The sequence below is a fragment of the Xylophilus sp. GW821-FHT01B05 genome (assembly GCA_038961845.1).
In the GTDB taxonomy this organism is placed as follows: Bacteria; Pseudomonadota; Gammaproteobacteria; order Burkholderiales; family Burkholderiaceae_C; genus Xylophilus.
Genome location: CP152408.1, coordinates 3,304,633 through 3,757,403, shown reverse-complemented (window position 1 = coordinate 3,757,403; position 452,771 = coordinate 3,304,633). Strand labels below are relative to the sequence as shown.

The 452,771-nt window shown below is 66.3% G+C and carries 418 protein-coding genes, 5 tRNA genes, 1 other RNA gene, 4 pseudogenes and 2 riboswitches (2 of these 430 only partly in view); of the genes and pseudogenes, 232 read left to right on the top strand and 196 right to left on the bottom strand.

The window, feature by feature from the left end:
- From rpsB to AAFF27_17350, 21 genes are all read left to right on the top strand, one after another.
- Window positions 1–562, top strand: partial view of a 30S ribosomal protein S2 gene (gene rpsB, locus AAFF27_17450; GenBank protein XAH21799.1) — the 3' portion only. Its footprint begins 194 nt before the window's first position; only the last 562 of its 756 coding nucleotides appear in the window; its start codon lies beyond the left edge, outside the window; it ends in the stop codon at window positions 560–562.
- 101 nt (window positions 563–663) lie between these two features.
- Window positions 664–1,587: a translation elongation factor Ts gene (tsf, locus tag AAFF27_17445; protein ID XAH21798.1), complete on the top strand. Its 924-nt coding sequence runs from the start codon at window positions 664–666 to the stop codon at window positions 1,585–1,587.
- Window positions 1,588–1,696: 109 nt separating this feature from the next.
- Complete coding sequence (gene pyrH, locus AAFF27_17440; GenBank protein ID XAH21797.1) at window positions 1,697–2,419, top strand: UMP kinase; 723 nt, start codon at window positions 1,697–1,699, stop codon at window positions 2,417–2,419.
- Window positions 2,420–2,461: 42 nt separating this feature from the next.
- Entirely contained in the window at window positions 2,462–3,022 is a 561-nt protein-coding gene (gene frr / locus AAFF27_17435; protein XAH21796.1) for a ribosome recycling factor, read from the top strand.
- A gap of 10 nt (window positions 3,023–3,032) precedes the next feature.
- The gene (gene uppS / locus AAFF27_17430; GenBank protein XAH21795.1) at window positions 3,033–3,788 is read left to right on the top strand and encodes a polyprenyl diphosphate synthase; all 756 of its coding nucleotides are present in this window, start codon (window positions 3,033–3,035) and stop codon (window positions 3,786–3,788) included.
- A 10-nt stretch (window positions 3,789–3,798) separates the two neighbouring features.
- Window positions 3,799–4,653, top strand: a complete 855-nt coding sequence (locus tag AAFF27_17425; protein ID XAH21794.1) for a phosphatidate cytidylyltransferase — start codon at window positions 3,799–3,801, stop codon at window positions 4,651–4,653.
- A gap of 8 nt (window positions 4,654–4,661) precedes the next feature.
- Window positions 4,662–5,852 carry a 1-deoxy-D-xylulose-5-phosphate reductoisomerase gene (ispC, locus tag AAFF27_17420; GenBank protein XAH21793.1) on the top strand — a complete coding sequence of 397 codons (1,191 nt, stop codon included), beginning with the start codon at window positions 4,662–4,664 and terminating at the stop codon, window positions 5,850–5,852.
- Between the two features lie 25 nt (window positions 5,853–5,877).
- Complete coding sequence (gene rseP / locus AAFF27_17415) at window positions 5,878–7,245, top strand: RIP metalloprotease RseP (protein XAH21792.1); 1,368 nt, start codon at window positions 5,878–5,880, stop codon at window positions 7,243–7,245.
- A gap of 74 nt (window positions 7,246–7,319) precedes the next feature.
- Window positions 7,320–9,617, top strand: coding sequence for an outer membrane protein assembly factor BamA (gene bamA / locus AAFF27_17410; protein XAH21791.1), 2,298 nt, complete (start codon window positions 7,320–7,322; stop codon window positions 9,615–9,617).
- A complete protein-coding gene (locus AAFF27_17405) occupies window positions 9,617–10,150 on the top strand; it encodes an OmpH family outer membrane protein (GenBank protein ID XAH21790.1) in 534 nt (177 codons plus the stop codon). The genes bamA and AAFF27_17405 overlap by 1 nt, the downstream gene beginning before the upstream one ends.
- A gap of 24 nt (window positions 10,151–10,174) precedes the next feature.
- Window positions 10,175–11,158 (top strand): UDP-3-O-(3-hydroxymyristoyl)glucosamine N-acyltransferase, encoded by a 984-nt coding sequence (gene lpxD / locus AAFF27_17400; protein XAH21789.1) that lies wholly within the window; start codon window positions 10,175–10,177, stop codon window positions 11,156–11,158.
- 3 nt (window positions 11,159–11,161) lie between these two features.
- Complete coding sequence (fabZ, locus tag AAFF27_17395; protein ID XAH21788.1) at window positions 11,162–11,602, top strand: 3-hydroxyacyl-ACP dehydratase FabZ; 441 nt, start codon at window positions 11,162–11,164, stop codon at window positions 11,600–11,602.
- A gap of 27 nt (window positions 11,603–11,629) precedes the next feature.
- The gene (gene lpxA / locus AAFF27_17390) at window positions 11,630–12,424 is read left to right on the top strand and encodes an acyl-ACP--UDP-N-acetylglucosamine O-acyltransferase (protein ID XAH21787.1); all 795 of its coding nucleotides are present in this window, start codon (window positions 11,630–11,632) and stop codon (window positions 12,422–12,424) included.
- 94 nt (window positions 12,425–12,518) lie between these two features.
- Window positions 12,519–13,640: a lipid-A-disaccharide synthase gene (lpxB, locus tag AAFF27_17385; GenBank protein XAH26257.1), complete on the top strand. Its 1,122-nt coding sequence runs from the start codon at window positions 12,519–12,521 to the stop codon at window positions 13,638–13,640.
- Window positions 13,612–14,352, top strand: a complete 741-nt coding sequence (gene rnhB / locus AAFF27_17380) for a ribonuclease HII (protein XAH21786.1) — start codon at window positions 13,612–13,614, stop codon at window positions 14,350–14,352. Before lpxB ends, rnhB begins: the two co-directional genes overlap by 29 nt.
- Window positions 14,349–15,125, top strand: coding sequence for an RNA methyltransferase (locus AAFF27_17375; protein XAH21785.1), 777 nt, complete (start codon window positions 14,349–14,351; stop codon window positions 15,123–15,125). Before rnhB ends, AAFF27_17375 begins: the two co-directional genes overlap by 4 nt.
- A gap of 186 nt (window positions 15,126–15,311) precedes the next feature.
- Window positions 15,312–16,484 (top strand): glutamine-hydrolyzing carbamoyl-phosphate synthase small subunit, encoded by a 1,173-nt coding sequence (carA, locus tag AAFF27_17370; protein ID XAH21784.1) that lies wholly within the window; start codon window positions 15,312–15,314, stop codon window positions 16,482–16,484.
- Window positions 16,477–19,704 carry a carbamoyl-phosphate synthase large subunit gene (gene carB, locus AAFF27_17365; protein XAH21783.1) on the top strand — a complete coding sequence of 1,076 codons (3,228 nt, stop codon included), beginning with the start codon at window positions 16,477–16,479 and terminating at the stop codon, window positions 19,702–19,704. The genes carA and carB overlap by 8 nt, the downstream gene beginning before the upstream one ends.
- A gap of 62 nt (window positions 19,705–19,766) precedes the next feature.
- Window positions 19,767–20,636, top strand: coding sequence for a Kdo hydroxylase family protein (locus tag AAFF27_17360; GenBank protein XAH21782.1), 870 nt, complete (start codon window positions 19,767–19,769; stop codon window positions 20,634–20,636).
- Between the two features lie 75 nt (window positions 20,637–20,711).
- Complete coding sequence (greA, locus tag AAFF27_17355; protein XAH21781.1) at window positions 20,712–21,188, top strand: transcription elongation factor GreA; 477 nt, start codon at window positions 20,712–20,714, stop codon at window positions 21,186–21,188.
- Window positions 21,189–21,198: 10 nt separating this feature from the next.
- Complete coding sequence (locus tag AAFF27_17350; protein XAH21780.1) at window positions 21,199–21,609, top strand: DUF4149 domain-containing protein; 411 nt, start codon at window positions 21,199–21,201, stop codon at window positions 21,607–21,609.
- Window positions 21,610–21,721: 112 nt separating this feature from the next.
- Here AAFF27_17350 and AAFF27_17345 read toward each other — a convergent pair whose 3' ends face one another.
- A complete protein-coding gene (locus AAFF27_17345; protein ID XAH21779.1) occupies window positions 21,722–22,468 on the bottom strand; it encodes a glycosyltransferase in 747 nt (248 codons plus the stop codon).
- Window positions 22,469–22,482: 14 nt separating this feature from the next.
- Window positions 22,483–22,956: a YhbY family RNA-binding protein gene (locus AAFF27_17340; GenBank protein ID XAH21778.1), complete on the bottom strand. Its 474-nt coding sequence runs from the start codon at window positions 22,954–22,956 to the stop codon at window positions 22,483–22,485.
- 130 nt (window positions 22,957–23,086) lie between these two features.
- Between AAFF27_17340 and AAFF27_17335 the strand changes: the two genes are divergently transcribed.
- From AAFF27_17335 to AAFF27_17300, 8 genes are all read left to right on the top strand, one after another.
- Window positions 23,087–23,758 (top strand): RlmE family RNA methyltransferase, encoded by a 672-nt coding sequence (locus AAFF27_17335; GenBank protein ID XAH21777.1) that lies wholly within the window; start codon window positions 23,087–23,089, stop codon window positions 23,756–23,758.
- A 132-nt stretch (window positions 23,759–23,890) separates the two neighbouring features.
- Window positions 23,891–25,813, top strand: coding sequence for an ATP-dependent zinc metalloprotease FtsH (gene ftsH, locus AAFF27_17330; protein XAH21776.1), 1,923 nt, complete (start codon window positions 23,891–23,893; stop codon window positions 25,811–25,813).
- A 122-nt stretch (window positions 25,814–25,935) separates the two neighbouring features.
- Entirely contained in the window at window positions 25,936–26,796 is an 861-nt protein-coding gene (gene folP, locus AAFF27_17325; GenBank protein XAH21775.1) for a dihydropteroate synthase, read from the top strand.
- Window positions 26,793–28,121, top strand: a complete 1,329-nt coding sequence (gene glmM, locus AAFF27_17320; protein XAH21774.1) for a phosphoglucosamine mutase — start codon at window positions 26,793–26,795, stop codon at window positions 28,119–28,121. The genes folP and glmM overlap by 4 nt, the downstream gene beginning before the upstream one ends.
- A gap of 415 nt (window positions 28,122–28,536) precedes the next feature.
- On the top strand, window positions 28,537–30,519 hold the full coding sequence (locus tag AAFF27_17315) for a gamma-glutamyltransferase family protein (protein XAH21773.1): 1,983 nt from the start codon (window positions 28,537–28,539) through the stop codon (window positions 30,517–30,519).
- A gap of 229 nt (window positions 30,520–30,748) precedes the next feature.
- Complete coding sequence (locus AAFF27_17310; GenBank protein XAH21772.1) at window positions 30,749–31,672, top strand: GNAT family N-acyltransferase; 924 nt, start codon at window positions 30,749–30,751, stop codon at window positions 31,670–31,672.
- A 50-nt stretch (window positions 31,673–31,722) separates the two neighbouring features.
- Window positions 31,723–33,984 carry a polyphosphate kinase 1 gene (gene ppk1 / locus AAFF27_17305; GenBank protein XAH21771.1) on the top strand — a complete coding sequence of 754 codons (2,262 nt, stop codon included), beginning with the start codon at window positions 31,723–31,725 and terminating at the stop codon, window positions 33,982–33,984.
- On the top strand, window positions 33,984–34,445 hold the full coding sequence (locus AAFF27_17300; protein ID XAH21770.1) for a histidine phosphatase family protein: 462 nt from the start codon (window positions 33,984–33,986) through the stop codon (window positions 34,443–34,445). The genes ppk1 and AAFF27_17300 overlap by 1 nt, the downstream gene beginning before the upstream one ends.
- Window positions 34,446–34,561: 116 nt before the next feature.
- Here AAFF27_17300 and AAFF27_17295 read toward each other — a convergent pair whose 3' ends face one another.
- Complete coding sequence (locus AAFF27_17295; GenBank protein ID XAH21769.1) at window positions 34,562–36,043, bottom strand: Ppx/GppA phosphatase family protein; 1,482 nt, start codon at window positions 36,041–36,043, stop codon at window positions 34,562–34,564.
- A gap of 195 nt (window positions 36,044–36,238) precedes the next feature.
- Here AAFF27_17295 and pstS point away from each other — a divergent pair, with 195 nt between their 5' ends.
- The 7 genes from pstS (at window position 36,239) to phoR (ending at window position 43,206) form a co-directional block, all read left to right on the top strand.
- Window positions 36,239–37,276, top strand: a complete 1,038-nt coding sequence (gene pstS / locus AAFF27_17290) for a phosphate ABC transporter substrate-binding protein PstS (protein ID XAH21768.1) — start codon at window positions 36,239–36,241, stop codon at window positions 37,274–37,276.
- A gap of 90 nt (window positions 37,277–37,366) precedes the next feature.
- Window positions 37,367–38,332 (top strand): phosphate ABC transporter permease subunit PstC, encoded by a 966-nt coding sequence (gene pstC / locus AAFF27_17285; protein ID XAH26256.1) that lies wholly within the window; start codon window positions 37,367–37,369, stop codon window positions 38,330–38,332.
- Entirely contained in the window at window positions 38,329–39,210 is an 882-nt protein-coding gene (pstA, locus tag AAFF27_17280; GenBank protein XAH21767.1) for a phosphate ABC transporter permease PstA, read from the top strand. The genes pstC and pstA overlap by 4 nt, the downstream gene beginning before the upstream one ends.
- 23 nt (window positions 39,211–39,233) lie before the next feature.
- The gene (gene pstB / locus AAFF27_17275) at window positions 39,234–40,013 is read left to right on the top strand and encodes a phosphate ABC transporter ATP-binding protein PstB (protein ID XAH21766.1); all 780 of its coding nucleotides are present in this window, start codon (window positions 39,234–39,236) and stop codon (window positions 40,011–40,013) included.
- A 174-nt stretch (window positions 40,014–40,187) separates the two neighbouring features.
- On the top strand, window positions 40,188–40,889 hold the full coding sequence (gene phoU / locus AAFF27_17270; GenBank protein XAH21765.1) for a phosphate signaling complex protein PhoU: 702 nt from the start codon (window positions 40,188–40,190) through the stop codon (window positions 40,887–40,889).
- A 181-nt stretch (window positions 40,890–41,070) separates the two neighbouring features.
- Complete coding sequence (gene phoB / locus AAFF27_17265) at window positions 41,071–41,787, top strand: phosphate regulon transcriptional regulator PhoB (GenBank protein ID XAH21764.1); 717 nt, start codon at window positions 41,071–41,073, stop codon at window positions 41,785–41,787.
- Between the two features lie 12 nt (window positions 41,788–41,799).
- On the top strand, window positions 41,800–43,206 hold the full coding sequence (gene phoR / locus AAFF27_17260; GenBank protein XAH21763.1) for a phosphate regulon sensor histidine kinase PhoR: 1,407 nt from the start codon (window positions 41,800–41,802) through the stop codon (window positions 43,204–43,206).
- A 41-nt stretch (window positions 43,207–43,247) separates the two neighbouring features.
- Here phoR and AAFF27_17255 read toward each other — a convergent pair whose 3' ends face one another.
- From AAFF27_17255 to AAFF27_17245, 3 genes are all read right to left on the bottom strand, one after another.
- Window positions 43,248–44,636, bottom strand: coding sequence for an MATE family efflux transporter (locus tag AAFF27_17255; GenBank protein XAH21762.1), 1,389 nt, complete (start codon window positions 44,634–44,636; stop codon window positions 43,248–43,250).
- Window positions 44,637–44,783: 147 nt separating this feature from the next.
- Window positions 44,784–46,334, bottom strand: a complete 1,551-nt coding sequence (locus AAFF27_17250) for a hypothetical protein (protein XAH26255.1) — start codon at window positions 46,332–46,334, stop codon at window positions 44,784–44,786.
- Window positions 46,335–46,606: 272 nt separating this feature from the next.
- Window positions 46,607–46,864 (bottom strand): type B 50S ribosomal protein L31, encoded by a 258-nt coding sequence (locus AAFF27_17245; protein XAH21761.1) that lies wholly within the window; start codon window positions 46,862–46,864, stop codon window positions 46,607–46,609.
- A 180-nt stretch (window positions 46,865–47,044) separates the two neighbouring features.
- On the opposite strand from AAFF27_17245, the gene AAFF27_17240 reads away from it, so the two are divergent.
- The 3 genes from AAFF27_17240 to sbcC all read left to right on the top strand — a co-directional run bounded on the left by AAFF27_17240 (window position 47,045) and on the right by sbcC (window position 52,793).
- The gene (locus AAFF27_17240; GenBank protein ID XAH21760.1) at window positions 47,045–47,995 is read left to right on the top strand and encodes an IS5 family transposase; all 951 of its coding nucleotides are present in this window, start codon (window positions 47,045–47,047) and stop codon (window positions 47,993–47,995) included.
- A gap of 191 nt (window positions 47,996–48,186) precedes the next feature.
- On the top strand, window positions 48,187–49,404 hold the full coding sequence (gene sbcD / locus AAFF27_17235; protein ID XAH21759.1) for an exonuclease subunit SbcD: 1,218 nt from the start codon (window positions 48,187–48,189) through the stop codon (window positions 49,402–49,404).
- Window positions 49,401–52,793: an exonuclease subunit SbcC gene (sbcC, locus tag AAFF27_17230; protein ID XAH21758.1), complete on the top strand. Its 3,393-nt coding sequence runs from the start codon at window positions 49,401–49,403 to the stop codon at window positions 52,791–52,793. The genes sbcD and sbcC overlap by 4 nt, the downstream gene beginning before the upstream one ends.
- On the opposite strand, the gene AAFF27_17225 is transcribed toward sbcC, so the two are convergent.
- Window positions 52,763–53,971: a citrate synthase family protein gene (locus AAFF27_17225; protein XAH21757.1), complete on the bottom strand. Its 1,209-nt coding sequence runs from the start codon at window positions 53,969–53,971 to the stop codon at window positions 52,763–52,765. The two genes, sbcC and AAFF27_17225, sit on opposite strands and share 31 nt — an antisense overlap.
- 97 nt (window positions 53,972–54,068) lie before the next feature.
- Between AAFF27_17225 and AAFF27_17220 the strand changes: the two genes are divergently transcribed.
- Entirely contained in the window at window positions 54,069–55,430 is a 1,362-nt protein-coding gene (locus tag AAFF27_17220) for a CoA transferase (protein ID XAH21756.1), read from the top strand.
- 147 nt (window positions 55,431–55,577) lie between these two features.
- Here AAFF27_17220 and rho read toward each other — a convergent pair whose 3' ends face one another.
- Together rho and trxA are read right to left on the bottom strand one after the other, a co-directional pair.
- Window positions 55,578–56,840: a transcription termination factor Rho gene (rho, locus tag AAFF27_17215; GenBank protein ID XAH21755.1), complete on the bottom strand. Its 1,263-nt coding sequence runs from the start codon at window positions 56,838–56,840 to the stop codon at window positions 55,578–55,580.
- Between the two features lie 216 nt (window positions 56,841–57,056).
- On the bottom strand, window positions 57,057–57,389 hold the full coding sequence (gene trxA, locus AAFF27_17210; GenBank protein ID XAH21754.1) for a thioredoxin TrxA: 333 nt from the start codon (window positions 57,387–57,389) through the stop codon (window positions 57,057–57,059).
- 86 nt (window positions 57,390–57,475) lie between these two features.
- Between trxA and AAFF27_17205 the strand changes: the two genes are divergently transcribed.
- The 4 genes from AAFF27_17205 (at window position 57,476) to mqo (ending at window position 67,208) form a co-directional block, all read left to right on the top strand.
- Complete coding sequence (locus AAFF27_17205) at window positions 57,476–60,112, top strand: PD-(D/E)XK nuclease family protein (GenBank protein ID XAH21753.1); 2,637 nt, start codon at window positions 57,476–57,478, stop codon at window positions 60,110–60,112.
- A gap of 592 nt (window positions 60,113–60,704) precedes the next feature.
- Window positions 60,705–64,097 (top strand): UvrD-helicase domain-containing protein, encoded by a 3,393-nt coding sequence (locus tag AAFF27_17200; protein ID XAH21752.1) that lies wholly within the window; start codon window positions 60,705–60,707, stop codon window positions 64,095–64,097.
- Between the two features lie 5 nt (window positions 64,098–64,102).
- Window positions 64,103–65,434 carry a TIGR03862 family flavoprotein gene (locus AAFF27_17195; protein XAH21751.1) on the top strand — a complete coding sequence of 444 codons (1,332 nt, stop codon included), beginning with the start codon at window positions 64,103–64,105 and terminating at the stop codon, window positions 65,432–65,434.
- A 121-nt stretch (window positions 65,435–65,555) separates the two neighbouring features.
- Complete coding sequence (mqo, locus tag AAFF27_17190) at window positions 65,556–67,208, top strand: malate dehydrogenase (quinone) (GenBank protein ID XAH21750.1); 1,653 nt, start codon at window positions 65,556–65,558, stop codon at window positions 67,206–67,208.
- Window positions 67,209–67,324: 116 nt separating this feature from the next.
- Here mqo and ffs read toward each other — a convergent pair.
- Window positions 67,325–67,420, bottom strand: an RNA gene (gene ffs / locus AAFF27_17185) — signal recognition particle sRNA small type.
- Between the two features lie 87 nt (window positions 67,421–67,507).
- On the opposite strand from ffs, the gene dnaX reads away from it, so the two are divergent.
- From dnaX to AAFF27_17150, 7 genes are all read left to right on the top strand, one after another.
- Window positions 67,508–69,481 (top strand): DNA polymerase III subunit gamma/tau, encoded by a 1,974-nt coding sequence (gene dnaX / locus AAFF27_17180; protein ID XAH21749.1) that lies wholly within the window; start codon window positions 67,508–67,510, stop codon window positions 69,479–69,481.
- A 34-nt stretch (window positions 69,482–69,515) separates the two neighbouring features.
- On the top strand, window positions 69,516–69,848 hold the full coding sequence (locus AAFF27_17175; protein ID XAH21748.1) for a YbaB/EbfC family nucleoid-associated protein: 333 nt from the start codon (window positions 69,516–69,518) through the stop codon (window positions 69,846–69,848).
- Window positions 69,849–70,049: 201 nt separating this feature from the next.
- On the top strand, window positions 70,050–71,078 hold the full coding sequence (locus AAFF27_17170; protein XAH21747.1) for a DUF1176 domain-containing protein: 1,029 nt from the start codon (window positions 70,050–70,052) through the stop codon (window positions 71,076–71,078).
- Window positions 71,079–71,082: 4 nt separating this feature from the next.
- Complete coding sequence (gene recR, locus AAFF27_17165) at window positions 71,083–71,676, top strand: recombination mediator RecR (GenBank protein ID XAH21746.1); 594 nt, start codon at window positions 71,083–71,085, stop codon at window positions 71,674–71,676.
- A 141-nt stretch (window positions 71,677–71,817) separates the two neighbouring features.
- Window positions 71,818–72,204 carry an MAPEG family protein gene (locus AAFF27_17160; protein XAH21745.1) on the top strand — a complete coding sequence of 129 codons (387 nt, stop codon included), beginning with the start codon at window positions 71,818–71,820 and terminating at the stop codon, window positions 72,202–72,204.
- Between the two features lie 95 nt (window positions 72,205–72,299).
- Complete coding sequence (locus tag AAFF27_17155) at window positions 72,300–73,361, top strand: ABC transporter substrate-binding protein (GenBank protein ID XAH21744.1); 1,062 nt, start codon at window positions 72,300–72,302, stop codon at window positions 73,359–73,361.
- A gap of 189 nt (window positions 73,362–73,550) precedes the next feature.
- Entirely contained in the window at window positions 73,551–73,691 is a 141-nt protein-coding gene (locus AAFF27_17150; GenBank protein XAH21743.1) for a DUF3096 domain-containing protein, read from the top strand.
- On the opposite strand, the gene AAFF27_17145 is transcribed toward AAFF27_17150, so the two are convergent.
- The 5 genes from AAFF27_17145 to gloB form a co-directional block, all read right to left on the bottom strand.
- Complete coding sequence (locus tag AAFF27_17145) at window positions 73,688–74,983, bottom strand: cytochrome c (protein ID XAH21742.1); 1,296 nt, start codon at window positions 74,981–74,983, stop codon at window positions 73,688–73,690. The genes AAFF27_17150 and AAFF27_17145 overlap by 4 nt on opposite strands.
- 11 nt (window positions 74,984–74,994) lie before the next feature.
- Window positions 74,995–76,767, bottom strand: a complete 1,773-nt coding sequence (locus tag AAFF27_17140; GenBank protein ID XAH21741.1) for a GMC family oxidoreductase — start codon at window positions 76,765–76,767, stop codon at window positions 74,995–74,997.
- A gap of 10 nt (window positions 76,768–76,777) precedes the next feature.
- Window positions 76,778–77,506 carry a gluconate 2-dehydrogenase subunit 3 family protein gene (locus AAFF27_17135; protein ID XAH21740.1) on the bottom strand — a complete coding sequence of 243 codons (729 nt, stop codon included), beginning with the start codon at window positions 77,504–77,506 and terminating at the stop codon, window positions 76,778–76,780.
- Window positions 77,507–77,651: 145 nt separating this feature from the next.
- The gene (locus tag AAFF27_17130; GenBank protein XAH21739.1) at window positions 77,652–79,187 is read right to left on the bottom strand and encodes a transglycosylase SLT domain-containing protein; all 1,536 of its coding nucleotides are present in this window, start codon (window positions 79,185–79,187) and stop codon (window positions 77,652–77,654) included.
- Entirely contained in the window at window positions 79,184–79,957 is a 774-nt protein-coding gene (gene gloB, locus AAFF27_17125) for a hydroxyacylglutathione hydrolase (GenBank protein ID XAH21738.1), read from the bottom strand. The genes AAFF27_17130 and gloB overlap by 4 nt, the downstream gene beginning before the upstream one ends.
- Here gloB and AAFF27_17120 point away from each other — a divergent pair.
- The gene (locus tag AAFF27_17120) at window positions 79,956–80,747 is read left to right on the top strand and encodes a methyltransferase domain-containing protein (protein ID XAH21737.1); all 792 of its coding nucleotides are present in this window, start codon (window positions 79,956–79,958) and stop codon (window positions 80,745–80,747) included. The genes gloB and AAFF27_17120 overlap by 2 nt on opposite strands.
- Window positions 80,748–80,772: 25 nt before the next feature.
- On the top strand, window positions 80,773–81,249 hold the full coding sequence (gene rnhA, locus AAFF27_17115; protein ID XAH21736.1) for a ribonuclease HI: 477 nt from the start codon (window positions 80,773–80,775) through the stop codon (window positions 81,247–81,249).
- Here the strand turns inward: rnhA and mobA are convergent.
- Together mobA and moaA are read right to left on the bottom strand one after the other, a co-directional pair.
- Entirely contained in the window at window positions 81,246–81,860 is a 615-nt protein-coding gene (gene mobA, locus AAFF27_17110) for a molybdenum cofactor guanylyltransferase MobA (GenBank protein ID XAH21735.1), read from the bottom strand. The two genes, rnhA and mobA, sit on opposite strands and share 4 nt — an antisense overlap.
- A 2-nt stretch (window positions 81,861–81,862) precedes the next feature.
- Window positions 81,863–82,999 carry a GTP 3',8-cyclase MoaA gene (gene moaA / locus AAFF27_17105; GenBank protein ID XAH21734.1) on the bottom strand — a complete coding sequence of 379 codons (1,137 nt, stop codon included), beginning with the start codon at window positions 82,997–82,999 and terminating at the stop codon, window positions 81,863–81,865.
- A 218-nt stretch (window positions 83,000–83,217) separates the two neighbouring features.
- Here moaA and AAFF27_17100 point away from each other — a divergent pair, with 218 nt between their 5' ends.
- Both AAFF27_17100 and AAFF27_17095 read left to right on the top strand, forming a co-directional pair.
- On the top strand, window positions 83,218–83,841 hold the full coding sequence (locus AAFF27_17100; GenBank protein ID XAH21733.1) for a superoxide dismutase: 624 nt from the start codon (window positions 83,218–83,220) through the stop codon (window positions 83,839–83,841).
- Window positions 83,842–83,889: 48 nt separating this feature from the next.
- Entirely contained in the window at window positions 83,890–84,774 is an 885-nt protein-coding gene (locus tag AAFF27_17095) for a ZIP family metal transporter (GenBank protein XAH21732.1), read from the top strand.
- A gap of 48 nt (window positions 84,775–84,822) precedes the next feature.
- On the opposite strand, the gene AAFF27_17090 is transcribed toward AAFF27_17095, so the two are convergent.
- Window positions 84,823–86,256, bottom strand: a complete 1,434-nt coding sequence (locus AAFF27_17090; GenBank protein XAH21731.1) for an aldehyde dehydrogenase family protein — start codon at window positions 86,254–86,256, stop codon at window positions 84,823–84,825.
- Between the two features lie 258 nt (window positions 86,257–86,514).
- Here AAFF27_17090 and AAFF27_17085 point away from each other — a divergent pair, with 258 nt between their 5' ends.
- Window positions 86,515–86,742, top strand: a complete 228-nt coding sequence (locus tag AAFF27_17085; GenBank protein XAH21730.1) for a hypothetical protein — start codon at window positions 86,515–86,517, stop codon at window positions 86,740–86,742.
- A gap of 19 nt (window positions 86,743–86,761) precedes the next feature.
- On the opposite strand, the gene AAFF27_17080 is transcribed toward AAFF27_17085, so the two are convergent.
- The 6 genes from AAFF27_17080 to pilV are packed head-to-tail and all read right to left on the bottom strand — an operon-like array spanning window position 86,762 to window position 94,359.
- The gene (locus AAFF27_17080; GenBank protein ID XAH21729.1) at window positions 86,762–87,346 is read right to left on the bottom strand and encodes a GspH/FimT family pseudopilin; all 585 of its coding nucleotides are present in this window, start codon (window positions 87,344–87,346) and stop codon (window positions 86,762–86,764) included.
- On the bottom strand, window positions 87,343–87,783 hold the full coding sequence (locus tag AAFF27_17075) for a type IV pilin protein (GenBank protein XAH21728.1): 441 nt from the start codon (window positions 87,781–87,783) through the stop codon (window positions 87,343–87,345). The genes AAFF27_17080 and AAFF27_17075 overlap by 4 nt, the downstream gene beginning before the upstream one ends.
- Window positions 87,780–92,099, bottom strand: coding sequence for a PilC/PilY family type IV pilus protein (locus AAFF27_17070; protein XAH21727.1), 4,320 nt, complete (start codon window positions 92,097–92,099; stop codon window positions 87,780–87,782). Before AAFF27_17070 ends, AAFF27_17075 begins: the two co-directional genes overlap by 4 nt.
- Window positions 92,100–92,103: 4 nt before the next feature.
- Window positions 92,104–92,763 (bottom strand): PilX N-terminal domain-containing pilus assembly protein, encoded by a 660-nt coding sequence (locus AAFF27_17065; GenBank protein XAH21726.1) that lies wholly within the window; start codon window positions 92,761–92,763, stop codon window positions 92,104–92,106.
- A gap of 1 nt (window position 92,764) precedes the next feature.
- Window positions 92,765–93,757: a PilW family protein gene (locus tag AAFF27_17060; GenBank protein XAH21725.1), complete on the bottom strand. Its 993-nt coding sequence runs from the start codon at window positions 93,755–93,757 to the stop codon at window positions 92,765–92,767.
- Window positions 93,754–94,359 carry a type IV pilus modification protein PilV gene (gene pilV, locus AAFF27_17055; protein XAH21724.1) on the bottom strand — a complete coding sequence of 202 codons (606 nt, stop codon included), beginning with the start codon at window positions 94,357–94,359 and terminating at the stop codon, window positions 93,754–93,756. Before pilV ends, AAFF27_17060 begins: the two co-directional genes overlap by 4 nt.
- 210 nt (window positions 94,360–94,569) lie before the next feature.
- Here pilV and AAFF27_17050 point away from each other — a divergent pair, with 210 nt between their 5' ends.
- Window positions 94,570–95,067: a GNAT family N-acetyltransferase gene (locus AAFF27_17050; GenBank protein XAH21723.1), complete on the top strand. Its 498-nt coding sequence runs from the start codon at window positions 94,570–94,572 to the stop codon at window positions 95,065–95,067.
- Window positions 95,068–95,186: 119 nt separating this feature from the next.
- Here the strand turns inward: AAFF27_17050 and AAFF27_17045 are convergent, their stop codons facing one another.
- Together AAFF27_17045 and AAFF27_17040 are read right to left on the bottom strand one after the other, a co-directional pair.
- Window positions 95,187–96,668 carry an IS66 family transposase gene (locus tag AAFF27_17045; GenBank protein XAH21722.1) on the bottom strand — a complete coding sequence of 494 codons (1,482 nt, stop codon included), beginning with the start codon at window positions 96,666–96,668 and terminating at the stop codon, window positions 95,187–95,189.
- Between the two features lie 99 nt (window positions 96,669–96,767).
- A complete protein-coding gene (locus AAFF27_17040; protein ID XAH21721.1) occupies window positions 96,768–97,712 on the bottom strand; it encodes a LysR substrate-binding domain-containing protein in 945 nt (314 codons plus the stop codon).
- A gap of 125 nt (window positions 97,713–97,837) precedes the next feature.
- Between AAFF27_17040 and AAFF27_17035 the strand changes: the two genes are divergently transcribed.
- The 3 genes from AAFF27_17035 to AAFF27_17025 all read left to right on the top strand — a co-directional run bounded on the left by AAFF27_17035 (window position 97,838) and on the right by AAFF27_17025 (window position 100,502).
- The gene (locus AAFF27_17035; protein XAH21720.1) at window positions 97,838–98,467 is read left to right on the top strand and encodes an NAD(P)H-dependent oxidoreductase; all 630 of its coding nucleotides are present in this window, start codon (window positions 97,838–97,840) and stop codon (window positions 98,465–98,467) included.
- 201 nt (window positions 98,468–98,668) lie between these two features.
- Window positions 98,669–99,751 (top strand): BMP family ABC transporter substrate-binding protein, encoded by a 1,083-nt coding sequence (locus tag AAFF27_17030; GenBank protein ID XAH21719.1) that lies wholly within the window; start codon window positions 98,669–98,671, stop codon window positions 99,749–99,751.
- 55 nt (window positions 99,752–99,806) lie between these two features.
- Window positions 99,807–100,502: an alpha/beta hydrolase gene (locus AAFF27_17025; GenBank protein ID XAH21718.1), complete on the top strand. Its 696-nt coding sequence runs from the start codon at window positions 99,807–99,809 to the stop codon at window positions 100,500–100,502.
- Here AAFF27_17025 and AAFF27_17020 read toward each other — a convergent pair.
- Window positions 100,499–101,383, bottom strand: a complete 885-nt coding sequence (locus tag AAFF27_17020; GenBank protein ID XAH21717.1) for a LysR family transcriptional regulator — start codon at window positions 101,381–101,383, stop codon at window positions 100,499–100,501. The genes AAFF27_17025 and AAFF27_17020 overlap by 4 nt on opposite strands.
- Before the next feature lie 96 nt (window positions 101,384–101,479).
- Here AAFF27_17020 and AAFF27_17015 point away from each other — a divergent pair, with 96 nt between their 5' ends.
- Window positions 101,480–101,905, top strand: coding sequence for a DoxX family protein (locus AAFF27_17015; protein ID XAH21716.1), 426 nt, complete (start codon window positions 101,480–101,482; stop codon window positions 101,903–101,905).
- A 23-nt stretch (window positions 101,906–101,928) separates the two neighbouring features.
- On the top strand, window positions 101,929–102,741 hold the full coding sequence (locus tag AAFF27_17010; GenBank protein XAH21715.1) for a class III extradiol ring-cleavage dioxygenase: 813 nt from the start codon (window positions 101,929–101,931) through the stop codon (window positions 102,739–102,741).
- A gap of 2 nt (window positions 102,742–102,743) precedes the next feature.
- On the opposite strand, the gene AAFF27_17005 is transcribed toward AAFF27_17010, so the two are convergent.
- Window positions 102,744–103,412, bottom strand: coding sequence for a LysR substrate-binding domain-containing protein (locus AAFF27_17005; GenBank protein XAH21714.1), 669 nt, complete (start codon window positions 103,410–103,412; stop codon window positions 102,744–102,746).
- A 38-nt stretch (window positions 103,413–103,450) separates the two neighbouring features.
- Window positions 103,451–103,624: a LysR family transcriptional regulator gene (locus AAFF27_17000; GenBank protein ID XAH21713.1), complete on the bottom strand. Its 174-nt coding sequence runs from the start codon at window positions 103,622–103,624 to the stop codon at window positions 103,451–103,453.
- 101 nt (window positions 103,625–103,725) lie between these two features.
- Here AAFF27_17000 and AAFF27_16995 point away from each other — a divergent pair, with 101 nt between their 5' ends.
- A complete protein-coding gene (locus AAFF27_16995) occupies window positions 103,726–104,331 on the top strand; it encodes a short chain dehydrogenase (protein ID XAH21712.1) in 606 nt (201 codons plus the stop codon).
- Between the two features lie 280 nt (window positions 104,332–104,611).
- Here the strand turns inward: AAFF27_16995 and AAFF27_16990 are convergent, their stop codons facing one another.
- Entirely contained in the window at window positions 104,612–105,562 is a 951-nt protein-coding gene (locus AAFF27_16990) for an IS5 family transposase (protein XAH21711.1), read from the bottom strand.
- Window positions 105,563–105,740: 178 nt separating this feature from the next.
- Here AAFF27_16990 and AAFF27_16985 point away from each other — a divergent pair, with 178 nt between their 5' ends.
- Window positions 105,741–106,703 (top strand): IS1595 family transposase, encoded by a 963-nt coding sequence (locus AAFF27_16985; protein ID XAH21710.1) that lies wholly within the window; start codon window positions 105,741–105,743, stop codon window positions 106,701–106,703.
- 165 nt (window positions 106,704–106,868) lie between these two features.
- Window positions 106,869–107,528 carry a hypothetical protein gene (locus AAFF27_16980; GenBank protein XAH21709.1) on the top strand — a complete coding sequence of 220 codons (660 nt, stop codon included), beginning with the start codon at window positions 106,869–106,871 and terminating at the stop codon, window positions 107,526–107,528.
- A 147-nt stretch (window positions 107,529–107,675) separates the two neighbouring features.
- On the opposite strand, the gene AAFF27_16975 is transcribed toward AAFF27_16980, so the two are convergent.
- Complete coding sequence (locus tag AAFF27_16975) at window positions 107,676–108,647, bottom strand: tetratricopeptide repeat protein (GenBank protein ID XAH21708.1); 972 nt, start codon at window positions 108,645–108,647, stop codon at window positions 107,676–107,678.
- 53 nt (window positions 108,648–108,700) lie between these two features.
- The gene (shiA, locus tag AAFF27_16970) at window positions 108,701–110,053 is read right to left on the bottom strand and encodes a shikimate transporter (GenBank protein XAH21707.1); all 1,353 of its coding nucleotides are present in this window, start codon (window positions 110,051–110,053) and stop codon (window positions 108,701–108,703) included.
- 114 nt (window positions 110,054–110,167) lie between these two features.
- Between shiA and guaD the strand changes: the two genes are divergently transcribed.
- The 4 genes from guaD to AAFF27_16950 all read left to right on the top strand — a co-directional run bounded on the left by guaD (window position 110,168) and on the right by AAFF27_16950 (window position 113,630).
- Complete coding sequence (gene guaD / locus AAFF27_16965) at window positions 110,168–111,451, top strand: guanine deaminase (GenBank protein ID XAH21706.1); 1,284 nt, start codon at window positions 110,168–110,170, stop codon at window positions 111,449–111,451.
- 135 nt (window positions 111,452–111,586) lie between these two features.
- Window positions 111,587–112,153, top strand: a complete 567-nt coding sequence (gene dcd / locus AAFF27_16960) for a dCTP deaminase (protein XAH21705.1) — start codon at window positions 111,587–111,589, stop codon at window positions 112,151–112,153.
- Between the two features lie 106 nt (window positions 112,154–112,259).
- Window positions 112,260–112,532, top strand: a complete 273-nt coding sequence (locus AAFF27_16955) for a hypothetical protein (GenBank protein XAH21704.1) — start codon at window positions 112,260–112,262, stop codon at window positions 112,530–112,532.
- Between the two features lie 90 nt (window positions 112,533–112,622).
- A complete protein-coding gene (locus AAFF27_16950; GenBank protein XAH21703.1) occupies window positions 112,623–113,630 on the top strand; it encodes an aldo/keto reductase in 1,008 nt (335 codons plus the stop codon).
- On the opposite strand, the gene pcp is transcribed toward AAFF27_16950, so the two are convergent.
- Complete coding sequence (gene pcp / locus AAFF27_16945; protein ID XAH21702.1) at window positions 113,627–114,244, bottom strand: pyroglutamyl-peptidase I; 618 nt, start codon at window positions 114,242–114,244, stop codon at window positions 113,627–113,629. The two genes, AAFF27_16950 and pcp, sit on opposite strands and share 4 nt — an antisense overlap.
- A 125-nt stretch (window positions 114,245–114,369) precedes the next feature.
- On the opposite strand from pcp, the gene AAFF27_16940 reads away from it, so the two are divergent.
- Both AAFF27_16940 and AAFF27_16935 read left to right on the top strand, forming a co-directional pair.
- Window positions 114,370–115,266: a neutral zinc metallopeptidase gene (locus tag AAFF27_16940; GenBank protein XAH21701.1), complete on the top strand. Its 897-nt coding sequence runs from the start codon at window positions 114,370–114,372 to the stop codon at window positions 115,264–115,266.
- 129 nt (window positions 115,267–115,395) lie between these two features.
- Window positions 115,396–116,895, top strand: coding sequence for a DEAD/DEAH box helicase (locus AAFF27_16935; GenBank protein ID XAH21700.1), 1,500 nt, complete (start codon window positions 115,396–115,398; stop codon window positions 116,893–116,895).
- A 42-nt stretch (window positions 116,896–116,937) separates the two neighbouring features.
- Here AAFF27_16935 and AAFF27_16930 read toward each other — a convergent pair whose 3' ends face one another.
- The 3 genes from AAFF27_16930 to AAFF27_16920 are packed head-to-tail and all read right to left on the bottom strand — an operon-like array spanning window position 116,938 to window position 120,403.
- A complete protein-coding gene (locus AAFF27_16930) occupies window positions 116,938–118,578 on the bottom strand; it encodes a rhodanese-like domain-containing protein (protein XAH21699.1) in 1,641 nt (546 codons plus the stop codon).
- A complete protein-coding gene (locus AAFF27_16925) occupies window positions 118,575–119,198 on the bottom strand; it encodes a cysteine dioxygenase (protein XAH21698.1) in 624 nt (207 codons plus the stop codon). Before AAFF27_16925 ends, AAFF27_16930 begins: the two co-directional genes overlap by 4 nt.
- Complete coding sequence (locus AAFF27_16920) at window positions 119,195–120,403, bottom strand: acyl-CoA dehydrogenase family protein (protein ID XAH21697.1); 1,209 nt, start codon at window positions 120,401–120,403, stop codon at window positions 119,195–119,197. Before AAFF27_16920 ends, AAFF27_16925 begins: the two co-directional genes overlap by 4 nt.
- Before the next feature lie 140 nt (window positions 120,404–120,543).
- Here AAFF27_16920 and AAFF27_16915 point away from each other — a divergent pair, with 140 nt between their 5' ends.
- Window positions 120,544–121,659 (top strand): LLM class flavin-dependent oxidoreductase, encoded by a 1,116-nt coding sequence (locus AAFF27_16915; protein XAH21696.1) that lies wholly within the window; start codon window positions 120,544–120,546, stop codon window positions 121,657–121,659.
- Window positions 121,659–122,624, top strand: coding sequence for an ABC transporter substrate-binding protein (locus AAFF27_16910; protein ID XAH21695.1), 966 nt, complete (start codon window positions 121,659–121,661; stop codon window positions 122,622–122,624). The genes AAFF27_16915 and AAFF27_16910 overlap by 1 nt, the downstream gene beginning before the upstream one ends.
- A gap of 13 nt (window positions 122,625–122,637) precedes the next feature.
- Here the strand turns inward: AAFF27_16910 and AAFF27_16905 are convergent, their stop codons facing one another.
- Window positions 122,638–123,480 carry a symmetrical bis(5'-nucleosyl)-tetraphosphatase gene (locus AAFF27_16905; protein XAH21694.1) on the bottom strand — a complete coding sequence of 281 codons (843 nt, stop codon included), beginning with the start codon at window positions 123,478–123,480 and terminating at the stop codon, window positions 122,638–122,640.
- Between the two features lie 24 nt (window positions 123,481–123,504).
- On the opposite strand from AAFF27_16905, the gene AAFF27_16900 reads away from it, so the two are divergent.
- The 12 genes from AAFF27_16900 (at window position 123,505) to AAFF27_16845 (ending at window position 140,403) form a co-directional block, all read left to right on the top strand.
- Entirely contained in the window at window positions 123,505–124,812 is a 1,308-nt protein-coding gene (locus AAFF27_16900) for a hemolysin family protein (protein XAH21693.1), read from the top strand.
- A gap of 106 nt (window positions 124,813–124,918) precedes the next feature.
- The gene (locus AAFF27_16895; GenBank protein ID XAH21692.1) at window positions 124,919–125,209 is read left to right on the top strand and encodes an H-NS histone family protein; all 291 of its coding nucleotides are present in this window, start codon (window positions 124,919–124,921) and stop codon (window positions 125,207–125,209) included.
- A 355-nt stretch (window positions 125,210–125,564) separates the two neighbouring features.
- Window positions 125,565–128,438 (top strand): aconitate hydratase, encoded by a 2,874-nt coding sequence (locus AAFF27_16890; protein XAH21691.1) that lies wholly within the window; start codon window positions 125,565–125,567, stop codon window positions 128,436–128,438.
- A 145-nt stretch (window positions 128,439–128,583) separates the two neighbouring features.
- On the top strand, window positions 128,584–129,417 hold the full coding sequence (efeU, locus tag AAFF27_16885) for an iron uptake transporter permease EfeU (GenBank protein ID XAH21690.1): 834 nt from the start codon (window positions 128,584–128,586) through the stop codon (window positions 129,415–129,417).
- A 43-nt stretch (window positions 129,418–129,460) separates the two neighbouring features.
- Complete coding sequence (gene efeO, locus AAFF27_16880; protein ID XAH21689.1) at window positions 129,461–130,606, top strand: iron uptake system protein EfeO; 1,146 nt, start codon at window positions 129,461–129,463, stop codon at window positions 130,604–130,606.
- Between the two features lie 12 nt (window positions 130,607–130,618).
- Entirely contained in the window at window positions 130,619–131,944 is a 1,326-nt protein-coding gene (gene efeB / locus AAFF27_16875; protein ID XAH21688.1) for an iron uptake transporter deferrochelatase/peroxidase subunit, read from the top strand.
- 37 nt (window positions 131,945–131,981) lie between these two features.
- Complete coding sequence (gene efeO, locus AAFF27_16870; protein XAH21687.1) at window positions 131,982–132,818, top strand: iron uptake system protein EfeO; 837 nt, start codon at window positions 131,982–131,984, stop codon at window positions 132,816–132,818.
- Window positions 132,819–133,567: 749 nt separating this feature from the next.
- Window positions 133,568–133,819, top strand: coding sequence for a FeoA family protein (locus AAFF27_16865; protein XAH21686.1), 252 nt, complete (start codon window positions 133,568–133,570; stop codon window positions 133,817–133,819).
- Entirely contained in the window at window positions 133,816–135,681 is a 1,866-nt protein-coding gene (feoB, locus tag AAFF27_16860) for a ferrous iron transport protein B (protein XAH21685.1), read from the top strand. The genes AAFF27_16865 and feoB overlap by 4 nt, the downstream gene beginning before the upstream one ends.
- Window positions 135,682–135,827: 146 nt before the next feature.
- Window positions 135,828–136,118 carry a DUF6587 family protein gene (locus tag AAFF27_16855; protein XAH21684.1) on the top strand — a complete coding sequence of 97 codons (291 nt, stop codon included), beginning with the start codon at window positions 135,828–135,830 and terminating at the stop codon, window positions 136,116–136,118.
- Between the two features lie 99 nt (window positions 136,119–136,217).
- Window positions 136,218–139,190 carry an EAL domain-containing protein gene (locus tag AAFF27_16850; protein ID XAH21683.1) on the top strand — a complete coding sequence of 991 codons (2,973 nt, stop codon included), beginning with the start codon at window positions 136,218–136,220 and terminating at the stop codon, window positions 139,188–139,190.
- Between the two features lie 10 nt (window positions 139,191–139,200).
- Window positions 139,201–140,403, top strand: coding sequence for an FAD-dependent monooxygenase (locus AAFF27_16845; protein ID XAH21682.1), 1,203 nt, complete (start codon window positions 139,201–139,203; stop codon window positions 140,401–140,403).
- 86 nt (window positions 140,404–140,489) lie between these two features.
- Here the strand turns inward: AAFF27_16845 and AAFF27_16840 are convergent, their stop codons facing one another.
- The 3 genes from AAFF27_16840 to AAFF27_16830 all read right to left on the bottom strand — a co-directional run bounded on the left by AAFF27_16840 (window position 140,490) and on the right by AAFF27_16830 (window position 143,189).
- Complete coding sequence (locus tag AAFF27_16840) at window positions 140,490–140,831, bottom strand: YkgJ family cysteine cluster protein (GenBank protein ID XAH26254.1); 342 nt, start codon at window positions 140,829–140,831, stop codon at window positions 140,490–140,492.
- A 117-nt stretch (window positions 140,832–140,948) separates the two neighbouring features.
- Complete coding sequence (gene argF / locus AAFF27_16835; protein ID XAH21681.1) at window positions 140,949–141,905, bottom strand: ornithine carbamoyltransferase; 957 nt, start codon at window positions 141,903–141,905, stop codon at window positions 140,949–140,951.
- Between the two features lie 81 nt (window positions 141,906–141,986).
- Window positions 141,987–143,189, bottom strand: a complete 1,203-nt coding sequence (locus AAFF27_16830; protein XAH21680.1) for an aspartate aminotransferase family protein — start codon at window positions 143,187–143,189, stop codon at window positions 141,987–141,989.
- Window positions 143,190–143,431: 242 nt separating this feature from the next.
- On the opposite strand from AAFF27_16830, the gene AAFF27_16825 reads away from it, so the two are divergent.
- Window positions 143,432–143,746, top strand: coding sequence for a DUF3579 domain-containing protein (locus tag AAFF27_16825; protein XAH21679.1), 315 nt, complete (start codon window positions 143,432–143,434; stop codon window positions 143,744–143,746).
- Window positions 143,747–143,771: 25 nt separating this feature from the next.
- A complete protein-coding gene (locus tag AAFF27_16820) occupies window positions 143,772–145,769 on the top strand; it encodes an ATP-dependent helicase (GenBank protein ID XAH21678.1) in 1,998 nt (665 codons plus the stop codon).
- A gap of 129 nt (window positions 145,770–145,898) precedes the next feature.
- On the opposite strand, the gene rpsT is transcribed toward AAFF27_16820, so the two are convergent.
- Window positions 145,899–146,204, bottom strand: coding sequence for a 30S ribosomal protein S20 (rpsT, locus tag AAFF27_16815; GenBank protein ID XAH21677.1), 306 nt, complete (start codon window positions 146,202–146,204; stop codon window positions 145,899–145,901).
- Between the two features lie 210 nt (window positions 146,205–146,414).
- Here rpsT and murJ point away from each other — a divergent pair, with 210 nt between their 5' ends.
- Both murJ and AAFF27_16805 read left to right on the top strand, forming a co-directional pair.
- Window positions 146,415–147,980 carry a murein biosynthesis integral membrane protein MurJ gene (gene murJ, locus AAFF27_16810; protein ID XAH21676.1) on the top strand — a complete coding sequence of 522 codons (1,566 nt, stop codon included), beginning with the start codon at window positions 146,415–146,417 and terminating at the stop codon, window positions 147,978–147,980.
- 54 nt (window positions 147,981–148,034) lie between these two features.
- Window positions 148,035–148,886: a tetratricopeptide repeat protein gene (locus AAFF27_16805; protein XAH21675.1), complete on the top strand. Its 852-nt coding sequence runs from the start codon at window positions 148,035–148,037 to the stop codon at window positions 148,884–148,886.
- A 132-nt stretch (window positions 148,887–149,018) separates the two neighbouring features.
- Here AAFF27_16805 and AAFF27_16800 read toward each other — a convergent pair whose 3' ends face one another.
- From AAFF27_16800 to purM, 4 genes are all read right to left on the bottom strand, one after another.
- On the bottom strand, window positions 149,019–150,002 hold the full coding sequence (locus tag AAFF27_16800; protein ID XAH21674.1) for a helix-turn-helix domain-containing protein: 984 nt from the start codon (window positions 150,000–150,002) through the stop codon (window positions 149,019–149,021).
- A gap of 2 nt (window positions 150,003–150,004) precedes the next feature.
- Window positions 150,005–150,562, bottom strand: coding sequence for an isochorismatase family protein (locus tag AAFF27_16795; protein ID XAH21673.1), 558 nt, complete (start codon window positions 150,560–150,562; stop codon window positions 150,005–150,007).
- Between the two features lie 125 nt (window positions 150,563–150,687).
- A complete protein-coding gene (locus AAFF27_16790; protein ID XAH21672.1) occupies window positions 150,688–151,758 on the bottom strand; it encodes an AI-2E family transporter in 1,071 nt (356 codons plus the stop codon).
- An 8-nt stretch (window positions 151,759–151,766) separates the two neighbouring features.
- Window positions 151,767–152,813 (bottom strand): phosphoribosylformylglycinamidine cyclo-ligase, encoded by a 1,047-nt coding sequence (gene purM, locus AAFF27_16785; GenBank protein XAH21671.1) that lies wholly within the window; start codon window positions 152,811–152,813, stop codon window positions 151,767–151,769.
- Window positions 152,814–153,010: 197 nt separating this feature from the next.
- Here purM and hda point away from each other — a divergent pair, with 197 nt between their 5' ends.
- The 9 genes from hda (at window position 153,011) to glgA (ending at window position 165,970) form a co-directional block, all read left to right on the top strand.
- A complete protein-coding gene (gene hda, locus AAFF27_16780) occupies window positions 153,011–153,703 on the top strand; it encodes a DnaA regulatory inactivator Hda (GenBank protein ID XAH21670.1) in 693 nt (230 codons plus the stop codon).
- Window positions 153,704–153,723: 20 nt separating this feature from the next.
- The gene (locus AAFF27_16775; protein XAH21669.1) at window positions 153,724–154,437 is read left to right on the top strand and encodes an HAD-IB family hydrolase; all 714 of its coding nucleotides are present in this window, start codon (window positions 153,724–153,726) and stop codon (window positions 154,435–154,437) included.
- Window positions 154,434–156,056 carry a polynucleotide adenylyltransferase PcnB gene (gene pcnB, locus AAFF27_16770; protein XAH21668.1) on the top strand — a complete coding sequence of 541 codons (1,623 nt, stop codon included), beginning with the start codon at window positions 154,434–154,436 and terminating at the stop codon, window positions 156,054–156,056. The genes AAFF27_16775 and pcnB overlap by 4 nt, the downstream gene beginning before the upstream one ends.
- Before the next feature lie 4 nt (window positions 156,057–156,060).
- Complete coding sequence (gene folK, locus AAFF27_16765; protein XAH21667.1) at window positions 156,061–156,534, top strand: 2-amino-4-hydroxy-6-hydroxymethyldihydropteridine diphosphokinase; 474 nt, start codon at window positions 156,061–156,063, stop codon at window positions 156,532–156,534.
- 239 nt (window positions 156,535–156,773) lie between these two features.
- Window positions 156,774–158,717: a 1,4-alpha-glucan branching protein GlgB gene (gene glgB / locus AAFF27_16760; GenBank protein ID XAH21666.1), complete on the top strand. Its 1,944-nt coding sequence runs from the start codon at window positions 156,774–156,776 to the stop codon at window positions 158,715–158,717.
- Complete coding sequence (locus tag AAFF27_16755) at window positions 158,704–160,065, top strand: glucose-1-phosphate adenylyltransferase (GenBank protein XAH21665.1); 1,362 nt, start codon at window positions 158,704–158,706, stop codon at window positions 160,063–160,065. Before glgB ends, AAFF27_16755 begins: the two co-directional genes overlap by 14 nt.
- Window positions 160,062–162,257 carry a glycogen debranching protein GlgX gene (gene glgX / locus AAFF27_16750; protein ID XAH21664.1) on the top strand — a complete coding sequence of 732 codons (2,196 nt, stop codon included), beginning with the start codon at window positions 160,062–160,064 and terminating at the stop codon, window positions 162,255–162,257. Before AAFF27_16755 ends, glgX begins: the two co-directional genes overlap by 4 nt.
- A gap of 69 nt (window positions 162,258–162,326) precedes the next feature.
- Window positions 162,327–164,513, top strand: coding sequence for a 4-alpha-glucanotransferase (malQ, locus tag AAFF27_16745; GenBank protein ID XAH21663.1), 2,187 nt, complete (start codon window positions 162,327–162,329; stop codon window positions 164,511–164,513).
- Entirely contained in the window at window positions 164,510–165,970 is a 1,461-nt protein-coding gene (gene glgA, locus AAFF27_16740; protein XAH21662.1) for a glycogen synthase GlgA, read from the top strand. Before malQ ends, glgA begins: the two co-directional genes overlap by 4 nt.
- Window positions 165,971–166,026: 56 nt before the next feature.
- Here glgA and AAFF27_16735 read toward each other — a convergent pair whose 3' ends face one another.
- Window positions 166,027–166,995 (bottom strand): tripartite tricarboxylate transporter substrate binding protein, encoded by a 969-nt coding sequence (locus AAFF27_16735; protein XAH21661.1) that lies wholly within the window; start codon window positions 166,993–166,995, stop codon window positions 166,027–166,029.
- A gap of 145 nt (window positions 166,996–167,140) precedes the next feature.
- On the opposite strand from AAFF27_16735, the gene AAFF27_16730 reads away from it, so the two are divergent.
- Window positions 167,141–167,347 (top strand): hypothetical protein, encoded by a 207-nt coding sequence (locus tag AAFF27_16730; GenBank protein XAH21660.1) that lies wholly within the window; start codon window positions 167,141–167,143, stop codon window positions 167,345–167,347.
- Window positions 167,348–167,446: 99 nt separating this feature from the next.
- On the opposite strand, the gene AAFF27_16725 is transcribed toward AAFF27_16730, so the two are convergent.
- On the bottom strand, window positions 167,447–168,487 hold the full coding sequence (locus tag AAFF27_16725; GenBank protein XAH21659.1) for a CDP-6-deoxy-delta-3,4-glucoseen reductase: 1,041 nt from the start codon (window positions 168,485–168,487) through the stop codon (window positions 167,447–167,449).
- 61 nt (window positions 168,488–168,548) lie between these two features.
- On the opposite strand from AAFF27_16725, the gene AAFF27_16720 reads away from it, so the two are divergent.
- Window positions 168,549–169,493, top strand: coding sequence for an NAD-dependent epimerase/dehydratase family protein (locus AAFF27_16720; GenBank protein ID XAH21658.1), 945 nt, complete (start codon window positions 168,549–168,551; stop codon window positions 169,491–169,493).
- 56 nt (window positions 169,494–169,549) lie between these two features.
- On the opposite strand, the gene AAFF27_16715 is transcribed toward AAFF27_16720, so the two are convergent.
- Together AAFF27_16715 and AAFF27_16710 are read right to left on the bottom strand one after the other, a co-directional pair.
- Window positions 169,550–170,794, bottom strand: a complete 1,245-nt coding sequence (locus AAFF27_16715) for a CaiB/BaiF CoA-transferase family protein (GenBank protein XAH21657.1) — start codon at window positions 170,792–170,794, stop codon at window positions 169,550–169,552.
- Window positions 170,795–170,923: 129 nt separating this feature from the next.
- Window positions 170,924–172,129, bottom strand: coding sequence for an acyl-CoA dehydrogenase (locus AAFF27_16710; GenBank protein ID XAH21656.1), 1,206 nt, complete (start codon window positions 172,127–172,129; stop codon window positions 170,924–170,926).
- 183 nt (window positions 172,130–172,312) lie between these two features.
- Between AAFF27_16710 and AAFF27_16705 the strand changes: the two genes are divergently transcribed.
- Window positions 172,313–173,221: a LysR substrate-binding domain-containing protein gene (locus tag AAFF27_16705; GenBank protein XAH21655.1), complete on the top strand. Its 909-nt coding sequence runs from the start codon at window positions 172,313–172,315 to the stop codon at window positions 173,219–173,221.
- Here AAFF27_16705 and AAFF27_16700 read toward each other — a convergent pair.
- From AAFF27_16700 to AAFF27_16685, 4 genes are all read right to left on the bottom strand, one after another.
- Window positions 173,218–174,264, bottom strand: coding sequence for a YihY/virulence factor BrkB family protein (locus AAFF27_16700; GenBank protein XAH21654.1), 1,047 nt, complete (start codon window positions 174,262–174,264; stop codon window positions 173,218–173,220). The two genes, AAFF27_16705 and AAFF27_16700, sit on opposite strands and share 4 nt — an antisense overlap.
- Before the next feature lie 367 nt (window positions 174,265–174,631).
- Window positions 174,632–175,261, bottom strand: a complete 630-nt coding sequence (locus AAFF27_16695; protein XAH21653.1) for a hypothetical protein — start codon at window positions 175,259–175,261, stop codon at window positions 174,632–174,634.
- A 234-nt stretch (window positions 175,262–175,495) separates the two neighbouring features.
- Window positions 175,496–176,254, bottom strand: a complete 759-nt coding sequence (locus AAFF27_16690; protein ID XAH21652.1) for a 3-hydroxyacyl-CoA dehydrogenase — start codon at window positions 176,252–176,254, stop codon at window positions 175,496–175,498.
- A 39-nt stretch (window positions 176,255–176,293) separates the two neighbouring features.
- Window positions 176,294–177,241: a LysR family transcriptional regulator gene (locus tag AAFF27_16685; protein ID XAH21651.1), complete on the bottom strand. Its 948-nt coding sequence runs from the start codon at window positions 177,239–177,241 to the stop codon at window positions 176,294–176,296.
- Window positions 177,242–177,385: 144 nt separating this feature from the next.
- Here AAFF27_16685 and AAFF27_16680 point away from each other — a divergent pair, with 144 nt between their 5' ends.
- A complete protein-coding gene (locus tag AAFF27_16680; GenBank protein ID XAH21650.1) occupies window positions 177,386–177,850 on the top strand; it encodes an N-acetyltransferase family protein in 465 nt (154 codons plus the stop codon).
- Between the two features lie 14 nt (window positions 177,851–177,864).
- Here AAFF27_16680 and AAFF27_16675 read toward each other — a convergent pair whose 3' ends face one another.
- The 4 genes from AAFF27_16675 to AAFF27_16660 all read right to left on the bottom strand — a co-directional run bounded on the left by AAFF27_16675 (window position 177,865) and on the right by AAFF27_16660 (window position 182,108).
- The gene (locus tag AAFF27_16675) at window positions 177,865–179,937 is read right to left on the bottom strand and encodes a phospholipase C, phosphocholine-specific (protein ID XAH21649.1); all 2,073 of its coding nucleotides are present in this window, start codon (window positions 179,935–179,937) and stop codon (window positions 177,865–177,867) included.
- Window positions 179,938–179,951: 14 nt separating this feature from the next.
- Window positions 179,952–180,113 (bottom strand): hypothetical protein, encoded by a 162-nt coding sequence (locus AAFF27_16670; GenBank protein XAH21648.1) that lies wholly within the window; start codon window positions 180,111–180,113, stop codon window positions 179,952–179,954.
- A 158-nt stretch (window positions 180,114–180,271) separates the two neighbouring features.
- On the bottom strand, window positions 180,272–181,105 hold the full coding sequence (locus tag AAFF27_16665) for a metal-dependent hydrolase (GenBank protein XAH21647.1): 834 nt from the start codon (window positions 181,103–181,105) through the stop codon (window positions 180,272–180,274).
- A 22-nt stretch (window positions 181,106–181,127) separates the two neighbouring features.
- Window positions 181,128–182,108, bottom strand: coding sequence for a tripartite tricarboxylate transporter substrate binding protein (locus tag AAFF27_16660; protein XAH21646.1), 981 nt, complete (start codon window positions 182,106–182,108; stop codon window positions 181,128–181,130).
- Between the two features lie 221 nt (window positions 182,109–182,329).
- Between AAFF27_16660 and AAFF27_16655 the strand changes: the two genes are divergently transcribed.
- Both AAFF27_16655 and katG read left to right on the top strand, forming a co-directional pair.
- Entirely contained in the window at window positions 182,330–183,565 is a 1,236-nt protein-coding gene (locus AAFF27_16655) for a LysR family transcriptional regulator (GenBank protein ID XAH21645.1), read from the top strand.
- 162 nt (window positions 183,566–183,727) lie between these two features.
- Window positions 183,728–185,908, top strand: a complete 2,181-nt coding sequence (gene katG, locus AAFF27_16650; protein XAH21644.1) for a catalase/peroxidase HPI — start codon at window positions 183,728–183,730, stop codon at window positions 185,906–185,908.
- Between the two features lie 119 nt (window positions 185,909–186,027).
- Here katG and AAFF27_16645 read toward each other — a convergent pair whose 3' ends face one another.
- A complete protein-coding gene (locus tag AAFF27_16645; protein XAH21643.1) occupies window positions 186,028–186,411 on the bottom strand; it encodes a hypothetical protein in 384 nt (127 codons plus the stop codon).
- Window positions 186,412–186,431: 20 nt separating this feature from the next.
- The gene (locus tag AAFF27_16640) at window positions 186,432–186,923 is read right to left on the bottom strand and encodes a hypothetical protein (protein ID XAH21642.1); all 492 of its coding nucleotides are present in this window, start codon (window positions 186,921–186,923) and stop codon (window positions 186,432–186,434) included.
- A 192-nt stretch (window positions 186,924–187,115) separates the two neighbouring features.
- Between AAFF27_16640 and AAFF27_16635 the strand changes: the two genes are divergently transcribed.
- The gene (locus AAFF27_16635) at window positions 187,116–187,733 is read left to right on the top strand and encodes a TetR/AcrR family transcriptional regulator (GenBank protein ID XAH21641.1); all 618 of its coding nucleotides are present in this window, start codon (window positions 187,116–187,118) and stop codon (window positions 187,731–187,733) included.
- 320 nt (window positions 187,734–188,053) lie between these two features.
- Here the strand turns inward: AAFF27_16635 and AAFF27_16630 are convergent, their stop codons facing one another.
- The 13 genes from AAFF27_16630 to AAFF27_16570 all read right to left on the bottom strand — a co-directional run bounded on the left by AAFF27_16630 (window position 188,054) and on the right by AAFF27_16570 (window position 196,640).
- Window positions 188,054–188,416, bottom strand: coding sequence for a DUF3892 domain-containing protein (locus tag AAFF27_16630; GenBank protein ID XAH21640.1), 363 nt, complete (start codon window positions 188,414–188,416; stop codon window positions 188,054–188,056).
- Window positions 188,417–188,753: 337 nt separating this feature from the next.
- Window positions 188,754–189,269 (bottom strand): hypothetical protein, encoded by a 516-nt coding sequence (locus AAFF27_16625; GenBank protein ID XAH21639.1) that lies wholly within the window; start codon window positions 189,267–189,269, stop codon window positions 188,754–188,756.
- 167 nt (window positions 189,270–189,436) lie between these two features.
- The gene (locus AAFF27_16620) at window positions 189,437–190,684 is read right to left on the bottom strand and encodes a phage major capsid protein (protein ID XAH21638.1); all 1,248 of its coding nucleotides are present in this window, start codon (window positions 190,682–190,684) and stop codon (window positions 189,437–189,439) included.
- A 61-nt stretch (window positions 190,685–190,745) separates the two neighbouring features.
- Window positions 190,746–190,991: a hypothetical protein gene (locus tag AAFF27_16615; protein XAH21637.1), complete on the bottom strand. Its 246-nt coding sequence runs from the start codon at window positions 190,989–190,991 to the stop codon at window positions 190,746–190,748.
- On the bottom strand, window positions 190,981–191,247 hold the full coding sequence (locus AAFF27_16610; protein XAH21636.1) for a hypothetical protein: 267 nt from the start codon (window positions 191,245–191,247) through the stop codon (window positions 190,981–190,983). Before AAFF27_16610 ends, AAFF27_16615 begins: the two co-directional genes overlap by 11 nt.
- Window positions 191,244–191,588, bottom strand: a complete 345-nt coding sequence (locus tag AAFF27_16605) for a hypothetical protein (protein ID XAH21635.1) — start codon at window positions 191,586–191,588, stop codon at window positions 191,244–191,246. The genes AAFF27_16610 and AAFF27_16605 overlap by 4 nt, the downstream gene beginning before the upstream one ends.
- Window positions 191,588–192,961 (bottom strand): AAA family ATPase, encoded by a 1,374-nt coding sequence (locus tag AAFF27_16600; GenBank protein ID XAH21634.1) that lies wholly within the window; start codon window positions 192,959–192,961, stop codon window positions 191,588–191,590. The genes AAFF27_16605 and AAFF27_16600 overlap by 1 nt, the downstream gene beginning before the upstream one ends.
- Window positions 192,958–193,164, bottom strand: a complete 207-nt coding sequence (locus AAFF27_16595) for a hypothetical protein (GenBank protein ID XAH21633.1) — start codon at window positions 193,162–193,164, stop codon at window positions 192,958–192,960. The genes AAFF27_16600 and AAFF27_16595 overlap by 4 nt, the downstream gene beginning before the upstream one ends.
- Complete coding sequence (locus AAFF27_16590) at window positions 193,161–193,577, bottom strand: hypothetical protein (protein XAH21632.1); 417 nt, start codon at window positions 193,575–193,577, stop codon at window positions 193,161–193,163. Before AAFF27_16590 ends, AAFF27_16595 begins: the two co-directional genes overlap by 4 nt.
- Window positions 193,578–193,895: 318 nt before the next feature.
- Window positions 193,896–194,093: an AlpA family phage regulatory protein gene (locus AAFF27_16585; GenBank protein XAH21631.1), complete on the bottom strand. Its 198-nt coding sequence runs from the start codon at window positions 194,091–194,093 to the stop codon at window positions 193,896–193,898.
- Window positions 194,094–194,255: 162 nt separating this feature from the next.
- Window positions 194,256–195,119, bottom strand: coding sequence for a hypothetical protein (locus tag AAFF27_16580; protein ID XAH21630.1), 864 nt, complete (start codon window positions 195,117–195,119; stop codon window positions 194,256–194,258).
- Window positions 195,120–195,152: 33 nt separating this feature from the next.
- Entirely contained in the window at window positions 195,153–196,376 is a 1,224-nt protein-coding gene (locus tag AAFF27_16575) for an integrase arm-type DNA-binding domain-containing protein (GenBank protein XAH21629.1), read from the bottom strand.
- 179 nt (window positions 196,377–196,555) lie between these two features.
- Window positions 196,556–196,640, bottom strand: a tRNA-Leu gene (locus AAFF27_16570).
- Between the two features lie 38 nt (window positions 196,641–196,678).
- On the opposite strand from AAFF27_16570, the gene cysM reads away from it, so the two are divergent.
- From cysM to AAFF27_16555, 3 genes are all read left to right on the top strand, one after another.
- On the top strand, window positions 196,679–197,581 hold the full coding sequence (gene cysM / locus AAFF27_16565; protein XAH21628.1) for a cysteine synthase CysM: 903 nt from the start codon (window positions 196,679–196,681) through the stop codon (window positions 197,579–197,581).
- 66 nt (window positions 197,582–197,647) lie between these two features.
- The gene (locus AAFF27_16560) at window positions 197,648–198,181 is read left to right on the top strand and encodes an NUDIX hydrolase (GenBank protein XAH21627.1); all 534 of its coding nucleotides are present in this window, start codon (window positions 197,648–197,650) and stop codon (window positions 198,179–198,181) included.
- A 27-nt stretch (window positions 198,182–198,208) separates the two neighbouring features.
- Window positions 198,209–198,436 carry a sulfurtransferase TusA family protein gene (locus AAFF27_16555; protein XAH21626.1) on the top strand — a complete coding sequence of 76 codons (228 nt, stop codon included), beginning with the start codon at window positions 198,209–198,211 and terminating at the stop codon, window positions 198,434–198,436.
- 17 nt (window positions 198,437–198,453) lie between these two features.
- On the opposite strand, the gene galU is transcribed toward AAFF27_16555, so the two are convergent.
- The 7 genes from galU to hemC all read right to left on the bottom strand — a co-directional run bounded on the left by galU (window position 198,454) and on the right by hemC (window position 207,530).
- Window positions 198,454–199,353: a UTP--glucose-1-phosphate uridylyltransferase GalU gene (gene galU, locus AAFF27_16550; protein ID XAH21625.1), complete on the bottom strand. Its 900-nt coding sequence runs from the start codon at window positions 199,351–199,353 to the stop codon at window positions 198,454–198,456.
- A gap of 105 nt (window positions 199,354–199,458) precedes the next feature.
- Entirely contained in the window at window positions 199,459–202,353 is a 2,895-nt protein-coding gene (locus AAFF27_16545) for a valine--tRNA ligase (protein XAH21624.1), read from the bottom strand.
- Window positions 202,354–202,532: 179 nt separating this feature from the next.
- Window positions 202,533–203,177: a VOC family protein gene (locus AAFF27_16540; protein XAH21623.1), complete on the bottom strand. Its 645-nt coding sequence runs from the start codon at window positions 203,175–203,177 to the stop codon at window positions 202,533–202,535.
- A gap of 157 nt (window positions 203,178–203,334) precedes the next feature.
- Window positions 203,335–204,612, bottom strand: coding sequence for a heme biosynthesis HemY N-terminal domain-containing protein (locus AAFF27_16535; GenBank protein XAH21622.1), 1,278 nt, complete (start codon window positions 204,610–204,612; stop codon window positions 203,335–203,337).
- A 5-nt stretch (window positions 204,613–204,617) separates the two neighbouring features.
- A complete protein-coding gene (locus tag AAFF27_16530) occupies window positions 204,618–205,715 on the bottom strand; it encodes a uroporphyrinogen-III C-methyltransferase (GenBank protein ID XAH21621.1) in 1,098 nt (365 codons plus the stop codon).
- A gap of 41 nt (window positions 205,716–205,756) precedes the next feature.
- On the bottom strand, window positions 205,757–206,551 hold the full coding sequence (locus AAFF27_16525; protein ID XAH21620.1) for a uroporphyrinogen-III synthase: 795 nt from the start codon (window positions 206,549–206,551) through the stop codon (window positions 205,757–205,759).
- Between the two features lie 19 nt (window positions 206,552–206,570).
- Window positions 206,571–207,530, bottom strand: a complete 960-nt coding sequence (gene hemC, locus AAFF27_16520) for a hydroxymethylbilane synthase (protein XAH21619.1) — start codon at window positions 207,528–207,530, stop codon at window positions 206,571–206,573.
- Between the two features lie 43 nt (window positions 207,531–207,573).
- Here hemC and ppc point away from each other — a divergent pair, with 43 nt between their 5' ends.
- Entirely contained in the window at window positions 207,574–210,420 is a 2,847-nt protein-coding gene (gene ppc / locus AAFF27_16515; protein ID XAH21618.1) for a phosphoenolpyruvate carboxylase, read from the top strand.
- Between the two features lie 98 nt (window positions 210,421–210,518).
- Here ppc and AAFF27_16510 read toward each other — a convergent pair whose 3' ends face one another.
- The 4 genes from AAFF27_16510 to AAFF27_16495 all read right to left on the bottom strand — a co-directional run bounded on the left by AAFF27_16510 (window position 210,519) and on the right by AAFF27_16495 (window position 213,843).
- The gene (locus tag AAFF27_16510) at window positions 210,519–210,872 is read right to left on the bottom strand and encodes a TfoX/Sxy family protein (GenBank protein XAH21617.1); all 354 of its coding nucleotides are present in this window, start codon (window positions 210,870–210,872) and stop codon (window positions 210,519–210,521) included.
- Window positions 210,869–211,732 (bottom strand): S-formylglutathione hydrolase, encoded by an 864-nt coding sequence (gene fghA / locus AAFF27_16505; protein ID XAH21616.1) that lies wholly within the window; start codon window positions 211,730–211,732, stop codon window positions 210,869–210,871. The genes AAFF27_16510 and fghA overlap by 4 nt, the downstream gene beginning before the upstream one ends.
- Window position 211,733: 1 nt before the next feature.
- Window positions 211,734–212,648, bottom strand: coding sequence for an alpha/beta hydrolase (locus AAFF27_16500; protein XAH21615.1), 915 nt, complete (start codon window positions 212,646–212,648; stop codon window positions 211,734–211,736).
- Between the two features lie 88 nt (window positions 212,649–212,736).
- Window positions 212,737–213,843: an S-(hydroxymethyl)glutathione dehydrogenase/class III alcohol dehydrogenase gene (locus AAFF27_16495; protein XAH21614.1), complete on the bottom strand. Its 1,107-nt coding sequence runs from the start codon at window positions 213,841–213,843 to the stop codon at window positions 212,737–212,739.
- Between the two features lie 190 nt (window positions 213,844–214,033).
- Here AAFF27_16495 and AAFF27_16490 point away from each other — a divergent pair, with 190 nt between their 5' ends.
- On the top strand, window positions 214,034–215,020 hold the full coding sequence (locus AAFF27_16490) for a helix-turn-helix domain-containing protein (protein XAH21613.1): 987 nt from the start codon (window positions 214,034–214,036) through the stop codon (window positions 215,018–215,020).
- 135 nt (window positions 215,021–215,155) lie between these two features.
- Here AAFF27_16490 and gltA read toward each other — a convergent pair whose 3' ends face one another.
- The 7 genes from gltA to AAFF27_16455 form a co-directional block, all read right to left on the bottom strand.
- The gene (gene gltA, locus AAFF27_16485) at window positions 215,156–216,466 is read right to left on the bottom strand and encodes a citrate synthase (protein XAH21612.1); all 1,311 of its coding nucleotides are present in this window, start codon (window positions 216,464–216,466) and stop codon (window positions 215,156–215,158) included.
- A 99-nt stretch (window positions 216,467–216,565) separates the two neighbouring features.
- Window positions 216,566–216,847: a succinate dehydrogenase assembly factor 2 gene (locus AAFF27_16480; GenBank protein XAH21611.1), complete on the bottom strand. Its 282-nt coding sequence runs from the start codon at window positions 216,845–216,847 to the stop codon at window positions 216,566–216,568.
- Window positions 216,847–217,551 carry a succinate dehydrogenase iron-sulfur subunit gene (locus AAFF27_16475; GenBank protein ID XAH21610.1) on the bottom strand — a complete coding sequence of 235 codons (705 nt, stop codon included), beginning with the start codon at window positions 217,549–217,551 and terminating at the stop codon, window positions 216,847–216,849. The genes AAFF27_16480 and AAFF27_16475 overlap by 1 nt, the downstream gene beginning before the upstream one ends.
- Before the next feature lie 34 nt (window positions 217,552–217,585).
- The gene (gene sdhA / locus AAFF27_16470; GenBank protein ID XAH21609.1) at window positions 217,586–219,394 is read right to left on the bottom strand and encodes a succinate dehydrogenase flavoprotein subunit; all 1,809 of its coding nucleotides are present in this window, start codon (window positions 219,392–219,394) and stop codon (window positions 217,586–217,588) included.
- Between the two features lie 5 nt (window positions 219,395–219,399).
- A complete protein-coding gene (sdhD, locus tag AAFF27_16465) occupies window positions 219,400–219,765 on the bottom strand; it encodes a succinate dehydrogenase, hydrophobic membrane anchor protein (GenBank protein ID XAH21608.1) in 366 nt (121 codons plus the stop codon).
- Between the two features lie 18 nt (window positions 219,766–219,783).
- Window positions 219,784–220,218, bottom strand: coding sequence for a succinate dehydrogenase, cytochrome b556 subunit (sdhC, locus tag AAFF27_16460; GenBank protein ID XAH21607.1), 435 nt, complete (start codon window positions 220,216–220,218; stop codon window positions 219,784–219,786).
- Between the two features lie 146 nt (window positions 220,219–220,364).
- Entirely contained in the window at window positions 220,365–221,153 is a 789-nt protein-coding gene (locus AAFF27_16455) for a GntR family transcriptional regulator (protein XAH21606.1), read from the bottom strand.
- A gap of 230 nt (window positions 221,154–221,383) precedes the next feature.
- On the opposite strand from AAFF27_16455, the gene AAFF27_16450 reads away from it, so the two are divergent.
- The 6 genes from AAFF27_16450 to AAFF27_16425 all read left to right on the top strand — a co-directional run bounded on the left by AAFF27_16450 (window position 221,384) and on the right by AAFF27_16425 (window position 229,336).
- On the top strand, window positions 221,384–222,370 hold the full coding sequence (locus AAFF27_16450) for a malate dehydrogenase (protein ID XAH21605.1): 987 nt from the start codon (window positions 221,384–221,386) through the stop codon (window positions 222,368–222,370).
- Between the two features lie 18 nt (window positions 222,371–222,388).
- On the top strand, window positions 222,389–223,165 hold the full coding sequence (gene tam / locus AAFF27_16445; GenBank protein ID XAH21604.1) for a trans-aconitate 2-methyltransferase: 777 nt from the start codon (window positions 222,389–222,391) through the stop codon (window positions 223,163–223,165).
- On the top strand, window positions 223,162–224,157 hold the full coding sequence (locus tag AAFF27_16440; GenBank protein XAH21603.1) for an aldolase/citrate lyase family protein: 996 nt from the start codon (window positions 223,162–223,164) through the stop codon (window positions 224,155–224,157). The genes tam and AAFF27_16440 overlap by 4 nt, the downstream gene beginning before the upstream one ends.
- Before the next feature lie 74 nt (window positions 224,158–224,231).
- A complete protein-coding gene (locus AAFF27_16435; protein XAH21602.1) occupies window positions 224,232–224,828 on the top strand; it encodes a hypothetical protein in 597 nt (198 codons plus the stop codon).
- A gap of 46 nt (window positions 224,829–224,874) precedes the next feature.
- Window positions 224,875–227,460, top strand: coding sequence for a bifunctional aconitate hydratase 2/2-methylisocitrate dehydratase (gene acnB, locus AAFF27_16430; GenBank protein ID XAH21601.1), 2,586 nt, complete (start codon window positions 224,875–224,877; stop codon window positions 227,458–227,460).
- Between the two features lie 280 nt (window positions 227,461–227,740).
- Window positions 227,741–229,336 (top strand): glycoside hydrolase family 28 protein, encoded by a 1,596-nt coding sequence (locus AAFF27_16425; protein XAH21600.1) that lies wholly within the window; start codon window positions 227,741–227,743, stop codon window positions 229,334–229,336.
- 24 nt (window positions 229,337–229,360) lie between these two features.
- Here AAFF27_16425 and AAFF27_16420 read toward each other — a convergent pair whose 3' ends face one another.
- Complete coding sequence (locus AAFF27_16420) at window positions 229,361–230,272, bottom strand: LysR family transcriptional regulator (protein ID XAH21599.1); 912 nt, start codon at window positions 230,270–230,272, stop codon at window positions 229,361–229,363.
- A 165-nt stretch (window positions 230,273–230,437) separates the two neighbouring features.
- On the opposite strand from AAFF27_16420, the gene AAFF27_16415 reads away from it, so the two are divergent.
- The 7 genes from AAFF27_16415 (at window position 230,438) to AAFF27_16385 (ending at window position 238,878) form a co-directional block, all read left to right on the top strand.
- A complete protein-coding gene (locus AAFF27_16415) occupies window positions 230,438–231,280 on the top strand; it encodes a fumarylacetoacetate hydrolase family protein (GenBank protein ID XAH26253.1) in 843 nt (280 codons plus the stop codon).
- Between the two features lie 16 nt (window positions 231,281–231,296).
- Window positions 231,297–233,399, top strand: a complete 2,103-nt coding sequence (locus AAFF27_16410) for a hydantoinase/oxoprolinase family protein (GenBank protein ID XAH21598.1) — start codon at window positions 231,297–231,299, stop codon at window positions 233,397–233,399.
- A gap of 118 nt (window positions 233,400–233,517) precedes the next feature.
- On the top strand, window positions 233,518–235,293 hold the full coding sequence (locus AAFF27_16405) for a hydantoinase B/oxoprolinase family protein (GenBank protein XAH21597.1): 1,776 nt from the start codon (window positions 233,518–233,520) through the stop codon (window positions 235,291–235,293).
- Window positions 235,290–235,670 (top strand): hypothetical protein, encoded by a 381-nt coding sequence (locus tag AAFF27_16400; protein XAH21596.1) that lies wholly within the window; start codon window positions 235,290–235,292, stop codon window positions 235,668–235,670. Before AAFF27_16405 ends, AAFF27_16400 begins: the two co-directional genes overlap by 4 nt.
- A 2-nt stretch (window positions 235,671–235,672) precedes the next feature.
- Window positions 235,673–236,752, top strand: coding sequence for a GTP-binding protein (locus tag AAFF27_16395; protein XAH21595.1), 1,080 nt, complete (start codon window positions 235,673–235,675; stop codon window positions 236,750–236,752).
- Window positions 236,753–236,769: 17 nt separating this feature from the next.
- Window positions 236,770–237,741, top strand: a complete 972-nt coding sequence (locus AAFF27_16390) for a tripartite tricarboxylate transporter substrate binding protein (protein XAH21594.1) — start codon at window positions 236,770–236,772, stop codon at window positions 237,739–237,741.
- Window positions 237,742–237,768: 27 nt separating this feature from the next.
- Window positions 237,769–238,878, top strand: coding sequence for a porin (locus AAFF27_16385; GenBank protein ID XAH21593.1), 1,110 nt, complete (start codon window positions 237,769–237,771; stop codon window positions 238,876–238,878).
- 202 nt (window positions 238,879–239,080) lie between these two features.
- Here the strand turns inward: AAFF27_16385 and AAFF27_16380 are convergent, their stop codons facing one another.
- The 17 genes from AAFF27_16380 to AAFF27_16300 form a co-directional block, all read right to left on the bottom strand.
- Window positions 239,081–240,046, bottom strand: a complete 966-nt coding sequence (locus AAFF27_16380) for a TonB family protein (GenBank protein XAH21592.1) — start codon at window positions 240,044–240,046, stop codon at window positions 239,081–239,083.
- Window positions 240,047–240,222: 176 nt separating this feature from the next.
- A complete protein-coding gene (locus AAFF27_16375; protein XAH21591.1) occupies window positions 240,223–240,675 on the bottom strand; it encodes a biopolymer transporter ExbD in 453 nt (150 codons plus the stop codon).
- 22 nt (window positions 240,676–240,697) lie between these two features.
- A complete protein-coding gene (tolQ, locus tag AAFF27_16370; protein ID XAH21590.1) occupies window positions 240,698–241,396 on the bottom strand; it encodes a protein TolQ in 699 nt (232 codons plus the stop codon).
- Entirely contained in the window at window positions 241,393–241,812 is a 420-nt protein-coding gene (gene ybgC, locus AAFF27_16365) for a tol-pal system-associated acyl-CoA thioesterase (protein ID XAH21589.1), read from the bottom strand. Before ybgC ends, tolQ begins: the two co-directional genes overlap by 4 nt.
- 6 nt (window positions 241,813–241,818) lie before the next feature.
- Window positions 241,819–243,003, bottom strand: coding sequence for a pyridoxal phosphate-dependent aminotransferase (locus AAFF27_16360; GenBank protein ID XAH21588.1), 1,185 nt, complete (start codon window positions 243,001–243,003; stop codon window positions 241,819–241,821).
- Window positions 243,000–243,530 (bottom strand): transcription antitermination factor NusB, encoded by a 531-nt coding sequence (gene nusB / locus AAFF27_16355; GenBank protein ID XAH21587.1) that lies wholly within the window; start codon window positions 243,528–243,530, stop codon window positions 243,000–243,002. The genes AAFF27_16360 and nusB overlap by 4 nt, the downstream gene beginning before the upstream one ends.
- Window positions 243,527–243,991 (bottom strand): 6,7-dimethyl-8-ribityllumazine synthase, encoded by a 465-nt coding sequence (ribH, locus tag AAFF27_16350; GenBank protein XAH21586.1) that lies wholly within the window; start codon window positions 243,989–243,991, stop codon window positions 243,527–243,529. The genes nusB and ribH overlap by 4 nt, the downstream gene beginning before the upstream one ends.
- 4 nt (window positions 243,992–243,995) lie before the next feature.
- Complete coding sequence (gene ribBA, locus AAFF27_16345) at window positions 243,996–245,114, bottom strand: bifunctional 3,4-dihydroxy-2-butanone-4-phosphate synthase/GTP cyclohydrolase II (GenBank protein ID XAH21585.1); 1,119 nt, start codon at window positions 245,112–245,114, stop codon at window positions 243,996–243,998.
- Complete coding sequence (locus AAFF27_16340) at window positions 245,111–245,761, bottom strand: riboflavin synthase (protein ID XAH21584.1); 651 nt, start codon at window positions 245,759–245,761, stop codon at window positions 245,111–245,113. The genes ribBA and AAFF27_16340 overlap by 4 nt, the downstream gene beginning before the upstream one ends.
- 44 nt (window positions 245,762–245,805) lie before the next feature.
- Window positions 245,806–246,933, bottom strand: coding sequence for a bifunctional diaminohydroxyphosphoribosylaminopyrimidine deaminase/5-amino-6-(5-phosphoribosylamino)uracil reductase RibD (ribD, locus tag AAFF27_16335; protein ID XAH21583.1), 1,128 nt, complete (start codon window positions 246,931–246,933; stop codon window positions 245,806–245,808).
- A 53-nt stretch (window positions 246,934–246,986) separates the two neighbouring features.
- Window positions 246,987–248,300: a DUF3443 domain-containing protein gene (locus AAFF27_16330; protein XAH21582.1), complete on the bottom strand. Its 1,314-nt coding sequence runs from the start codon at window positions 248,298–248,300 to the stop codon at window positions 246,987–246,989.
- On the bottom strand, window positions 248,284–248,742 hold the full coding sequence (locus AAFF27_16325; GenBank protein XAH21581.1) for a DUF2844 domain-containing protein: 459 nt from the start codon (window positions 248,740–248,742) through the stop codon (window positions 248,284–248,286). The genes AAFF27_16330 and AAFF27_16325 overlap by 17 nt, the downstream gene beginning before the upstream one ends.
- A 444-nt stretch (window positions 248,743–249,186) precedes the next feature.
- Window positions 249,187–249,672 carry a nucleoside deaminase gene (locus AAFF27_16320; GenBank protein ID XAH21580.1) on the bottom strand — a complete coding sequence of 162 codons (486 nt, stop codon included), beginning with the start codon at window positions 249,670–249,672 and terminating at the stop codon, window positions 249,187–249,189.
- A complete protein-coding gene (locus AAFF27_16315; GenBank protein ID XAH21579.1) occupies window positions 249,669–250,436 on the bottom strand; it encodes an ABC transporter permease in 768 nt (255 codons plus the stop codon). The genes AAFF27_16320 and AAFF27_16315 overlap by 4 nt, the downstream gene beginning before the upstream one ends.
- A gap of 12 nt (window positions 250,437–250,448) precedes the next feature.
- The gene (locus AAFF27_16310; protein ID XAH21578.1) at window positions 250,449–251,267 is read right to left on the bottom strand and encodes an ABC transporter ATP-binding protein; all 819 of its coding nucleotides are present in this window, start codon (window positions 251,265–251,267) and stop codon (window positions 250,449–250,451) included.
- A gap of 106 nt (window positions 251,268–251,373) precedes the next feature.
- Window positions 251,374–252,420, bottom strand: a complete 1,047-nt coding sequence (locus AAFF27_16305) for an ABC transporter substrate-binding protein (GenBank protein ID XAH21577.1) — start codon at window positions 252,418–252,420, stop codon at window positions 251,374–251,376.
- 166 nt (window positions 252,421–252,586) lie between these two features.
- A complete protein-coding gene (locus AAFF27_16300) occupies window positions 252,587–253,279 on the bottom strand; it encodes a FadR/GntR family transcriptional regulator (GenBank protein XAH21576.1) in 693 nt (230 codons plus the stop codon).
- A 204-nt stretch (window positions 253,280–253,483) separates the two neighbouring features.
- Here AAFF27_16300 and AAFF27_16295 point away from each other — a divergent pair, with 204 nt between their 5' ends.
- Genes AAFF27_16295 through AAFF27_16265 form a run of 7 tightly spaced genes read left to right on the top strand, consistent with a single transcriptional unit; the run spans window position 253,484 to window position 260,122 of the window.
- Window positions 253,484–254,167 carry an amino acid ABC transporter permease gene (locus AAFF27_16295; protein ID XAH21575.1) on the top strand — a complete coding sequence of 228 codons (684 nt, stop codon included), beginning with the start codon at window positions 253,484–253,486 and terminating at the stop codon, window positions 254,165–254,167.
- Window positions 254,168–254,183: 16 nt separating this feature from the next.
- A complete protein-coding gene (locus AAFF27_16290; GenBank protein ID XAH21574.1) occupies window positions 254,184–254,834 on the top strand; it encodes an amino acid ABC transporter permease in 651 nt (216 codons plus the stop codon).
- Window positions 254,818–255,546: an amino acid ABC transporter ATP-binding protein gene (locus AAFF27_16285; protein XAH21573.1), complete on the top strand. Its 729-nt coding sequence runs from the start codon at window positions 254,818–254,820 to the stop codon at window positions 255,544–255,546. Before AAFF27_16290 ends, AAFF27_16285 begins: the two co-directional genes overlap by 17 nt.
- Window positions 255,547–255,591: 45 nt before the next feature.
- Window positions 255,592–256,359 (top strand): transporter substrate-binding domain-containing protein, encoded by a 768-nt coding sequence (locus AAFF27_16280; GenBank protein XAH21572.1) that lies wholly within the window; start codon window positions 255,592–255,594, stop codon window positions 256,357–256,359.
- A 53-nt stretch (window positions 256,360–256,412) separates the two neighbouring features.
- On the top strand, window positions 256,413–257,423 hold the full coding sequence (locus AAFF27_16275) for a zinc-binding alcohol dehydrogenase family protein (GenBank protein ID XAH21571.1): 1,011 nt from the start codon (window positions 256,413–256,415) through the stop codon (window positions 257,421–257,423).
- Between the two features lie 5 nt (window positions 257,424–257,428).
- The gene (locus tag AAFF27_16270) at window positions 257,429–258,565 is read left to right on the top strand and encodes a mannitol dehydrogenase family protein (protein ID XAH21570.1); all 1,137 of its coding nucleotides are present in this window, start codon (window positions 257,429–257,431) and stop codon (window positions 258,563–258,565) included.
- Between the two features lie 18 nt (window positions 258,566–258,583).
- On the top strand, window positions 258,584–260,122 hold the full coding sequence (locus AAFF27_16265) for an altronate dehydratase family protein (protein XAH21569.1): 1,539 nt from the start codon (window positions 258,584–258,586) through the stop codon (window positions 260,120–260,122).
- Window positions 260,123–260,469: 347 nt separating this feature from the next.
- On the opposite strand, the gene AAFF27_16260 is transcribed toward AAFF27_16265, so the two are convergent.
- From AAFF27_16260 to AAFF27_16245, 4 genes and pseudogenes are all read right to left on the bottom strand, one after another.
- Window positions 260,470–261,447: a porin gene (locus AAFF27_16260; GenBank protein ID XAH21568.1), complete on the bottom strand. Its 978-nt coding sequence runs from the start codon at window positions 261,445–261,447 to the stop codon at window positions 260,470–260,472.
- Window positions 261,448–261,662: 215 nt separating this feature from the next.
- Window positions 261,663–262,385 (bottom strand): GntR family transcriptional regulator, encoded by a 723-nt coding sequence (locus AAFF27_16255; protein XAH21567.1) that lies wholly within the window; start codon window positions 262,383–262,385, stop codon window positions 261,663–261,665.
- Window positions 262,386–262,445: 60 nt separating this feature from the next.
- Window positions 262,446–263,716 (bottom strand): annotated as a pseudogene (locus tag AAFF27_16250) (C4-dicarboxylate transporter DctA).
- A 186-nt stretch (window positions 263,717–263,902) separates the two neighbouring features.
- Window positions 263,903–266,215: an NADP-dependent malic enzyme gene (locus tag AAFF27_16245; GenBank protein ID XAH21566.1), complete on the bottom strand. Its 2,313-nt coding sequence runs from the start codon at window positions 266,213–266,215 to the stop codon at window positions 263,903–263,905.
- A gap of 281 nt (window positions 266,216–266,496) precedes the next feature.
- On the opposite strand from AAFF27_16245, the gene AAFF27_16240 reads away from it, so the two are divergent.
- The 4 genes from AAFF27_16240 (at window position 266,497) to AAFF27_16225 (ending at window position 270,921) form a co-directional block, all read left to right on the top strand.
- Window positions 266,497–267,717, top strand: a complete 1,221-nt coding sequence (locus tag AAFF27_16240) for a DUF2252 family protein (GenBank protein XAH21565.1) — start codon at window positions 266,497–266,499, stop codon at window positions 267,715–267,717.
- A gap of 201 nt (window positions 267,718–267,918) precedes the next feature.
- The gene (gene ppa, locus AAFF27_16235; GenBank protein ID XAH21564.1) at window positions 267,919–268,449 is read left to right on the top strand and encodes an inorganic diphosphatase; all 531 of its coding nucleotides are present in this window, start codon (window positions 267,919–267,921) and stop codon (window positions 268,447–268,449) included.
- Window positions 268,450–268,817: 368 nt separating this feature from the next.
- Window positions 268,818–270,020 carry an enoyl-CoA hydratase-related protein gene (locus AAFF27_16230; GenBank protein XAH21563.1) on the top strand — a complete coding sequence of 401 codons (1,203 nt, stop codon included), beginning with the start codon at window positions 268,818–268,820 and terminating at the stop codon, window positions 270,018–270,020.
- Window positions 270,021–270,030: 10 nt separating this feature from the next.
- Entirely contained in the window at window positions 270,031–270,921 is an 891-nt protein-coding gene (locus tag AAFF27_16225) for an acyl-CoA thioesterase domain-containing protein (protein XAH21562.1), read from the top strand.
- 22 nt (window positions 270,922–270,943) lie between these two features.
- On the opposite strand, the gene AAFF27_16220 is transcribed toward AAFF27_16225, so the two are convergent.
- Complete coding sequence (locus AAFF27_16220) at window positions 270,944–271,264, bottom strand: 2Fe-2S iron-sulfur cluster-binding protein (GenBank protein ID XAH21561.1); 321 nt, start codon at window positions 271,262–271,264, stop codon at window positions 270,944–270,946.
- Between the two features lie 169 nt (window positions 271,265–271,433).
- On the opposite strand from AAFF27_16220, the gene AAFF27_16215 reads away from it, so the two are divergent.
- The 14 genes from AAFF27_16215 (at window position 271,434) to AAFF27_16150 (ending at window position 287,521) form a co-directional block, all read left to right on the top strand.
- On the top strand, window positions 271,434–272,723 hold the full coding sequence (locus tag AAFF27_16215) for an aromatic ring-hydroxylating dioxygenase subunit alpha (protein XAH21560.1): 1,290 nt from the start codon (window positions 271,434–271,436) through the stop codon (window positions 272,721–272,723).
- On the top strand, window positions 272,723–273,214 hold the full coding sequence (locus tag AAFF27_16210; GenBank protein ID XAH21559.1) for an aromatic-ring-hydroxylating dioxygenase subunit beta: 492 nt from the start codon (window positions 272,723–272,725) through the stop codon (window positions 273,212–273,214). The genes AAFF27_16215 and AAFF27_16210 overlap by 1 nt, the downstream gene beginning before the upstream one ends.
- A gap of 49 nt (window positions 273,215–273,263) precedes the next feature.
- Complete coding sequence (locus AAFF27_16205) at window positions 273,264–274,088, top strand: enoyl-CoA hydratase-related protein (protein XAH21558.1); 825 nt, start codon at window positions 273,264–273,266, stop codon at window positions 274,086–274,088.
- 2 nt (window positions 274,089–274,090) lie between these two features.
- Complete coding sequence (locus AAFF27_16200; GenBank protein ID XAH21557.1) at window positions 274,091–274,834, top strand: SDR family oxidoreductase; 744 nt, start codon at window positions 274,091–274,093, stop codon at window positions 274,832–274,834.
- Window positions 274,831–275,781 carry an alpha/beta hydrolase gene (locus AAFF27_16195; GenBank protein XAH21556.1) on the top strand — a complete coding sequence of 317 codons (951 nt, stop codon included), beginning with the start codon at window positions 274,831–274,833 and terminating at the stop codon, window positions 275,779–275,781. The genes AAFF27_16200 and AAFF27_16195 overlap by 4 nt, the downstream gene beginning before the upstream one ends.
- A gap of 2 nt (window positions 275,782–275,783) precedes the next feature.
- A complete protein-coding gene (locus AAFF27_16190; GenBank protein ID XAH21555.1) occupies window positions 275,784–277,274 on the top strand; it encodes an OB-fold domain-containing protein in 1,491 nt (496 codons plus the stop codon).
- Window positions 277,275–277,289: 15 nt separating this feature from the next.
- Window positions 277,290–278,492 carry an acetyl-CoA acetyltransferase gene (locus AAFF27_16185; GenBank protein ID XAH21554.1) on the top strand — a complete coding sequence of 401 codons (1,203 nt, stop codon included), beginning with the start codon at window positions 277,290–277,292 and terminating at the stop codon, window positions 278,490–278,492.
- 15 nt (window positions 278,493–278,507) lie between these two features.
- On the top strand, window positions 278,508–280,067 hold the full coding sequence (locus tag AAFF27_16180) for a long-chain-fatty-acid--CoA ligase (protein ID XAH21553.1): 1,560 nt from the start codon (window positions 278,508–278,510) through the stop codon (window positions 280,065–280,067).
- A 69-nt stretch (window positions 280,068–280,136) separates the two neighbouring features.
- A complete protein-coding gene (locus AAFF27_16175; protein XAH21552.1) occupies window positions 280,137–280,919 on the top strand; it encodes an enoyl-CoA hydratase/isomerase family protein in 783 nt (260 codons plus the stop codon).
- On the top strand, window positions 280,916–281,713 hold the full coding sequence (locus AAFF27_16170; protein XAH21551.1) for an enoyl-CoA hydratase-related protein: 798 nt from the start codon (window positions 280,916–280,918) through the stop codon (window positions 281,711–281,713). Before AAFF27_16175 ends, AAFF27_16170 begins: the two co-directional genes overlap by 4 nt.
- A 20-nt stretch (window positions 281,714–281,733) precedes the next feature.
- On the top strand, window positions 281,734–283,251 hold the full coding sequence (locus AAFF27_16165; protein ID XAH21550.1) for a 3-hydroxyacyl-CoA dehydrogenase: 1,518 nt from the start codon (window positions 281,734–281,736) through the stop codon (window positions 283,249–283,251).
- A 36-nt stretch (window positions 283,252–283,287) separates the two neighbouring features.
- A complete protein-coding gene (locus AAFF27_16160) occupies window positions 283,288–284,625 on the top strand; it encodes an FAD-dependent oxidoreductase (protein ID XAH21549.1) in 1,338 nt (445 codons plus the stop codon).
- Window positions 284,626–284,636: 11 nt separating this feature from the next.
- Window positions 284,637–286,310 carry an acyl-CoA dehydrogenase family protein gene (locus tag AAFF27_16155; protein ID XAH21548.1) on the top strand — a complete coding sequence of 558 codons (1,674 nt, stop codon included), beginning with the start codon at window positions 284,637–284,639 and terminating at the stop codon, window positions 286,308–286,310.
- Entirely contained in the window at window positions 286,307–287,521 is a 1,215-nt protein-coding gene (locus AAFF27_16150; GenBank protein XAH21547.1) for a CoA transferase, read from the top strand. Before AAFF27_16155 ends, AAFF27_16150 begins: the two co-directional genes overlap by 4 nt.
- A 5-nt stretch (window positions 287,522–287,526) precedes the next feature.
- Here AAFF27_16150 and AAFF27_16145 read toward each other — a convergent pair whose 3' ends face one another.
- Window positions 287,527–288,138, bottom strand: a complete 612-nt coding sequence (locus AAFF27_16145; protein XAH21546.1) for a TetR/AcrR family transcriptional regulator — start codon at window positions 288,136–288,138, stop codon at window positions 287,527–287,529.
- Between the two features lie 162 nt (window positions 288,139–288,300).
- On the opposite strand from AAFF27_16145, the gene AAFF27_16140 reads away from it, so the two are divergent.
- The 9 genes and pseudogenes from AAFF27_16140 to AAFF27_16100 all read left to right on the top strand — a co-directional run bounded on the left by AAFF27_16140 (window position 288,301) and on the right by AAFF27_16100 (window position 299,531).
- Entirely contained in the window at window positions 288,301–289,581 is a 1,281-nt protein-coding gene (locus AAFF27_16140) for an FAD-dependent oxidoreductase (GenBank protein XAH21545.1), read from the top strand.
- A 187-nt stretch (window positions 289,582–289,768) separates the two neighbouring features.
- Window positions 289,769–290,560: an ABC transporter ATP-binding protein gene (locus tag AAFF27_16135; GenBank protein XAH21544.1), complete on the top strand. Its 792-nt coding sequence runs from the start codon at window positions 289,769–289,771 to the stop codon at window positions 290,558–290,560.
- Complete coding sequence (locus AAFF27_16130; protein XAH21543.1) at window positions 290,557–291,339, top strand: ABC transporter ATP-binding protein; 783 nt, start codon at window positions 290,557–290,559, stop codon at window positions 291,337–291,339. The genes AAFF27_16135 and AAFF27_16130 overlap by 4 nt, the downstream gene beginning before the upstream one ends.
- The gene (locus AAFF27_16125) at window positions 291,332–293,206 is read left to right on the top strand and encodes an AMP-binding protein (GenBank protein XAH21542.1); all 1,875 of its coding nucleotides are present in this window, start codon (window positions 291,332–291,334) and stop codon (window positions 293,204–293,206) included. The genes AAFF27_16130 and AAFF27_16125 overlap by 8 nt, the downstream gene beginning before the upstream one ends.
- On the top strand, window positions 293,206–294,078 hold the full coding sequence (locus tag AAFF27_16120; GenBank protein ID XAH21541.1) for a branched-chain amino acid ABC transporter permease: 873 nt from the start codon (window positions 293,206–293,208) through the stop codon (window positions 294,076–294,078). The genes AAFF27_16125 and AAFF27_16120 overlap by 1 nt, the downstream gene beginning before the upstream one ends.
- On the top strand, window positions 294,078–295,124 hold the full coding sequence (locus AAFF27_16115; protein ID XAH21540.1) for a branched-chain amino acid ABC transporter permease: 1,047 nt from the start codon (window positions 294,078–294,080) through the stop codon (window positions 295,122–295,124). The genes AAFF27_16120 and AAFF27_16115 overlap by 1 nt, the downstream gene beginning before the upstream one ends.
- A 35-nt stretch (window positions 295,125–295,159) precedes the next feature.
- Entirely contained in the window at window positions 295,160–296,323 is a 1,164-nt protein-coding gene (locus AAFF27_16110) for an ABC transporter substrate-binding protein (protein ID XAH21539.1), read from the top strand.
- Window positions 296,324–296,402: 79 nt separating this feature from the next.
- Window positions 296,403–296,719: pseudogene (locus AAFF27_16105) on the top strand (lipid-transfer protein).
- Between the two features lie 46 nt (window positions 296,720–296,765).
- On the top strand, window positions 296,766–299,531 hold the full coding sequence (locus AAFF27_16100) for a LuxR C-terminal-related transcriptional regulator (GenBank protein ID XAH21538.1): 2,766 nt from the start codon (window positions 296,766–296,768) through the stop codon (window positions 299,529–299,531).
- A gap of 477 nt (window positions 299,532–300,008) precedes the next feature.
- Here the strand turns inward: AAFF27_16100 and AAFF27_16095 are convergent, their stop codons facing one another.
- A complete protein-coding gene (locus AAFF27_16095) occupies window positions 300,009–300,179 on the bottom strand; it encodes a hypothetical protein (GenBank protein XAH21537.1) in 171 nt (56 codons plus the stop codon).
- Between the two features lie 270 nt (window positions 300,180–300,449).
- Between AAFF27_16095 and AAFF27_16090 the strand changes: the two genes are divergently transcribed.
- Window positions 300,450–302,072 carry a long-chain-fatty-acid--CoA ligase gene (locus tag AAFF27_16090; GenBank protein XAH21536.1) on the top strand — a complete coding sequence of 541 codons (1,623 nt, stop codon included), beginning with the start codon at window positions 300,450–300,452 and terminating at the stop codon, window positions 302,070–302,072.
- A gap of 10 nt (window positions 302,073–302,082) precedes the next feature.
- The gene (locus AAFF27_16085; protein ID XAH21535.1) at window positions 302,083–303,216 is read left to right on the top strand and encodes an acyl-CoA dehydrogenase family protein; all 1,134 of its coding nucleotides are present in this window, start codon (window positions 302,083–302,085) and stop codon (window positions 303,214–303,216) included.
- Between the two features lie 19 nt (window positions 303,217–303,235).
- Here AAFF27_16085 and AAFF27_16080 read toward each other — a convergent pair whose 3' ends face one another.
- Window positions 303,236–303,829, bottom strand: a complete 594-nt coding sequence (locus AAFF27_16080) for a TetR/AcrR family transcriptional regulator (protein ID XAH21534.1) — start codon at window positions 303,827–303,829, stop codon at window positions 303,236–303,238.
- Between the two features lie 165 nt (window positions 303,830–303,994).
- On the opposite strand from AAFF27_16080, the gene AAFF27_16075 reads away from it, so the two are divergent.
- The 7 genes from AAFF27_16075 to AAFF27_16045 are packed head-to-tail and all read left to right on the top strand — an operon-like array spanning window position 303,995 to window position 311,639.
- Window positions 303,995–305,155 (top strand): acyl-CoA dehydrogenase family protein, encoded by a 1,161-nt coding sequence (locus tag AAFF27_16075; GenBank protein ID XAH21533.1) that lies wholly within the window; start codon window positions 303,995–303,997, stop codon window positions 305,153–305,155.
- Between the two features lie 55 nt (window positions 305,156–305,210).
- Complete coding sequence (locus tag AAFF27_16070; protein ID XAH21532.1) at window positions 305,211–305,711, top strand: hypothetical protein; 501 nt, start codon at window positions 305,211–305,213, stop codon at window positions 305,709–305,711.
- Between the two features lie 50 nt (window positions 305,712–305,761).
- Window positions 305,762–306,571, top strand: coding sequence for an enoyl-CoA hydratase-related protein (locus AAFF27_16065; GenBank protein XAH21531.1), 810 nt, complete (start codon window positions 305,762–305,764; stop codon window positions 306,569–306,571).
- A 40-nt stretch (window positions 306,572–306,611) separates the two neighbouring features.
- A complete protein-coding gene (locus tag AAFF27_16060) occupies window positions 306,612–307,820 on the top strand; it encodes an acetyl-CoA C-acetyltransferase (protein ID XAH21530.1) in 1,209 nt (402 codons plus the stop codon).
- A 34-nt stretch (window positions 307,821–307,854) separates the two neighbouring features.
- Window positions 307,855–309,981, top strand: a complete 2,127-nt coding sequence (locus tag AAFF27_16055; GenBank protein ID XAH21529.1) for a 3-hydroxyacyl-CoA dehydrogenase NAD-binding domain-containing protein — start codon at window positions 307,855–307,857, stop codon at window positions 309,979–309,981.
- Window position 309,982: 1 nt separating this feature from the next.
- A complete protein-coding gene (locus AAFF27_16050) occupies window positions 309,983–311,155 on the top strand; it encodes a CaiB/BaiF CoA-transferase family protein (GenBank protein ID XAH21528.1) in 1,173 nt (390 codons plus the stop codon).
- A gap of 55 nt (window positions 311,156–311,210) precedes the next feature.
- On the top strand, window positions 311,211–311,639 hold the full coding sequence (locus AAFF27_16045) for a DUF2889 domain-containing protein (GenBank protein XAH21527.1): 429 nt from the start codon (window positions 311,211–311,213) through the stop codon (window positions 311,637–311,639).
- Window positions 311,640–312,350: 711 nt separating this feature from the next.
- Here the strand turns inward: AAFF27_16045 and AAFF27_16040 are convergent.
- The 4 genes from AAFF27_16040 to AAFF27_16025 all read right to left on the bottom strand — a co-directional run bounded on the left by AAFF27_16040 (window position 312,351) and on the right by AAFF27_16025 (window position 318,870).
- Entirely contained in the window at window positions 312,351–313,913 is a 1,563-nt protein-coding gene (locus AAFF27_16040) for an AMP-binding protein (GenBank protein ID XAH21526.1), read from the bottom strand.
- Window positions 313,900–315,372: a coniferyl aldehyde dehydrogenase gene (locus AAFF27_16035; GenBank protein ID XAH21525.1), complete on the bottom strand. Its 1,473-nt coding sequence runs from the start codon at window positions 315,370–315,372 to the stop codon at window positions 313,900–313,902. The genes AAFF27_16040 and AAFF27_16035 overlap by 14 nt, the downstream gene beginning before the upstream one ends.
- Before the next feature lie 5 nt (window positions 315,373–315,377).
- Window positions 315,378–316,040, bottom strand: coding sequence for an OmpW family outer membrane protein (locus tag AAFF27_16030; GenBank protein ID XAH21524.1), 663 nt, complete (start codon window positions 316,038–316,040; stop codon window positions 315,378–315,380).
- A 136-nt stretch (window positions 316,041–316,176) separates the two neighbouring features.
- Window positions 316,177–318,870: a LuxR C-terminal-related transcriptional regulator gene (locus AAFF27_16025; protein XAH21523.1), complete on the bottom strand. Its 2,694-nt coding sequence runs from the start codon at window positions 318,868–318,870 to the stop codon at window positions 316,177–316,179.
- 228 nt (window positions 318,871–319,098) lie between these two features.
- Between AAFF27_16025 and AAFF27_16020 the strand changes: the two genes are divergently transcribed.
- From AAFF27_16020 to AAFF27_15995, 6 genes and pseudogenes are all read left to right on the top strand, one after another.
- On the top strand, window positions 319,099–320,697 hold the full coding sequence (locus AAFF27_16020) for a GMC family oxidoreductase N-terminal domain-containing protein (protein XAH21522.1): 1,599 nt from the start codon (window positions 319,099–319,101) through the stop codon (window positions 320,695–320,697).
- Window positions 320,698–320,763: 66 nt separating this feature from the next.
- A complete protein-coding gene (locus AAFF27_16015) occupies window positions 320,764–321,678 on the top strand; it encodes a fatty acid desaturase (protein ID XAH21521.1) in 915 nt (304 codons plus the stop codon).
- Window positions 321,675–321,839, top strand: coding sequence for a rubredoxin (locus tag AAFF27_16010; GenBank protein XAH21520.1), 165 nt, complete (start codon window positions 321,675–321,677; stop codon window positions 321,837–321,839). Before AAFF27_16015 ends, AAFF27_16010 begins: the two co-directional genes overlap by 4 nt.
- Window positions 321,840–322,091: 252 nt before the next feature.
- Window positions 322,092–323,300, top strand: coding sequence for an acetyl-CoA C-acetyltransferase (locus AAFF27_16005; GenBank protein ID XAH21519.1), 1,209 nt, complete (start codon window positions 322,092–322,094; stop codon window positions 323,298–323,300).
- Between the two features lie 34 nt (window positions 323,301–323,334).
- Entirely contained in the window at window positions 323,335–325,488 is a 2,154-nt protein-coding gene (locus AAFF27_16000) for a 3-hydroxyacyl-CoA dehydrogenase NAD-binding domain-containing protein (protein ID XAH21518.1), read from the top strand.
- A 65-nt stretch (window positions 325,489–325,553) separates the two neighbouring features.
- Window positions 325,554–325,679: pseudogene (locus AAFF27_15995) on the top strand (inorganic diphosphatase).
- Between the two features lie 46 nt (window positions 325,680–325,725).
- Here the strand turns inward: AAFF27_15995 and AAFF27_15990 are convergent.
- The gene (locus tag AAFF27_15990) at window positions 325,726–326,820 is read right to left on the bottom strand and encodes an AraC family transcriptional regulator ligand-binding domain-containing protein (protein ID XAH21517.1); all 1,095 of its coding nucleotides are present in this window, start codon (window positions 326,818–326,820) and stop codon (window positions 325,726–325,728) included.
- Window positions 326,821–327,202: 382 nt separating this feature from the next.
- On the opposite strand from AAFF27_15990, the gene AAFF27_15985 reads away from it, so the two are divergent.
- Window positions 327,203–328,039 (top strand): SDR family NAD(P)-dependent oxidoreductase, encoded by an 837-nt coding sequence (locus AAFF27_15985; protein XAH21516.1) that lies wholly within the window; start codon window positions 327,203–327,205, stop codon window positions 328,037–328,039.
- 43 nt (window positions 328,040–328,082) lie between these two features.
- Window positions 328,083–328,379, top strand: coding sequence for a YciI family protein (locus AAFF27_15980; protein XAH21515.1), 297 nt, complete (start codon window positions 328,083–328,085; stop codon window positions 328,377–328,379).
- A 236-nt stretch (window positions 328,380–328,615) separates the two neighbouring features.
- Here the strand turns inward: AAFF27_15980 and AAFF27_15975 are convergent, their stop codons facing one another.
- Window positions 328,616–328,801, bottom strand: a complete 186-nt coding sequence (locus tag AAFF27_15975) for a hypothetical protein (GenBank protein ID XAH21514.1) — start codon at window positions 328,799–328,801, stop codon at window positions 328,616–328,618.
- On the opposite strand from AAFF27_15975, the gene AAFF27_15970 reads away from it, so the two are divergent.
- Window positions 328,800–330,611, top strand: a complete 1,812-nt coding sequence (locus AAFF27_15970; GenBank protein ID XAH21513.1) for a methyl-accepting chemotaxis protein — start codon at window positions 328,800–328,802, stop codon at window positions 330,609–330,611. The two genes, AAFF27_15975 and AAFF27_15970, sit on opposite strands and share 2 nt — an antisense overlap.
- Here AAFF27_15970 and AAFF27_15965 read toward each other — a convergent pair.
- Window positions 330,608–331,816: a GNAT family N-acetyltransferase gene (locus AAFF27_15965; protein XAH21512.1), complete on the bottom strand. Its 1,209-nt coding sequence runs from the start codon at window positions 331,814–331,816 to the stop codon at window positions 330,608–330,610. The genes AAFF27_15970 and AAFF27_15965 overlap by 4 nt on opposite strands.
- Between AAFF27_15965 and AAFF27_15960 the strand changes: the two genes are divergently transcribed.
- The gene (locus AAFF27_15960; protein XAH21511.1) at window positions 331,803–333,485 is read left to right on the top strand and encodes an NAD+ synthase; all 1,683 of its coding nucleotides are present in this window, start codon (window positions 331,803–331,805) and stop codon (window positions 333,483–333,485) included. The two genes, AAFF27_15965 and AAFF27_15960, sit on opposite strands and share 14 nt — an antisense overlap.
- A gap of 24 nt (window positions 333,486–333,509) precedes the next feature.
- Window positions 333,510–333,848 (top strand): P-II family nitrogen regulator, encoded by a 339-nt coding sequence (locus AAFF27_15955; protein ID XAH21510.1) that lies wholly within the window; start codon window positions 333,510–333,512, stop codon window positions 333,846–333,848.
- Window positions 333,849–333,870: 22 nt separating this feature from the next.
- Here AAFF27_15955 and AAFF27_15950 read toward each other — a convergent pair whose 3' ends face one another.
- From AAFF27_15950 to AAFF27_15930, 5 genes are read right to left on the bottom strand one after another with little or no spacing between them, the layout of a single operon-like run.
- On the bottom strand, window positions 333,871–334,467 hold the full coding sequence (locus AAFF27_15950; GenBank protein XAH21509.1) for a TIGR00730 family Rossman fold protein: 597 nt from the start codon (window positions 334,465–334,467) through the stop codon (window positions 333,871–333,873).
- A 2-nt stretch (window positions 334,468–334,469) separates the two neighbouring features.
- A complete protein-coding gene (locus AAFF27_15945; GenBank protein XAH21508.1) occupies window positions 334,470–335,024 on the bottom strand; it encodes an RDD family protein in 555 nt (184 codons plus the stop codon).
- A gap of 16 nt (window positions 335,025–335,040) precedes the next feature.
- A complete protein-coding gene (locus AAFF27_15940; GenBank protein ID XAH21507.1) occupies window positions 335,041–335,724 on the bottom strand; it encodes a DUF3106 domain-containing protein in 684 nt (227 codons plus the stop codon).
- A gap of 10 nt (window positions 335,725–335,734) precedes the next feature.
- The gene (locus AAFF27_15935; GenBank protein ID XAH21506.1) at window positions 335,735–336,178 is read right to left on the bottom strand and encodes a DUF3619 family protein; all 444 of its coding nucleotides are present in this window, start codon (window positions 336,176–336,178) and stop codon (window positions 335,735–335,737) included.
- A complete protein-coding gene (locus AAFF27_15930) occupies window positions 336,175–336,741 on the bottom strand; it encodes an RNA polymerase sigma factor (GenBank protein ID XAH21505.1) in 567 nt (188 codons plus the stop codon). Before AAFF27_15930 ends, AAFF27_15935 begins: the two co-directional genes overlap by 4 nt.
- A gap of 297 nt (window positions 336,742–337,038) precedes the next feature.
- Between AAFF27_15930 and AAFF27_15925 the strand changes: the two genes are divergently transcribed.
- The 6 genes from AAFF27_15925 to pbpG all read left to right on the top strand — a co-directional run bounded on the left by AAFF27_15925 (window position 337,039) and on the right by pbpG (window position 344,765).
- The gene (locus AAFF27_15925; GenBank protein XAH21504.1) at window positions 337,039–338,832 is read left to right on the top strand and encodes an acetolactate synthase 3 catalytic subunit; all 1,794 of its coding nucleotides are present in this window, start codon (window positions 337,039–337,041) and stop codon (window positions 338,830–338,832) included.
- Between the two features lie 147 nt (window positions 338,833–338,979).
- Window positions 338,980–339,471: an acetolactate synthase small subunit gene (ilvN, locus tag AAFF27_15920; protein ID XAH21503.1), complete on the top strand. Its 492-nt coding sequence runs from the start codon at window positions 338,980–338,982 to the stop codon at window positions 339,469–339,471.
- Window positions 339,472–339,610: 139 nt separating this feature from the next.
- Complete coding sequence (gene ilvC / locus AAFF27_15915; protein XAH21502.1) at window positions 339,611–340,627, top strand: ketol-acid reductoisomerase; 1,017 nt, start codon at window positions 339,611–339,613, stop codon at window positions 340,625–340,627.
- A 105-nt stretch (window positions 340,628–340,732) separates the two neighbouring features.
- Window positions 340,733–341,572 carry a CDP-diacylglycerol--serine O-phosphatidyltransferase gene (gene pssA, locus AAFF27_15910; protein XAH21501.1) on the top strand — a complete coding sequence of 280 codons (840 nt, stop codon included), beginning with the start codon at window positions 340,733–340,735 and terminating at the stop codon, window positions 341,570–341,572.
- A 198-nt stretch (window positions 341,573–341,770) separates the two neighbouring features.
- Window positions 341,771–343,474 (top strand): 2-isopropylmalate synthase, encoded by a 1,704-nt coding sequence (leuA, locus tag AAFF27_15905; protein ID XAH21500.1) that lies wholly within the window; start codon window positions 341,771–341,773, stop codon window positions 343,472–343,474.
- 211 nt (window positions 343,475–343,685) lie between these two features.
- Window positions 343,686–344,765 (top strand): D-alanyl-D-alanine endopeptidase, encoded by a 1,080-nt coding sequence (gene pbpG, locus AAFF27_15900; GenBank protein XAH21499.1) that lies wholly within the window; start codon window positions 343,686–343,688, stop codon window positions 344,763–344,765.
- Window positions 344,766–344,780: 15 nt separating this feature from the next.
- On the opposite strand, the gene AAFF27_15895 is transcribed toward pbpG, so the two are convergent.
- The 11 genes from AAFF27_15895 to AAFF27_15845 form a co-directional block, all read right to left on the bottom strand.
- Window positions 344,781–345,572 carry an IclR family transcriptional regulator gene (locus AAFF27_15895; protein XAH21498.1) on the bottom strand — a complete coding sequence of 264 codons (792 nt, stop codon included), beginning with the start codon at window positions 345,570–345,572 and terminating at the stop codon, window positions 344,781–344,783.
- Window positions 345,573–345,627: 55 nt separating this feature from the next.
- Complete coding sequence (locus AAFF27_15890; protein XAH21497.1) at window positions 345,628–346,386, bottom strand: arginyltransferase; 759 nt, start codon at window positions 346,384–346,386, stop codon at window positions 345,628–345,630.
- Window positions 346,383–347,138 (bottom strand): leucyl/phenylalanyl-tRNA--protein transferase, encoded by a 756-nt coding sequence (gene aat, locus AAFF27_15885; protein XAH21496.1) that lies wholly within the window; start codon window positions 347,136–347,138, stop codon window positions 346,383–346,385. The genes AAFF27_15890 and aat overlap by 4 nt, the downstream gene beginning before the upstream one ends.
- Before the next feature lie 93 nt (window positions 347,139–347,231).
- On the bottom strand, window positions 347,232–347,372 hold the full coding sequence (locus AAFF27_15880) for a hypothetical protein (GenBank protein ID XAH21495.1): 141 nt from the start codon (window positions 347,370–347,372) through the stop codon (window positions 347,232–347,234).
- Window positions 347,373–347,428: 56 nt separating this feature from the next.
- Window positions 347,429–348,670: a hypothetical protein gene (locus AAFF27_15875; protein XAH21494.1), complete on the bottom strand. Its 1,242-nt coding sequence runs from the start codon at window positions 348,668–348,670 to the stop codon at window positions 347,429–347,431.
- A 22-nt stretch (window positions 348,671–348,692) separates the two neighbouring features.
- Window positions 348,693–349,445: a hypothetical protein gene (locus AAFF27_15870; GenBank protein XAH21493.1), complete on the bottom strand. Its 753-nt coding sequence runs from the start codon at window positions 349,443–349,445 to the stop codon at window positions 348,693–348,695.
- 16 nt (window positions 349,446–349,461) lie between these two features.
- Entirely contained in the window at window positions 349,462–350,031 is a 570-nt protein-coding gene (locus AAFF27_15865; protein ID XAH21492.1) for a hypothetical protein, read from the bottom strand.
- Window positions 350,028–350,309 carry a J domain-containing protein gene (locus tag AAFF27_15860; GenBank protein XAH21491.1) on the bottom strand — a complete coding sequence of 94 codons (282 nt, stop codon included), beginning with the start codon at window positions 350,307–350,309 and terminating at the stop codon, window positions 350,028–350,030. The genes AAFF27_15865 and AAFF27_15860 overlap by 4 nt, the downstream gene beginning before the upstream one ends.
- A 113-nt stretch (window positions 350,310–350,422) precedes the next feature.
- Window positions 350,423–350,498 (bottom strand) — tRNA-Asn (locus AAFF27_15855).
- Between the two features lie 154 nt (window positions 350,499–350,652).
- A tRNA-Asn gene (locus AAFF27_15850) sits at window positions 350,653–350,728 on the bottom strand.
- A 49-nt stretch (window positions 350,729–350,777) separates the two neighbouring features.
- On the bottom strand, window positions 350,778–352,817 hold the full coding sequence (locus tag AAFF27_15845) for a TonB-dependent siderophore receptor (GenBank protein ID XAH21490.1): 2,040 nt from the start codon (window positions 352,815–352,817) through the stop codon (window positions 350,778–350,780).
- A 183-nt stretch (window positions 352,818–353,000) separates the two neighbouring features.
- A riboswitch (TPP riboswitch) is annotated at window positions 353,001–353,103 on the bottom strand.
- A 287-nt stretch (window positions 353,104–353,390) separates the two neighbouring features.
- Here AAFF27_15845 and AAFF27_15840 point away from each other — a divergent pair.
- From AAFF27_15840 to AAFF27_15830, 3 genes are all read left to right on the top strand, one after another.
- On the top strand, window positions 353,391–353,819 hold the full coding sequence (locus AAFF27_15840; GenBank protein ID XAH21489.1) for a transposase: 429 nt from the start codon (window positions 353,391–353,393) through the stop codon (window positions 353,817–353,819).
- Window positions 353,820–353,826: 7 nt separating this feature from the next.
- Complete coding sequence (tnpB, locus tag AAFF27_15835) at window positions 353,827–354,159, top strand: IS66 family insertion sequence element accessory protein TnpB (protein ID XAH21488.1); 333 nt, start codon at window positions 353,827–353,829, stop codon at window positions 354,157–354,159.
- A gap of 82 nt (window positions 354,160–354,241) precedes the next feature.
- The gene (locus AAFF27_15830) at window positions 354,242–355,762 is read left to right on the top strand and encodes an IS66 family transposase (GenBank protein ID XAH21487.1); all 1,521 of its coding nucleotides are present in this window, start codon (window positions 354,242–354,244) and stop codon (window positions 355,760–355,762) included.
- A gap of 238 nt (window positions 355,763–356,000) precedes the next feature.
- Here the strand turns inward: AAFF27_15830 and AAFF27_15825 are convergent, their stop codons facing one another.
- From AAFF27_15825 to AAFF27_15810, 4 genes are all read right to left on the bottom strand, one after another.
- A complete protein-coding gene (locus AAFF27_15825) occupies window positions 356,001–356,519 on the bottom strand; it encodes a DUF4145 domain-containing protein (GenBank protein XAH21486.1) in 519 nt (172 codons plus the stop codon).
- 4 nt (window positions 356,520–356,523) lie between these two features.
- Window positions 356,524–357,240, bottom strand: coding sequence for a DUF5343 domain-containing protein (locus tag AAFF27_15820; GenBank protein XAH21485.1), 717 nt, complete (start codon window positions 357,238–357,240; stop codon window positions 356,524–356,526).
- A 104-nt stretch (window positions 357,241–357,344) separates the two neighbouring features.
- Window positions 357,345–357,647 (bottom strand): hypothetical protein, encoded by a 303-nt coding sequence (locus tag AAFF27_15815; GenBank protein XAH21484.1) that lies wholly within the window; start codon window positions 357,645–357,647, stop codon window positions 357,345–357,347.
- 74 nt (window positions 357,648–357,721) lie between these two features.
- Complete coding sequence (locus AAFF27_15810; protein ID XAH21483.1) at window positions 357,722–358,168, bottom strand: hypothetical protein; 447 nt, start codon at window positions 358,166–358,168, stop codon at window positions 357,722–357,724.
- 151 nt (window positions 358,169–358,319) lie between these two features.
- Between AAFF27_15810 and AAFF27_15805 the strand changes: the two are divergent.
- A pseudogene (locus tag AAFF27_15805) lies at window positions 358,320–359,021 on the top strand (integron integrase).
- 85 nt (window positions 359,022–359,106) lie between these two features.
- On the opposite strand, the gene AAFF27_15800 reads toward AAFF27_15805, so the two are convergent.
- The 10 genes from AAFF27_15800 to AAFF27_15755 form a co-directional block, all read right to left on the bottom strand.
- Window positions 359,107–360,255 carry a beta family protein gene (locus tag AAFF27_15800; GenBank protein XAH21482.1) on the bottom strand — a complete coding sequence of 383 codons (1,149 nt, stop codon included), beginning with the start codon at window positions 360,253–360,255 and terminating at the stop codon, window positions 359,107–359,109.
- Window positions 360,248–361,543 (bottom strand): XRE family transcriptional regulator, encoded by a 1,296-nt coding sequence (locus AAFF27_15795; GenBank protein ID XAH21481.1) that lies wholly within the window; start codon window positions 361,541–361,543, stop codon window positions 360,248–360,250. Before AAFF27_15795 ends, AAFF27_15800 begins: the two co-directional genes overlap by 8 nt.
- A 244-nt stretch (window positions 361,544–361,787) precedes the next feature.
- On the bottom strand, window positions 361,788–362,852 hold the full coding sequence (locus AAFF27_15790; protein ID XAH21480.1) for an NAD(P)/FAD-dependent oxidoreductase: 1,065 nt from the start codon (window positions 362,850–362,852) through the stop codon (window positions 361,788–361,790).
- Window positions 362,853–362,900: 48 nt separating this feature from the next.
- A complete protein-coding gene (gene fdxA / locus AAFF27_15785) occupies window positions 362,901–363,230 on the bottom strand; it encodes a ferredoxin FdxA (GenBank protein XAH21479.1) in 330 nt (109 codons plus the stop codon).
- A gap of 61 nt (window positions 363,231–363,291) precedes the next feature.
- Window positions 363,292–364,623 carry a GTP-binding protein gene (locus AAFF27_15780; GenBank protein XAH21478.1) on the bottom strand — a complete coding sequence of 444 codons (1,332 nt, stop codon included), beginning with the start codon at window positions 364,621–364,623 and terminating at the stop codon, window positions 363,292–363,294.
- A gap of 127 nt (window positions 364,624–364,750) precedes the next feature.
- Window positions 364,751–365,707 carry a sulfate adenylyltransferase subunit CysD gene (gene cysD / locus AAFF27_15775; GenBank protein ID XAH21477.1) on the bottom strand — a complete coding sequence of 319 codons (957 nt, stop codon included), beginning with the start codon at window positions 365,705–365,707 and terminating at the stop codon, window positions 364,751–364,753.
- A gap of 31 nt (window positions 365,708–365,738) precedes the next feature.
- Window positions 365,739–366,365: a phosphoadenosine phosphosulfate reductase family protein gene (locus AAFF27_15770; GenBank protein ID XAH21476.1), complete on the bottom strand. Its 627-nt coding sequence runs from the start codon at window positions 366,363–366,365 to the stop codon at window positions 365,739–365,741.
- Window positions 366,366–366,379: 14 nt separating this feature from the next.
- Window positions 366,380–366,766, bottom strand: a complete 387-nt coding sequence (locus AAFF27_15765) for a DUF934 domain-containing protein (GenBank protein XAH21475.1) — start codon at window positions 366,764–366,766, stop codon at window positions 366,380–366,382.
- Window positions 366,767–366,783: 17 nt separating this feature from the next.
- Window positions 366,784–368,574 (bottom strand): nitrite/sulfite reductase, encoded by a 1,791-nt coding sequence (locus AAFF27_15760; GenBank protein XAH21474.1) that lies wholly within the window; start codon window positions 368,572–368,574, stop codon window positions 366,784–366,786.
- Window positions 368,575–368,601: 27 nt separating this feature from the next.
- Window positions 368,602–369,393 carry a sulfite exporter TauE/SafE family protein gene (locus tag AAFF27_15755; GenBank protein XAH21473.1) on the bottom strand — a complete coding sequence of 264 codons (792 nt, stop codon included), beginning with the start codon at window positions 369,391–369,393 and terminating at the stop codon, window positions 368,602–368,604.
- Window positions 369,394–369,703: 310 nt separating this feature from the next.
- On the opposite strand from AAFF27_15755, the gene AAFF27_15750 reads away from it, so the two are divergent.
- The 8 genes from AAFF27_15750 (at window position 369,704) to AAFF27_15715 (ending at window position 376,793) form a co-directional block, all read left to right on the top strand.
- Window positions 369,704–370,747 (top strand): class I SAM-dependent methyltransferase, encoded by a 1,044-nt coding sequence (locus AAFF27_15750; GenBank protein ID XAH21472.1) that lies wholly within the window; start codon window positions 369,704–369,706, stop codon window positions 370,745–370,747.
- An 8-nt stretch (window positions 370,748–370,755) separates the two neighbouring features.
- Complete coding sequence (locus AAFF27_15745; protein ID XAH21471.1) at window positions 370,756–371,346, top strand: DUF2878 domain-containing protein; 591 nt, start codon at window positions 370,756–370,758, stop codon at window positions 371,344–371,346.
- Entirely contained in the window at window positions 371,343–372,143 is an 801-nt protein-coding gene (locus tag AAFF27_15740) for a DUF1295 domain-containing protein (protein XAH21470.1), read from the top strand. Before AAFF27_15745 ends, AAFF27_15740 begins: the two co-directional genes overlap by 4 nt.
- Window positions 372,140–372,796 (top strand): DUF6134 family protein, encoded by a 657-nt coding sequence (locus tag AAFF27_15735; protein XAH21469.1) that lies wholly within the window; start codon window positions 372,140–372,142, stop codon window positions 372,794–372,796. Before AAFF27_15740 ends, AAFF27_15735 begins: the two co-directional genes overlap by 4 nt.
- A gap of 59 nt (window positions 372,797–372,855) precedes the next feature.
- A complete protein-coding gene (locus AAFF27_15730) occupies window positions 372,856–373,269 on the top strand; it encodes a DUF2177 family protein (protein ID XAH21468.1) in 414 nt (137 codons plus the stop codon).
- A gap of 79 nt (window positions 373,270–373,348) precedes the next feature.
- Window positions 373,349–374,722, top strand: a complete 1,374-nt coding sequence (locus AAFF27_15725; GenBank protein ID XAH21467.1) for an NAD(P)/FAD-dependent oxidoreductase — start codon at window positions 373,349–373,351, stop codon at window positions 374,720–374,722.
- Window positions 374,719–375,531 carry a DUF1365 family protein gene (locus AAFF27_15720; GenBank protein ID XAH21466.1) on the top strand — a complete coding sequence of 271 codons (813 nt, stop codon included), beginning with the start codon at window positions 374,719–374,721 and terminating at the stop codon, window positions 375,529–375,531. Before AAFF27_15725 ends, AAFF27_15720 begins: the two co-directional genes overlap by 4 nt.
- Entirely contained in the window at window positions 375,528–376,793 is a 1,266-nt protein-coding gene (locus tag AAFF27_15715) for a cyclopropane-fatty-acyl-phospholipid synthase family protein (protein ID XAH21465.1), read from the top strand. The genes AAFF27_15720 and AAFF27_15715 overlap by 4 nt, the downstream gene beginning before the upstream one ends.
- A gap of 10 nt (window positions 376,794–376,803) precedes the next feature.
- Here AAFF27_15715 and mnmC read toward each other — a convergent pair whose 3' ends face one another.
- Together mnmC and AAFF27_15705 are read right to left on the bottom strand one after the other, a co-directional pair.
- On the bottom strand, window positions 376,804–378,627 hold the full coding sequence (gene mnmC, locus AAFF27_15710) for an FAD-dependent 5-carboxymethylaminomethyl-2-thiouridine(34) oxidoreductase MnmC (GenBank protein ID XAH21464.1): 1,824 nt from the start codon (window positions 378,625–378,627) through the stop codon (window positions 376,804–376,806).
- Window positions 378,628–378,849: 222 nt separating this feature from the next.
- Entirely contained in the window at window positions 378,850–379,125 is a 276-nt protein-coding gene (locus AAFF27_15705) for an oxidative damage protection protein (protein XAH26252.1), read from the bottom strand.
- A 121-nt stretch (window positions 379,126–379,246) separates the two neighbouring features.
- Between AAFF27_15705 and AAFF27_15700 the strand changes: the two genes are divergently transcribed.
- From AAFF27_15700 to AAFF27_15635, 14 genes are all read left to right on the top strand, one after another.
- Window positions 379,247–380,266, top strand: a complete 1,020-nt coding sequence (locus AAFF27_15700) for a sulfate ABC transporter substrate-binding protein (protein ID XAH21463.1) — start codon at window positions 379,247–379,249, stop codon at window positions 380,264–380,266.
- Window positions 380,267–380,357: 91 nt separating this feature from the next.
- Entirely contained in the window at window positions 380,358–380,942 is a 585-nt protein-coding gene (ssuE, locus tag AAFF27_15695; protein ID XAH21462.1) for an NADPH-dependent FMN reductase, read from the top strand.
- 130 nt (window positions 380,943–381,072) lie between these two features.
- Window positions 381,073–382,098 carry a sulfonate ABC transporter substrate-binding protein gene (locus tag AAFF27_15690; protein ID XAH21461.1) on the top strand — a complete coding sequence of 342 codons (1,026 nt, stop codon included), beginning with the start codon at window positions 381,073–381,075 and terminating at the stop codon, window positions 382,096–382,098.
- Window positions 382,099–382,107: 9 nt separating this feature from the next.
- Complete coding sequence (locus tag AAFF27_15685; protein ID XAH21460.1) at window positions 382,108–382,326, top strand: hypothetical protein; 219 nt, start codon at window positions 382,108–382,110, stop codon at window positions 382,324–382,326.
- A 22-nt stretch (window positions 382,327–382,348) separates the two neighbouring features.
- Window positions 382,349–383,518, top strand: a complete 1,170-nt coding sequence (gene ssuD / locus AAFF27_15680) for an FMNH2-dependent alkanesulfonate monooxygenase (protein ID XAH21459.1) — start codon at window positions 382,349–382,351, stop codon at window positions 383,516–383,518.
- 10 nt (window positions 383,519–383,528) lie between these two features.
- Window positions 383,529–384,374: an aliphatic sulfonate ABC transporter permease SsuC gene (gene ssuC, locus AAFF27_15675; protein XAH21458.1), complete on the top strand. Its 846-nt coding sequence runs from the start codon at window positions 383,529–383,531 to the stop codon at window positions 384,372–384,374.
- A gap of 11 nt (window positions 384,375–384,385) precedes the next feature.
- Window positions 384,386–385,363, top strand: coding sequence for an aliphatic sulfonate ABC transporter substrate-binding protein (locus tag AAFF27_15670; protein XAH21457.1), 978 nt, complete (start codon window positions 384,386–384,388; stop codon window positions 385,361–385,363).
- Window positions 385,364–385,367: 4 nt separating this feature from the next.
- Window positions 385,368–386,186 carry an ATP-binding cassette domain-containing protein gene (locus AAFF27_15665; protein ID XAH21456.1) on the top strand — a complete coding sequence of 273 codons (819 nt, stop codon included), beginning with the start codon at window positions 385,368–385,370 and terminating at the stop codon, window positions 386,184–386,186.
- A gap of 25 nt (window positions 386,187–386,211) precedes the next feature.
- Window positions 386,212–387,510 (top strand): O-acetylhomoserine aminocarboxypropyltransferase/cysteine synthase family protein, encoded by a 1,299-nt coding sequence (locus AAFF27_15660; GenBank protein ID XAH21455.1) that lies wholly within the window; start codon window positions 386,212–386,214, stop codon window positions 387,508–387,510.
- A gap of 188 nt (window positions 387,511–387,698) precedes the next feature.
- Complete coding sequence (locus AAFF27_15655; protein ID XAH21454.1) at window positions 387,699–387,914, top strand: molybdopterin-binding protein; 216 nt, start codon at window positions 387,699–387,701, stop codon at window positions 387,912–387,914.
- Window positions 387,911–388,954: a methionine ABC transporter ATP-binding protein gene (locus AAFF27_15650; GenBank protein ID XAH21453.1), complete on the top strand. Its 1,044-nt coding sequence runs from the start codon at window positions 387,911–387,913 to the stop codon at window positions 388,952–388,954. Before AAFF27_15655 ends, AAFF27_15650 begins: the two co-directional genes overlap by 4 nt.
- Entirely contained in the window at window positions 388,947–389,612 is a 666-nt protein-coding gene (locus AAFF27_15645) for a methionine ABC transporter permease (protein ID XAH21452.1), read from the top strand. Before AAFF27_15650 ends, AAFF27_15645 begins: the two co-directional genes overlap by 8 nt.
- Before the next feature lie 79 nt (window positions 389,613–389,691).
- Window positions 389,692–390,447, top strand: a complete 756-nt coding sequence (locus AAFF27_15640; protein XAH26251.1) for a MetQ/NlpA family ABC transporter substrate-binding protein — start codon at window positions 389,692–389,694, stop codon at window positions 390,445–390,447.
- 256 nt (window positions 390,448–390,703) lie between these two features.
- Window positions 390,704–391,603, top strand: a complete 900-nt coding sequence (locus AAFF27_15635) for a DMT family transporter (GenBank protein XAH21451.1) — start codon at window positions 390,704–390,706, stop codon at window positions 391,601–391,603.
- Window positions 391,604–391,660: 57 nt separating this feature from the next.
- Here the strand turns inward: AAFF27_15635 and AAFF27_15630 are convergent, their stop codons facing one another.
- The 4 genes from AAFF27_15630 to AAFF27_15615 all read right to left on the bottom strand — a co-directional run bounded on the left by AAFF27_15630 (window position 391,661) and on the right by AAFF27_15615 (window position 396,796).
- Entirely contained in the window at window positions 391,661–392,545 is an 885-nt protein-coding gene (locus AAFF27_15630) for a CoA transferase (GenBank protein ID XAH21450.1), read from the bottom strand.
- Between the two features lie 82 nt (window positions 392,546–392,627).
- Window positions 392,628–394,994, bottom strand: coding sequence for a TonB-dependent siderophore receptor (locus AAFF27_15625; GenBank protein XAH21449.1), 2,367 nt, complete (start codon window positions 394,992–394,994; stop codon window positions 392,628–392,630).
- A gap of 139 nt (window positions 394,995–395,133) precedes the next feature.
- Window positions 395,134–396,165, bottom strand: coding sequence for a FecR domain-containing protein (locus AAFF27_15620; protein ID XAH21448.1), 1,032 nt, complete (start codon window positions 396,163–396,165; stop codon window positions 395,134–395,136).
- 79 nt (window positions 396,166–396,244) lie between these two features.
- Window positions 396,245–396,796, bottom strand: coding sequence for a sigma-70 family RNA polymerase sigma factor (locus AAFF27_15615; protein ID XAH21447.1), 552 nt, complete (start codon window positions 396,794–396,796; stop codon window positions 396,245–396,247).
- Window positions 396,797–397,028: 232 nt separating this feature from the next.
- On the opposite strand from AAFF27_15615, the gene AAFF27_15610 reads away from it, so the two are divergent.
- Window positions 397,029–397,928, top strand: a complete 900-nt coding sequence (locus AAFF27_15610; protein XAH21446.1) for a methylglyoxal synthase — start codon at window positions 397,029–397,031, stop codon at window positions 397,926–397,928.
- A gap of 45 nt (window positions 397,929–397,973) precedes the next feature.
- Here the strand turns inward: AAFF27_15610 and AAFF27_15605 are convergent, their stop codons facing one another.
- The 3 genes from AAFF27_15605 to pobA form a co-directional block, all read right to left on the bottom strand.
- Entirely contained in the window at window positions 397,974–398,768 is a 795-nt protein-coding gene (locus AAFF27_15605; GenBank protein XAH21445.1) for an ABC transporter permease, read from the bottom strand.
- The gene (locus tag AAFF27_15600) at window positions 398,765–399,388 is read right to left on the bottom strand and encodes an ABC transporter ATP-binding protein (GenBank protein XAH21444.1); all 624 of its coding nucleotides are present in this window, start codon (window positions 399,386–399,388) and stop codon (window positions 398,765–398,767) included. Before AAFF27_15600 ends, AAFF27_15605 begins: the two co-directional genes overlap by 4 nt.
- Window positions 399,389–399,512: 124 nt before the next feature.
- Window positions 399,513–400,700: a 4-hydroxybenzoate 3-monooxygenase gene (gene pobA, locus AAFF27_15595; GenBank protein XAH21443.1), complete on the bottom strand. Its 1,188-nt coding sequence runs from the start codon at window positions 400,698–400,700 to the stop codon at window positions 399,513–399,515.
- 137 nt (window positions 400,701–400,837) lie between these two features.
- On the opposite strand from pobA, the gene AAFF27_15590 reads away from it, so the two are divergent.
- Window positions 400,838–401,608, top strand: coding sequence for an IclR family transcriptional regulator C-terminal domain-containing protein (locus tag AAFF27_15590; GenBank protein XAH21442.1), 771 nt, complete (start codon window positions 400,838–400,840; stop codon window positions 401,606–401,608).
- A 71-nt stretch (window positions 401,609–401,679) separates the two neighbouring features.
- Complete coding sequence (locus AAFF27_15585) at window positions 401,680–402,165, top strand: DUF2501 domain-containing protein (protein ID XAH21441.1); 486 nt, start codon at window positions 401,680–401,682, stop codon at window positions 402,163–402,165.
- A gap of 86 nt (window positions 402,166–402,251) precedes the next feature.
- On the opposite strand, the gene AAFF27_15580 is transcribed toward AAFF27_15585, so the two are convergent.
- Window positions 402,252–402,328: transfer RNA gene (locus tag AAFF27_15580), tRNA-Pro, on the bottom strand.
- 108 nt (window positions 402,329–402,436) lie between these two features.
- Between AAFF27_15580 and AAFF27_15575 the strand changes: the two genes are divergently transcribed.
- Window positions 402,437–402,889, top strand: coding sequence for a flavodoxin domain-containing protein (locus tag AAFF27_15575; protein XAH21440.1), 453 nt, complete (start codon window positions 402,437–402,439; stop codon window positions 402,887–402,889).
- Between the two features lie 286 nt (window positions 402,890–403,175).
- Here the strand turns inward: AAFF27_15575 and AAFF27_15570 are convergent.
- A tRNA-Arg gene (locus AAFF27_15570) sits at window positions 403,176–403,252 on the bottom strand.
- A gap of 111 nt (window positions 403,253–403,363) precedes the next feature.
- On the opposite strand from AAFF27_15570, the gene AAFF27_15565 reads away from it, so the two are divergent.
- Window positions 403,364–403,531: a hypothetical protein gene (locus AAFF27_15565; protein ID XAH21439.1), complete on the top strand. Its 168-nt coding sequence runs from the start codon at window positions 403,364–403,366 to the stop codon at window positions 403,529–403,531.
- A gap of 18 nt (window positions 403,532–403,549) precedes the next feature.
- On the opposite strand, the gene AAFF27_15560 is transcribed toward AAFF27_15565, so the two are convergent.
- From AAFF27_15560 to AAFF27_15530, 7 genes are all read right to left on the bottom strand, one after another.
- Window positions 403,550–403,804, bottom strand: coding sequence for a hypothetical protein (locus tag AAFF27_15560; GenBank protein XAH21438.1), 255 nt, complete (start codon window positions 403,802–403,804; stop codon window positions 403,550–403,552).
- A gap of 110 nt (window positions 403,805–403,914) precedes the next feature.
- Window positions 403,915–404,268, bottom strand: a complete 354-nt coding sequence (locus AAFF27_15555) for a hypothetical protein (GenBank protein XAH21437.1) — start codon at window positions 404,266–404,268, stop codon at window positions 403,915–403,917.
- A 151-nt stretch (window positions 404,269–404,419) separates the two neighbouring features.
- Window positions 404,420–405,112: a glutathione binding-like protein gene (locus AAFF27_15550; protein XAH21436.1), complete on the bottom strand. Its 693-nt coding sequence runs from the start codon at window positions 405,110–405,112 to the stop codon at window positions 404,420–404,422.
- Window positions 405,113–405,202: 90 nt separating this feature from the next.
- Window positions 405,203–406,288: a phosphotransferase gene (locus tag AAFF27_15545; GenBank protein XAH21435.1), complete on the bottom strand. Its 1,086-nt coding sequence runs from the start codon at window positions 406,286–406,288 to the stop codon at window positions 405,203–405,205.
- 52 nt (window positions 406,289–406,340) lie between these two features.
- Window positions 406,341–407,060 (bottom strand): Crp/Fnr family transcriptional regulator, encoded by a 720-nt coding sequence (locus AAFF27_15540; GenBank protein ID XAH21434.1) that lies wholly within the window; start codon window positions 407,058–407,060, stop codon window positions 406,341–406,343.
- Window positions 407,061–407,153: 93 nt separating this feature from the next.
- Window positions 407,154–407,927 carry an enoyl-CoA hydratase gene (locus AAFF27_15535; GenBank protein ID XAH21433.1) on the bottom strand — a complete coding sequence of 258 codons (774 nt, stop codon included), beginning with the start codon at window positions 407,925–407,927 and terminating at the stop codon, window positions 407,154–407,156.
- 28 nt (window positions 407,928–407,955) lie between these two features.
- Window positions 407,956–409,476: a 3-hydroxyacyl-CoA dehydrogenase gene (locus AAFF27_15530; GenBank protein XAH21432.1), complete on the bottom strand. Its 1,521-nt coding sequence runs from the start codon at window positions 409,474–409,476 to the stop codon at window positions 407,956–407,958.
- Between the two features lie 133 nt (window positions 409,477–409,609).
- Between AAFF27_15530 and AAFF27_15525 the strand changes: the two genes are divergently transcribed.
- Entirely contained in the window at window positions 409,610–411,643 is a 2,034-nt protein-coding gene (locus AAFF27_15525) for a tetratricopeptide repeat protein (protein XAH21431.1), read from the top strand.
- A 21-nt stretch (window positions 411,644–411,664) separates the two neighbouring features.
- Here AAFF27_15525 and AAFF27_15520 read toward each other — a convergent pair whose 3' ends face one another.
- The 3 genes from AAFF27_15520 to lexA form a co-directional block, all read right to left on the bottom strand.
- Complete coding sequence (locus AAFF27_15520; GenBank protein XAH21430.1) at window positions 411,665–412,672, bottom strand: D-2-hydroxyacid dehydrogenase family protein; 1,008 nt, start codon at window positions 412,670–412,672, stop codon at window positions 411,665–411,667.
- A gap of 146 nt (window positions 412,673–412,818) precedes the next feature.
- Window positions 412,819–413,193: a hypothetical protein gene (locus tag AAFF27_15515; protein XAH21429.1), complete on the bottom strand. Its 375-nt coding sequence runs from the start codon at window positions 413,191–413,193 to the stop codon at window positions 412,819–412,821.
- A 62-nt stretch (window positions 413,194–413,255) separates the two neighbouring features.
- The gene (gene lexA / locus AAFF27_15510) at window positions 413,256–413,942 is read right to left on the bottom strand and encodes a transcriptional repressor LexA (protein XAH21428.1); all 687 of its coding nucleotides are present in this window, start codon (window positions 413,940–413,942) and stop codon (window positions 413,256–413,258) included.
- A 73-nt stretch (window positions 413,943–414,015) separates the two neighbouring features.
- Between lexA and AAFF27_15505 the strand changes: the two genes are divergently transcribed.
- Window positions 414,016–414,990 (top strand): asparaginase, encoded by a 975-nt coding sequence (locus tag AAFF27_15505; protein XAH21427.1) that lies wholly within the window; start codon window positions 414,016–414,018, stop codon window positions 414,988–414,990.
- A 43-nt stretch (window positions 414,991–415,033) separates the two neighbouring features.
- Here the strand turns inward: AAFF27_15505 and adk are convergent, their stop codons facing one another.
- The 6 genes from adk to AAFF27_15475 form a co-directional block, all read right to left on the bottom strand.
- Window positions 415,034–415,690, bottom strand: a complete 657-nt coding sequence (gene adk / locus AAFF27_15500; protein ID XAH21426.1) for an adenylate kinase — start codon at window positions 415,688–415,690, stop codon at window positions 415,034–415,036.
- A 136-nt stretch (window positions 415,691–415,826) separates the two neighbouring features.
- Window positions 415,827–416,567: a 3-deoxy-manno-octulosonate cytidylyltransferase gene (gene kdsB, locus AAFF27_15495; protein XAH21425.1), complete on the bottom strand. Its 741-nt coding sequence runs from the start codon at window positions 416,565–416,567 to the stop codon at window positions 415,827–415,829.
- Window positions 416,568–416,585: 18 nt separating this feature from the next.
- Window positions 416,586–416,768: a Trm112 family protein gene (locus AAFF27_15490; GenBank protein ID XAH21424.1), complete on the bottom strand. Its 183-nt coding sequence runs from the start codon at window positions 416,766–416,768 to the stop codon at window positions 416,586–416,588.
- Window positions 416,769–416,771: 3 nt separating this feature from the next.
- The gene (lpxK, locus tag AAFF27_15485; protein ID XAH21423.1) at window positions 416,772–417,800 is read right to left on the bottom strand and encodes a tetraacyldisaccharide 4'-kinase; all 1,029 of its coding nucleotides are present in this window, start codon (window positions 417,798–417,800) and stop codon (window positions 416,772–416,774) included.
- A 22-nt stretch (window positions 417,801–417,822) separates the two neighbouring features.
- Window positions 417,823–418,254: a biopolymer transporter ExbD gene (locus tag AAFF27_15480; GenBank protein XAH26250.1), complete on the bottom strand. Its 432-nt coding sequence runs from the start codon at window positions 418,252–418,254 to the stop codon at window positions 417,823–417,825.
- A 43-nt stretch (window positions 418,255–418,297) separates the two neighbouring features.
- On the bottom strand, window positions 418,298–418,924 hold the full coding sequence (locus AAFF27_15475; GenBank protein XAH21422.1) for a MotA/TolQ/ExbB proton channel family protein: 627 nt from the start codon (window positions 418,922–418,924) through the stop codon (window positions 418,298–418,300).
- Between the two features lie 213 nt (window positions 418,925–419,137).
- On the opposite strand from AAFF27_15475, the gene xseA reads away from it, so the two are divergent.
- Entirely contained in the window at window positions 419,138–420,424 is a 1,287-nt protein-coding gene (gene xseA, locus AAFF27_15470; protein ID XAH21421.1) for an exodeoxyribonuclease VII large subunit, read from the top strand.
- A gap of 15 nt (window positions 420,425–420,439) precedes the next feature.
- Here the strand turns inward: xseA and AAFF27_15465 are convergent, their stop codons facing one another.
- The gene (locus tag AAFF27_15465; protein ID XAH21420.1) at window positions 420,440–420,922 is read right to left on the bottom strand and encodes a DUF192 domain-containing protein; all 483 of its coding nucleotides are present in this window, start codon (window positions 420,920–420,922) and stop codon (window positions 420,440–420,442) included.
- Window positions 420,923–421,045: 123 nt separating this feature from the next.
- Window positions 421,046–421,267 (bottom strand): hypothetical protein, encoded by a 222-nt coding sequence (locus tag AAFF27_15460; protein XAH21419.1) that lies wholly within the window; start codon window positions 421,265–421,267, stop codon window positions 421,046–421,048.
- Window positions 421,268–421,463: 196 nt separating this feature from the next.
- On the opposite strand from AAFF27_15460, the gene icd reads away from it, so the two are divergent.
- The gene (gene icd / locus AAFF27_15455; GenBank protein ID XAH21418.1) at window positions 421,464–422,720 is read left to right on the top strand and encodes an NADP-dependent isocitrate dehydrogenase; all 1,257 of its coding nucleotides are present in this window, start codon (window positions 421,464–421,466) and stop codon (window positions 422,718–422,720) included.
- 38 nt (window positions 422,721–422,758) lie between these two features.
- Here the strand turns inward: icd and AAFF27_15450 are convergent, their stop codons facing one another.
- Window positions 422,759–423,631, bottom strand: a complete 873-nt coding sequence (locus AAFF27_15450; GenBank protein ID XAH21417.1) for a transglutaminase family protein — start codon at window positions 423,629–423,631, stop codon at window positions 422,759–422,761.
- Between the two features lie 370 nt (window positions 423,632–424,001).
- Here AAFF27_15450 and AAFF27_15445 point away from each other — a divergent pair, with 370 nt between their 5' ends.
- Together AAFF27_15445 and AAFF27_15440 are read left to right on the top strand one after the other, a co-directional pair.
- Complete coding sequence (locus AAFF27_15445) at window positions 424,002–425,579, top strand: DUF1800 domain-containing protein (protein ID XAH21416.1); 1,578 nt, start codon at window positions 424,002–424,004, stop codon at window positions 425,577–425,579.
- 32 nt (window positions 425,580–425,611) lie between these two features.
- Entirely contained in the window at window positions 425,612–426,940 is a 1,329-nt protein-coding gene (locus AAFF27_15440; protein ID XAH21415.1) for a DUF1501 domain-containing protein, read from the top strand.
- A gap of 82 nt (window positions 426,941–427,022) precedes the next feature.
- Here AAFF27_15440 and AAFF27_15435 read toward each other — a convergent pair whose 3' ends face one another.
- Both AAFF27_15435 and AAFF27_15430 read right to left on the bottom strand, forming a co-directional pair.
- Window positions 427,023–427,571, bottom strand: a complete 549-nt coding sequence (locus tag AAFF27_15435) for an NUDIX hydrolase (protein XAH21414.1) — start codon at window positions 427,569–427,571, stop codon at window positions 427,023–427,025.
- 10 nt (window positions 427,572–427,581) lie between these two features.
- Window positions 427,582–428,277: a fumarylacetoacetate hydrolase family protein gene (locus AAFF27_15430; GenBank protein ID XAH21413.1), complete on the bottom strand. Its 696-nt coding sequence runs from the start codon at window positions 428,275–428,277 to the stop codon at window positions 427,582–427,584.
- A gap of 155 nt (window positions 428,278–428,432) precedes the next feature.
- On the opposite strand from AAFF27_15430, the gene maiA reads away from it, so the two are divergent.
- Window positions 428,433–429,083 (top strand): maleylacetoacetate isomerase, encoded by a 651-nt coding sequence (maiA, locus tag AAFF27_15425; GenBank protein ID XAH21412.1) that lies wholly within the window; start codon window positions 428,433–428,435, stop codon window positions 429,081–429,083.
- A complete protein-coding gene (gene pgeF / locus AAFF27_15420) occupies window positions 429,083–429,868 on the top strand; it encodes a peptidoglycan editing factor PgeF (protein XAH21411.1) in 786 nt (261 codons plus the stop codon). The genes maiA and pgeF overlap by 1 nt, the downstream gene beginning before the upstream one ends.
- Here the strand turns inward: pgeF and AAFF27_15415 are convergent.
- Window positions 429,788–430,093: a hypothetical protein gene (locus tag AAFF27_15415; protein ID XAH21410.1), complete on the bottom strand. Its 306-nt coding sequence runs from the start codon at window positions 430,091–430,093 to the stop codon at window positions 429,788–429,790. The genes pgeF and AAFF27_15415 overlap by 81 nt on opposite strands.
- A 59-nt stretch (window positions 430,094–430,152) precedes the next feature.
- Here AAFF27_15415 and phaC point away from each other — a divergent pair, with 59 nt between their 5' ends.
- The gene (gene phaC / locus AAFF27_15410; protein ID XAH21409.1) at window positions 430,153–431,844 is read left to right on the top strand and encodes a class I poly(R)-hydroxyalkanoic acid synthase; all 1,692 of its coding nucleotides are present in this window, start codon (window positions 430,153–430,155) and stop codon (window positions 431,842–431,844) included.
- A gap of 43 nt (window positions 431,845–431,887) precedes the next feature.
- Complete coding sequence (locus AAFF27_15405; protein XAH21408.1) at window positions 431,888–433,066, top strand: acetyl-CoA C-acetyltransferase; 1,179 nt, start codon at window positions 431,888–431,890, stop codon at window positions 433,064–433,066.
- A gap of 54 nt (window positions 433,067–433,120) precedes the next feature.
- On the opposite strand, the gene AAFF27_15400 is transcribed toward AAFF27_15405, so the two are convergent.
- Complete coding sequence (locus tag AAFF27_15400; protein XAH21407.1) at window positions 433,121–433,918, bottom strand: glucose 1-dehydrogenase; 798 nt, start codon at window positions 433,916–433,918, stop codon at window positions 433,121–433,123.
- A 70-nt stretch (window positions 433,919–433,988) separates the two neighbouring features.
- Window positions 433,989–435,593: a methyl-accepting chemotaxis protein gene (locus tag AAFF27_15395; GenBank protein ID XAH21406.1), complete on the bottom strand. Its 1,605-nt coding sequence runs from the start codon at window positions 435,591–435,593 to the stop codon at window positions 433,989–433,991.
- A 361-nt stretch (window positions 435,594–435,954) separates the two neighbouring features.
- Here AAFF27_15395 and phbB point away from each other — a divergent pair, with 361 nt between their 5' ends.
- Together phbB and ybaL are read left to right on the top strand one after the other, a co-directional pair.
- Window positions 435,955–436,692, top strand: a complete 738-nt coding sequence (gene phbB / locus AAFF27_15390) for an acetoacetyl-CoA reductase (GenBank protein XAH21405.1) — start codon at window positions 435,955–435,957, stop codon at window positions 436,690–436,692.
- Between the two features lie 370 nt (window positions 436,693–437,062).
- Window positions 437,063–438,766, top strand: a complete 1,704-nt coding sequence (gene ybaL / locus AAFF27_15385) for a YbaL family putative K(+) efflux transporter (protein XAH21404.1) — start codon at window positions 437,063–437,065, stop codon at window positions 438,764–438,766.
- Here ybaL and AAFF27_15380 read toward each other — a convergent pair.
- Entirely contained in the window at window positions 438,763–439,167 is a 405-nt protein-coding gene (locus AAFF27_15380) for a hypothetical protein (protein ID XAH21403.1), read from the bottom strand. The two genes, ybaL and AAFF27_15380, sit on opposite strands and share 4 nt — an antisense overlap.
- A 219-nt stretch (window positions 439,168–439,386) precedes the next feature.
- On the bottom strand, window positions 439,387–441,189 hold the full coding sequence (locus AAFF27_15375) for a M14 family metallocarboxypeptidase (protein XAH26249.1): 1,803 nt from the start codon (window positions 441,187–441,189) through the stop codon (window positions 439,387–439,389).
- 245 nt (window positions 441,190–441,434) lie between these two features.
- A riboswitch (yybP-ykoY riboswitch) is annotated at window positions 441,435–441,589 on the top strand.
- Between the two features lie 28 nt (window positions 441,590–441,617).
- On the opposite strand from AAFF27_15375, the gene mntP reads away from it, so the two are divergent.
- The 6 genes from mntP (at window position 441,618) to AAFF27_15345 (ending at window position 446,890) form a co-directional block, all read left to right on the top strand.
- A complete protein-coding gene (gene mntP, locus AAFF27_15370) occupies window positions 441,618–442,193 on the top strand; it encodes a manganese efflux pump MntP (GenBank protein ID XAH21402.1) in 576 nt (191 codons plus the stop codon).
- A 150-nt stretch (window positions 442,194–442,343) separates the two neighbouring features.
- The gene (locus AAFF27_15365; protein XAH21401.1) at window positions 442,344–443,210 is read left to right on the top strand and encodes a branched-chain amino acid ABC transporter permease; all 867 of its coding nucleotides are present in this window, start codon (window positions 442,344–442,346) and stop codon (window positions 443,208–443,210) included.
- The gene (locus tag AAFF27_15360) at window positions 443,210–444,211 is read left to right on the top strand and encodes a branched-chain amino acid ABC transporter permease (GenBank protein ID XAH21400.1); all 1,002 of its coding nucleotides are present in this window, start codon (window positions 443,210–443,212) and stop codon (window positions 444,209–444,211) included. Before AAFF27_15365 ends, AAFF27_15360 begins: the two co-directional genes overlap by 1 nt.
- Window positions 444,204–444,968 (top strand): ABC transporter ATP-binding protein, encoded by a 765-nt coding sequence (locus AAFF27_15355; protein XAH21399.1) that lies wholly within the window; start codon window positions 444,204–444,206, stop codon window positions 444,966–444,968. Before AAFF27_15360 ends, AAFF27_15355 begins: the two co-directional genes overlap by 8 nt.
- A complete protein-coding gene (locus tag AAFF27_15350; protein ID XAH21398.1) occupies window positions 444,955–445,662 on the top strand; it encodes an ABC transporter ATP-binding protein in 708 nt (235 codons plus the stop codon). The genes AAFF27_15355 and AAFF27_15350 overlap by 14 nt, the downstream gene beginning before the upstream one ends.
- Window positions 445,663–445,717: 55 nt before the next feature.
- Complete coding sequence (locus AAFF27_15345) at window positions 445,718–446,890, top strand: ABC transporter substrate-binding protein (protein ID XAH21397.1); 1,173 nt, start codon at window positions 445,718–445,720, stop codon at window positions 446,888–446,890.
- Between the two features lie 5 nt (window positions 446,891–446,895).
- Here AAFF27_15345 and AAFF27_15340 read toward each other — a convergent pair whose 3' ends face one another.
- The 6 genes in view from AAFF27_15340 to AAFF27_15315 are tightly spaced (at most 50 nt apart) and all read right to left on the bottom strand, a layout consistent with a single transcriptional unit that may run on beyond the window.
- Window positions 446,896–447,618, bottom strand: coding sequence for a haloacid dehalogenase type II (locus AAFF27_15340; GenBank protein ID XAH21396.1), 723 nt, complete (start codon window positions 447,616–447,618; stop codon window positions 446,896–446,898).
- Window positions 447,619–447,668: 50 nt separating this feature from the next.
- Window positions 447,669–448,655: a tripartite tricarboxylate transporter substrate binding protein gene (locus tag AAFF27_15335; protein ID XAH21395.1), complete on the bottom strand. Its 987-nt coding sequence runs from the start codon at window positions 448,653–448,655 to the stop codon at window positions 447,669–447,671.
- A 47-nt stretch (window positions 448,656–448,702) separates the two neighbouring features.
- Complete coding sequence (locus AAFF27_15330) at window positions 448,703–449,788, bottom strand: isocitrate/isopropylmalate dehydrogenase family protein (protein ID XAH21394.1); 1,086 nt, start codon at window positions 449,786–449,788, stop codon at window positions 448,703–448,705.
- Window positions 449,789–449,829: 41 nt separating this feature from the next.
- Window positions 449,830–451,278: an NAD-dependent succinate-semialdehyde dehydrogenase gene (locus AAFF27_15325; GenBank protein XAH21393.1), complete on the bottom strand. Its 1,449-nt coding sequence runs from the start codon at window positions 451,276–451,278 to the stop codon at window positions 449,830–449,832.
- A gap of 30 nt (window positions 451,279–451,308) precedes the next feature.
- Window positions 451,309–452,514, bottom strand: a complete 1,206-nt coding sequence (locus AAFF27_15320; GenBank protein ID XAH26248.1) for an iron-containing alcohol dehydrogenase — start codon at window positions 452,512–452,514, stop codon at window positions 451,309–451,311.
- A 41-nt stretch (window positions 452,515–452,555) separates the two neighbouring features.
- A protein-coding gene (locus tag AAFF27_15315) for an Ldh family oxidoreductase (protein ID XAH21392.1) crosses the window boundary here: on the bottom strand, window positions 452,556–452,771 show its final stretch. The gene runs 807 nt beyond the window's last position; 216 of the gene's 1,023 nt are visible here — the last part of the coding sequence; the start codon falls outside the window, past its right edge; the stop codon is at window positions 452,556–452,558.

Below are 452,771 nucleotides of genomic sequence, written 5' to 3'. Positions count from 1 at the left end.
CGTTCTTTTCGTCGGCACCAAGCGCCAGGCCCGTGAAATCGTGGCCGGTGAAGCGCAGCGCGCAGGCGTGCCTTACGTCGACCAGCGCTGGCTCGGCGGCATGCTGACCAACTTCAAGACGGTCAAGACCTCGATCAAGCGCCTGAAGGACCTCAAGGCCCAGCAGGAAAGCGGCCTGGAAGGCCTGTCCAAGAAAGAGCAACTGACGTTCTCCCGCGAGATCGCCAAGCTCGAAAAGGACATCGGCGGCATCCAGGACATGGCTGCTCTGCCTGACGCCATCTTCGTGATCGACGTCGGCTTCCACAAGATCGCCGTTGCCGAAGCCAAGAAGCTGGGCATCCCGCTGATCGGCGTGGTCGACTCCAACCACTCGCCCGAAGGTATCGACTACGTGATCCCCGGCAACGACGACTCGGCCAAGGCCGTGGCGCTGTACGCCCGTGGCATCGCTGACGCCGTGATCGAAGGCCGCTCCAATGCGGTCAACGACGTGGTCAAGGCCGTGGCCAGCGAGAGCGGTGACGAGTTCGTGGAAGTGGAAGAGGGCGCTGCCGCCTGATTTGCGCTTCCTGCCGCCAAGGAAGGGGCGTTGTTCGCCCCTTTTTTTTAGCCGGCGGCGTATTGATAACGATGTATTGAACTGAAGACGGAGAAAAACTGATGGCTGCAATCACCGCAAGCTTGGTCGCCGAACTGCGCGCCAAGACCGACGCCCCCATGATGGAATGCAAGAAGGCCCTGACCGAGGCTGACGGCAACATGGACAAGGCCGAGGAGCTGCTGCGCGTCAAGCTGGGCAACAAGGCCGGCAAGGCTGCTGCCCGCATCACCGCCGAAGGCGTGGTCGCGAGCTATATCGACGGCACCACTGGCGCCCTGATCGAAGTCAATAGCGAAACCGACTTCGTCAGCAAGAACGACAGCTTCCTCGCGCTGGCCAAGGCCGCTGCGGAACTGGTGGCCAAGCACGGCCCGGCCGACGTTGCCGCCCTGGGCGCGCTGCCCTACGAGCAAGACGGTTTCGGCCCGACCCTGGAAGACGTGCGCAAGGGCCTGATCGGCAAGATCGGCGAGAACATGTCCTTCCGCCGCTTCAAGCGCTTTGCCTCTGGCGCCAAGCTCGCTTCCTACTTGCACGGCACGCGCATCGGCGTGGTGGTCGAGTTCAGTGGCGAAGAAGCTGCAGCCAAGGACGTGGCCATGCACATCGCCGCCATGAAGCCCGTGGCCTTGACCAGCGCTGATGTGCCGGCCGAGCTGATCGCCAAGGAGCGCGCGGTTGCTGTCGGCAAGGCCGAAGAAGACAAGAAGGCTGCCGAAGCAGCAGGCAAGCCGGCGCAATCCGACGAGATCGTGGCCAAGCGCGTCGAAGGCGGCGTGCAGAAGTACCTGAAGGAAGTCTCGCTGTTCAACCAGCCCTTCGTGAAGAACGACAAGCAGACCGTCGAGCAAATGCTCAAGGCTGTCGGCACGACCGTCTCGGGCTTCACGATGTACGTCGTCGGCGAAGGCATCGAGAAGAAGGTTGACGACTTCGCGGCCGAAGTGGCTGCGCAGGTCGCTGCCGCCAAGAACGCCGCCTGATGCCCGGCCCGCTGCGGCGCCTTTGCTAATTTGCCAGGCTGCCGCAGCGTGTTTCGCTGCCTCCCGTACCCAGAACAACACCATCGCATCCCACTTCAAGGAGTTCCCCATGTCCGCCGACAAGCCAGCCTATAAGCGTATCTTGCTCAAGCTGTCCGGGGAGGCGCTGATGGGGGACGATGCCTTTGGCATCAACCGCGCCACCATCGTGCGCATGGTCAGCGAGATCGCTGATGTCACGCACATGGGCGTGGAGGTCGCGGTGGTGATCGGCGGCGGCAACATCTTCCGCGGCGTCGCGGGTGGTGCCGTCGGCATGGACCGTGCCACGGCTGACTACATGGGCATGCTGGCCACCGTGATGAACGCATTGGCGCTGGCCGATGCCATGGACAAGCAGGGCCTGGTGGCCCGCGTGATGTCGGCCATCGCGATCGAGCAGGTGGTCGAGCCCTATGTGCGCCCGAAAGCCCTGCAGTATCTGGAAGAGGGCAAGGTCGTGGTCTTCGCGGCCGGTACTGGCAACCCCTTCTTCACCACGGATACGGCCGCTGCGCTGCGCGGTGCCGAGATCGGTGCCGAACTAGTGCTCAAGGCCACCAAGGTCGACGGCGTCTACTCGGCCGATCCCAAGCTGGATCCGACGGCCACCCGTTATGCGCGCATCAGCTTCGACGACGCGATGGCGCAAAATCTCGGCATCATGGACGCCACCGCCTTTGCGCTGTGTCGTGACCAGAAGCTGCCGCTCAAGGTCTTCTCCATCTTCAAGCACGGTGCGCTCAAGCGCGTGGTGATGGGCGAAGACGAAGGCACGCTGGTCTACGCGTGAGCGCGTGGGCCATCCCTGCTTGAGCATCCCAGGAGAATCGACATGAGCATTGCAGACATCAAAACGAATACCGAAGCCAGGATGGACCAGTCCATCAATGCCTTCAAGCACAACCTCACCAAGATTCGCACGGGCCGCGCCAACCCGGCATTGCTGGATACGGTGCAGGTCGACTACTACGGCTCGCCAGTGCCTATCAGCCAGGTGGCCAATGTGTCGCTGCTGGATTCGCGCACCATCAGTGTCCAGCCCTGGGAAAAGGGCATGGGCGCCAAGATCGAGAAGGCCATCCGCGAGAGCGACCTGGGCCTGAACCCGGCCTCCATGGGCGACCTGATCCGCGTGCCGATGCCGCCCATGAGCGAAGAGCGCCGCAAGGAAATGACCAAGCTGGTGCGCAACGAGGGCGAGAGCGCCAAGATCGCCGTGCGCAACCTGCGCCGCGATGCCAACGAAGGCGTGAAGAAGCTGGTCAAGGACAAGCAAGCCTCCGAAGATGACCAGAAACGTTCCGAAGCCGATGTGCAGAAAGTGACCGACCGGCATATCACCGAGATCGATCGACTCGTCGCGGCCAAGGAACAAGAAATCATGGCGGTCTGAGCGGTCGATCATGACTGCCAAGGCTGTGGTTCCGTACCACGTCGCCATCGTCATGGATGGCAACGGCCGCTGGGCTTCCCGCCGATTCCTGCCACGTATCGCCGGGCACCGGCAAGGGGTGGAGTCGCTGCGGCGCTGCGTGCGCCTGTGCGTCGAGCGCGGCGTAGCGGTACTGACCGTCTTTGCCTTTTCCTCTGAAAACTGGAACCGTCCCGTCGAAGAGGTGTCGGGCCTGATGGAACTGCTGGCCAAGGCGCTTGCGCGCGAAGTGCCGCAGTTGCACGCCGATGGCGTGCGCCTGCATTTCGCGGGCGAGCGGCGCGGCCTGTCCGACAAGGTGCGCCAGGGGCTGGACGAGGCTGAGCGGATCACGGCCGGTAACCAGCGGCTGGTGCTCAACGTCTGCTTCAACTACGGCGGCCGCTGGGATATTGCCCAGGCTGCGCAAGCCCTGGCAGCACGCGGCGAGCCCATCACCGAAGAAGCGCTGGACCGCGCGATGGCGCTGGCCCATGTGCCGGACCCGGACCTGCTGATCCGCACCGGCGGCGAGCAGCGCATCAGCAACTTCCTGCTCTGGCAGGCAGCCTATTCCGAGCTTTATTTCAGTGACCGGCTCTGGCCGGATTTCGATGCCGCCGCGCTGGACGATGCGTTGGCATGCTTTGCGCGCCGTGAGCGGCGCTTTGGCCAGACCTCCGCCCAGGTTGCGACCACCATTGCCCCGCCACCAGCCCTGGCCGCGACATCCGTCCCTCAGGTCTGAAAGGCCGTTCATGCTCAAGCAGCGCATCCTCACTGCCATCGTTCTGTTGGCCATCCTGCTGCCGGCGCTGTTCTACCCCTCACCCTTGCCTTTTTGTGCCATTGCCTTGGTGATGATGGCCGCGGGCGCATGGGAATGGGGGCGGCTCAATGGCTGCAGCGGCGCAGGCGCCGTTGGCCTGGCGCTGGCTTGCGTGGTGCTGTGCGCAGGCTCATGGGCGCTGGGAGCGCTCGGCCGGCCGTTGCCGCTGGTCTGGACCGTGGGCGGTGCGCTCTGGGTACTGGCAGGTGCCGCGCTGCTGCGCGCTGGCGTGGCAGGCTGGCCACGGCTACCGCGGGCGCTGCGCCTGGTTGCAGGCGTGCTGGCGCTGTGGCTGGCGTGGCTGGCTGTGGCGCAGGCGCGCGTGATCGGGCCAAACTTTCTTCTGTCGGTGCTGGTGCTGGTCTGGGTGGCCGATATCGGCGCCTATTTCGCCGGCCGCGCCTTTGGCCTGCGCTTTACCCGCGCCAAGCTTGCGCCTTCCATCAGCCCGGGCAAGAGCTGGGAAGGCGTCTGGGGCGGCATGGTCGGCGTGCTGGTGCTGGCGCTGGCCTGGGTGGCCGCCGATACGTATCTGCAGGCCTCGGTGCCGAGTTTCTATAGCGAGCTGGCATCGCATGGCTGGTGGCTGCTGGTGCTGGCCGTGGTCTTTTTGGCTGCCATGAGCGTGGCGGGTGACCTGATCGAGTCGCTCGTCAAACGCAGTGCCGGCGCCAAGGACAGCAGCCAGCTGCTGCCGGGCCACGGTGGCGTGCTGGACCGGGTGGACGCGCTGCTGCCCACGCTGCCATTGGCGATGATGTTGTCGACCCTGTTGAGGGCGTGAACCACTCCATGAACGAATCCCCCCGCCGCCGCATCACGGTACTTGGCTCCACCGGCTCCATCGGCGTCAGCACGCTGGACGTGCTGGCCCGGCACCCGGAGCGCTTCGAGGTGTTCGCCCTGAGTGCCGCAACCCAGGTGGAGGCCATGCTGCAGCAGTGCGCGCGCTTTCGTCCGCGCTACGCGGTGATGGCCCATGACGCTGCTGCCGCTGAGTTGCAGCAAAAAATTGAGTCAAATGGGCTTGAAACCCAGGTGCTGCGCCGGCATGATGCTCTTGAATTGATAGCGGCTGATCCAGAAGTCGATATGGTGATGGCCGCCATCGTCGGCGCCGCCGGCCTGGCGCCATGCCTGGCGGCTGCGCGCGCTGGCAAGCGCCTGCTGCTGGCCAACAAAGAGGCGTTGGTGGTGGGCGGTGGCTGGTTCATGGACGCGGTGCGTGCCGGCGGCGCGCAGCTGCTGCCGATCGACAGCGAGCATTCCGCCATCTTCCAGTGCCTGCCGGAAGACCCGTCGACCTGGAGCCGCCGCGTCGACCACATCGTGCTGACGGCCTCCGGCGGCCCGTTCCGCACCCGCGATCCGCACACGCTGCGTGATGTCACGCCCGAGCAGGCCTGCGCCCATCCCAACTTCTCGATGGGGCGCAAGATTTCGGTCGATTCGGCCACCATGATGAACAAGGCGCTGGAGGTGATCGAGGCGCGCTGGCTGTTCGATCTGGCGCCGGAGCAGATCCGGGTGGTGATCCATCCGCAGCAGATCATCCACTCGATGGTGCAGTTCTCCGACGCCTCTGTGCTGGCCCAGTTGGGCACGCCCGACATGCGCGTGCCCATTGCCTGCGGCCTGTCCTGGCCCGAGCGCATCGAGAGCGGTACGCCGCGGCTCGACTTCCAGGCCTTGTCTGCACTGACCTTCGAAGAGGCAGATGCCACGCGCTTTCCCGGCCTGCACCTGTCCTGGCAGGCCTTGCGCGCTGCGCCGGGCACCACGGCCGTGCTGAATGCCGCCAACGAAGTGGCGGTGGCAGCCTTTCTGGCGCGGCGCATCCGCTTCGACCAGATCCACCAACTGAACCTGGCGACGCTCGAAGCCGTGGTGCCATCGCAGCTCGATTCGCTCGACGCCCTGTTGGCGCTTGATGCCCTTGCGCGCGAGGCGGCCGAGCGCGGCGTCGCCCGTTTCGCGGCCTGACAACTCAGAAGCAGAAGGGGACTCCATGCTGATGACCATCGTGGCTTTCATCGTGGCGCTGGCGCTGCTCATCGCCGTCCATGAATATGGGCACTACCGCATGGCAGTGGCCTGCGGCGTGAAGGTGCTGCGTTTTTCGATCGGCTTTGGCAAACCCATCCTGCGCTGGCAGCCCAAAGGGTCGCCGACCGAGTTCGTGGTCGGCCTGTTGCCCTTTGGCGGCTATGTCCGGATGCTGGACGAGCGCGAGGCGCCGGTCGCGCCCGAAGAGCGCCACCGTGCCTTCAACAACCGCCCGCTGGCCCAGCGCGCAGTGGTCGTGGCGGCGGGCCCGATCGCCAACCTGCTGCTGGCGGTGCTGCTGTATGCGGCGGTCAATTGGGTTGGCGTGCAAGAGCCGCAGCCGGTCCTGCCGGCGCCGGTGGCGAGCTCCATCGCCGCCGACGCCGGGTTGCAGGGTGGTGAGCGGGTACTGCGCGCGGGCTTTGCCGGCGATACGCCGCGCGCGCTCGCCTCTTTCGAGGACCTGCGCTGGATGCTGACCCGCGGTGCGCTCGACGGTCGCGACCTGGCCATCGTCTACACGACGGCTGAAAACCCGGCAACGGAGCGCAGCGTGGTCCTGCCGCTGGACCGCCTCGATGCGCGCGATGCCGACCTGCAGCTGTTTCGCAAGATCGGCATCATCGGCCCTTGGACACCGCCCGTGCTGGGCGAGGTGAAGCCTGGCGGCGCCGCAGAGGCGGCCGGCCTGCAGCAAGGCGACCTGGTGCGGCGCATCGGCAGCGCGCCCATCACCGACGGTCTGCAACTGCGCGAGGCCATCCGCGCCTCGGTGCAGGGAGGCCAATCGCACACCCAGACCTGGCAGGTCGAGCGCGCCGGCGTTGTGCTGTCGCTGCCGGTGACGCCGGTAGTGGTAACGGACAGCGGCGCGAGCTTTGGCCGCATCAACGCCTATGTCGGTGGGCCGCCGGCCATGCAGACCGTACGCTACGGCCCGCTGGATGGGCTGGCGCAAGGGCTGAAGAAGACCTGGGAGGTTTCCTCGCTCACGCTGCGCATGATGGGGCGCATGGTCATCGGGCAGGCCTCTATCAAGAACCTGAGCGGTCCCCTGACCATTGCCGACTATGCGGGCAAGTCGGCCAGCCTGGGCCTGACACAGTACCTGACCTTCCTGGCGCTGATCAGCGTGAGTCTGGGCGTGCTGAACCTGCTGCCGCTGCCGGTGCTCGACGGCGGCCACCTGATGTATTACCTGTGGGAGGCAGTGACCGGCCGAGGCGTTTCCGAGCGCTGGCTGGAGCGCCTTCAGCGTGGCGGGGTCGCGGTGCTGCTGCTGATGACCTCCATTGCACTGTTCAACGACGTCGCGCGCCTTTTCGGTTGACCTGCGTCCGTCATAATGCGGCGGGTTCCGGCACCTCCCTGGTGCCGGGCCGGTGTCCGCCAGAGATCTGATCCATGAAGCAACACATCACCCGTTTCCGCCTGCGTTCCGTCTCGGCCGTAGCCGCGCTGCTCTTTGCGGCCCATAGCGCCTGGGCGGTCGATCCGTTCACGGTGCGCGACATCCGTGTTGAGGGGTTGCAACGCGTGGAGCCGGGCACCGTCTTCGCGTCGCTGCCGTTCCGCATTGGCGACTCCTACAACGACGAAAAGGGTTCGGGTGCGATCCGCTCGCTGTTCGCCCTGGGCCTGTTCAAGGACGTGCGTCTGGAAGTCACCAATGACGTGCTGACCGTCATCGTGGAAGAGCGGCCGACAGTGGCCGACGTCGATTTCGCCGGCACCAAGGAATTCGACAAGGACACGCTCAAGAAGGCCATGCGTGACGTCGGTCTGACCGAAGGTCGGCCTTTTGACAAGGCCTTGGCCGATCGTGCCGAGCAGGAACTGAAGCGCCAGTACATCAACCGCAGCCTCTATGGCGCCGAGGTGGTCACCACGGTCACGCCGATCGAGCGCAATCGCGTCAACCTCACCTTCACGGTCACCGAAGGCGAGCCGGCCAAGATCAAGGACATCCGCATCGTCGGCAGCAGCGCCTTCAGCGAATCGACGCTCAAGGGCCTGTTCGACCTGGACACCGGCGGCTGGCTCAGCTGGTACACCAAGTCCGACCGCTACGCGCGCGCCAAGCTCAATGCCGACCTGGAAACACTGCGCTCCTACTATCTGACACGCGGCTACCTTGAGTTCCGCGTCGACTCCACCCAGGTGGCGATCTCTCCGAACAAGGAAGACATCACCATCACCATCAATGTCACCGAAGGCCAGCGCTACGTGGTTTCGGGCGTGAAGCTCGAAGGCAACTACCTCGGCCGCGATGACGAGTTCAAGTCGCTGGTGAAGATCCAGCCCGGCGAGCCCTACAACGCCGACCAGGTCGCCGAGACCACCAAGGCCTTCACCGACTACTTCAGTAATTTCGGCTTTGCCTTTGCCCGCGTCGAGGCCGTGCCCGAGGTGGATCGTGTCAACAACCGCGTGGCCTTCGTGCTGCAGGCCGATCCGGCCCGCCGCGCCTATGTGCGCCGCATCCTGGTGAGCGGCAACAACCGTACGCGCGACGAGGTCATCCGCCGCGAATTCCGCCAGTTCGAGTCGTCCTGGTACGACGGCGACAAGATCAAGCTCTCGCGCGACCGGGTGGACCGCCTGGGCTATTTCAGTGACGTGAGCATCGACACGCAAGACGTGCCGGGCTCGCCCGATCAGGTCGACCTGGTCATCAACGTGGCTGAAAAGCCCACCGGTAGCCTGCAGGTGGGCGCGGGCTTCTCCAGCGCGGAAAAGGTGGCATTGACCTTCGGCATCAAGCAAGAGAACGTGTTCGGGTCAGGCAACTACCTGGGCCTGGACGTCAACACCAGCAAGTACAACCGGGCCATCGTGCTGAGCACGACCAACCCCTACTTCACGCAGGACGGCATCTCGCGCACCATCGACGTGTACCACCGCTCCACGCGTCCTTACCAGGACCAGGGTGGCGACTACCGCTTGCTTACCTCCGGCGCCAGCATGCGCTTTGGCGTGCCCTTCAGCGAAACCGACACCATCTTCTTTGGTGCCGGCGCAGAACGCACCGAGATCAAGCCGGGTACCAACATCCCGGGCTCCTACCTGAAGTACGCCGAAGAGGTCGGCTACGTCAGCTATTCGTTGCCACTGACCATCGGCTGGTCGCGCGACAGTCGCGACAGCGCATTGGTCCCCAACCGTGGCCGCTACCAGCGCTTCAATTCCGAGCTGGGCGTGGCGGGCGATGCGCGCTACGTGCGCGGCAACTACCAGTTCCAGCAGTACGTGCCGCTGAACAAGAAGTTCACGCTCTCCTTCAACGCCGAGCTGGGCGCGGGCAAGGGGCTGAGCGGCCGGCCTTTCCCGATTTTCAAGAACTTCTATTCCGGCGGCCTGGGTTCGGTGCGGGGCTTCGACCAGGGTACCCTGGGCCCGCGCGACGTCACTGGCGCCTCCATCGGCGGCGCCAAGAAAGTCACGCTCAATACCGAGTTGACCGTGCCCTTCCCAGGTGCCGGCAATGACCGCACGCTGCGCCTGTTCACCTTCGTGGACGTCGGCAACGTGTACGGTGAGGATCAGCCGATGCGTGCCAGCGACCTGCGCGCCTCCGCCGGCGTCGGCCTGAGCTGGATATCCCCTGTCGGCCCACTGCGGCTTGCATTTGCACAACCGGTGCGGAAAATGGCCGGCGATAGAATCCAGAAATTGCAATTCCAGATCGGAACGTCTTTCTAATGAACTCTTTCATCCGTCATTGCGCCGTTGGCCTTTTGCTGGGCACCCTGGCGGCGACTGCATCCGCGCAATCCGAGGGATTTCGCGCCGGTTTCGTGAACACGGACCGCATCTTCCGCGAGGCCACCACGGCCAAGGCCGCCCAGGCCAAGCTTGAGCAGGAATTCTCCAGGCGCGAGAAGGACCTGATCGACCAGGGCGACGCCCTGAAGGCCGCCTCTGACAAGTTCGAGCGTGAGGCACCCACGGTGGCCGAGAGCCAGCGTACGGCGCGCCAGCGCCAATTGGTGGACCAGGACCGTGACTTCCAGCGCAAGCGCCGCGAGTTCCAGGAAGACCTCAACTCCCGCAAGAACGAGGAGCTGCAGCAGGTGCTCGAGCGCGCCAACCGCGTGGTCAAGCAGGTCGCCGAAGCCGAGAAGTACGACGTGATCCTCCAGGAAGCCGTCTACATCAACCCCAAGTACGACATCACCGACAAGGTGATCAAGGCGCTCAACGCCGCTGCGGCCAGCACCGGCACCGGCAAGTAAGCGCCGGCCGGCCTTCGTCCGCCCGTGGCGCTATCCCTCCATGCCATCGTCGCCGCGCTCGGCGGTGAGTTGCATGGCGATGGGGAACTGCTCATCGAGGGCCTGGCGCCGCTGGAGGCGGCCCGGCCTGACCAGCTCGCCTTTCTGAGTCATCCGCGCTATGTGCAACAGCTTGCAAGATCGCAGGCTGCTTGCGTCATCGTGGCGCCCGCCCTGCGCGACGCTGCGCTGGCGCGTGGCGCCTGCATCGTGGCCGATGCGCCCTACCACTACTTTGCCCGCCTGACCCAGCTTTGGAAGCGTCACCTGGGGCGTGCGCCGCGCATCGGCATCCATGCATCGGCCGTGGTCGATTCCGAGGCGCAAGTCGATCCCAGCGCTTCCATCGGCCCGCTCTGCGTCGTGGAGCGCGGTGCGCGAATTGGTGCGGGCACCGTGCTGGCGTCGCGCGTCACGGTGGGCGAGGACTGCCGTATCGGCGCACGCTGCATCCTGCATTCCGGTGTGGTGATTGGCGCCGACGGCTTTGGTTTTGCACCGCACGAAGGGCGCTGGGAAAAGATCGAGCAATTGGGAGCGGTGCAGATCGGCGACGACGTGGAGATTGGCGCCAATACCTGCATTGACCGTGGCGCGCTCGGCGATACCGTGATCGAAGACGGCGTGAAGCTCGATAACCTGGTGCAGATCGGCCACAACGTGCGGGTCGGCCGGCACACGGCCATGGCCGGCTGTGCTGGCGTGGCGGGCAGTGCGGTGATTGGCGCGCATTGCACGGTGGGCGGTGGCGCCGTGGTGCTGGGGCACCTGACGCTGGCCGATCATGTGCATGTATCCGCTGCGTCGGTGGTCATGCGCTCGATCAGCAAGCCGGGCCAGTACACTGGCCTGTTTCCCATCGACGAAAATGCGAAGTGGGAGAAGAACGCCGCCTCCCTCAAGCAACTTCATGGGTTGCGCGAACGCCTCAAGGCGCTCGAGAACAAAGAATCACCGAACACCCGCTGACACATGTTGGACATTCACCAGATCCTCAAGCAACTGCCGCACCGTTATCCGATCCTGCTGGTCGACCGTGTGCTGGCGCTTGAAAAGGGCAAGAGCATTCGCGCGCTGAAGAACGTCACGATCAACGAGCCTTTCTTCACCGGCCATTTTCCCCATCGCCCGGTCATGCCGGGCGTGCTGATGCTGGAGGCCATGGCCCAGGCTGCGGCGCTGCTGGCCTTTGACACGCTGGGCGTCACGCCTGACGACAAGACGGTGTACTACTTCGCCGGCATCGATGGCGCGCGCTTCAAGCGGCCGGTGGAGCCGGGCGACCAGCTCATCATGGACGTGACGCTGGAGCGCATGAAGGCAGGCATATTCAAGTTCAAGGGCACCGCCCGCGTGGGCGAAGAGCTGGCCTGTGAGGCCGAGCTGATGTGCACCATGCGAACGATTGCCTGACAGCCACGGCCTGAGATTTTCGAGACCGTGACCGGCATCCATTCCACCGCCATCATCGACCCGGCGGCCGAGCTCGACGGCTCGGTCAGCGTCGGCCCCTACGCCGTGATCGGCCCGCACGTGAAGATTGGTGCGGGCACCACGGTCGGTGCGCATTGCGTGATCGAGGGCCACACCAGCATTGGCCGCGACAACCGCATCTTCCAGTTCAACTCCTTGGGTGCGGTCCCGCAGGACAAGAAATACGCGGGCGAGCCCTGCGAGCTGGTGATCGGCGACCGCAACACCATCCGCGAGTTCTGTACCTTCAACATCGGCTCGCCCGGTGGTGGCGGCGTGACCCGCGTGGGTGACGACAACTGGATCATGGCCTACGTGCACCTGGCGCATGACGTGATCGTGGGCAACCACACCATTTTTGCCAACAACTCGCAGCTCGCCGGTCATGTGCAAGTGGATGACTGGGTGATCCTGGGCGGCTTCACGGTGGTGCACCAGTTTGTGCGCATCGGCGCGCACGGCATGACGGCCATGTGCGCCTTGCTGTTTGCAGACCAGCCGCCTTTCGTGATGAGCCAGGGCCAGCCGGCTGGCGCGCGCTCGATGAATTTCGAGGGCCTGCGCCGGCGTGGTTTCTCGGCCGAGCGCATTGCGGCGGTCAAGGCCATGCACAAGGCGTTGTACCGCGACGGGCTCACGCTGGAGCAGGCGCAGGCGCAGATCGGCACCTTGGTCGAACGCTTCCCGGAGGCGCGGCCCGATGTCGAGATGATGCTCGGCTTCCTCGCCGGGGCGACGCCGCAGCGCGGCATCCTGCGGTAGGACGGCGTTCATGACGAATGCGCCGACCGCGTTACCTGTCGGTGCTTCGGTCGCCGGCGCTGCGCTTATTCCTTCTTCCGTACCGCAGGTGGCCATGGTCGCCGGCGAAGCCTCGGGCGACCTGCTGGCCGGCCTGTTGCTGGATGGCCTGCAAGCGCGCTGGCCTGGCCTGGCGGCGCACGGCATCGGCGGCCCGCAGATGGCGCGGCGCGGCTTTGACGCCTGGTGGCCCAGCGACAAGCTGGCGGTGCACGGCTACAGCCTGGAAGTACTGCGCCGCTACCGCGAGATCGTCGGCATCCGCGCCCGCCTGCGCGAGCGTTTGCTGGCCGAGCCGCCAAGCGTGTTCATTGGCGTGGATGCGCCGGACTTCAACCTTGACCTCGAAGCCGGCTTGCGCGCTGCGGGCGTGAAGACCGTGCACTTTGTCTGCCCGTCGATCTGGGCCTGGCGTGCGCACCGCATAGAAAAGATCCGGCGCAGCACGGACCATGTGCTGTGCATTTTTCCGTTTGAGCCTGAGCTGCTGGCGCAGCATGGCATTGCCGCGAGCTATGTCGGCCATCCGCTGGCCAATGTGATCCCCATGGAGCCGGATCGGGCCGCCGCGCGCGCAGCGCTGGGCCTGGCGCCCGACGATGCGGTGCTGGCCATCTTGCCGGGCAGCCGCAACTCCGAGGTGGCCTATCTGGCTTCACGCTTCTTTGAGGCTGCAGCCCTTATTCGGTGCCGGCATGGCGCTATGAAATTCATAGTTCCGGCTTTGCCCGCGCTGCGCAGCCGCATCGAGGCGGCGGTGGCCGCGACCGGGATGGCGGGCCAGGTGCAGGTGGTGTCCGGGCAGTCGCACACGGTGCTGGCCGCCTGCGATGCCACGCTGATCGCCAGCGGCACGGCCACGCTGGAGGCGGCGCTGTTCAAGCGGCCGATGGTGATCGCCTACAACATGCAGTGGCTGTCGTGGCGTTTGATGGCGCCCAAGCGCCTGCAGCCCTGGGTCGGCCTGCCCAATATTCTGTGCCGCGATTTTGTTGTGCCTGAGCTGCTGCAGGACGCTGCCACGCCGCAGGCGCTGGCCGATGCGGCCCTGGCCTGGTTCGAGGCGCCGGAGAAAATCGCTGCCCTGCAATCCCGTTTCACCGCGCTGCACCACGAGCTGCTGCGCGATACCCCCACTCTTGCTGCCGATGCGATCCAGAACCTCCTCCGTGCCTAAACAGGCTTTGCTCGTCTGGGACCTGCCCGGTCTGGTGGCTGGCGTGGACGAGGCCGGGCGCGGCCCGCTCGCCGGGCCGGTGGTGGCTGCGGCCGTGATCCTGGACGACAGCCGGCCGATCCCCGGCCTGGCCGATTCCAAGAAGCTCACGGCGCTGCAGCGCGAGCGCCTGTACGACCAGATCCGCGACAAGGCGCTGTGCTGCTCGGTGGCCGAGGCTTCGGTCGAAGAGATCGATACGCTCAACATCCTGCAGGCCACCATGCTGGCCATGCGCCGCGCGGTCGAAGGCCTGCGGCTCAAGCCGGTGAAGGTGCTGGTCGATGGCAACCGCCTGCCGCCGCTCGACGTGCTGGCTGAGGCCATCGTCAAGGGTGACTCGCTGGTCAAGGCGATCTCGGCCGCGTCGATCCTGGCCAAGGTGCACCGCGACCGTCTCTGCGAGCGGCTGCATCTGGAGTTTCCGCAGTACGGCTTTGCGCAGCACAAGGGCTACGGCACGGCCGAGCACCTGGCCGCATTGCAGGCGCATGGCGCCTGCCTGCACCACCGCCGCTCGTTTGCGCCAGTGGCCAAGGCGCGTATCGCCTCGGTCGCGCCGCTGCCGGTGCCCGAGTCCGCGCTGGTGCGGGCCGAGCCGGCGCCAACCCTGCAGCCGGTGGTGCCGCCCAAGGCGCGCCGGCGGCCGCGCAGTGTGGGGAAGGCGGCATGAGCGTGTCTGACACCGTTCACCTGAGCTCGCGCGACAACCCGCTGCTGAAGGAACTGCGCCGCCTGGCGCAGGACAACGGCGCTTATCGCAAGCTGGGCCGCGTCTGGTTGGAGGGCGACCACCTGTGCCGCGCGGCACTGGCGCGTGGCCGCACACCGGCCTTGGCAGTGTTTTCTGAGTCTTTTTGGCCTCTAGCCCAGGACTGGTCTAGGCATGCAGCTATAAAAAACATAGTAGTGGCCGAGGCGCTGTGGGCTGAGCTGAGCGGCCTCGAATCGCCCGCGCCCATGGGCTTTGTGCTGGATCTGCCGCCTGCTGGCGGCGTCCAGGCCGGCGTGGCGACGGTGCTGCTGGACCGGGTGCAGGACGCCGGCAATGTCGGCTCCATCCTGCGCAGCGCTGCGGCCTTTGGTTTTGCGCAGGTGGTGGCCTTGAAGGGCACGGCGGCGCTGTGGGCACCCAAGGTGCTGCGCGCTGGCATGGGCGCGCACTTCGGGCTGCGCCTGGTGGAAGGTGTAGAGCTGCCGGCGCTGGATGTGCTGCGTGTGCCGCTGCTGGTCACCAGCTCGCACCAGGGTGAACTGCTGCACCGCGCCACCTTGCCCTGGCCCTGCGCCTGGGTCATGGGCCATGAAGGGCAGGGCGTTTCGCCGGCGCTGGAGGCCTTGGCCGCGCAGCGCATCCGCATCACCCAGCCGGGCGGCGAGGAATCACTCAACGTAGCGGCGGCGGCGGCCATCTGCCTGCACGCAAGCGCTGCAGGCCAAGCCTGACCGGCCCTCCAGGCTGCGGGAAAATACCTAGCTGCGGCCAGGAGCCCCAGCGGGGCTGGGTATAATCGGGGGCTTTTCTCGCAATAGCGTCGCCCGACCGCAGCCAAAGCAACTCCCCCAAAATAAGCAGCCTTCCGGCCCCGTGTCCGGACGGCATCGGGCGACCGTAACCATCCGGAGAACCCAGTGCTCTTGTCTCTACAGGGAACCTTCCCTCCCGCCATCCTGGCGCTCGCAGACGGCACGGTCTTTCTCGGCCATTCGATCGGAGCCGCTGGCTCCACCGTCGGTGAGGTGGTGTTCAACACCGCCATGACCGGCTACCAGGAAATCCTCACCGACCCGAGCTACTGCCAGCAGATCGTCACCCTGACGTATCCGCACATCGGCAACTACGGCGTCAACGAGGAAGACATCGAAGCTGACAAGGTCCATGCCGCAGGCCTCATCATCAAGGACCTGCCCCTCGTCGCATCCAACTTCCGCAAGACTGTCACCTTGTCGGAATACCTGGTGCGCGAGAAGACCGTTGCCATCGCCAACATCGACACCCGCAAGCTCACGCGCCACCTGCGCTCCAAGGGCGCGCAAAACGGCTGCATCCTGGGCCTGGCGCCCGGCGAGGCGGTGTCGCAGGCGCTGATCGACAAGGCCATTGCCCAGGCCAAGGGCGCACCCAGCATGGCCGGCCTGGACCTGGCCCAGGTGGTGTCGGTCAAGGCGCCCTACGAATGGACGCAGCGCGAGTGGACGCTGGGCGAGGGCTATGGCCTGCAGATCGCACCCAGGTTCCACGTCGTCGCCTTCGACTTCGGCGTGAAGAAGAACATCCTGCGCATGATGGCCGAACGCGGCGCGCAGATCACCGTGGTGCCGGCGCAGACCTCGGCCGCCGAAGTGCTCAAGCTCGCACCCGATGGCATCTTCCTGGCCAACGGCCCGGGCGACCCGGAGCCTTGCGACTACGCCATTGCCGCCGCGCGCGAGCTGATCGAAACCGGCATCCCGACCTTCGGCATCTGCCTGGGCCACCAGATCATGGCCCTGGCCAGCGGCGCCAAGACCTTCAAGATGAAGTTCGGCCACCACGGTGCCAACCATCCAGTCAAAGACCTGGACAACGGCCGTGTGAGCATCACCAGCCAGAACCACGGCTTCGCGGTGGACGAGAAGAGCCTGCCGGCCAACCTGCGCCCCACGCACATCAGCCTGTTCGACGGCACGCTGCAAGGCCTGGCGCGCACCGACAAGCCGGCGTTCTGCTTCCAGGGCCACCCGGAAGCCTCGCCCGGCCCGCACGACATCTCTTACCTGTTCGATCGCTTCACGGCATTGATGGAGAAACACAAAAATGCCTAAGCGCACAGACCTCAAGAGCATCCTCATCATTGGCGCAGGCCCGATCATCATCGGCCAGGCCTGTGAGTTCGACTACTCTGGCGTGCAGGCCTGCAAGGCGCTGCGCGAAGAGGGTTACAAGGTCATCCTGATCAACAGCAACCCCGCCACGATCATGACCGACCCGGCCACGGCCGACGTCACCTACATCGAGCCGATCACCTGGCAGACGGTCGAGAAGATCATCGCCAAGGAGCGCCCTGATGCCATCCTGCCGACCATGGGCGGCCAGACCGCGCTCAACTGCGCGCTGGACCTGTGGCACCACGGCGTGCTCGAGAAGTACAAGGTTGAACTGATCGGCGCCACGCCCGAAGCCATCGACAAGGCCGAGGACCGCCTGAAGTTCAAGGACGCGATGACCAAGATCGGCCTGGGCTCGGCGCGCTCCGGCATCGCGCACAGCATGGACGAAGCCTGGGCCGTGCAAAAGGGCCTGGGTTTCCCGACCGTGATCCGCCCCAGCTTCACGCTGGGTGGCACCGGCGGCGGCATCGCCTACAACCCGGAAGAGTTCGAGACCATCTGCAAGCGCGGCCTGGAAGCCTCGCCTACCAACGAGCTGCTGATCGAAGAGTCGCTGCTCGGCTGGAAGGAATACGAGATGGAAGTGGTCCGCGACAAGGCGGACAACTGCATCATCGTCTGCTCCATCGAGAACCTGGACCCGATGGGCGTGCACACCGGCGACTCCATCACCGTGGCACCGGCGCAGACCCTGACCGACAAGGAATACCAGATCCTGCGCAATGCCTCGCTGGCCGTGTTGCGCGAGATCGGCGTGGACACCGGCGGCTCGAACGTGCAGTTCTCGATCAACCCGAAGGACGGCCGCATGGTCGTGATCGAAATGAACCCGCGCGTGTCGCGCTCCTCGGCATTGGCCTCCAAGGCCACGGGCTTCCCAATTGCCAAGGTCGCAGCCAAGCTGGCCGTGGGCTACACGCTGGACGAGCTGCGCAACGAGATCACCGGCGGCGCGACCCCGGCGAGCTTCGAGCCCAGCATCGACTACGTGGTCACCAAGATCCCGCGTTTTGCCTTCGAGAAGTTCCCGACGGCCGACAGCCGCCTCACGACGCAGATGAAGTCGGTGGGCGAGGTCATGGCCATGGGCCGCACCTTCCAGGAATCCTTCCAGAAGGCGCTGCGCGGCCTGGAAGTGGGCGTGGACGGCCTGAACGAAAAGACGCAAGACCGCGAAGTGCTCGAGAAGGAACTGGGCGAGCCTGGCCCTGAGCGCATCTGGTACGTGGGCGATGCCTTCGCCATGGGCCTGAGCGTGGATGAAGTGTTTGCGCTGACCAAGATCGACCCCTGGTTCCTGGTGCAGATCGAAGAGATCGTGAAGATCGAACTTGAGCTGGAAACCAAGTCGCTGGACGACATCGACCGCGACACCCTGCTTGCGCTGAAGAAGAAGGGCTTCTCGGATCGCCGTCTTGCCAAGCAGCTCAAGACCACCGACAAGGCGATCCGCGAAAAGCGCATCGCGCTGAACGTGCGCCCGGTCTACAAGCGGGTGGACACCTGCGCGGCAGAATTTGCCACTGACACCGCCTACATGTACTCGACCTACGAGGACGAGTGCGAGGCCGATCCGACGGACAAGAAGAAGATCATGGTGCTGGGCGGTGGCCCGAACCGTATCGGCCAGGGCATCGAGTTCGACTACTGCTGCGTGCATGCCGCGCTCGCCATGCGCGAAGACGGCTACGAGACCATCATGGTCAACTGCAACCCCGAGACCGTCTCGACCGACTACGACACGTCCGACCGTCTCTACTTCGAGCCGCTCACGCTCGAAGACGTGCTCGAGATCGTCGACAAGGAAAAGCCGCTGGGCGTGATCGTGCAGTACGGTGGCCAGACGCCCTTGAAGCTCGCGCTCGACCTTGAGGCCAACGGCGTGCCGATCATTGGCACCAGCCCGGACATGATCGATGCGGCCGAAGACCGCGAGCGCTTCCAGAAGCTGCTGCACGAGTTGGGCCTGCGCCAGCCGCCCAACGCCACGGCCCGTACCGAGCCGGAAGCGCTGGAGAAGGCATCCGCGTTGGGCTACCCGCTGGTGGTGCGCCCGAGCTACGTGCTGGGCGGCCGCGCGATGGAAATCGTGCACGAGCAGCGCGACCTTGAGCGCTACATGCGCGAAGCCGTCAAGGTCAGCCACGACTCGCCGGTGCTGCTGGACCGCTTCCTGAACGACGCCATCGAGTGCGATGTGGATTGCATACGCGACGCCGCGGGCGCCACCTTCATCGGTGGCGTGATGGAACACATCGAGCAAGCCGGCGTGCACTCGGGTGACTCTGCCTGTTCGCTGCCGCCCTACTACCTGTCGGCCGCGACGGTGGACGAGCTGAAGCGCCAGTCGGCTGCGATGGCCGGTGCGTTGAATGTGGTCGGCCTGATGAACGTGCAGTTCGCGATCCAGCAGGTGGATGGCCAGGACGTGATCTACGTGCTGGAAGTCAACCCGCGCGCATCGCGCACTGTGCCCTTCGTCAGCAAGGCGACCGGCATCCAGTTGGCCAAGGTGGCTGCGCGTTGCATGGCAGGCCAGACGCTGGCCTCGCAAGGCATCACCAAGGAAGTGACGCCGCCGTATTTCAGCGTGAAGGAAGCGGTGTTCCCGTTCGTGAAGTTCCCGGGCGTGGACACCATCCTCGGCCCGGAAATGAAATCGACTGGCGAAGTGATGGGCGTGGGCAAGACCTTTGGCGAAGCCTTCGTCAAGTCGCAACTCGGTGCCGGCACCAAGCTGCCGAGCAGCGGCAAGGCCTTCCTGACGGTGAAGAACAGCGACAAGCCGCGCGCGGTCGAGGTTGCCCGCCAACTGGTGGAGCAGGGCTTCAGCATCGTGGCGACCAAGGGTACGGCTGCTGCCGTCACTGCTGCCGGCATTGCCTGCGAGGTGGTCAATAAGGTCACCGAAGGCCGGCCGCACGTGGTGGACATGATCAAGAACAACGAGATCGTGCTGGTCGTCAATACGGTGGAAGAGCGCCGCAACGCCATCACCGATTCGCGCGCCATCCGCACCTCGTCCTTGCTGGCGCGGGTCACGACCTTCACCACCATCGCTGGTGCTGAAGCCGCTGTCGAAGGCATGAAGTACATGAACGACCTGGACGTGTACTCAGTGCAAGAACTGCACGCGCAGCTCGCTTCCGCCTGATGCGTGGCACCGGCAATCGCCCTTGGGCGATTGCCGGTTTGCACTGCGGGCACAATTTCCCCATGCAAGACCAAATCGTTCCCCTGGCGCTGTCCGACTGGGCCGCCGCCGTACCAGACGCCGCCGCCATTGCTGCGGTCGAGGCCGGCAAGGTGCTGTATTTCCCCAAACTGGCCTTTGCGCTGCAGCCTGAGGAAAAGACACTGCTGCGCCCGGAACTGCTCGACCCCAAGGTGCGCAACATCAGCCTGGATGGGGAAGGGCGGGTGAAAGGCGTGGCCGGTGACGCCGCGCTACAGGCCAGAGTAGCGGCCATGGTGGGCCGCTTTCGCCAACAGGCGATAGGCCTGATCCACAGCCTGCTACCTGACTACACGCCCCACCTGCGCTTGGCACCGACCAGCTTTCGCCCAACCCAGGTCGAGACGCGGGCGCAGTCCTGGCGCGCGGATGACCGACGGCTGCATGTGGATGCATTCCCGTCTCGTCCCAACTATGGCGAGCGCATCTTGCGCGTATTTGCCAACATCAATCCCGACGGCGCACCGCGCACCTGGCGCGTGGGTGAGCCGTTTGAGGATGTTGCGCGGCGTTTTCTGCCCCAGTCCAAGCCGTATTCAGCGCTGCAGGCACGCCTGTTGAATGCTCTGGGTGTGACCAAGTCCCGGCGCAGCGAGTACGACCATCTGATGCTGCAGCTGCACGATGGCATGAAGTCGGATCTGGCCTACCAGCAGAACGCGCCCCAGGTCACCATGCCGTTTGCGGCGGGTTCGGCCTGGATCTGCTTCTCAGACCAGACGCCGCATGCGGTGATGGCCGGCCAGTACATGCTGGAGCAGACCCTGCATCTGCCGCCGGACAGGCAATACAATCAGGAAGCAAGCCCGCTGGCCATACTCACACGGCTGGCTGGACACCCGCTCGTTTAAATAACTGAAGCGGCATTCCTCAGAAGCACCGCCGGACGGTTCCGTCCGGCTTTTTCTTTTTGGAGATAAAAGAACATGGCGACCATCCCGATTACCAAGCGTGGAGCAGAGAAGCTGAAGGAAGAACTGCACCGCCTGAAAACGGTGGATCGTCCTTGGGTTATCAACGCGATTGCAGAAGCGCGTGCGCAGGGCGACCTGAGCGAAAACGCCGAGTACGAAGCCGCCAAGGACCGCCAGGGCTTCATCGAAGGCCGTATCCAGGAGGTCGAAGGCAAGCTGTCGGCCGCCCAGGTGATCGATCCGTCCGTGCTGGATGCCGGTGGCCGGGTGGTGTTTGGTGCCACGGTCGAGCTGGAAGACGAAGACGCGGGCGATACCGTCGTCTACCAGATCGTGGGCGAGGATGAAGCCGATTTGAAGCACGGGCGGGTGAATGTCTCCAGCCCGATCGCGCGCGCGCTGATCGGCAAGGAAGAGGGCGATACCGCTGAAGTGCAGGCGCCCGGTGGCGTCAAGCGCTACGAGATCGTCGCGGTCAAGTACATCTGACCCTCGGGCCATGCCATACCGCTTTCCCGCCCTGGTTGCTGCGTTGTGGTGGGGCAGCCTGACCGTCATAGGTTTTTTGGTCGTGCCGCTGCTGTTCATGCACCTGCCCACGCCGGCCATGGCCGGGACCATGGCGGCGCGGCTTTTTACGGCGCAGACCTGGGTGTCGGTGGCCTGCGGTGTGCTGCTGCTGGTGGCCTCGCGCCAGCGGGGCAGCAGCGCCATGGCGCCTTGGGCTGCTCCCTTGTTGGGTTTTGTGCTGGCAGGGCTGTTGCTGGCCCTGTTATCTGAATTTGCCGTCGCACCGCGCATCGTCGCGCGCGAGAACCTGCGCCTGTGGCACAGCGTAGGCAGCGGCATGTACCTGCTGCAGTGGCTGTGCGCGGCCGTGGTGCTGTGGCGCACCACTGGACCGCGCTAGACGCGCGGCGCACCTCTTACCAAGAACACCGCGGAACTGGCTCTGCCAGGCCGCTGGTGTTGCCCCCGGAAGGGGGTTGGCGAAGACACGAAGTGCGCAGCCTGGGGGCGAGTTACTCCCTCCAGTGCTCGGCCACCCAGCGGGCTGGGCGGATATAGCGAAAGCGCCGGTTGCGTCGGCCCGCCAGCGCATCCGGCGGATTGCACTCACCGTGGAACACCATCACCCGGGCGTCTGAAGGCACTGCGGGTTCCTGCCAGTAATTGCAGGGCCAGCGCGGAATGCCGTGGTATTTAAAGCTCGGGCACCAGGCCTGCGGCCAGTAGCCCAGCTTGCCTTGGCGATGCAGAAAATCCGACAGATAGGCTTGCTCGTTGCGGAACTGGGCCTGCACCGCATCCATGTGGCTGCGGAAATGCTCCAGCACATCGGCATGCGCGCCCAGCTCGAAGCGGTAGACGGACGAGTTGCCAGTGATGCGCTCGCTGCGCCAGGGCCTGGAGTAGTCGCGGATGATCAGAAATTCGCCAGGCCGGGTGAAGAAGTCATCCAGCGGCCCAACCACCACCACGTCCAGGTCCAGGAACAGCGCGGTGCCGCGCAGGCCATGCAGGTCAGCCGTGAAGGTGGTGAGCTTTTTCCAGGCGCCATCGCGCTGCCCTGGCGCCAATTCCAGAGCCAGGGGCGGAATGGGCAGGCACTGCACCTCGGGCCGAATGCCCTTGCCATCGTCGGTCAGGCAGACGAAATTGAAATCGCCGGCCAGCCTGCGCCGCACCATGGCGTAGAGCCGGTTCACATATTCGGGGCCGTACTTACTACCCCATTTCATGCACAGCACATGGCGCGCAGTCGTCATGCTGCTTGCTCCCCTCAGTCAGCTTGGCGCTTCTTGATGGATTTCTGCTTGGGCTTGGCGCGCTTGATCTGGCCGCCTGCCGTCAGGCGCTGATTGCCCAGCACGCGCAGGATGCGCACTTCCGGGCGCTGGCCGCCGCGCTTGCTGTGCTTGAGGAGCTTGATGTCGCGCGGGCCGGGCATGCGGTCTTCGTCCACGGTCTTGGCTTTTTCGGCCTGCGGACGCCAGAGCACCAGCAACTTGCCGATGTGCTGTACCGGGGCGGCATCCAGGGCATCGGCCAGGGCCTGGTAGGTCTGCTCGCGCGCAGTGCGGTCGTCCGACACCACGCGGACCTTGATCAGGCCGTGGGCAGCGAGGGCGCCGTCGATCTCTTTTTGCACGGCAGGCGTGAGACCGTCGTTGCCGATGATGACCACGGGGTCGAGATGGTGGGCCTCGGCGCGGCGCTCGCGGCGCTGGGCGGGTGTGAGTTGGATTTGGGGCATACCCGTATTATCGAGGGTGCGCGCCTTCCATAGGCGCATGGCGGCTGCGTAGTCGCGCAGCAACAGGGTCGGCAGGCCCCGTGGCCCTCTTTTACTCGCCTTCTCCACGGCGGCACATTCCCTACCGAGCATGAAGGTCAAAACAAAAAGCAAGAAGGTCAACAAGGCGTGGCTCAACGACCATGTGAACGACCCCTACGTGAAACTGGCGGCGCGAGAGGGTTATCGCGCCCGTGCTGCTTACAAATTGAAGGAAATTGACGAGGCGCTGGGCTTGATCAAGCCGGGGCATTTCGTGGTGGACCTGGGTTCGACGCCGGGCGCCTGGAGCCAGTATGTGCGGCGGCGCTTGTCCCCGGAAGGGGCCGCGGTTGGGGCGCTGGACGGGGTGATCGTGGCGCTGGACCTGTTGCCGATGGCGCCCATCGAGGGGGTCACCTTCCTGCAAGGCGATTTTCGTGAGCCGGAAGTGCTTCAAAAATTGGAGCAGGAAATGAATGGCCGGCTTGCCGATGTGGTGGTTTCCGACATGGCACCCAATCTCTCCGGCATTGAATCTGCAGACGCCGCGCGCATTTCGCATCTGGTCGAATTGGCGGTGGATTTTGCATTGCAGCACCTGAAGCCTGAGGGCGCCCTGGTCGTGAAGGTGTTTCACGGCGGTGCATACAGCCCGCTGGTGAAACTCTTCAAAGAGACTTTTCGTACCGTCAAGCCAATCAAACCCAAGTCTTCGCGTGACAAATCGTCGGAGACCTTCATCGTCGGCATTGGGCTGAAAAAGCCGTCCGAATCGGCCTGAAAACACGGCAAAGCCCGTGCAAGGCCTGTGGCCGCTCCCGTGAATAACGGGGGAGGCAGAACTTGAAACACCTAAAATGCGTCACATCTGGGTCTTGATGAACCCTTACGTCTTTCCCCACCGGAGCTTCGCTTGAACAATCAGTGGTTTTCAAAAATTGCCGTATGGCTCGTGATCGCCATGGTGCTGTTCACGGTGTTCAAACAATTTGATTCGCGTGGCACGGCTGGCGCAGGCCCTATCGCCTACTCCGACTTCCTCGAACAGGTGCGTGGCAATCGCATCAAGAGCGCGACCATCCAGGATGGCCAGGGCGGTGCCACCGAGATCGTGGCAACCACCACCGATGATCGCAAGATCCGCACGACGGCCACTTACCTTGACCGTGGCCTGATCGGCGACCTGATCAACAACAACGTGAAGTTCGACGTCAAGCCGCGCGAAGAGGGTTCGCTGCTGATGACGCTGCTGGTGAGCTGGGGCCCGATGCTGCTGCTGATTGGCGTGTGGGTGTACTTCATGCGGCAGATGCAGGGCGGGGGCAAGGGCGGTGCGTTCAGCTTCGGCAAGAGCAAGGCCCGCATGATGGACGAGAACAACAACACGGTTACCTTCGCCGACGTCGCAGGTTGCGACGAGGCCAAGGAAGAAGTCCGTGAGGTTGTCGACTTCCTGAAAGACCCGCAGCGCTTCCAGAAGCTGGGTGGCCGCATTCCGCGCGGGCTGCTGCTGGTCGGCCCTCCGGGCACCGGCAAGACCTTGCTGGCCAAGTCGATCGCTGGCGAGGCCAAGGTGCCTTTCTTCTCGATCTCGGGTTCCGACTTCGTGGAAATGTTCGTCGGCGTGGGCGCTGCCCGCGTGCGTGACATGTTCGAGAACGCCAAGAAGAATGCGCCCTGCATCATCTTCATCGACGAAATCGACGCGGTCGGCCGCCAGCGTGGCGCTGGCCTGGGCGGTGGCAACGACGAGCGCGAGCAAACCTTGAACCAGATGCTGGTCGAGATGGACGGTTTTGAGACCAACCTGGGCGTGATCGTGGTGGCTGCCACCAACCGCCCCGACATCCTGGACGCCGCACTGCTGCGCCCGGGTCGTTTCGACCGTCAGGTGTATGTCACGCTGCCCGACATTCGCGGCCGCGAACAAATCCTGGGTGTTCACATGCGCAAGGTCCCGCTGGGCCAGGACGTGAACGCGAGCGTTATCGCACGCGGCACGCCTGGCATGTCCGGCGCCGATCTGGCCAACCTGTGCAACGAGGCCGCACTGATGGCCGCGCGCCGCAATGCGCGTACCGTCGAGATGCAGGATTTCGAGAAGGCCAAGGACAAGATCTTCATGGGCCCCGAGCGCAAGAGCATGGTCATGCCCGAGGAAGAGCGCCGCAACACGGCCTACCACGAGTCCGGCCATGCGCTGATCGGCAAGCTGCTGCCCAAGTGTGATCCGGTGCACAAGGTCACGATCATTCCGCGTGGCCGCGCCCTCGGCGTGACCATGAGCCTTCCAGCCCAGGACCGCTACAGCTACGACCGCGATTACATGCTGAACCAGATCAGCATGCTGTTCGGTGGCCGTATCGCCGAAGAAGTGTTCATGAACCAGATGACTACCGGCGCCAGCAACGACTTCGAGCGCGCGACTTCCATCGCCCGCGACATGGTCACGCGCTACGGCATGACCGACGCGCTGGGCCCGATGGTCTATGCCGAGAACGAGGGCGAAGTGTTCCTTGGCCGCTCGGTCACCAAGACCACCAGCATGAGCGAGCAGACCATGGAAAAGGTCGACGGCGAAGTGCGCCGCATCATCGACGAGCAGTACGCCCTGGCGCGTGGCCTGATCGAGCAGAACAGCGACAAGATGCACGCCATGGCCAAGGCGCTGCTCGACTGGGAAACCATCGACGCCGAGCAGATCGACGACATCATGGCCGGCCGCGAGCCGCGTCCGCCCAAGGACTGGACGCCTCGCATCCCGCCCACTGGCGGCGACAAGCCGGGTGATGGTGGCACGGCGGTCGCGACGGATCCGGCGCCTACCGCGGCCTGATCGTCTTTATTTCCATGATAAGAACGGGGCCTCGTGCCCCGTTTTTCATTTCGTAGCCTTATGTCTGCTGTCTACCGCGAACCTCGTGCCGGCGCTGTCGTGCCGCAAGCCCGGAGCTGAACATGTTCTGGCAGACCTCCCGCTTTCGCATCGACCTGGCGCGGCCCCAGGTCATGGGCATTGTCAACGTCACGCCCGATTCCTTCTCTGATGGTGGCGCGCATGCGTCCAGCAGTGCCGCGCTGAAGCACTGCGAGGCATTGCTGAAGCAGGGCGCAGACATCCTCGACATTGGCGGCGAATCGACCCGGCCGGGCAGCCCGGCGGTGCCGCTGGCCGAAGAGCTGGCGCGCGTGCAGCCACTGCTGCGCGAGGCGGCTCGGCTGGGCGTACCGATCTCGATCGATACCTACAAGCCAGAGGTGATGCAGGCCGCGCTGGATGCAGGCGCCGACATCATCAATGACATCTGGGCGCTGCGCCGGCCGGGCGCGCGCGCGGTGGTGGCCGCGCATCCGTCCTGCGGCGTGTGCCTGATGCACATGCACCGCGATCCCCAGACCATGCAGGCCACGCCCATGGCGGGCGACCCGGCGCCGGTGGTGCGCGGCTTCCTGCAGGCCGAGGCCGATGCCCTGTTGGCCCTGGGCGTGCAGCAGGAGCGCATTGCGCTGGACCCGGGTGTTGGCTTTGGCAAGACGGTGGCGCAGAATTTTCGGTTGCTGGCGCGCCAGCGCGAGGCGGTGCCGGCGGGCTATCCGATTCTGGCGGGCTGGTCGCGCAAGTCGTCGCTGGGCGCGGTGACCGGCCGCGAGGTGGATGCGCGCATGCTGCCCAGTGTCACCGCGGCGGTGCTGGCGGTGGAGCGCGGCGCGCATGTTGTGCGTGTGCACGATGTGCGTGAGACAGTCGAGGCACTGGCCGTTTGGCGCGCCATGCAGGCTGCAAACAAAGAACCATTCGAGGGAGACCCTATTACATGACACGTACCTATTTCGGCACCGACGGCATTCGCGGCAAAGTGGGCACAGCGCCGATCACGCCGGACTTCGTCCTGAAGCTGGCGCACGCGGTGGGCCGTGTGTTGCGGCGCACCACTGCGCGGCCACGGGTGCTGATTGGCAAGGACACGCGCATCTCTGGCTACATGTTGGAGAGCGCGCTGGAGTCGGGCTTCAATTCCGCCGGAGTGGACGTGGTGCTGCTGGGCCCGCTGCCTACGCCGGGCGTGGCCTATCTCACGCGTGCGCTGCGCGCCAACCTGGGCGTGGTCATCAGCGCCAGCCATAACCCGTTCGAGGACAACGGCATCAAGTTCTTCGGCGCGCTGGGCACCAAGCTCGACGATGCCTGGGAGAGCGCCGTAGAGGCCGCGTTGGAAGAGCCTCCGGCCTGGGTGGCCGCCGCCGACGTGGGCAAGGCGCGCCGGCTGGACGATGCGGCCGGCCGCTACATCGAATTCTGCAAGAGCACCTTTGGCAGCGACCTCACGCTGCGTGGCATGAAGATCGTCGTTGATGCCGCACATGGCGCGGCCTACCAGATCGCCCCCAAGGTGTTCCATGAACTGGGCGCCGAGGTGGTGGCCATAGGCTGCGCGCCGGACGGCCTGAACATCAACCAGGGCTTTGGCGCCACCCACCCGGAGGCGCTGGTGCGCGAGGTGCTGGCGCAGCGGGCGGACTTCGGCGTTGCGCTGGATGGTGACGCCGACCGCCTGCAGGTGGTCGATGGCGCGGGTCGGCGCTACAACGGCGACGAGCTGCTGTACCTGATGGTCTGTGACCGGCTGGCGCGCGGCGATGCGGTGGCGGGTGCGGTCGGCACGCTCATGACCAATATGGCGGTGGAGCGGGCGCTGAAAGAAAAGGGCATTTCCTTTGCGCGCGCCAAGGTTGGTGACCGCTATGTGCTGGAAGAGCTGGAGCGCCGCGGTTGGCTGCTGGGCGGCGAGGGCTCTGGCCACCTGCTGGCACTGGACCGGCATACCACCGGCGACGGCCTGGTCAGCGCACTGCAGGTGCTGCAGGCCTGCGTGCGCAGCGGCCAGACGCTGCCGCAACTGCTGCAGGGCGTGGTGCTCTACCCGCAGGTGCTGATCAATGTGCCAATGACCGCCCGCAGCGACTGGCGCAGCAATGCGCGCCTGGTGTCGGAGATCGCCGCAGTGGAAGGTGAGCTGGGCGAGGACGGCCGGGTGCTGATACGGGCCAGCGGCACCGAGCCGCTGCTGCGCGTGATGGTGGAAGCCCGCGAAGCCCAGGTGGCGCAACAGGCGGCGCAGCGCCTGGCGGCGACCGTAGTCTGACGCGGCGCGGCACCGGCCGTGCCGCCCGTGTATACGAACGGAAATTAGTGTATCTCGATGCGCACTTGTTGATACATTTGTACTCGGTTGGGCATGCTGCTTGCTACATTCCTGGCTTTGCATGCCGCCCACTTTTGCGATGTCCGGAACACTTTTACCCCTCGGTTACCGGCCGACATCGCTGCCAGCCTTTCGGCACATAAACCCCCGTTCGCGCCACGACCACGCTGCATTGCAGCAAGGCGGTCTTGCGCGCCTGCCGGGGGAGATGGGAGGGCCGGGTCGATCCACCGCATCGACCGTTTGAGCGCATGGCCCGCGCACCGCGTCCGCAGCACCCAACTGCGTTGATGCCAGCGGGCGTGCCCTGTCAGTAGCTAGCCGCATCCCAGCCCGCCTTGGAAAAATCAATTAAATGAAAACAGAATCCTGCGTGCGTTACACGAGTACCGCGCTCGTTGCATTGCTCGCCCTCACCGCTTGCGGTGGCAGTGGCGACTCATCCGTCCCCGTGGCCGAGACCAGTTGCCAGGCCGTCGCAAGCGATGGCAGCACCGTCGTCGTTGGCTCCAACCTGCCGGGCGACCCTTCGTTGCCCGAGGCCGCCTCGGGCTATCGCTCCGGCCTGAAGGCGGTCTATACCAAGCGCTTCATGGTGACCACCGCCAACTCGCTGGCCAGCGTGGCCGGCTGCACGGTCCTGAAGAATGGCGGCAGCGCCGCCGATGCTGCGGTTGCGGTCCAGGCCGTGCTCGGCCTGACGGTGCCTGAGGCCACGGGCCTGGGTTCCGGCGGCTTCATGCTGTATTACGACGCTAACAAGAAGACCGTGCAGGCCTATGACGGGCGCGAGACGGCGCCGGCCGCAGCCACCGCCAACTACCTGCGCTATGTCGACGACGCCAGCGACCAGACCCTGCCCAAGCCCAGCGCGCGTGCCAGCGGCCGCTCGATCGGCACCATCGGCGTGCCGCGCCTGATCGAGGCGGTGCAAAAGGACCACGGCAAGCTCGCCTGGAAGGACCTGTTTGGCGACGCCATCACGCTGGCCACCAATGGCTTCAAGATCGGTGGGCGCCTGGCCGCCGCGATCTCGTCCAATGCCGCAGCCCTGAAGCACGACGCCGAAGCCGCAGCCTACTTCTTCAATGCCGACGGCACGCCCAAGGCCTTGGGCACCGTGCTGACCAACCCGGCCTACGCCCGCACGCTGACCAACCTGGCCGCCAATGGCGCCGACGCCATCTATACCGGCCAGATCGCCAGCGACATCGTCGCCAAGGTGGCCATCACGAAGGCCGCCGACGACGGCTCGGTGATCACGCCGGGCAAGACCACGCTGGCCGACCTGGCGGGCTACCAGGTCAAGCGCCGCGAGTCGGTCTGCACCACCTACCGCAATACCTACTGGGTCTGCGGCATGCCGCCGCCAAGCTCGGGCGGCATCGCCGTGGCGTCGGCGCTGGGCATTCTGGAGAACTACAACCTGGGCGCGATGAAGCCGGCCTCGATCGACCTGGAAGGCGGCAAGCCCACTGCGGCTGCCGTGCACCTGGTCACCGAAGCCGAGCGCCTGGCCTATGCCGACCGCGACAAGTACATCGCCGACACCGACTTCGTGCCCTTGCCCGGCGGCACCTGGGACACGATGCTCAACAAGCCCTACCTGAAGAGCCGCGCCGCGCTGATCGACACCACCAAGAGCATGGGCACGGCCCAGCCCGGCAACCTGGGTGCGATACCGCTGGGGGTGGACAACCAGTTGATCGAGCACGGCACCAACCACTTCACCATCGTCGATGGCGATGGCAACGTGCTGACGGCCACGACCACGGTCGAGTCCAGCATGGGCTCGTTCCACATGACCAACGGCTTCTTGCTGAACAACCAGCTGACCGACTTCTCGGCCGCGCCGACCGATTCCACCGGCGCGTTGGTGGCCAACCGCCTGGCGCCGGGCAAGCGGCCGCGCAGCTCGATGGCACCGACCCTGGTGTTCAAGATGGCGGTCGACGGCAGCAGCATGGGCGATTTCCTGATGGGCACCGGTTCGCCCGGCGGCGGCACGATTCCGCAGTACGTGGTGAAGACGCTGGTGGGCGCGCTTGATTGGGGCCTGGACGCGCAGCAGTCGTCCAACCTGATCGACTTCGGCGCCAGCAACAGCCCGACCACCACCGTGGGCGGCGAGCACCCGAACGTCGACCTGAGCAACAACGGCGCCAACGACGCGCTGATCACCGGCCTGCGGGCGCTGGGCCACACGGTCTCTACCGCGGCCCAGGCCAGCGGCGTCAACACCATCATGCGGGTGCAGGTGAACGGCACGGCGGCCTACGCAGGCGGCACCGACCCACGGCGTGAAGGCATCGTGCTGGGCGATAGCTTTACGCCCTGATCCACCCATGAGCGGCTGGGGCCAGGCCCTGGCTTCAGCCGCGCATGTGAATGCCAATGCCCGTTCCAATGCCCGCTCATGCGGGCATTTTGCTATCTAATAGATAGCTTATAGCCCTGGATTCATAACGGCTTCAGGCACTTTTCTTCAAAAAACTGTCATCGTCTTGCCATGGCGTCGTCATGCGCGGCCAGCAGACTGCTCGCATCATTCGAGAAGGAGATGCGAGATGCCCGAACTGCCGGTCCCGACACTGCCCTTGTCGCCCGTTGCCGCCTGGTCGCCGCAGCCGCTGCGCGCCTTTGCCGCCAGCCTGCGCGGCGTCCCGCCTACCCGTGAAGCGCTGCTGCCGCGCTTGCCGCAGCCCGTGGCAGACATGGCACCGCAGCGCGGCGAGCTGCATGTCGCCTGGGCCCAGCACCTGGACGAGGTGCGCGAGGCGCAGCGGCTGCGCTACGCCGTTTTTGCCGGCGAGATGGGCGCGCGCCTGCCGGTGCCGGCCGACCCGAAGCTGGCCGGCCATGACATCGACCTGTTCGACCCGTATTGCGAGCACCTGCTGGTGCGCGACGGCGAAGGCGGCCCGGTCATTGGCACCTACCGCGTGCTGACGCCAGCGCAGGCACGGCGCATTGGCAGCACCTACAGCGACACGGAATTTGACTTGGTGCGCCTGCGCAGCATGCGCGAGAACATGGTGGAGCTGGGCCGCAGCTGCGTGCACCCGGAGCACCGTCACGGCGGCGTCATCCTGGCGCTGTGGGGCGCGCTGGCGCAATTCATGATGCGCAACCGGCTCGACATCATGCTGGGCTGCGCCAGCATCCCGATGCTGCAGCACGGCGTGCCCAGCCCGCAGCTGGCCGCCGGCATCTGGCACCGGCTGCGCCGCACCCACCTGGCCCCGCCCGAGCTGCAGGTGTGGCCGCGGCTGGCGCTGCCGGTGGACGAGTGGGAAGACCTGGAAGGCTCCCGCACCGACCTGCCGCCGGTCGAGCCGCCGCCGCTGATCATGGCCTACCTGCGCCTGGGCGCGCGCATTCTGGGGGCGCCCGCCTGGGACCCGGACTTCAACACCGCCGACCTGCCGATGCTGATGCGCCTGGCCGACATGCCAGCGCGCTACCGCCGCCACCTGCTGGCGGGCGCGTGACATAGAACTGTCACATTGCAGTCATGTTTCAGGCGGACACTCTGTTGGCAATGTCCGCACACAGTTCCCCCGATCTCCCGTTGCCGCCGCAGGGCGATGCGGCACCGCTGCCACCGCCGGCCGCCAACGGCACTCCCGGCCTTGCGCTGCCGGAGGCGGCGGGGCCGCAGCCACGCGCGATCACCGTGGCCACCACGCCGGTGCCGGAGGCCATCGAGGCGGCGGTGCTGCCGCCCGCCGCCGCGCCTTCGCCGCCGCTGCTGGACCGCGACCACAGCATCCTGGCCTTCAACGAACGTGTCTTTGACTGGGCCTGCCGCGAGGACGTGCCGCTGCTGGAGCGGCTGCGCTACATGTGCATCGTCTCGTCCAACCTCGATGAATTCTTCGAGGTGCGCATGGCGCCGCACGTGGCCGCCGCGCTGGCCGGCGACCTGCAGGGGCTCTATACCCGCACCAGCTTCGAGGCGATATCGGCCATTGCGCACGACCTGGTGGCGCGCCAGTACGCGCTCTACAACGACGCACTGACGCCGGCTTTTGCCAGGCGCGGCATCCGCATCGTCTCGCATGGCGAGCGCAACAGCGCTCAGCGGCGCTGGGTGCGCGACTACTTCCGGCGCGAGGTGTCTCCGCTGCTGGTGCCGGTGGGGCTGGACCCGGCCCACCCGTTTCCGCAGGTGGCCAACAAATCGCTCAATTTCATCGTGCGCCTGAAGGGCCGCGACGCCTTTGGCCGCGACAACGAGATCGCCATCGTCAAGGTGCCGCGCGTGCTGCCGCGCCTCATCCGCCTGCCGCAGACGGTGGCGCCGCAGGGCGTGGCCGTGGTCAGCCTCTCCAGCGTGGTGCGGGCGCACCTGGCCGATCTGTTCCCGGGGCGGGAAGTCACCGAGTTCTCGCAGTTCCGCGCCACCCGCCACTCTGATCTGGCGGTGGACGAGGACGAGGTCAGCAACCTGCGCACCGCGCTGCGCCAGGGCCTGCAATTGCGCCACTACGGCCAGGCGGTGCGGCTGGAGGTGTCCTCTGGCTGCTCGCAGCATCTGTCGGACTTCTTGCTGCAGCAGTTCGGCCTGCCGGCCGGCGCGCTGTACCGGGTGCACGGGCCGGTCAACCTGGTGCGGCTGTCGCAGCTGATCGACCTGGTCGACGACCCCCGCCTGCTGTTCCCGCAGTGGAAGCCGGCGCGCGCCGTGGGCCTGCGCAGCGGCCTGCCGATCCTGCAGCAACTGCGCCGGCGCGACCTGCTGATCCACCAGCCGTTTGAGAGCTTCGACGGCGTGCTGGCCTTCCTGCGCGAGGCCGTGCACGACCCGGACGTGCTGGCCATCAAGCAGACCATCTACCGCACCGGTGCCGACTCCGAGCTGATGGAGCTGCTGCGCGAGGCGGTGCGGCGCGGCAAGGAAGTAACGGCCGTGGTCGAGCTGAAGGCGCGCTTCGACGAAGAAGCCAACATCAACTGGGCCGAGGCGCTGGAATCCATTGGCGCGCAGGTGGTCTACGGCGTGGTCGGGCTGAAGACGCACGCCAAGATGCTGCTGGTGACGCGGCGCGAAGGCCGGCACCTGCAGCGCTATGGCCACCTGTCCACCGGCAACTACAACCCGCGCACCGCGCGGCTCTACACCGACCTGAGCTACCTCACCGCCGACCCGGCGCTGACGGCCGAGATGGACGCCGTCTTTGCCCACCTGGCCAGCCAGAACCGGCTGCCCAAGCTGAAGCGCCTGTGGCTTGCGCCGTTTCACCTGCAGGACCGGCTGGTCGAGCGCATCGCCGCCACCGCAGAGGCCGCGCGCCAGGGGCAAGAGGGGCGCATCGTGCTGAAGATGAACGCGCTGACCGACGAGCGCCTGGTGCATGCGCTGATGGATGCCGGCCGCGCCGGCGTGCAGATCGACCTGATCGTGCGCGGCGCCTGCATCCTGCCAGCCAGCGTGCCGGGGCAGACCGGCAACATCCGGGTGCGCTCCATCATCGGACGCTTCCTGGAGCATTCGCGCGTCTTCTACTTCCGCAGCGGCAAGGACGAGGACCTGTACCTCTCCAGCGCCGACTGGATGAGCCGCAACATGCTGCGCCGGGTCGAACTGGCCTGGCCGGTGACCGACCACAAGCTGCGCCAGCGCATCATCGACGAATGCCTGGTGGCCTACTTGCATGACGACTGCGACGCCTGGCTGCTGGGCGCCGACGGTCGCTACCGCCGCGCAGTGCCGGCCCAGGCGGGCGGCCACAGCGCCCAGGTGGCGCTGATGCAGCGCTACCCCGCACCTTCGCTGCCGCTGGCAGGAGGACATGTGTGATGGACCTGATCCTGTGGCGCCACGCAGAAGCCGAAGACCGGCGCGAGGACCTGCCCGAGCTGGAGCGCGGCCTGACGCCGCGCGGCGAGAAGCAGGCCGCCCGCATGGCCGCCTGGCTTGATCGCCAGCTGCCCGAAGGCCTGCGCGTGCTGGCCAGCCCGGCACGCCGCACCGACCAGACGGCCGCCGCGCTGGGCCGCCGCTACAAGCTGCGCGCCGAGCTGCTGCCCGACGGCTCGCCCAACGAACTGCTGGAGCTGGTGCAATGGCCGCGCGCCAAGGGCGCCGTGCTGGTGGTAGGCCACCAGCCCATGCTGGGGCAGACCGTGGCCCAGCTGATTGGCTTGGCTGCCAGCGAATGCGCGATCCGCAAGGGCGCGGTCTGGTGGCTGCGCCAACGCCAGCGCGCCGAAGGGTCAGAGACCGTCATCGTCACCGTGCAGTCGCCTGAAGTGCTGTAGCGCCTGCTTCTAAATTAATAGCTGGAAGCCGGCGTGTATCCTGCGCTTCAGGTACAAAACTAACTGAAATTCAGGGTATACGCCGGCATGCAGCTATTTATTTGATAGTCCTGTGTTCAGGCGCCGTAGGCCATTCCCAGCGCCCAGGGCGTTTTGCGCCAGGCCTCCAGCTCTTCGCGCAGCAGGTGCGCCGACTGCGGAAAGTCTTCCACCCAGCGCGCCGGCATGGTGATGCAGAAGCCGCCGGCTTCGCGCTCGATGCGGGGCAGCGGCGTGGCCGGGTTGCGGCGCGCGTGGCACAGCAGCACGGCCAGGCGCAGGCTGAGCAACTGCATGGCAAAGCCGGCGTCGTCCAGCACCAGCGGCAGCTTGCGCAGCTTGCCGCGCTGGCCCAGTACCAGGCGCGCCAACTGGCGCTGTTCCTGCTCGCCAAAGCCGGGCGCGTCGGCGTTCTCCAGGATGTAGGCGCCGTGGCGTGGGTGCTCGCCATGGGCGATGCTGTTGCCGATCTCGTGCAGGCGCGCGGCCCAGTGCAGGCTGCGCACCGCGTCTTCAGGGGCGCCGGGGCAGAGCTGGGCGAACAGCGCGCGCGCGGTGCGGTCCACGCGCTCGGCCTGCTCGGCGTCCACGCCAAAGCGCAGGGCCAGCGCCTGCACCGTAGCGGTGCGTATGTCGGTGGCCGGCGCTTCGCGCTGCAGCAGGTCATAGAGCACGCCCTGGCGCAGCGCGCCCTGGGCGATCTGCATGCGCTCTATGCCCAACTGGGCAAACACTGCGCACAGCACGCTCACGCCGCCGGCAATCACCGGGCGCCGGTCTTCCTTCAGCCCGATCAGGCGCAAGCGGTCTGCGTGCTGGGCCTGCAGCAGGCGGTCGCGCAGGCCGTGCAGGGCGGCGCGCGTGATCAGCCCGGGCGGCTCGCCCAGGCCGGCCAGCAGGTCGCCAATCGCGCCCACGGTGCCCGAGGCGCCATAGGCCACGTCCCAGTCGCTGCGCGGGAAGCGGGCGGCTTCGTCTTCCAGGGCCGCCTCGGCGGCGGCCTGGGCCGCGGCAAAGGCCGCCACGGTGTAGCGGCCGTCCGGGAAGTGGATGAGCGAGGCCGCCACGCTGCCAATGGGGCAGGATGCCAGCACCCTGGACTGCAGCGCCTGGCCCAGCACCAGCTCGGTAGAGCGGCCGCCCACGTCGACCACCAGCCGGCGCTCGGAGGAGGGCGGCAGCAGCCGGGCCACGCCGGCGTAGATCAGGCGCGCTTCTTCGGGGCCGGAGACGACGTCGATCGGGAAGCCCAGCACTTCGGCGCCGCGCGACAGGAATTCTTCGCGGTTGCGCGCCTCTCGCAGGGTTTGCGTGGCCACGGCGCGCACCTGGCCGGCCTTGAAGCCCGCCAGGCGCTCGCCAAAGCGGGCCAGGCAGTCCCAGCCGCGCTGCAGGGCTTCTTGCGTCAGGCTGCCGTCGGGCGTCAGGCCGCCGCCCTGGCGTACGGTTTCTTTCAGGTATTCGGTACGCAATACGCGACCATGGTCGAGCCGGCCGATTTCCAGTCGAAAGCTGTTGGAGCCCAGGTCTAGGGCTGCGAGAAGGGTTCCGTCATCCATGGGGGCAGGGGACCGGTAAGGGAAACAAGGCAGGAGTGTCGCAGGGTGCGGCATTGTTGTGACAGACACGTGACAGTGCCTGACTGCTGCGGCTCATGCCCCTGCGGGTGATCAATATGTCACGTCACTGTCATATAGCGCCCCTACATTCCGTTTCATCACTCTCCTGCCACCTGTACTTCCAGAGGAACGCATATGAAGACTTCGATGATTCGCGTGTTTGCCGTTGCCGGCCTGTGCGCTGCAACTTCCATGGCCTGGGCCCAGAACGAAGCCACTGGCGCAGGCGCGAGCTTCCCCGCACCGCTGTATGCCAAGTGGGCCGCTGACTACAACAAGAGCACGGGCGTCAAGATCAACTACCAATCGGTGGGTTCTGGCGCCGGCATCAAGCAGATCGATGCCAAGACGGTGGACTTTGGCGCCTCTGACGCGCCGCTGAAGGACGACGAGCTGCAGGCCAAGGGCCTGGTGCAGTTCCCCACCGTGATCGGTGGCGTGGTGCCGGTGGTCAACATCAAGGGCATCGGCCCGGGCCAGCTGAAGCTGAGCGGCGCCGTGCTGGGTGACATCTACCTGGGCAAGATCGCCAACTGGAACGATCCCGCCATCAAGGCGCTGAACCCCGGCTTGGCACTGCCTGATGCAGAAATCGCCCCGGTGCGCCGCGCCGACGGCTCTGGCACCAGCTTCATCTTCACCAACTACCTGAGCAAGGTGAACCCCGAGTGGAAGTCCAAGGTCGGCGAAGGCACGGCAGTGAACTGGCCCACCGGCGCCGGCGGCAAGGGCAATGAAGGCGTTGCCGCCTTCGTCGGCCGCCTGCCCAACTCGATCGGCTACGTCGAGTACGCCTACGTCAAGCAGAACAAGATGGCCTACGCCCAACTGCTGAACGCCGCAGGCAACGCGGTCGCACCGGACGACAGCGCCTTCAAGGCCGCCGCTGCCGGCGCTGACTGGAGCAAGAGCTTCTACCAAATCCTGACCAACCAGCCTGGCAAGGATTCGTGGCCCATCACCGGCGCTACCTTCATCCTGGTGCACAAGTCGCAAGACAAGCCAGCCCAGGCCGCCACCACGCTGAAGTTCTTCGAGTGGGCCTACAAGGAAGGCGACAAGACCGCCGCCGACCTGGACTACGTGCCCATGCCCGACAGCGTGAAGGCCACGATCTACAAGTCCTGGGGCGACATCAAGGACACGTCGGGCAAGGCCATCGCCCTGCGCTAAGCACAGCAGCCTGAAGCCACAACCCGCGCCGTGTCCTCTACACTGCCGCTGCCCCCCGCGCCGCCGACTGCGGCCGGGCGGGGCGCCACCATGAATCCACCACCTGTGAAACGGCCGGGACTCTCCGGCACCATGGCCGACCGGCTGTTTGGCTGGCTGGCCAAGGGCGCGGCGCTGCTGACGCTGGCCCTGCTGCTGGGCATCCTGGCATCGCTGATTGCCGGCGCCTGGCCTGCCATCGAAAAATACGGGCTGAGCTTTCTCACCCGCAGCGTGTGGGACCCGGCCAAGAACGACTACGGCGGCCTGGTGATGATCTACGGCACGCTGGCCACGTCGATCATTGCGCTGCTGATCGCGGTGCCGGTGAGCTTCGGCATCGCGCTGTTTCTTACCGAACTGTCGCCCGCCTGGCTCAAGCGCCCGCTGGGCACGGCCATCGAGCTGCTGGCTGCCGTGCCCTCCATCGTCTATGGCATGTGGGGGCTGATGGTGTTCGGCCCCATCCTCGCCACCTATGTGCAGCAGCCGCTGCAGGCGCTGTTCAAGGGCGTGCCCTACCTGGGCGCGCTGGTGGCCGGCCCGCCGGTGGGCATCGGCATTCTGTCGGCCGGCATTATTTTGGCGATCATGGTGATCCCCTTCATCGCCTCGGTGATGCGTGACGTGTTCGAGGTCACGCCGCCGCTGCTGAAGGAGTCCGCCTACGGCCTGGGCTCGACCACCTGGGAAGTCGTGTCCAAGGTGGTGCTGCCCTATACCCGCACCGGCGTGCTGGGCGGCATCATGCTCGGCCTGGGCCGGGCGCTGGGCGAGACCATGGCCGTGACCTTCGTCATCGGCAACATGAACCAGCTCAGCTCGCTGTCGCTGTTCCAGGCGGCCAACAGCATCACCTCGGCGCTGGCCAACGAGTTTGCCGAGGCTGGCGAAGGCCTGCACCAGGCGTCGCTGATCTACCTGGGCCTGGTGCTGTTCTTCATCACCTTCGTGGTGCTGATGCTGTCCAAGCTGCTGCTGCTGCGCCTGCAGAAAAACGAGGGAACCCGCACATGACGACTTCCGAGCAGCTGATTTCCGCAGCAGACCTGGCGGTGGAGCGCCAGGTGCGCTTTGCCGCGCGCAACCGCGTCAACCGCATCGCGCTGGCGCTGTCGCTGGCGGCCATGGCCTTTGGCGTGTTCTGGCTGGTGTGGATTCTTTGGGAAACGCTGCGCCTGGGCGTGGGCGGCCTGAGCCTGGCGCTGTTCACCGAGATGACGCCGCCGCCAAACGACGAGGGCGGCCTGGCCAACGCCATCTATGGCTCGCTGGTGATGGTGGCGCTGTCCACCTTCGTCGGCACGCCCATCGGCATCATGGCCGGCGTCTACCTGGCCGAGTACGACCGCACTGGCTGGCTCGCGTCGGTCACGCGGCTGGTCAACGACATCCTGCTGTCGGCGCCTTCCATCGTCATCGGCCTGTTTGTCTACACCGTGGTGGTGGCGCGTTTCCGCAGCTACTCGGGCTACGCCGGCATCGTGGCGCTGGCGCTGATCGTGATCCCGGTGGTGATCCGCACCACCGAGAACATGCTGCTGCTGGTGGCGCCCGGCCTGCGCGAGGCCGCCTACGCACTGGGCACGCCCAAGTGGAAGGTGATCCTGCTGATCACGCTGCGCGCGGCGCGCGCGGGTGTCATCACCGGCGTGCTGCTGGCGGTGGCGCGTATCGCGGGCGAGACCGCACCGCTGCTGTTTACCGCGCTCAACAACCAGTTCTGGAATGGCGACCTGTCCAAGCCGATGGCGAGCCTGCCGGTGACGATCTTCAAGTTCGCCATGAGCCCCTATGAAAACTGGCAGAAGCTGGCCTGGGCCGGCGTCTTCCTGATCACCACGGCGGTGTTGCTCCTCAATATCCTGGCGCGCGTGCTTGCGCGGCGCAACTGAATCCCGAAGAAGGAACCGTCTCCATGGCACCCCTCGCGCATGCACCCAACCGCTCCAAGATCGCGGTCAAGAACCTCAATTTCTACTACGGCAAGTTCCACGCCCTGAAGGGCATCAACCTGGAAATCCCGGAGAACAAGGTGACGGCCTTCATCGGCCCGTCGGGCTGCGGCAAGTCCACCTTGCTGCGCACCTTCAACCGCATGTTCGAGCTCTACCCCGAGCAGCGCGCCGAGGGCGAGATCATTCTCGACAACGAGAACCTGCTCACCTCCAAGCAAGACGTGGCCCTGATCCGCGCCAAGATCGGCATGGTGTTCCAGAAGCCCACGCCTTTCCCGATGTCGATCTACGACAACATCGCCTTCGGCGTGAAGCTGTTCGAGCGCCTGAACGCCACCGACATGGACGAGCGCGTGGAATGGGCACTGCGCAAGGCCGCGCTGTGGCCTGAGGTGAAGGACAAACTGCAGCAGGGCGGCGCCAGCCTCTCTGGTGGGCAGCAGCAGCGCCTGTGCATCGCGCGCGGCATTGCCATCAAGCCCGAGGTGCTGCTGCTGGACGAACCCTGTTCGGCACTCGACCCGATCTCCACCGCCAAGGTGGAAGAGCTGATCGCCGAGCTGAAGAACGACTACACCGTGGTCATCGTCACCCACAACATGCAGCAGGCCGCGCGCTGCAGCGACTACACCGCCTACATGTACCTGGGCGACTTGGTGGAGTTTGGCGAGACAGAGCAGATGTTCTTCAAGCCCCAACGCAAAGAAACAGAAGACTACATCACCGGCCGCTTCGGATGAACCAGCCCACCACCCCCAGTCTTCGCGCACTTCGTGTCGCTGCGCCAACCCCCTTCGAGGGGGCGACGCCAGTGGCCCGGCAAAGCCGGTTCCACGGTGTCCCGCGCTTGGGCCGTGATTTGTGTTCGGCCATGCATCATTCGCAGTCTTGCGATCAGTGAGAAGGAAACGGCAATGTCCGACAAGCACTTGTCCACCCAGTTCGACAGCGAACTCAACGGCGTCTCCTCCCGTGTGATGGAGCTCGGCGGCCTGGTCGAATCGCAGATCCGCCAGGCGATCTATGCGCTGTCGCAGTTCAGCACCGAAGTGGCCGACAGCGTCACGCAGGCCGAGCCGCGCGTGAACGCGATGGAGATGGAGATCGACCGCGATCTGTCGTCCATCATCGCGCGGCGCCAGCCCACGGCGCGCGACCTGCGGCTGCTGATCGCCATCTCCAAAACCACCGCCAACCTCGAGCGCGTGGGCGACGAGGCCAACAAGATCGCGCGCATGGTCAAGTCCATCGTCGCCAGCGGCGCCGGGCGCAGCCTGCCGTCGTCCGACCTGCGCGTGGCAGCCGACCTGGCCTCGGGCCTGATGCGCCGTGCGCTGGATGCGTTCGCGCGGCTGGACACCAGCGCCGCGCTGGCCATCCTGAAGGAAGACGACCAGATCGACCGCGAGTTCGACGGCTTCGTGCGCAAGCTCATCACCTACATGATGGAAGACCCGCGCACCATCTCTGCCAGCCTGGACCTGCTGTTCGTCGCCAAGGCGATCGAGCGCATTGGCGACCACGCCAAGAACATCGCCGAGTTCATCATCTACATCGTCAAGGGAACCGACGTGCGGCATGCGTCGATGGACGAAATCGAATCCGCATTGAGATGACATCCCCCCAGGCTGCGCACTTCGTGCTTCGCCAACCCCCCTTCTGCTGCGCGAAGGGGGGCACATCCTGCGGCCTGGCAAAGCCAGTTCCGCGGATGTTTGCGCTTGGCCTGCTCCGCGGCCATTTGTGCTGGACGGCTGCGTGCGGTGCGAGTGATGCGTAGCGCATTGGAAATTTGAGATGAGAAAACTCCCCCAGGTCCTGATCGTTGAAGACGAGCCAGCGATTGCCGAGCTGATCGCCGTCAACCTGCGCCACAACGGTTTCCAGCCGGTGTGGTCCGAGGATGGCGCCTCTGCCCAGCGTGAGCTGGACGCGGTGCTGCCCGACGTGATCCTGCTCGACTGGATGCTGCCCGGCACCAGCGGCCTGGCGCTGGCGCGCAAGTGGCGCGCCGATGCGCGGACCAAGGCCGTACCGATCCTGATGCTGACCGCGCGCGGCGACGAGCCCGACAAGGTGGCCGGCCTGGACGCGGGCGCCGACGACTACATCACCAAGCCTTTCTCCACCCAGGAGCTGCTGGCGCGCATCCGCGCCGTGCTGCGCCGCCGCGCGCCCGAGCAGTTGGCCGAGACGGTGCAACTGGGCGAGCTGCTGCTGGACGCTGGCACGCACCGCGTGAGCTTCCAGGGCCAGCCGTTGAAGGTCGGCCCGACCGAATTCAAGCTGCTGCACTACCTCATGCGCCATGCCGAGCGCGTGCACAGCCGTGCGCAACTGCTGGACAAGGTCTGGGGCGACCACGTCTTCATTGAAGAGCGCACGGTCGACGTGCACGTCAAGCGCCTGCGCGAGTCGCTGGGCACGGCCGGCGCCATGGTCGAGACGGTGCGCGGCGCTGGCTACCGCGCCACGGCGCAGGTGGCACTGACGGCGGCCACGCCTCCCCACTGAATGCTGGCCGGCATGATCCTGCAGCGGGTGATTGCGCTCGCGCTCTGGCAATTGTTCTGTGCGCTGGCCCTGGGCTGGCTGGCTGGCAAGCTCGGCGGTGCCGATCCGGCCACCGCACGCGCCGCATGGCAGGCCTGGTGCCTGGGCGGCGCGCTGGTGGGCTTTGTGCTGGCCAGCTGGAGCGCCACGCTGTTCGACGCCTGGCGCGCCGGGCGCCTGCTGCGCTGGCTGCGCAGCGACGCCGTCGCCGCCACGGCACCAGCCCTGGGCGGCCTGTGGGGCGAGGCCGCAGACCGCATGCGCCGCCGCACCCGCGAGGCCGAGCGCGGCATGGCCGAGAGCGCCGGGCGCCTGCATGAAATCCTGTCCGCGCTGCAGGCTTCGCCCAATGGCGTGGTGCTGCTCGATGCGCGCATGTGCATCGAGTGGTGCAACCAGACCGCGGCCGAGCACTTTGGCATCGAGGCCACGCGCGATCTGCTGCAGTCGCTGGGCAACCTGGTACGCGACCCGGCCTTCAGCGCCTATTGCGCTGCCGGCAAGTTCGACTCGGAAGTGGTCATCCCCGGCCGGCGCAGCACGCCCGGGCGGCCGGTGCGCCTGTCGGTGCAGCTGCACCCCTATGGCGAAGGCCGCACCATGCTGCTGTCGCGCGACGTCACCGCAGTGGAGCAGGCCGAGGCCATGCGGCGCGACTTCGTCGCCAACGTATCGCACGAGATCCGCACGCCGCTCACCGTGCTGACCGGTTTCGTCGAAACCCTGCAGACCCTGCCGCTGGAGGCGGGCGAGCGTGCCCACTACCTGGGGCTGATGTCCCAGCAGGCCGCGCGCATGCAGTCGGTGGTGAGCGACCTGCTGACCCTGTCGCGGCTGGAAGGCAGCCCCTTGCCGGGCCTGGCCGAGCGCGTGCCGCTGCAGGCCTTGATCGCGCACTGCCAGCAAGAGGCCGAAGCGCTGTCCGCACTGCTGGGCCGTGGCCATACGCTGCATTTTCCCGAGGGCGTGCAGGGCGACGTGGCCGGCGCGCCGCACGAGTTGCAAAGCGCCATGTCCAACCTGGTCGCCAACGCCGTGCGCTACACGCCCGCCGGCGGCACGGTGACCGTGCGCTGGACCGTGCTGGACGGCCGCGAACCCGCGCGCGGCGCGGCGGGCGAGGGCGAATTTGCGGTGCAGGACACCGGCCCCGGCATCGCGCCCGAGCACGTCCCGCGGCTGACCGAGCGCTTCTACCGCGTCGACCGCAGCCGCTCACGCGAAAGCGGCGGCACCGGCCTGGGCCTGGCCATCGTCAAGCACGTGCTGCAGCGCCACGGCGGCCGCCTGCGCATAGACAGCCAGCAGGGCGCGGGATCGACCTTCACCCTGGTGCTGCCGGCCGAGCGGCTGCGGGTTCCAGGAATATCAGCCAAATAGGCCTCTAGCCCAGGCGTGGCCTGGGCTATTAGCTATTATTTTTATAGTTTCTGGTTGGTGGCGACAGAGCGCCGCACCGCGCGTCGCACCATCAGCAGAAAGGTGCAGGCGGTCAGCACCAGCGCCCCGGCGCTGGCCGTCCAGAAGGCTGCGGGCGAGGTCCACCGCCCCATGCCGTAGCCGCCGTGGTAGGCCAGCCAGTAGCCGCCGCCCAGGCCCACGCCCCACAACAGCAGGCAATAGGCCAGCAGCGCCGACACCGTGATGCGGTAGCAGCGCAGCACGAACACGCACACGCACTGCAGCGCATCGGCCAGGTGGTAGAGCGCGACCCAGCCCAGCAGCATGCCGGCCATGGCCACCACGGCCGGCTGGCGCGAGTACAGCGCGGCGATGCTGTCGCGCGCCACGAGCACCGTGCCACCCAGAACCAGTGCCGCCAAGCCTGCCAGCGCCAGGCCCACGCCGACCGCGTGCCGGGCCTGGCGCGCGTCGCCCGCGCCCAGCCAATAGCCCACGCGCGCGCTGGTGGCAATGGCAATCGACAGCGGCGCCATGTAGAGCACCGCCGCCATGCTGGCCGCCACCTGGTGCGCGGCGGCGGCCACCGTGCCCTGGCGCGCGATGAACAGCGCCATCAGGGTGAAGGAGGTCACCTCCACCATGATCGACAAGCCCGCCGGCACGCCCAGGCGGGCGAACAGGCCCAGTTGGCGCAGGTCGGGCGCCTCGGGCCGGCGCCACAGGCGGTAGGGCACATAGAGCGGCTGCGTGCGCAGCATCCACAGCGCAATCGCCAGCATCAGGTAATTGACCAGCACCGTGGCCCAGGCGCAGCCCACGGCGCCCATGGCCGGCAGCCCGGCGCCACCCAGCGCGAACCAGACCGTCAGTGGCAGCTTGACCGCAAGCGAACCCAGTTGCAGCCAGGTCACCAGCAGCGGCCGCCCCAGGCTTTGGTTGAGCGTGCTGTAGATGCGAAACAGCATGGCCGGCGGCAGGCCCAGCGCCAGCACGCCCAGGTAGCGCAGCACCTCGCCCTGCAAGGCCGGCGGCACCTCGGCCCAGCGCAGCAGCGGCGCCGGCGCCAGCAGCAGCGCCATGCCCAGCACGCAGGCGATGGCGCAGATGTAGAGCGCCTGGCGCACCGAGCGGCCCAGGTCCTCGAAGCGCCGCGCGCCATGCAGCCCGGCCCAGACCGGCAGCAGCGATTGCAGCACGCCCATCAGCGCCACGTAGACGCTGATGAACACCGCCGAGCCCACCGACAAGGCCGCCAGCGAGACCTCGGAATGGCGGCCCGCCACCACGGTGTCGGTCACCCCAAAGGCCATCACCGCCAACTGGCCCGCCAGCACCGTCAGCGCATGGCGCGCAATGGCGGGCAGCTCGTTGTGGGGGCGGCTTGTCGTGGGTTGGGTGGCTGGCACCGTGTTAGCCGCAGCCAAGGGAACCAAAGGCCGCGGAGCAGGCCATGCCAGGACATCCGCGGAACCGGCTCTGCCGGGCCGCAGGATGTGCCCCCTGCAAGGGGGTTGGCGTAGCGACACGCAGTGCGCGAAGCCTGGGGGTGTTACTCAAAACCTACGCCGATAGAGCTGAACGGTTTCGCGGCGATCGGCCGGGCGCGGAATGGTCGCCACCAGCGTCCAGTCTGTGGGCGCGGCCACGTTGGCCAGCGCGTCTACCGGCTCGGGCTCCGGGTACACCGCCAGCCATTCGCAGCGCTGCGTGTCAGACGCCGGATAGAGCCGCAGCTTGCCGTGGTACTGGAAGGCGGCGACCTGGGCCCGGCTGAAGCCGTCAAAGGACAGGCATTTGGTCGGCCCCAGCACCGCGCTGGCCTGCTGCACCTGCGCACCGTAGCTGCGCGCGTAGTCCAGCAGCGGCAGCCACAGCGTCATCAGCAGCAGCCAGCACAGCGCCGCGCCACCGGCCGGCAGCACCACGCTCTTCCACAGCGCCGACTGGTGGCGCCCGATGCGCCAGCGCACCAGCCAGGCCCAGGCCAGCGTGGCCGCCAGCGCCAGCAGCAGCGCCAGCCACGAGAAGCTGGCCACAAAGCCCGGCGCCAGCTTGGCCACATTGGCTGCTGGCTGGCGCGGGAAGCCGGTCTGCATGGCAACCCAGATCACCCAGATGGTGATGGCCGAGCCGGTGAAGAACAGCAGGGTGAACCAATCCACCAGCGCGGCCACGCTGCGGCTGAGCGTGGGCAGCGCAAACGCCGCCAGCGCCGCCAGCGCCGGCAGGCCCAGCAGCAGCGCGCGGTCGGCGGGCTCGGTGCTCAGGGTGGCAAACAGCGCAATCGCCGCGAACCAGGCCGGCAGCGCCAGGTGGCGGTGCACCTCCAGCGCCGCCAACTGCCGGCGCCAGCGCCACAGCGTCCACAGCGCCAGCGGCCAGGTCGGCCAGGTAAACCAGAACAGCAGCCGGCCCAGGCTGGCCCAACTGCGGTCAAAGGCCGGCGCGCTCAGGCGCCAGGCCCAGACATCCGTCCACCAGCCCAGCAGCGCTGCCGCCACGGTGACCAGCGCGGCGAGGGCGGCCCAGCGCAGCAAGGCGGCGCGCGCCTCCGGGTCCTGCCGGGCTTCCAGCACGGCTAGCAGCGCGCCGCCCGCGCCAAACAGCACGGCCAGCGCCGGCGCGCCCGACAGCACCAGGCCGGCCAGGCCAAGGAGCAGGCCGGCGCAGGCCTGCTTTGGGTGATAGGGCGACGCGGCAATGGCAAAGAAGGCGAGGGCGCCAAAGGCCAGCTGGGTCAAATAGGCCGTGACCTCGTGTGACAGCTGCGCCAGTCCCAGGCAGGCGATCAGCGCCAGCAGGCCGCCGTCGGCCACCGCACGGGCATAGTCCTTGGGGCGCGCCTCGCCGCCAAAGGCAAAGGCCACCGGCTGCGCGCGCGGCCCCAGCGCCAGGCAATAAACGCCATACCAGGTGGCGATCAGCGTCAGCGCCAGCAGCCCGGCAAAGGGAAAGCGCGCCGCCAGGTCTGGCGCCATCCAGGCCGGCGCCAGCTGTATCGCCCAGGCACCCAGCCAGTAGGGCAGCAGGCCATCGGTTTCCGGCGCCATGCCGCCCAGCAGGGGCTGCCACCAACTGGTGTGGCCATTGGCCAGCTCCAGCATGTAGCCGAACGAGGCGATGTCCACGTTCTTCCACGGGCCACGGCCGATGAAGCCCGGCAGCACATAGGCCACGCAAAACAGCAGCAAGGCCCAGCGCGGCAGGCGGCGCACGGCACTCTGGGCCACGATGGCGGGGGTCGGCGGAGTGGTCACGGAGGTGGAGCGTAGCGCAGCGGCTGGACGGGGGAAACAAAAAAGGCAGCGCGGAGACCCGGGCTGCCTTTTTACTGCCTGAGCCCTGCCACGGAGGCAAGGCCAAGAGCGCGAGTCGATTACTTGGCTGCGGTCTTGCCGAAGCGGTTGCGGAAGCGCTCGACGCGGCCACCCATGTTGTCCACCGACTTTTGCGTGCCGGTATAGAACGGGTGCGATTCGCTGGAGGTGTCCAGCTTGTACAGCGGCAGCTCGCGGCCGTCGTCAGCCTTGGCGGTTTCCTTCGTGTTCACGCAGGAGCGGGTCACGAACTTGAAGCCGTTGGACAAGTCCACGAAGAGCACTTCGCGGTAATTGGGGTGAATGCCTTCTTTCATGGCACGGTCCTTTAAATAGATCTGCTGCGGTAGCCACGCCGCACCCATTGCGACGCACTTTCCGCGGAAAAGCCTGCGATTATCGCACACGGGCTGAAATTGCAGCCCTCTCTAGGGACATCCTGCAAAACTCCCCCGCGCATCTGGATGCGCCCGTTTGTTCAGGCATGCTCGGCGCCCATGAAGCAAGCCGGCCTGGACCTGAACCTGAGCACGAAGAAGACCCGCAAGCAGGTGTTCCTGCAGGAGATGGACCAGGTGGTGCCGTGGGCGTCCTTGGTCGATCTCATCGCCCCGTACTACAGCGAAGGACGCACAGGCCGCCCGCCCTTTGCCTTGGAGACCATGCTGCGGCTGCACTTCATCCAGCAATGGTTCAGCCTGTCGGACCAGGCGATGGAAGAGGCCCTCTTCGATATCCCCCTGTACCGAGAGTTCGCGGGCCTGGACGCCCATGGTCGCCTGCCCGATGAAAGCACCATCCTGCGCTTTCGCCACCGGCTGGAGCGCCACAAGCTGGCCGAACAGATCCTGATCACCGTCAACACCCTGCTGGAGAGCAAAGGCCTGTTGCTCAAGGAAGGCACGGCCGTCGACGCCACGCTGATCCCAGCCCCCAGCTCCACCAAGAACAAAGACAAAGCACGCGACCCCGAGATGCACTCGAGCAAGAAGGGAAATCAGTGGCACTTCGGTATGAAGGCCCACATCGGGGTAGATGCAGACTCTGGCCTGGTCCACACCGTGCGCGGCAGCTCCGGCCACGTGGGCGACGTCACCGAAGGCAACAGCCTGCTGCACGGACAGGAAACAGACGCCTTCGGGGACGCTGGCTACCAGGGGATCGGCAAGCGCCCGGATGCCAAGGACAGCGTCACCTGGCACATCGCCATGAAGCCAGGCAAGCGCAAGAAGCTGAGCAAAGACAAGGTATCCGATGTACTGGTCCACCAGCTCGAAAAGCTCAAGGCCGGCATCCGCGCCAAGGTGGAACACCCGTTCCGGGTCATCAAGCGCCAGTTCGCCTACACCAAGGTGCGCTACCGGGGGCTGAAGAAAAACACGCAGCAGTTGCACACGCTGTTCGCCCTGTCCAACCTGTGGATGGCGCGCTACCGGCTGATGGGGTGAAGGATTGAGGGGATCGGTGCGCCTGTGTGGTGCGGGGGAGGGTCAAAAAGGCCCTGGATGCACCGGAAAGCAGGCGGCAGACCCTTCTGAGAGGGGCATGCGCCCCTGGAATCCACGATTGAGATCACGCGTAGGGGATGTCACATTGCAAATCGTGTTTTGCAGGACATCCCTAGAGAAAACCAAGCACCGTGCGCATTCTGCATACCTCCGACTGGCACCTGGGCCAGCATTTCATGGGCAAGACCCGCCAAGCCGAGCACCAGGCCTTCATCGCCTGGCTGGCCGGGCAGGTGCGGCTGCAGGCGGTCGATGCCGTGCTGGTGGCCGGGGATATTTTCGACACCGGCGCCCCGCCCAGCTACGCGCGCGAACTGTATAACCACTGCATCGTCGCCCTGCGCGACAGCGGCGCCGAGCTGATCGTGCTGGGCGGCAACCATGATTCCGTGGCCATGCTGGGCGAGAGCCGCACTCTGCTGGCCCAACTCAACACCCGCGTGCTGCCGGGCATGGCGGCGCGACTGGAAGACCAGGTTCTGGTGCTCAAAACCCGCGCCGGCGCGCCCGGCGCCGTGCTGTGCGCCGTGCCCTTTCTGCGCTCGCGCGACCTGCTGCTGAGCCAGGCCGGCCAAAGTGCCGCCGACAAGCAACTGGCGCTGCAGGAAGCCATCTGCGCCCACTACCAGGCCCTGCACACGCTGGCCCAGGAGCGCAGCGCCGAGCTGGGCGGCCTGCCCATCGTTGCCACCGGCCACCTCACCACCGTTGGCGCCAGCGCCAGCGAGTCGGTGCGCGAGATCTATGTCGGCGCGCTCGAGGCCTTCCCCACCAGCGCCTTTCCGCCGGCCGACTACATCGCGCTGGGCCACATTCACCGGCCGCAGAAGGTCGGCGGCCTGGAGCACATCCGCTATTGCGGCTCGCCCATCGCCCTGGGCTTTGACGAAGCCCGGCAGGCCAAGGAAGTGCTGCTGGTGGACCTGGACCACACCGGCCTGCAGGCCGTGACGGCGCTGCCCGTGCCCTGCTTCCAGCCCCTGGCCACCGTGCGCGGCCGCCTGGCCGAGCTGCCCGCCGCATTGGCCGAGGCGGCGCGTGCCGGCACGGCGGATTGCCCGGTCTGGCTGGATGTGGAGGTTGCCACCGACGACTACCTGGCCGACCTGCAACCCCGCATCGCCGCGCTCGTCGAGGGCCTGCCGCTGGACCTGTTGCGTGTGCGCCGCGCGCGCGGCAATGCCGTGCCCAGCCTGCAGGCCCCGGCCGGCGAGACGCTGGACGAGCTCAGCCCCGCTGACGTGTTCGAGCGGCGGCTGGCGGCCGAAACCCTGGACGAAGACCTGCAAACCCGGCTGCGCGCCCTGCACCGCGAAGTCGTGGCGCAACTGCAGGAGGGCGAGGCATGAGAATCCTCAGCCTGCGCCTGAAGAACCTCAATTCGCTCAAGGGCGAATGGAAGATCGACTTCACCGCCGCACCTTTTGCTGGCAACGGCCTGTTCGCCATCACCGGCCCCACTGGCGCCGGCAAGACCACGCTGCTGGATGCGCTGTGCCTGGCGCTCTACCACCAGACGCCGCGCATGAGCACGGTATCGGCCAGCGCCAACGAGCTCATGAGCCGGCACACGGCAGACTGCCTGGCCGAGGTCGAATTCGAGGTCAAGGGCGCGCGCTACCGCGCCTTCTGGAGCCAGCGCCGCTCGCGCGACAAGGTCGACGGTGCGCTGCAGGCGCCCAAGGTAGAGCTGGCCGCGGGCGACGGCCGCATCCTCACAGACAAGATCCACGACAAGCTGAAGCAGACCGAGAGCCTGACCGGCCTCAACTTCGAGCGCTTCACCAAGTCCATGCTGCTGGCCCAGGGCGGCTTTGCGGCCTTCCTGGAGGCCAGCGCCGGCAAGCGCGCCGAGCTGCTGGAGGAGCTGACCGGCACCGACATCTACGGCCAGATCTCCCAGCGCGTGTTCGAGCGCACGCGCGACGCCCGCACCGCGCTGGAGCAACTGCGCGCCCGTGCCCAGGGCGTGGAATTGCTCAACGACGAGCAGCGCACAACCCTGGCCGCAGAAGCCACAAGCCTGAGCGCGCAGCAGTCCGATCTGCAGCAACAACGCCAGGCCGCAGAACAGCAGCGCGCATGGCTGGCCAATGTCGCGCGGGCGCAGGCCCAGCAGACAAGCGCGGCCGAGTCAGAAGCCCAGGCGCAGCAGGCGCTGGATGCCGCCGCACCAGAGCTGCAGCGCCTGGCCGCCAGCCAGCCCGCGCTGCGTCTGCAGCCGGTCCACGCGGCTTGGCAGGCCGCGCAGCAGGCGCAGCAGCAAACCGGGCAGCGCCTGGCGCAAGCCCAGGCGGAGCGGCAGCAGGCCGACGCCGCCGCCAGCCGTGCCTTGCGGCAGGCCCAAGCCGGTAGCCGGCAGCTTGCGCTGCAAGCCCAGGCCGCCTGGCAGCAGGTGGTGCAGGCACGGCAGCGCATCGACCAAGCCCTGGCCGAGCAGCCGCAGCATGCCCAACTGGGCGAGCGCCTGAGCGGCTGGCGCGGCCAGTTCGCCGCGCATGCCCAGCGCTTGGCTGACATCACGGATGCCCAAGCCCGGCAAGGGCAACTTGCGCTTGAGCAGCAAGCGCAGCAGGCCCAGGTGCAGGCCCGTGAACAGGCGCTGCAGGCAGCGCGGCAGGCGCTAACCCAGGCCGGCACGGCAGAGGCCGACACCCAAGGCCGCCTGCAGATCTTGCTGGCAGGCCAGCCCGAGCAGCACTGGCGCGACGAGCAATTGCGCCTGCTGGCGCGCGGCCATGCCCTGGTGCAGCTGCGCCAATGCCTGCAGCAGCGCCAGCAAGGGCAAGAGCGTCAACTTCGATTGGAGGCAGAGCAGGCCGGCAAACAAGGCCTGCTGACCACGCGCAGCGGTGAAGTCGCGGCCCTGCGCCAGCGCTTTGTCGAGCTGCGCCAGCAGGTGCTGGACAAGGAAAAGCTGCTGGCGCAAGAGCAGCGCATACAGGCGCTCGAAGCCCATCGCGCGCAGTTGCAGCCGGGCGAAGCCTGCCCGCTGTGCGGCGCTACTGAACATCCCGCCATCCAGGCCTACCAGGCGCTGGACGTTTCCGCCACGCAGCAGGCGCTGGACGCCGCCCGCGCGCAGCTCGACGCCCTGACGCAGCAGGGCCAGCAATTGCGCAGCGAGGCGGCGGCGCTGGAGGCGCAGATCGCGCAACTGACTGCGCAACTGGCAGAAGGCCGCGCGCAGCAGGCGCAATTGCAGGTCGCATGGCAGCAGCATTGCGAGGCACTAGGTCTGCCCGACGCAGATCTACCCGCACTGGCCGCCGCAGACGCGAACCACGCAGCGGCCTTGCACACAGTGCAGCAGCAGCTCGCGGCCCTGGAGCAGGCCAAGTCGGCCTGGGACGCCGCCCGCCGCGCACTGCAACACGCGCAACAGGCAGAAGCCGAGGCCCAGCAGCAGTTGGCGCTGGCACTGAAAGACCAGCAGGCCACCACGCAGCAGACTGCGCTGCTGGCGGGGCAGTTGCAGAAGCTGCAGGCACTTCACACCCAGGCCGAGGCCGATCTTGTGGCCGAGTTGGGCCACGCTCTGCCGGCAGACGGGCCGGCGTGGCTGCAGGCGCGCGAGCAGGAGTTTCGCGCCTGGCAGGCGGCCCAGGCGCAGCGCCAGGGCTTGCTGGATCAAGAGGGCGGCCTGCAGTACGCCGCAGACACAGCGCAGGCGCTGGCACAACAGTGGGCGCAGCGCGGGGGCGATGCAGGGCCGCAGCAAGCGCTGGACGAGCCCGCCGTCACGTTGCTCCAGGCTGAAGATGCGCTGCAAGCCGCCCAGCGCCGCACTGCCGAATGGCAGGGCACGCTACAGGCGCTGGAGCTGCAGCAGGCGCAAGAGCACACCGCCACCACGGCAGCAGCACAGGCCTGGGCCCAAGCGCTGGCAGACAGCCCCTTTGCCGATGCAGCGGCCTTCCACGCCGCGCTGCTGAGCGAGGCCGAGCGCACCCGCCTGCAGGCGCTGCAACTGCGCCTGGACAAGGCGCTGACCGAGGCCCGTGCCTTGCACGCATCGGCACGCGAGGCCCTGGCGCAGTGGCAGCAGGCGCCGCAAACCGAGCACAGCGCCGAGCAGCTTGATGAGCAACTGCGGCAATTGCATGCCCAGCACACGGCGCTGGCGCAACGCCAGGGCGAGATAGCCGCGCAGTTGCGCGATGACCAGTCGCGTCGCGCCGGCCTGCAGGCGCTGTTCACGCAGATACAAGAGCACGAAGGCGTGTGCGAGCTGTGGCAGCACCTCAATGGCCTGGTTGGCTCGGCTGACGGCGCCAAGTACCGCAAGTTTGCCCAGGGCCTGACGCTGGACCACCTGGTGCATCTGGCGAATCGGCAACTGGCGCGGCTGCACGGCCGCTACCAATTGGCGCGCAAGTCCGTGGGCGAGCTGGAGCTGGAAGTGGTCGACACCTGGCAGGCCGACGCGGCGCGTGATACGCGCACCTTGTCTGGTGGCGAAAGCTTTCTGGTCAGCCTCGCTTTGGCGCTGGCTTTGTCTGACCTGGTGAGCCACAAGACCAGCATTGATTCGCTGTTCCTGGACGAGGGCTTTGGCACGCTGGATGGCGAGACGCTGGAGGTCGCGCTCGATGCGCTCGACAGCCTCAACGCCAGCGGCAAGACCATAGGCATCATCAGCCACGTGGAGGCGCTGAAAGAGCGCATCCCGGTGCAGATCCGGGTGCAGAAGGGCGTGGGCCTGGGCTATAGCGGGCTGACGGTGTCCGCTGGTTGAGCCGGTCGCGGGCCGGTATAGGCTGCACGCGGGCGGATCAGGTTGTCGTTGCCGCGCTGCTCCAGCGCATGCGCCAGCCAGCCAACGCAGCGGCCCAGCGCGAACAGGCCAAAGGCTGCACCCGGCGGCAGCGCCAGGTGCCGGCGCACGGCCACCAGCGCGAAGTCGAGCGATGGCTGTTGCCCGGTGAGTTCGTGGGCCTCTGCTATCAGCGCCCGCCATTCGGGATGCAGCGGCAGCAGCCGCTCCAGCAGCAGGGCGGCCCTGACGTCGCCCTGCGGGTATAGGTGGTGGCCAAAGCCGGGCAGGTCTTCGCCGCGCGCCAGCCGCTGGCGCAGCTTGGCGGCCGGTGCTGCGTCGCCAAGCTCGTCCCACAAGGCCTCGGCCCGCGCCGTGGTGCCGCCGTGCTTGCCGCCGGTCAGTGCGGCCAGCCCGCCAACCACGGCGGCGCGCAGGCTGGCGCCGGTGGAGGCCACGCAGCGCGCGGTAAAGCTCGATGCATTGAGTTCATGGTCCGCGCACAGCACCAGCGCCATGCGCACCAGCCCTGCGCCCTCTGCATCAAGCTGCCAGGCCTGGGCGCACTGCTGGTGAATGGGGGCGGTGCCAGGCGCAGTGCCCAACAGGCAGGCCGCGAGCAGGCGCACCAGTGCACCGCAGCCTTCAGCTAGGCGCGTGGGCGAGCTTTGCCACTGCGCTGTCGGGGCGTCTTCGCTGGCGATGGTGAACAGGGGCAGCAGGGTTTCTTCGGCGCGGCGCCCAGCCAGGTGCGCTTGCATGGCCGGCAGGGCCGCCGCCTTGGGCGCGGCCTGCGTACCGAAAGCGGCTTCCACCGGGCATTGCCAGAGCAGTGCGGCCAGGTCTTCCACCGTGGCTGAGCGTGCCAGCGCCATGGCGCTTTCGCCCCGGTAGTAAAGCTGGCCGTCCTCAATCAGCGTGATGGACGACTCCAGCACCGGCAGCCCCCAGCTCAGCGTGGCCTTGGCCACTTCCTTGGGTTTGCGGCCGCGCGTGCGCTGCTGGGCCAGTTGCTCCACGTCCTTCTGCAGGTAGCGGCTTTCGCGCGTGCTGTCACCCGGGTGGGCATGCAACAGGCCGCGGCTGACATAGGCATAGAGCGTCTGGCGTGAGACGCCCAGGTGCGTGGCGGCTTCCTGCGCGCCGAAGTAGCGGGGCATGGTGCAGTCCGGGAATTTATATGTTGACAATATAAATCAATATTGACAATTAATGCCGGCTGCCTATTCTGGAGAGCCACTCATCCACGACCTCGTCATGTCTGCTTCCCACTACCTGCAAGAAATCTGGCGCACCGTCAACGGTGCCCCGGAGCATCTGGCCCAGTTGTCCTTCACGGGGGAGGGCGAGCTGCCCTCGGTATTCCCGGTCACGGACCTGGCTGCCGCCACGGTCGGCGCGGCGGGCCTGGCGGTAGCGGAGCTGGTGGCGCTGGCCGGCGGCGCGCTGCCGCAGGTGCAAGTCGACCGGCGCCTGGCCTCGTTCTGGTTTGGCACATCGTTGCGGCCGCAGGGTTGGGAGATGCCGCCGGTATGGGATGCCGTGGCTGGCGACTACCCCACGGCCGATGGCTGGATACGCCTGCACACCAATGCGCCGCACCACCGTGCCGCAGCGCTCGCTGTGCTGGGCACGCCGGTTGATAAAGAAGCGGTAGCCCAGGCCGTGGCCCGCTGGGAGGCCAGCGCGCTGGAGGCCGCGATCGTCGAGCAAGGCGGCTGCGCTGCGGCTATGCGCAGCCTGGAGGCCTGGGCCGAGCACCCGCAGGGCAGGGCAGTCAATGCAGAGCCCCTGCTGCACGTGGCCCAGGCCACCGCTGCAGCCAGGCCCGCCTGGCGTATCGCACCGGAGCGCCCGCTGCAAGGCATCCGCGTGCTGGACCTGACCCGCATCCTGGCCGGCCCGACGGCCACGCGCTTCCTGGCCGGCTTTGGTGCCGACGTGCTGCGCATCGATCCGCCCGGCTGGGAAGAGCCCGGCACCGTGCCCGAGGTGGTGCTGGGCAAGCGCTGCGCCCGGCTGGACCTGAAGACTCCCGCCGGCCTGGCCGCGCTGGAGGGCCTGCTGCAACAGGCCGATGTGCTGGTGCACGGCTACCGGCCAGAGGCCTTGGCGCGCTTGGGGCTGGATGCGCAGCGCCGGCGCGCGCTCAACCCGGGGTTGGTCGATGTATCGCTCGACGCCTATGGCTGGTCCGGCCCCTGGCAGGGGCGCCGGGGCTTTGACAGCCTGATCCAGATGAGCACCGGCATCGCAGACGCCGGCATGCGCCGCCTGGGCCGGGACCGCCCCACGCCCTTGCCGCTGCAGGCCATAGACCACGCCACCGGCTACCTGCTGGCCGCAGTAGCCGTGCGTGGACTGGTGCAGCGCGTGAGCACTGGCGAAGGCTGCGAGGTGCGCGCCTCGCTCGCCCGCACCGCCCATCTGCTGGCGCAGTTCCCGGGCGAACAAGGCGCGCCGCTGGCCCCAGAAACCCCCGCAGACCTGTCGCCCGGCATAGAGGCCAGCGGCTGGGGCCCGGCCCGGCGCGTGCGCGCGCCACTGGCCGTGCAAGGCGCGCCCATGCACTGGCCACTCCCCGCGCCGCTGCTGGGTTCATCCACGCCCAACTGGTAACCCACAGCCACCAACAAAAACGCCCCGCAAAAGCAGGGCGTTGATGTATCCGAATAGCCAAGAACACCGCGGAACTGGCTTTGCCAGGCCGCAGGTGTTGCCCCCTGCAAGGGGGTTGGCGAAGACGCGAAGCGCGTAGCCTGGGGGTTAGCCACCTCTCCTCATCATGTCGAAAAATTCGACATTGCTCTTGGTCGCCTTCATGTTCTTGATCATGAGCTCCATGGACTCGATCTCGTCCATGTTGTACATGAACTGGCGCAGGATGCGGGTCTTCTGCAGGATCTCGGGTGCCAGCAGCAACTCTTCGCGGCGCGTGCCGCTCTTGTTGAGCTCGATGGCCGGGAACACGCGCTTCTCGTAGAGGCGGCGGTTCAGGTGGATTTCGCAGTTGCCGGTGCCCTTGAATTCTTCAAAGATCACTTCGTCCATGCGGCTGCCGGTATCGACCAGGGCCGTGGCGATGATGGTCAGCGAGCCGCCTTCTTCCACCTTGCGCGCCGCGCCGAAGAAGCGCTTGGGGCGTTGCAGGGCGTTGGAATCGACGCCGCCCGACAGCACCTTGCCGGAGGAGGGCACAACGTTGTTGTAGGCGCGGGCCAGACGCGTGATCGAGTCCAGCAGGATCACCACGTCCTTCTTCAGCTCGACCAGGCGCTTGGCGCGCTCGATCACCATCTCGGCCACGTGCACGTGGCGCGCGGCGGGTTCGTCGAAGGTCGAGGCAATGATCTCGCCCTTGACCGTGCGCTGCATTTCGGTGACTTCTTCAGGGCGCTCGTCCACCAGCAGCACCATCAGGTGCACGTCCGGATTGTTGGCCGTGATGGCGTGGGCGATGTGCTGCATCATCACCGTCTTGCCGCTCTTGGGCGGTGCGACGATCAGCGCGCGCTGGCCGCGGCCGATGGGGGCAATGATGTCGACGATGCGGCCGGTGATGTTTTCTTCGCCCTTGATGTCGCGCTCGAGCTTCATCTGCTCCTTGGGGAACAGCGGCGTCAGGTTTTCGAACATCACCTTGTGGCGATTCTGTTCGGCCGGGCCGCCGTTGACCGCGTCGAGCTTGGTCAGTGCAAAGTAGCGCTCGCCATCCTTGGGCGTGCGCACTTCGCCTTCGATCATGTCGCCGGTGTGCAGGTTGAAGCGGCGCACCTGGCTGGGCGAGATGTAGATGTCGTCCGTGCTGGCGGTGAAGCTGGTGTCCGGGCTGCGCAGAAAGCCAAAGCCATCGGGCAGGATTTCAAGAACGCCATCGGCGAAGACTTGCTCGCCGGCTTTTGCGCGTTTCTTGATGATCGCGAACATCAACTCCTGCTTGCGCATGCGGCCGGTGTTTTCGATCTCCAGCTCTTCAGCCTGCTTGAGGACTTCCGACACATGCAGTGCCTTGAGTTCGTTAAGGTGCATTGGGATTACTCCGTAGCGGAGTTCAGGGCAAATCGGGGGGTGTGTCGGCAGGAGCGAGTCTGTCTCGCGAGCCGGGGAGTCGAACCGGGCTGCATGGGTGTGCAGCCGGGCGAATGCGTTGGATTATGACAGTATTTGGGGGCTTGTCTCAGGAACGCTTTGCGCGTTCCGCCCGGCCCGGCGCCTCTGCGGCGCCTTGGGGGCCATGCGGCGCGGTCAGGCGAGCTGTTGGTCCAGGAACGCGGTGAGCTGGGCCTTGCTCAGTGCACCGACCTTGGTGGCTGCCAACTGGCCGCTTTTGAACAGCATCAGCGTGGGGATGCCACGGATGCCGAACTTGGCCGGGATGTCGCGGTTTTCGTCCACGTTCATCTTGGCGATCTGCAGCTTGTCTTTGTAGCTTGCGGACACTTCGTCGAGGATGGGTGCAATCATCTTGCAGGGGCCGCACCACTCGGCCCAGTAGTCCACCAGCACCGGCTTGTCGGCCTGCAGCACGTCGGCTTCAAAGGACGCATCCGAGATATGTTTGATGAGGTCGCTGGCCATGGAGTCTTCCTTGTATTGGATGGGGAGCCGCTAAAGTGGCGGCAATTGTGACAGATACCAAGTGTAGGGACGGGCATGGAGCGCCTATGGCTGACATAGAAAAAACCCATGCAGACGAGGCAGGCAAAGGTCCTGCCACATGCCCCGCGGATGCCTTGTGGCTGGCACCCGGCAGCGGCGTTGTGGCGCGCATCGCCGAGGCGCTGGCGGCACATGCCGTGCATCCGGCGCACGCCGTGGTGCTGCTGCCCTATGCCCAATTGATGCCGGTAGCCCGCCATTACTGGGCCCTGGCGCGGCCCGAGGGCTTTGCTCCGCGATTTGAGACCACCACCAATTGGGCGCGTGCCCTGGATGGTGGCGAGGCGCCCGAGCCCGGCGGCATCACCGGCGATGCCGCGCGCGACGTGCTGCAGGCGCGCGCGCTGCTGGAGCAGGTGCCCACTCTGCGTCCCTACGGAGACACCCTGGCCGAGGCCTTGATGGAAGCCGGCGCCCAGTTGCTGCGCGCCATGGCCGCCGTGCCGCCCGAGGCGCGCGCCGCCTGGGGCGAGACGGCCGCCGCCGATGTGGGCCTGGGCACCGACGCCGCGGTGCTGCAACTGGAGGCCGCCACTGCGCATGTCGCACTGGCCTGGGCGCTGGCGTCTTCCTGCGCGACCGACGTGTTGTTTGGCCCGCAGGCGCGCGCCGGTGGTGTGCGTTGCCTGGTGGTGCTGGATGGCTTGCAGCCTGAGCCGCTGGTGGAGGCGCTGTGCACGCGCTGGCAGCAATCCGGCGATCCCGTGGTGCGCATCCCGCTGGCCTTGCTGCCACAACGCGCGGCTCCGCTGCGCCTGCATGCCGCCCCGGATGCTGAAGACGAGGCCGAGCGCGCCGCTGCCTGCGTACTGGCCCGGGTGCGCGAAGGCGCGGTGCCGGTGGCGCTGGTGGCGCAAGACCGCGCTTTGACCCGCCGCATCGGCGCCATGCTGCGCGCCCAGGGCTTGGCGCTGCGCGACGAGAGCGGCTGGAAGCTTTCCACCACCCGCGCCGCGGCCCAGGTGGCTGCAAGCTTGCGCGCCTGCGCGCGCCACGCCACGGCCGATGAGGTACTGGACTGGCTCAAGCAGGCGCCCAGCTTCCAGGGCGGCCGGCTGCGCGCGCTGGAATCCGCGCTGCGCCGCGAAGGCGTGCGCGACTGGATCGGTTGGCAGGCGCCGCCCGGCGATGCGCCAGCCGCAGCGCTGTTGCGCGCCATCGCCGACGACATCACCCCGCTGCGCGAGGCCATGCAGCGCGCGCGCCCGCTGGCGCAATGGTTGGCCGCGCTGCGCGCACTGCTGCAGGCCGGCGGCCAGTGGACCGGGCTGGAGGCCGACTTGGCCGGGCAAAAGCTCATCACCGTGCTGCGGCTGGACGAAGCCGCGCAGGCGGCCTTTGCGCAATCGCTGGAGGCATCGCCCTGGGCCGAGCGGCGCATTGGCCTGGCGGCCTTCACCAGTTGGGCGCGGCAGGCGCTGGAGGCCGCCAGCTTCCTGCCCGAGGCGCGCTGGCAGACGACCGAGGCCGAGGTCGTCGTGCTGCCCATGGCGCAATTGCTGGCGCGGCCCTTTGGCGCGGTGGTCATGCCCGGCTGCGACGAACTGCGCCTGCCGGCCGCGCCCGAGCCGCCTGGCAATTGGTCTGCCACGCAGCGCACGGCCTTGGGTCTGACTACCCGCGAGGCGCAGCAGGCCGCCACTGCCGCTGCCTGGCAAGAGGTACTGCGCGCGCCGCAGGTCGACATCCTCTGGCGCAGCGGCGACGAAGGCGGCGAGCCGCTGTTGCCCAGCCCGCTGGTGCAGGCGCTGCAGGCCGAGCCCGGCGCCACGCTGGCTGCCGACGACCCACGCGCGCTGCGCCATGTGCTGTGCACGCCCACCGCGCCGCCGTTGCCGCAGGGCGACGCACTGCCGGTGGCGCAGCTCTCGGCCAGCGCCTATGAAGACCTGCGCAAGTGCCCGTACCGCTTCTTCTCGCTGCGGCAGCTGGGCCTGAAAGAGGCCGATGAGCTGGATGCCGAGGTCGATAAACGCGACTTTGGTTTGTGGCTGCATGAGACGCTCAAACTCTTCCATGAGGCGCTGGCTGAAACGCCAACGGACGTCGCCGAAGAACGCACCTCCATGCTCGACGCCGCCGCAGAAGCCGCTACCCGCGCACGCCGCCTGGCGCCCGAAGAGTTCCTGCCCTTCGCCGCCACTTGGCCGCAGGCGCGCGACGGCTATCTGGCCTGGCTGGCCGAACACGAGGCCGGCGGCGCGCGCTTTGCCTGGGCCGAGGCTTGGCGCGAGCAGCCGCTGGGGCGGGTGATGCTGGTCGGTCAGATCGATCGCCTGGACCACACCGGCCACGGCGAGGCCACCACCTCACTGGTGTTGGACTACAAGACCGAAGGCCTGCAGACCACGCGCGAGCGCCTCAAGCGCCCTGGTGAAGACACGCAGCTTGCCTTTTACGCAGCTCTGCTGGAAGACGATGCGTTGCGCGCGGCCTACCTCAACGTGGGGGAGAAGGGGCCGACCACCTTTGTCGAACAAGACGACGTGGTGGCGGCGCGCGACCTGCTGGTCGAGGGCATTCTGGAGGACCTTTCGCGGATTGCGGAGGGGGCGGGGATGCCGGCGTTGGGGGAGGGGGTTGTTTGCGAATACTGCTCGGCTCGGGGCTTGTGTCGTAAGGATTTTTGGAGTGTCGCGTGAGGGGTTTTTTTGATTTGAGCTGTGCTTGTCTTGCTGACGGCGGGTGCCGGGTCTCGGCCCGGCGGCCGACCTACTTTCTCTTGGCGAACGCCCAAGAGAAAGTAGGCAAAGAGAAGGCGAGCCGGAGCCAGGGGCCCTTCGGACTTCCCTGCGCTGCCAACGGCGGGGGGCAGCTGAACAGCCGGCCCCCACCCCAACCCTCCCCTAGTGGGGGAGGGAGCAATACCGAATGGCCCAACTTCCTAACTCCCTCCCCCTCTGGGGGAGGGCAGGGGTGGGGGCGCAAGGTGCCGAGCGCAGCGATGGCCCGACTGGCAGTCCCGGGTCCCCTCTGTGGCGTCGAGGAGCGGAGGTGGGGGCAGGTTGCCCGCAGCGAAGCGGAGGGACGGCGAGGACTGTCTGAGCCGAAGGCGAGTTCCGCAGCCGCCTGCCCACACCGAGCACCGCAGAGCAGTCCGGCAAAGCCGGACCGCCACAGTGGGGTCGCCTTCTCTTTGGTGACTTCCTCTTGGCGAGACAAGAGAAAGTTACTGCGCCGCCGGGCGCATATCCCGGCACCCGCCGCCAGCAAGGCAGCACAAGGTGCCAAGCCGTGACAGACCCCACCAACCTGGCCTACGAACACAACGGCCACCGCGTCCCCCGCGACCGCTTCTACGCCATCGCCTGCGACCCGCGCCGCAGCGTGGCGGTCGAGGCCTGCGCTGGTGCGGGCAAGACCTGGATGCTGGTGTCGCGCATCGTGCGGGCCTTGCTGGATGGCTGCGCGCCGCATGAGATCCTGGCCATCACCTTCACCAAGAAGGCGGCGGGCGAGATGCGCGAGCGGCTGCAGGAATGGCTGGCCGATTTCGCCGCGATGCCGCCCGAACGGCTGCTGGCCGAGCTGCGAGCGCGTGGCGTGCCGGAATCCGATATTCATAAGGAAATTGGCCTTGAGCCCAGGTCCAGACTGGGCTATAAGCTATCAAAATTGCAGCAAGACGTGTTTGCTGCTGGCCGCCCGGTGCAGGTGCGCACCTTCCACAGCTGGTTTGCCGCGCTGCTGCGCACCGCGCCGCTGGCGGTGCTGGAGCAGTTGGGCCTGCCCACCAGCTACGACCTGCTGGAAGACGACAGCGATGCGGTCGCGCGCGTCTGGCGGCGCTTTTATGCGGCGGTGCTGGACGACGCCGCGCTGCATGCGGATTTCGACGCGCTGGTAGCGGTGCATGGGCGCTCGCAGACGCACAAGGCGCTGGAGTCCGCGCTGCAGCGGCGCGTGGAATTCACCCTGGCCGATGCTGCCGGATCGGTGGACGGCGCCATGGAACGCTGGGATGCGCTCTGGCCCGACATGGCCGGCGCGGGCGATTCCCCCGCTGACTGGCTGCTGGCCCAGCGCGATGCGCTCTATGCCGCCTCGCGCGCGCTCGGCCGCGCCAGTGCCAAGACCTTTGCCGCCAAGGGCGTGGAACTGGAGCAGGCCGTCACTGCAAGCGATGCCGCCGGCGTGCTGGCCGCGCTGCTGACCCAGGCCGGCGAGCCGCGCAAGTTTGGCGACAAGCTCGAAGGCATAGACGACATCCGCGCCGCGCAGGAACTGGTCCGGCGCTGTGCCGAGGCCCAGGCCCAGCACGCCGCCTGGCTGCACCACCAGCGCATGGCGCGGCTGGTGCGGGTGCTGGTGGCCGAGTACGCGGCGCTGAAGCGCGAGCGCGGCTGGGTCGACATGAATGACGTCGAACGCGCGGCCCAGGCCATGCTGTCTGATCCGGTGCTGGCCGGCTGGGTGCAGCAGCGGCTCGATGCCCGTGTGCGGCACCTGCTGGTCGATGAGTTCCAGGACACCAACCCGCTGCAATGGCAGGCGCTGCAGGCCTGGCTGTCGGGTTATGTCGGCGCCGGCGCGGGCGATGCGCCCAGCGTGTTTTTGGTGGGCGACCCCAAGCAAAGCATCTACCGCTTTCGCCGCGCCGAGCCGCAGGTGTTCCGTGCCGCGCAGCGCTTTGTGGTCGAAGGGCTGGGCGGCGACCGGCTGGCCTGCGACCACACGCGGCGCAACGCGCCGGCCGTGATTGATGCCGTCAACGCGGTCATGGGCGCGGCGCAAGAGGCGGGCGAGTACGAAGGCTTTCGCCCGCACACCACCGAATCTGATGCGGCCGGCATGGTGCTGCGCCTGCCGGCCGTGCTGCGTGAAGACAAGGCCGAGCAGCAGGCCGCCGCCCCGGCCTGGCGCGACAGCCTGACCGAGCCGCGCGTGCTGCCTGAAGACACGCTGCGCCACCGCGAATGCCGCCAGGCCGCCGCCTGGCTGGTGGCGCAGATGGCCGAGCGCGGCCTGCACCCGCGCGACGTGATGGTGCTGGCGCGCCGCCGCGTGGCGCTGTCGGCCATGCAGGACGCGCTGCGCCAGGTGCATGTGCCCGCGCAGCAACCCGAGAAGACCGACCTGCGCGATGCCCCCGAGGTACAGGACGTGGTCGCGCTGCTGGATGCGCTGGTCTCCAACGGCCACGACCTGTCTTTGGCGCGCGCGCTGAAGTCGCCCATCTTTGGCTTCAGCGACGACGACCTGGTGCAGATGGCGCTGGCCCGTCAACGCCTGCGCGCAGCCGGCGCCGCAGACCAGGCCTGGTGGGGCGTGCTGCGCGAGCCAGACGACGCACTGCCGGCCGAGCTGAAAGAAAAGTTCACCACCACCGGCCAGACCTTGCTGCGCTGGCGCAACTGGCTGGACCGCCTGCCGCCGCACGACGCCATCGACGCCATCTACCACGACGGTGATTTTTTGGCGCGCTTTGCCGCTGCCGCACCGGCCGCGTTGCGCAGCACCGTGCTGGCGCGGCTGCGCGCCGTGCCGGGCGCGGCGCTGCAGATAGATGCCGGCCGCTTCGTCACCGCCTACGGCTTTGTGCGCAAGCTCAAGGCCGGCGGCGTCAAGGCGCCGGTGCGGGCTGACGCCGACGCGGTGCGGCTGCTGACGGTGCACGGCGCCAAGGGCCTGGAGGCCGAACTGGTGCTGCTGCTGGATACCGATGCCGCCCCGGCGCGCGGCGAAACCATGGGCGTGCTGGTCGATTGGCCGGGCGAGGCGCCGGTGCCGCAGTCGCTGCTGTTCTTTGCCAGCGAAAGCCGGCCGCCGCCCGGCGCCGCCGCAGCAATAGCCGCCGAGCAGGCCGAGCGCCGGCGCGAAGAGCTGAATGGCCTCTATGTGGCCACCACCCGCGCGCGGCGCCGGCTGGTGCTGTCCAGCGTCGAGCCGCATCGCGTGAACCCCAGCAGTTGGTGGCGCCGTTTGGAAGGCCTGGCAACACCGGAAGATGCCTTTGACGGCCCTGCAATCACCGCCCCGCAGCAACTGGCAGAAACCGAGTTTTCTATGCCATTTCTGCCTGAAAACAAGGCTGGACTAGGGCTCATTGCTATAGAAATTGAAGAGGCACCGCAGCCCGAAGCCAGCAGCACCGAATCCGCCGTGGGCCAGGCCATGCACCGTTTGCTGGAATGGTCCAGCGCCGGCAGCACCGGCTTCACCGAAGCCCAGCGCAGCGCCGCCGCGCGCGAATGGGGCCTGGACGCCACGCAGGCCGCGCGGGCCGCCATGCTGGCGCTGCAGGTGCGCAATGGCGAAGGCCGCTGGGCCTGGGACGACGCGCTGCTGGATTGGCAGGGCAGCGAAGTCCCCATCACCCACGCCGGCCAGCCGCTGCGCATAGACCGCCTGGTGCGCCGCCGCGATACCGGCGAATGGTGGGTGCTGGACTACAAATCCGCCGCCGCGCCTGAACGCCAACCCGCCTTGCTGGCCCAGCTGCGTGCCTATCGCGCGGCGGTGCAAGCCGCCTTCCCGGGCGAGCCGGTGCGTGCCGCTTTCTTGTCAGGCCAGGGCGCACTGCTGCCGCTGGATGCGCCAGAGCCGGCCGCGCAAGAGCGGCCTGCGCCTATGCGCGACACTCCAGCCCCGCCTTTGTCTCCACAAGGCGATCTTTTTTCCGATTGAGCTGCATGCCTGATTCCCTTTCTTCTTTTGTCGCCGTCATCGGCGCCGGCCCGGCCGGCCTGATGGCCGCTGAGCAGCTGTCCGCCGCCGGCCTGGCCGTGCATGTCTACGACGCCATGCCCTCGGTGGGCCGCAAGTTCCTGCTGGCCGGCCGTGGTGGCCTCAACCTCACGCATTCCGAGCCGGCCGCGCTGTTTGCCGAGCGCTACGGCGCGCAACAGGCCGCCGTTGCGCCCTGGCTGGCGCGCTTTGGCTCTGACGCCGTACGCGCCTGGGCTGAAGGCCTGGGCATCAGCACCTTCATCGGCACCTCTGGCCGCGTGTTCCCGACCGACATGAAGGCGGCGCCCTTGCTGCGCGCCTGGCTGCACCGGCTGCGCAGCGCTGGCGTGCAGTTCCACATGCGCCACCGCTGGCGCGGCTGGCAGGGCGAGGGCACCCTGGTCTTCGACACGCCCACCGGCGAAGCCACGGCGCAGCCGGCCGCCACCGTGCTGGCGCTGGGCGGCGGCAGTTGGGCGCGGCTGGGTTCCGACGGCGCCTGGGTGCCGCTGCTGGAGTCGCGCGGCGTGCCGATCCTGCCTTTGCAGCCGGCCAATTGCGGCTTTGATGTGGCCGGCCGCAGCGCGGGCGAGGCAGCCGAGAGCCGGCGTGATTTCCTGAAGGAACTGGTCGGTCGCGGCCCGGCGCCCACCACCGGCTGGACGCCGCATTTCGCCGAGCGTTTTGCCGGCCAGCCTTTCAAGTCAGTGGCCATTGCCTTCACCGGCAGCGATGGGCGCAGCTTTGCGCGGCGCGGCGAGTTCGTCGCCACCGCCGGCGGTGTCGAGGGCAGCCTGGTCTACGCCGTCTCGGCCCTGCTGCGCGACGAGATCGCGGCGCATGGCTCGGCCACCTTCCAGCTCGACCTGTTGCCCGACCGCACGCCCGAGCGCGTGCTGGCCGATGTGCGCCACCCGCGCGGCGCGCGTTCGCTCTCCAGCCACTTGAAGAGCCGGCTTGGCCTGGACGGCATCAAGGCTGGCCTGCTGCACGAGCTGCTGGACAAAGACGCCATGGCCCAGCCCGAAGTGCTGGCCGCCGCCATCAAGGCGCTGCCCATCACCGTGACCGCCGCGCGCCCGCTGGACGAGGCCATCAGCACGGCCGGCGGCGTGCCCTTCGAGGCGATGGACGCCCGCCTGATGCTGGCCGCGCTGCCCGGCGTGTTCTGCGCCGGCGAAATGCTGGACTGGGAGGCGCCCACCGGCGGCTACCTGCTGACCGCCTGCATGGCCAGCGGGGTCGCCGCCGCAGAGGGTGTGGCGGCCTTCCTTGGCAAGCGTGCGCCGGATTGAATCCAGGCCAGCAGCGAGGTTGACAGCAGGGTAAACCCTGTGGCATCCAGCCAAGCTTCTACAATCCCGCCGCGCCCCCGGTGTTTGATCCGGGGCCAAAGAACATCCGGACGGGATAAATATGGTGTTGAAAACAGTACGCCTGGTATGGCTGGGCTTGATGGTGTCGGTGGCGGCGGTGTCCGCCCAGGCACAGACGAAGAAGGTGGATGTGCTGCTGGTAGGCGGCGGCATCATGAGTTCGACCCTGGGCGTGCTGCTGCATGAGCTGGAGCCGCAGTGGTCGATCACGATGGTCGAGCGCCTCGACAGCGTGGCCCAGGAAAGCTCCAACGGCTGGAACAACGCCGGCACCGGCCATTCCGGCCTGGCCGAGCTGAACTACACGCCCGAGACCAGCGACGGCAAGGTCAGCATCGGCAAGGCCATCGAGATCAACGAGGCCTTCCAGATCTCGCGCCAGTTCTGGGCCTCGCAGGTCCAGCGCGGCGTGCTGAAGAACCCGCGCTCCTTCATCAACTCCACGCCGCACATGAGCTTTGTGTGGGGTGACGAGAACGTGGCCTACCTCAAGAAGCGCTACGAGGCGCTGCAGGCCAGCCCCTTGTTCCGTGGCATGCAGTACTCGGAAGACCCGGCGCAGATCCGCCAATGGGTGCCGCTGATGATGGAAGGGCGCGATCCCAAGCAGAAGCTCGCCGCCACCTGGATGCCGGTCGGCACCGACGTGAACTTTGGCGAGATCACCCGCCAGCTCGTCAGCCACCTGCAGACCCAGCCGCAGTTCTCGCTGCAGCTCTCCAGCGAAGTGCGCGGCATCGACCGCAATGCCGACGGCACCTGGCGTGTCTCCTACGTCAACCTCAAGTCGGGCGGCCCCAAGCAAGAGGTGGACGCCAAGTTCGTCTTCATCGGTGCCGGCGGCGGCGCGCTCAAGCTGCTGCAGGCCTCGGGCATCCCGGAGGCCAAGGACTACGCGGCCTTCCCGGTTGGCGGCTCCTTCCTCGTTACCGACAAGCCCGAGATCACCAGCCGCCACCTGGCCAAGGCCTATGGCAAGGCATCCGTCGGCTCGCCGCCGATGTCGGTGCCGCACCTGGACACCCGCGTGCTTGACGGCAAGACGGTGCTGTTGTTTGGCCCCTTCGCTACCTTCTCGACCAAGTTCCTGAAGGAAGGCTCCTTGCTGGATCTGTTCTCGACCGTGCGCCCGCACAACATCGGCCCGATGCTGCGCGTGGGCGTGGACGAGTACCCGCTGGTCGAATACCTCGCTGGCCAACTGATGCTGTCCGACGATGACCGCTACAAGGCGCTGAAGGAATACTTCCCGCAGGCCAAGAAAGAAGACTGGCGCCTGTGGCAGGCCGGCCAGCGCGTGCAGATCATCAAGCGCGATGCCGACAAGGGCGGCGTGCTCAAGCTCGGCACCGAAATCGTCAGCTCGCAAGACCGCAGCATCGCCGGCCTGCTGGGCGCATCGCCTGGCGCATCGACGGCCGCGCCGATCATGTTCGACCTGCTCCAGACCGTGTTCAAGGACAAGGTCGCCACACCGGCCTGGCAGGCCCGTCTGCGTGAGATCGTGCCGAGCTACGGCACCAAGCTCAACGACGATCCGGCCAAGGTGTACGAAGAGTGGCGCGCCACCAGCGAGGTGCTGCAACTGGCCCCGCCGCCGCGCATCGACCTGGGCCCGACCCCGGCCGCCGCTGCCGGCGCCGCCGACACCAAGCCGCGCCCGGCCAAGGCCAGCGAAGGCGTGACGCTGTAAGCGTTCCCGGCAAGCAAAAGCCCGGCTCCCGCAAGGGAGGCCGGGCTTTTTTGCGCGCGGCCACGGCAAAGCCACGATCGAGCGCAAAGCCGATGCGGAAGTAAAAAAGGGGGGAGGTTGACGAGCCTGATCCTGGCACTGGCTAGGCAGTTAGGGCTGCTTGGTTCCCCACCTGACCCGGTTGGCCGCTTCCCCATGCAGGGAGGCCCGTCAGCCGCAATTATACCGCGTGCCGCGGCGCGCCTCGGGCACTGTCCACGCACCGGAATCGGCCCGCGCGCCCCGTAGAATCCTGGCGCATGTCCTACCTCGTGCTTGCCCGTAAATACCGTCCCAGAAACTTCACGGAGATGGTCGGCCAGGAGCACGTCGTGCAGGCGCTCTCCAATGCCCTGCAGACGCAGCGGCTGCACCACGCCTATCTTTTCACCGGCACCCGGGGCGTCGGCAAGACCACCGTATCGCGCATCCTGGCCAAGTCGCTCAACTGCATCGGGCCGGATGGCCAGGGCGGCATTACCGACCAGCCCTGCGGCGTGTGCCAGGCCTGCCGGGACATCGACGCCGGCCGCTTTGTTGACTACACCGAGCTGGACGCCGCCTCCAACCGTGGCGTGGACGAAGTCCAGTCGCTGCTGGAGCAGGCGGTCTACAAGCCGGTCGCGGGCCGCTTCAAGGTCTTCATGATCGACGAAGTGCACATGCTCACCAACACCGCCTTCAACGCCATGCTGAAGACGCTGGAGGAGCCGCCCGAGTACCTGAAGTTCGTGCTGGCCACGACCGATCCGCAGAAGGTGCCGGTCACTGTGCTGTCGCGCTGCCTGCAGTTCAACCTGCGGCCGATGGCGCCCGAGACGGTGCAGCAGCATCTGGTATCCGTGCTGCAGACCGAGAACGTGCCGGCCGATCCGCAGGCGCTGCGCCTGTTGTCGCGCGCGGCGCGTGGCTCCATGCGCGATGCGCTGTCGCTGACCGACCAGGCGATCGCCTTCGGCAATGGCCGGCTGGAAGAAGAGTCGGTGCGCCGCATGCTCGGCAGCGTGGACCGCTCGCACGTGTTCAACCTGATCGGCGCCCTGGCCGAAGGCGACGGCCGTGCGGTGGTGGATACCGCCGAGACGCTGCGCACGCATGGCTTGTCGGCCGCCTCCACGCTGGAAGAAATGAGCGTGGTGCTGCAACGCATGGCGGTGCTGCAAGCCGTGCCCCAGATGGCTGCGGCAGTCGATGCGACCGATACCGAGGCGGTCGCGATAGCCGCCCTGGCAGAGGCCATGCCGGCTGACGAAACCCAGTTGCTCTACAGCCTGTGCCTGCACGGCCGCACCGAGCTGGGCCTGGCGCCCGACGAATACGCCGGCCTGACCATGGTGCTGCTGCGCCTGTTGGCCTTCAAGCCCGGGGCGGCAGCCGCCGCGGCGGAAAAAAAAACACTGAAAACGGCTGAGCGGCCAGTGCAGGCACCGGTCGCGGCGCCTGCACCGATTGCTAAGCCTGCGCCGGTACCCGCTCCAGCACCCGTCGCCGTTGCCGTCGCTCCGGCCCCGGTTCCTCCAGCGCCCCCAGCTCCCGTGGCCCGCGTAGAGCCACCCGCCGCAGCCGCGCCAGCCCCTGTGGTGGCAGAGCCCGCGCCCAGTGACTCTTACGGCGATGCGCCCATGCCGCCGCCGCTCGACTCCGACGGCCCGCCCTGGGAGCAGGAGGACGAGCGGGAATATGAACAAAATATGCCTCTAGCCCAGGCTGCGCCTGGGCATATAGCTACTGAAGTTGTAGCAATCCCGGTGCGCATACAGCCCGAGCCCGGCCCGCGCACCCAGGCGCGCGAGCCCTTCGTGCCCGGCCGGCCGGTGGCGGCCAGCTTCACGCCCACGGAAGAGGGCGAGGTCTGGTACGCCGTGGTGCGCGAGCTGATCGCGGCCGAGGCCATTAGCGCGCTGGTGCGTGAGCTGGCCCTGCAGTCGCAACTGGTCGCGCGTGACGGCAAGCACTGGATGCTGCGCGTCGAGCGCGAATCGCTCAACCAACCCACCAGCCGCGAGCGCCTGCGCGCCGCGCTGGCCCAGGCCGGCCATGCCGATGCCCTGGGCGTGGAAGTGGGCGTGGTCATCGACAGCCCGGCGCGCCGCAATGCGGTGGCCGCCGCCGAACGCCAGCGCCGCGCCGAAGAGATCATCGAGAGCGATCCCTTCGTGCAGCAGATGGTGCGCGACTTTGGCGCGAAAATCGTCCCCGGAAGCATCAAGCCACTGCCCCTGCAGGGCGCTTGAGCTACATCTCTTCATCGCAATTACAAGGAATTCCATGTTCAACAAAGGCCAACTCTCCGGTTTGATGAAGCAGGCCCAGGCCATGCAAGACAACCTCAAGAAGGCGCAAGACGAACTCGCCACGATCGAGGTCGAAGGCGAGTCCGGCGCCGGCCTGGTCAAGGTGCTGATGACCTGCAAGCACGACGTCAAGCGCATCACCATCGACCCGAGCCTGCTGGCCGAAGACAAGGACATGCTCGAAGACCTGGTCGCCGCCGCCTTCAATGCCGCCGTGCGCAAGGCCGAGGACACCAGCCAGGAAAAGATGGGCAAGATCACCGCCGGCATGCCCGGGCTGCCCGGCGGGATGAAGTTCCCGTTCTAGATGAAACACCCCCAGGCTGCGCGCACTGCGTGTCGCTACGCCAACCCCCTTGCAGAGCCTGCCCTGAGCTTGTCGAAGGGGGGCAACGCCAGCGGACCGGCGGAGCCGGATCCGCGGCGTTCTTGGCTTGGGAGGGGCGTGCGCGGTTTTGGGGGCGTTTTGTTGGCGTTGGGGGCTGCTGCCGTTCAGGCGGCACCTGCTGTGCCGGCTTACCGCGAGTTCCGCGACTGGATCGTCGCTTGCGACAACCTGCGGCGCTGCGAGGCGCGGCTGGCACCGGCCTCTGGCGATGAGGTCGAGCTGCGGCTGGCGCTGGCGCGGTCGGCCGGGCCAGGGGGCGCGGTAGAGATTTACCTGGCTGGCGAGAAGCCGCTGCCTGCCGCTGCGGTGCGGCTGGACCAGCGCCTGCTCGACAGCGCCGACCAGCCGGCCGGCGCGGGCAGCATCTGGATGGCCGATGGCGAAGGCGGCTACCGCCTGATAGAGGACGCGGCGGCGCTGCGGCTGGCCCGCAGCCTTTTGCTGGCCCAGGCATTCAGCGTCGATACCGCGACCACACCACAGCCGCAGCAGCTCTCGCTCGATGGACTGGCCGCCGCCGCACTGTTCATGGATGACGTGCAGGGCCGCGTCGGCAACGTGTCGGCCCTGGTCAAGCCAGGCCGCGCACCGGCCACGCAGGTGCCGGCCGAAGGCGTGCTGCCGGTGCTGCGCGCGGCGCCCGAGCCCGCGCCGCTGGCCGATGCCGACAAGTTTGTGCGCACGGTGCGCGAGCGCCAGTCCGCACTGCTGGCAAAGCGCTGCGATGCGCCCGGCGCCGAGCCCGCCATCGACGAGGCGCAGCCGCTGACGGCCGACGATGCGCTGGTGCTGCTGCAGTGCTGGCGCGGGCCCTACCAATCCAGTGCTCTGGTGCTGCGCGTGCCGCGCAATGCGCCGGAGCGTGCGCGCCCGCTGCTGTTGCCGGCGGTGCCGGGCGGCCTGCCCGGCCAGCCAGACGACAAAGACGCTGGCGTGCTGACCGAGCCCGTCTACGACCCGGCCACCGCCACGCTCAGCAGCTTTGCCAAGGGGCGCGGCATTGGCGACTGTGGTGTGGCGCTGGGCTGGGTGTTTGATGGCAAGGCCTTCCAGGCCGCCTCGCGTGATGAGCAGCGGCGCTGCGCGGGCTCGCCCGGCGACTGGCCCACGCTCTACCGCAGCCAGATACAGGCAGCGCCTGCGCGCTGAAGCTATGGCGGTCACTTCTGATTCCCTTGACGTGCTGGTACAGGCGCTGCGGCGCCTGCCCGGCGTCGGCGCCAAATCGGCCCAGCGCATGGCCTTTCATTTGCTGCAAAACGACCGGCCGGGCGCCGAGCAGCTGTCGCAGGCGCTGCACCAGGCCGTGGCCCATGTGCGGCACTGCGCGCTGTGCCATACCTTCACCGAGACCGAAATCTGCGAGGTCTGCAGCGACCCCGAGCGCGACTTCAGCAAGCTCTGCGTGGTCGAGACCCCGGCTGACCAGGCCGCGATGGAACGCACCGGCGCGTTCCAGGGCCGCTACTTCGTGCTGATGGGCCGGCTCTCGCCGCTCGACGGCATAGGCCCGAAAGAGATCGGCCTGCAAAAGCTGTTTGACCGCGCCACCGACGGCACGGTGCAAGAGGTGATCCTGGCCACCAACTTCACCGCCGAAGGCGAGGCCACGGCCCACGTCATCACCGAAGGCCTGCGCGCGCGCGGGCTGCGCGTGACGCGCCTGTCGCGCGGCGTGCCGGTGGGCAGCGAACTGGAGTTTGTGGACCTGGGCACCATCGCCCATGCGCTGGCCGATAGGCGATGAACACCCCCAGGCTGCGCGCTTCGCGTCTTCGCCAGCCCGCTCAAGGGGGCACATCCTGCGGCCCGGCAAAGCCGGTTCTGCGGATGTCTGTGCTTGGCCTGCTCCGCGGCCTTCTGAGTTGCAGCACCAAGGAAAGCTGAAATGCCCCATTTCACCGTTGCCTACTGGTGCGTGCTGGCTGCCGCGCTGCTGCCGGTTTTTTGTTCTGCCGCGGCCAAGCGCGGGCGCAAGGACTTCGACAACCACGCGCCGCGCGAGTGGCTGTCGCGGCTGGATGGTTGGCGCGCCCGGGCCGCTGCGGCGCAAGGCAACGGCTTCGAGAACCTGCCTTTCTTCATTGGCGCGGTGGTGATCGCCCACCAGTTGGGCGCGCCGCAGGGCCGCGTTGATCTGCTGGCCGTGGCGTGGGTGCTGACGCGCATCGTCTACAGCCTGCTCTACATCGCCAACCGCCCCTCGCTGCGCAGCGCGGCGTACACGGTGGGCCTGCTGCTCAACGTGGCGATTCTGTTTGCGGGCTATCGCTGAGCGGCGGAAGTTCCCTCTTACCCGGTACGTGCTTACCCGCTGGGGGATGGTCCCGATGCGGCAGCAAAAGCTGCGCCGCTAAGCTGGCGGTGCTGATGAAACCCCCTCGCTTTCCCCTCTTGAGTCGCCGCGGCTTTGGCATGGCCGCATCGCTGGCCGCCGCCACACTGGCCGTGCCGAGCCTGTTGCATGCACAGCGGCCAACGCTGGAGAAGTCGCGCGTGGTGATCGCCGTGGGGGGCAAGGGCAGCTTCTACTACCTGCCGTTGACGGTTGCTGATCAACTGGGCTTTTTCAAGGCAGAGGGCTTGCAGGTGGATATCGGCGATTTCGCCGGCGGCTCGCGCTCATTGCAGGCCGTGGTCGATGGCGTGGCCGACGTCTGCTGCGGCGCGTTCGAGCACACCGTCAGCCTGCAGAGCAAGCAGCAGTTCTTCCGCTGCTTTGTGCTGATGGGGCGCGCGCCGCAGATCGTGGTGGGCGTATCGCACAAGACCATGGCGCAGTACAAGACCCTGGCCGATCTGAAGGGCAAGAGGATCGGCGTGACCTCGCCCGGTTCGTCCACCAACATGGCGATCAACCTGCTGCTGACGCAGGCGGGCTTGAAGCCGTCTGATGTGACTTTTGTCGGCGTTGGCGCTGCGGGGGAGGCGCTGGAGGCACTGCGCTCGGGCCAGATCGATGCCATCAGCAATGTCGATCCGGTCATCACCATGCTGGAGCAAAGGGGCGACATCCGCGTGATCAGCGACACGCGCACGCTCAGGGGCGCGCAAGAGGTGTTTGGCGGCCCGATGCTCGGCGCCTGCCTGTATGCGCCCACAGAGTTCCTGGGCCGCTGCCCCAACACCGCACAGGCGCTGACCAGCGCCATCGTGCATGCCCTGAAGTGGATACAGACCGCCGGGCCCAGCGACATCCTCAAGGCGGTACCTGAGAGCTACTGGCTGGGCGACCGTGCGCTCTACCTTGCTGCCTTTGGCAAGATGCGCGAGGCCATCTCGCCCGACGGCCTGGTGCCCGAGCAGGGGCCGGCCACTGCGGTGCGTGCGCTGGCGAGCTTCGACCCGGCGGTGCAACGCAGCAAGATCGACCTCGCCAGGCTCTTCACCAACGACTTTGCGCGGCGGGCCAAGATGCGCTTCCAGGCCTGAGCCGCACCTGCCGCCCCGCGACTGCTGCAATATTTATAGCTATATGCCCAGGTCCCGCCTGGGCTAGAGGCACTTTTTACCAATATTTTCCGGGCACCGGCAGTGCCCGGTTACATGGCCCGGGCGGCCGCGCCCTAAGGTGTCGTGTTATGCCGCACGCCTGCGGCGCACTCACTGCAAGGACTTGCCATGGTTTTAGGTTTCAGCATCGGCCCGGTGGTCTCTTTGATCGCCGGCATCCTCATCCTGGTCATGCCGCGCCTGCTGAATTACATCGTGGCGCTGTACCTGATCATCATGGGCCTGCTCGGGCTCTTCGGCACGCGCTAGCGCGAGGCGGTCGGGGTGGTCTTGGCCACCGCGCTGCGCACCTTGGCCACCTCTTGCGGCGTGACGGCGGCGGCCTTGTTGCCCCAGCTGCTGCGCACGAAGCTCAGCAGGTCGGCGACGTTGTCGTCGGTCAGGCGCCAGCCAAAGCCGGGCATGCCCAGCTCGGACGGCGCCTCGGTGGTGTAGGGCATGGCCGAGCCCTGCAGTACCAGCCGGATCAGCGAGGTGGGGTCTTTTGCCGCCACGGCGCTGTTGCGCGCCAGCGTGGGGAAGGTGCGCTGCGCGCCCTGGCCGTCGGAGCGGTGGCAGGCGCTGCAGTTGTTGAGGTAGACCAGCGCACCACGCTGCTCGACCTTGCCGTCGCGCAGAGCCATGGCCGTGGGGTCTGCTGCCGGGGCCACCGCGGCTGCAGGCGCCGCGCCGCTGCCACCCAGCGACTTGAGGTAGATGGCGATTGCGCCCAGGTCTTCCCGCGTCATGTACTGCGTGCTGTTGGTGACCACCTGCGCCATCGGCCCGAAGGCTGCGGTGTGGCCGGTGCGGCCGGTTTTCAGGTACTCGACGATGTCTTGCGGCGACCAGGTCGCCAGGCCGGGCTCGGCGGTATTGCGCAGCGGCTGGGCGTACCAGCCGTCGATCACGGCGCCTGACAGAAACGCGTCACCGTCCTTGTCGGTAGAGGCCTTCTCGGCCCCGGTGGCGCCGCGCGGCGTGTGGCAGGCGCTGCAGTGGCCCAGGCCCTGCACCAGGTAGGCGCCGCGGTTCCACTCGGCGCTTTGCGCGGCGTCCGGCGTATAGGGCTTGCCGGAGAGGTAGAGCAGGTTCCAGCCAGCCATCAGGCCGCGCATGCTGAAGGGCCAGCGCAGCGCGGTCTTGGCGTTGTCCTGCCTGGCCGGCTGCACGCCCTTCATGAAGTAGGCATAGAGCGCCTGCATGTCTTCGTCATTGAGCCGCGCGAAGTTGGTGTAGGGCATGGCCGGGTACAGGCGATGCCCATCCTTGGCCCGGCCTTCGCGCAGCACGCGGGTGAAGTCTTCTTGCGTGTAGCTGCCTATGCCTTGCTCGGTGTCAGGCGTGATGTTGGTCGAGACGATGGTGCCAAAGGGCGTGGCCATGGGCAGGCCGCCGGCAAAGGGTGCGCCCTGCGGTCGCGTGTGGCAGCTGATGCAGTCGCCGGCGCGGGCCAGGTATTCGCCGCGTATCACCTGTGGGTTGGCGGGCGCGGCATTCTGGGCCAGCGCAGGGGTCGCAGCAAAAGCCACAGCGGCCAGCAAGGGAAGCGAGATGTTCATCGTCGTCTCCTTTACGCCAGGGCGCCGGGGTTCTTCAGGTACTGCTCGCGTATCGCCTTGGCCGCCCAGTAGGCGAGGGCGCCAACCATGCCGGTCGGGTTGTAGCCAAAGTTTTGCGGGAAGGCGCTGGCGCCCATGACGAAGACATTGGGCACGTCCCACACCTGCAGGTAGCGGTTGACGGCGCTGGTGCTGCGGTCGGTGCCCATGGGCGCGCCGCCGGTGTTGTGGGTGGACTGGTAGACGCGCAGGTCGTAGTGGTCGCCGGGCTTCTTGAAACTGAGCTGGTACTGGCGCGGCCCCATGGCCTTGGCAATGCCCTCGACCTTGCTGCCGATGAACTGCGTCATGGCGATGTCGTTAGCCTTCCAGTCGAAGGTCATGCGCAGCAATGGCTGGCCGTAGACGTCCTTGTAGGTCGGGTCCAGGTCCAGGTAGTTGTCGCGGTAGGACATGACCGAGCCCTGGCTGCCCACGCCGGTGGTGTAGAGGTAGTTGTCCTTGATGGCGCGCTTCCAGCCCGCGCCCCAGGCGGGGGTGCCGGCGGGCACGCTCATCTGCTGGATCGGCCGGCCGCCGGTGGTGATGCAGTTGATGCTGGCACCACCGATGAAGCCGAGCGGGCCGTGGTCGAAGTTGTCGCCGTCGAAGTCGTCGATCACGCTGCCGCTGGCACCGGCGCCGACGAAGGGGTTCATCGGCTGGTCCTGGTTGAAGAACAGCGAGGCGCCGCCGTTGAGCTGGTAGGCGTAGTTGCGGCCGACCACGCCCTGGCCGGTGGCCGGGTCGTACTTCTGGCCGATGTCGGAGAGCAGCAGCAGGCGCACGTTGTGGAACTGGTAGGCGCACAGGATCACCAGATCGGCCGGCTGCTCCACCTCGTTGCCTTGGGCGTCGATGTAGGTCACGCCGGTGGCGCGCTTGCCGTCGGCCGCCATGTTCACGCGGATCACGTGCGAGCGGGTGCGCAGCTCGAAGTTGGGCCGGTGCATCAGCGTTGGCAGCAGCGTGGTCTGCGGCGAGGCCTTGGAATACATGTAGCAGCCAAAGCGCTCACAAAAGCCGCAGAAGTTGCAGGGCCCGAGCTGCGCGCCATGCGGGTTGGTATAGGCGCGCGAGGCATTGGCGGCAGCCTGCGGAAACGGGTGGTAGCCCAGTTCCCTCGTGGCCTTCTCGAACAGCAGGGCGCTGTTGATGGTGGCCAGCGGCGGCAGCGGGAATTCGCTGCTGCGCGCCCCCTCGAACGGGTTGCCGCCGGGCTGGATCTTGCCCAGCAGGTTGCCGGCCTTGCCGGAGATGCCGCAGACCTTCTCGAACTGGTCGAAGAAGGGCTCAAGCTCGTCGTAGCCCACGCCCCAGTCCTGCAGGTGCATGCCCCCGGGGATGAACTTCTTGCCGTAGCACTCTTCGTAGCGGCTGCGGATGCGCAGGTCGTCCGGCAGCGGGCGCCAGTGGTGGCCGTTCCAGTGCACGCCGGCACCGCCCACGCCATCGCCCGGCAGAAATGAGCCCAACTGCCGGTACGGCACGGCGACCTCGGCCGGCGTGTGGCGCACCGTGACCGTCTCTTTGGCCAGGTTCTGGAACAGCTTGCCGCGGATGCCGTAAGACAGCTCATCGGTGATGCGCGGGTAGGCAAAGTCGGGGTTGGTGTCGCGCATCTCGCCGCGCTCCAGGGCCAGCACCTTCAGGCCGGCGGCGGTGAGTTCCATGCCCATGATGGCGCCGGTCCAGCCAAAGCCGACCAGTACCGCATCGACGGCGGGCTTCTTTTGCGTTGCCATGCCGCGCTCCTCAGCCTTGCGGCCCGTTGATGCTGACGGGCGGCAGCGGGTAGCGCACGCCGGGGCGGCCGACCCAGTCGGCAAAGTCGGCGCGGGCACCGGGGAAGCCGATCATCTTCCACGAGCCGGCATTCTTGTTGCCGCCATGGATCGGGTCGCTCAGGTAGCCCTCCTTGGTGTTCTGCAGCAGAAAGCCGAAGAAGGTCTTGGCTGAGAGGTTGTCGAACTTCACCTCGCCGGACTCCAGGCCCTTCAGCACCTGGTCCTGCTGGCTGGCATCGAGCTGGGCGAAGGTCTTGCCGCTGAAAGTGTTCTTGCAGTAGGCGTCGCAGGCCTCGATGCCGGCGCGGTACACATCGCGCGGCGGCAGCTTGCCCTGGTAGCCAAACTCGGGCGGTGAATCGACGAAAGGACCCTGCATGTACCAGATCGCGGCGTGGCCGAAGCTGGCATCCATCTGGCGGTCTATGAACTCCGGCACGCCGGCCTCGATGGCGCCGGGCCCGGTGTCGTCGGCCGGGATCAGCCTTGCCACCGCAGCCTGGATGAAGGCCCATTCAGGCGCGTGAAAGAAGGCGGGGGAATAAGCGGCGGAAGGCACGGCCGACGCGCCGGCAGGTGGCGGTGCGGCGGAGGCCGGCGGTGTCTCTTGTGTGCAGGCGGCACCGCTCAGGGCTGCGACGGGCACGATGGCAATCGAATGGCGCAGGAAACCGCGCCGGGCGTTGTCGTGGGGCATGGCCGTTCCTTGTCGACGGCGTGGGACCGTCTGTTATGGCAGCGAGAAACCACGGCCATCGTAGGGACAGGAGCGGCGATAAGGCTGTGCGCCTTATCCGACAGGCAATGTCAGCGTTTGGCTTTTGCGGGGCACAAGGCCCGCATCAGCGGTGCTTCTTGGGCGCGGGCTTGGTGGTGGCCTTGGCGGCGGGGCGCGGGCTGCTGGCGGCGGTTTTCTTGGCGGTTGCAGCGTGGCCCGTGCGGCGCGCCGCCGGCGCGGCCGACGCCTTCTTGCCGACGGACACCGGCAGGTAGACCACCAGTTGCTCGCCCGAGCGGAAGGTGGTGCTGGACTTGACTTCGTTCCAGGTCGCGACGTCGGCGGGGGTGACGCGATAGCGCTGTGCCACGGTCGTGACCGTATCGCGCTTGCGGGCCTTCACCATGGTGCGGCGGGTGACGATCTCGGGCGCCAGCGCCAGGCGCCCGTTGTCGGCCACTTCGACCGCCACGTCTTGCTGCACCTTGGCCGAGCGTGGCACCACCAGCGCCGAGCCGGCCTTGATCAGCATACGTGGCGGAATATTGTTGAGCTGGCGCAGGTCGGCCACCGACATGCCAAAGCGCTCTGCGGCTGCGGCCACGGTCATGGTGCTGGGCGCGGTCCAGGCCGTCCAACTGGCGTATTGGCCGTCGGCATAGGCGTCCAGGTTGCGGCGGAACACGGCGGCGTTGTCCCAGGGCAGCAGGATCTGTGGCGTGCCAGAGGCAAAGATCACTGGCTGGTGCACCGAGGGGTTCAGCTCCTTGAAGTCTTTCAAATCCACATCGGCCAGCTTGGCGATGAGTGCCACGTCGATGTCGCGCGTGATCTCCACCGACTGGAAGTAGGGGTGGTCTTCGATCAGCGGCAGCTCGGCGTTGAAGGCCTCGGGGTGGGCCACGATGTTCTTCACCGCCTGCAGCTTGGGCACGTAGTAGCGTGTCTCGTTGGGCATGGAGATGTCGCTGTAGCCGGTGGGCAGGCCGAGCTTGGCGTTCTTGGCGATGGCGCGGCTCACGCTGCCTTCGCCCCAGTTGTAGGCCGCCAGCGCCAGTTGCCAGTCGCCGAACATGCCGTAGAGCCGTTGCAGGTAGTCGAGCGCGGCCCGGGTCGAGGCCAGCACGTCGCGTCGGTCGTCGCGGAACAGGTTCTGCTTCAACTGGTAGTCGCTGCCCGTGGCCGGCATGAACTGCCACATGCCTGCCGCCTTGGCGCTGGACACCGCCTGCGGGTTGAAGGCGCTCTCGATGAAGGGCAGCAGGGCGAGTTCGGTCGGCATGCCGCGGCGCTCCAGCTCTTCGACGATGTGGAACAGGTACTTGCGCGAGCGCTCGGTCATGCGCTGCATGTAGTCGGGCCGGGTGGCATACCACTGCTCGCGGTCGCGCACCAGGTCGTTGTCCAGATCCGGCATGGCAAAGCCGCGGCGGATGCGCTCCCACAGGTCCGCCGGCGCGGCGAGCTGGGCCACGTCATGGGGCTGGATCCTGCCCGTGGTGATCGGCTGCAGCGGGCCGGTCGGCACCACCGGCGTTCGGGAGGCGGTGGGCGGCGGGGACGATCCGGTCGCGGATCCCGCAGTCTGGGGGGAGGGGGCGGTGGCACAGCCGGTGAGGAACAGGGCCAGGGTCAGCCAGACGGCGGTAATCAGCTTCATCGGAATTCGTTCTTCCATTGACGCAGGACGGCAAAGATGCCGGCCTCGTCGTGGGGGGCAGAAGGCGCATGGCGACGCGCGGCCTGGGCGACGGCGTTGGTGCGGCTTCTGAGAAAGGGATTGACCTCGCGCTCGAGCGCGATGGTGGAGGGCAGCGTGGGCCGCCCTTCGGCACGCAGGCTTTGGCAGCTTGCGGCGTAGTCGGCCAGCGCCGCATTGCCGGGTTCTACGGCAAGGGCAAAGGCCAGGTTGGACAAGGTGTACTCATGGCCGCAGCACACGCGCGTATCGCCCGGCAGCGCGGCCAGCGCGTCGAGTGAGGCCAGCATCTGCGCCGGGGTGCCTTCAAACAGGCGGCCGCAGCCAGCGGAGAAAAGCGTGTCGCCGCAGAACAGCACAGGCGCACCGCCTGCATCGGCACACCAAAAGGCAATGTGCCCGGCGGTATGGCCGGGCACATCGATGACGTCAAAGCGCAAGCCCAGGGCCTCTGCCGTGCTGCCCTGCGACAGGCGCACGGCCGGCTCGGGTACGGCCTCGTGGGCGGGGCCATAGACCCGGGCGCCAGTGGCTTCGCGCAGTGCAGCGACGCCGCCGGTGTGATCATGGTGGTGGTGGGTGACTAGAATCGCGTCGAGTTGCAGGCCCTGGGCCTGCAGTGCCTCGAACACCGGCCCGGCTTCGCCTGGGTCGACCACCACGGCCCGCTGCCTTTCGTGCAGCATCCAGATGTAGTTGTCGGAAAAGGCGGGCAGCGGTTCCAAGGTCATGAGCGACGAAATTATAGGTTTGCACCCCTGGTTTGACACCCCTCCGGGACGTTACTTGCTGCAATGGGAGCAAGAATGCTTCGATCAGGCGGTAGCTGACCTGTTTGGCTACCACGGGGTACAACTGGGTTTGCCGTTGCTCGACGGCCTGCGGGCCAACCGCATGCCGCACCACTGGCAACTGGGCACCAACTGTGAAGCCGGGCCTGCGGGCGCCCCGGTGCAGGCCGCCCTGGTGGCGGATTCCACCGCCTTGCCTTTTGCCGCAGCCAGCCTGGATCTGCTGTTGCTACCGCATGCGTTGGAGACCAGCGCTGACCCGCATGCCACGCTGCGCGAGGTCGAGCGGGTGCTGGTGCCGGAGGGGCGCGTAGTCATCTGCGGGCTCAACCCGGTCAGCTTCTGGGGCCTGAAGCAGCGCCGCGCGCTGCTGGCCCAGCGCCTGGGCTTTGGCCGCCGCTACCTGCCGGATGCGGTGGATTTCATTGGCTACTGGCGCTTGCGCGACTGGCTGCGGCTGCTGTCCTTCGAGGTGGAGTCGGTACAGTTCGGCTGCTGGCGCCCGGCGGTGCGCAGCCAGCGCTGGCTGGACCGCTACGCCTGGATGGACCAGTTGGGCGACCGCTGGTGGCCGATCTTTGGTGCCGCGTACTTCGTCGTCGCGGTCAAGCGCGTGCATGGCATGCGCCTGATGGACCCCGGCTGGAAGACCGTGCCCGCGCGCACCGCTGCCACCCCCGCGTCGGTTGCAAGCCGTGGTCCCATGGCGCCGCCACCACCCCGTTTTTGACACATCTTTGCGAAAGTCTTCCCTTTTGAATCACGTTGATATCTACACCGACGGCGCCTGCAAGGGCAATCCTGGTCCTGGCGGCTGGGGCGCGCTGCTGAAGTCGGGCATGACCGAGCGGGAGCTTTTTGGGGGTGAGCGCTCCACCACCAACAACCGCATGGAGATGACGGCGGTGGTTGAGGCCTTGGCCGCCCTCAAGCGGCCCTGCGATGTCACGCTCTACATCGACAGCCAGTACGTGCTCAAGGGCATCACCGAATGGATCCATGGCTGGAAGGCGCGCGGCTGGCGCACTGCCAGCAAGGAGCCGGTGAAGAACGTCGATTTGTGGCAGCGCATTGATGCGCTGGTGCAGACCTCGGGCCACAAGATCGAATGGCGCTGGGTACGCGGCCACAACGGTGACCCGGGCAATGAGCGGGCCGACGCGCTGGCCAACCTGGGGGTAGACGTGGCGCTGGGCCGCATCCCGGCGCCTGCTGCGCCGCAGGCGGATTAACTAGCCGCTTCCAGCGCGGCCAGCTCTTCCAGCGTGTTGGCGTTGGCAAACGCCAGTGGGGCGTCTTGCGGCGGCCCAAAGGGCACCCGCACGGCTTCTTGCTGCGCGGCCCATTCCCCGACCTTGCGGCCGCCCCGGGCCAGGTAGTCCGCCAGTGCCGGCGCCAGCCGGGCGGCCATCAGGCAGAACACCGGTTGCAGGCGTGGCGTTGCGGTGGCGTCGGCGCGGGCTGCGACCACGGCCATGCCGTGCGGCGCGGCGGCGGCCAAGCGGGCCACCAGATCCAGCGGAAACAGCGGGCTGTCGCAGGGCACCGTGACCAGCCAGCCGGTGCGGCAGTGCTGCAATCCGGCGAGCATGCCGGCCAGCGGCCCGGCAAAGTCTGGCGCCGCGTCGGCCACCACCGGGTAGCCCCAGGTGGCGTAATCGGCCGCGTGCCGATTGGCGTTGACCAGCAACTGCCGGGTTTGTGGTGCCAGGCGCTGCAGCGCATGCAGGGCCAGCGGCTGGCCGCGAAAGGGCTGCAAGCCCTTGTCCATGCCGCCCATGCGGCTGCCGCGGCCACCGGCAAGCACCAGGCCGGTGATATCTGCCAAGGCAATGGCGGCCATGGCTAGCCGCCGATGTAGCTCATCTCGACCCGCCGGCCGGCGGCGGCAGTGTCGGGCGCTTGGGCTGCGCGCAACTCGGAGTAGCGGTCGCCGCGGCCCTGCCAGATGCCGGCGATGGCGGCAGCAATGTCGGCGTCTGCCGCGCCGCCGCGCAGCAAGGCCCGCAGGTCATGGCCCTGGCTGGCGAACAGGCACAGGTAGAGCTTGCCTTCGGTAGAGAGCCGGGCGCGGTTGCAGTCGTGGCAGAAAGCCTGCGTCACGCTGCTGATGACGCCGATCTCGCCCAGCTCTGGCGCGTGGTGGCCATGGGCGTCGGCATAGCCCCAACGCTGGGCGGTTTCGCCGGGCTGGGTCGCTTGCAGGGGCACTAGCGGCAGCTCGGCACGCAGTCGGTTGATCAGCTCGGCCGAGGGCAGCACCTCATCCAGCCGCCAGCCGTTGGTGGCGCCTACGTCCATGTATTCGATAAAGCGCAACACCACGCCGGTGCCACGAAAATGCCGCGCCATCGGCAGGATCTCTTGCTCGTTGGTGCCGCGCTTGACCACCATGTTGACCTTTACCGGGCCCAGGCCGGCGGCCAGCGCGGCGTCTATGCCGTGCAGTACGTCGGCCACAGGGAAGTCTGCGTCGTTCATGCGGCGGAACACCGCGTCGTCCAGCCCGTCGAGGCTGACCGTGACCCGCTGCAGGCCGGCGTCGCGCAGCGCACGCGCCTTGCGCGCCAGCAGCGAGCCATTGGTGGTGAGCGTGAGGTCGGCCGGCAAGCCATCGGGCGTGCGCAGCGCGGCGAGTTGCCCTACCAGCCGTTCCAGGTCCTTGCGCAGCAACGGCTCGCCGCCGGTGAGGCGGATCTTGTGCACGCCCTGCGCCACGAACAGCCGCGCCAGCCGGGTGACCTCTTCGAAGCTCAGCAGCGCCGCATGCGGCAGGTAGGGGTAGTCCTTGCCAAAGACTTCCTTGGGCATGCAGTAGCTGCAGCGGAAGTTGCAGCGGTCGGTCACGCTGATGCGCAGGTCACGCAGCGGGCGGCCGAGCTGGTCTTGCAGCAGCGTGCCGGGCGTGCCACGCGGCAGCAGGCCTGCGCGGCCGGGGCGCAGGTCCTGTAAGGCAACGGCATGCACGGTAGCGGTGGACATATCCCAATTGTGCAGGGAGCGGGGCGCAGGCTGTTACAGCCGCTGCATTGACCCCGCACCGGCGGCGGATGCGAGCGGGCACCGGGCCGCAGTTTGCGAGTCCAGCCTCCAGAAAGGACTTCAAAAGCATGTTAAAAGTCGAAGGTTCGCGGTATGGAGAACCCATCTGCCGTGCCGCGGGTGACAACCCTTCCCCACTCATCCATATGGAGTTTTCGATGGCCTATACGCTTCCCACCCTTCCCTATGCCTACGATGCACTGGAGCCGCATGTTGATGCGCAGACGATGGAGATCCACTACTCCAAGCACCACCAGGCCTACATCAACAACCTGATCGCTGCGGTCAAGGACACCCCCTACGACGGCAAGCCGGTTGAAGAACTGCTGGCATCCCTGGAGTCGCTGCCAGAAGGCATCCGCAATGCGGTGCGCAACAACGCCGGAGGCCATTACAACCACAGCCTGTTCTGGACCGTGATGGCACCCGCCACCGGCGCCAAGCCCGAAGGTGACCTGGCCAAGGCCATTGACAGCGACCTGGGCGGCTTCGACGCCTTCAAGGAAGCCTTCACCAAGGCCGCCATCAGCCGTTTCGGCAGCGGCTGGGCCTGGCTCAGCGTGGGCAAGAACGGCAAGCTGGCTGTGGAAAGCAGCGCCAACCAGGACAGCCCGCTGGTGCAAGGCGTGGGTTCTGGCAACACCGCGATCCTGGGCCTGGACGTGTGGGAACACGCGTACTACCTGAAGTACCAGAACCGCCGTCCCGAGTACATTGCTGCTTTCTTCAACGTGGTGAACTGGCCCGAAGTGGCTCGACGCTACGCCGCAGCAAAGGGCTGATCCCCACCGGTCTGTCTCGCTGCCGTAATCGCGTTTTCGGAGACATTCATGCCGTCATCCCGTTCCCGGGTGCAGTCGCTGAGCAAGCTGCCTGGATTGGTCCTTCTTGTTGCCGCCCTGCTGGTGCTGGCCGTGCAGGCCTGGCAGTTCATTGCGGCCAGCCAGGTCATAACCGATGCCTTCGTGGGCGGCATGGTGGCCGCGCTGGCGACAGCGCTGGGCACCTTGCCGGTGCTGTTCTCGCAGCGCCTGTCAGACCGCACGCAAGACACCTTGTTCGGCTTTGGCGCGGGTGTGATGCTGGCGGCCTGTGCGTTTTCGCTGATCATCCCGGGCATCGATGCGGCCAAGGTGTCGGGCTACGGCCCCTGGGGCGCGGGCGGCGTGATTGGCACTTCGATCCTGATCGGCGGCGCCATGCTCTTGCTGATGGAGCGGCTGGTGCCACACGAACACTTCATCAAGGGCGTTGAAGGCCAGAGCACGCGCACGCTGCGCCGCACCTGGCTGTTCGTCTTTGCCATTGCCTTGCACAACTTGCCGGAAGGCCTGGCGATCGGTGTCGGCTTTGCCGGCAACGATCCCATGCGTGCCAGTGCGCTGGCCACCGGCATAGCCATTCAGGATGTGCCCGAGGGACTGGTGGTGGCCGTGGCCCTGCTGGCCGCGGGCTATAGCCGCAAGCTTTCCGTCGGGCTGGGCATGGCCTCTGGCCTGGTCGAGCCCGTGGGCGCGGTGCTGGGTGCGGCCATCATCGAATACTCCACCGGCCTGCTGCCCTGGGGCCTGGGCTTTGCGGCCGGCGCCATGCTGTTCGTGATCAGCCACGAGATCATTCCCGAATCCCATCGTAAGGGCCACGAGGCCTGGGCGACGGGCGGGCTGATGGTCGGCTTTGTGCTGATGATGCTGCTGGATACTGCGCTGGGCTGATGCCTTGGCGCTGAATGCAAAAGCCGCCTTCTCAGGCGGCTTTTGTTTTTAGCCGTGGCGGATGGCCACGGTCTTCAGGGCGGTAAAGCCGTACAGCGCCTCAAAGCCTTTTTCACGGCCATAGCCGGACGACTTCACGCCGCCAAAAGGCAGCTCCACGCCGCCGCCGGCGCCGTAGTTGTTGATGAAGACCTGGCCGCTCTTGATGCGCTTGGCCATGCGGAACTGGCGCGCGCCGTCGCGCGTCCAGACGCCTGCCACCAGGCCAAAGGCCGTGCCGTTGGCGAGCTGCACGGCATGGTCCTCGTCGCGGAAGGACATGGCGGCCAGCACCGGGCCAAAGACTTCTTCCTGCGCCAGGCGGTGGTTGGGCGGCACGTCGCGCAGCAGGGTAGGGGCTTGGTAGTAGCCGGTCTCTGGCGCCTCGTCCACGACCGTGCCTTGCGCCACCATGGGGATGCCGGCCACTTGCGCGTCAGACAAAAAATCCCAGACCCGCTGCTGCTGCGTCTGGCGGATCAGCGGGCCAACGTCCAGGTCCATCGCCGCCGGGCCCACGCGCAGCGCCTCGAAGGCCTTGCCCAGGCGCTCCAGCAGGGGTTCGTAGATGGATTGCTCCACCAGCAGGCGCGAGCCGGCCGAGCAGGTCTGCCCGGCGTTCTGCACGATGGCGTTGACCAGTGTCGGGATGGCCGCGTCCAGGTCGGCGTCGGCAAAGACGATCTGCGGGCTCTTGCCGCCCAGCTCCAACGTCACCGGGCAGTGGCGCTCGGCGGCGACCTGCTGTATCAGCGTGCCCACTTTGGGGCTGCCGGTGAAGCTGATGTGGTCTATGCCCTCGTGCCGCGCCAGCGCGTCGCCCACCTCATGGCCGTAGCCGGTGACGATGTTGATCGCACCGGCCGGGAAGCCGACCTCAGCCGCCAGTTGCGCCACACGGATCAGCGACAGGCAGGCGTCTTCCGAAGGCTTGACCACGCACACATTGCCCGCCGCCAGTGCGCCGCCGACGCTGCGGCCGAAGATCTGCATCGGGTAGTTCCAGGGGATCACGTGGCCGGTCACGCCGTGCGGCTCGCGCCAGGTGAAGACGCTGTAGCCGTTCTGGTAGGGCAGGGTCTCGCCATGCAGCTTGTCGCAGGCGCCGGCGTAGAACTCGAAGTAGCGGGCCAGTGCCTGCGCGTCGGCGCGGGCCTGGCGCGTGGGCTTGCCACAGTCGCGCTGCTCGATGGCGGTGAGCTCGTCGGCATGGGCGGCAACCGCCTCGGCCAGCGCCATCAGCAAGCGGCCGCGTTCGGCAGCAGAGATGCGGCTCCAGACCGCGTCATAGCACTGGCGCGCGGCCTGTACCGCGCTGTCGATGTCCTGCGCGTCGCCGCGCTGGATCTCATCAAAGGGCTGGCCGTCGGACGGATCAATAACCGGCAGCGTGCGGCCGGAGGACGAGGGCAGGGCGGCGTTGGCGATGAAGTGGTATTGCATGCGCTGCATTGTGCAGGGCCCGGGACCTGGACGCGGAAGGTATCCGCCAGCGCAGTCGCATAAACCTCGGGGGGCCTTCGGCATCGGTCTGCACGCGGCTACAAAGGCCGACTTGCGCCAGGCCCTCGCCGGCGATATGGCCTGCGCGCGGCAAAGGCTCGCTCGGCACCAGCTACTTGCTCGACCTGAGGTAGGCAACGCCCTCATCCCCGCTGCTGCGCCTACACCTGCCATCCGGCGGCGCGCCTGAAGAACGTGGTGACCGTGATCGGCCAGTGCCTGGCCTGGGGCCAACTGCGCAGCAGCGGCCGCAGCGGCTCAGCCATAGCCGACGAGCTGATCGACTTCGGCGCCCGCCAGAAATGGCGCGCCAAGCTGATCGGTATCACCCGGCACTGCGCGGCCGAGGTGGAGGCAGAGGCCGAGGCAGACTGGGGGACTTTCTCCGAGGCCCATGACGATGGGGTGTTTGTAGGGGCCGTGTGAGGGCCGCTTGCGGCAGGCGTCAGTTTTCCTTGGTATCCGTGCAATTGGCGTCAGTGCTTTTGACCGGCTTGCAAACACGCACGCGGCCTGTGACGGCAACCTTGATACGTCGGGTTTGGTTGAGAAGCTCGGAGGCATCCGTGATGTCATTGCGCGTTAAGTTCAGCGTAACCCCACCGAGTCCGCCTGCCTTCTCGCGGGCATAGCCTGATCCGTTGAAAAGCACATAAGGGTTGGCGCCACTGGCTACACCGACACCTTGGAGAGAAAAGTAGGAAGGCAGTGCACCCCGCGTTGCCACAAGAATGTCGTCGTCGCTGAAGCTGTTGTCGCGGTCCGTATCCACGAACACCCTCCAGCCGCTCTCCCAGCTACTCCCGTCCAACGGAACCACCAGGGCATTCAGGTTGCGCTTCATGGCTTCTGACCGGGCTGTGTTCATGCCGGCCAAGAGCGCGTTGGCGGCAGAGGTCAGCTCAGAGTTGCGTTTGAAGCTGAGAAAACTCGGAATGCTGACCAGCATCAAGATCACTGCAATGGCGATGGTCACCATCAGCTCGATCAGGGTGAAGCCGTGGTGGGCGGGCGCGAGTCGGCGTGTCATGGCCAGCACAAGGCGGGTTGACTATCCTTGGCTGTCCCATCACAGCCCTTGACCCCGGTGCTTTGCAACCAGAGCTTGCCGGCAGCGGCATCGCTTAGGGCCGGCTCGGCCCATAGCTTGACGCAGTCGCGAAGATCTCCGCCGTCTGTGCACGCCTCTGCGCGCAGTTGGTACTTTGCATCGCCTGACTGGCCACCGGAGAACACCTTGAACGGGGTGTCGCTGGCGTTCTTCGCAAAGGACAGGTAGCGCCCGTTCTGGGTCATGTAGCGCTCTTGTTGCTGAAGCAGCTCTTGCAAGGCGGCCCGGCCCTCCGCGCGCCGGCCCTTCAGTATGGAGTCCTTGTAGGACGGATAGGCGATCGCCGCAAGAATGCCGATGATGGCCACGACGATCATGACTTCGATCAAGGTGAACCCAGAGCTTGCTTTCTTCATGGCGATTTCTTCAGTTCGTAATAGTTGTTGATCTGGCGCCAGCTCAGGCGGCCGATCAGGTAGGAGTCAGTCACGACGTCCGACACCATCGTGCCGCCAGAGCCTGGGACGACTGCTGCCCGCTTGATGGTCTTGACCGCGCGCCCCGTGCTGTCACGCTCGCCGATCGTAGGCTCTCCTACATCAACGAAGGTCGGCGGGCCCAGCAGCCCGACGGTCGAGGCCCTGTATGTGCCGTTGCCCGTGGCGACATTGATGGTGTAGTAGCCCCCTGTGCCTTGACCGCAGGCATCGGTGGCGGCGTCCGGCGGGATCACACTGGACAACGCAAGGTTGCTGCCGGAGTTATCGGCGGCACTGATTTGCCTTTCGCCGGCCTGAGGGAAGTCGAAGTACCAGCCAGATCGCTGGGTTGCATCAGCATCGGTCTTGGCGCGACCATACGTAAAGCTTGGTGTCGAGACCACACCGCTTGCACTCACCGTTGACTTCTGCAGCCGTGCCCTGCCACTGATGGCACTTGCACCGACGGATGATGAGTCGGCTTTCATGTAGTCGTCATCCCATAGCGCATACACCGACTGCACCTGCGTGTTCGCATTCACTTGGTTGTCTGAGCTCTCCAGGTACTTCCCCGTGCCGAATATGACCACCGTGGATCTGGACGGTGCCGAGATCAGAATGGGCTTCATGGAAATGGGCTGGGGGATGCCACCTGCATCTTTGGCAATGAATAGCGGAACCGCCTTGAGCGTGGAGCCGCCTTTGAATGCAGACAAGATGAGCATGTCCCACTTGCTGGTGCCTTCGGCCTTGGTGAAGTCGAGCTTCCACAGGTTGCCATGCAGATCGCCTGCGTAGAGCTGCAGCACTTCGCCCTCGGCATTGCCTTTGGCTTCGAAGTTGAGCGCGCCCGTGGCGCGATTCTTGGCCACTGCTGCATCGATTGGCAGAGGGAACTTGAAGTAATTTTTCCCCTCGGCCCACGGCGTGTTGGCGCCCTTGCTCAGGTCCAGCATGAAGATGGCGGGAGCGCCGGTTTCGCTGAAGTTCCCGTCATTGGCGTAGTTGTTGACGCCACTGGTAAATACCGCGAAGTGCTTGGACGTGGCCTTGTCTTTCCATGGGGTGGTGCGGAACCGCATGATCTGCGGCTGTCCCACGACATTGCCCAGGTCTTTGTCGTCCTTGTCCGTGAATTCCCACAGCACTTTGTCGGCATCAAACGCTTCCGGGTCTGACACGTCCAGCGCAAAAACGCCTTGGCCACCGGCGCCTGTGGCGCCTACCAGCACGGTTTTCCAGGCGTCGCCTACCAAGGCCTCTCTCACGTCCGAGGAGCCGTCTACATAGCTCTGGTGGCCACTGGTGTTGTAGTTGACGTTGGTAAGGTAGGACAGCCGGCTGCCCACCCAGCTTGGGATGTAGGCAAAAAGTTCTTCACCCGTAGCGGCGCTGAATGCATGCAGCATGCCGTCATTGGCGCCGACGAAAAGTGCCTTCGACCGGCTCAGCTTACTTTTGTAGAAATCAGCGTAGCTCGCGTCATAGATGGAGCGCGTGGGCGCGCCGGAGTAAACCAAGGCAGAGTTGACGATGTCCCCCAGCACCGATCCGCGCTTGCGGAAAACGCCGCCGCTTTCCTGGGACCTGTCGCCCCGCAGGTAATTCAAGCGGAGTTCGCCCCGGCCATCCGAGCCAAGGGCGGGCGTGGGCTTGTCCAAGGCATTCTTGAGCGATGTCTCAATGGCATCCCACTTGAAGGGTGTCGCCAGCGTGGCGCTCTCGGGTGACGACATGCCGACATAAATCTTGCGGTCTGCCGGCGCCTTGTTGTTGAGCAATGCACCGGCACGCCATGCGGCCGAGGCGGTATCGCCCACCGACACGATGTCGGTCGTGTTGCTTGTAAGGGGGAGGGCCAGCACGTCGCCGCTCCAGTCCGCTGGGTCAAAGCGGGCGCGGTAGGTGTAGCCAGTGGCGTCCGGGGTGATGCGCGAGGTGGAGACAACGCCGCCCGCAATGCTGCTGCCTTCTGCTGCGATGCTCACGAAAATGTTGTCGAGCGCCTGCAGCACGGCTTCGGCGTTGCTGGAGAGGAAGTAACTCTTGGCCTCGCCGGGATCGTCTGGCTTTTCCCAGTTGGTATTGTCGAGTACGCCTGCCTTGTTCAGGTACGGGTTGCCTTTGCCGGAGGCATCCTTGAAGCCGCCATACTTGGCCGTCAGGAAGAACTGGGTCTGGCGCCGGGTATTTTTTACGCTGTCTCTCCCGTTCTCATTCACGTCCAGCACATAGGTGGACACCCGCATGCCGGGGCGGCGTTTGGTGGCCTCGCTCCAGTCGGTGCCACGAATGTCATGGGTGTTGGCCCAATAGGCCATGCCGGCCATGTAGTAGGCGGCGTCGGAGGCGCCCGTGGAGGCCGTGTCAATGTTGGCTAGCCCCGATCTTGTGGCGCGTTCACCCGTGCTTCCATTGGGGTTGGAGGTCGTTTGTGCTTTGCCTGAGCCATCGATGTAGTTCACAGCGGTGCCCGCTTCAAAGGCGCCGACAACCTTGGTCCAGGCAACAAAGTTGGGCTCATTGCCGCTGAGGTTCGCGGCGCGGACGAAGTCGCTGTTGGTGGTCCTGGTATTTCCCGGAATGGATTTGTCGTTGTGCGTGTTGACGTCGCCAATGACCAGGATGTTGTTCTTCAGGCACGCATAGTTCCTGCTGCTGTCGCCGCCTGCATGGGGATCGGTCCAAGAGCCGGGGAGCGAAGATGGGAACACCGGGAAGCCCTGCTTCATATCACCTGTCATGTTGACCAGGGCCTGCTCCGTGGGCGGCAGGCCTTGCAGGTAGCGCAGCGACTCGTAGTACAGCTCGCCTACCGGGTCGAGGGTCTTGTAGCGGCCAAAGGTGTCGCCGGTGCGCCCGAACTGGTTGAGATAGTTGATGACCCCGCTCTTGCCCTCGGCCTGCGCGTCCGGGTTGGCAATGAAGATGCCGGTGTTTTCGTTCCACTCGATCTGGGCGTTGCTGCCAGAGATCAGGTTGCCGCTGCTGTCGAAGCTCTTGGGGCCCACGTACTTCATGGGGGCCCGCAGCACCCCGCCGTAGCGGGAGTTTTGATCGTCCATCAGGTAGCCGAAGGCCGCTACGCGGATGCGGTCGCTGAACTTCTGCATATTGCCCACAGGCTTGTAGTTGCCCTGGGGGTAGCGCAGGCAGTAGCTGGCGCGCGGGTCTTGCAGTGCGCCAGAGGTATCGGTCTGGCAGACCTGCACGCGTGAATAGAAGAAGCTGTCACTGCTCAGCCATGTACCGGTTACCGCGGGTGGCCAGTTGCTGGTGTCGCTCCGGCGATAGCAGGACTTGCCTGTGCCGGGGGCAGGGTCGGGGCCCATGGCCGTGTTGTTGCAGGCAACGGAGTTGCCTGTGATTTCCTTGGTAATCCAGCCCGCTGCGGCGCCGTAGGCAACCAACCACTTGCCCGTGCTGCCGGGAGGCCGGTTGCAAGTCGCGTTTTCATTGGCGCAAGACGTAAACCCGGACCCTGCCACGGTTGGATCACCGTTGGCGGCCGGTTTGGTCCCGAGGTTGGCGTTCAGGCCGGGCTTGTCGCAACTGCCAGTCGCTGCTGTACCGAAATGGACGCGGTTGAGACAGTTGGCAACGAAGATATCGCCGCTATAAAGCGCGCCAGTGGCGCCGCGACGCAGAGCGTCTGGAACGGCACCAGCCGCCAGCGCGGCTTTCAATTGCTTGGATGGGAAGTTGTTGTTGTTCCAGAAGCCTCCCGCAGTCACGGGCAATACAGCCCGCTGCAGCACGGTCATCGTCGCGGTATCGACCACGCGGTCGCCCCCGGTGAGCCCCAGGCGCAAGACATCCACCGCAGAGCTGGTCGCCCAGTTCATGAAGTTGCCACTGAAGCCCGCACCTCCGCAGGTGCGCCCAGTGGCTGCGCCCAGGCGGTCAAAGCGGCGCAGGCTGGCGTCCGCGTCGTCGACATACTGGTAGCAGCTTTCCGTATCAAAGTAGCCGACGTACTTGGTGCCGGGCGCATAGGTGGCGTCGACGTTGGCATTGGGTTGGTCGACGTATTGGGCCCCGACCGTCGGGTACTCGACTGACAGCGCCAGCACCAGGGTCGGCTTGTCGTTGGCGCCTTTTGCAAAAAGGGGCTCTGCCGAAAGATCTATGAGCGGGATATCAGGCGGTGCTCCATCGCCAAGAGCAATAAACGAGATTGCTGCCAGTGCCGGTAAGGCGCATGCAATGATCGGACGGACTTTGAGGCGTGAAAAACGGCGTATCTGTTGCATGTCATTAGTCCTTGCGATAGAGCATTTGCATCACGGACTGGATATCGGGACGCGGGCCAAAGCCCATGGCGGTCACCCGGTAGATCAGCGGCTTGGCTGATCGATTGATCCCCTGGTTGCCGTACACCTCCGGGTCATCCAGCACCTCGGTCAGGTAGCGCGGTTTGCGCGAGGGTTTCACGCTGGCGATGGCGGTGTTGCTGGACTCGCCAGCGTCGAAGCTGCGCTTGCTGAAGGTGCCAAATTCAACCGCTGGGGAGCCGCTGCCGGTGAAGTCCGCCGTCAGCCACACGGGGGTGCCGCTGGTGGCCGGCAGGCACAAGCCCTGGCTGGTGCCGCTGTCGGCGCCGCCGCAGCCTTCAATGAAGCCCATGCGGTTGCCCGGTGCGAAGAGGGCGCTGCGCGCTGCGGTGGCGCCGTCGCTGCCGGAGATATCGAATTCAGCGTCCATCAGGGCTGCGTCGGCGGCTTGCCATGCTAGTTGGTAGTCGCGGTCGTTGCGTGCGCCGCGTTCGCCCATGAGTGCGATCTGGGCCGCGCCGACTCCAAGAATGGAGACGATCACGAGGATCATGAGCACCGTCACCAAGGTTGCGCCGCGTTGCTTGTTGGCGTAGCGCCCGGCAGGGCCAGCCTGCGACAGAGAGTGGGGTGGTTGCGCCATCTCACATTTCCTGCGGGTTGGGGAGGTAGACGGTGAATGTCAGTGCCTGGCGCAGCCGGCCGTCCGCCGGCGCTACGAACTTGGAGCCGACGTCTGCTGTGCTCCAGAGGCCCGCGCCCAGAGGGTAGTAGTCCATGGTCTTTCTCTCGAGTGCGGAGCCGACGGGGCCTCGGACCACCAGGCCAATGCGGATGGAGCGTACCCTCAGCCAGTTGGCCCGCGTGGCCTCGGGGTTGCTTGCGACCACCATCTGGTCTGCGCGCAGGTAGCGATCTGCCACCGTATCGGGCTTGCTGCCCGCAGCGGCATTGGGGCTGACGTCGTCTACGCCGTACAGCACCTGGAAGCTTTCCACGCCCTGTACCAGGGGTTGCGCTGTTTTTGCACCGTAATCGCACATGAGGGCCGGCTCGCCCTGGCTTTCCGCAACGTAGAAGGTATTGACAAGCCGGTCTGCGGAATTGAGGGCGGTCATGTCGTCGGTCGTGCCCGCACAGCTGATCATGGAGCGATCGGCGTCGGAGGCGCCAGGCGTGTAGTCGCTTTTGGCGCTGGTCTGGAAGCGCACGATCAGGATGTCGCTACCGTTTGCGCATGCCGTACCGCTGGATGCGCTACAGCCGCTGCGACTGCCATTGGTGGGGTTGGTAATTAAGGCGTTATTGAAGCCGCTGACATGCGCCGGCTCCGTCGCAGTTGCCATGCCTGCGTATTTGAAATCCGATGCGCGGGTGGTGGCGGCGTAGGGGACGTCACGGTAGCCGGCCTGCTGCGCGATGCGCTGTATTACGTCTGAGGCAAAGCGCGCGTTGTCCCGCAATTGCGAGGCCGCATCGACGGACGTGAAGCCTTGCCGCGCCACTACGAGTGCGCCTACCGTCGCCATGATCACCAGCAGGCTGAGGGTCATGGCGACCAGCAGTTCGACCAAGGTGAGGCCGCGCTGGCGCGATTTGCGCGTACGTGGCCCCAGAGTGTTGCGGGCGCGCGTCATGATGTGTGCCCGGCCGTGAGCGGCAGTACCACCGAAGGCCGCGTGGCCTGGTCCAGTACCTCGGCGGTGGTGGTCGATGCATTGTTGAAGCGGCGTTGCGTCCATCCGATCTTGACGGTGGCGATTCCGCCTGTGTCGCTGCAGTCCCATTGGGGCAGGCCATCGCCGGCATAAGGGGTGGCGTCGAAGCACACCTTGACGCGGGCTCCGGGCAATTCCTGGTCGACGCGGCTCAGCCAATCGTCAACCTCCCAGGCCGCGACTTTGGCCTGGCTGTCGGATGGCACGCTGGTTTGGCAGGCGGCACTGGTAAAGCAATTGGCGGCAGGGGCGGTACGTGTTCCGCCTGAGTAGTCGACCAAGTACGGGTTTTTACTTGCATCGATCTGCGTGGCGATGGCCGGATTGCCCCGCATCAACTGGGCCAGCTCCTTGGCCAGCCGCACCGATGCGGATTGCTGGCGGGTCTCACGGGTGGCCTGGAGCGATGACGCCTGCAGCCCGACCATGCCCAGCACGCCGAACGACAGAATTACGATGGACACCAGTACTTCGATCAGGGTAAAGCCGTGGGCGCGGCGATGGAGTCTGTGACTGGCCATCAGGGGCTCCTGGAATATGGGAATCATGGGTCTGGAATAATCCGAATTGTCCCCAGGCCCTTGGCCTGCCGGTTGCCGCCGATCCCAGTTGGGTCACCGTTCGGCGGCTGGACGTGTCCCGCGCGACCTGTCCTTGCCCGCCAGCGGCACGTTCCTTTCCTGTGTCTACAGCCACTGTGGCTGTCTATCTGAACTTTTTCGTTGTTCTTCATGCTTCCTTCCCTGTCTGTCTCCGTCCGCCCCGCCGAACTCCGTGATGCCGCCGCCGTGGCTGCCATCCACCATCTGTATGCCGGCTCTGCCGATGTGGCGGTGACGCCCCGCCAGGTCACCTTCTGGCGCGAGGCGATCGAATATGGCGAGCCGCAGGTGCATGTGGCGCTGGAGGGCGACCGGATCATTGGCTTTGTCGGCTTTGACCGTTCGCGCGATCCCAAATCCAAGCAGACCATGGGCGAGATCTGGGCGCTGTATGTGCTGCCTTCGCACGTGGGTCTGGGCATGGGCGTGGCCTTGTGGGATGCCGCGCGCGAGGGCCTGGAGGAAGAGGGCTGCACCAGCGCCACGGTCTGGGTGATGCTGCGCGATGAGCGTGCGCTGCGCTTCTTCGAACTGGCCGGTTTCAAGCGCGAGATGACCACGCTGCGTACGGCGCTGGTGGGGGCCGAGCGGGTGGAAGAAGTCCGGCTCAAGCGCGGCGTGGTTTGAGTAAATTCGTAACTACTCAGCCCCCTGAGGGCAGAGGTGGTCGAAGCCTGGGGCCTACGTACAGCGGCAGGCCCGCCGAACGGTGCAGGGCGAGCGCAGGCAACCGAACAGCATCGCCCCTACAGCACAGGCTGCCTGGTGTTCCCCGAGAAGACACTGATGAGGCAGTCAAAGAGGCAGGCGCGCTGCTTGCGCATAGTGGCCAGATAGGAGCGCAGGGTAAAGAAGGTATCGGCCCCCTCCCGCGTGCGAAAGCAGCCCGAGACCTTCTGTCGGACCTTGGACATGCGCAGGGCCTGCTCGGCCAGGTTGTTGGTAAAAGGCACGTCCGCATCGGTCATGAAGCGCCAGACCTCGCGGCGGTGCACGCGCAGGCGCTTGAGCAGATTGAACGCCTTGCTCTGCTGGTGGCGGCCCTGTCTGTTGCGGGGCGCCCCCGAGGGCAAGACCTCCGGGTGCAGCCGCTCCCCGCGCTGCAGCAACTGTTCCCACTGCGCTTCGAACCAGGCCTGGCGCTCCAGCGGAAGTGGTGAGTCTGCTTGCGCCACCTCGCGCTGCGCCTGCAGCAGCAGCTCCATCATCTCGCGCGCCCAGCCATCCCAGATCCTCTCGCCCATCTGCTCGTGCACGAAGGTCAGCTCCCGCAGGTGGTGCGCATTGCACAGGCTGTGCGTGCAGTCCAGCCCCTTGTAGCTGGCCAGCCCGTCGTGCACCAGCGTGCCCCGCACGCCGGGCAGGATGCCCAGGGCTTCGAAGGCTGCGCTGCCACGCTTGGCATGCAGCCCCAGCCACGTCAGCGAGGCCGTGACGGCGCAGTGCAACCAGGCCAGGGTGCCCTTGACCCGGATACCGGTCTCATCGGCGTGCACAACGGGGGCGCCTTGTACGGCCTGCCCGATGGCCGCTACCGTGGGCGCCAGGGTCTGGGCCGCCTGGTGGCAGAAGGCCAGCACGCTGGCTTGGGACAGGGGCAGGCCAAAGGCGTCGCGCAGGAGCTCGCAGGTGCGCTGCAGGGGCACCAGGTGGTGCTGGTTCAAATGCACGGCCAGGGCCTTGGCCCGGGGGCCGTATTGCGTGGGAGCGCTGATGCCCTCGGGGAAGCTGCCTTGGTGCACGGCCCCGCAGCGGCAGGTGGAGCGGATCAGTTGGTGTTCGATGACCTGGGCGCGCAGCGCCGGGAGTTCGAAGACCTGGCGCTGGGCGATGACCTCGTGCTGGGCCAGCAACTCCTGGCAGGCGTTGCAGCGGGGGGCACTCTGGTGGGTGATGACCTGGTCGACTTCGGCGCTCTGGCGCAGCGTGTGGCCGCCGTGGCCCTTCTGGCCGCCTAGAGGGCGCTGGCCGCTGGGGCGCAGGGACTTCGGGGCGGGTTTGGCCAGGCCATCGCTGGAGGGCGGCTTGCTGGAGTTGCGGCTGTTGAGGGCCAGCCGGGCTTCGAGCTCGGTGATGCGCGCTTGCATCACTGCGAGCTGGGCGGTGAGCGATTGCACCTGCCCCAGCAGCGGCCACAGCATCCTGATCAGTTCGTCCTTCTGCGCGTGGCTCAGCGTGCTGAGATCGGGCAACGCTGGGAGGTCGGGCTGGCTCGGGTGGCTGGGCATTGCCGCTATTGTCTATTAGCGAATCCGGGGACCTGAGTAGTTACGGGGAATTTGAGTAAAAAGTGCCTTTAGCCCAGTCGTAGCCTAGGCTGTAAGCTATTAATTTTGTAGCGTTTCGCTGTTGCCCGCCGATGGCTCGCAGTCGGCGTACTGGCGCGCGGTGCCCTCGACCAGCGCATCTATCAGCAGGCGCACGGCGGGCACCAGGCCGCGGCGCGAGGGGAAGGCCACGTGCGCAATGCCCTGCGGCAGCGAGTAGCCGGGCAGCACCTGCTCCAGCAAGCCGTTGGCGAGTTCTTCCTGCACCAGGTAGTCGGGCAGGTAGGCAATGCCGACGCCCTCCAGCGCAGCTTGCTTCAGCGTCGTGAAATCGTCCACCGTCAGCCGGGGTTCGTAGCTGTGGGAGACGGTGCTGCCATCGGCCGCAACAAAGGTCCAGGCATGCCGCCCAGAGGCCCAGGCCATGCCCATGCTGGGCAGCGCGTCCAGGTCCGGCAGTTGCTGCGGCCGGCCGTGCTGGTCCAGCAGCGCCGGGCTGGCCACCATGACGATGCTGCCGTGCGCCAGCACCCGTACCACCAAGCCTGAATCCTCCAGCGGCGGGTTGCGCACCCGCAGGGCCAGGTCAAAGCCTTCCTCGATCACGTCCACGCGCCGGTTGGTGGCCTCTACATGCACCCGTACCTGCGGGTGGTCGCGCAGGTAGCGCGAGATGATGGCGCCCACGCCGCTCTGCAGCATGGGCGTTGGGCAGGACAGGCGCACCAGCCCGCTTGGCTCGCTGCGCGTGCGCTCCACCGTGTCCTGCGCCGCCTGCGCCTCGGCCGCCAGCGCCGCGCAGTGCTGGTAGAAGCGCTGGCCCACCTCGGTCACGGCAATGCGCCGGGTGCTGCGCTGCAGCAGCCGCACGCCCAGGCGCTCTTCCAGCTCGGCCACGCGCCGGCTCACGCGCGAGGTCTGCACCCCCAGCGCCCGCGCCGCCGCACTGAAGCCGCCGTGCTCCACCACCTTGGCGAAGAAGTACATGTCGTTGAGGTCTTGCATGGCTCTATCTTTGCACCAGTAGGAAGATGTATTGCGGTTTTGGAGATTCTCAGGGTGATTGTTGCGAAATACCATTCTTCCACCCTCTGGCCATATGGGCCAGCCACCTCTGAAAGACCTTTGCCATGAAATTGCTGCACCTCGATTCCAGCCTGCTGGGCGACGCCTCTGTCTCGCGCCAGATCACCGCCGCCGTCACCGCCGCACTGGCCGGCACGGCCAGTGGCGCCATCGTCACCTACCGCGACCTGGTTGCCGACCCCATCCCCCACCTGGGCAGCGAGCTGGTGCAGGCCCTGCGCCCTGCACCCGGCGCCCCCGCACCCGACAGCGCCGCCGTGCGCGCTGAGCTTGCGCTGACCGAAGAGCTGCTGGCGGAATTCCTGTCGGCCGACACCGTGGTGGTCGGCGCGCCCATGTACAACTTCGCCATCCCGACCCAGCTCAAGGCCTGGATCGACCGCGTGGCCCAGGCCGGCCGCACCTTCCGCTACACCGCCACCGGCCCCGAAGGCCTGGCCGGCGGCAAGCGCGTGGTCATCGTGTCCTCGCGCGGCGGCAAGTACGCAGGCGCCCCCTTCGAAGTGGCGCTGGACCACCAGGAGGCCTACCTGCGCGCTGCGTTCGGCTTCTTCGGCATCACCGACGTGACCGTGATCCGCGCCGAAGGCGTGGCCATGGGGCCTGAGGCGCGCGAGCAGGCGATTGCCGCCGCGCTGGCGGATGGCGGGCGGCTGGCAGAAGCTGTCGCCTGAAGAGGGGGCTTGCGCGGGGCGTAAACGCCCTTCAGCAGAGCCCGCCTAAAATCCCGGTCCCCGCACGTGTCTCGGCGTGCGGGGATTTTTTTCATCGCCGGGCCGTCCCAAGATGAAAAGCGCCCCCTTGGGGGGCAACGCCCACACGCAGTGAGTAGCGTGGGGGCGTTTTTAGTTTCCGAGGCCATGTAGAGGAACACCATGTACAAAAACCTCGCAGCCGCGCTCGCGGCCGCCTGTTTTTTCTCGCCCGCTTTTTCGCAAACGTCTTCGGCGCCGCTCAAGGCCGCCTTTGTCTATGTCACGCCCGTCACCGATGCTGGCTGGGTGCGCCAGCACGAGGCCGGCCGGCAGGCGGTGCAAAGCGCACTGGGCGCCCGTGTGCAGACCCGCTATGTCGAGGACGTGCCCGAAGGCGCCGACGCCGAGCGCGTGATACGCGACCTGGCGCAGCAGGGCAACCGCATCATCTTCACGCCCAGCTTTGGCTACATGGAGCCCACGCTCAAGGTCGCCAAGGATTTTCCGGATGTGAAGTTCGAGTCCATCACCGGCTACAAGACCGCCGCCAACGTGGCCGTAGCCAATGCGCGCTACTACGAGGGCCGCTACCTGGCCGGCGTGGCCGCAGGCCGCATGACCCGGACGCACATCGCGGGCTATGTCGCGGGCTTCCCCATTCCTGAAGTGCTGCAGGGCATCAACGCCTTCACGCTGGGCATGCGCTCGGTCGATCCCAAGGCGCAGGTCAAGGTGCTGTGGCTCGACACCTGGTTTGATCCACCCAAGGAGCGCGACGCGGCCATGGCCCTGTTCAACCAGGACGCCGACGTGATCGCCTTCCACACCGGCTCCACCGCCATCATGGCCGCCGCGCAAGAGCGCGGCCGCATGGCCGTGGCCTACCACTCCGACATGCGCAAGATCGCGCCTGATGCGCAGATCGTCGCCGTCACCCACCAGTGGGGCGGCTACTACACCGAGCGCGTGCGTGCCGTGCTGGATGGCAGCTGGAAGCCGCAGTCGGTCTGGGGCGGCGTGAAGGAGGGCATGGTCCGCGTCGGCGACTTCGGCCCCAAGGTGCCCAAGGCGGTGCAGCAAGAGGTGCTGGCACGCCAGCGCGACATAGCCGCCGGCAAGCTGCAGCCCTTCCGCGCCGTGGCCGGCGATGTGCGCGACAACGAAGGCCACACCATGATCGCCCGGGGCGCGCAACTGAGCGACGAGCAGATCCTGAAGATGAACTGGCTGGTCGAGGGCGTGCAAGGGCGGGTGGCGCGTTGAGTGCCGGGGATACCATGCGCAAGACGAGTAATCCTTAAGAAAGCGTAGTTGAGTCATGAGTGACAAACCCACAATCGTTCTGGTGCATGGCTTCTGGGGCGGCGCGGCGCACTGGGGCAAGGTGATCGTCGAGCTGGCGCGCCTGGGCCATACCAGGCTGCGTGCGGTCGAGCTACCGCTGACCTCGCTGGCCGACGACGCCGAGCGCACGCGCAAGATGGTGGCGCAGCAATCCGGCCCGGTGCTGTTGGTGGGCCACTCTTATGGCGGCGCGGTGATCAGCGAAGCCGGCAACCTGCCCAACGTGGCGGGCCTGGTCTATATCGCCGCCTTCGCACCCGATGCCGGCGAAAGCGCCGGCAGCATCAGCCAAGCCCATCCGCCAGCGGCGATTGCCAACCTCGCGCCTGACAGCGACGGCTACCTTTGGGCCCGGTACGACAAGTTCCACGAGAGCTTCTGCCATGACCTGAGCGCGGACGAGGCCCTGGTGATGGCGGTGGCGCAGAAGGCGCCGCTGGCCAGCACGTTTGGTGACCAGGTGACTGCGCCGGCCTGGAAGACAAAGCCCAGCTGGTACCAGATCTCCAGCGAGGACCGCATGATCCACCCGGACAACCAGAAGCAGATGGCTGCGCGCATCAATCCGCGCAAGACCATCACGCTGGCGGCGAGCCATGCATCGCTGGCATCCAGGCCGGTCGAGGTGGCGGCACTCATCGACGAAGCCGCAGCCAAGCTCGGGGCCTAGCCTTTCAGCCCGGCGGCCTCGGTGAGGAAGTCGATGAAGGTCCGGACCTTGGACGACAGGTACTTGCGGCTGGGGTAGACGCAAAGCAGCGGAACGCTGAAGTCGCCGGCCCCTGGCAGGACGTGCACCAGACGCCCGGCCTGCAGATCTTCAGACGTGAGCCAGGTGGGCAGCATCGCAAGCCCCATGCCGTGCAGGGCAGACAGGTGAAGAAGCGATTCATTGCCGCTCCGCAGCACGGATGACAACTTCATCCCCTCGGTCCCTGGAAGATGCAGCTCGCCAAGCGTGGGCGAGTGGTACCACAGCAAGGAGTGATGCGACAGATCGCTCAACTGCGAGGGCGTGCCCGCCCTGCTCAGATATGAAGGCGCGGCCACGTACTGGAACAAGACGGTCGTGAGCGGGCGCGCGATCAGGTTGTCGCCCGGCGACTGGGAGACGCGCAGGGCCAGGTCGAAGCCTTCCTCCACCAGGTTGACCAGCCGCCCCGTCAAATCAAGGTCCAGGCGCACGTCCGGATACTGCTGGCGAAAATCCGCCAGCACGGCAACAAACCGGGGGCTTGCCGCCCAGACCGGGGCGCTCACCCGCAGTGTTCCCTTGGGGAGGACGGTGGACTTGGTCATCGCCCCTTCGACTTCCTCCAGCGCGTCGAGCATCTGCCGCACCTGGTTGAAGTACAGCTGGCCCGGTTCGGTCAGGCTCACGCTGCGGCTGGTGCGGTTCAAAAGCCGGGCCCCCAGGCGCTCCTCCAGGTGCATGACGTGCTTGCTCGCCATGGCGGGCGAGACCTTCATGCGCTCTGCCGCCGCAACAAAGCTCTTGAGTTCCGCCACGGCGCGGAAGACCTGCATGCTGACTAAGGTGTTGATGGCCATCGTTCACTGCAAAGAGATGATGGATCAACATTCTAGGTAATGATGAGTTCGTAGGAGATGAATACAGTCAATGCTCATTCTTTCAATGGAGCCTTCATGACTGCCACCGTCCATAGCCCTTCCACCCATCCGCCCAAGGTTTTGCGGGCCAGCCTATGGGGCGCGCAGTTTGTGCTGGCGGGCCTTTTCTTGTTTTCTGCCTTCATGAAGCTGGCAACGCCCTTCCCTGAGCTGGCCAGGATGATGCCGTGGACGGGCGAGCTCCCGCAGACCTTTGTGCGCTTCATTGGCCTGGTCGACCTGGCCGGCGGCCTGGGCATCCTGCTGCCTTCGCTGACCCGCGTGCTGCCGCGCCTGACCGTGCTGGCCGCGCTTGGCTGCACGGTGCTTCAGGTGTTTGCCATCGTCTTCCACGTATCGCGCGGCGAGGCGCCCATGATCGTGCTGAACATCCCGATGCTGGCGCTTGCACTTTTCGTACTGTGGGGGCGTGCCCGCAAGGCCCCCGTCCTGCCCCGCTGATGGGTGTTTTGGGAGCAATGAACATGCAACGCATGCCCACCTTCTTCGTGTCCCATGGCGGCGGCCCGTGGCCCTGGATGAAAGACCCATTCGGCGCGATGTTCGGCAAGCTCGAAACATCGCTGCAAGAGATGGCGCAAAGCCTTGCGCAGCGGCCCAAGGCCATTCTGGTGATCTCCGGGCACTGGGATGGGCCCGTGTTCACGCTGTCTTCGCACCCGAACCCGCCCATGTACTACGACTACTCGGGCTTCCCGGCGCACACCTATCAGGTCAAGTACCCGGCCCCGGGCTCGCCCGCATTGGCAGGGCGCATTCAAGAACTGCTGGCAGCAGGCGGCATTGCCGCAAGGCTGGACCCCGAGCGGGGTTTTGACCATGGCACCTTCACCGTCACGGCGGTGGCTTTCCCCGAGGCCGAGATCCCGGTCGTGCAGCTGTCACTGCAGCAAGACCTTGATCCTGCGGCGCATATCGCGCTGGGCCGAATGCTCGCGCCATTGCGTGACGAGGGCGTTCTGATCATTGGCAGTGGCCTCAGCTTTCACAACTTCAGCAAGTTCAACGCCCAAGGGGCGATCCCGTCCAGGCAATTCGACGACTGGCTGCAGAAGACATTGACCGCCAGCAGCCCCGCAGAGCGCGAAGAAGGCCTCAAGCGCTGGGCTGAAGCACCTGCGGCGCAAATTGCACATCCGCATCCGGACCACCTTTTGCCCTTGATGGTCGCGGTCGGTGCCGCCAGCGACGATGCCGGCACATGCGTCTATCACGACAACACCATGTTTGGCAGCATCACGGTGTCGAGCTTTCGCTTTGGTGGCGCGGCAGGCTGAGATCAGCCCAGCCTTTCCACCACCAGATCGACAAAGGCCCGCAGCTTGGCGCTGGGCCGTGCCTCGGGCAATCGCATGATGTGCACCTGGCGCGTCGGCAGTTCCCAGTCGGGCAGCAACTGCAGCACCTGGCCCGCAGCCAGGGCGGGGCCGAGCAAGGCATCGGCCTGCACGATCACCCCCATGCCGGCCATGGCCGCCGCCAGCAGCGCCTGGCCGTTGTTGGTGCTGAAGGGGCCGCGCACCGGCACGTGCACGGTCTTGCCCTCGCGCGTGAAGCGCCATGAGTGGTTCGGGCCCCAGGTGGCAAAGCCCAGCAGCGGAAAGGCTTGCAGCTCCGACGGGTGCTGGGGCTGGCCGTGGCGTTGGACCCAGGCCGGGCTTGCCACGGCGAACATGCGCGCCAATGCGAGCGGTCGCGCGATCAGCCGCTCGTCCACCGCCGCGCCCGATCGGATGCCGCAGTCAAAGCCTTCCTCGGCCAGGTCCACCACGCGGTCGTTGAGGTTCAGGTCCACCTTCACCTGCGGGTAGGCGGCTATGTATTCGGCGATCACCGGCGTGAGCCGGTGCGCGCCATAGGCCACCGGTGCCGTCACACGCAGCACGCCCTGCGGCACGGCGCGCAGCGACTCGGCCACGCCGTCGGCCGTGTGCACGCTGGCCAGCACGTCGCGGCAGCGCTCCAGGTAGGCGGCGCCGATCTCGGTCAGCGCATGCGCCGCGTGGTGCGCTCCAGCAGGCGCGCGCCCCGCTGTTCTTCCAGCGCGCGAATGTGCTTGCCCACCATCACGGCCGACAGGTCCAGCGCCTCGGCGGCGGCGGCAAAGCTGCCCGCATCGACCGTGGCGACAAAGACTTCCATGGCGCGCAGCTTGTCCATATTGATAACCCATGGTTTCGAGTTGCCGAACCGGAGGGCAATTTATCAAACAATTCATTCGCAAAACAATGGCCTTCCTGATTCATTTGCTGAGGTTTTCCATGAAGGTTCTTGTAGTGGGCGCAACAGGCGCCGTGGGCAGCGCAGTGGCGCAGGCGCTGGCCGAGCGCGGCCACGAGGTGCTGCGCGCGGGCCGCACGCGCGGCGATTTCCAGGTCGACATCACCAGCGACGCGAGCGTCGAGGCGCTGTATGCGGCGGTCGGGCGCGTCGACGCCATCGTGTCGGCGGCTGGCGGCTTGTTCTTCGGGCCGCTGGCCGACATGCGGCCGGCCGATTTCAACCTTGGCCTGCAAGACAAGCTGCTGGGCCAGGTGCGGCTCGCGTTGCTGGGCCAGCATGTGCTGGCCGATGGCGGCTCGATCACGCTGACTACGGGCATCGTGGCCGAGGAGCCGATCCGCCAGGGCGCCAATGCCACGGCCGTCAATTCGGCGGTCGAAGGCTTTGTGCGTGCCGCGGCCATCGAGCTGCCGCGCGGCATCCGCATCAACGCGGTGAGCCCGACGGTGCTGACGGAATCGCTGCCGAGCTACGGGCCGTTCTTCCCCGGCTTCGAGCCGGTGTCGGCGGCACGTGCGGCGCAGGCCTATGTGCGCAGCGTCGAGGGGCCGCAAACCGGGCGCGTGTACCGCGTGTGGCAATGAGCGGGCACCAGCAGGCCGACGTGGCGGAGTACCAGATCGTCGATGTCGACATCAAGGTCGCGCAGGCTGCACTGGACACGCTGAAAGGCGCGTAGCGTAGGCGCTTAGGGATGTCCTGCAAAACACGATTTGCAATGTGACATCCCCTACGCGTGATCTCAATCGTGGATTCCAGGGGCGCATGCCCCTCTCAGAAGGGTCTGCCGCCTGCTTTCCGGTGCATCCAGGGCCTTTTTGACCCTCCCCCGCACCACACAGGCGCACCGATCCCCTCAATCCTTCACCCCATCAGCCGGTAGCGCGCCATCCACAGGTTGGACAGGGCGAACAGCGTGTGCAACTGCTGCGTGTTTTTCTTCAGCCCCCGGTAGCGCACCTTGGTGTAGGCGAACTGGCGCTTGATGACCCGGAACGGGTGTTCCACCTTGGCGCGGATGCCGGCCTTGAGCTTTTCGAGCTGGTGGACCAGTACATCGGATACCTTGTCTTTGCTCAGCTTCTTGCGCTTGCCTGGCTTCATGGCGATGTGCCAGGTGACGCTGTCCTTGGCATCCGGGCGCTTGCCGATCCCCTGGTAGCCAGCGTCCCCGAAGGCGTCTGTTTCCTGTCCGTGCAGCAGGCTGTTGCCTTCGGTGACGTCGCCCACGTGGCCGGAGCTGCCGCGCACGGTGTGGACCAGGCCAGAGTCTGCATCTACCCCGATGTGGGCCTTCATACCGAAGTGCCACTGATTTCCCTTCTTGCTCGAGTGCATCTCGGGGTCGCGTGCTTTGTCTTTGTTCTTGGTGGAGCTGGGGGCTGGGATCAGCGTGGCGTCGACGGCCGTGCCTTCCTTGAGCAACAGGCCTTTGCTCTCCAGCAGGGTGTTGACGGTGATCAGGATCTGTTCGGCCAGCTTGTGGCGCTCCAGCCGGTGGCGAAAGCGCAGGATGGTGCTTTCATCGGGCAGGCGACCATGGGCGTCCAGGCCCGCGAACTCTCGGTACAGGGGGATATCGAAGAGGGCCTCTTCCATCGCCTGGTCCGACAGGCTGAACCATTGCTGGATGAAGTGCAGCCGCAGCATGGTCTCCAAGGCAAAGGGCGGGCGGCCTGTGCGTCCTTCGCTGTAGTACGGGGCGATGAGATCGACCAAGGACGCCCACGGCACCACCTGGTCCATCTCCTGCAGGAACACCTGCTTGCGGGTCTTCTTCGTGCTCAGGTTCAGGTCCAGGCCGGCTTGCTTCATGGGCGCCGAGCATGCCTGAACAAACGGGCGCATCCAGATGCGCGGGGGAGTTTTGCAGGATGTCCTTAGTGGGTAATTTTGGTAAAAAGTCCTGATTAGGTACCTGCCTCAGACTGACTTGAATTCTGGCTGGGATGTTTGATACTGGATTTATGTCCAGTTATCTGCGAGGCATCCCATGTCCATGAACCTCATCCAGTTCCAGCCCGGCCTGTCGCTGCTGCAGTTCCACGAGCGCTATGGCAACGAGGAGCAGTGCGAGAGCGCTCTCTTTGCCTCCCGCTGGCCCCAGGGCTGGCGTTGCGCGCACTGCGGATGTTCACGCTCGTTTCAAACGCGCAATGGCCATGGGCGCCAGCTGTGGGAGTGCCTGATCTGTGGCTACCAGTCCTCCAGCATCGTCGGCACGGTGTTTGAGCACACCAAGCTGCCTCTGCGGGTGTGGTTTCTGGCGATGTATCTGATGACCCAGCACAAGAACTCCATCAGCGCGCTGGCCTTGGGGCGCCAACTGGGCGTGAGTTACAAGACGGCCTGGCTGGTCAAGCACAAGCTCATGCAGACCATGCTGTTGCGCGAGGCGCCGCGGCGTCTGGATGAGCGGGTGGAGATTGATGACGCCTATCTGGGCGGCGAGCGTGCCGGCCATATCCACGGCGGGCGCGGGGCCTGGCGCAAGTCAGCCTTTGTGGCAGCGGTGCAGACCGATACCGAAGGCCATCCGAGGTTTATGCGCCTGAGTCCCGTTGCAGCCTTCACGAACGAGGCGCTCAAGGTCTGGGCCACAGAGAGCCTGGCTCCCACGGCCCACGTGGTCTCCGATGGCTTGCGCAGCTTTGCGCAGGTGCGCCAGATCGGCGCTACCCACGAGCGCTACGTGACCGGTGGCGGACGGGAGGCGGCTAAGAAGCCCGAACTGCGCTGGGTCAACACGATGCTAGGCAATCTGAAGACCGCGCTGGCGGGTACCTACCACTCGTTTGATCATGCCAAGTATGCGGCGCGCTATCTGGCGGAGTTTGCGTATCGATTCAACCGCCGCTTTGATCTCTCCTCCATGCCTGCTCGCTTGCTGCGCGCCGCTGTTACTACCAAGCCCCAGCCTCTGCTCATCCTCCGCATGTCTGAGGCAGGTACCTAATCAGGTAAAAAGTGCCTCTAGCCCAGGTGTGGCTTGGGCTTATAGCTATCTATTTGATAGTTGGCCTGCACCCGTAACCATGTCGGCGGGCCGCCGGGTGCAAACGTTGTGGATGCTCGCAGCCCACGGGCTGCGAGCACACAACATCCCCGGAGGAGAACCCCCTTGATGACGCATTTCATGACGCGCACCGGCACGGGCGCGCGCAGCGCGTGGCCCACGGCCGCGCTTTTGCTGGCCGCCGCCCTGGCCTGGGCCGCAGGGCCGCAGGCCAGCCATGCCAAGGACAGCAGCACCGTCTACGGCAAGACCTTGCTGCGCAGCTACGACCTGCCGCTGGAAACCCTGGCCAGGTTCGAGCGCTTCAATGCCAAGCCCCGCAACCGCACCGGCGTGCTGGTGGATACTGAAGACTGGACCGGCGAGCCCCTGAGCCTGACCGGCAGCGGCAACCCCTACACCCTGGTGCTGAAGGTGTCCGGCACCGCGCAAGACGCGGGCGACGTGGACAGCCGCTGGCAGCCCGGCTGGTCGCAAGAGGGCATGACCCGCGGCAACCCCATGCCGGCGCTGGGCAAGAAGGCCGCTCAGGCCGGCGAGCGGATCGAGCTGGAAGGCGCCAGCGGCCCCATCAGCGTCAAGCAAGACCGCAGCATGGCGCCCGCGCTGGGCTTTGCCGGCAGCAGCAACCTGCGGATCGACCGGGTGCAGGTAGAGGTCTGGTCGGGCGTGGGCAAGTCTTCGCTGCTGATGAAGTTCATCGCCTGGTCGTCTGCGCTGACTGGCCTGGTGTTTTTGGGACTGGTGTGGTGGGCTAGAAAGTAACACCCCCAGGCTACGCGCTTCGCGTCTTCGCCTTCCCCCTCAAGGGGGCACATCCAGCGGCCCGGCGAAGCCGGTTCCGCGGATGTCTTGGTATGGCCTGCTCCGCGGCCTCTGGTTGGGGGAGGGCGGCGCTGGTGTCGGGGCCGCTCAGCTTCCAAACGGCTGGCCGGGTTGCCAGGCGTCGGCCAGTTCCCTGGCTTTCACGATCTCTACCGGCGACATGGTTTTCTGCAGCGTTTGCAGGATGCCAAAGGCCCAGAACGGCGTCTTGCGGTCTGGCACCAGGGAGTCGTTGCTGCCGGCGCTGCGCGTGAACTCGCGGTGGGCCAGGTCCAGCAGCATGGCGGCGCGCACCGGGTCTTTGGCGGCGCCGGGCACGCCGACGGCATGCAGGGCGCCCAGGCACAGCAGCCCGGCGCCGTCGCCCTGGCGCGCGGCCTTGCCGTACCAGTCGGCGGCCTGCTCGTAGTTCTGCGGCTCGCCCAGGCCTTTTTCATACACATAGCCCAGGTTGACCATGGCCAGCGCCGAGCCTTCGTTGGCGGCCTTGCGCAGCCATTCCATCTCCAGGCCATGGTCCTTGGGCAGGCCCGCGCCGCTGCGGTGCAGGCTGGCCAGCAGCACCATGGCGCGGGTATTGCCCTGGTCGGCAAAGTTGCGGATGGTGTCCAGCGCCTGCGGTGAGCGGCTCTGGCGCACCTGGGTTTCGGCCTGCGCCAGTTGTGTGTCGGCGGCGGCCTGCTGGTTCAAGTTGTCGATCTGCGCGGTGCGGGCCCGGGCTTCGGCCTGGGCCGCCAATGCCTGGGCGCTGGGCGGGCGCGTGGTCCACCATTTCCAGCCCGCGCCGCCGGCCAGCGCCAGGGCCAGCAGCACCACGAGCCAGCGGCCCCGGCCCGGTGCCTCGGGCCGTGCCGCTTGTGCTGGGCGCGGCGAAGGGCGCCGCGTGCCGGCGTTCGCCAGCACCTTGTCGTAGGCGACCTGGCAGCGCGGGCACTGCCAGGCAGGGGCAGAGTCGCTCGCCTGGCGCGCGTAGCTGCACTTGGGGCAGACCCGGCCTTGTGTCGTTGTGGCTGCTGCGGGTGCGTCTTGCACCAGCGTCCAGTTTGTGTCGTCCGCCATTCCATTGCCCTTCAGGTTGCGCGCATTGTCGTGCGTGCCTGTGGCACATCGCCTCATGTCGCCTGGATATGCGCGCTCTTCATGCGTGCGGCCACGATGCCCGAGACCAGGCAGCCCACGGCCAGATAGGCCGCCACCAAGTGCCACGAGCCGCCGGTCAGCCCTGAGAGGGCCGCAGCGATGAAGGGCGTGAAGCCGCCACCCACCGCACTGGCCACCTGGTAGCCCACGCCGGCGCCGCTGTAGCGGTATTCGGTGCCGAACATCTCGGTGAACATGGGCTGCTGCACGCTGACCGCCATGTCATGGGCAAGGTTCACCAGCAGCACCGCGAAGATCACTGTGCCCACCACCGAGCCCGCCTCCAGCGCCATGAAGAAGGGCACGGCCGCCAGCAGGCCGACCACGCAGCCGGTGATGTAGATGCGGCGGCGGCCATAGCTGTCGGCCAGCCAGGCGAACAGCGGGATCGTCACGATGCCCAGCGCGCCCACCAGGAAGCCTATGCCCAGGATGAACTCGCGCGGCATGCCTAGTTGCGTGGTCGAGTAGCTCAGCGCGAAGGTGGTCACGATGTACATGGTGAACAGCTCCACCAGCCGCAGCGCGATGATCAGCGCAAAGGCCTTGGGGTGGCGGCGCACGGCCTCGAAGAAGGGCAGGCTGCGCTGCTTGGCTACGCTCTTGCGGGCCTTCACCTTCTCCAGAAATTCGGGCGTTTCCTCGACGCTGGAGCGCACCCAGACGCCAATGCCCACCAGCACCACGCTGAACAGGAAGGGCAGGCGCCAGCCCCATTCCTTGAAGCCCTCGCTGCCGGCGAAATGGTTCACCAGCCAGACCGCGCCGGTGGCCAGGATCAGGCCTACCGAGTAGCCGATCTGCACGCCGCTGCTGTAGAGCGCCTTCTTCTTGGGCGGTGCGCTTTCCACCGCCATCAAGGCTGCGCCGCCCCATTCGCCGCCCACGGCAAAGCCCTGGATAGCACGCAGTGCCACCAGCATCGCCGGCGCCCACCAGCCGGCCGAGGCAAAGGTAGGCAGCAGGCCAATCAGCGTGGTGGCCAGGCCCATGATGACCACCGTCAGCGCCAGCATCTGCTTGCGGCCCAGGCGGTCGCCGAAATGGCCAAACACGATGCCGCCCAGCGGCCGGAACAAAAAGCCCACGCCAAAAGTGGCAAAGGCCGCCAGCGTGCCCATGGTCGGGCTGACTTTGGGAAAGAACTCGGTATTGAAGACCAGCGCCGCGGTGATGCCGTAGAGCAAGAAGTCATACCAGTCGACCACCGCGCCGGCAAAGCTGCTGAGCGCGGCCTTGCGAGCGCGGCGCTCTGCCGCCGGGTCGAAGACGGCGTTGGCGTGGGGCCCCGCTGGGCGCGGGGTCGGGGGCTGGGCGGTGCTCATCAGGTCTCCAGTGCGTATTCGTGTGTGTGCGATTGTCGCCATGCCCGGCGCCAGATAGCCGCTATTGCCGCGCCCGTATCCGGCCCCGGCGCGGTCCGCGTAAGCTCGCCCCCCATGCAAAAAGCCTACCGCGCCGCCATCCTCCGCTTTGCCCCCGACCGTTCCGCCCAGTACGAGGAAGACGGCCTGCTGGTCACCGGCCCCGACGCCAATGGCAAGCAGGTGGTGCAGGCCGCAGGCCCCTACAACGCACTGGCCGCGCAGTACCCCGGCCTGGCGGTCGAGCGGCTGCCCGGCCGCATCCTTGCGCCCGGTTTTGTCGACATGCACATCCACTACCCGCAGACCGACATCATTGGCGCGCCGGCCGAAGGCCTGCTGCCCTGGCTGGAGACCTACACCTTCCCGCACGAGTCGCGCTTCACCGACCCGGCCTACGCCGCCGAGGTCGCCACCTTCTTCGCCGACGAGCTGCTGCGCAACGGCGTCACCACCGCGCTGACCTTTGCCACCTCGCACCCGCAGTCGGTCGATGCCTTGTTTGCCGAGGCCCAGCGCCGCCAGATGCGCCTCATCACCGGCAAGGTGCTGCAAGACCGCCATTCGCCCGACGGCGTGCGCGACCAGACCGAGCAAAGCCTGCAGGACACCGAAGCCTTGATCCGCAAATGGCATGGCGTGGACCGCCTGGGCTATGCCATCACGCCGCGCTTCGCTCCCACCAGCACAGAGGCCCAATTGCGCGGCGCGGGCGACTTGGCCGCGCAATACCCCAGCACCTGGATCCAGTCGCACGTGGCCGAGAACCTGGCTGAGATCGCCTGGGCACGCGAGCTGTTCCCCCAGTCGCGCAGCTACCTGGCGGTGTATGACGACTTCGGCCTGATGCGCGAGCGCGCGGTGTACGCCCACTGCATCCATTTCGACGACGCAGACCGCGCCCTGATGCATGAGCGCAGCACCGTCGCCGCCGTCAGCCCGACCAGCAACCTGTTCCTGGGCAGCGGCTTCTTCGACTACGCCGGCGCCGACCGCGCCGGCTTTGGCTACGGCCTGGCCAGCGACGTGGGCGGCGGCACCAGCTTCAGCCCGTTTCGCACCATGCTGGCGGCCTACTACGTGGGCCGCGAAGGCCAGGCCAAGCAGGGCCTGAGCCTGTCGCCGCAGCAACTGTGGTGGCAGCACACGGCCGGCGCCGCCGCAGCGCTGGGGCTGGGCGGCGTGGTCGGCAACCTGCAGCCCGGCTGTGAGGCCGACTTCGTCGTGCTCGACCCGGCCGCCACGCCGCTGCTGGCGCGGCGCACCGCCCAGGCGCAAAGCCTGGACGAGCTGCTGTTCGCCATGATCGTGCTGGGCGACGACCGCCTCATCGCCCGCACCGTCATCGCCGGGGCGTGACGGGCGCCTTGCCCAAAAAATATAAGCCAAATAGGCCTTTAGCCCAGGTGCAGCCTGGGCTTTTAGCTATTTATTTGGGAGCTTGGATTGGTGCGACAATCGCCCCCCATCTTTGCAAGCCGGAAAAGCGCCAACATGAGCATCAAAAGCGACAAGTGGATCCGCCGCATGGCCGAGCAGACCGGCATGATCGAGCCCTTCGAGCCTGGCCAGATCCGCCAGCAGGACGGCAAGAAGATCATCAGCTACGGCACCAGCAGCTACGGCTACGACATCCGCTGCGCACCTGAATTCAAGGTCTTCACCAACATCCACAGCACCGTGGTCGACCCCAAGAACTTCGACGAAAAGAGCTTCGTCGACTTCCACGGCGACCACTGCATCATCCCGCCCAACAGCTTTGCGCTGGCGCGCACCGTCGAGTACTTCCGCATCCCGCGCAACGTGCTCACCATCTGCCTGGGCAAGAGCACCTACGCGCGCTGCGGCATCATCGTCAACGTCACGCCGTTCGAGCCCGAGTGGGAAGGCTATGTGACGCTGGAGTTCAGCAACACCACGCCGCTGCCGGCCAAGATCTATGCGGGCGAGGGCTGCGCGCAGGTGCTGTTCTTCGAGAGCGACGAGGTCTGCGAAACCAGCTACAAGGACCGCGGCGGCAAGTACCAGGGCCAGCACGGCGTGACACTGCCACGCGCCTGACCACCGGTCGCCTGGCCGCTTGTCCTACAACTGGATACGCGATTTACGACGGCCACGCGTGCGCTTACAAATCTAGGATGGCGAGCATGCAACGCAGAGGCCCGCCATGTCCTTCAAGAACCTGCTCCAACTGATCGATGCGCCGCTTGCCATCGTGGTGGGCAGTGTCTGCACCGTGTTGCTCGCGATCCAGCTCGGCGCCTCCGGCCTTGTGATGGCGCAGGACGTGGCACCGCGCCGCAGCACCATAGACGCGCAGGCCCGCACCGATTGCGCGGCGCTGCTGCGCTGCACGGTCAGCACCCGCATCGGCGCGCTTGAAGCCTGCGTGCGCGAGAAAGTCGCCAGCCTGGACGGCGGCGCCGTGTCGACGCACTGACGCTCAGCGCGTTATCGCAACACGGACTAGGATCGGCGACGCATTCGCCCGTCCTACCGGCCCTGGCGCCGGGTCTTTTCAGGAATCCGTATGAGCCTTCCCACCACCCGCCTGGGCCGCACCGGCCTTGTCGTGTCCCGCCTTGCCCTGGGCACCATGACCTTCGGCCTGCAGACCGAAGAAGCAGTCGCGCAGCAGATCTTGGACAAGGCCGCCGCCGGCGGCATCAACTTCCTGGACACCGCCGACGTCTACCCGCTGGGCGGCGCGCTGGACACCGTCGGGCGCACCGAAGAAATCCTTGGCCGCTGGCTGCGCGCCGCACCCGGTCGGCGTGGCCAGTTCGTGCTGGCGACCAAGGCGGTTGGCCGCGTCGGCCCGCAGAACTGGAACCAGGGCGCCTCGCGCAAGCACCTGCTGGACGCCATCGACGCCTCGCTGCGCCGCCTGCAGACCGACTACGTGGACCTGTACCAACTGCACATGGACGACCCGGCCACGCCGTTGGACGAGACGCTGGAGGCACTCGACACCATCGTGCGCTCGGGCCGCGCGCGCTATGTCGGCGTGTCCAACTTCCTGGCCTACCGGCTGGCCCTGGCGCTGGGCCGGGCCGAGTTGCTGCGGGTGGCGAGCTTTGTCTCCGTCCAGCCGCGCTACAGCCTCTTGTTTCGCGAGATCGAGCGCGAGCTGCTGCCCCTGGTGGCCGAAACCGGCCTGGGCGTGATCCCCTACAACCCGCTGGCCGGCGGCCTGCTGACCGGTAAGCACCGCGCCGGCAGCGCGCCCACCGAGGGCACGCGCTTCACGCTGGGCACCGCAGCCGACCGCTACCAGGAGCGCTACTGGAACGAGCGCTCTTTCGCCACGGTGGAGCAGTTGTCGCAACTGGCGGCAGAAGCCGGCGTGCCGCTGTCCACACTGGCCGTGGCCTGGGTGATGGCCAACCCGCTGATCACCGCGCCGCTGCTGGGCGCCAGCCGGCCCGAGCAGCTCGACCAGACATTGGCTGCGGCCAGCTACAAGATCGAACCCGCGCTGAAGGCAAAGCTCGACGTGCTCACGCACGAGTACCGCTTCGGCGACGCGGCTCGTTAGGCCAGCGCCGCGCCAATCGCCAGCTCCGCACCGCGCAGCATCTCCGCCAGCGGCAGCGCTGGCGTGCCTTGCTCCGGTAGCCAGGGCAGGTGGATGAAGCCCGCCGGCACGCGGGCCGGCTGTGCCGCCAGCGCATGCAGCAGCGCATAGAACACGTGGTTGCAGACAAAGCTGCCGGCGCTGCTCGACAGCTCGGCCGGCAGGCCGGCGGCGCACAGCGCCGCATGCATGGCCTTCACTGGCACGGTGGCGAAGTAGGCAGCCGGGCCGCCCGGCAGCACTGGCCGGTCCCGGGGCTGCGCGCCGGCGTTGTCGGGGATGCCGGCGTCGTCCAAGTTGATCGCCACCCGCTCGAAAGACATCGCCGCGCGGCCACCGGCCTGGCCCAGGCACAGCACCAGCGCCGGCCGGTGTTGCTCCACCAGCGCCAGCAACTGCTTGGCCGCAGTGCCAAAAACCGTGGGCAGCACCGCGCCCACCACGCGCCGGCCCGCCACACGGCGGCCATCGAGCGCCTGCGCGATCTGCAGGCTGGGGTTGTGCAGCGCGCCGCCAAAAGGCTCGAAGCCGGTGACCAGCACAGGGGCGCGCGGATGGGTAGAGGAGGGCGGCATGGTGGTGTGGTGAGCACTGTAGATCAGTCAGGGATTTGCTACCGTTGGCAACCCGCTCCCGGGCCCCGCGCCCTCGGGGCTACCATCGCGCATCACCGGCCGCAGGCGCCGGGAAGGAGAAGACCATGCGCTGGGAAGGCAACGAACAATCTGACAACGTGGAAGACCGCCGCGACCAGGGCGGTGGTGGCGGCTTTGGCGGTGGCGGCGGTTTCCCCATCGGCGGGCGCAGTGTCGGCGTGGGCACCGTGGTGGTGGCGCTGCTGGCGGGCTGGGTCTTTGGCATCAATCCGTTGACGGTGCTGGGGCTGCTGAGCGGCGGCTCGCCGGCACCGCAGGTGCAGCAACAGCAGGGCCCGGCGCATGCGCCGCCCAAGAACGACCAGCAGGCGGCTTTTGTCTCGACCGTGCTGCGCAACACCGAAGTGGTCTGGGGCCAGCTGTTCCAGGCGCAGGGCGCCACCTACCACCCGCCGCGGCTGGTGCTGTTCCGCGGTGCCACGCCCACGGCCTGCGGCACCGGCCAGGCGGCCATGGGGCCTTTCTATTGCCCGGGCGACAAGAAGGTCTACATCGACCTGGCCTTCTACGACACGCTCAAGAACCAGCTCGGCGCACCGGGCGTGTTTGCGCAGGCCTACGTGATCGCGCATGAAGTTGGCCACCACGTGCAGGACGAGCTGGGCATCACCGCCAAGGTCGATGGCATGCGCCAGCGCCTGAGCCAGACCCAGAACAACGCCATGAGCGTGCGCGTAGAGCTGCAGGCCGACTGCTTTGCCGGCGTCTGGGCCTACCACTCGCAAGAGTCCAAGCACTGGCTGGAGCCGGGCGACATCGAGGCCGCCATGAACGCCGCGCAGAAGATCGGCGACGACACCCTGCAGCGCTCGGCCGGCCGCGCTGTGGTCCCGGACAGCTTCACCCACGGCTCCAGCGCCCAGCGCCAGCGCTGGTTTGGCGCCGGTTACCAGGGCGGTGACATGCGTGTCTGCGACACCTTCAATGCCAAGAATTTATAAGAAAAGTGCCTGAAACGCAGTCTGCACGCCGGCTTGTAGCTATAAAAATAGAAGCGTTTCTCCCGCGCAACACCTACAGGTGCTGTGGTTGCTGCCATTTTTTGCGGCAATGCGACAATAGCGGGCTACATGACGACCTCTTTTTCGAACCTCGCGCTGGCTGAACCACTTGCCCGCGCCGTAGCAGAGATGGGCTACGAAAGCATGACGCCAATTCAGGCGCAGGCAATTCCAGTGGTGCTTGAAGGGCGCGACGTGATGGGCGCCGCCCAGACCGGCACAGGCAAGACGGCGGCGTTTTCGCTGCCCTTGCTGCAGCGCCTGCTCAAGCACGAGAACGCTTCCGCCTCGCCCGCGCGCCACCCGGTGCGGGCGCTGGTGCTGCTGCCCACGCGCGAGCTGGCCGACCAGGTCGCGCAACAGGTCAAGCTCTACGCCAAGCACACCAACCTGCGCAGCGCAGTGGTGTTCGGTGGCATGGACATGAAGCCGCAGACCGCTGAGTTGAAGCGCGGCGTCGAAGTGCTGGTGGCCACGCCCGGCCGCCTGCTGGACCACATCGAAGCCAAGAACGCGGTGCTCAACCAGGTCGAGTACGTGGTGCTCGACGAGGCCGACCGCATGCTGGACATCGGCTTCCTGCCGGACCTGCAGCGCATCCTGTCCTACCTGCCCAAGACCCGCACCACGCTGCTGTTCTCGGCCACCTTCTCGCCCGAGATCAAGCGCCTGGCCAGCAGCTACCTGCAAGACCCGGTGACCATCGAGGTGGCGCGCTCCAATGCCACTGCCTCTACCGTCGAGCAGCATTTCTTCAGCGTCAGCGACGACGACAAGCGCCGCGCGCTGCACCAGATCCTGCGCCAGCGCGGCATCAAGCAGGCCTTCGTCTTCGTCAACAGCAAGCTCGGTTGCGCCCGCCTGGCGCGCGCACTGGAGCGTGAAGGCCTGAAGACCACCGCCCTGCATGGCGACAAGAGCCAGGACGAGCGCCTGAAGGCACTCGACGCGTTCAAGAAGGGTGAAGTCGATCTGCTGGTGTGCACCGACGTCGCCGCGCGCGGCCTGGACATCAAGGACGTGCCGGCGGTGTTCAACTTCGACATCCCCTTCAACGCCGAAGACTATGTGCACCGCATCGGCCGCACCGGCCGTGCCGGCGCCTCTGGTCTGGCCGTGACCTTTGTCGGCAGCGGCCCGAACGACGCGCGCCTGGCCGCCGACATCGAGAAGCTGATCAAGACCAAGTTCGAGATCGAGCCGGTCGAGTTCGACGACGATCGCCCACGCGGCCGCATCAACGACGGGCGCCGCCTGTACCGTGGCGAAGGCGAAGCCGCTGAAGCCCAAGGCGGCAGCCGCCGTGAAGTGCCACCGCGCGAGTCGCGTGAACCACGTGAGCAGCGGCCTTCCGTGGGCGAGCCGCGTGCCGTGCGTGAGCAGCGCTACATCCGCGCGCCGTCGGCCCCGCGCGATCCGTTCTTCGAGCAGCCTTACGAATCCAACGTGCGTGAAGAAGCGCCGGTCTGGGAGGCCGCCGCCAAGTCCGCCGGCCCGCGCGTCTCGGCCAACATCAAGCCCAAGCGCAAGCTTGCCGCCCTGTTCAAGGCGGCGCAGCCGGTCAGCTGAAGACATTCCTGGCCGCTTGCGGCCAGGAAGTGCGTCAGATCGTCAGATCACGCTGAAGTGGTGCGTGCCGTCCCGGCCCAACTGCTCCACCAGCCCAAACTCCCAATCCAGATAGCCCTGCATCGCCTCGCGCGGTGCGTCCGTGCCCTCATACGGGCGCCGGTAGCGGTCGGTGCGCGGCGTGGCCAGCCGGGTCTCGCCGGCCTCGGTCGGCAGGCCCGCTGCGGCCCAGGCCGCATTGCCGCCGGCCAGCACCTGCACCGTGGCAGTGTGTGCGCCACGCGCATCCAGCGCGGCACGCAGGTCGGCCGCCGCATAGCGCGCCAGCAGACTGCTGCCGCAGGTCAGCACATAGCGCTGCGCCGTTGGAATTTGCTCAAGTGCTTGCGCAAGTTGGGCGCGGATCGCCCACCACGCGCCCGGGATGTGGCGCTTGACGTAATTCACCCCGGTCGTGACATCGATCACGGCCACGGTGTGCCGGTTGGCGGCCAACTCGGCGGGTGAAATTTCCGCAACCGGTGCTGATGGTGGGTAAGCCGCAGCGGGTGATCCGCGCTCGCTGAAGGCTGCCGCATCGACCGGTGCCAGCACCTGCACGTCCCAACCCATTTGCGCCAGCCACGAGGCCGTCATCGGCGCACGTACCTGATCGTCATCGGCCAGCACGATGCGGGCGCCGCGCACCGGCACGTGGTGGTCGGTTTCTTGTACCAACTGCCCGCCGGGCGTGCTGGCAAAGCCGGGCAGGTGGCCGGCCGCATATTCCTCGGGCGTGCGCACGTCGAATTGATACAGCGTGCGGGCCGGGTCTTGGAGTGAGGCCAGAGCATTGAGCGTGGTCCAGCGCACACCGGCGCGCTCGGCCACACGGCGTGCGTCGGCCTGCGCCTGGTGGCGATTGGGTTCTGCGACCACTGCTGGCGCCAGGCGGTCGGCGCCATGGTCCAGTACCTGGCCTGCGAGCTTCCAGCCGATGGTGCCGTTGCGCAGCGCGGCCACCGGGTTGGGGATGCCGGCGTTCACCAGCGACTGCGTGCCGATGATGCTGCGCGTGCGGCCGGCGCAGTTGACGATCACCTGCGTGGCCGGGTCAGGCGCGAGTTCACGCACGCGAAGCACCAGCTCGGCGCCGGGCACGCTGGTGGCGCTCGGGATGCTCATGGTCTGGTACTCGTCCACGCGGCGTGCATCCAGCACCACCACATTCGCCTTGGCGTCCACCAGCGCCTTTACCTCTTGCGCCGAGAGCGAAGGCGTGTGCCGCTCGTGCTCGACCAGTTCGCCAAAGGATTTGCTGGGCACGTTGACGTCGCGAAACAGCTCGCCGCCCGCAGCGCGCCAGCCGTCCAGCCCGCCTTCGAGCAGGTGCACGCGGGTATAGCCCAGCGCGGCCAGCGTTTGTGCTGCGCGCGGCGCCAGGTCTTCGCCCGCATGCTCGCCAAAGAGCACGATCAAGGTGTCGCGCCGCGGTATGCGCCGCCAGGCTTCCAACTCGATGCGCGACAGCGGCAGGTTGGCCGCCCACAGCGGGTGGGCCTGCGCGTACGGGTCTTCTTCGCGCACGTCGAGCAGCGCGGTTTCTTCGCGTGCCAGCAGACGCGCACGCACCGTGGCGTAGGGCAGGGTGGGGAAGGGCGCGCGGGTGGCTGCGGGCCTTTCGGCGGTAAGCGTATCGGTCATGGTGCGTTGCGGAGTTCGGCGGAGCGGTCCCAGAGATTGGGCAGCAGGGTGTTGGTATAGCCAGAGACAAAGGGCTTGCGCCCGCCTTCGGCCGGATAGGTGTGGCGGCGCACGGCGCCGATGTTGGCGCCGTAGACATGGATGCTGATCGACACCTGGTCGTCGTGCGCGTTGTGCACCCGGTGCACGTCGCCCACGGTGGGGGATACGGCCTCGACATCGCCGGGCGCCAACTGCACCGGCGCGCCATGGGGCAGCAGGCGCTCATCCTGCAGCACATAGCCCTGGCCGACCTCGGCGCCGCGCAGCATGCCGATCAGCCCCCACACGGTGTGGTCGTGTACCGGCGTGGCCTGGCCTGGGCCCCAGACAAAGCTCACCACCGAGAAGCGCTCGGTCGAGTCGGCATGCAGCAAAAACTGCTGGTAGCGCGTTGGGTCCGGCTCGGCAAAGGCGGCGGGTAGCCAGTCATCGCGCGCAACCAGCCGGCGCAGCAGCGCCGCGCCTTCGCGCAGGATGCGGGCCTCGTCGGGTGCGCCGTCCAGCAACTGGCCAAAGGAGACGACGAATTCGCGCAGCGGTGTGATGGATGCGGGCGGTGTTGCGGTGGCGGTCGTCATGCGTTGTTCTCCTGGAGGGCGCGCCGGCCGGCCGCCACCAGGATCGCATCGTTCTGCGGGGTATGGATGCGGCTGCACAGCACGTCGCGGTAGTGGCGCTCCAGCGGATTGTGGCGCGTCAGGCCGTGGTTGCCGCTTAGCTGCAATGCCAGCTCCACCACGCGGATGGCATTGCCGGTGACGGTGTACTTGAGCAGGCCACTGTCGGTGGCGCTCGGCACCTGGCCTTGGTCCACGGCGGCTGTGGCATGGTCGAGCAGGATGCGGTTGGTGCGCAGCAGTGCTTCGATCTCGCCGGTGTTTTCTTGCACCCTTGGCAGGCTGGCCAGCGGCGCGCCCAGGCTGCCGGGCGCGCGCCGGGCCAAAAAATCTACCAGCCAGTCGCGCGCAGCACGCGCCACCGCGTCATAGAGGCTGCCCAGCAGCACCACCATCCAGGCCTGCTGCGTGGCGTGGGCGTCGATGTCGGTCTGGCTGCCGGCGTCGGCGGCCCAGTCGGCGGGCGCGCGCAGGTCTACGGCGTGCTCCAGCGGTATCTGCACATCCTCAAACACCACCTCGTGGCTGCCCGAGGCACGCAGGCCCAGGTGGTCCCAACTGGGGATGATGCGCACGCCCGGCGCATCGCTTGGCACCAGGAAGACCCCGGTGCGCGGCGCGGCCTCGTCCGTGCGGCCCCAGACCGACAGCCACGCCAGGCCCTCGATCCCGGTGGTGTAGAGCTTGTGGCCGCTGAGAATCCAGCCATCGGCCGTGCGCCGCGCAACCGTCGCGGGCAGGCCGCCGCGCGCGGGTGAGCCCAGTTGCGGCTCCACGCGCAGCGAGTTGATCAGGGCACCGGTGTCCACCGCATCGCGCAGCACGCGCTCGCGCAATGGTGCCGGCCAACGGCTGCCGGCGCGTGCCAGTCCGTGGTGCTGCAGGTAGGTCATGGTCAGGATCAGCGCAGTCGCGGGCTCGCCGCGCGCCACGGCCGCGATGACGCTGCGCGCAGTGCCCAGCGAGGCGCCACCGCCACCCAGCGCCTGTGGGGCGACCAGGCCGACCAGGCCATGCGCCTGCAAGGTTTCGAAGTTGGCGCGGGGGAAGGCGCCGCTGCGGTCATATTCAGCCGCCGTGGCCGCGAACTGCGCGGACAGGCGTGCCAGCAGCGCGGCATCGGGCGCCGGGCGGCGCAGGGGTAAGGGCAGGGGACGGGCACTCATGCCCGCAACGGTAGCGGCCACGGGAATACCGGCCAACGATGCTTCGCGCATATGCAAAGATGATTTCCTGCGTTCGCTTTTGATAGGGGGCTGGTTACGGTCGATCTTCGCAACGGCGGTAGCCGCCACCAGGAGATTCCATGAGCCAGAGCAGCGTTGAATTCATCGGCATGATCCAGACCCAGAAGGTCTCGGAAATCCACGCGCCCACGGGCGCCGCGATAGACCGCGACTATGTGCGCGCCTTTGCCCAGGCGCACGAGCAGGCCGGCTTCGATCGCATCCTGGTGCCGCACGGCTCCACCGGCCCCGACGCCACACTGACCGTGGCCTATGCCGCCGCCGTGACCGAGCGCATCCACTTCATGCTGGCGCACCGGCCGGGCTTTGTGGCGCCGACCTTGGCGGCGCGCCAGTTTGCCTCGCTCGACCAGTACAGCGGTGGCCGGCTGGCGGTGCACTACATCTCCGGTGGCTCGGACGCCGAGCAGCGCCGCGACGGCGATTACCTGGACCATGACCAGCGCTACGAGCGCACCGACGAATACCTGGACATCCTGCGCCGTGTCTGGACCAGCGACGCGCCCTTCGACCATGCAGGCAAGCACTACCGCTTCGAGAAGGGCTTCTCGGAGGTCAAGCCGTTGCAGCGCTCGGAGCGCGGACTGCCGCATGTGCCGGTCTACTTCGGCGGCGCTTCTGATGCCGCCATCCCGGTAGCGGCGCGCCATGCCGACGTCTACGCGCTGTGGGGTGAGTCGCTGGACCAGGCACGCGAGATCACTAGCCGTGTGCGCGGCGAGGCCGCCAAGCTCGGCCGCAGCGTGCGCTTCAGCGTGTCCTTCCGCCCCATCCTGGCCGCCACGGAAGACGCCGCCTGGGCGCGCGCAGAAAGCATCCTGCAAGAGACCCGCCGCCTGCGCACCACCGACGGCTTTGGCCGCACCGGTGGCCCCTTGCAAAGCGAGGGCGCACGCCGCCTGCTGGCCGCAGCCGACAAGGGCTCGCGCGTGGACCGGCGGCTATGGACCGAGATCGCCAAGGAGACCGGTGGCCGCTCCAACAGCACGGCGCTGGTCGGCACGCCCGAGCAGGTGGCCGAGGCGCTGCTGGACTACTACGACCTGGGCGTGACCACCTTTCTGATCCGTGGCTTCGACCCGCTGGAAGACGCCATCGACTTCGGTCGTGAGCTGATTCCGCGCACGCGTGCACTGGTGGCTGACCGCCTTTCCACTCAACGCAAAGCAGCGTGATGAGTTCTGAGAACTTTCATCCTTCGCGCCGCCGTTGGCTGCAGGGCGCCGCATTGACTGCGACGGTAGTCGGCGTGCCAGCCTTGCATGCGCAAAGCCGGCCCGTGCTCAAGGCCGGCGACCAGAAGGGCGGGCTGCGCGCTTTGCTGGAGGCCGCAGGCGCGCTGGAATCGCTGAGCTATGACATCCAGTGGTCCGAGTTCCCGGCGGCAGCCCCGCTGGCCGAGGCCCTCAACGCCCAGGCGGTGGATTTGGGGCCGATTGGCGATGCGCCGCTGGTGTTTGCACTGGCCGCAGGCACCCGCGTCAAGGCCATTGGCGCCAACCGCTCGGATGCCTACGGCACGGCGGTCCTGGTGCGGCCGGATTCGCCGCTGAAGACGGGGGCCGATTTGCGTGGGCGCAGCGTCGCCACCAACCGCGGCTCCATCGGCCACTACGTGGCCCTGAAAGCCGCGTTGCACGCGGGCTTGAAGCCTGAGGACCTGCGCTTTCGCTTTCTTGCGCCGGGTGATGCCAAGCTCGCGCTCACGCAGGGCTCGGTCGATGCCTGGGCCACCTGGGAGCCCTACACGGCAATGGCCGAGACGGCCGGCCATGCGCGGGTGCTGGTCAGCGGCCGTGGGCTGCTGCCGGGCCTGAGCTACCTGGCCGCGACCGACGCCGCCATTGCCGCCAAGCGCCCGCAGCTGCAAGACTTTTTGCTGCGCGTGGTACGGGCGCAGCAATGGTCCAACCGCAACGTGGACACCTTCTCGGCCACGCTGGCGCGCATCATCGGCATCACGCCCGAGGCGGCCAAGCTGCAGTTCGAGCGGCGCCGGCAGACCTGGATCGGCATCGACACCAATGTCATCGCAGATCAGCAGCGCACCGCGGATTTTTACCGCGAGGTGGGCCTGATCCCGCAGCCGCTGCAGGTGCAGGCCACGTTTGATACGGGGTTTCGTATAGACCCAGCGTGATGCGCGCGGATGGTCAGCCCGGTGCCTGAGCCTGCTCGCATTTCACCTGCACCAGATCGCACGCCTCGCGCGTTGGGCCCAGCCGTACGGCACTGAGGCAGCCGCCCCAGACGCAGCCGGTATCCAGCGACAGCAGGTCGGGCCGCTCCAGCCAGCCCAAGGTGGACCAGTGGCCGAAGACCACAGTCATATCGCGCGTGCGCCGCTCGGGCAGGTCGAACCAGGGCAATAGCCCCGTTGGTGCCTGGGCCGCACCTTCCTTCACCGCAAAGTCCATGCGGCCTTCGGGTGTGCAGAAGCGCAGGCGCGTAAGCGCGTTCACCACCACCCGCAGCCGGTCTGCGCCTGTGAGGCGGTCGTCCCATGCTGCCGGGGCGTTGCCATACATGGTGCTTAGAAAGCTCGCCAGGTCTGGGCCGCGCAGGGCGGCTTCGACTTCGGCGGCCAGGGCCATCACGTCTGCCGCGGTCCAGGCTGGCAATACGCCGGCATGCACCAACAGCAGCTCCTGTGCGCCGTGCGTGATGCGCCGGGCCATCGGTTGCATGCGCAGCCAGTCGAGCATGGTGGCGCGGTCCGTTGCGGCCAGGATGCCTTCCAGCGTATCGAGCCGGTGCGCCGGCCGGATGCCGTGCGCCACCGCCAGCAGATGCAGGTCGTGGTTGCCCAGTACGCAACGCGCGGCATCGCCATAACGCATCAGCCGGCGCAGCACGGCGGCAGAGTCCGGTCCGCGGTTGACGAGGTCGCCCAGCACATAGAGCGTGTCGCGGCTGGGGGAGAAATCGAGGGTGTCCAGCAGGCGCTGCAAGGCGCTGTCGCAGCCCTGCACGTCGCCCATACAGTAAAGTGCCATCTCCGGATTCTCTCTCCCTCCTCCATGGATTTCCTGCTGATCGCGCTGCTGACCCTTCTCAACGGCGTGTTTGCCATGTCCGAACTGGCGCTGGCGTCGAGCCGCAGGTCGCGGCTGGCTGCGTTGGCCGAAGAGGGCGACAAGGGTGCGCAGGCCTCGCTGGCCCTGCTCGACCATCCCACTGAGTTTTTGTCGTCGGTGCAGGTGGGCATTACCTCCATCGGCATGCTCAACGGCATTCTGGGCGAGGCCGCCTTCAGTGACGACCTGGCGGTGCTGCTGCAAAGCATTGGTACGCCAGCGCGTGCCGCTGAAATCAGCGCCACGGCCATCGTGGTGATCCTGATTACCTTCATCACCATCGTCTTTGGGGAACTGGTGCCCAAGCGTATTGGCCAGCTCTATCCCGAGACGGTTGCGCGCTGGGTGGCGCGCCCGATGACCTGGGTGGCGCGCGTGGCCAAGCCCTTCGTGCATCTGCTGTCGTTCAGCACCCGCAGCATCCTGCGGCTGCTGCGGGTCGACACATCCGGTGGGCGTCCCATGACTGAAGAGGAGATCGTGGCCAGCCTGGAGGAGGGCGTGGACGCCGGCATCATCGAGCAGCACGAGCACCGTATGGTGCAGAACGTGTTTCATCTGGATGACCGGCCCCTGACCTCGCTCATGGTGCCGCGCGCGGATATCGACTGGATGGATGCCTCCGCCACCGTGGCTGCGGCGCTGCGCCAGGCCGGCGCCAGCCCGGAGCGGGGCTCGCATTCCTGGTACCCGGTGTGCCGGGGGTCGCTCGACGAGGTGGTGGGCATCATCAGCGTGGCGCAGTTGCTGGCGCTGGGTGCCGAGGCTGAAGGTTCTATTGAGGCGCATGCCCAGCCCGCGTCCTTTCTGCCTGAAACGCTGTCGGGAATGGAGCTGCTGGAGCAGTTTCGTGCGCAGTCGGGGCGGCTGGTATTTGTGGTGGATGAATATGGCGTGGTCCAGGGCCTGATGACACCGCGCGATCTGCTGGAGGCCATTACTGGCGAGTTGCAGCCCGGCGGCCAGGCCCAGGCCTGGGCGGTGCAGCGTGCGGACGGTTCGTGGCTGCTTGATGGGCTGATGCCCGTCGGCGAATTGAAGGATCGCCTCGATATTCGTGATTTGCCTGGCGAGGACCGCAATCTCTACAACACGCTGGCGGGTTTGTTGATGTCGGAGTCCGGCCGTCTTCCGGCGGTGGGAGAGCAGGTGGAGTGCGCTGGCTGGATATTCGAGGTCGTCGACCTGGACGGAAAAAGAATCGACAAGGTATTGGCCATGCTGCCGGTGGAGAATCAAGTGGTGGGATAATGCAGCAGGCCTATTTGGATAAAAAACAATATGATACATATCGTTTTGATCCATGGTCTCCTTATAATCCCACACCTTTTTAATTTTTAGCCAACGGATCTGCACCATGACGTCATACAAGGAACTGCTCAAGCAGCGCGAGGCGCTCGAAGCCCAGATCAGCGATGCGCGCCAGCGTGAAACCGCAGATGCGGTTGCACAGGCGCGTCGCATTGTTGAGGAGTATGGGCTTACCGCACAGGATGTGTTCCCGCCAGCCCGCGGCCGCACCTCTGCCGCACGTGGCAGCAAGGTTGCCGCCAAATACCGCGACCCGGCAACCGGCGCGACCTGGACTGGCCGCGGCAAGGCCCCGAAATGGATTCAAGGTGAAGACCGCGCCAAGTACGCCATCTGATGCGTCCCCGTCATGGGTAGCAGGCGATTAGCGCTGCCACCATAAAACCCCGTAAGACTCTGACGAGTTTGCGGGGTTTTTTTATGGCAAGAAGCCTATTGTCAAATAAGGATTTTTTCGCCGATGCTTGCGGACGAAGAGGTGTCGGGTCAGGGGTTTGGAAAAATCCAAAACATGTAGCCAATTTGTAAAGATGCGTTGTTCTTGGCGCTTTGAAGTTGACGGGGTCGTGACAACTTGAAAGAGCGTGGGCGTTTGTCTACGACCAGTGCGGGTTCCATCGCGCGCAACGACAAGATCCGGATGCCCTGACAAAATGTCTTTTGTCTTGTTCCCTACTTGCCAGGAGCCTTTGATGCCCAAGCCAACGTCCCACGATTTCGCCAAGACCCTGAAGAAGCTTAAGACTGCGCCAGGGTCCTCCGGAAAATTTTTCTCGCTGCCGGTGCTGACCGAGCAGTTCCCCAGCGTGGCACGCTTGCCCGTGTCGATCCGCATCGTCCTGGAGTCGGTGCTGCGCAATTGCGATGGCAAGAAGATCACCGCCGAGCATGTCGCGCAACTGGCCAATTGGAAGCCCAACGCGGAGCGGGTCGACGAGATTCCCTTTGTCGTCTCGCGCGTGGTCCTGCAGGATTTCACGGGTGTTCCCTTGCTGGCAGATCTGGCCGCCATGCGCAGCACTGCCAACCGCCTGGGCAAGAAGCCCAAGCGCATCGAGCCGCTGGTGCCGGTGGACCTGGTGGTGGACCACTCGATCATGGTCGACTACTACGGCACCAAGGATGCGCTGGACCTGAACATGAAGCTGGAGTTCAAGCGCAACGAGGAGCGCTACCAGTTCATGAAATGGGGCATGCAGGCCTTTGACACCTTTGGCGTGGTGCCACCGGGATTCGGCATCGTGCACCAGGTGAATCTTGAATACCTGGCGCGCGGCGTACACCAGCGCAAGAGCGACGGCGTGTACTACCCCGATACCCTCGTGGGCACCGACAGCCACACCACCATGGTCAATGGCATTGGCGTGGTGGCCTGGGGTGTGGGTGGCATCGAGGCCGAGGCGGCCATGCTGGGCCAGCCGGTCTACTTCCTCACGCCCGACGTGGTGGGCTTCGAGCTGACCGGACAGCTGCGCGAAGGTGTCACTGCAACCGACCTGGTGCTGACCGTCACCGAGATCCTGCGCAAGCACAAGGTGGTGGGCAAGTTCGTGGAGTTCTTTGGCGAGGGCACGCGCACGCTGGGCGTGCCGGACCGGGCCACCATTGGCAACATGGCGCCTGAATATGGCGCGACCATGGGCTTTTTCCCGGTGGACGAGAAGACCATCGAGTATTTCAAGGGCACCGGCCGCACCAAGACCGAAATCGAAGCCTTCGAGGCCTATTTCCGCGCACAACAGTTGTTCGGCGTGCCGCTGGCTGGCGAGATCGACTATTCGCAGACCGTGAAGCTCGATCTGGGCGAGGTCACCCCCAGCCTGGCGGGGCCGAAGCGGCCGCAGGACCGGATCGAACTGGGCAAGGTCGCGGACCAGTTCGAAACCCTGTTCTCCCGGCCGGCTGCCGAGAACGGCTTCAACCAGCCCGCCGAACGCCTGGCACAGCGCTATCCGCTGCTTGTCTCGCATGCCGACGAGGCCCTGGCCGAGCTTGCCACTCCCTCGGGGGCCGCGCGGCATGTGGTCGAGATGGAGGCCAACCGCCCCATGCTGGAGCCCGCCGAAGGCACGGCCAAGGCCAGCGAGTCCGACACCAAGGGCGTGACGGTGGGCAGCGGCGATGTGCTGATCGCGGCCATCACCAGTTGCACCAATACCTCCAACCCCAGCGTGCTGCTGGCCGCCGGCCTGCTGGCCAAGAAGGCGGTGGAGGCGGGCCTGAAAGTGCAGCCGCACATCAAGACCTCGCTGGCGCCGGGCTCGCGCATCGTCACCGAGTACCTGGCCGAGACCGGCTTGCTGCCCTACCTGGAGAAGCTGGGCTTTGCGCTGGCGGGCTATGGCTGCACCACCTGCATCGGCAATGCCGGGGACCTGACGCCCGAGCTGAACGAGGCCATCACCAAGAACGATCTGGTTTGCGCCGCCGTGCTGTCGGGCAACCGCAATTTCGAGGCGCGCATCCACCCCAACCTCAAGGCCAACTTCCTGGCCAGCCCGCCCTTGGTGGTGGCCTATGCGATTGCTGGCACCGTGCTGCGTGACCTCATGACCGAACCGGTTGGCAAGGGCAAGAAGGGGCGCGACATCTACCTGGGCGACATCTGGCCGACCAGCGACGAGATCTATGCATTGCTGAAGTACGCCATGAAGGGCAAGGCCTTCCGCGAGAACTATTCCAAGGTGCGCACCGATCCCGGCAAGCTCTGGGAGAAGATCAAGGGCGTGACTGGCCAGACCTACAACTGGCCGGCCAGCACCTATATCGCCGAGCCACCGTTCTTCAAGGACTTCACGCTGGAGGGCGGCACCGGCGAAGAGGCGGTGAAGGTCGAGGGCGCGCGCATCATGGCGCTGTTTGGCGACTCCATCACCACTGACCACATTTCGCCAGCCGGTTCGATCAAGGAAAGCTCTCCGGCGGGCCAGTGGCTGCTGGCCAACGGTGTGCAAAAGGCAGACTTCAACAGCTATGGCGCACGCCGCGGCAACCATGATGTGATGATGCGCGGCACCTTTGCCAATGTGCGCATCAAGAACCTCATGATCCCGGCCCGGCCTGATGGTTCGCGCGAGGAAGGTGGCCTGACCTTGTTCCAGAGCGACGGTTCGGATCAGGGCAAGAAGATGTCCATCTTCGACGCTGCCATGCAGTACATCGCCGAGGGCACGCCCACGGTGGTCTTTGCCGGCGAGGAGTACGGCACCGGCTCCTCGCGTGACTGGGCGGCCAAGGGGACGCAGCTGCTGGGCATCAAGGCCGTGGTGGCGCGCAGCTTTGAGCGCATCCACCGCTCCAACCTGGTGGGCATGGGTGTGTTGCCGCTGCAGTTCCGTGCGGGTGAATCGTGGGAAACGCTGGGACTCAAGGGCAACGAGAAGGTCGATGTGATCCCGCACCCTGAGCTAAAACCCCAGAGCGAGGCGACCCTGGTCATCACCGGTGCCGACGGCAAGCGGCGCGAGGTCAAGGCCATCTTGCGCATCGACACCCCGGTCGAGGTCGAGTACTACCGCCACGGCGGCATCCTGCCGTTCGTGCTGCGGCAGTTGCTGGCGGCCTGAGCCAGTCACGCCTTGCCATCCAGGCCGCCTGCGGGCGGCCTTTTTCATGGGCTAGCAGAAATGCGCGGCTCGGCACATTGCGGTTTTGCAACCTTGGGTCGCGACGGTCTTTCTTGAGGGGGCTCGCAGGTTGGTTAAAATGTGAATGATGTTGATTCCCTTTCTCATTATGTTGCGCGAGGGTATCGAGGCCGCCCTCATCGTGGGCATTGTTGCCAGCTACTTGCAGCAAAGTGGCCGTGGCGCGCTGATGCCGGCCGTGTGGGTCGGGGTGCTGCTGGCTGCAGCGCTGTCGCTGTTCGTCGGAGCTGGCCTGCAACTGCTGGCCGCCGAATTTCCACAGAAGCAGCAAGAACTGTTCGAGGGCGTGGTGGGCCTCGTCGCCGTGGTCATGCTGACCTCCATGGTGTTCTGGATGCGCAAGGCCGCGCGTTCCATCAAGGGGCAGTTGCACAACTCTATCGACCGCGCGCTGGGCCAGGCTGACGGCCAAGGCTGGGCGCTGATCGGCATGGTTTTCCTGGCCGTGGCGCGCGAGGGCTTGGAGTCGGTTTTCTTTCTGCTGGCAATCTTCCAGCAGAGCAGCGGCTGGGAGGCGCCGGTGGGCGCGCTGGCCGGCATTGCGGTATCGGTAGCGGTGGGCTACGGGCTGTATTCGGGCGGTGTGCGGCTGGACCTGCGCCGCTTCTTCCGGCTCACGGGCCTGTTCATTCTGCTGGTCGCGGCCGGCCTGCTGGCGGGTGTGTTGCGCAAATTGCACGAAGCCGGCGTCTGGAATCACCTGCAGCAGGTGGTGTTCGACATGAGCGAGGCATTGCCCATGGACAGCCCGGTGGGCGCGGTGCTGTCGGGCCTGCTGGGCTACCAGGCGGCCCCGGTGCTGGGCGAGGTGATCGCGTACCTCGTCTTCCTGGCGCTCGCGCTTTTCTGCTTCCTGCGTCCGACCGCATCCGCATCACCCCGCGCAGCGGCGCACTGATACACGGTTCATGACTTCTCCTGCCCCGAAAACATCCTCTCTCATGCGTGCCGCGGTTGGCGGCTCGGCGCTGCTGGTGCTCGCTGGCCTGGCGGCCTTCTGGTATGCCTCGGGCGTGGCGCATAAGGCGCCACCAAAGGCTTCCGACCATGCCGTCACCGTCACTATCCGCGGCAAGGTCTGTGACCCCAACGAGATCACGGTGCCGGCGGGCCGTACCACCTTCACCATCGTCAACCAGTCGGAGCGCGCGCTGGAGTGGGAGATCCTCGACGGCGTGATGGTGGTAGAGGAGCGCGAGAACATCGCACCCGGCTTCTCGCAGACCATGACGGTGAAGCTGGCGCCCGGGGAATACGACATCACCTGCGGCCTGCTCAGCAACCCGCGCGGCAAGCTGCGCGTCACGCCTTCTGCGGCCTCGGATGCCGAAGCCGCCAAGCCCTCGCTGGTCAACTACGTGGGGGCGCTGGCCGAGTACAAGGTGTTTCTGGTGCTGGAGTCCGGCACGTTGGAGGACGCTGCGCAGGCCCTGGCCGAGGCGATCAAGGCCGGTGACCTGCAGCAGGCGAGGGCGCTCTATGGCCCGGCGCACCAGGCCTACAAGCGCATCGAGCCCATGGCTGAGCTGTTTGCTGACCTGGACACCCGCCTCAATGCTCGTGCCGACTACTTCGAGAAGCGCGAGGCTGATCCGGGCTTTAGCGGCTTCCACCGCATCGAGTACGGGCTGTTCAGCCAGAACAGCGTGAAGGACCTGGTACCTATTGCCGACCAACTGCTGGCCGAGGTCGGCACGCTGAAGACGCGGCTGCGTGCGCTCAATGTGCCGCCGGAGCGCCTGGCCAGTTCGGCCGCCCGCTTGCTGAACCGTGTCGCTGACAACCTGCCAGCGGGCGGCGAAGACCACTACGGCCATGGCGAACCCGCCAACCTGCAGGGCTCGCTGGACGGCACGAAAAAGATCGCCGACCTGCTGGCGCCGCTGCTGGCCAAGGCCGCACCTGAACTGCAGAAGAGCGTGGACCAGCGTTTTGCGGCCTTCGATGCTGTGCTGGCGCCGTACCGCGTGGGCGGGGGCTTCAAACCCGCCGCGCTGGATGAGGCGCAGCGCAAAGCGCTGGCCGAGCCTGTGCGAGCACTGGCCGGCGAGCTTGGCCGGGTCAACGCTGCGCTGGGCCTTGAGTGAGCTGAAGACATCATGGAAAAGACAAACGACTTCGCGCCCGCTAGCGGGCAACCCGCATCGCCGCACCGGCGCCGCATGCTCGGTGGCCTGGGCGCTACTGGTGCCGTCATGGCCGGCTTGTCGGTGGCCGGCCGTGCCGCTGCTGCGCCCGATGGGCCACCCGATGGGCCAAGCACTGGCGCCCAGGTCACCGATGCGCCGCAAAGCAGCCACACACAGGACCGTGTGCCTTTTCTGGGGCGCCACCAGGCCGGCATCGTCACGCCGCGCCCGACGGCCGGCATGATCGCCTCCTTCTATGTGCTGGCCGACAACCGGGCTGAGTTGGAGCGCCTGTTCCGCACGCTGACCAGTCGCATTGCCTTCCTCACCCAAGGCGGTGCACAGCCTGATCTGGACCCCAAGCTGCCACCGGCGGGCTCCGGCATTCTGGGGCCGGTGGTGCAGCCTGATGGGCTGACCGTGACCGTATCGGTCGGCAGTTCCTTGTTCGACGAGCGCTTTGGCCTTGCACCGAAGAAGCCAGCGCGCCTGCAACAGATGCAGCGCCATCCCAACGATGCCCTGGATGCCGCGCTGTGCCATGGCGACCTGTCGATCCAGTTCTGCGCCAACACGCCCGACGCCAACATCCACGCGCTGCGCGACATCATCAAGAACACGCCCGACCTGTTGGTGCTGCATTGGAAGCAGGAGGGTTCCGTGCCGCCGATCCCGGCCGTGCCCGGCCAGCCGGCCGAGAGCGCACGTAATTTCCTGGGCTTTCGCGATGGCTCGGCCAACCCGGATTCGGCGGACACGACCTTGATGGACCGCATCGTCTGGGTGCAGCCGGGCAGCAATGAGCCGGCTTGGGCCGTGGGCGGCAGCTACCAGGCGGTGCGCATCATCCGCAATTTTGTCGAGCGCTGGGACCGCACGCCGCTGCAGGAACAAGAGGCGATCATGGGCCGCATCAAGCCCAGCGGCGCGCCGCTGGATGGTGGCCGTACCGAGCACGACGTGCCCGATTACGCCCGCGACCCAGAGGGCAAGGCCACGCCCATGGATGCGCACATCCGCCTGGCAAACCCGCGCACCAAGGCATCCGATGCCAACCTCATGCTGCGTCGGCCTTTCAACTATTCGAACGGCGTCACCAAGTCGGGCCAACTGGAGATGGGGCTGCTGTTCATCTGCTACCAGGCCGATCTGGAGCAGGGCTTCATCACGGTCCAGAAGCGCCTGGATGGCGAGCCGCTGGAGGAGTACATCAAGCCTATCGGCGGCGGTTTCTTCTTCACGTTGCCAGGCGTGAAGGATGAGAGCGGCTGGCTGGGCCAAAGCCTGCTGGCCTGAACCCCTTTCACTACAACGCACTATTCCAAGGAGAGTCATGTCCGTGCACATCCGTCGCCATTTCCTCGCCACCCTCGTTGCTGCTACGGCAGGTCTCCATGCCAGCGGTGCGCTGGCGGCGGTGTCGCCGCTGGAGCTGGTCGGGCCTATCTCCGAGTACAAGATCTACGTGGCCGAGAACGTGCGCAAACTGGTGGCGGATACCCGCGTCTTCACCGCTGCGGTGAAGGCCGGTGACGTGGAAAAGGCCAAGAAACTCTATGCGCCCACGCGCACCAGCTATGAGCGGATCGAGCCGGTGGCCGAGCTGTTCAGCGACATGGACAGCGCCATCGATTCGCGCGCGGACGACCATGAGAAGGCCGAGAAGGACCCGGATTTCGGCGGCTTCCACCGCATCGAGTACGGCCTGTGGACGCAGAAGAGCGCCAAGGGCCTGGGCCCGGTCGCCGACAAGCTGCTGGCCGATGTGCTGGAGCTGCAAAAGCGCCTGGGCGCGCTGACCTTTCCGCCAGAGAAGGTGGTGGGCGGCGCAGCCGTGCTGATGGAAGAGGTGGCCGCCACCAAGATCTCCGGCGAGGAAAACCGCTACAGCCACACCGACCTGTGGGACTTCCAGGCCAATTTCGAAGGCGCCTACAAGATCGTCGAGTTGCTGCGCCCGCTGGTCGTCAAGGAAGACAAGGCGTTCTCGACCAAGACCGACGCCAACTTCAAGGTGGTGTTTGACACCCTGGCCAAGTACCGCACGGCCGATGGTGGCTTCGAGACCTATTCGAAGCTGAGCGAGCGTGACCGCAAGCTGCTGGCCGGCCGGGTCAATACGCTGGCAGAAGACCTGTCCAAGTTGCGGGGCATGCTCGGGTTGAATTAGGTTCACCCCCAGGCTACGCACTTCGTGTCTTCGCCAACCCCCTTCCGGGGGCAACACCAGTGGCCTGGCAAAGCCAGTTCCACGGTGTTTCTGGGTTCACCCCCAGGCTTGCCCACTGCGTGTGGCCGCCAACCCCCCTCCGGGGGCAACACCAGTGGCCTGGCAAAGCCAGTTCCACGGTGTTCCTGGGTTCACCCCCAGGCTTGCCCACTGCGTGTGGCCGCCAACCCCCCTCCGGGGGCAACACCAGTGGCCTGGCAAAGCCAGTTCCACGGTGTTTCTGGGTTCACCCCCAGGCTTGCCCACTGCGTGTGGCCGCCAACCCCCTTCCGGGGGCAACACCAGTGGCCTGGCAGAGCCAGTTCCACGGTGTTTCTGGGTTCACCCCCAGGCTTGCCCACTGCGTGTGGCCGCCAACCCCCTTCCGGGGGCAACACCAGTGGCCTGGCAAAGCCAGTTCCACGGTGTTCCTGGGTTCGCCCCCAGGCTACGCACTTCGTGTCTCCGCCAACCCCCTCCGGGGGCAACACCTGCGGCCTGGCAGAGCCAGTTCCGCGGTGTTCTTGGCTTTGGGGAGGGGCCGTGCTCTGCGGGGATCAGGCGAGGTTAAAGCCTGTATGGGATAGGAGGTAATGGGAATTGATACCATTGCTGCCCCACTGTCACCGTACCCCTCGCTGCACTCCGGTGCTGCCGACCGCCTCACTGTGTCCCATTCTTCCGCTGCCGCAAGGCCTGAGGGTGCTGCAATGCATCTGGCCGATCTTTCCCGCAATGTGTTTGCGACCATCGTCGGCCTGCGCCAGCCCGTGGATACGGAGCAGTCGGAGTTGCTGCTGCGCCTGATGGAGATCGGTTTTGTGCCCGGAGAGCGGGTGCGGGTGGTGGCACATGGCTTTCCTGGGCGTGAGCCGTTGGCGGTGCGGCTGGGTCACACCACTTTTGCGCTGCGCGTGGCGGAAGCCGAGCTGATCGAAGTCGAACTGGAAGGTGCCCCATGAGCGCGGCGCTGTCCACCCCGCTGCGCGTTGCGCTGCTGGGCAATCCCAACTGCGGCAAGACCGCGCTGTTCAACCTGCTGACCGGCAGCCGTGCCAAGGTCGCCAACTATGCGGGCGTCACGGTGGAGCGCCGCGTCGGCCGCGTGCGCACGCCCTCGGGCCGGCGTGTCGATGTGCTGGACCTGCCGGGCGCCTACAGCCTGAACCCGCTGAGCGCGGACGAGGCGATTACCCGCGACATCGTCACCGGCCAGCGCGCCGGTGAGCCGCTGCCTGATCTGCTGGTGTGCGTTACCGACGCCACCAATTTGCGCCTAAACCTGCGCCTGGTGCTGGAGGCACGCAAGCTCGGCATTCCGATGCTGGTGGCGCTCAATATGAGCGACGAGGCGCGGCGCCAGGGGATCGTGGTCGACGCGCAGGCGCTGGGCCGTGAACTCGGCTTACCGGTGGTGGAGACCGTTGGCGTCAAGACCGATGGCGCGGCCGCGCTGGTGGCGGCGCTGGAATCGCACATGCCCGGCGTTGCCGGGCTCCCTGTGGAATGGAAGGCGCCGGCCTTTGACGAGGTGCTGGATACGCAGAAGGAAGTGCGCCGCATCCTCTCGGTCGCGGTGCGCGAGCCCGAGCGCGCCCTGCAGCGCGACGACGTGATCGACCGCGTGGTGCTGCACCCGCTGTGGGGCCTGGTGGTGCTGGCGGTGTTGCTGTTCCTGATGTTCCAGGCGGTGTTTACCTGGGCCGAGGTGCCGATGAACGCCATCGAAGGCGTCACCACTGCGGTGGGCGAATTCGTCAAGGCGCACCTGCCCGATGGCGTGCTGCAAAGCCTGCTGGTGGACGGCATCATTGCCGGCGTGGGCGGCGTGCTGGTGTTTTTGCCGCAGATACTGATCCTGTTCTTCTTCATCCTTGCGCTGGAGGATTCGGGCTACCTGCCGCGTGCAGCTTTCTTGCTGGACCGACTGATGGGCACGGTGGGCTTGTCGGGCCGCTCCTTCATCCCGCTGCTGTCGAGCTTTGCCTGCGCCATTCCGGGTGTGATGGCCACGCGCACCATCACCAACTGGCGCGACCGGCTGGTGACCATCATGATTGCGCCGCTCATGACCTGCTCGGCGCGGCTGCCGGTGTATGCGCTGTTGATTGCGGCTTTTGTGCCGGCGCGCAGCATTGGCATCTTCAATCTGCAGGGGCTGGTGCTGTTCGCGCTTTACCTGGGCGGCATTGTGTCGGCCATGGGCGTGGCCTGGGTGTTCAAGTGGCTGCGCGGTGGCGCGTCGCGGGCGCCGCTGATGATGGAGCTGCCGTCTTACCGCTGGCCGCATCCGCGCCAACTGGCTATTGGCCTGTGGGAGCGGGCGCGCATCTTCGTGCGGCGCGTGGGCACCATGATCCTGGCGCTGACGGTGCTGCTGTGGTTCTTTTCGTCCTTCCCGTCGCCGCCCGCTGGCGCCACCGGGCCGGCGATCCAGTACAGCCTGGCCGGCATGATCGGGCGCGCGCTGGAAGTGGTGTTTTCGCCGATCGGCTTCAACTGGCAGATCTGCATCGCACTGGTGCCGGGCCTGGCCGCGCGTGAAGTGGCTGTGGGCGCCTTGGGCACGGTCTATGCGCTGTCGGCCACGGGCGATGACGCCGCCACGGCGCTGGAGCCCATGATTGCGGCCAGTTGGCCCTTGGCCACGGCGCTGTCGCTGCTGGTCTGGTATGTGTTTGCGCCGATGTGCCTGCCCACGCTGGCCACGGTGCGGCGCGAGACCAATTCCTGGCGCTACGCGCTGATCATGGCGGCCTACCTGTTTGGGTTGGCCTATGTGGCGAGTTTCATCACCTACCGAATTGCGTTGGCACTGAGCTGATATGGCACACCCCCAGGCTACGCACTTCGTGTCTCCGCCAAGCCCCTTGCAGGGGGCACATCCTGCGGCCCGGCGGAGCTGGTTCCGCGGATGTTTTGTTTTGTGCGTTGCGGGTGATCCGGAACGCAGATAAAAAGGGCTAAGCCATGGGACAGGAAATCGTCGTTGCCGTCGTCGTTGCCATTGCCGCCTTGTACGCCACTTGGTACTGGATGCCTGCGCGTTGGCGCCAGCGCCTGGCATTGCGCTTGGCCACCAATGTGCAGCGTCTAGGGGTTCGGCAGGCGGGTGCCGAGCGTGTGGCGCAGGCGGTGGGGGCGGCGCCGGGCTGCAGTTCCTGCGAGAGCTGCGGCAGTTGTGCTACGCCAAAGGACGGCCCGCCCGGGGCCGCCGATCTGCCGGGCGCAGAGCCGGTCCGGATCGTGCGCCGCCGCTGAGGGATGGGCGGCGGCAGGCGGCAGATCTGCGGGCTGTAGCCTGGCCGTTATCGTTGATACTCCCTGCAGCGTGATCGCACACCTGCGCCCCTAGACCGAATGAAACCCAACCCTGCCCATGGTCACTGGCGGTTGGCTGGTTCGCGGCTGTACGGTGGCATGGCAGCCCTTGCCGGTGTGCCCGCGCTGGCCGCAGCGACTTCACAGACCACCTCCGCCCCCACACTCGCGATGCCGGCACTGCTGTTTCTTTTGCAGGCCTTGGCGGCGGGCGTTGCGGGCTGGATTGCCGTCTCCCGGGCGCGGGCTGGCATCCTGGTGGCGGTCTTCTCGGTGGTGGCTGCGGGCGCGCTGCTGGCGGCGGCAGCCCAGGTGGCAGGGCCGGGGCCTGCCGCCGAAGCTTTTTGGGTACTTGCCCGTATCGCTGAGATCGCCGTCGTGGGTGCTGTGTGTGGGGGCGGATGGCGCCAGCGGCAGTGGCCATGGGCGGCCGGGCTGGCCGCTGCGCTGTTGCTGCTGGCCGGCTGGTACGAATGGCGTGCGAGCTTGGGTTACGCGGCCCTTGCGGCTGCAGTGTTGCGCATAGGTGCCTATGTGTTGCTGGGGCGCGCGCTGCCCGCGCGGGAGGCACTGCCGCCGATAGGCGCGCAACTGCCGCATGGCGTGGTGTTTCAGCTTGTCGTCGATGCGCAGGGACACCCGCACGTGTCCTACGTAAGCCCATCGATAGCGCGCGTCAATGGCTTGCGGGTGGCTGACGTGTACCGAGATCCGTCGCTGTGGTTCTCCCAGGTGCAGCCCGAGGACCGGGCCGATTTGCGGGCGCGCTGCACCAGCGCACAACAACAGCAGCAGGCACTGGACGCCTTGGTGCGAATCATGCGGCCAGACGGCGTGTTGCGCTGGATGCGGATCAGTGCAGCCAGCAGCACTGATCGCCAGGGACGCACCATCTGGGACGGCCTGCAGCTTGATGTCACCGAGCGCCGGCAAGCCGCACTGCGGGCGCTGGAAACCGATGACCAGTGGCTGGCCGTGCTGCGCCGGCTGCCGGGCGGCATCACCCGCTTTGATGCATCGCTGCGCATCCGCTTCATCAACGAAACCCATGCGCACTGGTATGGCCGCTCGGTCGCCGACATGCTGGGCCGCAGCCTGGCCGATATCCTGCCGCCTGAACGCTATGCGCGCCTGGAGCCGCAGTTGCAGCAGGCGCTGGCTGGCGATACGGTGGTCTTCGAGAACCAGGTCCAGCTGGCGCCTGGCGATGTGCGCTACCGCCACAACACCATGGTGCCCGAGCGCGGCAGCGACGGCAGTGTGCTGGGCGTGCTGTCCTTCGTGATCGACATCACCGAGCAGAAGCAGACCGAGCTGGCGCTGGCCGATCAACAGTCGCGCCTGCACAGCCTGTTCGCGGCGATTCCAGACATGCTGTTTTCCAAGGACCGCGACAGCGTCTACACCTCTTGCAACCAGCTGTTTGCCGACTTTATCGGGCGCACGCCGCAGCAGGTGGTGGGCTTGACCGACTACGACATGCCGATCTCTGCGCTGGCAGACAACGCTCGCGTGGAGGACCGCCATGTGATGGAGTCCGGCGAGGCGCTGCGTTCTGAAAGCCAGGTGGCCTTGCCTGGGGCGGGCAGTCCGATTTTTTTCGAAACCATCAAGGCGCCATTGCGCGATGCCGCCGGCACCGTGGTGGGGGTGGTCGGTGTGGCGCGCGACGTCACCGAGCGCAAGCGCGCCGAGCGCGAGATCGAGCAACTGGCGTTCTACGACGCATTGACGGCGCTGCCCAATCGCCGCCGCCTGTTGCCGCAACTGGAAGAGGCCGCCTGGGTAGCGGCTGCCGCGGGCAGCCATGGGGCCGTGCTGCTGGTCAACCTCGACCATTTCAAGAACCTCAACGACGTGCTGGGCCATGAGGCGGGCGAGCAGTTGCTGCAACTGGCCGCACAGCGCCTGCGGGAGGGCGTGCCGGCCTCGCAGGTCGTGGCGCATGTGGGCGGGGACGAGTTCGCGCTGGTGCTCGATGCCTTGGGTGGCGACGCCGCACAGGCGGCACAGGCGGCGCAGAAACTGGCCGTGGTGCTGCTGGACCTGCTGAGCCGGCCCTTTGACCTGGCGGGGCGCCGCCACTATGGCTCGGCCAGCATCGGCATTCGACTGTTCAGCCAGCCGGCCTTGCCTGCAGAGGAACTGCTGCAGCAAGCGGGCCTGGCCGTGGGCCACGCCAAGCAGGAGGGGCGCAACACCCAGCGCTTCTTCGACCCGTCCATGCAGCAGGCGCTCAATGCCAGCGCCGCCCTGGAGGCCGATCTGCACGACGCCTTGGCCTTGCAGCAGTTCTTGCTGCACTACCAGCCAGTGGTCGACATGCAAGGCCATATGGTGGGGGCCGAGGCGCTGCTGCGCTGGCGGCACCCGGTGCGCGGCATGGTCGGCCCGGGCGCCTTTATTGGCCTGGCCGAGGACAACGGACTGATCCTGCCGCTTGGCGGCTGGGTGTTGCGCGCGGCCTGCGAGCAACTGGTGGCCTGGTCGGGCGATGCGGTCATGCGCCACTGGTACCTGGCCGTCAACGTCAGCGCGCGGCAGTTCCGCCACCCGGATTTCCTGACGCAGGTGGATGCGGTGCTCAACGCCACCGGTGCCGACCCGCGCCGGCTCAAGCTGGAGCTGACCGAAACCGTGCTGCTGCGCGACACCGACGAGACGCTGGACAAGCTGGCCCTGCTCAAGGCGCGCGGCATGGGCTTGTCGCTGGACGACTTTGGCACCGGCTTCTCGTCACTCGGCTACCTGCGGCGGCTGCCGCTGGACCAGCTCAAGATCGACCAGTCCTTTGTGCGCGACATGCTGGCCGACGCCAACGGCGCGGCCATCGTGCGCACCATCCTCGCGCTGGCCGAAAGCCTGGGCCTGGACGTGGTGGCCGAAGGCGTGGAAACCGACGAGCAGCGCGATTTCCTGATGCGCAGCGGCTGCCGCGCCTACCAGGGCTACCTGTTTGCACGGCCCATGCCGGTCGATGAAATGGAGCGCAGCTGGAGGGAGAGGCCATGAGCGCCTACCAATGAGCGCCTATTGCCAGGAAATGCTCATCGCCGGCGGCGGCATCGGCGGCCTGGCTGCCGCATTGGCCTGCGTGCGGGCAGGCTGGCGTGCACGCATCTTCGAGAGTGCCGCGGCTTTTGCCGACGTTGGCGCCGGGCTGCAGCTCGGGCCCAACGCCACGCGCATCCTGCAAGGCTGGGACCTGGGCCAGCCGCTGTCCGAACTGGCGGCCTTCCCCGACCGGCTGGAGGTGCGCAGCGCCGCCAGCGGGCGCACGCTGGGGCGCCTGGCGCTGGGTGCCGATGCGCTGCGGCGCTACGGCGCGCCCTATGCCACGCTGCACCGCGCCGACCTGCATGGCCTGCTGCTGGCGGCCGTGCAGGCGCATGGCGAAACCGTGCTGCACCTGGGCGCGCGCATCGGCGCCGTCACACCGCGCGCTGATGCGGTGGCGCTGGCCGTCGAGCGCGAGGGCCACGCCATCGAGGTGGAAGGCGACGCGCTGCTGGGCGCTGATGGCCTGTGGAGCGGCGTGCGCGCCCAGTGGCTGCCGGGCGATGCGCCGCCGCGCCTGACCGGGCATTTCGCCTACCGGGCCTTGTTGCAGCAGTCGGCCTTGCCGGCCGCGCTGCGCAGCGCCCAGGTCACCGTCTGGCTGGGGCCCGGCCTGCACGCCGTGCAGTACCCGGTGCGCGGTGGCGAATGGCTTAACTTCGTGGTGCTGGTGGAGGAACCCGGGCAGGCCGGCGCCGATCCGCGCGGCTGGGACCAGGCCGCGCCGCCCGGTGGCCCGCGTGCGGCGCTGCAGGGCGCTTGCGGGCCGCTGCATGCGCTGTACGAGGCCGTGCCGCAGTGGCGCCGCTGGCAGCTCTGTGACCGGCCGCCGGTGGCCGGCCCCGACACCCTGGCCGCCGGCCGTATTGCGCTGATCGGCGATGCCGCACACCCGATGCTGCCCTACCTGGCCCAGGGCGCGGGCATGGCGATCGAAGACGCGGCCGAGATCGGTCAGGCGCTGGCCATGGACGCGGTGGATGTGCCTCTGCGCCTGCGCCGCTATGCGCTGCGCCGTTGGCAGCGCGTGGCCCGCGTGCAGGCCCGCTCGGCCCGCAACGCCCGGGTCTTCCATGCCAGCGGCCCGCTGCGCTGGGGCCGCGACGCTGCCATGGCCTTGCTGGGCGAGCGCCTGCTGGACATGCCCTGGCTCTATGCCGGGCCCTGACGTAACGGTTTGCTACTTTTTTTGTAGCTATAAGCCCAGGCTGCGCCTGGGCTAGAGGCATATTTCATGCAAAAAATGCCGAAACCTTACCAGGGGCCATCCGCCAGTGGCAGCAGCCCGTGCCGGCGCCGTGCGAGCTGGCAGGCGTCGCTGCCGGCCTCGAACTCGCGGCAGGGCGAGGGCCGCCACTCGTAGATGCCGCAGCGCGCCGCCTGCCCAAGGGTGCCGGTGAGTGCGGCGCAACGCGGCGGCTGGTGGTCGGTGCCGCGCATGCGGCTGAGCGTGTCGGTCAGTTCCACGGCCAGGCCATCCGGCACCGGGCCGCCGTGCTGGTTCAGCTCCTCCACCGAGAAGTCGACCCGAAAGCTCGCGCAGCAGGCACCGCAACGCAGGCAGGGGTGGGGTTCGTCCTTCACCGTATCCGTCATCGACGATACCGCCCGCAGCGCATGCAGGACAAAGGCTTCGAATGCCGCTGGCGGCGCCCCCGGCAAGGGGGACGGCGGTCGCGGCACGCGGTGCGCGAAGCCTGGGGGTGGTGCACTTCAGCTGACCCGGCCCAGCAGGAGGAATTCCATGAGTGCCTTCTGCACGTGCATCCTGTTTTCCGCCTCGTCCCAGACGACGGACTGCGGCCCGTCGATCACGTCGGCTTCCACCTCTTCGCCACGGTGGGCGGGCAGGCAGTGCATGAACAGGGCGTCGGGCTTGGCCGCGCGCATCATCTCGGTGTCCACGCACCAGTCGGCGAAGGCCGTGCGGCGCTCTTCGTTCTCGGCCTCGTAGCCCATGCTGGTCCAGACGTCGGTGGTGACCAGGTCGGCACCGGCGCAGGCCTGCATCGGGTCCTTGAACACCTTGTAGCTAGAGGCTGAGCGCACGCCGGCAATGGACTGGTCCACCTCGTAGCCGCTGGGCGTGCTGACGTGCACCGTAAAGCCCAGGATGTCGGCGGCCTGCAGCCAGGTGTTGGCCATGTTGTTGCCGTCGCCCACCCAGGCCACGGTCTTGCCCTTGAGGCAATCGGTCAGCGTGCCGCTGCCGTCGGTGGGGCCGCGGTGCTCGATGTAGGTGAACAGGTCGGCCAGGATCTGGCAGGGGTGGAATTCATTGGTCAGGCCGTTGATCACCGGCACACGCGAATGCGCGGCAAAGCTCTCGATCTTGTCCTGGCCGTAGGTGCGGATCATCACCAGGTCGACCATGCGGCTGATGACCTTGGCGCTGTCTTCGATCGGCTCGGCGCGGCCGAGCTGGCTGTCGCCGGTGGTCAGGTGCACCACGCTGCCGCCGAGCTGGTACATGCCGGCCTCGAAGCTCACGCGGGTGCGGGTCGAGGCCTTCTCGAAGATCATGGCCAGGGTACGGTCGGCCAGCGGGTGGTACTTCTCGTAGGCCTTGAACTTGCGCTTGATCTGCGCCGCGCGCTGGAAGATCCAGGCGTATTCGTCGGCGGTGAAATCATTGAACTGCAGGTAATGGCGGATCGGTGCGGTGGTCATGGCGTCGGGTTCAGCTGGATTCGGCGGAAAGCGAAAGACGCCGCGGCTGTGGGCCGCGGCGCCGGGCGTGCGCAAGAGGGATCAGCGCGGTTCGGCGAGGAAGGCCTTCACCAGTGGCGCCAGCAGGGCCACGATCTGGTCGGCTTCGGCCTCGGTCAGGATCAGCGGCGGCACCAGGCGGATCACGCTGTCGGCGGTGACCGACAGCAGCAAGCCGGCATCGGCCGCGCGCTGCAGGATCACGCCGCAGGGGCGGTCCAGCTCAATGCCCAGCATCAGGCCCTGGCCGCGCACTTCACGCACGCCGGGCAGGCTGCCCAGCTCGCGCTGCAATGCGGCCTTGAGGTGGGCGCCGACCTTGGCGGTGTTCTCCAGCAGGCCGTCTTCTTCCATGATGCGGATGGTTTCCACACCGGCACGCATGGCCAGCGGGTTGCCGCCAAAGGTGGAGCCGTGGTTGCCGGGCTGGAAGATGTTGGCGGCCTTGGGGCCGGTCACCACCGCGCCCACCGGCACGCCCGAGCCCAGGCCCTTGGCCAGCGGCATCACGTCTGGCTGGATGCCGGCCCACTGGTGCGCAAACCACTTGCCGGTGCGGCCCATGCCGCACTGCACCTCGTCGATCATCAGCAGCCAGTCGTGCTCATTGCACAGCGCGCGCACCTGCTGCAGGTACTCCAGCCGCATCGGGTGGATGCCGCCTTCGCCCTGGATGGTCTCGAAGAACACCGCGACCACGTCGGGGTTGCCTTCGGTGGCGGCCTTGAGTGCGTTGATGTCGTTCAGCGGCACGCGGATGAAGCCTTCCACCAGCGGCTCAAAGCCCTTTTGCACCTTGGGGTTGCCGGTGGCCGACAGCGTGGCGATCGAGCGGCCGTGGAAGGCGCCTTCGTAGACCACGATCTGCGGGCGGGCGATGCCCTTGTCATGGCCGAACTTGCGCGCCAGCTTGAGTGCGGCCTCGTTGGCCTCCAGGCCGGTCGAGCAGAAAAAAGCATTGGTCAGGCCCGACAGCTCGACCAGCTTCTTGGCCAGGGCTTCCTGGCCGGGCACGTGGTAGTAGTTGGAGCTGTGGATCAGCTTGCCGATCTGCTCCTGCAGCGCCGGCACCAGCTTGGGATGGTTGTGGCCCAGCGTGTTGACGGCGATGCCGCCCAGGCCATCCAGATAGCGTCGGCCCTCGGTGTCCCACACCCAGACGCCGTCGCCATGATCGAGCGCGATCGGCAGGCGGCCGTAGGTATTCATCACGTGGGGCGAGGTAGGCGCTGTCGAGGCGGTCATGCGGGTCCTTCAGAAGCAGGGGGATGGTGGGATTCAGCGAAGCGCGCGCCGCTGAAAGCCGATTTTAGAGGGCCGCCTGTGGCTGACAGGTGACGATTGCGCATCACAGCAATGCGGCGGGAGGGGGGCTAGGGCAGGCCCGTAGAATACGACCCCGATGTCGCAGCGGTGACGCTGTCGCACTGCATCCTTTCCGCGGCACCCTCCGCCTGCCGCCCAGGTTTCACCGAAGCCCCTCCACGATGGTCGCCTTCAACGCCAAAGAAATTTTCATCCAGGGCCTCACCAGCGACGGCCGCACCTTCCGGCCCAGCGATTGGGCAGAGCGTTTGGCGGGCGTCATGAGCGGTTTCCGGCCCGGCGGCCCGGTGCCGGGCAGCCATCTGGGCTATTCGCCCTGGTGCATCCCGACCACGCTCAACGGCGTGAAGTGCGTGGTGGTCCACCCCGACCTGCGCGACTACGACGCCATGGCCTGGGATTTCGTCATGAATTTCGCCCGCGACAACGATTTGCAGGTGGCGGAAGCCTGCCTGCTGCCAGAAGGCAAGCCCTGACGCGGCCCTTGTCAGGGGCCCCGCCGTGAGCGAAATCGCCCATACCGCCCCCTTGTTCGTGCCGCCACCCGGCACTCTGGTGCCCACGGACGAGCAGCAAGCGATCCAGACCGCCCTGCAACCCACCGTGCTGGTGGAAGCCCACGCCGGCGCCGCCAAAACCACCACCCTGGCTCTGCGCCTGGCCGAGGCCTGGCGGCGCGGCGCGGCGCCCGCCAGCTGCCTGGTGCTGACGGCTACCGACGCCGCCTGCGTGGCCATGCAGCAGGCGCTGCGCCGCATCGAGGTGCCGCAGCCAGTGGCGCAGTCCTTTCGCATCGCTACTTTCGAGAACTTCGCCGCCTCGGTGCTGCGCGGTATCGAAGGCGCCGCCGTGCCGCTGCTGCGCCAGGCCGAGCAGCTCAAGCCTTATGTCTGGGAGGGCATCGACTGGATGCAAGACCGGCAGGAAGACCGCTGGCGCGATGCGCTGCTGTTTCCGTCCCTGGGTGACACCGGCTTTGTCGCGGAGTTTCTGGAGCGCATGCTGTGGCTCAAGGGCACGCTGCGGCTGGAGCGAGAAGGCCTGGAAGGCGCGCTGGCGCCCCACCACGCCGAGCAGCTAGGCCAGGACTACACCCTGCTGCGGGTGCTGCATGCCTACGAGCGCGTGCGGCGCGGCGCCCATCCAGACCACCCGGCCTTCCGTGGCCCGGGTGACGCCAGCTACGACCTGGCGCGCCACCTGCGGGCCGAGGAAGAGGGCCTGGCCGACGCCTATCCCGCCGCCTGGCCGCAGCGCCTGCGCCTGCTGCTGGTGGACGAAATGCACGACATGAACGAGGCCATGTACGCCATCCTGCGGCGCCTGCTGCAGCCAGAGGCGGTGTCGTTCTGCGGCGTGGGCGACGTGCACCAGGTGATCCATTCGGCCATGGGCGCCGACCCGGCCTTTCTGCGCGGGCGCATTCCCGAAGACACCGGGCGCCGCGTCGCGGCCTACCGGCTCAGCAGCAGCTTTCGCTTTGACGACAACCTGGCCCGGCGCGCCGGCCGCTTTACCGGGCAGAAGATCAGCTCGGCCGGCACCCATGCCACCACGCTGGAGGTGCGCGCCTACCAGGACGAGGAAGACTGCGTGGCGCAGGTGGTCGATGCCATCCAGGCCTTTCGCAAGGGCCGGCGCAACCTGGCCGGCATGGCGATTTTGCTGCGGCACGAGCACCAGTCCATCCTGCTGGAGAACGCGCTGGTCGATGCCGGGCTGCCTTACCGCATCAGCGGTTTTGAGAGCTACCTGCAGCGCCCCGAAGTGCTGTTGGTGCGCGGCCTGCTGACCATTGCCACGCGGGACTTCGACAGCCTGCGCAACCCCGAAACCCTGGGGCGCATGGTCGAGGCCTTTGTGTTCTTCTGCGGCACCCGCTTTGACGAAGACCCGGCGCAGGCCGACCAGTCGCAGGCGGCACTGCTGGCCACGGCCATCCGCCATTTCCGCGACAACAGCGAGAACCTGTCGGCCTTCCTGGACAACCACGTGCTGCGCACGGCCGACGCCGGCGCTGCGCGGCGCTTGCGGGCGGCCATCGCCGTGGCGCAAGGGGAGGGTGGCCCGGAGCTGTTCGATCGCTTCCTGGCGGCGCTGGACATGCCCTGGTTCGTGTCCCAGGTGCTGGTGCAACCGCAGCGCCGCGTGGCCGCGCTGCGCAATATCGAGGGGCTGCGCCATCTGGCGGCGCGCTTTGACAGCGCCCCGGCCTTCTTCCATCGCCTGAACGAGACGGAAATGCGCCTGGCCACGCTGCGCAAGAACACGCCGTTGACCGTGGCCAGCGCGGCCGACGTCAAGGGGCTGGAGTTCGACCACGTGCTGCTGCCCTTCTTGCAGCAGGGCGAATTCCCCGACGCCGAAGGCCGGCCGGCGGACGAGGAGAACCTCTTCTACGTCGCCATCACCCGTGCGCGCCTGGCCCTGGGCCTGTTTGCTTCGGCAGCGCAGCCCAGCGAGTTTGTGCAGCGCATGGGCTTTAAAAAATCCGGGTAAAAATAACGACGGGCAACAAAAAACCGCCCGAAGGCGGTTCTTTGCTTTGCTGCAGCGCACCCGTTACAAACGGCGGACGGGAAGCCCGTCCGGGCTGTGCCTGAAAGATTCAGGCGGTGAGACTGCCGATTAAGCGGCAGCCGGGGCGGTGGCGAGAGCCTTGACCTTGGCGGCCAGGCGGCTCTTGTCGCGGGAGGCCTTGTTCTTGTGGAAGATGCCCTTGTCGGCCACGGTATCGACCACGCTCTGGGCGCGGGCGAAGGCTTCGGCGGCCTTGGTCTTGTCGCCGGCAGCAACTGCCTTCTCGACGTTCTTCACCGCGGTGCGGTACTTGGAACGCAGCGAGGTGTTCGCTGCGTTGAGCTTGGTGTCCTGGCGGACGCGTTTACGGCCCGACGCGAGACGGGGGTTCTTTTTCTTCGGCTTGGTTGCCATGATTCGATTCCTTAGATGTCTGAGGATGTTGCAGCAAAGCCCATGATTCTAGCAAACCCCCCAGCCTTCCCACTTCGTGTGGTTCGGACACCCCCTTGCAGGGGGCGATGCCAGCAGACCGGCGGAGCCGGATCTGCGGCATCCTGCGCAGTGCCAGGCCGAGGTGATTGGTAACTGAGTGAGCCTCGCAAGCCCCCTACACTCGGCGCCGTGTCATTGTTTAAAGCCGCCTCCACCGTCTCGCTGTTGACGCTCGCTTCGCGCGTTACCGGCCTGGTTCGCGAACTGCTCATGGCCTCGGTTTTTGGGGTGAGCCCGCTGACCGATGCTTTCAACGTCGCCTTCCGCATTCCCAACCTGTTTCGCCGCGTGTTTGGCGAGGGGGCTTTCAGCCAGGCCTTTGTGCCGGTGCTGGCCGCCACCCGGACGGAGCATGGCGACGAGGGCGCCAAGGCGCTGATCGATCATGTCGCCACTTTGCTGGCCTGGGTGCTGGTGCTGCTGTGCATTGCCGGCGTGATCGGTGCGCCGTTCATGGTCTGGGCCATGGCCAGTGGCCTGGAGCGCACGCCGCACGGCTACGACGCAGCCGTGGTCATGACGCGCTGGATGTTCCCCTACATCGGTTTCATGTCGATGGTGGCGCTGGCCGGTGGCGTGCTCAATACCTGGCGCCGCTTTGCCGTGCCGGCGGCCACGCCGGTGCTGCTCAACGTGACCCTGATCCTGTCCCTTGTCTGGGGCGCGCCCTTGTTTGCGCGCTACGGCCTGGAGCCCATCTATGCGCAGTGCCTGGGCGTGATGCTGGGCGGCGTGCTGCAACTGGCCCTGCAGCTGCCGGCCATGCTGCGCCTGGGGCTGCTGCCGCGCATCGGCGTGAGCCTGGCGGCGGTGCGCGCAGCCTGGGCCGACCCCACCACGCGGCGCGTGGCGCGGCTGATGCTGCCGGCGCTGCTGGGCGTGAGCGTGGCCCAGCTGTCGCTGCTGATCAACACGCAGATCGCCTCGCATCTGGCCTCTGGCAGCGTGAGCTGGATCGTCTACGCCGACCGGCTGATGGAATTCCCCACCGCCATGCTGGGCGTGGCCCTGGGCGTGGTGCTGATGCCGCAACTGGCCGCCGCGCGCGCCGCCAAGGACGATGAGCGCTACTCGGCCATGCTCGACTGGGGCCTGCGCCTGGTGGTGCTGCTGTCGGTGCCCTGCGTGGTGGCGCTGCTGGTGTTTGCCCGGCCGCTGGTGGCGGTGCTGTTCCACCACGGCGCCTTCACCGACCGCGACGTGCAGCAGACCACGGTAGCCCTGATGGGTTACGGCGTGGGCCTGCTGGGCCTGGTGGCGATCAAGGTGCTGGCGCCGGGTTTCTACGCCAAGCACGACATGCGCACGCCGATGCAGATTGCGGTCTGTGTGCTGGTGCTGACCCAGGTGCTCAACTACTTCCTGGTGCCGCTGCTGCAGCACGCGGCGCTGACGCTGTCGATCGGCATTGGCGCCATGGTCAATGCGCTGTGGCTGCTGATCGGGCTGATCCGGCGCGGCAGTTTCCGGCCGCTGCGCGGCTGGGGCCTGTTCTTGATGCAGGTGCTGGCGGCCAGCGCGTTGCTGACGGTGTTCTTGGTGTGGATGTCTACCCACTTCGACTGGATCGGCATGCGCGAGGCCTCCTTGCAGCGCGCGGGTTTGCTGGCCGGCGTGATCGCGGCCAGTGCCGTGCTCTACCTGGGGGCGGCATGGGCGGCGGGGGTGAACCTGCGGCAGATGTTGCGGCGTTAGAACGTGCCCGAGGCCTCGCTTGACGGGGCCGCGGGGGCGCCGCCAGAATGTTCCATGGATATACGCTTTTCCGCGCCGACGCCGCTTGAGTACTTCGCCGCGCTGGTCCAGAACGACGATGAACTTCCCCTGCTGGAAGCCGCCACCAGCCTGGCGCAGGACGAATACCCCGAGCTGGACATCCAGCAGGTGCTGGGCGACGTGGATCAGTTGCTGGCACGCGTCAAGCGCCGCCTGCCGGCCGACGCGCCGGCGCTGCAGCGGCTGCGGGTGCTGAACCAGTTCTTCTTCTCCGAGCTGGGCTTTGGCGGCAACGTCAACGACTACTACGACCCCGACAACAGCTACCTCAACGCCGTGCTGCGCACGCGCCGCGGCATTCCGATATCGCTGGCCGTGCTCTGGATGGAGCTGGCCCAGGGCCTGGCGCTGCATGTGCGCGGGGTGAGCTTCCCTGGCCATTTCATGGTCAAGATCAACCTGCCCAAGGGCCAGGTGGTGCTGGATCCGTTCAACGGCCATTCGCTCTCGCGCGAGGAGCTGTCCGAGCGCCTGGAGCCCTACAAGCGCCGCAGCGGCCTGGTGGACGACTACGACGTGCCGCTGGGCCTGTACCTGCAGGCCGCCACGCCGCGCGAGATCCTCACGCGCATGCTGCGCAACCTGAAGGAAATCCACCGCGCCCAGCAGGACTGGGTGCGGCTGATCGCGGTGCAAGACCGGCTGGTGGTGCTGCTGCCTGCCGCCTGGGTCGAGTACCGCGACCGCGGATTGGCGCTGGCCGAGCAGGGGCGCACGCTGGAGGCTGTGGTCGATCTGGAGGCTTACTTGGCCAATGCCGAAGAAGCTCTGGACATAGACAGCATCGAAGAGCGCCTCGCACAGTTGCGTCGCGCCTTGCATTAGGTACACCCCCAGGCTTCGCGCTTCGTGTCTTCGCCAACCCCCTTGCAGGGGGCACATCCTGCGACCCGGCAAAGCCGGTTCCGCGGATGTTTGCGCATGGCCTGCTCCGCGGCCTTCAGAGGTAAGCGGCGGCTAGCTGCGTTGGGGATCTGACGGCGTCCCCGGCAGCCCAAACTGCCGCCAGGCGCGCCGCAGTTGCAGATCTGACGCAAATCCCGATAACTCCGCCGCCCGCGTCACGCTGGCGCCGGCCTTCAGTGCCTGCTGGGCCGTGGCCAGCCGCAGCCGGCGCAGCCAGGTCAGGGGCGCGATGCCGGCGTGCAGCAGAAACAGCCGCGCGAGGTGGCGCGACGAGGTGTTGGCCAGCGTGGCCATGCGCGACACCGTCCAGTTGTCTTGCAGGCGCTCGCCGACCGTGTCTTGCACCCGGTGCAGGCCGGCGTGCAGGTGGTTGCGCCAGGCCAGAAAGGGCGACAGCTCCGGGTCGTGCGGGCCGCGCCGCAGCGCCACCACCATGGTTTGCGCCACCTGGGCCGCCAGCGCCGGGCCGCAGGTCTCGGCGATACGGTGCAGCACCAGATCGATGCCGGCGGTGACCCCAGCGCTGCTGTAGAGCGGCGGATCGACCACGAAGACCCGGTTGTGCACCACGTCGCAGCGCGGTGCTACCTGCTGCAGCTCGTCGAGGTGCTGGTGGTGCGTGGTGGCGCGGCGCCCGGCCAGCAGGCCGGCGTGGGCGGCGATCAACGAGCCCGCGCAGATGGTGACCAGCTCCAGCTTGCCGCGCGCCAGGCGCAGGCCGCGCAGCCAGTGCAGCAGCGTGCGCGAGGCCTCGTCGTCGACCCGGATGGTGCTGCCCGGCAGGCCGACCAGCACCACCCAGGCCGGGCCGCTCCACTGCGTGGGCAGCGGCGCCAGGCCGCTGATGGCCACGCCAACCGAGCCCATGGCCTGTGGGCTGGGCCCGGCAAATTCCAGCACGAAACGCTCGGGCTGGCCGGCGGCGAGCAGCAACTGGTTGGCAATGCGCAGCGCCTCCGCCGGGCCGGCCCAGTCGAGCACCAGGCTGTGGGCCTGGAGCACGAAGACGACGCGGATCGGGGCCACTGCCGCCATGCCTATGCGGCCCGTTCCAGCGCCTGCGGCACGCTGCAAATGGTGGCAAAGCGCTCGGCCAGCACGGTGACGGTGCGGGCCTTGATGTCGGCGCTGGTCAGCGGCTGGCCACCCGGCTGGACCATGTCCCAGGTCAGCGTGGCTTCGGGCACGTAGTCGACCTGCCAGTCCAGGTCAGAGGCGTGGCGGGCGGTGGTCTCGCAGCATTGCTCGGTGCGGATGCCGCTGATCACCAGCCGGGTGATGCCCTGCTGCGTCAGCCACGTGTCCAGCCCAGTGCCGACCAGCGCGCTGTGGCGGTTTTTGGTGAAGGTGGCGGCGGCATCAAAAGCGGCCAGGCCTTCCAGCGGGCGGATATGGCCGGAGGCGGCAGAAAACGGGTTGTCCGACGTATCCGGGCCGCCCTGGTGGAAGACCCGCACGATGGGCCACTTGCGCTCGGTCCAGCCGGCGATCAGCGCGTTTTGCGCCGCCAGGTAGGCGGGCAGCTCGCGTTCATGGAAGAAGGGGCGGTGGCGGAACGATTCCTGGACATCGATAACGAGCAAAGCTGTTGTCATTTTCGGACCTTTTTCTCCTGGGGGTGAAGGTCTTCATTGTCCAGATGCCGCCTGGGCATGCCACGCTTGAAAAGACCAGAATCGATCATTTCAGGACATTATTCGCCACGCCGCTATGTGAGCCGCTATACAAGCCGCGCGGCTTCCAGTTCTTTCTTCAGGTAGGCGTAGTAGAGCGGTGCGGCCACCAGCCCGGCCGGGCCAAACACCGCTTCGGCCACGAACATCACCGCCAGCAGCTCCCACACCGCCATGTGCGTGCGCTGGCCGACAACCTTGGCGTTGATCAGGTATTCAGCCTTGTGGATCACGATCAAGAACACCAGGCAGGCCAGCGCCGTCGCCGGCGACACCGACAGCCCGACCACCGTGATCACCGCGTTGCACAGCAGGTTGCCGACGATGGGCACCAGCCCGGCGATGAAGGTCAGGGTCACCAGCGCCGGGGTGTAGGGCAGGTGCACGTTCCACAGCGGCAGCAGCACGAACAGAAAGATGGCGGTCAGCACCGCGTTGAAGGCGGCAATCCAGAACTGCGCGGCCACGATCTGGCCAAAGGCATCGCCAAACAGGACGATGCGCCGGTGCATGGAGCGGGCCAGCGGCTGGCGGCCGGCGGGCGCCTGCGCGTAGCCGGCCAGCACGCCCACCAGCAGGCCGACATAGGCCAGCAGCAGCGCATGCAGCCAAGCGCGCCCGGCCGTGGTCAGCGCACCGGCCTGGGCGCGCAGGTGGTTGGCGACGATGCGCTGCAGGTCGTCGGCGCCGTCGGGCAGGTGCACGCCGATCTCGGCCGGCAGCTTGAGCCGCAGCTCCAGCACGGTGCGCGCGGTGTGGTCCAGCAGCTCGCGGTACTGCTCGGGCGCATGCAGGATGAAGGTGCGCGACTGCGACAGCGCCGCGCTCAGCATCAGCAGCGGCGCCACCGCCACCAGCACCGCCGCAACGGTCTGCCACAGCGGGGACGGCCCATCCTTGGCCGCACCGGCGCGGCGCCAGGACGGCAGCCGGCCCAGCGCGCGCGCCAGCCAGCGGGTAGACAAAAAGCCAATGCAGACGCACAGCAGCCCCGGCAGCAGGCCCTGCCACATGACCAGCAGCAGCGTGCCGCCCATCAGCAGGTAGCTGGCAAGCCGCACGCCGCGCGGGCTGGTGTCGGGTCCTTCGGGTGGTGTTGCCGGCATGCCCTGGGCCATGGCCGGCGTCAGTTCACGACCACGGCGGCACCGTCGCCGCGCGGCGCGATGGCGCCAATGCGGTAGACCTGCTCGCCCGCGGCGCGCAGCGTGGCGGCCGTGGCTTCTGCGTGTTCTGCGTCCACCACCACCACCATGCCAATGCCGTTGTTGAAGGTGCGGTTCATCTCGATGTCGTCGATGCCGGCCACCTTCTGCAGCCAGGCAAACAGCTCGGTCTGCGGCCAGCTGCCCTTTTGCAGGTGGGCGGCCGTGCCTTCGGGCAGCACGCGCGGGATGTTTTCCAGCAGGCCGCCGCCGGTGATGTGGGCCAGCGCCTTGATCGGGTGCTTGGCCAGGGCTTCGAGCACCGGCTTCACATACAGGTGGGTCGGCTCCATCACGGCTTCGCGGAAGGGCTTGCCGTCCAGCGTGGCGGGCAGGTCGGCGCCGGCGCGCTCGATCACCTTGCGCACCAGGCTGAAGCCGTTGGAATGCACGCCGGCCGAGGCCAGGCCCAGCACCACGTCGCCAGGCTTCACATCCTGGCCGGTCAGGATCTTGGACTTTTCGACCGCGCCAACCGCAAAGCCGGCCAGGTCGTATTCGCCGTCCGGGTACATGCCGGGCATTTCAGCCGTTTCGCCGCCGATCAGGGCGCAGCCCGACAGCTCGCAGCCCTTGGCAATGCCGCCGACCACGGCCGCAGCCGTGTCCACGTGCAGCTTGCCGCAGGCGAAGTAGTCAAGGAAGAACAGCGGCTCGGCGCCCTGCACCAGCACGTCGTTGACGCTCATGGCCACCAGGTCGATGCCGACCGTGTCGTGCATGTTCCATTCAAAAGCCAGCTTGAGCTTGGTACCCACGCCGTCGGTGCCGCTGACCAGCACCGGCTCCTTGTAGCGCTTGGGCACCTCGAACAGGGCGCCAAAGCCGCCAATGCCGGCCAGCACGCCTTCGCGCATGGTTTTCTTGGCAAGGGGCTTGATGCGCTCGACCAGGGCGTCGCCGGCGTCGATGTCGACCCCTGCATCTTTGTAGGACAGCGGGGTGGGGGAGGTCGCGGAAGAGCTCATGGAGTCGTCGAAAATCGCTGGAGTGGAGGCCGCCGGTGAGGGCAGGGCGGGCGTGCCGGGTGCAAATGCGCCGGGCGACTAGAATTTAGGGCTGATTTTAAGGGCTTGCCCCGGGGCACCCGTCCCGGACCTTGCCGCCTCGCCATCCTTTGCATCTTTACCCGCGCCCAGGCGCGCTCCGCTGACCCGCCATTCGCATGCAGCAGATTGCGCTCGATATCGGTTTTTCCACCGGCCCCACGCTCGCCAGCTTCTGGACGGGCTCGAACGCGGCTGCCCTTGAGCACCTGCGGCTCTGGACCGATGCCCACACCGATTCCCGCTCGCCGGTGCCGACCTACCTGTGGGGCGAATCCGCCTGCGGCAAGACCCACTTGCTGCGCGGCGTGTGCGAAGCCCTGCTGTCCCAAGGGGCAAGCGTGGGTTGGCTCGACGCCGGCACGGCGATCCCCGCCAGCTACGACGACCGCTGGGCCGCCGTGATCCTGGACGACGTGCACCTGTACGACGCGGTGCAGCAGCATGCGGCCTTCAACTGGTTCGTCAACGCGCTGTCGCCGCGCGACGGCCATGCGCGCTGGGTGCTGGCCGCCGGCACCCTGCCGCCGGCCGACCTGAAGCTGCGCGAAGACCTGCGCACCCGCCTGGGCTGGGGCCATGTGTTCCATATAGAACTGCTGGACGAACCCGAGCGCCGCGCCGTGCTGCGCAAAGAGGCCGACACGCGCGGCATCTTCCTGGGCGACGACGTGATGGATTTCATGCTCAAGCGCTTCAGCCGCGACCTGGGCAGCCTGATGCAACTGCTCGACCACCTCGACGGCTACGCCCTGCGCACCCAGCGTGCCGTCACCATTCCCTTGCTCAAGGCCATGCTCGCGTCCGAGTGACGCGCGCCCATCCCCCCTCCATGACGACCCACGGTTCCCGCCCCCGCCTGGCCCTGTTCGACCTCGACCACACCCTGCTGCCACTGGATTCCGACCACGCCTGGGGTGTCTTCACCACCACGCTCGGCTGGACCGACCCGGTCGCCTTTGCCCGCCGCAACGACGAATTCTTTGCCCAGTACCGCGCCGGCACGCTGGACATCCACGACTACGTGCGCTTTGCCACCGAGGCCGTGCGCCTGCAGGGCGCTGAAGCCGCAGAGGCCGCCCACCGCCGCTTCATGGCCGAGGTGATCGTGCCGGTCATCCTGCCCGCCGCGCGCGCCCTGGTGCAGCAGCACCGCGACGCGGGCGACGAAATTTTGATCGTCACCGCCACCAACGCCTTCGTCACCCGCCCGATCGCCGACGCGCTGGGCGTGGCCGAGCTGATCGCGGTCGACCTGGCGCGCGGCGCCGACGGCTGGATCACCGGCGCCATCCAGGGCACGCCCTCGGCGCGCGAAGGCAAGGTGCTGCGCATGGAGCAGTGGCTGGCCGCGCGCGGCTGGCACTGGGGTGATGTCGAAACCACCTTCTACAGCGATTCGCTCAACGACCTAGCCCTGCTGGAGCAGGTTAACCACCCGGTCGCCACCAACCCCGACCCGCGCCTGCGCGCACTGGCCGCCGAGCGCGGCTGGCGCATCCTGGACCTCTTTCCGGAAGCCTCCGGTACCAAAGAAGAAAAATGATCAAACAGTTCATCGACAAGCTGCTGGGCAAAAAAGCCCCTACCGGCGGTGCGGCCCGGCCGAAAAAGCCCAGCTTCGGCAAGCGCGAGGACGTGCCGCAGAGCGTGCACGGCATAGACCCGGCGCTGGTCGACAAGCGGGCCGTCGATGTGGTGCGCACCCTGCAAGAGGCGGGCTTTGAGGCCTACGTGGTGGGCGGTGCGGTGCGCGACCTGCTGCTGGGCCTGCGCCCCAAGGACTTCGACGTGGCCACCAGCGCCACGCCCGAGCAGGTCAAGGCGCTGTTTCGCCGCGCCTTCATCATCGGCCGGCGCTTTCGCATCGTGCACGTGGTCTACGGCCGTGGGCGCGAGCATGAGGTGATCGAGGTCTCTACCTTCCGCGCCTACATGGACAACGCCGCCGCCGAGCAGGTCGCCGGCAACGAAAAAACCAGCAAGAGCGAACTCGCCGGCATGACCCACGCGGTTGATTCCAGCGGCCGCGTGCTGCGCGACAACGTCTGGGGCCCGCAGAACGAAGACGCCACGCGCCGCGACTTCACCGTCAACGCCATGTACTACGACCCGCAGACGCAGATCGTGGTCGACTACCACGGCGGCATCAAGGACGCCAAGAAGCTCACCCTGCGCATGATCGGCGACGCCGCCACGCGCTACCGCGAAGACCCGGTGCGCATCATTCGCGCCGTGCGCTTCTCGGCCAAGCTGGCGGCGCTGGGCTTCAAGATGGATGCCAAAACGTCCGGCCCGCTGATCGCCTCGCAGGCCCTGCTGGCCGACGTGCCGCAAAGCCGCCTGTTCGACGAAATGCTCAAGCTGCTGCAGACCGGCCACGCCATTGCCACCATCGAGCAACTGCGCAAGCTTGGCCTGGCCAAGGGCATCTACCCGCTGCTGGACGTGGTGGTGCAGCGCGCCGACGAGCCCTTCGTCAAGGCCGCATTGATGGATACCGACCGCCGCGTGGGCGAGGGCAAGCCGGTGGCGCCCAGCTTCCTGCTGGCGACCGTGCTGTGGGATGACGTGCGCACCGGCTGGAACCGCCGCATCGAGCAACGCCACCATGTGTTCCCGGCGCTGCAAGACGCGATCGACGAAGTCTTCGACAAGCGCATTGGCGACGTCTCCGGCCGTGGCAAGCTGGCCGCCGACATGCGCGAGATCTGGGTCATGCAGCCGCGCTTCGAGAAGCGCACTGGCAGCGCGCCTTATGGCCTGGTGGACCAGCCGCGCTTTCGCGCCGGCTTTGACTTCATGCGCCTGCGCTCTGATATCGGCGAGATCGACGAGGCCCTGGCCGACTGGTGGCAAGAGTTCAGCACCACCGACGACCTGCGCCGCCAGGACCTGATCGACCAGGTGCGCGACGAGCAAAAAACCCGCAGCCGCAAGGCCACGCCCGGCACCGAAGCCGCGCCGCGTCCGGCACGCGTGCGCACCCGTGCGCCGGCCCCGGCCGAGCGCGACGCGGCGCCTGCCGCCGAGGCAGCCGTGGCCGCCAGCGATGCACCCGCAGCCGAAGATGGCGCGGCCGCCCCGCGCAAGCGCCGCCGCCGCCGCAAGCCAACCGGTGGCGCTGATGGCGGCACACCGCCGCAGGCTGATTCGCAAGACTAAGAACGTGTCCGCGCCCACCACGGCCTTCATCGCCCTGGGCGCCAACCTGGGCGACGCCGCCGCCACCGTGCGCGGCGCCTTCGCCGCGCTGGCCGCGCTGCCGCAGACCACGCTGCTGCGGCAGTCCTCGCTCTACCGCAGCGCGCCGGTCGATTCCAGCGGGCCCGACTACATCAACGCCGTGGCCGAGATCGCCACCACCTTGGCGCCGCTGGCACTGCTGCAGGCCCTGCAGGCCATAGAGCAGGCCGCCGGCCGCGAGCGCCCTTACCGCAACGCGCCGCGCACGCTGGACCTGGACCTGCTGCTGTACGGCGACCGCAGCATCGACCTGCCCGAACTCAGCGTGCCGCACCCGCGCATGCACGAACGTGCCTTCGTGCTGGTGCCCTTGGCCGAGATCGCGCCCCAACGCGTGCCACCGGCTGCGCTGGCGGCAGTGGCGGGGCAGGGGATTGCGCGTCTTGCGCCTGACTGAATGCGCAGAAGTTCTGTATAAAAAGTGCCGCTAGCCCAGGTCCTGCCTGGGCTTTTTGCTATCTATTTGGTAGTTTTGCCAAGGGTCGGTAGTCGCCGGATGGCACACTAGTTGCACGACTGTCGGTGCCCACCTACACCTGCTGGATATGCCGTCCGTCGCCTTGCCGTCATTGCGCCCCAGACACTGGCCTGCGGCCGACTTCCCGGCCGCCTTCTTTTTTGAAGGCTTGGATTTCCATGACATCTCGCGCCAGTGCGCCTAAGGGCCCCGATATCGAGCGCGCAGCCGGTGCGAATCCCGCCCTGCAATCGTCACCGCCTGCGCTGCTCCATGCCGCGCCCCAGCATCTTCCGTATCGCACGCTCGGTGCCCACGCGGAGGCGCGCGGCACCCGTTTTGCGGTCTGGGCCCCGAATGCGCGCGGCGTGGCGGTGATCGGTGACTTCAATGGCTGGCAGCCGCAGGGGCTGGAGCAGGCCACCGACGGCAGCGGGCGCTGGCAGGGTTTTGTCGAAGGCGCCGCGCCGGGCCAGTGCTACAAGTACCGCATCCAGCCGCGCGACGGCCCGGCCTTCGACAAGGCCGACCCCTACGCCTTTCGCGCCGAATGCCCGCCGCGCACCGCCTCGCAGATCGCCACGCTGGACTACGACTGGGGCGACGCCGAATGGATGGCCCAGCGCAAGACGCGCCAGGCGCTGGGCGCGCCCATGTCCATCTACGAGGTGCACCTGGGCTCCTGGCAGCGCGACGACGACGGCGCCTACCTGAACTACGCCGAGCTGGGCCGCCGCCTGGCCGCGCACTGCGAGACCATGGGCTTCACCCATGTCGAGCTGATGCCGGTGGCCGAGCACCCGTTCTATGGCTCGTGGGGCTACCAGGCCATTGGCTACTACGCGCCCAGCGCGCGCTACGGCAGCCCGCAGGAGTTGATGGCGCTGGTCGATACCCTGCACCAGCACGGCATTGGCGTGCTGCTGGACTGGGTGCCCTCGCATTTCCCGAGCGATGCCCACGGCCTGGGCTGCTTCGACGGCACGCCGCTGTACGAGCACGCAGACCCGCGCCGCGGCTTTCACCCGCAGTGGAACAGCCTGATTTTCAATTACGGCCGCTTCGAGGTGCGCGACTTCCTGATCGGCAATGCGCTGTTCTGGCTGCAGCACTACCACTTCGACGGCCTGCGCGTGGATGCGGTGGCCTCGCTGCTGTACCTGGACTTTGCGCGCGAGCCCGGCCAGTCGGCCAGCAACGAGCACGGCGGCAACGAGAACCTGCAGGCGGTGGATTTTTTGCGGCAGCTCAACACGGCGGTCTATGCGGCCTTCCCCGATGTGCACGTGGTGGCCGAGGAATCCTCCAGCTGGGGCGGCGTGTCGCGGCCGGTGCACCACGGCGGCCTGGGCTTTGGCATGAAGTGGAACATGGGCTGGATGAACGACATGCTGCGCTACACCGCGCGCCCGCACTTCTACCGCGAGCACCACCGCGACGAGCTGTGCTTCTCGTTCATGTACATGTTCAACGAGAACTTCCTGCTGCCGCTCTCGCATGACGAGGTGGTCTACGGCAAGGGCAGCCTGTGGGGCCGCCAGCCGGGTGACGACTGGCAGCGCGCGGCCGGCCTGCGCGCGCTGTACGGCTTCATGTGGGGGCATCCGGGCAAGAAGCTGCTGTTCATGGGCGGCGAATTCGGCCAGACCGGGGAGTGGCAGCACGAGCGCACGCTGGACTGGCATGAGTGGGCGCTGCCGCGCCATGCCGGCGTGGCGCGCTGGGTGGCCGACCTGAACCGCCTGTACCGCGCCCAGCCCGCGCTGTACCGCCATGATTTCGATGCCGCAGGCTTCTCCTGGGCCCAGACCGAGGCCGAGCCAGCCACCGTGCTGGCCTTCTTCCGCCACGCGGGGCAGGGTGCCGGCGCTGATGTGCTGGTGCTGTGCAACTTCACGCCCGCGCCGGTGCAGGGCTTGCGCGTGGGCGTGCCGCGCGCCGGCCATTGGCGCGAGCTGCTCAACAGCGACGCCCAGGCCTACGGCGGCAGTGGCAGCGGCAAGCTCGGCGCCTGCCAGGCCGAGCCCACGGCCTGTGGTGCTCAGGCGCACAGCCTGCGGCTGGAGTTGCCGCCGCTGTCGGTGGTGTTTCTGTCTGATGGAGTCGGCCATGCCCAGCAATAACCGCAAAGTTCTGGCCTTTGTCATGGCCGGCGGCGAGGGCTCGCGCCTGCACCCGCTCACGGCCGACCGCTGCAAGCCGGCCGTGCCCTTCGACGGCAAGCACCGGGTGGTCGACTTCGTGCTGTCGAGCCTGATCAACTCCGAAATCTTCTCGATCTACCTGCTGGTGCAGTACAAGTCGCAGTCGTTGATCGAGCATGCGCGCACCGCCTGGACCATGCCGCGCTTTGGTCCCGACCATTTCGTGACCGTGGTGCCGCCGCAGATGCGCAACGGCCCGGAGTGGTTCCAGGGCACGGCCGACGCGGTCTACCAGAACATCCACCTGATCGAGAGCTTTCAGCCCGACATCGTGGCGGTGTTCGGCGCCGACCACATCTACCGCATGGACGTGCGCCAGATGATCGACTTCCACCGCCAGTCGGGTGCCGACGTGAGCGTGGCCACGCTGCCGGTGCGGCTGGAGCACTGTGACCAGTTCGGCGTGGTCGAGGTCGATGCCGACCTGCGCGTCACCGACTTCAAGGAGAAGCCCCACAGCACCGCCGCCATGCCCGGGCGCGAAGGCTTTGCGCTGGCGTCGATGGGCAACTACATCTTCAATGCCGAGGTGCTGCTGGAGGCGTTGGAGCGCTCCCATGCCACCGGCGAGAGCGACTTCGGCAAGCACATCCTGCCGCAGATGGTGAACAGCCACCGGCTGTTTGCCTACGACTTCGCCACCAACGTGATCCCGGGCACGGCGCCCTATGAAGAGAATGGCTACTGGCGCGACGTGGGCACCATCGATGCCTACTTCGATGCGCACTTCGACACGCTGGGCGCTAGCCCCAAGTTCCGCATGACCAACCGGCAGTGGCCGATCTATGCCAGCCACGATCCGTCGGAGTCGGCGCAGATCGAGAACGGCATCATCCACCGCTCTGTCGTTGGCTCGGGCTGCATCGTCGATGGCGCCAAGCTCGACCACGCCATGCTGCGCCGCGCCGTCACCGTGCACCGCGACGCGCACCTGCAGCACTGCATCGTGATGGAGCGCTCGGTGATCGGCCGTGGTGCGCTGATCCGCCGCGCCATCATCGACACCGACAACGACATCCCTCCTGGTGAGCGCATCGGCTTTGACCTGGTGGCCGACCGGCTGCGCTTCCATGTCACGGCCAGCGGCATCGTGGTCGTGCCCAGCGGCTATTTCTCGCCCAAGAAGCCGGCCTTGCCCGGGCGGGCCAGCAGGGTGGCGGCCGAAGTGCTGGGCCTGCCGGTCGAGCCGCCGCCATTGGCGCGGGCGCCAGGCGGCAAGACGCCTGGGCCTGCAGCCCCGCTGTTGACCGCGCGCATCCACGCATGAGTTCCCTGCTGGACCAGTCCGGGAACCGGCCCACGCCAGGCTACACGCGGGTCGAGCGCGGTTCGGCGCTGCGGCTGGGCGCGCGCTGGGATGGCACGGGCACCAATTTCGCGCTGCATTCCGTGCCGGCCGAGCGCATTCAGTTGTGCCTTTATGCGGACGACGGCAGCACCGAGCTGGCGCGCATCGACATGGCCGAGCGCAGCGGCGACATCTGGCATGTCTACCTGCGCGATTGCCCGCCGGGCACACGCTACGGCTACCGCGTGCACGGGCCCTACCAGCCCGAAGAGGGCATGCGCTTCAACCCCAACAAGCTGCTGCTCGACCCGTATGCGCTGGCCATCGACCGGCCGCTGCGCGGCGCGCCCGATCAGTGCGGCTACACCCCGGGCACGGAGGAGGAAGACTTCGCCTTCGACGAGGCCGACAACGGTGCGGCCGCGGCCAAGTCCGTGGTGGTGGACACCGCCTTCGACTGGGGCCGCGACGCGCCGCCCGCCGTGCCGTGGGGCGACACCGTGTTCTACGAAGTCCACGTCAAGGGCTTCACGCAGCAGCACCCGGATGTGCCCGAGGCGGCCCGCGGCCGCTACGCTGGCGTGGGGTCAGAAGCGGCCATTGCCCACCTGCAGCGCCTGGGCGTGACGGCGGTCGAGCTGCTGCCGGTGCATGCCTTTATCGACGACGAGCGCCTGGTGCAGGCCGGGCTGGTCAACTACTGGGGCTACAACAGCCTGGGCTTCTTTGCACCTGAGCCGCGCTATGGCAGTGGCGACCCGGTGACCGAGTTCAAGCACATGGTGCGGGCGCTGCATGCGGCCGGCATCGAGGTAATCCTGGACGTGGTCTACAACCACACCGGCGAAGGCAACCACCTGGGCCCCACGCTCAGCTTCAAGGGCATAGACCACGCGGGCTACTACCGCCTGCTGCCGGAAGACCGGCGCTTTTGCATGGACTTCACCGGCACCGGCAACACGCTGGACAGCAGCAGCCCGCTGGTGCTGCGCCTGGTGCTGGACAGCCTGCGCTACTGGGTGCAAGAGATGCACGTCGATGGCTTTCGCTTCGACCTGGCCACCACGCTGGGGCGTGCCGCCCATGATTTCGACCAACGCTCGGCCTTTCTGTGCGCCATCCAGCAAGACCCGGTGCTGGCCCGCGTCAAGCTGATCGCCGAGCCCTGGGACTTAGGCCCAGGCGGCTACCAGGTCGGCGGTTTTCCCGCGCCCTGGGCCGAGTGGAACGGCAAGTACCGCGACGCGGTGCGCGACTTCTGGCGCGGCGAGGACGGCGCGCTGCCCGAATTTGCCGCGCGGCTGTGCGGCTCGGCCGACATCTATGGCGAGTCGCGGCGCGGGCCGCAGGCCAGCGTCAACATCATCACCGTGCATGACGGCTTCACGCTGCAGGACCTGGTGAGCTACCACGACAAGCACAACGAGGCCAATGGCGAAGACAACCGCGACGGCGAAAGCCACAACCGCAGCTGGAACTGCGGCACCGAGGGCCCGACCGACGACGCCGCCATCCTGGCGCTGCGCGAGCGGCAAAAGCGCAACCTGCTGACCACGCTGTTTGTGTCGCAGGGCGTGCCGTTGCTGCTGGCCGGCGACGAGATGGGCCGCAGCCAGGGCGGCAACAACAACGGCTACTGCCAGGACGGCGTGCTCAGCTGGCTCGATTGGTCGCCCGCGCAAAGCGGCGACCCGCTGCTGGTCTATGCGCGCCGGCTGCTGGCGTTTCGCCAAAGCCATGCGGTGCTGCGGCGCAGCCGCTTCTTCAGCGGCGAGGCCGACGCGGCCGGCCGCAAGGACCTGGCCTGGTACAGCGTCTGGGGCCAGGAGATGGACCAGGACGAATGGAGCAAGCCCGGCACCCGCTGCGTGGCCGCGCTGCTCGACGGCGGCCGTACCGCGCTGGCCCATGAAGACCAGAGCGCGATCACCAGCGATTCGGTGCTGCTGCTGATCAATGCGTCGGCACAAGAGGCGAGCTTCACCCTGCCGGCGTACGCCGCCGCGCCGGGCGGCTGGACGCCGCGCATCGACACCGCCACCCCCGACGGCCAGCCCGTGGCCGCGCAGGCGGCGGGCGGCATGGCCGACATCACGCCCTGGCATGCCGGTGAGCAGCATGCCCTGCCGGCGCATTCCATGGTGGTGCTGACCCAGCCCTGTTGTGCCTGAGCCCCTGCACGGCGGCACGTTGCTTGCTGCGCTTGGGTGACACTGGCGTACTTCCCCAAGGATTCTTCCGTGACCGACACTGCTGCCAACGCCGAGGGCGTATACGCGACCATGGATGACCACGCCGCGCTGCAGAACCTGGCGCAGCAACTGGGTCTTGCAGTGCGCTGGCACGACTTCTACGGCCGCGAGCGCGAGGTGCCAGACGCCACGCTGCGCAGCGCGCTGCACGCCATGGGGGTGCCGGCCGCGGACGATGCCCAGGTCCATGCCGCGCTGGCAGCCCATGCCGCGGCGGGCCACCAGCAGACCTTGCCGCCGGTGATCGTGCTGCGCGAAGGCGCCGACGCCTATGGCGTGGCGCTGGCAACCGGCACGCCGGACGGCAGCCTGTGGCACCTGGCGCTCGAAGGCGGCCGGCGCGAAGCCCTCTACAGCCACCAGGGCGGCAACGGCCGCCAGTACGTGGTGCTGCCGGCCGGCCTGCCCGTGGGCTACCACCGGCTCGACGGCATCACCGAGCGCGAGGGCTACACGGCCGTCATCGTCACGCCCGTGCGCTGCTGGATGCCGGCGGGCCTGCAGTCGGGCGAGCGCTGGTGGGGGCCGTGCGTGCAGCTCTACGCATTGCGCTCTGCACGCAACTGGGGCATGGGCGACTTCACCGACCTGCGCATGCTGGTGGCCAGCATGGCGGAGCTGGGCGCCTCCTTTGTCGGGCTCAACCCGCTGCATGCCCTGTTCCCGCAGCGGCCCGAGGCCGCCAGCCCCTACAGCCCGTCGAGCCGCAACATGCTCAACCCCATCTATTTGGACGTAGAGGCGGTGCCCGACTTCCAGGAGTGCGCCGAGGCACGGCAACTGGTGGCCAGCGGTGATTTCCAGCAGCGCCTGCAGGCGCTGCGCGCCACCGAAATGGTGGACTACGCCCAGGTGGCCTCGGTCAAGTACGGCGTGCTGGAGCTGCTGTGGGCGCATTTCCGCCAGCAGCACCTGGCGGCGGGCAGCGAGCGCGCAGCCCAGTTCCAGGTGTTTCTGCACCGTGGCGGCGAAGCCCTGCGCGCCCATGCGCTGTTCGAGGCCCTGCAAGAACACCTGCCCGCCACCGATGCCCCGATCTGGGGCTGGCCGGACTGGCCCGAGGCCTACCGCTCTCCACGCGGCGAGGCCGTGGCCGACTTTGCGCGCGAGCACGAAGACCGCGTCGGCTTTCGCGCCTGGCTGCAGTGGCAGGCCGAGCAGCAGCTAGAGGCCGCGCAGCAGCAGGCGCGGCAGGCCGGCATGGGCCTGGGCCTGTACCGCGACCTGGCGGTGGGCGTGAACGAAGGCGGCTCCGAGACCTGGACCGAGCCCGACGTCTATGCCCTGGGCATGCACGTAGGCGCGCCGCCCGACCCGCTCAACGCACTGGGGCAGAACTGGGGCCTGCCGCCCTTCAACCCACGGCGCCTGCAGGCCGGGCGCTACCAGCCCTTCATCGACACCCTGCGCGCCAACATGCGCCACGCCGGCGCGCTGCGGCTGGACCATGTCATGGGGCTGATGCGCCTGTTCTGGATCGCGCCCACCGGCGCCTCTTACGTGGCCTACCCGCTGGAAGACCTGCTGGGCATCCTGGCGCTGGAGAGCCACCGCCACCAGTGCATGGTGATAGGCGAAGACCTGGGCAACGTGGCACCGCGCATGCGCGAGGCCATGCACGAGCACGCGCTGCTGTCGTACCGGCCGCTGTTTTTTGAGCGCACGCATGGCGGCAGCTTTCGCGCGCCGCCCGACTGGCCGCAGCAGGCGCTGGCCGTGGTCAGCACGCACGACCTGCCCACCCTGCGCGGCTTCTGGAGCGGCGAAGACCTGGCGCTGCAGGCGCGCCTGCATCTCTACCCCGACGAGCAGACGCGCTACCAGCTGGTGCTGGACCGCTCGCAGGACCGGGCCCGGCTGCTGATTGCGCTGGAGCGCGAAGGCCTGCTGCCCGCCGACGCCACGGTAGACCCGGCCTCGCTGCCTGAATGCAGCTCTGCGCTGGTCGAGGCGGTGCACACCTATCTGGCGCGCACGCCCTCGCTGCTGCTGGGCGTGCAACTGGAAGACGTCACCCAGCAGCGGCTGCAGGTCAACGTGCCCGGCACGGGTGAAGACGTGTTCCCCAACTGGCGCCGCAAGCTGGCAGTGAACGTCGAGGCACTGGCGCTGGACGCGCGCATGCTGGCAGTGGCCGCGGCGCTGCGCGCACAGCAGCGCGGGCCTGCCGCATGAAGGTCCTGTTCGTCACGCCCGAATGCGCGCCCTGGGTCAAGACCGGCGGCCTGGGCGATGTCAGCGGCGCACTGCCGCCCGCGCTGGCGGCGCTGGGCCACGACGTGCGCGTGCTGATCCCGGCCTACAAGGCCTTTGCCAACATGGCCGGCCGCCACACTGAACTGCAACTGCCCGCGCGCGAGGGCTGGCCGGCCGCGCGCATCGACAGCGTGGCCCAGCCCTCGGGCGTGACCCTGCTGCTGCTCGATTGCCCGGAACTCTTCGTGCACCCCGGCGGCCCTTATGTCGACACCGGCGGTGTTGACCACGCCCAGAACGCGCGGCGCTTTGGCTTCCTGGCGCGGGTGGCGGCCTGGCTCGCTGCCGCCGACACGCCTTGGCCGGCCTGGCAGCCGGATGTCCTGCACGGCCACGACTGGACCTGTGGCCTGGCGCCTTTCTACCTGCACCTGGCGCGCCAGCGCGGCGTGGCCACGGCGGCCAGCGTCATGACCATCCACAACCTGGCCTTCCAGGGCCGCTTCTGGATGGCCGACGCCGCCATGCTGGGCATTCCGCCGGCCTGGCTCGGCATCGATGGCGTGGAGTTCTGGGGCGATATCTCCATGCTCAAGGCCGGCCTGCAGTTTTGCGACGCCATCACCACCGTCAGCCCGACCTATGCGCGCGAGATCACCACCGAGGCCCTGGGCGTGGGCCTGCACGGCGTGCTGCAGGCGCGTGCCGACCGGCTCGTGGGCATCCTCAACGGTGTCGACACCCAGGTCTGGAACCCGCAGACCGACGCCTTCCTGGCGCAGCGCTACCACTGGCGCGCCATGCGCGGCAAGGCCGTCTGCAAGGCCGCGCTGCAGCGCGAATGCGGCCTGCGGCAAGACCCGGGCGCGCTGCTGTTCGGCCTGATCGGCCGCCTGACCGAGCAAAAGGGCATTGATCTGGTGGTGCAGGCGCTGCCCTGGCTGTTGTCCCAAGGCGCGCAACTGGCGGTGCTGGGGCAGGGCGAGCCCGCCCTGCAAGACGCGCTGCGCGCCGCCGCCGCCACGCACCCGGAGCAGGTCAGCGCACTCATCGGCTTTGACGAAGCGCGCGCCCACCGCATAGAAGCCGGCGCCGACGTGTTCCTGATGCCTTCGCGCTACGAGCCCTGCGGCCTGAACCAGATGTACAGCCAGCTCTACGCCACGCCGCCGCTGGTGCACGCCACCGGCGGCCTGGTGGATTCGGTGGTGGATCTGCAGGCCGGCCCCGATGCCGCCACCGGCATCGTCATCCCCGAGGCCACGCCCGCCGCGTTGCTGCAAGGCCTGCAACGCGCCCAGGCCGCCTACCGCGACCCGCCGCTGTGGCGCGCGCTACGGCGCAACGGCATGCGCCAGCGCTTTGGCTGGGAAGACAGCGCGCGGGAGTACGACGCGTTGTACCGAAGGCTGCGGCCGGGACTATCAAATAGATAGCTAGTAGCCCAGGTGGGTAAAGGGCTAGAGGCCTAAAAGGTCAAAAAACTTCGGGGTCAATCGACTTGCGCTCCAGTGGCCTTGACGATCTGCTGGTACTTGGCCAGCTCCTGGTGCATGAAGCGGTCAAATTCCTCGGGCGAGGTCGGCACCGGCTCGGCCATCAGGCCGGCGAAGCGGGTCTTGGTCTCGGGCGTGTTGAGCGCGGTGACGAAGGCCTGGTTGAGCTTTTGGACGATGTCGTGCGGCGTCTTGGCCGGCGCCACCAGGCCCCACCAGGTGTCGATGGCAAAGCCCTTGAGCGTGTCGGACACCGGCGGCGCCTCGGGCAGGGCCGGGCTGCGCTGGGCGGTGGTCACGGCAATGGCCTTGAGCTTGCCCGAGCGGATGTTGGGTGCAGCCGTGGCCAGGTTGTCGAAGTTGAAGTCGACTTGGCCCGACAGCAGCGCCAATTGCGCCGGGTTGCCGCCGTTGAAGGGGATGTGTACCGCGAAGATGCCGGCCTGCTGCTTGAACATCTCGCCGGCCAGATGGCCCGCGCTGCCATTGCCGCCGCTGCCGTAGTTGAGCTTGCCGGGGTTCTTCTTGCCGTAGGCGATCAGGTCGGCCACGCTGTTGATGTGCAGGCGCTGCGCGCTCTCTGCGTTCATCACCAGCACGTTGGGCACGCGCAGCATCTGCGTGATGCCGGCAAAGTCCTTGGCCGCGTCGTAGGGGATGCGGCTGTAGAGCCAGGGGTTGACGGCGTGCGTGGCGGTGCTGGAGATGCCTATGGTCAGGCCATCGGGTGCGGCCTTGGCGATCATGTCGGCACCGATGTTGCCGCCGGCGCCGGGCTTGTTGTCGATGATGACCGTGCCCAGGCTGTCGCGTACGCGCTCGGCCAGCACGCGGGCGGTGACATCGATCGGGCCGCCAGCGGCAAAGGGCACGATGAGGCGGATCGGGCGGCTGCCCACCGATTGCGCGAAGACGGGGGCGGCAATGCTGGCCGCGGTGCTGATAAGAATATGACGACGTTTCATGGCCGCCGATTGTCCTCTTGCTGCCATGCGGCAGACACAATCGCTTACCCTATTTTGTGTGCCGGATGTGATGCGGCCAGTGCCCCTGGCGCGTTGTAGGCGCATGGAAGATTTTTTCCATGTACCACCACCCGGAGTTCACACCATGAAGATCCAAGCCCTCGTCGCTGCTCTTGCCCTCTCCATCGGCGGTGCCGCCTTCGCCCAAACCCCGGCTGCAGCCCCAGCCGCTCCGGCCGCTGCCGCAGCTCCTGCTGCCACGGCAGCAGCTCCTGCCAAGGTCACAAAGAAAAAGGCCCACGCCAAGCATGTCAAGGCCAAGAAGGCCGCCGCTGAAGCCAAGACCAGCTAAGACCGCGCCACCGGCCCCTGCATGGGGGCTGGCCGCCAAGACAAAGGCCCGCAGCTTCGCGCTGCGGGCCTTTGTTTTTGTGGGGCGCGAAGGTGAGGCTCAGCCGCCGTGCTTGTCGGCCTCGCTGGTGAAGGCGTCGGCAAAGAATTCTTCTGCTGGCAGGCCGCGCTCGGCCACATAGGCTTTTTGTGCGGACTCGACCACGATGGGCGCGCCGCAGGCGTAGACCTGGTGGCCCGACAGGTCGGCGAAGTCGTCCAGCACGGCCTGGTGGACAAAGCCGGCGCGGCCGGTCCAGTCGTCTTCGGGCAGGGCGTTGGACACCACGGGCACGTAGGTCAGCTGCGGCATCTCGGCGGCCTTCTGCGTGATCCAGTCGTGCAGGTACAGGTCGGCCGGGCGGCGGCCGCCCCAGTAGAGCGTGACCGGGCGCGTGCTGGCCTTGAACTGCAGTTGCTCGATCAGTGCCTTGATCGGCGCGAAGCCGGTGCCCGAGGCCAGCAGCACGATGGGTTTGTCAGAGTCTTCGCGCAGGAAGAAGCTGCCAAAGGGCGCCTCGCAGCGCAGGATGTCGCGCTCTTTCAGGGCGGTGAACACGTGGTCGGTGAACTTGCCGCCAGGCATGTGGCGCAGGTGCAGCTCGACGCTCGGGCCGGTCTCGGCCTGGGTGTGCGGCGCGCTGGCCATGGAGTAGGCGCGGCGGCTGCCGTCGCGCAGGATGAATTCCAGGTACTGGCCGGCGTGGTAGCGCAACTGCTCGGTGGCCGGCAGTTGCAGCCGCAGCCGCACCACGTCGTGCGAGAGCTTTTCCAGCAACTGCACGCGCACCGGCATCTTGCGCACCGGGAAGGCGCTTTCGTCGGTGACCTGGCGCGATTCCAGCACCACGTCGCTTTGCGGCACCGAGCGGCAGGTCAGGACCAGTCCCTGGGCCTCTTCCTCGGCCGACAAGGCCTTGCTCTGGTGCTCGCCCTGGACGACGCTGCCTTCGAGCTTCTTGCATTTGCAGGAGCCGCAGGCCCCGTCCTTGCAGCCATAGGGCAGGCCAATGCCTTGGCGGATGGCGGCGGTCAGGATGGTCTCGCCAGCCTCGGTGGTGAAGGTGCGGCCGCTGGGCTGCACGGAAATAGTGAAACTCATCGCTTGGTTATCCTTGGGCGGAGCCTGGCTTCCGCTCTTGTTTCTGCTGATCGGATCGATTTTGCCTTCAAACCAGACCCCCCTCGGCGCGCTGCCTGCGCGTTTCAAACGCCAGCGCGTGCTGATCGTCGGCTGCGGCGACGTTGGCCTGCGTGCGGCGGGCCTGCTGGCAGGGCGTGTGCGCCTGCTGGCGCTGACCTCTTCGCCCGAGCGCGCACCGGCCCTGCGTGCGCGCGGCATCGTGCCGCTGGCGGGCAATCTGGACGACGCGGCATCGCTGCGGCGGCTGGCCGGGCTGGCGCAGCGCGTGCTGCACCTGGCGCCGCCGCCCCCGGCCAGCGAGGACGCCGGTGCCCATTGGTGGCGCGACCCGCGCACGCTGGCGTTGGTGCGCAGCTTGGCGCGGCGCACGCGGCCGGGCGTGCTGGTGTATGGCTCGACCAGCGGTGTCTACGGCGACTGCCGTGGCGAGCGCGTGCCAGAGTCGCGCCCGGTGGCGCCGCACACCGCCCGCGCGCACCGCCGGGTGGATGCCGAGGCGGCGGTGCGCCACTTTGGCCGTGGCGGCAGCCGCGCCAGCATCCTGCGCATTCCCGGCATCTACGCGCCGGATCGGCCCGGCGGCACGCCGCGCGAGCGCCTGCTGCGCGGCACGCCGGTGCTGCAGGCCGCAGACGATGTCTACACCAGCCACATCCACGCCGACGACCTGGCGCGCGCCTGCTGCGCGGCACTGTGGCGCGGCGCGGCGCAGCGCGTGTACCACGCCAGCGACGACACCGAGCTGAAGATGGGCGACTACTTTGACCTGGCGGCCGACCTATACCGCCTGCCGCGCCCGCCGCGCGTGGCGCGCAGCGCTGCGGGCGAGCAGCTGTCGCTGATGCTGCTGAGCTTCATGAGCGAATCGCGCCGGCTGGACAACCAGCGCCTGCACCAGGAGCTGCGGCTGGCGCTGCGCTACCCGACGGTGCGGCAAGGCTTGGCGGCCGTTGCTGCGGCATAACTATAAAAAGAATAGCTAGAAGCCCAGGCTGCACCTGGGCTAGAGGCATTTTTTACCTAAAGAACGCCTGCCGCGCGCAGCTCTGCAATTGCCGCAGGCGCCAGCCCGAACTCCCGCAGCACCTCGTCGGTGTGCTCGCCCAGCGCGGGCGGGGCGCGGTGCAGTACCGGCGGGTGCTCGCCCAGGCGCAGCGGGCTGGCCACGCCGGCGATTTCCGTGATGCCGTCGCCCGCCGCGCGCGGCAGCTTGAGCGCCAGGCCGCGTGCCTGCACCTGCGGGTCGGCAAAGGCCTGGCCAATGTCGTTGATCGGGCCGCAGGGCACGGCCTTGTCTTCCAGCAGCGCGATCCAGTCGGCGGTGCTGCGGGTGCGGGTGATCTCTTCCATCGCCGGGATCAGCGTGTCGCGGTGGCGTACCCGCAAGGTGTTGCTGGCGTAGCGCGGGTCGGCGCTCCATTCGGGCTTGCCCACGGCGGCGCAAAAGCGGGTGAACTGGCCGTCGTTGCCGATGGCCAGCAGCACGGCGCCGTCGGCGGTCGGGAAGTCCTGGTAGGGCGCCAGGCTGGGGTGCGTATTGCCCTGGCGCTGCGGCACGTCGCCGGTGTTGAGGTAGCCGGTGGTCTGGTTGGCAAGCAGGGCCATGCCCACGTCCAGCAGCGCCATGTCGATGTGCTGGCCGCGGCCGGTGCGCCCGCGCGCCTGCAGCGCGGCCAGGATGGCGGTGGCGGCGTACATGCCGGTGAAGGTGTCGGTCAGCGCCACGCCCACACGCTGCGGGCCGCCGCCGGGCGTGCCGTCGGCGCGGCCGGTGATGCTCATCATGCCGCTCATGGCCTGCACCATGAGGTCATAGCCGGCGCGCTTGGCGTAGGGGCCGTCCTGGCCAAAGCCGGTGATCGAGCAGTAGATGAGCCGTGGGTTCAGCGCCTGCAGGTTGGCGTAGTCCAGGCCATAGGCTTTCAGGCCGCCGACCTTGAAGTTCTCCACCAGCACGTCGGCCTCGGCCGCCATGCGCTGCAGCAACTGCTGGCCCTGGGGCGTGGCCATGTCGATGGTGACCGAGCGCTTGTTGCGGTTGCAGCAGGCGAAGTAGGCCGCCTGCTCGGTGTCGCGGCCCTCGGCATCCTGCAGAAAGGGCGGGCCCCAGTGGCGCGTGTCGTCACCGGCGCCGGGGCGCTCGATCTTCACCACATCGGCGCCCAGGTCGGCCAGCGTCTGGGTGCACCAGGGCCCGGCCAGCACGCGCGAGAGATCAAGAACCTTGAGGCCGGCGAGGGCGCCTTCGTGTGTGGTGAAGCTCATGCGATGTGTCCTGTGAACGGAGAGCGTATTGGTTCTTCATGCGCAGGCGCGCTGCGCCGGGCCGCCCCAAGCGGCCGCGCCGCCCCCTGGAAGGGGGTTGGCGAAGACACGCAGTGCGAAGCCTGGGGGTTAGCTGAAGGCCGGGATACCGGTTTGGGCGCGACCGAGGATGAGGGCGTGCACATCGTGCGTGCCTTCATAGGTGTTGACCACTTCCAGGTTCACCAGATGGCGCGCCACGCCGAACTCGTCGCTGATGCCGTTGCCGCCCATCATGTCGCGCGCCAGGCGGGCGATGTCGAGCGACTTGCCGCAGCTGTTGCGCTTGATGAGCGAAATGATCTCGACCACGTTCTGGCCTTCGTCCTTCATGCGGCCCACGCGCAGGCAGCTTTGCAGGCCCAGCGTGATTTCGGTCTGCATGTCGGCCAGCTTCTTCTGGATCAGCTGGTTGGCGGCGAGCGGGCGGCCAAACTGCTTGCGGTCCATGGTGTACTGGCGCGCGGTGTGCCAGCAGAACTCGGCCGCGCCCAGCGCGCCCCAGGCGATGCCAAAGCGTGCGCTGTTCAGGCAGGTGAACGGGCCTTTGAGGCCTTGCACCTCGGGGAAGGCGTTTTCTTCAGGCACGAAGACTTCGTCCATGACGATTTCGCCGGTGATCGAAGCGCGCAGGCCGACCTTGCCGTGAATGGCCGGGGCGCTCAGGCCCTTCATGCCCTTTTCCAGCACAAAGCCGCGGATCGGGCCAACGGCGCCGCCTGCGGAGACTTCCTTGGCCCAGACCACGAACACGTCAGCCACGGGGCTGTTGGTGATCCACATCTTGGCGCCAGAGAGCTTGTAGCCGCCGTCAACCTTGTGGGCGCGCGTGACCATGCTGCCGGGGTCAGAGCCGTGGTCGGGCTCGGTCAGGCCGAAGCAGCCGATGTATTCACCGCTGGCGAGCTTGGGCAGGTATTTTTGCTTCTGCGCTTCGGTGCCGAATTCATGGATTGGCACCATCACCAGCGAACTCTGCACGCTGGCCATGGAGCGGTAGCCGGAATCCACGCGCTCGATCTCACGCGCCACCAGGCCGTAGCTCACATAGTTCAGGCCGGCACCGCCGTACTGCGTCGGGATGGTCGGGCCCAGCAGGCCCAGCTCGCCCATCTCGCGGAAGATGCTGGTGTCCATCTTCTCGTGGCGGAAGGCTTCGAGCACGCGCGGCGCCAGCTTGTCCTGGCAATAGGCATGGGCCGCGTCGCGGATCATGCGCTCGTCGTCGGTCAGTTGCTGGTCGAGCAAAAACGGGTCGGCCCATTGGAAGGCGGCGCGGCTGGGGGCGCTGGACATGAGAGGTCTCCTGGGGAAGGGGTAAGCAGAGGGAAAAGATGAGGTCTTGCGCCGACATCCTAGTGCGCGGCTGGCGCCACGGCAAACGAGTTTTGCACATCAAGCTATGCGGTATAGGAATTTCTGAAAGAATGGAGCCCAGATGCCTGGCCGGCATGCCTTTTAAAAAGATTCCATTTCATCATGCGACGCCGTATTCCCTCCACGCAGGCACTGGCCTGCTTCGAAGCCGCCGCGCGGCACGAAAGCTATACCCGCGCGGCCGAAGAGCTGTCGCTCACGCAAAGCGCCGTGTCGCGCCAGGTGCAGGCGCTGGAGGCTTTCCTGGGCGTGACCCTGTTCCGCCGCACGCGGCACGGCGTGGCGCTGACGCCTGGTGGCACCCAGTACTGGCGCCACATCGCGCGCGGGCTCGAAGGCCTGGAGCGCGACACGCTCGACCTGATGGCCGGCCAGGGCCGTGGCGGCGCCGTGGCGCTGGCGGCGGTGCCGACCTTTGCCACGCGCTGGCTGGTGCCGCGCCTGCCCCGGCTGGCCGCGCTGCACCCGGACATCACGGTGCATATAGAGACCCGCACCCGCCCCTTCCTGTTTGCCGACACCGGCTTTGATGCCGCGCTGTACGCCGGCACGCCCGAGCAGGTCGCCCACTGGCCCGGCACCCGCGCCGAGCCGCTGCTGCACGAAGACGTGATCCCGGTCTGCAGCCCCGCGCTGCGCGGCGGCCTGGAGCTGACGCCGGGCCGGATCGCCGCCATGCCCCTGCTGCAGCAAAGCACCCGGCCCTACGGCTGGCGCCAGTGGTTCGACGCCATGGGCGTGGCCGCACCGGCGGCCCTGGCCGGGCCGCGCTATGAGCTGTTCTCGATGGTGGCCGTGGCCGCCGCGCACGGCCTGGGCGTGGCGCTGATCCCGCCGCTGCTGATCGAGGCCGAGCTGGCGCGCGGCGAACTGGTGGTGGCCTGCAACCGGCCACTGCGCGGCGAGCGCTCGTACTACCTGGTCACGCCGGCGGTGGACGCGCCGCCGCCCGCCCTGGCCAGCTTCAGCGAATGGGTGCGCGCCATGGCGCAGGAGAGCGCCGCCAGCTAGCGCGGGCGGCGCAGCGCCTGCCGGCGCGCGGCGCGGCGCTGCATGGCGACCCGGATCGCCACCTGCAGCACGGCCAGCCCGGCGGTGACCAGAATGCGCTGCCGCCGCGTCGGCCCACGCGTTGTGGCAGGCGCCAGCGCCAGACGCGGGGTGGCTTGCAGCATGGGCGCGGGCGCCACGGCAGGCAGGGCCTGCGGCTTGCGCGAGCCGTATTCGTTGGCATAGACCCAGGTGAACTCAGCGCCCAGCAAGAAGATCTGCGCCGAGTAATACACCCACACCAGCAGCACCACGATGGAGCCCGCCGCCGCAAAGGATGACGAGATGCTGCTCTTGCCCACGTACAGCCCGATCAGCAGCTTGCCCACCTCGAACAGCACGGCCGTCACCGCCGCGCCCACCCAGACATCGCGCCAGGCAATGCTGGCCCGTGGCATCAGCTTGTAGATCATGGCGAACAGCAGGGTGGTGATGGCCAGCGACACCACCAGGTTCAGCGCCAGCAGCGCAAAGGTCCAGCCCGGCACCAGTTGGCCGGCCCACTTGCCCATGGCCGCCACCGCCGCGCTGACGGTCAGCGACACCATCAGCAAGAAGGCCAGGCCCAGGATCAGCCCAAAGGACAGCAGCCGCGTGCGCAGCGTGCCGAACACGCCGCTCTGCTTGTCGGCCGCAGGCACGCGCCAGATGCGGTCCAGCGCGCTTTGCAGCTCTGCAAACACGGTGGTGGCGCCCACCACCAGCACCACCACGCTGATGGCGCTGGCAACGATGCCCTCGGTCGGGTGGCTGGCGCCGCGAATCAGCCCTTGCACCGCCAACGCGCCATCCTGCCCCAGCAAGCCGGCGAGCTGGCCCACGATCTCGCCCTGCACCGCCTCGCGGCCAAAGACAAAGCCGGCCACCGCGATCACGATCAGCAGCAGCGGCGCGAGCGAGAAGACGGTGTAGTAGGCAATCGCCGCGCCCATGCTGGGCGCATAGTCGTTCGACCACGAGGCCACCGACTTGCGCGCCAGCGTGACAAAGGGGGTGATGTTCATGCTGCGCTCCTCCTAGAACGTGTTCACGATCTGTATGGGGATCGCGTTGGAGTGCAATCGGGATGAGTGGGTGGCCCGGATCCCGCTGCATGGGCTGGTGCCCATGCAAGGGGCCGGGGCGCTCAATCGCCCGATTTCACTCCAACCCTCCGGGCAAGTGTCTTTGCGGGCGGTCTGCGGCGTTGCGGCGCTTGCCAATAGCGGTGCTATTGGCTGCGCACCGCGCCTTGCATCCCATCCCGCAAAGACACTTGCGCGACCCCATAGAGATCGTGAACACGTTCTTCTCATTGTCCGGGAGGCCTGTGCCGCAAAAGTGCAGGAATGTTTCCGGCCCGTCCTGCGCGGGCCCTGGCTTGCCGGCGGACTACTGGCTGGTGCAGCTCACGTAGTCGACGTTGTAGCGGTTGCAGTTGGTGAAGAGCGCCCGCACGGCCGGGGATACCGGCATGGTCTGCGGCGGCGGCGCGGCGTACATGCGGCGCTGCGGTTCGATCTCCTGCAGCCAGGCGTCGTACTGCTGCTGGAACTCCAGCAGCCGCGTGCGGTAGGCGGCCCCAAGCTCCTGGCGACGCATGTTGAACTGGCCGTAGTTGATCTCGCCCGTGTACAGCCGCGTGGTGAGGAACACCAGGTCGCGCTGGTTGAGTTCGAACGCCGACACCAGGGCCGGCGGAAGCTTGCTCGCCCGGTAGCTCTGCCCCAGCGGCAGGCAGCGCTGCCGCTCGCTGCCCCAGATTTCGAGGGCGGTCTTCTCAGGGGCGCTGGGCATCTGCTTGCTGCCGAGCATGGGCAGCGACGCCTGGCCCGCGCTACGCAGGCTGCCGACCTTGGGTTCGAGCAAGGTCAGGCGCGGGTCGCGGTTGGCGGCGGCCAGGCACTGGGCGGTCGGGTCGGCATTGAGCAGCTCGGCCACGGTGAGCGGCGCGGGCGGCGGCGTGACGCAGCCAGAGAGCAGGGCGGCAGCAGCCAGGACGGTGAGGGCGAGGTACTTCATGGAGAACTCTTTTGTACGGCGTAGTCAGTGCTGCGTACTGTATCCACTTCAGTCGGCGCACCCGCAACCGATCGCTACCGCTAGCCGTTCCGGAGCAAATGAAGCGTAAGGATGCAGGCGGCCGCGGAGCAGGTCACGCGCAACATCCGCGGAACCGGCTTTGCCGGGCCGCTGGATGTGCCCCCTCCAGGGGGTTGGCGAAGACACGAAGTGCGTAGCCTGGGGGTGAGCCGTTCACTTCGGCGCCAGCCGGATCGCTCCGTCCAGGCGGATGACTTCGCCGTTCAGCATGTCGTTCTCGATGATGTGCACCGCCAGCCTGGCGTAGTCCTGCGGCGTGCCCAGGCGCGAGGGGAAGGGCACGCCGGCGGCCAGCGCGTCCTGCACCTCTTGCGGCATGCCGAACAGCATGGGCGTGCCGAAGATGCCGGGGGCGATGGTCATGTTGCGGATACCGTTGCGCGCCAGGTCGCGCGCGATCGGCAGCGTCATGCCGACGATGCCGCCCTTGGACGCGCTATAGGCCGCCTGCCCGATCTGGCCGTCGTAGGCGGCGACCGAGGCGGTGGAGATCAGCACGCCGCGCTCGCCGGTGGGCTCGGGCTCGTTGCGGGCCATGGCCTCGGCCGCCAGTCGGATCATGTTGAAGCTGCCCACCAGGTTCACTGTCACGGTCTTGGCAAAGACCGCCAGCGAATGCGCGCCGGCCTTGCCCACGGTTTTTTCGGCCGGTGCAATGCCGGCGCAGTTGACCAGGCCCATCAGCCGGCCCAGCTCCAGCGCCTTGGCCACGGCGGCCTGGCCATCGGCCTCCTGCGTGACGTCGCAGTGCACAAAGGCTCCGCCGATCTCCTGCGCCACGGCCTGGCCCTTGGCGTCCTGCATGTCGGCCACCACCACCTTCGCTCCCTTGCTGGCCAGCAGCCGGGCCGTGCCCTCGCCCAACCCCGATGCCGCGCCCGTGACGATGAAGACCTTGCCTGCGATGTCCATGCTTGCTCCTTTTTGAATTGACGTTGACGTAAACGTAAATTATGCGGGAAGCGGCGGCGCACCGGCCTGCCGCGCCTGGTCGCCTGCCTGCGCAATGGCGTCGGCCAGCAGCCGCATGCCCCGGCTGACCGGTTTGTCGCGCCGCATGACCAGCGCCAGCGTACGGCCCAGGCGGGGGCGCAGCGGCAGGCTCTGCAGCTCCGGGTGGGCGCTGCGGCCCGTAAGCGCCATGCGCGGCACGATGCTGTAGCCCAGGCCGGCGGCGACCATCTCCTTGATGGCCTCGACGCTGCCCAGCTCCATGACGGGCTGGGGCATGCAGTCGCCAGCCGCGAACCAGCGGTCGATCAGCCGGCGCGTGCTCGCGCCCGGCTCGAACAGCACCAGCGGCTGGGCCTGGAGCGCTGCCGGTGTGACGCCGCCCTTCAGCGCGGATGCGCCGTCGCGCCGGATCGCGACGAATTCGTCCTGCAGGATGGGCGTGGCAAGCAGCGAGCGGCCCGCCACCGGCAGCGTCACCAGGGCCAGATCGAGGAGGTTGTCTTCCACCTTGCGCGCGCACTCGTCGGTGTTGCCGGTGCTGACCGCGATGCTCAGCGCGGGGTACTGCAGCCGCAGCGCGCGCAGCACGGGTGGCAGGAAGTGCAGGCAGGCGGTGGCGCCGCATCCCAGCCGCACCCGGCCGGTGACGCCAGCCGCATGGCTGGCAACGGCGTCCAGGGCGCTCTCCAGTGCCGCCTCTATGTGCTGCGCCTGCCGCAGCAGTTCGGCCCCGGCCACGGTGGCACCCGCACGTTTGCCGACGCGCTCGACCAGGCGCACGGCGAGCCGGCGCTCCAGCTGCTTGACCTGCAGGCTGACCGCTGGCTGCGTCAGCCCCAGCCGCTCGGCGGCGACCGAGAAGCTGCCGGTTTCCACCACCAGCACGAAAGAGCGCAACTGCTCCAGGTTGAGCAGGTTGGCCAAAGAATTTCTAATGATCTGCATAAGGAGCAAAAGCTTCCCTGATGCGAGGCACCCCGTCAAGATCGCGCCATGACCCCATCTGATTACCTCCTGCTTGCCGAAACTCTCGCCCCCGGGGCGCCATCATCCCCACGCCTTGAGGTGGTGAATGCCCTGGAGGCGCACATGGCGAGCGTCCAGGCGATCTATCGCCCGTATGTGCTGCACGAGCTGTGCAGCTTCGAGGAAGAGCCACCCACTGTGGCCCAGATGCAGGCCCGGCGGGCGGAGCTGGTGCAGGCCGGCTACCCCTTCCTGGTGGCGCTGCTGGACGGCGAGGTGGTGGGCTATTGCTACGCAGGCCCCTATCGGTCGCGCCCCGCGTACCGCGCCACGGTCGAGAACTCGGTTTACGTTGCGCAGGGCCGGCACGGCTGCGGCATTGGTCGGGCACTGCTGCAGGCGCTGGTGGCGCGCTGCACGCAGGCCGGCCATGCGCAGATGGTGGCGGTGGTCGGCAACAGCGCCAATGCTGGCTCCATCGGCCTGCATGCGGCGCAGGGTTTCGAGCTGGTCGGAACCCTGCGCCAGGTCGGCTTCAAGCGGGGCCAGTGGGTGGACACGGTGCTGATGCAGCGCGCCCTGGGCTGAGGCCGCCGGGAGCGTCAAGCCATGGACGGGTCCGTCACGCCCGGCCGGCCGGTTTCCACGTAGCCGGCAAACTCCCGCAGAAAGGCGCTGTCGGTGCTCACGGTGATGCCCAGGTCGTACCAGCGGTGGCTGGCCTCCAGGCCCCAGGCCTGCTGCACCGTTTGCCCTGGTGCCACCTCGACCTGCCGGCTTGCGGCGCCGTAGCGCTTGTCCTGGATGGTGAAGACGCAGTGCTGCGTCCCCGTGTTGGACAGGCTGAGCGACAGGCCGCCCTGCGCGATCTCGTAGCAGGCGGTGGCGCTGGCCAGCGCCGGGCCGCCAGACGTGACCACGCGCCGCACAAAGCCATTGGGCCCGATGACGCTCAGGTCGCAGGCCGGCACCGTGCCGCTGCTGGCCGACCAGGCCCAGGTGTCGGACAGCTTGGAGTTGGCCGCCACGGTGTAGCGCCTGGCCGAGGTCGGCGCGACCGCTGAATACACCTGGAAGACCGCCGCCACCTGGCCGGTGTTCATGAAGGTCAGCTGTGTTGCCCGCTGCGATGGCTGCTCCAGCGCGTTGACGAACAGCTCATAGGGCAGGGCGCGCGCATTGCGGCTGCCGCGCTCCTGCGCCGGCTGGCCCTGCATGGCCGGCACCACCGGCATGGGCAGGCTGCTCTGCGCATCGGCGGCCGCGCTTAGGCCTGTGACTGGCGGAACCGAGACGGCGTTGGCGTCGGGCTTGGAAAAGTCGAGGGCCGTGGTCAGGTCGCCGCAGACGGCGCGGCGCCAGGCGCTGATGTTGGGCTCGACCACGCCAAAGCGCTGCTCCAGAAACCGGATCACCGAGGTGTGGTCGAACACCTGCGAGCAGGTCCAGGAGCCCTTGGACCAGGGCGATACCACCAGCATGGGCACACGCGGGCCAGGCCCGACCGGCCCGGCCGGGTGCTTGGCGTCGCCGGCATAGAGTTCCCCGGCGGTGGCAACGTTCGACAGGCCGGTGCCCGCATCCCCGGGCGGCGTTGGCGGCACCATGTGGTCGAAGAAACCGTCGTTCTCGTCGTAGTTGATGAAGAGAACCGTCTTGCTCCAGACCTCGGGGTTGGCCGTCAGGGCGTCGAGCACTGCGGCGATGTAGGTGGCGCCATCGGCCGGGGTGTAGACCGGGTGTTCAGAGCACAAGGCCGGCGGCATGAGCCAGGACACCTGCGGCAGCGTGCCGGCGGCCACGTCCTGCGCGAACTGCTGGTAGGTCCGGATCGACCAGGCGCGCTGGGCGATGGCAGAGTCTGCCGGCGCATTGGCGATGGCCGGGAAGAACTTCAGCACATTGAAGGGGCTGATCGGGTTGTCGATGTCGCCCATGGCGGTCTTGGTCACCGGCGACGTCTTGAACGGCTCAGTGCCCGTGGCGCCCTGGTAGACCTGCCAGCTCACGCCGGCCTGCTGCAGCCGCTCGGGGTAGGTGGTCCAGGTCAGCGGGGCTCCGTTGGTCGGGCTGTTGTCCAGCAGCGGCCCGCCGCCGGTGGCGCCGATGTCGAGCATGCCGGTCATCAGGTGCGACCGGTTGGTGTTGGTCGGCCCCATGCACGAGCTGAAGTAGGCATCGCAGACGGTGAAGGCATCGGCCAGCGCGAAATGAAAGGGGATGTCCTCGCGGGTGAAGTAGCCCATGGTCAGCGCGCCCTTGGCCGGCACCCAGTTGTCCCAGCGGCCCTGGTTCCACATCTCGTGGCCGTCCTTCCAGCCATGCGGCAGCGACTTCATCGCCTGCGCCATGGTGGTCTTGCTGTCCAGGTGAAAGGGCTGCACCGCGCCGCCCTTGCCGTCTGGCTGGCTCCAGACCGAGGGCTGGCCATCCACCGGGAAGGTGCTGCGGTCATTGAAGCCGCGCACGCCGGCGAGGGTGCCGAAGTACTGCTCGAAAGAGCGGTTCTCTTGTGTCAGGACGATGACGTGCTGGACGTCCGCGATGGTGCCGGAGACGGATGCGGCCGGAATGGCAAGCGCTTTGCGGATGCTGGGCGGCAGCAGCGCAAGCGCGCCGGCGGCGCCCAGGGTGGTGGCGGTCCGCGACAGAAAGTGTCGACGTTGCTGGGACATGTTGTTGGCGTTCATCAGAGGCCGCAGCGCAGAACTTTTCCGTCCGACGAGGACTGTGCGGATGCCGAACCCAGGGACTGCGAAGAACCGCCGCCGCAGCCGGAAAGAGAAAGGCCCAGCGTACTGATCACCAGTGCGATGCGCAGGGCGCGCAATGTCGAGGATGGGGAAGTCATGGAAGCAACTCTTGCCTGTTATGTGTTGGTATGCACACATGCTGGGCACATGCCATGACGGATGCATGACGCTGTCATGGTTGTTGCTTCTGCTTGCAAAGCGAACTCCGCTTTGCCGCTTGCGGTGCCGGCGGCGCTGGATGGCCTGGTAGCGCCCGTTAGAACGACGCCATGTCCCCTGGCTTCAATGCCAACACCCGGGTAGCGGTGCTGCCCAGCACGCGCATGAACTCGTCGGGCGTGCCCTTGCCCAAGGGGTTGGCGCCGTAGTGCATGGGGATCACGAAGCGCGGCTTGATCCACTCGCGCGTGGCATGGGCCGCATCCGCCGGCCCCATGGTGAAGTGGCCGCCTATCGGCATCAGCACGAGGTCGGGCTTGTAGTAATCGGCGATGAATTTCATGTCTGAGAACAAACCCGTATCGCCCATGTGCCAGATGCGAAAGCCGTTCTCTAGCTCGATGATGTAGCCGACCGGCTCGCCGGCGGTGTGGGGCTCTTCCTTGCCGGTGGCCGGGTTCTTCCAGACGATGATGGACGAGTGCTCGGCGTGCACGGCCGTGACCTTGATGCCCGGCGCTGGGGTGATCGTGCCGCCCTTGTTGAAGCGCGGGGCCAGGTTGGCCGGCAGGATGCCGAGCAATGCCACCGTCTGGTTCATGTCGCCCGGCGCATACATGGGTATCTGGTGCATGAGCGCCAGCGCCGGTGCGTCCGCAAAGTGGTCGAGGTGGCCGTGCGTCACCAGCAGCACGTCCACCTTGCCAAGTGCTTCAAGCTTCTTGTATTGCGCCGGGGTCACGGGGTTCTGGCGCAGCCAGGGATCGGTCACGATCACCTTGCCGCCCGGGGTGGTGATGCGAAAGGCCGACTGGCCGAGCCAGAGCACCTCGGTCTTGCCTGTTGCTGGCTGCGCCATGGCAGTGGGCAGCAGGGCTGCTGTGAGCAGGGCCAATAGCAGGGCCCATAGCAGGCGCGCCAGTGTTTTCATTTCCTGCTCCAGCTTTAAAGAATTAGTCGAGCTTGATGTCGGCCGCGCGGATCAGTTGCCCATAGCGGGCAGCGTCCGTCTTGAGCAGCTTGCCAAACAGCTCTGGCGGCCCGGGCAGGGTGACGCCGCCGGCCTCGGCCAGCTGCCTGCGCACTTCTTCCGACGCCAGCGCCTTCTGCACGGCTGCGTGCAGCTTGGCCAGCACTGGCTTGGGCGTGCCGGCTGGCGCGACAAAGCCATACCAGACGCTGGATTCGAAACCGGGGTAGCCCGACTCTGCAACCGTCGGCACGCCGGGCAGCACTGCGGAGCGCTCGGGGCTCATCACCGCCAATACGCGGAGCTTGCCGGCGCGGACCAGCGGCAGCGCTTCCAGGGCGTTGACCGCAACCACATCCACATGGCCGCCCAGTGCATCGGTGATTGCCGGCGCGCCACCCTTGTAGGGCACATGGCTGAGCGAGAGTCCGGCGGTGTGCTGGAACAGCTCCATGGCCAGATGCGGCGTCGAGCCGTTGCCGGGCGTGGCGACCGTGACGCCGCCTGGCTTGGCCTTGGCTGCGGCCACCAGTTCCTGCAGCGTCTTGAGTTCCGAGCCTTCGCGCACCGTGAACACCACAGGGACGCGCCCGACCATTGCCACCGGCACCAGGTCTTTGTCGAGGTCATAAGGCGCCGGCTGGAACAAGGAGGGATTCACGGCCAGCGCATTGGCCGCCAGCAGCAAGGTATAGCCGTCGGGCGGGCTGGCGATCAGCGCCTTCACGGCAATGTTGGTGCCCGCGCCGGGTTTGTTCTCGACGACGACGGGCTGGCCCAGCACGCCGGCCATCTGCTGGCCGACCAGCCGGGCGATGGCATCCACCGCACCGCCAGCGGTGTAGCCCACAAGGATCTTCACGGGCTTGGATGGGTAGGCCTCTGCCGCGTGGGCATTGCCCAGGGCGCCAAGCGCCAGCAGCCCGGCCAGGGCGAGAAGAGGGCGGCGGGAAAAACACTGCATGAAGAACTCTGAAAAAAGACGCGAGGCTCTGGCGCGCGGGGGTAGAACGATGCGGGCAGTCTCCGCCAAGCGTTCCCGGTGCTGCGTGCGTTCTAATTGCCCTGCGTTCTCAATAACTTATTGATTTGGGGTTAACCCTTGCTTGTGTCGAGAAAATTTTCAAGGGAGATAGGCGAATGGCTGCGTCAATGGAGCCGATAAAACTTATCGATGCATCCACAGTGCGGACGCTCGAAGAGGCCGCCCTGAAGATCAACCTGCGGCACCTGCTGGCTTTCTCGGCTGTCGCTGCAAGCGGCAGCATCACGCAGGCCGCAGAGGCGCTGTTCCGCGTGGCCTCGGCCGTCACGCGCTCCGTGGCCGAGCTGGAGGCCTGCCTGGGCGTGCCCCTGTTCGAGCGCAAGGCGCGCGGCATGCTGCTCAACGTGTATGGCCGGGCCGTGTGGGAGCGGGCAGGGCGCGTGGAGCGAGAGTTCGTCGCCGCCAGCCAGGAGCTGGCATCCGGTGAAGAGGCGCGCAAACCCGATGCACGCGGGCTGCTGACCGCAATGTTCAGCGCGCGCCGGCTGGCACTGTTCGCCAGTCTTTCTGAAACCCACAACATGCCCGCTGCGGCCCGGGCCTTTGGCGTGACACAGCCGGCCTTGAGCGCGCTGGTCAGGGACTTGGAGGCGCGCACCGGACGCGCACTGTTCACCCGCTCGGCACGCGGTGTGACGCCCACGCGCGCCGGGCAGCAACTGGCGTTTCGCTGCAAGCGCGCGCTGGCAGAGCTGCGCAGCATCGATTCAGACCTGGCCGGCATCCGCGGCGTGGTCCAGGGCAGCGTGGTGGTGGGCGCGCTGCCTTTGTCTCGCACGCTGCTGCTGCCGGCGGCCATCACCGATTTGCTGGCCCGGCACCCACGGGTGCATGTCAGCACCGTAGAGAGCCCCTATGAGGTGCTGGCGGCTGCATTGCGCAGCGGCGAGGTGGATTTCATCCTGGGCGCGCTGCGCCCGCCGGGCGAGGCCAAGGATTTGCTGCAGGAAGCTTTGTTTGACGACCACATTTCGCTGGTGGTGCGCAGCGGCCATCCGCTGGCGGCCGTGCCGGCGATTGGCTTTGAGCATCTGCAGCGCGCGCGCTGGGTACTGTCGCGCCCGGGTTCGCCCGCGCGGGAGCTGATGGAACGCTTCTTTCACCACTCAGGCCAGCCGTCGCCCCAGCCTGCCGTGGAAACCGGCGATCTGGCGCTGCTGCGTGGCCTGCTGCTGAAGAGCGACATGGTGACGGCGATCTCCGCCCAGCAACTGCACTATGAGATCGAGGCCGGCATGTTGCGCGTGCTGGACTTCCCTTTGGCGACGCAGCGTGAAATCGGCATCACCCAGCGCAGCGGCGCCTTGGCGGCCCCCTGCGCACTGGCCTTGATCGAAGAGGTTCGGCGCTGCGCGCAGTGTTTGCCCCGGCGCTGATGCATTGGACTGGCCCGGGGCTGTCGGCGCAACGCATGCTGCGCAGCTGCTGAATAGATTGTGGCTATTGATTGGTTGTGATCATTCAATTTCTCTATGTTGCATATGCTGGGTACTCTTGCCACTTCCCCCACTCGATCCACCCACCAAGGTAGAGAACCTATGTCAAGCGAAGCAAAGTGCCCCGTCAACCACACCGCTGTCAGCAATACGACAAACCGGGATTGGTGGCCCAACCAGCTCAAGCTGAATGTCCTGCACCAGCATTCGAACCTGTCCGACCCCATGGGCACAGCGTTCAACTACGCCGAAGCGTTCAAGAGCCTGGACCTGGCGGCGGTGAAGAAGGATCTGCTGGCGCTGATGACCGACTCGCAAGACTGGTGGCCGGCCGACTTCGGCCACTACGGCCCCTTGTTCATCCGCATGGCCTGGCACAGTGCCGGCACCTACCGCACCGGCGACGGCCGCGGTGGCGCCGGTGCGGGGCAGCAGCGCTTTGCACCGCTCAACAGCTGGCCGGACAACGGCAACCTCGACAAGGCACGCCGGCTGCTGTGGCCGATCAAGCAGAAGTACGGCAAGAAAATCTCCTGGGCCGACCTGATGATCCTTACGGGCAACGTCGCCCTGGAGTCGATGGGCTTCAAGACCTTCGGCTTTGCCGGCGGGCGTGATGACGTCTGGGAACCAGAAGAAGACGTTCAATGGGGCAGTGAGAAGACCTGGCTGGACGACAAACGCTACACCGGCGACCGGGAGCTTGAGAAGCCGCTTGCCGCCGTGCAGATGGGCCTGATCTATGTCAACCCGGAAGGCCCCAACGGCAACCCCGACCCGCTCGCCGCGGCCCGCGATATCCGCGAGACCTTTGCCCGCATGGCGATGGACGACGAAGAAACGGTGGCGTTGATCGCCGGTGGCCACACCTTTGGCAAGACGCACGGCGCGGGCGATGCCAAGCATGTGGGCGTGGAGCCGGAAGGCGCCGATATCGAGGCGCAAGGCTTTGGCTGGGCCAGCAGCTTCAACAGCGGCAAGGGCGGCGACGCCATCACCAGCGGCCTGGAAGTCACCTGGACCCAGACGCCGACGCAGTGGAGCAACTTCTTCTTCGAGAACCTGTTCGGCTTCGAATGGGAACTGACCAAGAGCCCGGCTGGTGCGCACCAGTGGGTCGCCAAGGATGGTGCGGGTGCCGGCGCTATTCCAGATGCACATGACCCGTCCAAGCGCAAAGCGCCGACCATGCTGACCACGGACCTGTCCCTGCGCTTTGACCCGGCTTACGAAAAAATCTCGCGCCGCTTCTTCGAGAACCCCGACCAGTTCGCCGACGCGTTTGCCCGCGCCTGGTTCAAGCTGACCCACCGCGACATGGGCCCGCGCGCACGCTACCTGGGCCCCGAGGTCCCGGCAGAAGAGCTGCTCTGGCAAGACCCGATCCCCGAGCTTGATCACCCACTGGTCAACGACCAGGACATCGCAGCCCTCAAGGCCAAGATCGAAGCCTCTGGTCTTACGGTGTCGCAACTGGTATCGACCGCCTGGGCGTCTGCCTCTACCTTCCGCGGCTCTGACAAGCGCGGCGGCGCCAATGGTGCACGCATCCGTCTCGCGCCGCAGAAGGATTGGGCCGCCAACCAGCCCGAGCAACTGGCGAAGGTGCTGGCTACGCTGGAAGGTATCCAGAGCGAATTCAACAGCGCGCAATCGCGTGGCAAGGAAGTCTCGCTCGCCGACCTGATCGTGCTGGCCGGTTCCGTGGGCGTGGAGCAGGCCGCGAAGAAGGCCGGCCACGCCGTGACGGTGCCCTTCACGCCGGGCCGCATGGACGCCTCGCAGGCGCAGACCGATGTGGAATCCTTTGCCGTGCTCGAACCCATCGCCGATGGCTTCCGCAACTACCTGAAGGGCCGCTACAGCGTCTCGCCCGAGGCCTTGCTGGTCGACAAGGCGCAACTGCTCACCTTGAGCGCACCGGAGCTGACGGTTCTGGTGGGCGGCCTGCGGGTGCTGAACATCAATGTGGGCCAGTCGCAGGAAGGCGTCTGGACGCAGCGGCCGGAGGCGCTCAGCAACGACTTCTTCGTGAACCTGCTCGACATGGGCACGCAATGGAAACTGGTGTCAGCGGACCAGAACCTGTACGAAGGGCGTGACCGCCATACCGGCGAACGCAAGTGGACCGGCACGCGCGCGGATCTGGTCTTTGGCTCCAACTCCCAACTGCGTGCCGTGGCCGAGGTGTACGGAAGCGCCGATGCAGAGGCCAAGTTCGTGCAGGACTTCGTTGCGGCCTGGACCAAGGTCATGAACCTGGATCGATTCGATCTGGTTTAACCCCGCACGCCCGGCGGCGGTGATCCTGAATGCGAAGCGGTTGCGCCGCTTTGCATTCAGGGCTGCGCTGCTCTTCCTGTTGCAGGACTGGAATCGCAATGCCCGTGGAGCATGAGCCATCACCGATCCTGGTGCACGATTCCCATGATGTCTCCGCGCCTGGATACGCTCACCAGCAGGTTGTCGTCACCGCGCGTAGCCCGGACGAGAAACCGCTCTCCCACATCCTGCACGTCGTACACCCGGTAGCCTCTGGCCTGCACCAGCCGCATCGCGTCGCTCGGGCCAAAGCGGGTTTCGGGCGATTGCCAGGGCGTCCCTTTGGCTCGGGCATCGTGGCGCCGATTCCAGTCGCGAAGGAATTCGCTTTCTGTCTGTTGTTCACCATAGCTCGGCGTTTGGTAGGCGCGGTCTTCGATGACCACCTGTGCCACTGCAGCCGGTGTGTATTGCAAGCTGATAGCCAGCGCCAGCAAGGTCGAAGCGTAGATCTGCTTTTTCATGGGCCTCACCCGTTCGCGGCCTAGCAGCCAGTCGGTCGGCCGCCGTGCATCGGCAGCAGGGCGGTCACACGCAGCGTGTCGCCAGAGCCGTCCGTCGCCGTGAGTTTCTTGCGGTCGAGCTCGATGTTGTCGTTGCTGTGGTGGATGTCCGTATCGTCGCCATCACCGTTTGCGGTGCTGTATGCGCGGCCACGCACCGTCAGATTCAGGCGGTAGAGGACATCCGTGTTTGGTTGGTAGCGCACGTCGCCCGCTGCCACGCCGCTTCCGCCGAGTTGCCCGGCGTTGTCAAACTTGAAATTGCAGACCTCCGGGTCAGAGCCCGTGGCGGCGATCTTGCTGACGTCCGTGACGGTGGCAGAGCCGTCGCCGTACGAGCCATTCAGCTCGGTGACCGATGCATTGGTGATGGTGAGGAACCCGACTTGCTCGCCAGCATCGCCGCCCCCGCAACCGGACAGGAGCATGGCTGCGGCCAGAGGGAGGGCACAAAGTTTCAGTTGCTTTTTCATGGCTGATTTAAAGAGTGGGGGGAACGTGGCTTCTGTGAAGATTTATATAAACGATACCATACGGTTTCGTTTAGTTTTGTGACAGAGCGTTAGAGGGGAGAGGCGCACCGGCTGGCCGGTGGCAGAGCGCTGCCGCGTAGGCGGGGCGCGGAATGTACAGTTCAACTCTCAGCAATCAACGGCATCCCGGACATGAAAGTGATGACAAACGCGCGGCGCGAGGCCATCGTCGAGGCCGCGAGCCAGCTGTTTCAGGAGTTCGGATACGAGGGGGCGTCCATGAATGAACTGGCGACGCGCCTGGGTGGTTCGAAGGCGACCCTGTATCGGTACTTTCCGTCGAAAGACGCGCTGTTTGACGCGGTCGTCAGGGCTTCGTCCACGTCCCACCTGGCCAAGGCGGTGGAAGAGCTGCAAGCGACTGCGGGGCCGGAACTGCGCCTGGAGGAAACCCTGCACCGCTTCGGCGAGACCGTGCTGCGCGTCATGACCGATTCCGCTGAAGCACTGGCGGTGTACCGCATGGTGGTTGCCGAATCGGGACGTTCTGAGGTTGGCGAGCTTTTCTACGCGGCAGGCCCGCAGGAGTGCCTGACTGCGCTCACCGCCCTCATGAAAAAGGCGATGGACGCAGGGTTACTGCGTGACGCAGACCCGGCCATCATGGCGGATCACTTTCTAGCCTTGGTCACCGCCGAGAGCGAGCGGCGCATCTTTCAACGCTCACCCCCTCCGATGTCGGTGAAGAAGATCAAGGCGACAGTGGCGAGGGCGGTAGACATGTTCCTGCGCGGGGCAGGCGCCCCCTAGGAATGGCGGCAGGGGCCGCGTCATTTGTCCCTGGCGCGAAGAGCGCAGCCTGGATGACAGAGGGCTGAATCGAAAGAGCCTGGAGCCTGGCCCCGATAGCGAATTGCGGGGGAGGTGGCGGGGTGGTCGGGGGCGCTGATCAGCCTGTACGCGCACCCGAAGTGCGAAGGCTGCCCGACAAGCTAGCAATCCATGGTGCCGGGGCCGGAACCGCAATGTGAGTGTTGAACCGCGACAACCTTGAATTTTTTGAGCAAGGGTCAGAAAAGTACCATCAAAAGTACCAACATTTACCGGTGCTTCTCGCCCTGCAGGTCGAATCAGAGCGGGGATCGCATCGGTACAAGCTGTGTGAATTCGGGAAGCGTCAGCAAATTATTCGACTCCGTATCGTCGCTCTCTGTCTTTACGTACGGATCACCTAGAAGGCCCAGGTCCATGGGGACAACCCGAACCCTGCGATCGCCACCTAGGACTGACCCGATGATGCCCTGCGATAGCAGCCCCTTCACCGTGACAAAAAGCTCAAAGTCCCCTCTGGCGATCCCCCGCGCAGCGTCGGCCGGCGTTAGTTTCCAGCTGACCGCATCGGCAAGGCTGGCCTGTTCGTGCCCAATGAAAGTAATCGAGCGGTACGGATCATCTCGTGGAATTTTGTGGATGTGGGTGACTTCGAATTGCATAAGATCTCCGTTGGTTTTGGAAGCAACTGCCGGTTCCCTCGGGCGTGATGCGAGGCCGAGCATATCGCCAGACCGCCAACGGAGCATTTGGAATGCCGGCGCATTTGCCGTACAAAATCAAAAGGAATTCAAAGAGGCCCCTGGCCCAACATTCATGCGGGTTGCCGCCGATCTTTGATTGGCTGGCCGTTTGATTGTCTTCATGGCGGGGGAAATAATCTGCGCGTGGGGAACCGCTCGGTTTCCGGCCTCGACCGGTTGACCTTTGTAGCCCCCCCTACCTGCCAACGACGGGCGAGGTCGGGGCTAGACGGGCCACGGCCGCTTCGTTCACAGCTTACCCACCCCGCGCCCTTTCCGCTGCCGCTCGTGCCTCCACGATGCTCTGTGAAGCCCGACGAGCTCCGTCGCGGATGTAGGTCAGCCTGGCCACAGCCGCCTCCGCCTCCAACTGGCGCACTGACGTCTCGCCGGCGTCACGCTCCTTTGACTCTTCGCTCGTTGCATCGCGGCCGGCTGAATGGCCCATGCCGGCAAGCCTCTGCGCTTCCACCTCCGCCAATGCCAACTTCATGTGGGAACCGCCGTACGACCCGTGCAGCTGTGCCGATTGCTGAATGGCGAGCTGAGCATCATTGGCCGTCGCTTCTACCTGTTCCACAGCCAATCGCAGACGCGTTGCCGCGAGAGTTTTCTTCTGCTCTTGCAGGTCAGCAAACTCTCGATCGGCCCGCTCCGAAGCCTTCTTCGCCAGGGCCGTAGATTCGCGTGCTGTTCGCCACGCGAGGGTTGCAGCGATCGCACTGGCGACTGAGCCAACAGCGGATGCGTATTCCGTCCAGCTTCCGTCCATATTCACCTCCGCCGCAAGCGTACACCGCGCAGCAAAAAAACCCGCTGGGCGAACCATGCGGGGTTGCAAGATGGATGCATGCCGCGCGGGCGATCTTCCGCCGCATGCTCTCGGGGTTATTCACTTGCTGGGCCACTCACCGAGTAACGCCCTCGTTCATCAGGTGCTCAGGGGCGCACACCCTTCACCACCGCCAGGGCCTGGGGATAGGTGACGGCCACATCTGCGCGGACGTGGCACATGAAGCCGATTTGCCCCGTGGTGGCGAAGGCCTCTCGCAGCAGCTGAATCGACATCTGCTCACGCATCATGAACACCACCCGCGAGAAGTCGCCCAGGTAGAGCTCGCTTGTGTCGTTGCTGGTGCCGGTGGTGATGTTGTCGGGGATCGCCGGGGTGGCCAGCAGCTTCACGTTCTCGAGCATGCCCGGCACCCGCAGCGGCTGGCCGGTGCTGTCGACCAGCCCGCCCAGCTTCACCAGGCTGCGTGGGCTCATGATCGCCGCGGTGGGCACCGAGGCATTCACCCCCAGCAGCGCGGCTGTCGCAGTGAAGAAGCCTCCGTATCCGGCCAGGGCCGCCCCATTCGCGCCGTTGGCCACCACCTGCACGCCGGGGGTGTTGAGGATGCCCCGGGGCTCGGGCTCAGTACCGCTGCCCCGCAGGCCGGCCCGGTCCAACTCCTTGGCGAACGCCTGGGCAATGGCCAGGGTAAGCGCGGCGGTCATGTTGCCGGCGTCGGCAAGCAGCTCGCGGGAGACCTTGAAGTAGAAGGCCAACGATTTCGGCGCGGCGGTCACTGCCCGGAATGTGGGCTCGCTCTCCTGCACGTCGCCGTTCTCCAAGCGCCAGGCTGCGGTCGGTACGCTGTCCACCGCGGCGAAGGTGAACTTCTTGGCTCCGTTGTCGAGGGGCACGATGCCGGCGCCGGCTTGCAGCAGGGCCGAGGCGGGCATGAGCGCTTCGAGGATGCCCGGCATGACGATGCTGGGCACCGCGTAGCCACCGCTGGAGTCGGTGCCGACCGAGAGGCTGGCCGATACCGCTGCGGTCGTCTGCATGCCGGCGACGCCGCGCACGAAGTCGTGCAGGTCGAACCGCTCGGTCGTGGCACTCTGCGCCGCGCTACGGCCGGCGTAGTGGCTGCGCACGTCGTCGGCATTGCGAAGGACGCGCACGCCGCCCTCGGCCTGGCCGCTACCGGAGCCACCGGCCCAGCTCTCGCCGGCGGCGTGTTGCGCTGCCATCAGCGCGGAGATCTGGCCGCTAATGCGCTCTGCCTCGGCAATCACGGAATCGACCTGCTCGGCCGCCTCGGGCGGCATGCGCTTGTCGGATGGGTATTTCGCCATCAGGACGCGGGCTTCCTCGACCTTTGCATCGTGCTGGGCACGGAGTTTTGCTAGTGCGGACATGGGTGACCTTCAAAAAGATGAAGGCTTGATCGTCCGGCTGTCACTCCATGCGCCGCAATGTCTAGACCGGTAGCGCCTCGGTGCTGGTGGTACCAACCTGGCGCATCTGGGAGGCGAGGCGCTTTTCCCGCAACCAACGGTCGAAGTCCTCGCGGGCGATCACCTCGACGCCGGGCGTGATGGCGAAGAACAGGGGAAAGGTGGCGTCGCGCTTGAGCATGCGGCTCAGGGTGTGGCGGCCGATCCCCAGCTCGAAGGCGACGGCCTGGCGACGCATGTAGCGACTCACGGCGGGTTCAGTTCGCATCGGGGTCCTCCTGGGCGCGCAGCACGGCCTTCTCGGTGTGGATGCTGGCGCGCAGGCCGCCATTGACCTGGGCCAGAAGGAACAGGGCCAGCGCGGTGCGCGCCTCGGGGTCCCGGGTGGCGATCCTGATTTCTTCGAGGATGGTCGGCAGGCGCACGTCGTCGTGCTTCATGGGCGCCTCACCGGCCAGCAGCAGAGCGACGTAGTGCTGTAGCGGGGTGTGGAGCTGGGCGGCGGTGCGGGCGGTTGTGTTCATGGGGTGTTCTTGGGGTGGGTGGCAACGGGGTAGGTTTCGCGCAGGTGCCCCAGCAGATCGAGCTGGAGGTGCGGTGGTGTCGCCAGGCATTCGGCGCGCATCTGCTCGCGTGCGGCGGGGCTGTCACCGTAGTGGTCGCAAGCCCGCATGGCGGCGGCAAGCAGATCGGCGGTGGCTTGTTCGGCCTCGGCCAACACTCGCAACAGACCGGGCTTGTGGAATCGGATGAACTCCCGTAGGGCGTCGTCCAGTTGTTCAGTTGGACCGACGATCAGCCGGCCAGCAACCGCGCGGGCGTGGAGCCCCGCGTCGTGCAGCACGCGGTAGGCATCGGCGCTCATCAGAACGATTCCTCGCTGGGCGCGGCCGTTGGCGGCAAGTTGTCCAACTTGGCCATGTTGTCCAACTTGTCCACGTTTTGAGAGTGGCCAACATGAGCGCTTGTCGTGGACAAGTTGGCTTCGGTGGGCATGTCTTCGCCCGAAGATTCCCGCGAAGGTTCCGTAGATTCCACATTCCTAAACGTGGAATGTTCGGAATCTTCCAGGGAATCTTCGGGGGCATTTCCGCCGGGCAATCGCCAGTACCACCCCTCCTTCATTGCCCCTTTGCGGCGAATGACAGCCAGCTTTTTGGAGGCGTTCCAGATCTGCTTCTTCGTGAAGCCGGCATCAGTCAGTACCTTGTTGGCCTCCTTTGCAGGGTGCCAGCCGTCGCCTTCCAGTGCTTCACGCAGTAGCGCTGCCGCATCGCCTGCGCTTTCTCCGGCGTCCTCCCCGTCATCGGGCTCGGCCAACAGATCGCGCGCACTGCCGGCCACCGACGCGCCCCACGCAACCCGTGAAGCCTGGATACCAGGCAGCGCCTCGATCTGCTCCAGGTGGTACTCGAAGCCCCCATCGTCCGGCCCGATGTTGGATTTCGAGCGCGCCAGGATCCTGCGGTCTTCACCTTCGACGGTCTTGACCTTGGCGGCCACCAGCACCACGCGAGCGACGGCCGAGAAGGCAATGGAGCCCACCACGCGCTGGGTTGGGTCCTGCCCTTGCCCGCCTTTTGAGAAATGGCTGATGCCCAGCACCGCGGCGCCGGTCAGGCTGGCCAGGTCGACCAAGGGCTGCAAGGCGCGCCGGACCTCAGTGTTCTTGTGGCTGTCTCCGGCCACGGCACTGACCACGGGATCGACGATCAGCAAACGCACGCCGCCGATGCGGTCCACCGCCGCCATCAACTGGATCATGTCGCGGGCCGGGTCGAACGGCACGATGTCCCCTTGCACCTGGGAGCCGGCCACGAAGTAAATCCGGGCAGGATTGCCACCGGCCGCGATCAGGCGGGGCAGCAGTGTGTCGGCCGGGTCGTCCTCGCCGGACCAGATCAGCACGTTGCCCTGAGCGCAGCGGGTGCCGTCGGGGAAGTAGCCGCCCATGGTGATGGTGGCCGCCAGCGTGATGGCAATGGTGGTCTTGCCCTGACCAGGTGCGCCGGCCAGGACATGGAATTTTCCTTCTGCCAGCCATCCCGGCCACAGCCACGCAATGGGTTGCGGCGTGATGGAGCTACCGCACAACAGCACCACGCCATCACTGACGGCAGTGCGCTCGCTGGCTACAGGGTCGGCAGCCGGCGTCGAGGGCTTGGCCTTGTGCCTGGGCCGCTGCGGCGGTGCCTGGTCGGGCAGCAACTCATCCAGCACGTCGAGTGCGTCTCTCATGCGGGGGCCCTCCATCCAAGCTCATGCAGCCGCTCGCGCAGTTCCTCCCGCAGGTAGTCATTGATCCAGCCCTGGTGCTGCGGCCAACTGGCGCCGTGTGCCTGGGCCAGGACCGCTATCTGCCGGTCGTACCAGGCGCGGGCATGCTGGCGGATCTCGCCGGGGCTCATGGGGGTGTCGATGGTCTTGGCGAGGTAGCTCATTCGGCACCGCCTTCCATGGCGCTGAGGGTGTCTTTCCCGCGCTCGATCAGAGTGGCTGCAGCGCGCAGGGCAGACGCGCTCTGATCGCCTCTTTGCAGGTCCAGCGCCATGACGCCGTGGACCAGCGCCAGGACATCGCCCAGGGCGTGGAAGAACTCGCTGGTGTGGTCTTCGCTGACATGGGCGCAGGCAAGGTCTTTGACGACCTGGGCCAGCCAGTCAGATGCCAAGGTCAACAAGCGATGCTCGGTGCCATCGGGCTCCGCGCCTACGGTCGCTCGGTCGATCTGTGCCAGCGCGACGGTCAGATCGTGACGCGGCGCAGATGGATACCACTGCGGACGTTTGGCGTACGCAGTAGAAAAACAGGCGGGGGATTGCGCAGACGTGCGCGCGCAGACGGACTCAGCCATGACAGGCCTCCAGGACGTTCGGTTTGCAAAAACCAACGCTCCCGAGACCAATCGGGGCGGTGGCTCGACGAGTTGGTCTACCGGGAACCTCCTGCGAGAACCGGCCAAGCTTGCGCCTGCACGTCGAGCCACCAAAAACTGGAGGCGCTAACGACAAAGCCGCAGACCCTGCGGGGAAACTGCGGCTTTCGTCGCAGAGATTCAGCGGGAGACCAATCCCGATCCCGCGTTTTTTTGACGGGACGGTGCATTGTGAGGCTTCGCGAAATGCTGTGCAAGCGCTTCCCTGCGCTGCAGGAATCTCCCAGCTCGGGGCCATCACTGCACCGCCTTACCGGCCTGGGCATCGCGCCAGGCAATCAGCTGGTCACCGGGGATGACCGTGCAGCGTGCAGATAGCCGGATCGGCTGGGGGAAGTCGGGCCGGGTCTTGACCCAGCGCCAGAGGGTTGCGGTGCCGATGCCCAGCAGCTCGGCTGCGGCCTTCGGGCGGTAAGACTGGGCAATTGATGCCATGCGTCACTCCATTTCGACCCGCGTTGCATCGTGCTGCGGGAGTGGAGTGACTGTCTTTTTCTTGCCGTCAGGTTTGAAGCCAGCCTACGGGCATGACTCGCCCTGTGCTGGCAAGCTAGGCCCTTTGCTGGCAGGGTCGGGGCTGTGCAGTAGGACTCAGGCTCAGATGCCCTTCAACCAATCCCGAATGGTCGAGAACTCGAACGGAAAGTCTTTGGTGTATGCGATGGCAGCAGCATCCTTGCTGGTGAACTGGCTGCGTTCGGCTTTGTAGCGCGTAACCACCCGCTCGCGCACCGCTTGGTTCGGCGCATGGCGGACGCCGGCAGCGGCTTTGGCCAGTACGCGACGCACGCTTACTGCGGCGCTGCTGGTGGGGTCCGCCTCCAAGGTCTCAAGCAAAGTACTGGCGCCCGCGTCCCACATGTGAAGACCGTTCGCCAGGGCGCCAGCCTCTCCTGCTTCGTGCAGAACCTCCAAGAGCTCAGCATGAGATGCACAGCCTTGGCTAGCCTGCCATAACCAGTGCAGTTCCAGGGCCTGCAGCACATCGTGATCCGACGGGGGGCCATCGAAGGCGAAATGTTCCAGCACTTCCCGAAAGAGGGCATGAAATTTCAGTTCTGCCATCTTGTTGAAGACGGCGTAAGCCCATCCTTCAGTGCGCGCGTAGCCGGCCGGCGTGCAATGCTCGCGGCAGTACTCGTTGTCCCCTACCGTGCCGTCCTCGATAGAGCGGCGAAACCAATGGGCGCCATCCCAGGCAGATCCCCATTTGACCCACTGTGCATAGGCGAAAAGCGCCGGCAACTTGTGGGTGTGGCGTTCCTGCAAGCCGTCATAGGTCCTTGCGTACTGATCGTTTGCACGGGTGCACAAACCGGAGATGTTCCGTGGTAGGCCAATCTCCAAGGGAAGGTTCATCTCGAAGACCTCCTTTACCGCATCGGCCCATGCCCCATCTCGGATTGCGTTGTAGCGGTCAAGCGCTTCGTGATCTATCCCGTCGTCCGTTTCGTCATCCATTGCCAACTCCTAGAAATTCAGCCCACGCGGTCATCATCGCGGCCCGCCCTTGAACTGGATCACGTCCGCGCCGACACGCAGTTTGTCCAGGTAGTCCGCCCAGCGCTGCATCATCTTTCGCCGTGCCGGTAGGTGTGCCGTGCGGTTGTAGGCCCGGCCATTAACATCCTTGACCGCGTGCGCCAGTTGGTGCTCGATCAGGTCTACGCGCTCGCCCATTACCTCGTCCATGATGGTTCTGGCCATGGCGCGGAACCCGTGGGCGGTGTGCACTTCTGCGCTGTAGCCCATGCCGCGCAATGCTGCATTGATGGTGTTCTCGCTCATGGGGCGCTCGCCAGTGCGCAGGCTGGGGAACACGTAGCGGCCGTGCCCGGTGGCGGGGTGCAGGCCGCGAAGCAGATCCACCGCTTGCGTGGCGAGTGGCACCAGGTGGTCAACCTTCATCTTCATCTTGCTGCCTGGGATGCGCCACTCTGCCGCGTTCAGGTCGATCTCTGCCCATTCCGCAGTGCGCAGCTCGCCAGGCCGGACAAACACCAGCGGCGACAGCTTCAGGGCGGCTGTGGTGGTCGGGTGCCCGGTGTACCCAAAGATCGAGCGCAATAGTTCGCCCGTCTGCTGGGGCTCAGTGATCGCGGCGAAGTGCCGGGAAGTAGCCTTGGTCAGGGCGCCCTTCAGATCCTGTGTTACGTCGCGTTCTGCGCTGCCGGTGGCGACCGCGTACCGGAACACCTGGCCGCAAACCTGTTTGACGCGCTGAACGCTATCGAGGGCGCCGCGGGCTTCCATCTTGCGCAGAGCTGCCAGCACGTCCCGTGGGCCGATAGTGAGCATAGGCATGGACCCGATGAAAGGCAGCACGTCCTTTTCAAGCCATGTTGTGATCTTGTTCTGGGTGCTGGGCATGCGGTCGGCGCTTGTCTTCTCCAGCCAGTCTCGCGCCACGCCTTCGAAGGTGTGCACTATGGCTGCTGCAGTCGCCCGCTTTTCCTCACGCTTGGCGGTGCTGGGATCGATCCCATCGGCAAGCAGCTCGCGGGCCTTGTCACGCTTGGCACGGGCTTTCGCCAGCGAAACGGCAGGGTAGACGCCTAGAGCCAGCGTCTTCTGCTTCCCGGCGAACCGGTAGCTCATGCGCCAGTACTTGCCTGGGCCCTTCACATGGAGGTACAGGCCCAGCCCATCCGTGTGCTTTTCCCCAGCCGTCGAGCCGTTGGGCTTGGCGTTCTTCACGAACGTATCTGTCAGCGCCATCCTTGGACTCTCCCTGTTGGTACTTCTGAGAGCGGGTACTTCCAAGTACCAGCAAAAATACCAACAAATTGTTGGTATGTCATGGTACCAAGCGGGGCGATGCGAGACAAAGAAAAACCCGCTATGCCTATGGCGCATGCGGGTTTTGAGAGGTTCTGAGACCTTGCGAGACTTATCAATGGTGCCCGGGGCCGGAATCGAACCGGCACACCTTTCGGTGGGGGATTTTGAGTCCCCTGCGTCTACCAATTTCACCACCCGGGCGTCGGGAGCGAAGTCTGAAATTATGGCACAGTGCAGCCATGAAATATCCCACCATTGAAGACACCATCGGCCGTACGCCGCTTGTTGCGCTGCAGCGCATTGGGGCGGCGGAGGGTGCGGTTTCGGGCAACGTGGTGCTCGGCAAGCTTGAGGGCAACAACCCGGCGGGGTCGGTGAAAGACCGGCCGGCCTTGTCGATGATCCAGCGCGCGGAAGAGCGCGGCGACATCCGGCCGGGCGATGTGCTGATCGAGGCAACCTCTGGCAATACCGGTATCGCGCTGGCGATGGCTGCGGCCATCAAGGGCTACCGCATGCTGCTGATCATGCCGGAGGACCTGTCCATCGAGCGCGCGCAGACCATGAAGGCTTTCGGTGCCGAGCTGATCCTCACGCCCAAGAGCGGCGGCATGGAGTACGCGCGTGATCTGGCCGAGCAGATGCAGAAGGACGGCAAGGGCCGTGTGTTGGACCAATTCGCCAATACCGACAACCCGCGCATCCACTACGAGACCACGGGCCCCGAGATCTGGGAAGCCACGCATGGCCGCATCACCCACTTTGTGAGCGCCATGGGCACCACCGGCACGATCACCGGCGTGGGGCGCTATCTCAAGGAAAAGAAACCGTCGGTGCGCATCATCGGCGCGCAGCCGGCTGAGGGCTCGCGCATCCCGGGCATACGCAAATGGCCCGCAGAGTACATGCCGCAGATCTACGACGCCAACGTGGTGGATGAGACGGTGCTGGTCAGCCAGTCGGATGCCGAGGAAATGTGCCGCCGCCTGGCGCGCGAAGAGGGCATCTTCGCGGGTATTTCTGCGGCAGGCGCCTGCTGGGTGGCGCAGCAGATCTCGCAGCGCGAGCAGAACGCAACCATCGCCTTCATCGTCTGCGACCGTGGTGATCGCTATCTCTCGACCGGCGTGTTTCCCGCCTGAGTTTTTGAACGAAACAGTGCTTAAGCCCAGGCAGGGTGCCGGCTATTAGCTATTGAAAGAGTAGCAATGCAGCAGGATTACCGCTTCTGCCCGCAGTGTGCGGGCGCGCTGGCGCCCATGGCGCGGATGGAAGACGGCGGCGAGAAACTGCGCCTGCGCTGTGCCGCCTGCGGCTGGACCCACTGGAACAACCCGACGCCGGTACTGGCGGCCGTGGTGGAGGTGAATGGCCAGGTGCTGCTGGCGCGCAATGCAGCCTGGACGCACCGCATGTTCGCGTTGATCACCGGCTTCATGGAGGCCGGCGAGAAACCCGAAGAGGGCATTGCGCGCGAGGTGAAGGAAGAGACCAACCTGTACGCGCAATCGGTGCAGCTGATTGGCGTCTATGACTTCCAGCGCATGAACCAGGTGATCATTGCCTACCACGTGCAGGCCACGGGCGAGGTGCGGCTGTCGCCCGAGCTGGCCGAGTACCGCATGTTTGCCCTGGATGAACTGCGTTGCTGGCCTGCCGCCACGGGCCTGGCGCTGGCCGATTGGCTGCGTTCACGTGGGCGCGAACCGGTCTTCATGGAGTGGCCGGCGCCTGCGGCCTAGAATCCCGTCCTCTGTACGGAACCCAGCATGGAAGTCAACAAAGAACTCGACACCCGCGGCTTGAATTGCCCGCTGCCTATCCTCAAGGCCAAGAAGGCGCTGTCTGAGCTGCACAGCGGGCAGTTGCTGCGCGTGGTGTCGACGGATGCGGGCTCGGTGCGCGACTTTCAGGCCTTTGCGCGCCAGACTGGCAATGAGCTGGTCGAGCAGCAGACCGCGGGCACCGACTTCATCCACGTGCTGCGCCGGCGCTAGTCCGGCGCGTTCGAGGCTCAGGCCGAGGCCGTCTTCCCGATGTCGAGCGTCGACAGGTATTCGCGGAAATTCGCGCCGACTTCCGGGTGCTGCAATGCGAGTTCGACGGTGGCCTCCAGGAAGCCTTCCTTGCTGCCGCAGTCGTAGCGCTTGCCTTCGTACTGCCAGGCGTAGACCCACTCGTTCTTCATGAGTCCGGCGATGCCGTCGGTGAGCTGGATCTCGCCGCCCACGCCCTGCTTTTGCTGGCGGATCTGCTCGAACACGGCAGGCGTGAGGATGTAGCGGCCGGCCACGCCCATGCGCGAGGGCGCAACGGCTGGGTCGGGCTTCTCGACCATGTGCTGGACCTTGAGCAGGCGGTCTTCCACCGTGTCGCCGACGACGATGCCGTAGCGTTTGGTCTGCTCTTGCGGCACTTCCTGCACCGCCAGCACCGAGCCGCCGGTGCGCTCGAACACCTGGGCCATCTGCGCCAGCACCGGTGGCTTGCCGACCATCAGGTCGTCGGCCAGCAGCACGGCGAAGGCGTCGTTGCCGACCAGGTGCTCGGCGCACAGCACGGCGTGGCCGAGGCCCAGCATGCGCGGCTGGCGCACGTAGGACAGCACCATGTCGTCGGGCTGGATCGACTTGACCAGGGCCAGCAGCGCGTGTTTGTTGGCGGCTTCCAGCTCGTTCTCGAGCTCGTAGGCGGTGTCGAAGTGGTCTTCGATGGCGCGCTTGTTGCGGCCGGTGACGAAGATCATGTGGCGGATGCCGGCTGCGTAGGCTTCTTCCACCGCGTACTGGATCAGCGGCTTGTCCACCACCGGCAGCATTTCCTTGGGCTGGGCCTTGGTGGCCGGCAGGAAGCGGGTGCCAAGGCCGGCAACGGGAAACACGGCTTTCTTGATGCGACGGGACGAAGAGGTCATGTAGGCGAGTTCCTTCGGGTGAGTGAGCGACTGCTGCGGCGTGGGCCTAGCCCCGAGCCGCAGCAACAAGCGGACCATGCTAGCGGCAGGCCCGGTAAGTGTCTGTCAGGTCAATCGTACAAGTTGTGCGCGCAGGCGCTCCAGGGCGGTGCCGAAGTCGGTCAGGCGCTTGTGCTCTTGCTCGATCACGGCTGGCGGGGCCTTGGCGACGAAGGCCTGGTTGGCGAGCTTGGCGTGGGCCTTGGCGATCTCGCCCTCCAGGCGTGCCACTTCCTTGCCCAGCCGCGCTTTCTCTGCCGCGACGTCAATCTCCATGTGCAGGCAGATACGTGCCTCGCCCACCACGGCCACGGGCGCGGCGTCGGCGGCCTGCTGCCAGCTGGCTTCGTCGTCGAAGAGCTTGACCTCGCCCAACTTGGCCAGCGCCTGCAGTGCCGGCATGGCGGTGCGCAGGAAGTCTGCGTCGCCCACCGCATACAGCGGCAGCCGGGTGGCGGGCGAGACATTCATCTCGCCGCGCAGCGTGCGGCAGGCGTCGACCACGGCCTTGAGCTTGGTGACATAGGCCTCGGCTGCGGGGTCGATGCGCTCGGGCTGGCTCTCGGGGTAGGCGGCGATGCTGACCGATGCGCCGGCACGGCCAGCGACGGGCGCGACCTTTTGCCACAGCTCTTCGGTGATGAAGGGGATGATCGGGTGCGCCAGGCGCTGGATGGTTTCCAGCGTGCGGATCAGGGTGCGACGGGTGGCGCGCTGTTGCGCTGCGTCGCCGGTCTGGATCTGCACCTTGGCGATTTCCAGGTACCAGTCGCAGAACTCGTTCCAGACGAACTCGTAGATGGCGCTGGCGACGTGGTCGAGGCGGTAGTCGACAAAGCCCTTGGCGACTTCGGCCTCGACGCGCTGCAGGGTGGAGCTGATCCAGCGGTCGGCCTGGCTGAAGCGCAGGTAGCCGTGGGCGCTGCCACCGGGGGCGCAGTCGGCCTTGCTGTGTTCGACCAGGCCGCAGTCCTGGCCTTCGCAGTTCATCAGCACGAAGCGCGTGGCGTTCCAGAGCTTGTTGCAGAAGTTGCGATAGCCCTCGCAGCGCTTGGGGTCGAAGTTGACGCTGCGGCCGAGCGAGGCCATGGCCGCGAAGGTAAAGCGCAGCGCGTCGGCGCCGTAGGCGGGGATGCCGTCGGGGAATTCCTTCTCGGTCTGCTTGCGCACCTTGGGCGCGGTCTCGGGCTTGCGCAGGCCGGTGGTGCGCTTGTCCAGCAGCGGGCCCAGCGCGATGCCGTCGATCAGGTCGACCGGGTCGAGCACATTGCCTTCGGACTTGCTCATCTTCTTGCCCTGGGCATCGAGCACCAGGCCGTGCATGTAGACGTCCTTGAAGGGCACTCGGCCGGTGAAGTGGGTGCTCATCATGATCATCCGGGCGACCCAGAAGAAGATGATGTCGTAGCCGGTCACCAGCACCGAGGAGGGCAGGTAGAGGTTGAAGTCGTCGGTGTCTGCCGTGCCCTGGTTTGGCCAACCCATGGTGCTGAAGGGCACCATCGCGGACGAGTACCAGGTGTCCAGCACGTCTTCGTCGCGGGTCAGGGTCTTGCCGGGCGCTTGTGCTTGGGCCTCGGCCTCGTCGCGGGCGACGTAGACCTTGCCGTCTTCGTCGTACCAGGCCGGGATCTGGTGGCCCCACCAGAGCTGGCGGCTGATGCACCAGTCCTGGATGTTGTGCATCCACTGGTTGTAGGTGTTGACCCAGTTCTCGGGCACGAAGCGCACCGCGCCGCTGTCGACCGCGTCAATGGCTTTTTGCGCGATGGATTTGCCAGTGGCGTCGCCTTCGCCCACCTTGTTCATGGCCATGAACCACTGGTCGGTCAGCATGGGCTCGACCACCTGGCCGGTACGCACGCAGCGCGGCACCATGAGCTTGTGCTTCTTGACCTCGACCAGCAGGCCGAGGGCGTCGAGGTCGGCAACGATCTGCTTGCGCGCGACGAAGCGGTCCAGGCCGCGGTATTTCTCAGGGGCGTTGTCGTTGACGGTGGCGTCCAGCGTCAGGATGCCGATGACCGGCAGGCCGTGGCGCTGGCCGACCGCATAGTCGTTGTAGTCGTGGGCGGGCGTGACCTTGACCACGCCGGTGCCGAAGGCCTTGTCCACGTAGTCGTCGGCGATCACGGGAATGCTGCGGTCGCACAGCGGCAGCGTGACCTGCTTGCCGATCAGGTGGCGGTAGCGCTCATCCTCGGGGTGGACCATCACGGCGGTGTCGCCCAGCATGGTCTCGGGCCGGGTGGTGGCGACCACCAGCGATTCGCCGCTGCCATCGGCCAGCGGGTAGCGGATGTGCCAGAGCGAGCCGTCTTCTTCTTCGCTCTCCACTTCCAGATCGGACACGGCGGTTTTGAGTGCCGGGTCCCAGTTGACCAGGCGCTTGCCGCGGTAGATCAGGCCTTGCTGGTACAGGCGCACAAAGGTCTCGGTCACCACGCCCGAGAGCTTGTCGTCCATGGTGAAGTACTCGTGGCCCCAGTCCACGCTGTCGCCCAGGCGGCGCATCTGCGTGGTGATGGTGTTGCCGGACTTCTCCTTCCACTCCCAGATCTTGGCGACAAAGTTCTTGCGGCCCAGGTCGTGGCGGCTGAGCTTTTGCTCTTGCAGCTGGCGCTCGACCACGATCTGCGTGGCAATGCCCGCATGGTCGGTGCCCGGCACCCACAGCGTGTTGGCGCCCTTCATGCGGTGGTAGCGCGCGAGGCTGTCCATCACCGTCTGGTTGAAGGCATGGCCCATGTGCAGCGTGCCGGTCACATTGGGCGGCGGCAGCTGGATGGAGAAGGCCTCGGCGCCCGCTTTGGGCGCTCCGGTGCCGCGGTAGCCGGCGGCGGCGTAGCCGTGCTTCTCCCACTCTGGCCCCCAGTGCGCCTCAAGGGCGGCGGGCTCGAAGGACTTGGACAGGCTGTTGAGGCCGGGCTGGGCTGGGGGAGTGGGCTGTGCGTCGCTCATGGCGTAGAGAAATGAAAAACGGCATCACGTGGTGGATGCCGTTGGAATGACGGGGCAAGCGGCCGATTTTAGCGGGCGCGCCCCTTGTCTATCTGCGACGCCGCAGCGAAGAGCTTTTTAAAGAAAAAGTGCCTGAAACGCTTGGTGGTAGCCGGCTAATAGCTATTAATATAGTAGCGTCAGTTGGAGCTGCTGACTTCGGGGCGGTCGTTCTGCTGCGGCTTGAGCTGGACCACGGCCTTGCCAGCGGCGCGGTCGCGGCGCCATTGCTCCTTGCGCGCCGTCCATTCGGCCAGGCGGGCGTGGGCGGTGGTGCTTTCGCGCTGCATCTGTACGGCGTCGGCGAGCTGGGCCGTCAGTTCCAGCCGGATGCCGTTCGGGTCGAAGAAATAGATGCTCTTGAAGATGTGGTGGTCGGTCACGCCCAGTACCTCCACACCATGCGCCTGCAGCCGGGCCTTGGTGTTCTCCAGCTCTTGCACCGTGTCCACCCGGAAGGCGATGTGGTTGATCCACAGCGGCGTGTTGGGCGAGGGCAGGGCGGCGGTGTCGTCGCCGATGTCGAAGAAGGCGATGAAGGAGCCGTCCTTCAGGCGGAAGAAGAAGTGGGTGTAGGGGCAGTACTCGCCAGTGCTGGGCACGTGGTCGCTCTGGATGATGTGATAGAGCGGCAGGCCCAGGATGTCTTCGTAGAAGTGCCGGGTTTCCTCGGCATCCCTGGCCTTGTAGGCGTAGTGGTGCAACTGCTGCACGGCCGCGGGCGGCGGCAGCGTGGCCAGGCTTTGCGGCGAGAGGCGGGAGGGGGCGGTAAGCACGGCGGACATGAGGATCTCCTGTTCATCAGTGCAGGTCTGATGGTTTAACTATTCGTAATCGATTTACTTTATCGTAATTTCCGGAGCCTGCCAAGTCAGGCGTGCAGATGTAGAAACGCCCCGGGTGCCGGGGCACTGCGGGGCGTGTGGAATACGCGCGGAAAGCTCAGCGGATCGCAGCGGCCTGGCGCCAGGCTTGGGCGGCAGCGTCGGCGTCCTCGCGCTGCTCGGCCAGTTCGGCCAGTGCGCGCCAGGCGCTGCTGCGCAGCTCGGGCTGCAGCAGTTGCTGGCTTGCCTGGCCCAGCAGCTGTTGTGCCTTGCCCCAGAGCTGGCGCCGCAGGCAGGCCATGCCGGCCAGGTACTGCAGGTGCGGGTCGCGCGGGTTGTGCTGTTGGGCGTTTTCGATGCGCGCCAGCCAGCTGCCGTCGACCGAGGCCATGTCGGCCTCCAGCGTGCGTACCAGCCGCACCTGCAGCAGGCTGGGCAGGGCGTCGGCGTCGGTCAGCATGGCTTCCCAGGCCGGCAGCAGCCAGGTACGGACCTGTGACGGATCGCCCTGCAATTGCTGCAGGCGGCTGGCGGCGTGGATGGCGAGTTCGGGCGTGGCGCGCTCGGCGGGTTCGAACGATAGCCAGACCCGTGTCAGTTGCGCGGTGTCGTGCGCGCCGTTGAGCAGTTCGGTGGCCAGGCCGCGCACGATGCTGCTGGCCGCCACGGCGGAGAAGGCGCGGTGCTTGGCCAGCAGCCGTGCCGTTTCCAGCGCCTGCTGCGTCTGCCGCGCCAGCCGCGTGGCACGCAGCCGCAGCCGCAGCGCCAGCGTGCGCCGCCCGGCGCCCTGGGGCAGGCCTTCGAGCCATTCCAGTGCGGCGGGGGCGTCGCGGTCCTGCAGTGCCCAGCCTGCTGCGCGCAGCTGCGTGCCTTCGCGCACTTCTTGCGCCGGGCCAGAGGGGTTGTCTGCCGTCTGCTCCAGTGCCTGGGCCAGGTGGTGGTCACGCGCGGTGCGGTCCTGCAGCGCATGGGCGCTCTCAGCCGCCAGCAGATGCGCCAGCGCGCGTACCTGCACCGCATGGGCCAGAGGTTCGCCGCTGCCGACCAGGGCCTTTTCCTGGGCAATGGCCGCCTCGGCCGCCTTGCGCGAGCGGATGAAGCGCCCGGCGCTCAGATGCGCCAGTGCATCGAGCAGCGCCACGTGCATGGCGCGCTCTTTTTGTTGCGTGCGCCAGCGGTTGGCTTGCACCGGCAGGTCCAGCAAGGCGGCGAGGGCACGCAGCGCGATATGCAAGAGCGCAAAGCCGCCGAACAGCATGAGCAATATCAGGTTCAGGGACAGATCAACGCGGTAAGGCGGCCAGAACACCGTCACGGTGCCCTGGTTGTTACCTGCGAACAGGGCGACAGCGACGGCTATGCCAAACAGAGCCAGAAACCAGAGGGCGGCACGCATCAGCCTTACCTCCCCGCGGCGGCGGTAGCCAGCGCCGATAGCGTGTCGTCCAGGCGCGGGAGGTCCGTGCTCTTCAATTGGTCTTGCGCCTGGCGCAGCAGCGAGGCTGCGTTTTGCACGCGGCGCGAGGCCGGGTCGAAATAGCGCTCCAACGCCGCCGATGCCGCGGCCAGATCGGCGCGGGCCGAGGCCGGCTGGCGTGCCAGCACGCCCAGGCGGGCATTGAGCAGCTTGAGCTTCAGGTTCTCGCGCAGGAAGAAGGACTGCTCAGGCGCCAGCAATACGGCCTCGGGGTGGTCGATATGGCTCACGCGCACCAGGCCGCGTGCTTCGTCACGTACCGCCAGCCAGGCGGTGCGCAAGGCATGGCGCCACCAGGGCGCCTCTGTATCTGTTGCCACGGCAGGCGTGGGCTCGGTCGCGCCGATACCCATGCGCACCGGGGCCAGGGTGCGGGCGTCCGAGACCCGTGCCGCCGCGTTCTGCAGCGGCAGCTCGTCCATCTGCCGCACCAGCTCGTCCAGGCGTGACAGCAGGCCGGGCGTATCGAGCGTGTTGGCGCTCTTGACGCGGTCGATGTCGCGGGTGATGGCGCGCTGCACCGGTGCCAGGCGCGGCTGCGCGGCACGGCCGATGCGCTGGTCGGCGCTGCGCAGCGCGGCCAGCATGGGCTCGACGCTGCCGGTGAGCTCGGTTTGTTGCTGGGCCAGGCGCAAGGCCGATTCGATGTCGACCACCAGGTTCTCGTCCCGGGTGCGCGACAGGCTTTGCATCAGTTCTTCCAGCTGGGTGCGCTGCAGCGCCACTTCGGCCACGCGGGCCTCGGTGACGCCGATGCGCGCGGCCGCGTCCTGCGCGGTTTCCTGCGCCTGGCGGGCCATGGTGCGGGCTTCGATGGCCTGCGTGCCAGAGTCGGCGCTTTGGCGCGCTAGCTGCTCCTGGATGGAAGACAGCCGCTGCCACAGCAGCACGCTGGCGGCCAGCGCACCAATGGCGATCAGGGCGGCCACGATGCCCAGTGGCCGGGCCAGGCTGTCACGCAGCCCGATGGGCGCGGGCTGCGGCAGTGGTATTGCGGGGGCGGAAGTCGGCTCGGAACTCATGGGCGGATTCTATCGACGCGCCATGCGGGTGCGCGGCCTGTTCAACTCGCACCGGCTTGGCGCAGTGCATGGGCCACATCGGCCAGATCCGGCCGTGATGCGAGCACCGGCGCAAAGCCTGCCCGCATGGCGGCATCGGCGATGCGCGGGTGGGTGGCGAGCGCGGGTGAGCGGGACCAGTCGATATCCGGCAGCAGTGCGCACAGATTGGCAATGGCTTCAGAGCTGCTGAACAGCCAGATGTCACCCGCTGCGGCCGCTGCGCGTGCCAGCGTGGCGTCAAAGCAGTTTGCTGTGGGCACCTGTCGCTCGTAGGACACCACATAGTCCACGCTGCCGCCGGCCTGCGTGACCTGCTGTACCAGCCATTCGCGGCCGCTGCCGCGCTCTGGTGTGGCGGACGAATGCGCGCCGGCATCGGTGCCGCGCACCAGCAGCATGTGCATGCCTGGCCCGGCGCGGCCCTGCACCTGCTGCCAGAGCGATTCGGAGTCGAGCTGCGCCGCGTCGTTTGCGGGCGCGTCGATCTGCTCGGGCGCAAGGCCGCAGCGCAGCAGCGCGGCCGCGGTACCCGGCCCCGGCGCCCAGGCGCGCGCGGTGCGTGGCCAGGTGGCGCCGGCCGGGCGCGCCGCAAAGAAGGCGTCGGCTGCGTTGGCGCTCACGAACATCAGCACCTGGTACTGCGCCAGGTCTTGCCATGCGCGCCGCAGCGCTTGCGGAGCGGGTGATGGGGCGATTGTGATGAGCGGCAGCGCGTGGGCATCAAACCCTTCGGCGCGCAGCGACTGCATCCAGTGGGCTGCCTCGCGCGCGGGGCGTGTGACGATGACGCGCATGGGTGTGCGCTGGCCGCGCTCAGCCCGCGCCCTGGGCCTGCAGCTGTGCGGCCACCCGCATGCCCAGCGCCTCGGCGTCAGCGGGCGTGGCCACGGTGGCGTGGCCGCTGGCGCGCACCAGCAGGCCGGGGCGTGCCGGGTCGCCCCAGGCCGCGTCCAGCTGCAGCCCGCCGGGCGTGGCCTGCGCGTAGGCCGCCAGGGGCATGGAGCAACTGCCGCCCATGGCGCGGCTCACGGCGCGTTCGGCCAGGGCGGTCAGCGTGCTTGGGGCATGCGCCAACTGCGCCAGCAGGGCGGCCAGGTCGTGCCGGTCGGTGCGGATCTCGATGCCGAGCGCACCTTGCCCGGCGGCGGGCAGCATGGTCTCAGGGGAAAAGGTCTCGCGGATGCGGGCCTGCAGCCCGAGCCGGATCAGGCCGGCAGCGGCCAGCACGATGGCGTCATATTGGCCTTCGTCGAGCTTGCGCAGCCGGGTGTCGAGGTTGCCGCGCAGCGGCTCTATGCGCAGGTCTGGCCGCAGCGCCTGCAGCAGTACCGTGCGGCGCAGGCTGGAGGTGCCCACCACCGCGCCCTGCGGCAATGCGGCGAGCGTGGCGTGGTGGGGCGAGACGAAGGCATCGCGCGGGTCCTCGCGCTCCAGCACGCAGGCCAGCGTGAAGCCGGTGGGCAGCTCCATGGGCATGTCCTTGATGCAGTGCACGGCCAGATCGGCGCGGCCGTCTTCCAGCGCCGTTTCCAGCTCTTTCACGAACAGGCCCTTGCCGCCCACCTTGGACAGCGTGCGGTCCAGGATCTGGTCGCCGCGCGTTGTCATGCCCAGCAGCGTGACGGGCTGGCCAAGAGCGGCCAGCAGTGTCTTGACGTACTCCGCCTGCCACAGTGCCAGACGGCTCTCGCGTGTGGCGATGACAAGGGGGGCGGGGGCTTGACTCAAGGGCGTAACCTGCAGGTAATTCGGCGGAGCCGACGATGCTAGCATGCTGCACTGCATCAAACACGACAGCCACGAGGAGACCCGGGCAATGACGACCACCGACCGCGACAGCACGGCACCGCGCCGCCGCAAGGACATCGAACAACCGCTGGTGGACGATATCCGGCTGCTCGGGCGCATCCTGGGCGACGTGATCCGCGAGCAGGACGGCATCGCCGCCTATGAGCTGATCGAGCAGGTGCGCAAGCTCTCGGTGGCCTTCCGCCGCGATGCAGACCAGGAGGCCGACCGCGCGCTGAAGAAGCTGCTCAAGTCGCTGTCGGGCGACCAGACGGTGAGCGTGATCCGCGCCTTCACCTACTTCAGCCATCTGGCCAACCTGGCAGAAGACCGCCACTACATCCGCCGCCGCACGGTGCACGAACGCGCTGGCGACACGCAAGAGGGCAGCGTGGAAGTGGCGATGGCGCGGCTGCGCTGGGCCGGCATATCGCCGCGTGCGATCTCGCAGACGCTGGCGTCGAGCTATGTGTCGCCGGTGCTGACCGCGCACCCAACCGAAGTCCAGCGCAAGAGCATTCTGGATGCCGAGCGCGACATCGCCCAACTGCTGACCGCGCGTGACGAGATCAAGGCGCGTGCCCAGTTCCACGGCGCAGCCAAGGACGCGCTCACGCCGCGCGAGCTGGCCGCCAACGAGGCGCAACTGCGCGCCCGGGTGATCCAGCTCTGGCACACCCGGCTGCTGCGCTTCTCGCGGCTCACCGTGGTGGACGAGATCGAGAACGCGCTCAGCTACTACGAAGCCACCTTCCTGCGCGAAATCCCCAAGCTCTACGCCGGCCTGGAGCGCGAGCTGGGCGCCTACCCGGTCGCCAGCTTCTTCCGCATGGGCCAGTGGATAGGCGGCGACCGCGACGGCAACCCCAATGTCAGCGCCGAGACGCTCGAGTACGCGCTGCGCCGCCAGTCCGAGATGGCGCTGCGCCACTACCTGACCGAGGTCCACTACCTGGGCGGCGAGCTGTCGCTGTCGGCCCGCCTGGTGGAGGTGCCCGCGGCCATGCACGCGCTGGCCGAGCGCTCGCCCGACACCAGCGAGCACCGGCGCGACGAGCCCTACCGCCGCGCGCTCACCGGCATCTATGCGCGCCTGGCCGCCACGCTCAAGGAACTGACCGGCGGTGATGCGGCACGCCATGCGGTTGCGCCGCAGAACCCCTATCAGAGCGCTGAGGAGTTCCTGGCCGATCTGCGTGTGATCGAGGCCTCGCTCAACGCCCACCATGCCGAGGCCCTGATCGCCCAGCGCTTGCGCCCGCTGCTGCGTGCGGTGGAGGTGTTTGGCTTTCACCTGGCCACGGTGGACCTGCGGCAAAGCTCCGACAAGCACGAGGCGGTGGTGGCCGAGCTGCTGGCGCTGGCCCGCATCGAGCCCGACTACCCGGCGCTGGACGAGCCCGCGCGCCAGCAGCTGCTGCTGCGCCTGCTCAACGAGACGCGCCCGCTGCGCGTGCTGGGCACCGAGTATTCGGCCCTGGCGCAGAGCGAGATCGCCATCTTCGAAGCCGCCCGCAATATGCGCGCGCGCTACGGTGCGCAGGCGATTCGCCACTACATCATCAGCCACACCGAGACCGTGAGCGACTTGCTCGAAGTGCTGCTGCTGCAAAAGGAAGTAGGCCTGCTGCGCGGCACGCTGGACGCGGCGGCAACCGCCGACCTGATCGTGGTGCCGCTGTTCGAGACCATTGAGGATTTGCGCAATGCCGCGCCCATCATGGGCGACTTCTATGCGCTGCCCGGCATCGCCGCGCTGGTGCAACGTAGCGGCGCCGAGCAGGACATCATGCTGGGCTACTCCGACAGCAACAAGGACGGCGGCATCTTCACCAGCAACTGGGAGCTGTACCGCGCCGAGATCGCGCTGGTGGAGCTGTTTGACCAGCTCTCGGCCAGCCACCCGATCCAGCTGCGCATGTTCCATGGCCGCGGCGGCACCGTGGGCCGTGGCGGCGGCCCCAGCTACCAGGCCATCCTGGCGCAGCCGCCGGGCACGGTGCGCGGCCAGATCCGCCTGACCGAGCAGGGCGAGGTGATCGGCTCCAAGTACGCCAACCCCGAGATCGGCCGGCGCAACCTGGAGACGCTGGTGGCCGCCACGCTGGAGGCCACGTTGCTGCAACCAACCAAGCCCGCCACCAAGGCCTTTCTGCAAGCGGCGGCGCAGTTGTCTGAAGCCAGCATGGGCGCCTACCGCGCCTTGGTCTATGAGACCCCGGGCTTTACCGATTACTTCTTTGGCTCGACGCCGATCCGCGAGATTGCCGAGCTCAACATCGGCTCGCGCCCGGCCTCGCGCAAGGCCAGCCAGCAGATCGAAGACCTGCGCGCCATTCCCTGGGGCTTCAGCTGGGGCCAGTGCCGGCTCACGCTGCCGGGCTGGTATGGCTTTGGCTCGGCCGTGGCGGCCTTTTTGGCGCCCACAGAAGGCCTGGCTGTGACGGCGGCCAAGACCGAGCGCAGCACGCGTTTGGCCTTGCTGCAGAAGATGTACCGGCAGTGGCCGTTCTTTCGCACGCTGCTGTCCAACATGGACATGGTGCTGGCCAAGAGCGACATGGCCCTGGCCTCGCGCTATGCCGAGCTGGTGGGCGACGCGCGCTTGCGCAAGAAGGTGTTTGCGCTGATCGAGGCCGAATGGCAGCGCACCACCGACGCGCTGGCCCAGATCACCGGCGACCGCCAGCGCCTGGCGCACAACGCCGCGCTGGCGCGCTCGATCCGGCACCGCTTCCCCTACATCGATCCGCTGCACCACCTGCAGGTGGAGCTGCTGCGCCGCTACCGCGAAGGGAAGGGCGACGAGCGGGTGCAGACCGGCATCCACATCTCGATCAACGGGATCGCGGCCGGGCTGCGCAATACGGGTTAGGGCGCGCATCGCAGCGGCGGGCCCTGCAAGCGCTTGCTGGGCTTTTGCTGAATTTTGGTGAAATATGCCTATAGCCCAGGTGCAGCCTGGGCTTATAGCTATCTATTTGGTAGCTTTGGTGCACGGGGCGGCTGGCCTGAGCGCAGCGCCGCCTCATAGGCGCGCTGGCCCCACAGCAGCGCTTGCTCGCGGTCGTCGAAGATGCTTTCGGGCGCTTGCCGGTAGGACATGGCGACGGGCTTGCCATCACGGTGAAATTCGAATGCCGGCAGGCGCAGTTGGTCGAAATGCGGCGCGCTCTGCGCATCGGCCTTGAGGTAGAGCGTGTTGGCCGCCACCAGCGCAATCATGGGGTCGCCATGCCACACGCCATGGCAGCCAAACATGCGGCGCACGCTGATGCGGCCCAGCGGCTCGAACACTTCATGCAGGCTGTCGACAAAGCTGCTCATGCGAGCAGGGCCTTGGCGTGGTGCGCCAGGTGGTCGGCCATGAAGCTGGAGACAAAGTAGTAGCCGTGGTCGTAGCCCGCGTGCCGGCGCAGCGTCAGCGGCTGGCCGGCCTGGGCGCAGGCGGCTTCGAGCAATTCGGGCCGCAGTTGCTGCGCGTGCAAAAACTTGTCGTCCAGCCCCTGGTCAATCAAGATGCCCAGCGGGAACGGTGCGGCCTTTTGCTGCTGCATGAGGGCGCTGGCGTCGTGTGCGGCCCAGGTGCTGCGGTCTGCGCCCAGGTAGCCGCTGAAGGCTTTCTCGCCCCAGGGGCACTGGCTGGGCGCGCAGATGGGCGCAAATGCCGATACCGAGCGGAACACGCCCGGGTGCCGCAGCGCCAGCGTCAGTGCGCCATGGCCGCCCATGGAGTGGCCAAAGATGCCGACGCGCTGGCCATCTACAGGCAACTGTGCCTGCAGCAGCGGCAGCAGCTCGGTGAGCAGGTAGCTCTCCATGCGCCAGCGTGTGGCCCAGGGCGCTTGCGTGGCGTCGAGGTAGAAGCCCGCACCCACGCCGAAGTCCCAGCTGTCGGCCTCGCCGGGCACGCCGGCGCCGCGCGGGCTGGTGTCGGGTGCGACCAGGGCCAGGCCCAGCTCCGCCGCCAGGCGCTGGGCGCCGGCCTTGGCCGGGAAGGTTTCCTCGTTGCAGGTCAGGCCGGCCAGGTAGAGCAGGGCAGGCACCGGGCCCTGCGCGGCGGCGGGCGGCAGGTAGACCGAGAACTTCATGGGCAGCCCGATCTCGCGCGAGTCGTGCTGGTAGAAGCGCTGCCGGCCGCCATAGCTGCCGTGTTCCGAGAGAAGTTGGAGAGGGGTGTCTTGCATATCAGGTGAGGGAAGAGGCGCGGACCAGTTCCAGCACGGCATCGGCAAACACCTGCGGCGCCTCTTGCGGCATGTTGTGGCCCACGCCGGGCACGATGCGGTGCGAGCGGCTGCCGGTGAAGTGCTGCGCATGGGCGGCGGCATCCGCCACCGGGCGCACGCCGTCGTCGGCGCCGTCGAAGGTAATGGCGGGCACGCTGATCGGCGGCTGGGCCGATAGGCGCAGCTCAAGATCGGCATAGGCCGGGTCGCCCGCCACCAGGCCAAAGCGGTGGCGGTAGGAGTGGATCACCACGTCGACGAAATCGGGGTTGTCGAAGGCGGCGGCGCTGCGCTCGAAGCTGGCGTCATCAAAGGCCCAGGTCGGCGACCAAAGCCGCCACAGCAGCCGGCACACGGCGCGCCGGTCGGCGGCCAGGCCGTTGCGGCCGCGTGCGCTGTGAAAGTAGTACTGGTACCAGAGCTGGTGTTCGTTCTCTGGCACATCGGGCTTCATCGCCTGCGCGATGTTCTGGATGTTGTAGCTGTTGAAGGACAGCAGCCCGGCGCAGCGCTCGGGCCACAGCGCGGCCACCACACAGGCCGCGCGCCCGCCCCAGTCGTAGCCGGCCAGCACAGCGCGCGGAATGGCCAGCGCATCCAGCAGCGCCAGCAGGTCTGCGCCCAGCGCCGCCTGCTCGCCCGAGCGCGGCGTGGCACTGCTCAGAAAGCGCGTGCCGCCATAGCCGCGCAGGCAGGGCACGATGACCCGGCAACCCTGTGCTGTGAGCCGTGGCGCTACTTCCGCATACGTGTGGATGTCGTACGGAAAGCCGTGCATCAGCAGCACCGGCGGGCCATCGGCCGGGCCGGCTTTGTAATAGGACACATCGAGCACGCCAGCCTGAATCGATCGCAACGGGAGCATGGATTTCATCGCAAGCTTTCAGAGGAGAAGGGTCCATCCCAAGGACACCGCGGAACCGGCTTTGCCGGGCCGCTGGTGTCGCCCCCTGGAAGGGGGCTCAGTAAATCACGACGCCTCGAATTGATTCGCCGCTTTTCATCAGGTCAAAGCCCTTGTTGATGTCTTCCAGCGGCATGGTGTGGGTGATCAGCGGATCGATGCTGATCTTGCCTTCCATGTACCAGTCGACGATCTTGGGCACGTCGGTGCGGCCGCGTGCGCCGCCAAAGGCCGAACCCTCCCACTTGCGGCCGGTAACCAACTGGAAGGGGCGCGTGCTGATCTCTGCACCCGCTTCGGCCACGCCAATGATGATGCTGCGGCCCCAGCCCTTGTGCGTGCACTCCAGCGCCTGGCGCATCACCTTGGTGTTGCCAATGCACTCGAAGCTGTAGTCGGCGCCGCCGTCGGTGAGCTGGACGATGGCATCGACCACGTTCTCGACCTCGTTCGGGTTGATGAAGTGGGTCATGCCGAACTGGCGTGCCATGGCCTGGCGCTCGGGGTTGATGTCCACCCCAATGATCTTGTCGGCGCCGACCATCTTGGCGCCCTGGATCACGTTCAGGCCAATGCCGCCCAGGCCAAACACCACCACGTTGGCGCCGGCCTCGACCTTGGCCGTGAACAGCACGGCGCCAATGCCGGTGGTCACGCCGCAGCCGATGTAGCAGACCTTGTCGAAGGGTGCGTCTTCACGGATCTTGGCCAGCGAGATCTCGGGCGCCACCGTGTAGTTGCTGAAGGTGCTGGTACCCATGTAGTGAAAGATGGGCTTGCCGTCCAGGCTGAAGCGGCTGGTGGCGTCGGGCATCAGGCCCTTGCCCTGCGTGCCGCGGATCAACTGGCACAGGTTGGTCTTGCGGCTCAGGCAGAACTTGCACTGGCGGCATTCCGGCGTGTAGAGCGGAATCACGTGGTCGCCCTTCTTGAGCGTGGTCACGCCCGGGCCCACGTCCACCACGATGCCCGCGCCTTCATGGCCCAGGATGGCCGGGAAGATGCCTTCCGGGTCGGCGCCGGACAGCGTGTAGTAGTCGGTGTGGCAGATGCCGGTGGCCTTGATCTCGACCAGGACCTCGCCAAAGCGTGGGCCATCCAGGTCCACGGTTTCGATGGTCAGGGGTTGGCCCGATTGCCAGGCGACGGCGGCTTTGGTTTTCATGTGCAGGAGAGGCTGGAGGTAGGGAGCGGGGATGGGCGAAAATCGACGATTGCCATCGCCCGCGCGACCGCCAACTGTAGAAGCGAAACTGCGCTTGCGCCAGCTTCCCGGCGCGCCCATGCGGTCTTTGGCCGGGCGACCCAGCAGATTGGCCGGCCGGCCGCTCCACGTTCCCTACGCACCCGCCTGCATGCCCTTGCCCCATACCGTCGATATCGTCGTCTACCCCGGTTTCAAGGCGCTGGAGGCCATCGGCCCGATGTCGGTGTTTGACTATGCCAACCTGCATCTGCAGCGCCGCGGCCAGCCGCTTGGCTACCAGGTGGCGGTGGTGGCGCAGCAGCGCGGCATGGTGCGCTCGGACATCGCCATGGCGCTGGAGGCCACGCGGGTGCTGGGCGAGGGCCCCGTGCCCGACATTGCGCTGATCGTCGGCTCGCGCGACATCGAGCAGGCGCTGGCCGCATCGCCCGCGCTGGTGGACTGGGCGGCAGCGATTGCGCCGCAGGTGCGCCGCTTGATCGCGCTGTGCTCGGGCAGCTTCTTTCTGGGCGCGGCCGGCCTGCTGGACGGCCGCCGTGCCGCCACGCACTGGAGCGTGGCCGCCTTGCTGCAGCAGCGCTTCCCCAAGGTCCGGGTGGACGCTGATGCGATCTACGTACGCGAGGGCACGCTCTGGACCTCAGCCGGCGTCACCGCGGGCATAGACCTGGCGCTGGCGGTGGTGGAGGAGGACTTTGGCCGCACGCTGGCGCTGGAGGTGGCGCGCGACCTGGTCATGTACCTGAAGCGCCCAGGTGGCCAGTCGCAGTTCAGCGTGCACCTGGCCAGCCAGGCCACCGGCCATGCCGGCATGCGCGAGCTGCAGGCCTGGGTGCTGTCGCATCTGGCCGAGCCGTTGACGCTGGCGCAGATGGCCGGCCACGCCGCGATGAGCGAGCGCAACTTTCGCCGTGTCTTCACGCAGGAGACTGGCCAGAGCCCATCAGCCTTCGTCGAGACCGCACGCCTGGAAGGCGCGCGCCGGTTGCTGGAAGAACAAGAGGCGCTGCCGCTGAAGACCGTGGCCGCGCGCGTCGGGCTGGCATCAGAGCAGCCGCTGCGCCAACTGTTTCTACGCCGGCTGGGCATCACGCCACAGGCCTACCGCGAGCGCTTTGGCGGTGTCGGGCGGTAGTTTTTGAAAGAAAAGTGGCTGAAATGTAGGCTGCACCTGGGCATATAGCTCTTGTTTTTATAGCGAGCATGCTTTCCACCTGGGCGTAAAAAAGCCCGCGCATGGCGCGGGCTTTCTTGTGGGTGCTGGCGGCGATCAGCGCTTGGCGATGGCCTGCACGTCGCGGCGCTCGGAGCCGACGAACAGCTGGCGTGGGCGGCCGATCTTGTATTCCGGGTCGCCGATCATTTCGTTGAGCTGGGCGATCCAGCCGACCGTGCGGGCCAGTGCGAACACGGCGGTGAACAGGCCCACCGGGATGCCGATGGCGCGCTGCACGATGCCGGAGTAGAAGTCCACGTTCGGGTAGAGCTTGCGCTGCACGAAGTAGTCGTCTTCCAGGGCGATCTTCTCAAGTGCCATGGCCAGCTTGAACAGTGGGTCGTTTTCCAGGCCCAGCTCGCCCAGCACTTCCTTGCAGGTCTCTTGCATCAGCTTGGCGCGCGGGTCGTAGTTCTTGTACACGCGGTGGCCGAAGCCCATCAGCTTGACGTTGGAGTTCTTGTCCTTCACCTGCTTGATGAATTCGCCGATCTTCTCCACGCCGCCAGCCTTCTGGATGTCGTAGAGCATGTTCAGCGCTGCTTCATTGGCGCCGCCGTGGGCGGGGCCCCAGAGGCAGGCCACGCCAGCCGCGATGGCGGCGAACGGGTTGGTGCCAGAGGAGCCGCACAGGCGCACGGTGGAGGTGGAAGCGTTTTGCTCGTGGTCTGCGTGCAGGATGAAGATGCGATCCAGCGCCTTCTCCAGGATCGGGCTGACCTTGTATTCCTCGCACGGCGTGGCAAACATCATGTGCAGGAAGTTGCCGGCGTAGCTCAGGTCATTGCGCGGGTACATGTAGGGCTGGCCGATGCCGTACTTGTAGGCCATGGCGACCAGCGTGGGCATCTTGGCGATCAGGCGGATGGCCGAGATCTCGCGGTGCTCCGGATTGTTGATGTCCGTGCTGTCGTGATAGAAGGCCGACAGGCCGCCCACCAGGCCGGTCATGACCGCCATCGGGTGCGCGTCGCGGCGGAAGCCGCGCAGGAAGAATTGCATCTGCTCGTTGACCATCGTGTGGTTGGTCACGAGCTTGTCGAAATCGGTCTTTTGCTGGGCGTTGGGCAGCTCACCGTGCAGCAGCAGGTGACAGGTTTCGAGGAAGTCGCAGTTGGTGGCGAGCTGCTCGATCGGGTAGCCGCGGTACAGCAGCTCGCCCTTGTCGCCATCGATGTAGGTGATGGCCGATTGGCACGACGCCGTGGAGAGAAAGCCCGGGTCGTAGGTGAACATGCCGGATTGCGCGTACAGCTTGCGGATGTCGACGACATCCGGGCCGATGCTGCCGTGGTAGACCGGGAGGTCTACGCTCGGGCTGCCGTTACTGAACGACAGGGTGGCTTTGTTGTCAGCTAGCTTCATGTGCTTTCCTTGGGTTGGTGCCGGCCACCGCATGCGCGGTATAGGGCGTTCTCTCTTGAAATCGGCGGGCACCGTATGGTGCGGGGCTGGTGTGCGCGCTCAGACCCTGAGCAGGGCCAGTACCTCGCACGCCGGCGCGGATGCGGCGACATCGCCTTCGGGTTCCTTGCGGCGCATCAACAGGTCCATCAGGTCATGGTCCGACAGATCCATCAGCACTTCCATGCCTTGTGCCTGCCGGACCGTGAGGCCCTGTTCATGGCGGGCAAAGAAGCGCTCGATGAGAAGGTCGTTTTCCAGCAGGCCGCGCCGGCAACGCCAGTGCAGCTTGCTCAGGGCCCGTTCGTCGAGCAGTGCTTCGTCCGCCTGTGTCATCACCATTACACCGCGCGGCGCACCATCAGTTCCTTGATCTTGCCAATGGCCTTGGTGGGGTTGAGGCCCTTCGGGCACACGTCCACGCAGTTCATGATGGTGTGGCAGCGGAACAGACGGTACGGGTCTTCCAGGTTGTCCAGGCGCGCGCCGGTGGCTTCGTCGCGGCTGTCGGCGATGAAGCGGTAGGCCTGCAGCAGGCCGGCCGGGCCGACGAACTTGTCCGGGTTCCACCAGAAGCTCGGGCAGCTGGTGGAGCAGCTCGCGCACAGGATGCACTCGTACAGGCCGTCGAGCTCTTCGCGCTCTTCTGGCGACTGCAGGCGCTCTTTCTCGGGCGGCGGCGTGTCGTTGACCAGGTACGGCTTGATCGAGTGGTACTGGTTGAAGAAGTGCGTCATGTCCACGATCACATCGCGGATCACGGGCAGGCCCGGCAGCGGCTTGATGACGATCGGGTCTTTCAGGTTACGCAGGTTGGTCAGGCAGGCCAGGCCGTTCTTGCCATTGATGTTCATGGCATCCGAGCCGCACACGCCTTCGCGGCAGGAGCGGCGGAAGGCGATGGTCGGGTCGATGGCCTTGAGCTTGATCAGGGCGTCCAGCAGCATGCGTTCGTTGCCTTCGAGTTCGATCTCGATGGTCTGCATGTAGGGCTTGGCGTCCTTGTCCGGGTCGTAGCGGTAGATGTGGAACGTGCGCTTTTGCATGGTGCTTCTCGCTGGGGTGTTCTTCGGGGGCGGATCAGAACGTGCGGACCTTGGGCGGCACGGTATCGACGGTGAGCGGCTTCATGCGCACCGGCTTGTAGGCCAGGCTGTTGGTCGCGCTGTACCAGAGGGTGTGCTTCATCCACTCCTTGTCGTTGCGGCCAAGCGGGAACTCTGGGTCGTCGGCCGGGCGCTCGTAGTCGTCCACCGTGTGGGCGCCGCGGCATTCCTTGCGGGCTGCAGCCGACACCATGGTGGCCTGCGCCACTTCGATCAGGTTGTCGACTTCCAGCGCCTCGATGCGCGCGGTGTTGAACACCTTGGACTTGTCCTTGAGCGTGATGTTGGCCACGCGCTTGCGCAGTGCCGCGATCTGGACCACGCCTTCGTCCATGATGGACTGCTGGCGGAACACTGCGGCGTGCTGCTGCATGGTGGCGCGGATGTCGCCCGCCACGTCCTGCGCGTATTCGCCAGAGGCCGAGTCATCGAGCTGGTTCAGGCGCGTGAGCGTGCGGTCTGCCGCATCGGCCGGCAGCGGCTTGTGGTTCTTCAGCTTGTCGTTGTACTGGACGATGTGGTTGCCGGCCGCACGGCCGAACACCAGCAGATCGAGCAGCGAGTTGGTGCCCAGGCGGTTGGCGCCGTGCACGCTCACGCAAGAGCATTCGCCCACCGCGTACAGGCCGTTGACCACAACGCTTTCGTTGGCTTCGTTCTGCGTCACCACCTGGCCGTTGATGTTGGTCGGGATGCCGCCCATCTGGTAGTGGATGGTGGGCACGACCGGGATCGGCTCGCGCGTGATGTCGACGTTGGCGAAGTTGACGCCAATCTCATACACCGAGGGCAGGCGCTTGTGGATGGTCTCTGCGCCCAGGTGGTCGAGCTTCAACAGGATGTAGTCCTTGTTGGGGCCGCAGCCACGGCCTTCCTTGATTTCCTGGTCCATGCAGCGCGAGACGAAGTCGCGCGGTGCCAGATCCTTCAGGGTGGGCGCGTAGCGCTCCATGAAGCGCTCGCCATTGCTGTTGAGCAGGATCGCGCCTTCGCCGCGGCAGCCTTCGGTCAGCAGCACGCCGGCACCGGCCACGCCGGTCGGGTGGAACTGCCAGAACTCCATGTCCTGCAGCGGGATGCCGGCGCGTGCCGCCATGCCCAGGCCGTCGCCGGTGTTGATGAAGGCATTGGTCGAGGCCTGGAAGATCCGGCCCGCGCCACCAGTGGCCAGCAGCACGGTCTTGGCTTCCAGGATGTGCAGGTCGCCGGTTTCCATCTCCAGCGCGGTCACGCCGACCACATCGCCTTCGGCGTCGCGGATCAGGTCCAGTGCCATCCACTCGACGAAGAACTGGGTGTGCGCTTCCACGTTCTTTTGGTAGAGCGTGTGCAGCATGGCGTGGCCGGTACGGTCGGCCGCGGCGCAGGCGCGCTGCACCGGCTTTTCGCCGTAGTTGGCGGTGTGGCCACCAAACGGGCGCTGGTAGATGGTGCCGTCGGCATTGCGGTCGAAAGGCATGCCGAAGTGCTCAAGCTCGTACACCACCTTGGGTGCTTCGCGGCACATGAACTCGATCGCATCCTGGTCGCCGAGCCAGTCGGAGCCCTTGATGGTGTCGTAGAAGTGGTAGTGCCAGTTGTCCTCGCTCATGTTGCCGAGCGAGGCGCCAACGCCACCCTGCGCCGCCACGGTGTGCGAGCGGGTCGGGAACACCTTGGACAGCACGGCCACATTCAGGCCGGCGCGAGCCAGTTGCAGGGAGGCGCGCATGCCGGAGCCGCCGGCACCGACGATGACGACGTCGAACTTGCGCTTGGTGATGTTTTTCGTGGAGTAGGTCATTTTGATCAGAGCCTCCAGAGCACCTGGATGGCCCAGCCGGCACAGCCGACAAGCCAGGCGATGGAGAAGACTTGCAGGGCGAGACGGGCGAGAACGGGCTGGACGTAGTCCATCAAGACATCACGCACGCCGATCCACACGTGGTAGAGCAGGGCGATGATGACGACCATGGTCAGCACCTTCATCCATTGGGCGGAAAAGACGCCGGCCCAGAGGTCATAGCCGATCGGACCCTTGGAGAAGATCAGGCTGGCGAGCAGCACGATGGTGAAGAGGGCCATCAGGACCGCGGTGGCGCGTTGGGCGATCCAGTCGCGCAGGCCATAGTGGGCACCGACGACGGTGCGCTTGGAGCCGTAATTGACAGACATTCTTATTGCTCCTTGCGATCAGTACAGGCCAAACAGCTTGGCGCCCAGCACAACCGTGAGGCCGATGCTCAGCACCAGCACGGCGGTGGCGGAATTGCTGCCGAACTTCTTTTCCACCGCGTGGTGGCTCACGTCCATCCAGAGGTGGCGCAGGCCAGCGATGAAGTGGTGCAGGTAGGCCCAGATCAGCGCCAGTGCCACCAGCTTGATGAACCAGCCCGGCACGAAGCCGATGCCGCTGTTGAAGGCGGACTTGAAGCGGGCGAAGGACACTTCGGAGGAGACCGAGGTGTCGAACATCCAGATGATGAAAGGCATCAGCACAAACATGATCACGCCGCTGACGCGGTGCAGGATGGACACCCAGCCGGCGGCCGGAAGCCGATACGTCGGGAGATCGGTAAAGGCGTTGATGTTGCGGAATTCAGGCCGCTTCTTGGCTAGCTCAGGCATGGGAGTGGCTTTCGTGGAGGTAACTGCTCTGTAATCTGGCGATGCAGACAGCCCAAAATTCTATTGCAATGCACAAACGACTAGAGATGATGCTTGCCGAATCTGACAGTTAAGGTCAGGTAGCCGCGTGCTGCGGCCTTGGGCTGTCAGTTGAGTTCGTTGCGGTAGTGGTAACCCTCTGTCAGGTACAGGCCGCGGCGCAGCTCCATTGGCGTGTCCTTGTAGGTGTAGGCCAGGCGCTCTACGCTCAGCAACGGGGTGCCTGGGGCCACCTGAAGCAGCGCGGCGGCTTCTTCTGTGGCGGCCACGGCACGCAATTTTTCGGAGGCGCGCACCATGCGTACGCCGAACTCAAGCTCGAACATGGCATAGGTCGGGCCCTGGTAGTCGGCCATGCGGGTGGCGGTCAGGCCCTTGAAGGGCTGGCCGGGCAGCCACAGGTCTTCCAGGATGGTCGGCTTGCCGCCAAAGGCGAGCACGCGGCGCGCCTGCAGCACCGGCTCGCCCGAGCGCAGGCCGAGCAGGCGGGCGACCTCGGCTGAAGAGCGCAGGCGCCGGCAGTCGAGTACGCGGCGCTCGGCGGCGGCGGGCTCGCCGGTGTCGGGCAGCAGGCTCAGGAAACGAAACTGCACATGCCGCTCGGTATGGGTGGCAACGAAGGTGCCCTTGCCCTGGCGCCGCAGCAGCAGGTTTTCGGCGGCAAGCTCATCGATCGCCTTGCGCACCGTGCCCTGGCTCACGCGAAAGTGCGCCGCCAGCTCCATCTCGCTCGGGATGACCTCGCCCGGCTTCCAGTCGCCGGCCTGCAGGCGCTGCAGGATCAGCCCCTTGATCTGCTGGTACAGCGGGCTGAATGCCGGTGTGGCGCGCTCCGCAGCGTTGCCGCTTGCGGGCGCGTCAGGCGTGGCTTCGGCGGAGAGAGGGGGTGTTTGCATCGTGGAGGGCCGGCAGGAGGGGCATGGATGCCCGACCCGGCGCAGATGCCAGGCGCTGGCCTGACACAGTGTCGATCATATCTTATATAAGATACAAGACAAATTGACTGAGCTTTTGAATCAGCAGTAAACTCCCGGGCTGTCCTGACCGGCCGTTTCCGCATCCGCTGACGGGTGCTCGGCACAAACGCATGGCCGGGCGCTTTCATCCCTATCCTGGAGTTTTTCCCATGAGCAAGTCCCCCGTCCGCGTTGCCGTCACCGGCGCCGCTGGCCAAATCGGCTACGCCCTGCTGTTCCGTATCGCCTCCGGCGAGATGCTGGGCAAGGACCAGCCCGTCATTCTGCAACTGCTGGAAATCCCGGACGACAAGGCCCAGAAGGCGCTCAAGGGCGTGATCATGGAGCTGGAAGACTGCGCCTTCCCGCTGCTGGCCGGCGTGATCCCCACGGGTGACCCGCTGGTGGCCTTCAAGGACGCCGACTACGCACTGCTGGTGGGTGCCCGCCCACGTGGCCCGGGCATGGAGCGTGCCGACCTGCTGGCCGCCAACGCCCAGATCTTCACGGCGCAAGGCAAGGCCCTGGACCAGGTCGCCAGCCGCAACGTCAAGGTGCTGGTGGTCGGCAACCCGGCCAACACCAATGCCTACATCGCCATGAAGAGCGCGCCCAGCCTGCCGCGCGAGAACTTCACCGCGATGCTGCGCCTGGACCACAACCGCGCTGCCAGCCAGATCGCTGCCAAGACCGGCACCAAGGTCGGTGACATCGAGAAGCTCACCGTCTGGGGCAACCACTCGCCCACGATGTACGCCGACTACCGCTTTGCCACCGTTGGCGGCAAGGCCGTCAAGGACCTCATCAACGACCAGGTCTGGAACGCTGACGTGTTCCTGCCCACCGTTGGCAAGCGCGGCGCCGCCATCATCGACGCGCGCGGCCTGTCGTCGGCCGCCTCTGCCGCCAACGCCGCCATCGACCACATGCGCGACTGGGCCCTGGGCTCGCAAGGCAAGTGGGTCACCATGGGCGTGCCGTCCAATGGCGAATACGGCATTCCGAAGGACGTGATCTTCGGCTTCCCCGTCATCACCGAAGGCGGCAAGTACAAGATCGTGGAAGGCCTGGCCATCGACGAGTTCAGCCAGGAGCGCATCAACAAGACCTTGGCCGAACTGCAAGGCGAGCAAGACGGCGTAAAGCACTTGCTCTGATTCGCCAAAGAGACGCAAATGCTCGACTGGAACCCCGCGCTCTACCGTCGTTATGAAGATGAGCGCACGCGCCCTGCGGCTGAGCTGCTGGCGCGGGTACCGCTGACCGAGGCCGCCCGCGTGGTGGATCTGGGTTGCGGGCCGGGCAATTCCACCGAGCTGCTGGCCAAGCGGTTTCCCGGGGCAGAAGTCACGGGCACCGACAACTCCGAAGCCATGCTGGTCAGTGCGCGCGAGCGCCTGCCGCAGGCGCGCTTCGAGTTGAGCGACATCGCGACCTGGGCGCCGCAAGAAGCGCCCAACCTCATTTACGTCAACGCGGCCCTGCAATGGGTGCCGGATCACGAGACATTGATCCCGCGCCTGTTCGACGCGCTGGCCCCGGGTGGCGTGCTCGCCATCCAGATGCCCGACAACCGCCAGGAGCCCACGCACCGCCTGATGCGCGCGCTGGCGGCCGAAGCGCCCTGGGCCGAGCCCATTGGCGACGCCGACAGGCTGCGCACCCTGCTGCTGGGCCTTGGCAACTACTACGACTTGTTGGCGCCAAAGGCGGCCAACGTCGATGTCTGGCACACCATTTACCAGCACCGCATGGTGGACGCGGCCTCCATCGTCGAATGGGTGCGCGGCACGGGCCTGAAGCCCTTCGTCGATCCGCTGCCGCCTGCGCTGCGGGCGAGCTACCTGGCCGAGTACGAGCGCCGCGTGGATGCGGCCTACCCGGTGCGCACCGACGGCAAGCGGCTGCTGGCTTTCCCGCGCATGTTCATCGTGGCGCAGAAGAAGGCATGAGCAAGACTGCTCACCCTGCCGAAGTGTTGCTGGGTGCACAGGCCGGCGCGGTGACGCTGCCGGTGTGCGACCACTACAGCGGCGTCGAGGCGCGCATGAAGAAGAGCCTGCAGCTGCAGGCCGAGATGACGGCCGAGTTTGGCGTCTGCCCCTTCGACGTGACCCTGGATTGCGAAGACGGCGCCCCGGTGGGCGGCGAGGCCGAGCACGCCGCCCTGGTGACCGAGCTGGCCCTGGCCGCCGCTGCCGGCGCGCGCGTGGCGGTGCGCGTGCACCCGGTGGACCACCCCGCGTTTGAGGCCGACGTTGCCGCCATCGTCGGCCGTGCCGGTGCCCGGCTGGTGCATGTGATGCTGCCCAAGGTTGAATCCGTGGCCGATGTCGAGCGTGCCGCACGGGCGCTGGATGCGGCCGGCGCGCCGCAACTGGCGCTGCAGGCCTTGATCGAATCCCCTGGCGCGGTACACCGCGCCTTTGACATTGCGGCGCACCCGCGCATTCAGTCGCTGAGCTTCGGGCTGATGGATTTCGTGTCGGCCCATGCCGGCGCCATTCCCGCAGACGGCATGGCCGCCGCGGGCCAGTTCACGCACCCGCTGGTGGTGCGGGCCAAGCTGGAGATTGCCTCCGCCGCCCACGCCAGCGGCAAAGTACCCTCGCATTGCGTGGTGACCGAATTCGGCAATGCCGACGCTATCCGCAGCGCGGCCCGCCGCGCTGCGCGCGACTTTGGCTACACCCGCATGTGGAGCATTCACCCGGCGCAGATCCGGCCCATCCTGGAGGCCTTCGCCCCCGATCCACAAGAAGTGGATACGGCCGCGCAAATCCTCTTGGCGGCCGAGCGCGCCGACTGGGCGCCCGTCAGTTATGACGGGCACCTGCACGACCGTGCCAGCTACCGCCACTTCTGGCAGGTACTGGAGCGGGCCCGGCGCACTGGCCGGCCACTGCCGGATGAGGCGGGACGCTGGATGGCGTCCGCAGCCTGACCGATCCGATAGCCGCAAGCTCTCACGCAAGCCCCGCAACACCTTTCGCTTTCTTTGCCCCAGGGATACATCACATGAAAAACACAGTCCTCGCCCTTACCCTCTGCGCGCTGGCCATGCCTGGCCTGGCGCTGGCACAAGCCGCTGCCCAGAGCACCACCGCAGCGCCGGCAGCCAAGAAGGCCGCAAGTACCGCCGCCAAGCCCGCGCCCAAGCCAAAGCCCAAGATCACCCGCCGCGCCGCCAAGGCCGTTGAAGAAGTCACGCCGATCAGCGATGACACCAACGTCGTCCTGAGCGAAGCCGACCTGGCCGTGGCGCAGCGCGTCTACTCCGGCCCGATCAAGTGCGAGCTGGGCGCCAACGTGCTGATCACGCCCGACGAGAAGAAGCCCGGCTTCTTCACCGTGCAGACCGCCAAGGTGCGCTACCGCATGCACCCGGTGGAAAGCCGCACCGGCGCCATCCGCCTGGAAGACCCGAAGGCCGGCGCCATGTGGCTGCAGCTGGGCAACAAGTCCATGCTGATGAACCAGAAGATCGGTGAACGCCTGGCCGACGAATGCCAGAGTCCGCAGCAGTTGGCCATGGCTGAAGATCTGAAGAAGAACCCGCAGCGCAGCCTGCTGGAGCCGCTGGACTCCAAGCCCGCCACCGACGCGCAGAAGTAAGGCCTTCCGCGCCGCCCCAATAACCATTGCCCCCGGAGAAAAGAAGATGTTGCAAGCCTACCGTGCCCATGTCGCCGAACGCGCCGCGCTCGGCATCCCGCCGCTGCCGCTGTCGGCCAAGCAGACGGCCGAGCTGATCGAGCTCATCAAGACCGCCAGCGCCGCCGATACAGACGGCCTGCTGGACCTGCTGACGCACCGCGTGCCCGCGGGTGTGGACGATGCGGCCAAGGTCAAGGCGAGCTACCTCGCCGCTGTGGCGCACGGTACCGAGAAGACGGCGCTGATCAGCCGCGCCAAGGCAACCGAGCTGCTCGGCACCATGCTGGGCGGCTACAACATCAGCCCGCTGATCGACCTGCTGGACGACGCTGAAGTGGGCGGCGTCGCAGCCGAAGGCCTGAAGAAGACGCTGCTGATGTTCGACCAGTTCCATGACGTCAAGGACAAGGCCGACAAGGGCAATGCCAACGCCCGTGGCGTGCTGCAAAGCTGGGCCGATGCCGAGTGGTTCACCAGCCGCCCGGAAGTGCCGCAGAGCATCACCGTCAGCATCTTCAAGGTGACCGGCGAGACCAACACCGACGACCTGTCGCCCGCGCCTGACGCCTGGAGCCGCCCGGACATCCCGCTGCACGCGCTGGCCATGCTGAAGAACAAGCGCGACGGCATCACGCCCGAAGAAGACGGCAAGCGCGGCCCGATCAAGTTCATCGAAGACCTGCGTGCGCGCGGCAATCTGGTGGCCTATGTGGGCGACGTGGTCGGCACCGGCTCCAGCCGCAAGTCGGCCACCAACTCGGTGCTGTGGTTCACCGGCGAAGACATCCCCTTCGTGCCGAACAAGCGCTTTGGCGGTGTCTGCCTGGGCAGCAAGATCGCACCGATCTTCTACAACACCATGGAAGACGCTGGCGCGCTGCCGATCGAGCTCGACGTGACGCAGATGAACATGGGCGACGTGGTCGAGCTGCGTCCCTACGACGGCAAGGCACTGAAGGACGGCAAGGTCATTGCCGAATTCACCGTCAAGAGCGATGTGCTGTTTGACGAAGTGCGCGCCGGTGGCCGCATCCCGTTGATCGTTGGCCGTGGCCTGACCGCCAAGGCGCGCGAGGCGCTGGGCCTGCCGGTGTCCACGCTGTTCCGCCTGCCGCAGAACCCCAAGGCCACGGGCAAGGGCTTCACGCTGGCGCAGAAGATGGTCGGCCGTGCCTGCGGCCTGCCAGAAGGCCAGGGCATGCTGCCCGGCACCTACTGCGAACCCAAGATGACCTCGGTCGGCTCGCAAGACACCACCGGCCCGATGACCCGTGACGAGCTGAAGGACCTGGCCTGCCTGGGCTTCTCCGCCGACCTGGTGATGCAGTCCTTCTGCCACACCGCGGCTTATCCCAAGCCGGTGGACGTCAAGACCCACCACGAGCTGCCTGAGTTCATCAGCAACCGTGGCGGCATCTCGCTCAAGCCCGGCGACGGCATCATCCACAGCTGGCTCAACCGCATGCTGCTGCCCGACACCGTGGGCACCGGCGGCGACAGCCACACGCGCTTCCCGATCGGCATCAGCTTCCCCGCAGGCTCGGGCCTGGTGGCCTTTGCTGCCGCCACCGGCGTGATGCCGCTGGACATGCCGGAGTCGGTGCTGGTGCGCTTCAAGGGCACGATGCAGCCTGGCGTCACGCTGCGCGACCTGGTGCATGCGATCCCGCTGTACGCCATCAAGGCCGGCCTGCTCACCGTCGAGAAGAAGGGCAAGAAAAACTTCTTCTCCGGTCGCATCCTGGAAATCGAAGGCCTGCCGGATCTGAAGGCAGAGCAGGCGTTTGAGCTGTCTGACGCTTCGGCCGAGCGCTCTGCCGCTGGCTGCACGATCAAGCTCAACAAGGAGCCGATCATCGAGTACATCAACAGCAACATCGTGCTGCTGAAGAACATGATCGCCCAGGGCTACGCCGACAAGCGCACCATCGGCCGCCGCATCGCCGCCATGGAAGCCTGGCTGGCCAACCCGCAACTGCTCGAAGCCGACGCGGATGCCGAATACGCCGCCGTGATCGAGATCGACCTGAACGAGATCACCGAGCCCATCGTCTGCTGCCCGAATGACCCGGACGACGCCAAGACCCTGTCCGACGTGGCCGGCAACGCGATCGATGAAGTCTTCATCGGCTCCTGCATGACCAACATCGGCCACTTCCGCGCAGCCAGCAAGCTGCTTGAAGGCAAGCGCGATATCCCGGTCAAGCTGTGGATGGCGCCGCCCACCAAGATGGACGCGCAGCAGCTCACCGAAGAAGGCCACTACGGCGTCTTCGGCGCGGCCGGCGCGCGCATGGAAATGCCGGGCTGCAGCCTGTGCATGGGCAACCAGGCACAGGTCAAGGAAGGCGCCACCGTGATGTCGACCAGCACGCGCAACTTCCCCAACCGCCTGGGCAAGAACACCAACGTGTACCTGGGCTCGGCTGAACTGGCCGCGATCTGCTCCAAGCTGGGCCGCATCCCGACCAAGGCTGAGTACCAGGCCGACATGGGCGTGCTCAACGCCAACGGCGACAAGATCTACCAATACCTGAACTTCGACCAGATCCAGGAGTTCAAGGACGTGGCAGACACCGTCACGGCCTGAAGCCGGGGGCGATAGCCCCGCATTCCTGAGAGAGAAAGCCCGCATGGACATACCATGCGGGCTTTTCTTTTGCTATTGAATATGTAGCTGTATGCCCGCGGTTAATCTGGACTTCAGCATGTTTTATGCCTGAAGTGGAGGTGGCGCACGGGCATGCAGCTATCTATTTTGAAGTCACTCATTCTTACCTTCTTCCCTTGCCCGCCGCGCTTTCTTGGTCAGCGCCCCGCATCGGCCAGGCGTTTAGCAGCAGCAACAACCCCACAAAAGGAAATACAACATGAAGATGTCTAGTGGTCTGCGCCTTGCTGCAACGGTCGGTGCGTGCCTGTCGGTCTGCTGCGCTGCCAGCGCCGCGTCCGTGACGACGCAATGGGGCGACGTCGCCGAGCCCACGCTGCCCGGCACGCTCTGCGCCACGCTGGGCGCCAGCATGGCGCCGGTCAACGGCTCTATCGACCGGCTGGATGGCAACGCATCGGACTCGGCGCCCGACACCCGGCGCATTCAGGGGGCGATCGATGCCTGCCCCGCCGGGCAGGCGGTGAGGCTGGTGCAGGGCGCTGCGGGCACGACGGGTTTTCTCAGCGGGCCCTTGGCGCTCAAGTCTGGCGTCACGCTGTGGATCGACAAGGGTGTCACGCTGTTCGCGTCGCGCAACCCGGCCGACTACGACAACGGCGCCGGCATCTGCGGCACGGCCACCAGCTCGCACCAGGACGCCTGCAAGCCCTTCATCCAGGCCGCCAGCACCGTGGGCAGCGGCATCGTTGGTGATGGCGCGATCGATGGGCGCGGCGGCAGCCTGCTCACCAGCGGGCCGAATGCCGGCATTCGCTCGTGGTGGGATGTGGCCTACCAGAACAAGAGCGAGAACCTCTACCAGCACAACCCGTTGCTGATCCAGGTCCGCGATGGCGGCAACTTCACGCTGTACCGCGTGGCCGTGCTCAACGCGCCCAACTTTCACATCGTGACCAGCGGCGTGAGCGGCGTCACCGCCTGGGGCATCAAGATCCTGTCGCCCAGCCTGGCGTACTCGCAGCCGGGCTATGCCTGCCCCGCCAACTCGACGCCGGACCAGGCCACGCCCGCGAGCTGCTTCACGCCCGAGACGGTAAAGAACACCGACGGCTTCGACCCCGGGCAATCGAGCCAAGTGCTGCTGGCCCATTCCTACATCAGCGTTGGCGACGACAACGTCGCCGTCAAGTCGCATGGCAAGCGGGCGTCGACGCAGCTCGCCTTCATCGACAACCACTTCTACTATGGGCACGGCATGTCCATCGGCAGCGAGACCGACTCGGGCCTGAGCGACATGCAGGTGGCCGGCCTCTCGATCGATGGCTTTGACAGCAGCGGTGGCATTGGCCTGCGCATCAAGTCAGATGCATCGCGCGGCGGCAAGGTGGATGGTGTGACCTACAGCGGCGTCTGCATGCGCGACGTGCGGCAGCCGCTGGTGTTTGACTCGTACTACTCCAATGCCAGCGGCGGCACGCACTACCCGCGCTTTACCAACATCAAGGTCAGCGGGCTGCACGCATTGGGCAGCAGCAAGTACGGCGGCGGGCAGATGACGTTCGCGGGTTTTGATGCAGATGGCCACCACTATCCGATGTCGATCACGCTAGACAACGTGGTGTTCGACGGCGCCCAGCCGACCTTCGCCCCAGGCCACAACGGCGGCCCCAACGGTGTGCCAGCCGCAACCCACTTCGTGTTCGGCCCGGGCGCGGTGAGCTTCGCGCAGTCGATCACGCCTTCCTCTGCCGACGATGTGAAGGTCAAGGTGGTCCCGGGCACATCGGTGCCCGTCGATTGCCGGACGGCCTTCGAGCCGCTGCATTCGGTGCTGCCGAGTTCGCCGATCTGATGCGGGTGCGGGTGGATTCGCTCGCTAGGCCGTGAGCTGATTCCCCCACGACGCCACCAGCTGCTGCACCATGTCCGCGACGGTGCGGCACGCAGGCGAGAGCTTTCCCTGCTTGGGGAAAGCCAAGGTCACGTGCCGGCACAGGTCCGGCTTGACCAGCTTGCTGGCCTGCAGCCGGCCGCTTTGCAGCTCGGGCGTCATCGCGTAGGGGCCCAGCACCGAGTACAGGCCCGGTGTGTGGGCCACCAGCTCTTTCTGCACCGTCAGTGAATCCGCCTCTGCCACCGGCTCCAGCTTGAAGCCCAGGCTGCGCGCGGTCTCGTCCAGCGCGTTGCGCCAATGGCTGGGGCGGCGGGGCAGTACCAGGCGCAGGCCGGCCAGGCGCGAGAAGTTGACGGTGGGCCCGCTGGTGATCTCGTCGCCGGGGGCGGACACGAGATAGGTGTGGGCAACGGACAGCAGCTTTTCCTCGCGCCCGCTCGGGCGGTGGAAGCGGAACAGGATCGCGAGATCGACCGCGCCGCTGTCCAGCATGGTGTCGAGCTCGGTGCCCTGGGCCTCGGCAATGTTCAGGCGTATGCCCGGGTGCTCTGCCTGCAGCCGCTCGAAAAGCCGCGTCATCAGCGGGTGCGCGGCCGACGGGATGATGCCCAGCCGCACCTCCCCGAGCAATTGGTCTGACTCGGCGCGCAGCTCTTCCGTGATGCGGTCTGTTTCCTGCAGCCAGGTACGCAGCCGCAGCGCTGCGCGCGCGCCCAGTTCCGTCAACGCCACGCCGCGGCCGGTGCGGCGGAAGAGGGGGCCGCCAAACGCGGCCTCGAAGTCGCTGATCTGGCGGCTGATATGCGACTGCACCGTCTGCCGGCGCGCCGCCACCTTGCTGAGGCTGCCTGCCTCCGCCACCTCCAGGAAGAGCCTGACGCTGCTGATGTTCATCGGGGTTTACCCAGGTTGGCCATGCCAATTTTGGCAAGTCTGAAGCCTGAGAAGTTTATCTAGGAGAAGAGCTTGGCGATTTCTACATTAGCTGCACAACGCTGTCGCGCAAGGGATTGCAGGCGCGCAGCCCTCTGCCGTTCAGCCAAGGAGAAAGCATTGAAACTGGTCAGCTGTGAGCATGCAGGAGCCGCTACCTATGGGGTGGCGCAGGATGGTGAATACCTCCAACCCCCGAGCGACTTCCTGGGGCGTTACCCCGATATCGCGTCGGTGCTGCGCGGCGGCGCACTGGGCGAATTGGCGCAGGTGCTGGGCCGTGGCAGCCGCGTGGCGCCCGCCGGCACGCGGGCGTTGCCGGTGCTGCCCCACCCGCAGAAGTTCATCTGCGTGGGCCTGAACTACAAGACCCACGTTGCCGAAACCAAGCGCGACGACAGCGCCTACCCCGCGCTGTTCGTCCGCTTTGCCGACTCGCTGGCCGCCAATGGCGACCTGGTGCTGCGGCCGTCCTTCTCGGAGCGCTTCGATTGGGAGGGCGAGCTTGCCGTCGTCATCGGCCGCGGCGGCCGCGCGATCCCCAAGGCGCAGGCCTTCGAGCACGTGGCCGGCTACGCCTGCTTCAACGACATCACGGTGCGCGACTGGCAGCGCCACACGCACCAATGGACGCCGGGCAAGAACTTCCCCGGCACGGGCGCGCTGGGCCCCTGGCTGGTGACGGCCGACGAGGTGCCCGATGTCAATGCGCTGACGCTGGAGGCGCGGCTCAACGGCGAGGTGATGCAGCACGCATCGCTGTCGGACCTGATCTTCACCATCCCGACCTTGATCGAATACATATCCCGCTTCACGCCCTTGTCGCCGGGCGACGTGATCGCCACCGGCACGCCAGGCGGCGTGGGCGACCGCCGCGACCCACCGCGCTACATGAAGGAGGGGGACGTGGTCGAGGTCGAGATCTCCGGCCTGGGCGTGCTGCGCAACCGTATTGGCACCGCGGCCTGAGGCCGGGGCTTTCACCATGACAAATACCCTTCAAGCGGCGCCAGCCGGCAGCGCCCGGCTGCGCATTGCCGTCGATATCGGCGGCACCTTCACCGACATGGCCGCCTTCGACGAGGCCACCGGCAAGCTGCTGTTCGGCAAGGCCCTGTCCACGCATGGCCAACTGGTCAATGGCATTCAGGCCACGCTCGACAGCGCCGACATCGACCTGCGCGACGGCCAGCTGTTTCTGCATGGCTCGACCATCGCCATCAACACGCTGCTGGAGCGCAACGGCGCCAATACCGCGCTCTTGATCACCGAGGGCTTTCGCGACATCTACGAGATCGGCCGCGTCAACCGGCCTGATGCCTACAACCTCTTCTTCAACAAGCACCAGCCGCTGGTGCGGCGCTCGCTACGCTTCGAGGTGGCCGAGCGCCTGCGGGCCGACGGCAGCACCCACAAGCCGCTGGACGAGGCGGCGGTGCGCGAACTGGCGCGCGAGCTGAGCGGCCAGGGCGTGGAGTCGGTCGCGGTGCTGCTGCTGCACTCCTATCGCAACCCGAAGCATGAGCAGCGCGTCAAGCAGATCCTGCAAGAAGAATTGCCCGGCGCCTTCATCTGCGCCTCGCACGAGCTGAGCCAGGAGTACCGCGAGTTCGAGCGCGTCTCCACCGCCGTGGCCAATGCCTACGTAGGCCCGCGCGTCTCTGCCTACCTGGGCGAGCTGGAGGCGCACCTGGGCCATAAGGGCTTCGAGGGCGATTTCTACGTCGTGCAGTCCACTGGCGGCCTGTTCCCTAGCGAACATGCCCGGCGCGACTGCGTGCGCATGCTGGAGTCCGGCCCCGCGGCGGGCGTGATCGGTGCGCAGGCCATCTGCGCCCAGCTTGGCATGGGCGACGCGATCGCCTTCGACATGGGCGGCACGACGGCCAAGGCCGGCGTGATCAGCGAGGGCCGGCCGCTCACTACCGGCTCGGCGCTGATCGGTGGCTACGAGCGTGCGCTGCCGATCCAGATTCCGATGATGGACATCCACGAAGTGGGCACCGGCGGCGGCTCGATCGCGCGCATCGAGACCGGCAACGCGCTGCGTGTCGGCCCCCAGAGCGCGGGCTCTATCCCTGGCCCGGTGGCCTATGGCCGCGGCGGCACCGAGCCGACCGTGACCGATGCCAACCTGCTGCTGGGCCGGCTCGATGCCGACCATTTTCTGGGCGGTGAACTCAAGCTCGACATGGACGCCTGCCAGCGCCAGATGCGCGAGCGCGTGGCCGGCCCGCTGGGGCTGGACCCGACCGAAGCGGCCGATGGCATCCTGCGCATCGCCGTGACGCAGATGTCGCACGCCGTGAAGGCCGTGACCACCGAGCGCGGCCTGGACGCCGGCAGCTTCACCATGGTGGTGTATGGCGGCGCCGGCCCGCTGCACGCGTCGGCCATCGCCCGCGAGATCGGCATCCGCAAGGTGCTGATTCCGTTCGCGCCGGGCTACTTCTCGGCCTACGGCATGTTGTTTTCTGACTTGCGCTACGACTATGTGCGCTCGGTGTTCCGCAAACTGAACGACCTGTCGTTCGAGGAGATCGAGGCCGCCTACCAGTCGATGGAAGAAGAAGGCCGTGCCGCACTGGCGCAGTCTGGCGTCAAGGCCGATGGCGTGGTCATCGAGCGCGCGGCCGACATGCGCTATGTCGGGCAGGAGCATGCCGTCACCGTGGATCTGCCCATGGCCTTCTTCGAGGGGCGGGACCGCTCGGCGATCAAGCAGCAGTTCGACGACCTGCACAAGGTGCGCTATGGCACTTCGGCGCCCAAGGAGCCGGCCGATCTGGTGAGCCTGCGCGTCACGGTGCTGGGCACCATGAAGAAGCCGCCAAGGCACCACGTGGACGCGGGCTTGGCCAGGCCGGAGCAGGCCGCCCTGCGCACCGTCAAGCCGGTGTACTTCCGCCAGGGCGGCTGGGCCGATACGCCGGTCTATACCCGCGACCTGCTGCGCTCGGGCAACCTGATCACAGGCCCGGCGCTGATCGAGGAGCACGCCTCCACCACCGTTGTGCAGCCGGGCGACGCGCTGCGCGTGGACGAACTGGGCAATCTGCAGATTGACATCGGGAGTGACCGGACATGAACGCCCCCCGAAGCGCCTGCGGCGCCTCCCCCCACTGGGGGGCGGGCCGACCGCTTCGGAGCGGCCGGGCGCGGCGGCCCCTGGAAAGAAACAAGCCCCCTGTGAAATGGAGATGACTATGCATATCGAACCCAAGGCCACACAGGTGGTCGACCCGGTCACCGTCGAGATCATCCGCAACGGCCTGTACGCCGTGACGGAGGAGATGAAGACCAACCTCACCCGTACCGCCTACAACCTCATCATCTATGAGGCGCTGGACTTCACGGTCGGGCTGTTCACCAAGGAGGGCGACACGGTCTCGATCGGCCTGGGCCTGCCGATGTTCATCCGCGGCATGTCCGAAACCGTCAAGGCCAAGATCCGGCACTTTGGCTACGACAACATCCTGCCGGGCGACATTCTGGTCACCAACGACGCCTACACCACCGGCAGCCACCTGAACCACTTCACGTTCACCATGCCGGTGTTCCACGAAGGCCGGCTCGAAGGCTTCACCTGCTGCATGGCGCACTGGCTGGACGTGGGCGGCACGCTGGGCAATGTGACCACCGACATCTTCAGCGAGGGGATACAGATCCCCATCATCAAGTACCAGCGCGAGGGCGTGGTCAACCAGGACCTGATCGACATCATCGCCATGAACGTGCGGCTGGCCGAGCGGGCGCTGGGCGACCTGCGCGCGCAGATCACCGCCATCACCACCGGCGAGCGCCGCTACGTGGAGCTGCTGCAGCGCTACGGCGCTGGCGCGGTGAACGGCGCCATCCGCCAGATCATGGACTCCAGCGAGGCCGTGGCGCGCAAGAACACGCTGTCCATCCCCGACGGCGTGTACGAGGCCGAATCCTTCATGGACGACGACGGCCTGGACATCGGCAAGCGCATCCCGATCCGCGTCAAGGTGACTGTCACGGGCGACGAGATGACGGTGGACCTGTCCGACGTCAGCAAGCAGGTGCGAGGCTTCTACAACTCGGGCTTCACCACCGGCATTGCCTGTGCGCAGGTCGCCTACAAGTGCCTGACGACGCCCACCGATTACCCGGTCAATGACGGCAGCTTCCGCTCGCTCAAGGTGATCATGCCGATGGGCACCGTCATCTCGGCCGAGCGGCCGTACCCGATGCGGGTGTGGATGACCTTCCCGATGACGGTGATCGACACCATCTTCAAGGCGCTGGCGCCGGCCATCCCCGACCGCTCCATCGCGGGCCACCATGCCGACCTGGTGTTTCCCAACATCCACGGCATCTCGCCGGAGGACGGCCGCCTCTTCATCGTCGGCATCGGCCCGCTGGGCGGCGGCTGGGGCGCCAAGAGCACCGAGGACGGTGTGTCGGTGACGGTCTGCATCAACGACGGCGACACCCACAACAGCCCGACCGAGCAATTGGAGGCCAAGTACCCGGTGCTGGTCGAGAAGTACGAGATCCGCCAGGACTCGGCCGGCGCCGGCAAGTACCGGGGCGGCCTGGGCGCGGAGATGGTGGTGCAGGCGCTATCGCCCTTCACCGTGACCACCCGCATCGACCGCGTCCACTGCAAGCCCTGGGGCCTGGAGGGCGGCGGCGATGCCATGGGCAACGGCATTGCCGTGCGCCACAAGGGCGAGTGGAAGACCGACCACCTGAACGCGAAGATCTTCAACGTACGGCTGGAACGCGGCGACGCCTACAAGATGCTGTCGGGTGGCGGTGGCGGCTTTGGCGACCCGCTGGAGCGCGACACCGCGCTGGTGGCGCAGGACGTGCGCGAAGGCTATGTAAGCGCCGGCGTGGCGCGCGAGGTCTACCGCGTGGCGCTCGACAGCCAGGGCGGCGTCGACGAGGCGGCTACTCAAGCCCTTCGCAGCGGTGCGGGCAACGGTGCTTTGACTTCGGTCGCCCAGTGAGCGCCAGCGTGGTCGATGGTCTTGCGCAGAGCGCCGGGCAACTGCTCGATCTGTGGAGCTCGCTGGCAATGCGCCACGTGGCGCTGGGCGCTGCGTGCGCCTGCGGCACCGGGGGCGTCAGCCTGCGGCTTGAGGACTTCGAGCTCGACATCGCCGACTACCTTGAGGATGCAGGGCTGCGCTGCGGCATGGACGACGTGGCCGCCTTCTTCCAGGCGCAGCAGCAGGCCGGCCCGCGGGAGCAGCCGCTGCGGCGCTTGCTGGAAGACATCGAGAGCGAGCGGGTGCCGCACGCCGTCAGCGAATGGCTGCTGCCCAAGGTCGAACGCACGCTGCGCTCCTTTGCCGAGCTGCACGGGTCGGACGCGCGGGGCTGAGCATGGCGGGCCATTTTTCTTCGCTGCTGGCGGCGGCGCCGCCGGGTGCCGCGCGCATTCCGGTGACCGTGCTCACCGGCTTCCTGGGCAGCGGCAAGACGACCCTGCTCAACCGCATGCTGCGGCAAGCGGACTTGCGCGGCCTGGCGGTGATCGTCAACGAGTTCGGCCAGATCGGCATCGACCAGGACCTGATCGCCCATGCCAGCGAAGACACCATCCTGCTGTCCAACGGCTGCCTGTGCTGCGCCATGCGTGGCGACCTGGCCGATGCCCTGAACCGGCTCGGCCAACAGCAGGGCGCAGAGAGTGCACAGCCGCAGCGGGTCTTGATCGAAACCAGCGGCCTGGCGGATCCGGGGCCCATCCTGCGCACATTGCTTGGCGACCCTGCGGTCCGGAGGCGCTTCTTTCTGGCCGGTGTGGCCTGCACCGTGGATTCGGTGCTTGGCATGGGGACGCTGGATCGGTACCCGGAATCCGTGCGCCAGGTGGCCGTGGCCGAGCACTTGTTTTTGACCAAGACGGACCTGCCTGGTGGGGCACCGGCGGCGGCGCTGCTGGAGCGCCTGCATGGCATCAACGCCGGGGCCAATCTGCACACGCAGCACCAGGCCCAGTCCACGGCGCTGCACCAGTTGGTGCAGACAGCACCCGAGCGCGGCGCCGCCGCAGAGAGCCCGTTTTTCTACCAGGCGTGGGCGGCCCCCGTGCCGGAGGCGGCACCGCAGCACCGTGACGGCATCTCGTCGTTTGTCCTGACGCGGGACACGCCCTTGCCGCGCGAGGCCTTCCTGGCGTGGCTGGACATGGTGATCGCCATGCGCGGCGAGGACTTGCTGCGCGTCAAAGGCATCGTTCAGCTGGCGGAGCAGCCGGACCAGCCCCTGGTGATCCATGGCGTGCAGCATCTTTTCCAGCCGCCGGAGTACCTGCCTTGCTGGCCCGGGCCGGACCGGCGCACGCGCATCGTGTTCATCACGCGCGGCGTGGACGCGCAGGCCCTGGACCAGACGCTGGATGTGCTGGTGCGGCGCCATTCCCGGCGCAGCCGGGCCAGCCCCCCATCCCCGACCCTTTGAAGACACAAGGAGACAACATGAAACTCATAAGAATTCTTGCGGCAGCGGCCGTTGTGGCCGTTGCGCCGGCCTGGGGCCAGGCGGCGAAGTTCCCGGACCGCCAGCACACCATGCGCATCATCGTGCCCTTCGCCGCGGGTGGCGGCGTGGACAACGCGGCGCGCCTGCTGGGCGACCAGTTGCGCAGGCAGTTGGACATGACCGTGATCGTGGAGAACCGGGCCGGCGCCAGCGGCACGCTCGGCGGCCGGTATGTGCAGATGGCGCCCGCCGATGGCTACACGCTGCTGTTCTCTGCCGCCACCCACGTGCTGGCAAAGCAGGTCCTGGCCAATCCTCCCTACGATCCGCAGGCCGACTTTGCCCCGGTGGCGCGGGTGGGCGAGGCGCCTTTGCTGCTGGCCATTGCGCCCCAGTTGGCGCCGCAGAAGCTGGGCGACGTGCTCAACGCCGCACGGCAGCAGGCGGAGGGCTGGACTGCCGCCATCCCCGCCGCCGGCGCGCCCAGCCACCTGGCCACGCTGCTGTTGGCCCGGCAAGCCCACATCAGCTTCAGCTTCGTGCCGTACAAGGGCACGCAGCCGGCCTTGATCGATGTGGCCGGCGGCCATGTCAACCTGATGCTCGATTCGATGGTCTCGATGCTGCCGCTGGCCAAGGCGGGCAGGGTCAAGCCGATTGCGATCACGGCCAAGAAGCGCAGCGCGCTGGCCCCCGATATCCCGACCATGCGGGAGAGCGGGCTGGCCGACTTCTCCTACGTGTCCTGGTATGGCGTCTGGGCACCCAAGGACACGCCAGAGGACCACGTCAAGGCCCTCAACGCCGCGATCAATTCCGCGGTGTCGGAGCTGGCGAAGTCGGGCGCATTTGCCAGCCTGGGCATCGAGCCCGTGTCGGAAAGCCCCGAGCAGTTCAAGCGCTACATCGCCGCCGATGTGGCGCAGGGCACAGAGCTGCTCAAGAGCGCCGGCTTCAAGCCTGAATAACGCAACAAGCACAACGAGGAGACAAGCATGATGAAGTCGATATGTGGGGCGGGCCTTGCGATGGCCTGCGTGTCAGCGGTGGCGCAGTCGTCGGTGAGCGTGTCCGGCACGATGGATGTCGGCGTGCGCCAGGTTCGCAATGGGTCTGCCGGGTCTATCAGCTCGGAGGTCAGCGGCGCCAACTCGACCAGCAAGCTGGTCATTCGCGGCAACGAGGATTTGGGTGCAGGCCTGAGCGCGGGCTTCTTCCTCGACAGCACCCTGCTGGCCGACACCGGCAGCGCCGGGGCGAGCGCACCCGCCGGGCAGTTCTGGGACCGCCGCTCCACGCTCAGCCTGGCGCAGGCGCGCTGGGGTGAGCTGCGGCTGGGCCGGGACTGGGTGCCCACGCATCTGGTCTGGAGCAGCTTCGATCCCTTCGCCACGCTGGGCATTGCGAGCGCCAACAGCTTTCGCTCTTTCTCTGCGTCACGGGCGCTGGGCCAGGCGTTTGGGACGGCGCCGGAATCCCAGGCGGCCAACCCCACGCTGCGTGTCAGCAATGCCGCGGAGTACTTCCTGCCCGGTGGCCTGGGCGGTGTCTACGGCAGCCTCATCGTGACGGCGGGCGAGGGCGGCACTACTGCCAACGGCTTTACCCGCGGCAACGGCTTTCGCCTGGGATGGGCCGGCCACGGCGTCAACGTCGCGGCGGCGCAGTTCACCACGCGCAACACCAATGCGGGCCAGAACTTCAAGGACCAGACCTACGGCGCGTCCTATGACTTTGGCGTCGTCAAGCTCAGCGCGGCGCAGCGTCGCTGGGTCTATGGCCCGGACCGCACCGTGAACACGCAACTGGGCGCCAGCATTCCCGCAGGCCCCGGCGTCGTGAAGCTCACCTATGTGCAGGCGAACCAGACCGGCGCCACCGCCGCGCAGAGCGCAAATGATGCGCACCTGGTGGGCGTCGGCTACGTCTATGGCCTATCCAAGCGGACAGCGGTCTATGCCCACGCCGCACGCATCACCAACCAGGGCGCCGCCGTGTTCAGCATTCCCGGAGGGCCGGCCGTCAGTGCCAGCGCCACGGCGCCGAATTACTTTGGTGGGCAGAAGTCGACCGCGTTCGAGGCGGGCGTCCGGCACGACTTCTGAAGGTTGCTATAAAATATATAGCTATATGCCGGCGCCCTGCCTGGGCTTAAGGCACTTTTCATGCTGAAAAGGTAGCTACTCAGGTTCCCATACCGTTCGGGCAGAGCTTGTCGAAGCCCTGCCACACATCACCAAGCCCAACGACCGGCTCAGGGCGAACGGGGCGCGTGAGTAGTTAGCTGAAAAGGCTTGGGGCTGAGCGTCAGTCCCTTGGCCGGAATCCGATCACCAGCGAGGACGGCACCCGACCGTCGATGTCGCGCGGCAGCGTCTCGGTCTTGTCGATGGCCTTCAGCACCGCGTCGTCCCAGGCGGGGTTGCCGCTGGACTTGGCCAGGCGGCGGCCGACGATGGTGCCGTCTGGTGCGGCGCGCACCTCGACCTCTGCACGCGGGTTGCCTGGCGCATCGTCGGAGAACACGATGTTGGGCCGCACCTTGGCCGCGACCTTGCCGCCATAGGAGCCGGATGGGCCGGACGAGCGCAGGTCGCTGCCCGTTGCCGTAGCCCCGCCGGTAGCGCCGGCCAGGCCCTGCATGCGCTTGATGTTGGCAAGGCGCTCGGCCTCCACGCGCTTGGCGTCTTGCTGGGCTTTGAGCTGGTCCTGCTTCTTCTTGTCTTCGGCGGCTTGCTGCTGCTTTTGCTTGTCGAGCTGGGCTTGCTTGTCCAACTGGGCCTGCTTCTCGCGCTCTGCCTTTTCCTTGGCGGCTTTTTCCTTCTCCGCCTTTTCGGCTTTCTCGGCTTTCTCGCGCTCATCCTTCAGCTTTTGCTGCTTGGCGATTTCGAGTTGCTGCTGGCGCTCTTTCTCGCGTTGCTGCTGCTCTTTCTGGCGCTGCAGGGCGATGTCGGCGTCGCGCGTGTCTGGGGCCGGCGCGGGCGGTGGCGGTGGTGGAGGGGGCGCAGGCACGGGGGCGGGCGCGGGAACCGGGGCGGGCGCTGGCGGCGGCGCGGGCACTTCCACCGCGCGCGGCGCGGCCTGGCGCGGCACGGCGGACCACAGCTCGGCCTCGACCGCGGGGCTGTCGGACTCCTGCTTCCAGCGCACGCCCCAGGTCAGTGCCGCCAGCAGCAGCAAGTGGGCAGACACCGCCAGGATCACCGACCCCGGCGAGCGGCGCTGCGGCGGGGGCGCGAATTCGTAGCGTTCAGACGGATGGTGGTGCTGCATGGAGGCCAAAGAGGGAGAAAGCGGCCGACTCAGTTATTCATTGAAATGGCACCGAGGGCCGCGGAGCAGGCCAAGCGCAGACATCCGCGGAACTGGCTTTGCCAGGCCGCAGGATGTGCCCCCTGCAAGGGGGAAGGCGAAGACGCGAAGCGCGTAGCCTGGGGGTGTTCCATACCTTACGGAGCCAACTGCACGGATAAGCCCACGCGCTGCACGCCAGCGCGCTGCAGCGTGTCCATCACCTTCACCACGGTCTCGTACTTCACCGTGCGGTCGGCACTGATGACGACGGCGCTGCTGGAGGTGCCGGCCGCGCCGTTGGCGGTGGATGCCACATCCGACGCTGTGGCCTGGCGCACTGCATTCGCCACGTCGCGCAGCGTGGTGGGCGCGGTGCGGTCGGGGGTCTTGATCTGCAGCGTCTCGTCCTTGCCGACGATGATCTGTATCACCCGGTCGGGCTGCTTGTTGGCCTTGCCTATGCTGGGCAGGTCGATGGTGCTGGGCGTGATCAGCGGCGCGGTCACCATGAAGATGATCAGCAGCACCAGCATCACGTCGATGAAGGGCACCATGTTGATCTCGTTGATGGTGCGGCGGCCACGGCCGCGGGAAGCCATTGCGGGCATGCTGTCCTCCTGCCGTGCGTGCTTAGCGGCCCGACGCCGATTGCGCGCCGAGGTTGCGTTGCAGGATGTTGGAGAACTCTTCGATGAAGGTCTCCTGGTGGATCGCCAGGCGGTCGATGTCGCGGGCAAAGCGGTTGTAGGCCACCACCGCCGGGATCGCGGCGAACAGGCCGATGGCAGTGGCCACCAGGGCTTCGGCGATGCCGGGCGCAACGGTGGCCAGCGTGACCTGCTGCAGCGCCGACAGGCCGGTGAAGGCGTGCATGATGCCCCACACGGTGCCGAACAGGCCCACATAGGGCGAGACCGAACCGACCGTGGCCATGAAGGACAGGCCGGATTCGATGGTGTCCATTTCGCGCTGGAAGCTCGCGCGCATGGCGCGGCGTGCGCCGTCGAGCAGGGCGCCGCCGTCGGTGATGCGGCGCTCGCGCAGCTTCTGGTACTCGCGCATGCCGCTGGCGAAGATGCGTTCCATCGGGCCGGTGCTCTTGGCATTGGCCGCGGCCGCCGCGAACAGGTCGTTCAGGCTGGTGCCGGACCAGAACTCGCGCTCGAAGTCGTCGTTGAGCGTGCGCGCGCGCTTGAGCGAAAACAGCTTGCGGAAGATGGCGGCCCAGCTGGAGATGGAGACGCCCGCCAGCAGCAGCATGACCAGTTGCACCACCAGGCTGGCGTTGAGCACCAGATGCAGGATGGACATGTCTTGTTGAGGGTTCATGGCTTGAGGACTTCCAGGATCGATGACGGGATGCGGGCCGGCCGCAGCGTAGAAGCTTCGACCCAGCCAATGCGGATGGTTCCCTCGCACAGCAACTCGGGATCACCGGCGCTGCCAGGGGAGGGCGCGCGAAACGCCTGCTGGGCGATTGTCAGCGAGGCGCGGCCGCTTTCCCGTAGTGCCGCTGTTACAAGGAGTTCGTCGTCCAGGCGCGCCGGGCGCAGGTAGCGCAGTTGGGTGTCGGTCACCACGAACATGCCGCCGGTGGCCTCGCGCAGGTGCTGCTGGCCAAAGCCCAGCGCGCGCAGCCATTCGGTGCGCGCGCGCTCGAAGAACTTCAGGTAGTTGGCGTAGAAGACGATGCCGCCGGCATCGGTGTCTTCCCAGTAGATGCGAATCGGAAAGCTGAAGGGCATGCGTTCTTAGCCCAACAGGGCCTTCAGCCGCGCCGCGGCTTCCTGCAGGTGGGCCATGGAGCTGGCGGTAGAGAAACGGATGCGCTGCGCGGTCTCGGCCGTGCCAAAGTCGCGGCCCGGCGTGATCGCCAGGCCGGCCTGGTCCATCAGGGCAAAGGCCAGCTCCCAGCTGTCGGCCACGCCCAGGCGGCGGCAGGCTTCGCTGCTGTCGGCCCAGGCGTAGAAGGCGCCATCGGGCGCGACCGGCACCGGCAGGCCGGCAGCGGCCAGCGCGGGCAGGAAGAAGTCGCGGCGCGCCTTGAATTCGCTGCGGCGGCGCTCGTACTCGGCAATGCTCTCGGCCTCGAAGCAGGCCAGTGCCGCATGCTGGGACACGGTGCTGGGGCAGATGAACAGGTGCTGCGCCAGGCGCTCGACCACCGGCACCAGGGCATCCGGCACCACCAGCCAACCCAGGCGCCAGCCGGTCATGCAGAAGTACTTGCTGAAGCTGTTGATGCTGACCAGGTCCTCGCCCAGCGCCAAGGCGCTCTGGCCAAAGGCGGCGTCATAGCTCAGGCCCAGGTAGATCTCGTCGATCAGCGTCACGCCCTGGCGCGCCCGCACCACGGCATGGATGCGGGCCAGTTCTTCGGGGTGGATCGAAGTGCCCGTGGGGTTGGAGGGCGAAGCCAGCAGCACGCCACGGGTGCGCGGCGTCCAGGCGGCCTCGACCTTGGCGGCGCTGAGCTGGTAGCGCTCGGCCGCCGTGGTGGGCACCAGCACGGCCGTGCCGTCTGCCGCGCTCACAAAGTGGCGGTTGCAGGGGTAGCTCGGGTCGGGCATCAGCACTTCGTCGCCGGCGTCTATCAGGGCCAGGCAGGCCAACTGCAGTGCGGCGGATGCACCGGCGGTGACGACGATGCGCCGCGCCGGCACCTGCAGGCCAAAGCGCTCGGCGTACCAGCCAGAGATGCGCTCGCGCAGCGCGGGCAGGCCGGTGGCCTGGGTGTACTGCGTGCTGCCGTCGCGCACCGAGCGGGCGGCGGCCTCTTGCACCAGCGGCGGCGCGGTGAAGTCCGGCTCGCCAATATTGAGGAACAGCATCTGTCGGCCGCTGTGGCTGGCTGCCTTGGCGCGCTCGGCGGCGGCCTTGGCCACCTCCATCACATAGAAGGGCTCGATGCGCTCAGCCCGGGCAGAAATCTTCACCGCGCGCCGCTGCCTGCGGGCTTGGCGCGGTCTGCCGTCACTTCGGCGCTGCGCAGTTGGGGCGCCAGGCCGTTGAGCACGCCGTTCACGTACTTGTGGCCGTCGGTGCCGCCAAATTCCTTGGCCAGCTCGATGCACTCGTTGAGCACCACGCGCCAAGGCACGTCGGGGCAGTGGCGGAACTCATAGACGCCGATCCACATCACCGCATGCTCGACCGGCGAGACCTCGGCGAACTTGCGGTCCAGCAGCGGGGCAATCAGTGCATCTTGGGCCTCGGCCTCTTCGACGCAGCCGTGCAGCAGTGCGTTGTAGTGCGCCGCGTCGGCCTTGTGGAAGCCCGACAGGTCACGCGTGAAGTGGTCGATGGCCGTGGTTTCGTTGTGGCCCACCAGGTGCTGGTAGAGCGCCTGCAGCGCGAACTCGCGCGAGCGGCTGCGGGCGGACTTGGCCGAGGCCTTGCGCGCGCCGCTGGCGGTCAGGCCCGGGCGTTGCGGTGGCGGGGTGGGGTTGTTGTCAGAGCTCATGCAAGGGTGTCCAGCAGGTTCGCCATTTCCACGGCGACCTGGGCTGCGTCGCGGCCCTTGTCGGTCTGCCGGGCCAGCGCCTGTTCGTTGTTTTCGGTGGTGAGGATGGCGTTGGCGATGGGCACGCGGTGGTCCAGCGACACACGCGTCACGCCGGCACCGGATTCATTGGCCACCAGCTCGAAGTGGTAGGTCTCGCCGCGGATGATGCAGCCCAGCGCCACCAGGGCGTCGTAGCGCCCGGTGGCGGCCATGGCCTGCAGGGCCGCGGGCACTTCCAGTGCGCCGGGCACGCGCACGTGGGTGATGTTCTGCTCGGCCACACCCAGCACGGCCAGTTCGGCCTTGCAGGCATCGGCCAGCGCATTGGTGATGTGTTCGTTGAAGCGGGCCTGCACGATGCCGATGGACAGCTTGCTGCCGTCCTGCCGTTCGCCCTGGCCCTGATTTGCGCCAAACATGGGGTTAGTCCTTTTGCAGGTAGCTGACAAGTTCAAGGCCATAGCCGGCCATGCTGGGCATGCGGCGCGGCGCGCCCATGAGGTTCATGCGGTGCACCCCGCATTCGCGCAGGATCTGCGCGCCAATGCCGTAGGTGCGCAGGTCCATGCTGCCGCGCTCGGGCGCCTGCGCGGCGCGTGCCGTGCCTTCGAACTGGGCCAGCAGCTCGGCTGCGCTTTCGCCGCAGTTCAGCAGTACCACCACGCCACGGCCTTCCTGGGCGATGTGGCGCAGGCTGGCGTCCAGGCTCCAGGAGTGCATGCTGCGGTCGATCTCAAGCGCGTCCAGTACCGACAGCGGCTCGTGCACGCGTGCCGGCACCACGTCTTCGGGCGCCCAGGCGCCGCGCACCAGTGCCAGGTGCAGGCCACGGCTGGGCTTGTCGCGGAAGGCATGCGCGGTGAACTCGCCAGCGGCGGTCTTGAGCAGGCGGGTGCCGAGCTTTTCAACCAGCGATTCATTGCGGCTGCGGTGCTCGATCAGGTCGGCGATGGTGCCGATCTTCAGCCCATGCTGGGCCGCGAAGATCTGCAGGTCGGGCAGGCGCGCCATGGTGCCGTCCTCGTTCATCACCTCGCAGATCACCGATGCCGGGCTGCAGCCGGCCATGACGGCCAGATCGCAGCCGGCTTCGGTATGGCCGGCGCGCATCAGCACGCCGCCGTCTACCGCCTGCAGCGGGAAGATATGGCCGGGCTGCACCAGGTCGCTGGCCTGGGCATTGCGCGCCACGGCCGCCTGCACGGTGCGGGCGCGGTCGGCCGCCGAGATGCCGGTGGTCACGCCCTCGGCCGCCTCGATCGAGACGGTAAAGGCGGTGGAGTGCTTGGCGCCGTTGCGCGTCACCATGGGCGGCAGCTGCAGGCGCTCGCACAGCTCGCGCGACAGCGTGAGGCAGATCAGGCCGCGCGCATGGCGGGCCATGAAGTTGATCGATTCGGCGCTGATGTGATCGGCCGCGATGACGATGTCGCCTTCGTTCTCGCGGTCTTCTTCATCCACCAGGATGACCATGCGGCCAGCGCGCATGTCGGCCACGATGTCCTCGACCGGCGAGATGGGAACGGGGGAAACAGGGCTCATGGTGCGCGCGGGGCCAGCGAGGGCAGGGCGGAGACCGACAGCATGCGCTCGACGTAGCGGGCGACGGTATCGATCTCCAGGTTGACGGCGGTGCCTTCGCGCAGCGCATGCAGCGCCGTGTTCTGCACCGTGTGGGGAATCAGGTTGATGTGGATGACGGCGCCTTCGGCCACGTCGTCCACCTGGTTGACCGTCAGGCTCACGCCGTTGACGGTGATCGAGCCCTTGTAGGCCAGGTAGCGCGCCAATGCCGGCGGTGCCAGCACCTGCAGGTCCCAGCTCTCGCCCACGGGGCCAAAGCTGCGCACGTGGCCGATGCCATCTACGTGGCCAGACACGATGTGCCCGCCCAGGCGGTCATGCGCACGCAAGGCCTTCTCCAAGTTGACGGCACCGGCCTGGTCCAGGCCGGCGGTCTTGTCGAGCGACTCGGCCGAGATGTCGATGGTGAAGGCGCTGGACGGGAGGTCCAGCGTGGTGACGGTCATGCAGGCACCGTTGAGGGCAATGCTGTCGCCCAGGCCGACGTCGTCGAGGTAGCCGGTAGGCGCCTCCACGGTCAGGCGCTTGCCATAGTGCTGCAAAGAGCTTCCCAGGTCGTGGACGGCGGCGATGCGCCCCACGCCGGTGATGATTCCGGTAAACATCGCGGTATTTTCGCAGGGATTGGGCCGCCCCCACGGGCAGACCCCTAGAAACGGTCGCGGCCCTGCACTCGGGCCAGGATGCGCAGGTCATTCCCGACCGCCTCCGCCGAGCGAAACACCAGCGCCAGCGCGTCGTCCAGTGCCGCCAGCGGCCCGAAGCTGGCCATCGGCCGGCCCTCGCCGATCAGCTTGGGCGCGAGGTAGGCCAGCAGTTCGTCCACCAGGCCTTCGCGCACCAGCGAGCCATTGAGCCGCGCGCCGGCCTCCACGTGCAGTTCATTGACATCGCGCCGGGCCAGGTCCTGCAGCAGGGCGGCCAGATCCACCTTGCCTTGCGCGTTGGGCAGGCAGCTAACCGTGGCGCCAAGGGCCTCCAGCGCGGCCTGGCGCTGGGCGTCGGGTTGGGCGCAGTAGATCCACACGGCGCGCTGCGGCACCTCGAACAGGCGGGCGTCGGGCGGTGTCTCCAGGCGGCTGTCGACGATCACCAGATGCGGCTGGCGCGGTGTCTCGACCAGGCGCACGTCCAGTTGTGGATCGTCTTCCAGCACCGTTCCGACCCCGGTCAGCACGGCGCAGGCGCGTGCCCGCCAGGCATGGCCGTCGGCCCGCGCCGGGGCGGCGGTGATCCACTGGCTGCGCCCGTCCGGCAGGGCGGTGCTGCCGTCGAGCGAGGCAGCGGTCTTGAGCCGCACCCAGGGCGTCTTGCGCACCATGCGGCTGAAGAAGCCAATATTGAGTTCGCGCGATTCTTCTGCGCCGGGGCCCACTTCTACCGCTACACCGGCCGCCCGCAGCCGCTCAAAGCCCTGGCCGGCCACGGCGGGATTGGGGTCGGCAATGGAGGCCACCACCCGGCGGATGCCGGCGGCAATCAGCGCGTCGCAGCAGGGGCCGGTGCGGCCATGGTGGGAGCAGGGCTCCAGCGTGACATAGGCGGTGGCGCCCTGCACCGCATGCCCGCGCGCCGCGGCGTCGCGCAGCGCCATCACCTCCGCATGCGGGCCGCCAGCACGCTGGGTGGCGCCTTCGCCCAGCACGCGGCCCTGTGCGTCGGTGAGCACGCAGCCCACGCGGGGGTTGGGAGAGGTGCGCAACAGCGCGCCGTGCGCCAGCTCCAGCGCCTGGCGGATGGGCCCAGGCGTGGCCGGGCCGGTGGGTTCAGTGGTCATGGGGGAAAGCCGTACGCGTCATGCATGACGCGGCAGCTTAACCCGGCCACGGATCAGAAGGCTACGTACGGCCCGGTGCCGGCCGGCGTGCTTGCGCCCTCCAGCGCCGTGAAGACGCTGCGCCCAAAGAAGAAGGGCAGGCCCCAGTCGAAAGAGGTGCTGTCGGTGGAGGTCGCAGCCACATCGGAGAAGGCCGTGGCGGCGCCGAAGTTGCTGAAGGTGCTGGCGGCGTTGGCGACACTGAAGCTGACGGTGCCGCTGGTGTTGATGCTGCCCTGGCCTTGCAACTGCGCAGTCAGCGAGCGTGTGCTGCTGGGGCAGTAGAAGCCGCTGGTGGCGCCCGTGCAGGCGGTCAGCGTGCTGTCGTTGAAGAAGTAGAAATTGGAGCCGCTGTCGATGAAGGAATGGGTGTAGCTGCGACTGTTGTAGACCGTGGTCAGGTAGCCGGTGGACGGGCTCACGCCATAGGCCGTGGCCGAGCCCAGGGCATTGTTGGAGCGGGTGCCGATGCCAAAGATCAGCGAGCCCGTCACGCCGGTGGCACCGCCCGCCGGCACGGCGGGAAGCTGCACCACCGTGCCGTTGTTGTCGCTGGGCAGGCCCGCCACGGGATTGGCCACCTGCTGCGCCACGGGAATGGCGGAAGCCGAGCAGAAAGTGCTGGTAGGGCAGCTGTAGTAGGCGCCCGCAATGGCCTTGTTGGCGCAGGCGATGCCGCAGTCCTGCAGGAAATAGCCAATGCCCAGGATGCCGTTGCCGCCCAGGGCGCTGACCGTGCCCTGGTTGCTGCCGGTGCTGGAGCACGAGGTGGGGACGGAGGAGAAGGCGGGGTCCGCTATCACCTGCAGCGGCAGCGAGGGCACCTTCATGTCGCCCAGGGTCACGTCGCCAGTGCGCACCGACCCCCAGGTGTAGCCGCTCACGAACTGGCCGCATTCGGCATAGGCGTTGCCGGCGGTGTTCTGCTGCAGGGGCAGGCCAGACAGGTTGTTGAGCACCGAAGCCATCAGCCGCAGGCCGTAGGAGCCGGTGTCCACGATCACGTGGTCTATCACCTGGCAGCCGCTGGAGCTGCCGGGCGGGCAGATGGTGAGGCTGACATAGGGAATGTTGGCGACGCGGTTGGTGATGCCCGACGGGCCGTTGTCTATCTTGATGGCAAGGACGTTGCTGGCCGCAGAGGTGGTGGTGGCGGTTGCGGTCGTACTGCTGGTCGACGAAGTGCTGGTTCCCGTCCCGAGGGAGGAAGAACTTGTCGCGGAGCTTGAGTCACCACCGCCGCCGCACCCTGCGAGCAAGACTGTCGCTGCCAATGCCGCAACAAGATGGCGGCCGGCCTGCGCCCGGAATTCAGCGAATGTCTTCAACGTTGACTCCCTGCGGCAACTGATTGGAAAGGTAGGCCTGGCCTGAGAAGGCGCGCATGTGCCCGGTCGAGCGGAACACCAGACTCGACTTCTGCAATACCAGGGCGCCGCCGCTGCGGCCACGGCTGCTGGCGGCCTCGGCGTAGGTGGCGAAATGCTCGTTGCCCAGCAACTGCTGCAGGTTGGGCATGAACGGGCCCTCCCATGCCACGGCAAACACTTTTCCCGAGGACTGCGCGTACTCGCGGACCACGGTGCCGGAATCAAGGGTGTATTCATGCACCGTATAGGTGCTGCTGGATGTGCTGCGCAGCGCCGAGGCGCGCATCTGCTGGCGATCGGTGTCCACCGAGGTGGCGTTTTGGCCCAGGGCCGCCATGGCGGGCCCGGACAAGCTCAGGGCCAGCAGCAATCCGGCGGGATGCCGTATGAGGTTCTTCATGCGTAGGTTTCTTTACAGGTCAGTCGACCTGTGTGGACGACGCGCGCCGGATTCTGATAGCTGGAAATGGCATCTATATGTCAACGGAGTAAGCAAATGGTCAAAAAAGATGCAAGGCATTTCAGCGCTCGAAAATCGGCAGTCGCTTGGATTGGGCTTGGAAGCAGGCGCCGCCCGTCTGCGCCAGTCAGGCGCCAGGACGTTTGGTGGGGGAAAACCTAGGAAATGACGGCCATCCGTATGTAACATCCGCTTTCATGCGGTATTTTTTGGGGATCTCGTGGTGTGACAGCTTTTGCAAGACACAGCAAAGGCCATGCCAGCGGCCACGGCAGATGGCGGGAATGAGGCTTGGTTTGGGCGGGATGTAACCCCCTGCGGAGCGGAACATCCGAAACACTGGCGGCGTGTTCGCACCAGGGCTGGCCTGGCCCGCGCGGACTGCTAGCGCTGCCAGAACCCCTGGTGCGGCGCCGCCATTTCGCCTTCCAGCGCCGGCACCGGGCCGATCACGGCAACCTGCCGCTGCCCGCGCGCGAACACCTCGCGGCAGGGCAGGGCGAGCGTGGGGTTCTCGGGGTGGTCGCCGGTCAGCGCCAGCAGCGTGCTTTCTTCCGCGCCGTACAGCACCTGCCCAATGCCAGCCCAGTAGATGGTGCCGGCGCACATGGCGCAGGGCTCAAAGGTGGTGACCAGGGTGCACTGCGCCAGGTAGGCGCCGGGGTAGTTGACGGCGGCACTGCGGGCCAGGGTTGATTCGGCGTGGTTCACCGTGTCGATGTTGCCCTGCTCGGCCAGCACCGTCTCGCCATCGGGCGCCAGCAGCAGCGCGCCAAACGGATGCCGGCCCATGGCCATGGCGCGTTCGGCCACCGTGTTGGCGCGGCGCAGGTGACGGGCGATCTGCTCGTCGGTGAGCGGCGTTGTCATTCGCCTTGCGATCCTCTGTGGGCCCAGCCCGTGGTGCGCTTTTCGATCACGCTGAACAGCTCATACATGGCCATGGCCATGGCGCCCACCACCAGCAGGCCGGCAAAGGCCAGGCCCATCTGCATGCTGGAGCCGGCCGAGATCAGCAGGTAGCCGATGCCCTCGTTGGCGGCGGTCATCTCCGACACCGTGGTGCCGACAAAGGCCAGGGTGATGGCAACCTTGAGCGAGCCGTAGAAGTAGGGCATGGAGCGCGGCAGGCCGACCTTGATCAGCACGTCCCAGCGCTTGGCGCCCAGCACGCGCAGCACGTCTTCCAGCTCGGGCTCCAGCGTGGCCAGACCGGTGGCGATGTTGACCATGATCGGGAAGAAGCTGATCAAAAAAGCGGTGAGCACCGCAGGCCCCACGCCAATGCCGAACCACACCACCAGGATGGGCACAAAGGCCGCCTTGGGCAGGGCGTTGAAGGCGGTCATCAGCGGGTACATGGCGGCATAGGCCAGGCGCGAGCTGCCAATGACAAAGCCCAGCAGCACACCGACCACGATGGCAATGCCAAAGCCCACCATGGTCACCCAGAAGGTGCGCCAGGCATGGCCGGCGATGATGGCCTTGAACTCCATGAACTGCGTCCAGATGCGCAGCGGGCTGGGGAAGATGAACTCCGAGATATTGAAGGCGCTGCAGATGAACTGCCACAGCACGATGATGAGGAGCAGCAGGATCCAGGGGGACCAGCGTTCCAGGTTCTTATTGCGCATGGGGCTCTTCTATTATGGGGACACGGGCGAGCGGATGGCGCCGATATGGCTGCGCAGCTCCAGCACGATGTCGGTGAATTCCTTGGTGTAGGTGAGCTCCAGCGGACGCGGGCGGGGGAAGTCGATGTCGCGCTTGACCACGAAGCGGCCCGGGCTCTTGCTCATCACATACACCGTGTCGGCCAGGAACACGCTCTCGCGCAGGTCGTGCGTGACCAGGATCACGTTGAACTGCTGCTCGGCCTGCAGGTCGCGCAGGATGCACCACAGCTCTTCGCGCGTGAAGGCGTCGAGCGCGCCAAAGGGCTCGTCCAGCAGCAGCATCTTGGGCTCGTGGATCAGCGCGCGGCAGATGCTGGCGCGCTGCTGCATGCCGCCCGACAGCTGCCACGGAAACTTGTCCTCGTAGCCGCCCAGGCCGACCTTCTGCAGCAGGCGGCGGGCGCGCTCGGCGTATTCCTTTTTCTTCTGCTTGAAGCTGGAGCGGTAGGGCTCGACGATCTCCAGCGGCAGCAGCACGTTGTCAACGGTGGTGCGCCAGGGCAGCAGCGAGGGCGCCTGAAAGGCCATGCCCGAAATCTTCAGCGGCCCGGTCACCGGCTGGCCGTCGATCAGGATCTTGCCCATCGAGGGCATGCGCAGCCCGGTGGTGAGCTTCATGAAGGTGGACTTGCCGCAACCCGAGGGGCCGACGATGGCGATGAATTCACCGCGCCCGACCTGCAGGTTGATGCCTTCCACCGCAAAGTGGTTGGCGCGCAGCAGCTCTTCGTTGTAGGCGAGCCAGACGTCGCGGAAATCGACAAAGTACGGTTCGGCGGGGTCTTGCATGCGTTTTTTGATGAAATATGGCTTAAGCCCAGGCTGCACATGGGCTTCTAGCTATTGTTTTTGTAGTAGATGCGCCAGCCCGAACGGTGCCGGGCCGGCGCAGGCCTTACTTGCGCGGCAGCACGTTGAGCTCTGCCGCCGGCGGCAGGTAGGCGCTGGTCCAGACCGCATCGGGGTTGACGCGGGTCTTGGTGGCGAACGCGTCCGACACCTGCGATGCCATCAGCGCCAGGCGGCCGGTGTTGACCTGGCCAAAGCCTTCGGCGCGGGCGTCGGGGCTGTTGACGACGGTGTCGATGGCCAGCTTCAGGCGGCGCGTCTCCAACTCGCTGTTGACGATGCCGTCACGCGCCTTCACCGTCTCGACCGCAGCGGCCGGGTTGGCCAGCACGTCCTTCATGCCCTTGGCAAAGGCCGACAGGAAGGCCTTGGCGGCTTCCGGCTTTTCTTTCAGGAACTTAGGGCTGGCGATGATCACGTTGCCATACAGCTTCACGCCGTAGTCCGGGTAGGGCAGCACGACTACGTCGGAGGCCTTCACGCCGCGCGCTTCCAGGTTGAGCAGCGAGGTGAAGGTGAAGCCGGTGATGGCGTCGATGTCGCCGCGCACCAGCATGGTTTCGCGCAGCGGCGGGTCCATGGCGGTCCACTGCACGGCGCCGATCTTGTTGGCCTGCGCAAAGATCGGGAAGGCGCGGCGGCCGGCGTCGAACACGGGGGCGCCCAGCTTCTTGCCGGCCAGGTCGGCGGGCTTGGTGATGCCGGATTTCTTCAGCGCCATCACCGAGGCCGGCGTGTTGTTGTAGACCATCATGATGGCCACGGGCTTGTTCGGCGCGTCGGGGTTGTTGGCGTGGAACTCCATCAGCGAGGCCAGGTCGGCAAAGCCGATGTCGTAGGTGCCAGAGGCCACGCGCGTGACCGTGCCGCCAGAGCCATTGCCTGCATCCACCGTGACATCCAACCCGGCCTGCTTGAAGTAGCCCTTGGCCACCGGCACCAGGAACAGGGCGGCCGGGCCTTCAAAGCGCCAGTCGAGCTGGAACTTGACCGGCGTCACTGCCTGGGCTTGCACCTGGGCGGAGCCCAGTGCGCCTGCCAGGGCCAATGCGGCAATCTGGACGGTAGAGCGGAGGGAGGCGCGCAGGGTCATGAGAAACACCATTTAAGTTACTGATGCTTGCATTGAGCAAAAACAGTGCCCGCAGCAACCTGGAATGCCCGGTAATCATGCCGGTAGCCCAACGAGTCTGCACCACATTCGTGCGTTATGGCATCGGGTTGGTGCGTAATGTTTTCCCGCCCTTGGCGGGAGGGATTCAGGGTGTGACCCAGCGCTCGGCGGCGGCACGGATGTGCGAGCGCATGGCGGCCTCGGCGATCAGCGGGTCGCGCTGGACCAGGCAGCGCAGGATCTGCTCATGCTCGGCCAGCGCCGCATCCAGGCTGGGGCGGTCTTCCAGGCGCTCGCGCATGTGGGAGGCGAGCGGGCTCTGGCGCTCGTCGAACAAGGTGCCCACCAGACGCACGAGGACGGAGTTGCCGCTCATCTCGGCAATGCGCACATGGAACTCGCGGTCGTGCTCCAGCACGTCGCGGCTGGCGGCGATGTCGGCGCGCATGGCGTCGACGCTGTCCTGCACCCGCGCCAGCGCTTGGGGGGTGGCGTGCACGCAGGCCAGCACGATCACCGCGCCTTCCAGCGCGCCGCGTGCCTGCATCAGTTCGGCCGGGCTCTCTCCCATGAAGGCTGGCAGCGCTGGGCGGCGCAGGGCGCGGCTGCACACATAGACGCCCGAGCCCATGCGGATCTCCACGCTGCCTTCGATCTCCAGCGCAATCAGCGCCTCTCGCAGCGAGGGGCGGGACACGCCCAACTGCTGGGCCAGGTCGCGCTCGGGCGGCAGCCGGCTGCCTTCGCGGTGGTTGCCCTGCTGGATCAGCGTGCGCACCTTGTCCGCGATCTGCTGGTAGAGGCGGCGCGATTCGATGAGTTTTGGCGTTTCTGTCATGGAACGGATCGGGGGCGTTGCGTAGCTCTGGGAGTTCGGCCTGACCATCTGGCCTGGCCAATTGTGTAGTTATTTGGATGAAAAAGGCGATGCGGGCTACCTGGGGTTAATACGGTAAGGCCAATTCCCCTGTTGGGTTTAAATTGGCCTTACCAAAAAACCGCGATGGGCGGCAAGGCTTCAAGCCCCTGCCGTAGAACACTTTTGAAATATTCATTCGACTTTGCCGCGCCGCTGGCCTACTGGCCAGATCTGGTGGCCGGTGCATGGACCACGCTGGCCCTGGCGCTGTCGTCCACCTTCTTCGGCTTTTTGGTGGGCGTGTTCTGCGCGCTGGCCACCACCGGCCACGCCAAGTGGCTGGCCCGGCTGGCAGGCGTCTATATCGAGGTGATCCGCAACACGCCCTTGCTGGTGCAGGTCTTCATCGTCTACTTTGGCCTGTCTTCCCTGGGCTTTCAGGTGGGCGCGTTCACGGCGGCCACCGTGGCGCTGGTGGTCAACGTTGGCGCCTACACCAGCGAGATCGTGCGCGCCGGCATCGAATCCATCCCGCGCAGCCAGCTCGAAGCCGCCGAATGCCTGGCGCTGTCGCGCTGGCAGATGCTGCGCCACGTCGTGCTGCCGCCGGCGATCGAGCGCGTGTTTCCCGCGCTGACCAGCCAGTACGTGCTGCTGATGCTGGCGTCCTCCATCTGCTCGCAGATCTCGGCCGAGGAACTGACGGCCGTGGCCAACCGCATCCAGTCCGACACCTTCCGCTCGGTTGAGACCTACCTCATCGTCGCCGTCGCCTACCTGGCCATGTCGCTGGTGATGCGCGCGGTGTTCTGGCTGGTGGGCCTGGTCGCCTTCCCGCGCCGCCGCCGCCTTGGCACCCCTTTGTGAAGAAAGGCTGCGTGTCATGGGTTTCCTGAATGCTGCACACCTGAAGTTCCTGTTCGACGGGCTGCTGTGGACCGTTGCGCTGTCGCTGCTGGCGTTTGTGGGCGGTGGCCTGCTCGGCTTTGCGGTGGCGCTGGGCAGCTCTTACGGCCCACGGGCGTCGCGCCTGGCGGTGTCGCTCTACATCAAGCTGATCCAGGGCACGCCGCTGCTGGTGCTGCTGCCGCTGGCCTACTTTGGCTTGCCGGCGCTGGGGCTGAACATCGCGCCCCTGGCTGCGGCGGCGCTGGCGCTGTCCATCTATGTGTCGGCCTACCTGGGCGAGATCTGGCGCGGCTGCATCGAATCCGTGCCGCGCACCCAGGCAGAAGCGGCTGAATGCCTGGCGCTGCGCTGGCACCAGCGCGTGCGCCACGTGATCCTGCCGCAGGCCGTGAAGATCGCCACCCCGCCCACGGTCGGCTTCATGGTGCAGATCGTCAAGAACACCTCGCTGGCCTCGGCCATCGGCTTCGTGGAGCTGGCGCGTGCGGGCCAGATCATCAACAACTCCACCTTCGAGCCCTTCGTCATCTTCGTGATCGTGGCGGCCATGTATTTCGCCCTGTGTTATCCGCTGTCGGTGCTGAGCCGCCGGCTTGAGAGGAGCTTCCATGTCGGCCATCGTTGAGATCGAGAACATCTCCAAGTGCTTCGGCACCACCAGGGTGCTGGAGGACGTGTCGTTCACGGTAAAGAAGGGCGCGGTCGTCGCCATCATCGGCCAGAGCGGTTCGGGCAAGAGCACCGCGCTGCGCTGCATCGACCGGCTGGAAACGGTGGACCAGGGCCGCATCCGCGTCTGCGGCCACGAGGTGACGGCGCCGGGCCTGGACCTGCACCAGCTGCGGCGCGACGTGGGCATCGTGTTCCAGAGCTACAACCTGTTCCCGCACCTGACGGTGGAAGAAAACATCATGCTGGCGCCGCGCCTGGTGCAGAAAACCAGCCGTGCCGCGGCACGCCAGCGCGCGCTGGAGGTGCTGGAGCAGGTCGGCCTGGGCGAGAAGGCCAGCTGTTACCCGTCGCAGCTCTCGGGCGGCCAGCAGCAGCGCGTGGCCATTGCGCGCTCGCTGGCGATGTCGCCGCAACTGATGCTGTTTGACGAAGTCACCTCGGCGCTCGACCCGCAGCTCACCGGCGAGGTGCTGCGCGTGATGGAGCGCCTGGCCGCCGACGGCATGACCATGATCCTGGTGACCCACGAGATGGCCTTTGCGCGCAAGGTGGCCGACGAGGTCGTCTTCATGCACAAGGGCCGCGTCTGGGAGCACGGCCCCGCAGCCATCCTGGATGCGCCCGCCACCACGGAGCTGCGCGACTTCGTTGGCAACGGCCTTTAGCCATCTGTTTTTTCCAAGCAACCACAACCACTGGAGACAAGCACCATGAAGACATCCTCAATGCTGCGCAGCGTGCTGGCATGCGCCGCCTTGCTGGCCTTTGGCGCGGGCACTGCGCATGCCGATCTGCTCAAGGACATCCGCGAAGCCAAGAAGATCCGCATCGCGCTGGACACCGGCTCGCCACCCTACGGCTTTGTGGACGACGCCATGAAGCCGGTGGGCTCCGACGTGGAAACCGCCCACCTGTTGGCGCAGGACCTGGGCGTTGCCATCGAGATCGTGCAGACCACCAGCCCCAACCGCATCCCCTTCCTGCAGACCGGCAAGGCCGACATCGTGGTGGCGTCGCTGTCGGTAACGCCCGAGCGCGAGAAGGTCATCGACTTCTCGGTGCCCTATGCGCAGATCCTGGCCGTGGTCGCCGGCCCCAAGGCCATGCAGATCAAGGGCTATGAAGACTTGAAGGGCAAGCGCGTGGCCACCACGCGCGGCTCCAACAACGACAAGGTCGTGACCACCGGCGCGAAAGACGCGCAGATCGTGCGCTACGACGACGACGCCACGCTGGTCACCGCCGCCGTCAGCGGCCAGGCCGACATCATCGCCACCTCGCCCGCCATCGTCAGCACCGTTCTGGCCAAGGCGCCGCAGAAAGACATGGTCACCAAATTCACCATGTCGACCGTGCCGCTGGGCATTGGCTTGCGCAAGAACGAGCCCGAGCTCAAGGCCTGGATCGACGACTGGATCACCAAGAACACGGCCAACGGCAAGCTGGTCGCGATCTACAAGAAGTACCACGGCGGCTGAGCCACCGCATTCCATCCACATCCCTCATTCGCATCTCTCTCCCTGGAACCACCATGCTGACCGTGATCTGTGAAACCCCCGGCACCTTGCGCGCCGAGCAACGCGAGCGCCCCGTGCGCGGTGAAGGCGAGGTGCTGCTGCGCGTCAAGCGCGTGGGCGTGTGCGGCACCGACCTGCACATCTTCACGGGCAACCAGCCCTTCCTGCAGTACCCGCGCGTGATGGGGCATGAGCTGTCGGGCGTGGTGGAAGAAGCGGTGCCGGGCGGCCGCCTGGCCGTGGGCGATGTGGCCTATGTGATGCCCTACATCTCCTGTGGCAAGTGCATCGCCTGCCGGCAGGGAAAGACCAATTGCTGCGTCAATATCCAGGTGCTGGGCGTGCACCGCGACGGCGCCTTCACTGAGTACCTGTCCCTGCCCGAGGCCTTTGTGCACAAGGCTGAAGGCGTCACGCTGGACCAGGCCGCCATGGTGGAATTTTTGGCCATCGGCGCGCATGCCGTGCGCCGGGGCGACGTGCAGCCCGGCCAGCGGGTGCTGGTGGTGGGCGCGGGCCCGATCGGCATGGCGGCCATGGTCTTTGCCCGGCTACGCGGCGCGGTGGTGACTGCGCTCGACGGCCGTCAGGACCGGCTCGACTTCTGCCAGCGCGAGCTGGGCGTGGCCGGCACGGTGGCGCTGGGGGCGGGCGACCAGGCGCAGCTGTCTGCGGCTACCGATGGCGAATTCTTCGACATGGTGTTTGACGCCACCGGCAATGCCAAGGCCATCGAGCGCGGCTTTGGCTTTGTCGCCCATGGCGGCAAGTACGTGCTCATCTCGGTGGTGCGCGACACCATCAGCTTCTCTGACCCGGAGTTCCACAAGCGTGAAACCACCTTGCTGGGCAGCCGCAATGCCACCACCGAGGATTTCGAGACGGTGCTGGCGGCAATGCGCAGCGGCCAGGTGCCGACCGATGCCTTGAACACGCACCGCATGCAGTTGGCCGACGTGCCAACGGACTTTGCCCAATTGCTCGACCCCGCGCGCGGCGTGGTCAAGGCCATCGTCGAGGTCTGACGCGAATGGCCCAGCCCATCCTCCAGTTCGGCACCAGCCGCTTCCTGCAGGCGCATGTGGACCTGTTCATCTCCGACGCGCTGCAAGGGCTGCATGGTGCGGGCAATGCTCTTGGCGGCATCACCTTGGTGCAGACAACGGACCGCTCGGACGGCGCGGCGCGCATTGCCGCGCTGGCACAGGGGGCGGGCTATCCGGTGCGCATCCGCGGCCTGGCGGGCGGCGAGCGCATTGACCGCAGCGTGCAATGCACGGCAGTGCGCGAGGCGCTGCAGGCGTCTGCCCATTGGCCGGCGCTGCGCAGCGCGGTGGCGCATGAGGTGCAGGTCATCGTCTCCAACACGGCCGACCGCGGTTACCTGACAGATGCCCGCGACGGCCCCGCCGCGCTGGCAGAGGGCAGCGCGCCGCCGCACAGTTTCCCCGCCAAGCTGCTGGTGCTGTTGCACGGCCGTTGGCGCGCGCAGCCCCAGGCGCCGCTCACGCTGCTGCCCTGCGAACTGGTCGAGCGCAACGGCGATGTGCTGCGTGACCTGGTGGTGGGCCTGGCGCGGCAGTGGGGGCTGGACGCGGCCTTTGCTACCTGGCTCGGCACGCACTGCGTGTGGGCCAATTCGTTGGTGGACCGCATCGTCTCCGAGGCGCTGGAGCCTGTCGGTGCCGTGGCCGAGCCCTATGCGGTGTGGGTGATAGAGCGCCAGCCCCGCATGCTGCTGCCGTGCACGCATCCCGCCATCGTGCTGACCGATGACCTTGCCGCGCATGAGCGGCTGAAGCTCTTCCTGCTGAACGCCGGCCACACCTACCTGGCCGAGCGCTGGCTGCAAGAGGGCCGCGCGCCCGGCGAGACCGTGCGCGAGGCCATGGCAGACGCGGCGCTGCGCAGCGGGCTTGAAGCCCTGTGGGCGGAAGAAATCCTGCCGGTATTCAGCGCCATCGGTGCGCGGCCACAGGCCGATGCCTACCTGGTCGATGTGCGCGAGCGCTTCGAGAACCCGTTCCTAGACCATCGCATCGCCGATATCGCGCAGAACCATGCGCAGAAGAAGCAGCGCCGTTTTGGTCCGGTGCTGGCGATGGCCGCCGAGCATGCCCCCCACCTGCCACAGCCGCGCCTGAAGGCGGCCATGGCCACCCCCTGAACCATGCCGGCCCCGCAGATGACTACCGAGAACCAAGCCCTTCCCTCCGCCATTCAGCTGGGCGCAGCCGACAACGTGGCCGTGGCGCGCCATGCGCTGGAGGCCGGCCTGCTGCTTGTAGTGGGTGAGCGCTCGGTGACGGTGCGCCAAGCCATTCCCTCGGGCCACAAGATCGCGCTGCTGCCGATTGCGGCTGGCGCACCCGTGCTGAAATACGGGCAGAGCATTGGCATTGCCACGGCAGACATCGCGCCCGGCGAACATGTGCATGTGCACAACGTAGGCATGGCGGCTTCCAGCCATGCGCATGCGGCCGGTGCGGGCTACCGGCCCACGGTGCTGGCGCCGGATGCACTCAGCTTCGATGGCATCGTGCGGTCTGACGGCCGTGTGGCCACCCGCAACTACCTGGGCGTGATCTCCAGCGTCAACTGCTCGGCCACCGTCTGCCGCCACATTGCCGATGCCTTTCGCGGCGACGCGCTGGCCGCGTTCCCGCAGGTCGATGGCGTGGTGGCGATCACGCATGGCAGCGGCTGCGGCATGGGCGGCAGCGGCGAAGGTCTGGAGCTTTTGCAGCGCACCTTGCGTGGCTATGCCGACCATCCCAACTTTGCGGGCGTGCTGGTCATCGGTTTGGGCTGCGAGGTGAACCAGGTTGCGCCGCTGGTCGAGATGCTGGCCGCGCGTGACCCCGGCATGTTTGCCACGCTCACCATCCAGGACGAAGGCGGCACGCGCGAGACGATTGCCCAGGGCAAGCTGCTGCTGGCGCAGATGTTGGAGCTGGCCAACCAGGTGCAGCGCCAGCCGGTGCCCTTGCGCCATCTGACCGTGGGCTTGCAGTGCGGCGGCTCAGACGGCTATTCCGGCATCAGCGCCAACCCGGCGCTGGGCGCGGCGGTAGACCTGCTGGTGCAGCACGGCGGCACGGCCATCCTGTCGGAAACGCCCGAGATCTATGGCGCCGAGCACCTGCTGACGCACCGCGCGGCCTCGGCTGCGGTGGCCGACAAGCTGCTGCAGCGCCTGGCCTGGTGGGAGCGCTATGCGGCGCTGCACGGCGGTGACCTCAACAACAACCCATCGCCTGGCAACAAGGCGGGCGGCATCACCACCATCCTGGAGAAGTCGCTCGGCGCCGTGGCCAAGGCCGGCTCCACCGGCCTGATGGACGTGGTCGAGTACGCCGAGCCCGTGCGCACGCAGGGCCTGGTCTTCATGGACACGCCGGGCTACGACCCGGTGTCTGCCACCGGCCAGGTGGCGGGCGGCGCGAACCTGATCTGCTTCACCACCGGCCGTGGCTCTACGTACGGCTGCAAGCCCACGCCATCGCTCAAGCTGGCTACCAACACGCCGATGTTCAAGCGCATGGGCCTGGACATGGACTTTGATTGCGGCGGCATCGTCGATGGCCGCCAGAGCATCGCCGAGGCTGGCGAAGCACTGTTCCGCCTCATGATCGCCACGGCATCTGGCCAGCCTAGCAAGAGCGAAGAGAACGGGCTGGGTGACAACGAGTTCCTGCCTTGGCAATTGGGCGCGGTGATGTGAGCACGTTCCAAGAACCATCCCTTTCAAAGTCTCGTGATCTGTTCGGTAGTTCTTGTGTCTTGCTGACGGCAGGAGCCGGGCCGAGCGCAGTGATGGCCCGCGTGGCTGTCCCGGGCCCCCTCGGGATGCGCCGAGGAGCGCAGCGGCAGGCGGATCAGGGATCGCCCTTTCTTTGGTTGGCGCGACACTAGTGTCGCGTCAAGCATGATCTGCCGGCGTGCACTTGCCCTCACCGCGCATCGCCGCGTTGCAGTCCTTGCCCAGGCTTCAGCCTGGGCTGCGGCCTACGCCTTGCGCTGCACGCCGATGGCTTCGCGCACTCCCGTCACATCACACTTGACGCGACACTAGAACGCGTGTCCCATTCCCACGCCGAAGGCCGTGCGCGACGGCACGGCGGCGTAACGCTGCTGGCCCAGGCTGGCGTACACGGTTGTGCGTTTGGAGAGCGCGTATTCGGCTCCGAGCGAGGCGAAGTTGTGCGTGGCTGCGTTCAGCCGCTGGCGGCCGTAGCCGGCTTTGAACGCGGTGGCGCCCACGGTATAGGTAGCGCCCAGTGTCGCGGCCCGGGATTTGTCGGCGGTGTCGCCCGTCCTGGAGACGTCGTAGGCGCCCATGACGGACAGTGCGCCGAAGTCGTAACTGCCGCCCACGAACACGTCGCGGTCACCGCTGCCATTGCGTTCATGCGCCAGCATGGCTGTGACCGGGCCCCGGCTGTAGTTGAGCGATGCCGAGTGCGCGCGGCCGTCCCGGCCCGGTGCGGTGGTGCGTTCAGGCGATGCGCTCAGGTGCAGGGCAAAGCCGGACCATTCGGGCGAGTCGTAGAACACGCCATTGGCCATGCGGCCGTACTCGGCCGTGCCGTTGTTGCTGGCGCGGTCGGTCGGGGTGAGCGCGTGCCAGAACTGCCACGCCGGTGAGGCGATGCGGTTGAAGTTGGCCCAGGGATCGAACAGATAGTCCTGGCCCCACATGGCGCTGAGCGCACGGCCCAGGCGCAACTGGCCCCAGGGGCCTTTCAGGCCCACGGTGGACTCGTCCTGGAAATACGGCTTGAAGCCCGCGCCCTCGGGCAGGCCGGTGTCCAGCTCAAAACGGGTGCTCAGCCTGAACGTTGCCGCCAGCCCGCCGCCCAGGTCTTCGCTGCCCTTGAATGCGAGATTGCTGCGCTGGATGGTCCCGGCCTTGTTCGTCTTGTCGAAGTCGCGGAACACGCCGGCGTCGAGATAGCCGCTGACGGAGATGTTCGATTGCGCAGAGGCTGGCAGCGCCAGCGTGAAGAGGGTGGCCAGGCCGGCCGGCAAAGCAAGGGAGATACGCATCCTGGAAGGGGCTCCTGTAGAGATGGGGGAACAAGAAGACGTGCTGCAGGCGCAGCGCGGAGGAGGGCGCGAGGCCGATGGCCCGCAGGTGCAAACCCGCTGCAACAGGGGGCAGGGGCATCGATGCGCAGATTGCCGCGAGGACCGCGGCGGCGCGATGCCGAGCTTTGCTGGTCACCAGCCGGTGACCAGGCGCCTATTTTAGAAGAGGCCCCTCAGCCCGAGGTGCCGCGGATGCCGGCCAGGGGTGCCAGGGAATCGCGCAGCCGGTCGTGCGTGCGGGGCTGATCGTGGTTCAGGGCCTGTTCGACCTGGCCGATGTGGTCCAGCATGCGCTCGCGCGCCAGCGCCAGGTCGCCCTGCTCCAGCGCCTGCAGGATGGCCGCATGCTCGGCGCATGACTGGCTGGCCGCGTGCTGCGACTGGTAGAGCGTGGCGGCCAAGGTGGTGCGGGCGGTGAGGTCGCGCAGGATGGCGCTCAGGCTGCGGTGGCCCATGGCTTCGGCCAGGCACACATGGAAGTCCGCCAGCAGGAAGGAGCGCGTGGCGGCATCGGCATTCTGGATGGCTTGCCGCTCTTCCTTGATGTGTTGACGCAGGCGCCGCACCACCGTTTGCAGGGGGCGGCCGGGATGGGTGAGGATGCCCGACTCCACGATGCGGCGGGCCGAGAAGGCGTCGCGCGCGTCCTCCACTGAGGGCTCCACCACGTACCAGCCGCGCCGCGGCCGCACCTCGACGAAGCCGCGCGCCTGCAACTGCATCAAGGCCTCGCGTACCAGGGTGCGGCTCACGTGGAAGAGATCGGCCAAATCCTGCTCGCCCAGGCGCTCGCCGGGCGCGAGCTTTTGCGCCAGGATCGACTCCACCACCTGCTGGGCGATCTGGTTCTGGCTGTTGGGTGCCGCCGACTGCGGCACCGGGGGGCGAGTGGTCATCAGTGGGCCTGTGCTGCCATGGGTGTGAAGGCCGCAATGCTATGCGAGAGCAAGCGCTGCTCAGTCTTTCACCGGGCCGGTGGCGCGGCCATCCAGCACGGCATGGGCGCGCTCGCGGTCGATGTCGCCCTCCCAGGCGGCCACTGCAACGAGTTGCCGATCAGGTTGCCCAAGGCCCGTGCAATGCCCATGAACCAGTCCACCGACAACACCAGCACCAGGCCGATCGCAGGGATGGCGGGAATGGCGTGCAGTGTTGCGGCCAGCACCACGATGGCCGAGCCCGGCACGCCATGCGCGCCCTTGGAGGTCACCAGCGAGATCGCCAGGATGGTGAGCAGGTCCACCATGGTGATCGGGGTATTGGTGGCCTGCGCGATGAACACCGCCGCCAGCGTGATGTAGATAGAGAACGCGTCCAGGTTGAACGAGTAGCCGGTGGGGATCACCAGGCCCACCGTGGAGTCGCGGATGCCCATGTTCTTGAGCTTGGCCATGACCTGCGGCAGCACGCTGTCGGAGGAGGTGGTGGCAAATACCACGGCCAATTCCTCGCGCAGGTAGCGCAGCAGCTTGAACAGGCTGAAGCCCGAGAACCGCATGATCAGGCCCAGCACCACCACCACGAACACCAGCACGGCGGCGTAGAACAAGGCCACCAACATGCCCAACTGCTTGAGCGAGCCGATGCCGTACTTGCCCACGGTGAAGGCGATGGCGCCCAGCACGCCCAGCGGGGCCAGCTTGATGATCAGGCCCATCATCTTGAACAGCACGGCAGAGAAGTCGTCGATCAGCGCCACCACGCGGCTGCCGCGCTCGCCGATGAGCGACAGCGCGCAGCCAAAGACGATCGAGAACAGCAGCACCTGCAGCACGTCGCCGGACGAAAACGCGCTGACCGCAGTGTTGGGGATCAGCTTCAGGATGAAGTCGCTGAAGCCGCCACCCGCCAGCTTGTTGGCGGTGTCCGAGTAGGCGGCCATGGCGGAGGCGTCGAGTGCGCCCGGGTCTACGTTCATGCCCACGCCGGGTTCGAACACAAAAGCCAGCACCAGGCCCAGGCCGAGCGCGATGGTGGTGACCACCTCGAAGTAGATCAGTGACTTGATCCCCACGCGGCCGACGCGTCGCAGGTCGCCCGTGCCGGCAATGCCGTGGACCACGACGCAGAAGACGATGAGCGGGATCAGCATCTTCACCAGCTTGATGAAGCCATCGCCCAGGGGCTTGAGCTTTACGGCCAGCTCGGGCCATAGCAGCCCGACGGCGATGCCGATGATCAGCGCCAGCAGGACGCGTCCGAACAGCGAGTTGAAAAGGCGGGTCATGGATGTCTCCGGATGGAATCTGTTATTGATTGCAGGACTTGCATACAAGAACTGTAGACATATCTGAAGAACGCGTCCTGAGGGTTATCCCGCCGATGTTGCCGCCGGCCACAAACGAAAACGCCGCAGAGACTGCGGCGTGATGAAAGGGAGCGCGTCGGGCCGCAGCGTGCGGCCCGCGCGGGCTCAGGCGGCCGAGGCGGCTTGAGCGGCGGCAGCCTTGGCTGCTGCCAGCGCCGTCATGTTGATGATGCGGCGCACGGTGGACGACGGCGTCAGGATGTGCGCCGAGGCCGCCGCACCCAACAGGATCGGGCCAATGGTCATGCCCTGGCCGCTGGTGGTCTTGAGTACGTTGAACAGGATGTTGGCCGCATCCAGGTTGGGGCAGATCAGCACGTTGGCCGAGCCGGTCAGTGCGCTGTCGGTCAGGCCGGCGCTGGCGCGCACCTTCTCGGACAGGGCGGCATCACCGTGCAGCTCGCCGTCAGACTCGATGTGCGGCGCCAGCTCGCGGAAGCGCTCGTGCGCGCGGCGCATCTTGAGTGCCGACGGCCGGGTCGAGCTGCCGTAGTTGGAATGCGACAGGAAGGCCACTTTGGGCGGCACGCCAAAGCGCTGCACTTCCTCTGCCGCGGCCAGCGCGATGTGGGCCAACTGCTCGGCATCGGGCGACTCGTTGATGTAGGTGTCGGCGATGAACAGCGTGTGCTCGGGCAGCATCAGCGCGTTGAGCGCGGCAAAGCCGTGGGCACCGTCCTTCAGGCCGATGACGTTGTTGACGTGCTCCAGGTGCAGGTCGTAGCGGCCGACCAGGCCGCACAGCATGGCGTCGGCGTCACCCAGCTTGACCATCAGCGCGGCGATCAGCGTGCTGGAGCGGCGCACCGCGGCCTTGGCGGCTTCGGCCGTGATGCCGTTGCGGCCCATGGCGGCGTGGTAGGCCTCCCAGTACTGGCGGAAGCGCGGGTCGTCTTCCGGGTTCACGCATTCGGCGTTGTGGCCCAGCTTGATGCGCAGGCCGGCCTTCTTCACGCGGGCTTCGATCACGGCCGGGCGGCCGACCAGGATCGGCTTGGCCAGTTGCTCGTCGATGGCTACTTGCACCGCGCGCAGCACGCGCTCGTCTTCGCCTTCGGCAAAGGCAACACGCTGCAGCGAGGCCTTGGCGGCGTTGAACACCGGGCGCATGAACATGCCGGTTTGGTAGACGAAGCGGGTCAGGCTCTCGCGGTAGGCGGCGTAGTCCTCGATCGGGCGCGTGGCCACGTCGGACTCTTGCGCGGCCTTGGCCACGGCAGGGGCGATCTGCAGGATCAGGCGCGCGTCGAAGGGCGTCGGGATCAGGTAGTCGGGGCCAAACACCAGCTCCTGGCCCGGGTAGGCGGCAGCGACTTCATCGCTGGTCTCGGCCTTGGCCAGGTCGGCGATCTCGCGCACGCAGGCCAGCTTCATGGCCTCGGTGATCTTGGTCGCGCCGCAGTCCAGTGCGCCACGGAAGATGTAGGGGAAGCACAGGACGTTATTGACCTGGTTCGGGTAGTCCGAGCGGCCGGTGGCGATGATGCAATCCGGCCGCACGGCCTTGGCCAGCTCGGGGCGGATCTCGGGCTCGGGGTTGGCCAGCGCCAGGATGATCGGCTTGGGCGCCATGGTCTTGACCATCTCGGCGGTCAGCACGCCGGGGGCAGAGCAGCCCAGGAACACGTCGGCGTCCTTGACCACGTCGGCCAGGGTGCGCGCGTCGGTCTTCTGCATGTAGCGCTGCTTGGAGGTGTCGAGCTTGCCCTCGCGGCCCTCGTAGATCACGCCCTTGGAGTCGACCACGAAGATGTTGGAGCGACTGACGCCCAGGCCCACCATCACGTCCAGGCAGGCAATGGCGGCGGCGCCAGCGCCGGAGACGGCCACCTTGACCTCGCCGATCTGCTTGCCCACCAGCTCCAGGCCGTTGAGCAGCGCGGCCGACGAGATGATGGCCGTGCCGTGCTGGTCGTCATGGAACACCGGGATGTTCAGGCGCTCGCTCAGTTGCTTCTCGATATAGAAGCACTCGGGCGCCTTGATGTCTTCCAGGTTGATGCCGCCCAGCGTGGGCTCGAGCGCGGCAATGATCTCGACCAGCTTGTCCGGGTCGCGCTCGGCGAGTTCGATGTCGAACACGTCCACGCCCGCGAATTTCTTGAACAGGCAGCCCTTGCCTTCCATCACCGGCTTGCCAGCCAGCGGGCCGATGTCGCCCAGGCCGAGCACGGCCGTGCCGTTGGTGATGACGCCCACCAGGTTGCCGCGCGAGGTGTATTCGTAGGCCAGCGAAGGGTCGGCCTGGATGTCCAGGCAGGGGTAGGCCACGCCTGGCGAATAGGCCAGCGACAGGTCGCGCTGGTTGGACAGCGGCTTGGTCGGCGTGACGGAAATCTTGCCCTTGGAAGGGGAGCGATGGTATTCGCGGGCAGCCTCGCGGAGGGCTTGTTCGGCAGCGGAGAGGGGGTGGGACATGGGAGGGGAGGCCCGTGCGGGCCGCGTTCGAGGAAGTAGCGGGAACGAAAACGAAAAAGGTCACAGAGCTTACCCCTTCTGCAGCGGCGATAACTGCTGCGGTGCAGCATGGGCGCGCTGCGCTGCAGGTTAAAAAATTTTGAAGAAAAGTGCCTGTAGCCCAGTACCTGCCTGGGCTAATAGCTATAAAAAACGAAGTAACCAACGGACATGCCTGCGCACCAGCCCTGCCGTACGATGGCCACGCCGCTGCCCATCAGACAGCGCGGGAAACCTGGGCCATGAACGTCATCAAGCAGATCCGCCAATTCAACGCCGAGCGCGAGCGCGAGCGGCTGGCCATGAAGTACCGCAACATGCGCAGCAACCCCTTCGTGTTCCTGCGCGCCACCTGCCATTTGTTCTACGCCAGGCTGCCGCTGGAGCCGGTGCTGCGCAAGGTGCCGGCGGCCTGGGCCTGTGGTGACCTGCACCTGGAGAACGTCGGCAGCTACAAGGGCGATAACCGGCAGGTCTATTTCGACCTCAATGACTTCGACGAGGCGCTGCTGGCCCCGCTGACCTGGGACGTGGTGCGCTGCCTGGCCAGCATCCTGGTCGGGCGCAACAGCATGGGCCTGGGCACGCGCAGCGCCGAGGTATCAGAGCAGTTGTGCCAGGTGTTTCTGGGTGCCTACGCGCAGGCGCTGGCCGACGGCAAGGCGCGCTGGGTCGAGCGTGAAACCGCGCCACCGCCGGTGGGCGACCTGCTGCAGGCCGTGCGCTCGCGCCAGCGGCCGGCCTTTCTTGACACGCGCACCGTCTTGAAGGGGCGCAGCCGGCGTATCCGCATCGACGGCCGCAAGGCCCTGGCCGCCACGCCCGAGCAGCGCGAGCGGGTCATGGACTTTTTCCGCGACTTCGCGCCCACGCAGCCAGTACCGCGCTTCTACGACGTGCTGGACGTGGCACGGCGTATCGCCGGCAACGGCAGCCTGGGCGTGGACCGCTACATCGTGCTGGTGCGCGGCAAGGGCTCGCCCGACGCCAACTACCTGTTGGACCTGAAGCAGGCCACGCCCTCATCCCCATTGCCGCGCGTGCCCGTGGCGCAACCCCACTGGGACAGCGACGCACAGCGCATCGTCACCATCCAACGCCGCATGCAGGCCATTGCCATGGCCTTCCTGCACCCCGTGCAGATGGGCGGCCAGCCCTATGTCCTGCGCGGCCTGCAGCCCAGCGAAGACCGCGTGGCGCTGGCCTACACCCGCCACCCGGCGGCGCGCCTGAAGAACGTGGTGACCGTGATCGGCCAGTGCCTGGCCTGGGGCCAACTGCGCAGCAGCGGCCGCAGCGGCTCGGCCATCGCCGACGAACTGATCGACTTCGGCGCCCGCCAGAAATGGCGCGCCAAGCTGATCGAGATCGCCCGGCACTGCGCGGCCGGGGTTGAGGCGGACTGGGGGACGTTCTCCGAGGCCTATGACGATGGGGCGTTTGGAGGGCCGGTGCGAAGGTAGCGGGGTGGGGCGCGCTGGTATGGAACCGTCAGCGGTAAAAAGTGCCTTGAGCCAAGGTATGGACTGGGCTTTTAGCTCTTAAAAAGAGAGCGGTTGCGCATGTTGCGAAAGGCCATGGCACCCGCTCAGTAGAATTCCGCGCTGTCTCCCGCCCTCCGCGTTTGCCGCGAGGGCACTCTTCATCCAATCTGCGAAACCTCCATGTCCCTCGACAAAGTCAGCCCCGGCAAGAAAGCCCCCGACGTCTTCAACGTGGTCATCGAAATCTCGATGAACTCCGACCCGGTGAAATACGAAGTGGACAAGGAAAGCGGCGCGGTCTTCGTCGACCGCTTCCTGACCACCGCCATGCACTACCCGACCAACTACGGCTACGTGCCGCAGACGCTGTCGGGCGACGGCGACCCGGTCGACGTGCTGGTGATGACGCCCTTCCCGCTGCCGCCCGGCGTGGTCGTGCCCTGCCGTCCGATCGGCATCCTGATGATGGAAGACGAAGCCGGCGTAGACGGCAAGGTGCTGGCCGTGCCCACCGAAAAGCTGCTGCCCATCTACAGCCAGTACCAGAAGGTCGAAGACATCCACCCGATCCTGCTCAAGCAGATCAGCCATTTCTTCGAGCACTACAAGGACCTGGAAGCCGGCAAGTGGGTCAAGGTCACCGGCTGGGAAGGTGTGGACGCGGCGAAGAAGGAAGTTGCCGACGGCATCGCCAACTACAAGCCGGCCTGAGCTTTTCTTGCGCTCCCCGCAGGCCCGCCCTCTGGCGGGCTTTTTCATGTGCGCCCGGTATGGACGCACTCTTGGAGAGGTGCAAGTCGCAATCTAGCCAGAATCTATTTGTCAGCAAGATTGAGAAAAAGCAATTAACTCAACTTCCATGAAATCCTGACCCCTTGTCTCAGCCTGTATGCCGATGATGCTCAGTTCGCGGCGGATCGCGAGCACCTTCACGGCATCGAACGCTTTGGCATTCGTCCTGGCGCTTGCAATTCATCTGCTTTCCATTATATAAACCGACGTGACGGTTTATTAAAATTGACAGGCGCTTGAAGATCCATCGGATCTGGCCCTTTCGGAAAACAGAGAGACGCGAACACATGAACGCCGAAAACAATGAATTGGCCAAGGATCTCTATAGGGCGCTGGCAGCAGGTGATCGGGCGGCGCTCGACCGCCTGTTGCACGTTGACTTCATCGGTCATGCTACGGAGGGTCTACCTTTCGAGATGGGCGGCACCCATCAGGGTGCAGAAGCGATGCGTCGCAACTTCTGGGGCAAGATCGCGAAGAACTTCAAAGTCGAGGCGACGCCCACCGACTTTCAGTCGCTCGCCGACGGGCGCCTGCTGGTGCACGGCCGCTACCTGGGCGTGGCGCGGGCTGGCAACGGCAAGGTCGATGCCGAGTTCATGCACCTGCTGAGCTTCGACGGAGGACGGATCACCGGGCTGACGCAACTGACCGACAGCGCGCGCTGGGGCGATGCGACCCGTAACGAAACCAATGCGAGTGTGCTCAGTGCGGTGACATACGATGTGAACGATGGGCTCGCGATCCTGCGGATGAACCGGCCCGAGGTGCACAACGCGATCGATGCGACCATGGCCGAGGGCATCTGCGAAGCGGCCCGGCGCTGCGCGAGCGATCCTTCGGTACGCGCGTTGCTGCTGCTGGGGAATGGTCGATCCTTCACAGTGGGGGGCGACCTGGCTTTCCTCGCCGGCACTAAGGAAGGCGAACTGCCCGGTCTGCTGCGAGCCATGACCGGCCCCTACCACGACGCGCTTCGCACCTTCAGCCGCCTGGGTGTGCCGATCATCGCCGGCGTGCAGGGTGCTGCGGCTGGTGGCGGTCTCGGCATGCTGTACTGCGCTGATGTCGTGGTGGCGGCCGAGAATGCGCGTGTCGCCACGGGCTTCGCCGCACTCGGGCTGTCGATGGATGGTGCCAACTCCTGGTTCCTGCCTCGGCTGGTCGGCATGCGGCGTGCGGCCGAACTGTATTTCGAGGGACGCGTTCTGAATGCGCAGGAGGCCTTGGAATGGGGGCTTGTCACCCGCGTGGTGCCGCTGGACGGCTTCGATGAACATGTGCTCGATAGCGCGCGACGTTTGGCCGCGGGGCCAACGCGGGCTTATGGCGAAGTGCGACGCCTGTACCGCGAATCGCTCGGCGCCACCTTGTCGGAGCAACTGGGCGCCGAGACCGAGGCCCTGTTCCGTACGGCGGGCACGACCGATGCCACGGAAGCGATTCGCAGCTTCGTCGCCAAGCGCAAGCCTGAATTCAGCGGTCGGTGAGGTGCTGTCCATGGATACGCGCGCACCGATCCTGCAAGCTTGGGACAAGTCGGATCTTCCTGCGCTCCTGCGTCTGGAAGCGGCAGGGCCCGGCCGCTATCGCAATCGCCATGGGGATGCCAATCTCAACGGAAGGTCATATGGCGGGCAGGGCCTCGGCCAGGCCCTGATGGCCGCATCGCTGAGCGTGCCGAGTGATCGCGTGGCCTCGGCGATGCAGTTCATGTTTCTGCAGGGCAGCATGCCGGAAGAAGCGATCGATTTCGAGGTAACTGCGCTGCAGGACGGCAAGCGCTTCTCTTCGCGCCACGTGAGAGGTCGGCAGGGCGCGCGCATCGTATTCGACGCACAGGTCAGCTTCGCGGTGGCACTGGAGGCGCCTGCGCACGAAACAGCGACCACCGCGCTGGAGTGCACGCCAGACGACCTGCCCGCGCTCTCGACGGCGCCCTCGCCTTGGGAAGACGCGCTGCGCCGGCTCGGTGGCTATTCGTTGCGTGAGAACGCTTGCATGGAATTCCGCGTCCCGGCGATGGATGCGCAGCTGGCACCCGAGGCCGCGAGGCATCAACTGCGCTTCTGGCTCAAAGCCCGGCAAGCACTGCCGCGAACACCCGGCATGCATGCGTCTGCCTTTGCCTATATGTCCGACTGGTGGCTCAACTTCAGCTGCTTCGGCGGCCATATGCACGAGATTGGCGCGGAGCGACGCCTCTACATCTCCAGTCTCAACCATTGCATCTGGTTCCATCGCCCCTTCGATGCGGACCAATGGCTGCACTTCGATTCGGCCAGCCCTTGCGCGGCGCGGGGCAGGGGCCTGGCAGTAGCTCGCGTGCACGATCTCGGGGGCCGACTGGTTGCTTCCGCCACGCAGGAATGCCTGATGGCTTTCGCCTGAGCAATCGGCAGCCGCAGACCACTCACACCTGTTCGGCCGGCAGTCGCACCACGATGCCGTCAAGTTCCGTACGCATTTTGATCTGGCAGCAGAGGCGACTCGTGGCGCGCGGCTCGGGCACACCTTCGAGCATGAAGGCCTCGGTCTCCGAGATCGCCGGGAGGCGGCCCGCCCACTCGGCATCGATGTAGCCGTGACACGTTGCGCAACTGCACGAGCCGCCGCAGTCGCCGAGGATGCCGGGCACCGAATGATCGAGCGCGAGCTGCATCAAGCTCCGGTCGAGGGCCGCGTCCACGCGATGGACTGTGCCGTTGTTTTCGATGTAGGTCACGGTTGGCATGAGGCGCTGTCTCCTGGGTTGGTCTGCGGCATGTAGGCCTGGGATGAAGTTGAGTTTTTTAACTGCGCGGATGTTTGACATAGTCCGTCCGGTCGGACTATTATTGCGCAACTGGCCCTTACGAACAACCACAGTCGAGCCGCTTGAAGCGAAGTCTGGAGATGAAGCCTTGAATCACGCCGCCCCCGTCATTCCCATCGCGCCCATCGCCGCTCGCGCGCCGATATGGGACCAACTGGTCCGACCCGAACACGTGCACGGATCGCTCTACACCGACCCTGCCATCTTCCAGGAAGAGCTCCGAAAGATCTGGTACCGCACCTGGGTCTACGTGGGCCACGAGAGCGAGGTTCCGAAGGCCAACGACTTCGTCATGAAGTCGATCGGGCCGGAGCCGATCATCATGACGCGCGACCGCGAGAACAAGATCAACTTGCTGCACAACCGCTGCCCGCACCGTGGCAACCGCGTGTGCATGAGCGAGAAGGGCAGCGCGCGCTCCTTTACCTGCCCGTACCACGGCTGGACCTTCGCGAACGACGGGCAACTCAAGGGTTATCCGTTCCCGTCGGGCTACGAGGGTGCCGACCGCTCCGAGCTTGGGCTCGGCCGTGTTGCGCGCGTGGCTTCTTACAAGGGCTTCGTGTTCGGCTCCTTCGCCGACGAAGGTCCGACACTGCTTGAGCACCTGGGAGCCGCCAAAGATTCAATTGACCTGCTCTGCCTGAATTCACCCGAAGGCGAGGTCGAGATCACCGCGGGTTTTCTCAAGCATAAGGTCAAATCGAACTGGAAGTTCCTGGTCGAGAACGAGACCGACGGGTACCACCCGTCCTTCGTGCATGCCTCGATTTTCGAGGTGGCGCAGAGCGGCATCGGTTCGCTCTACAGCAGCGACTCCACCGCCGTCTCGCGCTACATGGGCAATGGCCATTCCGAGAACGACCTGCGCCCTGAATTCCGCAAGCGCGACATTCCCATGAGCTGGTTCAACACGACGGCCGAGCGTCTGCCCGCCTACGTGGCGAGCATGAACACGACCTATGGCATTGACAAGGCGCGCGAGATCATGATCGACGGCACGCCGCACACGATGATCTTCCCGAACTTGTTCATCGCGGAGATCCAGCTCTTCGTCATCCAGCCGCTGGCGCTCAACGAGACGGTGCAGCATGTGACGGCACTGCAATTCAAGGGCGCACCGGACCTCAATCGGCGCATGCGGCAGCAGACCATGGGCTCTGTCGGACCGGCCGGTTTCCTGCTGGCCGACGATGCGGAGATGTACGAGCGCACGCAGCTCGGGGTGCAGGCGAGCAATCCTGAATGGCTCTTCCTCGGCCGGGGCATTCACCGCGAGCGCACCGACGAGAACGGCCACCTGATCGGTGACGCCACCGACGAGACGCCCTCGCGCGGCATCTGGCGCCACTACCGCTCGATGATGGAGGCTGCGTGATGCAACAGGAAGTGAATGACCGCGGCCTGCTCGAGGAAGTCACCCAGTTCATCTACCGCGAGGCGCGTCTCCAAGACGATCACGCCTACGACGAATGGGAAGCCCTGTGGAGCGACGACGGCATCTACTGGATTCCGGCAAACGGCGAAGGCACCGATCCGGAGAATGAGATGTCGATCGTCTACGACAACCGCTCGCGCATCGCGTTGCGCATCCGGCAATTCCACACTGGGAAACGCTTCAGCCAGACGCCGCGTTCGCGCCTGCGCCGCATTGTCTCGAACATCGAGATCCTGGAGAGGGACGGCGACCAGATTCGCGCGACTTCCAACGCGATGGTGTTCGAGTCGAGCGTTCGTGGCGACACGGTCTGGGCTTCGCGCAACGAATACAGGCTGCGCCGGGGCGAGGGCGGCCTGCTGATGGCGCTGAAGAAGGTGGTCCTGGTCAACAACGAGACGGCGCTCTATTCGATGGCTTTCCTGATCTGAGCCGGAGCCACACAGCCGATGCCGTCCCCTTGCTACAAGGAAAACAACAATGAGTGAAGACAAGACAATCATCGCCCTCGTCGCCGAGGGGCCGGCACTGCTGGACCTTCATGCCGACGGCGTGGCGCACATCCGCCTGAACCGTGCCGATTCATCCAACGGCCTCGACATGGCGCTGCTCAAGGCGCTGCACGAGGTCGTCATGCAGGTGCACGGCGACGGCCGCGTGCGAGCGGTGCTGCTGAGCGGAGAGGGCAAGCACTTCTGTGCCGGCGGCAACGTGCACACCTTCCTGTCGAAAGGCGAGGCACTGCCTGACTACATCCGCATGGCGACCTCGTACCTGCAGATCGTCGTGGCGCTGCTGATGAAGCTCAACGCACCGGTCGTGACCGCCGTGCAGGGCTTTGCGGCGGGCGGTGGCGGCATGGGGCTGGTGTGCTCGTCCGACATGGTCGTTGCGGGCGTCTCGTCTAAGTTTCTTGCCGGCGCGACGCGCGTGGCCATGGTGCCCGATGCGGGCGTCACCGTCACGCTGACCCAGCTTGTGGGCTTTCGCAAGGCGATGGAGATCGTCATGCTCAACCCGGTGATCGATGCGGCCGAGGCGCTGAAGATGGGGCTGATCACCCGCGTGGTGGCCGACGACCAGATCCTCGCCGAGGCACTGGCGTTGGCGCAGCAACTCGCCGCGGGTGCGCCCGCCGCACTCGCCGCCACCAAGCGGCTGATGTGGAACGGCTTGGGCACGGGTGTCGATGCCTGCATGCCGGAGGAAAACCACACGCAAGCCATCCTGGCAGGCATGAAGGACGCGCTCGAGGGCCTGTCGGCCGTCATCGAGAAGCGCGCACCGAAGTTCACGGGGCGTTGATCATGAACCATCCTCACAGTCCAGCGGGCCGGCGTGCCGTCGTGACGGGCGGTGCCAAGGGCATCGGCGAGGCCATCGTGCGGCGCCTTGCTGCGGACGGCATCGACGTCACGATCGCCGATCTGGACCTCGAAGCCGCCAAGCGGGTGGCCGCCGACATCGGCGCGACTGCTGTGCAGCTCGACGTCACGCAACTCGCCCGCGTGCGGGAGGTGTTGCTAGTAGAGGGTCCGTTCGACATCCTCGTCAACAACGCCGGCATGGACCAGCATGCCTTCTTCACGAAGACAGGCATCGACGAGTGGCGGATGCTGCTCGCGGTCAATCTGGAGTCGGTCTTCGCCACTACGCACGCGGCTCTGCCGGCGATGCAGGTGGCGGGCTTCGGGCGCATTGTCAACATCGCCTCGGAAGCTGGTCGAATGGGGTCGCGTGGTGGTGCAGTCTATGCGGCGGCCAAGGGCGGTGTGATTGCCTTCACCAAGTCGATCGCGCGTGAGAACGGATCGAAGGGCATCACCGCCAACGTGATCGCTCCGGGTCCGATCGACACGCCCTTGCTGCGGCAGGCGGTGGCGCAGGGCGGCGACAGCTTGCTGGCCGCCATGCGCGGCGCCACGCTGGCCGGCCGTCTCGGCACGCCTGACGAGGTGGCCGCAGCCGTCGCGTTCCTGGTGTCCGACGATGCCGGCTTCATCACCGGCGAGACGCTGGGCGTGTCCGGCGGCATGGGGTGCGGGCAATGAGAGACAACACCGACATCGCAGTGAAGCCGGTCGAGGCGGTCATCGCACGCGTGAAGAAGGTCTACCGCAGTTGGGGCCGCGACACCACGGTCGCGCAGATGCGCGAGGACTGGGATGCGCTGTTTGGCGTGGATACCGTGCCGGCCCTGGTCGCGCCCGTGGTCGCGGGGGGGGTGCCCGGACAGTGGGTGGCGGCGCCCGGCGCCAATCCCGGCAAGGTGCTGCTGTACTTCCACGGCGGCGGCTTCCAGGTGGGTTCGAGCCGGTCGCATTTGGAACTGATGGCGTGCATTTCGGCTGCTGCGGGTTGTCGCGTGCTGGGCCTGGACTACCGACTGGCGCCCGAACATCTCTTTCCTGCTGCGCTCGGCGACTCCTGTGCGGCCTTTGATTGGCTACTTTCCCAGGGCCTGGAGGCGAGCGACATCGCGCTTGGTGGAGACTCGGCCGGGGGCGGCCTCGCGCTGTCGACGGTGCTGGCGCGACGCAATACCGGGCAGCCGCTGCCGGCTGCTGTCGTGCTGATGTCGGCCTGGACCGATCTGACGGCGATGGGGCAGAGCTACGAGACTCGCCGGGCGGTCGACCCGATCCACCAGCGCCCGATGATTCTGGCGATGGCGCGCAATTACCTGGGTGCGCACGGCGACCCTTGCGATCCGCTCGCATCGCCATTGCTGGCTGACCTGCACGATCTGCCCCCGTTGCTGATACAGGTCGGCGATCGCGAGACGGTGCTGAGCGATTCGACCTTGTTCGCGGACAAGGCGCGAGCGACTGGCGTGCAGGTCGAGCTGGAAGTCTGGAAGGACATGGTCCATGTATTCCAGCAGTTCCCTCGCGAACTCGAAGAAGCGCGTGAAGCCTTGCAGTCCATCGGCCGCTTCCTGCGGCTGCATCTGCAAACGGACGCACCTGTTTTCCCACCCATCACAAAAGGTCCCTGACGATGTTCGGTATCACTGGATACGGCGGCTACGTGCCGCGCTTGAGGCTCGCCCGCCGCGCGGTGGTCGAGGCCAACGCTTGGTATGCACCGCATCTGGCCGGCAAGGCCAAGGGCACGCGCAGCATGAGCAACTGGGATGAGGACAGCATCACCATGGCGGTGGCCGCAGCGCGCGACTGCCTGGGCGCTAGCGAGGACCGCAGCCATGTGCGCAGCGTGCTGCTGGCCTCGACCACGCTGCCCTATGTGGAACGGTTGAATGCCGGGGTGGTCTGCGAAGCGCTGACCCTGCGCGAGGACGTCGAAGCGATCGACATGGGCGGCTCGCAGCGCTCGGCGCTGTCGGCGCTGACCCAGGCGATGGCCCGGGTCCGCACCGGCGGTGGCGACGCGTTGGTCGTGGCCTCTGACCATCGCAAGACCCGCGCCGCGAGCTCGCAGGAACTGGACTTCGGCGACGGCGCGGCCGCTCTGCTCGTCGGCTCCGGCCAGGTCATCGCCGAGTACCTGGGGGCGGGCACGCTGTCGGTCGACTTCATCGACCACTTCCGCACGACCGGCGAGGACATCGACTATGCGTGGGAGGAGCGCTGGGTGCGCGACGAGGGCATCGGCAAGCTGGTGCCGCGTGCCATCGCCACGGCGCTCGCCGAGGCCGGCGTCGAGGCGGAGAAGATCGACCACTTCATCTTCCCGAGCACCTTCCAGAAGATGGATTTGCAACTGGCAAGACGCTGCGGCATCCGCGCCGAGGCGGTAGTCGACGCGCTGGCCGCTCAGGTCGGAGAGACCGGTGTGCCGCATGCGCTACTGCTGCTCGCGCAGGTGCTCGAACGCGCCCGTCCCAGCCAGTTGATCCTCGTCGCGCAGTTCGGCAGCGGCGCGCAGGCGGTGCTGTTCCGGGTTACCGACGCGATCGGCTCGTTCCGCCCGGTGAAGGGCGTGAGTAGCCAGCTCGCCACCGGCGTGGAGGAGCACAACTACACCAAGTTCCTGTCGTTCAAGGAGCAATTGCGGCTGGAGCGCGGCATGCGCGGCGAGCAGGATCGCAAGACGGCGCTGAGCACCGCCTACCGTCACAAGGCTGCCATCCTCGGGTTGGTCGCGGGCCGGTGTGAGGTCACGGGTTCGGTGCACTTCCCACCGTCGCGCCTGTCGCACGACCAGGGTAGGCCGCTGCAGGACACGCAGAAGCCTTACAAGCTGGCCGAGCGCCGCGGACGTGTGCTGAGCTGGTCAGCCGAGTCGCTGTCCTTCCACCGTTCGCCGCCGCACCACTACGGGCAGGTCGACTTCGACGGCGGTGGTCGCATCCTGATGGAGTTCACCGACGTGGCCCAGGGCGACATTGACACCGGCACCGAGGTCGAGATGGTGTTCCGCATCAAAGACATCGACGAACTGCGCGGCTTCACCCGCTACTTCTGGAAGGCCACGCCGGTGCGCACGCCTTCTTCTTCCCCCACTGAATCTTCGGCCGCAACGGCCTGACACCAGGAGCACCATATGGCCACAGGCATCAAGGACAAGGTCGCCATTCTTGGCATGGGCTGCAGCAAGTTCGGCGAGCGCTGGGACGCGAGCCCTGAAGATCTCATGGTCGAGGCCTATAGCGAGGCGATGGCCGACGCGGGCATCGAACCCGAGCAGCTCGATGCCGCCTGGTTCTCGACCCATATGGACGACGTGGGCGTGGGCCGCGGCGGCACGCCGATGGGCATCGCGCTGCGCCTGCCCAATATCGGCGTGACCCGCGTCGAGAACTTTTGCGCTGGCGGCTCGGAGGCGATCCGCGCCGCGGTCTACGCGGTGGCGGCAGGCGCCTGCGACATCGCGCTCGCGCTCGGCGTGGAGAAGCTCAAGGACACTGGTTACGGCGGCCTGCCGGTGGCCACCGTCGGTACCTACATCCCGCAGTGGTACCCCAACGCGGTGGCGCCGGCGAACTTCGCTCAGCTCGCCAGTGCATACCAGCGCAAGCACGGCGTCGACGCGGCTCTGCTCAAGCGCGCGATCGCGCACGTGTCGATCAAGAGCCACGCCAACGGTGCGAAGAACCCCAAAGCGCATTTCCAGCAGGCCGTGACCGAGGAGCAGGTGTTGAAGGCGCCGATGATCGCGCAGCCTTTGGGCCTTTACGACTGCGCGGGCGTGTCTGACGGCGCGGCGGCTGTGATCGTGACCACGCCCGAGATCGCACGCAGCCTCGGCAAGCGCGATTTGGTGACCTTCAAGGCGCTGCAAGTCGCGGTCTCCAACGGCTGGGAGATGCACTCCAACGAATGGGACGGCAGCTACGTGCACACCGCGCGGATCGCTGCGCGCAAGGCCTATGCCGAGGCAGGCATCACCCGGCCGCGCGAGCAGATCAGCATGACCGAGGTGCACGACTGCTTCTCGATCACCGAACTCGTGACGATGGAAGACCTGGGCCTCTCGGAAGACGGTGGTGCGGTGCGCGACGTGCTCGACGGCCATTTCGATGCCGAGGGCCGCATTCCCTGCCAAATCGACGGTGGCCTCAAGTGCTTTGGGCATCCGATAGGCGCCAGCGGTATCCGCATGCTCTACGAGATGTACCTGCAACTGCAGGGCAGGGCTGGCGCGCGCCAGTTGGGCGATCCGAAAGTCGGTCTCACTCACAACCTGGGCGGCCAGCCCTCGCAGAACGTGTGCTCGGTGTCAATCGTCGGGCGCGAAGGCGCCTGAGAGCCAGGAGCCCTCATGTCCGTGAGCCTCACCCAGTGCATTCACCGTGCATTGCAACAGCACCCCGATCGCACCGCCACCGTCTTCGGCAACCGGCGGCAGAGTTACCGTGCGCTGTTCGAGCGTGTAAGCCGGCTTGCCGGTGCCATGCGCACCCTCGGCGTGGAGCAGGGCGACCGCGTCGCGATCCTCGCGCTGAATTCCGACCGCTACCTTGAGGTCTATCTCGCGGTGCTCTGGATTGGCGCGGCCATCAATCCCGCCAACACTCGTTGGAGCGCGAAAGAACTGGCCTATTCGTTCAACGACTGTGAGAGCGTGCTGCTGTTCGTGGACGACGCACACTTGCCATTACTTGAAGCGATCCGCGCGGAAGCCACCACGTTGCGCGACATCGTTTACCTGGGCGAGGCTGCGTGCCCTGCGGGTACTCGCGACGCCGAAGGCCTGGTGGCGGCCGCCGCGCCGGTCGAGGATGTGCGGGCCGCCGGCCAGGACCTGGCTGCGGTGTTCTATACCGGCGGCACCACCGGTTTTCCCAAAGGCGTCATGCTGTCGCATGAAAGCATGATGGGCTCCGCATTGAATCGCTTGGCGCTCGGTCAGTCGGTGGGCCCCGTCTACCTTCACGCGGCCCCGATCTTCCATCTGGCCGGTGCGATGGGCGTGTTCTGGCAGTTCATCGCGGGCGGCACACATGTGCTGATCCCGTCATTCACCGCCCTGTGCTTCATGGAGGCAGTGGCACGAGAGAGAGTGACCGACACGCTGCTGGTGCCAACCATGATCCAGATGGTGCTGGACCACGCGGACTTTCCGCGCCATGACCTCAGCAGCTTGCGATTCCTTGTGTACGGCGCATCGCCGATCTCAGAAAGTCTTCTCGACCGCACCACGGCGGCGTTTCCGAGCATTTCGCTGATGCAGGGCTATGGCATGACGGAACTTGCCGGTTGCGTGAGCTTCCTGCCCCCGTACTACCACACGCTCGAGGGGCGTGCGCTGGGCAAGTTGCGGTCGGCGGGGCGTGCCGCAGCGATGTCCGAGGTCAAGATCGTTGATGCTGACGGCGCCGAAGTCGAGCGTGGTGCGGTTGGAGAGATCGCTGCACGCGGCATGTCGGCCATGCTGGGTTACTGGAACAAGCCTTCCGAGACGAGCAAGACATTGCGCGACGGATGGGTCCATTCCGGCGACGGTGCCTACATGGACGAGGATGGTTTCATCTTCATCGTCGATCGCATGAAAGACATGATCGTCAGCGGCGGTGAGAACGTGTACTCGGCCGAGGTCGAGAACGCCGTGCTCAAACATCCCGCGGTCGCCTCTTGCGCTGTCATCGGAATCCCGTGCGAGAAATGGGGAGAGTCCGTCCATGCGGTGGTCGTGGTCCGACCGGGTGCAGAGATCGACCAGAGCGCATTGATCGCGCACTGCAAGACGCTGATCGCCGGCTACAAATGCCCGCGCAGCGTTGAGCTGCGCGAGGAATTACCACTGTCGGCTGCCGGGAAAATCCTGAAAAACAAGCTACGCGAGCCCTACTGGGATCGGCACGTTCGCATGGTCAATTGAGGCGTGTTGCGTGGGCCCTGCACACGCCGGAGAACAATCGAGATGAACTCAACTATGACATCCGGCGGAGTGGTCCTGCTCGACCGCCCGGCGCCGCAGGTGGCGCGCCTGCGCATCAACCGGCCCGACAAGCGAAACGCAATTGACCATGCGGTGCGGCAGGCGCTGGTCGAAGCGTTGCTTGCGCTGCGCACGCAGACCGACGTACGTGCGCTGGTATTCGGCGGCGTGGCAGGCGTGTTCTCCGCAGGTGGCGACCTGCCAACCATGGTCGGCCTCGATGAGGCCGGCGCACGCGAGCGGCTGCAGCACATCCATGGCCTGTGCAGGCTGGTCGCTGAACTGCGCCTGCCTGTGGTGAGCGCGATCGAGGGCATCGGCGCCGGTGCGGCGATCGGTCTGGCGCTGTTGGGCGACCAGATCGTGGTCGGCAAAGGCACGAAGATCCTGTTCCCCTTTCTGAGGCTGGGCCTCGCACCCGACTGGGGGCAGCTCTTGACCCTGCCGCGCCGCGTGGGCTTGCCCGCGGCACGTCGCATCCTGACTGCAGGTGCGGCCGTGACCGGCCCGGAGGCCGAGCGCATCGGTCTGGCCGATGTCCTGGTCAATGATGACCAGGTGATGGATGAGGCCGTGCGTCGCGCGATCGAGGCCGCGCGCTTGCCGAGCGACGCCTTCGTGCGCATGAAGAACCGGCTGAACAACGTGTCTGGATCGCTCGACGCCGAGCTGGCGCGGGAAGAGGCTGATCAGGTCGTCTGCCTGCTCGGCCGCGAATTCAAGGAGGGCTTCGCGGCCTTTCGCGACAAGCGCGAGGCCGACTTCATCGCTCTGCCCGGAGCCGTGTCGTGACGGGCTCCACAGCGTCGCCCGATGCAGGTGCGCCCGTGCGCGTCGAGCGCGATGGCGCGGTGGGCATCGTTACCCTCGACCGGCCCGAAAAGCGCAATGCGCTAGACCTCGCCATGCGTCGCGCCATCGCCGACGCGGTGACGGCGCTGCAGGCGGAACCGGATGTGCGCGCCATCGTCATCACCGGAAGCCTCACGGTGTTCGCGGCGGGCGCCGACCTGAACCTGTTGGTGGACAAGGGCGCGCAAGAGGTTGCCGAATTGGACCTCGGGCAGTACTGGGCGCCGGTAGCGCGAAGCGCCAAGCCCGTGATCGCAGCGGTGAGCGGCTTCGCGCTGGGCGCGGGCTGCGAGCTCGCGATGATGTGCGACTTCATCGTCGCCGATGCCAGCGCACGGTTCGGCCAGCCCGAACTGGCGGTGGGCATCATGCCCGGCGCCGGGGGCACGCAGCGGCTGCTGCGTGCGGTGGGCCGGCCGGTGGCCAGCATGCTGTTGCTGACCGGCGAGATGCTGACGGGCGAACGTGCCTACCAACTCGGTTTGGTGGCCGAGCTCAGTGCCGGCGGTGAAGCGCTCGCGCGTGCCGTGGCATTGGCGCGCAAGGCCGCGCGCATGCCGCCGAAGGCCGTTGCGGCCACTCGGCGCGTGCTGCATCAGGGCGCGGCCCTGCCGCTGGACATCGCGCTCGCCCTCGAGAACCGCGAGTTCCTGCTGCTGTTCGACACGGCCGACAAGCGTGAAGGCATGCGAGCCTTCCTCGACAAGCGCAAGCCCGAGTTCACCGGGCGCTGAAGCCTCTACGGAACCTATTCATGTCTTCCAGAACCCTCCACACCATCGGCGTCGTCGGCGCCGGCACCATGGGCCGCGGCATTATGCAGTTGTTCGCGCAGGCCGGACACGAGGTGCGCTGCTTCGACGCGGCCGAAGGCTCCGCTGCCAGGGCCATCGACTTCGTGAGCGGCATGATCGGCCGCAGCGTCGAGAGGGGCCGGCTGAGCGCCGAGGACTTCGAGCGCGTCCGCAGCCGGATGAGCGCTTGCAGCGACATGGCGGGACTCGCGTCCTGCGACGTCGTGATCGAGGCCATCGTCGAGGACCTCGGCATCAAGCAGCAGCTCTATCGTGCATTGGAAACCGTGGTCGCGCCGACGGCCCTGCTCGCGAGCAACACCTCCTCGCTGACGGTGGCCGACATCGCCGCCGCCTGCGCGCATCCACAGCGTGTGGCCGGACTGCACTTCTTCAACCCGGTGCCGCTGATGAAGGTCGCCGAGGTGATCGCTGCGGTTCGCACTTCGCCCGAAACGATCGCCACCTTGCGTGCGCTGGTCGAAGGCGCAGGCCATCGCGCGGTCGTCACCGCCGACCAGCCTGGCTTTCTCGTCAACCATGCAGGCCGCGGCCTCTACACCGAAGGCCTGCGCATCGTCGAGGAGCAGGTCGCGTCGCCGGCGGAGGTCGACGACGTGCTGCGTGGCGCTGCGGGCTTTCGCATGGGTCCGTTCGAACTGCTGGATCTGACAGGCCTGGATGTGTCGAGCAAGGTGATGGCCTCGATCTACGAGCAATTCCAGCACGAGGCGCGCTTTCGGCCTTCGTCGCTGGTCGCGCCGCGCGTGGCGGCCGGGCTGTTCGGCCGCAAGAGCGGTGCCGGCTGGTATGTCTACGACGGCGACAGGAAGGTCGTCGCGCCGGTGCGTGCGGTGCCAGCGCTTCCTGTCGGCCTCGACGTCTGGATCGACCCGCAGGCGCCCGATCGTTCCGACATTGCAGCTCTGGTTGAACGCGCGGGCGCGCGCTTGTCCGATGCGCCCGACGGGAGTGCTCTGCTGCTCGTTCAGGCCTGGGGCAGGGATGCCACGAGCACCGCGATCGACCTGGGGCTGGAGGCCTCGCGCTGCGTCGCGATCGATCCGCTGCCGGGCTTCGGCCGGCACCGCACGCTGATGCTGACTGCGAGCACCACGCCGGCGATGCGCGACGCCGCGCTGGCGCTGCTCACGAGCGACGGCGTTGCCGCCACCGTGATCAACGACAGTCCCGGCTTCATCGCGCAGCGTGTGCTTGCGACCATCGTCAACATCGCGGCCAACATCGCACAGCGTGGCATCGCATCGATCGAGGACATCGAGGATGCGGTGCGGCTCGGCCTGGGCTACCCACAAGGCCCGCTGAGCTGGGGCGATGCGCTCGGAGGCGACAAGGTGCTGGCGATCCTGCGCGGCATGCAGGAAGCCACCGGTGACTCGCGCTACCGCCCCAGTGCGTGGCTGGTGCGCAGGGTCAGCCTCGGCCTTTCGCTGCGCACGCCCGAAGCGCTGCGCTGAAACCTTGAACATTTCCAAATCATCCAAGGAGACTTCGTGACCCCGTCCATTTCGAATCCCGGTAGCAGCAGCGATGTTTATGACACCGTCGTCATCGGCGCCGGTGCTGGAGGCCTGTGCGCCGCTGCGCGGCTGGTGGCCGCCGGCAGGAAGGTGCTGGTGGTGGAGAGCCGCGACCGCGTCGGCGGCCGTGCATCGAGCGAGCAGATCGATGGTTTTACCGTCAACATCGGCGCCATCGCCATCGAACTGGGCGGCGTGTTCGAGGAGACCTTCGCGCAGGTCGGAGTGCCGCTGGATCTGCGCGAGCCCAGCCCCGCGACCGTGTTCTACATCGACCGAAAGGTGATCAACGTGGCCAAGGGCGGCTGGGGCATGCTGCTCGGCGGCTTTACCAAGCAGGCTGCGAAGATCGGCAACAAGTTCGCCGATGCCCGCGCCGGCGACCTGCCAGAGGCCAAGCTCACGACGCAGGAATGGCTCGCCCAGTACACGAAGAACGATACTGTGCACGCCATCTTCCGCAACCTCTGCGCGGCGATCTTCGCGGTCAATTCCGAAGAACTGCCGGCGCGGGCTTTTCTGACCTATTTCGCCGTGAAGGGCGCTTTCAAACGGTTCGGCTTCTGCCCGCGCGGCACCATCGGCCTCTGGAACGATCTGGCCGACGGCATCCGCCAACGTGGTGGCGAGGTCTGGCTGAATGCGCCGGTGACGGCGTTGCATGCGGCCGACGGCCGGGTGACGGCGCTCGACGTCGTGCAGGATGGAGTGGCGCGCCGTATCCAGACCCGTACGGTGATCAGCAACATCGGCCCGACTGCAACCGTGTCGCTGCCAGGTGGTGAGGCCTTTGGCCACGATTACGTGGCGCACGCCAAGCAATCACCCAAGCCCGCCGCCAACATCGTGATCAACTTCGCAACGCAGCAGCGCCTGGTCGACGTGCCCGGCCTGCTGACGTTCGGCAAGACGCGCCGCCTGTGCAATATGGGTGAGCTCACGGCCACCTGTCCTGAACTCGCGCCGCCGGGCTGGTACATGTATGTGGCCTACGCGGTGCCCAAGCCCGCACTCGGCGACTTCGATGAGAAGGCCGAGATCGAGGCCTCGCTGCAGGACCTGCGCGACGAGTTCCCGGGCTTTTCCGAAGCGAAGATGCTCTCGATCCGCGTGATGCGCGACGCCTGGCCGGCCCAGCGTTCGTGTGCCGGCTTCGACTTGTCGCAGGACACGCCGCTCGACAATTTGTGGCACGTCGGCGACGCCGTCAAGGATTACGGCGACGGTGGCACCCAGGCCTGTGCCTACACGGGCCGCGAAGCGGCACGGAAAGCCGATGCCATGCTGGTCGGCGAGTCCGTTGCAGACTGAGGACATTCACTATGAGCAATCTGCATCAGCGCGACATCGATTGCGCCGCGCTCCTCCTGGGGCGCGTGCGCCCCCTGTTCGACCAAGGCGTTGCCGCGCTGGCTGCGACGTGCGCGCTGAACGGCCAGTTGGATGCGCGCCGCCTGGATGCCCACCAGGTCGAGAGCTTCGAGCTCGCTTGGGCCAGCGCGGACCTGCTGGCGGCCGACACCGTCATCGGTGGGCTGGACGCCGAATCGCGCGAGATTGATGTGCGGCTCGCGCTGATCTTCGCTGTCGAGGCCATCGCAGCGGTGTTGCCGAGACTGGAGTTGCTGGCCCTAGAGAGAGGCGAGGGCCTGGGCGCGCTTCAGGCTGTGGCGGCAGCGCCGGAGTGGGCGCAACTGCGTCACTCGGCGTCGAGTGCGCAAGCCCTCGAGAGCGCGGGTCGCGCGCTCTTTCAAGCTGATGGCGACATTGGCCGCGTGGCGCTAGATGAGCCGCTCGCAATGGCGCAGGACGCCTTCCGACGGTTTGCGGCCGATGTGGTCGCGCCGCAGGCAGAAGCAATCCATCGCCACGACCTGACCGTGCCAGAGACGCTGCTCCAGCCTCTGCGCGACATGGGAGTGTTCGGCCTGTCGATCCCAGAGCGCTACGGCGGCAGCGCACCGAACGATCGGGAGGACACGCTGATGATGGTGGCGGTGACCGAGGCATTGTCGGAGGCCTCGCTGGCCGCCGCTGGCAGCCTGATCACGCGCCCCGAAATCCTGAGCCGTGCGCTGCTCGCCGGCGGTACTGAAACCCAGAAGGCGCACTGGCTGCCGAAGATTGCGATGGGCGATCCGCTTTGCGCGATCGCCATTACCGAACCCGATTTCGGCTCCGACGTGGCCGGGCTTGCCCTGAAGGGAACGCGGACCGAAGGCGGCTGGCTGCTCACGGGCGCCAAGACCTGGTGCACCTTCGCCGGCAAGGCGCAACTGCTGATGGTGGTGGCGCGGACCGACGCTGATCGCGCAGCAGCGCATCGTGGCCTGAGCCTGCTGCTGGTTGAAAAACCGTCATACGACGGCCATGTCTTCGAGTTCGTGCAGTCCGGCGGTGGTCGCCTCGTCGGCAAGGCGATCTCGACCATCGGCTACCGCGGCATGCATTCCTTCGACCTGTCTTTCCAGGATTTTTTTGTGCCCAACGCCAACGTCATCGGAGAAAAGGAGGGGCTCGGTAAAGGCTTTTACTTCACGATGGCGGGCATGATGGGCGGGCGTATGCAGACCGCGGCGCGCGCTTCGGGTGTGATGCGTGCGGCGCTGAAGGCCGCGATGCAATACGCAGCGGACCGCCGGGTCTTCGGCGCGCCGCTGGCGGACTATCAGCTCACCCAGGCCAAGCTTGCGCGGATGGCCGCGCGCTTCGCCGCCTGCCGCCAGCTTGCCTACGCGATCGGCCGCGTGCTCGATCAGGGCGGCGGACGCATGGAGGCGAGCCTCGTGAAGTTGCTGGCCTGCAGGTCGGCCGAGCTGGTCACACGTGAAGCATTGCAGATCCACGGCGGCATGGGCTATGCGGAGGAGAGCACCGTGAGCCGGCTTTTCGTCGATGCACGGGTGCTGTCGATCTTCGAAGGTGCGGAAGAGACGTTGGCGCTTAAGGTGGTGGCGCGCAGCCTGATGGAGGGCGCGTTGGCGCCCGGAGCATGAACGGCAATGGCATCCTGGCCGGCATGCGCGTGATCGAGGCTGCCGCCTTCGTGGCGGCACCCTTGGGCGGCATGACGCTGGCGCAGATGGGGGCGGACGTGATCCGTATCGACGCCATCGGTGGTGGGCTGGACCACCGGCGCTGGCCCGTCAACGTGGAAGACGTCAGCCTGCTTTGGAGTGGTCTGAACAAATCGAAGCGGTCGGTGGCGATCAACATCGCCTCGCCCGAGGGACGCGAACTCGCGATGGCGCTGATCGCCGCACCCGGCGAGGACGCCGGCATGCTGATCACCAACTTCCCGCCGCGCGGCTGGCTCGACTTCGACAAGTTGAAGTTGCAGCGCAGCGACCTGATCCAATTGACCCTGCAAGGCGATCGGCATGGCGGGTCTGCAGTCGACTACACGGTCAATGCGCGCATCGGTCTGCCGTTCATCACCGGTCCGGCATGCAGCGACGGGGTGGTGAACCACGTTCTGCCGGCTTGGGACTTGATCACCGGACAGATGGTGGCGGTCGGGCTGCTGGCGGCGGAGCGGCATCGGCGCCGGTTTGGCGAAGGCCAGCATGTGAAACTGGCGCTGGAAGACGTGGCATTGGCGGTCATGGGGCACCTGGGCTTCATCGCCGAGGCCGAATCGGGCGTGCAGCGCGCACGCCACGGCAACGAACTCTTCGGTGCGTTCGGCCGCGACTTTGTCTGCGCCGACGGGGCACGCGTGATGGTGGTCGGACTCACTGGGAAGCAATGGCGCGCGCTGTGCGATGCGACCGGACTTGGCGATGCGATGCACCAACTCGGAGATGAGCTGGGCCTGGATTTGCGGCGGGAGGGCGATCGCTTTCGAGCGCGCAGCGAGATCGCGCGCGAGATGGGCCGCTGGATCGCAGCACATCGACTCGAACACATCGCGGCCGCCTTCGACCACCACGGCGTGTGCTGGAGTCGCTACCAAACCATCGGCCAGTTGGTAAGCGACGATCCATCGTGCTCCGAGGCCAACCCCATGTTCGCGGTCGTCGACCAGCCCGGCATCGGTCGAACGCTGGCACCGGGCATTCCGCTGGACTTCTCGGCCATGGCCAGGCAAGTGGTTGGCCCGGCGCCACGGCTGGGTCAACACACCGCGCAGGTGCTGCACGAATTACTGGGGTTGGACGCTGCCTCCTTCGGTCGCTTGCACGACAAGGGCGTTGTCGCGTCCTGATGGGCTCAAGCCTTGGTGCTGAACTCGCTGTCCTTGAAGCCGTAGACGAAAAGCTGCGAGATGCGCTCGGCCAGTTCCTTCGGCGAGATCGCGCCGCTCTTGCGGTACCAGGTGAAAGTCCAGATGATCATGCCGAACAGCAGCATGGCGTAGGGCGCTTGCACCTTGTCGGGCAGCATGAGACTCGGGTTGATTTCCTTGAGCAGGCCGATCATCAGGTCCACCAGTTGAGTCTCGAGCTTTCGTACCTGCCTGCGTTGCGCCAGCGGCAGGAATTTGAGGTCGTTCACCAAAACGAGGTGCTCGTCGCGCGAGTGGGCGGCCCGCTCGACGAAGGCGCTCACGTAGCGCCGGAAACGCTCCTCGGCCGGCAGCGGCAGGCCTACGATGCCCGCCAGCTCGGCCGCTTGTCCGGTGATGTGCTCGCGCACGATCTCGAACAGCAGATCTTCCTTGCCAGGAAAGTAGTGGTAGAGATGGGACTTCGACGTCCCGCAGGCGGTGGCCACTTCGACCATGGTGGTGAGTTCGAAACCCTTGCGGGCGAACAACGTGGCGGCGCGGTCGAGGATCGACTGCTTCTTGTCGTCGTAGTCGTCGGCGCGTACTCGTGTCATGACTGGCCTGTAGGTTGTTGTGATGCGGCGCCGTCGGCCGCTCCATTCTATTGACGGCAAAAGAAGCGAAGCCCCGCTTGCAATGCGCGGTCTGCATCCTTATTATTAGTCCGTCTGGACGGACTATAAACATCGACGTGCGCGTCGAGCCTAGGGGCAACCATGCATTCTTGCAATACCTTGTTAATCGTCGGCGCCGGCAATGCGGGCTCCGAACTTGCCATCGGCGCACGCCAACTCGGCTGGGCTGGGCCGATCGTCCTGCTGGGCGAAGAGACGCATCTGCCCTACCACCGTCCTCCGCTGTCCAAGGCCTTTCTCCAAGGCACGGCGACGCCGGACTCGTTGTCGATGCGGCCGCGCGAGGCCTATGAGAGGGCCGACATCGACGTGCGTCTCGGCCTGTCTGTCGCATCGATCGATCGCGGCAAGAAAACGGTGCGGCTGAGCAATGGCTCGGCGCTGCCCTATGCCAAGCTTGCGTTGTGCACGGGCGGCCGCCCGCGACTGCTGGTAGCAGAAGGGCTCGATACGCAGGCCCCGCCGGGTAACCTGCATGTGCTGCGCACGCAGGCCGATGCCCAGAGCATCCGTGAGGGACTCGTGCCCGGCACGCGGTTGGTCGTGATCGGTGGCGGCTACGTGGGGCTGGAGGTCGCCGCATCGGCGCGCAAGCTGGGCACCGACGTCACGGTGCTGGAGGCGCAGCAGCGCGTGCTGGCGCGGGTGACCGGCGAAGCCATGTCGGCGTTCTATACGGCGGTGCACCGAGGGGCGGGCGTCGACATTCGCACTGGTGTCGCCGTGAAGCGCTTCGAATGCAATGAGAGCGGCCGTGTTACTGCGGTCGTCTGTAGCGACGGCGTGCGCCTGCCTGCCGACTGCGTGGTGGTGGGGGTGGGCATGCTGCCCAACGCCGAACTAGCGGCGGCGGCAGGGCTGGCTGTGGATGGCGGCATCGTGGTCGACGCGCTCTCTGTTACCTCCGACCCTGACATCTTCGCGGCAGGGGACTGCACGGTGCACGACCATGCGCTGTATGGCCGGCTCGTGCGGCTGGAGTCGGTGCCTAACGCGCTCGAGCAGGCCCGCGCGGCAGCCTCTGCGTTGTGCGGCAAGCCCAAGCCGAACCATTCGGTGCCTTGGTTCTGGTCCGATCAATACGACCTGAAGCTGCAGATGGTGGGCCTGTCCGCAGGCTTCGAGCAGTGCGTGCTGCGTGGCACGCCGCAGGACCGGAACTTCATCGCCTTCTACCTGCGCAATGGATGCGTCATTGCCGCGGAGGCGGTTAACCGTCCTGCGGACTTCATGGTGGCGAAGCGGTTGGTCGCAACTGCATGTCGCCTCGATGAAGCGTTGCTGCGTGATGCTTGCGTGCCGCTCAAGGAGTTGCTGGAGAGACCGGACACGGCCCTGGCCTGCGCCACGGGTAAGTCCTAAGTACCCGGCGCCATATCCAAAGACACAATCTACCCAATTCAAAGACCGTCTGGTCGGTCTATTTAAAAAAGTTCTTGGATTTTCAATTTCGTGACCGGCATCGATGTCCATGAATTCACCCCTATCTTCCGTGCATCTAGCAGCCCAGGCGTCTGCCCATGCCGGCGCCTCGGTGCCGAGAGAACCGATGCTCGCGCTGCGTAACATCCAAGTGGTCTACGGCGGCGCCATCGAGGCGGTGCGAGACGTCTCGCTCGAGGTTTCTGCCGGCCAGATCGTAGCGCTGCTTGGCTCGAACGGCGCTGGCAAATCGACCGTGCTCAAGGCCGTCTCGGCCGTGCTTGATGCCGAGGACGGAAAGATCGAGAAGGGTTCGATCCAGCTGCTGGGCCGGTCGATAGAGCATGCGTCGGCGCACAGCATCGTAGGCCTCGGCCTGGTGCAGGTGCCGGAGGGCCGTCGGCTGTTCGCCACGCTCACGGTCGAGGAGAACTTGGTCGTCGGCGCGCACCTGCAGGACCGCCGCACGCTCGCCGAAGCGCGCGCTTACGTGTTCGGCCTGTTTCCTCGCCTGGTGGACAAGCGTCACCAGATCGCCGGCTACCTGTCGGGCGGTGAGCAGCAGATGGTGGCCATCGGCCGCGCGCTGATGAGTCGACCGAAGATGCTGGCGCTCGACGAGCCCTCGCTGGGTCTGGCGCCGCTGGTGGTGTCGGAGATCTTCGAAGCGATCCAGACCCTGCGCGACCGCAGCGGGCTGACCATCCTGCTGGTTGAGCAGAATGCCAGCCGCGCGCTGGGCGTCGCCGACTATGCCTACATCATGGAAAACGGCCGCGTGGTGCTTGACGGCACGCCGGAGGCTCTTGGGCGAAACGCTGACGTGCGCGAGTTCTATCTCGGCCAGGGCGCCAAGCAGGGCCGCACCAGCATGCGCGACGTGAAGCACTACAAGCGCCGCAAGAGGTGGCTGTCATGAGTGGCGCACCGATCCTCGACGTGCGCGGCGTGTCCAGGTCCTTCGGCGGCGTGAAGGCCGTCAATGACGTCAGCCTGCACGTCATGCCGGGCGAAATCGTGAGCCTGATCGGCCCGAACGGCGCGGGCAAGACCACGACCTTCAACCTGATCAGCGGCGTGCTGCCGCTGTCGGCGGGTCAGATCCTGTTCAAGGGCAAGGACACGGCGCGGCTGAAGTCCTCTGAGTATGCGAAAGCCGGCATCGGTCGCACCTTCCAGAACCTCGCACTGTTCCGCCACGGCACGGTGGCCGAGAACCTGCTGATCGGCCGACACGTCCATTTCGACTACAGCGTACTGGAGTCGCTGCTCTTCTGGGGCCGCCCGCGCAACGCTGAGATCGCCGCGCGCCGCAAGGTCGAGCAGATCATCGAGTTCCTCGAGATCGAGGAACTGCGTGACAAGCCGGTATCGCAGTTGGCCTACGGGCAACAGAAGCGGGTAGAGCTCGGGCGTGCGCTGGCCTGCGAGCCGGCACTGCTGCTGCTCGACGAAATCGTCGCCGGCATGAATCGCGAGGAGAAGGAGGACATCGCCCGCTTCACGCTTGACATTCGCGACGAGTTTGGCGTGTCGGTGCTAATGATCGAGCACGATATGCAGGTCGTGATGGACCTGTCGGATCGCATCTACGTGCTCGATTTCGGCAGCCTGATCGCCGAAGGAACGCCACAGCAGGTGGCCGCCGATCCGCGGGTGCTGGCGGCCTATCTGGGGGGAGAAGCGGCACATGCGTGAATCAGTGATTTCGAACGAACGGCTCGCACGCGGCGAAGCCACGCTGCCCGAATTGTTGCAGGCCCATGCCCGCACGCGCGGCGACCAGGTTGCCCTGCGCGAGAAGAGCCATGGCATCTGGCAGGGCACGACCTGGGCCGGCTATGAAACGGCCGCCCGGCACGTGGCGCTGGGTTTGATGAAGCTGGGCTTGGTGCGCGGCGACCGCATCATCATCGCAGCCGAGGACGTTCCGGCCTGGTTCTTCGCTGATCTCGGTGCGCAGATGCTCGGGGTGCAAGTGGTCGGCATCTACCCGACCAACCCATGGCCAGAGGTGCAATACATCGCGCGCCATTGTCAGGCGAAGGTCGCGATCACCGGCGACCAGGAGCAGACCGACAAGGTACTCGATGCGATGAAGGAGGGCGAGGGCCTGCCGTTTCTCGAGCACGTGTTCTGCGTCGACATGAAGGGGCTGCGCCGCTACGAGCCCGGCCGGCCGCGCAGTTTCGAGGCGCTGATCGAACTCGGCCGCGAGTCGGCGGCGGAGGATTCGCTGGCCGTGCAGCGGCTGGACGAGTCGATCGCGTCGCTGCTGCCGGACGACGTCAATATCCTGGTCTATACCTCCGGCACCACCGGGCCACCGAAGGGCGCGATGCTGACGCACCGCAACTTCGTCTACGGCGCCCATGCCTATGCGGCTGCGCGTGGCATGCTCGGCAAACCCTTCGAATCTGTCTGCTATCTGCCGCTTTGCCATGTGGCCGAGCGCAGCTATTCGACGGTGATGCACCTGCTGACGGGCGGCTGCGTGAACTTTGCCGAGTCGATTGACACGGTCTCGGCCAACATCCGCGAGATAGCGCCGTCCTTCTTCCTGGGGGTGCCGCGTATCTGGGAAAAGCTGCAGCAGAACTTTGAGTTCCGCATGAAGGATAGTGGGCGAATTCCGCAGGCGATCTTTCATAGGGGCATGCAGCGTGGGCGCCTGCTGTCGGACCGCCGCGCCCTCGCGGGCGGGCGTGCCGGGCTGGGCGACCGACTGGAGTTCGGCTTCTGGTATGCATTGCTCTATCGCAACATGCAGCGCCACATGGGCCTGAACCGCAGCCACACGCGCATGTGCGGGGGCGCTTCGGTTTCGCCGGAGACGCTGCGATTCTTCGACATCATCGGCCTGCCGGTAGGGCAGGGCTACGGCCTGACCGAATGCGGTGGACTGGCCTTCGTGCAACTGCCCGACCGGCCCAACGTCGCCGGCAGCTGCGGCGTGCCCCTGCCCGGCACCGAATGGCGACTCGGCCCCGACAACGAGGTATTCGTTCGCTCGCCCGGCGTGTTCAAGGGCTATCTGTTCGACGACAAGGGCACACAGGACGTGATGGATGCCGATGGCTGGCTCGCCACCGGCGACATCGTCGAGGTTCGACCCAACGGCGAGATCGCGGTGGTCGACCGCAAGAAGGCCATCATCATCACCAGCGGCGGCAAGAACATTGCGCCGTCCGAGATAGAGAACGTGCTGAAGGACAGCCCCTTTGTGCGCGAAGCGATCGTCGTCGGTGAGGGCAAGAAGTTCCTCGGCGGGCTGATCCAGATTGACTTCGACAGCGTCGGCCGCTGGGCCGGCGAGCGCGACCTGCAATACACCACCTACAAGTCACTGGCCGGCCTGTCCGAGGTACGCGAACTTATACAGGGCGTGGTCGATGCCGTGAATGCGCGTTTTGCACGAGTCGAGAACATCCGCCGCTTTGTGATCTTCGAAAAGGAACTCGACCACGACGACGGCGAGCTTACAGCCACGCAGAAGGTTCGGCGCGGTCTCATCAACCAGAAGTTCGCGCGCGAACTCGAGCAGATCTATGGGGAGGGCGCCTGATGGGCTACCTGGCGGAACTGGTGATCTCCGGGCTGGTGATCGGTGCCATCTATGGGCTGATCGCAATGGCTTTCTCGGTCATCTACAAGGCCACGGGCCTGGTCAACTTCGCACAGGGGGAGGTGGGAATGCTCATCGCCTACCTGTCGTGGTCCTTCAGCACCACCTTTGGTACCGGTGCTTTGGGCGTGGTCGCAATGGCAGTCGTTGGCGGCGTCACGGTCGGGCTTCTGATCGAGCGCATCGTGATGCGGCCGATGCTTGGCGAGCCGGTGTTCTCGGCGGTGCTGGTCACTATCGGCCTGGCCGTGGTGCTGCGCTCGTTCGTCATCTTGGTCTGGGGCGCCTCGCCGCAGAAGCTGGATGTGGGCGCGGCCGATGCGGTGCTGCGCTTCGGCGGGATCGGTATGCGCAGCAGCCAGATCGGCGTGGTGGGGGTGCTGTTGCTGTGCGTGCTGGGCGTGTGGTTGTTCTTTCAGCGCAGCCGCTTTGGCATCGCGATGCGGGCGGTGGCGGCCGACGAGAAGACGGCACGACTGATGGGCGTGTCGACGGCGCAGGTTCAGGCGGTGGCCTGGGCGGCCTCGTCGGTCTTTGCCGGGCTCGCAGGCGTGTTCTTCGCCGTCATCTACAACCTGTCCCCCGAGTTGTTCGCGCTGGGCCTGAAGGCCTTTCCGGCCACGGTGCTCGGGGGGCTCGACGCGGTGATCGGCTCGGGCATCAGTGGCCTGGTGATCGGCGTGGCCGAGAACCTGGTCGGCGGCTACGTGTCGTCGACGCTCAAGGAGGTGGCGGGTTTCCTGCTGATCCTCGTGGTGTTGATGGTCCGGCCCTTCGGCTTGTTCGGTGAACGTGAGATCGAGAGGGTCTGATGCGCAGTGGTTTCTTCAAACAGGACTTCGGCACGCTGGTCGCGCTGACGGATTCCCGCCTGGTCAAGACCTGGGTGGTGATCATGCTGGCCGCGCTGGTCGCGCTGCCGTGGGTGGCAAATGCCTACCTGCTGTCGCACGTGACGGTGATCCTTTTCACTTTGGTTGCAGTGCTGGGGCTTAACGTGCTGACGGGCTTCACCGGGCTGATCTCGCTTGGCCATGTCGCTTTCCTGATGCTCGGGGCCTACGGCTATGCGATCGCGGTGAGCCGGCTCGGCTGGCATCCGCTGCTGGCCTTCGGCATGGCGGGCGTGGTGCCGGCCGTGGCAGGGCTGGTGGTGGGGGTGCCTTCGCTGCGACTCAAGGGGTTGTATCTGGCGATCACTACGCTCGCGTTCTCCTTCATTGTGAGCGCGGTGATCCTGGCGGGGGGCAAGTTCACCGGCGCGGCGCGTGGCATCCAGGTGCCCAGGCCCACGCTCTTCGGCGTGAGCCTGACCGATGACAAGGCGCTCTACGGCTTGTGTCTGGCTGTTGCCGTGCTCACGGTCCTAGCCGTGCTGAACATCCGCCGCACGCGGCTCGGCCGCGCCTTCGTCGCGATCCGCGACAACGACATCGCCGCGCGCGCCATGGGCATCAACCTGTGGCGCTACAAGTTGGTCGCCTTCGTCATTAGCGCCTTCATCACGGGCATTGGTGGCGCTCTCATGGCGATTTACATCAACTTCGTGACGGTGGAGGGCTTCCCCTTCCTGCTGAGCATCGAGGCGCTTGCGATCATCGTGGTGGGTGGGGTCGGCTCGGTGCTGGGCGCCGCGCTGGGCACGGTCTTCATCGTCACGCTGCCCGAAGTGGTCGCATCGCTGTTCGGACTGCTCGGTGGCCGCTATGCCGAGGTGCTGACCACCAGCGCGCACGAGGTCAAGAGCATGTTGTACGGCATCGCCATCATCGCCTTCCTGCGCTTTGATTCGCGCGGGTTGCTGGGCATGTGGCATGACCTGCGCCATCGTTGGATTCACTGGCCGCTGCGCTACTGAAGGCACTGCATTTTCGAACGACAACGGAGACCCGCATGACATCCAAGACGACCACCATCGCCGCCCTCTGCCTGGCCTGCACCGGATGGACGCTCCCCGCGCTCGCGCAGCAGCAAGGTGTAACCGACACCGAGATCGTGGTCGGCGACATCCTGCCGCTGACCGGGCCACCTGCGCTGTTGGGCGTGGCGCACAACATCGGCGTGAAGCTCGCCGTGGCCGAGGCCAATTCCGCCGGCGGCATCAACGGTCGCAAGCTGCGGCTGATCTCCGAAGACGACGGCTACGTGGTCTCACGCACCATCCAGGGCGTGCGCAAGCTGGTGACGGTCGACAAGGTGTTCGCGCTGACCTCGCTGTCGGGCAGCGCGCAAGGCCAGGCCGCGCTGCCGCTGGTCAAAGAGCTGGGCGTGCCGGTCATCAGCACCATCAGCTTCTCGGACGACTTGCACACGCCGGTGGTCAAGAACGTGTTCGTATTTGGCACCAAGCATGCGCTAGTGGCCGAGCAACTGACCGAGGCGCTGGCCTCCCGCTACCCGGGAAAGAAGTGGGCGGCGGTGACGCAGGACGACGAGTACGGTGACCTGTCGCGTCAGGGCTTTGAGGCAGCGCAGAAGGCGAAGAAGCTCAATGTCGTCTCGACCGCGGTCTACAAGAAGGGCCAGGTCGACTTCTCGTCCGAGATACTGCGGGCCAAGGGGGCGGGCGCCGAGGTGCTGTATGCCGGCGGCGTGATCGGCGAGAACGTCGCCATGGCCAAGGAACTGGAGCGCCTAGGCCTGAAGATTCCGGTGGGCATCTCGTACGTGTCGCGTGTGCCAGTCGCGCTCAAGCTGATGGGTACAGCGGGCGACAACGTCTACGTGCTCGACTACGTGGTGGCGGAGGAGAGTGACAAGGGCAAGGCCTTCCTGGCAAAGGCCAAGGCGTTGCTGAGTCCGGACGACTTCGCCAAGGTGAACCGTTTCACCTTCACTGGCTACGCAGGCGCCAAGACCATGTTCGAGGCCTTCAACCGCTGCGGCAAGGCATTGACCTGGGCTTGCACCGTGACGCAGCTCGACGGGCTTAAGGAGTACGACACCGGTGTGATGTCATCGCCGGTGTCCTTCAGCCCGAGCGCTCATCTCTCCCTGCAGAAGCTGGTGCTGCTGAAGGCGAACCCCGGCACGCTGTCCTTCAAACCTGTCGATTGACGCCGACGACGTGCCGTGTGCACGGTTCGTCGACGCCAGGCTGTCTTCATTTGGAACTCGAAGACGGGACTGCATGCATGTGGAGCTGCACGATTGCTTCACCGCCAGCGAACTCATCACCCACGAGGCGCCGGGTTTCACGCCCGAAGGCAGTGCGGAGCAGTTCATCGCCGATGGCGACAGCACCTGCGGCGGTGAAGTCGTGACCAACCCGTCGGGCGGCCTGCTTTCCAGGGGGCTTCGTTGAGTGCGACCGGGCTGGCACAGTGCGCTGGATTGGTGGGGCAACTACGCGGGCAGGCCGGAGTGCGGCAGGTCGAGGGCGCCCGCCGGGCGCTGCAGCACAACCTCGGGCTGAGCGGCACCTGCGTGGTGACGCTGTGCGCGCGAACTTAGGGATGACCCAGTGCCAATTTCCGAAGGCCACGCGTAAGCTCGCGGTATGGTCGAGCCGATCCCCTTTCCAGCATTCGCACCGCTGATATTGCGGCGTGACGCCGGCCCGGCGTCGTTGCTTGCTTCCAAGCTCAGCGCACCGCAGTCGACGCCCTTCGAGGTGGCTCGCACCGAGGTTTGCGAGGCAATCTTCAACGCGGGAACGGCCAAGCTCGTGCTGCTGCGCGCGCCTGCCGGCTTTGGCAAGACCACGGTCATGCGCCAGGTGCGGCACCGTCTTGACGAGACCGGCCTGCCCACTGCATGGCTCACGCTCGACCGCACCGACAACGACGTGGGCCGTTTCCTCGCCGTGTTGGCCGCGGCGCTCGATCCGCTGATCCCCGGCCTGGCCCGGGCCGCGTCCGCGCAGGTCGGGGCCGGGCCGGACGACGTGGCCTTCGCGCTCATTGACCGCGTGGCCGCGCATCCGGTGCCGTTCGCGCTGTTCCTCGACGACTTCGAGGTGCTGCAGAGCCCGGCAGTGGTCGGGCTTGTCAACGGGCTGATCGACCAGTTGCCGCGCGGAGTGCAGGTCGTGGTCGGTTCGCGCGGCGTGCCCGAGCTCAGCCTGGGCCGCCTACGTGCGCGTGGCTGGTTGCTGGAGGTGCAGCCCTCGCAGCTACGCTTTTCGGTGGTCGAAGCCGACAGGTTCCTGCGCCAGCGCCGAGGGCTGGTGCTGGCGCCGGAAGACGTGGTGCGTCTGCATCGCAGCACCGACGGCTGGGCGGCGGCGCTGTGGCTGGCGTCGGTGTCGCTCGAACATCGCGAGCAGCCCGGGCGATTCATCGCCGGCTTCTCGGGCTCGAACGCGGCGGTGGTCGAGTACCTGGTGGAAGACGTGCTGTCGCGGCAGACCGAAGACGTGCGCGGCTTCCTGCTGCGCACCAGCATCCTGGGCGACCTGAACGCCTCGCTGTGCGACGCGATCTGCGCCCGTACCGACAGCGCTGCGATGCTGCACGCCCTCGACGAGGCCAACCTGTTTCTGATCCCATTGCAGCCCGACGGCGATGGCTACCGCTACCATGCGATGTTCTCCGAGTTCCTGCGGGCCGAATTGTTGCGCCAGCATTCGCAGGAAGTACCCGGACTGCACCGTGCTGCCTCGCAGTGGTTCCTCGGCCAGGGGCGTCCGGTCCCGGCAATCGAGCATGCGCTGGCTGCGCAAGACCTGTCGCTCGCGATGCCGCTGCTTACAACGCATGCGCAGGGCCTGCTCCACCAGGGACGTGTGCGGCTGCTGTCGCGCTGGCTCGACCCGCTGCTCGAACGCGGCCAGCTCGATGCCCATCCGGTGCTGCGGGTGGTACATGCCTGGGCCGTGTGCTTTGCGCGCGGGCCTCGGGCGGCCACAGCGCTGCTCGACGGGCTCGAGGCACATGCCGACCCGTCCGTAGAGGTTCGGGCGCACCGCGACGCCATGCGCCCGTTGTTCATGGTGTTGACCGATCGCACCGACGAGGCGATCCCCCTCGCCACAGCGCTGCTCGACGGGCTTCCGCAGAGCGTAGCGTTCATCCGCGGCTTCCTACAGGTCATCCTGGCCAACCTGGCGATGATCGCCGGGCGCTATCACGAAGCTCTGCGCTTTGCCGACGCCGTGCGCAGTCATCAGGCTGAGCACAGCAGCAGCTTCAATTTCACGCTGTCGGACGCCGTCGAAGGCGCAGTGGACCTGACGCAAGGCCGCCTGCGCAAGGCGATACCCCGGCTGCGGCTGGCGGTGAGCGCGGGCACGGTCGACGCATCGCGTGCCACCAACGGCAACGCCATGGCTGGCGTGCTGCTGGCCGAGGCGCTGTACGAGGCCGACCAGTGCGCGCAGGCCGAGCGCCTGCTCGCCGTCTACATTCCGCTGATCCGGCGCGTCGGCATTCCGGATCAGCTCATCATCGCGCACGTCGTCATGGCCCGCATCGCCCATGGGCGGGGTGATGGCGATCGGGCACAGCAGTTGCTAACTGAGCTCGAACACATCGGCCATCGCGACAGCCTGCCCCGGGTGGTGGCGTCGGCAAGACTGGAACGCGTGCGCATGCTGGTGGTCGAAGACCGGCTCGCGCGGGCGCGCACAGAGCTCGACCGCTGCGGCGACAAGTTGCTCTGGGCGCGCGTCTCGCAGCTTTCGCTGCGCGCCAACGAGGTCGAAACCCACGACTTGGCTGTGGCGCGCTGGTCAGTCCAGAGCGGGCATGCAGTTGATGTGGTGCACAGCCTGCGCAGTGAACTCGACGCGGCCGAACGAGCGCAGCGAGAGCGCCGCGCGCTGACCTTGCGGCTGCTGCTGGCGCAGGCGCTCTATCGCGACGAACAGCGCAACAAGGCGATGCGCATGCTGGCCAAGGCGGTGCGCTTCGCGGCTGCGGAAGGCTATGTGCGCGCCTTTCTCGATGAGGGACGCCTGCTGCTTGCGATTCTGCGCGAACTGCGTGCCGTGCCGACGGTGCTGCTGGAGGATGGCGGCGACGCGGCGATCGCCTTCGTCGACCGGTTACTGCGCGATGCCGAGCCTGGCGGTACGGAGCCCGCGGCCGGCGCACCGCCGCGGCAGGCCGCGATCGCGGCCGGCGCCAGCGAACTGCTGACGCGCAAAGAAGTCCAGGTGCTCGGGTTGGTGGCCGAGGGACTGTCCAACGACGAGATGGCTGAACGCCTGTTCGTCGCTGAGACGACGGTGCGCACCCATCTGCGCAACATCAATGTCAAGCTAGACGCGCGCAACCGCATGGAAGCCATCGCGGTCGCGCGCCGCTGCGGCGTACTGGTCTGAGAGGCAATGGACGCCGGCCGGTGTGCGCGATCTGGTCGGATGCGCCGATATCGCCCTGGCCGGGCGTGTGGACACCGCGGCTGTAGATCACCTGCACAGTGCAGCGCGACGCTGGAGAGCTCCGCATACTCGCCTTTCATCCTCCGCTGCGTGACATCGCGTTCGTCCTGCAGGAACTACTGGCGCTACGCGGACGCGGGCTGGCCCACGCATGGGTTGCATGGAGGGACTGGGCGGCCACGGCGCGCCGGCGATCGTGCAGATGGTGGTGTTCGAACTCTTCAATGGCGCCAACACGGCCTGGTCGATGATTCCGGGCGCGGTGCCTACGGGCTGCTGATCGCGCACAGGTCTGCCGAACAGCAGGACCGCAACTTCAGGCGCATATTCTCCGGCGAATGGACTGCGACCATGGCCGCAATGCGGCAGCGACCTGAGCCTGATCCCACGCGCGCCGATCAGGCCGGTAATGGCAATTTACGCATCCACGGTGCCAAGCTGTTTCATCACCGGTGGCGACCATGGCGTGGGCGCCGAGTATCGGATCGGGCCGTCGGCAAAGCCGCCCCATACCCATTTGATCGCAAAGGCATCGGCGGTGCCGCATTCGCTCAAGGACTCGATCTTCACGCCGCGTCGAAAACGCATGCATGAATTTCGAGAATCGCATGACCTCGCTGTGTCCGTCGTAACTGTGCTGATAGTCGACTCGACATAGCGGCCGTCTTTGCTGAAGTAGGCAGGCTGCCAAGCAGCGCGGCGTTGCCGCTGCTCCAAGCTTGCGCTACGCGGCCAGGAAGCAGGGTTGGCCGTAGGGGATGATTTTCGGGGTCTGCATGAGCTTGTCTGCATCTTGAGTTGAGGTCGTCGACGCGACCCGTCGATTTTTGTGAGTCTGGACTTCAGCGATGTCGTCGGATGCGACGATATGCCGGGACATTTGCGCGCCGACACTGCACTCTGGCAATGAAAAGAGAGAGCACCATGCATTTGACACAGGCTCTGCACAAAGCACGCCGCGAACATCCCGGCCGCACCGCCATGGTGTGCGCACAGCGTCGCACCAGCTATGTTGAACTCGCTGACCGCGTCGAACGGCTGGCCGGTGCGCTGCGATCACTTGGCGTGCAGCCGGGTGACCGGGTCGCTTTTCTGGGCCTCAATAGCGATTTCGCCCTTGAAGTCTGTTACGCGAGTTGGTGGGCGGGTGCCGTGCTCGCGCCCGTCAATTTCCGATGGAGCATCGAGGAGATGGCCTTCTCCCTGATTGACTGCGGCGCGCGCGTGCTTGTCGTCGATGAGCTGTTCGCACCCATGGTCGAGCCGCTCCGGGCCCGCGTTCCGACTCTCGAGACCGTGATCAGTGTCGGCGACGCGCAGGCGTCTAATGGTGAAATTTCCTATGAGGCCTTGATCGCCAGCGCCTCGCGCGTCGCCGATGCGTATCGCCGTGGCGACGATGGCGCCGTCCTTTTGTACACGGGCGGTACCACCGGCCGCTCGAAGGGCGTACTGCTCTCGCACGGCGGCCTCTACGCGACCACGCTGGCGTCGATCTCTATCGGCCAACGGGCGCCTGGCATCGTCTGCCTGCATGCCTTGCCGATGTTTCATGTGGGCGGACTGGTGGTGATGCTGCAGGCGATGGTGGCGCAGGACACGCAGGTGATGCTGCCGGCGTTCGATCCTGCCGCCTACCTGGATCTGATCGAGCGCGAACGCGTGGTTGAGTCTGCGCTGGTGCCGACGATGATCCGCCGGCTCATCGACTACCCAGCGCTTGCGGGCCGCGCGCTCGACAGCCTGGAGCGCCTTTATTACGGCGCATCGCCGATCGACGCAACGCTGCTGGAGCAGACCATTGCGCGGCTCCCGCATGTGGCGCTGACCCAGTTCTACGGGATGACAGAAACCTCGGGCATCGCGGTCGCGCTGCCGGCCTGGTGCCATAGCGACGAAAGCCGTGCCAAGGGTCGCCATCTGGCCGCCGGACTGCCCACTGCCAGCATGGAAGTGCGCATCGCGACGTCGGAGGGCAAAGAATGCGCCCGCGGCGAAATCGGCGAGATCTGGCTGCGCGGCCCAGGCGTGATGCTGCGCTACTGGAACCTGCCCGAGGCCACCGCGCAGGCCGTGCAGGATGGTTGGATGCGTACCGGCGACGCAGGCCGTATCGATGGCGATGGCCTGCTCTATATCGTCGATCGCCTCAAGGACATGATCGTCACTGGCGGCGAAAACGTCTACTCCGTCGAGGTGGAGAACGCTGTGCTCTCACTGCCCGGCGTGGCGCAATGCGCAGTGCTGGGAGTGCCCGACAACGATTGGGGCGAGCGGGTGCATGCCGTGCTGGTGCTGCAGCCGGGCGCGGCGGTCGACGCCGCAGCAGTCATGGCGCACTGCAAGCAATTGATTGCTGGATACAAGTGCCCGCGCAGTATCGAGTTTCGTACGGAACTCCCGGTCTCGGGCGCGGGAAAGTTGCTCAAGTACAAGCTGCGCGAGGCCTATTGGACAGGTCGCGAGCGCCAGGTCGCATGAAGAAGACACCATGAAACGCCAGATCTATACCCCCGAGCACGAACTCTTCCGCGACAACGTGCGCCGTTTCTTGCGGCGTGAAGTGGCACCCCATATCGAGCGTTGGGAGGCCCGCGGCGGCTTCGAGCACGGTCTGTTCGCGACCGCGGGCGAGGCCGGCCTGTTGTGCCCCACGGTGCCGGAGGCCTTTGGCGGGCCGGGCGCCGACCTGCTCTATTCCGCGATCGTGCTGGAGGAGGCGGCACCGTACAGTAACTTCGGCCTGTCGCTCACTATGCATTCGGAGATCGTCACCAACTACCTGCTGCATTTCGGCAGCGAGCAGTTGAAGACACGCTACCTGCCAAGGATGGTGAGTGGCTTGGCGGTCGGCGCGCTGGCCATGACCGAGCCCGGCGCCGGTTCCGACGTGAAGGCCGTACGGACGACCGCCGTGCGCCAGGGCGATCACTATCTGCTCTCGGGCGCCAAAACGTTCATCTCCAACGGCACCGTGTGCGATTTGGTCATCGTCGTCGCCAAGACCGATCCCGCAGCCGGTGCCAAAGGTGTGAGTCTGCTGGTGGTCGAAGCAGGCCTGCCGGGCTTCACCAAGGGCCAGCCGCTCCAGAAGATGGGCTTGAAGTCGCAAGACACCGGCGAGCTATTTTTCGACCGCGTGCGGGTGCCGGTCGAAAATCTGCTGGGCGAAGAGAACATGGGTTTCTCTTACCTGATGAAGGAACTGCCCTGGGAGCGCCTGCAGATCGCGATCTCGGCGGTGGCGGCCGCCGAATCGGCCTATCGTCTGACGGTGGCCTACGTGCGCGAGCGTCGCGCGTTTGGCCAGACCGTGATGGATTTTCAGAACACCCGCTTCGTGCTGGCCGAACTCAAGACCGAGATTGCGCTTGGTCAGACTTTTGTCGACCGCTGCATCGAGCGCCTGCTGCAGGGCGACCTCGACGCGCAGGCTGCCTCGATGGCCAAGTACTGGTGCAGCGACATGCAGGGCCGAGTGGTCGACGCCTGCGTGCAACTGCACGGCGGCTATGGTTTCATGGCCGAGTACCCGATCGCCCGGGCCTATGTGGACGCGCGCGCACAACGCATCTACGGCGGCACCAACGAGATCATGAAGGAGTTGATCGGTCGCGACCTGTAACGGTCGGCCTTGTGGCGAATCAGGCCTTCTCTGCGAGAAAGCCTGTGAGGAACAGTCTGGATATCCGCTCGCACAGTTCCTGCGGCTTGATGGTGCCGCCGGGCTTGTACCAGGTGTCGGTCCAGTTGAGCATGCCGACCAGCAGCATTGTGTAGGGCTTGTAGGCGTCTTCCTGGAGTTTCGGATTCAGTTCCCGCAGCATGCCAGCCACCAGTTCCGTGACCCGCGTTTCCAGCTGCAGCAAGGGAGTCTGCAGATTCTTCGGCAGAAATTTGAGGTCGTTCATCGCGCTCAGGTGGCGGCGGCGCGACTGCACCGATTTCTGGGCATAGGCCTGTACGAAGCTGCCGAAGCGCTGCGCAGCAGTGCCAGGTTGTGCAGCGATCTCCTCGATGCTGGCAATCAGATTCTCCAGGTGCTCTTCGAGCATTGCGAAGAGCAGGTCGTCCTTGGCCGGGAAGTAGTGGTAGAGCATCGACTTCGACGCACCGCACGCCTTGGCGATGTCTTGCATCTTGGCGTTGGGATAGCCCACCTTCGCGAACAGGCTGGCGGCGCTGTCGAGAATGGACTGAGTCTTCGCATCGTAGTCATCGGCGCGAACGCGTGGCATGTACTTTTCTCACTGAGGTCGTCGGGGCCTGCTGTGGGCAGGTGCAAGGCGGCAGATGGTAACCGCTGCAAATCCCTGCGGTCACATCCACCATCGATCGCCAGAAATATTTTATAGCCCGACGCGTCGGTCTATAATAATTTCACCGAACCGAAGGACGCATCCATGAATGAATTCGAATTCAACGAACCCGATCTGCTCGATGAAGACATGCGGATGGTGCGCGCGCAGGTGCGTCGCTATGTGGAAGAAGTGATCCTGCCGCAGGCCGACGCCTGGGAGCAGGCCGGCGAGATCCCTCGCAAGGCCTTCCGCGACTTCGGCGAGCTGGGCTTCCTGGGCATGCGCCACCCGGTGGAGTACGGTGGCGGTGGTTTGGGTGCGATGAGCTCGGTGATCCTGGGCGAAGAGCTCTCGCGCTGCACTTTCGGCGGCGTGGCCACTGCGTTCACCGTGCACAGCGACATGTCTATCGGCCACATCGCCCACCGCGGCACGCACGAACAAAAGCAGCGCTACCTGCCACCCGCCTGTGCGGGCGAAAAGATTGGCGCTGTCTGCGTGACCGAGGCACATGCGGGATCCGACGTGGCGGGCATCAAGACGCGGGCCGTGCGCACAGCCGATGGTTGGCTGATCAACGGGTCCAAGACCTACATCACCAACGGCGTCTACGGCGACATCTACATCATCGCGGCCCGCACCGACCCTTCCGCAAAAGGCAGTCGCGGCATCTCGCTGTTCATCGTCGAGAAGGGCAACCAGGGATTGAAGGTCGCGCGCAAGTTCGACAAGCACGGCTGGCGTGCTTCCGACACGGCCGAGTTGTTTCTCGACGACCTGAAGGTCCCTGAGGACGCGCTGCTGGGCGAGGAGGGAAAGGGCTTCTACTACATCATGAGCACCTTCCAGAACGAACGCCTGGTGGCCGGCGCGATGAGCGTGGGCCAGATGGTCAAAGGCATTGAACTGACGCTCGATTACGTCAAGCAGCGGCAGGCCTTCGGCAAGTCGCTGTGGGAACAGCCGGTGGTGCGCAACAAGCTGGCATGGATGGCCTCAAAGACCTTCGCTTGCCGCACCATGGTCTATTCCTGCGCGCAGATGATCGATGAGGGCAAGGACGTCGTTCGCGAGGTCTCGATGGTCAAGGCCTTCGTATGCGAAAGCCTACAGGAGGTGCTGCATGGCTGCCTGCAGCTTCATGGCGGAACGGGCTACATCACGGGCACGCCGATCGAGCGCATGGTGCGCGATGCGCGCATTCTGACCATCGGCGGCGGTGCCACCGAGGTGATGCTCGAGGAAGCGGCCAAGCGCATGTGAGTCCCATCGGCTTGCTCGACTGCCGAACGACCGCCACTCAGGCAGGAGTTGATTCATGGCCCGCTATCCGCTGCAGGGCGACAGCCTGCTCGTCGAAGTCACTGAAGGCATCGGCACCGTCACACTCAATCGGCCAGGCCGGCACAACGCGCTCTCGCGCGGGTTGCGCGCCAACCCATCGAAAGTACTCCCGGCGCTGCAGGACGACGAGATCGGCGTCGTCATCCTCACGGCGGCGTGCGCGCGCTACCTGAGCTTCACCGGCAACTGTCTGGATGCCGACGCGGCCAAGGCGTGGGGCCTGGTGCTCGACGTGGTCGCTCCGGGGGAGCTCATGCTGGTCTGCCACCGGATCGCGCAGGGCATCCTGGGATGCGACTCGGCGACCGTTCGCGATTTGAAACGCGCGATCGACTGCGGCCTGCATGGAACGCTGGACGAAGGTCTTGCGATGGAAGGTGAGTTGGCGCGGGTTTGCTTCTCGCGCTTCGACGCTAGCGGCTTCGGTGAACGCCGTGCCACGGCGATGCGTCGCGGCAAGGATCAGGCCGCTTGAAGGATTCGTCGGATGCGACGATACCTGCTGCAAGCGCCAGAGCCACAGTCATGGCCATGACAGAAACTTTGCATCTAACACCCACGCCCGCATCCAAGGCTGGCATCGCGCTGCAACGGGATGGCAACGTCGCAACCCTGCTGCTGGACCTGGCGCAGCCGAAGAACAGCTTTCGCGCACCCGATGTCGAACGCCTCGGCGCGTTGCTCGACGAGGTGGTGCAGTCCGGGGCGCGCTGCCTGGTGATCCGCGGCGCAGGCGGCGTCTTTTCAGCTGGCTGGGATATCGGCTCCATCGATCCGGCCAGCGACGACCCGATGGCGATGATCGCGAGCGTCGTCGGCCCCCTCTGTCGCAAACTGCGCGAACTGCCGGTGCCGACCATCGCCGCGGTGGCCGGCCCGGCGCTCGGCTTCGGGCTGGGCCTGGCGCTGTGTTGCGACCTTTGCCTGGCCGACGAGGATGCGCTCTTCGGCAGCCCGTTTCGCCAGATCGGCATGGTGCCGGACACCGGTGCCCACTACTTTTTGCTGGACCGTCTGAGCTATCCGATGGCCGCGGAACTGATCTACACAGGCCGCATGGTCGGCGGCGAGGAGGCGGCTCGCCTGGGGCTCATCAATCGCGCGGTCGCCAAGGGCAATGTCGTTACTGAAGCGCATGCGCTCGCACAGAGCATCGCCAGCGGGCCGACCGAGGCGTTCCGACTGTCCAAAGAGATCTTGCTGAGGGGCGGCGATTTCGAGGAGATGGTCGCTCATGAAGGACGCCAGCTTCGCAAGGTGTTCGCGACCGCGGACCTGCATGAAGGCATCGCCGCCTTCCAGCAGCGCCGCAAGCCCCATTTCACTGGCGCCTGATGGCGCCGCATCGCATTTTTAATCCAAAGGCAAATTCCAGATGACAGAAGCCTACATCCTCGACGCCGTGCGCACGCCACGCGGGCGCGGTCGCGCAAGCGGCAGCCTGCACGAAGTGGCGCCCGTGCGCCTCGCGGCCGGCGTGCTGCAGGCGCTGCGCGACCGCAACGGACTCGACACTTCCAAAGTCAACGACGTGATCCTCGGCTGCGCCGGGCCAGTAATGGAGCAGGCGGCCGACATCGGCAAGGCAGCGGTGTTCGCGGCCGGCTACGACGAGGCCGTGCCGGGCATCCAGATCAACCGCTTCTGCGGCTCGGGCTTGGAAGCCTGCAATTTTGCGTCTGCGCTGGTCAAGGCCGGGCAGGCAGAGCTGGCGATCGGCGGCGGCGTTGAGAGCATGTCGCGCGTGCCGATGGCGGCCGCCGGCGGTCCATGGATCACCGACCCGCAGATCACCATCGCGAATCGCATTGTCCCGCAGGGTGTGTCGGCCGACCTGATCGCCACGCTTTACGGCTACAGCCGCGAGGACGTCGACCGCTATGCGGTCGAGAGCCAGCGGCGCGCTGCCGCCGCCTGGGCCGAGGGCCATTTCGCGAAGTCGGTCGCGCCGGTGCGCGACATCAACGGCGTGGTGATCCTGGGCCATGACGAGCATGTGCGGGGCGACACCACGTTGGCGTCGCTCGCCCAGCTCGAACCGTCTTTTGGCACTCTGGGCGAGAAGATGGGCTTCGATGCAATGGCGCTGCAACGCTATCCGCAGCTCGGCGGTATCGCGCACGTGCACCATGCCGGCAATTCATCGGGCGTGGTGGACGGCGCCTCCGCTGTGCTGATCGGCACAAAGGAGGGCGCCGCGCAGCAGGGCCTACGACCGCGAGCGCGGGTGCTGTCTTTCGGTACCGTCGGCTCCGAGCCGACCATCATGCTGACCGGCCCGGCGCCTGCGGCCGAGGCGGCGCTCAAGCGCGCCGGCATGTCCGCCAAGGACATCGACCTGTTCGAGTGCAACGAGGCCTTCGCGGCTGTGGTGCTGCGCTTCATGGAAGCACTCGACGTGCCGCACGGCAAGGTGAACGTGAACGGCGGCGCCATCGCCATGGGACACCCACTGGGCGCGAGCGGCGGCATGCTGCTGGCCACCCTGCTCTACGAACTCGAGCGGCGCGACTTGTCGACCGGTTTGGTCACGATGTGTGTCGGCGGCGGCATGGGTTCGGTGATGGTCATCGAGCGTGTCTGATGAGCGTGCACCTCATCTGTAGGAAAGAAATTCAATGATTGATTACCAGACTGACGCCGACGGCATCGCCACGCTCGCGTGGAACGTGGCCGACCGTCCCATGAACGTGTTGAACCTTGCGTCCATCGCCGCCTTCGACGAGGCGGTCCGCAGGGCCATCGCCGACCCGCAGGTCAAGGGCGCGATCGTCACCTCGTCGCGCCCCGAGTTCGTGGCCGGCGGCGACCTCGACCTGATCCGCGGTATCCGCACTGCGGAGGAGTCGATGGCGAGCTCCGGCCCGTTCAGCCGCACGCTGCGCCTGCTGGAGACTTCCGGCAAGCCCTTCGTGGCGGCCATCAACGGCACCGCGCTGGGCGGCGGCCTCGAAATCTGCCTGGCCTGCCATCGCCGCATTGCAGTGGACGATCCGAGGGTTCAGCTCGGCGTGCCCGAGGTGACGCTGGGCCTGCTGCCCGCGGCCGGTGGCACGCAGCGCCTGCCGCGCATGATCGGCATCAAGGCTGCGTTGCCCTATCTGCTGGAAGGCCGCAAGGTCGCCCCCGCGCAGGCGCTGGCGGCGGGCATCGTCGACGAGGTGGTGCCTGCGGCGCAACTGCTCTCGCGTGCGAAGGCGTGGCTGTTGGCTGACGGCCCGTCGGCCGTCGTCAAGCCCTGGGATGCCAAGAACTTCAGGTTTCCGGGCGGCACGCCGCAGGAGCCCGGCGCTGCGCAGATCTTCTTCGGCGTCGCCGCCCATTTGCTGGGCAAGACCCAGGCGCTGTATCCGGCGCCCGAGGCGATCCTGGCCTGCGTTTACGACGGTTGCCAGATCGACATCGACAACGGTCTGAAGATCGAGCAGCGCCAGTTCGCGCGGCTTGCGACTTCTGCGCAGACCAAGAACATGATCCGCACGCTCTTCTATTCGATGGGTGATGCGAACCGGCTGGCCGACCGGCCCAAGGACGCGCCGACCCGCAAGTTCACGAAGGTGGGGGTGCTGGGTGCTGGGATGATGGGCGCAGGGCTGGCCCACGTGAGCGCGCAGGCCGGGCTGCAGGTCGTGCTGCTCGACACCACGCTGGAGGCGGCCGACAAGGGCAAGGCCTACGGCGCGAAGCTGCTCGACGCGCTGGTGGCGAAGGACCGCCTGTCAGCCGAGCGTCGCGACCAGGTGCTGGCCCTGGTCACGCCGACCACCGACTATGCCGCGCTGGCCGACTGCGAGATCGTCATCGAGGCGGTCTTCGAGAGCCGCGAGGTGAAGGCCGAAGTCACCCGCCGTGCCGAGGCGGCGATGGACCCCGACGCGATCTTCGCGTCGAACACCTCCACGCTGCCGATCACAGGGTTGGCCGAGGTGTCGGTGCGGCCCGGTCTCTTCGTCGGGCTGCATTTCTTCTCGCCGGTCGAGAAGATGCCGCTGGTCGAGGTGATTCGCGGCCGCAAGACCTCGGACGCAACCATCGGCCAGGCGATGGACTTCGTCAAGCGCATTCGAAAGACGCCGATCGTGGTGAACGACTGCCCGTCGTTCTATGCCAACCGCGCCTTCGCAATGCTGCCCTACGAGGCGATGACCATGCTGAGCGAAGGCGTCGAGCCGAACCTGATCGAGAACGCCGCGCGCCTGGCCGGCATGCCGATGCCGCCGCTGGCGCTGATCGACGAGGTCACTGTCGAGCTGCTCTACAAGGCGCTCAAGCAGTCGAAGCTGGACCTGGGCGACGCCTACCGCGAGCAGCCGCAGGATGCGGTCATGAAGGCCATGGTCGAGGATTTCGAGCGCATCGGGCGCAAGGCGGGAAAAGGCTTCTACGACTATCCCGCCGAAGGCAAGAAGCGCCTGTGGCCAGGCTTGGCTGAGCACTATCCACTGGCGAAGGAGCAGCCGACACTGGACACGGTGCGCAATCGTCTGATGTATTCGCAGTCGCTCGAGGCTGCGCGCTGCGTGTCCGAGGGCATCGTCAGCGTCAAGGATGCGGACGTCGGCTCGCTGCTCGGCTGGGGCTTCCCGGCGGTGCTCGGCGGTGCGATCAGCTACATCGACATGATCGGCGCGGCCCGCTTCGTCGAGGAGTGCGATGTGCTGGCCGAGACGCATGGCGAGCGCTTCGCGGTGCCGCCCTCGCTGCGCCAGATGGCGGCCGACAACCAGCGCTACCACGCTCTCTGATATGGCAGGCCCTCTTCTAGGTGTCACCGTCATCGAGCTGGCCGGCATCGGCCCCGGGCCTTTCGCCGGGATGATGCTGGCCGACATGGGCGCGCGGGTGATCCGCATCGACCGCATTCCCTCGCCGGGCGGCGGCAGCGCGCTTGAAGGCCTGATGCGCAACGACAGCGTCGTTGACCGCGGTCGCGAATCGATCGCGGTCAACATGAAGGACCCGCGTGGCATCGAGACGGTGCTTGCGCTGATCGAACGTGCGGACATTCTGATCGAAGGGTTTCGACCCGGTGTGACTGAGAAGCTGGGCCTTGGCCCCGAGGCCTGTCGTGTGCGCAACCCGAAGCTGGTCTACGGCCGCATGACCGGCTGGGGTCAGACGGGCCCGCTGGCGCATGCAGCCGGGCACGATTTGAACTACATCGCTCTGTCCGGTGCGGTGCATGCGATGGGTCCGCAAGATCGCCCGCCCGCGCCGCCTCTCAATCTGGTCGGCGATTACGGCGGCGGCGGCATGCTGCTTGCGCTGGGTGTGGTCGCAGCATTGGTGGAGGCGCGCACGTCGGGGCAGGGCCAGGTCGTCGATGCGGCCATGACAGACGGCGCTGCGGTGCTGATGGCGGCACAGTACGGCCTCATGGCCAAGGGCCATTGGGGCAATGCGCGCGAGAGCAATTTTCTTGACGGTGCCGCGCACTTCTACGGCAACTACGAATGTGCCGATGGCCGCTTCGTGTCGATTGGCTCGATCGAGCCGCAGTTCTATCGGCAACTGCTCGACAAGTGCGATATCACCGATGCGCAGTTCCTCCAGCAGTGGGAGCGCGGCGAGTGGCCCGCGCTGAAGGCCAAGCTGGCGGTGCTGTTCCGCACGCGTAGCCGGGATGCCTGGTGTGCGCTGCTCGAGGGCAGCGATGTCTGCTTTGCGCCGGTGCTGGCCATGAGCGAGGCGCCGCAGCATCCGCACAACCTCGCCCGCGGCACCTTCGTGGCGCCCGACGGTGTGGTACAGCCGGCGCCCGCGCCGCGCTTCGACCGCACGCCCAGTGAGCTGCCGCCGCCCGCACCGGTGATCGGGCGTGACAGTGTCGCGCTGTTGCGCTCGCTGGGAGTGGCGGATGGTGACATCGCAGCGATGCTCGTCACCGGCACCATCTACCGTGCCGACGGAGCCCTCTGAAATGCAGGTTTCGGCACAGGGTGATACCGTGCCCGGCGCATCAGGCCGACTCCCAGTGCACACGCTTCGCATCGTCCGCACAGGCTTTGCGCGCGACGACGGGCTGTTCGACATCAAGGGCAGGTTGACCGACACCAAACCCTTCGCGTTGGCGCTACCCGAGCGCTCAATCGATCGCGGCCAGTCGATCCGCCAGATGAAGGTACGCCTGACCATCGACCGCGACTTCGTCATTCGCGATGCAGAGGCGCAGACGCTGCAGGCGCCCTACGGGGTCTGTGGCGACATCGCCGGCAGCTACCGGCAACTCGTCGGCCTACGCATAGAGTCCGGCTTCACGCAGACCGTGAAGCGGCGGTCTCGGGGCGTGCTCGGCTGCTCGCACATGACCGAACTGCCGCCGCCGATGGCAACCACGGCCTCTCAGGTCCTCTGGGCGCCGTTCGATGGCTTCGGCGGTGCCGACGCACGGGGGAGCCTGTAGCGCGGCTCGCCCCTCGGGGGCTGCCACGCCCTGCGGCTCGACGGCGCGGTGGTTTCGCGGCACTTTCCGCCTCTTCTGCCTTCCGACGCCGTTGCATCCTTGAACCCTCGTGGCTCCGTACGAAAGAAACCGATTCCCCGACACAGCAAGGAGTCCCCATGCCCTTCCATCCTCCTTTCGCGGGCGCTTCAGTCCGCCCGTCATTGCCGCGAAAATATTCCGGATTTCAGGACTGGAACTGGTTGTCGCTTGTTCAGCCTGGCCCGAAGGCCCGGCGCGGCGTCTGGAGCGGGGGGCTCGGCGTGTCCAACGCCGGCGACGCACCGCCCGCCGCAGCGGCTACGGGCCGGCTACCACGCGGTTTCGGCCATGCCCTTGGTGGCGGCGCCGAGAAAGTCGCAGGAGGCCTGATGGGGCCATCGTGGCGGCGGCGCGGTCGAGCTTTTTCTACCTCTCATTCATTCCCACGTTGGGCATCGTTCCGGACATGGCAGCAGTTGGTTCCTGCCGCGCAGCCGGCCGTGCCCGCGCCATGACACCTCGATCGGCCACACGTTGACACAGCAATTGGACTACGAGCAGGACCGACAACGAGAACTTATCAACGGTCCCTGTTTTATCGAAGGTGTGCAGGCCTTCCTGCACAAGCGCAGACCCGCACTTCCCCCACGGGGCTGCCGGTGCCGACGCCTGCCAGGACTCCGCGCGGCGCTACACAGTCGCAGTGGTCGCGGTACGCCGCTGTTCCTTGACAATGCGGCGCAGCAGCTTGCCGGTTGGGGTGCGCGGCAGTGTGTCGAATGCGACGCGACGCGGGCATTTGAAGTGGGCGATGCGGGCACGGCAGAAGTCGATCAGTTCCTGCGCCAGCGCCGCGGTAGGTTCCACCCCGGCGTGCAGTTCCACCACGGCCAGCACGTCCTCGCCGAACTCGGCGCTCGGCGCGCCCACCACGGCGGCGTCGTGCACGGCCGGATGGGCCATCAGCGCTTCCTCGGTCTCTCGCGGATAGATGTTGACGCCGCCGGAAATGATCAGATCGGTGCGTCGGTCTGCCAGGTAGACGAAGCCTTCCGCATCGACGTGGCCGAAGTCGCCTAGGGTGCTCCAGCCCTGCTTGCTGAATGCGCGTTGGGTCTTCTGAGGATCGTTGTGGTACTCGAATCGGGGGGTTCCGCTGAAGTAGATCACGCCGATCTCGCCGACGGGAAGTTCGTCCTCTGATTCGTCGAGGACATGCACCTGGCCGAACAGCGCGCGGCCGACGGTGCCAGGGTGGCTGAGCCAGTCCTGCGGCCCGGCGGCACACAGCCCATTGTTCTCGCTGCCGGCGTAGTATTCGTGGATGATCGGCCCGAACCAGTTGAGCATGCGCTGCTTCACTTCGACGGGGCAGGGCGCCGCAGCGTGTACCACCATGCGCAGGCTCGACAGGTCGTGGCTGCGGCGTTCGGCCTCTGGCAGCTCAAGCAGGCGCACGAACATGGTCGGGACGAACTGCACGTGCGTGACCTGGTGATGAGCGATCACCGTCAGCGCTTCCGCTGGCTTGAACGTCGGCATGACCACGACCTGGCCACCGTAGCGCAAAGCGGCCATGGCCCAGGACAGCGGCGCGGCATGGTAGAGCGGCGCCAGCGACAGCAGCACGGCGTTGGCATCGATGTCGTGCAGCCGCGCGGCCAGCTTGTCCCCCATGCCGGGAGAGCCCCAGGCTGCAGCCGCGGCAGGGCGCTTGATGCCCTTGGGCCGTCCGGTCGTGCCGGAGGAATAGAACATAGGCTGGCCCTCGATCTCGTCCAGCGTGGCGTCGTCGTTGAGAGGGTCGTCAAGGATGCGGTCCAGACTGTCGAAGCCGCCCTGCGCTGCCCCGCCGACCAGGCGGATGCTCAACTGCGGCAGGCGATGTGCGAACGTGGCCGCGACCTCGAGTTCGGTCGGAGAGACGATCAGCGCGCGGGCGCCGCAGTCTTCGATGATGTAGGCAACTTCGTCGACCGCCAAATGCCAGTTCACGGGCGTGAAGTACAGGCCGCAGCGCTGTGCTGCCCAGCAGACGCTGAAGTAGTCGACGTTGTTGCGCATCAGCACGGCGATATGGTCGCCGCGCGCCAGGCCCTCTCTGCGCAGATGCACCGCCAGGCGGCGCGATCGCCGGTCCAGTGCAGCGTAGTCCAGGCGGGCGCTGCCGTTGTCCATGGCCACGGCGGTGCGATCGGGGTGGGCGGCGGCGTGCAGGCCGATGTGCAGCGGTTGGAAGTCAGGCGTGGTCATGGTGGGAGGTGAGGCAAGGGGGTGTTGCGGATGAACGCTGCTGGCGTCCCAGGTAGATGGCGAGGCTCAGGCGCTGGACCCATCCGCCATAGGGCGGGTGGAACAGGCGCACGGGGAACAGGCGCCGTTCCTGGAACACCGGCTTGGCATGCGACAGCGCCTGGAAGCCCTCCAGGCCGTGGTAACTGCCCATGCCAGAAGGGCCGATGCCGCCGAACGGCAGGTCGTTCTGAAACACATGCCAGCCCCAGTCGTTGATCGTCATGCCCCCGGCGTGCGTATGGCGTCGCAGGCGCGTCGATTCTGCATTGTCATGGCCGAAGTAGTACATGGCCAGAGGGCGCGGCGCTTGATGCAGATGGGCAAGCACCTCGTCGAATGACTCGTAGGGCAGCACGGGGAGGATCGGTCCGAAGATTTCCTCGCGCGCGATGCGCATGGATGGCTTGACGTTCTGCACTATGTGCAGCGGGATGCGACGTCCGGGCCGCAGCTCGCCGCAGGCGATCACCTGCGCGCCTTGGTCGGCGGCGTCGGCCAGCAGCGCATGCACACGTTCGGCATGGCGAGCGCTCACGATGCTCGTGTAGTCCTCGTCATGGGTCACCCCCTGGGGGTGCATGGCGCCGAAGGCCAGTTGAACGTTCTCCACGAACGTCTGCATCCGTTCGGCGGGGACCAGCGCATAGTCGGGCGCGATGCAGATCTGCCCTGCGTTGAAGCTCTTACCGTGGGCCAGCTTGGCCGCTGCATCCCGCAGGCTGGCCGTGCGCGACACGATGGCCGGCGATTTGCCGCCCAGCTCCAGGGTGACTGGCACCAGGTTGTTGGCCGCGGCGTGCATCACCTCGCGGCCGACCGCGGTCGATCCGGTGAAGACCAGGTGGTCGAAGGGCAGGGCCGAAAAGGCTTGGGCCACCGGCACAGGCCCGTCGACGACGCACACCTCGTCTTCGTCGAACACGTCAGCCAGCATTTGGCGCACAGCGCGCGTGGTGGCGGGCGTGAACTCCGACATCTTGATCATGGCGCGGTTGCCGGCAGCGATGGCCGCGATCAACGGACCGATGGACAGATAGCAGGGAAAGTTCCACGGTGCGATCACGCCGACCACGCCCTTGGGCTGGTACTCGACCCACGCTTTGTTCATGCGGAACAGCAGCTCGGTGCGCCGGCGCTGCGGCCTCATCCATCGGCGCAGGCGGTGCACCGCATGGTCGATTTCCAGCACCAGCCCGAGCACGTCGGCGAGCTTGGACTCGGTGACCGAGCGTCCATCGAAGTCCGCCGACATTGCGTTGCACAGCAGATCCTGATGGTGCCTCAGGGCCATGCGTAGCGCACGCAGGCGCGCCAGCCGTGCGGCGAGCGGTGTGTCGGGCTGTGCCGTGAAGGCGGCACGCATGCCCGCGAGCTGCTGCAGAAGCTGCTCGGCCGTGGGATGGTCCAGTGCGTGCATGGTGTTCAGAAGCGGTAGCCCACACCGACCATGTAGATGGCCGGGTCGAGCTTGGCGCGTGCAGTGCCGGGCACATTGCCGAACGCGGGAACTGTGCCGCGTGCGGTGGTCTTGACGAATACCTTGCGGGCATCGAGAAACGCGCTCCACTGCGGCGAAAGCGGGATTTCGATGCCAGCCTGCAGCACCGTGCCCCAGGCGCTGTCGGCCTTTAGTCCGGCAATGTCGCCGCTATGCTCCTTCATGACCCAGACGTAGCTGATGCCCGCGCCGACATAGGGGCGCACCGGCCCTAGGCTGCCCAGGCCGTAGGTGGCCGTGAACACCAGGGGGGCATAGCGAATCTTGCCCAGAATGCCGGTGGGCGCAGGCGGCAGCGTACCGGCGCTCGTCAGCGTCGTCGTGGGCGGAGTGCCGAGCGTGGCTCGCAATGTCCAGTCCGGCGTCATCGCATAGCCGATCTCAAGCGCAACTGCCGTGTTGTTCTTGGCGTGGAGGTCTCCGCCCGGAAAGACGGAACCCGTGGGCAGTTCCACGGTGCTGCGCGTGTCAAGCCGGATGGCGGCGACGCCAGCACGGACCGACCAAGGGGAGGTTTGCGCGAGCGCAGGGAGGGTCGCGCTGGACAGGGTCAGCAGCAGGGCCGCGCGTGAAAGGCTGAGGTGCATGTTGTCTCCGAGCTCTGCTCTTGTGATTGATCCGGGAGTGGATCTTCAGCGAGCTCGTCGACGCATCGGCCCTTCGAAAGTATGGCGGTGCGCTAGGGGAAACCCGCGCGATGCGGGCCTGGCCGAAGACCCCGCATCACACGATGGCGCCGATTGTGCGCGCCCGTGTGACTGCGGCGATGCGTGTCTTGACCCCAAGCTTGGCGTAGCAGTTGTACAGATGCCATTTCACGGTTGGTAGCGAGAGGCCCGCGCGGTCCGCGATCTGCTGGTTGTCCAGCCCGAGGCCCAGCAGCTCAATCATCTGCAGCTCGCGCGCGGTCAGGTGTCCGACGGCTGGTACCTCGGCGCCTGCCTGGCGGTCTTCCTGCCCGGTGTGGCGCAGTCGCTCAAGCAGTTGTAACTCGTCGGTTTGCGTGAAGCCGAAGTCCTTGTTGCGCGCGCGCAGGAGGATGGCGTCGATGGCGTGGGCATGTTCGGTGAATGGCCACAGTAGCCACCGTGTCGCCGCAAGCGCGATGGCAAGCGCGAGCTGGCGCACGGCGCGTGGCTGCTCGCCGGCCCGGACATGGATGCTCGCGGCCAGTAGGTGCCACTCCACTAGGTCGCGCATCCGGCCAGCGGCCCTGGCCTGTCGGACCTGCGTGGCGATCTTCTCCTGCACATGAGCCGAACGGCCGCTCGTGGCCATCAGTTCGAGGCGCGCCATGCGCAGTTGGTCGTCTTCCCAGAGCGGCGCCGGATCGGCCGTGGAAGGTGTGGTCGGGTCCAGCAGGCCAGCGGTGTGCGCCAGTTCCCGCGCGGCATCTCGCAGTTCCAGCCGCAGCAGGCGCCGCACGCGAAACGCATCGAGCAGGCGCTGCAGGCGCGGCGGGTAGTTCCGAGCCACCGCATCGAGCTTGCTCGTGTGCTCGGCGTCCTCCAGCTTGCCCAGGGCGACGCAGACTGACAGGCCCGGCGCTACGCAATCGGTCACGCCATGGCGGCCCGCCGAGACCAGGCCGCGTAGCGCGCTGACGCGGGCTTCCTCCGTGCGGCCCAGGTCCAGCAGCGCACGCGCGTGCACGAACTCGAGCGTGCGAATCAGCTCGGAATCCATGCCCAATGTCTGTCCGAAGTCGGCCCGTGCAGCAGCCAGCCGGCGCTCGGCGTAGAGTGGCTCGCCACGGGCCAGCAGGATGCAGCCGGCAACCGTCTCGACCCAGGCACTGCCATACGGGCTCTCTGTGCGCGAGATTGCACCTTTGGCCAGCAGGATGCGACGCCAGGCCACCACCGGCGCGCCGCGCGCGAGTTCGGCAATGCCGACCGAGCCGTGAGCGATGCAGGTGCCGTAGGCATCGCGGCCGTTGTCTTGCGCCAGCCAGTGCTCGGCATCGATCACGCATTCGGCCATGGCGTCGGTGTGCGCGAGCGCGACGGCGCGCTGCAGGCGTAGCCGTTGCTCCATGACGATGTCGGAGGAGGAGGCATCACCCGCCAGTCCATGCTGACTGAACGCATCGAGCGCCCGGAGGGCGCGCTCGGACTGTCGGGTGAAGCAAAGTGACCAGATGTGCCAAGCCTGGGCTTCGTGCGATGGCGCAAAGCCGGCGGCACTCAGCACTTCCACCCATTGCACGAACCGTACCAGCAGGCCTTGATCCGCCACAACGCGTTGGGCGATCGTGTCCAGCCATGCGCGTGCCATCAACAGTGCGTCGGCATCGATCGCCAGGTCGATGGCATGCGTCATGTCGCCATGAGCGGCATGCCAGCGCGCGGCGTGTTGCAGCACCTCCTGGCGCCGCGCCGTCGTGATCGAGGTTTCTCCTGTGCCCAACAGGTACTGGCGCAGCAGTGTGTGCAGGCGCCACCAGCGCCGGTTGCGGTCGAGGGGAAAGAGCAGCACGTTGCGCGAACGCAGCAGCTCGACCCATTGCGCAGCCTGTTCACAACCGGTGGCTTCCCGGGCCAGCGGCGCAGAGAACTCGCGGAGCAATGCGATTTCACGCAGAAAGGTCACGACCTCGGGCTCGAAGCCGGTCAGCACGCGTTGCGCGAGGACATCGGCAATGTCGATGTTCTCCCCAGAGAACTGTGCCAACGCGCCCCGTAGGCTGCCTTGTTGCTGCGACAGAACGGCGAGCAAGCGGAGGGCGGCGGGCCAGCCCTCGGTACGTTCCTGGCTGCGCGTGATCAGCTCGGGGCTGGTCTCCACCGATGCCTGCTCGAACAATTGCGCGCTGCACTGGCTGTCGAACATCAGGTGCTCCATCTGCAGATGCACCGCATTGAGTTCCATCTTGGCGCGTGCCAGGTCGAGCGGCAACTCGTGCGCGCTGGAGAAAACGCAACGCAGCAGCCGGGTGCCCTCGAACACCAGGGGGGCGAGCAACTCGCCGAGGCAATCGTCGGTGCAGTAGTGCAGGTTGTCGATGAACAGGGCCAGCGGCTCCTGCAGGCCGAGGAGCCGCTGCTGCAGGCCCGCTTGCCCATCGACGTACGGCATCGTCGCAGGCGCATCGCCGGATGCCTGTGGGCCCAGTGCCTGGTCGATGACCTGATCGATCAGTCGCACGAGCTGGCGCAGATCCCGGTCGCGGTCGTCGAGCGTGATCCAAGCACACCGCGTGCCGCGCTGCAGGTGGCGTTTGTAAAGTCCAGCCATGAGGGCCGTCTTGCCATAGCCAGTGGGCGCACAGAGCAAGGCCAACCGGGGCAGTGTGGCTGCGCGCGCTAGTCCTGCGGCCGCCGGCGGGATGATGGCCTCGAATTCACACAGCGGGGGGTGGAACTTGTTCCACGGCAAGGCGCCGGTGGGCAAAGCGTGGCCTGAGCCGTATGTCATCTCTGGTCTCCTGTCGCTATGTTCTTGGGAGTCACCGCGCAGAGAGCTTACTCGCGACCGATGCGCGTATCCCATTTGAAAGTATGGGTTCGTTGAGGATTTTCCCGTTGTGGCCGATGTGCGCACGGTACCTCTGCGTGTTTTCCCTTGCCCCGACTTTCGTACTGGGCGGACTGCCGATCGGCTGCGTACGCTGGGCAGCCAAAAAAACGGAAACGGATACACGACGTGCAGAACTTCGACTACATCGTGATCGGCGGCGGATCGGGCGGCGCGACCTTGGCATCGCGCCTGAGCGAGGATGCCCGCCACAGCGTCTTGCTGCTGGAAGCCGGGGGCGAAGGCAACACATGGATGCACCGCATACCGCTGGGTATCTCGGCGTTGGTGCCGCGAGCCAATGCCCACAACTGGGGATTCGAGACCGTGCCCCAACCCGGGCTGGGCGGGAGGCGCAGCTACGAGCCGCGGGGCCGCGGCCTCGGCGGCTCGTCCGCAATCAACGCCATGGTCTATGTGCGCGGGCACCGCAACGACTACGACCGCTGGGCAGCGCAAGGCAATCCCGGCTGGAGCTACGAGGAGGTACTGCCGTTCTTCCGGCTCAGCGAGCGCAATGAGACGTTCGGTGCGCCCTTCCATGGGCAGGACGGACCCCTGCCCGTGTCGGAGCAGCGCAGCGACAACCCGTTCACGCGGCACTTCCTCGAGGCGGCGCAGCAGGCGGGCCACCGCTTCAACCCCGACCCCAACGGCGCCGATCAGGAAGGCGTGTGCCGCTTTCAACTCAACCAGATCGACGGCGAGCGCTGCTCGGCGGCGCGCGCATTTCTCGATCCGCACCGTGGCGTGCGTGGAAATCTGGAAGTCAGAACCCATGCGCACGCCACGCGCGTGCTCATCGAGCAGGGGCGCGCGGTCGGCGTGGAGTACCGGCGCGATGGCGCGCTGCACACCGTGCGGGCCCGGCGCGAGGTGGTGTTGGCCGCTGGTGTGTTCCAGTCCCCGCAGTTGCTGATGCTCTCGGGCATCGGCGATGGAGAGACACTCGGGCGCTGGGGCATCGCCGTGCAGCGCCACTTGCCGGGCGTCGGCCGCAATCTGCAGGACCACGTTGACCATGTGCTCGTGCGTCGTTGCGACGATCCGGATCTCTTGGGGTTTTCGGCGGGCGGCCTGTGGCGCATGGCGGGCCATTGGCGCCGTTGGCGCAGCGCGCGGCGCGGTATGTTCGCGACCAACGCAGCGGAGGCTGGCGTCTTCCTGAAGACCCGACCCGAGTTGCCCGAGCCTGATGTACAGCTGCATTTCGTGGTGGCAATTCTCGAGGAGCACGGACGCAAGCTGAGGCTCGGCCACGGCTTGTCGGTGCACACCTGCTGCTTGCGCCCGAAGTCGCGCGGCACGGTGGAGTTGGCCAGCGCCGATCCACTGGCCGCACCCCGCATCGATCCCCGCTTCCTCGACCATCCAGACGACCTCGAGACCCTGCTGGCGGGCTACCGGCAGGTCGAACAGATCCTTGCGCAACCGGCACTGGCCAGCCACGGCCTGCGGCCGCTGGACCGGCGCGTGCCGCGTAGCGACAACGAAGTGCGCGCGGCGATCCGGGCCGGCGCCGACACCATCTACCACCCGATCGGCACCTGCCGGATGGGCAGCAACGACCAAGCCGTCGTCGATGCGGAACTGCGCGTACATGGCGTGCATGGCCTGCGCGTTGCAGACGCCTCGGTCATCCCGGATGCCATCGGCGGCAACACCCATGCCTGCACGGTGATGGTGGCAGAACGCACCGCTGCACTGATGCGCGCTGCTCCCGGCTGACAGTGCATCGCGCTTTTGCCCCGTTTTTCATCGTTTCATCTTCCATCAATTTTCAGGAGATTCTCCATGCCCGCAGCTCTTCATCCCGACGCAAAGCCCCTGGCAGTGCCCCTCGAAAAGGCGGCGCGCCTGCGCGCCTTGACACTGCCGCCGTTGCTCGCATGGCCGACATTCTGGATGTGGGCGGTCGCCCTCGTCGGCATCGTGCTCAGCGATGTCCTCACAATGCATGGCGTGCTCGCCCTTAGCGTGGCCTGTGTCCTCAATGTGCTGTTCATGTACCCGCTATTCGGCGTGATTCATGATGCGACCCACCGTGCCATTTCTTCCAATCCGAGGCTCAACGACTGGATTGGCCGGATCGGGCTGCTGATGATCGCGCCGCACGGCACCCTGGGCATGTTCCGCTGGGCGCACATGCAGCATCATCGCCATACCAATGGCGCGAAGGATCCCGACGAGTGGATTCATGGACGCTGGTGGACCCTGCCGCTGCGCTGGATGAGCTTCGACCTAGGCTACCTGATCTTCATTCCGCGCAAGGGCGATGCCATCGGCAAGCGTCAGCTGCGCACCACCTTCGCCGCGCTGGCGGTGCTGCTGGCCGTCATCGGTGTGCTGGTGTGGATGGGCTACGGGATGGAGGTCCTGCTGCTCTGGCTGATTCCCTCGCGGGTGACGATGATGCTGTTTGGCTGCGTGTTCTTCTGGCTGCCCCATGTCAAGCACGATGTCTCGTCGGAACAGAACCTGACCCTGGCGACTTCGATGCGCCTGGGCGGTGAGCGCTGGCTCGGCCCGCTGCTGCAATTCCATAACTACCATCTGCTGCACCACCTCTATCCCTCAGCGCCGCCCTACAACCATTCGCGCATCTGGGCCTTGATCGAGCCGGAGCTGCGCCAGCGCGACTTGGCCGTGCAGTATGGCCTGGCCATCCATCCGGTGGTGGTGCCGGGCACGAGGAGGAGTCCAGCATGAGCCGATGGCGCTGCGGATTCTGCAGCCACGTGTACGACGAGGCGCTGGGCGATCCTGATGCCGGCGTGGCGCCTGGCACGCGCTGGGCCGACGTGCCCGAAGACTGGTGCTGCCCCGAGTGCGGCGCCACCAAGGCCGACTACACGCAAGACCCCGACTAGGAGTCGGCGGGGCAGAAGCGGCAAACTGAAAATTTCGGCGGTTTCAGGGGTGCTTGACCCCTTGCCAGCTTCCCGTTCGTGGCTCCTGCGCGATTCTGAGAAGTCGAAATTTTGTGACCATCCTCAATTCCTTCTGCCGCGCAGACTCCTCCTGGGACCTCGGCCGACGTGTGCAGACTGAACCCGGCAGCGAGACTCCGCATCCGGAGACCATCCTGGATGCCCACTACATGAAGAACGGAAAAGAGATCCATGGATACCGCCTACATCTATGACCACCTGCGCACGCCGCGCGGAAGAGGGCGCGGCGACGGCGCCCTGCATGAAATAACGCCTGTGCAACTGGCGGCCCAGGTGCTCGCCGCCCTGCGCGATCGGCATGGGCTCGACACAGTGCTGATCGACGACGTGATACTGGGTTGCACCAACGCCTACAGCGAGCAGGGTGCGGACATCGCACGGCTGGCGGCGTTGGTGGCGGGTTACGGGCAGCATGTTCCCGGCATCCAGATCGACCGCTTCTGCGGCTCTGGCCTGGATGCCGTGAACCTCGCCGCGGCGCAGGTCGCGGCCGGCCAGGCCGATGCCATCGTTGCCGGCGGCGTGGAGTCCATGTCGCGCGTGGCCCCGCTCTCCGGGGGCGGGGCCTGGATCAGCGATCCACAGGTGATCTGGCAGTCGTATTTCACGCCGACCGGCGTGTCGGCTGATCTGTTGGCCACGCTGGACGGCTATACGCGCGAGCAGCTTGATGCCTATGGCCTGGAGAGCCAGCGCCGTTGCGCGGCGGCCGTGGCCGAGGGGCGCTTTGACCGGGCGCTAGTGCCGGTGCGCGACGTGATCCGCGAGGTCGTGCTGGCCCGCGACGAGCACCCGCGCCCTGACGCTACACCGGCCAGCATGGCCGCGCTCAAGCCCGCTTTCGACACCGTCGGCGAGCAAGGCGGCTTCGACTCGGTGGCGCTGCAGCGCTATCCGCAACTTGAGGCGGTGCGGCATCTGCATACGGCCGGCACCTCCAGCGGCGTGGTCGACGGCGCCTCCGCCGTGCTGGTCGGTTCCGCCGAGTTCGGCCGCAAGGCCGGCCTGCGGCCGCGCGCCCGGGTGCGGGCCTGTGCCGCCATCGGAAGCGAGCCCACCCTGATGCTCGACGGCCCGGCTGCGGCGACCGAGAAGGCGCTGCGCCGCGCCGGCATGGCCATCGGCGATATCGACCTGTTCGAGGTCAACGAGGCCTTCGCCGCAGTGGTGCTGCGCTACATGCGCGCCACGGGCGCTCCGCACGAGCGCGTCAATGTCAACGGCGGTTCCATCGCTCTTGGCCATCCACTGGGAGCCACCGGCGCGATGCTGGTGGGCACCGCGCTCGACGAACTGGAGCGTCGCGGCCTGCGCACCGGTTTGATCACCCTGTGCGCAGCGGCGGGCCAGGCCACCGCCACCATCATCGAGCGTGTCTGAAATGCGCGAACCGATATCCGCCTGGAATAAATCCATGACCACACTTCAATTGCACAGCGGCGACGACGGCGTCGCGCTCATCGAGATCAACTTGGCCGACCGGCCGATGAACGTGCTGACCCCGGAGCTGATCGCCGACCTGGCCCAGGCCGTGGAGCAGGTGGCCTCGTCGCCCGGCATCCGCGGGGCCATCCTGACATCCGGCAAGCCGGGTAGCTTCGTCGCCGGCGCCGATATCAAGGGCTTGCTAGCAATGTTTGACCGAGGCCCGATTGCACCGGCGCAATGCGCGGCGGTCGGCGAGGACTTCGGCCGGCTGACCCGCCGCCTCGAGACCTGCGGTAAGCCGTTCGCCGCCGCGCTGGAGGGCGTGGCACTGGGCGGTGGGCTGGAGCTGGCGCTGGCCTGCCACCACCGCGTGCTGGCCGACCATCCCAAGGCGGTGGTCGGGCTGCCCGAGGTGGGACTCGGCCTGCTGCCCGCGGGCGGCGGCACCCAGCGCCTGCCGCGCCTGATCGGGGTCGAGAAAGCGCTCGGCTTGCTGCTCACGGGGCGTCACGTGCTCCCCGCTGAAGCGCTGAAGCTGGGCATGGTCCACGCCCTTGCGGCGCCAGGCGAGGTCGTCAACGCCGCGCGCCGCTGGCTGCTGGCGCAGCCGAGCGCGGTGCAACCCTGGGACGCCAAGGACTTCCGCGTGCCGGGTGGCTCCGGGCCGACCGCGCCACATGCGAGCCGCAGCTTCACCGCGGGCACCACGCTGCTGGCAGGGCAGACCCAGCGCAACCTGCCGGCGCCGCTGGCGATCCTGTCCTGCGTCTACGAGGGCACGCAGTTGCCGCTGGACGTGGGGCTGCGCGTGGAGCGCAAGTATTTCGGACGTCTGCTGGGGGACCCGGTGACGCGCAACCTGATGCGCACAATGTTCGTCAACAAGGGGCGGCTGGACAAGCTGGCGAATCGCCCCGCCGACGTGCCCCGATCCACAGTGCGCAAGCTGGGCGTGCTGGGCGCCGGCATGATGGGCGCCGGCGTCGCGCACGTGGCGGCGGGCGTCGGCATTGGGGTGGTGCTGCTCGACAGCACCCTGGCTCGGGCCGAGTGCGGCAAGGCGCATGCAGCGCGCCAACTCGACAAGGCGATCGAGCGCGGCAAGAGTACGCGCGAGAAAGCCGATGCCGTGCTGGCCCGCATCCTGCCCACGCAGGACTACGCCGATCTGGTGGGCTGTGACTTCGTCGTTGAGGCCGTGTACGAGAGCCGTGACGTGAAGGCCGACGTGACGCGCCGTGCGGCCGCCGTGCTGTCCGCCCCGGCCGTGTTCGGCAGCAATACCTCCACGCTGCCGATCACCGGCCTGGCGCAGGCGTTTGATCGCCCGGCGGACTTCATCGGCGTCCACTTCTTCTCGCCGGTCGAGCGCATGCCGCTGATTGAGCTGATCATGGGGGAGAAGACCAGCCAGACCACGCTGGCGCGGGCGCTGGACCTGGCGGCGCAGTTACGCAAGACACCGATTGTGGTCAACGACAGCCGCGGCTTCTTCACCAGCCGCGTATTCGGAATTTTCGTCAAAGAGGGAATCGCGATGCTGCAGGAGGGCGTGCTGCCCGCACTGATCGAGAACGCCGCACGGCAGGCCGGCATGCCGGTGGGGCCGCTGGCGGTCGTGGACGAGGTGTCGCTGGACATCGTGCTCAAGGTCTACGCGCAATGGCAGGCCGACGGCGTACAGCCGCCGCATGAGCCGGGCCTTTCGATCGACGCCACGCGCAAGATGGTCGAACAGCTCGGCCGCAGGGGCAAGGCCGCGGGCGCTGGCTTCTACGAATACCCAGAGGGTGGTCGCAAGTTCCTCTGGCCTGGACTGGCCGTGCATTGGCCGCCTGCGGCACAACAGCCCGCGGTGGAGGATCTGAAGCGCCGCATCCTCACCATCCAGGCATTGGAGGGTGCGCGCTGCGTCGAGGAGGGCGTGGTGCTTGACCCGGCGGATGCGGACGTGGGCTCGATCCTCGGCATTGGCTATCCGGCGTGGACCGGCGGCGTGCTGTCGTACATCGAGACCGTGGGCCTGCGGTCCTTCGTTGAACAGAGCGCGCAACTAGCCGAACGGCATGGCGAGCGCTACCGGCCGTCGCCGTGGCTGATTGAGCGCGCAGAGCGCGGTGATCTCTTTCATCCCGCCTGAACCGCCAAGGCTGAATCGCCCCGGGTTTTGTGGAGGCTCAACACTCTGAGGAGTGAGCCCTGAACTTCGAGCACTACAAGGACCTGGAAGCCGGCAAGTGGGTCAAGGTCACCGGCTGGGAAGGTGTGGACGCGGCGAAGAAGGAAGTTGCCGACGGCATCGCCAACTACCGCGGCGGCAAGACGGCATAAGCCGCTCCTGCGCCTCGCAAACCCGCCTTTGGGCGGGTTTTTCATTTCATGCCGTTGTTGAGCTCAGCCCTGGGACGCTGCCTTGCAGCTCTCGCTTTTCAGACCGCACCGTTTGCGGCGTTTTTCCGGTCCATGCCTGAAACGCACGGGCAAAGGAATTGGAATCCTCGAAGGCCAATAGGAACGAGATCTCGGCGCTCGACATTTCCGTGTTGTGCAGGTAGTGATGCGCCAGCGAATCACGCAAGCTGTCGAGGGTCTGCTGGAACGTGGTTCCCTCGTCTTGCAGCCTGCGCTGCAACGTGCGCGTACTGACGGCCAGCTTTCGGCTGACGGCCTGCATGGAGACCTCGCCCGCCGGCAAGCTCTCCAGCAGCGTGCTGCGCACTCGCTCCACCATGCCGGCCGTCCGGTCCAGGTCGGCCAGCCGCTGGCGCAAAGAGGGCTCGAAGAACAACCACATCTTGTGGTTCTCCGTCAGGAACGGGCGCTCGACATCTGCCGCAGCAAACACCAAGGTGGCTAAAGGCGTGCGGGTCACCGGAGTGCCGAAGAAGGACTGGTACAGAAGCGCATCCGCCTCCAGGCTTGGCGGCGAGGGCCAACCCACTCGCAGCGGTTGCACGTGGCTACGTGTTGCCAAGCGCGCCAGTTGTACAAAAAAAACCAGCTTGAAAGCCAAGAACACGCTGGGTGGTGGCTCAGTCGAAGCCAGGAAATCCAGGGTGACGGTGGTGTGAGAGGCCGTGCGATCAACCCGGATCAGCATGGGCGCGATCAGCTTCACATACTTGGCTATTCGATCGACGGCGCTGCCCATATTGGCGCTGCACAGTGCAGCAAACAACTCGGGATCGAACCAGTCAGAAGACATCACCTGCGCGATGCGCAAGGGCGCTGGCAGGTTCGGGTCAATGGATACGGCCTCGGCGTCGATGGCCTGCCAAAGATTGAAGAAGCTTGCAGAGTCCAGGCGAACGTTTTGGCGCGCAAACAAATCGCCTGGTAATTGTGCGCGGCGCAATACGGGAGCGGTTGCAATCCCGGCGTCTTGCATCAATACCCGCCAGCCCGGCCACACCGCATAGTCCAAAGGCGCGCTTCGGCGGCGGCTCGGTAGAGCGTCATTTTTAGGGTCCATGGGACCAGTTTAGGTTGCGGATCACGCCACAGCAATGGCGAATGGCGCCAATCGACGCGCTCAGTTTGGCGCGTTCGGCTGCTACGTTGGCGCATTTGGCGAGTGCCAAAAAAGCGCTCCACGCGCAAAGTACAGCCTATCGCAGAGCTCTATTTTAGAAACGCTGATTCGCAATGGATCTCTGTGGATATGCCATCGCCGACCATTTTTATTTTTGGAGCAATGGGAAAAGTTGCGATACAGGGCATTGAAAAAAAATAGCAGGGCCAATTGCGGAATATTCTTGAATGAATGCACTCTAAAAGTTGTGCCTGCATCAAGATTGCAAATTTACAGGTCCAGCTCGGCTCTATCTTTTGGCTTGATTTTTAAGGATGTTTAAATGAAAAAGACTGTCTTGATTACAGGTGCATCTTCTGGTTTTGGCCTGTTGCTTGCCAACAAGCTCCATCAGCAAGGATTTAATGTGATTGGTACCAGCCGCGAGCCGGGCAAGTACGCAGGCAAGGTTCCGTTCAAGCTTCTGCGCCTGGATATTGATGACGACAGCTCCATCAGGTCGTTCACCGATGAGTTGTTTGGCTACACCAAGCAGCTGGACGTGCTGGTCAACAATGCAGGCTACATGGTCACCGGCCTGGCGGAAGAAACCCCGATGGATCTGGGCCGGCAGCAGTTTGAGACCAACTTCTGGGGCACGGTGAAGGTGACAAACGCCTTGCTGCCACATCTCCGGGCGCAAAAGCAGGGGCAAATCATCACGGTGAGCTCCATCGTGGGATTGATCGGCCCGCCGAACCTGTCGTATTACAGCGCTTCAAAACACGCTGTTCAAGGCTACTTTAAGTCGCTGCGTTTCGAGCTGGACCAATTCAACATCAAGGTCAGCATGGTGGAGCCCGTCTGGTTTAAAACCAATCTTGGCCAGCATGCCGTCTCCGCAAGCAACGGGCGTATCGCTGACTACAATGCATATCGCGAGCAAGCAAATGCGGCCACGCAAAAGGGCATTGACGAAGCAGAGGCCCCCGATGCAGTGGTTAACACCATTACCACGCTGATGGATGCAAAAGAGCCAAAATTCAGTAATCCGGTGGGGAAGATGACTGGCATGATTCTTTTTTTGCAGAGCTATGCACCAAAAATGTTTGAGGGCTCGATCCTGAAGAGCGTAAAAACAGCCGCCAAGGCGCTACCGCGAAAAGTTTCCAAGGTTTGATCCTGAAGGTTGAACGTTTCAATATTTTAATAAAGGGCTGATCATGAAGTATTACCTGTGCAAGTTTATCCCGCCACGTGCGGACTTTTTGGCCACCATGTCTGCCGATGAGCAGGCGTGGATGAAGCAGCATGGCGCTTATCTGAATGAGCTTCTGGATCAAGGCCTCATTGTTGCCCATGGCCCCGTGATGGACCCTGCGGGCGGCTACGGTGTGTCGCTCTTCCAGGTGGCAGATCACCAGGATATCTCGGCGCTCACATCAGAAGACCCCATCATTAAGAACGGCGTGGGCCATTATGAGCACCATCCCATGCTTCATTTGAAGTCGCGGGGCTGATGCTTCTGGGGGAATGAAAAGCCCGAGTATTAAACGTTAATAAAGCCAAAGCTCCTGGCTGGAACAGTCTGATGTCCAAGTCCAATATTGCCGTGACTGCCGCATCAGAAAGCCGCCCGACTCAAATGTCGCGCCGGCACGCCCTTGCCACCGGCGGGTGAAGGACACCAAGGGTCTGACCGATGCGAAGGGCGTCGTGATCGGTGGTTGGCCCTTTGCGGCATCGTTGCGCAGATCTACGTGGCCATGTGCGGGGCGAGCGCCGGCCACGCCCGCACCACCAGCACCCGGAAATGGCTGCCGCGCAGATTGCGGCTTTCATCAAGAACACGCGCAAGAGCTGAGCCATGCCGGCGCCGCTTCGTTGGCCCACGGAGCGGCGCAGTACCATGCTTCTTTTTGTTACGGATCGTGGTGCGCATGAAAATTTCCGATTGGAAGATGGGGTCGAAGCTGGCGGTGGCTTTCGGCCTGATGGTGCTGCTGGTGCTGGGTTTGGGTGGGGTTGCGCTGGCGTCCTTGGCCCGGATCAATGGCAATGTGGTGGAGATCGCCGGCAACTGGCTGCCGAGCGTAGAGGCCCTGGGCAACATGCGTGTCAATGCCAACCGCCTGCGCTTGGCTGAAGGCACGCTGGTCATGTCGCGCACGCAGGACCAGAGCAATGCCCTGGCGGCTGAAGTGGCTGGCCAGCGCAAGGCGCTGGCGGATTCAGAGGCAATCTACCAGCCCTTGGTGACGCCCGGCGAGGAAGAGACCGCCTACCGCGAATACCTGCAACGGCGCGATGCCTACCTGAAGTCGCTGGACGAAGTGGTGCAACTGGCCCGCGCCGGCGGCGAAGAGGGCGTAGACGAGGCGGTGCGGCGCTTTGCCGGCGATACGCGCACGGTCTTCGAGGCCTTCGTGCAGTCCATGGCCCGGCTCACGCAGATCAACAGCCAGGGCGCGGCCGGCTCCCGCAGCTATGCCGAGGAGGCCTACGACACGGTGCGCCTGGGCGTGGTGGGCTTCGTGTTGGCCGCCATCGTCATTGGCATTTTTGTGTCGGTCTGGATGACCCGGCTGGTCACGCGGCCGCTGCGCAAGGCCATGGACGCATCGGCGCAGATCGCCGCCGGCAACCTGGCGGTAGACGTTGATGTGCGCGGCAAGGACGAGGTCAGCCAATTGCTGCAGGCCCTGGCCCACATGCGTGACAGCCTGGCCAAGGTGGTGGGTGGCGTGCGCGCCAATGCGGAGAGCGTGGCCACCGCCAGCGCCCAGATCGCCCAAGGCAACAACGACCTGTCGGCCCGCACCGAGCAGCAGGCTTCGGCCCTGGAAGAAACCGCAGCCTCGATGGAGCAACTGGGCTCGACCGTGCGCCAGAACGCCGACAACGCGCGCCAGGCCAATCAACTGGCCTTGAACGCCTCCACCGTCGCCATCCAGGGCGGTGAAGTGGTGTCTGAGGTGGTCGACACCATGAAGGGCATCAACGACAGCTCACGCCGCATCGCCGACATCATCGGCACCATCGACGGCATTGCCTTCCAGACCAATATCCTGGCGCTCAACGCTGCGGTGGAGGCTGCACGGGCGGGCGAACAAGGCCGCGGCTTTGCCGTCGTCGCCGCCGAAGTCCGCAGCCTGGCCCAGCGCAGCGCTGATGCCGCCAAAGAGATCAAGGGCCTGATCAGCGCCAGCGTAGAGCGGGTGGAACTGGGCACGGCCTTGGTCGACAAGGCTGGCGCCACCATGACCGAAGTCGTCACCGCCATCCGGCGCGTCACCGACATCATGGGTGAGATCAGCGCAGCCAGCGCCGAGCAAAGCGCCGGTGTCGGCCAGGTGAGTGAAGCCGTCACGCAGATGGACCAGGCCACGCAGCAAAACGCTGCGCTGGTGGAAGAAAGCGCTGCAGCGGCCGCCAGCCTGCGCGGGCAGGCCGAGGAGCTGGTGCGTGCCGTGGCGGTGTTTCAACTGGCGCGTGGCAGTGTGGCCATGGCCCCGCCAGCACGCGCAGTGCCCCAGCCAGCGCCGGCAGTCTCCCGTGCTGCGCCAGCACCGAAGGTGGTGGCCAAGGCGCCGGCCGCACCGGCCTCGGCCACGCTGCCTGCCCCGCGTGCCAGCGCAAGCGAAAGCCCGGCCCCGGCACCTGCGGCCAAGCCCGCAGCACCTGCGGCCAAACCGCCCGCTGCCGCAACCGCCGTTGCAGCGGGTGCGGACGACGACTGGGAAACCTTCTAGGCCTGCCGGAACGGCGAGCGCGTCTCCAGGTCTTCCAGGTAGCGCGCCACGCCTTCGCCCTCGCGCTCCAGAAAGCGCTCCACCGCATCGGCGAAGTCGGGCCGCGCCAGCCAGTGCGCGCTGGTAGTGGCTACCGGCAGCAGTGCCCGCGCCATCTTGTGCTCGCCCTGCGCGCCGCCCTCGAAGCGGTCAAAGCCGTGGTCTATGCACCAGGCCAGCGGCTGGTAATAGCAGGCCTCGAAGTGCAGGCAATCCACCCGTTCCAGTGCGCCCCAGTAGCGGCCGTAGGCTACGTTTTTTGAATGAAATATGCCTTCAGCCCAGGTACCGCTTGGGCTTATAGCTATCAAACTACTAGCAATGGGCTGGCCCGCGCGCTCGGCGATAAACTGTAGCCAGTGCTCGGGCATGTCCGCCTCCATGCGGCGAAAGAAGTCGCGGCTCAGGTAGGGCGCATTGCCGTGCTCGAGATAGGTGCGCTCGTAGCAGCGGTAGAAGAAATCCCAGTCGGCCGACGTGATGTCCCGGCCGCGCGCCCAGCGAAAGCTGACACCGGCCTCGGCCACCTTGCGCCGTTCCTGGCGGATCTTCTTGCGCTTTTCTTGCGCAAGGCTGGCGAGGAAGTCGTCGAAGCTTTTGTATTCAACATTGGTCCAATGGAATTGGACCGTATGGCGCAGCATCAGGCCCGCAGCACGGCAGGCGTCGATGTCTTCCTCTGCCCCAAACAAAAGGTGCAGCGACGACAAGCCTTGCTCCTCACACCACGCCACCAGTCCCTGCACCAGCAGGCGGCGCGCATCGGCATCGCGCGCCAGCAGCCGCGCGCCGGGCACGGGCGTGAAGGGCACGGCGACGACGGCCTTGGGGTAGTAGTCCAGCCCGTGCTGCGCGTAGGCATTGGCCCAGGCCCAGTCGAACACGTATTCGCCATAGGAGTGCGGCTTGGCGTACAGCGCGCAGGCGCCCAGCAGCGCATCGCCGTGCCACAGCGTGACGAAGGCTGGCGTCCAGCCGGTGGCGGGTACGGCGCTGCCGCTGGCCTCCAGCGCGTGCAGGTAGGCATGGCGCATGAAGGGCGTGGGATGGCGTTCGGCGGCCAGCAAAGCGTCCCAGGCCGCGGGGTCGATCTCCGAGGGGGAGCCGATGACCCGGATGACATAATCGTCCAGCTCTTTTTTCACCTGTTGTATGTCTTTCACCATCAGTGTCGCGCAGCTCAATTTCGTGGTCGGCGACATGGCCGGCAATGCACGCAAGATCGTCGACGCGGCGCATGCAGCCTACGCCACCGGCGCCCGCCTGTTGCTGACGCCCGAGCTGTCGATCTGCGGCTATGCGGCCGAGGACTTGTTCCTGCGGCCTGCCTTCATTGATGCTTGCGATGATGCCGTGAAAACGGTGGCCCGCGAGACCGCGGGGTTGAAGGACATGGCCATCATCGTCGGCCATCCCACCGGCGGCGATACACGCAGCCGCTCGGTAGCGGTGCAGTCGCGCCACAACACCGCCAGCGTGCTGCGCGAGGGCGAGGTCATCGCCAGCTACGCCAAGCGCGAACTGCCCAACTACCAGGTCTTTGATGAGCGCCGCTACTTCACGCCAGGGCAGGGCGTTTGCGTGTTCGAGGCCGGCGCGCCCGGCGAGCGAGTGCGGGTCGGCCTGCTGATCTGCGAAGACGCCTGGTTCGAAACGCCAGCGCGCTTGGCCAAGGCAGCCGGTGCCGAGCTGCTGGTGGTGCCCAATGCTTCGCCCTTCCACGTCGGCAAGTCGGGCGAGCGCATCACCCGCATGGCCGAGCGCGCGCGCGACGTCGGCCTGCCGCTGGTCTACGGGCACCTGGTCGGTGGCCAGGACGAGGTCGTGTTCGACGGCGGCTCTTTCGCCGTGCAGGCTGATGGCACGCTGGCCGTGCGTGCTGAGAGTTTCAAAGAAAAAGCGGTTGAAGTCCAAGTACAGCGCCGGCATGGCGCTATTGAAATAGTAGCTAGTGCAGCCGCCATCGCACCCGAGCGCAGCCACGAGGCCGACCTGTGGGACGCCCTGGTGCTGGGCGTGCGCGACTACATCGGCAAGAACGGTTTCCCGGGTGTGCTGCTGGGGCTGTCGGGCGGCATTGATTCGGCCCTGGTGCTGGCGATAGCGGTCGATGCCCTGGGCAAGGACCGCGTGCGCGCGGTGATGATGCCCTCGCCCTATACCGCGGACATCAGCTGGATCGACGCCCGCGACATGGCGGCGCGCCTGGGCGTGCGCTATGACGAGATCTCCATCGTGCCGCAGTTCGAGGCCTTCAAGGCCGCGCTCGCGCCCGAGTTCGCCGGCCGCGCAGAAGACGCCACCGAGGAAAACATCCAGGCCCGCATCCGCGGCACGCTGCTGATGGCGCTGTCCAACAAGTTCGGCAGCATCGTGCTCACCACCGGCAACAAGAGCGAGATGGCCACCGGCTACTGCACGCTCTACGGCGACATGGCCGGCGGCTTCGCCGTCATCAAGGACGTGGCCAAGACCACGGTGTTTGCGTTGGCGCGCTGGCGCAATGCGAATGACCCCTACGGCACCGGCAGCGAGCCCATCCCTGATCGCATCATCACCCGCCCGCCCAGCGCCGAGTTGCGGCCCGACCAGAAGGATGAGGATTCACTGCCCGCCTACCCAGTGCTCGACGCCATCCTTGAGCGCTACATGGAGAACGACCAGTCGGCCGAGCAGATCATTGCCGCCGGCTTTGCGCGCGCCGACGTCGAGCGGGTCACGCGCCTGATCAAGATCAACGAATACAAGCGGCGCCAGGCGCCGGTGGGTATTCGCGTTACGCACCGCAGCTTCGGCAAGGACTGGCGTTACCCTATCACCAGCAAATTCGCTTAGCCCCCTCAAGAACAGGACACATCCATGAAGCAGATCACCGCCGTCATCAAGCCCTTCAAGCTAGAGGAAGTACGCGAGGCACTGGCCCAGTGCGGCGTCACCGGCCTGACCGTCACCGAGGTCAAGGGCTTTGGCCGCCAGAAGGGCCACACCGAGCTCTACCGCGGCGCCGAGTACGTGGTGGACTTCCTGCCCAAGGTCAAGGTCGAGGTGGTGGTCAACACGGTGGACGTGGACCGCTGCGTGGAAGCCATCATCAACGCCGCGCGCACCGGCAAGATCGGCGACGGCAAGATCTTCGTCACCGGCGTAGAGCGCGTGGTGCGCATCCGCACCGGGGAAGAGGACGAGTCGGCGGTCTAAACCGCCAAGCTCACCAATCTCTTCAGATCACGCTGCGCAGCGGTATCCGGTCGCCGCTACGGTCAGCGGCGGCCTGCACCAGGCCCGGCAGCAGGGCTTCGGTGCTGGTGCCGGTCTGCAGCAGCTCCATCTGCCAGTCGTTCATGAAGCCGCTCGCCACGCTCTGCTGCAAGAAGCCCAGCAAGCTGTCGTAGTAGCCACCGGCATTCAGCAGCCCGATCGGCTTGGCGTGGTAGCCCAACTGGCGCCAGGTCCACACCTCAAACAACTCCTCGAACGTGCCAATCCCGCCCGGCAGCGCCAGGAAGGCATCGGCGCGCTCGGCCATCATGGCCTTGCGCTCGTGCATGGTCTGCACGATGTAAAGCTCTTCGCAGCGCCGGTTGGCAAATTCCTTGTCCACCAAAGACTGCGGGATCACGCCCACCACGCGCCCGCCGGCGGCCTGCGTGGCGTCGGCCACCATGCCCATCAGCCCGTTGTGGCCGCCGCCATAGACCAATTGGCCGCCATTGGCGCCGATCCAGGTGCCCACGGCACGGGCTGTGTCGGCAAAGATCGCCTCGTTTCCGGGGCGCGAGCCGCAGTAAACGCAAAGGGAAAAAGCAGGGTTGGCCATGGTCAGCGTTTCTTCGGAGGGGCGTGGTGGCTTACCAGCCGGGTGCCGGCCAGCGCGTCGTGCAAGAACTGCCGCTGTGGGTGAAAGCGGCTCAGCAGGGCCCAGATCGCGACCCAAGCCGGCAGGATGATCACGGTTTCGAGCGCGCTCAAATGCACCAGGGCAGCACCCACCAGCGGTGGCAGAAACCACAGCCAGCTCAACACATAACGCCCCAGCGCCCGCGCCTGCGTCACCTGGCGACCCTGGGCATCGACCAGCCGGATATGCCAGGTCTTCATGGCCAGCGTCTGGCCCTTGGACCAGAACCAGACGAAGTAGATGCCAAACACCACGAAGAGAAAGGCCTGCAACGCATGGCGGTTGTCCATGGCATTGCGGGTCTGGCTCAGGGTGCCGAACAGGTAGCCGGCGATGAACACCACGCCGAACATCAGCATGCCCTCGTACAGCCAGCAGGCCAGGCGGCGCGGCAGCGAGGGTGCTATCAGGTTTGTAGCTGAAAGCCCAGGCGTGGCCTGGGCTAGAGGGCTTTTTTGCCCAAATTCAGGGTTCATCGATCAGTGAAGACGCTCAAGGTGCCGCAGCCGGCGCTGCCGGGGCTGGCTGCGCCGCAGGGTGCTGCGGAAGGAGCGTATTGTGATCTACCTGGGTCGGCGATACGCCGATCCGCGGGGGCGGCTGCTTGCTGTCGGCGGGCGGCGTAGGCAGGTGGGTCAGGCGCGGCGACGGGTTGGGGCGCATGGCTGCGGCAGCGCCTGCAGGGCGTGGCGCGCCGCCGCCCGAGGCGAGCTTCTTACGTTCTTCCTCGCTCAGTGCCTGGTAGGCCTCCCAGCGCTCTTTTTTCTGGTCAGGGGCGAGCTTGCTGGTTTCGGCAAAGTTGAGCCGGGCCTGGGCGCGCTGTTGATTGCTCAGGGCTGCCCATTCGCTCATACGCACATGCAGGCGGATCTGCTCCGGTTCCGACAGGGATTCGAAGTTTTGCGAAATGGCTATCCATTTGCGCCGCTGCGTGTCGCTCATGCCGCCCCAGTGCGGCGCCAACGGGGCCAGGGCCTGGCGCTGGCCGTGGGTGAGGCTGGAGAACTCCGCCCTCGACGGTGTGCGGTTGGCTGCGGCGGTCTTGCCTGATAGGTGGATGCCACCGACCGGGTTGGCGGGCGGTGGTGTACCGGGTTGCGCGGCGGCCGAAACCGCCCACATGGCCGCCAGCAGGGCGGCGATCATGGCGGACAGGTTGTGGGGCGCGCTGATCATGCGTAGGGGTTCAGTGTTGCTCGCTGGCACTGTTCTTGAGGAATTCAACAAAGCCGGAGTCGGTGTAGGCCGCAGGCGGCAGGTCGTCAGAGAGCAGGGCGGAGTCCACCTCGGCCAGCTCGCTCACGCGGTTGTCGCTTTGCACCGAATGGATCAGCACCAGGCCGCCGACCAGCGCCACCAGCGGCACGGCCGAGGCCAAGCGCCCCCAGAAGCCCAGTTTGCCAGAGCCAAACGTGGCGGTAGCGGTATTGCCCTGCCCGAAGATGGCCGAGGCCGTGCGTGCACGCACGTTCACGACCTTGCGGCGCGCCAGGGCCTGCAGGCGCGCCATGCGCAGCCGCTCGGACAGGTCGTGCGGCAACTGCCGGGTACCCTCCGACAGGCGCGCGACGATGCGCTCGCCAAATTCGTCCTGTATATGGGCAGCGGTGAGTGTTTGCGACTTGTTCATACCTGGATTCCCTTCGCCTTCAGCGCCTTGCCTAGGGCCTGGACCGCACGTGAGCAGTGGGTCTTGACGCTGCCTTCCGAGCAGCCCATGGCCGCGGCAGTCTCCGCCACGTCCATCTCCTCCCAGTAACGCATCAGGAAAGCCTCGCGTTGACGCGGCGGCAATTGTTGTATCTCGTCCTCGATCTGGTGCAGGATCTGTGCCCGCCGGGTGGTGTCTTCCGCACTTTCGGTGCGGTGGCTGCCGTCGTCGATCTGTAGCGTGTCCAGCAGGTTGAAGTCGCCGTCCTCGCTGGACACCTCGAAATCGCTCATGTTCGAGAACAAGGCGTTACGTGTTTTCTGCCGGCGAAACCAGTCCAGCGTGCAGTTGGAGAGGATGCGCTGGAACAGCATCGGCAGCTCGTCGGCCGGGCGGTCGCCGTAGTGCTCGGCCAGGCGCAGCATGCTGTCCTGCACGATGTCCAGGGCCGCCTCTTCGTTGCGTACGTGATACACCGAGCGCTTGAAGGCGCGCGTTTCGACGCTTTTCAGGAAGTCGGAGAGTTCGCGTTCGGTGGCCAAGAAAGTCCGGCCGCTGGGGGCGGCGCTGTGGGGGCTCGGGGGCGTGTGGACGCCTCGTTTGTGGTGCTGGTGGAGCGGGTGCGATTATCGCATCGCCTTATTTTTTGCGGACCCAACGGGGCTGGTCGCGGCGAAATGCGATAATTCGCGTTGCACATCAAAAGGCAAACGGGTCCCGGTCCGGCGTAACAAGCATATCGCCCATGTCCGAGGGTCCTAAGTTCCGACACCGCCTCACAAGGGTTGAGTGAAGGAGCACCCAAGGTTTTTCGTTAGAGAAATTCGCAAAGGTTGATCATGGAAATCTCCAAAGCCGAAATCGCTTCGGCAGCCGCCGCCACAGGCGCGCGCACCGCATCCTCCACCGAACCGCAAGAGCTCATGGGCGCAGAAGTGCTCGTGAAGTCGCTCCAGGCCGAAGGCGTCCAGTTCATCTGGGGCTATCCCGGCGGCGCGGTGCTCTACATCTACGACGCCTTCTACAAGCAGGACAGCATTCAGCACGTGCTGGTGCGCCACGAGCAGGCGGCCGTCCACGCGGCAGACGGCTATGCCCGTGCCACCGGCAATGTCGGCGTGGCCTTGGTCACCTCCGGCCCCGGCCTGACCAATGCGGTCACCGGCATCGCCACGGCCTACATGGATTCGATCCCGATGGTGATCATCAGCGGCCAGGTGCCGACTGCCGCCATCGGCCTGGACGCCTTCCAGGAGTGCGACACGGTCGGCATCACCCGTCCCATCGTCAAGCACAACTTCCTGGTCAAGGACCCGCGCGACATCGCCGTCACGATGAAGAAGGCCTTCCACATCGCCCGTACCGGCCGTCCCGGCCCGGTGGTGGTGGACATCCCGAAGGATGTGTCCTTCAAGAAGGTGCCTTACGCCGGCTACCCCGAGACCGTGGAGATGCGCTCCTACAACCCGGTCAAGAAGGGCCACGGCGGCCAGATCCGCAAGGCGCTGCAACTGCTGCTGACGGCCAAGCGCCCTTATATCTACACCGGTGGCGGCGTGTTGCTGAGCAATGCCAGCAATGAGCTGCGCACCCTGGTCGACATGCTCGGCTACCCGGTCACCAACACGCTGATGGGCCTGGGCGCCTATCCCGCGTCGGACCGCAAGTTCCTGGGCATGCTGGGCATGCACGGCACCTGGGAAGCCAACAACGCCATGCAGCACTGCGACGTGCTGCTGGCCGTGGGCGCGCGCTTCGACGACCGCGTGATCGGCAACCCCAAGCACTTTGCCCAGAACGAACGCAAGATCATCCACATCGACATCGACCCCTCAAGCATCTCCAAGCGCGTGAAGGTGGATGTGCCCATCGTCGGCGACGTGAAGGATGTGCTGACCGAGTTGATCAACATGATCAAGGAGTCCACCCTCAAGCCCGACGCCCAGGCGCTGTCGGGCTGGTGGGACACCATCGCGGGCTGGCGTGGCCGTGACTGCATGAAGTACGACCCCGGCAACGGCGACGTCATCAAGCCGCAGTACGTGGTCGAGACGCTCTGGAACATGACCAAGGACGCTGATGCCTACATCACCTCCGACGTCGGCCAGCACCAGATGTGGGCTGCGCAGTACTACCACTTCGACGAGCCGCGCCGCTGGATCAATTCCGGCGGCCTGGGCACCATGGGCGTGGGTCTGCCCTACGCCATGGGCATCAAGCTGGCCAAGCCGGAATCCGAAGTGTTCTGTGTCACCGGCGAAGGCTCCATTCAGATGAACATCCAGGAGCTGTCCACCTGCCTGCAGTACAACACGCCGGTCAAGATCTGCGCGTTGAACAACCGCTACCTGGGCATGGTGCGCCAGTGGCAGGAGATCGAATACTCCGGCCGCTACAGCCACAGCTACATGGACGCGCTGCCCAACTTCGTGAAGCTGGCCGAGGCCTACGGCCACGTCGGCATGCTGATCGAACACGCCAAGGATGTGGAGCCGGCGCTGCGCGAAGCACGCAAGCTCAAGGACCGCACGGTGTTCATGGATTTCCGCACCGACCCCACCGAGAACGTGTTCCCGATGGTCCAGGCCGGCAAGGGCATCACCGAGATGCTGCTGGGCAGCGAGGATCTCTGAAATATTGGTAAAAAGTGGCTCTAGCCCTTGCTGGGCCTGGGCTGGTAGCTATCAAATAGGTAGCATCCCTTTCGACGAATCTATTGCCCGCCAAGCCCGCGCATTACCGTGCGCGGGGGAGGGCGGCAAAAAGAGGAATCTCATCAAATGAAACACATCATTGCCGTCCTGCTCGAAAACGAGCCCGGCGCCCTGTCCCGCGTGGTGGGCCTGTTCTCTGCGCGCGGCTACAACATCGAATCGTTGACGGTGGCCCCGACCGAGGACCCCAGCCTGTCGCGCATGACGATTCAAACCGCGGGTTCAGACGACGTGATCGAGCAGATCACCAAGCACCTGAACCGCCTGATCGAAGTCGTGAAGGTGGTCGACCTGACCGAAGGCGCCTACACCGAGCGCGAACTGATGATGGTCAAGGTGCGCGCCGTCGGCAAAGAGCGCGAAGAGATGAAGCGCATGGCCGACATCTTTCGCGGCCGCATCATCGACGTCACCGACAAGAGCTACACCGTGGAGCTGACCGGTGACCAGTCCAAGAACGACGCTTTCCTGCAGGCCATCGACCGCAGCGCCATCCTGGAGACGGTACGCACCGGCGCCAGCGGCATCGGCCGTGGCGAGCGGGTGCTGCGCGTCTAGCAACCACCACGTTTACCCCCTTCCCGCTGTGCTTCGACAGGCTCAGCATGGCGGGTTTCCTTGCAAGGCGAGTGTCTATCGGCCATCGCCCAGAGCCTGTCGACGGGCGGATTCGCCAACAAGAACCGGAGCTATATCCATGAAAGTTTTCTACGACAAAGACGCGGACCTGAGCCTGATCAAGGGCAAGACCGTCGCCATCATCGGCTACGGCAGCCAAGGCCATGCCCACGCGCAAAACCTGAACGACAGCGGCGTGAAGGTCGTGGTCGGCCTGCGCAAGGGCGGCGCCTCTTGGGACAAGGTCGGCAAGGCCGGCCTGCAGGTCGCTGAAGTGGCCGAGGCCGTCAAGGCCGCCGACGTCGTCATGATCCTGCTGCCCGACGAGCAGATCGCCAACGTCTACAAGAACGACGTCGCCCCGCACATCAAGCAAGGCGCATCCCTGGTGTTCGCCCACGGCTTCAACGTGCACTACGGCTTTGTGCAGCCGCGCGCTGACCTCGACGTGTGGATGGTCGCCCCCAAGGCACCGGGCCACACCGTGCGTGGCACCTACGCCCAAGGCGGCGGTGTGCCCCACCTGATCGCCGTGCACCAGGACAAGAGCGGCAAGGCGCGTGACCTGGCCCTGTCCTACGCCGCAGCCAATGGCGGCGGCAAGGCCGGCATCATCGAAACCAACTTCCGCGAAGAAACCGAAACCGACCTGTTCGGCGAACAAGCCGTGCTGTGCGGCGGTACCGTCGAGCTGATCAAGGCGGGTTTCGAAACGCTGGTGGAAGCCGGCTACGCGCCTGAAATGGCCTACTTCGAGTGCCTGCATGAGTTGAAGCTCATCGTCGACCTGATCTATGAAGGCGGCATCGCCAACATGAACTACTCGATCTCCAACAACGCCGAATACGGCGAATACGTCACCGGCCCGCGCATCGTGACGGAAGAGACCAAGAAGGCCATGAAGCAGTGCCTGAAGGACATCCAGACCGGCGAATACGCCAAGAGCTTCGTGCTCGAAGCCGCAGCCGGCCAGCCCACGCTGATCAGCCGCCGCCGCCTGAATGCCGAGCACCAGATCGAGCAAGTTGGCGCCAAGCTGCGCGCCATGATGCCCTGGATCGCCAAGAACAAGCTGGTTGACCAGTCGCGCAACTGATCCTCTGCGCTTGCAGCAAAGGCCACCACGCGGTGGCCTTTGTTTTTTGTGCGGCGCCTGCGGGCGCTCTTACACTCGCCAGTTGCGCTTACAAGGACCTGATCTATGCAGAATGCACCCCGCCCACCTGACACCGCCAACGATGGCGTGGTGGTGCGCAAGCGCCGCAAGGGCATCTATATCCTTCCCAACCTGTTCACGCTGGCGGCGCTGTTCGGCGGCTTCTATGCCATCGTCATGGCCATGAATGCGCGCTTTGACCTGGCGGCAATAGGGGTTTTCGTCGCCATGGTGCTCGACAGCCTGGACGGCCGCGTGGCGCGCATGACCAATACCCAGAGCGCCTTCGGCGAGCAGATGGATTCGCTCTCCGACATGGTGTCCTTTGGCGCTGCGCCAGCGCTGATCGCCTATGAATGGGCGCTGCGCGGCCTGGGGCGCTGGGGCTGGATCGCCGCCTTCGTCTACTGCGCCTGCGCAGCGCTGCGCCTGGCGCGCTTCAACGTCAACACCACGGTGGTCGACAAGCGCTACTTTCAGGGCTTGCCGTCGCCGGCTGCCGCGGCGCTGGTGATGGGCTTTGTCTGGTTGATGAATGATGCTGGCGTGCGCAACGGCGAATCGACATGGCTCAGTTGGCCGCAAGTCGCCTGGATCACCTTCGCCTTCACGCTGTACGCCGGCCTCACCATGGTCACCAACGTGCCGTTCTACAGCTTCAAGGACGTGCAGATGAAGAAGAGCGTGCCCTTTGCCACCATCGTGCTGATCGCGCTGGGCATCGCGGTGATCAACATTCATCCGCCGACCGTGCTGTTCAGCGTGTTTGTGCTCTATGGCCTCAGCGGCTATGCGGTCTACGGCTGGCGCAAGATGAAGGGCCGCCCGGTGAGTGTCATCAGCACTTCCACCGACGAGCCCGACGAGCGCAACTGGCACCGCTGATGGCGGTTGCGGCCGTCCAAAGCCTGTGCTAGAGTCCCGCCCTATGACCAAGATTTCGCTGGCCCTACTACTACTGCTCGACGGGCAGAGACGGTAGCGCACGCGCAAACCTCACTCGACGGCCCGTTTTGCACCAGCAACGGGCCGTTTTCCTTTTGGGGAGTTGCTGGGTTCCACCACCGCAGAAAGATATCCATCATGTTGCAGCAACCCTCTATCAAGTACCGCAGCTTCCCGCCGGTCGGTCTCAAGGACCGCACCTGGCCCGATGCCGTGCTGACGAAGGCGCCCGTGTGGCTGTCGACCGATCTGCGGGACGGCAACCAGGCCTTGATCGAGCCCATGGACATCGACCGCAAGATGCGCATGTTCGAGACCCTGGTGGCCATCGGTTTCAAGGAAATCGAGGTGGGCTTCCCCTCGGCCTCGCAGGTTGAATTCGACTTCGTGCGCAAGCTCATCGAGGAAGACCGCATCCCCGATGACGTCACCATCCAGGTGCTGACCCAGGCGCGTGACCAGCTCATCAAGCGCACTTTTGAATCCTTGCAAGGCGCTCCGCGCGCCATCGTCCACCTCTACAACGCCGTGGCACCCATCATGCGCCGCGTGGTGCTGGGCATGGACGAGGACGGCATCGTGGAGCTGGCCACCACCCACGCACGCATGTTTGCCGATTGCGCGGCCCAGCAGCCCAATACCCGGTGGTCCTTCCAGTACTCGCCAGAAATGTTCTCGGGTACCGATCTGGCCTTCTCCAAGCGCGTCGTCGATGCCGTGACTGAAGTCTGGCAGCCCACGCCCGAGCACAAGTGCATCATCAATCTGCCGTCCACGGTCGAGCACTCCACGCCCAACATCTTTGCCGACATGATCGAGTGGATGCACCGCCACCTTGAGCGGCGTGATTCCATCGTGCTGTCGGTGCATCCGCACAATGACCGTGGCACCGGTACCGCTGCGGCCGAGTTGTCGTTGATGGCCGGTGCTGACCGCATCGAAGGCTGCCTGTTCGGCAATGGTGAGCGCACTGGCAATCTGGATCTGGTGAACGTGGCGCTCAATCTCTATACGCAGGGCGTGTCGCCGGAGCTGGATTTCTCCAACATCGACGAGATCCGCGCCACGGTCGAACATTGCAACCAGTTGCCCGTGCATCCGCGCCATCCCTATGTCGGCGACCTGGTCTACACCTCGTTCTCCGGCTCGCACCAGGATGCGATCAAAAAGGCCTTTTCGGCGCGCAAGGACGGCGACATCTGGGACATCCCTTACCTGCCCATCGATCCGAAGGATGTCGGCCGCAGCTACGAGGCTGTGATCCGCGTCAACAGCCAGTCGGGCAAGGGCGGCATTGCCTATCTGCTTGAGAGCGAATACGGACTCGAAATGCCGCGCCGCCTGCAAGTCGAGTTCAGCCAGGTGGTGCAGCGTGCCATGGATGCCAGCGGCAAGGAAATGACGGCGCGGGACATCTGGGCGCTGTTCGAGCAGGAGTACCGCCTGCAGTCCATCGAGGTGCCCGAGCACCGGGTGGCAGAAGACAGCGTGGGCGGGCGCCACACGGTGCACCTGGAAGCGCGTATTGACTGGGCCAATGCCCGGCGCGATGTCAAAGGCCAGGGCACCGGCCCGATCGACGCCTTTGTTGCCGGGCTGCGCGAGGCCACCGGCCACGCGGTGCGTGTGCTGGACTATCACCAGCATTCGATCGGCTCTGGCGCCGACGCCAAGTCGGTTGCCTATGTCGAGATGCAGGTCAACGATGGGCCGAGCCTGTTTGGCGCGGGGGTGGATGTGAACATCGTGTCGGCGTCGTTGAAGGCCATTCTGTCGGGCCTGACCCGCTCTACTGCAGCTCCTGCGGCCTCCGCAGTGGCGGGGGAAGTGGTTTCGGTCTAGAACTTGCTTCGTAAGAGCCGGGAAGCTTGCCGTTAGGCAGCTTCCCGGCTTTTTTGTGCTCCAATGTCGCCTTTCCGCAGTGGCGGTTGATACATTTGCTTATAATTTCGGCAGAGCTTGAACTAGCGCGCGCAAGTAATTGATCTTGCGCGTTTTTTTGAGTTCAGTACACTCCTGCCCACGCCTACTTTTCCGCCGCGGAGATCCAATGATGTCAAGTCGTAAACACCCCGTCTTGCGTCGCCTGGCCCAGGCCTTTACGGCAGCCGTGGTTGCTACCGTTCTGGTGCACCCGGCCGCGGAGGCTGCGCAGCGCAAGAAAGTCATCGTCAAGCAGCATTCCACGGTGGCAGTGCAGGAGCGGCGGCAGGCCAAGCAGGCTGCGCCCCGCAAGGCGGCCACGGCGACACGTGTCAGCCGCACGCTGTCGGCGCGCAAGACTTCGGTTGCCAAGGTGGCCTACGTGCCCGAGCGTTTGTCTTTCGGCCAACTGGCCGGGCTGCATACGGCGCAAGATCCACTCGACCTGAAATCCAGCGTGGCCTTGGTTATGGACCAGGACACGCATGAGGTGCTGCTGAGCAAGAACGACAGCGCGGTGCTGCCCATTGCCTCCATCACCAAGCTGATGACCGGCCTGATCCTTAGCGAAGCCCGCTTGCCGATGGACGAGATGATCACCATCACGCAGGACGACGTCGACACCGAGAAGTGGAGCCGCTCCCGCTTGGTCGTTGGCGCGACGCTCAGCCGTGCCGAGATGATGCATCTGGCGCTGATGTCCAGCGAAAATCGCGCTGCGCACGCTCTGGGGCGCACCTATCCGGGCGGCTTGGCCACGTTCGTGACCTTGATGAATGCCAAGGCGCAGATGCTGGGCATGGCCGACACCCGCTATGTCGAACCCACAGGCCTTTCCAGTCGCAATCAGTCAAGTGCACGGGATCTGGCCACGCTGGTCGGGGCTGCGTACAACGAACCCACGCTGCGCGAACTGACCACCTCGCCCAGCTATGCCGTGGAAGTCGGCAAACGCACGTTGCAGTTCAACAATACGAACCGCCTGGTGCACAGCCCCGCCTGGGATATTGGTTTGCAGAAGACCGGCTTTATCAATGAAGCCGGGCAGTGCCTGGTTATGCAGGCCAAGATCGCGGGCCGCAAGCTGATCATGGTCTTCCTGGACTCCACCGGCAAACTGAGCCGCGTAGCAGACGCGGAGCGGGTGCGCCATTGGCTGGAGTCTTCGGCCGTTTCTGCGGCCACGCTGGGCAAGCACACCGACGGTTGAGCTCGGCAGTAGGGCTCAGGCCCGCTGTTGCGGCAAATGGTGACCCAGCGCCTCGGAGATTTCGCGGGCCGTAGCCTCTAGTTTGGGGAGCCAGCCCTCGTCCAGGCGATCCGCAGGGGCCGATATCGACAAGCCCGCCACCAGCTTGTCCTGGTCGTCGTAAATGCCGGCGGCCATGCAGCGCACGCCCAGTTCCAGCTCTTCGTTGTCGCGCGCCGATCCGTACTGGCGCGCACGCGAAAGCTCGCGCTCCAGTATGGGCAGTTGGGTGATGCTGTTGCGCGTATGGCCGCTCAGACCGGTGCGGGTGGCATAGGCGCGCACCCGTTGCGGGTCATCCGCCGCCAGGAACAGCTTGCCCACGGAGGTGAGATGCAATGGTGCCCGGCCGCCAATGGCGCGCACCACCTGCATGCCGGAGCGCTCGCTATAGGCGCGCTCCACGTAGACGATCTCATCGCCCTGGCGCACGCTCAGGTTGACTGGCTGCTGGATCAGCTTGTGCAGCTCGCGCATGGGCAGCAGGGCGGCGTCGCGCACGCTGAGCCGGGCCTTGACCAAGTTGCCCAGCTCCAGCAGGCGCATGCCCAGGCGATAGCTGCCGGCCTCGGGGCGATCCACAAAGCGGCCGATGGTCAGGTCGTTGAGGATGCGGTGGGTGGTGGAGGGGTGCAGTCCCGTGCGCTCGCTGATTTCCTTGAGCGAGATCGCGTCTTCACGGGAGGCCAGCACGTCGATGAGAGCGAACATGCGCTCGATCACCTGAACGCTGGGCGTGGCGGGCACGCTGGGGTCTGTCTTCTTCATGGAACCTGTCTGTGACAACGGTTCTTGATTTTATCTTGTGAAATGTAATCCTGCTTCAGGATTGCGCTGGGTTAGCGATATCTGGAGGCCGCCACCGCCCATCGATCAGCAGCTCAAAAGGCTTGAAGCGCGCCTTGTAGCGCATCTTGGCGCTTTGCTCGATCCAGTAGCCCAGATAGACGTGCGGCAGGCCTAATTGGCGCGCCTGCTCAATCTGCCAGAGCACGCCATAGGTGCCGTAGCTGGTGTCAGGTTCGGGGGCGTAGAAGGTGTAGACGGCCGACAGGCCGTCGTTCACGATGTCCAGGATGGACACCATGCGCAAGGCGCCCGCGCTGCCGTCCGGCAGCGTGTCGCGGAATTCGACCAGGCGCGAATTGACCCGGCTCTGCAGCAAGAACTGCGTGTATTGATCGATGCTGTCGTGGTCCATGCCGCCGCCCGCGTGGCGGCCGTTCTGGTAGCGCAGATAGAGCTCGTAGTGCTCTGGCACATAGCAGAGCTTGAGCACGCGCGCCTGTAGCCCGGCATGCTGCTGCCAGGCGCGGCGCTGGCTGCGGTCGGGCTTGAAGTGGTCAGCCAGCACCCGCAACGGCTGGCAGGCGCGGCAACCGTCGCAATAGGGCCGGTAGGTGAACATGCCGCTGCGCCGGAAGCCCTTGGCGATCAGTTCGCTGTAGATGTCGTTGTGGATCAGATGCCCGGGCGTGGCCACCTGGGAGCGTGCCTGCCGGTCCGGCAGGTAGCTGCAGGGATAGGGTGCCGTTGCATAGAACTGCAAGGCATGCAGCGGGAGATCCTTGAGGTGCGTCACGCGGCGGGCTGCACGAGGCTGAGGAGTGAATTCCAGTATACGGGCTCGAATCTCCAGGTGGGTGCGGGTTCTGCCGCCGCCTTCGCCATCGTGTCCAGAAACTCTGCCCGATCAATCTCGGTGGCGCCCAATGAGGCCAGGTGCCGTGTGTTTTGCTGGCAATCCACCATGCCGATGCCATGGTGGCGGCACAGCGCCACGAGTGCGGCCAGGGCGATCTTGGAGGCGTCGGTGCGCCAGGCAAACATGGACTCACCAAAGACCGCGCGGCCGATGGCAACGCAGTACAGGCCGCCAACCAGTTCCCCGTCGATCCAGGTCTCTACGCTGTGGGCGTGGCCGGCGGCATGTAGGGCGATGTAGGCCTGCACCATCTCCGGCACGATCCAGGTGCCTTGCTGCCCTTCGCGCGGGGTGCCGGAACAGGCGGCAATGACGGCGGGAAAGTCGTGGTCGATGCGGATCTCGCAGCCCGGCTGCAGCATGAAGCGCTGCAGCGTCTTGCGCAGGGAGCGGTGCAGGCGGAACGCAGCGGGCCGTAGCACCATGCGAGGACTGGGGCTCCACCAGAGGATGGGCTGGCCAGCACTGAACCACGGAAAGATGCCACTGCGATAGGCCTGCAGCAGACGCGCCACTTCCAGTGTTCCGCCAGCAGCCAGCAGCCCCGGGGCGGGATCTGCCTCAGCCCAGGCGCTGGCCGCTGCAGGAAAGGGGGTGTGGGCATCAAGCCAGGGGATCGGGCGTGTCATCAAGCTGCCAGTGGCGGCCAAAGAACACGATTGTTCCATGGCGCACGGCAGCGCCCCAGGGCGGATGCCCTCATTTACTGAGTGTGGGGCGCATCACCAGGGGGGCGGCGTTTTGGCGGCATCGTGGGCATGCTGCCAAGAGCGCTGGCGCAACCAGTCTTTTGCCGCGCCGAGCAGTGGTACTGCTGCGCACGCCAGCAACAGCGCAATAGAGAGATAGAGGTAGATTGACATGGCAAACCTCCTTGGGTCTTTGCAAACAGTACTCCCTGTCGGGGCAGGTTGCAAATCTAGGCGCTTACGTGGCATTCCCTGCGCAGCAGGGCCATGGCGTCATGCAACTGGTAGTCCAGGTCGCTGCGCAGCGTCTTTTCCGACTCCTGCACAAAGCTGGCCCACATCCGCCGATAGTCTTCCTGGAAGGCGCCGGGGGCATGGCTGCCGATGAAGTCGTGGGCCAGTTCCGGCTGCAGGCCGCTTTTGCGGATCTTGCGCACCAGGCTGGCAGCGGTTTTCTCGGTGAGCAGGGTCTTCCTGGGCGCACCGGTGGCCAGGCACAGGAACAGGGTGAGCAGCGAGTGCTCGTCGTCATGGCCCTGGGTGAGCTTGATCCAGGTCTTGCTGGCGGGCTGCGGGGGCTCTTCTTCCTCGGCCAGGGCGTGGTGATAGTGGTCCAGCTCGCCCAGCGGGTCATCCACCAGGAAGTAGCGGCCCCGGAATGCGGCGTTGGCGCGCAACAACGGGCGCAGGGCCTGGGCCGGGTCCAGCAGCTTGGGTAGATCCGCCAGAACGGATTGGCGCAGGGATTCGCACACTTCGCGCAGGGGCTCGGGCAAATGCAGCGGCAGCGCCAGCACGGGCGCTGCGGTTTTCTTTTTGCGCAAGGCAAGAAACAGCTTTTCGAACGCCACGGCGTTGGGCCATTCGGTGCTTTGCGGCGCCAGTGCGTGGATGAGCAGCCCGGTGCGAATCACCGATTCCGCATCGGCCCCGGCTTCTTCCAGGTCGTCGGCATCCAGTTCGAAGGGCTTGGCCAGCCACAGGGCGGCCTTGATGGCCTGTGCGAGCTGGCTGCGGCGTGCCAGCTCGGCCCGGTACTCCGTGTGGCTGCGCAAGGACCACAGAGCCAGCAGCGGGGTTTCTGCATCGGCAATGCCGTACATGCCGAAGTGGCTGCTCTCAGGCATGGCGATCAGGCGCTTGAGCATGTCCGATCCGCCCTTGGAGCGCGACAAAAACGAATGCTCGCGCAGCGATTGCGCGGCCTGGTGCAGATCGCCGTCGGTGCTGTCTTCCAGGTAGAGGCTCACCAGGTTGACGATGCGCTCGCGGGCCTTTTCCAGCTCGGGCCGCAGGTACTCGGTGCCAAAGTAGCGGGCAATCTGCACGATGCCCTTGGGGGCCTCTGTGCCTATGGCCTCCAGCTTGGCGGCGTCGATGATGCCGTGCTGCAGGCCGTAGGCCAGGGCCTTTTCGAAAAAGGGGCGGCCGTCGTGCAGCGACAGCGCCGACGAAGAAGTGGGCGTGGACATGTGGCGATGTGGCGCGGCGCTATCAGATGGCGGATTCCTCGTCAGACGCGCGTGCGGCTGGCGTGGCTTTGCCCCGGTCGGTGTCGGTGGTCTCGAACTTGCCGTCGTCTTCTTCTTCCGGCGTGTCGTTCTCGTCCACGCCCTCATCGTGCGCTCGTGCCTTGGCGCGCAGCACCAGCAGGGTTTCGATGAACAGGTCGCGGCATTCGTAGCGCAGCAGCCAGGCCAGCTGCATCCAGTCGCCGTCGGCCACCTCGTCTTGCGTGATGCGCGGCTGTACATAGGCCGAGGCCATCAACTGCTCTTCAGACAGCATCGGGTCGTAGTCTTCTACGGCATCGAAGTTGCCGGTGCGGGCAAAGGCTTCGACACGGCTCCACTTTTCTGCAAAGTAGTTGGCCAGGGCTTCGCTGCCGCCTTCCAGGTCGCCGATGGCGTTCAGAAACTCCAGCGTGTCTGCGTCTTCGCGGAAGATCACCGCGTTGACCATGCTGCGCAGATGCGTGTGGCTCAGGTCCTTGTACTGCTTCTCCAGCACCATGGCGCGGGCAAACTGCTCGGGGGTGACCAGCAGGTTGACGACAGACGCCTTGGAGTCGTCGTACTCGCGCATCACGGCCAGGATGTCTTTGGGCGCCAGTTGGTCCAGCACCACCATCAGGGCCTTGTCGCCCTCGGTGTCGGCCAGTTCAGCCAGGGCCGATTCCGCGCCCACGATGTCGCCCGCCGCAATCAGGCTTTTGGTTTGGGTGATGAGTGCCAGGTGGTGGTTCATATGCAGTGAGCCCCTATCAGTCTTTGCGTTCAAAGCCTTGGTCGGCCAGCCAGTCGGCGGCGGTTTCTTCGCGGGTGCGCTGGTCTTGCGAATCGCGCGCGTCGTCTGCGTCGAAGCGGCTGAAGTCGTCATCGGCGCTGGTGTCATCGCTGTCTTCTTCGTCCTCCGCATCTTCCTGGACCGCGGCTGGCGCCGAGCGGGCGTGGTGGTACAGATACTCCAGTCCCGCCGCCAGCGTCAGGAAGTTACTGCCACCAGGTTCGCGCAGCACGGTTTGCGCCAGGCCCACGGCCCAGGGCTCCAGCTGGATGCTGTCCTTCAGGCTGTCCCAGGCGGGCAATTGCTCGGCATGCAGGCCCAGCAGGTGTTCCATCTTGGCCGGGCCGGTAAAGCGAAAGCCCTGGTGGAAGACCACCGCCACCATCTCGGGGCTCAGCTCCATCATCTGGACCAGAAAGCCCATTTCATTGCGCTTCTGCGTCAGGCGCTGGCGCAGGACATTCTTGTCTTCGGAGTCGAAACTCAGGTCATCCAGCTCTGCCTGGTAAGCCGAGCGGAGGTCACGGAAGTAGGGGGAGAGTTTCATGAAGGGAGGATGCTCTTGAAATAGGTTTGCCAGATGTCCTGCGCGGTGGCCAACGGGTCGTCCAGCAGGTTGCGGCGGCGGTTGCTGTCGTAGGCCTCGCGCTGCGTCTCGTCCGACAGTACCTCGTACGCCTTTTGCACCGCCCGAAAGCGCTCCGCCGCGTTGGGCGAAGGGTTCTTGTCGGGATGGTGCAGCGACGCCTGTTGCCGGAAGGCCTTCTTGATGTCGGCCAGCGACGCGTGGCTGCTCAGCCCAAGGGCTGTGTAGTGGTCTGTCATGGGACGAGTGCAATGAAGCTGATGGTGGGCATGCCAAGCCGCAAGTATCGGCAAAAGAAAAAACCCGCTATGCAGAACATAGCGGGTTTTCCAGAGGCCTTGCGGCTTGTAGGTGGCTCCTCGACCTGGGCTCGAACCAGGGACCTACGGATTAACAGTCCGGCGCTCTACCGACTGAGCTATCGAGGAACAAGCCTTAAATTATATGCAATGGATTCGTCGATTTGCGCCCGCCGGCTGCATTTTTTGCATTGATGCGATCCCCGCTTGTATCAACGCCAAATGAAAATGCCCCGCTACCTTGTGGGTTGCGGAGCATTCAGAGGCCTTGCGGCTTTGTGTCTGGCTCCTCGACCTGGGCTCGAACCAGGGACCTACGGATTAACAGTCCGGCGCTCTACCGACTGAGCTATCGAGGAATAAGCCTTAGATTATAGCCTGCTTTTCTGCGGTTTCTTGGCCACCCCTTCAAAGCGCAACGCTCAGCCCCAGGCGCAACGTGCGCGGTGCACCCGGGTACAGGTAGACGTGGCCGTACTGGTAGGGGGACTCTTTCCAGTAACGGCGGTCCAGCAGGTTGTCTATGTTGGCCTGCCAGCGCAGGGTCTTGCCGCCCACTTTCTGCTCGTAGCGCAGGCCCGCGTCCAGGCGCGCCCAACTGGGCAGCTCTATAGAGCCATCGGGCAGCACGGCGCGGCGGCCTTCGTGCGACAGGGCGCCGACCAACTCCAGGCCCGGCAGTGCCGCAACGCGGTAGCCCGCTTGCGCGCGCAGCGTGTGATTGGGCACATTGGTGGGGCGCTGGCCGTTGATGGTGGGCTCGGCCGTGCTGCCCTGGCGCTTGGCGTCGAGCAGCATCACGCCACCGGCCAGGCGCCATGGGCCCTGCTGCCACTGCGCGCTGGCCTCCAGGCCCTGGTGGCGCGCATCGCCGTCATAGGCGCCTTCGCAAGGCGTGATACCCAGGCGGTTGCAGGCATCCAGGTTGGTCACCGGCCGCACGATGTGGAACCAGGCCAACTGCCAGCGCAACACCTCGTCGCCGCCCTTCATGCCGATTTCCCACTGGCGCGATTTGACGGCGGGCAGGGCAACGCCGGCATTGGTGTATTGCGATGGCTTGTTGGGCACGATCTGCGACTCCACACCTTGGCCGTAGCTGGCGTAGACGATGCGGCCCGGCGCCAGCGCGTAGCTGGCGGCCAGCCACGGCGTGGTCAGGCCGGCGTCGTAGTCGGTTGGGCGCGTGCCGTCGGTGCGCACGCTCTCGCGCGACAGGCGCGTGTAGCGCAGGCCAGCCCAGGTGGTGAAGCGCGGGTTCCAGCGGATCGCGTCTTGGGCCGAGAACTCCAGCGAATGTTCGTCGCGGTTGGTGTTGGTGTCGGTCAGCGTTGGGTCTGCCGGCGTGAACAGCGTGCCTGCGACGTTGCCGCTGCCCACGTAGTTGTAGGCCTGGTCCTGGAAGCGGTTGCGCACGCGACTGGCCAAGATGCCAAAGGACAGGTCGTGCGCTACGCCGCCAGTCTGCGCATGGCCTTGCAGCGTGAGGTTGGCGGCTTGCTGCAGGCGGCGCTCGTTGTCGCTGCGGAAGTCATAGAGGTCGTAGGTACCGTCAGAGCAGTAGCGGTCGTAGTTGCCCTCGGCGCCGCAGCCAAAGGGGTAGGCCAGCCGGTCATCGCTCTTGAGCCGTTGCTGGCCCAGTTGCGCAGACCAGCGCCAGCGGTCATTCAGGGCTTGCTGGAAGCGCAGCGTGCCGGTCAGTGCCTCGAACACCGAGGGCTGCGACCAGGGCTGGTTGTTGAGGTTGATGCGCGGGTCCGCCGGCGCGGGCAAGGTGTTGCCCAGCAGGCTGAAGCCGGCCTGGCTGGGCTGGGATTTGCGGCTCCATTCCACCTCTGCCTCCAGCACCGAATCGCGGCTGATGCGCCAGTCGGTGGCCAGCGACAGCAGGCTGCGTTCGCCGTCCAGGTTGTGTGCCAGCGGCCGCAGGCGCTCCTGCGCAAGGTTCAGGCGATAGCCAAACTCGCGGTCTACGCCAAAGCGCCCACCCAGGTCCACCGCGCCCAGCAGGCTGCCGCGCGACGTCGTCTCCACACGCACCTCGCGCAGGTCGTGCTCGGTCGGGCGCTTGACCACGTAGTTGACCAGCCCGCCCGGCGCGCTGGTGCCGGCCTGGATGCCGCTGGTGCCCTTGAGGATCTCGATGCGCTCTTTGTTGTCGAGCGGGATCGTGGTCTCTGCGCTGATCGGCAGGCCTTCGCGCCGGTAGTTGAAGCGGTTGTCCAGTACAAAGCCGCGCACCGTCAGGAAGTCCCAATAGCCGGGCGAGTTGTAGGCGTCGGTGACGGAGGCGTCGAACTGCGTCAGGTCCGCCAGCCGCCGCGCGCCGCTGGCCTGCAACTGGGTGCGGTCCACCACCGTGGCAGACACCGGCACCTCTTGCAGCGGCAGATCGCCAAAGCCGGCGATGTCGGCCTGCGGCGCCGCGCGGCGGTCGTCGATCGTCACCGCCTTGAGCGTGGGCGCGCTGTCGGGTGTGGTTTGGGCAGCAACGCCCGTTGCTATAAAAACAAGAGCTGATAGCCCTTGCTGCACCTGGGCTAAGCCCACTTTTCTTATAAATGCCACAACGTCATCCTTGGACGGTTGGGCAGGGCGAAGACGTGCGGGACGCGGGTGGCCATGAACGGCCCCGGTCAGAACATGCTTTCCCTGCGCGAGGATTACCTCAATCAGGTTCGAAGGGACTTTCTCAGTCGCCCCGCATCGCGCGGCAACACCCCCAGCGGCTGCGCGGCCTGGGCTGCGCAGTGGGGGGATTTTATGCGGTGGGGTGGGGGCCGCTGTTGGTTTGCGGCGCCGGGAGGAGCGTTTTGTGGCGCGGCGACGAATGCCTTGTGGATGGAGTAGGGGCGAAGAGCCCGTTTGTCCGAAAGGCGCCGGGCGCTGGCGGCTGTGGGCTCTGGCTTGTCAGCGGATTGAGATGTGCGGAAGGTGTATGGTAAGCGGCTGGCGAACCCATCTTGAATGAGGTGGTGAGGCTGAGCAAGATCGTGTGCACGCAACATTGGCGTGGACACGATGCTCAAAGACCCTCAGACACCGCGCTATGCGCAGCGGCGTACGCACCGCACCTATACCCCGCAGTTCAAGGCCGAACTGGTGGCCGCCTGCCGACAGCCCGGGACGTCCATTGCTGCGGTAGCCCTGCAACATGGCATGAACGCCAACGTACTGCACCGCTGGCTCAAGGAATGGGCGCAGGGACTTCACCGTCTTGAAGTTGGCGTCAGCACTGCGGTCGTTGCTTCCCAACCCCCGGCCTTTATCCCCATCGAGCTGAGCGTAGTACCGCCGGCGTCTACTGGGGAGCTACCATCAGCGCCCTTGCCAACGTCAGCGGACGGCATCCGCATCGAATGCCAGCGCCCCGGCATGTCCGTGACCGTGCACTGGCCCTTATCCGCTGCTACCGAGTGCGCCCAGATGCTGCGCGAATTACTGCGGTGATCCGCACATGATCAGGATTGACGCGGCTTGGCTGGCCACCACCCCGCTGGATATGCGCGCAGGCACCGACACCGCGCTGGCGCGGGTGATCGCCACCTTCGGCTCTGCCCAGCCGCACCACGCTTACGTCTTTGCCAACCAGCGCGCCAATCGCCTGAAGGTGCTAGTGCACGACGGCGTGGGACTGTGGCTGGCTGCGCGCCGACTGCACCAGGGCAAGTTCGTCTGGGCACCGGCAGGCAGTCCGAACGTGGCGTTGGAACACGCCCAGCTCAACGCCCTGGTGCTGGGCCTGCCCTGGCAGCGTGTGGGCTCGCAAGGTGCCATCACCGTGGTCTGAATCGTCGGCGTAGGGGCGTGGCCGTGGCAATCGGGAGATGCGTCAATGGCCGGACCCAGGGTGAGCGGGCACACTGCCAGCCATGGTGATCGACGAGCAGGCCCTGAGCGAACTGGACGCAGAGCAACTGCGCGAAGTGACCCAGCGCCTGCTGGCCGAACTGCGTCACCAGCGCGCGCTCAACGAGAAGCTCACCTATGAGTGCGCGCTGCTCAAGCAGTTGAAGTTCGCCGCCCAATCCGAGCGGCACAGCGCCGATCAGAGGAGCCTGCTGGAAGAAGAGCTCGACAGCGATCTGGCCGCCGTCTCTCACGAGATCGAGCAGTTACGAGCGGCTCAACCTGCCACCGACAAACAGCAGCCCAAGCGCACGCCGCTGCCGGCGAACCTGCCCAGGCGCGAGATCCTCCATGAACCCGAATCCACCACCTGCGGCACGCTCGGTTGCGGCTGTCAGCTCAAGCGCATCGGCCAGGACGTGGCCGAGAAGCTGGACTACGTGCCCGGCGTCTTCACGGTGGAGCGCCACATCCGTGGCAAGTGGGCCTGCGCCCAGTGCCAGACGATCACCCAGGCGCCGGTGGGCGCCCACGTCATCGACAAAGGCATCCCGACAGCCGGCCTGCTGGCCCAGGTGCTGGTGGCCAAGTACGCCGATCACCAGCCCTTGTACCGGCAGGAGAACATCTTTGGTCGCGCCGGTCTGGCGATTCCAAGATCCACCTTGGCGCAATGGGTGGGCACCTGCGGTGCGCGGCTGCAACCGCTGGTCGATGCCCTGAAGGCCGAGGTGCTCGGCCACCGGGTGTTGCACGGTGATGAGACCCCGGTGGCCATGCTCAAGCCGGGCAACGGTAAAACGCACCGGGCCTACCTGTGGGCGTATGCCCCAGGAGCGTTTGAAGCCACGCGTGCCGTGGTCTATGACTTCTGCGAGTCACGCGCCGGGGAACATGCCCGCATCTTCCTGGGGGACTGGCGCGGCAGTCTGATCTGCGACGACTACGCCGGGTACAAAGCCAGCTTTGCTCAAGGCGTGACGGAGGCCGGCTGCCTGGCGCATGCCCGGCGCAAGTTCTTCGAGCTGCACGCGGCGGGCAAGAGCCAGATCGCCGAATTGGCCCTGGCGCAGTTCGCCCGGGTCTATGAGATCGAACGGCAAGCTCAGAGCCTAGCGGCACCAGAGCGGCTGCAGGTACGCCAGCAATACAGCCGACCGATACTGGATGCCTTGCATCAATGGATGGTGCTGCAGCGCCAGCAGGTGGCGGGCAACTCGGCGACGGCCAAGGCACTGGACTACAGCCTCAAAAGATGGGCTGCGCTCACGCGCTTCGTCGATGACCCGCAGCTGCCGGCGGATAACAATTGGATCGAGAATCAGATCCGGCCCATTGCCCTTGGGCGCTCGAACTGGTTGTTTGCCGGTAGCCTGCGCGCGGGCCAGCGGGCAGCTGCCGTGATGAGCCTGATCCAGTCGGCGCGCATGAACGAGCATGACCCGTATGCCTACCTCAAGGATGTGCTGACCCGGCTGCCCACGCACAAGGCCGGCCGCATCGATGAGCTGCTGCCACATCGCTGGCAACCTGCCAGCATCTGATCATCAGCCATGACCGCCAGCGGCGGTCAACATGGGTTTGCCGCGCGCTTACGGTGTATGTCCGCTTTGCAGCGATTGATGACTTTCGGCGCGCGGGCGTCCTTGGTCAGCTGTCGGCCAGGAGCAGGTATTGGTTTGATGTCGAAGCGGACGCTCAACGTTTGACTTAAGCGGACTGCCGAAGGCAGGTCCGCTTGAAGGAATGGTTAGCCTGCACTCGGCGTAGGCAGCGGCTTGTTCATTTCAACTTGGAGAGGACGAGCAGTTCCTGCACTGTGTCGCGCAGATCCTTTAGGACCTTGTCGAGGTCTTCCCGGTGCGCGTTGTAGCGGCGATTGTGCGCCGCCTTGTCGCCCAGTTCTTTGAGCTTTGGCAGAACTGAGCGGACTGTACGACCGAGCGTCCAAGTTTGCTCGGCGAGGACTCTGTCGACTAAGTCTTTCAAGAAAAGGTAGTTGCCCACTGCGTCCTTGATGCGAGCCTCAATCTTGTGTGACTCATAGCACTCGATGATCAGGGTCTCCAGCAGCCGTCTGATCATCACTGCGCAAGCGTCATACCAACCGTTGGCGTAAGTCCCATTCGCCTGATGTGCTACGCGCTCAATATAGCCCCGAGTGCCGCGCACCATCGCCATGTATATGACCGGCTCATCTCGTGAGACTGCAGTTTCGGACGGTGGGCGGATTGTTTCATTCACTAGCCGCTGTAGGCCGGCGGCCAGTGCAACGGCATCAGCAGCTGGGCGCTCTGCCATGGCGCTACTTAATGTACGTTCCGAGATGCTTTGCCATGCTCTCAAATATTCGGTCGATTTGTTCGGCAGAAGTGTCGGGCGAGATGTGTACCTGCACGTCGATATGTATTGCCGGTGCTCTGCGATGTGGCGTTGACGCAGGATGATCTGAGCCTTGATGCGTATCTACCGGAGGTGTCGGCGGTGCCGGCGCTGGTGCCGACTTTGCCGATGCCTTAGCCTCCGCCTTCGGTTTGGACTTGGGCTTGGGCTTGGCAAGTCTTACAGGTGAGACTGAACCGGTCTTCTCCTCTGGCTTTGCCGGGTCGGCTTGACTGAGTAGGAGATATGTGTCCGTGTACATGCGAGCCGCGGCCTCGCCGACGTGACCAACCTTCATGAACCACGTCTTGATCTGTTTCTTCTGTCCAGAGTCGGCATCCGGAAAAGCCTCAATCAGCTCTGATGGATAGATCTTCTGTCGAATCTCGTGGCAGACGGCGGCGTATTCGTCATCATGTCGCCAGCGCGTCGCCCATTCTGTTGGCTTGTTGTCTTCGTCCAAAAGTCCCAACTCTCGCAGCGGGCTAATTACATTTGAACGCGCGGATCCGTCTGCCATTGGGGCCAACGACATCACTAGCGTGGGCGTCACGACGGAGGGGACGGTCTTCTTGAAGCGATCTCGAAGGAGCCACCAGAGCTTTCGGCTGATCTTCGGGTATGTTGCTGCAGTGGCCACTAAATCCTCCCGTTCGTGAGAGCGCAATGGTAAGCGCGTGGGGTCTTGGTGAGGGCTAACGCTGGAGTTAAGCGGCGGCGAAGCCGTCCGCCTTGAACGAAATGTTAGGCCGCGCCCGACGAATCAGGCGCGCCGTTTGCAGACCAATATTGCCAAGCACCCGACTCTACGCCATTAGCATAAGCCCCTTCTGCAGCGACCTGACCGTTGGGGTGATAGTCCCGCCAGGCTCCGTGCTCCTTGCCATGCTCATAATTGCCCTCAGAGGCGAGCAAACCACTCTCGTGGTACGCACGGAATAGGCCGTGCCGAATCCAAGTTGAGCCATCGGCTGCCAGGTAACGCGAGTACCGGAAGCGGATAGCACCGGACGGATATGGAATTTCAGCTATATGAAGATCGCTCATAGCGGCCTAACGTTTGAGATGAGAGGCGGCACCCGGCTTGCCGGGTGACGTCCTCTCGATTGAAGGGTTAGGCGTCACTTCTTTGCAGTCAGGGATACGTGCTTTCCATCGCCCCAACCGTCATGGATTGAGAGAGTTACGGGAACTGAGTACTCTTGGCCGCCCACAGACGACCAGCACTCTGCCAACCATTCTTTGATGCTGTTTGCAGCAGCATGAGTGTTTTTAGGCTCCAGTTCTGAAAGCACATCTAAGCCAAGATCGAGTGACATCGCGCGGCCCGGATAGATTGATTGGTCTGACTTGCTGACTCTCTTGTTCTTCCCATCGAAGTACATCCAGGCGTCTGGAGCGCCGCCGTCGTCTTGAAAGAAGATCTGTATCTCAGCGCTTGTGACTTCCGCTGGAAGAACTTGATCGAACAGAGCACGCAACCTCTGCATTGCTTGCTCGCGCCGACTGGCGAGGAGCTCCGAACACCAATGCGCGAATGCGCCTGAATCAACGATGGTTGGAGGCATGGTTTGGGGACGCCGAACGCAATGTATCCCGCAGAACCTGCGGAATAAGCTGGACGAGGCGGGATATTCTGGGCACGGCTTCCTCCTGAAAGTGGCTTGCAGCCTGGATTGGCGATCGATACGCTGTGCAAAACACAGTTATAAAAATCCCATGAAACCCGGCACACCTGTTTTGCGCTCCACACGACTGTTGGACCAAGTCCGGGAGCGTGTTAGTTACCGGCACTATAGCCTCAGCACCGAGAAGGCCTACCTGTACTGGGTACGCTTTTTCATTCGTTGGCATGGCCGCGCCGGAGGTATGCGGCATCCGCGTGACATGGGTGCGCCAGAGGTGGAGGCTTTTTTGACCATGCTGGCCACCGAGCGCAGGGTATCGGCATCCACGCACAACCAGGCCCTCAGCGCGTTGTTGTTTCTATATCGGGAAGTGCTGAGCATCGATTTGCCTTGGCTGGATGGCGTGAGCCGCCCGGCGCAAAAGCGCCGCATTCCCAATGTGCTGACCAAGGAGGAAGTGGCCGCGCTGTTCCAGTTTCTCAACTCGGACATGCGTCTCTTGGCGCAACTGCTGTACGGCACGGGAATGCGCCTTATGGAGGGGCTGCGGCTGCGCATCAAGGATGTGGACTTTGACCGCCATGTGATTATCGTGCGCGAAGCCAAGGGCAACAAGGATCGGGTGGTGATGTTGCCGCGTGCTTTGGCTCCCGCATTGCGTCAGCAGCTTTTGCACGCCCGTCATGTTTGGGAAGAGGACCGGCAGGCGCAGCGCGGCGGTGTGCAAATACCGCATGCACTGGAGCAAAAATATCCTCGGATCGGCAGTACCTGGGGGTGGTTCTGGTTGTTTCCATCGCCGTCGTCAGCGCAGGCACTGAAGATGGCTATTTCCGAGCGCTTTACGAAGAGCGCTTGGACACATTTAGCTTAAAACTCTATATAAGCTCCTGCTGTATCCCTACAGGGGCAGTTGGAAGCGTGGAAATCGGAATACTCCGAATAGTCGCCATGTCGGCGACAACTCGCGTGATGTGGTGGGTTGTATTTACTTGCCGCCATGCAGACGGACCGCCAACGCTCTGAGCATTTTTTCGCGCAACGTCATAAATCAATCGATCAGCCTCAGAGAATTCTGGCCCAGAGAACTTTCCGCTATCAACGATCCACCCGTATACCCCCCTCATTCGGTGAGACCAATTTCCCTCATTTTCTCCCCGGACGATCATCCAACTTTCCTGCGTGGTGTAGCGGCAGTGAACAATTGGCTGAGCTCCGCCTCCGCTGCGAAAGTCGATCTTTGCGTTGTCCGCTCCGAAATCTCCAAAGATCATGTGCTCCGCCGTCGACGGATCAAATTTGACGGCAGCTTTCCAGGCATGCCACTCATTGCGAGGTTGGGTGAAGGTCTCCCCAGGATCTGCGGGGATTTTCTCAGGGTAATGCGTTCCCAAGAAGCAGATCAACTGCCAATGGCCAAGGGCTTGAAGCTGTTCCAAAGCTCCCCGAATAATGGGCTCAACGACCGAAGGAAAGGAGAGGTCAGCGTCAGAGAAATCGGCGAAGACAGTGCAGGCGGACGCCGATAGGTCCAAGCCGCTCAACACAGCCTTGATGCGCAAGTCGAGCGATTGATCGGCCAAATCACCGGACTCAATGCGAAGGCCGAATTTCAATTTGGAGTCTGTCAGAAGCGCGCTTTTGAAGGCCTTTACTCCCACCTTCTCAAGCGTGCCGATGGTGGCGACCGGGATCGCGAAGACACCCATACTGCGTGCACGAGCAAAAAGGGCAGGAAGCCAGCTACTGACTTCCTGCCCTGATTTTTCCTTGAGTAAGGCTTTGACATCTACGAATACCTCGCGATGTACCCAGTATTTGGCAACCACAGCGCCCACGTCAGGTACACCATCGGCAGTCTCAAAAAATGATCCCTGACTTCCGCAATCGCGTTCTTTTGCTGGAGGAACGATGAGCAGAGGCGCAATGCAATCGGCAACATCAGGCTGAAGCCAAGCCAATCCCTCCAACTCCCCGCGCTTCATACGCAGTGCAGGAACGTAGATAACTTTCTTTCGATCAAGCATCAGAAGCCTCCGCTAGGAAGAGTTTTCGGACTGTGCCAAGTCCAATCTTGTTGGAAAAAAGCGCGTAGTTGCCACGCTCGAAACGTATACGGCCATACACGATGGCAGGAGCAATCCCGAGTTGCTTGGCAAAGTTCTCAATAGGAGCGGACACCTTAGCAATGCGTGCTGGGGAGCGAGCCCAATGCTCCTCAGGAAGCAGCAGGTCGGAGGCAAACTTGTTCGCCTCCTGCTCGAACTCATCCACCTCAACATGCTCGACGTCGTCGAAGAAACCCGATGCGAGGCCTGTTCTGTAATGCAAGATGACGTGAGCCACTTCGTGCATCAGCGTGAACCAGAAGTTGTCCACCGCGTCGCGCCGAAGCGTCAGGCCGATAACAGGAATGTGCTCTACCAGGAAGGCCGCCCCATCAACCTCCATGCCTGGGATATTTCTTTCGATGACAAGCACGATGCCATGCTCTCGGAGCAACTTTTCCGCTTGCAATGGCCCATTAGGGTGAGCACTGAGCTTGGCCAACTGCTTGAGCCACGAGAGCTCCAACGGGCGGTATGACAGTCGATCAGCATTGATGATTCCCTCGGCGCGACGAGTGACCTGTGCCTTCCACGAGAGCAGAACCCAATCTTCCGAATGGTCTTTGACATTGATGCCTGTTCGCAAAAGCGATGGCGTTCCATATCGCCCGACATGTTCAGTCACGTGTCGAATAAGACGCTTCTTTGCATCCTCTTCGTCTGAATCCTGCCCTTCAAGCCAGCCATGGGCACGAGCATGCTTCAACACCTTCTGCAGCTCCGCCGGATTCAAATCGGGCGACGGAAGCCACTTTGACACCTGGGATGAATGGAACTGAGCCGACAGCTCCACGGAAAGAGCTCGCGCCACCTTCATGTAGTTGGCAAGGTTGATGCTGCGATATCGATCTGACTCCCAGCGCTGAATTGCCTGTTCTTGCAATCCGAGCTTCCTGGCCAAATCCTTTTGCTTCCAGTTTTGAGCCAGCCGTGCAACGATCAGCAAGTCACCTAGGTCAGTGCCTGCCAACTCCTTCATCAGCTCAGTATTGCCCCCCTGGGCTTGGCGAAAAGCATCCAGCCTTTTCGACAGCTCTCGCCTCTCAGTTGTCAGAGACCGACGGATGCCCTCAATAGCAAGGTCCGGCAGACCGTCTATGACGGACTTAAGTGTTTGCTCAGACGACAACGCTTGCGAAATTCGCTCAATTTCGGCTTCGAGATCCCGAGCTTGGCGATCATTGGAGATGACAGAACTAGGTGGCACACACGTATTCTACACAACACATTTGTTGTGTAGAAATTCAATTTCTGGATGAACTCTCGCTTTTGGACGTGAATCAGCGGTCAATGCACGCCTAGCAGGCGGTCGGTGCTCACACGCCTTGCTGAACGCGCCGATGAACTGAAGGGAGTGACTGGCGGCTCCCAGCCTGAAGTAGTCACTCAGGAGTGGTAGTGCGCGCCCAGTGGGAGGTTACTGCTCCGCAGTAACTACACGCCCTACACCGTCAGTCAGACGGCGTACCCATCACCCCAAGCAACTCATGCAAATGCGTACTAGTAGTCGTGTACTGCAACAGCACAGGCCGCTCCGGAAACACCCGCTTAGCCACCCCAAACGCCGCCAGCGTGCATTCATGAAAAGCCGACAGGATCAGCTTCTTCTTGCCCGGGTAGGTGTTGATATCACCGACCGCGAAGATGCCTGGCACCTGGGTGGCGAAGCTTTCGGTGTTTACCGGCACCTGCTTGCGTTCCAACGCCAGGCCCCAGTCGGCGATGGGGCCCAGGCGGGGGCTTAGGCCCAGCAGTACGCAGAGGACATCGAGCGGCAGGGTTTGGGGTTGGCCTTCTGGGTCCAGCAGTTCCAGTGCGGTAAGGCGGCCGTTCTGGATCTTGATGCCGTTGGGTTGGCCGGCCTGGAAGTGCAGGGTGCCGGCGTCGCAGCGGGCCTGGAACTGTGCTGCCAGCTCTGGCGTGGCCTGGAGTTGGGCGCGGCGGTGCACCAGGGTGACGGTGGCGCCGGCGTCGGACAGGGTCAGGGCTTTTTCTACTGCCAGGTCGTCGCCGCCGGCGACGACCACGCGCTGGCCGGTGAAGGCGGCGGCATCGCGTACGTGGTGGAACAGCTGGGTGCCGGTGAAGGCGTCCAGGCCTTCGATCTTGAGTTTGCGTGGCGTGAAGGCGCCGACGCCTGCGGCTAGCAGGATGGTCTTGGCGATAAAGCGTGTGCCGGTGGAGGTCTGGACGTCGAAGGCGCCGTCGTCTCGCGCGGCAAGTACGGTTACTTCCTGCTCCAGGTGGAAGGTGGGGGCGAAGGGGGCGGCCTGGCGTTGCAGGTTGGCGACCAGTTCGCGGCCGGTGCAGACGGCGACGGAGGGGATGTCGTAGATCGGCTTGTCGGGGTACAGCTCCATGCACTGGCCGCCGACATAGGGCAGGGCGTCGACCACATGGGCGCGGATGTCGAGCAGGCCCAGCTCGAAGGTTTGGAACAGGCCGGCCGGGCCGGCGCCTATGACCAGGGCGTCGGTGGTGATGGGGCTTGCAGAAGAGGGCGGGGAAGCAGTCATGGGCACCAAGAAAAACGGGAGGCTAGAAAAGCCTCCCGTGGTTCGGAATCAGCGGATCAATTCGGCGATCTTGCCCGGTTTGTCTTTCCACTCGTCGGCGTCAGGCATTGGGGTCTTGCGCTTGGTGATGCTTTTCCAGCCGGCAGCCAGCGCCAGCTCGGCGTTGAGCTTGATGAAGGCCAACTGGTCTGCGGGCACGTCTTCCTCGGCGTAGATCGCGTTGGCCGGGCATTCGGGGATGCACACGGCGCAGTCGATGCACTCGTCCGGGTCGATGATGAGGAAGTTGGGGCCTTCGCGGAAGCAGTCCACCGGGCACACGTCCACGCAATCGGTGTATTTGCACTTGATGCAGTTTTCGGTGACAACGTGGGTCATGGGAGTGTTGTGGTGGTACGGTAAAAACCCTGCATTTTAAACTGTGCAGGAAATGTAGTGCTTACTGAACCAAGACTGCGGCTGCAGTCTTGTGGCTGGCGGTGTCTACCAGGATCAGCGAGCCCAGCGTGCGGGCCTGGGTGAAGGGCTGGGCGGCGATGGGTTCTTGCAGCGCCAGTTCGATGTGGCCCAGGGCGTTGGCGGGCAGCTCGCTGGCCTCCTCGCGCGCCAGGGTCTGGATGTCCAGGCGGTCGATGATGCGCTTGACCTTGGCCTTGACCCAGCGGTGGCCGTGCAGCGCCCAGTAGACGCGGCCGGGCACCAGCGGCTCGTCGTCGAGCCAGGCCACGGTGGCGCGGATTTCGCGTGCGGGCTCGAAGGCGCCGGTTGCCAGCAGCCAGTCGCCGCGCGACACGTCGACCTCGCGGTCGAGCACGATGCCGGCGCTGTGGCCGGCGGCGATGTCTTTTGGCTGGCGTGCATGGTCCAGCACCTGGGCCACCTTGGCGGTCTGGCCGCTGGGCAGCACGGTGATGTCCTGGCCCGGCACCACGCGGCCGGCGGCAACGCGGCCCCAGAAGGTGCGGCGGCCTTGGGAGGTGTCGGCCGAGGTCGAGAACTTCTCTACCCACTGCACCGGGAAGGCAAAGGGCTGCTCCACGTCGGCCGGCGTGTTGGGCAGGCCTTCGAGCAGTTGCAGCAGCGAGGGGCCGATGTAGTCGGCCCAGCCGTCGTGCTTGGCATCGACCACGTTCCAGCCCTTGAGCGCGGACACCGGTACGGTGGCCACGGAATCTATGCCTGCGGCCTGGGTGAAGGCTTCCAGCGCTGCGCGGATACGGCGGAAGGCCGTGGCGGCGTCAGCCACGGCATCCAGCTTGTTGATGGCGAACACGATCGAGGGCACGCGCAGCAGGTGCGCCAGCAGCGTGTGGCGGCGGGTTTGCGCCAGCAGCTCGCCGGTTTCCTCGGTGGCGGCCCAGTGCAGCTTGGTGGCGTCTACCAGCACCACGGCGGCGTCGGCGCTGGAGGCGGCGGTGACCATGTTGCGGGTGTACTGCTCATGGCCCGGCGCGTCGCCGATGATGAACTTGCGCTTGGCGGTGGCGAAGTAGCGGTAGGCCACGTCGATGGTGATGCCCTGCTCGCGCTCGGCCGAGAGCCCGTCGGTCAGCAGCGCCAGATCGGTCTCGCCACCGCGCTGCACGCCCGCCAGCTGGTCTTGCAGCACGGTCTTGCTGTCTACCAGCAGCCGGCCGATCAGCGTGCTTTTACCGTCGTCCACGCTGCCGCAGGTGATGAAGCGCAGCGCCGCTGCGTGTTCTGCATCATTTTGGCCTGTAGCCAAGGACTGGCCTGGGCTGGTAGCTATAGTATTTGTAGCGTTGCTCATATCAGAGAAATCTCAAAAAGTGCACAGTCCCAACCCAAGGGCACCGCGGATCCGGCTCCGCTGGTCCGCTGGTGCCGCCCCCGGACGGGGGAAGGCGAAGACACGAAGTGCGTAGCCTGGGGGCGAACTAAAAATACCCGTCTTTTTTGCGCTTCTCCATGGACGCCTCGGAGGTCTTGTCGTCCATGCGCGTGGCGCCGCGCTCGCTGACGTCAGCGGCCAGTGTCTCGACCACGATGTCGGCGGCGTTGGCGGCGGTGCTTTCCACCGGGCAGGTGCAGGTGATGTCACCGACGGTGCGAAAGCGCACGTCGCGCGTCTCTACCGTTTCACCTTCGCGCGGCGGTGTGAGTTCGGTCACCGGCACCAAGAGGCCCTTGCGCTCGACCACCTGGCGTTGGTGCGTGTAGTAGAGCGAGGGCAGGGCGATCTGTTCGCGGTCGATGTACTGCCACACGTCCAGCTCGGTCCAGTTGCTGATCGGGAACACGCGGAAGTGCTCGCCGGGCGCCAGCCGGGTGTTGAACAGCGTCCACAGCTCGGGCCGCTGGGCCTTGGGCTGCCATTGGCCGAAGCTGTCGCGGTGCGAAAAGATGCGCTCCTTGGCGCGGGCCTTTTCCTCGTCGCGGCGGGCGCCGCCGATCAGCGCGTCGAAGCGGAACTCTTCGATGGCTTCCAGCAGCGTGACCGACTGGTGCACGTTGCGCGACTCACCCGGGTGCGCCAGGCGCACGGTGCCGCGCTTCATGGAGTCTTCGACGCTGCGCACGACCAGTTCGGCGCCCAGCTCCTTGGCGCGGAAGTCGCGGAAATCGGTCACTTCAGGGAAGTTGTGGCCGGTGTCGATCATCAGCAGCGGGTAGGGGATGCGGCCCGCGCCAAAGGCCTTCTCTGCGCACTTGAGCAGCACCAGCGAATCCTTGCCGCCAGAGAACAGCAGGGTGGGGCGCTCGAAGGCCGCGGCCACTTCGCGCAGCACGAAGATGGCTTCTTCTTCGAGCGCGTCGAGGTGGGTGTTGGACAAGCGGGCCGACGGTTGCGTCGTGGCGGCTTGCTGCAGTTCGGAGTCGTTACGGGCGTTCATCGTGCAAGAGGATGTGGAATAAGGCGGGCCGTCAGTGCGCAAGGTGCAAGCCGCATTCGCGGTTGTCCTCGCCCTTGGTCGGGTCCACGTAGTCGAAGTTGTTGGGCAGGCCGTGCACTTCGCAGTACTGGTAGAGGTCCTTGGACGACCAGTGCAGCAGCGGCGCCACCTTGATCAGGCCATCCGGGTTGACGCTGACCGGGTCCATCTGGGCGCGCACGGCGGTGTCGGTGGCGCGCAGCGCGGTGAACCAGACCTTGGGCGCGGTTTCACGCAGGGCGCGGGCGAAGGGCTCCAGCTTGACCTCTGCGGTGAAGGCCGCGTGGCGCGGGTCGTCCAGCGCCGGTGTGGGGCCTTCCACCGCCTCGCGGTGCGCGCGCGAGCGGCGTGGCAGGTAGATGTGCAGGTCCAGGCCCAGTTGCTTGGTCACCTCGTCGGCGAAGCGGTAGGTGGCCTCGGTGTTGTAGCCGTTGTCCATCCAGATCACCGGTACGTTGGCCTTGGCGCGCGTGACCATGTGCAGGATCACGGCTTCGAACGGGCGGAAGTTGGTGGTGACGATGGCGGGCTGGCCCAGGGCGATGGCCCAGTCCACCAGGCCCTGTGCGTTGTGGCCGAGTTCTGCGTTGACGTGTGCGAGGTCGAGGTCGAGGCTCATGGTGGGACTGGTCATCAGGCCGCAGCGGCTTCGTTGAAGTGTGGTTGCACGTGCACGGCATCGCCCTGGTAGAAGGCGCCAAAGCGGTCGAACTGGCGCTGCGCATCAGCCGCGTCCACGCCTTCGCGCAGCACGGCCACGCTGAAGCCGGTGCGGGCCATCTGCACCAGTTGGTCGATCAGCACGTCGCCGGTGGCGCGGATCTCGCCCGCAAAGCCGCGGCGGCGGCGCAGCAAAAAGGCCTGGCTGTAGGCGCGGCCGTCGGTGAACTTGGGGAACACCAGGTCGATGCGCGCGATGCCGTCGAGCGACACCTCCAGCGGATCGGCGTCGTTGGGCAGTTGCAGCAGCGTGGCGTCGTCGGCTGCGGCGCTGTGGTCTTGCGAGGCAATGATCTTCATGGTCTTCTCCAAACGGCTCAGGCCGCTTCCTCCACCTTGAAGCGCGCACCGTTGGCCGCAGCCTTGAAGGGGTCGGCACCGACGCGGCGCAGCGTGTCGATGAAGGTTTCGTGGCGGCCATCCACCGTCTGGCGGGTGTCGCGGTAGGTGTTGAGCACGGCCTCGATCACCTCGGGCACTTCGGCTGCGGTGAAGGAGGGGCCCACGGCCTTGCCGGCCTGCGGTGCGCCCGACAAGGCCGAGCCATCAGAGCCGCCCAGGGTGACCTGGTACCACTCCTTGCCGTCCTTGTCGACGCCGAGGATGCCGATGTGGCCGCTGTGGTGGTGGCCGCAGCTGTTGATGCAGCCGCTGATGTGCAGGTCGATCTCGCCCAGGTCGTCGAGCTCGTCCAGGTCCTGGTAGCGCTCGGTGATGGCTTCGGCGATGGGGATGGAGCGCGCGTTGGCCAGATCGCAGAAGTCGCCGCCGGGGCAGGCGATCATGTCGGTCAGCAGGTGCACGTTGGCGCTGGCAAAGCCGGCTTCGCGCGCCGCCAGCCACAGGGCGTGCAGGTCCTCTGCGCGGACCCAGGGCAGCAGCAGGTTCTGGTCGTGCGTGACGCGGGCCTCGCCGGCGCTGAAGCGGTCGGTCAGGTCGGCGGCGATGTCGAGCTGGTCGGCCGAGGCGTCACCAGGCGCCTGCAGGCGGCGCTTGAAGGACAGCGTGACCGCACGCAGCGCCGGGTTCTGGTGCGGCGCCACGTTGCGCTGCAGCCAGCGGGCAAACAGGGGTTCGGCATCAGCGGCCTGGCGCAGGGCGGCATCGACCTGCTCGGCATTGGTGCCGCTGCTGCTGGCCAGCGCGGGCGGCACAAAGGAGGCAGCCACGCGGTCGTACTCGGCCTGGGTGATGGTGTGCGGCGCGCCGTCGTGCTCGAGGATTTGCGTGTACTCGGCTTCCACGTCGTCGATATAGGCCTGGCCTTCGGCCTTGACCAGGATCTTGATGCGGGCCTTGTAGATGTTGTCGCGGCGGCCGTAGCGGTTGTAGACCCGCACCACGGCTTCCAGGTAATTCATGATCTGGTTCCAGGGCAGGAACTCGCGCAGCACGGTGCCGATGATGGGCGTGCGGCCCATGCCGCCGCCCACCTGCACGCGAAAGCCCAGCTCGCCGGCTTCGTTCTTGATCAGGTGCAGGCCCACGTCATGCCAGCCAGTGGCGGCGCGGTCTTCGGTGGCGCCGGTGATGGCGATCTTGAACTTGCGCGGCAAAAAGGCGAACTCGGGGTGCAGGGTGCTCCATTGCCGCATGATTTCTGCGAAGGGACGCGGGTCGGCGATTTCGTCGGCGGCAATGCCGGCGCGCTCGTCGCTGGTGATGTTGCGAATGCAGTTGCCGCTGGTCTGGATGCCGTGCATGTTGACCGAGGCCAGCAGATCCATCACGTCGGCGCTCTTGGACAGCGGGATCCAGTTGTATTGCACGTTCTGGCGCGTGGTGAAGTGCGCATAGTGCGTGGGCAGATGCTTGGTGCCGAGCAGGGCCTGCTTCTCTAGCGCCAGTTGGTACACGGCGGCTTCCGGCTCGTCGTATTCGCGGGCGATGCGGGCCAGCACGCGCACTTGGGCGCTCGACAGCTCGCCGTAGGGCACGGCCACGCGCAGCATGGGCGCGTAGCGCTGCACATACCAGCCGTTTTGCAGGCGCAGCGGCTTGAACTCATCTTCTGAGAGCTTGCCGGCTTGCCAGCGCCCAAGCTGGTCGCGGAATTGCGCGGCGCGCTGGCGCACGAACTGGCGGTCGAAGTCTGTGTACTGGTACATCGTGGGAATCCGTTGAGTCGGGTCGTCTTATAGGGTGATCAGCTTGGTCCCGGCGTAGGCGAGCAGGACCGACAGCAGCGAGCGGATCAAGCGCTCGGGCGCCTTGCGCACCAGTTGGGTGCCCAGCCAGATGCCGGGCAGCGAGCCGACCAGCAGAAGCAGCAGCATCGGCCAGTCCACCGAGCCGATGGAGGCGTGTCCGAGGCCGGCAACCAGCGTGAGTGGCACCGCGTGGGCGATGTCGGCCGCAACAATGCGGCGCAGGGGAAGGGCCGGATACAGCAGCATCAGGATCAAGACCCCGATGGCACCCGCGCCCACAGACGTCAATGTTACCAACGTGCCCACCACCACGCCCAGCAGCACGGCCAAGGCCGGGTGGCGGCCATGGGTAGCCTGGGAGAGGGCCTCGGGCGTGACTTCGCGCGGGGCGCTGGCGCCACGCACGGCCTTGTACAGAGTGGCGGCCGCAGTCAGCAGCAGGGCCGCGCCCAGGGTGGTGGTCATAAGGCTCTGCATGGCCGGCTGGGCCGGGCCCACGCGGTGCAGCACATAAAGCGTCAGCAGCGAGGCCGGCACGCTGCCGGCGGCCATGCGCAGCACCACGGGCCAGTCGATCAGGCGCGCGCGTGCGAGGGAGACCGAGCCGCCCAGCTTGGTAAAGGCGGCAAACAGCAGGTCGGTGCCAATGGCCAGGTGCGGCTTGACGCCAAACATGAAGATCAGCAGCGGCGTCATGAGCGAGCCGCCGCCCACACCGGTCAGGCCCACGATGAGACCCACGGCGAAGCCGGCAAAGACGAACGCGATATCAGGCATAGGGCCGCGACTGTAAAGGCGCGGCTTATAAGAACAAACGATTTTTTGGTTAGCGCCTTATGCGTATAAGCATATGCACCAATGCCGGCGCGGGTTTGCGGCGTTTTGGGGGCTTGGAATCCGGGGCGCCGAATCGGCCCCGGAACCACGCAGCTTAGGGCCAGGTGCGCCGGGTGTCCAGCGCTTGGCGCGTTGTAGCGAGGGAGTGGCAGATTCCGCGCGCGCCATCCGACAGCTTGATCCAATTGGGCTTTTCGTGCGTATGACCTGCACTGGCACCCATTGCGGTGCTGCGGCAAAGGACATGTGCATGCCCCAACCCATTGAAATCGCCATCCGCTCGGTCGAGCGGGGCCTGGTGCCCGATCGCCTGGTGCGCATCGGCATTCGCCGCCTGTTGCAGCAGCGGCTGGCAGAGCTGCAGGACGACGACGCCGAGGCGTCGGCCGTGCTGAAGCAGGTTTTCGTGGAGGGGATGCAGGCCGCCTCGCTGGCGCCGCTGCCGGAGAAGGCCAACGAGCAGCACTACGAGGTGCCGGCAGCTTTCTTTGGCGAGGTGCTGGGCCAGCACCGCAAGTACAGCAGTTGCCATTGGCCCGTGGGTGTCGAGACGCTGGCCGACGCCGAGGCGGCGGCGCTGGCTGCCACTTGCGAGCGGGCCGGCCTGGTCGACGGGCAGGCGGTGCTTGAACTTGGCTGCGGCTGGGGCTCGCTCACGCTCTGGATGGCCGAGCACTACCCACATAGCCGCATTACGGCGCTGTCGAACTCGAATTCGCAGCGCGCGTACATCGAGGCCGAGGCCCAGCGGCGCGGGCTTGTCAATGTGCGCGTGCTGACCCGCGACATGAACGAGTTCGATACGACCGACCGTTTCGACCGCGTGGTGTCGGTCGAAATGTTCGAGCATCTGCGCAACTGGCCGCAGGCCTTTGCCAATGTGGCGCGCTGGCTGCAGCCCGGTGGCCGCTTCTTCATGCATGTGTTTGCGCATCGCGGGGCGCCGTACCCTTTTGTCGAGCGCGATGCGAGCGACTGGATGAGCCGCCATTTCTTCTCGGGCGGCATGATGCCCAGCGATGACCTGGCGCTGCGCTGCCAGGACGACCTGCGGCTGCTGCAGCAGTGGCGTTGGGACGGCACCCACTACCAGCGCACCTCTGAAGCCTGGCTGCGCAACATGGAGCAGCGCCGTGCCGCGCTGATGCCGCTGTTTCGCCAGACCTATGGCCAGGACGCCGACCGGTGGTGGGTGCGCTGGCGGCTGTTCTTCATGGCGGTGGCAGAGTTGTTTGGCTACGACGATGGCCAGCGCTGGTGGGTAAGCCACTACCTGTTCGAGCGGCGCGCATGACAGCCCTCATGGCACACAAGGCAACGCCCACGACCCTGTCTGTGGCCACCGCTGCCCGGCCCACGCGCCGGGTGCTGGTGGCCAACGTCGCGCTGTCGCAATTGGCCTGGTTCGCCGCCGTGCTTGGCGCGGCCCATCACGTGCCGCTGGCCGGCACGTTGTGTGTGGTGGCCGTGATCTGCTGGCACCTGGCGGTGTCGGCCCGGCCCGGCCGCGAGGCGCTGTTGGTGGCGCTGGCATGCGGGATCGGCTTCACGGTAGAGACGATGGTGGCGCTGCAGGGCAATGTCGTGTACCCCTCGGGCCAGCCCGATGTGCATGTCGCGCCCTACTGGATGGTGGCGCTGTGGGGTTTGTTCGCGATTGCGTTGAATGTCAGCCTGCGCTGGCTGCGGCCCAGGCTGTGGCTGGCGGCGGTGCTGGGCGCCGTCGCCGGGCCGCTCGCGTTCGCTTCGGGCGTACGACTGGGTGGCGCGGCCTTCGTCCACACGGCGCCGGCGCTGCTCACGCTGGCGCTGGTCTGGGGCTTGGTGCTGCCGCTGCTCTTGCGGCTGTCGGTGCGCTTTGACGGCGTCCGGGCCGGCGGGCCGCAGCCATGAGCGCGTCGATCGCATTCACTGGCCTGGCGTTGACCGCAGCACTGGCCGTGCTGACCTGGCTTGCGAGCTTGCTGTGCAAGGACGTGAGCCTGGTCGACCGGGTCTGGGCGCTGCTGATCGTCGGCGCCGGTTGGGTTTATGCGCTGTTGGTGCCGCAGGTGGGGGCACACGGCCTCTGCATGCTGGCGCTGGCCAGTGCCTGGGCGCTGCGCTTGAGCCTGTTCATCACCTGGCGCAACTGGGGCCATGGCGAGGAGCGCCGCTACCGGGAGATCCGCGAGCGCAACCAGCCGGGCTTTCGCTTCAAGAGCCTTTATCTGGTGTTCTTTCTGCAAGCGGTGCTGGCCTGGGTGGTGTCGGCGCCGTTCCTGGTCGGGGTGACCGCTGCAGGGCCGTTGCATGCGCTCGGCGCCTTTGGCCTCGTGCTGGCGGCCTTCGGCCTCGTTTTCGAGGCGATCGGCGATGCGCAGATGGCGCGCTTCAAGGCCGGCCCGGCCCACGAGGGCCAGGTGATGGACCGCGGCCTGTGGCGCTACACGCGGCACCCCAACTATTTCGGCGAGGCCTGCGTCTGGTGGGGCCTGTGGCTCACGGCCATGGCGGGCGCGGGCTGGGCCGGCACCTGGAGCATCGTGTCGCCGCTGCTCATGACGCTGCTGCTGCTCAAGGTCTCGGGCGTGAAACTGCTCGAGAAGGACATCGCCGAGCGCCGCCCGGCCTACCGCGACTACATCGCGCGCACCAACGCCTTCGTGCCCGGTCCCGTGCGCCGCCGCCAAGTCGGGAGCGCGCCATGACGAAGACGTCGCGGCGCTGGGCTTGCGCCCTGGGCCTGTGCGCGGTGAGTGGTGTTGCCGGCGCGGCCGAGTCGAACTTCTCGGCCTTCCTCGACGGCAAGCCGATCGGCGAGCACCGCTTCGTCGTCAGCGGGCCGGCCGAGGCGCGCGAGGTGCTGAGCGATGCACGCTTCACCGTCAAGCTGCTGGGCCTCACGGTCTACCGCTACCGGCACCAGGCGACCGAGCGCTGGCGCGGCGACTGCCTTGACAGCCTGAGCGCCACCACCGACGACGACGGCAGCATGAGCCGCGTGCGCGCCGAGCCGGCCGGCGAGGGCCTTTCGGTCACGGCCGAGGCGGGCGCCGGTGCTGGCACTGCGCCAATGGTGCGTGCCCTGTCGGGCTGCGTGATGAGCTTCGCCTACTGGAACCCTGCCATGCGCCACCAGAGCCGGCTGCTCAACGCGCAGACCGGCAAGGCCGAGACGGTGCGCGTGAACCGGCTGGGCGACGGGCCCATCGAGGTGCGCGGCCAGCCGGTCGTGGCGACACGCTGGCGCATCGAGGGGCCACCGCAGCCGATCGATGTCTGGTATTCGGCCCAGGGCGAATGGGTCGGGCTCGATTCGACGCTCGAAGGCGGGCGGCAACTGGCGTACCGGCTCAAGTGATGCATGGCCCGTGCCCCAAGCCCGCCGCGCCTCGTCCCTTCAACGTACAGGAGCTTCGCATGACCTTCCGGCAAACCGCTATCGCCTACCTGGCCACGGTCGTGGTCTTCCTGGCGCTCGATGCCGTCTGGCTCACGACCATGGCCGACCGGCTCTATCGCCCGGCCATCGGCCACCTGATGCGCGAGCCTTTCGCGCCCGCGCCGGCTGTGCTGTTCTATCTGATCTACGTGGCCGGCGTGGTGGTGTTCGCCGTCAGGCCGGCGCTGGCCAGTGGGCGCTGGACCACTGCGCTGGGCTTTGGCGCGCTGCTCGGCTTGCTGGCCTATGCGACCTACGACCTGACCAACCAGGCCACGCTCAAGGACTGGCCGTGGCGGGTGACGGTCGCCGACCTTTGTTGGGGCACTTTCGTGACGGCGGTGTCGGCGGCGGCTGCGGCGCGGGTCACGCTGGCGTTCGGCCGGCGCTGAGAGATTCGATTCGGCAAACGGCAAATCCAAACGGCCGGAGGCTGCGTAGAAGCAGCAACACACCTGTTCGGAGCACTGCATGACGATTGCCACCGCACCCGAGGGCCCTCTGCCGACCCACCGTGCCTCCGGCCCGCCGGCGCTCGATATCGCCGTCATCGGCAGCGGCATTGCCGGCCTTTCGGCTGCGTGGCTGCTGGCGCAGCGCCACCGTGTGACGCTGTTCGAGGCCGACAGCCGGCCGGGCGGCCACAGCAACACGGTGGAGGCGCCGACCGCCACCGGCACGGTTGCCGTCGACACCGGCTTCATCGTCTACAACGAGCCGGCCTATCCGAACCTGAGCGCGCTGTTCAAGCATCTGGGCGTGGCAACGCAGGCGACCGAGATGTCCTTTGCAGTGAGTCTGGACGGCGGCCAGCTCGAGTATTCGGGCACCGACCTGCGCGGCCTGTTCGCGCAGCGCGGCAACCTGCTGAGCCCGCGCTTCTGGTCGATGCTGCGCGACCTGGTGCGCTTCTACCGCCAGGCGCCAGCCGACGCCGAGCGCTTTGGGCTGATCCCGCTCGACAGCTACCTCGATGCTCGCGGCTTTGGCAAAGCCTTTCGCGAAGACCACCTGTACCCGATGGCCGCGGCGATCTGGTCGACCTCGGCCGCCCGCGTCGGCGAGTACCCGACCGAAGCCTTTGTTCGCTTCTGCGAGAACCACCACCTGCTCAAGCTCAGCGGCCGACCGGCATGGCGCACCGTCACCGGCGGCAGCGCGCGCTACGTCGAGCGCCTGACCGCAGGGCTGGGGCAGGGCCTGCGTCTGGACCAGGCCGCCACTGAAGTGAAGCGTGACGCCGAGGGCGCGTGGGTGCGCACCGAAGGCGTGGCCGCGCCGCAGCGCTTCGACCAGGTGGTGATCGCCACACACGCCGACCAGGCGCTGCGCCTGGTGTCCGACGCCTCGGCCAACGAGAAGCGCGTGCTGGGCGCCTTCGGCTACAGCCGCAACCGCGCGGTGCTGCACAGCGACCCGGCGCTGATGCCGCAGCGCCGCGCCGTGTGGTCGAGCTGGAACTACGCGGCCGACCGTAGCCGGGCCGAGGCGCCCTGCGTGACCTACTGGATGAACCGGCTGCAGGCCATCCCCGACGCCACGCCGATGTTCCTCACCCTCAATCCCAAGCTGGAGCCGCGCGGCGAGCACCTGATCCGCAGCGAGATCTACGAGCACCCGATCTTCGACATGAAGGCGATCCGCGCGCAGGACGAGCTGTGGAGCCTGCAGGGCCGCTGCCGCACCTGGTTCTGCGGTGCCTACTTCGGTTCCGGCTTCCATGAAGACGGCCTGCAGGCCGGGCTGGCCGTGGCCGAGGCCCTGGGTGGCGTGCGCCGGCCCTGGAACGTGGCCAATGAATCGGGCCGCATCCGCATCCGGCCGACTACGGAGACCGTGCAATGACCACCGGCGCGACCGCCTCTGCGCTCTACGTGGGCCGCGTGTTGCACCAGCGGCTGCGGCCCGCAAAACACCGGCTGAGCTACCGCGTGTTCTCGCTGCTGCTCGACATCGACGAGTTGCCCGCATTGGCGCGCCGGCTGCGGCTCTTCTCGCTCAACCGCTTCAACCTGTTCAGCCTGCACGAGCGCGATTACGGCGCCGGCGACGCCACGGAGGGCCCGGGGCTGCGGCCCTACGTGGAGCGGCAGCTCGTGGCCGCCGGCCTGCGCGCGGGCGGTGCGATCCGGCTGCTGAGCATGCCGCGCATCCTGGGCTACGCCTTCAACCCGCTGAGCGTGTACTACTGCGACCATCCTGGCGGCGGGCTGCAAGCCATCCTCTACGAGGTCAACAACACTTTCGGCCAGCGGCACAGCTACCTGATCGCGGTCGGTGCCGATGGGCGCGACGGCCAAGACATCGCCCAGCGCTGCGACAAGCAGTTCCATGTCTCGCCCTTTCTTGGGCTTGACCTGCACTACGACTTCCGGATGCAGGCGCCCGATGTGGCGCGCCTCGGCCTGGCGATTGGTATTGCCGTGGCCGACGACGCGGGCCCGGTGCTCACCGCGCGCTTCGATGCGCGCCGCTGCCCGCTGGGCGACGCCGCGCTGGCCGCCGTTTTCTTCTCCCACCCCCTGCTGACCCTCAAGGTTGTGCTCGCGATCCATTGGGAAGCCCTGCGGCTGTGGATCAAGGGCGTGCGCCTCCATGCCTGCCCCGCAGCACCTGCGCAATCCGTGACCATCGCCGGAACCAAAGACTCATGAGCACTTCCTCCTCCCCGTCGAATGGCCTGCAGGCCGACTCCCTCGAACAGGCCGCCCTTGCCTTGCGCTCGGGCTGGGTGCTGCGCCCGCTGCGGCGCCTGCTGACACGCCTGCTGCGCGGCATGGCCTGCGGCGCGCTGGTTGTTGAGCTGCCCGATGGCCAGCGCGTCGAAGGCCGCGGCGCGGCGCCCGGCCCGCATGCGGCGATCACGCTGCATCGCTGGCGCCCGCTGGCGCGCATGCTGCTGCGCGGCGACATCGGGCTGGCCGAGTCCTACCGTGACGGCGACTGGTCAAGCCCCGACCTCACGGCGCTGCTCGAGTTCGGTATCCGCAACGAGGCCGGCTGGGGCCGCGTGTTCGATGCCTCGCCGCCCGCGCGCTGGGCCGGCCGGCTGCTGCACCGGGCGCGCTCCAACACGCGCCGCGGCAGCCGCCAGAACATCTCCTTCCACTACGACATGGGCAACGACTTCTACGCCCGGTGGCTGGACCCGGACATGGTCTATTCGAGCGCGTTGTATGCCAAGGGCGAGGGCGAAACGCTTGAACAGGCGCAGGCCGCCAAGCTCCAGCGCATCATTGAACTGCTCGACCTGAAGCCGGACGCCAAGGTGCTGGAGATTGGCTGCGGTTGGGGCGCGCTGGCGCTGGCCATGGCGGAGCAGGGCGCGCAGGTTACCGGCCTCACGCTGTCGACCGAGCAACTTGCGCATGCGCAGCAGCGCGTGGTGGCAGAGCAGCGCGAACAACAGGTCGATCTGCGGCTGCAGGACTACCGTGACGTCGAGGGCGCTTACGACCGCATCGTCTCTATCGAGATGCTCGAAGCCGTGGGTGAGCGCTACTGGCCGGTCTACTTTGACACCCTGCGCCAGCGCCTGTCGCCCGAGGGCGTGGCCGTGGTGCAGGTGATCACCATCGCCGACGCGCACTTTGACCACTACCGCCGCACGCCCGACTTCATCCAGCGCTTCATCTTCCCGGGCGGCATGCTGCCCTCGGTGGCTGCGCTGCGCGCGCAGGCCGAGCGGGCCGGGCTCACGCTGGAGCTGGCCGAATCCTTTGGTGGCAGCTATGCGAAGACGCTGGCCGAATGGCAGCACCGCTTCCTGGCCGCATGGCCCGCCATCGCCCCGCTGGGCTTCGATGCCGCGTTCCAGCGCCTGTGGGCGTACTACCTTTGCTACTGCGAGGCGGGTTTTCTGTCGGGCCGGGTCGACGTGGGGCTGTTCGTGTTGAGGCACCAGGCGCGCGCCTGATCGGCCCGCGTCAGCAGCGCTGTGTCGACAGCGCCGCTGCCATCGCCGCTGGCAGCGGCAAGGGCTCGCCATGCCAGCGGGCGGCCAGCAGTTCGGCGCACAGCGCGGCAAAGCTCAGGCCGCGCGAGCCCAGCGCGGTGCAGACCCAGAGGCCCGGGGTGTCTGCGGCCAGCGGGCCGACCAGCGGCCGGCGGTCGGCCGAGGCGCAGCGGATGCCCACCCAGTCGTGCATCGCACCGCTGCGGAAGGCGCCGTCAAGCGCCTGGGCGGCGGCGGGGTGCAGGCGCGCCAAGCGCTCTTGATTGGCCGTGCGGTCGGCGGCGCGCGGCGTGGTGTCGGTGCTGTCGCGGTCGAAGGTGGCGCCGCTGAGCCAGAGCGCGCCGCCCGCGTCGGGCACGTGGGCGATCAGGTGGCCGTCGCCATTGAGCGGTTGCTGGGGCAGGGCGCCTGCGGCGTCGGCCATGCGGCCCCAGGCGAGCTGGCCGCGCACCGGCTGCAGCGGCAGGCCGGGCGCAAGCGGCCCGCCCTGGGCGCCGGTGGCGATCACCACGCGGTCGGCTTCGGCCAGCACTTGGCCAGCGGCATCCAGTACCTGCCAGCGATGGCCGTTAGGTGCGATCCGGGCGACCTGCTGGCCGCCGATAAAAGACACGCCTGGTGTGGCCAGCCAGGCCGCGACCAACTGGGCCGGCCGCACCCAGCCGGCCTGCTGGTGCAGCACGGCGGCGGCGCTGGGCGGCAGGCTGGCCTGGGCGAGCTGCGCGGCGCTGGCGTGGAGCGAGGGCGCCTGCGCATCCCAGGCGGCGGGCAGGCGGGCGCTCAGCTCCAGCACGCCAGGGGCGGCCCAGTCGCGGCCTTCTTCCAGCAGCAAGCGCAGTTGCTGCAAGGTGGCCTGCACGCCGGCGCGGGTCAGGCGCGACAGCAGGGCGTCGTCGGGCGAGACATGCGGCGCCAGCACGCCGACCGGCGCACCAGAGGCACCGGCTGCCGGCTGCGCGGCAGCGTCCAGCACACTGACGCGCCAGCCGCGCCGCGCCAGGCTGGCGGCCACGGCGGCGCCGGCCAGGCCGGCACCAATGACGGCGCAATCGCCTGGCGCCGCTACGGCCTCGCCGGGCAAGGGGGCGCGGCGCCGCGGCTCCCAGGTGGGGGCGAAGACGCCGCGCAGGCAGTCGCGCTTGGGCGGCAGGCCGGGGGCTTTCTCCAGCACAAAGCCCTGGGCGGTGAGCGCGTCGCGCACGGCGCGGGCGATGGTCCAGGTGCCCAGGCGGGTGCCGCGGCGGGCAAAGCGGGAGATGGCCTTGAGCGTGTCGGGCGACCACATGGCCGGGTTGCGCTGCGGGCTGAAGCCGTCAAGGAACAGGCTGTCGGCCTCGAAGCGCTGGGCGCGCAGCATGGGCTGCACGTCGCCCACGCAGAGCGTGAGCAGCACGCGCCCGCCCTCAAAGGCCAGGCGGTGAAAGCCCGGCAGCAGGCCCTGCCATTGCGCGGCCAGTTCTTGCACCAGCGGCGCCAGCTCGGGCTGGGCCTGGGCGGCGCGCAGCAGATCGGCGGCGGCCACCGGGTAGGCCTCTATCGATACAAAGTGCAGCAGCCCCGGCCGTGCCGGGTCGGCGCGCCATGCCATCCAGGTGGCAAGAAAGTTCAGGCCCAGGCCAAAACCGGTTTCCAGAATGCGCCACTGCGCCTGCCCGCCCCAGGCGCCAGGCAGGCCGCAGCCGCCCAGGAACACGTGCCGGGCTTGCGCGAGCGGGCCGGCTTCGGAGTAGTAACGGTCATCGAAGCGCGCGCTGCGCGGCTCGCCAGCGGGGCTCCAGTCGATGGGTTCAGGCATGAAACACCCCCAGGCTTCGCACTTCGTGTCTTCGCCCACCCCCTTGCAGGGGGCACATCCTGCGGCCCGGCAAAGCCGGTTCCGCGGATGTCTTGGCATGGCCTGCTCCGCGGCCTTTGGTGCTTTGGTGTTTCATGCGAGGCGGGTGGCGCGCAGCACCATGGATAGCCGAAAAGAAAACGCCCCGGCTGCGACAGGCGGGGCGCATGGGGGTGAGGGGCGTCAGGCTGCCGTAGGCGGCACGTAGCCCTGTACGGCGTCGGCGCCTTCGCCGAAGAAGTGCTTTTCCATCTGGCGCTTGAGGTATTCGCGGGCGCGCTGGTCGGCCAGGTTCAGGCGGTTTTCGTTGACCAGCATGGTTTGCTGCTTCATCCACTGGGCCCAGGCTTCCTTGCTGACGCTTTGCCACAGGCGCTTGCCCAGTTCGCCGGGATAGGGGGGGAAATCCAGGCCTTCGGCTTCGGTGCCGAGTTTGATGCAATGGACCATGCGTGCCATGTGGGGAGACTCTCTAAAAATGATTTTCGAATAAGAAACTGCGAACTTGATCGTTCCAGTTTGGTTGGCCGGCTTCCAGAATTCTTCCATCGTTTCACATTAAAGAAAGAGGAAGAGAGCCATGGCCCATCGTCGCAACTTTATCAAGATTCCCTTGGCCGGTGCATTGGCTGCTGCCTTGTCCCTGCCGGCGTGGGCCCAGACGGTGACTCTCCTCAATGTGTCGTATGACCCGACGCGTGAGCTTTATGTGGACTACAACAAGGCTTTCTCTGCCTACTGGAAGGGCAAGACCGGCCAGGACGTGGTGATCAAGCAGTCGCACGGCGGCTCGGGCAAGCAGGCGCGCTCCATCATCGACGGCATCGAGGCCGACGTGGCCACGCTGGCCCTGGGTGGCGACATCGATGCGCTGGTCACGCATGGCGGCCTGGTCAAGGCAGACTGGCAAAAGCGCCTGCCGCACAACTCGGCGCCTTACAGCTCGACCATCGTGTTCCTGGTGAAAAAGGGCAACCCCAAGGGCATCAAGGACTGGGACGACCTGGCCAAGGCCGGCGTGCAGGTGATTACGCCCAACCCCAAGACCTCGGGCGGCGCACGCTGGAACTACCTGGCGGGCTGGGAATACGCCAAGCGCAAGTACGGCGGCGAGGCCGGCGCGCGTGACTACATCGGCAAGCTGTTCAAGAACGTGCCGGTGCTGGATACCGGCGCGCGCGGCGCCACCATCACCTTCGTGCAACGTGGCGTGGGCGACGTGCTGCTGGCCTGGGAAAACGAAGCCTTCCTGGCGCTGAAGGAATTCGGCCCCGAGAAGTTCGAGATCGTTGTGCCTTCGCTCTCCATCCTGGCCGAGCCTTCGGTGGCGGTGGTGGACAAGAACGTCGACAAGAAGGGCACCCGCGCCGTGGCAGAGGAGTACCTGAAGTACCTGTACTCCGACGAAGGCCAGGACATCGCCGGGCGCAACTTCTACCGCCCGACCTCCGACAAGGCCAAGGCCAAGTACGCCCAGCAGTTCCCGCAGCTGACGCTGGTCACCATCGACCAGGCCTTTGGCGGCTGGGGCAAGGCCGACAAGGACCACTTTGCCGACGGCGGCACCTTCGACCAGCTCTACACCAACCGCCAGAAATAAGCGGTTTGCTACTGAGTTTGTAGCTAATAGCCCAGGTGCAGCCTGGGCTAGAGGCATATTTAGCTAATATTTTCCGAAAAGAGCCTGGTTTATGTCCGTCTTGCTGATCGCCGGCAGCCCTTCTGCGCCCTCGCGCTCTTCTGCGCTGCTGGATGCGGTGGCGCACCGGCTGGGCCAGCGAGGCGTTGGCGTGCAGCGGCTGGCGGTGCGCGACCTGGACGCGCAGGCCGTGCTGCAGGCGGATTTTGGCAATGCGTCGATCCGCCGGGCGGCAGATCTGGTGGCGCAAGCACAGGCGCTGGTGGTGGCCACGCCGGTCTACAAGGCGGCCTACAGCGGTGTGCTGAAGGCCTTTCTGGACCTGCTGCCGCAGACCGCGCTCAAGGGCAAGACGGTGCTGCCGCTGGCCACCGGCGGCAGCCCGCACCATATGCTGGCGCTCGACTACGCGCTGCGGCCGGTGCTGCAGTCGCTGGCGGCGCGGCATATCTTGCCTGGCGTGTATGCCACCGACGCGCAGGTGGCGCTGACGCCCGAAGGCGCCTACCAGGTGCACCCGGACCTGGCGCCGCGCCTGGACGACGCGGTAGACGCGCTGGTGATCGAGGGGCTGCGCCTGCCGGTGTCGCACGGTTTTGCACCGGTGCCGTTCTCGCAGGTGCGATGTAGCGTTTGACGCAGCGGCGGCGGGCGGTTCTGCCGCTGTGCCGCTTTCGCCTCTTGCATGTCTCTTTGCCCATAGCTAGCGCTGTAGCGCTTTGTGCTCCAGGGCTCCGCCGTATCTGCTCACCGACTGAAAGCCGACCATGCCCTCTTTGTCGCTTGATGATCTTTCCACCGCTGCGCCGCGCCCGTTCTGGCGCGTCGCCCGCGATCTGCTGATTGGCGCGCTTGCCGTAGGCGCGCTGGCGCTGATCGTGCTCTTTATTACCGTGACTGCGGCTGCCGCGCAGACGCAGGCCAAACCCCCACTACGCATCGGCTACCAGAAGTCGGCCAGCCTGTTCGTGCTGCAAAAGGCGCAGGGCACGCTGGAGAAGCGGCTGGCGCCGCTGGGCTTTGGCGTGAAGTGGGTCGAGTTCCCGGCTGGCCCGCAACTGCTGGAAGGCCTGAACGTGGGCGCGGTGGATGTCGGCTTTGTCGGCGAAGCCCCGCCCATCTTTGCGCAGGCCGCCGGCGCCCGTTTTGTCTACGTGGGCTACGACCCCGAGGCGCCCAAGGCAGAGGCCATTCTGGTGACGGCCGATTCACCGATCCGCTCGGTGGCTGACCTGAAGGGCAAGAAGGTCGCGCTCAACAAGGGCAGCAACGTGCACTACCTGCTGCTCAAATTGCTGGAGAAGCATGGCCTGTCGCTGGCCGACATCCAGCCCATTTACCTGGCGCCGGCCGATGGCCGCGCCGCGTTCGAGAGCAAGAACGTCGATGCCTGGGTGATCTGGGAGCCCTTCCTGGCCGCCGCCGAGAAGGCCACGGGCGCCCGCATCCTGGCCGACGGCACGGGCGTGGTGAACAACTACCAGTACTACCTGGCCGACCGTAACTTTGCGCGCCAGTACCCGCAGGCAATCCAGGCGCTGTTCGATGACTCGGTAGAGCAGGGCATCTGGCTCAAGAAGAACCTGCGTACCGCTGCTGAACGCATTGCGCCGCTGCAGGGCTTGCCGGTCGACGTGGTCGAGCTGAGCCTGCGCCGCTACGAGTTCAACGTAAAGCCGATCACCGCCGACGTGGCCGCCGACCAGCAAAAGATCGCCGACAGCTTCTTTGCGCTGAAGCTGATCCCCAAGGCCATCCGCGTGCGCGATGCGGTGGTTTCCGTACAGCCCTGAGTCTTTGCGATGGCACACGACACCTCTTATCCCGCCGCCCAGGCGCAGCGCGTGATCGCCGCCACGGCCACCGCCTGGGGCCTGACATGGCCTGCGGCATCGACCTCTGCCCGCGCCCTGGCGCGGCAGGCGCCGCACGGCTATGTGCCCTTGCGCGTGCTGCGCCGCATGGGCCGGGCCGCCGCTGCTGCCGCAGCGGGCCGCGGCTTCATTGCCCATTCCTGGTAAGCCCTTAGACAAGGCCCCCGACATGCAAATTTTCTGGTTTCTTCCTACGCACGGCGACAGCCGCTACCTTGGCACCACCGAGGGCGCGCGCACGGTCGATCTGGCCTACCTGCAGCAAGTGGCAGGCGCGGCCGACCGCCTGGGCTACGAAGGTGTGCTGATCCCCACCGGCCGCTCGTGCGAAGACCCGTGGGTGATCGCCTCCAGCCTGATCGGCGCCACCAGCAAGCTCAAGTTTCTGGTGGCGGTGCGCCCCGGCCTGCACCAGCCCAGCCTGGCCGCGCGCATGGCGGCCACCTTTGATCGCTTGTCCGGCGGGCGCCTGTTGGTGAACCTGGTCACGGGTGGCGACCAGGCCGAGCTGGAAGGCGACGGCGTGTATCTGGACCACGCGGCGCGCTACGAACAATCGGCCGAGTTCATCCGCATCTGGCGCGAGATCATCGCGCGCAGCCATGACGGCCAGAGCTTTGATTTCGAAGGCCAGCACCTGAGCGTGAAGGGCGCCAAGCTGCTCTACCCGCCGCTACAGAAGCCGCATCCGCCGGTGTGGTTTGGCGGCTCGTCCGCCGCAGCGCATGAGCTGGCGGCAGAGCAGGTCGATGCCTATCTGACCTGGGGCGAGCCGCCGGCCGAAGTCGCCAAGAAGATCACCGACGTGCGCGCCCGCGCAGAGCGCCAAGGCCGCAAGGTGGAGTTTGGCATCCGCCTGCACGTGATCGTGCGCGAGACCGATGACGCCGCCTGGAAGGCCGCAGAAGAGCTGATCAGCCGCGTGGACGACGAGACGGTGATCCGCGCCCAAAGCGCCTTCGCGCGCATGGACTCCGAAGGCCAGCGCCGCATGGCCGCGCTGCATGCGGGCGGTGCCAAACGCTCGCGTGCCGATCTGGAAATCAGCCCCAACCTGTGGGCTGGCGTTGGCCTGGTGCGCGGCGGTGCCGGCACTGCCTTGGTGGGCGACCCCAAGACCGTCGCCGCCCGCATCGAGGAATACGCCGCGCTGGGCTTGGACAAATTCATTCTGTCGGGCTACCCGCACCTGGAGGAGGCTTATCGCTTCGCTGAGCTGGTGTTCCCGCTGCTCTCGCGCAAGGCGCAGACGCAGCTCACGGGCGGTTCGCTGAGCGGGCCGTTTGGCGAGGTGGTTGCCAATCTCGACGCGCCTTCGCGTCTGCGATCGCAAAGTTAAGAGGCCGCCCATGACCGAACAAGTTCAGGACCTGCCGGCAGTCGCGCCTGCCGATGGCGCCGGCAGCGCGCTCAAGGGCTTTGCCGCGAACGTCGGCAAGCGGCTCATTCCCTGGCTGGTGCCGGTGGGGCTGATCGCCCTCTGGCAGATCGCCTCTTCGCTGGGCTGGCTGTCCAGCCGGGTGCTGCCGGCGCCGGTGGACGTGGCCAAGGCGGCGTGGACGCTGACCGCTTCGGGTGAACTCTGGACCCACGTCAAGGTGAGTGCCGGCCGCGCATTGGCCGGGCTGGCGATTGGCGGCGGGCTGGGGCTGCTGCTGGGCTTGCTGACGGGCTCGGTGCGCTTCTTTGAGCTGCTGCTGGACTCCACCATCCAGATGGTGCGCAACATCCCGGCGCTGGCGCTGATCCCGCTGGTGATCCTGTGGTTTGGCATTGACGAGTCGGCCAAGCTGTTCTTGATTGCGGTGTCGGTGTTCTTCCCGATCTACCTCAACACCTTTCACGGCATCCGCAACGTAGACCCGCAGCTGATCGAGATGGGCCGCACCTACGGCCTGTCGCGCTGGCAGCTGTACCGCGAGGTGATCCTGCCGGGCGCGCTGTCTTCCATCCTGGTGGGCTTGCGCTTCTCGCTGGGCCTGATGTGGGTGATCCTGATCGTGGCCGAAACCATCTCGGCGCAGGCCGGCATTGGCTACCTGACCATGAACGCCCGCGAGTTCCTGCAGACCGACGTGGTGCTGGTTGGCATCCTGCTGTACGCGCTGCTGGGCAAGCTGGCCGACCTGTTTGCCCGTGGCCTCGAACACTGGTGGCTGCGCTGGCACCCTGGTTATCAGCACAACGCAAAGTAAGGACAGAAGACATGACGCATTCATCCGCTTCACGCATTTCCCGCCGCGCGGCCGTCGCCACGCTGGGCGCTTTGGGTGCCGGTGCCGTCTTGGCGCAGGGCACGGCCACGCGGCCGGCCGTCGTGCGCCTGGGCTACCAGAAGTCTTCCACGCTGATAGCGGTGCTCAAGGTGCAGGGCACGCTGGAGAAGCAGCTTGCGCCGCTCAACGTCACCGTCAGCTGGCATGAGTTCACCAGCGGCCTGCCGCTGCTGGAGGCGCTGAACCTCGACAACCTGGACATCAGCGCCGACGTGGCCGATACCGTGCCGGTATTTGCGCAGGCCGCCGGCGCCGACCTGACCTTCATCGCGCAAGAGGCGCCTTCGCCCGCCGCGCAGGCCATCGTCGTGCGCGAGGATTCGCCCATCAAGACCGTGGCCGACCTCAAGGGCAAGAAGATCGGCTTTGCCAAAGCGGCCGGTGTGCACTACCTGCTGATCGCCGCGCTTGATAAGGCCGGGCTGTCGTTCAAGGACATCGAGCCCGCCTACCTCACGCCGGCCGATGGCCGTGCCGCTTTTGAGAAGGGCGCGATTGATGCCTGGGTGGTGTGGGACCCGTTCCTGGCGGCTGCGCAGCGCCAATCCAAGGTGCGCGTGCTGGCCGATGGCACGGGCATCGCGTCTTACCAGCGCTATTACCTGGCCAGCAGCAAGTTCGCCAAGGCGCGGCCCGATGTGCTGCGCGTGGTCTACGCCGAGCTGGAAAAGACCGGCCTGTGGGTCAAGCAGAACCCCACGGCTGCGGCCACGCTGCTGGCGCCCGTGTGGGGCCTGGACGCCGCCACCATCGAGCAGGCCAACGCCCGCCGCAGCTACGCGGTGCGCCCGGTCGTGCCCGAAGGCCTGGCCGAGCAGCAGCGCATCGCCGATGCCTTCTTTGCGGAAAAGCTGCTGCCCCGAAAAATCAACGCGCTCGACATTGCGCTGTTCAAGCCCGGAGCCTGAAGCCATGAGTGCCGTTCTGCAAGACGATCAAGCCCGGGCCAGCACGGGCGGCGTGCGCCTGGAGGCGCGGGGCTTGAGCAAGCGCTACGGCGCGCGCGAGGTGCTGCGCAGCGCGCAGCTGAACATCGAGCCGGGCCAGTTCATCGCCATCGTCGGGCGCAGCGGCTGCGGCAAGAGCACGCTGCTGCGGCTGGTGGCCGGGCTGGAGCAGGCCTCTGCCGGCACGCTGGCGGTGGATGGCCAGCCGGTGCAGGGCTTGCACGAAGACACCCGCATCATGTTCCAGGAGGCGCGCCTGCTGCCCTGGAAGCGCGTGCTCGACAACGTGGCGCTGGGCCTGCCGGCAGCGGCCCGGGGCCGGGCGCGCGAGGTGCTGGCCCAGGTTGGCCTGGCCGAGCGCGAGAACGAATGGCCGGCGCGCCTGTCGGGTGGGCAGCGCCAGCGCGTGGCCCTGGCGCGCGCCCTGGTGCACCAGCCGCGCCTGCTGCTGCTGGACGAGCCGCTGGGCGCGCTCGACGCGCTCACCCGCATAGAGATGCACCGCCTGATCGAAGACCTGTGGCAGCGCCACCGCTTCACCGCGCTGCTGGTCACGCATGACGTGCAAGAGGCGGTGGCCCTGGCCGACCGCGTGGTGCTGATCGAAGACGGCCGCATAGCGCTGGACGAGAACATCGCACTGGCCCGCCCGCGCTCGCAGGGCGACCCGGCCTTTGCGGCCATAGAAAAACGCATCCTCGACCGCGTGCTGCAAAAGCCGGCGGACGAGTCCGTACCCGAGGTCTTCCGCCCCGCAGCGCACGCCTTGCGCTGGGCGATTTGAGTTTCCCCCTTCACAGAAAGCCGCCATGTCCAAGCCTGCCGCCGCCCACTGGAAATTCGAGACCCTCTCGGTCCATGCCGGCTATTCGCCCGACCCAACCACGCGCGCCGCCGTGCCGCCGATCTACCAGACGGTGGCCTACGCCTTCGACAGCGCGCAGCACGGCGCAGACCTGTTCGACCTGAAGGTGCCGGGCAACATCTACACCCGCATCAACAACCCGACGCAAGACGTGCTGGAGCAGCGCGTGGCGGCACTTGAAGGCGGTATTGCGGCGCTGGCATTGGCCTCGGGCCAGGCGGCGGTGACCTATTCGATCCAGACCATCGCCGAGGCTGGCGACAACATCATCAGCAGCACCGCGCTGTATGGCGGCACCTACAACCTGTTTGCGCACACGCTGCCGCAGTTCGGCATCACCACGCGCTTTGCCGACCACCGCGACCCGAGCAGTTTCGAGAAGCTGTTCGACGACAAGACCAAGGCGGTGTTCGTCGAGTCGCTGGGCAACCCGGCCGGCAACGTGACCGACATCGCGGCCATTGCCGAGATCGCGCACCGCCACGGCGTGCCGCTGATCGTCGACAACACCGTGCCTTCGCCCTACCTGAGCCGCCCGATCGAGCACGGCGCCGACATCGTGGTGCATTCGCTCACCAAGTACCTGGGCGGCCACGGCAACAGCATTGGCGGCGCGATTGTCGATTCGGGCAAGTTCCCTTGGGGCCAGCACAAGCAGAAGTTTCGCCGCCTGAACGAGCCCGACCCAAGCTACCACGGCGTGGTCTACACCGAGGCGCTGGGCGCTGCCGCCTACATCGGCCGGGCGCGCGTGGTGCCGCTGCGCAATACCGGCGCGGCCATCTCGCCCTTCAACGCCTTCCTGATCCTGCAGGGCATAGAGACCCTGGCGCTGCGGCTGGACCGCATCAATGACAACGCGCTGGCCGTGGCGCAGTACCTGGAAGCCCACCCCAAGGTGAGCTGGGTCAACTACGCCGGCCTGCCCAGCCACCCGGACCATGCGCTGGCGCAGAAGTACCTGCGCGGCAAGGCCTCGGGCATCCTGACCTTTGGCCTCAAGGAGGGCGGCCGCGCGGCGGGTGCGCGCTTCCTGGATGCGCTGGGGCTATTCACCCGGCTGGTCAACATCGGCGACGTGCGCTCGCTGGCCACGCACCCGGCGTCCACCACGCACCGCCAGTTGTCGCCCGAGGAACTGGCCAAGGCCGGTGTTTCGGAAGAGACGGTGCGCCTGTCCGTGGGCATAGAGCACATCGACGACTTGCGTGCCGACCTGGACCAGGCGCTGGCCGCTACGTAGTTTTGGCAACGACCTCAGGCCTCCACACCGTTCGGGCTGAGCTTGTCGAAGCCCTGCCACCTATTGCCAAGCCCTTCGACAGGCTCAGGGCGAACGGTCAGTTTTTTGAATGAAATATGGCTTTTGCCCAGGCGTGGCCTGGGCTTATAGCTATCAATTTTGTAGTTTTCAACCCAAGGAGAAATTCCATGTCCATCCAAGCCATCAATGTCCGCAACCAATTCAAGGGCAAGGTCCGCGAGATAATCCGCGGCGACGTCGTCTCTGAAGTCGATGTCGAGACGCCCTGGGGCATCGTCACTTCTGTCATCACCACGCGTTCTGTGGACGACCTGCAACTGCAGGTGGGTTCCGACGTTGTGGCCTTGGTGAAATCCACCGAGGTTTCCATCGCCAAACTGTGATTCGGCTCGAAAACATACATCAAACTTATCCAGGCCCCACCGGGCCGGTGCAGGCGCTGCGGGGCATCGACCTGCATGTTCCCCAAGGCCAGGTCTTCGGCGTGATCGGGCGCAGCGGGGCGGGCAAAAGCTCGCTGGTGCGCACCATCAACCTGCTGAACCGGCCCACCTCCGGCCGCGTGTTCGTGGCCGGACAGGATCTCACCGCCATGCCCGATGCCGAGCTGCGCCACGCGCGCCAGGGCATTGGCATGGTGTTCCAGCATTTCAACCTGCTGGCCTCGCGCACGGTGTACGACAACGTCGCGCTGCCGCTGGAGCTGACGGGCATGGACGCGGCAGAGATCCGCACACGGGTCATGCCGCTGCTGGACCTGGTCGGCCTGGCCGCGCTGCACGACCGCTACCCGGCGCAGATCAGCGGCGGCCAGAAGCAGCGCGTGGGCATTGCCCGGGCGCTGGCCAATCGGCCCAAGGTGCTGTTGTCGGATGAGGCTACCTCGGCACTCGACCCTGAGACCACCCGCTCCATCCTGGCGCTGCTGCAGCAGGTCAACCGCGAGTTTGGCCTGACCGTGGTGCTGATCACGCACCAGATGCAGGTCATCAAGCAGATCGCGCAGCAGGTGGCGGTGATCGACGCTGGCCGCTTTGTGGAGCAGGGCGCGGTGCTGGACGTGTTCACGCGCCCGCAGCACGCCACCACGCGCAGCCTGCTGGACGAGGTCACGCCGCAGACGCTGCCTGAGAGCGTGCTGGCGCGCCTGCGCGCGCAACTCAACGGCCGGGCGGCGGGCGAGGCCTGCGTGCTGCGCATTGCCTTTGCCGGCGACGCGGTGGCCGACCAATCGTTGCTGTCGGACCTGGTGCGGCGCTTTGGCGTTGATTTGTCCGTCATCCACGGCCAGATGGACGAGATCCAGGGCCAGCCCTATGGCGCGCTGGCGCTGCTGTTGCGCGGCTCGCCCTCGTCCCTGGGCGATGCCGTGGCGCATCTGCGCAGCGCGGGCGTGTCGGTGCAGGAGGTGAGCGATGTTTGATGTCTTTACCGGGCCCATGCTCGAACTCTTTGCCACCTCGCTCTGGGAAACGCTGGTGATGGTGGGCATATCGGGCGCCATCGCCGCGCTGCTGGGCGTGCCGCTGGGCGTCTACCTGCACCTGACCGCTGCCGGCGGTGTGCTGCAGAACAAGCCGGTGAACCGGGTGGTGGGCTTTGCCGTGAACGCGGTGCGCTCCACGCCCTTCATCATCTTGTTGGTGGCCATCATCCCGTTCACGCGGCTGCTGACGGGCTCGTCCATTGGCACGGCGGCGGCCATCGTGCCGCTGACCATCGCCGCCGCGCCCTTCATGGCGCGGCTGGTGGAAACCGCGCTGCGCGAGGTCGATCGCGGCCTGGTCGAGGCGGCCCAGGCCATGGGCGCCAGCACCCGCCAGATCGTCTGGAAGGTGCTGCTGCCCGAGGCGCGGCCGGGCATCGTCGCCGGCATCACCATCACCCTGGTGAGCCTTACCGGCTACTCGGCCATGGCCGGCGCCATCGGTGGCGGCGGCCTGGGCGACCTGGGCATTCGCTATGGCTACCAGCGCTTCCTGCCGGAGGTGATGCTGGCCGTGGTGGTGGTGCTGATCGTTTTCGTACAAGTGCTGCAGGGCGCCGGCGACTGGCTGGTGAAGCGCCTGAGCCACAAATAATTCGTTTTCTAGATCCAAAGGACACATCAACATGACATTCCCTAAACGCTTCACGCTGCAGATCCTCGCCGCCGGCGCCATGGCCGCCGCGCTCAGCCTGCCGGCCCTGGCGCAAGACAAGCCGATCAAGATCGGCGTCACCGGCGGCCCGCACGCGCAGATCATGGAGCAGGTCAAGAAGGTGGCCGAGCAAGACGGCCTGAAGATCCAGATCGTCGAGTTCAGCGACTACGTGCAGCCCAACGCCGCGCTGGCCGCCGGCGACCTGGACGCCAACAGCTACCAGCACAAGCCGTATCTGGATGCGCAGGTGCAGGACCGCGGCTACAAGTTCTCGGACGTGGGCTACACCGTCAACTACCCGATGGGCATCTACTCCAAGAGGGTGAAGAAGCTTGAAGACCTGAAGCCGGGCGCGCGCTTCGGCCTGCCCAATGACCCCACCAATGGCGCCCGCGTGCTGCTGGTGCTGCAGGACCAGGGCCTGATCAAGCTGCGCGCTGGTGCGGGCGTCAAGGCCACGCCGCTGGACGTGATCGACAACCCCAAGAAGCTCAAATTCATTGAGGTCGACGCCGCCCAGCTGCCCCGCACGCTCGATGACCTGGACGCCGCCGGCATCAACACCAACTACGCAGTTTCCGCCGGCCTCACCATCGCCAAGGACGCCATCGCCCAGGAAAGCGCCAAGAGCCCGTACGTGAACGTGCTGGTGGTGCGTACGGCAGACAAGGACAAGGCCTGGGTTGCCAAGCTGGTCAAGGCCTACCACTCTGATGCCGTCAAGCAGTACGTGCTGACCGAGTTCAAGGGTGCCGTGGTGCCGGGCTGGTAAGCCTTCGGCGCTGCCTCTGCTTTTTACGGCCTTTTGAGCATCAAAAGTGCCTAAAGCCCAGGTCCCGCCTGGGCTTTTTGCTATCTAATTGCGCCCATGCCTTTCTTCCGCACTGCTCCTCCGACCGTAGGCCTGTAACGCGCGCAGCCCTGCTGCGCCGCGTATAGCGCTTGCCTTGGCTCACTGCCAGGGCAGGCAGGCACGGTCGCGCCCACCGCCGCATGGCGGGCGGGCGCCTTTCGGAGAAGACGGAACCATGAAATCGACAACTTCCGCCGCCCTGGCATGGGGCGGCGTATTGCTCGCGGGCGCCCTCTGGGGCCTGGGGGCCCTGGTGGCACAACACTTGATGGGCAGCGGCATGACGCCGCAAAGCCTGACGCTGGTGCGCTTTGCACTGGGGCTGCCGCTGCTGTGGTGGTGGCATTGGCGCCAGCCCGTGGTGCCGCGCTGGCGTGCGCTGCCCGGGCGGCAGCGCATGCTGGTGGCGGGCACGGGCGTGGCGATGGCGCTCAACGTGGGCTGCTGGTTTGCCGGCATAGAGCGCATCGGCCCGGCGCTGCCTACCGTGATCTCGGTCTGCTGCGCGCCGGCCATCGTGGCCCTGGTGTCGCTGGCGCGCGGCTATGAGCGCCTGAGCGCGCGCCTGCTGCTGGCGCTTGCGCTGGCCTTGGGCGGCGTGCTGCTGGTGGCCTTGCCGGCGGGCGGCGCGGCCTTGCCGGCCGGGCATCTGGCGGGCCTGGCCTGGTCGCTGGGCTCGGCGTTTTGCTATGCGCTGATGGTGCTGGGCAATGCGCGCATGCCGGCGGCCATCCCGGCAGTCACCGCCTCGGCCTGGAGCATGACGGTGTCTACGCTGTGCGTGCTGGTGGTGGCCTTGCCGCAAGGCTGGCGGGGGCCGGCGCTGGCCGTGGACTGGTGGGGCATTGCCTATACCGGCGTGGTGACGACCTCGCTGGCCTACCTGTGCTTTGCCTGGGGCGCGCGCCGCTTGTCGCCCACGGCGGCGGTCATCGGCTCGTTGGTGGAGCCCCTGGTGGCTGCGGTGCTGGCCGCCTGGTGGCTGGCCGAGCCGATGGCGCCGCGCCAGTGGTGGGGCGGGCTGCTGCTGGGTGCGGCCATGGGCTTGCTGTCGCGGCGCGGGAAATCTGGGTAAAAAAGGCCTTTAGCCCAGGTGTGGCCTGGGCTTATAGCTATCTATTTTGTAGTTTCGCTATGCCAGCGTATGTAGCGGCAGGTCGCGCTCGCGGGCCAACTGATCCAGCTCCGCCCGTGTCTGGCGCTGCAGAAAGCGGGCGATGGCCTCACGCGTGGCGGGGTGCAGCATGTCGTCCTGCGCCGGCAGGCCGGCGGCGCTGCACAGCGCGGCGGCAAAGTGCGGCTCCAGCGCCGCCACGGCCACGCGGCCATCGGCGCAGGCATAGACGCCGTAGCCCGCATGCGCGCCACCCACCGCACCGGTGGGCAGCGTCAGGCCCCAGTCGCGCGGCTGCGCCAGGTGCCTGGCCGCATCCGATAGCGCCACCTCCACATGTACGCCCGCGCCGGTGCTGGCGCGCTGCAGCAGCGCCTGCAGCACCGCCTCGCTGGCCATCAGGGCGCCGGCCATGTCGGCGTAGAGCGTGGGCGGTAGCGCCAGCCCGGGCACCAGGCCGCTTTCGGCCAGGTAGGTCAGGTCATGCCCGGGCACCTCGGCAGCAGGGCCGGGCGCGCCGACGATGGCGATGCACGACAGCCGCGGGTAGCGCACGCCCAGCGTGGCCGCATCCAAGCCCAGCCGCGCCAGCGCAGAAGGCCGGAACGATGTCAGCAGCACATCGGCCTGCGCCAGCTCCGCCTGCAGCAGCGCCTGGCCGTCAGCATGCTTCAGATCCGCCTGCAGCAGTTGCACGCCTTCGTGCAGCGCGGCATAGGCGGCCGGGCTGTAGCGGCCCATCGGATCGGCGCTGGCAGCGCCTTTGGGCGCCAGGGGTTCGAGCTTGACGCAGTCCGCGCCCATGCGCCGGCAGCGTTGCAGCGCGGCGGGGCCGGGCAGGTTGAGGGCAAGGCTGAGTACGCGAATGCCCGCCAGGGGCTGCAGAGGTGTGGAGGAGGGCATCAGGCATTGGACACGGCCTGGCGCTTGCGCGGCAGGGGTGAAATCCTGATGGCCCTCGCACCTGGCCTGGCGCGACCTCAGGTCAGAACCGGTACTTGGCCGTTGCGATCAAGGTGCGCTCCCTGCCCAGATAGCACTCGCCGTGGTAGCAGATGGTGTTGTACTTCTTGTTCAGCAGATTGGTCGCGTTCAGTGCAAAGCGCCAAGGCCCCTGGTCGTAGCGCAACACGGCGTTGAGCAAGGTGAAGCCGCCTTCGACCGAGGTGTTGGCCTCGTCGTTCTGGCGCGGCCCGACGTAGCTGGCCCCTGCGCCCATGCCAAAGCCGCCACCCACGGCATAGTCCAGCCAGACCGAGGCCATCTGCCTGGGCACCGTGGCGGGGATCTTGTTCACCTCGGTTGCGTCGGCGCTTTGAAGCACCTTCAGGTCCATCAGCGTGAGGGATGCCGTGGCATTCAGGCGGTTGGTCAACCTGGTCTTGGCCTCCAGCTCCAGCCCGCGCGAGCGTTGCTTGCCGATCTGCCGCGCATCCGAGGTGATGTTGTCGTAGGTGACGACGTTCGTCTTCGTGAGGTCGAACAGGGCCGCCGTGAAAAGGCTCTTGCCATCTTCGGGCTGGTACTTGATGCCGATCTCCGCCTGCTTGCCACGACTGGGCTTGAAGGGGTTGTTGTCGGCATCCACGCCGCTGGTGGGCAAAAAGGAGGTGGCATAGCTGACATACGGCGCCCAGCCGTTGCCCAGCAGGTAGTTCAGCCCGACCCGGCCGCTGAAGGCGTTGTCAGTTTGCGTGGTCCGGGTGCTCAGGCGGTTGTCGATCGTTGATCTGACGTGGTCCTGGCGGCCGCCCAGCGTGGCTATCCAGCGCTCGCCGAAGCGGATCTGGTCTTGGGCGTACAGGCCGATCTGGTCCATCGTCTGGGTGAAGTTGGCCAGCGGTGTGGTGGGCGTGGCAACTGCCATGCCGTACACCGGATTGAGCAGGTCCAGGTCGGGCCCCGTGCCTCTAAAGCGCAGCGCGGTTCCATCCAGGCGATTCCAGTCCACGCCAAAAAGCAGCTTGTGCTCGGCGGCCGCTGTCCGCAGCGTGCCTTGCAGCTGGGTATCGATCGACCCTTGCGTCAGTGCGTCGTCCCACGACCGGGTCATGCGGGAAAGGGTATGGCCGTCCGCCTGGAGCGAATCGGCCCACAGGGCATTTCGCTTCATCGTGATGTCGGTGTAGCGGGCGTTCTGGCGCAGCGTCCAGGTGTCGTTGAGGGCGTGCTCGAACCGGTAGCCCATCGAATACTGGTTCTGCTTGAAGCTGCTGAAGGACGGGTCTCCGTATTTGACGTGGCGCACGAGACCATCGGGGCCCGTGAAGATGGCGTAGTAGGGGTCTTCGCCTGATTCGTCGTTCAGGAACTCGCCAAACAATGTCAGCGACGTGCCAGCGTTGGGTTGCCAGCGCAGCGACGGCGCCAGGTAGGCGCGTGTGCGTTTGATCCGGTCGCCATTTGAGTACCGGTCCTGGTCCTGGCTGTCGAGCGCAACGCCCACCAAGCGGAAGCTGAGGTCACTGCCTTCCCCAACGGCCCCGCCCACGTCGACGGCCAATTGCTTGCGATTGAAGTTGCCATATTGCACTTCGACTTCCCGGGTGGCCTCTGGCCCGGGCGCCTTGCTGACCCGGTTGATGACACCGCCTGCGTCACCCTGGCCGTACAAGACGGAAGAGGGGCCGCGCAGGATCTCCACGCGCTCCAAGCCATAGGGTTCGGTCATGCGGTAGATCACGCCAAACTGGGTTTGGGGCAGGCCGTCGCGGTAGCTGCTGGTGTTGCCGGGGAAGCCGCGCAGCGAGATGTATTCCCAACCACGGTTGTCTGGCCCGTAGGGGGCGACCGATACGCCGGGTGTCTGGCTCACCACATCCATCAGATCCAGGGCGCCCCGCGCCTCCATTTCCGTACGCCCGATGACCGACAGTGACTGCGGAATCTCCAATATGGAGCTATCGGTCTTGGTGCCTGCCGTGCTGCGCCTGGCGACATAGCCATTGACCGGGCTGGTGCCGGTTTCCCGCTCCGCGCTGGCCGTGACGACCACGGCCGGCAGCGCCGATTCGGCGCCCGCCGGCGCCGCCCTGACCACCATGGCCGGGCCGTCTGCCGCCGCGACCAGGCCGCTGCCGGCCAGCAGCCGATCCAGCGCCTGCCGTGGCGTCAGGCTGCCCACCACCGCCGGCGCGGCCTTGCCCGCGACCAGGGCCGGCGGCACGATGAGTTCGATGCGGGTTTGCCGCGCCCAATCATTGAGCGCCTGCCCAAGCGGCTGCGCGGCGATGTTGAGCGGCACGGGCGCGCCAAGCAGTGCGTTGGCGCTTTGCGCATGGAGGGCGGGGCAGCCGATGGCCAGCGCGATGGCAAGGGCCAGCGGTGCGGGCCGAAACACGGGACGGTTCATTGCGTACGTTTTCCTGCAGGTGAATGAGTTGCTTCTTTCTCTCACCCGGGTAGACGCACGAGACGCATCAAACCCTATATCAAATAAAAACTATTTGCATTCAATGATGGACGTACCGCTGAACAAGGCGCGCCATGTGTCATGGCGCGCGGACGATCTCCATCACGTCCCCGGCTGCCTGCAGCCGTACCGGGGCGGCCTGCGGCAGCAGCCTGGCAAAGTTGTCCAGGCGCGCGGGGTTGAAGGTGCCGGTCACGCGCAGGCTGGCCACGGCCGGGTCGCGCAGCACCAGCCGCGTGTCGCCGTAGCGCTCCAGTTCGGCCAGCACCTGGTCGAGGCGGGTGTTGTCGAAGCTCACGCGCTTGTCGCGCCAGGGCGCGATGCCCGCGGTAGAGAGGGGCGCCACCGGCTCCAGCACGCCCTGGGCGTCGCTGGCGATCTGCTGGCCTGCCGACAAAAAGACCGGCGGGGCGGCCGCACCCGGCGCGATGCGCTCGACCTTGACGCGGCCTTCTTCCACCGCCACGCGCACCCCGCCGGCGCTCGCCATGCCGGGCGTGTGGCGCACCGAGAAACGCGTGCCGACAACGGTGATGCGCACCGGCCCGGCCAGTACCTCGAACGGGCGCGCGGTATCGCCATGCACACTGAAAACGGCCTGTCCCTCGGGCAGTCTCACTTCCCGGCGCTGGCGGTAATAGGTGACTTGCACACGTGTCGCGGTGTCCAGCCGCAGCCGGCTGCCATCGGGCAGCGGCACTTCGAGCTGCTGCCCGCGCTGCGTGCTGAAGCTCTGGGCGAACACCGGCTGGGCCTGCCAGTGGTTCCAGGCCATGAAGCCGGCACTGCTTGCCACCAGGGCAAAGGCTGCGGCAGAGAAGGCAGGCACGAAGAAGCGGCGACGCAGCGGCGTGGCCGGACGAGCAGCCAAGTCATCCGCCAGGTTGGCCCGCAGGATTGCCAGCCCCTCAGCCGGCAAGCGGTCGAGCGCAGTCCATTCCGCCTGTTGGCGTGCATAGGCACTGCGGTGCTGGGCATCGGCTTTGAACCAGGTTTGGAAGGCGGCTTCGTCGCGCGCGCCAAAGCCGCCGCCTGTGCGGCGGACGAACCAGTCCAGAGCATCACCGTCGATGCTTTGCGGGGCGGAGGAAGGGCGTTGCGGCAGGCTCATGGCTCTCTCAGAAGGGTAGACGCACGAGCCGTGCACAACCCTATGCCTGCCTTGCACAAATATCTCGATCCGTACTTCTTCATTCGTGGCTGCGCCTTCTTCTGCGCAACGGGGGCGCGGGCGGGGCGGTTTCGTTGATCCCGTCGCGGCAATGCCTGCACGCCGCCACGGCAGTCCTGACATGCTGTTCGACCATCTTGACGCTGACGCCCATGCGCGCCGCCACTTCGGCATGCGACAGCCCGTCGAACTTGTGCAGGATGAAGGCCTGGCGGCAGCGCGGCGGCAGGCCGTCGATGGTGGCCAGGATGGCATTGACCATCTGCCGCGATTGCAGCGCGGCATCGGGCTCGAAGGCGGTGGGCCCGAGCGTGTTGTCTGGCTCGTCAGAGGCCATGTCGTCCTGTGGCTCGGCAAAGCGGGCGCGAACATCGCCACGCCGGCCCTGGTCGATCACCAGGTTGCGGGCCGTCTTGTAGAGCAGCGCGCGCGGGTCGCGGACCACGGGGCCGGCCTGCTGCGACGCATACACGCGTGCGTAGCTTTCCTGCGCCAGGTCAGCCGCCGTGGCGCGGTCGGACACCTTGCGGGACAGAAAGCTCAGCAGTTCTTGGTAGTAGCGCGCAAGCACGGGTCGGGTCGTAGAAGGCCAGGAAGCAGGCGGCAGCCATGCGGGTGGCACATTCTATAGATGGGAATAGTTCTTATTATAAAACTGAAAATATTGGTGAAAAGTGGCTGTAGCCCAGATGTAGACTGGGGAAGTAGCTACTGAATTAGGAGCTTTGAGGCGCCCGCTTGCCTGCCGCGTTGCCGTGACAGAACCCATGACAATGGATGCGCATTCCCTCTCAGAAGCCACCATGACACCAGCACCCACCCGCCGTTTCGGCCTTGCCGCCAGCCGCTTGCACCGCGACGCCACGCAGGCCGGCCTGCCCGCATGGATCGCCGCCAGTGGCGACGGCATCCGCCGCCTGGGCCTGGGCCTGCATGCGGTTGGCGGCGCCTATGACGCCTTGGCGCAGGCCGGGCTGTTGCAGGGCTATGCGCCGCTGGTGCGCTACCCGCGTGGCCGCGAGGGCGGGCTGATGCGACTGGTGTCGCGCATCTCCGGCGGGCTGCGGCCCGAGGACGAGTTGGACGGCATCATTTACCTGCAAGACCCGGTCGACCCCACCACCACCTATGCCGAGGCGCACGCGCTCAAGCGCCAGTGCGTGACGCACCAGAAGCCTTTTGTGTCCACACTGGCTGGCGCCATCGAGTGGGTGGAGGTCGAGCTGCTGCACGCCGGCCTGCCGGTGCAGCGGCCACAAACGCTGTTCCGCCTGGAGACGCAAACCGCCGCGCTGATCGCCCACGATGCGCTGAAAGACCGCATGGTGGCCTTTGCCGAGGCGCACTTCGATCTGCTGTCGCGCTACGCGCACCGCGTGGCCACCGGCACCACCGGCGAGCGGCTCAACCGCATGGCCTGGTCACGCGGCTGGCCGGCCGACAAGCCTTGGGTGCAGCGCTACCTGAGCGGCCCGCTGGGCGGCGACGCGCAGATCGCCGAGCTGGTGCTGGACGGCGCCTGCCACAAGGTGATCTTCTTCGAAGACCCGCACGTGGCACGCCAGCACGAGGCCGACATCCAACTGCTGGAGCGCGCCGTGTGCAGCGTGGGCGAGGCCGCCTCGTGCATCAACTCACCCGCCATGGCCGAGCGCTGGGCACTGGCGGTAGAGCGGCACTTGGCGGTGCAGGCATTGCCGTAACCGGCAGAAAGGTGCGAAGGCCGCGAAGCGCGCAGCCTGGGGCGATCACTCCAACCGGTCCAGCCGCAGCCGATCGCGCTCATCGGTCAGGCGCCAGACGGCCAGGTACACCGCGCCGGCCGAGGCCAGGAAGCCACCCGACGCCAGCAAGAACATCAGCAGGATCTGGTACTTGGCCGCCTCCATCGGGTCCATGCCGGCCAGCACCTGGCCGGTCATGATGCCGGGCAGGGTGATGATGCCGGCCGCAGCCATCTGGTTCATCACCGGCAGCACGCCGGCACGCGTGGCGCGGCGCGCGATGTCGCTAAAGGCGGTGTAGCGGTCTGCGCCCAGCGCCAGTTGCGCCTCGATGGCGCTGCGCTCGCGCGTCACGGTCGAGAAGACGTGGTGCAGCGCCAGGCTGGCCGAATTCATCACCGTGCCCAGCACGATGCCCACCAGCGGAATGGCGTGGCGCGCGTCGTACCAGGGCTGGGGCTTGAGGGCGGTGGTGAGCGCCAGCAGCGCAATGCCCACGGTCGCCGCCACGATGGGCAGGCCGCCCAGCGCGTAGTGCCACAGGCCGGCCAGCCGGCGCTCTTGCCGCGCCCCCACCTCGCGGCTGGCAGCCAGCAGCATGGCGACGATGACGGCACCGGTCAGCCAGGCCGAAGAAATGGCAAACACCCGCTGCAGAAAGAAGCCGACCAGCAGCAACTGCACCACCATGCGCGCCGCCGCGATCAGCAAAGGGCGCTGCAGCCGCAACGCCAGCAGCATCGACAGCCCGGCGCTGGCCAGCACCAGCAGCGCGGCCAGCGCCAGGTCGCCCGGGCTCAGCACGATCACCTGCGTCATGTGGCGGCCTCCAGTCCCGTGGGCGTGAGCTTCAGGTGCCGATCCGCCAGCCGCTGCGCCTGGGCCGGGTCGTGCGATACCACCAGCAGGCCCATGCCCTCGGATCTAAGGCGCTGCAGCAAGGCCTCGACCAGCGCCACGCTGTCGGCGTCCAGTGCCGAGGTGGGCTCGTCCAACAGCAGAAAGCGCGGCTGCCGCGTGATGGCGCGCAGCAGCGCCATGCGCTGGCGCTCGCCGGTCGAGAGCTGGGCTACCGGCGCGTCCAGCAGTTCGGGCCGCAGGCCCACGGTGGGCAGCAATTCGCGCGCGGCAGAGGGCGGGTCGAAATGCGCGCCCACCATATCGGCCCACCAGCCAGCGTCGGCCGGCACATAGCCGACCTGCCGGCGCCAGACTGCAGCCGGCATGCTGTCGCGCGTTTGGTTGCCAATGCGCACATCGCCAGTGTTGGGGTCCAAATCGGCCAGCATGCGCAGCAGCAGGCTCTTGCCGCTGCCCGAGGGGCCGGTCAGCACGGTGCATTTGCCGGGGTGCAAGTCCAGGTCGAAAGAGCCTGGCAGCCGGCCCCGCAGCTGCCGCGCATGCAGCGTGCCGGTGGCGGGCGGGGTGTGGTGCGGCATGGGTGCGGCAGTGGTGGCTGCTGATTGTGCCGCCTGCTGCGCGGAGGGGGTTACTTCAAATTTGATAGCTTATAGCCCAGGCAGGTATTGGGATAAAGCCACTTTTCTTCAAAATTCTGCCGCATCAGCGCATGGCGCGCTCCATGGGCAGGCCGACATAGTTCTCTGCCAGCGAGGTAGCCGCAGCCGTGGAATGCACCAGGTAGTCCAGCTCGGCCTCCTGGATCTTCTGGCCGAATTCGCCGGCCTCGGGGAAGCGGTGCATTAGCGAGGTGAACCACCACGAGAAGCGCTCGGCCTTCCACACGCGGCGCAGGCAGCGCGCGGAATAGCCATCGATGCCGGCCGCGCTTTTGTCCTGGTAGTGCTCGGCCAGCGCATCATGCAAAAAGCCCACGTCGGAGGCCGCCAGGTTCAGCCCCTTGGCGCCGGTGGGCGGCACGATGTGCGCGGCGTCGCCGGCCAGGAACAGGCGGCCAAAGCGCATCGGCTCGGCCACAAAGCTGCGCAGCGGCGCAATGCTCATCTCCAGCGATGGGCCGGTGACCAGGTGCTCGCGTGCCTCGGGGTCGAGGCGGCGGCGCAGCTCGTCCCAGAACAGGCCGTCGTTCCAGTTCTCGACCTTGTCGTCGGCCGGCACCTGCACGTAGTAGCGGCTGCGCGTGGCACTGCGCATGCTGCACAGCGCAAAGCCGCGCGCGGTGTTGGCGTAGATCAGCTCGTGCGACACCGGCGGCACATCCGCCAACACGCCCAGCCAGCCAAAGGGGTAGACGCGCTCATAGGTGTGCAGCGCCTCGGCCGGCACGCTCTGGCGGCTCACGCCGTGGTAGCCGTCGCAGCCGGCGATGAAGTCGCATTCGATCTCGTGCGTGGCGCCGTCCTTCTCGTAGCGCACACGGGGCGCTGCGCCGTCGAAGTCATGCAGGCTGACGTTCTTGGCCTCGTAGACGGTCGTCAGCCCTTCGGCGGCGCGGGCCTCCATCAGGTCGCGCGTGACCTCGGTCTGGCCGTAGACGGTCACGCGCTTGCCGCCGCTCAGCGCATGCAGGTCGATGCGGTGGCGCGCGCCCTGGAACAGCAGCTCTATGCCGTCGTGCGGCAGCCCTTCGGCATGCGCGCGGGCGCCTACGCCGGCCTGGTCCAGCAAGTCCAGCGTGGTCTGCTCCAGCACGCCGGCGCGGATGCGGCCCAGCACATAGTCGCCGCCCTGGCGCTCCACGATGATGTTGTCGATGCCGGCCTTGAACAGCAGTTGGCCCAGCAAAAGCCCGGCCGGGCCAGCGCCGATGATGGCGACCTGGGTGCGCATGGAAGTCTCCCTTTGTGCAGCTTGAAACGATGCAGGCAAGGGTAGGGCGGGCACCTCACGTGCACCAGCCGCTCGTGTCGCCACTGTGCGATCATTGCCAACCTTGCGCGATGATCGCGCAGCATTGGATGCGGCACATGGCAATCGAACGCGCAGACTTCATCGAAGGCATGGCCAAGGGCATGGCGGTGCTGGAGAGCTTCGACACCGAGCGCCAGCGGCTTAACGCCACGCTGGCGGCCCAGCGCGCCGGCATCACGCGCGCGGCGGCGCGGCGGCATTTGCTCACGCTCACGCACCTGGGCTATCTGGAAACCGATGGCAGCTACTTCTGGCTGTCGCCGAAGGTGCTGCGCTTCTCTGGCAGCTACCTGGCATCGGCCCGCTTGCCGCGGGTGCTGCAGCCCACGCTTAACCGCCTGGCGGCGCAGACGCAGCAGTCCTTCTCTGGCGTGGTGCTGGACGGCGACGAGGTGGTGATCGTGGCGCAAAGCGGCGTGCATGGCGCGCCGGTGCGGGTGCTGGCCTACGGCCTGCACCTGGGCGCGCGCTTGCCGGCGCATGCCACCTCCACCGGCCGCATGCTGCTGTCGGCACTGGACGCGCCCGCCTTCAAGGCCTGGTGCACCGGCCGCACGCTGCCACGGCTCACGCCGCATACCGTGACCCAACTGGCGGGCTTTCGCAAGATCGTGGCGCAGGCGCGCGCCGACGACTACTGCCTGTCTTCAGAAGAGCACGAGCTGGATGTGCACGCGCTGGCCGTGCCGCTGCGCAACATGCAGGGACGCACCGTGGCGGCGCTCAACGTCGTCGCCTCGCCCCAGCGCATCACGGCGCAGCAGCTGCGCCAGGAGTCGCTACCGCTGCTGATGGCGGCCGCGCGTGAGTTGCGCGGCTTGCTGTAATGGATGCGTTTGGAAACCGCAGTGCGCAAGGTTTTCGTTAGGCTCACGGATTTATCTTCAGGAGGCTGCCCATGACTTTCCGTAACACCCTTTTTGCCGCCGCCCTGTGCGCGGCCATTGGCGCAGTGCCCGCGCATGCCGACCTGCTCGGCAACCTGAAGGACAAGGTCGGGGGCGGCGGCAGTAGCAGTGGGAATTCCGGCGGTGGCCTTGGCCTGCCGTCGGGTCTGGGTGGCAGTGGCGGCAGTGCTGCTGGCATGGCCGCACTGGGCATGCCGGCCATCGGTGGCAATACCGCCAGCAATGCCGCAGGCGTCATCGAGTACTGCGTCAAGAACAACTATCTGCAGGGCGGCGCCCAAGGGGTCAAAGACAAACTGCTGGGCAAGGTCGGCCTGGGCGGCCAGCAGGCAGAGCAGGATTCCGGCTACCAAAGCGGCGTGACCGGCATGCTCAAGGGCAGCAACGGCAGCTCTTTTGACATGGGCAAGCTGCAGTCCAAGGTCAAGGAAAAGGCTTGCGACTACGTGCTGCAGCAGGGACAGTCGCTGCTTTGAGCGGCCAGGGCGACGGCTTGTCAAAAGCCGATCGCCCAAAGAAAAAGCCGGCAAAGACCTTAAGTCTTTGCCGGCGTTCACTATTTTGGTCGGAGCGGCGGGATTCGAACTCGCGACCCTCTGCTCCCAAAGCAGATGCGCTACCAGGCTGCGCTACGCTCCGACAGCTAGCATTATATGCTGATGTTGCCGCCCCTTTCGTGGGGCCCCTGCTAAATCGTTTGGCCGGGGTGCAATCGCTGTCTTTTTCTCTATTGGATACGCTCTCTCCATGTACCTTCGCATTCTGGTCGGCACCGTCTCCGGCACGGCCCAACGCGTGGCTGACGCCATAGCCTTGGCTTGTGACGATTTGGCCTCTATCACCGTGTTGCCCATGGACGGCCTGGACATTGCGGTCTTCGACGCGCCCGTGCCTCTTACTCTGCTGTGCTGCTCCACCTACGGATCGGGAGACGTGCCGGACAACGCGCTGGGCCTGTACGAGTCGCTGGCCAGCGACCCACGCTATCTGGGGCATCTGCGCTACGGCGTGATCGCCTTGGGCGATAGCAGCCATGGCGAGAGCTTCTGTGGCGGCGGCTTGCGTTTCGACGAGCGGCTCAGCGACCTGGGGGCGCACCGCGTGGGTGAGCTGCTGCGCCTTGATGCCATGGAAGAGCCAGAGCCCGAGCAGGCCGCCGTCGCCTGGTGCCGCAACTGGCTGGCCAGCGCAGAGGCTTGAGCCGGCGGCCTACAGCGCGACACCCGTTCTGGGTCCAGCATGGGTTTTCCATGCCGTGATCTTCAGGAGATTTTTATGGGGATGTTCGACGCCGCAGAACTGGGACAGAATGTCTCGTGGTTGGTGCGAGGTCTGGGCCGCTTGGAATCCCGACCGCCGCACGAGCATCCCACCGAGCCTGCGCCGGAGCCCGTGCTGCCGCCGACGCGGCATCCGGGCGATGAACCACCTGAGCCCGAGCCTTCATAGAAGGAGTTTGGCGTTATTACGGCAGAACTGGAATATCTGGCCTGCCCGACAGGAATCGAACCTGTGACATTCGGCTTAGAAGGCCGATGCTCTATCCAACTGAGCTACGGGCAGTCATGGACATGGATCCATGTGGCATGAAGCCAAGGCGCCCGATCATAACGGCGACTGCGATGCATACACGCAGTGCGTTGGCGACGCGCTCTTTCTTCCAGGAGTTTTCCCATGACCACCAATCCCGAATTCCCCCCGGTGGAAGACAGCCCATCCTTGCTGCCTGAAGAGGACCAGCCCGAACTCCCTCGCGTGGGGGAAGGCTTGCTGGAGCCGGCGGGCATTCCGTTCGATGAGGAATGTGAGCGGGTGGTTCAGCCCGAGCCTGCGGGCGATTAAGTTAAGGCTAGCGCCGACTCAGCGATTGCCGCCCAGCCGGCCCAGGATGTAGCCAACCGAGAGCGCCAGTACCACGGCTGCGACGGGATGGGTGCGGATGGTGTCGCGCGGCAGTTCTGCAATATCCGAGCAGAACTGGCCCAGGCGGTCGCAACTCTCCTGCGCTTTCTCGGCTGCGCGGTCCACGGTTTCATGGGCGCTGGCCGCAGCGCGACCGACTACGCCTTCCGGGTCGATACTTTCAGACGGGTTCGAATTCTCGATGGGTGCCATGGTTTCTCCTTTGATGGGTAGCTGCGGTGGCAGGGTGCGTCGCAGCAGATGGACCGACTCAAAATGCAAAAGGGCCCCGGGTGCGGGGCCCTCTAGGTGATGGACGGCATTTAGTTGGTCGGGGTGCGCGGCTGACCTTGGCTGTTCAGGCCTTCATCGCGCGGTGCCGGCGGCAGCTTGCTGCCAATGCGTTCACCGGTATGGCGAACCGCCGTTGCCGAGCGCTTGGCGGCGTTCGAGGTGGCATGGCCGACCTTCTTGGCGCCGCGCTTGGTTGCCGTGGCAGCCTTGTGCCCCATTTCCTTGGCGCCTTCCACCACGCCCGTCTTGGGCGCTGGTGCTTCCGCCGCGCTGCTTGCTGCCGGGGCTGCGGCTGGCTGCGCATGGGCGGTAATGCCATAGGCCGCGGCGCTGATTGCCAGCACGGCGGCCAGGGTGCGGAAGGCGGATGTCGTTGTGGTCATGGGCATGTCCTCTGTCGAGTTGTTGTGCATGCCAGTATCGAGGCTTCGCCCTGCCTTTTTGGTGTTTGCGGCGGGATATGCCGTGAAATGGATGAAGGATGACAGCGGATGTCAGACAGCTCCCACCTTCGCTGTTTGCGCCCGGCTACGGCTAGCGTCGTTGGTACTGCTGCGCGCCGAACAGGATGTCGCGCTCTTGTGGCGTACGCGTGGTGCTGCGCCGCTCGGCCAGAACCTGGACGCCACGCTGTACCGCAGGGCGCGCGTCGATGGCGTCGAACCAGCGCTTCAGCGCTGGGTAGTCGGCCCAGTCCACCCCCTGATTGGCCGCACTGCGCAGCCAGGGAAAGATGGCGATATCGGCGATGGTGTAGCTGTCGCCTGCGATGTACGGGCTTGTGTTCAGCCGCTTGTCCATGACGCCATACAGCCGCTTGGCCTCGTTGGTGTAGCGGTCGACGGCGTAAGGGATTTTTTCCGGGGCGTACATCCGGAAGTGATGGGCTTGCCCCAGCATGGGGCCAACGCCGCCCATCTGGAACATCAGCCATTGCATGGCTTCGAATTTGGCGCGGTCTCCTTCAGGAAGAAACTTGCCAGTCTTGGCGGCCAGGTAGAGAAGGATGGCACCGGATTCAAACAGCGAGATTGGCTGGCCGTCCGGCCCCGTGTCATCGACGATGGCGGGAATCTTGTTGTTGGGGCTGATGCGCAGGAATTCAGTCGTGAACTGGTCGCCTGCGCCGATATTGATCGGCACGACCCGATAGGGCAGGCCGCATTCCTCCAGCATGACGTGGATTTTATGGCCGTTGGGGGTGGGCCAGGTGTAGACGGTGATCATGGTGCGCAACTTCTTTCAGCGGAACGAAGATGCGACTCTAGAAGAAACGCACCGTTCTTGCTGGCGCAGGGCGGGCAGCAGCAGCGCGTGTTAGCCCTGCTGCGCGAACTTCCAGGCCATTTCCGCGAGTGGCCGCGCACCAGCGGCCGAGGCAGCTGCTTGCGCGCTGGAGGCGGTGCCGGCCTGCACACGCTTGGCAATGCCTTGCAGGATCGCGGCCATGCGGAACAGGTTGTAGGCGAGGTAGAAGTTCCAGTCTGCGGCCAGTTCGCCGGGCGTGGTGAGACCGGTGCGCTCGCAGTAGCGGGCGATGTAGTCGGCCTCGGCGGGAATACCCAGCGCCTGCAGGTCGACGCCACCAATGCCACGGAATGAGCCAGGCGGGATATGCCAGGCCATGCAGTGGTAGCTGAAGTCGGCCAGCGGATGGCCGAGGGTGGAGAGCTCCCAGTCCAGCACCGCGAGCACGCGGGGCTCGGTGGGGTGGAACATCATGTTGTCCAGCCGGTAGTCGCCATGGACGATGCAGGTGCGCGACTCGTCGCGCGCGCTGGCCGGCATGTGCGCAGGCAGCCAGTCCATCAGCTTTTCCATGGCCGTGATGGGCTCGGTGATGGAGGCGATGTACTGCTTGCTCCAGCGTCCTATCTGGCGGTCGAAATAGTTGCCGGGCTTGCCGTAGGCGGCCAGCCCCTGTGCCTTGTAGTCGACCGTGTGCAGGGCCGCTATGACACGGTTCATCTCGTCGTAGATGGCGGCACGTTCCGTGCGTTCCATGCCGGGCAGCGTCTGGTCCCACAGTACCCGCCCCTGGACGAACTCCATGACGTAGAAGGCGCGGCCAATCACGGATTCGTCCTCGCACAGCGCGACCATTTGCGCTACCGGGACCTGTGTGCCGTGCAAGCCCCGCATCACCGCGTATTCACGCTCGATGGCGTGGGCCGAGGGCAGCAGCTTGGCCACCGGCCCGGGCTTGGCGCGCAGCACGTAGGCGCGCGTGGGGGTGATTAGTTTGTAGGTCGGATTGGATTGCCCACCCTTGAACATTTCAAGCGACAGCGGGCCAGCGAAGCCCTGCACGTGGTCCGAGAGCCAAGCCGCCAATGCGTTGGTGTCGATGGCATGGGTGGATGACACGGGCCGGGTGCCCACGAAATGGTCGTAGTCGGGCATTGTCTCTTTTCAGGTGCCTGTGGCACCAGGTGTTGTGGAAATGAAAAGGGGCTTAGAGGTCCCCTTCGCCAATGCGCAGCAGCATGTGGCGGTTGCGCACGACCAAGCCGCCGGGCTCGATGCGGATCACGTCTTCGCGCTCCATGAGCTTGAGCTCCTGGTTCACGCGCTGGCGCGACGCGCCCAGCAACTGGGCCAGCTCTTCCTGGGCGAGCTGCAGGCTGATGCGAATTTCGTTGCCGTCGGCGAGGCTTGGCGTACCGTAGCTGCGAACCAGATGGCCCAACTGCTTGGCCAGCCGCGCGCGCAAGGGCAGGGTGTTCAGATCCTCGACCAGCCCGAAGAGCTGGCGTATGCGCCGCGCATGCAGGCGCAGCAGTGCCTCGTAGAGCTCGACGTGCTGCTCCAGTATCTTGCGGAAGTCGGCACGCGCCACGCACAGCGTGGTGCTGTCGCCATGGGCGTAGGCGTCGTGGGTGCGGCGCTCGCCATCGAAGAAGGCGACATCCCCGAACCAGATGCCCGGCTCGACATAGGTCAGCGTGATCTGCTTGCCCGATACCGAGGTAGAGCTCACGCGTACCGCGCCGTAGGCGCAGGCAATCCACTCCTCCGGCGAGTCGCCGCGCGCGGCGATCAGGTCGCCGTCCTTGTAGCGTTTGACGTAGGCGCATCGAAGGATGTCGTGTCGCAGGGAGGGGGAGAGGGAAGAGAACCAGCGGCCTGAATTGATGGCCTCGCGTTCTTCGATGGTAAGAATCGGTTCGTCCATGGTCTGTCGTGTGCGTGACTTGGGGGGGCGTGGCGATGTCGCGGGAGCGACCCACTCCTGTAAGTTGTCGGGGCTTGCGGCGCTTGTCGAGGCTTAGGCGTAACGCGGCGTGGTCTTGTTCAGAAACGCATCGATGCCGATGCCCGCATTGGGGTGGTGCAGGTTGCGCACGAAGCGATCGCGCTCGGCGGCCAGGTGCTCGGAGAGTTCGGTGTGCGGAGCCTTGTTGACCAGCTCCTTGATGCTGGCCAGTGCATTGGGTGCGCGGCGGTTGAGCCGCTCGGACAGCGCCATGGCATCGGCCAGCGCCGCACCTGGGGTTGCCAGCTGATTGACCACACCCAGAGCGTGCAGCCGCTCGGCCTCGATACGCGTGCCGAGCATCATCAGTTCGTTGACCAGCGGGCGGGGCAGCACGCGGGGCAGGTGCCAACTGCCGCCACCGTCTGGTGACAGGGCCACGCTGCTGTAGGACATGGCGAAGAAGGCATCGCGTGCGGCAACGATGAAATCGCAGGCCAGGGCCAGCGAGAAGCCGGCTCCGGCCGCAGCACCTTCCACTGCGGCAATGATGGGCCTGGGGAAGGCGCGCAGTTCCTCGATCCAGAGATGCAGGCCTTCGATGCTTTGCGCCTGGACCTCGGGAGCTTGCTCGCGGTTGGCTTTCAGGCGTTGCAGGTTGCCGCCGGCGCAGAAGGTGCTGCCTTCGCCGACGATGACCACGCTGCGAATTTCCGAACCGGCTGAATTCAGCGCTTCGATGCCTGCCGCGTAGATCTCGGGGCCGAGCGCATTGCGGTTGTCGGGGTTGTGCAGCGTGAGCACCATGGTTTCGCCATGGCGAGTGCAGATGAGTTGAGCGGGCATGCAGAGGCTTTCAATACGTGGGAGGCAGTCAATCTTCCGTATGCAGCAGGCTCAGGCCGATGGCACCGCGGCGGCGCAGCCAGGGGCTGGGGCGGTAGCGTGTGTCGCCGTACACCGTCTGCAGGTTGAAAAGCACCTCCAGCACATTGGTCGGGCCCAGTCGGTCGCCAAGTGCCAGCGGGCCTTGCGGATAACCCAGGCCCAGTGTCACGGCTGTGTCCAGGTCGCGCGGCGAGCACACGCCCTGTTGGCATATGTCAGCCGCGATATTGATGATGGTGGCCACCACGCGTTGTGTGACGAAGCCGCCGCTGTCGCGGATCACGCTGACGGCTTTGCCGTCGCGGGCGAACAGGGCATGCGCGGCGTCGCGCATATCGCTGCGCGTGGCTGGATTGGTGGCCAGTACCCGGCGCCGGGTGGTCGCGTCGTCGGCCAGCATGTCGATGCCGATGGTACGCGCCGGATCCAGACGCTCGACCACGGCCACCGTCGTCACATCGAAGCCGAGTGGTGCCACCAGCGTCAAGGCCTGGGGCGAAGGCGATGCACCGCTTTCGATGGAGGCGCCCAGGTCCTTGAGCAGTTGCAGCAATTCAGCGCGCCGCGCCGCGCGCGGGGAGACCCATACGGGCGGCAGCTTTTCCACCTTCGGCGCCGCTGCTTCGGGGGGCTGGATGGCGACACCGTCTTCATAGTCGTAGAAGCCCTGGCCGCTCTTGCGGCCGAGCATGCCACCCGCCAGGCGCTGGGCCGTGATGACGCTGGGGCGGTAGCGCGGCTCTTCGTAGTACTGGTGGTAAATGGATTCCATCACCGGGTGCGAGACGTCCAATGCGGTAAGGTCCATCAACTCGAAAGGGCCGAGCTTGAAGCCAATCTGGTCCTTCAGGATTCGATCGATGGTTGCGAAATCCGCCACGCTCTCGCCCACGATGCGCAGCGCCTCGGTCCCGAAGCCGCGCCCGGCATGGTTGACAATGAAGCCCGGGGTATCCTGGGCCCGGACGGCGGTGTGACCCATTTTCCCGACGTAGGCGTGCAGGGCATCACATACGGCAGGCGCGGTGCGTAGCCCGGCGATCACCTCCACCACCTTCATGAGCGGCACTGGGTTGAAGAAGTGCAGTCCGGCAAAGCGCTCGGGGTGCTGCAGGCCCGCGGCGATGGCGGTGACTGACAGCGACGAGGTGTTGGTGGCCAGGATGGTATCGGGCGTCACGAGGCCTTCCAGCTTGGCAAACAGTTCGCGCTTGATGTCGAGCCGCTCGACGATGGCTTCGACGATCAGTGAACAGTCTGCAAGGGCCTCGAGCGAGTCCGCGGACAGCAGCCGCTCCTTCAAGGCCGCGCATTGCGCCGCATCGATGCGGCCCTTGTCCTGCATCTTGTCCCACTGGGCGTGAACGGCTGCGCAGGCCGCGGCGACCGCGTCGGCGTTGTTGTCGAACAGCCGGACAACGCTGCCGGCCTGGGCTGCCAATTGCGCGATACCGCGACCCATCGCGCCCGCGCCGATCACGGCAATCAAGGAAATTGGAGTGTGCATTGATTGATTATCAGGGCATGAATTTGTGAACATGTGTGACAGAATCCACGGAAATCGGGAAGGCTGAGGTGTGAGAAGTCGCAAAACTGTTATCGGTGTCGCGCTGTCGGCTATTGCTTGCGGAAGTGCCGCGTTGTCCCTGGGGCCATCGCATGGGGCCGCAGTCATCGGCCAGCCGCTCGATTTGCACTTTGATCTTTCCCTGGATGCCGAGGGCGAGGCCCCGTCTACATGCCCGCAGGCGGAAGTGTTCTACGGCGAAACCCGGGTCGATCCTTCGCGCCTTCGGGTCGCGGTGCTTCCGGGAGCGAAGCCAGACCAGGCCCGGGTGCGGCTGCTGTCCAGTGTGGTGGTGAATGAGCCCGTGGTGTCGGTGTTGCTGCGCGCGGGCTGCGGGCAAGCCTTGTCACGGCGCTATGTCCTGCTGGCGTCAGCCCCCATGGCTGCTGCGGCCGAAACTGGGCAGGCAGCGGCAACGATAGCCAGCACCTTGCCCAGCCTTGTGCCATCCGCGTCGTCGGGTACAGGGGCACCCCGTTTGGTGGACAAGGCTGCGGCTGTACGTCCGAAGTCCCCTGCCAAGTCCGAGGCAGCAGCCGTGACGGCGCCTGTCCGCCGCCCTAAGCCGGCGTCGGCCCCTGCAAAGGCCAGCGAGCCTGGGCGTCCCCGGCTTGAATTGCAGTCGCCGCTGGATTGGCTGGAAGAGCGTGACGTCCAGTTGCGCCCCTCCATGGAAATGGCGGTCCCTGTGCCTGCGACGCCGGAGCAGCGGGCTGCCGCCGCAGCAAGCTGGCGCAGCCTCGCCATGGAGGCTCCGGCTGTGGCTGTCGAGGCGCCGGCGGCGGTTGAGCGCCTGCAGGCGCTGGAGACGCAGCTCAAGGCGCTGCAGGTCAACGAGGCCCGCGAACGCAGCCGTACGGCCGAATTGCAGGCCCAATTGGACGAGGTCGGGCGTGACCGTCAAACCCAGTGGATCGTCACCGCCTTGGTCGCGGTGCTGGCGATGGCGCTCGGGGCCTTGCTGGTTGGCTGGCGCCGCCTGCGTCAAGACGGCGCCCGGTCGATGTGGTGGGCACCGCGCAGCACCGTACAGCAAGACTCCGAACCGGCCTTGTCGCCCGAGTGGGTAGCAGAGGCAAAGCCCTCGCCCGATACGGCTGTTCCGCCGCCGATTACCCCGCCGGTGATGGCGCGGCCTCCAGTGCCCGTCGCGGCCCCGGTCCCCATCAATGTGGTCACTGACGTGGACACTGCATGGCTCGATCTACCCGAGGTGGCAGTGCCCTCTGTGTCCCCGAAAGCTGCGGCGGATGCTGGCGATGCGTTGCGTGCCCCTGGCTTGGATGATGAACAGGTCGATGCGCAGCAGAACGCGGAGTTCTACGTATCCCTGGGACAGTACGAGCAGGCCATCGAATTGCTCCAGCACTACATTGCCGCGCACCCGGGCATCAGCCCGGCGGTCTACCTGGATCTGCTCAAAATCCTGCATACCCTGAGCCTGACCGACGACTACCGCAGGCTCCGCGAAGAGTTCAACGCCATCTTCAACGCAGACGTGCCGGCCTTCGCAGGCTTTCTGAAGAGTGCGCGGCGGCTGGAGGACTATCCAGATGCGCTCGCCTCGATCCAGGCGCGTTGGGATCAGCCTGAGGTACTGGAGGTGATAGAGGCCTGCCTGTATCGCAGCTCAGGCCCTGTACAGCCCCTGCCTTTCGAGTTGGAGGCCTATCGCGAGCTGTTGTTGCTGTACGCGATGGCCAAGAGCCTTCATGGAGCGTCCGGCATGGCGCGTGTTGCGCGGCCCGCCGCGCCTGAAGACCGACTGCCTGCAGCCATGGAGCAGCCGGAGGCCTTTGCTGCACACATGCCTATGCCCTTGCCCGATGCGCATCGCCCAAGTTCCCCGATGGCGTCGCTGCAGCAGCACGATATCGGAGAGGCCGGCTTTCCAGCGCCGTTGACATTCGACTTGTCGCTTGACGATGAGCCAGAGGACGGCAGCCAAGCCAAGCCGTCCGCATCCGTTGTGGCCAGGGCCAGTGGCGTGGATGCTGAAGTAGGCTTTGCCCCGGCGCCTGCGGGCGACAGCAATTTGATCGACTTCGACCTTTTTGATGTCGAAGTGCTGCCGTCGTCGGGCAAGGGCGCCGAAGTCAAGGCCTGAGCAGAAGCCCCTCAGCCCTCTTTATCGTCGTACCTGCAGTGCCCCGGGGTTCACGATATTGGTCGGAGCACCCCGGATGTAGTTGATGACGTTGTCGAAGGCGGCACCAAAGTACATCTCGTAGCTGTCGCGCTCGACGTAGCCGATATGCGGTGTGCAGATGCAGTTCTCCAGGCGTAGCAGTGCATGGCCTTGCAGTGGGGGCTCGGTCTCGAAGACATCTACGGCGCCCATCCCGGGGCGGCCGCGGTTGAGGGCGGCGATCAGGGCCTCAGGCTCGATCAACTCCGCCCGCGAGGTGTTGACGATCAAGGCGGTGGGCTTCATCCGGGAGAGATCATCCAGTGTGACGATGCCCTGGGTTTCCTCGTTCAGTCGCAGGTGCAATGACACCACGTCACATTGTTCGAAGAATTCTTCCTTGCTGTTGGCGGCCTGGTAGCCGTCTGCCAGTGCCTTGGCGCGCGAGGCGTCACGGCCCCAGATGCGCACATGCATACCAAAGGCCTGGGCATAGCCGGCCACGATCTGGCCGATCTTGCCGTAGCCCCAGAGGCCCAGCGTCTTGCCACGCAGCACCGTGCCAATGCCGAAGTTGGCCGGCATGGAGGCCGCGCGCAACCCGGACTGTTGCCAGGCGCCGTGCTTCAGGTTGGAGATGTACTGCGGCAGGCGGCGCATGGCCGCCATGATGAGCGCCCAGGTGAGTTCGGCCGGTGCGATCGGCGAACCCACGCCTTCGGCAACTGCAATGCCTCGCTCCGTGCAGGCGCCAACGTCGATGTGGTGTCCCACCTTGCCGGTCTGTGCAATCAGCTTGAGCCGGGGCAGCTTCTCGACCAGTTGCCGGGTGATATGGGTGCGTTCGCGGATCAAGACAATGATGTCGGCGTCTCTGAGGCGGACGGAGAGTTGGCCGATGCCCTTGACCGTATTGGTGTAGACCTTGGCGGGATAGGCATCAAGTCGCGTGGCGCAATGCAGCTTCCGCACCGCATCCTGATAGTCATCGAGGATCACAATGTTCATCCTGCCATTGTGCCTCGCAGGTATGGGGCAATTGCCCGTTTGCTGGGTAGTTTGTCGCCTTAATGCTTGCAAAAGGTGACAAGGCGGTCAAAGTGGGCAGACTCTGTTGCTGCCCCGGGCGGCGGTTTCCGGCGTGTGGCGATCTGTCAGTGCATGGCGGCTTCGCGTGCGCTGAGACGGTCGAGTTCTGCGCATACGTCTGCCATGCGGCCCGAGATCACCATGCGACCTGCGCAGTGTGCGGACTGCGGCCCGTCCACCACATGCACGACGCGCAATGCGGGCGCGCGGCGGCGCATGGCGCCTGCCGGGGGCCCTGCCGCATCATTGGCGCAGGATGGATAGGCTTGCACTGCGGCCTTGTCCGCGGGGCCGGGAGCGTGAGGTGGCAGACGGCGACTGCTGGCGGCTGCAGGTGCTGCCAAGGCGGCAAGGTCTGCAATACGCCGGCTTGCCAGGCGTCCCATCCAGGCGGACAGCGGCGCAAAGAGATGGGTGCGCGCCAGAACGGCAGTTTCCATGTGAATACCCCGAAGGCCAAAGTTTGGATTAGCGGCAGGATTGCTGGTGCGGGCGCTGCGCGCTACATCAGCATGGTGTTGCGGATCAAGCCCACCGCCAGCCCTTCGATCTCGAAGGGCTCGTCTGGCGCGACGAAGATAGTGGAGTAGTCCGGGTTCTCGGCGTGCAGCTCTATGCCCTGGGCGGTTCGCAGAAAGCGCTTGGCGGTGACTTCTTCGCCCAACCGGGCCACCACGATCTGGCCGTTGCGCGCCTCGCGGGAAGAGCGCACAGCGAGCAGGTCGCCGTCGATGATGCCGGCGTCGCGCATCGACATGCCGCGCACCTTCAGCAGGTAGTCCGGCTTTTGCTGGAACAGGCTGCCTTCGACATGGTAGGTTTGCTCGACATGTTCCTGGGCCAGGATGGGGGCGCCGGCCGCCACCCTGCCGACCAAGGGCAGGGCCAGTTGGGCCAGGCCGGGCAGCGTAAGGGAGAACGGATCGCCCCGCGAGGCGTGCAGGGAGCGCAGCGTGTCGCTCTTGAGCCGGATGCCGCGCGAGGTGCCGCTGACCAACTCTATGGCACCCTTGCGGGCCAAGGCCTGCAGGTGCTCTTCTGCGGCGTTGGCAGACTTGAAGCCAAGCTCGGCTGCGATCTCGGCCCGGGTGGGCGGAGCGCCGGTGCGGGCTACAGCGGAGTGGATCAATTCCAGTATCTGCTGTTGGCGTGCGGTGAGCTTGACGGCGGAGGTGCGGGTATCGATCATCGGTGATCCTCGGCAACGGGGCTGTTTGGATATCCAGTAACTGTATTTTTGACCAGTTTTTGAAAGTGTGCAAGTGACCCTGCAAAAAGAAGAATCCGCGCACGGCGCTACCCGCTGTGTCGTGGTGTTGGGAACCGGAGGAACCATTGCCGGCGCTGCGAAGAATGCGCGGGACAACCTGGGTTACCAGGCGGCCAGCTTGTCGGTGGAGGATTTGCTGGCCTGCCTGCCGCCGGATGCGGGCCCGCTGCGGGCTGAGCAGTTGGCGCAGGTGGACAGCAAGGACATGGGTTTCGACGTCTGGAAGGCGTTGGCATTGCGCTGCGCGCATTGGCTCGCCCAGGACGAGGTGCAAGGCATCGTGGTCACGCACGGCACCGATACGCTGGAGGAGACTGCCTACTTTCTGCACCGGGTGCTGGCGCCGCGCAAGCCGGTGGTGCTGGTGTCGGCCATGCGGCCAGCCACCGCTCTGGCGCCGGACGGCCCGCAGAACCTGCGTGATGCCATGGCGCTGGTGCGTGCCCCAGGCGTATCGGGTGTGGTGGCGGTGAGTGCCGGTCGGGTGCATGGTGCAACGGACGTTCGCAAGGAGCACACCTACCGGCTTGACGCCTTTGGCTCGGGCGATGCTGGTCCGCTGGCTTATGTGGAGGAGGGCGTATTGCGCCAGGTGCGGCCCTGGCCATGCGAAGAGGTCGATGGCGCCTGGCTGGCCCGGTTGGCGCGCACGGTCGCGTCGCCCCGTGTGGATATCGTGCTAAGCCACGCGGGCGCGGATGGCCGGATCGTCGATGCTCTGCTGGCACTTCCGCCTGCAGCGAGGCCCGAGGGCCTGGTGGTGGCTGGCACCGGGAACGGTACGGTGCATGAGGCTTTGTTGGCGGCGCTGCAGCGCGCGCAGGCCAGTGGTGTGCGTGTCTGGCGCACAACGCGTTGCGCCTACGGCCCGCTGCTGTCGGCGGGGGAACACCCGGTGCCGGCGGCAGCGGAGACCTCCGCTGTCAAGGCGCGCGTCGCGCTCATACTGGAACTGCTGGCTCCATGAAAAAAAGCCGCGTCACCGCGGCTTTGTGGGGTTGCGCCAAGGCTCAGTGGGCCAGGGCTTGCAGCGCTTGTGCAGTGATGTCTTCCACCGAACCCAAACCGCTGATCTTGCGGTAGCGCGGCGCCGCTGCGGCGTCCTGGCTGGCCCAGCCGGCGTAGTAGTCGACCAGCGGGCGCGTCTGCGCGCTGTAGACCTCCAGGCGCTTGCGCACGGTGGCTTCCTTGTCGTCTTCGCGCTGGATCAGGTCTTCGCCCGTGATGTCATCCTTGCCTTCGGTCTTGGGCGGATTGAACTTCACGTGGTAGGTGCGGCCCGAGCCGGGGTGCGAGCGGCGTCCGCTCATGCGCTCGATGATGGCGTCGAAGGGCACGTCGATTTCCAGCACGTAGTCGAGCTTGACGCCGGCGGCCTTCATGGCGTCGGCTTGCGGGATGGTGCGTGGGAAGCCGTCGAACAGAAAGCCTTGCGCGCAATCGGGCTGGGCGATGCGTTCCTTGACGAGGTTGATGATGAGGTCGTCGCTGACCAGCGCGCCGGATTTCATGACCGCATCGGCTTGCAGGCCCAGCGGGGTGCCAGCCTTGACGGCGGCGCGCAGCATGTCGCCGGTGGAGATTTGCGGGATACCGTACTTCTGGCAGATGAAGGTGGCTTGCGTGCCTTTACCGGCACCTGGCGCGCCCAGCAGAATCAGTCTCATGGAAGTCCTCGGATAGTTTTGAAGTCGGCTGGCACCGCTGGCCGCGCGGCGCGCCTGCCGACGGGCGCGGGGACGGTGCTCTGATTGCGGGCGAGGATAGCATGCAGCCCCGCTGCCGCTCGGATGCCGCCGGGGCTCAAGCGCCCAGCAGCGCGCGCACGCGCGCCAAGTCCTCGGGCGTGTCCACGCCGGCTCCTGGCGCTTCCTGCGTGACGTGTACGGCGATGCGGTGGCCATGCCAGAGCGCACGCAGTTGCTCCAATGCTTCGGCGATTTCCTGGGGCGCCTGGGCCAGACGCGGGAAGGCGCGCAGGAAGCTGACGCGATAGCCGTAGATGCCTATGTGGCGCAGCGGCGCGGGCGAGGGCAGGGCTGCTCCGTCGCGCTGCCACGGGATCGGCGCGCGGCTGAAATACAGCGCCAAGCCGCTGGCATCGGTGACAACCTTCACCACGTTCGGGTTCAGGTAGTCGGCTGTGTTGTCGATCGGGTGAGCGGCGGTGCTGATGCTGGCTTCTGGCCGGTCGTGCAGCAGGGCCGCCACGGCGCCGACTAGGGCGGTGGGGATCAGGGGTTCGTCGCCCTGGACGTTGACGACGATCTCGTCGTCGCCAAGCCCGAGCAGGTCGCAGGCCTCGGCCAGGCGGTCGCTGCCGCAGACGTGGTCGGGGCGGGTCAGAACCGCTTCCACACCGTGTGCGCGGCAGGCATCAAGAATGGACGCGCTATCGGCGGCGACGACGGTGCGCGTGGCACCAGATGCCTGGGCGCGTTGGGCCACGCGCACGATCATGGGCAGGCCGGCGATGTCGGCCAGGGGCTTGTCGGGCAGGCGCGTGGAGGCGAGGCGCGCGGGGATCAGGACGGTGAAACGCATGGCGGTGCTGAATGCCCCTCAGCTTTCCAGCTCGGCATCGGTCAGCGTGCGCGCTTCGTTTTCCAGCAGGATCGGGATGCCGTCGCGCACGGGGTAGGCCAGGCGCGCGCTGCGCGACACCAACTCCTGCTGTTCGCGGTCATAGGTGAGAGGGCCCTTGGTGACGGGGCAGACCAGCAGTTCGAGCAGTTTGCTGTCCATGGATCAGAGTGGTGTGTTGGGTGGGGGAGGAGCGGCGGATGATAGCCGTGCGTCCAGCAGGCGGTCGAGTTGGGCCAGGAAGGCGGGCGCAAGGCTGAAGCGCAGCGGCACGGCCAAGGCCTGCGGCGTGACGCGCCACAGCTTGAAAGCATCTTTTTCGGTGCAAATTGGCACTAATCCCTTGTCTGGACTGGGCTTGTAGCTATGAAAATCATAGTGGTCGGGCAGCGCGTCGCTGTGTGCCAGCGTGAGTCCCTGGGCCCGCAGCATGTCAAAGAACGCCTGCGGTTGCGCGATGCCGGCCAGCGCATGCAGCGGCGTCCCGATCAGGGACGAGAGCGGGACGCGGCTGCCGTCGGCGCGCAGCGCGTGGTCGGCCAGGCTGCGCTCTGCCGTGAAGCCGGCAAAGGCCGGCCGTGTGCCGGTGTGCAGCACCGCATCCACCGGCCGCGGCCAGGGCTCGCGCAGGGGGCCTGCGGGCAGCAGAAAACCGTTGCCAATGCCGCGGTCATCGAACACGCAGATCTCGATGTCGCGCGCCAGCGCCAGATGCTGCAGGCCGTCATCGCAGACGATCAATTGGGTGGCGGGGTATGCGGCCAGCAGCCGGCGCGCGGCCGCGGCCCGGTTGCGGCCGACGAAGACCGGCACGCCGGTGCGGCGGCGGATCAGCAAGGGCTCATCGCCGACCTCGGCGGGTGCGCTGTCGGGCCGCACTTCGCGCAGGTCGTCATCGCCTGCAGTGGGGGCACTGCGCCCGTAGCCACGCGACACCACGCCAGCGGCGATGCCGCGTGTCTGCAAATGCTCCAGCAGCGCGATCACGGTGGGTGTCTTGCCGGCGCCGCCCGCAATGACATTGCCCACCACCAGCACCGGCACCGGCAGGCGCTCGCTGCGCAGCCAGCCACGCCGATAGGCCAGGGCCCGCAGGCTCCAGAGCAGGCGATACAGCAGTGATAGAGGCCAGAGCAGCCAGGCCAACGCACCGCGCTGCAGCCAGGCCTGCTGCAGCGTCTGGGTGATGCTCACGGCGTTTGCGTTCCGCGGTGGATCAGGGCTTGCCGCCGGCCTTGGCCGTGCTTTGCGTGGCAAAGGTGATCTGCGACAGGCCGGCGCGGCGCGCGGCCTCCATCACCGTGACCACGTTCTGGTGCGCGGCACTGGCGTCGGCGCTGATGATGACGATCGTGTCGCGGCCGGCCTTGGCGGCGTCGGTCAGGGCCCGCGTCACCGCATCCACCGAGCCACCGGCGACAGGGCTGCGGTTGACGGTGAAGTGGCCGTCGCTGCTGACCGAGACCACGACTTCCTTCTGGTAGTCGCGCATGGCCTGCGCGTCAGCCACCGGCAGGCGCAGCTGGATCTCGGTGAAGCGGCTGTAGGTGGTGGACAGCATGAGGAAGATCAGCACCACCAGCAGCACGTCGATGAACGGGATCAGGTTGATCTCGGGCTCGTCCTTGCCGCTGGTGCGGAAGTCCATGCGGGAGCGGGCGCGGAAGTTCAGGCTCATGCGGGGCGGTGGCTCAGGGCTTGCGCAGCAGGTTGAGGTGGCGCATGAAGCGCTCGGCCGACAGCTCCAGCGTCAGCAGGTAGCTGTCCACCCGGCCACGGAAATAGCGCCAGAAGATCAGCGAAGGGATGGCGACCATCAGCCCGAACGCGGTGTTGTACAGCGCAATCGAAATACCCTGCGCCAGTTGCGCAGGGTTGCCGGTGCCGGAGGCGCCGGTTTGCGAGCCAAAGATCTCGATCATGCCGATCACCGTGCCGAGCAGGCCCAGCAGCGGCGCGGCCGAGGCGATGGTGGCCAGTGCGCTGAGGTACTTTTCGAGTCGATGCGCCACGCTGCGGCCGGCGCCTTCTATGGAAGAGCGCAGGTCATCCTCGCTGCAGCGCGGGTTGACGTTGAGGGCGCGAAAGCCGCTGGCCAGCACTTCGCCGAGTGCGGAGTTCTGCTCCAGTTGCTGCACCACGTCGGGCGCAGGCACGCCGCGGCTGGAGACCGTGATCGCCTCGTCCAGCAACTTGGGCGGTGCAACCTTGGCAGCCTTCAGGCTGAGGAAGCGTTCGACGATGAGTGCCAGTGCGAGCACGGAGCAGGCCAGCAAGGGCCAGATCGGCCAGCCGGCCGCTTGTATGATCGAAAACAAGAAGACTCTCCGAGGGCAGATGACATCGCCGGGCATTATGGCGTACGCCTCTCCGGCAGAAATGTGCTTTCGGCGCGGGCCTTGCAACCGCCCACAGATCGTGTGGATAAGTTTGTGAGAAAACCCTTCATTCCCGCGCCTACCCCGCGCCAATACTGGCTTGTGACAGTTCGATGAAAAAAGCAGCACCATTTCATTTTTCTGGCCGTTCCCATGCGTGATGGCCTGGAAGCCCCCGGGCTGCGTGTCTGGGCCGTAGGTGCTTTGTGCCATGCGGTGGCCGATGCGCTGGACAGCCGCTTCAACCCGGTAGCGGTGCGCGGTGAGCTCACCGGCTTCTCGCGCGCGGCCAGCGGGCACTGCTATTTCTCGCTGAAGGATGCGACGGGCCAGATCCGTTGCGCCATGTTCCGGCGCGCCGCCATGCTGCTCGACTTTGCGCCGCGCGACGGCGAACTGGTCGAGGTGCGCGGGCGCATCGGCGTCTACGAGGCGCGTGGTGACCTGCAATTGGTAGCCGAGTCCATGGTGCGGGTGGGGCAGGGCGGTCTGTTCGAGCAGTTTTTGCAACGCAAGGCCAGGCTCGAAGCCGAAGGCCTGTTCGAGCCGGCGCGCAAGCGCCCGCTGCCGGCCATGCCACGCGGCATTGGCATCGTCACCTCGCTGGGCGCCGCAGCCTTGCACGATGTGGTCACGGCATTGCGCCGGCGTGCACCGCACCTGCCTGTCGTGTTGGCGCCCGCCGCGGTGCAAGGGGCCGGCGCACCGGCCGAGATCATGCGGGCACTGACCGCGCTGTATGCGCAGGCGGCGGCGCCTGTGGATCTCATCTTGCTGGTACGCGGCGGGGGCTCCATCGAGGACCTGTGGGCCTTCAACGACGAGGCGCTGGCGCGCGTGATCGCCGCCAGTCCGGTGCCGGTGGTGAGCGGCGTCGGGCACGAGACGGATTTCACCATTGCCGATTTCGTCGCCGACCTGCGCGCGCCCACGCCCACGGCCGCCGCGGAATTGGCGGCGCCGCCGCGCGAAGCGCTGTTAGGCGTGCTGGACCTGGCTGCCGACGCATTGGCCAATGCAGCCCAGAAGACGCTGGACCGCCAGGGCCAGCGCCTTGATGGCGCAACGGCGCGATTGGGTCGGCCCTCTGCACGGCTCGCCGGTCAGCGGCTCCTGCTGGAGCGCCACGCGCATGCGCTCCGCTACGGCACCCGGGCGGTGTTGCAGCGGGCCGCGCAGGCGCAGCAGCGCTGTGCCACGGCCTTGGCGCCAGCCATGGCGGCACGCTGGACGCAGGAAGAGTCACGGCTGCAGCGCGCCGGGCTCAAGCTGCAGATGCTGGACCCACGGCTGGTGCTGCAGCGCGGCTATGCGTGGCTGGAGGATGAATCCGGGCGCACCGTGCAGAACACCGGCGACGTGCAGCCCGGCGATGCACTGCGTGCCACCCTGGTCGACGGCAGCCTTGATCTCACCGTGCGCGGCAAGCGGCCGTCGTGAGCGGCTACCGCGGCGTCAGCGTGCCGGCTTGAAGGGGGGGCCGGACAGCTTGAAGCCAGCCTTCAGGTGTTTGGCGGCAAACCAGCCCTGGTTCATCTCCAGCACGTAGCGCACCGGCTTCTCGGAGCAGTGCGAGTCGGTGGTCTGCGGCTTCATGTCGGCCAGGTTGACGATGGTGCCGTCGTCCGCCACAAAGGCTGCGGTCAGTGGCAGCCGCGTGTTCTTCATCCAGAAGCACTGGGTGGCGGGTTCTTCGAAGACGAACAGCATGCCTTCGGGCTGCGGCATCTCGCGGCGGTACATGAGGCCGATCTCGCGCTGTTGCGGCGTGGCGGCCACCTGCGCGTCGATGCGGTACATGCCCGCCAGCAGTGCCACCCGCTGCAGATCGGTTTGCGGGGCGCCGTCGGGGCTGTCCTGGGCGCCTGCGCCAGCCGCGAATGCAAATGTCGCGCAGAGCAGGAGCTTGCGCAGGGCCGGGAGCGGATGGAACTTCATGGATGGTCTGGGGCTGTGCATGGAGGACTCGGACTGGCAGGCATTGTCGCAAAAGGGCGCTGATGCTGCAGTTCATGCAAAAAGGCGCCCGGAGGCGCCTTGTGCTGGCGGTGTGCCGTGGGCTCAGACGCGCCTGGCGTGCTTCGGGTGCTTGGCCTTGGCATGCTTGGCGTGGTGCTTGCCCTTCTTGGCCGCGGTATGGTGCTTCTTGGCCTTGACGGCGTGCGGGTGGGACATGTGCATGGACGACATGCCGGAGCCGGCCGGCGCATTGGCCGGGCCTTGTTGGGCATAGGCTCCGACGGCAAAGCATCCGGCAAGCAGGGTGGCGAGAATTCGGTTCATGGGTTGGCTCCTGTGAGTGGTGAAGATGCTTTGCGAATGAAAAAGACCGCCTGCTCAACGCAACTCGCGTGGGCGCGGTTGACGGGGCAACGCTCATTTTTATTGGGAATAGAATTTCAGGATTCCCCCGCAGACGATGCCGCTTGCGGGCGCGCCTTTGCCTTCTACTCCCCACGTCCACCGGAGACATCATTCCATGTCCTACCAGCACATCAAGGTGCCTGCCCAAGGTCAGAAAATCACCGTCAATGCCGACTCGTCGCTGAATGTGCCGGACGAGCCGGTCATCCCGTTCATCGAGGGCGACGGCACGGGCAAGGACATTACGCCCGTGATGCTGAAGGTGGTGGACGCGGCCGTGGCCAAGGCCTACGGCGGCAAGAAGAAGATCCACTGGATGGAGGTCTACGCCGGCGAGAAGTCGACCAATATCTACGGCCCTGACGTCTGGCTGCCCGAAGAGACGCTGGATGCCGTGCGTGACTATGTCATCTCCATCAAGGGCCCGCTGACCACGCCTGTTGGCGGCGGCATCCGCTCGCTGAACGTGGCGCTGCGCCAGCAGCTCGATCTGTACGTCTGCCTGCGCCCGATCCGGTATTTCGAGGGCGTGCCCAGCCCGGTGCGCGAGCCGCAGAAGACCAACATGGTCATCTTCCGTGAAAACTCGGAGGACATCTACGCCGGCATTGAGTTCGAGGCCGAGAGCGAGAAGGCCAAGAAGCTCATCCGCTTCCTGCAGGATGAGTTTGGCGTGAACAAGATCCGCTTTCCCGACACCTCGGCCATCGGCGTCAAGCCGGTGTCGCGCGAAGGTACCGAGCGCCTGGTGCGCAAGGCCCTGCAGTACGCGATCGACAACAACAAGCCCAGCGTGACGGTCGTGCACAAGGGCAACATCATGAAGTTCACCGAAGGCGGCTTCCGTGACTGGGCCTATGGCCTGGCGCAGAAGGAGTTCGGGGCTGAACTGATCGATGGCGGTCCCTGGATGAAGTTCAAGAATCCCAAGACCGGCAAGGACATCACGGTCAAGGACAGCATTGCCGACGCCTTCCTGCAGCAGATCCTGCTGCGCCCGGCCGAGTACAGCGTCATCGCCACGCTGAACCTGAATGGCGACTACGTGTCCGACGCGCTGGCCGCGCAGGTCGGTGGCATCGGCATTGCCCCGGGCGCCAACATGTCCGATACCGTGGCCATGTTCGAGGCCACGCACGGCACGGCACCCAAGTACGCCGGCAAGGACTATGTGAACCCCGGCTCTGAAATCCTCTCCGCTGAAATGATGCTGCGCCACATGGGCTGGAAGGAGGCCGCGGACCTGATCATCAGCTCCATGGAGAAGTCGATCGCCAGCAAGAAGGTCACCTATGACTTCGCCCGCCTGATGGAGGGCGCGACGCAGGTGAGCTGTTCTGGTTTTGGTCAGGTGATGATCGACAACATGTGATGCGCCCCGGCGTCTGCTGACGTTGCCGGTGCGCTAACTCACCCCACGTCGGTATCCGTGGACAGCGCCTCGGCGCTGTGCTGCGGCAAGACCAGGCGGCCGTGCTCGTCTGCTGTGGCCTCGATATGGATGCGTGGCGATTCTGAGTGCACGCCGCCAAAGATCGTGGCGAAGGCCGCATCGGCTGCGTCGCGGCCCGTGGCGATGCGCACAAAGCCCATCGGGATGGCGGTGCCGGACGGGTCGAATAGATACCAGTGGCCGCCCAGGTAGGCCTCGACGTAGGCGTGAAAATCCAGCGGCCCCAGCACCGGGTCGGCGCCGTAGTCCATGCCGGTGGTGAAGCGCGCCGGAATGTTCACCGCGCGGCACAGCGCAATCATCAAGTGGGCAAAGTCCCGGCACACACCGCGCCGGCTGGCCAGGGTGTCTACCGCCGAGGTGTTGCTGTCCGAGCTGTTGGACTCGAAGCGCACATGCTGCTGCACCCAGTCGCGGATCGCCAGCGCCCGGCTGTAGCCCTGCCACAGCGTGCCGAACTGCTGCATGGCAAAGGCCTGCAGCCGGTCCGACTCGCAGTAGCGGCTGGGGTACAGGTAGGGCAGCACATGGCTGGGCAGGTTGACGATCCAGACCTCGCCGATCTGCTCGGGCGGCATGACGCGGTGGGCAATGTCCACCGTGGCGCCGTAGGCGACCCGCAGCGGGCCCGCATCGCAGCGCAGGCGCAGGTAGCGGCTGTGCGTGACCGGGTCCACATAGGTTTGCGGCACCAGCGCCGGGCTGATGTCCAGTTGCTCTGTGCGCACGTACTGGTGGTGCGTGCGCGCGGCCTGGATGCAGAAGATGAAGTCAGTACCCGGTGCCAGCACCTGGTACTGCAGCTCTATGGTGAACGTCAGGCGCACCATGGCGCGCCCAGGGCGAGGGGGAAGTGGTTGGAGCGCAAGTCAGGGGGCCGTCGCGGGATTGCCGCAGCAGGTGTAGAAGGCGAGACGGGCGCTGCCCCAGGCGCCAAAGCTGCCCTGACCGCAGGCTGCCGTTGCGGCAGCATTTGGTGGGCGGGGGAGGAGAGTGTGTTGGTGTGACCGACGCAGGGCGGGTCGCGGGCGCGATCAGGCCAGTGTACGCGTGCCGGCCCTGTTGCGCGGCGTAACACAAAGCCCTGTTTGCTTGCGCAACTTTTCCCTCACGATGCATGCAGCCCCCAACCCCTGTCCGAGTCTGCAGTCCAATCGAACTGCCGGCCCGAATCTGCGCGGGCTTTGAAGGATTGATGCCATGTCCCTGTCCCCCCGTTGTCGCCTTGGACTTCTTGCCGCTCCCTTGCTGGCCGCAGCCTGCGCTCCGTTTGGGCAAGGGTCCCCGGACGGCACTGCGGGCGCGGTGCCAGAAGCTGAACTGCGCAAGACCGATGGGCGCTGGCTCAACCGCGTGCTGTTCTTTGGCGACGATGCGTCGATGCAGCGCTTGCAGTCCCTGGGGCGCGCACGCTTCCTGGACGAGCAACTGGCCATGCCGCCGGCCGATCCGCCGGGGCTGGCTGCTGCCATCGCGGTGCTGCCGGTGGCACAGCAGACGGCCGAGCAGCGCTACCGCGCGCTTCGTGCCGAGCAGCAGCGCATCAATACCTTGCCGGACGAAGACGCCAAGCAGCAGGCGCGCAACGCACTCAACCGCGCCGGCAACGATGCGGCCCAGGAAACGGCCACCCGCCACATGCTGCGTGCGCTCTATTCCCCGGCGCAACTGCGCGAGCAGATGACCTGGTTCTGGATGAACCACTTCAGCGTCTATTCGGGCAAAGGCTCGGTGTGCTGGACCCTGGGCGACTACGAGGACAAGGCGGTGCGCCCGCGTGTCTTTGGCCGCTTCGGCGATCTGGTGATGGCGACACTGACCGCGCCCGCCATGCTGGAGTTTCTGGACAACGCGCAGAGCGCCGCCGGCCGCATCAACGAGAACTACGCGCGTGAGCTGATGGAGCTGCACACCCTGGGCGTATCGGGCGGGCCCAGCGGCTCGCGCTATACCCAGCAGGACGTGCAGGAGCTGGCGCGCATCCTGACCGGCGTGGGCATTGACGCCAACGGCCAGCCGCCGCGGCTGTCGCCACAACGCCAGGCGCTGTACCTGCACGACGGCCTGTTCGAGTTCAACCCCGGCCGCCACGACTTCGGCAACAAGACCCTGCTCGGCCAGCGCATCGACGGCGCGGGCTTTGCCGAGGTCGAGCAGGCCGTGGCCCTGCTGGTGCGCCAGCCGGCCACGGCGCGCTTCATCTCGCACAAGCTGGCGGTGTACTTCGTGGCCGACACACCGCCACCGGCGCTGGTCGACCGCATGGCCGCCACCTTCCAGCGCAGCCAGGGCGACATCGCGGCCGTGCTGCGCACCATGTTCCTGGCGCCGGAGATGCAGGCGGCGCTGGCATCGGGCACGCGCAAGTTCAAGGACCCGATGCAGTACGTGACCTCTTCCATGCGCATGGCCTATGCCGAGCGGCCGGCCGCCAACCTGCGGCCGGTGACCAACTGGCTTGCCCAACTGGCCGAGCCGCTGTATGGCCGCATCACGCCCGATGGCTATCCGATGGGCGAGGCGGCCTGGGCCAGCTCGGGGCAGATGGTCAAGCGCTTCGAGATCGCCCGCGCCATGGGCAGCGGCCAGGCTGCGCTGTATGCCGATGACGCCGGCAAGCCGCTGCGCGCCGGCTTCCCGCTGCTGACCACCCGCAGCTTCTACGACCAGATCGAACCCACCCTGGGGGCCGCCACACGCCAGGCGCTGTCGCAGGCGGCCTCGCAACCCGAATGGAACACGGTGCTGCTGTCATCCCCCGAGTGGATGCAGCGTTAAGCACTTCCCACGCACGCCGCAAGGAGCCCCTGATGCAACGACGCCACCACCTCCAACTGCTGGGCCTTGCGGGTCTGGCGCTGGCCAGCCCCCTGATCAGCTCGCAGGCCTACGCGCTGCCCGCCACCGAGGCCGACACGCGCTTTCTGCTGGTCTTTTTGCGCGGCGGCTATGACGCGGCCAATGTGCTGGTGCCGACCAGCAGCGATTTCTATTACGCCTCGCGCCCCACCATCGCCATCCGCCGCCCGGCGGCGGCCGGCGGCATGCCAGATCCGCAGGCGGCCGTGGCGCTGGAGGGCGAAGGCGCCAGCGGCTGGGGCCTGCACCCGGCCCTGGCCCCGGCGCTGCTGCCGCTGTGGCAGCAGCGGCAGATTGCCTTCATCCCTTTTGCCGGCACTGAAGACCTCTCGCGCAGCCACTTCGAGACCCAGGACAGCGTCGAGGCCGGCCTGCCCTTGCCGGGCGACCATGCGACCACCCCGGGCCTGCGTGGCACCGGCTTCCTGAACCGACTGGCGGGCGCCATGGGCGGGCGCGCGGCGCCGGTGGCCTTTACCGATGGCCTGCCGGCGGTGCTGACCGGGCCGGCCAATGTGCCCAACGTGTCGCTCAAAGGCACGGGCCGCACGCCCTTTGATGCGCGGCAGAGCCAGCTCTTGGCCGAGATGTACAAGGGCACGCGCTTTGAGTCGGTGATTGCAGAAGGCTTCGAGCTGCGCCAGACCGTGGCGCAAGAGGCCGATGCCATGCAAAAGCGCGATGCGGCGCTGCGCGCAGGCATGGCCGGCGGCGACATGGCCGACCCCGGCATGGCCGCGCGCATGCAGGAGATGGAAGCCGCCAACCGCCGCTCACTAAGCGCCAAGGGCTTCGAGGTCGAGGCGCGCCGCATGGCCGGGCTGATGCGCGACCGCTTCAACCTGGGCTTCATCGATGTCGGCGGCTGGGACACGCACGTGAACCAGGGCGGCGCGCAAGGCCAACTGGCCAATCTGCTGCAAAACCTGGGCGCGGGCATTGCCGGCTTTGCCGAGGAAAGCGGCCCGGCCTGGAACAAGACGGTGGTGGTGGTGGTGTCGGAATTCGGCCGTACCTTCCGCGAGAACGGCACGCGCGGCACCGACCACGGCCACGGCACCGCCTACTGGGCGGCCGGCGGCGCGGTGCGCGGCGGCCGGCTGGCGGGCGAGCAGGTGGCGGTCAACGCCGGCACGCTCAACCAGAACCGCGACTTCCCGGTATTGAACGAATACCGCGCGGTGCTGGGTGGCGTGTTCCGTCGCATCTATGGGCTGGACGATGCACGCCTGGCCCAGGTGTTCCCCGGCGTGAAGCCGGTGGATATCGGCTTGGTCTAGGGTGCTATTAAATATATAGCTATATGCCGGCGCCCAGCCTGCGTTTCAGCCACTTTTCTTCAAAATTTACCTGCGGGTGCCGCTAGCCGATGTCGAAGTGGTGCAGCCCAAACTGCCCGCGCCGGCGGTCGTCAAAGAAGCGCTGGAGCGTGTCGCGCACCGTGTGGAAGGCGATCTCGTCCCAGGGGATTTCTGCCTCGGTGAAGAGCCGGGCCTCGATGGTTTCGTGGCCCGGCGCAAAGACATCCGACAGCAGGCGCGCGCGGTAGAAGAAATGCACCTGCCCCACGTGCTTGACGTTGATCACGCTGAACAGGTCTTCCATCTCTATCTGCGCGCCGGCCTCTTCGTCGGTCTCGCGCTCGGCGCCCTCGGCGGTGGTTTCGCCCAGTTCCATGAAGCCGGCCGGCAGCGTCCACTTGCCCCAGCGCGGCTCGATGTTGCGCTTGCACAGCAACACCTGCTCGCCCAGATGCGGCACCGTGCCCACCACGTTCAGCGGGTTCTCGTAGTGCACCGTGTGGCAGGCCGGGCAAACGGCGCGCAGCTTGGTGTCGCCGTCGTCGGGCAGGCGGTAGACAACGGCGCTGCCGCAGTTGCGGCAGTGCAGGATCGGGGGGCGCCGGGTCATCGTGCGCGGGTCAGGCGACCTTCAGGCGCAGCGTGCCGATGCCGGCCACGCCGCCTTCGATCACGTCGCCCGCCACCACGGCGCCCACGCCTTCTGGCGTGCCGGAGTAGATCAGGTCGCCGGGCTGCAGCTCCCAGGCGGCCGACAGGTGCTCGATGGTTTCGGCAATGTTCCAGATCAGCTTGGCCACCGTGCTGCGCTGGCGGTCGGTGCCGTTGACCTGCAGCCAGATCTCGGCCTTCTCGACGTCGCCGGCCTGCTCCTTGGGCACGATCGGGCCAATGGGTGCGCTGTGGTCAAAGCCCTTGCCGATGCTCCAGGGGCGGCCCTGCTTCTTCATCTCGTTCTGCAGGTCGCGGCGCGTCATGTCCAGGCCCACGGCGTAGCCAAACACGTGCTCGAAGGCATCGGCTGCAGCGATGTTCTTGCCGCCCTTGCCAATGGCCACCACCAGCTCGATCTCGTGGTGAAAATTTTGGGTCAGGCTGGGGTAGGGCAGAGTGCCGGTCTCGCCCTCGGCCACCACCAGGGTTGCATCGGCGGGCTTCAGGAAGAAGAAGGGCGGCTCGCGGCCGGTGAAGCCCATTTCCTTGGCGTGGTCCTCATAGTTGCGGCCAACGCAGTAGATGCGGTGCACCGGGAACTTCTCGGGACGGCCGGCCACCGGAACAGCAACGGGGGCGGGCGGGGTGAAGACGTAGCTCATGAAGGGTCCTGCAAAGTCGAATACAGAAATGGGCCGGGCCGGCGTGCGCCCGCCCGGTGCGGCAGTGTGCCATTGCCCGCGGGCCCGCGTCTGCCGCGCGCGCCGCGGTGGTGTCGGGGCAGGCGGGGCGAGTGGCCGGCGCTATGCTTGGCCGCATGAAACTCTACAACTACTTTCGCTCCTCCGCGTCGTACCGTGTGCGCATTGCGCTGGCGCTGAAGGGGCTGGACTACGAGTACCTGCCGGTGCATATCGCCCGCAGCGAGCACCTGGCGCCCGAGTACGCGGCCAGGTCGTGCGACGGCCTGGTGCCCCTGCTGGAGACCGACGACGGCCTGCGGCTGTCGCAGTCCATGGCCATCATCGAATACCTGGACGAGACCCACCCCAGCCCCGCGCTGCTGCCGGCCGACGCCGCCGGCCGCGCCCAGGTGCGCGCGCTGGCGCAGTCGATTGCCTGTGAGATCCACCCCATCAACAACCTGCGCGTGCTGCGCTACCTGGCGCGCGAGCTAAAGGTGGACGAAGACGCCAAGAACCGCTGGTACCGCCACTGGGTGCGCGAAGGCCTGCAGGCCTTTGAGCGCCAACTGGCCGCACGCCCCGCCGCAGGGCTGGGCGCCTTCTGCTGGGGCGACACACCCACGCTGGCCGACTGCTGCCTGGTGCCGCAGATCTTCAATGCCCAGCGCTTTGGCTGCGACCTGTCGGGCCTGCCGCTGACCTTGGCGATCAACGAGCGCTGCATGGCGCTCGACGCCTTCCAGCGCGCCCAGCCGTCGGCCTGCCCGGACGCCGAGGCCTGATGCACCCCGACTGGATCGTCCCCGACTGGCCCGCGCCAGCAGGCGTGCGGGCGCTGTGCACCACGCGCGCGGGCGGTGTCTCTGGTGGCCCATGGGCGTCGCTGAACCTGGGCGATCACGTCGGCGATGCGCCCGCCGCCGTACAGGCCAACCGGGCGCGGCTGGCCGATGCCACGGCGGCGCAACCCGTCTTTTTGCAGCAGGTGCATGGCACTGGCGTGGTGAGCCTGGACGACCCGGCGCTGCCGCAAGGCACGCCGGCAGACGCCTGCGTGGCCACCGTGCCCGGCCGCGCCTGCACCATCATGGTGGCCGACTGCCTGCCGGTGCTGCTGACCGACTGCACCGGCCGCGCCGTGGGCGCCGCGCATGCGGGCTGGCGCGGACTGGCGGGCGGTGTGCTGGAAGCACTTTGTGAACGATTTAGGGTTCAATCCCTTATCCTGACTGGGCTAACAGCTATTGAATTGGTAGCATGGCTGGGCCCTTGCATAGGCCCGGACGCATTCGAGGTGGGCGACGAGGTGCGCGTGGCGTTCCTGGCGCAGGACGCGGGTGCCTCTGCGTGCTTCAGGCCGGCGGCCGCGCCCGGCAAATGGTGGGCCGATCTACCCGGTTTGGCGCGGCGCCGGCTATTGGCGGCCGGTGTGTCATCGGTGCATGGCAACGACGGCAGCGCCGCCTGGTGCACCGTGGCCAACCCGTCACGGTTCTTCTCGCACCGGCGCGACGCGGGCGTGCTCGGCAGCAGCGGGCGCATGGCCGCCAGCATCTGGCGCGTCTGAGGCTGCGCGCTGTGCGGCGGCTTCTTCGGCTTCTTTGGCCTCGCGCTTCTTGATGGCGCGGCGCCGTGCTGGCGTGCCCATCAGGTAGACCACGATGGCCATCGGCAGCAGCCCATACAGCACGAAGGTGATGAAGGCGCCCAGCACTGTGCCGGTGGTGTTGGTGGCTTCAGCCACGGCCATCATGGTGACCACGTAGAGCCAGGCGATTACGACGAGGTACATACAATGCCTTGGCGGGTTTGAGAGCCCGCCATGTTCGGCCAAGGAATTGAGGAGACAGCATGGATTCTGGACCAGCCGCATCCGTCCCCGGAGGCAGCTTCGCGCAAGACTTTGCCAAGCAATGGCAGCAGCTCTGGCAATCCGCCCTCCCGGCCACCGCGCCGGGTCCCGTCCCTCAGCTTGACACCGCCAAGGTGCAGGCGCTGCAGCAGGATTACCTGCAGGGCATGGCGGCCCTCTGGTCTGGTGCTGCCGGGCCAGAGGCGCTGACCGACCGCCGCTTTGCCGGCGAGGCCTGGGCCCGCAGCCCGGTCGGCAGCTTTGCCGCCAATGCGCACCTGTTGAACAGCAAGGTGCTGGCCGGCCTGGCCGACGCCGTGCAGGCCGACGACAAAACCCGTGCGCGCATCCGCTTCGCGGTGGAGCAATGGGCCGCTGCGGCCGCGCCCAGCAACTTCATCGCCTTCAATGCCGAGGCGCAGCAAAAAGCCCTGGAGACCCAGGGCCAAAGCCTGGCGCAAGGCCTGCACAACCTGGCGCAAGACCTGCACCAGGGCCATGTCAGCCAGACCGACGAGCGCGTGTTCGAGGTTGGCCGCAATGTCGCCACCACCGAGGGCGCGGTGGTGTTCGAGAACGCGCTGTTCCAGCTGATCGAATACAAGCCGCTCACAGCCAAGGTGCATGCGCGGCCGCTGCTGCTGGTGCCGCCCTGCATCAACAAGTACTACATCCTGGACCTGCAACCGGGCAACTCGCTGATCCGCTACGCGGTGGAGCAGGGCCACCGCACTTTTGTCGTCAGCTGGCGCAACCCCGACGAATCGTTGGCCGAGGCCACCTGGGACGACTACATCGAAGACGCCGTCATCCGCGCCATCGAGACGGTGCGCGACATCACCAAGGTGCCCAAGATCAACACCCTGGGCTTCTGCGTCGGCGGCACCATGCTGGGCACCGCGCTGGCGGTGCTGGCCGGGCGTGGCGAGAAACCTGTGGCCTCGGCCACCTTCCTCACCACCTTCCTCGACTTCAGCAACACCGGCGTGCTGGACCTGTTCATCGACGAGTCCTTTGTGCGCCTGCGCGAGCTGCAAATGGGCCAGCGCGGCTTGCTGGCCGGGCAAGAGCTGGCGTCCACCTTCAGCTTCTTGCGGCCCAACGAGCTGGTCTGGAACTACGTGGTTGGCAACTACCTGAAGGGCGAAACCCCCGCGCCCTTCGACCTGCTGTACTGGAACAGCGACGCCACCAATTTGCCGGGCCCGTTCTACGCCTGGTATCTGCGCAATACCTACCTGGAAAACCGCCTGGTCAAGCCCGGTGCAGCCACGGTCTGCGGCGTGCCGGTGGATTTGCGCACGCTGGATCTGCCGGTCTATGTGTACGGCTCGCGCGAGGACCACATCGTGCCGGTCGGCAGCCAGGGCGGCGGCGCCTATGCCTCGACCCAGGTGCTGCCGGGGCCGTGCCGCTTCGTCATGGGCGCCTCGGGCCACATCGCCGGCGTCATCAACCCGCCAGCCAAGAACAAGCGCAGCCACTGGGTGCGCGAGGATGGCGCGCTGCCGCCGTCGCTGGCCGAATGGCAGGCCAAGGCCGAAGAGCGCCCGGGCAGTTGGTGGGGCGACTGGTCCGACTGGCTGAGCGGTCAGGCCGGCCGCATGGTCGCCGCGCCCAAGGGCTATGGCAGCAAGGACTACCCGGTGATCGAGGCCGCGCCCGGCCGCTACGTGCGGCAGAAGGCCTGAATTTTTCCCGTCATTTCCCTCAGAGAGTCAGCAAGGAGCATCCATGGAAGACATCGTTATCGTTGCCGCCACGCGCACTGCGGTCGGCAAGTTCGGCGGCTCGCTCGCCAAGATCCCCGCCACCGAACTCGGGGCTTTGGTCATCAAGGAAGTGCTGGCGCGCAGCGGCCTGGCGGCCGAGCAGGTGGGCGAGGTCATCATGGGCCAGGTGCTGGCGGCCGGTGCCGGCCAGAACCCGGCGCGCCAGGCGGTGCTGAAGGGCGGCCTGCCGCAGGCGATACCGGGGCTGACCATCAACGCCGTCTGCGGCTCGGGCCTGAAGGCCGTGATGCTTGCTGCGCAAGCGGTGGCCACGGGTGACAGCGAGGTCGTCATCGCCGGCGGCCAAGAGAACATGAGCATGGCGCCGCACGTGCTGCCCAACTCGCGCGACGGCCAGCGCATGGGCGACTGGAAGCTGGTCGACACCATGATCGTCGACGGCTTGTGGGACGTCTACAACCAGTACCACATGGGCATCACCGCCGAGAACGTCGCCAAGAAGTACGGCATCACGCGCGAGCAGCAAGATGCACTGGCACTGGCCAGCCAGCAAAAGGCTGCTGCGGCGCAGGACGCGGGCTATTTCAAGGCGGAGATCGTGCCGGTGAGCATTCCGCAGAAGAAGGGCGATCCGCTGGTGTTCTCTGCCGACGAGTTCATCAACCGCAAGACCAATGCCGAAGCACTGGCCGGCCTGCGCCCGGCTTTCGACAAGGCCGGCGGCGTGACGGCAGGCAATGCCTCGGGCATTAACGACGGCGCCGCCGCCGTGATGGTCATGACGGCCAAGAAGGCTGCGGCCCTGGGCCTGAAGCCGCTCGCACGCATCGCCAGCTACGCCACCACCGGCCTGGACCCGGCCATCATGGGCATGGGCCCGGTGCCCGCCTCTAAAAAGGCGCTGGAGCGCGCCGGCTGGAAGCCAGGCGATCTGGACCTGCTGGAGATCAACGAAGCCTTCGCCGCCCAGGCCTGCGCGGTGCACAACGAAATGGGCTGGGACACCAGCAAGGTCAACGTCAACGGCGGCGCCATCGCCATCGGCCACCCGATCGGCGCATCCGGCTGCCGCATCCTGGTGACCTTGCTGCACGAGATGCAGCGCCGCGATGCCAAGAAGGGCATTGCCTCGCTGTGTATTGGCGGCGGCATGGGCGTGGCGCTTACCGTCGAGCGTTAAGCCGCGCTCTGCGCCCTTTAAAAACGCCGCGTGATCCGCGGCGTTTTTTCTTTCTCAGGACGCGGTAAAGCCACCGTCCGTCGCCAGCACATGGCCGACGACATAAGAGGCCTCGTCCGAGCTGAGCCAGAGCACGGCTTCGGCAACTTCCTCTGGCTGCCCCATGCGCCGCAGCGGCAGGCCGGCGGCCACGGCCGACATGTCCGCGATGCCGGAGGCCAGCATCATGTCGGTCACCACGCGCCCCGGTGCCACTGCGTTGATGCGCACGCCACGCGGCGCGCATTCCATCGCGGCCGAGCGCACCAAAGAAATGACGGCGGCCTTGGAGGCCGAGTACAGCGACAGGCCCGGATTGGGGTTGCGCAGGCCGCTGACGGATGCATTGATGACGATGCGGCCATCGCCCTGCGCGGCCATCACCGGCACCTGGTATTTCAGGCACAGGAAGATCGAGCGCATATTGGCGTTGAACACCGTGTCGTACACGCTGCTGTCCTGCTGATCGAGCGGGGCACGCCGCTCCTGGTAGCCGGCGTTGTTGAAAGCCACGTCCAGCCGCCCAAAGCGCGCCACGGTCGTCTGCACCAATTGCGCCACCTGGTCTTCTTGCGTGACGTCCGTCTGCACGAACAAGGCTTGCACGCCCGCTGCACGGCATTCGGCCGCCACCGCTTCACCTTCCTGCTGGCGCCGTCCGGCCACCACCACGGCTGCGGCGCCTTCGCGCGCCATCAGCAGTGCGGTGGCGCGGCCAATGCCGCTGCCGCCGCCTGTCACCAGGCCCACACGGCCGGCCATGCGGCCACGGCCCGTGGTCAAGACTTCTTGCGTTTGGTTTGATGCAGCCATGTCAGTCGCCCATACTGTTGTATGGTGCAACTATATGGCGAAAGCGACTTTGGGCGCAATCCTTGAAGGGTCAGGCCAGGCTGGTGGTCAGCGCCCGCATGGGGAGGGTTGCCGCGGCCAGGGACGGGCGGGCGGGTTCGTCGTCTGCCTCCAGCTTGAATTCACCCACCACCTGCTGCAAGCGGCCGGCCTGTTGGGACAGCGCCGTGGCGGCCGCTGCGGCCTCTTCGACCAGGGCGGCGTTCTGCTGGGTGACTGAGTCCATGTGGGTCACGGCCTGGTTCACGTGCTCGATGCCGGTGCTTTGCTCGTTCAGTGCGGCCGATATCTCGGCCAGGATGGTGCCGACCTGCCGTACGGCCCCGACGATTTCGGTCATGGTGTTGCCGGCCTGGCCAACCAGCCGCGCGCCGCTTTCGACCTGGTGCACGGAGTCATCGATCAACCCCTTGATCTCTTTGGCCGCCACGGCGCTGCGCTGGGCCAGGCTGCGCACTTCGCTGGCCACCACGGCAAAGCCGCGGCCCTGCTCGCCGGCGCGCGCCGCTTCCACTGCGGCGTTGAGCGCCAGGATGTTGGTCTGGAAGGCAATGCCCTCGATCACCTGGATGATGTCCACGATCTTGCGCGAGCTGGTGCTGATCGCGCCCATGGTGTGCACCACCTCGCCGACCACCGCGCCGCCGCGTTCAGCAATGCCCGATGCACCAGTGGCCAGGTTGCTGGCAGAGCGCGCACGCTCGGCGTTCTGGCGCACGGTGGCGGTCAGTTGCTCCATGCTGGCGGCGGTCTGCTCCAGGGATGAGGCCTGGTCCTCGGTGCGGCGCGACAGATCGCGGTTGCCGGCATCGATCTGGCCCGAGGCCACGGCGATCTGGTCGGTCGAGTCCTTGATGCGGGTCACTAGATCGGTCAGGGTGTCTTCCATCGTGCCCAGCGCGCCGAGCAGGCGGCCGAAGTCACCGCCGCGCTCGGTGCTGAACTCCTGGCTCAGGTCGCCAGAGGCCACGGTTTCTGCGATCAGCAGGGCTTCGTCCAACGGTTGGGCAATGCTGCGCATCAGGCCCAGGGCCGAGAACCCACCGACCAGCAAGGCGACCAGGCCCAGGCTCAGCATCAGCCAGCGCGCCGAGGACACCTCGCTTTCGGCCTGCACGCCCAGGGCTTCCACGCGGCGCTTCTCTTGCGTCACCAAGGCGGAAACCCTGGCCTCCAGGGTTTCCAGTGCGGGCAGGGTTTCACCCGTCCAGACGGCTGCGGCCTGCTCGCGCTCGTTTTGTTGCAGCAGCTGGGTGGCCTTGCCGAGCGCTGCCACGTAGGTGCTGCGAGCGCTGCGGATGGCTGTGACCAGGGCTTGCTCGCCCGGGGCGCTGGCCAGGCGCTCCAGTGATTGCACGGCGGCGTCCAGGGCCTGCCCGTCCGCAGCGGCGCGGCGGGCGGTTTCGGTGGCATGGGCGGGGTCCGGCGCGAGCAGCAGCTCGACCGTCCGGCGCGCGCTGGATTGCACCGAGCTGCCGATCACTGCGGCCGCCTCGGCCTTGGCCCAGTCGTCGTGGCCGATCTCGCGCCCCATGGCGCCAAGGCTGCCAAGCCGCAGGGTGGCCACGGCCAGCAAGGCGAGCAGCAACAGGAGCACGGCGCCAAAGCTCAGCGCCAGGCGTGTGCGGATGGACATGTTTGCGAGCGACACGGTATCTAGCCTTCCAGTGAAAAGTTGCTTCCGCCAAGCGGCAGCGAGTCCGGGCCGGCGCACGACGGGCGGTGCGGGAATGGCGTGCAGTGGGCGTGGTGGTGTGTCATGGGGTGCGGTGGCGCAGGGGCGAACGGACGCAGTACATGGCTTTTGCCAACCCTTGATGACAGCTTCGAATGGGGCCGGGCCTGTCGGACCCGTGCCGATTCAGTATAGAAATGAAACATGACCTGACCGCGTGTGAATCGTCGGTGTTTCCCCTGAGCAGGGGGCGCTGCGATTCTTCGGTACAGTGCTTGTGGGTAGGCTCCATATTGATTAATTCAGGAAGGCATCGACAGTTATGAGCAAGCGAGTGGCATATGTGACGGGAGGAATGGGGGGCATCGGTACTGCGATCTGCCAACGCCTGCACCGTGATGGCTTTACCGTGATTGCCGGCTGTGGCCCGACACGGGACTACGACAAGTGGCTGACCGAGCAGAAGGCCCAGGGCTTTACCTTCTACGCCTCGGTTGGCAATGTCGGTAACTGGGACTCCACGGTCGAGGCTTTCGGCAAGGCCAAGGCCGAGCACGGCAGCATCGATGTGCTGGTGAACAACGCCGGCATCACCCGCGACCGCATGTTCCTGAAGATGACCCGCGAAGACTGGGATGCGGTGATCGAGACCAACCTCAACAGCATGTTCAACGTCACCAAGCAGGTGGTGGGCGATATGGTGGAGCGCGGCTGGGGCCGCATCGTCAACATCAGCTCGGTCAACGGCATGAAGGGCCAGGTCGGGCAGACCAACTACTCGGCCGCCAAGGCCGGCATGCATGGCTTCTCGATGGCGCTGGCGCAAGAGTTGGCTACCAAGGGCGTGACGGTCAATACCGTGAGCCCGGGCTATATCGGCACCGACATGGTCAAGGCGATTCGCCAGGATGTGCTCGACAAGATCGTCGGCACCATTCCGGTCAAGCGCCTGGGCGAGCCGGGTGAGATCGCGTCGATCATTGCCTGGCTGTCCTCGGACGAGGGCGGCTATTCCACCGGGGCCGAGTTCGCCGTCAACGGTGGCTTGCACATGGGCTGAGTTTTCGCTCTGGCGGACTCTGCACAAAACCCGCTTCGGCGGGTTTTGTGCTTTTGGCTCGCCGCTGGCAAGGCTGAATATCTATCAAATAGATAGCTATAAGCCCAGGATGTGCCTGGGCTAGAGGCACTTTTGACTGAAAAAGTGATTGCCAAAAGCGGCGGTGTTGAAGGCGGCTGCTCGTTTGGCCAGAACACCGATGAGCCTCGCCAAGACCGGGTGCTGTCTTGTTTTCCGGCGCCATGCCCTTGGCCGGAACGGGTCTTTTGCGCGCTGCGGTTATAACCGGTTGCAGTTTTGCCTGCGGCGTGCCTGGTGCGCGACCGCACGGCCGTTTTCACCACCCGTCCCCGCCTGGAGAAAGCCCTCGATGCCCCACAGTGTCTCGCTCATCAACACCATAGCCGTCGGCCTGGGGCTGGCACTTGTGTTCGGCTTTCTGGCGGCCAAGGTGCGCTTGCCGGCGCTGGTGGGCTATTTGCTGGCGGGCGTGATCATCGGGCCGTTTACGCCGGGCTTCGTGGCTGACGGTGAGATCGCGTCGCAGCTGTCAGAGATCGGCGTGATGCTGCTGATGTTTGGCGTGGGCCTGCACTTTTCGCTGGATGACCTGCTGTCGGTGCGCCGCCTGGCCTTGCCCGGGGCCATCGTGCAGATCGTGGTGGCCACGCTGATGGGCATGGGCGTGGCATCGATGTGGGGCTGGAGCTTTGGCGCGGCGCTGGTGTTCGGGCTATCGCTGTCGGTGGCCAGTACCGTGGTGCTGCTGCGTGCCCTGGAGACGTTGGGCATTCTTGATTCCTTCACCGGGCGCGTGGCGGTGGGCTGGCTGGTGGTGGAAGACTTGGCCATGGTGCTGGTGCTGGTGCTGCTGCCGCCGCTGGCGGGCTGGCTGGGTGGCAAGGTGGACCCTGGCGCGGCTGGGTCGCTGCTGAAGACCCTGGGCTTGACGCTGCTGCAGGTGGGCTTGTTTGTGGCGCTGATGCTGGTCGTGGGCCGGCGCGTGTTCCCCTGGCTGCTGTGGCAGATCACCCGCACCGGTTCGCGTGAACTCTTCACGCTGTGCGTGGTGGCGGCGGCGGTCAGCATTGCCTTTGGCTCGGCGGCGCTGTTTGGTGTGTCTTTTGCGCTGGGCGCATTCTTCGCCGGCATGGTGATGCGGGAATCCGAATTCAGCCACCGCGCGGCCGAAGAATCATTGCCGCTGCGCGATGCTTTCGCGGTGCTGTTCTTTGTGTCGGTGGGCATGCTGTTCGATCCGCGTGTGCTGATCGATCGGCCGCTGCAGGTGCTGGCCGTGGTCGGAATCATCATCGTCGGCAAGTCGATTGCCGCGGCGGCGCTGGTGCTGGCCTTCCGCTACCCGCTGCATACGGCGCTGACCATCTCGGCCAGCCTGGCGCAGATTGGCGAGTTCTCTTTCATCCTGATCAGCCTGGGCCTGTCGCTCGGCCTGCTGCCGCCAGAGGGGCAGAGCCTGGTGCTGGCGGGGGCCTTGATCTCGATTGCCATCAACCCACTGGTGTTCAAGGGCATCGAGCCGATACGCCGCTGGCTGCTGGAGAAATCCGCATTCGCCCGCCGGCTGGAGCAGCGCGACGACCCGCTGGCCGAGCTGCCCACCACCACCCACGCGCGCTACCTGGCGCACCAGGTGGTGCTGGTGGGCTATGGGCGCGTGGGCCGGCGCATCGCGGCTGCGCTGACCGAGCAGGAAATGCCCTTTGTCGTGGCCGAGGAAAACCGCGAACTGGTGGAGCGCCTGCGCGCCTCCGGCATTGCAGCGGTGTCCGGCAATGCGATGGACCCGGCCGTGCTGATCCAGGCCCACATCGCCCGCGCGCGCATGCTGGTCATTGCCGTGCCCGACGCGCTGGGTGTGCGCCAGATGATCACCACGGCGCGTACGCTGAACCCGGACATCGAGGTGGTGGTGCGCATGCACAACGAGGACGAAGCGCGCCTGCTGGAGCAAGAGCACGTGGGCACCGTCTTCCTGGGCGAGCAGGAACTGGCGCAGGCGATGGTGCGGCACGTGCTGCAGCGGGCGTCAGCGGCCCAGGCGCACGCCTAGTTCAGATCTTCGATCACCCATTGGCGGTAGCGCTGCGCGGCCGAGAACGGCACGCGCCGCACCACGGCCATCAGGCGTTCAGCCGTCTCGGCGTCGTCGGTCACGACCAGCAGCCCGTAGTGCCCCTGCCGTGCCAGCTCGCCAAAGCTGCGGGCCGTGGCTGCTTCGGTGCCGACGGAGGGCAGGGCGCCTTTCTTGTCTGCTTCAAATTGCAGAATCTCGGTGAGCACGGCTTCGGGCTTGAGCAGTTGCACCTCGTCCGCGCTGAAGCCTTCCGCCACCAGCGCCCCGGCTGTCTGCAGGGCATGGGTCTCTTCCGGAAACATGACCACGGCATGGCCGGTAGGGTAGAACGCTCCGGCCAGCGTCCGCATGCCGGAGTGCAGTGAAAATTCCTTCATGCTGGGCTCCTTTGGCAGGAAACCTGTCTCGGCATGAAGCTTAGGCACGCGGCTGTCTGCCTGCTGTAGGACGAAGCAGGCGCCCACGTGCAGGCGGCGGCCGTTGGAGGCCCGCCATCGGTAAAGCTTTATTGCTATTAAATATATAGCTTAAAGCCCAGGCTGCGCCTGGGAAAATGGCACTTTTCACCAAAATCGGCAGCTGGCAGCAAGACCCTCTCAGGGTTGCAGCTCTTCCAGGCGCAGCGATGCCGGCGGCGGGCCGGCCACGCGCGCCGAAGAGTCGAGGCTCTCGATCACATGGTTGGCGAAAAAGCTGTTCTGCGTGTCGGGCTCCAGTGCCGCCACGGCAAGGTTGCCCAAGGGCTGGCTCAGTGGCACGTAGTAGCTGCCTTGCGGTATGTCGATCAGGCTGCGGCTCAGTGCCACTTCCACGCGCGTGCTGTCACCCGCGCCGCCGTCGGCCACCGTGCCGCGTACGTCTGCGCGTGCGCCAGTGGTGCGTGCGGTTTCCCGGTAGGTGTCCATCAGCAGCGAGCTGGGCTCCATCACGCGCATCACCTGCACGCCCATCATGCGCAGCCGGTCGACTGCTGGTGCCGCCGCGGCCGACAGCCAGTAGCCGCAGGGCCGCTTGCGGGACTTGAGCGTGCGCAGCGCGAGCGACGAATTCCACTCGACATCGATGCTGCGGTCTGCGCCGGTCTGCGGGTCAAGCATCAGCAGCGTGCGCCGGCCCGGCGTGGGGCCGGCGTCGATCACGGCGTCCTCGCGGCAGGCCAGGGAACTCACGTCCCGCTCCACGAAGGAGCGCAGCTGCTTCAGGTCATCGGCACGCGCCGCCGTGCTTTGCAGCACGCTGGCCACGGCCGTGACATGGGTGTGCACGCGGCGCTGGATGTGCAGGCGGCCGATGCCGACGCCGCGGGTCTCCAGCAGCAGGCTCACCGTGTTCTTGAGCCCGTTGACGTTGCGGCCGGTATCGGGCTGCACGCCGCCCATGGAGACGCGCTTGTCCTCCGGGTCGGTGGAGGTGGTGTAGTACCACTCGTTGCTCAGGGATTGGCGGTTGAGCGCCGTGACCAGGGGGCGCCGCACCCATTCTTCGGAGGCCTTGGTGACGAACTCCGGCAGATTGCCGGTGGTGGCGTACTGCACCAGGCCGTCGTAGCGCTGGACGCCGCCGAACTTCTGCAGGAAGCGGCCAACCACCGTGTATTCATGCGCGTCGACCACGACCATCGGCCGATAGTCCCGCACCAGGCGGGCCAGTGCCTGGGCCTCTGGCGTACGCAGCACCAGGTGGTCGCGGTTCATGTCGATGCCGTTGGCGGTAGTGCGGGTGCCGGCGGCCGCGCCATCAGGATTGGCGCGGGGCACCACGATCACGTTGATGCGGTTCAGCAGCGGTTCGAGCAAGCCTTGCGACGCCTCGCGGGCCACTACCAGCAGTGCTTCGCTGCCGGCCGGCTCGTCGCCGTGCTGCTGGCCTATCAGCAGCACGGTAGGGCGGCCATCGGCCAGCAGCGTGCTGGGCTCGGTGTTGGCAGAGCGCGTGATCACCAGGGCCTCCAGCGGTTCGCCGCGCTGGGAGCGCCCGATGGCCAGAAGGCCGGCACGCGCCCCACCGGCGCCGGACGCCGTCGCAGACAGGCTGCTCAGCCAGGCGTGGACCTCGGCGTTGGTGGTGAAGCTGCTGCGATCAGGCTGCAGGCCGGGCGTGCTGTAGCGCACGGATGGATCGGGAAAGCGCGCCGCCACGGCGTCCAAGTAGGGCGGGGGCGCCAATGCGTCCGGCGGCGCAGCGCTGCCCGGTACGGTCTGCAGGCCAGATGGCGAGACCGGCGTGACGACGGCCCCCGGCGGCGACATGTCGATGACTGGCGGCGCCGGCCGCACCACGACCCCGGGCGTTGGACGGCGGGCGCCCGCAGCCTCCTGGCCAGGCTGCCAAGGAGGGAGCGGCGTCGAGCCGCAGGCCGTCAGCAAGGCCAGTGGTATGGCCCACGCCGCAGCATGCATCCATGCCGGCTTGCCGGAGGGTTGGCGTTGCGGATGGAGGAGTCCGGATGTGGAACGGGCTGCTGGGCTGGCGCGGGTAAACATGCGATTCTCCTCGGGCATTGGGACACGGCGGCTCCCATGAGCGGACCGGCGTGGAAATGAATATCGCGGGGATGTTACCGCCCGCTACCAGGGGCGATTGTTACCACCTTGCACAGGGTCAAGCACTGTCAGGCGCTATGAGGCGGGTGATACACTTCCGGCCTCTTTTGGGGAGTAGCCTGCTTCCGGTTTGCGGAAGCGCCCACGTCAACATACTCGGCACTGTGTGCCGTGGCGTGGGTAGCCGAAAGGTTGGCGAGACCAGCGGTATGCGTATGCACGGCAAGGCCGGAGTGCAGGGCATGCCGTGGCGTCTCCAACCGGCCCTTGCTTTCTCCCACTCCATGAATTTCGCTTCCACGGCATTGCTGGCGTTCGCCATGTCCACTGATGCCTTTGCTGCCGCCATTGGCAAAGGCGCGGCACTTGACAGGCCCCGGTTCGGCGAGGCGCTGCGCACCGGTCTGATCTTCGGCTGCATCGAGGCCATCACGCCGGTCATTGGCTGGGCCGCCGGGCTGGCAGCCGCTCGTTACGTTGCGGCCTGGGATCACTGGATCGCATTCGTTCTGCTCTCTGCTCTGGGCCTGCGCATGCTCTGGGCCGCCATGACGCGGCCCGAGGAGGCGCAGGAGGAGAGGCCAACCCGCCATTCGTTCGCCCTGTTGGCGGTCACCGCGTTTGCCACCAGCATTGATGCGATGGCCGTGGGCGTGGGCCTGGCCTTCATCGACGCCAACATCCTGTCCGTGGCTGCCGCCATTGGCACCGCCACCCTGGTGATGGTGACGCTGGGCGTGATGCTGGGGCGCGTGCTCGGCCAGATTGTCGGGCGCCGTGCCGAGATGGCTGGCGGCCTGGTGCTGATCGGCATCGGTGCCTTCATTCTTTTCGAGCATCTGAGCGGCGCAGCCGGCTGAGCCGCGCGGCGCGCAGGCGAGTCTCCTGCGTGACCGTGTCCGGGCAAACCATAGTCACTGGTCCTGGCCCGGACCTCCACAATCCGCCGCTTCTTCCTCATGTGGCCGCCGGCCTGGCGCGCTACTGCGGGAGGCCTTGCGAGGACCGACGTGGAACTGTTTTTTCAGCAATTTCTCAACGGCCTGACCGTAGGCGGCGTCTATAGCCTTGTGGCGCTGGGCCTCACGCTGGTCTACGGCATCCTGCATGTGCCGAACTTCGCGCATGGGGCCTTCTACATGGCCGGGGCCTTCGTCGCCTACTACCTCATGGCCGTGCTGGGCATGAACTACTGGGTGGCCATGGCCGGCGCTGCGGCTGCGGTGGCAGTGCTGGCGATGCTGGCCGAGCGTCTGGTTTTTCATCCGCTGCGCAATGCCCCGGAGCTGCACGACATGATTGCCGCCATCGGCATCCTGCTGTTCCTTGAGGCGGGCGCGCAGGCCTTGTTCGGGGCGGACTTCCATCGCATGCCGACGCCCTACGGGCAGATCGTGCAGGTCTTTGGCCTGACGGCCCCATTGCAGCGGCTGCTGATCATTGGTGCGGCCTTCGGGCTCATGGTGCTGCTGCACCTGTTCCTCAACCACACCGTGCTGGGCTCGACCATCGTCGCCATGGCGCAGAACCGCGACGGCGCGGCACTGGTCGGCATTGACGCCACGCGCGTCACGCTGCTGGTGTTCGCCATCTCGGGCGCACTTGCTGCGGTGGCGGCCGTGCTCTACGCGCCGATCAATCTGGTCTATCCCAGCATGGGCAACCTGGTGATCACCAAGGCCTTCGTCATCATCATCCTGGGGGGTATGGGCAGCTTCCCCGGGGCCATCGTCGGCGGCCTGATCATCGGCATGGCAGAGAGCTTTGGCGGCTTCTATTTCTCGACCGACTACAAGGACATCATTGCCTTCGTGCTGCTGGTGGTGATCCTGTCGTTCCGGCCCCATGGCCTGTTCGTGGCGAAAGGAGCCCGCTGATGCAAGTCTTGCAGGGGCGTGCTGGATGGATCGTGCTGGCGTTGCTGGCCATCGCATTCCCGTTGGCGGCGCAGAACAACTACCTGGTCTCGGTGGCCACGCAGGCCTTCATCATGGCCATTGCCGCGCTGGGGTTGAACCTCATCACGGGCTATACCGGCCAGTTCAACCTGGCGCATGGCGCCTTCATGGCGGTGGGCGCCTATGCCGTGGGCATTCTCACGGTGGACCATCAGGTGCCTTACTGGATCGCCTTCGTGCTGGCGGGCATGGTGACGGCCGTGCTGGGTTTCTTCGTCGGCATCCTGTCGCTGCGGCTCAAGGGCCATTACTTCTCGATCTTCACGCTGTGTGTGAGCTACATCATGTTCCTGCTGATAGAGAAGTGGGAGAGCCTGACGCACGGGACGGTGGGCATCATGGGCATCCCTGCGCCGACGGGTATCGGGCCGCTGCAGTTCGGCACGCCGCTGTCGCAGTACTACCTGGTGCTGGCCTTCCTGGCGCTGGGCATCTGGGTCATGGCGCGCATCGTGCGCTCGCTGCTGGGCCGCAGCTTCATGGCGGTGCGCAACAGCGACGAGCTGGCAGAGGCGCTGGGCGTGAACCTGATGCGCACCAAGACGCTCTCCTTTGTGCTGTCGGTGACCTACGCGGGCATTGCCGGCGCGCTGTATGCGGGCCAGGTGCGCTTCCTGGGGCCCGACCTTGCCAGCGAGGCTGTGACCTTCGACCTGGTGATGTTCGTCCTGGTGGGCGGCATAGGGACTCTGCTGGGGCCGCTGGTGGGTACGGCGCTGGTGACCTTTCTTACCCAAAGCCTGCAATTCCTTCAGGACTACCGCATGGTGGTGTTCGGGCCGATGTTGATCTTGCTGATCATCTTCCTGCCGGACGGCATCGTCGGCACCTGGCTCAAGCACCGTGCACGCCGTGCCCATGCGGCGCGGGCACAGGCCAGTCCGCACGGTGCGCGCAACCAGGCAGAGCGCCATGCTTGAGATCAACGCACTCACCAAGCGCTTCTTCGGCCTGACGGCCGTCGACCAGATATCCACGTGCTTCGAGCGTGGCCAGGTCAGCGCCATCATCGGTCCCAACGGGGCGGGCAAGACCACCTTCTTCAACCTGGTGGCGGGCACCCACCGGCCGAGTTCGGGGCGCATCCTCTACAAGGGGCAGGACGTCACCGGCTTGCGGCCGGACCGTGTGGCGCGGCTTGGTATCGCGCGCACTTTCCAGACCACGCATTTGTTTGACAACGCCACCGTGCTCGACAACCTGATCGTCGGCCACCGGCTGCGCACCCGGTCTGGGCTGTGGGACGTACTGGTCAACAGCCGCCGGCTGCAGCAGGACGAGCGCCTGTGCCGCGACAAGGCCCTGCAGGCGCTGGACTTCGTCGGCTTGTCGCACCTGGCCGACCGCATTGCGGCGGACATCACGCAGGAAGAGCGTAAGCGCGTGGCCTTTGCGCTTGCACTGGCCACCGACCCGGAGCTGCTGCTGCTCGATGAGCCGGCCGGCGGCGTCAACCCGGAGGAAACCGTGGGCCTTGCGGCGCTCATCCGCAAGCTCGTGGACCATGGCAAGACGGTGTGCCTGATCGAGCACAAGATGGACATGATCATGCGGCTGGCCGACAAGATCGTGGTCCTGAACAACGGCGCCAAGATCGCCGAGGGCACACCGGCCGAGATCCGGCGCGACCCGCAGGTGATCGAGGCCTACCTGGGGGCGGACCATGCTGCGGTTTGATGATGTGGACCTGCACTACGGCAGCTTCCGTGCGCTGGAGGGCGTCACCCTGCATGCCGCAGCGGGCGAACTGGTGGTGCTGCTGGGGGCCAACGGGGCAGGAAAAACCTCGATCTTCATGGCCGCCAGCGGTATCCGGCGACCGACCAAGGGGCGTATCCGGCTGGAGCAGAAAGAGTTGGCCGGCATGCGCCCGGCGCAGATCGTGGGCCATGGGCTGGTGCATTGCCCTGAGGGCCGCAAGCTGTTCCCCATGATGTCGGTGCGCAAGAACCTCACGCTGGGCGCCTATGTGCACCGGCGCGACAAGGCCGGCATCCAGCGTTCGCTGGACGAGGTGTTTGGCCTCTTTCCCATCCTGGAGAAGAAGCAGAACGACCCTGCAGGTTCTTTGTCCGGAGGCCAGCAACAGATGGTGGCGATCGGGCGGGCCCTGCTGGGGCGGCCCAGGGTGCTGCTGCTGGATGAGCCCTCGCTGGGCCTGGCCCCGCTGGTGGTCAAGCAGGTGTTCGAGGTGATACAGCGCATCAACCGTGCCGGCACCACAGTGTTGCTGGCTGAGCAGAACGCGTTCTCTGCGCTGGCCATTGCGCACCGCGCCTACGTGATCGAGCGCGGGCGCATCACGCTCGAAGGCGATCGTGACTCGCTGTTGCACAACGAGGCGGTGCGCGCCGCCTATATCGGCGCATGACGCCTGCGGGGCTTGCCCCGTTCCGTCGCCCAGGTTTTACACAAGGAGACTCACCATGAAGCTCGTTCCCTCTTCGGCCCGCAGGCTGGCGCTGGTTTCCTCGGTGCTTGCGCTGACAGGTGCGCTGGCCCACGCCCAGGACACGGTGAAGATCGGCTTCACCGGGCCGCTGAGCGGCGGCGCTGCGCTCTATGGCAAGAACGTGGTCAATGGCATGGAGATGGCCATCAAGGAAATCAATGCCGCGGGCCTGGAGGTGGCGGGCAAGAAGGTGAAGCTGGAGCTGGTCGCCCTGGACGACAAGTATTCGCCGGCCGACGCTGCGATCAATGCGCGCCGCCTGGTTCAGCAGCACCAGACGCCGGCCGTGTTCGTGCCGCACTCGGGCGGCATTTACGCGATGCAGGCCTTCAACGAGCAGGAGAAGTTCATCGTCATGGCCTACTCCAGCACACCCAAGATCACCGAAGTGGGCAACAAGCTCACCATCCGCATCCCGCCGACCTTCAACTCCTACATAGAGCCCTTTATCCGCTATGAGATGAAGAAATTTGGCAAGCGCGTGGGCATGCTGCCGGGCGACCACGAATACGCCAAGAACTGGACGCAGCTGTTCGGCCCGGCATGGGAGAAGGCAGGCGGCGCCATCGCCTCAAACAACCCCATGTCCTACAACCGCTCGGCAGACTTCTACAGCGGTGTGAGCCGGGTGTTGGCGGAGAAGCCGGATGTTCTCTTCATCGGTGGCCCGTCCGAGCCGACCGCGCTGGTGGCCAAGCAGGCACGTGAACTGGGCTTCAAAGGTGGGTTCCTGATCATGGACCAGGCCAAACTCGACGAGATGGCCAAGGTCACCGGCGGCCTGGCGCCGCTGGAGGGCTCCATTGGCGTGTTGCCAGTGTCCTATGACGAACGGCCCGGTGCCAAGGCCTTCAGCGCGGCCTACCGCAAGGCCTATGGCGCTGATCGTGATCCGACCACCGAGTCTTCCTACAACTATGCGCTCACCCATGCACTGGCTCTGGCGATGAAGCTGGCCGGCAGCACCACCGACGTGGCCGCCATCCGCAGCAAGCTCGGCGACGCGCTGGCGACCATGCCCAAGGAGCAGAACGCCGGTGAATTCCGCGGCGTAGATGCCACCGGCGGCACCTTGGTAGACCCTGTGGTGGCCACGGTGGAGGGCGGCAAGATCAAGCCGGTCAGCCTGAGCGACCTGATGAAATAGGTTGCTCAGCCCCCCAGTTGTTGCGCCAGTGCAAGAAAGTCTGGCGCCACCAGATCCCAGGCCTGTGCCGGCTGCAGGTCTGTCGTCTGGTTGGGGCCGTGCTCGGTCGGCCGCGGTACGAAGGCGGTTTGCAGGCCGCATTCACGGGCGGCGGCCAGGTCGCCGTTGTGTGCGGCCACCAGGCAGATCTCGCCCGGTGCCAGCGCCAGCACCTCGGCCGTGCGCAGATAGGCCTCCGGCGCGGGCTTGTAGGCCTGCGCCACCTCGGCGCCGAGGATTGCGTCCCACGGAATTCCAGCGCGCTTGGCCATGTCCAGCATGAGGCGGATGTTGCCGTTGGACAGCGGCGCGATGATGAAGCGCGCCTTCAGCCGCTGCAGGCCGGGCAGGGCGTCGGGCCATGGGTCCAGTCGGTGCCAGGCCAGGTTCAGCGCCTCGATCTCTTGTGCCGGCACATGGGCCGGATCAATACCGAAGTCCGGCAACACGGCCAGCAGGTTTTCCCGATGCAGAACGTCCAGCCGCGTGAAGGGGCGACGGCCGGAGCGCACCTCGTCCATTGCTGGTACATAGCGGCGGCGCCAGGCGTCGGCGAAGGCATAGGCGTCGCGGTGGCCGGCACCGTGCCGCGCCAGGAAGGCAGCGGCTTCGTGCGCGACGCCGTTGCGCCAGTCGACCACGGTGCCGAACACGTCGAATACCAGGGCTTTGATGGTGTGTGAGGTCATGGCTGCAGTATTGCGCGAAAGCCGGAATGCGGGACACACACCTGTGCTTGCTACTTGCCCATCGCCCCCGTCGTACTGGCGAATGCCCCTGTCTTGGCTAGATCGGCAACACGTTCGTTGTCCTGCGTAATCACGCGACGGAAGTACGCTGGCCCCTTTTCGTTCTCAGTCGGCGCCTGCGCCGCGAGGCTGGCCAGTCGGCTCTTGAAATCGGGGCTGGACACCACTACGGCCAGGGCGCTTGCCAGCCTGGCGGCGAGGTCCGGCGGCGTTCCCTTCGGGGCCACCACGCCATTCCAGATGCTCAGATCGAACTCGGGCAAGCCCGCCTCAGCAAAGCTGGGGATCTCGGGGTTCTGCGGCAGGCGCGCACCGCCGCTGACCGCGATCGCCTTCACCCGGCCGTCCTTGTGCAGCGGCAGCATGGTCACGGTCTGGTCGATCACCGCGTCGATGGTCCCAGCCATCAGGTCGCTGAGCGCCGGGCCGGAGCCCCGGTACTGGATCATTTCTGCCTGAACGTCGGCAAGCTTGAGGAACAGCGCCTCTGCCAAGTGCGCCGTCGTGCCGGGGCCGCCAGAGCCGAAGTTGATCTTGCCTGGGGACTTCTTCATTGTCTCGATGAGTGACGCGAGGTTCTTCACGCCCCCCGCGTTGCTCACCGACAGAACCATGGGCACCTTGGCGACGACCCCGATGGGCTCCACATCGGTCAATGGGTTGTAGGCCGACTTGGGATGCAGGTGCGGAAGAATGACCAGTGATTGATTGATGAACAGCAGCGTGGCGCCGTCAGCGGGGGCGCGCAGGAACTTCTGCATGCCCACCAGGCCACCGGCGCCGGTGACGTTCTCGACCACGATGGAGCGGTTCAACTGACTGCCCAGCATGGTGGCTGTCAGGCGTGCCAGCGCATCGGAGCTGCCTCCGGGTGGCACATTGACGATCAAGGTGATGGGACGATCAGCCGCCACCTGGCCATGGGCTGCGGCAAACGACAGGCAAAGCGCAGCGAGTAGTGCGAACTTCTTGAACACGGATTTGTCTCCTTGGGTTTTCTTTTCGGCCTGCGTGCTGGCAGGGGTCAGGACAATTGACGGCAGACCGCCTCGGTGATCTCGGTGCAACTGGAGGTTCCGCCGATGTCCCGGGGCAGGACGCGGCCTTCGGCGAGCACGTTCTCTGTAGCGGTCTCCACGCGTGCGGCGGCATCGACCAGGCTGGGGTCCTGGTACTTTTCTCCAAGCCAGCGCAGCATCAGCGCTCCCGAGAGGATGGTGGCGAATGGGCTGGCGACGTTCTGGCCGGCGATGTCCGGGGCGGAGCCATGCGCCCCCTGGAACAGCCCATGGTGGTCGCCCAGTTCGGCCGAGGCCGACAGCCCCATGCCGCCGATGGTGGCCGCGCCGAGGTCGGAGATGATGTCGCCGAACATGTTCTCCGCGACGATCACATCGTAGAAATCAGGCTTCTTGACCATGTGGACCGTGATGGCGTCCGCGTAGGCGTAGTCCACTTCCACGTCGGGGTAGGTCTGGGCCACTTCGTCGCACACCTTCCTGAAGAAGGCGTAGCTGCGAAGAATGTTGGCCTTGTCGCAGACCGTGACGCGGCGCTTGCCATCCCGGGGGGCGCCATTGCGCTTGCGGGCCAGGTCGAACGAGAAGCGGGCCACCCGCTCCACGCCTTTCCTGGTGATGACGATCGTGTCGGTCGCGACCTCATCGCGCAGCACGATACCGCCGCCCCGGCTGGCGTAGAGGCCTTCCGTGTTCTCGCGCACGATCACATAGTTGATCTGCCCCGGCTTCCAGTCGGCCAGGGGCGATTTGGCGCCCGGGTATAGCCGGATGGGGCGGACGTTGGCATACAGGTCCAGCTTGAAGCGAAGTTGCAGGTGAAGGTCGTTGCCAACTTCGGTTCCGTCGGGATACGTGATGCCGGGCAGGCCGGCGGCACCGTGCAGGATGGCGTCCGCCTTCTTGCAGGCCTGGAAGGTTTCGTCGGACAGTACCTTGCCTGTGCGCGCGTAGTGCCCTGCACCGCCGTCGTGGCGCGAGAACCGCAGCAGGTCCGCTCCGCATGCCTGCGCCAACACCGTAGTGGCTGATTGGCAGACTTCCGGTCCGATGCCATCGCCGTCGAGGGTTGCGATTTCGTATTTGGCCATGTGAGTTGATGTCTCCAGTGCTTTCCAATGACAGTGACTAGTTACCAGTTCGTGGAGATGTACTTGGCCTCCATGAATTCCAGCAGCCCATGGTGCGCGCCTTCCCTCCCGAGCCCGCTTTGCTTGACGCCGCCAAAGGGGGCCGCCGGGTCAGACACCAGGCCGCGGTTCAGCGCCACCATGCCGGTTTCGAGAGATTCCGACACGCGCAGTCCGCGTGCCAGATCGCGGGTGAACACGTAGGCGACCAAACCATACTCGGTTGCATTGGCCTGCGTGATGGCCTCGCCTTCCTCGTCGAACACGACGATGGGGGCGACGGGGCCGAAGATCTCTTCGCCAAGCAGGTCGGCCTCTGCATGAACGTTCGAGAGCACGGTCGGCATGTAGAAATATCCTGCGCGGTCCAGGCGCTTGCCGCCGGTCAGTACGCGCGCGCCCTTGGCCACGGCGTCGTCCACCAGCGAAGCTACCTTCCGCACCGCGGCGGCGTTGACCAAGGGGCCGCATTGGGTGTCCTCCTTGCAGCCGTCGTCCACCTTCAGTGAGCCCATGCGCCTGGCCAGTTCCTGGGTGAACGCCTCGGCAATGCCGCGCTGCACATAGAAGCGGTTCGCTGCAGTGCAGGCCTCTCCGCCATTGCGCATCTTGGCCACCATGGCACCTTCGACGGCGGCGCCCAAGTCGGCGTCATCGAACACGATGAAGGGGGCATTGCCGCCCAGCTCCATGGAGCAGTTGACCACCGAGTCGGCGGCCTTGCGCAGCAGGATTCGGCCCACTTCGGTGGAGCCCGTGAAAGAGAGCTTGCGCACGCGCGGATCGTCCAGCACCACGTCGGCGATCTTGCCGGCGGTCGAGGTCGTGATGACGTTCACCACGCCATCGGGCACGCCGGCTTCAGCAAGAAGGCGTGCGACCGCCAGGGCCGTGAGAGGGGTTGCCGTGGCCGGCTTCAGGATGCATGTGCAGCCCGCGGCAAGCGCCGGCCCGATCTTGCGCGTGGCCATGGCCGCCGGGAAGTTCCAGGGCGTGACCAGGAAGGCGACGCCGACCGGCTGGTACTGGACGATGATGCGGCTCGTGCCCGAAGGGGACACGCTGATGTCGCCATTGATGCGAACGGCTTCCTCCGCGAACCAGCGGAAGAATTCCGCCGCGTAAGCCACTTCGCCCCGGGCATCGGCCAGTGCCTTGCCGTTCTCCAGGGAAATGAGCTGTGCCAGGGGCTCTGCGTCGCGCACCATGAGTTCATAGGCGCGCCGCAGTATCTCGCCGCGCTTGCGCGGTGGCGTGGCGGCCCATGCCGGGGCGGCCGCTGCGGCCGCATCCACCGCCTCCAGCGCTTCGTCTACCGTGGCGTTGGCCACGCTTGCTATGACCGTTTCGGTGGACGGGTTGGTGACATCGATGCGCCGGCCCGACGCAGAGGGGCGCCATTGGCCTGCAATGAAAAGCTCGGTGGGAACGTCGAATGGAAGAGTGGACATGGGAGGTGAAGGTTTCAGGGAAAGAATGGTTCAGGCTGCGATGGGGCGGAGCCGGCCGTGGTAGGCGTCGTCGACGATCGCTTGCATGTCGGCGACCTGCAGCGGCCGGGGGTTGTTGTTCACGAGCCGCGCCGACAGCATGGATTGCTCAGCGACCCAACCCAGCCTGTCTTCGGCCAGGCCAAGCTCGGCCAGGGTGCGCGGCACGCCGATGCCCGACAGCAGGGCACGCACCCTGCGTATGCCGTCCTCGGCGAGCGCAACGGGGCCATCGTTCACTGTGCTGCCCATGGCGCGGGCGATTTCCCCGAGCTGGGGCAGGCAGTGCGCTGCGTTGTAGGCCATCACGTAGGGCAGCAGCGCCGCCACGCCCAGGCCATGGGCGGTGTGGGTCAGGGCGCCCACGGGGTACTGGATGGCATGGGCCGCCGCCGTGCCCGCCGCACCGAAGGCCAGGCCGGCGGAGACGGCGCCAAACATCACCATGGAGCGCGCGTGCGCATCGTCGCCATCACTCATAGCTCGAGGCAGGAACTCTGCAATGGCCCGGATGGCCGTCAGCGCCCATTGGTCGCTGAAGAGATTCTTGCCAACGAACACGCGCTGTTGTGCAAGCAGTGGGGTGCGTGGATGCTCCACCGCCGTGAAGGCCTCGATGGCATGGGTCAGCGCATCGGCGCCGGAAATGGCCGTGAGGCCCGGCGGGCAGGAGCGGGTCAGCTCCGGGTCGCAAATGGCGGTGTGCGGGATCAGGTACGGGCTGGAGATACCTACCTTCAGATCGCGGGATTCATCCGCCATCACCGCCACCGGCGTGACTTCTGACCCGGTGCCGGCCGTGGTGGTGATGGCAATCACGGGAATGATGGGGCCCGGCACCTTCAGTTCGCCGTAGTACTGGCTTGCCGGCCCGCCATGCGTCAGCAGCAGACTGACCAGCTTGGCCATGTCCATGCAGCTGCCGCCACCCAGGCCCAGCACCACCTCTGGCGCAAAGGCGCGGGCGAATTCGACGCAGGCCGCAATGCTGCGCGCCGGAAGCTCCGGCAGCGTGTGCGTGGACACCAGGACTTCCACACCTTCGCGGCGCAGGCTGTCGAGGATCTCCTGCATGGGGGCCGAGGCGGCGAAGCGTTCGTCCGTGCATACCAGGGCCCGCCTTCCGATCGCTGCGGCAACGCTGCCCACGGCAAATCGCTGTCCGTCGCCAAAGAGCACATTTCGGGGAGCGCGCATGGCTCCAAAGAGTTCGTTCATGGTGGATGTCGTCTGGAGGGTCAAGTGGATTGGGCAAGGCCGCAGATCGCGTCCCATACCGATGGGGCCAGCAGCAGGCCGTCGCGCAGGCTGCGTTCACGCTGCATATGGGCGCGGTCCCCGGGCACGACCACCGGCTTGCCGGGATCGCGCGGAGCGCATGCGCGGATCTCGTCGAGGTACGCGGTGATGTGGTCCGCCATCGCACTTGATGCGGGTTCCAGCACTATGAAGAC

Bases quoted from the DNA above. Each gene is read 5' to 3' on its own strand.
- AAFF27_15665 (XAH21456.1), top strand. From the start codon at position 385,368: ATGAGTGCCGTTCTGCAAGACGATCAAGCCCGGGCCAGCACGGGCGGC.
- AAFF27_16025 (XAH21523.1), bottom strand. From the start codon at position 318,870: ATGACATACGGCTCAGGCCACGCTTTGCCCACCGGCGCCTTGCCGTGG.
- AAFF27_16185 (XAH21554.1), top strand. From the start codon at position 277,290: ATGGCCACAGGCATCAAGGACAAGGTCGCCATTCTTGGCATGGGCTGC.
- pstC (XAH26256.1), top strand. From the start codon at position 37,367: ATGAATCCACCACCTGTGAAACGGCCGGGACTCTCCGGCACCATGGCC.
- AAFF27_16475 (XAH21610.1), bottom strand. From the start codon at position 217,551: ATGCAAAAGCGCACGTTCCACATCTACCGCTACGACCCGGACAAGGAC.
- maiA (XAH21412.1), top strand. From the start codon at position 428,433: ATGAAACTCTACAACTACTTTCGCTCCTCCGCGTCGTACCGTGTGCGC.
- AAFF27_16010 (XAH21520.1), top strand. From the start codon at position 321,675: ATGAGCCGATGGCGCTGCGGATTCTGCAGCCACGTGTACGACGAGGCG.
- AAFF27_15465 (XAH21420.1), bottom strand. From the start codon at position 420,922: ATGAAGTTCCATCCGCTCCCGGCCCTGCGCAAGCTCCTGCTCTGCGCG.
- hemC (XAH21619.1), bottom strand. From the start codon at position 207,530: ATGCTAGCATCGTCGGCTCCGCCGAATTACCTGCAGGTTACGCCCTTG.
- efeU (XAH21690.1), top strand. From the start codon at position 128,584: ATGATGTTGATTCCCTTTCTCATTATGTTGCGCGAGGGTATCGAGGCC.
- ispC (XAH21793.1), top strand. From the start codon at position 4,662: ATGAACGAATCCCCCCGCCGCCGCATCACGGTACTTGGCTCCACCGGC.
- AAFF27_17090 (XAH21731.1), bottom strand. From the start codon at position 86,256: ATGCAATACCACTTCATCGCCAACGCCGCCCTGCCCTCGTCCTCCGGC.
- phoB (XAH21764.1), top strand. From the start codon at position 41,071: ATGAGAAAACTCCCCCAGGTCCTGATCGTTGAAGACGAGCCAGCGATT.
- AAFF27_15980 (XAH21515.1), top strand. From the start codon at position 328,083: ATGAAGTATTACCTGTGCAAGTTTATCCCGCCACGTGCGGACTTTTTG.
- AAFF27_17080 (XAH21729.1), bottom strand. From the start codon at position 87,346: ATGACACGCCGACTCGCGCCCGCCCACCACGGCTTCACCCTGATCGAG.
- AAFF27_15865 (XAH21492.1), bottom strand. From the start codon at position 350,031: ATGAAACTCTCCCCCTACTTCCGTGACCTCCGCTCGGCTTACCAGGCA.
- phbB (XAH21405.1), top strand. From the start codon at position 435,955: ATGAGCAAGCGAGTGGCATATGTGACGGGAGGAATGGGGGGCATCGGT.
- guaD (XAH21706.1), top strand. From the start codon at position 110,168: ATGCAAAAAGCCTACCGCGCCGCCATCCTCCGCTTTGCCCCCGACCGT.
- AAFF27_15875 (XAH21494.1), bottom strand. From the start codon at position 348,670: ATGTCCACGCCCACTTCTTCGTCGGCGCTGTCGCTGCACGACGGCCGC.
- AAFF27_16545 (XAH21624.1), bottom strand. From the start codon at position 202,353: ATGAGCGACGCACAGCCCACTCCCCCAGCCCAGCCCGGCCTCAACAGC.
- AAFF27_15555 (XAH21437.1), bottom strand. From the start codon at position 404,268: ATGACCACAACGACATCCGCCTTCCGCACCCTGGCCGCCGTGCTGGCA.
- AAFF27_15480 (XAH26250.1), bottom strand. From the start codon at position 418,254: ATGGACTTCCGCACCAGCGGCAAGGACGAGCCCGAGATCAACCTGATC.
- AAFF27_16395 (XAH21595.1), top strand. From the start codon at position 235,673: ATGGCGGGCCATTTTTCTTCGCTGCTGGCGGCGGCGCCGCCGGGTGCC.
- gltA (XAH21612.1), bottom strand. From the start codon at position 216,466: ATGAAGCTAGCTGACAACAAAGCCACCCTGTCGTTCAGTAACGGCAGC.
- AAFF27_16065 (XAH21531.1), top strand. From the start codon at position 305,762: ATGGCCATGACAGAAACTTTGCATCTAACACCCACGCCCGCATCCAAG.
- AAFF27_15700 (XAH21463.1), top strand. From the start codon at position 379,247: ATGGCCCATCGTCGCAACTTTATCAAGATTCCCTTGGCCGGTGCATTG.
- AAFF27_16255 (XAH21567.1), bottom strand. From the start codon at position 262,385: ATGACCACTCGCCCCCCGGTGCCGCAGTCGGCGGCACCCAACAGCCAG.
- phoR (XAH21763.1), top strand. From the start codon at position 41,800: ATGATCCTGCAGCGGGTGATTGCGCTCGCGCTCTGGCAATTGTTCTGT.
- AAFF27_17205 (XAH21753.1), top strand. From the start codon at position 57,476: ATGGCTGACATAGAAAAAACCCATGCAGACGAGGCAGGCAAAGGTCCT.
- AAFF27_15655 (XAH21454.1), top strand. From the start codon at position 387,699: ATGTCCATCCAAGCCATCAATGTCCGCAACCAATTCAAGGGCAAGGTC.
- AAFF27_16210 (XAH21559.1), top strand. From the start codon at position 272,723: ATGCAACAGGAAGTGAATGACCGCGGCCTGCTCGAGGAAGTCACCCAG.
- AAFF27_15585 (XAH21441.1), top strand. From the start codon at position 401,680: ATGACTTTCCGTAACACCCTTTTTGCCGCCGCCCTGTGCGCGGCCATT.
- AAFF27_15445 (XAH21416.1), top strand. From the start codon at position 424,002: ATGTCCCTGTCCCCCCGTTGTCGCCTTGGACTTCTTGCCGCTCCCTTG.
- fabZ (XAH21788.1), top strand. From the start codon at position 11,162: ATGTTGGACATTCACCAGATCCTCAAGCAACTGCCGCACCGTTATCCG.
- tsf (XAH21798.1), top strand. From the start codon at position 664: ATGGCTGCAATCACCGCAAGCTTGGTCGCCGAACTGCGCGCCAAGACC.
- AAFF27_15395 (XAH21406.1), bottom strand. From the start codon at position 435,593: ATGTCCATCCGCACACGCCTGGCGCTGAGCTTTGGCGCCGTGCTCCTG.
- AAFF27_16830 (XAH21680.1), bottom strand. From the start codon at position 143,189: ATGACCGCCTCGACAGCGCCTACCTCGCCCCACGTGATGAATACCTAC.
- AAFF27_17100 (XAH21733.1), top strand. From the start codon at position 83,218: ATGGCCTATACGCTTCCCACCCTTCCCTATGCCTACGATGCACTGGAG.
- AAFF27_16015 (XAH21521.1), top strand. From the start codon at position 320,764: ATGCCCGCAGCTCTTCATCCCGACGCAAAGCCCCTGGCAGTGCCCCTC.
- AAFF27_16580 (XAH21630.1), bottom strand. From the start codon at position 195,119: ATGGATGACGAAACGGACGACGGGATAGATCACGAAGCGCTTGACCGC.
- pcp (XAH21702.1), bottom strand. From the start codon at position 114,244: ATGCCGCCCTCCTCTACCCATCCGCGCGCCCCTGTGCTGGTCACCGGC.
- AAFF27_17040 (XAH21721.1), bottom strand. From the start codon at position 97,712: ATGCAAGACCTCAACGACATGTACTTCTTCGCCAAGGTGGTGGAGCAC.
- AAFF27_16915 (XAH21696.1), top strand. From the start codon at position 120,544: ATGAGCCAGAGCAGCGTTGAATTCATCGGCATGATCCAGACCCAGAAG.
- AAFF27_17050 (XAH21723.1), top strand. From the start codon at position 94,570: ATGCTTCCTTCCCTGTCTGTCTCCGTCCGCCCCGCCGAACTCCGTGAT.
- AAFF27_15725 (XAH21467.1), top strand. From the start codon at position 373,349: ATGACGATTGCCACCGCACCCGAGGGCCCTCTGCCGACCCACCGTGCC.
- ribH (XAH21586.1), bottom strand. From the start codon at position 243,991: ATGTTTGGCGCAAATCAGGGCCAGGGCGAACGGCAGGACGGCAGCAAG.
- AAFF27_16845 (XAH21682.1), top strand. From the start codon at position 139,201: ATGAGCGCCTATTGCCAGGAAATGCTCATCGCCGGCGGCGGCATCGGC.
- AAFF27_15575 (XAH21440.1), top strand. From the start codon at position 402,437: ATGTACCTTCGCATTCTGGTCGGCACCGTCTCCGGCACGGCCCAACGC.
- AAFF27_15935 (XAH21506.1), bottom strand. From the start codon at position 336,178: ATGAACAAGTCGCAAACACTCACCGCTGCCCATATACAGGACGAATTT.
- AAFF27_17220 (XAH21756.1), top strand. From the start codon at position 54,069: ATGTCTGCTTCCCACTACCTGCAAGAAATCTGGCGCACCGTCAACGGT.
- trxA (XAH21754.1), bottom strand. From the start codon at position 57,389: ATGGCCAGCGACCTCATCAAACATATCTCGGATGCGTCCTTTGAAGCC.
- AAFF27_16000 (XAH21518.1), top strand. From the start codon at position 323,335: ATGACCACACTTCAATTGCACAGCGGCGACGACGGCGTCGCGCTCATC.
- AAFF27_17175 (XAH21748.1), top strand. From the start codon at position 69,516: ATGTTCAACAAAGGCCAACTCTCCGGTTTGATGAAGCAGGCCCAGGCC.
- AAFF27_16205 (XAH21558.1), top strand. From the start codon at position 273,264: ATGAGTGAAGACAAGACAATCATCGCCCTCGTCGCCGAGGGGCCGGCA.
- AAFF27_16390 (XAH21594.1), top strand. From the start codon at position 236,770: ATGAAACTCATAAGAATTCTTGCGGCAGCGGCCGTTGTGGCCGTTGCG.
- AAFF27_15965 (XAH21512.1), bottom strand. From the start codon at position 331,816: ATGGTGAAAGACATACAACAGGTGAAAAAAGAGCTGGACGATTATGTC.
- AAFF27_16030 (XAH21524.1), bottom strand. From the start codon at position 316,040: ATGCACCTCAGCCTTTCACGCGCGGCCCTGCTGCTGACCCTGTCCAGC.
- mntP (XAH21402.1), top strand. From the start codon at position 441,618: ATGAATTTCGCTTCCACGGCATTGCTGGCGTTCGCCATGTCCACTGAT.
- AAFF27_15520 (XAH21430.1), bottom strand. From the start codon at position 412,672: ATGAACATTGTGATCCTCGATGACTATCAGGATGCGGTGCGGAAGCTG.
- ribBA (XAH21585.1), bottom strand. From the start codon at position 245,114: ATGAGCCCTGTTTCCCCCGTTCCCATCTCGCCGGTCGAGGACATCGTG.
- ppa (XAH21564.1), top strand. From the start codon at position 267,919: ATGTCCCTCGACAAAGTCAGCCCCGGCAAGAAAGCCCCCGACGTCTTC.
- AAFF27_15840 (XAH21489.1), top strand. From the start codon at position 353,391: ATGCTCAAAGACCCTCAGACACCGCGCTATGCGCAGCGGCGTACGCAC.
- AAFF27_15760 (XAH21474.1), bottom strand. From the start codon at position 368,574: ATGTACCAGTACACAGACTTCGACCGCCAGTTCGTGCGCCAGCGCGCC.
- ssuE (XAH21462.1), top strand. From the start codon at position 380,358: ATGTCCGTCTTGCTGATCGCCGGCAGCCCTTCTGCGCCCTCGCGCTCT.
- pobA (XAH21443.1), bottom strand. From the start codon at position 400,700: ATGCGCACCCAGGTCGCCATCATCGGCGCTGGCCCGGCCGGGCTTTTG.
- AAFF27_16925 (XAH21698.1), bottom strand. From the start codon at position 119,198: ATGACGACCGCCACCGCAACACCGCCCGCATCCATCACACCGCTGCGC.
- AAFF27_17425 (XAH21794.1), top strand. From the start codon at position 3,799: ATGCTCAAGCAGCGCATCCTCACTGCCATCGTTCTGTTGGCCATCCTG.
- AAFF27_15815 (XAH21484.1), bottom strand. From the start codon at position 357,647: ATGAGCGATCTTCATATAGCTGAAATTCCATATCCGTCCGGTGCTATC.
- AAFF27_16080 (XAH21534.1), bottom strand. From the start codon at position 303,829: ATGCCACGCGTTCGCGCCGATGACTACGATGCGAAGACTCAGTCCATT.
- AAFF27_16755 (XAH21665.1), top strand. From the start codon at position 158,704: ATGCCCAGCAATAACCGCAAAGTTCTGGCCTTTGTCATGGCCGGCGGC.
- AAFF27_15720 (XAH21466.1), top strand. From the start codon at position 374,719: ATGACCACCGGCGCGACCGCCTCTGCGCTCTACGTGGGCCGCGTGTTG.
- AAFF27_15770 (XAH21476.1), bottom strand. From the start codon at position 366,365: ATGAGCCTCGACCTCGACCTCGCACACGTCAACGCAGAACTCGGCCAC.
- AAFF27_15405 (XAH21408.1), top strand. From the start codon at position 431,888: ATGGAAGACATCGTTATCGTTGCCGCCACGCGCACTGCGGTCGGCAAG.
- AAFF27_15460 (XAH21419.1), bottom strand. From the start codon at position 421,267: ATGAACCGAATTCTCGCCACCCTGCTTGCCGGATGCTTTGCCGTCGGA.
- AAFF27_16280 (XAH21572.1), top strand. From the start codon at position 255,592: ATGAAGACATCCTCAATGCTGCGCAGCGTGCTGGCATGCGCCGCCTTG.
- AAFF27_15360 (XAH21400.1), top strand. From the start codon at position 443,210: ATGCAAGTCTTGCAGGGGCGTGCTGGATGGATCGTGCTGGCGTTGCTG.
- xseA (XAH21421.1), top strand. From the start codon at position 419,138: ATGCGTGATGGCCTGGAAGCCCCCGGGCTGCGTGTCTGGGCCGTAGGT.
- AAFF27_15860 (XAH21491.1), bottom strand. From the start codon at position 350,309: ATGACAGACCACTACACAGCCCTTGGGCTGAGCAGCCACGCGTCGCTG.
- pyrH (XAH21797.1), top strand. From the start codon at position 1,697: ATGTCCGCCGACAAGCCAGCCTATAAGCGTATCTTGCTCAAGCTGTCC.
- AAFF27_17025 (XAH21718.1), top strand. From the start codon at position 99,807: ATGAGTGACAAACCCACAATCGTTCTGGTGCATGGCTTCTGGGGCGGC.
- hda (XAH21670.1), top strand. From the start codon at position 153,011: ATGCAGCAGATTGCGCTCGATATCGGTTTTTCCACCGGCCCCACGCTC.
- icd (XAH21418.1), top strand. From the start codon at position 421,464: ATGTCCTACCAGCACATCAAGGTGCCTGCCCAAGGTCAGAAAATCACC.
- AAFF27_15630 (XAH21450.1), bottom strand. From the start codon at position 392,545: ATGCCCTCCTCCACACCTCTGCAGCCCCTGGCGGGCATTCGCGTACTC.
- AAFF27_16800 (XAH21674.1), bottom strand. From the start codon at position 150,002: ATGGCGGCAGTGGCCCCGATCCGCGTCGTCTTCGTGCTCCAGGCCCAC.
- AAFF27_16585 (XAH21631.1), bottom strand. From the start codon at position 194,093: ATGGCATCAATTGCCCAGTCTTACCGCCCGAAGGCCGCAGCCGAGCTG.
- AAFF27_15765 (XAH21475.1), bottom strand. From the start codon at position 366,766: ATGAAGATCATTGCCTCGCAAGACCACAGCGCCGCAGCCGACGACGCC.
- AAFF27_16535 (XAH21622.1), bottom strand. From the start codon at position 204,612: ATGCGTGCCGCCCTCTGGTTTCTGGCTCTGTTTGGCATAGCCGTCGCT.
- pstA (XAH21767.1), top strand. From the start codon at position 38,329: ATGACGACTTCCGAGCAGCTGATTTCCGCAGCAGACCTGGCGGTGGAG.
- AAFF27_16950 (XAH21703.1), top strand. From the start codon at position 112,623: ATGAGCCTTCCCACCACCCGCCTGGGCCGCACCGGCCTTGTCGTGTCC.
- ybgC (XAH21589.1), bottom strand. From the start codon at position 241,812: ATGCCCTTCAGCTTTCCGATTCGCATCTACTGGGAAGACACCGATGCC.
- mobA (XAH21735.1), bottom strand. From the start codon at position 81,860: ATGGCCGCCATTGCCTTGGCAGATATCACCGGCCTGGTGCTTGCCGGT.
- AAFF27_15640 (XAH26251.1), top strand. From the start codon at position 389,692: ATGGCCGCCGCGCTCAGCCTGCCGGCCCTGGCGCAAGACAAGCCGATC.
- AAFF27_16675 (XAH21649.1), bottom strand. From the start codon at position 179,937: ATGTCCCAGCAACGTCGACACTTTCTGTCGCGGACCGCCACCACCCTG.
- AAFF27_16590 (XAH21632.1), bottom strand. From the start codon at position 193,577: ATGGCTGAGTCCGTCTGCGCGCGCACGTCTGCGCAATCCCCCGCCTGT.
- AAFF27_15810 (XAH21483.1), bottom strand. From the start codon at position 358,168: ATGCCTCCAACCATCGTTGATTCAGGCGCATTCGCGCATTGGTGTTCG.
- AAFF27_16985 (XAH21710.1), top strand. From the start codon at position 105,741: ATGTCCATGAACCTCATCCAGTTCCAGCCCGGCCTGTCGCTGCTGCAG.
- ybaL (XAH21404.1), top strand. From the start codon at position 437,063: ATGCCCCACAGTGTCTCGCTCATCAACACCATAGCCGTCGGCCTGGGG.
- AAFF27_15715 (XAH21465.1), top strand. From the start codon at position 375,528: ATGAGCACTTCCTCCTCCCCGTCGAATGGCCTGCAGGCCGACTCCCTC.
- AAFF27_17065 (XAH21726.1), bottom strand. From the start codon at position 92,763: ATGGCGCAACCACCCCACTCTCTGTCGCAGGCTGGCCCTGCCGGGCGC.
- greA (XAH21781.1), top strand. From the start codon at position 20,712: ATGGCGACCATCCCGATTACCAAGCGTGGAGCAGAGAAGCTGAAGGAA.
- AAFF27_15925 (XAH21504.1), top strand. From the start codon at position 337,039: ATGGAAATCTCCAAAGCCGAAATCGCTTCGGCAGCCGCCGCCACAGGC.
- AAFF27_15730 (XAH21468.1), top strand. From the start codon at position 372,856: ATGACCTTCCGGCAAACCGCTATCGCCTACCTGGCCACGGTCGTGGTC.
- AAFF27_16245 (XAH21566.1), bottom strand. From the start codon at position 266,215: ATGTCCCACCCCCTCTCCGCTGCCGAACAAGCCCTCCGCGAGGCTGCC.
- folP (XAH21775.1), top strand. From the start codon at position 25,936: ATGTTCTGGCAGACCTCCCGCTTTCGCATCGACCTGGCGCGGCCCCAG.
- AAFF27_17345 (XAH21779.1), bottom strand. From the start codon at position 22,468: ATGACGACTGCGCGCCATGTGCTGTGCATGAAATGGGGTAGTAAGTAC.
- AAFF27_16100 (XAH21538.1), top strand. From the start codon at position 296,766: ATGGTCGAGCCGATCCCCTTTCCAGCATTCGCACCGCTGATATTGCGG.
- ssuC (XAH21458.1), top strand. From the start codon at position 383,529: ATGACCGAACAAGTTCAGGACCTGCCGGCAGTCGCGCCTGCCGATGGC.
- AAFF27_15880 (XAH21495.1), bottom strand. From the start codon at position 347,372: ATGTCAATCTACCTCTATCTCTCTATTGCGCTGTTGCTGGCGTGCGCA.
- AAFF27_16125 (XAH21542.1), top strand. From the start codon at position 291,332: ATGCGTGAATCAGTGATTTCGAACGAACGGCTCGCACGCGGCGAAGCC.
- efeO (XAH21687.1), top strand. From the start codon at position 131,982: ATGTCCGTGCACATCCGTCGCCATTTCCTCGCCACCCTCGTTGCTGCT.
- AAFF27_16340 (XAH21584.1), bottom strand. From the start codon at position 245,761: ATGTTTACCGGAATCATCACCGGCGTGGGGCGCATCGCCGCCGTCCAC.
- AAFF27_16315 (XAH21579.1), bottom strand. From the start codon at position 250,436: ATGCGCAATAAGAACCTGGAACGCTGGTCCCCCTGGATCCTGCTGCTC.
- AAFF27_17350 (XAH21780.1), top strand. From the start codon at position 21,199: ATGCCATACCGCTTTCCCGCCCTGGTTGCTGCGTTGTGGTGGGGCAGC.
- glmM (XAH21774.1), top strand. From the start codon at position 26,793: ATGACACGTACCTATTTCGGCACCGACGGCATTCGCGGCAAAGTGGGC.
- AAFF27_15330 (XAH21394.1), bottom strand. From the start codon at position 449,788: ATGGCCAAATACGAAATCGCAACCCTCGACGGCGATGGCATCGGACCG.
- AAFF27_16165 (XAH21550.1), top strand. From the start codon at position 281,734: ATGTCTTCCAGAACCCTCCACACCATCGGCGTCGTCGGCGCCGGCACC.
- adk (XAH21426.1), bottom strand. From the start codon at position 415,690: ATGAGACTGATTCTGCTGGGCGCGCCAGGTGCCGGTAAAGGCACGCAA.
- AAFF27_16660 (XAH21646.1), bottom strand. From the start codon at position 182,108: ATGCAGTGTTTTTCCCGCCGCCCTCTTCTCGCCCTGGCCGGGCTGCTG.
- AAFF27_17075 (XAH21728.1), bottom strand. From the start codon at position 87,783: ATGAAGAAAGCAAGCTCTGGGTTCACCTTGATCGAAGTCATGATCGTC.
- AAFF27_15985 (XAH21516.1), top strand. From the start codon at position 327,203: ATGAAAAAGACTGTCTTGATTACAGGTGCATCTTCTGGTTTTGGCCTG.
- AAFF27_16840 (XAH26254.1), bottom strand. From the start codon at position 140,831: ATGACGGATACGGTGAAGGACGAACCCCACCCCTGCCTGCGTTGCGGT.
- pstB (XAH21766.1), top strand. From the start codon at position 39,234: ATGGCACCCCTCGCGCATGCACCCAACCGCTCCAAGATCGCGGTCAAG.
- purM (XAH21671.1), bottom strand. From the start codon at position 152,813: ATGAGCTCTTCCGCGACCTCCCCCACCCCGCTGTCCTACAAAGATGCA.
- dcd (XAH21705.1), top strand. From the start codon at position 111,587: ATGAGCATCAAAAGCGACAAGTGGATCCGCCGCATGGCCGAGCAGACC.
- AAFF27_15345 (XAH21397.1), top strand. From the start codon at position 445,718: ATGAAGCTCGTTCCCTCTTCGGCCCGCAGGCTGGCGCTGGTTTCCTCG.
- AAFF27_15755 (XAH21473.1), bottom strand. From the start codon at position 369,393: ATGCCTGATATCGCGTTCGTCTTTGCCGGCTTCGCCGTGGGTCTCATC.
- AAFF27_16285 (XAH21573.1), top strand. From the start codon at position 254,818: ATGTCGGCCATCGTTGAGATCGAGAACATCTCCAAGTGCTTCGGCACC.
- AAFF27_16895 (XAH21692.1), top strand. From the start codon at position 124,919: ATGACGTCATACAAGGAACTGCTCAAGCAGCGCGAGGCGCTCGAAGCC.
- AAFF27_15440 (XAH21415.1), top strand. From the start codon at position 425,612: ATGCAACGACGCCACCACCTCCAACTGCTGGGCCTTGCGGGTCTGGCG.
- AAFF27_16630 (XAH21640.1), bottom strand. From the start codon at position 188,416: ATGCAATTCGAAGTCACCCACATCCACAAAATTCCACGAGATGATCCG.
- AAFF27_15940 (XAH21507.1), bottom strand. From the start codon at position 335,724: ATGATCAGCGCGCCCCACAACCTGTCCGCCATGATCGCCGCCCTGCTG.
- AAFF27_16595 (XAH21633.1), bottom strand. From the start codon at position 193,164: ATGAGCTACCTCGCCAAGACCATCGACACCCCCATGAGCCCCGGCGAG.
- AAFF27_17000 (XAH21713.1), bottom strand. From the start codon at position 103,624: ATGGACAAGCTGCGCGCCATGGAAGTCTTTGTCGCCACGGTCGATGCG.
- AAFF27_15955 (XAH21510.1), top strand. From the start codon at position 333,510: ATGAAGCAGATCACCGCCGTCATCAAGCCCTTCAAGCTAGAGGAAGTA.
- AAFF27_17315 (XAH21773.1), top strand. From the start codon at position 28,537: ATGAAAACAGAATCCTGCGTGCGTTACACGAGTACCGCGCTCGTTGCA.
- glgB (XAH21666.1), top strand. From the start codon at position 156,774: ATGACATCTCGCGCCAGTGCGCCTAAGGGCCCCGATATCGAGCGCGCA.
- AAFF27_15590 (XAH21442.1), top strand. From the start codon at position 400,838: ATGGCAATCGAACGCGCAGACTTCATCGAAGGCATGGCCAAGGGCATG.
- AAFF27_15705 (XAH26252.1), bottom strand. From the start codon at position 379,125: ATGGCACGCATGGTCCATTGCATCAAACTCGGCACCGAAGCCGAAGGC.
- AAFF27_16725 (XAH21659.1), bottom strand. From the start codon at position 168,487: ATGAGTTTCACTATTTCCGTGCAGCCCAGCGGCCGCACCTTCACCACC.
- AAFF27_17145 (XAH21742.1), bottom strand. From the start codon at position 74,983: ATGAACATCTCGCTTCCCTTGCTGGCCGCTGTGGCTTTTGCTGCGACC.
- feoB (XAH21685.1), top strand. From the start codon at position 133,816: ATGAGCGCGGCGCTGTCCACCCCGCTGCGCGTTGCGCTGCTGGGCAAT.
- AAFF27_16795 (XAH21673.1), bottom strand. From the start codon at position 150,562: ATGACAACAGCTTTGCTCGTTATCGATGTCCAGGAATCGTTCCGCCAC.
- AAFF27_16930 (XAH21699.1), bottom strand. From the start codon at position 118,578: ATGACCGATACGCTTACCGCCGAAAGGCCCGCAGCCACCCGCGCGCCC.
- AAFF27_16920 (XAH21697.1), bottom strand. From the start codon at position 120,403: ATGAGTGCCCGTCCCCTGCCCTTACCCCTGCGCCGCCCGGCGCCCGAT.
- AAFF27_16900 (XAH21693.1), top strand. From the start codon at position 123,505: ATGGATTTCCTGCTGATCGCGCTGCTGACCCTTCTCAACGGCGTGTTT.
- tolQ (XAH21590.1), bottom strand. From the start codon at position 241,396: ATGAACCCTCAACAAGACATGTCCATCCTGCATCTGGTGCTCAACGCC.
- pstS (XAH21768.1), top strand. From the start codon at position 36,239: ATGAAGACTTCGATGATTCGCGTGTTTGCCGTTGCCGGCCTGTGCGCT.
- AAFF27_17150 (XAH21743.1), top strand. From the start codon at position 73,551: ATGGTTTTAGGTTTCAGCATCGGCCCGGTGGTCTCTTTGATCGCCGGC.
- AAFF27_17130 (XAH21739.1), bottom strand. From the start codon at position 79,187: ATGAAGCTGATTACCGCCGTCTGGCTGACCCTGGCCCTGTTCCTCACC.
- AAFF27_15735 (XAH21469.1), top strand. From the start codon at position 372,140: ATGACGAAGACGTCGCGGCGCTGGGCTTGCGCCCTGGGCCTGTGCGCG.
- AAFF27_16850 (XAH21683.1), top strand. From the start codon at position 136,218: ATGAAACCCAACCCTGCCCATGGTCACTGGCGGTTGGCTGGTTCGCGG.
- AAFF27_16890 (XAH21691.1), top strand. From the start codon at position 125,565: ATGCCCAAGCCAACGTCCCACGATTTCGCCAAGACCCTGAAGAAGCTT.
- AAFF27_16680 (XAH21650.1), top strand. From the start codon at position 177,386: ATGGCGAGCGTCCAGGCGATCTATCGCCCGTATGTGCTGCACGAGCTG.
- mnmC (XAH21464.1), bottom strand. From the start codon at position 378,627: ATGCCTGAACCCATCGACTGGAGCCCCGCTGGCGAGCCGCGCAGCGCG.
- nusB (XAH21587.1), bottom strand. From the start codon at position 243,530: ATGAGCTCTGACAACAACCCCACCCCGCCACCGCAACGCCCGGGCCTG.
- AAFF27_15620 (XAH21448.1), bottom strand. From the start codon at position 396,165: ATGAGCCTGCCGCAACGCCCTTCCTCCGCCCCGCAAAGCATCGACGGT.
- AAFF27_15375 (XAH26249.1), bottom strand. From the start codon at position 441,189: ATGCATGCTGCGGCGTGGGCCATACCACTGGCCTTGCTGACGGCCTGC.
- aat (XAH21496.1), bottom strand. From the start codon at position 347,138: ATGACACGCCCGATCCCCTGGCTTGATGCCCACACCCCCTTTCCTGCA.
- AAFF27_15830 (XAH21487.1), top strand. From the start codon at position 354,242: ATGGTGATCGACGAGCAGGCCCTGAGCGAACTGGACGCAGAGCAACTG.
- AAFF27_17195 (XAH21751.1), top strand. From the start codon at position 64,103: ATGCCTGATTCCCTTTCTTCTTTTGTCGCCGTCATCGGCGCCGGCCCG.
- AAFF27_16690 (XAH21652.1), bottom strand. From the start codon at position 176,254: ATGGACATCGCAGGCAAGGTCTTCATCGTCACGGGCGCGGCATCGGGG.
- AAFF27_16705 (XAH21655.1), top strand. From the start codon at position 172,313: ATGCGACGCCGTATTCCCTCCACGCAGGCACTGGCCTGCTTCGAAGCC.
- AAFF27_15660 (XAH21455.1), top strand. From the start codon at position 386,212: ATGTCCAAGCCTGCCGCCGCCCACTGGAAATTCGAGACCCTCTCGGTC.
- AAFF27_16385 (XAH21593.1), top strand. From the start codon at position 237,769: ATGATGAAGTCGATATGTGGGGCGGGCCTTGCGATGGCCTGCGTGTCA.
- AAFF27_17045 (XAH21722.1), bottom strand. From the start codon at position 96,668: ATGCCCAGCCACCCGAGCCAGCCCGACCTCCCAGCGTTGCCCGATCTC.
- AAFF27_16495 (XAH21614.1), bottom strand. From the start codon at position 213,843: ATGAAAACCAAAGCCGCCGTCGCCTGGCAATCGGGCCAACCCCTGACC.
- phoU (XAH21765.1), top strand. From the start codon at position 40,188: ATGTCCGACAAGCACTTGTCCACCCAGTTCGACAGCGAACTCAACGGC.
- AAFF27_17225 (XAH21757.1), bottom strand. From the start codon at position 53,971: ATGCCCCGCTACTTCGGCGCGCAGGAAGCCGCCACGCACCTGGGCGTC.
- AAFF27_16420 (XAH21599.1), bottom strand. From the start codon at position 230,272: ATGAACATCAGCAGCGTCAGGCTCTTCCTGGAGGTGGCGGAGGCAGGC.
- glgA (XAH21662.1), top strand. From the start codon at position 164,510: ATGAAGGTCCTGTTCGTCACGCCCGAATGCGCGCCCTGGGTCAAGACC.
- AAFF27_16685 (XAH21651.1), bottom strand. From the start codon at position 177,241: ATGCAGATCATTAGAAATTCTTTGGCCAACCTGCTCAACCTGGAGCAG.
- recR (XAH21746.1), top strand. From the start codon at position 71,083: ATGGCGGTCACTTCTGATTCCCTTGACGTGCTGGTACAGGCGCTGCGG.
- sdhA (XAH21609.1), bottom strand. From the start codon at position 219,394: ATGACCTACTCCACGAAAAACATCACCAAGCGCAAGTTCGACGTCGTC.
- AAFF27_15790 (XAH21480.1), bottom strand. From the start codon at position 362,852: ATGACTGCTTCCCCGCCCTCTTCTGCAAGCCCCATCACCACCGACGCC.
- AAFF27_16145 (XAH21546.1), bottom strand. From the start codon at position 288,138: ATGACACGAGTACGCGCCGACGACTACGACGACAAGAAGCAGTCGATC.
- AAFF27_16040 (XAH21526.1), bottom strand. From the start codon at position 313,913: ATGACCACGCCTGACTTCCAACCGCTGCACATCGGCCTGCACGCCGCC.
- AAFF27_15560 (XAH21438.1), bottom strand. From the start codon at position 403,804: ATGGCACCCATCGAGAATTCGAACCCGTCTGAAAGTATCGACCCGGAA.
- AAFF27_16410 (XAH21598.1), top strand. From the start codon at position 231,297: ATGACAAATACCCTTCAAGCGGCGCCAGCCGGCAGCGCCCGGCTGCGC.
- AAFF27_16270 (XAH21570.1), top strand. From the start codon at position 257,429: ATGGCCCAGCCCATCCTCCAGTTCGGCACCAGCCGCTTCCTGCAGGCG.
- AAFF27_16195 (XAH21556.1), top strand. From the start codon at position 274,831: ATGAGAGACAACACCGACATCGCAGTGAAGCCGGTCGAGGCGGTCATC.
- AAFF27_15950 (XAH21509.1), bottom strand. From the start codon at position 334,467: ATGGCCAACCCTGCTTTTTCCCTTTGCGTTTACTGCGGCTCGCGCCCC.
- AAFF27_16140 (XAH21545.1), top strand. From the start codon at position 288,301: ATGCATTCTTGCAATACCTTGTTAATCGTCGGCGCCGGCAATGCGGGC.
- AAFF27_16090 (XAH21536.1), top strand. From the start codon at position 300,450: ATGCGACGATATGCCGGGACATTTGCGCGCCGACACTGCACTCTGGCA.
- frr (XAH21796.1), top strand. From the start codon at position 2,462: ATGAGCATTGCAGACATCAAAACGAATACCGAAGCCAGGATGGACCAG.
- AAFF27_15670 (XAH21457.1), top strand. From the start codon at position 384,386: ATGACGCATTCATCCGCTTCACGCATTTCCCGCCGCGCGGCCGTCGCC.
- AAFF27_16260 (XAH21568.1), bottom strand. From the start codon at position 261,447: ATGCGTATCTCCCTTGCTTTGCCGGCCGGCCTGGCCACCCTCTTCACG.
- AAFF27_16605 (XAH21635.1), bottom strand. From the start codon at position 191,588: ATGAGCGCCGATGCCTACCGCGTGCTGCACGACGCGGGGCTCCACGCC.
- fdxA (XAH21479.1), bottom strand. From the start codon at position 363,230: ATGACCCACGTTGTCACCGAAAACTGCATCAAGTGCAAATACACCGAT.
- AAFF27_16075 (XAH21533.1), top strand. From the start codon at position 303,995: ATGAATGAATTCGAATTCAACGAACCCGATCTGCTCGATGAAGACATG.
- AAFF27_16665 (XAH21647.1), bottom strand. From the start codon at position 181,105: ATGAAAACACTGGCGCGCCTGCTATGGGCCCTGCTATTGGCCCTGCTC.
- shiA (XAH21707.1), bottom strand. From the start codon at position 110,053: ATGAGCACCGCCCAGCCCCCGACCCCGCGCCCAGCGGGGCCCCACGCC.
- AAFF27_17010 (XAH21715.1), top strand. From the start codon at position 101,929: ATGCAACGCATGCCCACCTTCTTCGTGTCCCATGGCGGCGGCCCGTGG.
- AAFF27_17295 (XAH21769.1), bottom strand. From the start codon at position 36,043: ATGGATGACGGAACCCTTCTCGCAGCCCTAGACCTGGGCTCCAACAGC.
- AAFF27_16200 (XAH21557.1), top strand. From the start codon at position 274,091: ATGAACCATCCTCACAGTCCAGCGGGCCGGCGTGCCGTCGTGACGGGC.
- AAFF27_16135 (XAH21544.1), top strand. From the start codon at position 289,769: ATGCTCGCGCTGCGTAACATCCAAGTGGTCTACGGCGGCGCCATCGAG.
- AAFF27_17250 (XAH26255.1), bottom strand. From the start codon at position 46,334: ATGCTGGAGCTGGCCAATGGCCACACCAGTTGGTGGCAGCCCCTGCTG.
- AAFF27_16525 (XAH21620.1), bottom strand. From the start codon at position 206,551: ATGCGCGTCATCGTCACACGCCCCGCGCGCGAGGCAGCCCACTGGATG.
- AAFF27_15605 (XAH21445.1), bottom strand. From the start codon at position 398,768: ATGACGCAGGTGATCGTGCTGAGCCCGGGCGACCTGGCGCTGGCCGCG.
- AAFF27_17060 (XAH21725.1), bottom strand. From the start codon at position 93,757: ATGACGCGCGCCCGCAACACTCTGGGGCCACGTACGCGCAAATCGCGC.
- ssuD (XAH21459.1), top strand. From the start codon at position 382,349: ATGCAAATTTTCTGGTTTCTTCCTACGCACGGCGACAGCCGCTACCTT.
- efeB (XAH21688.1), top strand. From the start codon at position 130,619: ATGGAAAAGACAAACGACTTCGCGCCCGCTAGCGGGCAACCCGCATCG.
- bamA (XAH21791.1), top strand. From the start codon at position 7,320: ATGAAGCAACACATCACCCGTTTCCGCCTGCGTTCCGTCTCGGCCGTA.
- AAFF27_16275 (XAH21571.1), top strand. From the start codon at position 256,413: ATGCTGACCGTGATCTGTGAAACCCCCGGCACCTTGCGCGCCGAGCAA.
- AAFF27_16450 (XAH21605.1), top strand. From the start codon at position 221,384: ATGAGCAAGTCCCCCGTCCGCGTTGCCGTCACCGGCGCCGCTGGCCAA.
- AAFF27_16905 (XAH21694.1), bottom strand. From the start codon at position 123,480: ATGGCACTTTACTGTATGGGCGACGTGCAGGGCTGCGACAGCGCCTTG.
- AAFF27_15975 (XAH21514.1), bottom strand. From the start codon at position 328,801: ATGCGCACCACGATCCGTAACAAAAAGAAGCATGGTACTGCGCCGCTC.
- sbcC (XAH21758.1), top strand. From the start codon at position 49,401: ATGAGAATCCTCAGCCTGCGCCTGAAGAACCTCAATTCGCTCAAGGGC.
- AAFF27_16910 (XAH21695.1), top strand. From the start codon at position 121,659: ATGAGTTCTGAGAACTTTCATCCTTCGCGCCGCCGTTGGCTGCAGGGC.
- AAFF27_16435 (XAH21602.1), top strand. From the start codon at position 224,232: ATGAAAAACACAGTCCTCGCCCTTACCCTCTGCGCGCTGGCCATGCCT.
- AAFF27_16290 (XAH21574.1), top strand. From the start codon at position 254,184: ATGGGTTTCCTGAATGCTGCACACCTGAAGTTCCTGTTCGACGGGCTG.
- AAFF27_16070 (XAH21532.1), top strand. From the start codon at position 305,211: ATGGCCCGCTATCCGCTGCAGGGCGACAGCCTGCTCGTCGAAGTCACT.
- AAFF27_16995 (XAH21712.1), top strand. From the start codon at position 103,726: ATGAAGGTTCTTGTAGTGGGCGCAACAGGCGCCGTGGGCAGCGCAGTG.
- AAFF27_17095 (XAH21732.1), top strand. From the start codon at position 83,890: ATGCCGTCATCCCGTTCCCGGGTGCAGTCGCTGAGCAAGCTGCCTGGA.
- AAFF27_16110 (XAH21539.1), top strand. From the start codon at position 295,160: ATGACATCCAAGACGACCACCATCGCCGCCCTCTGCCTGGCCTGCACC.
- AAFF27_15490 (XAH21424.1), bottom strand. From the start codon at position 416,768: ATGGACAGCAAACTGCTCGAACTGCTGGTCTGCCCCGTCACCAAGGGC.
- AAFF27_16710 (XAH21656.1), bottom strand. From the start codon at position 172,129: ATGTCCAGCGCCCCCAGCCGCGCCGCCTTCCAATGGGCCGACCCGTTT.
- AAFF27_16620 (XAH21638.1), bottom strand. From the start codon at position 190,684: ATGTCCGCACTAGCAAAACTCCGTGCCCAGCACGATGCAAAGGTCGAG.
- AAFF27_15415 (XAH21410.1), bottom strand. From the start codon at position 430,093: ATGTACCTCGTCGTAATCGCCTGGCTCTACGTGGTCACCATGATGGCC.
- AAFF27_16455 (XAH21606.1), bottom strand. From the start codon at position 221,153: ATGCAAACACCCCCTCTCTCCGCCGAAGCCACGCCTGACGCGCCCGCA.
- AAFF27_16220 (XAH21561.1), bottom strand. From the start codon at position 271,264: ATGCCAACCGTGACCTACATCGAAAACAACGGCACAGTCCATCGCGTG.
- tam (XAH21604.1), top strand. From the start codon at position 222,389: ATGCTCGACTGGAACCCCGCGCTCTACCGTCGTTATGAAGATGAGCGC.
- AAFF27_16640 (XAH21642.1), bottom strand. From the start codon at position 186,923: ATGAAAAAGCAACTGAAACTTTGTGCCCTCCCTCTGGCCGCAGCCATG.
- AAFF27_17140 (XAH21741.1), bottom strand. From the start codon at position 76,767: ATGGCAACGCAAAAGAAGCCCGCCGTCGATGCGGTACTGGTCGGCTTT.
- AAFF27_15325 (XAH21393.1), bottom strand. From the start codon at position 451,278: ATGTCCACTCTTCCATTCGACGTTCCCACCGAGCTTTTCATTGCAGGC.
- AAFF27_16405 (XAH21597.1), top strand. From the start codon at position 233,518: ATGCATATCGAACCCAAGGCCACACAGGTGGTCGACCCGGTCACCGTC.
- AAFF27_16540 (XAH21623.1), bottom strand. From the start codon at position 203,177: ATGTCCGCCGTGCTTACCGCCCCCTCCCGCCTCTCGCCGCAAAGCCTG.
- AAFF27_16700 (XAH21654.1), bottom strand. From the start codon at position 174,264: ATGAACATCACCCCCTTTGTCACGCTGGCGCGCAAGTCGGTGGCCTCG.
- AAFF27_16325 (XAH21581.1), bottom strand. From the start codon at position 248,742: ATGAAGAACCTCATACGGCATCCCGCCGGATTGCTGCTGGCCCTGAGC.
- AAFF27_15690 (XAH21461.1), top strand. From the start codon at position 381,073: ATGCCCTCTTTGTCGCTTGATGATCTTTCCACCGCTGCGCCGCGCCCG.
- lpxB (XAH26257.1), top strand. From the start codon at position 12,519: ATGGTCGCCGGCGAAGCCTCGGGCGACCTGCTGGCCGGCCTGTTGCTG.
- glgX (XAH21664.1), top strand. From the start codon at position 160,062: ATGAGTTCCCTGCTGGACCAGTCCGGGAACCGGCCCACGCCAGGCTAC.
- AAFF27_16425 (XAH21600.1), top strand. From the start codon at position 227,741: ATGAAGATGTCTAGTGGTCTGCGCCTTGCTGCAACGGTCGGTGCGTGC.
- AAFF27_16805 (XAH21675.1), top strand. From the start codon at position 148,035: ATGGATATACGCTTTTCCGCGCCGACGCCGCTTGAGTACTTCGCCGCG.
- AAFF27_16060 (XAH21530.1), top strand. From the start codon at position 306,612: ATGACAGAAGCCTACATCCTCGACGCCGTGCGCACGCCACGCGGGCGC.
- AAFF27_16155 (XAH21548.1), top strand. From the start codon at position 284,637: ATGAGCAATCTGCATCAGCGCGACATCGATTGCGCCGCGCTCCTCCTG.
- AAFF27_16955 (XAH21704.1), top strand. From the start codon at position 112,260: ATGTCCTTCAAGAACCTGCTCCAACTGATCGATGCGCCGCTTGCCATC.
- AAFF27_16670 (XAH21648.1), bottom strand. From the start codon at position 180,113: ATGACTTCCCCATCCTCGACATTGCGCGCCCTGCGCATCGCACTGGTG.
- AAFF27_15600 (XAH21444.1), bottom strand. From the start codon at position 399,388: ATGCCGCACCACACCCCGCCCGCCACCGGCACGCTGCATGCGCGGCAG.
- carB (XAH21783.1), top strand. From the start codon at position 16,477: ATGCCTAAGCGCACAGACCTCAAGAGCATCCTCATCATTGGCGCAGGC.
- rho (XAH21755.1), bottom strand. From the start codon at position 56,840: ATGCACCTTAACGAACTCAAGGCACTGCATGTGTCGGAAGTCCTCAAG.
- AAFF27_17155 (XAH21744.1), top strand. From the start codon at position 72,300: ATGAAACCCCCTCGCTTTCCCCTCTTGAGTCGCCGCGGCTTTGGCATG.
- pssA (XAH21501.1), top strand. From the start codon at position 340,733: ATGCAGAATGCACCCCGCCCACCTGACACCGCCAACGATGGCGTGGTG.
- sdhC (XAH21607.1), bottom strand. From the start codon at position 220,218: ATGCCTGAGCTAGCCAAGAAGCGGCCTGAATTCCGCAACATCAACGCC.
- AAFF27_17160 (XAH21745.1), top strand. From the start codon at position 71,818: ATGCCCCATTTCACCGTTGCCTACTGGTGCGTGCTGGCTGCCGCGCTG.
- AAFF27_16150 (XAH21547.1), top strand. From the start codon at position 286,307: ATGAACGGCAATGGCATCCTGGCCGGCATGCGCGTGATCGAGGCTGCC.
- pilV (XAH21724.1), bottom strand. From the start codon at position 94,359: ATGGCCAGTCACAGACTCCATCGCCGCGCCCACGGCTTTACCCTGATC.
- AAFF27_15545 (XAH21435.1), bottom strand. From the start codon at position 406,288: ATGCCCGACTACGACCATTTCGTGGGCACCCGGCCCGTGTCATCCACC.
- AAFF27_17035 (XAH21720.1), top strand. From the start codon at position 97,838: ATGAAATTGCTGCACCTCGATTCCAGCCTGCTGGGCGACGCCTCTGTC.
- AAFF27_15895 (XAH21498.1), bottom strand. From the start codon at position 345,572: ATGAAGAAGACAGACCCCAGCGTGCCCGCCACGCCCAGCGTTCAGGTG.
- argF (XAH21681.1), bottom strand. From the start codon at position 141,905: ATGACCACCGCACCGATCCGCCATTACCTGCAGTTCAATGATTTCACC.
- tnpB (XAH21488.1), top strand. From the start codon at position 353,827: ATGATCAGGATTGACGCGGCTTGGCTGGCCACCACCCCGCTGGATATG.
- lexA (XAH21428.1), bottom strand. From the start codon at position 413,942: ATGATCGATACCCGCACCTCCGCCGTCAAGCTCACCGCACGCCAACAG.
- AAFF27_15430 (XAH21413.1), bottom strand. From the start codon at position 428,277: ATGAGCTACGTCTTCACCCCGCCCGCCCCCGTTGCTGTTCCGGTGGCC.
- AAFF27_15435 (XAH21414.1), bottom strand. From the start codon at position 427,571: ATGACCCGGCGCCCCCCGATCCTGCACTGCCGCAACTGCGGCAGCGCC.
- AAFF27_15960 (XAH21511.1), top strand. From the start codon at position 331,803: ATGTCTTTCACCATCAGTGTCGCGCAGCTCAATTTCGTGGTCGGCGAC.
- AAFF27_16625 (XAH21639.1), bottom strand. From the start codon at position 189,269: ATGGACGGAAGCTGGACGGAATACGCATCCGCTGTTGGCTCAGTCGCC.
- AAFF27_16050 (XAH21528.1), top strand. From the start codon at position 309,983: ATGGCAGGCCCTCTTCTAGGTGTCACCGTCATCGAGCTGGCCGGCATC.
- AAFF27_16190 (XAH21555.1), top strand. From the start codon at position 275,784: ATGTTCGGTATCACTGGATACGGCGGCTACGTGCCGCGCTTGAGGCTC.
- AAFF27_16380 (XAH21592.1), bottom strand. From the start codon at position 240,046: ATGCAGCACCACCATCCGTCTGAACGCTACGAATTCGCGCCCCCGCCG.
- AAFF27_15530 (XAH21432.1), bottom strand. From the start codon at position 409,476: ATGCACACTCCAATTTCCTTGATTGCCGTGATCGGCGCGGGCGCGATG.
- AAFF27_15355 (XAH21399.1), top strand. From the start codon at position 444,204: ATGCTTGAGATCAACGCACTCACCAAGCGCTTCTTCGGCCTGACGGCC.
- AAFF27_15970 (XAH21513.1), top strand. From the start codon at position 328,800: ATGAAAATTTCCGATTGGAAGATGGGGTCGAAGCTGGCGGTGGCTTTC.
- AAFF27_15740 (XAH21470.1), top strand. From the start codon at position 371,343: ATGAGCGCGTCGATCGCATTCACTGGCCTGGCGTTGACCGCAGCACTG.
- gloB (XAH21738.1), bottom strand. From the start codon at position 79,957: ATGACCTTGGAACCGCTGCCCGCCTTTTCCGACAACTACATCTGGATG.
- uppS (XAH21795.1), top strand. From the start codon at position 3,033: ATGACTGCCAAGGCTGTGGTTCCGTACCACGTCGCCATCGTCATGGAT.
- AAFF27_16230 (XAH21563.1), top strand. From the start codon at position 268,818: ATGAACGCCGAAAACAATGAATTGGCCAAGGATCTCTATAGGGCGCTG.
- AAFF27_16265 (XAH21569.1), top strand. From the start codon at position 258,584: ATGACTACCGAGAACCAAGCCCTTCCCTCCGCCATTCAGCTGGGCGCA.
- AAFF27_15610 (XAH21446.1), top strand. From the start codon at position 397,029: ATGACACCAGCACCCACCCGCCGTTTCGGCCTTGCCGCCAGCCGCTTG.
- AAFF27_16990 (XAH21711.1), bottom strand. From the start codon at position 105,562: ATGAAGCAAGCCGGCCTGGACCTGAACCTGAGCACGAAGAAGACCCGC.
- galU (XAH21625.1), bottom strand. From the start codon at position 199,353: ATGACCTCTTCGTCCCGTCGCATCAAGAAAGCCGTGTTTCCCGTTGCC.
- AAFF27_16715 (XAH21657.1), bottom strand. From the start codon at position 170,794: ATGAGCTTCACCACACACGAAGGCGCCCTCGCCGGCCTCAAGGTTCTT.
- AAFF27_15450 (XAH21417.1), bottom strand. From the start codon at position 423,631: ATGGTGCGCCTGACGTTCACCATAGAGCTGCAGTACCAGGTGCTGGCA.
- AAFF27_16320 (XAH21580.1), bottom strand. From the start codon at position 249,672: ATGACAACGCCGCTCACCGACGAGCAGATCGCCCGTCACCTGCGCCGC.
- AAFF27_17070 (XAH21727.1), bottom strand. From the start codon at position 92,099: ATGCAACAGATACGCCGTTTTTCACGCCTCAAAGTCCGTCCGATCATT.
- AAFF27_17310 (XAH21772.1), top strand. From the start codon at position 30,749: ATGCCCGAACTGCCGGTCCCGACACTGCCCTTGTCGCCCGTTGCCGCC.
- AAFF27_16855 (XAH21684.1), top strand. From the start codon at position 135,828: ATGGGACAGGAAATCGTCGTTGCCGTCGTCGTTGCCATTGCCGCCTTG.
- AAFF27_17375 (XAH21785.1), top strand. From the start codon at position 14,349: ATGAGCGTGTCTGACACCGTTCACCTGAGCTCGCGCGACAACCCGCTG.
- pgeF (XAH21411.1), top strand. From the start codon at position 429,083: ATGCACCCCGACTGGATCGTCCCCGACTGGCCCGCGCCAGCAGGCGTG.
- AAFF27_16635 (XAH21641.1), top strand. From the start codon at position 187,116: ATGAAAGTGATGACAAACGCGCGGCGCGAGGCCATCGTCGAGGCCGCG.
- AAFF27_15645 (XAH21452.1), top strand. From the start codon at position 388,947: ATGTTTGATGTCTTTACCGGGCCCATGCTCGAACTCTTTGCCACCTCG.
- AAFF27_16615 (XAH21637.1), bottom strand. From the start codon at position 190,991: ATGCGAACTGAACCCGCCGTGAGTCGCTACATGCGTCGCCAGGCCGTC.
- ilvN (XAH21503.1), top strand. From the start codon at position 338,980: ATGAAACACATCATTGCCGTCCTGCTCGAAAACGAGCCCGGCGCCCTG.
- AAFF27_17360 (XAH21782.1), top strand. From the start codon at position 19,767: ATGCAAGACCAAATCGTTCCCCTGGCGCTGTCCGACTGGGCCGCCGCC.
- AAFF27_15400 (XAH21407.1), bottom strand. From the start codon at position 433,918: ATGGCTGCATCAAACCAAACGCAAGAAGTCTTGACCACGGGCCGTGGC.
- AAFF27_16005 (XAH21519.1), top strand. From the start codon at position 322,092: ATGGATACCGCCTACATCTATGACCACCTGCGCACGCCGCGCGGAAGA.
- AAFF27_16225 (XAH21562.1), top strand. From the start codon at position 270,031: ATGGATACGCGCGCACCGATCCTGCAAGCTTGGGACAAGTCGGATCTT.
- AAFF27_17240 (XAH21760.1), top strand. From the start codon at position 47,045: ATGAAGCAAGCCGGCCTGGACCTGAACCTGAGCACGAAGAAGACCCGC.
- AAFF27_16095 (XAH21537.1), bottom strand. From the start codon at position 300,179: ATGCGTTTTCGACGCGGCGTGAAGATCGAGTCCTTGAGCGAATGCGGC.
- AAFF27_16510 (XAH21617.1), bottom strand. From the start codon at position 210,872: ATGAGCAGCTTTGTCGACAGCCTGCATGAAGTGTTCGAGCCGCTGGGC.
- AAFF27_16035 (XAH21525.1), bottom strand. From the start codon at position 315,372: ATGCACGCACTGGACCATCCCACGGCCGAGCAGCTTCTGCAGCAGCTC.
- AAFF27_15635 (XAH21451.1), top strand. From the start codon at position 390,704: ATGAAATCGACAACTTCCGCCGCCCTGGCATGGGGCGGCGTATTGCTC.
- AAFF27_17015 (XAH21716.1), top strand. From the start codon at position 101,480: ATGACTGCCACCGTCCATAGCCCTTCCACCCATCCGCCCAAGGTTTTG.
- mqo (XAH21750.1), top strand. From the start codon at position 65,556: ATGGTGTTGAAAACAGTACGCCTGGTATGGCTGGGCTTGATGGTGTCG.
- AAFF27_16115 (XAH21540.1), top strand. From the start codon at position 294,078: ATGCGCAGTGGTTTCTTCAAACAGGACTTCGGCACGCTGGTCGCGCTG.
- AAFF27_16695 (XAH21653.1), bottom strand. From the start codon at position 175,261: ATGAAGTACCTCGCCCTCACCGTCCTGGCTGCTGCCGCCCTGCTCTCT.
- AAFF27_15625 (XAH21449.1), bottom strand. From the start codon at position 394,994: ATGAACCGTCCCGTGTTTCGGCCCGCACCGCTGGCCCTTGCCATCGCG.
- AAFF27_16730 (XAH21660.1), top strand. From the start codon at position 167,141: ATGAAGATCCAAGCCCTCGTCGCTGCTCTTGCCCTCTCCATCGGCGGT.
- rnhB (XAH21786.1), top strand. From the start codon at position 13,612: ATGCGATCCAGAACCTCCTCCGTGCCTAAACAGGCTTTGCTCGTCTGG.
- cysM (XAH21628.1), top strand. From the start codon at position 196,679: ATGAAATATCCCACCATTGAAGACACCATCGGCCGTACGCCGCTTGTT.
- AAFF27_15515 (XAH21429.1), bottom strand. From the start codon at position 413,193: ATGGAAACTGCCGTTCTGGCGCGCACCCATCTCTTTGCGCCGCTGTCC.
- acnB (XAH21601.1), top strand. From the start codon at position 224,875: ATGTTGCAAGCCTACCGTGCCCATGTCGCCGAACGCGCCGCGCTCGGC.
- AAFF27_16790 (XAH21672.1), bottom strand. From the start codon at position 151,758: ATGGCCCAGGGCATGCCGGCAACACCACCCGAAGGACCCGACACCAGC.
- AAFF27_17340 (XAH21778.1), bottom strand. From the start codon at position 22,956: ATGCCCCAAATCCAACTCACACCCGCCCAGCGCCGCGAGCGCCGCGCC.
- AAFF27_15780 (XAH21478.1), bottom strand. From the start codon at position 364,623: ATGAGCAACGCTACAAATACTATAGCTACCAGCCCAGGCCAGTCCTTG.
- AAFF27_17300 (XAH21770.1), top strand. From the start codon at position 33,984: ATGGACCTGATCCTGTGGCGCCACGCAGAAGCCGAAGACCGGCGCGAG.
- AAFF27_16310 (XAH21578.1), bottom strand. From the start codon at position 251,267: ATGCAAGACCCCGCCGAACCGTACTTTGTCGATTTCCGCGACGTCTGG.
- AAFF27_15990 (XAH21517.1), bottom strand. From the start codon at position 326,820: ATGGACCCTAAAAATGACGCTCTACCGAGCCGCCGCCGAAGCGCGCCT.
- AAFF27_15565 (XAH21439.1), top strand. From the start codon at position 403,364: ATGACCACCAATCCCGAATTCCCCCCGGTGGAAGACAGCCCATCCTTG.
- AAFF27_16575 (XAH21629.1), bottom strand. From the start codon at position 196,376: ATGGCGCTGACAGATACGTTCGTGAAGAACGCCAAGCCCAACGGCTCG.
- AAFF27_15750 (XAH21472.1), top strand. From the start codon at position 369,704: ATGCCCCAACCCATTGAAATCGCCATCCGCTCGGTCGAGCGGGGCCTG.
- efeO (XAH21689.1), top strand. From the start codon at position 129,461: ATGCGTGCCGCGGTTGGCGGCTCGGCGCTGCTGGTGCTCGCTGGCCTG.
- AAFF27_16055 (XAH21529.1), top strand. From the start codon at position 307,855: ATGATTGATTACCAGACTGACGCCGACGGCATCGCCACGCTCGCGTGG.
- phaC (XAH21409.1), top strand. From the start codon at position 430,153: ATGGATTCTGGACCAGCCGCATCCGTCCCCGGAGGCAGCTTCGCGCAA.
- katG (XAH21644.1), top strand. From the start codon at position 183,728: ATGTCAAGCGAAGCAAAGTGCCCCGTCAACCACACCGCTGTCAGCAAT.
- AAFF27_17030 (XAH21719.1), top strand. From the start codon at position 98,669: ATGTACAAAAACCTCGCAGCCGCGCTCGCGGCCGCCTGTTTTTTCTCG.
- AAFF27_15550 (XAH21436.1), bottom strand. From the start codon at position 405,112: ATGATCACCGTCTACACCTGGCCCACCCCCAACGGCCATAAAATCCAC.
- AAFF27_16560 (XAH21627.1), top strand. From the start codon at position 197,648: ATGCAGCAGGATTACCGCTTCTGCCCGCAGTGTGCGGGCGCGCTGGCG.
- AAFF27_16940 (XAH21701.1), top strand. From the start codon at position 114,370: ATGCGCTGGGAAGGCAACGAACAATCTGACAACGTGGAAGACCGCCGC.
- AAFF27_16440 (XAH21603.1), top strand. From the start codon at position 223,162: ATGAGCAAGACTGCTCACCCTGCCGAAGTGTTGCTGGGTGCACAGGCC.
- ribD (XAH21583.1), bottom strand. From the start codon at position 246,933: ATGACCACTGAACCCACCGGCCCGGCCACGCCTGGGCCCATCCGCCAG.
- AAFF27_16645 (XAH21643.1), bottom strand. From the start codon at position 186,411: ATGAAAAAGCAGATCTACGCTTCGACCTTGCTGGCGCTGGCTATCAGC.
- AAFF27_16085 (XAH21535.1), top strand. From the start codon at position 302,083: ATGAAACGCCAGATCTATACCCCCGAGCACGAACTCTTCCGCGACAAC.
- AAFF27_15945 (XAH21508.1), bottom strand. From the start codon at position 335,024: ATGAACCCTGAATTTGGGCAAAAAAGCCCTCTAGCCCAGGCCACGCCT.
- moaA (XAH21734.1), bottom strand. From the start codon at position 82,999: ATGTCCACCGCTACCGTGCATGCCGTTGCCTTACAGGACCTGCGCCCC.
- AAFF27_16240 (XAH21565.1), top strand. From the start codon at position 266,497: ATGAACGTCATCAAGCAGATCCGCCAATTCAACGCCGAGCGCGAGCGC.
- kdsB (XAH21425.1), bottom strand. From the start codon at position 416,567: ATGCGTTTCACCGTCCTGATCCCCGCGCGCCTCGCCTCCACGCGCCTG.
- dnaX (XAH21749.1), top strand. From the start codon at position 67,508: ATGTCCTACCTCGTGCTTGCCCGTAAATACCGTCCCAGAAACTTCACG.
- AAFF27_16120 (XAH21541.1), top strand. From the start codon at position 293,206: ATGGGCTACCTGGCGGAACTGGTGATCTCCGGGCTGGTGATCGGTGCC.
- AAFF27_17135 (XAH21740.1), bottom strand. From the start codon at position 77,506: ATGCCCCACGACAACGCCCGGCGCGGTTTCCTGCGCCATTCGATTGCC.
- AAFF27_15870 (XAH21493.1), bottom strand. From the start codon at position 349,445: ATGAACCACCACCTGGCACTCATCACCCAAACCAAAAGCCTGATTGCG.
- AAFF27_16600 (XAH21634.1), bottom strand. From the start codon at position 192,961: ATGAGAGACGCACTCGACGTGCTGGATGAGTTGCTGCCCGACCAGGCA.
- AAFF27_16825 (XAH21679.1), top strand. From the start codon at position 143,432: ATGGTCGCCTTCAACGCCAAAGAAATTTTCATCCAGGGCCTCACCAGC.
- AAFF27_16935 (XAH21700.1), top strand. From the start codon at position 115,396: ATGACGACCTCTTTTTCGAACCTCGCGCTGGCTGAACCACTTGCCCGC.
- AAFF27_15540 (XAH21434.1), bottom strand. From the start codon at position 407,060: ATGGACGAACCGATTCTTACCATCGAAGAACGCGAGGCCATCAATTCA.
- AAFF27_15825 (XAH21486.1), bottom strand. From the start codon at position 356,519: ATGGCAGAGCGCCCAGCTGCTGATGCCGTTGCACTGGCCGCCGGCCTA.
- AAFF27_16610 (XAH21636.1), bottom strand. From the start codon at position 191,247: ATGAACACAACCGCCCGCACCGCCGCCCAGCTCCACACCCCGCTACAG.
- fghA (XAH21616.1), bottom strand. From the start codon at position 211,732: ATGCAAGACACCCCTCTCCAACTTCTCTCGGAACACGGCAGCTATGGC.
- AAFF27_15685 (XAH21460.1), top strand. From the start codon at position 382,108: ATGGCACACGACACCTCTTATCCCGCCGCCCAGGCGCAGCGCGTGATC.
- AAFF27_17405 (XAH21790.1), top strand. From the start codon at position 9,617: ATGAACTCTTTCATCCGTCATTGCGCCGTTGGCCTTTTGCTGGGCACC.
- AAFF27_15340 (XAH21396.1), bottom strand. From the start codon at position 447,618: ATGACCTCACACACCATCAAAGCCCTGGTATTCGACGTGTTCGGCACC.
- AAFF27_15380 (XAH21403.1), bottom strand. From the start codon at position 439,167: ATGAAGGAATTTTCACTGCACTCCGGCATGCGGACGCTGGCCGGAGCG.
- ilvC (XAH21502.1), top strand. From the start codon at position 339,611: ATGAAAGTTTTCTACGACAAAGACGCGGACCTGAGCCTGATCAAGGGC.
- AAFF27_16775 (XAH21669.1), top strand. From the start codon at position 153,724: ATGACGACCCACGGTTCCCGCCCCCGCCTGGCCCTGTTCGACCTCGAC.
- AAFF27_16975 (XAH21708.1), bottom strand. From the start codon at position 108,647: ATGGCGGACGACACAAACTGGACGCTGGTGCAAGACGCACCCGCAGCA.
- AAFF27_16300 (XAH21576.1), bottom strand. From the start codon at position 253,279: ATGACAGAAACGCCAAAACTCATCGAATCGCGCCGCCTCTACCAGCAG.
- sdhD (XAH21608.1), bottom strand. From the start codon at position 219,765: ATGTCTGTCAATTACGGCTCCAAGCGCACCGTCGTCGGTGCCCACTAT.
- AAFF27_16375 (XAH21591.1), bottom strand. From the start codon at position 240,675: ATGCCCGCAATGGCTTCCCGCGGCCGTGGCCGCCGCACCATCAACGAG.
- AAFF27_15745 (XAH21471.1), top strand. From the start codon at position 370,756: ATGGCACACAAGGCAACGCCCACGACCCTGTCTGTGGCCACCGCTGCC.
- AAFF27_17245 (XAH21761.1), bottom strand. From the start codon at position 46,864: ATGAAAGAAGGCATTCACCCCAATTACCGCGAAGTGCTCTTCGTGGAC.
- AAFF27_16735 (XAH21661.1), bottom strand. From the start codon at position 166,995: ATGAAACGTCGTCATATTCTTATCAGCACCGCGGCCAGCATTGCCGCC.
- pbpG (XAH21499.1), top strand. From the start codon at position 343,686: ATGTCAAGTCGTAAACACCCCGTCTTGCGTCGCCTGGCCCAGGCCTTT.
- rseP (XAH21792.1), top strand. From the start codon at position 5,878: ATGCTGATGACCATCGTGGCTTTCATCGTGGCGCTGGCGCTGCTCATC.
- AAFF27_15800 (XAH21482.1), bottom strand. From the start codon at position 360,255: ATGCTTGATCGAAAGAAAGTTATCTACGTTCCTGCACTGCGTATGAAG.
- AAFF27_16865 (XAH21686.1), top strand. From the start codon at position 133,568: ATGCATCTGGCCGATCTTTCCCGCAATGTGTTTGCGACCATCGTCGGC.
- pcnB (XAH21668.1), top strand. From the start codon at position 154,434: ATGATCAAACAGTTCATCGACAAGCTGCTGGGCAAAAAAGCCCCTACC.
- rpsT (XAH21677.1), bottom strand. From the start codon at position 146,204: ATGGCAACCAAGCCGAAGAAAAAGAACCCCCGTCTCGCGTCGGGCCGT.
- AAFF27_15320 (XAH26248.1), bottom strand. From the start codon at position 452,514: ATGCGCGCTCCCCGAAATGTGCTCTTTGGCGACGGACAGCGATTTGCC.
- ppc (XAH21618.1), top strand. From the start codon at position 207,574: ATGACGACCACCGACCGCGACAGCACGGCACCGCGCCGCCGCAAGGAC.
- cysD (XAH21477.1), bottom strand. From the start codon at position 365,707: ATGAACGCCCGTAACGACTCCGAACTGCAGCAAGCCGCCACGACGCAA.
- AAFF27_16480 (XAH21611.1), bottom strand. From the start codon at position 216,847: ATGGTGATGACACAGGCGGACGAAGCACTGCTCGACGAACGGGCCCTG.
- AAFF27_17120 (XAH21737.1), top strand. From the start codon at position 79,956: ATGAGCGACGAAATTATAGGTTTGCACCCCTGGTTTGACACCCCTCCG.
- AAFF27_16180 (XAH21553.1), top strand. From the start codon at position 278,508: ATGTCCGTGAGCCTCACCCAGTGCATTCACCGTGCATTGCAACAGCAC.
- AAFF27_17020 (XAH21717.1), bottom strand. From the start codon at position 101,383: ATGGCCATCAACACCTTAGTCAGCATGCAGGTCTTCCGCGCCGTGGCG.
- AAFF27_15535 (XAH21433.1), bottom strand. From the start codon at position 407,927: ATGCCCGCTCAACTCATCTGCACTCGCCATGGCGAAACCATGGTGCTC.
- AAFF27_16555 (XAH21626.1), top strand. From the start codon at position 198,209: ATGGAAGTCAACAAAGAACTCGACACCCGCGGCTTGAATTGCCCGCTG.
- AAFF27_16305 (XAH21577.1), bottom strand. From the start codon at position 252,420: ATGACCCTGCGCGCCTCCCTCCGCTCTACCGTCCAGATTGCCGCATTG.
- AAFF27_15350 (XAH21398.1), top strand. From the start codon at position 444,955: ATGCTGCGGTTTGATGATGTGGACCTGCACTACGGCAGCTTCCGTGCG.
- AAFF27_17335 (XAH21777.1), top strand. From the start codon at position 23,087: ATGAAGGTCAAAACAAAAAGCAAGAAGGTCAACAAGGCGTGGCTCAAC.
- AAFF27_16490 (XAH21613.1), top strand. From the start codon at position 214,034: ATGCCCTTGCCCCATACCGTCGATATCGTCGTCTACCCCGGTTTCAAG.
- leuA (XAH21500.1), top strand. From the start codon at position 341,771: ATGTTGCAGCAACCCTCTATCAAGTACCGCAGCTTCCCGCCGGTCGGT.
- ppk1 (XAH21771.1), top strand. From the start codon at position 31,723: ATGTCCGCACACAGTTCCCCCGATCTCCCGTTGCCGCCGCAGGGCGAT.
- AAFF27_16530 (XAH21621.1), bottom strand. From the start codon at position 205,715: ATGAGTTCCGAGCCGACTTCCGCCCCCGCAATACCACTGCCGCAGCCC.
- AAFF27_16500 (XAH21615.1), bottom strand. From the start codon at position 212,648: ATGAAATCCATGCTCCCGTTGCGATCGATTCAGGCTGGCGTGCTCGAT.
- AAFF27_16130 (XAH21543.1), top strand. From the start codon at position 290,557: ATGAGTGGCGCACCGATCCTCGACGTGCGCGGCGTGTCCAGGTCCTTC.